Below are 461373 nucleotides of genomic sequence, written 5' to 3' on the forward strand. Positions count from 1 at the left end.
AGCACGCCCCGGCCGCGTGCATGGCGGTGCTGGGCATGGGCGGCGACGGCCACACCGCTTCGCTGTTCCCCGGCGCCACCGACCTGAACAAGGCCCTGACCAACCCGCTGCCCTACGCCGCGCTCGACGCCACCGGCTGCCCCGGCGCCAACACCTGGCCGCTGCGCATCACCCTGACCCCGGCCGGCCTGGCGCCGATCGGCCAGCGCATGCTGCTGTTGCGCGGCAAGCAGAAGCTGGAGGTGCTGGAGCGCGCACTGGCCGGCACCGATCCGCACGAGTATCCGATCCGCGTCGCCTTCGATACGCCGGGTGCGCGCCTGCGCGTGCATTGGTGCGAGTGAGGCCGGGACTGGAGATTGGGGATTGGGGATTCGCAACGGCCGCGCGCTGATGCATTTCCGCTCTCTCGATTCCCGATTCCTGCTTTTTCCCGATTCCCGATTCCCGATTCCCGTTTCCCGACTCCCCCCTTCATAGCCACGTCCGCCAATGAGCCTGCATCCGACCCTCCACGCGATCACCGAACGCATCCGCCAGCGCAGTGCGCCGTCGCGGCGCGCCTACCTGGCCGGCATCGACGCCGCGCTGCGCGACGGTCCGTTCCGCAGCCGCCTGAGCTGCGGCAACCTCGCCCATGGCTTCGCCGCCTGCGGCCCCACCGACAAGAGCCGGCTGGAAGGCGGGATCACCCCCAACCTCGGCATCATCACCGCCTACAACGACATGCTCTCGGCGCACCAGCCGTTCGAGCACTACCCGGAGATCATCCGCAGCACCGCGCGTGCGCTCGGCGCCACCGCGCAGGTGGCCGGCGGCGTGCCGGCGATGTGCGACGGCGTGACCCAGGGCCGGCCGGGCATGGAGCTGTCGCTGTTCTCGCGCGACGTGATCGCCCAGGCCACCGCGATCGGCCTCAGCCACGACATGTTCGACACCAGCCTGTACCTGGGCGTGTGCGACAAGATCGTGCCGGGCCTGCTGATCGGCGCGCTGGCCTTCGGCCACCTGCCGGCGGTGTTCGTGCCGGCCGGGCCGATGACCCCGGGCATCCCCAACAAGCAGAAGGCCGAGGTGCGCGAGCGCTACGCCGCCGGCCAGGCCACCCGCGAGGAACTGCTGGCCGCCGAATCGGCGTCCTACCACGCCCCCGGCACCTGCACCTTCTACGGCACCGCCAACTCCAACCAGGTGCTGCTGGAAGCGATGGGCGTGCAGTTGCCCGGCGCCTCCTTCGTCAACCCCGGCACCCCGCTGCGCGAGGCGCTGACCCAGCAGGCGACCGAGCGCGCGCTGCGCATCACCGCCCTGGGCAACGACTTCCGCCCGCTGGGCCGCTTGATCGACGAGCGCGCCATCGTCAACGCGGTGGTCGCGCTGATGGCCACCGGCGGCTCCACCAACCACACCATCCACTGGCTGGCGGTGGCGCGCGCGGCCGGCATCGTGCTGACCTGGGACGACCTGGACGCGCTGTCGCAGTTGGTGCCGCTGCTGGCGCGGGTGTATCCGAACGGCGAGGCCGACGTGAACCACTTCGCCGCCGCCGGCGGCATCGGCTTCGTGTTCCGCGAGCTGATGGACGCCGGGCTGATGCACGACGACCTGGCCACCATCGTGCCGGGCGGCATGCGCGCCTACGGCGACGAGCCGTGCCTGCAGGACGGCAAGCTGAGCTACGTGCCCAGCCCGGCCAGGAGCGCCGACGAGGCGGTGGTGCGCCCGGCGTCCAACCCGTTCGAGGCGCAGGGCGGCCTGCGCCTGCTGCGCGGCAATCTCGGCCGTTCGCTGATCAAGCTGTCGGCGGTGAAGCCGCAGTTCCGCACCATCGAAGCGCCGGCCGTGGTGATCGACGCGCCGCAGGCGCTGAACAAGCTGCACGCCGCCGGCGCGCTGCCGCACGACTTCGTGGTGGTGCTGCGCTACCAGGGCCCGCAGGCCAACGGCATGCCGGAACTGCATTCGCTGGCGCCGCTGCTGGGCCTGCTGCAGAACCAGGGCCGGCGCGTGGCGCTGGTCACCGACGGGCGCCTGTCCGGCGCCTCCGGCAAGTTCCCCGCGGCCATCCACGTGACCCCGGAAGCGGCGCGCGGCGGCCCGCTGGCACGGGTGCGCGAAGGCGACATCGTGCGCCTGGACGGCGAGGCCGGCACCCTGGAAGTGCTGGTGGACGCCGCCGAGTGGGCCGCGCGCCCGCTGGCGCCGAACACCGCGCCGGCCGCGCACGACCTGGGCCGCAACCTGTTCGGGCTCAACCGCCGCATGGTCGGCCCCGCCGACCAGGGCGCGCTGTCGATCTCCTGCGGCCCGCCGGCCGCCGACGGCGACCTGTGGAACTACGACGCCGAGTACGACCTGGGCCGCGATGCCGAGGCCGCCGCCGCGCCGCACGAATCCAAGGACGCCTGAGCCGCCGCCTGCCTCACCCAGCCCTGGCCGTGCGCGGCCGGGCCTCGCCCCCTTCGCAACCGAGACGCCCATGACCATCGCCGAACACCAGACCAAGGCCGAGCAACTGCTGCGCGCGGCCGGCATCCTGCCCGTCGTCACCGTCCACACCCTGGAAGAGGCGCGCCGCGTGTCGGCCGCACTGCTGGAAGGCGGCCTGCCGGCGATCGAACTGACCCTGCGCACGCCGGTGGCGATGGAAGCGCTGGCGATGCTCAAGCGCGAACTGCCGGACATCGTGATCGGCGCCGGCACCGTGCTCAACGCCACCCAGCTGCAGCAGTCGATCGACGCCGGCGCCGATTTCATCGTCACCCCGGGCACCACCCCGACCCTGGCCGACGCCCTGGCGCAGGCGCCGCTGCCGGTGGTGCCGGGCGCGGCCACCCCGAGCGAACTGCTGGCGCTGATGGAGCGCGGCTTCCGCGTGTGCAAGCTGTTCCCCGCCTCCGCCGTCGGCGGCCTGGCGATGCTCAAGGGCCTGGCCGGCCCCCTGGCCGAGCTCAAGCTGTGCCCCACCGGCGGCATCGGCGAAAGCACCGCCGCCGAGTACCTGGCCCAGCCGAACGTGGTCTGCATCGGCGGCTCGTGGATGGTGCCCAAGGACTGGCTGGCCGACGGCGCCTGGGACAAGGTGCGCGAGAGCTCGGCGAAGGCGGCGGCGATCGTGGCGGCGGCGCGGTAGCGCCTGGCCGGGAATGGGGAGTGGGGAATAGGGAATCGGTAAAAGCCCGAACCTCGGCTCTCACAGCTCAGGACTCCAGAAGCAAAAAAGCGCCGGCATGCCGGCGCTTTTGCTTTTGCTGTTGCGATTCCCGATTCCCCACTTCCGATTCCCGGCTTCACCGCACCTCGATCTGCACATCCGCCGGCAACGCGTGGATGCGCAGTTCGCCGTGCTCCCACTGCGCTGCGTCGCCGTTGACCAGGGTGCGGCCCGGTTCGCCCGGGTACGGCCACGGCAGCACCAGGCCGCCGCTGGGCACGCGCAGGCCGTCGGGGATGTTCAGCAGCAGGCGGTTCTTCTGCCGCCGCAACTGGTAGCTCAGCGGTCCCTGCGGGGTGCGCAACTGCTCGATCGCCACGCCCTTGCCGTCGAGCCAGTCGGCGGGGATGCCGGCGGCCAGCACCAGGCTGTCGTCGACGTCGCGGGCGTAGGCGAACATGTCCAGCACCGAGCGCACGAAGTCCGAGGCCACCCAGGCGTGCGGCAGGTCGCCGAGGAAGAACGGCTTGCGCGGCGTGCGCGAGACCACTTCGGCCCACTGGTTCCATGGCTGCGGCGTGCGGTCCTTGAAGAAGAACTGCGTCGCCTCCCAGGCGCGCTCGCGCCAGCCCAGGCGCACGAACGCGGACACGTTGCGCCACTCGTACGGGGTGTAGTCCTTCCACTCGCGGGTGCCGTCGCGCCGAGAGACGAATTCGCTCCAGTAGCGCTCGAAGGTGTTGTCGAGCAGCGCCTGCGGCAACCGGCCCTGCTCGCCGCCCGGCGCCAGCGCAATGGTGGTCGAGGTCGGATCGAAATCGCCCAGTTCCGCCGAACCCGGCAGGAAATTGATGTGGTGCTGCTGGGTGGCCGCGTCCAGCGAGGCGTACAGGTCCTGGCGGAACTGGTCGCGCGAAGCGGCGAAGCGCGCGGCATCGTCGATGCGGCCCAGTTCGGCGGCGATGCTCACCGCGTCCTTGTAGCCGCGCAACGCCCAGAAGTTGTCCCAGTAGGAATGCATCGGCTTGGCCGAGTAGCCCTCGTGGCTGATCGACACCGGCATCATCCCGTAGAAGGCCGCATTGCGCGCGCGGTTCTCGTCGGTGCGCTCGCTCAGCCGCAACTGCTCCATGTAGGTGTAGGCGCCGAGCACGTGCGGCCACATCTGCTCCAGGAAGGCGCGGTCGCCGCTGTAGCGGTAGTAATCGGCGACGCTGTAGATCAGTTCGCCGTGGCTGTCGTTCTCCGGCACCGGGTCGCTGCCGCGGTCGTCCACGCAGCACGGCACCATGCCGTTGGCGAACTGGTACGGCGCGTACCATTCCACGTACTCGCGGACCACGTCGGCGCGGCCCAGCCGCAGCAGGCCTTCGGAAATCATCGCGCCGTCGCGGATCCAGCTGCGCGAGTACGAGCGCGTGCCCGGCTGCAGGCGCGGGCCGATGCGCGAGATCAGCATGTGCGCCAGCGCAGTGCGCAGCGTGTCGGTGACCGCCTTGCCCTGCGCCGGCACGTGCAGCTGCACGCGGTCCAGCTTCTCGTGCCACTGCGCGGCGACCTGCTGCTGCGCACGTGCGGCATCGAAGCCCGCCGGCAGCGCGGCGTTGCCGGTTTGCGGGATCACCAGCGCCACCTCGCGCACCTCGCCCGGGGCCAGGCGCCCGCGGTACAGCAAGGCACCGGAGGCCAGCCCGTCCGGATCCTGCGCCTGCTGCGGCATGCCGCTGGCGTCGGTGCTCAGCCGTTCGACATCGATGCCGGCATCAAACGCACTGGCGTAGGCGGCGTCCGGCTTCTGCACCGCGAACACCCGCGGCTGGCCGTTGACCTGCACCTGCGTGCCGGCGAAGGCGAGCGAGCGGATCGGGCTGACCCCGCCGACGGTGTTGAGGAACTGGCTGGGCGGGTTGACCTGGAACGGACGCACCGCCAGCGCCAGGGTGTAGTCGTGCGACTGCTTGCTCGGATTGCTGAGCCGGTAGCGCGCGACCAGTTGCGCCTGCTCCGGCTCGCCCTGCACGAACGCGGTCACGCGCAGTGCGGCGTTGTCGTGGGCCCAGTCCACGCTGGGAATCGGCAGGTAGTCGTCCTGCAGGCTCTGCGCGGTCTTGACGTCGGCCCAGCTCAGGCGCTTGCCGTCCAGCAGCAGGAACGGCTCGATGCTGAAGCCGCCCTTGCCCACCTCGATCGCGCCATCCTCGCCGACCAGACCCTGCTCGCGGCCACCGTCCAGGCCGACGATGGTCCAGTACGGCTGCTCGCCGCTGAAGCCGCGCGGGAACCAGCCACGGGTGGACTGCGCCGCCACCGACTTGATGAAGTCGTTCTGGGTAGCGGCGAAGGCCAGCGGCTGCAACGCGATATCGGCGATGCCGTAGCGGAAGCTGGGACCGTCCTGCAGATCGAAGCGCACGTAGCGCGCCTCGGTCTCCGGCAGCGCCAGCCAGTCGGTGCCGCCGTTGCCGGCGGTCACGGTGCGCAACTCGCGCCAGCTGCGCCCGTCGGCCGAGCCCTGCACGGTGTAGCGCGAGGCGTACACGCCCGGTGCCCACTGCACCTTGGCGCCGCCGAACTCGCGCACCTTGCCCAGGTCCAGCATGATCGTCTGGTTCTTGGCGTTGCCGCTGTACCAGACCGTGTCCGGCTTGCCGTCGGCGATGCGCTGCTCCAGCGCAGGCGCGGTATCGGCGCTGACCTTGACCGTCAGCGGCGAGGTGTCCTGCGGCGGCAACGGGGTCAGGGTCAGCTGGTCGAAGCACACCGTGCCGGCGCCGCCGACCTGGTTGTAGATGGTGAACTCGATCTGCGCGCTGCGGGTCAGTTCCTTTTCCGGGCTCGGCCCCCAGGCCTTGTCGATCTGCCGCTTCTTGTAGGTGACCGTGCTCCACTGCGTGGGGAAGTCGTAGCGCGGCCGGTTGACCCACCACACGTTGTCGCCGCTGGCGTCGACCAGCTTGAACTGCAGGTCGTTGCGCGGCGAATCGCCACGCAGCTGGAGCGCGAACTGGTAGTTGTCCGGGTAGTCGATCGACACGCTGCGGCGGATCCCGGCGTAGCCGGACACGCCGTTGAAGTCGTAGTCCAGGCACAGCGCCTTGGCGCGGCCGCCGCTGGGCGCCTGCACCAGCCGGGTCGAGGCGGTGACCTGGTTGGAGACGACGATCTGCCACTTGTCCAGATCGTTGAAGCTGTCCAGCGTCACCGTGGAGGTCGGCGGCGCGGCGACGGCCTGGGCGGCCGCCAGTCCCAGCATCGCCAGCATCGCGCGTGCGCACGTCGTCGCCATCCCATCCCTCATCGTGTTCCCCGTTCGTTGCGTTGCGTGTCTGCTGCTGCGTGTCTGCTCAAGCCAAGGTCGGCGCCCGATGGCGGTCGCGGCTGAAGCCGCTCCTACGCTTCAGGACCAGCCATCCACACCAGATCGTCCGGCCTGGCCATCCATGGCCAGGCGTTCGCGAACGCGCGAGCCAGTGGCTCGCAAGCGCGTCGCCGCACTCGCACCTTTCCCATGCCATCCCTGGCGCAACTGATCGGCTCCGGACGACCCGGCCCGGCCATCCATGGCCGGGCGTTCGGCGCAACGCGCGCCAGTGGCGCGCAAGCGTTGCGCCTCACCCCTTCACGCTGCCGAGCAGCAGGCCCTGGATGTAATAGCGCTGCAGCGCCAGGAACAGCGCCAGCACCGGGATCACCGTGACCACCGCACCGGCCATCATCATCTCCACGTCCATGATGTGCTCGCGCGACAGCGCCGCCAGCGCCACCGGCAAGGTGTAGTGCTCCTGGTCGGTCAGCACGATCAGCGGCCACATGAAGTCGTTCCACGCGGCCATGAAGGTGAAGATGGTCAGCGTCACCAGCACCGGCTTGAGCATCGGCAGCACGATCTGGAAGAAGATCCGCAGCTCGCCGGCACCGTCGATGCGGGCAGCCTCCAGCAGCTCGTCCGGGATCGAACGCGCGTACTGGCGCACCAGGAAGATGCCGAACACCGTCGCCAGCGCCGGCACGACCACGCCGCCGAAGTTGTTGACCAGGTGCAGCTGCTTCATCAGCAGGAACAGCGGCAGCATCGCCACCTGCGCCGGGATCACCAGCGCCGCCAGCAGGATCTGGAAGATCCGCTCCTTGCCGACGAAGCGCAGCTTGGCGAAGGCGTAGCCGGCCATGGTGTTGATCAGCAGCGAGCCGAAGGTGATCGCGCACGACACCAGCAGGCTGTTGGCGAAGTTGCGGGCCATGCCGGTACGCGAGAACAGCTCGCCGTAGTTGGCCAGGGTGGCGCCGGTAGGCAGCATCGGCGGCGGGAAGCGGCTGGCCTGCCCCGCCGGCATGAACGACACCGACACCATCCACAACAGCGGCGCCAGGCTGATCACGGCGAGCAGCAGCAGCCCACCGTTGACCAGCAGCGTGTTCCAGCGCGAGGCGCCGATCTCCCGGCTCATACCAGGTCCCTCTTGCGGCCGAAGCGCAGCATCACCGTCGTCACTCCCAGGATGATCAGGAACAGCAGGAACGCCACCGCCGAGGCGCGGCCGAGGTTCCACCACTTGAAGCCTTCCTCGAACATGTAATACAGCACGCTGACCGTGCTCTGCAGGGGATCGCCGCGGGTCATCACGTAGGGTTCGGCGAACAGCTGGAAGTAGCCGGACACGGTGATCACCCCGACTACCAGCAGCACCGGTCCCAGCATCGGCAGGGTGATGTGCAGGAACTGCCGCCACTTGGAGGCGCCGTCGATGCGGGCGGCCTCGTACAGGTCCTGCGGGATGGCCTGCAGGCCGGCGAGGAAGATCACCATGTTGTAGCCGAAGTTCTTCCACACCGCGAACAGCATGATGGTCGGCATCGCCCAGTGCGGGTCGCCGAGCCAGTCGATCGGGCCGATGCCCAGGTGCGCCAGGCCGTAGTTGACCAGGCCGTAGCTGGTGTGGAACAGGTAGCGCCAGATCACCGCCACCGCCACCAGCGTGGTCACCACCGGCGCGAACAACGCGGTGCGGAACAGCGCCTTGAAGCGCGCCACCGGCGCGTTCAGCAGCAGCGCCGCGCCCAGCGAGGCGCCGATCGACAGCGGCACGCCGACGATCACGAAGTAGGTGGTGTTCCACAGCGACTTCCAGAACATCGGCGTCTGCAGCAACTCGAGGTAGTTACCGAAGCCGACGAAGCGCAGGTTGTGGCGGTCGGCCAGCGAATACAGGTCGAAGTCGGTGACGCTCAGCGCCAGCGCCGACAGCACCGGCAGGCCGAAGAACACGCCGATCACGATCAGCGCCGGGCCGGCGAACAGCCAGCCGATCAGGGAACCGCGCTTCATGGCGCCGCCCCCGCGGCCGGCGCCGCCGTGCCTTCGCGGTGCTGCTGGTGGATCCAGCGGCGTTTTTCCAGGATCTCGTCGACCCGCTTGTCCAGTTCCCGCATCGCCTTCTCCTGCGGTTCGCCGCCGCGCACGACCCGCTCGGTGGCCAGCCGCATCTCCTGCACGATGCGCTCCCACTCCAGCACCTTCGGTGCCGGCTTGACCCGCTCCAGCTGATCGCGGAACGCATGCGCCAGCGGATCCTCGGCCAGCGACGGATACGCCCAGGTGCTGCGCCGCGGCGGCATGTCGCCGATCAGCGCGTGGAAGCGCGCCTGGATCTGCGGCCGCGACAGGAACTCGATCAGCTTCCAGGCCGCGTCCTTGTGCTCGGACTTGCGGAAGATCACCAGGCTGGTGCCGCCGGCGATGCCGGCGCCGGGGCCGTCAGGACCCGGCAGCGGCATGGTGCCCCACTGGTCCTTGAGCGCGGCCGGCTGCACCTTGCGGAACTCGCGGATGTTCCACGGGCCGGAGATGTAGAACGCATAGAAGCCGTTGAAGAACTCGTCCCAGACGTTGGAGATCTGCGTCTCCGACATCTTCGGCGCCCAGCCCTGGTCGAACATGTTGGCGTAGAACGCCAGCGCCTTGCGGAAGCCGGGGCTGTTGAAGTTGCCGTAGTTGTCGTGGTCGCGCAGCAGCGGATCGGGCATCTGCAGGCCCAGCGACAACTGCTGCTCGAACTCGTTGAGCGGCATCAGGATGGCGTAGCGCTTCGGCCCGACATGCTTCTTCACCGCCGCCATCGCCTGCTCCCACTCGGCCCAGGTCTGCGGCAGCTTGGTCACCCCGGCGTCGCGCAGCATGTCCTTGCGATAGAACAGCAGGCGCGTGTCCACGTACCAGGGTATGCCGTAGAGGTGGCCATCGATGACGCTGGTGTCCCAGATGCCCGGGAAGTAGTCCTTCGGATCGACCACCTTGGAGCGGTCCACGTAGGGCTGCAGCGGCTGCAGCGTGCCCAGTTCGGCGAATTCCGGGATCCAGGTGTTGCCCAGCTGGCACACGTCCGGCAGGCCGTCGGCGGCGAAGGCGGTGAGCAGCTTCTCGTGCGCGGCGGTCCACGGGATGTTCTGGATGTCCACGTGGATGCCGGGATTTTCCTTCTCGAACTGCGGGATCAGCTCGGCCACCACCTCGGCCTCGCGGCCCATCGCCCAGAACCGCACCACCTCGCCCTGCGGCGCGCGTGCGCAGCCGCACACGACCACCATCAGCACACCCAGCGAAAGCCAACGACCGATCATGCGTGCTGTGCTCATTCCGGTTGCTGCGGCTGGCGCTGGGCGGGGTTGGACTGCGCCTCGGCGGCGGCGGCACGCGACTCGGCGATGCCCAGCGCACGCGCATTGGCCGCCTGCTCGTCCTTCTTGGGCAGCGGCTGGGCCTCGCCCTCGGGGGTCAGCCAGCCGCCGGTGAAGCCGGCGCGCTCCAGCCCGGTGCGCAGGTACTTGTTCTTCTTCATCACGTTCCAGACGAACTCGTTGCGGTAGTTGGCGATCATGGTGACGATCGCGCCCTGGTCGATGCCGATGTAGTCGCCGGCCACCCAGCCGCGGTTGGGGATCATGCGACCGGTCTTCAGCGGAATATCGTAGTTGAAGCTGGGGTTGAACGAATCCAGGAAGCCGTAGCTCGAATACAGGAAGTCGCCGAAGCGCTTGTGCATTTCCTGGGTCGCCGGAATCACCACCTCCGGCGCGAACACGATCGAGGACACCGCCGCGGTCGGCGCGATGGTGCCGTCGTCGAAGGCCTCGAACAGGCCGGCGCCGCGGGTGCGGTAGTGGAAGAACTGGCGCTGCTCGCCGCGGTACTCCTGGGTGGTGTTCTGCGGACCGTCGCTGGCGGTCAGGCCCCACACGTTCTCGCCGTACTCCTTCCACTTCATCGGATTGTCGATGGCGTACTCGCGCTGGGCCAGCGTGGCGCGGCGGCTGTTGAGGAAGTAGTCGATGCCATGCTCGCGCATGTACTGGTCCTGGATGTCGCGGAAGTCGATCCAGACGTGGTTGTACTGGTGCGCGAACAACGGACCGAACGCCAGGTATTCCTGGCCGTAGTACACGCCCCAGTCCTTGTTGTAGGTGCGGGTCCATTCCTGCCACGCGTCCGGCTCGATCGGATGCGTGGGCGACCCCAACGCCAGCAGATACACCATCATGCCTTCGTTGTAGCCCATCCAGTCGTGCTGGATGAAGCCGCGCTCCGGATACCAGCCCATCGTGATCAGCGGCTTGCGCTGCTGCATCCACGGCCAGTCCACGCGCCGGTACAGGGTGTCGGCGATCTGGCGGATCTCCTTCTCGTCGGCCGTGTCGCCGTCGTAGTAGGACTGGGCGAACAGCACGCCCATCATCAGCAGCGCGGTATCGATGGTCGACAGTTCCACCCACTGGTCGTAGCGCAACCCCTTCTGCATGTCCAGGAAGTGGTAGTAGAAGCCCTTGTAGCCGGCGCGGCCGGTGCGCTGCGGGCCGACCGGCACGTCGCGCAGGAAGCGCAGCGTGGTCAGGGTGCGCTGCACCGCCTGCTCGCGGCTGATCCAGCCGTTTTCATAGCCGATCGGATAGACGGTCAGGGCGAAGCCGATCGAGGCGATGGAAGCGAACGGGCGCGACGGATAGCGATCCACCGCCATGCCGTTCTGCTCGTTGGTGGTGTCCCAGAAAAACTGGAAGGTGCGGCGTTCGATGTCCTCGAACAGTGGGGGCAGTTCCGGCTTCAGCAGTTTCGGCGGCAACTCGGCCTCGACCAGGATGACCTTGACCGGCTTCTTCTCCACCGCCTTCGGCTCCTCGTCGGTCTTCTTGCACGCCGTCAGCAACACCCCTGCTGCCATCAGCATCAACGAAAACCTGATGAAACTGCACTGCTTCTTCATCCTGCCCCCCGTGAAATCGCTTACATGCCCACAAAAAATAACCCACTTCCGCATCGCCGCGGCCCCCGTCCGAGGGGAGCCGCGACGACCTTGCTTACCAGTTCAAGCCGAACGACAGCTTGAACGTCCGCATCGGCGAGGCAAGCACGCCGCTCGGCGAGCCAAACGCCGTGTTCAGGTCGGCGTAGGTGCCGGTATCGGTGTTGTAGTCCGCGTAGTTGGTCCAGTTGAACAGGTTGATGACATCGGCGCGCACGTTGAACTTGATGCCCGACCCGGTATCCCATTCCTTGTTCGCCGCCAGGCTGAATTCCTTGTAGCCCAGCGTGGCGTCCGGCTTGTACTGGATGATATAGCACTGGTCGTTGCCCGCCAGGCAGTTGGTGCCGTAGCGCGGGGTCTGGCTGGCCAGCGACAGCTTGGCCGACAGGGTGATGTCGTACGGCAGGTCGTAGATGCCGGTGACCACCAGGCGGTTCTTCGGAATGCCGCCGGCCTCACGCCAGCCGTAGCCGGCCATCGACGGCTGGTCCAGCGCGTAATGCTCGCCGTACTGACGGTTCTCCTTCGCGTCGGAGAAGGTATAGGCCACGGTCAGGCCCCAGCCGGATTCCTTGTCGTAGGGCTTGTCCAGCTTCAGCGCCAGCTGGTTGTTGCGCGTCTTCAGGCCGTTGGTGCCGAGCACGATCGCGCTGTAGCCGTTGGGCGAGTCGGTGGGCACGCCGGAGGTGGTGCCGGGCAGGAAGAACGAACCGTCGGCACGGCGGTTGCCGCGCAGGAACACGAAGCCGTCCTCGCTGACGATGCGGCTCAGGGTCACGTCCGTGTACCAGTCGTTGCCCCAGAAATGCACCATGTTGCGCATGCCCAGGCTGAACTGGTCGGAGTACGGCACCTTGATGTTGTTGTCGATCAGGTATACCTCGCGGCCGCCGCCGGTGCCGGCGGTGGTGGAGGCCGCCAGCCCGTTCAGGCCGGCCTGGGTCGCATAGCTCGGATCCCATGCCACGCACGGCTGGCCGAGGCACGGCGTGTTGGCGCTGCTGAAGTAGTAGCTGTAGGAGCGGAAGTTGTTGTTGAGCTGCTCCAGCGCCAGGTAGTCGAACAGGTTGCGGTCGTAGGCGCGACCGGCACCGCCGTAGATCACGTGCGCCTGGTCGCCGAACAGGTCGTAGGAGAAGCCCAGGCGCGGCTGCCAGGCGTCCTTGAACGCCTTGCGGTTGTTGCCGGTGCTGATGTAGTTGGCGATGTCGTAGTTGGCGTTGTCCAGGTTGCGCCAGTTCAGCAGCGCGCTGGCGACGTCGGCCGGGGTGACGAAGTCGAGGAACGACGGGGTCTTCTCGTAGTCGTAGCGCACGCCCAGGTTCAGGGTCAGGTGCTCGTTGACCTCCCAGTCGTCCTGCAGGTAGATGCCGTACTGCTTGTTCTGCGACTGCACCGAACCGCCGTCGCCGGTGTCGCCGAAGCGCACCCGGTACGGCGTGTCGATATCGCTGAGGATGTTGTAGTAGTACTGCGGATTGGCGGGATTGATCTGGGTCGAATCGAGCTGGATGTCCTTGTACTTCACACCCATCTTGATGGTGTGGCTGCCGTGCCACTCGAGGCTGTTGAGGGTCAGGTCGTCCTGCAGGGTCCAGCCCTTCTGGCCCTTGTTCTGGAAGCTGCTGCCGGCGCCGGCGCTGAGGATGGTGGTCTCGTTGCCGGCCTGCGGCACGTAGGACAGCACGTAGCCGTTGCCGTCGTTGAGCGGGGTCTGGGTCCAGAACGCGCTCTCGTAGCTCAGGTTCAGGTCGTTGAGGAAGGCCTCGCCGCTGTACTGCCAGCGCAGGTTGGCGCGCTTTTCCTTCTGCCCGTTGCTGCTGCCGTGCTGGTAGGTGGTGGTCTCGCCGATGTCCGACAGTTCGTCTTCCTTGCGGTACTTGCCGGTCAGCTCGAACAGGTTGTTGTCGCCCAGGGTCCAGTCGATCTTGCCGAAGTACAGGTCTTCCTTGAACGGGGTGCTGTAGGTGGCCACCAGCGGCTGCAGCTGCGCAGGCAACTGGTCGATGCGGTCGGCGTAGATGCCGCCCGGGATCACCGTGTTGGGCGTGGTGTATTCCTTGGCCTCGTAGGCCACGAAGAAATGCGCGCGGTCCTTGAGGATCGGGCCGCTGAAGGTGGCGCCGTACTGGGTCTCGGAGAAGTCGTCGCGCTGGCCGGCCTTGCGCTCCAGCGGGCTTTCGGCGCGCCAGTCGTCGTTGGTCGTATCCCAGAAGAAGCTGCCGTGGAAATCGTTGGTGCCGGACTTGGTCGAGGCCACGATCGCCGCGCTGCTGACCTGGTCGAACTCGGCCTTGTAGTTGGAGGTGATGACCTTGTACTCGCCGATCGCCGACTGCGGGAACGGGTTGCCGCGGCTGGAATCCTGGCCGCTGACGCCGCCGGTCAGCACGTAGTTCTTCTGGCTGATGCCGTCGATGTAGACGTTGGTGCCGTTGGCCGAGGTCGCGCCGGAGCGCACCGTGGTGTTGCCCTTGGCGTCGCGCTGGAACTGCACGCTCGGCACGCTGTCGGCCAGTTCCAGGAAGTTGCGCGTGGCCTGCGGCAGCTTCTCGATCTGCACGTTGGAAATGTAGGTGGCGTTCTCCGAGGTACGGGTTTCCACCAGCACCGGCGGCGCCTGCACCTGCACCGCGTCGAGCGTGGTCGCGCCCTGCCCGTTGGCGGTGGCCGCTTCGCCGCCCACGCCCAGATCCAGGGTGGCGGTCTGGCCGACCTGCACGGTGACGTTCTGCGAGGTGGTTTTGCCGTCGGCGGTCACGTCGATGCGGTAGGAGCCCGGCGGCAGGCCGCCGACCGAGTAGATGCCGTTGCTGGCCTGCACGCTGCGGCTCAGACCGGTGGCCAGGTTGGTGGCGGTGACCTGCGCGGACGCGGCCGGCGCCGAATCGACCTTGACCTGGCCGCGAATGGTGGCACCGGTGCTTTGTGCGAATGCCGGCGCGGCGCCCAGCAGCAGGCAACTGGCGAGGGCGCAGCTCAACAGCTTGCGCGTGGGCCGGGCGGAGTGCGGGGTGTGTTGCATGTGGGGTTTTCCCTCCAGGAAGACGTGATGCTCGTTATGGGTGGTGCGTGGTGCTTCGATGGAACGAAGTGGAACAAGCGATGCGGCGCAGAAAAATGCGTCGCATCAGGAACGGGCCGTGCTGGAATCGCGCACGACCAACGTAGGAACCAGGGTCTGCCGCTGCCGGTCGTCCGCGTCGGGCCGATCGATCAATTGCAGGAGGCGGTGCATCGCCTGCTCACCAAGCCCGGCGATGCTGACGCGCATGGTGGTGAGGGATGGGTGAACGAAACGCGCCAGCGGAATGTCGTCGAAGCCGGCCAACGCGATGTCGTTGGGCACGCGCACGCCGCTCTGGGTGAAGGCGTAGAGGCAGCCGAGCGCGGTCATGTCGTTGGCGGCAAACACCGCATCGGGCAACGTGCCGGCCTGCAGCATCGCCTGTCCGGCGCGATAGCCGGAGGCTTCGTCGAAGTCGCCCGGGAACTCCTGGCCATGCGCTTCGCCGGGATGGCGCGCGATGGCGTCGCGGAAGCCGCGCAGGCGTTCGCGCGCGTCGAAGTTCAGTTCCGGGCCGCCGATGAAGGCGATGCGGCGATGCCCCATCGCCAGCAGATGTTCGGTCATCGCCACCGCGCCGGCGTGGTCGTCGATGCTCAGTACCGGATACTCGGTGCCAGGCAGATGGGTGTTGATCAACACCGTCGGCAGCGCCTGCGGCAGGTTGTCGGTGAGGAAGCCCGGGCGCTCGGCATACGGCGACAGCACCAGCAGGCCATCGACGCGGCCGCGCATCGCCCGCAGCGCCCGCCCCTGCTCTTCCGGGTCGCCGTGGTAGCTGGACACCAGCAGGTGCTGGCGGCGCGCGCGGGCGGCGCCGTCGATGCCGCGGATCAGTTCGGAGAAGAATTCGCCGTACAGGTCGGGCAGCACCACGCCCAGGGTCTGGGTGCGGCGGCTGCTGAGGCTGCGCGCCGCCGCGTGCGGGCTGTAGCGCAGGCGCTCGGCCACTTCCAGGACCAGGGTCCGGACCGGCGCGGCCACGTTCTCGTGGCCGTTGAGCGCACGCGACACGGTGGCCACGGAGACCCGGGCCTCGCGTGCGACATCTTTGATGGTGACCGCGCTCTTCGCCATCGTGCCGCCCTCCGCGGCAGAGACCTTGAGAAACTGGCGCGGACTGTAATCGTTTTCAGCGCGAGGCAGAAGCCTTTTGTTATTTCCCCAATAAAATCATTGCTTTTCAGACACTTGGATAATGCGAAACCGGCCGGAATCGTACCGCAGTGCAACATAATCCAGGTGCAGATTCCGGTTCTGCACGGGGTGCCCACCCCGCTTCGGGCCAGCGGCACCCCACCCGCCGCGCGCGTCAGCCGCCCGTGCCCGGCACCTCGGCGCGGATCGACAGCGCATGGATGTCGGTCTGCATCATCTCGCCCAGCGCCGCGTAAACGGCGCGGTGTCGGGCCAACGGCCCCATGCCGACAAAGGCCGCACTGACCACGCGGACATTGAAATGTCCCCGGCCATCGCGCGCGCCGGCGTGGCCGGCGTGGCGGTGGCTGTCGTCCTCCACCTCCAGCGCCTGCGGTGCGAACGCCGCCTCCAGCGCGGCGCGGATGCGCGCCACCCGCTCGGCGCCGACCTGGCTCATGGCAGCACCTTGCGGAACGGCCGCACCTCGACCCGCGCATAGACGCCGGCGTCGACATACGGGTCGGCCTCGGCCCAGGCCCGCGCCTCGGCCAGCGAGTCGAACGCGGCCACCACCAGGCTGCCGCTGAAGCCGGCCGGACCCGGATCCTCGGCGTCGATCGCCGGGCACGGCCCGGCCAGCAACAGCCGCCCGGCCTCCTGCAACTGGGTCAGCCGCTGCAGATGCGCCGGCCGCGCCACCGCCCGCCGCGGCAGCGCATCGGCCACGTCGTACCCCTCGATCACGTACCACATCGCGTCTCCGCCCTCGTTCCTTATCTATGGACATGGCATTGTAGGACCTGGCCCGGCACGGCGGCGCTGGACACCGACCCCGCCGGCGCATTACCCTTGGTTCCATTGCACGCGGCCGGATGCAGCGGCCCGTCGGTGATCGGCGACCCCAAGCCCCTTCCGACGACCGATTCGCTGCCTGACACCGCCCGCGCAGACGTCCTCCTCCGTAGGTCCCGCCGCCGCGACACGCGTGGCGTGCGTCGTGTGTCTTGTTGAAGTACCGAGCGCGTTGCGGGGACGACGCGCCCTTGAACCGCAGCACTGTCGGCAAGGAGCCGCGCCGGGTCGCGCCTGCCCGGCCCTTCGCCACCGCAACACCGATGTCCAACCGATGACTTCCGAACTCGCGCTCGACGCGAACCCGCCAACCCAGACACCCCCGCCACAGCAGCAGGAAATGCCGCTGGCGGTCGTGCATGGGCAACCGGTGCTGCAGATCCCGCAGGATCTGTACATCCCGCCGGACGCGCTGGAAGTCATCCTGGACGCGTTCGAAGGTCCGCTGGACCTGCTGCTGTACCTGATCCGCCGGCAGAACCTGGACATCCTGGACATCCCCGTCGCCGAGATCACCCGGCAGTACGTGGACTACATCAACGTGATGCAGGAACTGCGCTTCGAACTGGCGGCCGAGTATCTGGTGATGGCCGCGATCCTGGCCGAGATCAAGTCGCGGATGCTGCTGCCGCGGCCGCCGGCCGAAGACGGCGAGGAAGTGGACCCGCGCGCCGAACTGGTCCGCCGCTTGCAGGAGTACGAACGCTTCAAGCAGGCCGCCGAGGACATCGACGCGCTGCCGCGGCAGGACCGCGACACCACTCCGGTGCACGCCCACGTGCCGGACCGTGCCGCAGTCAAGCTGCCGCCGCCGGTGGAGCTGAAGGAAATGCTGCTGGCGCTGTACGACGTGCTCAAGCGCGCCGAACTGTTCAGCGGCCACGCGATCAAGCGCGAGGCGCTGAGCGTGCGCCAGCGCATGGGCGACGTGCTGGGCCGTCTGGACGACGGCAAGTTCCACCGTTTCGAATCGCTGTTCAGTGCCGAGGAAGGCAAGCTCGGCGTGCTGGTCACCTTCCTGGCGCTGCTGGAACTGGCCAAGGAGCAGTTGCTGGACATCGTCCAGGAGCCGCTGGCGCACGTTCCCGCCGAGGCCGCCGAGCGACCGCCGATGCCGCCGATCTACGTCAAGTCGCTGGCGCTGGGCAACACCAACGCACCGCTGCAGTTCAACAGCGAGTTCGACGACAGCGACGCCGCCGACGCCACCACCTGAGTCCACCGAGAACCCGCCCCCGCATGGATCAAGCGCTGATCAACCGCATCGTCGAGGCCGCCCTGCTCGCCGCCAACCAGCCGTTGCCGCTGGCGCAGTTGCACGGCCTGTTCCCGGAGGAGGAACCCGCGCCGCCGGGCAGCATCGAGCGCGCGCTGGAACTGCTGCGCGAGGCCTGCGAGGGCCGCGGTGTAGAACTGGTGGAAGTGGCCTCCGGGTTCCGCTACCAGGTGCGCAGCGACGTGCACGCCTGGGTGGCGCGGCTGTGGACCGAGCGCAAGACCCGCTACACCCGCGCCACGCTGGAGACCCTGGCGCTGATCGCCTACCGGCAGCCGATCACCCGCGGCGAGATCGAGCAGGTGCGTGGCGTGGCGGTCAGCAGCAACATCATCCAGGCGCTGGAAGAGCGCGAATGGATCCGCGTGGTCGGGCACCGCGACGTGCCGGGCAAGCCGGCGCTGTTCGGCACCACCAAGACCTTCCTGGACTATTTCGGGCTCAAGCGCCTGGACGAACTGCCGCCGCTGTCCGAACTCAAGGACATCGGCGAACTGGAGCCGCAGCTGCCGCTGGACCGCGACGCGCTGCCGGTCGGCGACATGGCCCAGGCCGATGCCGCACCGGGCGACGCCGCCGATCAGGGCGACCAGGGCGACACCGCGGCGCAGGCCACGGCCGCCGCTGAATCCGCCGCGCCCGGCGCGACGGCACAGGCAGACGCGGCCGAGGCCTCAGACGCAGAGGCCGACGCAGCAGACGCAAGCGATACCGCAGCACCGCACACCCCCGCGACCGACGACGCCGATGCGCCGCCGGCCACGGATTCCACGACCGCCCCGACGGGCGAACCCGAAGCCGCGCCGGGAGAGCGCGCGGCGGATGCGAACGAAGCCGAAGACAACGCCGTCGCGACGACGACCGTGGCTGTTGACGATGCCGATTCCGAACCACAGGCCGACGCGCAACGCGCCGGCCGGAGCCAAGTAAATGAGTGACACCTCCCGCAAGCTGTCGTTGAACAAGCTCTCGCTCAAGCGCGACGCCGCTGCCGCCGAGCAGCCGAAACTGGAAGAACGCCTGCACAAGGTCCTGGCCCAGGCCGGGCTGGGCTCGCGCCGGGCGCTGGAACAGCGCATCGCCGACGGCCTGGTCAAGGTCAACGGCGAGGTCGCGCAGACCGGCATGTCGATCCGCAGCGGCGACAGGATCGAGCTGGACGGCCGCAGCTTCGTCGCCAGCGCGCTGACCGAGCCTTCGCGCGTGCTGATCTACAACAAGCCCGAAGGCGAAGTGACCACGCGCGAAGATCCCGAAGGCCGCCCGACCATCTTCGAGGCGCTGCCGGCGCTGAAGGGCGCGCGCTGGATCGCGATCGGCCGCCTGGACATCAACACCACCGGCCTGCTGCTGCTCACCACCGACGGCGAGCTGGCCAACGCGATGATGCACCCCTCCTACGAGATCGAGCGCGAGTACGTGGTGCGCGTGCGCGCCCCGGAAGGCGAAGAGACCGTGCCCGACAGCATGATCGAGCGGCTCTCGCGCGGCGTGCTGCTGGAGGACGGCGGCGCCAAGTTCGACGAGATCGAACGCATCGGCGGCACCGACTCGCACGACTGGTTCCGGGTGGTGGTCAAGGAAGGCCGCAACCGCGAAGTGCGGCGCCTGTGGGAATCGCAGGGCTGCCAGGTCAGCCGGCTCAAGCGCACCCGCTACGGCAAGATCGCGCTGCCGCGCGAACTGCTGCGCGGGCACTCGGTCGAGCTGGCGCAGGACAAGGTCGAGGCGCTGCGCGCCGAGCTGAAGCTGGAGGAAGGCACCCCGTCGGCGCTGACCCTGCAGCCGGTGATCGGCCAGCGCAAGGCGGCCAAGGCCACCGTGCAGGTCGGCCGCGGCGGCAACGCCTACGTCAACGGCCACAACACTGCCGACGAAGGCCGCGAGCTGCGTCGCTTCGACACCTTCCGCGAGGACCGCGGCCGCGGCCGCGGCGGCAAGAAGCCGCACGGCGGCCTGACCGTGAGCGGCGAAATGGCCGCCAAGCAATCGCAAAAACCGTTCAAGCAGCGCACGCCGAAGGGCCCCAAGCCGCTGCCGGACGGCAACCCGGCCGCGTTCCGCACCTGGTACGTGCCCGATGGCGTCAGCACCGGCCCGACCGGCCACCGCAACGCCGGTCCCGGCGGTCGTGGCCAGGGTCAAGGTCAGGGCCAAGGGCGTCCCTACGCCAAGCCGCGTCCGGCGGGTGCCGGCGCCGGTGCGGGCGCCGGCCAGGGCCGCGGTCCGGGCCAGGGCCAGCAGCGCAAGGCGCATCCCTACGGGCATCCGGGCAACGCGCCGAGCTTCCCCTCCGACCACGCCACCCCCGGCTTCAACCCCTACGGTGCCGCGCCGCGCGCCGCGCGCCCGGCCGGCGGCCCGAAGCGCGGCCCGGGTCCGGGCGGACGTCCCGGCGGCGGCAACCGCCCGGCCGGCGGCCGCCCGGGTGGTGGCGGCCGTCCCGGTGGCGGCGGCAACCGCGGTCCGCGCGGCGGCTGAGTCGCGGCGCCGGCGCATCGCGCGTCGGCGCGCACCGCACCCAACAGGGCGCCTGCGCAAGCGGCGCCCTGTTGCGTAGAAGGCGTTATCGAAAACGGTGAGTGGCGGCGCGGTCAGGCCACCGCAGCCATCTCACGCACGTGCGACGGCGCGCATCGTGGCTGCTCGTTCCCTCACGCGTCGGCAGGCTCGTTCTTGCAGTTCGCAAACCCCGCCGGGACCTGCCTGGCGGTCCACGTGCCCTGAGCCGCTGTCGAAACCAGCAACGCCGAGGTCGCGTTGTAGCTGGGGGCGCGTGTCTCGCCGGGCCTGGCCAATCCGGTGTCATGGAAGCACAGACGCACGGACGTGGCATCGGCCGACAGCACCTCGAAGCGCATCATCCAGCCCTTGTCGGCCTGGAGCAGGCGCGCGCCATCGGCGGTTTTGGTGACATCCACGAAACCATAGTCCGCGAACGTCGTCTTCCCCGGCAGGCGGCGCGGGCCGACCGAATTGGGGAACGAGGTCAGATCCAGATGCTGGATGACCGCATCGGTGATGCCCGCCTGCGGCGGCGCGGCCGGGGACGAAGCGCTGACGCCAAGCGCGACAAGGCCAACAAGCATTCCGGGGTTCATGCGGACGATCTCGCGTGCAGCGGCAGGATCGGATGATAGGCGCCGGGAACGCCGGCACTCAATGGAGCGAGCCGTGATGGCTGCAGCCGAAGCGGCCCCGATGGCGTCCCCGCAAGTGCATGACATGCGTGTGGCGGCGATACCGGGGCGACCGGCATCGTGCCGTTCGCCCTGCACGGACGAAGCCGATATCCTGGCGCATCTGGCGGCCGCCGCGGGTGGCCGCCCCTCACCGACCAGGAATCCCGATGACACGGAAGATGAAGATCGCCCTGCCGCTGCTGATCGCCAGCGTGCTGAGCCTCGCCGCCTGCCAGAAGGCGCAGCAGAAGGCCCAGGAAGAGATCGCCGCGGCGCAGAACCCCTACCCGGCCAGCTCGCCGCTGCACGCACCGTTCGATCGCATGCTGCGCAAGCTGGCCAACGATCCGCGCTACGTGGCGCTGCTCAAGCAGAGCGGCCCGCAGGCGCAGCAGGCCGGGTTCCGACTTGCCCAGAACGGTATCGCGCGGCTGGACCACGCCACGCTGGAACAGCGCCTGGAGATCCTGTCGCAGGTCAGCGACAAGGTCGACGTGCCGCAGTGCGCGGTGCTGGCCCGCGGCGGCAATCCCAACGATGCGCAGGCGTTGAGCGCGGCGATGCTGTCGGGCCTGGAAAAGCTGCCGCAGGCGCAGATCGATAGCTGGTTCGACGCCTCCCTGAAGGCCACCGACGCGGAGTTGAACAAGACTCCGCCGCAGACGGTGGCGCCGGAGCAGATCCAGGCGGCGATGGGCACCCTGGTGAAATCGCTGCCTGCCGACCAGCAGCAACGTCTGATGCGGGTGTTGCCGCAGATCACCAAGGCCAGCGACGAGGACGCCTGCTGGACGGCACGCACCCTGTATCGCCAGGCGCTGGCGACCCCGGAACCGGTACGCGGCCAGTTGGCCTGGGTGTTCGCGCAGCAGTAAGCGCGCAGCGCGCGCGAAGCGCGTCCTCGTCGAGGGCGCGCTTTGCCGGGTCGCCTCGCACATCCGCCACACGGCGCGCATCCGCTCGCGGCTGCGAAACCCGTCGACCTCAAAAGAAGAATCCAGGCGCGATGCGCCTGGATTCGCTGCTTGCTTCGCGTGGTGTCCGGTGCTGCCTGCGCCGCAGCGCAGGCAGGACGAGGCGCCTTACTTGCGGCGTTCGATCACGAAGTTGCCGACGTTGACGCCCAGATCCACGCCCTCGCCGGTGCCGGCCAGGGCCAGCGAGATATCGCCCTTGGTGACGACCTGGGCAGTGCTGGACTTCACCACGCCCGCGTGGGCTTCGGCGGCGGCATAGGTGCCGAACAGATCGTTGAGGCTGTAGGCGCCGCTGAAGGTGCCGCGGCCGCCGACGATCTTCGATTTGCCGACCGTCAGGCCACCGCCCTTGCTGCTGATCTTGACCGGGATCACCGCGCCGTCGTTGCAGGTGATGGTGCCGGTGCCCTTGGCGGTCTTGTAGAACACCGACCAGCCAGACAGGTTGAAGGACAGCTTGCAATCGATGTTGCCGGCGGCCTGGGCCTGCGGCGCCAGGGCGGCCGCGCCCAGCAGTGCGAACAGGGAAAGCGACTTGATCATGTGGGCATTACCGGTGGGTGGACTGGGCGCGAGCGTAGCAACGCGGGCGTCGTGGCCGCGACAAGGCTGCCAGGTCGCCGCGGGTACGTTCAGCAGGCATTTCCACTCGCGGCGGGCAGGGCCGGACCCGGCTTGGCCGAGGCACAGGCAGGAGGCGAGGACGGCGCCAAACGTCTCTGAAATCCGTTTGCCATACCTCTGCCTGAGCGCCGTCGCTTTTGTAGGAGCGGCTTCAGCCGCGACAGGCGTAGCCAGGAAGGCCGGTCGCGGCTGAAGCCGCTCCTACGACAGGCGTCCTCGGAAATAGCAAGATGAGGTTTCCGGCATCACTGGAACCGGACGCTAGTCGTCCAGGCTGAAGGCGTCCGCATCGAGCATGGCCGGGAAGCGCGCGCGATGCGCCGCCAGCGCGGCCGCGGAGATGGTGGTGGTGGCGACCTGCTCGCGCTCGCGGATCTCCAGCTGCGGCTGGCCGAGGAAATCGATCACCGCGCTGTCGCCGGCATAGTGCAGGTCGTTGCCGTCCACGCCGACGCGGTTGACCGCGGCCACGAAGCACAGGTTCTCGATCGCGCGCGCGCGCAGCAGCGTGCGCCAGGCGTAGGCGCGGGCCGACGGCCAGTTGGCGACGAACAGCTGCAGGTCGAAATCCAGCTGGCCCGGGCGCTCGACGTCGTAGCGGTTGCGGCAGAACACCGGGAAGCGCAGGTCGTAGCAGACCTGCGGATTGATCCGCCAGCCCTTCCACTCCACGCACAGGCGCGCGCGTCCGGCGGCGTAGCGCAGGTGTTCGTTGCCGTAGCGGAACAGATGACGCTTGTCGTAATGCTGCAATGCGCCGTCCGGCGTGGCCCACAGCAGGCGGTTGAACACCTTGGCCTCGCCATCGGCGCCGGGCACGCGCAACTGCACGCTGCCGGTCACCGCCGCGCCCAGCCGCGCCGCCTGCTCGCGGATCCACGCCACGGTCGGCCCGTCCATGTCCTCGGCCTGTGCCAGCGCATCGTTGGAGAAGCCGCTGGTGAAGGTCTCCGGCAGGATCACCAGGTCGGTGACGCCGGCCAGCGGCGCCAGCAGCTCGCCGTAATGCGCGCGGTTGCCGGCCGGATCGTGCCAGCGGGTATCGCCCTGGACCAACGAGATCCTCAGATCGTTCATAGCAGGGAATCGGGAAAGGGGAATAGGGAATGGGTAAAGGCTAAGCGCATCGGCGAGTTTTCACCATTCCCAATTCCCGTCTCCCCATTCCCGGCGCTTACGCGCGCTACAGCGCGCGCAAGCGCTCGATCGCCGCATCCAGCGTCGCCTCGTTCTTGGCGAAGCACAGCCGGGCAAGGCGCTGGGCGGGCGGCGGGTCCTGGTAGAACGGCGACAGCGGGATCGCCGCCACGCCCTTCTCGATGGTCAGCCACTTCACGAACTCGGTGTCGGGCAGGTCGCTGACCGCCGAATAGTCCACCAACTGGAAATAGCCGCCCGGCACCGGCAGCGGTTTCAGCCGCGTGCCCAACAGCTGTTCGCGGAAGCGGTCGCGCTTGGCCTGGTAGAACGCGCCGAGCTGCTCGTCGTGCTCGGGCTCCTCGCGGATCATCGCGGCGAAGGCGTGCTGGGCCGGGCCGAAGCTGGCGAAGGTGTTGTACTGGTGGACCTTGCGGAACTCGGCGCTGAGCGCCGGCGGCGCGATCGCGTAGCCGATCTTCCAGCCGGTGCAATGGTAGGTCTTGCCGAAGCTGGAGACGACGAAGGCGCGCTCGCGCAGCTCCGGCCAGCGCAGCACCGACTCGTGGCGGCGGCCGTCGAACACGATGTGCTCGTAGACCTCGTCGGAGATCAGGAAGATGTCGCTGCCGCGCAGCAGCTCGGCCACCGCCTGCAGGTCGTCGGCGCCGAACATCGCCCCGGACGGATTGTGCGGGCTGTTGAGCATCAGCAGGCGGGTGCGTGGGGTGATCGCCGCGCGCACGCGCTCCCAGTCCACCGCGAACGTGTGCGGGTCCAGCGGCACGTGCACCGCGTGCGCGCCGGCCAGGTCGATCGCCGGCTCGTAGCTGTCGTAGGCCGGGTCCAGCACGATCACTTCCTCGCCCGGGCGCACCACCGCGTGGATGGCATTGAACAGCGCCTCGGTGGCGCCGCTGGTGACGGTGACCTCGGTGTCGGCATCGACCTGGGCGCCGTAGCAGCGCAGCGCCTTCTCGGCGATCGCCTGGCGCAGCGCCGGCACGCCGGTCATCGGCGGGTACTGGTTGTGGCCGTCGCGCATCGCCCGGTCCAGCGCCTCGATCAGCCGCGGCGGCACCGGGAAATCGGGAAAGCCCTGGCCCAGATTGACCGCGCCGTGCTCGGCGGCCAGTTGCGACATCACGGTGAAGATGGTGGTGCCCACCTTGGGCAACTTGGTCTGCGGATGCATGCGGGGGATCTGCGGGCAGCGGGAAAACGCCGAGTGTACGCAAAGCCGCTTGCCGGCGATGCGTCAGCGGCCCGCGCCCTTGCCGCAGGGTACGCACATCGCCGCACATGGCCGCCGCCGGCATCCGCCGGACGCCCGCATGCCGATACAATGCGCGCCTTCCCTGCCCCCTTCGCCGCGCCATCCGCCGCGGCCTTCGCCGATGACCGATCCGCTGTACACCCCGCCGCCGCTGCTGGCCGCGCACGGGCTCACGTTCGCCCGCGACGACGCGGCGGTGTTCGGTCCGCTGGACTTCCACCTGGATGCCGGCGAGGCGCTGCTGGTGCAGGGCGACAACGGCGCCGGCAAGACCACCCTGCTGCGGGTGCTGGTCGGCCTGCTGCGCGCCGAGGCCGGGCGCATCGAGATCGACGGCCACCCGGTGCGGCGCGGCGACCGCGCCCGCTTCATGGCCTACCTGGGCCACCTGGGCGCGCTGAAGGCCGACCTGAGCACCCTGGAGAACCTGCACTACCTGTGCGGGTTGCAGGGGCGCCGGGCCAAGCAGATGCCCGGCAGCGCGCTGGCCATCGTGGGCCTGGCCGGCTACGAGGACACCCTGGTGCGGCAGTTGTCGGCCGGGCAGAAGAAGCGCCTGGCGCTGGCGCGGATGTGGCTGTCGCCGGCGCCGCTGTGGCTGCTCGACGAGCCCTACGCCAACCTCGACCTGGACGGCATCACCCTGGTCAACCGGATGATCGCCGCGCACCTGCGCAGCGGCGGTGCGGCCCTGGTCACCACCCATGGCGCCTACGCCGCCCCGCCCGTGCGCACGCGCATGCTGACCCTGAGCGGAGTCGCCGCATGAGCCTGGCCACGCCCGTTCCCTCGCTGTGGCAGGCCACCCGGGCGCTGCTGCTGCGCGACCTGCGCCTGCTGTGGCGGCGCCGCGGCGACGCGCTGCAGCCGGCGCTGTTCGCCCTGCTGATCGTGGCCCTGTTCGCGCTGGCGCTGGGCAACCAGCCGCGCCTGCTCGGCGAGGTGGCCGGCGCCGCGCTGTGGCTGGCGGTGCTGCTGGCCGGCCTGCTGGCGCTGGACAGCCTGTTCCGCAGCGATGCCGAGGACGGCTCGCTGGAGCAATGGCTGCTGGCGCCGGTGCCGCTGGCCTGGCTGGTGCTGGTGCGGGTGCTGCTGCACTGGGTCACCACCGCCTTGCCGCTGATCGTGGCCGCGCCGCTGCTCGGCGAATTGCTGCACCTGCCGCATGACCGCATGCCGGTGCTGCTGGCATCGTTGGCGCTGGGAACCCCGCTGCTGAGTCTGCTCGGTGCGGTGGTCGCGGCGCTGACGGTGGGCATGAAGCGCGCCGGCATCCTGGTCGCGCTGCTGGCCTTGCCACTGTACGTGCCGGTGCTGGTGTTCGGCGCCGGCAGCGTGGCGGCGGCGGCGCAGGGCCTGGACCCGGCCGGCGGCCTGCTGTTGCTGGCCGCCGGCCTGGTGGCGGGGCTGGTGCTGGCGCCGCTGGCGGCGGCCGCGGCGATCCGCATCTCGCTGAGCTGAGCGATCGGCGCAGCGCGGGCGCGGCGGCGGCCGTACCATGCAGACGCAGTGCTCCCTCGCCGTTCCGTCGTTGTCGCATCGAATGTTGTCGCATCGAAGCCCGCCTTCCGCCAGCTAGAATCGTCCGCATGGCCTCTCTCGTCCGCTGGTTCCACCAACTCGGTTCGCCGCCGACCTTCGATCGCTTCGCGGCGCGCTGGACTCCGTGGTGCTACCTGGCAGCGCTGCTGCTGGCCGGCGTGGGCATCTGGCAGGCGCTGTTCGTGGTGCCGGCCGACCGCCTGCAGAGCGACGCCTTCCGCATCCTCTACATCCATGTGCCCAGCGCCTGGATGAGCCTGTTCGTGTTCGGCCTGATGGCCGTGTACGCGGCCATCGCCCAGGTGTGGCGGATCAAGCTGTGCGAGATCCTGGCGATGGCCTGTGCGCCGATCGGCGCCGCCTTCACCCTGATCACCCTGCTGACCGGCAGCATCTGGGGCAAGCCGATGTGGGGCGCCTGGTGGGACTGGGACCCGCGCCTGACCACCGAGCTGATCCTGCTGTTCCTGTACATCGGCGTGATGGGCCTGTACCTGGCGATCGAGGACCGGCGCACCGCCGCACGCGCGGCCGGGCTGCTGGCCATCGTCGGCGTGGTGCTGCTGCCGGTGATCCGCTATTCGGTGGTGTGGTGGAACTCGCTGCACCAGGGCCAGACCATCCGCCTGTTCGGCCAGTCCAGCATGGACCCGAGCATGCTGCCGCCGCTGTGGCTGATGGTGGCCGCGACCAAGTTCTGGTTCGCCGGCTCGCTGCTGGCGCGCGCGCGCGCCGACAACCTGCGCCGCGAGGCCGGCAAGGACTGGGTGACGCAACTGGCGGAGGCGCGCGGATGAACTACCTGCCGTATGTGGTCGGCGCCTATGCGGTGTTCGCCGGGGTGCTGCTGGCCGATTTCGTGCTGGCGCGGCTGCAGGTGCGCAACGCGCTGCGCGCGGCGAGACTGCGCGCGCAACGCAAGCGCCAGGCCAAGGCCGACCCGGCGCCGCCGCTGGAGCTGAGCCGATGAACCCGCAGCGCAAGCGCCGCCTGCTGTGGCTGATGCTGCTGGTGCTGGCCGCCGGCCTGACCACCACCCTGGTGGCGATGGCGCTGCAGCGCAATGCCGCCTACCTGTACACCCCGGCCGAGGTGCTGGCCGGCAAGACCGGTGCGCACGCGCGCTTCCGCCTCGGCGGCATGGTCGAGAAAGGCTCGTTCCAGCGCGCCCCGGGGTCGCTGCAGTCGCATTTCCGGGTCACCGACGGCGATGCGCAACTGACCGTGCGCTACGACCGGATCCTGCCCGACCTGTTCCGCGAGGGGCAGGCGGTGGTGGCCACCGGCAGCATGCACGACGGCGTGTTCGTCGCCGAGGACGTGCTGGCCAAACACGACGAGACCTACATGCCGAAGGAACTGGCGGACAAGATGGGCAGCGCGCATCGCAAGCACGATGTGGGGGCGATGCAGTGAGGGGCTGGAGGGGCGGGAATCGGGATTGGGGAATGGGGAATGATCCAAGCAAAAGCACTGGCCCGATCGTTGGTAGCGCCGAGCAGCGTCGACGGAATATAGGGACTTCGCATTGCAAGGCGTGCATCCCGTATTCCGCGTCTGCGGATGGCAAGCGCCTGGCGTTGTGTGCCGCTCTACCCGCTCCAGCGTTCCGGCTCAAGCGCCATGCTGCCTGAGGTCGGCCAACTCCTGCTGATCCTCGCCCTGCTCACTGCCGTGCTGCAGGCGGCGCTGCCGCTGGCCGGCGCGCAGCGCGGCGATGCGCGCTGGATGGGCGTGGCGCGGCCGGCCGCGTTCGCGCAACTGGCGCTGGTCGCCGGCGCCTTCGCGATCCTCACCCATGCGTTCGTGACCCAGGACTTCTCGGTGGCCTACGTCGCCGAGAACTCCAACTCGCTGCTGCCGCTGGTGTACCGCTACTCCGCGGTGTGGGGCGCGCACGAGGGCTCGCTGCTGCTGTGGACGCTGATCCTGGCGTTGTGGACCGGCGCGGTGGCGCTGTACTCGCGGCGTCTGCCGGCGCAGGTGGTGGCGCGGGTGATCGGCACCCTGGCGCTGGTCAGCATCGGCTTCCTGGCGTTCCTGCTGTTCACCTCCAACCCGTTCGCGCGGCTGCTGCCGGCGCCGCTGGAAGGGCGCGATCTCAACCCGCTGCTGCAGGATCCCGGCCTGGTGATCCATCCGCCGCTGCTGTATGCCGGCTATGTCGGCTTCGCGGTGCCGTTCGCCTTCGCCATCGCCGCGCTGCTGGACGGCCAGGTGGACGCGCGCTGGCTGCGCTGGACGCGGCCGTGGACCAACGTCGCCTGGGGCTTTCTGACCATCGGCATCGCCCTCGGCAGCTGGTGGGCGTACTACGAACTGGGCTGGGGCGGCTGGTGGTTCTGGGACCCGGTGGAGAACGCCAGCTTCATGCCGTGGCTGGCCGGCGCGGCGCTGCTGCATTCGCAGGCGGTCACCGAGAAACGCGGCAGCTTCGGCGCCTGGACCCTGCTGCTGGCGATCGCCGCGTTCTCGCTGTCGTTGCTGGGCACCTTCCTGGTCCGCTCCGGGGTGCTGACCAGCGTGCACTCCTTCGCCGCCGATCCCGCCCGTGGCCTGTTCATCCTGGTGTTTCTGAGCCTGCTGTGCGGCGGCGCGCTGCTGCTGTACGCGCTGCGCGGCGGCCGCGTGGCGGCGGCCGCCGACGAGGCACGGCAGCGCTTCGCCCCGGCCTCGCGCGAGACCCTGCTGCTGGCCAACAACCTGCTGCTGACCTGCGCCTGCGCGATGGTGCTGCTGGGCACGCTGTATCCGCTGCTGGCCGATGCGCTGGACCTGGGCAAGCTGTCGGTGGGGCCGCCCTACTTCGGCACCTTGTTCATCGTGCTGATGGCGCCGCTGGTGGCGCTGCTGCCGTTCGGTCCGCTGACCCGCTGGCAGCGCGAACAGGCCTCGCGGCCGCTGGCGCTGCTGGCGCCGTGGGCCGGCCTGGCGCTGCTGGCCGGCGCGATCGGCTTCTTCCTGGCGCCGCAGGGTGCGTGGAAGACCGCCGCCGGCGTCGCCGCCGCGACCTGGGTGCTGCTGGGCACCGCGCGCTTCGTGTGGAGCCGGCGCCAGCTCAAGGGCAGCCGCTTCACCGCCGAGATGCTGGGCATGACCCTGGCCCACACCGGCATCGCGGTGTTCCTGGCCGGCGCGCTGCTGGTCGAGGCGCTGGAGCAGCAGCGCGAAGTGGCGCTGGCGCCGGGGCAGCACCTGGAGCTGGGCCGCTACCGCTTCGAACTGCAGGGCCTGGACCAGCGCAAGGGCCCCAACTACGTGGCCGAGCGCGCGCACGTGCAGGTGCTGCGCGACGATCGCCCGCTGGCGCTGCTGCATCCGGAAAAGCGCCTGTATGCCAGCGGCGGCCAGAACATGACCGAGGCCGGCATCCATCCCGGCCTGTTCGGCGATGTGTACGTCGCCCTCGGCGAGCCGCTGGGCGGCAACGCCTGGGCGATGCGCGTGCACGTCAAACCTTTCGTGCGCTGGATCTGGCTTGGCGCGGCGCTGATGGCGCTGGGCGGTTTCGTCACCGCCGCCGACCGGCGCTTCCGTCGTTCCCCGGAGACCCCCTGATGTCCGCTCCCGCTCCACGTCGCCTGCCGCTGCCCGCCATCGTCCTCGGCGCGCTGTTCTTCCTCGGCCTGCTGGCGTTGATGGTGTATGCGGTGCAGCGCTCCGGCAGCGCCGATCGCGACGCGCTGCCGTCGGCGCTGATCGGCAAGCCGGCGCCGGCGTTCGCACTGCCGCTGCTGCACGATGCCTCGATCCGCGTGCGCAGCAGCGAGCTGCTGGGCGCGCCGTACGTGCTCAACGTGTGGGGCAGTTGGTGCCCGGCCTGCCGCGAGGAACACCCGGTGCTGACCCGCTTCGCGCTGAGCAAGCGCGTGCGGGTGATCGGCTACGACTGGAAGGACACCCGCGAGGACGCGTTGCGCTGGCTGGAGCAGCTCGGCAATCCGTTCCTGGCAGTGCTGTTCGATCCCGAAGGGCGCACCGCGATCGACTGGGGCGTGGCCGCGGCGCCGGAGACCTTCCTGGTCGACGCGCGCGGCGTGGTGCGCTGGAAGCATGCCGGGCCGCTGACCGATGCGATCATCCGCGACGAGCTGCTCCCGGCACTGGAGCAGGCCGAGCGCGACGCGCCGCCGACGCGCGCGCAGGGCAAGGCCACGCCATGAGCCAGCACCGCCGGCCGGCGCTGCGGCTGGGTCTGCTGGCGCTGCTGGCGTGGTCCACGCTGGCCGGTGCGGAACCGGTGTCCGATCCGACGCCGCTGGCCTACCGCTCCGCCGCCGAAGAAGCGCGCTTCCACGCGCTGACCGCGGAATTGCGCTGCGTGCAATGCCAGAACCAGTCGCTGGCCGACTCGCACGCGCAGATCGCCATGGACCTGCGCCGCGAAGTGCTGGACCTGATGCACCAGGGCAAGTCGGATGCGCAGATCAAGCAGTTCCTGGTCGATCGCTACGGCGAGTTCGTGCTGTACCGGCCGCAGCTGGAAGCGCGGACCTGGCTGCTGTGGTTCGGCCCCTTGCTGCTGCTGGCCGGCGGCGCCCTGGTGCTGATCCGGATGGTGCGGCGACGCGCGCCGGCAGCGACCGCGCTGCCGCTGCAGGACGAACAGGAATGGTGAGGCGATGCTGAGTTGGGGCATGTCGGCCGCGGCGGTGGCGCTGGCGGCGCTGGTGTTTGCAGTGGTGCTGTGGCCGCTGCGCAGCCGCGGCCGCAACGGCGCTGTGCTGGCGGTGGCGATCCTGGCGCTGGGCGTGGCGACGGCGGCGCTGTACGCGCTGGTCGGCACCCCGCGCGCGCTGCAGGCGCAGAACCGCGAGGCGCCGCGCACGCTGGAGGATGGCGTGAAGCAACTGCAGGCGGCGCTGGCCAAGGATCCCAACCGCGCCGACGGCTGGGCCTTGCTCGGCCGCAGCCAGATGTCGCTGGGCCACGCCGTCGAGGCCGCGGCCGCGTTCGAGCGTGCGGTGCGCCTGGCGCCGGAGCAGGCGCCGCTGCTGATCGAGGCGGCCGAGGCGCGTGCGATGGCCAACCCGCAACGGCAGTTCGACGACCAGGCGCTGGCCTGGCTGCAGCACGCCCTGCAATTGGCGCCGGGCAGCGAACGCGGCGCCTGGTTCCTGGGCATCGCCCAGCGCCAGCGCGGCCAGGACGCCGCCGCCGCCGCCACCTGGGAAGCGCTGTTGCCGCGCGTGGACGCGGCCACCGCCGCGGCGCTGCGGCCACAGATCGATGCGGCGCGCAGTGCGGCCGGCCTGCCGTCGCTACCCGCTGACGGCACCGCCGCCGCCACGGCGCAGGATGCCAAGGCGCCGGCGAGCACCGGCCTGACCGTGGCGGTGTCGCTGGACCCGGCGTTCGCCGCCCGCGTGCGCCTGCGCGGCGACGCCAGCGTCTTCGTGATCGCGCGCGTGCCGGGCGGCCCGCCGATGCCGGTGGCGGTGCAGAAGCATCCGCTGCAGGCGCTGCCGTTGCGGGTGACGCTGAGCGACACGGACAGCCCGATGCCGACGCAGAAGCTCTCGCAACTGCAGCAGGTGCAGGTGGTCGCGCGGCTGTCGACCAGCGGCAACGCGATGCGCCAGGAGGGCGACGTGGAATCGGCGCCGGTGACGGTGACCCTGCCGGCGACCGCGCCGGTGGAACTGGTGATCGGCAAGCCGTAGCGCGAGCGTTCGTGCAGGCGCGACCGTGCCTGGTCGGAAACGTCAGGTCGCGACCAGGGCGAGACGCCAGCAAGCATGCACGCTCCATCTCGCACCACGCATACGCCGGATGCGCGATAGCGCGGCTAGAATCGACGCATGACCGAATTCATCCCGCCCGGCAGCCGCTTCCTCGCCCTGCCCTCGCCGTTCCCGATGAAGCGTGGCGGCCAGTTGCACGGTGCGCGGGTCGCCTACGAAACCTGGGGCACGCTGTCGGCCGCACGCGACAACGCGATCCTGATCGTCACCGGGCTGTCGCCCGACGCGCATGCCGCGACGCATGCCGACGATCCCTCGCCCGGCTGGTGGGACGGCATGCTCGGCCCGGGCAAGCCGATCGACACGCAGCGCTGGTTCGTGATCTGCGTGAATTCGCTGGGCAGCTGCAAGGGCTCGACCGGCCCCGCCTCGCCGCATCCTGACGACGGCCAGCCGTACCGCCTACGCTTTCCGGAGCTGTCGATCGAGGACGGCGCCGATGCCGCCGCACAGGTGGTGCGGGCACTGGACATCGCGCAACTGGCCTGCGTGATCGGCAACTCGATGGGCGGCATGACCGCACTGGCGCTGCTGCACCGGCATCCCGGCCTGGCGCGCAGCCACATCAACATTTCCGGCAGCGCGCAGGCGCTGCCGTTCTCGATCGCGATCCGCTCGCTGCAGCGCGAGGCGATTCGGCTGGACCCGAACTGGAACGGCGGCGACTACGACGAAGCCACCTATCCCGAATCGGGCATGCGCATGGCGCGCAAGCTCGGCGTGATCACCTACCGCTCGGCGCTGGAGTGGGACGGCCGCTTCGGCCGCGTGCGCCTGGATTCGGACCAGACCGACGACGATCCGTTCGGCCTGGAATTCCAGGTCGAAAGCTATCTCGAAGGCCATGCCCGCCGCTTCGTGCGCCGCTTCGATCCGAACTGCTATCTGTACCTGAGCCGCTCGATGGACTGGTTCGACCTGGCCGAACCTGCCGGCGGCGATGTGCTCGCCGGCATCGCCACGATCCGCGTCGAGCGCGCACTGGCGATCGGCGCCAACACCGACATCCTGTTCCCGGTACAGCAGCAGCAACAGATCGCCGACGGCCTGCGCGCCGGCGGTGCGCAGGCGCAGTTCCTGGGGCTGGATTCGCCGCAGGGGCACGATGCGTTCCTGGTGGATTTCGCGCGGTTCGGGCCGGCGGTGCAGGCGTTTCTGGAAACGCTGTAGCGATTGAGCGCCCTGTTGGCCATGGGCAGGCGAGGATCCCGTTCCGCTCGCCGATGGTTCCGCATCAGGTCGCTCTGGGCTGGGCCGACGGCTTGTATCCAGAAGATTTTGTCCTCCACTCGTCGCGACTGAAGTCGCTCCCACACGGGCCTCCTGCAACATGCAGGCTGGCACCTGCCCGTTGTGGGAGGGACTTCAGTCCCGACTGCACGAACCATCAGCGTGCCAAGACCGCATCGCTTCTGCACGAACGCATGATTGCGCACCGCGCGTCGCGGCTGAAGCCGCTCCTACAGCGCGCTGCGCAGTCGCGCTACGGCGCGACCTGCAGCCGCCCGTCCTGCAACCGATAACGCACATGCACCACGCCCTCGGGCAGCACGTCGTGGCTGATCAGCAGCAGGCTGCGCTGGCCCAGGGCCTGGGCCAGGTCGCGCAGCAGCGCCTGCGCGGTGTCCACGTCCAGGCCTTCGGTGGGTTCGTCCAGCACCAGCAGCGGTGCCTCGCGCAACAGGGCGCGGGCCAGGGCCAGGCGCCGCGCCTGGCCGGCGGACATGGTCGCGCCGTTCTCGCCGAGCCAGGCGTCGAGGCCGCCGACTTCGTGCAGCCAGGCGTCGAGCCGCACGTCGGCCAGCACCCGCTGCAGGCGCGCGTCGTCGGCCGCGGGATCGCCCAGGCGCAGGTTGTCGCGCACGCTGCCGGCGAACACCGGCGCGCCCTGCGGCAACCAGGCGATGCGACGGTGCCACTGCGCCTCGGCGACCTCGCGCAAATCCATGCCGGCGTAGCGGACGCTGCCCTGTTGCGGATCCCACAGCCGCAGCAGCAACGCCGACAGGGTGGTCTTGCCGCTGCCGCTGTCGCCGGAGATGGCGATGCGCTCGCCCGGCGCGATGCGCAGGGACACACCGTCGAGCACGCGCCGGGTCTCGCCCGGCCAGGCGAAGACGACGTGGTCGAACAGCACCTCGCCAGTGGCCGGCAGCGGCTGCGGATGCGCCGGGTCGACCACCGGCGGCGCCTGCGCGGCGATCGCCTGCAGGCGCCGCGCGGCGACGCGGCCGGACTGCAGCGCCTGCCAGGCCAGGCCGGCGCCGGCCCAGACCTCGAGCAGGGCCACCGTCAGGAACACCAGGCCGGCGGCCTGTTCGGCGCTGATCGCATCGGCACGCGCCGCGCCCAGCGCCACCCACAGCATCGCCAGCAGGCCCAGCGCCGCGCACAGCGCGTGCAAGGCGTTGCCGCCGATCAACCGCTGCCGCTGGCGACGGTCTTCGCCGCGCAGCGCCTGTGCGCTGGCGTCCACGCGCGCGATCCAGGCAGCCTGCGCCTCGAGCGCGGCCAGGTCGGCGGCGCCCTCCAGGCCCTCGTAGGCCAGAGTGCGCAAGACTTCGCGCTGCTGCGCGCGCGCGCGTTCGCGGGCCTCGCCGCCACGCGCGACCACCCACGGCACGCCGAACCCGATCGCCAGGGCCAGCGCGGTCAGCACCAGCGCGGCCGGCCAGTGGATCGCCGCCGCCGCGGCGATGCCGATCGCGCCGACGCCGAGCAGCGCCGCCAGCGGCGCCAACGCGCGCACTACCAGGCCGTCGACCTCGCCGATGTCCGACATCAGCCGCGCCAGCAATTCGCCGGTGCGGCTGGCGCCGAGCCGTGCTGGTGCCAGCGGCAGCGCGCGGCGGAAGAACCACACGCGCAGGTCGCGGGCGATGCGCAGGGTGGCATCGTGCCCGACCAGCTTTTCGCCGTAGCGCGAGGCGATGCGGGCGAAGGTCAGTGCGCGGATGCCGGCCGACGGCGAGAAGAAGTTGAAGCCGCTGCCCATGCCGACCGCGCCGGCCAGCGCCGCGGCGGTGAGGAAGCCGCCGGACAGGCCGAGCAGCCCGACCCCGGCCAGCATCGTGCACAGCACCAGCAGCGCGGTCAGCAGCAGCCGGCCGAGATGGCGGCCGAACACGCCGCGCAGGGTGTCGCGGGTGCCGCCGCTCATGGCAGCGTCTCCTGCATTGCGGTGGACGCGTCGCGTGCGGGCAGCCGCAGCACCGCATCGGCCCAGCGCATCGCCGCCTCGCTGTGCGTGGCGACGATGACGCTGCGGCCGCGGGCGAAATCCGCCAGCGTGTGCAGCAGGTCCGCCTCGGTATCGGCATCCAGGAACGCGGTCGGTTCGTCCAGCAACAGCAGTTCCGGATCGCGCAGCAGCAGGCGCGCCAAGCCGATGCGCCGCGCCTCGCCGCCGGACAGGCCGAAGCCGCGCTCGCCGATCGGCGTGTCCAGGCCCTGCGGCAGACGTGCGGCGAAGCGCATCACCTGCGCCGCCTCGGCGGCCGCGCGCACCTGCGCATCGCTGGCCTGCGGATCGGCCAGGCGCAGGTTGTCGGCGATGCTGCCGTGGAACAGATACGGGCGCTGCCCGGCGTAGCCGATGCGCAGGCCTGCGCGCACCTGCAAGGCGCCTGCGCGCGGCGGCAGCCATCCGGCCAGCGCTTCCAGCAGCGTGCTCTTGCCGCTGCCGCTGGGCCCGACCAGGGCCAAGCGCTGACCGGCGTACACGTCGACATCCAGGCCCTGCACCGCATCGCAGCGCGCACCCAGTGGCCGCAGATGCAGCGCGCGTGCGCGCAGCACTGGCGCCTCCGCACGCATCGCGCGCCCTGCAGGCGCGGAAAACGTCGTTGCGGTGGCATCGGTCTCGATCGGCGTCACGGCACCCACATCGTTCGACACGGCGGCGCCCTCGTCGCGCGCGACCGGCGCATCCACGGCCTGCGGCAGGCCTTCCAGCAGACGCTCCACCTCCGCCGCCGCGGCCAGCGCATTGGCGCGGTCGTGGTAATGCGCGGCCAGGCGCCGCAGCGGCGCGTAGAACTCCGGCGCCAGCAGCAGGCAGAACACGCCGGTGCCCAGGGTCGGCACGCTGCCGTGCAGGGCGATCATGCCGAGGTAGCTCAGGCCCAGGTACAACGCGACGATCGCCACGCTGACCGAGGCGAAGAACTCCAGCACGGTGGACGACAGGAACGCGATGCGCAGCACTTTCAGCGTGCGCTCGCGCACGCCCTCGGCGGCAGCGGCGATCCCGCGCAGTTCGTCCTCGCCGCGTCCGTACAGGCGCAACAGGCCCAGGCCCTTGAGCCGGTCGGCGAAGTGCCCGCCCATCCGCGCCAGTTCGCGCAACTGGCGGCGGCCGGCGGCCTCGGCACCCCAGCCCACCAGCATCATGAAGATCGGCACCAGCGGCGCGGTGAACAGCAGGATCAGCCCGACCACCCAGTCGCTCCACGCCACCGCCAGCACGATCAGCAGCGGCACCACGCTCACTTCCCAGCGCGCAGGCAGGTAGCCGGCGTAGTAACCGTCCAGCGCATCGCCATGCGCCAGCAGCAGCTCGCCCAGTTCGCCGTTGCGCTGCCCGCGCAGCCACAGCGGCCCGCGCTGCAGCAGTTGCCGATACACGCGCCGACGCAGCTCGAGTTTGGCCGCATCGGCGACATCGCCGGCGGCCCGCTGTGCGGCGGCGCCGAGCCCGGCGCGCAGGACCAACACCAGCGCCAGCAGACCAAAGGCCGGCAGCGCCTGCGCCAGCGCGTGCCGCTCGACCAGCAGCGCCTGCACCAGCCAGGCGATGGCGCCGGCCTGCGCGATCAGCAGCGCGCCGGACACGCTGATGGCCGCCGCGGCCAGGCGCTGGCGGCCACGCGCCGCCGCGGCCAGGGCCTGCAGCCAACGCATGCGCTGCTGCGGCGTGTCGGCGGGCAGTGCGGCGGACGTCTCGGCGGAATCGGTCAAAACGGGCTCGGCGCGGCGAACGAAGCCGCCAGTTTAGCGGGGAAGGCGCTTCCGGGCCGGAACCACCGTGGCCGCCACGATGCCGGGCACCCGGCTTCCGCACATTGATCTGAATCAAGGTCGAACGCGCCGCGGCGGCGGAAGATCGCCTCCAATCTCCCGCCACTCGGCCACCCAGATGCACATTTTCCACGAGGTAGCACAGCCATGATCGACACCACTGTCGTAGAGCTGTCGCGGCTGCAGTTCGCCATGACCGCGATGTACCACTTCCTGTTCGTCCCGCTCACCCTGGGCCTGTCCTTCATGATCGCGATCATGGAGAGCGTGTACGTCATGACCCGCAAGGACGTGTGGCGGCGCATGACCCTGTTCTGGGGCGTGCTGTTCGGCATCAACTTCGCGATGGGCGTGGCCACCGGCATCGTGATGGAGTTCCAGTTCGGCATGAACTGGTCCTACTACAGCCACTACGTCGGCGACATCTTCGGCGCGCCGCTGGCGATCGAAGGGCTGATGGCGTTCTTCCTGGAAGCGACCTTCATCGGCCTGTTCTTCTTCGGCTGGAGCAAGCTCACGCCGGTCAAGCACCTGATGGTGACCTGGCTGATGGCGCTGGGCACCAACCTGTCGGCGGTGTGGATCCTGATCGCCAACGGCTGGATGCAGAACCCGACCGGCGCGGTGTTCAACCCGGACACCATGCGCATGGAAGTGGTCGACTTCATGGCGGTGGTGTTCAACCCGGTGGCGCAGGCGAAGTTCGTGCATACGGTCAGTGCCGGCTACGTGACCGGCGCGGTGTTCGTGATGTCGATCAGCGCGCTGTACCTGCTGCGCGGCAAGCACCGCGACATCGCACGGCGCTCGTTCGCCGTGGCCGCCGCGTTCGGCCTGGCGTCCTCGCTGTCGGTGGTGGTACTGGGCGACGAGAGCGGCTACGCCGCCAACGAACACCAGAAGATGAAGCTGGCCGCGATCGAGGCGATGTGGGAGACCGAGCAGGCGCCGGCCGACTTCACCGCCTTCGGCATCCCCAACCAGGCCACCGGCAAGAACGACTACGCGATCAAGGTGCCGTACCTGATGGGCCTGATCGCCACGCGCTCGCTGCACACGCCGGTGCCTGGCATCCTCGAACTGGTCAAGCGCGCCGAGCACCGCGTGCGCGGCGGTCAGATCGCCTACGGCGCGCTGCAGCGGCTCAAGGCCAACCGCAACGATGCCGAGGCGCGCGCGGTGTTCGACAAGCACTGGCAGGACCTGGGCCACGGCCTGCTGCTCAAGCGCTACCGCGAGGACATCCTCAACGCCACCCCGGAGGAGATCGCCAAGGCCGCGCTGGACACGGTGCCGCGGGTGCTGCCGTTGTTCTGGACGTTCCGGGTGATGGCCGGGCTGGGCTTCTACCTGATCGCGTTCTTCGCCGCCGCGCTGTGGTTCTCGTGCAAGCACAATTTCGAGGACAAGCGCTGGTTCCTGAAGCTGGCGCTGTGGACCCTGCCGGCGCCGTGGATCGCGATCGAGTGCGGTTGGTTCGTGGCCGAGTACGGCCGCCAGCCGTGGGCGGTGGAAGGCGTGCTGCCGACCTTCTATGCCGCCTCCGGCCTGGCCCTGCACGACATCCTGATCACCCTCGCCGGCTTCGTGGCGATCTACACCACGCTGCTGATCATCGAGATCAAGCTGATGCTCAAGGCGATCCGCAAGGGACCGGACGACCTGCCCGCCCTGCTGCAGCCCGCCCCGCGTCCCGTCACCCCGATCGCCGCACCTGCGGCCGCCGGCCACCTCTGACACCGGCAGGAGATACACCATGGACTTCATTGCATTGGACTACACCACGCTGCGCGTGATCTGGTGGCTGCTGCTGGGCATCCTGCTGATCGGCTTCGCGGTGATGGACGGATTCGACCTGGGCGTCGGCGCGCTGCTGCCGTTCGTGGCCAGGAACGACGCCGAACGCCGGCTGGTGGTGAACACCATCGGCCCGGTCTGGGAAGGCAACCAGGTCTGGCTGGTGCTCGGTGGCGGCGCGATCTTCGCCGCCTGGCCGCCGCTGTACGCGGTCAGCTTCTCCGGCTTCTACCTGGCCATGTTCGTGATCCTGTTCGCGCTGATCCTGCGCCCGGTCGGGTTCAAGTTCCGCGGCAAGCTGCCCGGCCAGCGCTGGCGCAACAGCTGGGACTGGGCGCTGTTCGTCGGCGGCTTCATCCCGGCGCTGATCATGGGCGTGGCGGTGGGCAACGTGCTGCTGGGCGTGCCGTTCCACTTCGACGACACCCTGCGGGTGTTCTACACCGGCAGCTTCTTCGGTCTGCTGATGCCGTTCGCCCTGCTCGCCGGCCTGCTCAGCGTGAGCATGCTGGTGGCGCACGGCGCGGCGATGCTGGTGCTGAAGACCGACGGCCCCGTGGCCGAGCGCGCGGCGCGCTACGGCAGCGTCGCCGCCCTGGTGGCCTGTGCGCTGTTCGCCGGCGCCGGGGTGTGGGTAGCCACCGGCCTGCCCGGCTACGCGGTCACCTCGCAGGTGGTCACCGACGGCGCCACCAATCCGCTGCTGAAGACCGCCGTGCTCGGCGAGGTCGGCGGCTGGATGCACAACTACCAGACCATGCCGCTGACCGCCCTGGCCCCGGCTGCCGGCCTGCTCGGCCTGCTGCTCAGCGCGGTGCTGCTGCGCAAGCGCCGCGGCGGCCTGGCCTTCATCGCCTCCGGTGCGGCCATCGCCGGCATCATCCTGACCGTGGGCTTTGCGATCTTCCCGTTCCTGCTGCCGTCGTCCAGCCAACCGGGCTCCAGCCTGACCGTGTGGGACGCCTCCAGCAGCCACCTGACCCTGTGGATCATGCTGCTGGCCACCGTGGTGTTCCTGCCGATCATCCTCGGCTACACCACCTGGGTGTACCGCGTGCTGAAGGGCAAGGTCACCGCCGCCTCCCTGGACGACAACCCCAACGCGTACTGACGCGCCCGCAAGGAGAAACGATCATGTGGTACTTCGCCTGGATTCTCGGTGTCGGCCTGGCCTCCACCGCCGCCATCCTCAACGGCATGTGGTTCGAAGCGCGCGAGCGCAACGCGGCGGATGCCGCGGACGCGGCGGATGCCGCGGACGCGGCCGCCGCGGGGGACTGAAATTTTTTTGCAAAGGCGCTTGCCGAATGCGGAAGACCTCCGTATCATGTGCGGCTCCTTCGGGGTGTAGCTCAGTCTGGTAGAGCGCTACGTTCGGGACGTAGAGGTCGCAGGTTCGAATCCTGTCTCCCCGACCAGTTTCAAGGTCACAAGAAGCCTGGAAAACCACCGTTTTCCGGGTTTTTTTGTGCCTGCAATCCGGTCTCGCAACGGCGTGGCGTTGCGCCCGCATTGCGACGGCGTGCCTCGCCCCTTGCGGCGACGACGCGGATCGGCCTGCACGACGGCGAACATCGGCACCGCACCGATCCCGGCGACGCGCACCCGTGTCCATCGTGGGAACCGCTGCTCGCATCCCGCCTCCTGTCTCGGCATTGCGTCAGCGGCCCGAGCGCATCACGCGCCCGCCCTCCCGACGCGTCACGAGGACACTTCCATGCCCGGCAAGACCATCCACACCCTGATTACCTGGATTCCCGATTCCGCCAGCGATGGAGAACGCGAGGCGAAGCGCCTCCATGCCAGATTCGCGGCCTGTTCGACCCTGATCGACGGCCGCAAGCTCTCGAGCGGCGCACTGGACGGCTACATGAGTCTGATCGTGGTCGGCCACCGCAGCGAACTGCTCAAGAGCGGCGTGCTGGACAGCCTGGCCAAGCTGGCGCATGGCGCGCAGTGCCCCTGGGTGGTGCTGGCGAACTGCGCCAGCGGCACCGCGACGCAGCAGGGCACGCTCGGCGATAACGAACTGTGGGAGCCGGCCCAGAAACTCGCCAACGACCTGAAGATCCGGGTCTCCGGTACCACGCGCGCGCTGACCTTCGACGAGGTCGGCCAGGGGACGGCCTTTGCGCTTGCCCTCGGCGAAGTGCTGATCCGCTCCAATCCCGCCGGCACGAGTGGACTCTGGAAGGACTTCCACCCGCAGGACGGAGTCGAGCAAATCACGCAAGGCCTGCGCAACCTGTGACGCCCGGCGGCCCCCGCGCCGCGTGGTGCCACCCCGATCCCGCGCACGACGCGCGGGATCGGGAATTGGCTCACTCCACCGGCAGACTGATGTAGCTCGCCTGCTGCGGCGTGTGCCAGATCCGCTGCGTCGCCTTCTGGTAGTCGCCCGGCTTGGCGAAGTAGATGTTCGGCACGTAGGTCTGCGGATTGCGGTCGTACAGCGGGAACAGCGTGGACTGCACCTGCACCATGATCCGGTGGCCGCGTTCGAAGGTGTGGTTGGCGGTCGGCAGGCCGAAGCGGTAGGCCAGCGGCTGGTTCGGGGTCAGCGGCGCCGGATGCTCGAAACTCTCGCGGTAGCGGCCGCGGAAGATCGCCAGCGACACCGGCAATTCGTAGCCGCCCAGTTTCGGCTCGGACGCCATCTGGTCCGGGTACACGTCGATCAGCTTCACCACCCAGTCGCTGTCGCTGCCGCTGGTGGAGGCCTGCAGGTGCACTTCCGGCGCGCCGGCGATGCGCAGCGGCGCCTGCAGCGGTTCGCTGACGAAGGTCAGCACGTCCGGGCGGCCGTCGACGAAGCGCTGATCGTGCACCAGCCAGGTGGTCCACATGTCGCGGTCGCCGAACACCACCGGGCGCGGCACGAACGGTACCGGCTTGGCCGGGTCGGACACGTATTCGGTGTACTCGCCCTGCCCGGCCTTGGGCGCCTCGAACGAGACGCGGCCACCGGCCTCCAGGTACAGCGGCTTGCTCTGCGCCGGGCAGCCCTGCGCGCAACTCAGCGGCCAGCGCTGCAGGCGGTCCCAATGGTTGGCGCCGGTGTCGTAGATCAGTACCGGCGGCGTGTCGGCCTTGGGCGCGCCATCGACCAGGTACTGGTCGAAGAACGGCTTGAGCACGTCGCGGCGGAACTGCAGCGCGGTGTCGCCGTCGAACTGCAGCGCACCCAGCGAGGCGCCCTCGTAGTTCACCTGGCTGTGCCGCCACGGCCCCATCACCAAGTAGTTTCTGTCGTTGCCGGTATCGCGCGGCTCCATCGCCTCGTAGCTGTGGATCGCGCCCCACATGTCTTCTTGGTCCCACAGCCCCTGCAGCCACATCGTCGGCACCTTCAGTGGGGTGCGCGCCATCACCTTGTCCAGCGCCTGCTCCTGCCAGAACGCGTCGTAGGCCGGGTGCTCGGTGAGCTTGCGCCACCACGGCAACTGCTCCAGCCCGGCGGCCTTGGCGTAGTCGCCGGCCGAGCCGGCGCGCAGGAAGTTGCTGTAGTCGTCGTAGCCCTGGCGCGGGATGCCCTCGCCCTTGCCGCGCCGGGTCATCTGGCCGGTGAAGTAGTCCAGGTTGACCTGGCGGAAGGCGCCGTAGTTGAGCCAGTCGTCGCCCATCCAGCCGTCGATCATCGGGCTTTCCGGCGCGGCCACCTTCAGCGCCGGATGCGGATCGGCCAGCGCCATCACCACGGTGAAGCCCTCGTAGGACGAACCGATCATGCCGACCTTGCCGTTGGATTCGGGCACGTGCTTGACCAGCCAGTCGATGGTGTCCCAGGCGTCGGTGGCGTGATCGACCTTGGTCGGATTGAGCGGCCCGCGCAACGGCCGCGTCACCACGTAGTCGCCCTCCGAGCCGTACTTGCCGCGGATGTCCTGGAACACGCGGATGTAGCCGCCGTCGACGAACACCTCGTCGCCCTGCGGCAGCAGATCGCGCATGTGCGGTGAGGCCAGGCGGCTGGCGCGGCCGCTGGCGTCGTAGGGCGTGCGGGTCAGCAGCATCGGCGCGCCGTGCGCGCCCTTGGGCAGCACGATCACCGTGTGCAGCTTGACCCCGTCGCGCATCGGGATCATCACCTCGCGCTTGACGTAGTCGTTGGCCGCGGTCGGCGCGACGAACGGCGTGCCGGTGATGTCCGGGGTCATCGGCGCGGTCTGCGCGTGGGCGGCCGTGGCCAGCACGGTGGCGACGACGGTGGCGAGCAAACGGGTGGCGATGGGACGCATGAAACCTCCGGGCAGTCAGACCCCCGACTGTAGGCGCAACCGCGTCCCGGGCGGAAGTGTCGGCGAGCGGCGGTGTCCGCACGCCGTCGCAGCGCGGATGCATCCAGGACACGACGTGGAGGGATCGGAGCGAGCAACGGCCAGGCGGCCGCCAAGGTTGCGCCCGCTTGCGGACACGCCGGACGCCATCGGCGCAAAGACGCCGGACACCGCATGCAACGCCTTCCCTGCAGGTACAACGATGCTTCTGCCCATCGCCGCGGCCACGCGCGGGGCGCCGTCGAGACCCGCCCGATGAACAGCCCAGAACACCTGCCTGGCAATGCGGGCCGCCGCGCATTCCTGAAGCAAGGCGGCGTCCTGGCCGCCATGCTGCCGTTGCTCGGCCTGCCGTTGCTCGGCCTGCCGGCGTTCGGCCGCGCGCTGGCCGCGCCGCTGCGTCCGGCCAGCGCGCCGCTGGTGCCGCCGACCCAGGCGCTGCGGATGCGGTACGCCAACGTGGCGAGCGAGGCCGACGTGTTGCGGCAAGGCCTGCCGATCGGCAACGGCCGGCTCGGCGCCCTGGTCGGCGGCGCGCCGGATCGCGACTTCCTGTACCTCTCCGACGCCAGCCTGTGGACCGGAGGACGTAACGACGCGCTCGACGCGCAGGGCCAGTTCGGCTATGCGAAGGACAGCTTCGGCAGCTTCGTGATGCTCGCCAGGCTGTATCTGGAACTGGACGGCCATGCGCCGGCGCACCTGCGCGACTACACGCGCGAACTGGACCTGAGCAACGGCTGCGTGCGCGTGCGCTACGCGCTGGGCACTGCCCAGTTCACCCGCACCGTCTTCGCCAGCCACCCCGACGACGCCATCGTGGTCCACCTGGAACAGCGCGGCGGCGGCCTGCACAGCGGCCGGCTGCGCCTGGTCAGCGCACACGATGCCCCCGTGCACGGCGATGCGGAGGGGGGACTTGGATGCTCCGGCGCACTGGCCAACGGCCTGCGCCACGGAGCGCACGTGCGGCTGATCGCCGCCGACGGTAGCGTGGAACTGCAGGGCGAGACGCTGCACTTCCGTGACTGCCGCACACTGCGCATCGTGATCTGCGGCGGCAGCAACTACGTGCCCGACCCGGCCAGGGACTACCGCGACCCGGAACTGGATCCGCAAGTACTGGCCAGGCAGCGCTGCGCGGCGGCGGCGCAACTCGCAGCCGAGACGCTGCTGTACACGCACGTGGCCGACCACCGCACCCTGTTCGACACCATGCAGGTGGACTTGGGCCGCTCCAGCCCGGCGCAACGCCGGCTCGCCATCGCCGAGCGACTGCAGGCGCGCGCCGCGGCGGACACGCCCGATCCGGAACTGGAAGCGCTGTACCTGCAGTTCGGCCGCTACCTGACCATCGCCGCCTCGCGCGATGCGCTGCCGATCAACCTGCAGGGGCTCTGGCTGGAGAATAACGATCCGCCGTGGATGAGCGATTACCACAGCGACGTCAATGTGCAGATGAACTACTGGCTGACCGACGCGGCCGGGCTGGGACCGTGCTTCGACGCCCTCGCCCGCTACTGCCTGGCGCAGTTGCCGGCGTGGACGCAGATCACCCAGGCCCACTTCAACGACCCGCGCAACCGCTTCCGCAACACTTCCGGCAAGGTCGCCGGCTGGGCCGTGGCGTTCTCGACCAATCCATTCGGCGGCAGCGGCTGGTACTGGCATCCGGCCGGCAACGCCTGGCTGTGCGACAGCCTGTTCCAGCACTACGAATACAGCCAGGACCGTGCCTACCTGCAACGGATCTATCCGCTGCTCAAGGGCGCCTGCGATTTCTGGCAGGCCCGGCTGATCGAACTGGAGGTCCTGGATGCCGACGGGTCCCGGCAGACGCGCCTGGTCGACGACCACGACTGGTCGCCCGAACACGGCCCCGAGGACGCGCGCGGCATCGCCTATGCGCAGGAGCTGGTGTGGAACCTGTTCGGGCAGTATTGCCAGGCCTGCGCGCTGCTCGATGTCGATGCGGCCCATGCCGCGACCATCGCCGGACTGCGGCAGCGCCTGTACCTGCCGCAGATCAGTCCACGCAGCGGGCAATTGCAGGAATGGATGTCGCCCGACGACCTGGGCGAGGCGCACCACCGCCACCTGTCGCCGCTGATGGGCCTGTATCCGGGCCATCGCCTGCATCCGGACCTGGCCCCGCCCGCGCAGGTCGCCGCGGCGCGCGCGCTGCTGGACGCGCGCGGCATGCACAGCTTCGGCTGGGCGTGCGCCTGGCGTGCGCTGTGCTGGGCGCGGCTGGGCGAAGCCGAGCGCGCCTATGCGCTGGTGGCGACCAACCTCAAGCCGTCGATCGTGCACAGCAACGGCACCGCCCCGAACTTCTTCGACATCTACGACCTCAGCCAGCACGGCGATCCCACGCTGGGCGGCGTGTTCCAGATCGACGCCAACTTCGGCACGCCCACCGCGATGCTGGAAATGCTGCTGTATTCGCGGCCCGGCCATATCGCGCTGTTGCCGGCCCTGCCCAAGGCCTGGGCCGCACGCGGCAAGGTCAGCGGCATCGGCGCGCGCGGCGGCTTCGTGGTGGACCTGGCATGGCGCGACGGCAAGGCGACGCGGATCGTGCTGCGCAGCGTCGGCGGCACACGTACCGAACTCGTCTTCAACGGCACGCGGCGCACGCTGGAGCTGGCCCAGGGCGCAACCATGCGCGTGCTCTGAAACAACCGAAGCGATCGCTGGCGTCCGGGCCGCGCCGCGGGCGCATCAGCCCAGACGGATGCCCGGGCCCAGCACCGCGACGAACCACAGGCTGGCCAATGCGCCAGCGATCCGCCAGCCGATGCCCAACTGCAGCATGCCGCGCTGCATCGGCGTTGCAGGCAGCAATGCGGGCAGCGCCAGCATGCCGGCCATGGCCAGAAATCCCGTCGCCACGCCCGAACTCAGCACCAGCATCCAGCCGACCGGGTTGAATAGCGCGCCCAAGGTGAGCAGCCCCCCGAAACCGAGGTAGGACAGGCGACAGACGCGCGTGGCTTGCGCGGCGGACACCACGCCATCGGCGCACAACGTCGCCAGCGAGGCCGACGACGTACGCATGGCCGCCCAATAGGCGACGACGCCGGCGACTCCCAACGGAATCCGCCAGGCCACCGAATTGCCGATCGCAGCAAACACCGTGGCCCAATCGCCGCTCCCCAGCAGTGCCGAATAGACCAGATACGCTGCTGCATTGAACAGATTGAATGCGCCCACTACCCAGGCGACATAGCGCCATGACGCCGGCAGACCTGCACGACGCGCAAGCGCTAACGTCAGCGCGGCGCAAAGATTGAACGCCGGGCCGGCCAACGCGATCCAAGGCGAAGTCCCGACGCTGCTGAGACCGATGGTGGAAAGCAACCGCACGCTCACGCCTGGCGTGAAGATTGCGACCACGGTGTGCGCGAGCTCGTGTCCGGTATCGCCGACCACGGCGGCCAGCGCGGCAACCGCGAGCAGCGAGGGGGTACTCAGACCGCCATGGCCGGTTTGCATGTCAGTGCCGCACCTGCCCTTCGCCGCGCACCACGAAGCGCTCCACGGTCAGCGCTTCCAGGCCCATCGGGCCGTAGGCATGCAGGCGTGTGGTGGAGATGCCGATCTCCGCGCCCAGGCCCAGTTCGCCGCCGTCGGAGAAGCGCGAGGAGGCGTTGACCATCACCACCGCCGCGCGCAGCGCCTGCACGAACGCCTCCGCGTTGGCCGCATCGGCGGTGGCGATGACCTCGGTGTGGTCCGAGCCGTAGCGGCGGATGTGCGCGATCGCGGCGTCCAGGTCCGGCACCACCGCAACCGCCAGGATCAGGTCCAGGTACTCGGCGGCGTAGTCGTCGTCGCTGGCGCTGTCGATGTCCGGCAGCAGGGCACGGGTGGCGGCATCGCCGCGCAGGGCGACACCGCGCGCGCGCAGCGCCTGCGCCGCCAGCGGCAGGAAGCGCGCGGCCACGTCGGCGTGCACCAGCAGGGTCTCCAGCGAATTGCAGGCGGCCGGCCGCGTGGTCTTGCCGTCGATGAGCAGCTTCACCGCCAGGTCCAGATCCGCCGAGGCGTCGACGAACAGATGGCACACGCCCTTGTAGTGCTTGATCACCGGCACCCGCGCATGTTCGGCGACGAAGCGGATCAGGCCTTCGCCGCCGCGCGGGATCGCCAGGTCGACGATGTCGTGGAGCTGCAGCAGTTCCAGCATGGTCTCGCGGCGCAGATCCTCGACCAGGGTCAGCGCGGCCTCGCCGATGCCGGCCTCGCGCAAGGCCCGGCGCAGCGCCGCGGCGATGGCGGTGTTGGAGTGGATCGCCTCGGAACCGCCGCGCAGGATCACGCCGTTGCCGGCCTTGATGCACAGCGCCGCGGCGTCGGCGGTGACGTTGGGGCGCGCCTCGTAGATCATCGCCACCACGCCCAGCGGCACGCGGATCTTCTGCACGCGGATGCCGTTGGGGCGCACGTCGTCGCGGGTGACCTGCCCCACCGGATCGGGCAGGCCCGCCACCTCGCGCAGCGCCGCAGCGATGCCGTCCAGGCGCTTGCGGTCCAGCGCCAGCCGATCGAGCATCGCGCTGCCGACGTCCTTGGCCCGCGCCGCGTCCAGATCGCGCGCATTGGCGGCGAGGATCGCCTCGGCATCCGCTTCCAGCGCCGCCGCCATCGCCTCCAGCAAGGCCTGTTTGGCCGGCGACGACAACTGCGCCAGCGCTTGCGCGGCATCGCGGCAGTGCAGGGCCTGGGTGCGGATGGAGGTCATTGGGTGGCTCCGGTGGATTCGGGATTCGGGATTCGGGATTCGGGATTCGGGATTCGGGATTCGAAAAGGCTACGCGCGGGGCCGGGAAATGAAAGGCGGCGAGCGCAAGGCGCAACGCATGCGCGCGCATTGCAGCGGGATCCGCGGCGCCGTCGCGGCTGGCGCGGGGCCGGCGCGGTTAGGCCGATTCCCCATTCCCGATTCCCGATTCCCGCACCACCACCAGGTCGTCGCGATGGATCACGTTCTCGCCGTAGTTGTAGCCCAGGATCGCCTCGATGTCGCGCGAGTGGCGGCCGGCGATGCGGCGGATGTCCACCGCCGCGTACTGGCTGACCCCACGCGCCAGGCAGCGTTCGCCGGCCGCCTCGCGCAGGCGCACCTCCACCATGTCGCCACGGCGGAACTCGCCCACGGCGCCGGCGACGCCGCCCGGCAGCAGCGAGGCGCCCTTGTCGAGCAGCGCGATCGCGGCGCCGGCATCGATCAGGATCGCCCCCGGCTCCACCGGCACGTGGCGCAGCCAGTACTTGCGCGCGGCGATGCGGGTGCGCGCGGCATGGATGCGGGTGCCGCGCAGGCTGTCCTGGGCCAGGCCGCGCACCACCTCGGCGCTGCGGCCGTTGAACAGATAGGTCTCGATGCCGGCGGCGCCGGCCTTGGCCGCGGCCTCCAGCTTGGTGCGCATGCCGCCGGTGCCCACCCCGCTGCCGCTGCCGCCGGCCATGGCCAGCACCGCCGCGCTCAGTTCCTGCACCTCGGGCAACGGTTGTGCTTGCGGGTCGCGGCGCGGATCGGCGGTGTACAGGCCGTCGATGTCGGTGGCGATGAACAGCGCATCGGCGTCGACCAGGGCGGCGACGATCGCGGCCAGATTGTCGTTGTCGCCGAGCTTGAGCTCGTCCACCGACACGGTGTCGTTCTCGTTGACCACCGGCAGCGCGCCCAGCCGCAACAGTTCGCCCAGGGTGGCGCGCGCGTTGAGGTAGCGGCGACGGTTGCGCAGGTCGTCGTGGGTCAGCAGCACCTGCGCCACCGGCCGCTCGAAGAAGCGCTGCCACAGCGCGATCAGTTGCGCCTGGCCCAGCGCGGCCAGCGCCTGCCGCGCGGCCAGCGCCGCACCGGCCTCGGCGGCCCTGGGCACGATGGCACGGCCGGCGGCGACCGCGCCGGAGGACACGATCACCAGCTCGCGCCCGGCCGCCAGGTTGGCCGAGACGAACTGCGCCAGGCCCAGCGCGAAGCGCGGCGTGAGGCCGCCGCCGTCGGCGGCCAGCAGGCTGCTGCCGACCTTGAGCACCGCGCGCCGCCAGGACGGCAGCGGTTGCTCAGGGAACGGCGACGCGGCGGTAGCGACGTGCGGAGTCATCCAGCCGGCCTCAGCGGACGTTCCATTCGTGCACGGTCAGGTCGGACACCTGCATCGTCACCAACGGATCGGTGGCGACGATGGCCTGTGCCTCGGCCAGGCTCGCGACGTTGCACAGAAGGTAGGCGCCGCCGCTGCCGTCGGCGAATCCGCCGGTCAGCTGCAGCCGGCCCTGCGCGCGCAGCGCATCGAGGAACGCAAGATGCGGCTGCACTGCGGCAGCGTCGAAATCGGGCCGGCGCATCGCCAGCACCAGGTAGAGCGTGGTCATTGCGGAGTCTCCAACGCAGCGGGTTCCCGGTCGCCGTGGCTGTGCGGTGCCGACACCACCAGGAAGCGGACATCGGCGTTCGAGGCATTGCGCATCCGGTGCGCAGCGCCCGGCGGCACGTGCAGGCCGTCGCCGGCATGCAGCACGTGCACGACGCCTTCCAGCTCCAGCGCCGCCTCGCCGTCCAGCACCCGGAAGAACTGCCGCGCGCGCAGGTGGCGGTGGCGCACCTCGGCCGCGCCGGGCGGCATACGCTCTTCGATCACGCTCAGGTCCGGCACGTCCAGCAGATGCCAGCCATCGCAGCTGCCGCCCCAGGTGTAGTGACGGGCCGAGGCGATGTTGACCGTGCTCATCCGGCCAGTGCCTGCCAGCGCGCGCGCAGCTCATCCAGGCGCAGATCGGCGGCGGCGCCCGGCGAGACCCGCGCGGCCAGGCTGCCTTCCGGCGTGCGCCCCTGCCCTGCGCGGTCGGCGGACGCGGCGGCGGCCTGGTAGGCCTCGCGGAACGGCACGCCGGCCACGGCGGCTTCCACCGCCACGTCGGTGGCGTACATGCCCGAATCGATCGCCGCGCGCAGCTTGTCCTCGCGCCACTCCAGGTTGGCCAGCAGCGCCGGCAGCAGCTCCAGCGCGGCCAGGCCGCGGCCGAAGCCGTGGAAGATCGCGCCCTTGCTGCTCTGCAGGTCGCGGTGATAGCCCGACGGCAGCGACAGCAACTGTTCGATCTCGGTGCGCGCGGCGGCCACGCTGGCGTGGGTGGCGCGCATCAGTTCGATCACGTCGGGGTTGCGCTTGTTGGGCATGATCGAACTGCCGGTGGTGTACTGCGCCGGCAGCGCCACGAAACCGAATTCGCCGCTGGTGAACAGCGACAGGTCCCAGGCCAGGCGGCGCAGGTCCAGGGTGGCGCTGCCCAGCGCTTCCAGCGCGGCCATCTCGAACTTGCCGCGCGACAGTTGCGCGTAGATCGGGCTGACCTGCAGGCGCGCGAAGCCCAGCGCGGCGGTGGTGTGGGCGCGGTCCAGCGGCAGGTTGACGCCGTAGCCGGCGGCAGTGCCGAGCGGATTGCAGTCGACCAGGCGCAGGGTGTCGCGCGCGCGGATCGCGTCGTCGATGAAGGCCTCGGCCCAGCCCGCCCACCACATGCCGGCCGAGGACACCACGGCGCGCTGGATGTGGGTGTAGCCGGGAACCGGCAGATCGCGCTCGGCCTGCGCGCGGTCCAGCGCCACCTTGGCGATCTCCGCGCTCAGTTGCGCCAGCCGCGCCAGCTTGTCCTTCAGCCACAGCCGGGTGGCGACCAGGATCTGGTCGTTGCGGCTGCGTCCGCTGTGGATCTTGCGCCCGGCATCGCCCAGGCGCTCGGTCAGCCGCGCCTCGATCGCCGAGTGGCCGTCCTCGAAGCGCGCATCCAGCACGAACGCGCCACTGCGGAAGTCCTCGGCCAGCACCGCCAGTTCGCGCTGCAGCCCGGCCAGTTCGTCGGCGGACAGGATGCCGATGCGCTGCAGGCCTTCGGCGTGCGCGCCGCTGGCGGCGATGTCGTGCAGGAAGAACTCGCGGTCCAGGAGCACGTCGTCGCCGGCCAGGAAGGCCTGGATCTGCGTATCGACGGCGACGCCGGGTTTTTGCCAGAGCAGATTGGTCATTGGGAAGCCGGGAATGGGGATTGGGGAATCGGGAATCGTAAAAGCGGTGCGCTGCGTCCGTGATGGATACGGCGTTGACGTCGGGGACCTACTCCGGGGTGTCCATGAGCGGGATCGAGGTCAGTTCGTCCACGCCCAGCGCCAGGTTGAGGTTCTGCATCGCCTGCGTCGCGGCGCCCTTGAGCAGGTTGTCCAGCGTCGCCACCAGCACCAGGCGCTTGTTGCCCGGGGCCAGGGTGAAGCCGCCGAGCTGCACACCGTGGCGGCCGGCGATGCGGCTGACCCAGGGCGCCTCGTCCACCACCTCGATCAGCGGCTCGCCGGCATAGCGCGTGCGATACAGCTGCTGCACCGCATCCAGCTTGAGCGGCTGCTGCAGCCACAGGTTCACGGTCATGGTGATGCCGCGGAAATGCGGCGCCACGTGCGGCATGAACTCCACCGGCACGCCGAGCTGCGCGGACACCTCGCGCTCGTGCATGTGGTCGGTCAGCGCGTACGGCATCAGGTTGTCGTGCAACAGCGCCGGGTTGTTCTTGTCCGACGGCGTGGTGCCGGCGCCGGAATAGCCGGACACGCCGAAGCACTGCGGCGGCCCGGCGAGCTGCTCGCGCAGCGGCGCGATCGCCAGCTGCATCGCGGTGGCGTAGCAGCCCGGGTTGCTGATGCGGCGCTGCCCGGCATAGCCGGCGCGGGTCAGCTCCGGCAGGCCGTAGTACCAGGCCGGGTCGAAGCGGTAGTCGGCGGACAGATCGACCACGATCGGGTCGGGCGCGCCCGCAGCGACCGCTGCATCCAGCGCCGCCACGTAGGGTGCAGCCTTGCCGTTGGGCAGCGCCAGCACCACCACGTCGGCACGCTTGGCCGCCACCGCCTCCGGGTCGAGATTCTCGTAGTGCAGCTCGCCCTGGTAAGCGTCGTGATGGGCATCGACGCGCTGCCCGTCCAGCTCGCGCGAAGAAAGGAACGCCAGGCGCAACTGTGGATGCGCGGCGATCAGGCGGATCAGCTCGGCGCCGGTATGGCCGCGGGCGCCGACGATGCCGATGGAATGAATGGGAGTGCTCATGCGTGCGAATCCAGGCGGAACTGCAGGTGGCGTTTCACCCCGGCCCATTCCGTGTCGATGATGGAGAAGATGACGGTGTCGCGCGGGGTGCCGTCGGCGTGGCGCTTGTGGTTGCGCAGCACGCCGTCCTGCTTGGCGCCCAGCCGCGCGATCGCGGTGCGCGAGGCGTGGTTGAACCAACTGGTCTCGAACACCACGCTGAGGCAGCCGAGCGTGTCGAAGGCATGCCCGAGCAGCAGCAGCTTGGCCTCGGTGTTCAGGCCGCTGCGCTGCACCCGCGGCGCATACCAGGTGTAGCCGATCGACAGCGTCGGCACCTGCGGATCCAGGCCGTAGAAGCGAGTGCTGCCGACGATCTCGCCCTGCGCATCGCGCACCACGAACGGCAGCACCCGGCCCAGCGCCTGCACCTCCAGCGCGGCGGCGACATAGGCGTCCACCCGCTCCGGCGTCGGCACGTTGGTGTACCACAGCGCCTCCAGGCCGCTGCCGCGCACGGCGCTGCGCAGGCCCTCGGCATGCGCCGCCTGCAGCGGCTCCAGGCTGACGTGGCGGCCGCGCAGCGTCGCCACCTGACGCCAGGATTCGGGAAGCGCGGGATCGATGCTGGAGATGGGAACGGTCATGACGGCGGCGCCGCTCAGCCCTGCAGGGTCGGCGTGCGCGTGGCGCAATGCGCCACGCAGTGCTGGATCTGCTCGAAGGTCTCCAGGCCGTACCAGAACACCTTCCACTTCTCCTGCTTGAAGCAGCCGTCGGACTCGGCGTAGTAGAAGATGTTGACCTGGTTGTTGTGGCGCGAGCGCCAGAACAACTGCGGCGTCTCCTCGCGCATCACGTTCCACACCGCCCGGCCCAGGCCTTCGCCCTGCGCGTCGTCGAGCACCGCGAACTTGTCCAGATACGTATAGCCACCCTCGTCGGTCAGGATCACAGCGGTGCGGTAGTTCTCGCTGACATAGGCGCGCAGCAGCGTGGTGGTGTCGAAATAGTCCGGCACCAGGGTACGGCCGAAGCTGGATTCGATCAGGGTCTTCAACCGCGGCAGGTCCAGCTCGCTCCACGCCGTGGCGCGCAGCACCTTCTCGCCGCGCCGCACCAGGGTACCCGAGCCCTTGTGGGTGAACAGTTCCTTGGCCAGGTCGGCCGGGCGCGTGATCGACACCGACGACTCCAGCGGCAGCCGGTCCAGCAGGTCCTTGATCTGCTCGATCTTCACCTTCATGCCGCCATGGATCCACGGCTGCGCGATCAGGTGGTCGTACTCGGTGGACAGGTTGATCGAATCGATCACCGTGCCGCGCTCGTCGAGCAGGCCGCCGGTGCCGGTGAGGAAGATGATCTTGTACGGCTGCAGCTCCTGCACCAGTTCGTTGGCGGCGAAATCGGCGTTGATGTTGAGGATCTGCCCGCTGGGGGTCTCGCCCAGGCTGGTGATGACCGGGATCGAGCCGGCCTGCAGGCTGGCCTCGATCGGCGCCAGGTTCACCGCGGTGACCTCGCCCACCAACCCATAGGTGTCGCGGTCCAGGTACTGCGCCTCGAACACGCCGCCGGTGATCGAGGTGGCGCGCGCACCGTTCTGCTGCAGCGCCTCGACCAGCTTGAGGTTGGAGGCCTGGAACACCCGGCGCACGATCGCCAGCGCTTCCGGCGAGGTCACCCGCAGGCCGTTGACGGTCTGCTTCTCGATGCCGGCGGCGGACAGCTCCGTGTCCAGCTGCGGGCCGGCGCCGTGCAGCACGATCGGGGTCAGGCCGACTTCCTGCAGGAACGACAGCGAGGAGGTCAGCGCCTCCAGGTCGTCGCGCAGCACCGCGCCGCCGACCTTGACCACGGCGAAGCGCTTGGCGTCCAGTTGCGAGAAGCGCTTGAGGTACTGGCTGATTTCCTTCGCGCTGGCCATGCTCGAAAGCAGGCGCACGATGGTCTGGCGGGTTTGGCGGTTGGCGTGCATGGCGTGGGGCGGTGTCCGAAGGAATCCAGGATGGAGCCGATCGCGGGATCGGTCCGGGTGGCGTGGGAAGACGCGCGGCTCAGCGCGCGCCGTTGATGATGCGGTGCACCGAGTCCGCGTAGCGCTGCAGTTGCTCCAGCGTCACGAACTCGTCGGCGGTGTGCGCCTGGGCGATGTCGCCCGGGCCGTAGACCAGCGCGGTGTAGCCGCCGGCGGAGAACAGCGAGGCCTCGGTCCAGAAGTCCACCGCGTTGCCGATCGGCAGCTCCAGCGCATCGGCGACGTCGCGCGCGGCCAGGCGCTTGTCCTCGGCGCGGGCAATGTCTCCCGACGGCAGGCTCGGCCCGCGGAAGGTCTCCTCGAAATGCGCCGCGGCCGGCTCGGCGAGGCCGGCGAAGGTCGCGAGCAACGCGTCCACGTTCATCGACGGCAGCGGCCGGAAGCCGAAGCGCAGCTCCGCCGCCGGCGCGATCATGTTGGCCTTGATCCCGCCCTCGACCCGGCCGATGTTGAAGCGCAGCCCGGTCAGCCCGCCGAAGCGCGCATGCGCCAGCGACTCCACGTGGTCCAGCGCGCGGCCGCCCCAGCGCATCGCCTGGTGCAGCGCGCTGGCCGCGGCATCCTGCCTGCCGGAGGCATGCCCGGCGCGGCCGGCGAAGCGCATCAGCACCGAACTGATGCCGCGATGCGCCAGCACCGCCTCGCTCATGGTCGGCTCGGCCACCAGCACCGCCTCGTAGGCGAGGCCGCGGGCCAGGAACGCGGCGATGCAGCGCGGGTCGTTGGCCTCCTCGTCGCTGGAGAACAGGAACGCGGCATCGCCGTCGCCGGCATTGGCCGCGGCCAGCAGCGCCGCCGCCGCGCCTTTGATGTCGCACACGCCCAGGCCGACCACGCGATCGTCCAGGCGCCGCATGCTGTGCGGATCGGCGCTCCAGTGCGGCGAATCCGGCACCGTGTCCAGGTGCACGTTGAACAGGTACCTGGGCGTGCCGCGTACCGCGTACAGGCTGACTGCGCCGGCGCCGTGGTCGATCACCTCCACCGCGAAGCCGGGCAGCTGCGTGCGGATGTAATCGAAGATGCCATCGGTCCCGATCGCCCGCGGCGGATTGCGGGTGTCGAAGGACACCAGTTCGTTCAGGTGGGTCAGGGTGGATTCGAGCAGGTCGGTCATGGGGATCGGATCAGGCGGCCGTCGCCGCGGCCTGGTAGATGTCGGAACGCAGCACTTCCATCAGCGTCTGCGGGCGCGCCGGCGCAGCGAAGCCGTACTGCGCATACAGCGCATGCGCATCGGAGGTGGCGAGCATGAAGCGACGCAGGCCTTGCAACTGCGGGTGGGCCATCACCACCGCCACCAGCTGCTTGCCGTAGCCGCGGCCGCGGTAGGCGTCGAGCACGAACACGTCGGCGAGGTAGCCGAAGGTCGCGCCGTCGGTGATCACCCGGGCGAACGCCACCTGCCCCACGCCGTCGAGATGGCCGCCGAAGCACAGCGAACCGGCGATCGCCCGCTGCACCGTGTCCAGCGGGATGCCCAGGCTCCAGTAGGCCTGCTCGCTGAGGAAGCGATGGATCAACGGCAGATCCAGTTCCTGCTTGTCGGTGCTGATGCGTAGTGCGTGCATGGGTTCCATCGCAGTGGCCCCTTCTCCCACCGGGAGAAGGGGCCCCCGAAGGGGGCGGATGAGGGGCGCCTCGCGAAACTTCGAGAAGCGCCCACGCCGAACGCGTCGCCACGCGCCCGGAGGGAGAACGATGGGAGCAAATACTGCAGCAGTTCCCCATGGCTGGCGCGTGGCGACGCGTTCGTCATGTCGGTTCCGAAGGCTTCCTGCGGCGCCCCCAACCCCTCTCCCGGAGGGAGAGGGGCTTTTCGGAGTGTCAGCGATTGACCTGCGCGTACAGCGTCGAGCTCATGCCGAACAGCTTGATGAAGCCCTCGGCCTCGGCCACGCCCCAGTCCGCCGACTGCGCATAGGTCGCGCCCTTGGCGTTGAGCAGGTGCGGCGACTTCACCGCCACCGCGTCGACGCGGCCACCGCGGGTCTCCAGCGTCACTTCGCCGTTGACCATCGCCTGCGACGACTTCAGGAAGGCTTCCAGGTCGGTCTTCAGCGGGTCGTGGTAGAAGCCTTCGTAGACCAGCTCCACCCACTTGCGCGCCACGTCCGGCTTGAAGCGGTTCTGCTGCTTGGTCAGCACCGCGTCCTCCAGCGCGCGGTGCGCGGCCAGCAGCGACACCAGGCCCGGCGCCTCGAACACGATGCGGCCCTTCAGGCCGATCACGGTGTCGCCGGTATACACGCCACGGCCCACACCATAGGGCGCGAACAGCTTGTTGAGCTTGGCCAGGATCTGCTCGCCCGGCAGCGCCTTGCCGTCCAGCTCGACCGCCTCGCCCTGCACGAACTTCAGCTTCACCGTCAGCGGCTCGGTCGGCCACGCGCTGCGCGGCGCGCACCAGCCGCGGGCGCCCTCGCCCGGCGCTTCCCAGCGGTCGATCTCGCCGCCGGACATGGTCAGGCCGAGCAGGTTTTCGTTGATGGTGTAGGCCTGCTGCTTGGCACGCACGCCGAAGCCGCGCTCCTCCAGGTACTTCTGCTCGTAGGCGCGGGTCTGGGTGTGTTCCTTCTGGATCTCGCGGATCGGCGCGACGATCTCGTAGTCGCCCAGCGCCTTGACCGCCAGGTCGAAGCGCACCTGGTCGTTGCCCATGCCGGTGCAGCCGTGCGCGATGACCTTGGTGCCCAGTTCCTCGGCGCGCTTGAGCGCGGCATCGACGATCAGGTAGCGATCGGACACCAGCAGCGGGTACTGGCCCTGGTAGCCCTCGCCAGCCCACACGAACGGCTTGACGAAGCCGGCCCAGATCGCCGGGCCGCCGTCGACGGTGACGTGGCTGGCCGCACCCAGTTCCGCAGCGCGCTTCTCGATGAAGTCGCGCTCCTCGGCATCCACGCCGCCGGTATCGGCGAACACGGTGTGCACCGCATAGCCCTTGGCCTGCAGGTAGGGAATGCAGAAGCTGGTGTCGAGGCCGCCGGAGAAGGCGAGGACGATGTCCTTGAGGCCGGGAGTGGAGACAGGGGAATCGGGAATGGAAGAAGCGGTGCTCATGGCGGTTTCCTTGATGACGCGTAAAAGTGGGGGCGAAGGCGGTTGCTGCGACGATTCTCTATTCCCGATTCCCGATTCCCGCTTGCGAAGCAAGCGCCGCCATGATCGCCTTCTGCACATGCAGGCGGTTCTCGGCCTCGTCGATGGCGATGCAGTTGGGCGAATCCATCACCGCGTCGGTAGCCTTGACGTTGCGGCGCAGCGGCAGGCAGTGCGAGAACACGCCGTTGTTGGTCAGCGCCATCTTGCGTTCGTCGACGATGAAGTGCTGGTACTGGTCGCGGATCGGTTTCTCCGGGCCCCAGTTGCCGAAGAACGGCAGCGCGCCCCAGCTCTTGGCGTAGACCACGTCGGCGCCGGCGTAGGCGCTGTCGATGTCGTGGCTGACGGTCAGCGAACCGCCGCTCTCCTGCACGTTCTGCGCGGCCCAGCCCATGTAGCGCTCGTCGAGCACGTAGTCGGGGGTCGGGCACAGCAGGGTCACGTCCATCCCGAGGCGGGTGGCGATGGTCAGTGCGGAATTGGCCACCGCGGTGTTCAGCGGCTTGGGATGGTAGGTCCAGGTCAGCACGTACTTCTTGCCGCGCAGGTCGCGGGTGCCGAAGTGCTCCTGCAGGGCCAGCGCATGCGCCAGCTCCTGGCACGGGTGGGTGATGGTCTCCATGTTGATCACCGGCACCGGCGAGTACTTGGCGAAGCTCTTCAGCACCACGTCCTCGCGGTCCTTGGCCCAGTCGACGAACTTCGGGAACGCGCGCACGCCGATCAGGTCGACGTAGCGGCCCAGCACCCGCGCCACCTCGGCGATGTGCTCCTCGGTGTCGCCGTCCATCACCGTGCCCAGGTCGAATTCGATCGGCCATGCGTCCTTGCCCGGCTGCAGCACCACCGCGTGGCCGCCCAACTGGAACGCGCCCAGCTCGAAGCTGGTACGGGTGCGCATGGACGGGTTGAAGAACACCAGCGCGATCGACTTGCCCTTCAGCTCGCTGCCGAGGCGGTTGCGCTTGAACAGCGCCGCCTGGGTCAGCAGCGCGTCGAGTTCGGCGCGGCTCCAGTCCTGGGTGTTCAAGAAGTGCTTCAGAGACATCGATCGATCCTTTGCAGCGGTGGGGACGCGGGACGCGCGGGAGGTGCTGTGGGGTTGTTCTTTACGGGTGAAACTTTTCCGGCCGATGAAAACGAAAAAACCCAGCCTCGGGCTGGGTTTTCAGAACGAACGGCACGACGCTCCGGTTACCCAGCGAGAATGTGGGATTCCGGTCGACGCGCGCGCGACGTCATGCCCGAGGCCATGCGTGCGGCGCTGAGATCGTGCTGGGGCAGGTTCGCTTTCATCGGCGCGCATCCTCGCACGCGCACGCCACAGGCGCAAGCGCGCGCGGCGCTCAGCGCGGCGGCACCACCACCGCGTCAGGCACGTACGGGGCCACGGAGACGCGGATGCGCAGCCGGTTGCCCGGATCTTCCGGCAGCCGCGAGCGGTACTTGGTGCCCTTGTAGACATAGTCCACGTCGTAGGCGATGGGCCGGCGGAACTCGCGGCCGACCTCGACCATGCGGCAATTGCGTCCGCCGTTCGGCGCCGTGGCCGGCGTAGCGGCCGGGGCCGGCTCCTCGTGGCGGCGGCTGAAGATGTCCTTCACCGAATCCATCAACCGGTTCAAGCGGCTGTCGTCCTCGGCCGGTTTGGGCGCCGCCGCCGGGGCCGGCGCGGGGGCCGGATCGCATTGCTGCTCGGTGCGGGTGGCGCGCAGGGTCTGGTAGACCGGCTCCACATTCAGGACCTGGGCGTAGTCCAGCTTGACGTTCTCGATCACCACCACCCGGTTGCGCGCCTCGGAGTCCTGCGCCCAGGCCGGCGCGGCGGCGCAGGCAAGGAGGCCGACCAGCGGCAACAACGGGTTCAGGCGCATCGGCAGCAGCTTCGCAAGGGCAGACCCACGAGTGTAGGCATGGCGGCTTGCGTCGGGCTGAACGCGAGCCGAAAGGCGCTCCCCGCGCCCGTCCCGGGACGGCTGCCGGTAGAATCGGACGGTTTCCCCACCGCCGATGCCGATGAGCCTGCGCCTGCACAACAACCTGACCCGCCGGGTCGACGCCTTCGAACCGCTCGATCCGGTGGCCGGCCCGACGCTCTACGTCTGTGGCCCTACCGTCTACAACTACGCGCACATCGGCAACGCCCGCGGGCCGGTGGTGTTCGACGTGCTGGCGGCATTGCTGCGGCGCCGTTACGGCAAGCTGCGCTACGCCCGCAACATCACCGACGTGGACGACAAGATCAACGCCGCCGCGCAGGCGCAGGGCGTGCCGATCTCGGCCATCACCGACCGCTTCGCCGCCATCTACCGCCAGGACATGGCCGCGCTGGGCGTGACCCCGCCGGACATCGAGCCGGCGGCCACCGCGCACATCCCGCACATCGTGGCGATGATCGAGCGGCTGATCGCCAGCGGCCACGCCTATGCCGCCGAGGGCCACGTACTGTTCGCCGTGGCCAGCTTCGCCGAGTACGGCAAGCTGTCGCGGCGCGACCCGGAAGAGATGCTGGCCGGCGCCCGCGTCGAGGTGGCTCCGTACAAGCGCGACCCGGGCGACTTCGTGCTGTGGAAGCCCTCCAGCGACGACCTGCCGGGCTGGGACTCGCCATGGGGCCGCGGCCGCCCCGGCTGGCACATCGAGTGCTCGGCGATGGCCGCCGCGCACCTGGGCGAGACCATCGACATCCATGCCGGCGGCGTCGACCTGCAGTTCCCGCACCACGAGAACGAGATCGCGCAGAGCGAATGCGCCCACGGTGGCGCCCCGTTCGCCCGCGTCTGGCTGCACAACGGCATGCTGACCTTCAGCGGCGCCAAGATGAGCAAGTCGCTGGGCAACATCGAGACCGTGCACGACCTGATCGCCCGGCATCGGCCGGAGGCCCTGCGCTGCGCCCTGCTGAGCGCGCATTACCGGCAGCCGCTGGACTGGTCCGACGCCCTGATCCAGGCCCAGGTCGCCCGGCTCGACGGCCTGTACGGAACGCTGCGCGATCTGCAGGCCATCGACGCCGAGGCGGTCATTCCGGCCGAGATCGAAGAAGCACTGGACGATGACCTCAACACGCCGTTGGCGCTGTCGGTGCTGTCGAGCCTGGCGACCCAGGCGCGGCAGGCACTGCGCGAGGCGGCGCCCGCCGGCGGCCCCGACCCGGCCGATGCCGCGCAACGCGCCGACGCACTGCGCCATGCCAAGGGCCGCCTGCTCGGCGCCGGTCTCGCCCTGGGCCTGCTGCTGCAGGATCCGCAGGTCTGGTTCCAGGGCGCCGGCAACGAGGACGACGCCCGCATCCAGGCACTGATCGATGCCCGCAGCGCCGCCAAGCAGGCCCGCGACTTCGCCCGCGCCGACGCCATCCGCCAGGAACTGGCCGAGGCCGGCATTGTCCTGGAGGACACGCCGCAGGGTGTACGTTGGAAGCGTGGGTAACGGCACCCTCGCAGAAAAAGGGAGCACGGCTGTTCCCTTCTCCCTCCGGGAGAAGGTGGCGCGCAGCGCCGGATGAGGGTACGGCGCGAAGCGACTCGCATCGACAGTTCGCGAGGCTTCGCACGTACCCTCACCCCAACCCCTCTCCCGGAGGGAGAGGGGCTTTACATCGCTTGATCTTGGATTGCTGATGACCGACACCGACTTTCCGCTCGAACCCACGCCCGCCGACGCCCAAGCCGCCATCGCCGAGGAATTCGGCTTCTTCGGCGACTGGTCCGAGCGCTACCAGTACCTGATCGACCTCGGCCGCAAACTGCCCGCCTTTCCCGAGCACTGGAAGACCGAAGAACATCGCCTGCACGGCTGCCAGTCGATGGTGTGGATCGTGCCCGAGGGCAATGCCGAGCGCCTGGTATTCCATGCGATCAGCGATTCGGCGATCGTCTCCGGGCTGATCTACCTCGCGCTGCGGGTCTATTCCGGACGCAGCGCCGCGGACATCCTCGCCACCGCGCCAGACTTCGTCGCCGCCATCGGCCTGGGCAAGCATCTGTCGCCGACCCGCAGCAACGGCCTGGCCGCGCTGCTGGCCTTCATCCAGGACACTGCGCGCGCCCAGCAGGCATGAGCGCGCCGCTGCCCACTCCACCGCAGACCCTGCGCACGCTGCTGGCGCACCCCGGCTTCGCCCTGGTGCTGGCCTACCGCATCCTGGCGATGCTGTCCTATCAGATCGTCGCGGTCACGGTCGGCTGGCACATCTACGAGATCACCCGCGACCCGTTCTCGCTGGGCCTGATCGGGCTGGCCGAGATCCTGCCGTTCTTCTGCATCGCCCCGTTCGCCGGCTACCTGGTCGACCACCTGCCACGTCGCTACCTCGGCATGCTCGCCAGCGTCGGCCTGATCGCCACCGCGGCGGTCCTGCTGGCGGTGAGCCGCGGCTGGCTGTCGGCGCAGGGCGTGTGGCCGATCTACGCGGCGATCGCGCTGACCGGCGCCGCGCGTGCGTTCCTGTCGCCGGTGTACAACGCGCTGTTCGCCCGCGTCCTGCCGCGCGAGGCCTATGCGCGCGGCGCCAGCGTCGGCAGCGTGGCGTTCCAGGCCGGCATGGTGATCGGCCCGGCGCTGGGCGGCCTGCTGGTCGGCTGGGGCGGCAAGAGCCTGGCCTACGGCACCGCCATCGGCGCCTCGACCGCGGCGCTGCTGGCGCTGTGGCTGCTGCGCGTGGCCGAGCCGGTGCACGAGGGCCCACGCGCACCGATCTTCCGCAGCATCGCCGAAGGTGCGCAGTTCGTGTTCTCCAACCAGATCATGCTCGGCGCGATGGCCCTGGACATGTTCTCGGTGCTGCTGGGCGGCGCGGTGTCGATGCTGCCGGCCTTCATCCACGACATCCTGCACTACGGCCCCGAAGGCCTGGGCATCCTGCGCGGGGCACCGGCGCTGGGCTCGATCCTGGTCGGCGTGTGGCTGGCGCGGCACCCGCTGCAGCGCAATGCCGGACGCGTGCTGCTACTGGCGGTGGCCGGCTTCGGGCTGTGCACCATCGCCTTCGGCCTGTCGCGGCACTTCTGGCTGTCGGCGGCGATCCTGCTGGCCTACGGCATGTGCGACGGCGTCTCGGTGATCGTGCGCTCGACCATCCTGCAACTGGCCACGCCCGACGCGATGCGTGGCCGCGTGTCCTCGATCAACGGCATCTTCATCGGCTCGTCGAACGAACTGGGCGCGTTCTACGACGGGGTCATGGCGCGGTTGATCCATCTGGTGCCGGCAGTCGTGTTGGGCGGCTGCGTCACCCTGGGCGTGGTCGGCATCACCGCGTGGAAAGCGCCCAAGCTGCGCAACCTGGATCTGCGCGACCTGCAGTAGGCCCGGGCTGACGACGCGCGTGCTTCATCGCCAGCATGCGCGGTAACAGCAGGGTGTCGCTGCACATCGCGTGCGGCGAAGCCGCTGCACGCGGGCAGCACGACGTTCTTCAAGATGCGACGGCCGCGCTCACCGCGCGGCCGCCACCGCATGCGCCTGCGCCTCGTCGGCCGCCCAGGCATGCGCGCAATCCGGCACGCCGGCCGGCTGCACCAGGCCGCCCTGCCCCGCCAGGAACCGGCAGGTGGCGGCGAACACCGCCGGCACCGCGTGCGAACGGATCGGCGAGGCCAGCACGTGATTGTCCGCCCCGGGGAAATCCACCGCCTGGCGCAAGGCCGGCGGCGTTCCCAGTTGCTTGAACATCGCCTGCAGCGCCGCCACCGACACCGTGCGGTCCTGGTGCTGCGGATCACGATAGTAGTAGCCCAGGAACACCGGCACGTGGATGCGCGCATAGGTCGTCGGCTGCATGCCGCCGCGGGTCAGCGCGGCCAGCGCGCGGTAACCGTCCAGGTGCGTGGCGTCGGCCCAGTAGGCGCTGTCGACCGGATAGCGCAGGATCGGATCGCCGCCGTTGTGCGTCCACGCCAGCAACTGCGCGCCCCACGGCCACAGCATCGGCTGCAACTGATCGCCGTACTCGCGCACCAGCGGCGACCACAGCACCAGCGCCTGCACCTGGCGCGGATTCGCCGCCACCGCCTGCAGCGCCAGCGCGCCGCCCATCGAATTGCCGATGACCACCACGCGATCGCCGAGCACCCGCGCCACCGCCAGCGCCTCGGCCGCGCCGGCGAGCAGGCGCCCGGCATCGACGCCGCGCAACGCATCGGCCGCCACCAACCCGTGCCCGGGCAGGCGCGGCAGATACAGATTGCAACCGAAGCTGCGCGCCAGCCGCACGTGCGTGGGCGCGCCTTCGCCCTGGCTGGCGGTGAAGCCATGCAGATAGACCATGGCGCACGCGCGGCGTCCCGGATGCGCCGGATCGGCCCAGACGATCCGCGCCTGATTGTCCGGGCGCAGCCCCGGCGTGGCGCGTTCGCGCGCATCGATCCACGCCTGCAGCGCCAGCGGGTTCTGCGGCACCGCCGGCGCCGCCACCTGCGGCAGGGCCACGCTGACCCGCGGACCCAGCGCAACGACCGCGAGCAATAACAAGGCGATCAGGATCGGCAAGCGCCAGCGACGGCGTCTGCGCATGTCTGGGCCGGCCAATTCGGCATTGCGGCTCAAGGTCGGCACTCCGTTATCGATGCAGCCATGGATACGACATGGAAATAATTCTCAAGCAATGACATGGTTTGTCAGAAGCGATATGGCGACATACCGCGCACCTCATTATGCGACACCGCCATGACAGGCACATTTAAAGCCGTCGACAGGCACGAAGAAACCGTAACTTGAGCGAAAGCCCCAACGCTTCCCGACGCGACCCGCGTATTTCATTGTCGCCAGGAGAGCGCACCTTGCAGAAAAGACGGAAAACCAAAAGGAAAGGAGGACGAAAGAAGCACTGGAGATTATCTTCAGCGATAAAGCGCGAACCGCTTTTCGAGTATGGATGTGTGTCGAACGTAGCTCCCATATGAAACATGGATGGAATCAGCCGAATGGAACGTTCGCTTTTCCGTGACGAGACAGTGGCCGCCCGACGCCCGGCATGGCTGGGGACAGCGCGACGGGCAACTCCCTTCTCAATCCAGGCCCGGACCTGCGTCGCACTCGGCATCGCCACCGCCGTAGTGATGTCGCTGCAAGCACTTCCTCCCACCCTCTCCCGCACCCGTGCCGCCAACCCCGGCAGACAACCGCCTATCGGAGCTCTCCGCATGAAGTCTCTCTGCTTACCGCGCATCGGCATTGCCTTGGCGTTCGCCATGGCCGTGCCAGGATCCTTGCAGGCGAAGCAAGCCCCTGCCCCCGCAGACGGCGAACAGGCGATCGCCTATGTGCTGCAGAACGACATCGTGCTCTCAAGGCTATTCGGGGACTGCCCCGCACTGAAATTTGCACGCACCGGCGCCGATGGCGCCAAGTCCTTCCTGATCGAAGGCAACTGCAACATCAAGAACAACCCGGAGGAAGATGCGGACTGTGCCGCCTATCACGTCCGTGCGACCGGGACGATCGACGCGCCGTCGCATTGGACGGTACGCCGCCAGGAACTGACCTTGGTGTGCTCCAGCGAGGGAGCAGCGACGACGCGGCGGAGGTAACCGTCGCGCAGGTACCTACGACGTCGGCACAGCACGCAGTGGCGAGAATCCAATCTCCGAGATGATCGCCACCATCGCCACCAATTCGGGCCTGAATCCGTCCCATCCCAGCGCAACGCGTTCATCACCGCCTACGGGCACCGAGAAGGCTGGCACCGCAACTAACCCACCCTGCGGCGAGGACGGGAGCGCTCCCGTCCTCGCCGCGCACTCCCCATCACGGAGATTTCTCATGGCATCCCGGTTCTTCCCGCTGTTCGGCCTGCTCGCGCTCTGCATGGCCTGCTCGCAAGCCCACGCCGCCGGCAGCGACGCGGCGGCCTGCACGCATGCGCTGCATCAGGCCTTTGCAGGCTCCAGCAGCGCCTCCACCCTGCCCACGCCGTGCGCGCGTCTCGGACCAGTCGCGCTCGGCATGCGCAAACACCAGGTGCTGGCCGCCCTGGGCCAGCCGGACATCACCCGCAGCGATGCGGCACATCCGGACACGCTCAGCGTGGTGTATCTGTACCCGCGCGGGTTCAATGCGCAACTGGCGCAGCAACCGCAGCCGGCGACCGCTCTCCGCTACAGCCAGTTGGCGGTGCGCTTTCGCAACGACTGGGTCACCAACCTGATCGCCTTTGCCACTCCAGACGCCCCGTTGCCGTTCGAGTTGCTCGGCCAGCCGGCCGGCACGCACGTCGATCGGGTATTGCAGGCCATCGGCGGGCAGCCGCAATGGAACGCCAGCCGCGACTACGTGCAGTTCGCCGCGATGCCGCTGGGCCTGGAGGTCGATCCGGATACGTCGGCGATCGTCGGACTGGACCTCGCAGCCACCAAGCAGGACCTGGACAGTTTCGCCCTCCCCGGCTTGCAAATGAGCAAGGATGCGCAAAGCGGGTTGATCAACGGCGTGCGTTGAAGGACGCCGTCGTCATGCCGGGATAGGCCGCCTCCCAACGGATGCCTGCGCACGCGGCCGCAAGCGGCTGCGGCGGCAGGACGGGCGTTCGGCTGCGCATCGCGCATCGGCGCTTCGATGGTGGGTTCTGCGGCAGTGGCGACACACGGCAGCAGACGGCAGGCGCTTCGCCCTGACCGGGAAGCTCCAAAAAACGCAAAGCCCCGCGAGCGGGGCCTTGCCTTGACATACTGAAGTCAGCGAGGACTCAGTCGCCCTGCTGCTTCTGCAGATGTTCCCAGCGCTCCTGCGCGTCGATGGTGCGCTCGGCGGTCAGGCGCGCCTCCAGGCGCTCCAGGCCGATCTCTTCGCCGGTGTCCACGCAATAGCCGTAGTCGCCGGCGTCCAGGCGCTTGAGCGTGCTGTCGATCTTGCCGATCAGCTTGCGGTAGCGGTCGCGGGTCCGCAGTTCCAGCGAGTTCTCGGTCTCGCGGGTCGCACGCTCGGCTTCGTCGCCGATGTCGCGGACTTCGTCGCGCAGGTTCTCGATGGTCTGCTTGGATTCCTCGACCAGGTCGGCGCGCCAGGTGAGCAGGCGCTGGCGGAAGTACTCCTGCTGCAGCGCGCTCATGTACTCCTCGTCCGCCGCCGGCTTGTAACCCTTTGGCAGGATCGGGCGACCGGTGGCGTCGTCGGTCTTGTACTCGACCACCTTGTACTTGGCCGGCTTGGCCGGCGTATTCGACTTGGCGGTCACGGCCACGGCGACCTTGCCGGTGGGCTTGGCGACCGGCGCCTTCGGGGTGGATTCGGACTTGGTGGGGGTTTTCGCGGAGGATTTCGAAACGGACACGGGATTCTTTTGTGGCGGGGTCGACGGCGCGGCGGACTTGGCGGCAACGGGCTTGGGAGCCGGTGCTGCGGCGGCCGCGGCGGGCTTGACCGGGACAGGCTTGGCCGCAGCCGGCTTGGGCGCCGACTTCGGTACGGAGGTGGTCACCGCGGATGCGACGGAGGCGGTGGCCGGTTTGGATTTGGCGGGAGCGGCGGCCTTGCCGATCGGCTTGGCCGCCGGCGCCTTCGCTGCCGGCTTGGCGGCGGGCGCTGGCTTGGCGGCGGCCTTGGCCACTGCAACCGGCTTGGCAGGCGCCTTCTTGGCCGGGGCCTTCTTGGCAGGAGCGGACTTGGCCGGCGCCGCAGCGACCGGCTTGGCGGCCGGCTTCTTGGCCACGGCCTTGCTGGCCGACTTGGCCGGGGCGACCTTGGCCGCCGGCTTCGCAGGCGCGGCTTTCTTCGGCGGTTTGCTGGCGGCGGACACCGTCGCTTTCTTGGCGACGGGCTTGGCAGGCTTCTTGGCGGCCTGGACGGCCTTCTTTGCAGGTTTTTTAGCAGCCACGAACGCTCTTCCTTGGTCTTCCCGGGGCCCGGGAAAGCGGGCCTTTATAGCCTACCCTACCCCCCGCGGCAACAACGCGGCGTATACGCCGAGCGACCCGCCTAGTCGAGCACAGTGGCATATCATGGTGGCGTGATCGCCCGCGCTCTCATCGCCCTGCTGCGCCTGTACCAGCGCTTCATCAGCCCGCTGCTCGGGCCACGCTGCCGTTTCGTGCCCAGTTGCTCGGCCTACGCGGTAACCGCCATCGCCCGTTTCGGCGCATTGCGCGGCGGCTGGATGGCCGCCCGTCGCGTCGGCCGCTGCCACCCCTTCCATCCTGGCGGGTTCGACCCGGTGCCCGACCCCACGGCGCCGCCACCCTGCCGCTGCCAAGGAAAACACTGATGTCCGCTTCCACATTGATCGTCAACGCGCGCCTGGTCAACGAAGGCCGCGAAACCCAGGGCGACCTGCGCATCGCCGATGGCCGCATCGCCGCGATCGCCCCGCAACTGGCCGCGCGCGAGGGCGAGACCGTGGTCGACGCCGCCGGGCGCTGGCTGCTGCCCGGGATGATCGACGACCAGGTGCACTTCCGCGAACCCGGCCTGACCCACAAGGGCGACATCGCCACCGAATCGGCCGCGGCGGTGGCCGGCGGCCTGACCAGCTTCATGGACATGCCCAACACCAACCCGCCGACGCTCGACGCCGCCGCGCTGCAGGCCAAGTACGACGCCGCGCACGGCCGCGCCTGGGGCAACTACGGCTTCTACCTGGGCGCCAGCAACGACAACCTGGCCGCGATCCAGACCCTGGACCCGAAGACCGCGCCCGGCATCAAGGTGTTCATGGGCGCCTCCACCGGCAACATGCTGGTCGACAACCCGCAGACCCTGGATGCGATCTTCCGCGACGCGCCGACGCCGATCATCACCCACTGCGAAGACACCCCGACCATCGACGCGACCCTGGCCGCGTTCAAGCAGAAGTACGGCGATGCGCTGACCCCGGACATGCACCCGGACATCCGTTCGCGCGAGGCCTGCCTGAAGTCCTCGCAGCTGGCGGTGTCGCTGGCGAAGAAGCACGGCACCCGCCTGCACGTGCTGCACATCTCCACCGCCGACGAGCTGGCGCTGTTCACGCCCGGCCCGATCCAGGGCAAGCGCATCACCGCCGAGACCTGCATCCATTTCCTGCGCTTCGACCGCGCCGACTACGCCACGCTCGGCAACCTGATCAAGTGCAACCCGGCGATCAAGGACGCCAGCGACCGCGAGGCGCTGATCCGCGCGATCGCCGAGGACGTGATCGACGTGCTTGCCACCGACCACGCCCCGCACACCTGGGAAGAGAAGAGCAAGCCGTACGCGCAGGCGCCGTCCGGCCTGCCGCTGGTGCAGTACGCGCTGGTCGCGGCGCTGGAACTGGTGCACGAGGGCCGGCTCAGCGTGGCCCAGGTGGTGCACAAGTTCGCGCACGCGCCGGCGCTGCTGTTCGACGTGCACGAGCGCGGCTTCCTGCGCGAGGGCTACCACGCCGACCTGGTGCTGATCGACGACACCGCCTTCACCGTACGCCGCGAGGACGTGCTGTCCAAGTGCGGCTGGTCGCCGTTCGAAGGCCGCAGCTTCCGCTCCAAGGTCGCCGCGACCTGGGTCAACGGCGTGCTGGCCTGGGACGGCAGCCGCCTGGTCGGCAGCCCCAACGGCCAGCGCCTGGCGTTCGACCGCTGATGCGCGGCGCCCTGGTGTCCGGCGCCGCACTGGCACTGGCCCTGATGACCGCACCGCTCGCCCCGGCGCTGCATGCGCAGACGCCGGTCGCGGCCGGCGCGCAGGCGCGCAGCGTGTTCCCGACCAGCGCCTCGCAGGGCGCACTGGTGATCGGCAAGGTCGCGCCCGGCAGCCGCGTGCAGTACGCCGGCCGCACCCTGCGGGTCAGCGATTACGGCAGCGTGGTGTTCGGCATCGGCCGCGACGAGCGCGGTCCGTTGCGCATCGCCGTGCAGCGCCCGGATGGGGCGACCGAGACCGTCGAGATCGCGGTGACGCCGCGCGACTGGCCGCTGGAACAGGTCAACGGGGTGCCGCCGAAGACGGTGAACCCGCCGCCGGCGATCGCCGAGCGGATCAAGCGCGAACAGGCCCAGGTCACCGCCGCGCGCGATCGCGACGACCCGCGCACCGATTTCGCCGCACCCTTCCTCTGGCCGGTGCAGGGCCGCATCAGTGGGCGCTTCGGCAACGCGCGCGTCTACAACGGCCAGCCCGGCGCCGGGCATTCGGGCATGGACATCGCCGTGCCCACCGGCACCCCGGTCAAGGCCCCCGCCGCCGGCGTGATCACCTTCGCCGCCCCCGATCTGTACCTGACCGGCGGCACCGTGCTGCTGGATCACGGCTACGGCGTCAGTTCCAACTTCCTGCACCTGTCGCGGATCGACGTCAAAGTCGGCGACCGCATCGCCCAGGGCCAGGTGATCGGCGCGGTGGGCGCCACGGGCCGTGCGACCGGGCCGCATCTGCATTGGGGGATGAATTGGTTTGATGTTCGCATCGACCCATTGTTGGTGCTGGAGCGCACGAAGCAGCAGTAGAACGTTTGGTGCGCCAGGTGCAGAGGCGCGCGGCGGCGCGTTGCTGATTGACACCATCGCCGCGCATGCGCGGCGCAGCGCCAGTCCGAGCGCGCCGCGCTCGCTCGAATGGCCGCGCGCGGCACGGGCAGTATGGCCAGAGTCCGTACCCTCACCCCACCCCCTCTCCCGGTGGGAGAGGGGTTTGCTGCCGTTCTTTCTTCCGCCGTGATCCACGGCCCCGTCTGCAGGGGAAGGTTCCCCTTATGACACCATGCGCAGCCTCGTGCGATGCGCTGGCGCGCAGCCTTCCCGCTATGCAGGCGTGGCCGCCGGCAGCAAGCGCCCCAGCACCACATGCGACGGGCTGTTGGCCAGGTCCAGCGGCATCACCAGCTTGGGGTTGGGGTCTGGAAAGGACGTCCCCGGCGCGGTTCCGGCGGGGTCCCGCGACTGCGCGCCATGGACATCGGCCTGCGGCAGCAGCGGCGGCAGATTCAGTCTGGCGCGGATGAGGTTGGCGCGCTCGAGCAGTTCGTGGTCGGTGACCGTGGTCTGCGCCGAGGCGGCCAGGCTGGCCGGTGCGCCCTCCACCGCCGCCAGACGTTGCGCGATGTCGCCCAGCGCCTGCTGCCGGTGCGGATGCAGCAGTTCCCAGACTTCCTTCCACAGCGCCTTCCAGTCCAGGTCCGGGAACGGCATATGGGTCGGCCCGCTGAGCACGATCTGCGGCGCCAGCCGTCCTGGCGGCGTCGCGTCGCATTGCGCCAGCGCGCGGTACACCATCTCGCTGCACACCATGGAAGAGGGGTCGTCGCGGACCAGATGATCCAGCGCCTCGCGCACCACGATCCGCGCCAGCCAGTGCTGCGGCCACTTGCCGCGGATGGCGACCAGCAGGCCCAGCGTGGGCAGGCTGTTGACCGGATATTTCGTCCCCAGCAGCGACTGCGCCTTCGCCAGCACGTTGGCGCGGTCGGCGTCGTCCAATGCCACGCAGGCGTAGCTGAGCGGCCGGTAGGCGTCGATGATGAGATAGTTGGCGGTGTCGCTGAGCCGCTTCGACAGCGCATATCGGCGCACGCCGCTGGCCGCCGCCTCGATCAGGTCGCCCTGGTCGGCGACGATGGCGGCGTGGCTGTAGATGCTGTCGCCGCACCAGGCGATCAGTTCGGAGACCGGGCCGCAGCCCAGTTGCAACAGGATGTCGCCGACCTGCAACTGATCGGGAGCGAACGCGGGCAAAGCGGGCTGTGCAGTCATGGCTGAGGCTCCTTGGTGGGTGACGCGGTGAACGGGGAAACGCTGACCCGGTTGCGGCCGGCGGCCTTGCTGGCGTAGAGCGCGGCATCGGCCCGCTGCAACAGCGCCGCGGCGCTCTCGCCGCGCTGCCATTGCGCCACGCCGACGCTCAGCGTGCATGACAGCGCCCGGCCCTCGCGCGGCAACGGCTGCGCGGCGACGTGCTGGCGGATGTCCTCGGCCACGCGCCGCGCGGCCTCCAGGGTGGCGCCGGGCATCAGCAGCAGCATCTCGTCGCCGCCCTGGCGGCCGAGCGTGTCGGTGCTGCGCAGGCGCGCCCGCGCGCAGGCCGCGACCCAACGCAGGCAGGCGTCGCCGCCGGCATGGCCATGGAGGTCGTTGATGCGCTTGAAATGGTCGATGTCGATGTAGGCCAGCGCCAACGGCCGCTCGCTGCGCGCGGCGTCCTGCAGCGCCTCGGCCAGGCGCTGCTGCAGCGCCGCGCGGGTGAGCATGCCGGTGAGTTCGTCCACCATCGCCAGGCGGCTGGCGCGATCGCGGTCGCGCCGCAGTTCCAGGATCTGCTCGGCCAGGCCGAAGGTCACCAGCAGGCAGGAAATGGCCAGCGCCAGGCTGATGCCGTGCGCCAGCAACGGCGCGGCCAGATCCAGGCGCAACCACCCGGTCAGTTCCAGGCAGCGCAGCACGCACAGCATCCACAGCGGCGTCCACGAGGCCAGCAACGGCCAGGCGTAGCGCTGCCCGCGCAAGGCCAGCAACAGGCAACACGGCAGCAGCAGCGCGGCGCCGACGATCAGCCCGAGATTGCCCAGCACGCTCAGCACCGCCGCGTCCGATAGCAGGCAGGCCACGGCGATGCCGAGCAGGAACAGCGCACACAGCCGCAGCACCCGGTCCAGCCGCGGCAATTGCCGCTGCATCTCCAGTTGCCGGCGCTGGAAGGTGATGATGAAGAAGCCGCCGAGCGCGGCGACGATGCGCATCGGCGTCGGCGAGGACGCGAACACGCTGGCCAGCCCCGGCACTGCGCGCGCCTCGCCGCCGAGGCCGAGCAGGTACAGCAGCACGCACATCACGTTGGCGGTGAAGTACCCGTAGATCGGCTCGCGCAGGCGTGCCCACAGCGCGATCGCCAGGATCGCCAGCACCGCGGTCGAGCCGAGGATGAAGGCACGCCAGCCGACGTAGCGCAGGTCTTCGCGCTGCACCTGGGCCAGCGGCACGATGCCCACCGGCATCGGCATCGCCGCCGGCGCATGCACCCGCAGCCAGATCGAGGCACCGGCCGGCAGCCCGTGCGGCAAGGCGATCACCAGGGCGCGGGTCGAGTAGCGCAGGTCCGCGTCGGCGCCGTAGATCGCGTGCCGGGTCGGCGCGGTGCGGCCCGGCACCCAGGCCTCGATCCGGGTCAGGTAAGGCGCCTGCAGCACCAGTTGCGGCTGGCCTTCGCTGCCGACCGCACGATCGGCGCGGATGCGCCACCAGGTGGGCTGCTTGCTGCGCTCGTACAGGGTCGCGCCATGGCCGGCGTCGGCGAACGCGGCGTCGTGGCGCCCCGCCACCACCTCCGGCGCCGGCGGGTCGGCGGCCAGCCGTTGCAACGACAACTCCTGCCCCACCGCCGACCCGACCATTCCCAGGCACAGCAGCAGGCAGCACCAACGGCACAGGCGCTTCAATCGAGAGGCTTCCAAATGAGATCCGCGTCGAGCGTAGCGCACGCCGCGGCGGCGCTCGTATCCAAATTCACGGCACCATCACGCACGACGCACGATCGCCAAGGTTTGCGCAGGCGCATGCGGCAATGCCGCGAAATCCCGACCGCCAAGGTCCTGAAACGTCGCATCCTTGGCCCTTTCGCCGGTGGAACGGGCGTGTACGCCCCCGTCGCGACGCGCTCGGCAGCAGTAGAGGATCCGTGATCGTGATGGAAACGACACAACCGTCCTCTGGCTGCGAGGTCGGCCGGCATCGGCACGCGAACGCCCCTACTATCGCCGGTCCGCGAACGGCACCGGATCGCACCAGCGAATGACACCGGTATCATACCAAGCGCCGCCGCGGATCCTTATCCTTGAGCGGAGGCTTCCCATGACCGTATCGCGCTGGTTGCTGCTTTCCTCCACCCTCGCCTTGGCAGGAGGGGTCGTCGCCGACGCCCCGGCCCTGACCGGCACCGCGTCGCGCCCGCAACTGACCAGCAGCGAGGCGGCCAACCAGACCGTCGCCCGCCACCTGGCCCAGGCCGGCCCGATCGGCGCGCTGGTCACCGACAACTGGGATCCCAGTGCCGGGGTCGCGCTGCTGCAGGCCGATTACGCGGTGGCGGCCGACGGCAGCACCCGCTACCGCAGCGTGCAGGCGGCGGTGGACGCGGCGGTCGCCGCCGGCGGCAGCATGCGCCGCTACATCAGCGTGGCACCGGGCACCTATACCGAAGTGGTCTGCATCCCGGCCGCGGCACCGCCTATCACCCTGTTCGGCCTCGGCGGCAGCCCGGCCAGCACCACGATCCGTTTTGGCAACGCCAATCCCACGCCGAAACCCACCGGCAGCGCCACCCACCCCTGCGCCAGCAACGCCGCCAGCAGCACCGTCGGCACCTCCGACAGCGGCACCGTCACCGTGCGCGCGGCGCAGTTCCAGGCGCGCAACCTGGCGATCGTCAACAGCTACGTCGAGGGCACCTACAGCGGCAGCAACCAGTCGGCGGTGGCGCTGGCGTTGCGCGGCGACAAGGCGGTGCTGGAGAACGTGGTGCTGACCGGCAACCAGGACACCCTGCTGGTCAGCGCCGGCAGCTCAAACACGGTGATCCGCGCCTACGTCAAGGGCGGCGTCATCGAGGGCGATACCGACTTCATCTTCGGCTCGGGCGTGGCGGTGTTCGCCGGCAGCACCATCCGCTACACCGCCGCGCGCCGCGGCGCCAACGACGGCGGCGTGATCTTCGCGCCGAGTACCCGCCCGGGCAGCAGCTACGGCTTCCTGGCCATCGGCAGCACCTTCGATGCGGTCGGCGACCCGGGCAGCGGCACGGTGTGGCTGGGGCGGGCCTGGGACGAGAGCGTGGGCAGCCTGTCCAACTACGTCGACGGCACCTCGCCCAACGGCAAGGTGGTGATCCGCGACTCGACGCTGGGCGGGCATATCCGCAAGAGCGCGCCGTGGAACGCCTCGACCATCGGCCGGCCGTACTGCAGCAGCAATTGCAGCACCTCGGCCAACCGCTTCTACGAGTACGCCAACAGCGGCGCCGGCAGCGCGCCCTGAGGCAAGCCGGCGTGGTGGGCGGGCGGGCTCAGCCCAACCCGGCCCACCAGGCGCGCCACAGCGTCGCCATCTGTCCCGGCGGCTTGGGCGTGACGGCCGCCTGCTGCACGGTGCGCGCACGCGCCAGCGCCGACAGGATGCGCCGCGGACGCGGCCCACGCACGCGGCGCGGCCACGCTTTCAGCAACGCCTGCGCCCAGCGCTGGCGCTGCTGCGGCTCCTCGCCGCCACGCAGCGCCAGCGGCGCGGTGGCGGCGCCGCCCTCGGCCAGGCGCTGCGCCAGCACCTGCAGCGCGACCGGTACTGCAGCACCCTCGGCCGTGGCCTCGAACAGGGCGCGCTCGACCGCGACCACGGCCTGCGCGAACGGCTCCAGCCGCTCCAGCGCATGCGCCGTGTCCGCCGCGGCCGCGCGCGCCTGCGGCAGGCTCGGCAAGGCTTCGGCCAGTTGCGTCCACGGCGCGGCCACCGGCTCCAGCACCCGTCCCAGCGGATGCCGCGAACGCTGCCCGGCCCAACTGCGCAGTTCCTCGCCCCACCAGGCCAGCTTGGCGTCGGCCGGCAGCGGATCGCCGGCGATGTTGAGGATGTCGTCGAATTCCTGCAGCAGGGCGAACCAGGCCACGGTGCGGGCGCGTTGCGGCGCCGGCACGAAGGCCTCGGCCACGGCCCATTCCGGCCAGCGGCGGCGCCATTTGTCGAGGAAGGCATCCAGGGCGGACGAACTGCTCATGCGATCGGTGGATCCGGATTCAGGCGCGCGTAGCGAAAACGTCGCACACGGGGAAAGGTGAGCGCGGGCGTCGCGCAGGACGCGCAGTTTACGTGGGTGGGCGGTGGATGCCGAGCGACGTCGGCGTGCATGCAGCGACGCGGCGATCGCCGCATCTGCACGGGTAGCCCCTGATGCGGCCGCGCCGCCGGCTTCAGGAAGCGGCAGCGGCCACCGGCCAGGCCGCGGCGGGATACAACTCCGCCGGCGCCGCGACCATCGCATCGGCGCGCCAGGCCAACGGATCGTCCTCGTCCAGCCGGTAGCCCCACAGCACCGCCACCGAGGCCATGCCCGCGGCGCGCGCGGCAAGGATGTCGCGTTCGTCGTCGCCGACGTAGGCCACCTCGTGCGGCGCCACGCCCAGGCGCTGCGCGGCGACCTGCAGCGGCAACGGATGCGGCTTGCGCTCGGGCAGCGTGTCGCCGCCGATCAGCACCGCGCAGCGCTGCTCCCACTGCAGTTGCGGCAGGATCAACCGGGCCAGCGCCTCCGGCTTGTTGGTGACGATGCCCCACACGCTGCCGGCGTCTTCCAGGCGTTGCAGCAGTTCCGGGATGCCGTCGAACGGCTGCGAATGGCGGCCGATCAGCGCCTCGTAGTGGCGCAGGAACGCCGGGATCAGCGCATCGCGCTCGGTCGCAGGCAGATCCGGAAAGGCGACCCCGAGCATCGCCCGCGAGCCCTTCGACACCACCGGCCGCAACTGCGCCAGGCCGAGCGCAGGACGCCCGTGCTCGGCCAGCAGTGCATTGGCCGCGGCCAGCAGATCCGGCGCACTGTCCAGCAGCGTGCCATCCAGATCGAACAGCACCACCCGCGGGTACCCTAGCCGCGGCAGCGGCGCCTCCCTATTCCCCATTCCCGATTCCCGGCTTTGCAGCACACGCCAGGTAATTCACCTCGGTCCGCGAGGACAACCGCGCACGATTGCGCCACGGCTCGTAAGCCAGGCCGCTGACGTCGCGCAACTGCAGTTCGGCCTGGCGCAACCAGGCGGCCAGTTCCGCCGGCTTGATGAAATCCTGGTAGCGGTGGGTGCCGGTGGGCAGCAGCCGCGCCACGTACTCGGCACCGACGATGGCCAGGGCGAACGCGGCCGGGGTGCGGTTGAGGGTGGACAGGAACAGCTGCCCGCCCGGCTTGAGCAGGGTTGCGCAGGCGCGCACGATCGCCGCCGGATCGGGCACGTGCTCGAGCATCTCCATGCAGGTGATCGCGTCGAAGCTGGCCGGCTGCGCCGCCGCCAGTTCCTCCACCGACTGCACGCGGTAGTCGACCTCGACGCCGGATTCGAACTGGTGCAGGCGCGCGACCTTGATCAGTTCCGGCGACAGATCGATGGCGGTGACCTGCGCGCCTTCCTTGGCCAGCGCCTCGCTGAGCAGGCCGCCGCCGCAGCCCACGTCCAGCACCGTCGCGCCGCGCAACGGCAGGCGCTCGGCGACGTAGCGCAGGCGCACCGGGTTGAGCGCATGCAGCGGCTTCTGCGGGCCGTCGGCATCCCACCAGCGGGTGGCCAGGGCGCCGAACTTGTCCAGTTCGGCCTGATCGAAATTGGCGGAGGCGTTGGCGGTGGAAGCGGTCATGACGGATTCTCGTTGGGGCCGCGCGCGCAGCGCGGCACGGCGAACATAGCGGATCAGGCGTGGACGCTGCGGATACGTTCGCGCCATTCGCGCGCATTGGCGACCAGCGCGTCGACATCCATGTCCACCAGCACGCGCTGGCTCAGCTTGGGCTGGCCGGCGATCCACACGTCGCTGACCTGCTGCCGGCCGGTGGCGTACACCAGTTGCGACAGCACGTTGTGCAGCGGCTGGGTCTCCAGCGCCGACAGGTCCACGCAGATCAGGTCGGCCTGCTTGCCCGGCTCGATCGAGCCGATCCTTTCGCCGAAGCCCAGCGCGCGCGCGCCGCCCAGCGTGGCCGCGCGCAGCGTGCTGGCCGCGTCCAGCGCGGTGGCGTCGTTGGCCACGGCCTTGGCCAGGATCGCCGCGGTGCGGTTCTCGCTGAACATGTCCAGGTCGTTGTTGCTGGCGCAGCCGTCGGTGCCGATCGCCAGGTTCACCCCTGCCCGCTGCAGCGCGCAGGCCGGGCAGAACCCGGAGGCGAGCTTGAGGTTGGATTCGGGGCAATGCACCACGCTGACCCCGCGCTCGGCGCACAGGTGGATCTCCGCGTCGGTGAGCTGGGTCATGTGCACCGCGATCAGGCGGTCGTTGACCAGGCCCAGCCGGTCCAGCCGCGCCAGCGGGCGCTGCCCGTACTGCTTGAGCGAATCGGCGATTTCCTGCGCGGTCTCGTGGGTGTGCAGGTGCACCGGCACCTCGAGCTGGTCGGACAGCATCCGCACCCGCTCGAAGTTGGCGTCGTTGACCGTGTACGGCGCATGCGGGGCGAAGGCGATGCCGACCAGCGGATCATCGCGCCATTGGTCGTGCACCTCGCAGGCGCGGGCGAAGTACTCGTCGGCCGTCTTGGCCCAGGCGGTCGGGAAATCGATGATCACCGTGCCGACCCGCGCGCGGAAGCCGTGCTGCTTGTACACCGCGGCCTGCACGTCGGCGAAGAAATAGTTCTCGTTGGCGCAGGTGGTACCGCCGCGCAGCATCTCGGCGATCGCCAGCGCGGTGCCGTCGGCGACGAACTCCGGGCCGATCACCGCGGTCTCCACCGGCCAGATGTGCTGCTGCAGCCACACCATCAGCGGCAGGTCGTCGGCGATGCCGCGCAGCAGGGTCATCGGGTTGTGCGTGTGCGCGTTGACCAGGCCGGGCAGCAGCGCCGCGTCCGGGCGCGAGACGGTGCGCGCGGCGGCGAAGCGCGTGCGCGCCTCGGCGGTCGGCAGCACTGCGACGATCTCGCTGCCGCGCACCGCCACCGCGTGGTCTTCCAGCACCACCGCATGCGGCTCGATCGGGACCACGTAGCCGGCTTCGATCAGCAGGTCGCAGGATTCGGGAATGGAGGTCATCGCAGGGACTCTGGAAAAGGAAGGATCACGGTACCGGTGCTGCCTCGGCCTGGCGGATGCGCCGCTGGTACACACGCAGCACCAGCCACTGCAGCAGGAAGATCGCCAGGAAGCCGAAGCGGCCCAGCCAGGGCGCGACCATGCCCACCGGGATGCACAACGCGAACACCACCGGCGACACCGCCGCGCGCAGCTTCATCGCCTGCGCCTGCAGCGGGCCCAGCCGCTGCGCCAGGCCTTCCTTGCGCACCGCGTAGGCATGCAGCCAGTACCCGGCCAGGCCGATCGCCGCCAGATGCGCGCAGTACACCGCGAACGCCTCGTGGTTGCCGAAATAGTCCGAATACAGCGCGGTGGAGAACGGCAGCAGGCCGATCAGCAGCAACTGCAGCACGTTGAGCCAGATCAGCCGGTCGTCGAACTGGCGGATGTGCCGGCACAGCTGCAGGTGCGACTTCCAGAACAGCGCAGTGACCAGGAAGCTGACCGCGAAGCCGATGAACAAGGGCAGCATCCGGTGCAGGGCGGCCAGGATGCCGCCGGCGGCCTCGACCTCGGCATGCCCCGGCACCTTGATCTCCACCGCAAGCAAGGTGATGGCGATGGCGAAGACCGCGTCGCTGAAGAACACGACCCGGTCGTGCGGATACTTGCTGTCGACGCTGTCGACGCTGTCGGCGTGGCTGGTGGTCACGGGAATTCCTGGGAGCGAGGTGGTCCTTCACCGCCGCGCGGCGCTCCGGCGCTTGGCGCTGCCTGGCCGCCGCACGCCAGCGCGTGCGCATGCCCGCGGCCGGCGGCGGCCGCGGGCGTGCCGGATTACTTGACGCGCGAGACGTATTCGCCCGAACGCGTGTCGACGCGGATCACTTCCTCCTGGCCGACGAACAGCGGCACGCGCACCACCGCACCGGTCTCCAGGGTGGCGGGCTTGCCGCCGCCGCCGGAGGTGTCGCCGCGCACGCCCGGGTCGGTCTCGACGATCTTCAGTTCGACGAAGTTCGGCGGGGTGACCTGGATCGGCGTGCCGTTCCACAGCGTCACCACGCAATCTTCCTCGCCCTTGATCCACTTGGCGGCGTCGCCGACGCCGGCCTTGTCGGCCTGCACCTGCTCGAAGGTTTCCTGCTGCATGAAGTGCCAGTACTCGCCGTCGCTGTACAGGTACTGCATGTCGGTGTCGACCACGTCGGCCGCTTCCACGCTGTCGGTCGCCTTCATGGTCATTTCGACCACGCGCCCGGACTTGATGAAGCGGTACTTGACGCGGGTGAACGCCTGGCCCTTGCCGGGCTTGACGTATTCGGTATCGGTGATGATCGCAGGCTCGCTGTTGACCAGGATCTTCATCCCGTTCTTGACGTCGTTCATGCCGTAGCTGGCCATCTGAAACTCCTCGGGTAAGGCAAACCCGCCGCGTTCGGCGGCCGGCCGGATAGAATGGAAGCTCCGCCGCAACGGCGGGCGCTCGTGTGATGACCGCCTATGATAACCGCAGCCCCCCGCCCGATGCAGCCGTCCCCGACCCTGCCCACCGCCGCGCCGCCGCGCTGGCAGCAGGCCTGGCGCGACGCCGTGCGCGATCCGCGCGAGCTGCTGGCCTTGCTGGGCCTGGATCCGCAGGCGATGGGCGTCTCCGAACAGGCTGCGACGCAGTTCGCGCTGCGCGTGCCGCGCAGCTTCGTCGCGCGCATGCGCCCGGGCGACCCGCACGATCCGCTGCTGCGCCAGGTGCTGCCGATCGACGACGAGCAGCGCCTGGTCGCCGGCTTCGCCCTGGATGCGGTCGGCGACACCGCGGCCAAGAAGGCCGACGGGGTGATCCACAAATACCGCGGCCGCGCCCTGCTGGTGGCCACCGGCAGTTGCGCCGTGCACTGCCGCTACTGTTTCCGCCGGCACTTTCCCTATGCCGACGAGACCGCCGCACGCGATGGCTGGCGCACGGCGGTGGCGGCGATCGCCGCCGACCCCAGCATCGAGGAAGTGATCCTGTCCGGCGGCGATCCGCTGTCGCTGGCCACGCCGAAACTGGTCGAACTCACGGAGGCGCTGGCCGCGTTGCCGCAACTCAAGCGCCTGCGCATCCACAGCCGCCTGCCGGTGGTGCTGCCCGAGCGCGTCGATGCGCCGTTGCTGGCCTGGCTGCGCGCACTGCCGTGGCCGCTGGCGTTCGTGATCCACGCCAACCACGCCAACGAATTCGATGCCGGTGTGGATGCCGCGCTGGCGCGCCTGCGCGAGGCCGGCGCGCACCTGCTCAACCAGGCGGTGCTGCTGCGCGGGGTCAACGACAGCGTGGAGGCGCTGGCCGCGCTGAGCGAGCGCAGCTTCGCCGCCGGCGTGCTGCCCTACTACCTGCATCAGTTGGACCGGGTGCAGGGCGTGGCCCATTTCGAAGTGGACGATCAAACCGCGCTGGCACTGCACCAGGGGCTGGCCGCGCGCCTGTCCGGTTATCTCGTGCCGAAGCTGGTGCGCGAGATCGCCGGCGATACCGGCAAGCGTCCGTTGATGCCCTGACCCGCGCGACGGCGGCCGCAGACCGCGGTGTCGTTGCCGCGGCGCCGCTCAGGCATCGGCAGGCGACGCATCCTCGTTGGCCAGCAACTGGCGGAACTCCTCCGCACTGAGCGGGCGGCTGAGCCAGAAGCCCTGCCCCAGTTCGCAGCCGCGCTCGCGCAACAGTTCGAACTGCGCCTCCTGCTCGATGCCCTCGGCGACCACGGTGATGTCCAGCGAATGCGCCATCGCGATGATCGCAGTGGTCAGCGCCAGGTCGTCGGGGTCGCGCTGCAGGTCGGCGACGAAGCTCTTGTCGATCTTGACCCCGTCCACCGGCACCTGGCGCAGGTGGCTCAGGCCGGAGAACCCGGTGCCGAAGTCGTCCAGCCACACTTTGACGCCAGTGCGGTGCAGCCGCGCCAGCATGCTCGCCGCCTGCAGCTCATCGCCAATCACCGCGGTCTCGGTCAGCTCCAGGTGCAGTTGCGCCGCCGGCAACCCGGACTCGCGCAGGCAGTCGGCCACCACTTCGGGCAGATCGCCGCTGCGCAACTGCCGCGGCGAGACGTTGACCGAGACGAACAGGTCGGCGCTGCCGTCGGCACGGCGCCACTGGGTGGCCTCGCTGCAGGCCGCACGCAGCACCTTGGGGCCGATACTTTCGATCAAGCCGCTCTGTTCGGCCACGTCGATGAACACCGTCGGCGAGATCGTGCCCATCGCCGGGTGCTGCCAGCGCAGCAGCACTTCCACACCGACCATGCGCCGGTCCTGGGTGCGGAAGATCGGCTGGTAGGCCAGCTTGAGCTCGTCGCGCTCCCAGGCGCCGCGCAGCTCGTGCTCCATGTGCACGCGCCGCTCCACCGCATAGTCCATCGCGCGGCTGTAGAAGCGGTGGCAGTTCTTGCCGGCCAGCTTGGCCTGGTACATGGCGATGTCGCCGTTCTTCAGCAGCGCCGACGCATCCTCGGCATCGCCCGGATAGACGGTGATGCCGATCGAGGTGCCCATGAACACCTCGCGGCCCTGGATCCGCAGCGGTTCGCGCAGTTCCTGCACCAGCCGCTGCGCCAGCGCGGTGGCGACCTTGGCCGCCTGCGCGTCCTCCACCAGGATCACGAACTCGTCGCCGCCGAAGCGCGCCAGCAGCGCGTCGTCGCCGCCCAGTTGTTCGACGGCCAGCTGGATGCGTCGCGCGAACTGCAGCAGGGCCTCGTCGCCGGCCTCGTGACCGAGGGTGTCGTTGATCCGCTTGAAGTCGTCGATGTCGGCGAACAGCAGCGCCAGCCGGCGTTGCGAGGCGCGTGCCGACAGCATGCGATGGTCCAGCGCCTCGCGGAACGCGAGCCGGTTGGTCAGCCCGGTCAAGGCATCGGTATAGGCCATGTGGCGCACGTCGCGGTCGTGGCGGGCGATCGCCTCGCTCATCCGCCCGAACGCGCGCAGCAATTCGCTGACCTCGTCGTGGCGGCCGCTGTCGCGGCGCTCCACCGCGTAGTTGCCGGCCTCGATCTGGCGCGCGGCCGCCGCCATCCAGCGCAACGGCGCCACCAGGGTGCGCTGCACGTAGACCGTCACCATCGCCGCGGTCAGGCCCAGGGCGGCCAGCAACAGCAGCAGCCAGCCGAGATGGCGCTTGCCCAATTCACCCAGGCGCTGGTCGAGGTTCTGCCCGGCCTTGCGCTCGTATTCCTGCGCGCGCGCCCAGGACATGCCCACCCGCACCCCGCCCACGCGCTGGTCGCCGATCATGATCGGCATCGACACATCGAGGAACTCCGGCGACTCCTGGGCCAGCAGCCCCTTTGCGCGGATCGCGGCCTCGGCCATCGGCCCGCGCATGCGCTGTCCATACCCTGCCAGGCCCTCGCTGCCGTCGTGGATCAGCCGCCCATCGGCGTCGTAGACCAGCACATAGGCCACCGCGACATAGCCCAGCGCGCCGCGCACCTGTGTGCCGATCGCGTCCAGGTCGGAGTAGTACACCGGGTTGGCGAGCGAATCGGCGAGCTGCCGCGCCAGCGACTCGCCGCGGGTGCGCATGCTGCTGTCGAACAGGCTGTGGATGGCGTTGCCGCTGAGCGTGCGCACCTCGCGCTGCATCGCCGCCTGGCGCTCCAACAGCAGCGCCAGGATCGCCATCACCAGCAGGGCAGCCACGCCCATGGCCAGCAGGAACCTGGCCTGCAACCCGAAACGCATGCTCTTCATTCCACTTCCAGCCTCACCCGCGCCACGCCGGCGCGCAGGGTGTCCAGGCGCTTCTGCGACGCCGGATCGATCGGATAGAACCCGGAGGTGCCGAAGAACTGGCGCAGCGCCGCGCGCCCCTGCGGATCGTCGGCGGCGTGCAGCAGCACCTCGCGCAAGCGCGTCTCCACCTCCGTGGGCAGATCGCTGCGCACCATCTCCACCGCGCGCGGATACGGCTCGCTGCGGTAGATCACCCGGAAATCGCGGAGAAAGGCCGGCGGAATGCGGCGCTCGTCGTCCCAGTCGAGGTTGCTGAACGCCCCGGCGTCCACCAGGTGCTTGTGCACGAAGGCGGCGATGTTCAGTTCGGAGCGCGCGAACACATAGCCGACCGTGTCCGCCGAGGGCTGGTCCTTGGTCGAGAGCAGGATCTCCGGATGCAGATCGTGCTCGAACAGCGTCATCATCGGCACCAGGTAGGCGCTGGTGGACAGCGTGCTCTGCAGCGCCAGGGTGTGGCCGCGCAGATCGGCAAGCGCATGCATCGGCGCATCGCGGCGCACGAAGAACACGGTGTGGTACTGGCGCACGCCGTTGCGCTCGGTCAGCAGCAGCGGCTTGGCGCCGCCGCGCTGCTCCAGCGCCATCGCGGTGGCGGCGGTCTCGGTGACCCAGTCGACCCGGCCACGGCGCAGGTAACTGCTCATCTGCTGGCTGTCGCGCGCCATCAGGATCTGCCCGGAGGTGATGCCGACCTCGCGCATGCGCGGCACCACGTAGTCCAGCAGCGGCTTGAGTTGCTCGTAATGGGCCTTGGGGTTGTCGCTGATGCGCCCCAGCACCAGGACCGAGGGCCGCGCGTGCACGGACGCGGGCCAGCAGATCGCCAGCGCCAGCCACACCACGACCACCCGCCAACGCGAACTGGACAAACCACGATCCCCAAATAGACCTTGCAAAGCCTAGCCGAAAGCGCATGCCGGTGACAGCGTCACAGAATGGCGCCCGCCGCGCCCGCGTCCCTCGCCCGCCCCGCGCCTGGCGACAGGTGCCGCGCTCGTCGCCTTCGCGCCCTGACAGGCCTCAGTTTTCGGCCTGTCCGGCCAGGCGCGCCATGCGCTGCGCATCGGACAGCACGCCACGCAGCAGGCGCACCTCCTGCTCGGTCAGCTCGGTGCGCAGGAACAGCCGGCGCAGCTTGCGCATCGCCGAATCCGGGGCGCGCCCCTTGTGAAAGTCGATGTCGTCCAGGGTCTCGGCCAACTGCCCGAACAGGCCTTCCACCTGCGCATGACTGGCCGGCGCCTCGCGAAAGCCCGGTGCCGGCGCGGGTGCCGGGGCGACGCCGCGCAGCTGCGCCAGGCGCAGTTCGTAGGCCAGCACCTGCACCGCCGCGGCCAGATTGAGCGAGCTGAACGCCGGATCGGAGGGAATGTGCACGGCCGCATGGCACAGCTGCAGTTCCTCGTTGGTCAGGCCGGTGCGCTCGCGGCCGAATACCAGCGCCACTTCCGCCGGCTCGGCGCTGGTCGCGGTCAGGCGCTGCGCGGCATCGGCGGGCAGCAGTTCCTCCAGCGACACGCGGCGGCTGCGTGCGGTGCAGCCCAGCACCAGCCGGCAATCGGCCACCGCGTCGCTTAGCGCAGGCAACACCGGCGCCTGCTGCAGCAGGTCCTCGGCCCCGGCGGAACGCCGATAGGCCTCGGTTTCGAGCTCGCATTCCGGCGCCACCAGCACCAGCCGCGACAGCCCCATGGTCTTCATCGCGCGCGCCGCCGCACCGATGTTGCCGGGATGCTGGGTCCCGACCAGGACGAAGCGGATACGGGTGGAATCGGTCATGGCGGCACGGCAGGCGAAGCGAACGGGGGCGTAGATGGTAAACTGTGCGGCCGGCCTTGGCGCCGGACTGCTCTTTTCCTCCTCCAGACCCACCTCCGCCTTCTCGGGAGCGCTTGCCATGCAAAAACCCGCCGTCACCGTCATGGTCAAGGCCGCCCGCCTCGCCGGCAACGTCCTGTTGCGCCACATCAACCGCCTGGAAGCGCTGAACGTGGTGCAGAAGGACCGCATGGACTACGCCAGCGAAGTCGATGCCGATGCGGAGAAGGTGATCGTCAAGGAACTGCGCCGCGCCTATCCCGACTACGGCGTGATGGGCGAGGAAGGCGGCGTGCAGGGCGGCGGCCGCTACATGTGGGTGATCGACCCGCTCGACGGCACCAGCAACTACCTGCGCGGCTTCCCGCACTACTGCGTGTCGATCGCCCTGGTGGAGAACGGCGAGCCGGTCGACGCGGTGATCTTCGATCCGCTCCGCAACGAACTGTTCACCGCCAGCCGCGGCAATGGCGCGGTGCTCAACGACCGCCGCATCCGCGTCAGCGAGCGCAAGGAACTCAACGGCGCCATGGTCCACACCGGCTTCGCCCCGCGCGAGCGCAAGCGCGCCAGCCCGCAGCTCAAGTGCGTGGATGCGCTGCTGGTGCAGGCCGAGGACATCCGCCGCACCGGCTCGGCGGCGCTGGATCTGGCCTATGTCGCCTGCGGCCGCAGCGACGCCTACTTCGAAGCCGGGGTAAAGGCCTGGGACATCGCCGCCGGCGTGCTGCTGGTGCGCGAGGCCGGCGGCCGCGTCACCGATTTCAAGGGTGGGACCCTGGGTCGCATCGACGACCGCGGCCCACAGCAGTTCCAGGTGGTGGCCGGCAATCTCAAGGTCGGCGACGCGCTGCAGAAGCTGATCGTCAACACAGGCTTCGCCGGCGAGTTCGACGCGAAGTTCTGAGCGCGGCGGCCGGCACTGCGCCGGCGCAGCGATATCGAAACAGCAGAAAGCCGCGCACTCGCGCGGCTTTTTTTGTGCCCGGCATTCGCGGATCCCGCGCTCGGGAATTCCCGGCGATCGCCGCGCGCGGTGCAGGTCGCGTCCTGCAAGGAAGACATCTCCGCCCGAGGCGGCACGCTGCGCGCCAGGCGACTCACGCCATGCTCACGCATTGCACGCCGTGCGCTTCACCGCTGCTTGATTGGCGCTTGCGTAGAAGAACGCGTACGACGTGCGCCATGCAGGCACCACGGCCTGGCGATGCACACGCTGCGATCGACGGAGAAAACCCTAAAGATCCCGAAAACGCGGCCGATACAGATGCGGGTTTCTGCCCGAACTTCCCCCGCTGATCCGTGCCAGCGTTGCCGTCCCTGCGGCAACGGAGGCCGGTAGCGCCGCTCTCTCGCATCTATCGGAGATCTCGCGTGTCCTTCCATCATCTCACCGTCACCAAGCGCCTGGCAATCGGCTTCTGCGGCGTGATCGCCATGTTATTGCTGGTGGGCATCACCAGCCTGATCGGCTTCCGCAAGTTCACCAGCGCCGCCGCGCTGGACGCACACACCTACAAGGTCATCACCCTCGGCGACCGCATGCTGGTGAGCCTGCTCAACATCGAGAGCGGCGCGCGTGGCTTCGCGCTGACCCGCGACAAGTCCTACCTGGAGCCGTTCGACCTCGGCGAACGCGAGTTCCAGGCGCAATGGCAGGAGTCCAAGCAGCTGACCGCCGACAACGCGGCGCAACAGGCGCGCCTGCAGACCCTGATGCAGGACTACACGCAGTTCATGGCGACCAAGCGCAAGGCGGTGGAGCACATGCGCAACACCGTCGCCGACAGCGACGACGCCCAGTTGGAGGCGTTCCGCACCGTCGGCAAGCAGCAGATGGACGGGCTGCGCGCCACCATCGGCCAGTACGAGGACGCCGAACGCGCGCTGCTGCAGGTCCGCAAGGCCGAGAGCGAGGCGCGCGCGCAGTCCGGCGAATGGACCAGCCTGGTCGGCATGCTGGTCGGCATCGTCGCCGCGATCCTGCTCGGCCTGCTGGTGCGCAACAGCCTGATGCGCCAGCTCGGTGGCGAGCCGGCCTACGCGGCCGACGTGGTCCGCCGCATCGCCGGCGGCGACCTGTCGCAGGAGGTGCGTCTGCGCAGCCAGGCGCCGTCGCTGCTCAACGACATGCGGCAGATGCAGGAGGAACTGCGCACGGTGATCCAGGCGCAGACCGAGATGGCCCGGCAGCATGCCGCCGGCCAGATCAGCTTCCGCATGGACGAGGCGCGTTTCCCAGGCGATTACGGGCGCATGGTGCGCGACACCAATGCGTTGGTGCACAGCCATATTTCGGTCAAGCAGCGGCTGATCACGCTGATGGGCGAATACGCCGAAGGCGACCTCAGCCGCGACCTGGAACAGTTCCCGGGCGAGATGGCGATCCTGACCGAGACCATGGCCAAGGTGAAGCGCAACCTCGGCGCGATCAATCAGGAAATCGACCTGCTGGTGCGCGCCGCCGCGCAGGGCGACTTCTCGCGCCGCGGCGAAGCGCAGCGCTTCCGCCACGCCTTCCACGACATGGTCGCCAATCTCAACACGATGATGACCGGCACCGAGACCAACCTGGCGGCGCTGTCGCAGTTGCTGCGCGCGATCGCCGCCGGCGACCTGACCCAGACCATGCAGGGCGAGTTCCACGGCGTGTACGCACGGATGCGCGACGACGCCAACGCCACCGTTGCGCAGCTGACCGACATGGTCGGCCGCATCCAGCAGGCCGCGGCCAGCATCGACACCGCCGCGGGCGAGATCGCCAGCGGCAACGACGACCTGTCGCGCCGCACCGAGCAGCAGGCCGCCAGCCTGGAGGAAACCGCGGCATCGATGGAGGAACTGACCGCCACGGTGAAGCAGAACGCCGAACACGCGCGCCAGGCCAACCAACTCGCCGCCGGCGCCGCCGCGGTCGCCTCGCAGGGCGGCAGCGTGGTCGGCCAGGTGGTCACCACCATGGACGGCATCGAGGTCGCCTCGAAGAAGATCGCCGACATCATCGGGGTCATCGACGGCATCGCCTTCCAGACCAACATCCTGGCGCTCAACGCCGCGGTGGAGGCCGCCCGCGCCGGCGAACAGGGCCGCGGCTTCGCGGTGGTCGCCAGCGAGGTCCGCACCCTCGCCCAGCGCTCGGCCAGCGCGGCCAAGGAGATCAAGACGCTGATCGACGACTCGGTCGAGCGCGTGAGCGCGGGCTCGACCCTGGTCGCCCAGGCCGGCACGACGATGCAGGACATCGTGGCCTCGGTGCAGCGCGTCACCGACATCATGGGCGAAATCGCCGCCGCCTCGCAGGAGCAGTCGGCCGGCATCGAACAGGTCAACCAGACCGTCACCCAGATGGACGAGACCACCCAACAGAACGCCGCCCTGGTCGAGGAAGCCACGGCCGCCGCACGCGCGATGGAACAGCAGGCCGGCGACCTGGTGGAGATCGTCGGCCAGTTCCAGGTGCGCAGCGAGACCTACCCGATGGTGGCGCAACTGGTGGCGCGCGCGACTTCCAACGCGGCCTAGTCAGAACGCTTCACGCGGCACGCACAGGGACGGGCCGTCGTCGACGGCCTCGGCCCATGATGCCGGCACACGCTGAACCGGCAGACGTTACCGTAGGAGCGGCTTCAGCCGCGACGCGTTACCGGTAAGGCATCGCGGCTGAAGCCGCTCCTACAGCAAAGCAGCCGCTGCCCTGCCCCGCTCCACCATCCGCACAAAGAAAAAGCCGCGCATCCGCGCGGCTTTTTTGTTCGCAGGAGGAAGTGCTTCAGGCCCAGGAAATCACGCTTTTGCGAATCCCCAATCCCGAATCCCCAATCCCGGCCCCATCAGGGCCTGCGCGCCAGCGCCTCCACATCCTTGGCCTTCGGCAGCAGATCCTGCTTGGTGACCTGGAACGGCCCGATCGACAGCAGCGGCACCGCCACGATCACCGAGGAGACCACCACGATCACCGCGCCGATCATGTGGGTCAGCGCCAGGCCTTCCATCGACTCGCCGCCGTACAGGTACAGCGCCAGCGCCGACAGGAAGAACATCACCGCGGTGATCACCGTACGCGACAGGGTCTGGTTGATCGAGCGGTTCAGCACCTCGATCGGCTCCACGCGCAGGCTGCGGAAGTTCTCGCGCACGCGGTCGAACACCACGATGATGTCGTTGATCGCAAAGCCCATCACCGACAGCAGGCCGGCCAGCACGGTGAGGTCGAACTCGCGGCCGGTCACCGACACGTAGGCCACCGTCACCAGCAGGTCGAACAGCGCGGTCAGGCTGGCCACCACCGCGAACTTCCACTCGAAGCGGAAGGCGATGTAGATCAGGAAGCCGACCAGCATGAACACCGTGGCGTAGACGCCATTCAAGGCCAAGTCCTTGCCGACCTGCGGGCCGACGAACTCGCCCGGCTTCACCGTGGCCGGGTTCTGCGGCGTGCTCACCGCCTTGCGCACCTGCTCGGCCAGGTTCTTGGTGATGTCCTCGTTGTTGTGCTCGCCCTGCGGCTGCAGGCGGATCACCACCTCGTTGCCGCTGCCGACGTTCTGCACCTGCGCGTTCTCGAAGCCGGCCTTGGCCAGTTGCTCGCGCACCTGGTCGACGTCGACCGGCTTCTGGAAGCTGGTCTGCACCAGCGCGCCGCCGGTGAACTCCAGCGCGTAGTTGAAGCCCTTGGCGAAGATCACCGCGAACGAGGCCAGCGCCAGCACCAGCATCAGCACCAGGGTCGGGTGCCGCCAGCGCATGAAGTCGATCTTGGTGTCGTTGGGGATCAGGTGAAGCGGGAAGATTTTCATTGGAGACCGCTCTGCGTTTTTTTGGACCCCGCGCCTGCCGGCGCGGGGACGTGCGGAAGGTGGCGTGCGTGGCTCAGATGGCCACGGACTTGATCTTCTTGCGACGGCCGTAGATCAGCACCGCCAGCGCGCGCGACACGGTGATCGCGGTGAACATCGAGGCGAAGATGCCGATGATCATGGTCAGCGCGAAACCCTTCAGCGGGCCGGTGCCGAACGCGTACAGCGCCACGCCGACGATCAGGCCGGTCAGGTTGGCGTCGAGGATGGTGCCGCCGGCCTTCTCGTAGCCGGCCGCGATCGCCGACTTGGGCGGCACGCCCAGGCGCAACTCTTCGCGGATACGCTCGTTGATCAGCACGTTGGCGTCCACCGACAGGCCCACCGACAGCGCCAGGCCGGCGAAGCCCGGCAGGGTCATGGTGGCGCCGAACAGCGACATCACCGAGACCACGATCAGCAGGTTCATCAGCAGCGCGACCGAGGTGATCAGGCCGAACATGCGGTAGTACACGCTGAAGAACACCAGGGTGAACAGGAACGCATAGACCACCGCGGTGACGCCGCGCTCCACGTTCTCCGCGCCCAGGCTCGGGCCGATCACGTATTCCTCGACGAAGTCCATCGGCGCGGCCAGCGAACCGGCGCGCAGCAGCTTGGCCAGGTTCTCGGCCTCGGTCTTCTCCAGGCCGGTGGTCTGGAAGTTCTTGCCGAACACGCCGGCGATGCGGGTCGGCGCCAGCGCCTCCTCGTTGACGCGCACGCTGCGCACTTCCTTGCCGTCGACCATGGTCACGGTGGGGATGCGCTCGATGTAGACCACCGACATCAGCTTGCCGGTGTTGGCGCTGGTGTAGTCGAACATGCGCTGGCCGGCGGCGTTGTTGAGCGTCACCGCCACGGCCGGCATGCCGTTCTGGTCGGTGCTGACGGTGGCGTTGACCATCTGGTCGCCGGACACCAGCACGCGCTTGCTCAGCAGCACCGGCGCGCCGCTGTCGCGCAGGCGGTAGACCTTGGCGTCGGGCGGGATGTTGCCGCTGCGCACCGCGTCCTCGGCATTGCCGTCGACCACGCCGCGGAACTCCAGCGTGGCGGTGGCGCCGATCATGCGCTTGGCCTCGGCGGTGTCCTGCACGCCCGGCAGCTCGACCACGATGCGGTCGTCGCCCTGGCGCTGGATGATCGGTTCGGCCACGCCCAGCTGGTTGACGCGGTTGCGCAGGGTGGTGAGGTTCTGCTCGATGGCGCCGGCGGCGATCTGCTTCAGCTCCGCCTCCGGCACGGTGACGGTGATGGTCTGCCCGGACACCGCGTAGCTCAGGGTCGGCTGCGCCTTGGCGATGGCGGCACGCGCGGCGCTGGCGTCGACGCCCTCGCCCAGGCTGACCTGGATGCTGTTGTCCGGACGGCGCTCGACCGAACGGTAGGCCAGACGGCCGTCGCGCAAGGTGGTGCGGATGTCCTCGGCGAAGGCGTCCAGGCGCTTTTCCAGCGCCGCCTTCTGGTCCACCTGCAGGGCGAAGTGCACGCCGCCGACCAGGTCCAGGCCCAGCACCATCGGCTTGCCGCCCAGCCGCGACAGCCAGTCCGGCACGGTCGAGGCCAGGTTCAGCGCCACGGTGTAGTTCTCGCCCACCTGCTGGCGCAGCACGTCGTTGGCACGGGTCTGCGCCTGCAGGTTCGGCAGGCGCACCATCAGGCTGTCGCCCTCCTTGTCGACCCGCTTCGGGGTGATCCCGGCCGTCTTCAGGTCGGCGAGGACCCGCTCGCGCAGGGCATCGTCGATCTTGCCGCCACGGCTGGCGGTGATCTGGACCGACGGATCCTTCTGGTACACGTTGGGCAGCGCGTACAACGCACTCAACGCCAGCACGATCAGGATGAGGACATACTTCCAGCGCGGAAACTCGAGCATTGCGGGACCCCGCACGACGCCACGCCGGCGTCGCGCCTAGCAGTAGGAGAAATGGATCAGGCGGACTTCAGCGTGCCCTTCGGCAGGACATTGCCGACGGCGCCCTTCTGCACGCGGATGCGCACGTTGTCGGCCACTTCGATGGTGATGAAGTTGTCGCCGATGTCGGTGACCACGCCGGCCACGCCGCCGGAGGTGATGACCTCGTCGCCACGGCCGAGCTTGTCCAGCATCGACTTGTGTTCCTTCTGGCGCTTCATCTGCGGCCGGATCATCACGAAATACATCACCGCGATCAGGATGATGGGCAGCAGGAACATCTGCAGGCCGCCACCGGCCGGGGCGGTGCCGCCAGCGGTCTGGGCCTGGGCGACGGGGATCAGGAAATCGAGCGGATTCATCGGATGCGTCCTATGGTTTGGGCGGCCCGCCGCCCTGAGGGCACGGACCGCTGGTTTGCCTTGAGGCGGCAAGCAGCCGCCGATTATGCCACGATCTTCCTTCACCCTCCGGAACGGCCGCGGCGTGCCTTTCCTTCTCCCTATGGGAGAAGGTGCCGCGCAGCGGCGGATGAGGGTACGGGCGAAGCCTCGTGTCATTTCGAATGCACGAAGCTTCGCCCGGACCTTCACCCCAATCCCTCTACCGAATGACACGAGGCTGCGCCCGGGCCCTCACCCCAACCCCTCTCCCGGGGGGAGAGGGGCTTAGCCTTGCTCCGTTGGGAGTGGGGTTGCTTCCACCCCGCGCGCCGCATAGAAGGACCGCCGGAACTGGGCAAAGGTTCCCGCGGCGATCGCCGCGCGCATGTCGGCCATCAGCTTCTGGTAGTACCAGAGGTTGTGCAGGGTGCCCAGCATCGGCGCCAGCATCTCGTTGCAGCGGTCCAGGTGGCGCAGGTAGGCGCGGGTGTAGCCGCTGCTGCAGGCATGGCAGCCGCAGCCCGGCTCGATCGGGTCCAGGTCGCGCTCGTACTTGGCGTTGCGGATGCGCACCGTGCCGAACGAGGTGAAATAGTGGCCGTTGCGCGCGTTGCGGGTCGGCATCACGCAGTCGAACATGTCCACGCCGCGGGCCACGCCCTCGACCAGGTCCTCCGGCCGGCCCACGCCCATCAGGTAGCGCGGGCGGTCGCCAGGCAGGCGCGGATGCAGGTGCTCGAGCATGGCGTTGCGCTCGTGCTCCGGCTCGCCCACCGCCAGGCCGCCGATCGCATAGCCGTCGAAGCCGATCGCCTGCAGCCCCTCGATCGAGCGGCTGCGCAGGTCCGCATGCACGCCGCCCTGGACGATGCCGAACAGCGCCGCATCGTTGCCCAGCGCATCGTGCGCGTCGCGCGAGCGCTGCGCCCAGCGCAGGCTCAGTTCCATCGAGCGCCGCGCCATCTCCTCGGTGGCCGGGTACGGGGTGCACTCGTCGAAGATCATCACGATGTCCGAATCCAGCACCCGCTGGATCTTCATGCTCTCCTCCGGCCCCAGGAACACCTTGGCGCCGTCGGTCGGCGAGGCGAAGGTGACGCCCTGCTCGCTGATCTTGCGCCGGTGCGCCAGCGAGAACACCTGGAAACCGCCGGAATCGGTGAGGATCGGCCCGTCCCAGCGGGCGAAGCCGTGCAGGCCGCCGTGATCGCCGATCACGTCCAGGCCCGGGCGCAGGTACAGGTGGAAGGTGTTGCCGAGGATGATCTGCGCGCCCAGCGCCTTGATCTGCTCGGGCAGTACGCCCTTGACCGAGCCATAGGTGCCCACCGGCATGAACGCGGGGGTCTCGACCGTCCCGCGCGGGAAGGTCAGGCGGCCACGGCGCGCGGCACCGTCGGTGGTGTGGAGCTGGAACTGCAATCGGGACATGGTCTGGCGAACGTCGGTAAGCCGGGCATTGTCGCATTGCCGGGCGGCGGACGCCGCCCCTGGGCGAGGCACGGCGTCCCGCCACCCGCCGGCAGCGCCGCCAGGCGTGCCCTGCTCCGCTGCGCCGCGGCCGGCTGGCGCAGCGAGGCCCGGCGAACTCCTAGTCCGCCGCGACGAAGCCGCCCGTCTGGCGCGCCCACAGCCGCGCGTACAGGCCGCCGCGGGCGACCAGCTCGGCGTGGGTGCCGGTCTCGACGATGGCGCCGCGGTCCATCACCACCAGCCGGTCCATCCGCGCGATGGTCGAGAGCCGGTGGGCGATCGCGATCACCGTCTTGCCGGCCATCAGCTCGTCCAGGCTGTCCTGGATCGCCGCTTCCACTTCCGAATCCAGCGCCGAGGTGGCCTCGTCCAGGATCAGGATCGGCGCGTCCTTGAGCAGCACACGGGCGATGGCGATGCGCTGACGCTGGCCGCCGGACAGCTTGACCCCGCGCTCGCCGACCTGGGCGTCGTAGCCGCGCTGGCCCTCGCCGTCCTGCAACTGCTCGATGAACTCGTCGGCGCGCGCCTTGGCCACCGCGGCGCGCACCTGTTCCTCGCTGGCGTCGGGGCGGCCGTACAGCAGGTTGTCGCGGATCGAGCGGTGCAGCAGCGAGGTGTCCTGGGTGACCAGGCCGATCTGCTGGCGCAGGCTCTCCTGGGTGACGCCGGCGATGTCCTGCCCGTCGATCAGGATGCGGCCCTGCTCCAGGTCGTACAGCCGCAGCAGCACGTTGACCAGGGTCGACTTGCCGGCGCCGGACGGCCCCACCAGGCCGATCTTCTCGCCCGCGCGCACCTGCAGGTCGAGCCCGGCGATGACCCCGCCGCGCTTGCCGTAGTGGAAGTGGATGTGCTCGAAGCGCACCTCGCCGCGCTCCACGCGCAGCGGCACCGCATCGGCGCGATCCTGCACCTGCGCCGGCTGCGCGATGGTCTCCATGCCGTCCTGCACCGCGCCGATGTCCTCGAAGATGCCGTTGACGGTCCACATGATCCAGCCGGACATGTTGTGGATGCGGATCACCAGGCCGGTGGCCAGGGTGATCGCGCCGACGCTGATCTGGCCGCGGCTCCACAGCCACAGCGCCAGCCCGCAGGTCACCGCGATCAGGAAGCCGTTGACGATGGCGATGGCGCTGTCCATCGCGGTGGTCATTCGGGTCTGCCCGCGGTGCTTGACCGCCAGTTCGTCGATCGCCTCGCGCACGTAGGCCTGCTCGCGCCCGGCGTGCGAGAACAGCTTGAGCGTGGCGATGTTGGTGTAGCCGTCGACGATGCGGCCCATCGCCTTGGAGCGCGCGTCCGAGGCGATCCAGGCGCGCTGCTTCATCCGCGGCACGAAGTAGACCATCAGCCCCACGTAGACCAGCACCCACACCAGCAGCGGCGCCATCAGCCAGGGATCGGCCTGCGCGAACAGGTACAGCGCGCTGCCGGTGTAGACCACGATGTACCAGAGCGCATCGACCATCTGCACCGCCGACTCGCGCAGCGAGGTGCCGGTCTGCATCACCCGGTTGGCGATGCGCCCGGCGAAGTCGTTCTGGAAGAAGCCCAGGCTCTGCCGCACCACGTAGTTGTGCATCAGCCAGCGCGCGCGGTTGCTCAGGCCCGGCACGATGGCCTGGTTCACCAACAGGTTGTGCAGGGCCACGAACAGCGGCCGCGCCACCAGCACGATGACGGCCATCCACAGCAGTTCGCCCGCGTGGCGCTGGAAGAAGTCCGGCCCCGGCTGCTCGGCGACCATGTCGACGATGCGGCCGAGGAAGTCGAACATCGCCACTTCCACCAGGGCCAGCGCGAGACCGGCCAGCAGCGTGGCCAGCAGCAACGGCCACAGCGGGCGCAGGTAGTGCAGATAGAAGCGCACCACCCCGCGCGGCGGCATCTGCGTCTCGATCTTCGGAAAGACCTCGATCAGGGACTCGAACCAGCGGAACATCGCCACGCCACGCCTAAAAGGGGCGTCAGGGTAGCGTATCTGGCGTCACGTCTCGTGACGCGGGGAATGGGGAACAGGGAATCGGGAATGGAAAGAGCAGCCTCCCGCGCGTGCCCGCCTCCCATTTTTTGATAGCCGCATTAGCCGCGATCTAGCATTCACCGGGAACATCTGGTCGCGGCTGACACCGCTCCTGCCATTCCCGATTCACCATTCCCGATTCCCGGCCTTCAATCCTCCGGCGTCAGCACCAGATCCTGGAAATCGAAGCTGAAATCGGTCAGCGGCGAGATCGGCTGCATGCGCGCCTCGCGCACCTTGCCGTCGGGCGTGAGCGCGAAATTGACGAAGGCGTCGGCGTTGAGCGAGCGGTCGCGCCAGCGGACGATGAAGGTGTCGTGCTGCCAGTGCTCCAGGGTGCCGACCAGCTGCGCGGTCTTGCTGAACTGCAGTTCCAGGCGCTTGCCCTGCTGGCGCAGTACCACGTCGCCGTACCACGGGTCGCGGTAGGTGCCGGCGTAGCCGGACAGCGGCAGCGACGGGGTGGACTTGGCGTCGCGCGCCGCGACGTGCTTGGCCCAGTCCTCGTCGGCATTGGCGTCGGCCTTGGCCACCGCCTTGGCGTAGGCGGCGGTCCAGTCGGTCGCCGGCGCGCCCAGGTAGGCGTCCAGGACCCGCAAGGTGATCGCGTTGAAGGCGGCGCCCACTTCCTGGTTGGTCAGCACGATCACGCCCAGCTTGCGCTCCGGCACCAGGGTCAGCCGCGAGACCATGCCCGGCCAGCCGCCGGTGTGCCAGACCAGCTTGGCGCCACGGTAGTCGCTCAGGCTCCAGCCCTCGCCGTAGCCGGCGAAGTTGGGCTTGGCCGGCAGCAGTTCCGGCACGCTCGGCTCGGACACCGCGATCGGCGTGATCATCTGCCACATTTCCTGCTGGCGCTGCGCACTGAACAACTGCCGCGCCTGGCCGTCGGCCGACGGCAGGCGGCCGCCGTCGAGCTGCACCTGCATCCACTTGGCCATGTCGTGCACATTGGCGTAGATGCCGCCGGCGCCGGAATTGTTGGACCAGGTCAGCGGCGCCACCGTGCGCAGCTCGCGGAAATCGAACTTCGCATGGCCGACCGCAGCTGCATCGCCCGGCTGCAGATGGTCGCTGTTGATGCGCGCGCCGGTCATGCCCACCGGCACGAAGATGCGCTGGCGCACGAACTCGGCGTAGCTCTGCCCGGACACCTGCTCGATCAGCTTCTGCGCCACCGCGTACAGGATGTTGTCGTAGGCATAGCGATCGCGAAAGCCGCCCTTCAGCGGCACGTGCGCCAGGCGCCGCACCACCTCTTCGTTGCTGTAGCTGGTGGCCGGCCAGAACAGCAGGTCGCCGGCGCCCAGGCTCAGGCCGCTGCGATGGCTGAGCAGATCGCGCACGCGCATCTCGCGGGTGACGTAGGCATCGGACATCTGGAACCACGGCAAGTGGTCCACCACGCGGTCCTCGAGCTTGAGCTTGCCTTCGTCGGCCAGGATCGACAGCGCCGCGGCGGTGAAGGCCTTGGTATTGGAGGCGATGGCGAACAGGGTCTGCGCGTCCACCGGTTCCGGCTTGCCGAGTTCGCGCACGCCATAGCCGCGCTCCAGCACCACCTGCCCGTCCTTGACGATGGCGATGGCGATGCCCGGCACGTCGAACTGCTTGCGCACGCGCTCCACCTGCGCGTCCAGATCCTGCAGCCCGGGCGGCAATGCGGCCGGGGCCGGGGCGGGAACCGCCGTGGGGGCCGGCGCCTGCGCCTGCACGGTAGCGCTCACCGCCAACAACAGGCCGCAGCCCATCGAGATGCTCTTCAACTGCGTCGCTCCTGAAGAAGGGAAACTGAGGCCGCACGCCACTGCGCGCGCACCGGCGAGTGTAGAGCCTGCCAGGCCCTTTGCGGCAGGCCGACGGGACGGCGGCGAGTGCCGTCGTGGCGGCTGCCGCCACGACCGGCGTCTGTGCCGACGGCCCACGTCGACAAACCGGGCAGCGCGACGCCACAGCCACGTCCCATCTTTGTCCCCCGCAGGCGCCCTCCGGCACGCCATACGCCATCGCGCACGCCCCGCCCCCCCACACAGACCATCGCCGCCACCGCCACGACACGTCCGGTCCCTACTTTCCGCGACGACACCCCGCAATGCCGTGCTGCGGCACAATCGCTCCCCGCCCGCAGCCGGAGACACCCGCATGAACGACCTCTTCGACTCCGCCCCGGCCGCGCCGGACGGCATCCGCGTCGGCATCGGCGGCTGGACCTACGCGCCGTGGCGCGGCGGCATGTTCTATCCGCAGGGCCTGGTGCAGCGCCGCGAGCTGGAATACGCCAGCCGCCACGTCACCAGCATCGAGATCAACGGCACCTACTACGGCGCGCAGAAGCCGGAGACCTATGCGCGCTGGCGCGACGAGACGCCGCCAGGCTTCCTGTTCTCGGCCAAGGCGCCCAAGCGCATCACCGCGCTGCGGCGCCTGGCCGGCGCCGGCACGCAGATCGAGGACTTCGTCGGCGGCATCGCCAGCCTCGGCGACCGCCTCGGCCCGCTGCTGTGGCAGTTCGAACACGGCCATCGCCTGGACCTGGACGACCTGGCCGCGTTCCTGGACCTGCTGCCGCGCAAGGCCGACGGACGCCGGCTGCGCCACGTGCTGGAAGTGCGCGACCCGGCCTGCGTCGGCCCGGAACTGCTGCAGCTGACCCGGCGACACGGCGTGGCCACGGTGTTCACCGATTCGCCCGAGTTCCCCTCCTTCGCCGACCTGAGCACCGACTTCGCCTATGCGCGGCTGATGCGCAGTCGCGCCGACCTCGCCCATGGCTACCCGCCCAAGGAACTGCGGGCCTGGGCCGCGCACGCGCAGGCCTGGCGCCGCGGCGAGGATCCACAGGCGCTGCCGCACGCCGATACGGCCGTGGCCAAGGCCACGCCGCGCGAGGTCTTCGTCTACTTCATCAGCGCCGCCAAGGAACGCAATCCCGCCGCGGCGATGGCCCTGCTGAAGATGCTGGGGTCCGCCGCACAGGCGTGACCCGTTCGGCCGCGCCCACGCGACGTGGCGCACGACGCCAGCGCGACCGTCGACGCCACGGCGCAGCCCGACTGAACCGCGCCTCGACCGCGCACGCACGGCGACACCCGCTGGTCGCCGCGCCGCGGTACAACACCGCCCGTCCGGCGCCGTCGCCGGGCCGCGGCCCCGCGCCGCGCCTCCACACGCGGAGCCCTCGATGCGGATCAAGCGCACGCTCGAACGTCTTCCCGGCGGCATGATGCTGGCGCCACTGCTGCTCGGCGCCCTCTGCCACACGCTGTGGCCGCAGGCCGGCGCCTGGTTCGGCTCGTTCACCCAGGGCCTGATCGGCGGGCTGGTGCCGATCCTGGCGGTGTGGTGCTTCTGCCTGGGCGCCTCGATCCGGCTGCGCAGCGGCGGCCGCGTGCTGCGCGCCTCCGGCGTGCTGGTGCTGACCAAGATCGCGGTGGCGTGGCTGACCGCGGTGATCGCCACGCGCCTGTTGCCGCCGGGCGGCATCGTCGCCGGCCTGTGGAGCGGCATGTCGGTGCTGGCGCTGGTCGCGGCGATGGACATGACCAATGCCGGCCTGTTCGCCGCGCTCATGCAGCAGTACGGCCGCCGCGGCGAGGCCGGCGCGATGGCGCTGATGTCGCTGGAATCCGGACCGCTGGTGACGATGCTGATCCTCGGCACGGCCGGCGTCGCCAGCTTCGAGCCGCGGCTGCTGCTGGGCGCGGTGCTGCCGCTGCTGGTGGGTTTCGTGCTCGGCAATCTGGACCCGGCGCTGCGCGCCCTGTTCGCACGGGCGGTGCCGGCGCTGATCCCGTTCTTCGCCTTCGCCCTGGGCAACACCCTGGACCTGCGCATGGTCGCCCACGCCGGCGTGGCCGGGGTCGCGCTCGGCCTGGGAGTGATCGTGGCGACCGGGATCCCGCTGCTGCTGGCCGATCGCTGGCTGGCCGGCGGCAACGGCAGCGCCGGCCTCGCCGCGTCCAGCACGGCCGGCGCTGCGGTGGCCACGCCGGCACTGGTGGCGGCGGTGGCGCCGCAGTTCCGGGCCACCGCGCCCGCCGCGACCGCACTGGTGGCGACCTCGGTGGTGGTGACGGCGCTGCTGGTGCCGCCGCTCACCGCTGCGTATGCACGGAGGGTGGCGCGGACCGCGTCGCCGTCCGCAGCGGACGCCTGATCCGCCCCCCCGTCTGCGACCGTCGCGCCACGGTTTGCGCGACAATACGCGGATGCCGATGCACCCCACCACCAAAGCCCAGCTGCAAATCCATTTCTGCGTCCTGCTGTGGGGGATCACCGCGATTCTCGGCAAGCTGATCACCCTGCCCGCGCTGCCGCTGGTGTGGTGGCGGATGCTGATGGTGGTGGCCGCGCTGGCCCTGCTGCCACGGGTGTGGCGCGGACTGGCGGCATTGACGCCGAAACTGGCGCTCGGCTACGCCGTGGTCGGCGCCCTGGTCGGCCTGCATTGGCTGACCTTCTACGGCGCGATCAAGCTGGCCAACGCCTCGGTCGCCGCGACCTGCATCGCGCTGGCGCCGGTGTTCACCGCGGTGATCGAACCGTGGGTGGCGAAGCGGCCGTTCCGCCCCAGCGAACTGGCCTTCGGCCTGGCGGTGCTGCCGGGTGTGGCGCTGGTGGTCGGCGGGGTGCCGCACGGCATGCGCGCCGGCGTGGCGGTCGGCGCGGTGTCGGCGTTGCTGGTGGCGGCGTTCGGCTCGCTCAACAAGCGCCTGGTCGACCACGCCGATCCGTTGACCGTGACCGCGCTGGAACTGGGCGCGGGCACCCTGACCCTGACCGCGCTGGCGCCGTTGCTGCCGTTCGTGCTGCCGGCCCTGAGCGGGCCCTTGCTGGTGCTGCCCAGCCTGCACGACACCGCGCTGCTGCTGGCGCTGGCGCTGCTGTGCACGCTGCTGCCGTTCGCCCTGGCCCTGGTCGCGCTGCGCCGGCTCAGCGCCTATGCGGTGCAACTGGTCACCAACCTCGAACCGGTCTACGCGATCGTGTTCGCGATCGTGCTGCTGGACGAGCAACGCCAGCTCACCGGGCTGTTCTACCTCGGCGTGGCGGTGATTCTGGGCGCGGTGTTCCTGCATCCGCTGCTGACCCGCACGCGTCCGGTGCAGCACCCGGAGCTGCTGGCGACCTGCGAGGCGAAGAACGTGGTGGAGTGAGCGCCGGGGCGCTCACTCCGGGATTCGGGATCGGGCATTCGGGATTAGCCCTGCCCCGTGCATTTGCGGCATCACCGCAGGCCCGACGCGAAGGGCGCAGCATGCTCGGGAAATAGCCCCTCTCCCCCCGGGAGAGGGGTTGGGGTGAGGGTACGGCGCGAAAGCGTCTGCGTAACCTGCCTTTGCGAGGCGACGCGCCTACCCCTTGCGAGGAACTTTTCCCGTGGAACAAGGAGGAGTCTGAGGATCGTCCCGCGATGACGTGGCGTGCCTACGCCGCCAGCGACACGCAATCGCGGCCGGCACGCTTGGCCTGGAACAGGCCCTGGTCGGCGCGCTTGAGCAGGTCCTCGGCGCTCTCGTGGTCCTGCAGCGTGGCCACGCCGATGCTGGCGGTCAGCGGAATGCCGAGTTGCAGCAGGCTGGTGTCCTGGCGCAGGCGCTCGCAGGTGCGCATCGCCTGCACCGCATCCATACCGGGCAGCAACAGCGCGAATTCGCCGCCGCCGTAACGCGCCACGACGCTGTCCGGCGGCAGCCGCGCGCGCAGCATGTCGGCCAGCGCCAACAGCGCCTCGTCGCCCTTGTCGTGGCCGTGCAGGTCGTTGACGCTCTTGAAGTAGTCCAGATCCAGGATCGCCACGCTGAGCGGCGCCGAACCCGGCTGCGCCGCCTCGGCGTGGATCATCAACGCGGTGGCGAAGGCGCGGCGATTGAGCAGGCCGGTCAGCGGATCGGTGCGGGCCTGCTCCAGCAATTCGGCGTTGAGCGATTCCAGCGACTCCTGGTACTGCAGCAACTGTTGCTCGTACCAGGCGCGTTCGCGCAGCTGCAGCGCCAGCGCATGGCTGCTGCGGCGCAGTTCGATCAGTTGCATCACCTGCCGCGACAGCGCCTGCAGCGCCGCCAGTTGTTCCGGCTCCAGGGAGCGCGGGCGATTGTCGAGCACGCAGACCGTGCCGACCGGCAGGCCCTCGCGGGTCAGCAGCGGCGCGCCGGCGTAGAACCGCACGCCGCCCTCGGTGACCAGCGGATTGTGCTGGAAGCGGGCATCGGCCGTGGCGTCGGCGACCACCATCACCTGCTCCGGGGTCAGGATGGTGTGTCCGCAGAACGACTCGTCGCGCGCATTGCTCAGCAGGCACACGTTGCGCTGCGCCTTCAGCCATTGGCGTTCGGCGTCCACCAGCGAGATCAGCGCCGAGGGCGTGTCGCACAGCTTGGCGGCGATGCCGACCAGATCGTCGTAGGACGCTTCCGGTTCGGTATCGAGAATCTGCAACGCATGCAGCGCCTGCAGGCGCGCGGCTTCGTTGTCGGGCTTGCGGGGCTTGATCACGGGGTACCTGGCAGCGGCAATGGTGCGCGTTGCGCAGTATGGCCATATCCGCGGCGGACGCCAGTCCTGGCAGGCGCGCCACCTGTACAATTTGGCCGCGCGGCGGCGGCCGACGGCCGACACTGAGACGCCGTTACCACTCCTGGCGCTGCGGCAGCAGGCCGCGCAGTTCCTGCTCGGTGAGATTGCGCCACTGGCCCGGCTTCAGCGCGCCGATCTTGATGTTGTCGATGCGCACGCGGCGCAACTGGGTGACGCGGTAGTCGAAGGCCGCGGCCATCAACCGGATCTGCCGGTTGAGCCCCTGCTCCAGCACGATGCGGAAGCCGAACTTGGCGATCCGCGCGGTGCGGCACGGCAGCGTCATCTGGTCGTGCACGCGCACCCCGCGCGCCATGCCGCGCAGGAACTCGTCGGTGACCGGTTTGTTCACCGCCACCAGGTATTCCTTCTGGTGGCGGTTCTCGGCGCGCAGGATCTCGTTGACGATGTCGCCGTTGCTGGTCATCAGGATCAGCCCCTCGGACTCCTTGTCCAGGCGCCCGATCGGGAAGATGCGCTGCTCGTGGCCGACGAAGTCGACGATGTTGCCCTTGACCGCGCTCTCGGTGGTGCAGGTCACCCCGACCGGCTTGTTCAGCGCGATATAGACGTGGCGGCGTCCGCTCTTGGCCTTGGCGCGCGCGCGCAGCGGCTGCCCGTCGACCTTGACCTCGTCGCCCTCGCCCACCACCGAACCCACCCCGCCCGGCTGGCCGTTGACGGTCACACGGCGCGCGGCGATCAACCGATCGGCCTCGCGGCGCGAGCAAAAACCGGTCTCGGCGATGTGCTTGTTGAGGCGGACGGACATGGGCTGGGACTGGGGAATCGGGAATGGGGAATGGGGAATGGCAAGAGCGGGCTGCTGCCAGCTTGGCCAATGTTTGGCTTCGGGAGGGAAGGCAGGTATCGGCAGCGGGGATGCCACCCCATTCCCGATTCCCCACTCCCCATTCCCGGCCTCTCAGCGCTTCGGCGGCCCCTTGCGCGGCGGGCGGTCGGCGGCGAAGCGGCCGGCCGGGCGCGGGCCGGCGGCGTTGGGCTTGCCGCCGGGCTTGCCGGTACGGGCGAACTTCGGCTTGAACGGCGCGCCGCCGGCATCGTCGCCTTCGAGCTTGCGCATCTGCAGTTGCTGGCCGGACACCCAGACCTTCTTCAGGTGCGTCAGCAGCTCGCGCGGCATATCCGCCGGCAGGTCCAGCACCGAGTGGTCGTCGTGGATGTCGATGCGGCCGATGTACTTGCTTTCCAGCCCGGCTTCGTTGGCGATCGCGCCGACGATGTTGGCCGGCTTGACCCCGTGCTGGTGGCCGACCTCGATGCGGTAGGTCTCCATGCCCACTTCCGGCGCGCCGCGCGGCGCTTTCGGCGCCTTGTCGCGGCGCGGCGCCTCGAAGCTGCCGACATCGCGGTGGTAGTCGAAATCCTCGCCGCGCGCAGCCGGCGCCGGACGCGCCGGACGCTCGCCATCGTCGCGGCGCGGCGCACGCGGCTCGCGCTCGAACTTCGGCTCGAAGCGGGGACGGTCCGGGCGCTCGCCACGCTCCGGCCGCTCGCGGCGCTCGAAGCGCTCACCCTGCGGCGGGCGCGGACGGTCCGGGGCCAGCAGCAGCGGCGTCTCGCCCTGCAGCAGGCGCGCCAGCGCCGCGGCCACTTCCACCATCGGCACGTTCTTCTCGGCCTCGAATTTCTGCAGCAGGTCGCGATACATGTCGATGCCGCCGCTGGCGATGGTCTCGCTGATCTTCTCCATGAAGCGGCTGACGCGCTGGTCGTTGACCGCGTCCACGCTGGGCAGCTGCATTTCCTCGATCGGCTGGCGCGTGGCGCGCTCGATCGCGCGCAGCATGCCGCGCTCGCGCGGGCTGACGAATAGGATCGCCTCGCCGCTGCGCCCGGCCCGGCCGGTGCGGCCGATGCGGTGCACGTAGCTTTCGGTGTCGTAGGGGATGTCGTAGTTCAGCACGTGGCTGATTCGCTCCACGTCCAGGCCGCGCGCGGCCACGTCGGTGGCGACGAGGACGTCGAGCTTGCCGTCCTTGAGCTGCTGGATCACCCGCTCGCGCTGCGCCTGCTGGATGTCGCCGTTGATCGCCGCCGCGGCCAGGCCGCGCGCCTGCAGCTTCTGCGCCAGTTCGTCGGTGCCGGCCTTGGTGCGCGCGAAGATGATCATCGCGTCGAACGGCTCGACCTCCAGGATACGGGTCAGCGCGTCGAGCTTGTGCAGCCCGCTCACCGCCCAGTAGCGCTGGCGGATATTGGCCGACGTGGTGGTCTTGGAGGCGATGATCACCTCGGCCGGGTCGTTCAGATAGGTCTGCGCGATGCGCTTGATCGCCGGCGGCATGGTCGCCGAGAACAGCGCCACCTGGCGCGACTCCGGCAGCTTCTTCAGCACCGCCTCGACGTCGTCGATGAAGCCCATGCGCAGCATCTCGTCGGCTTCGTCGAGCACCAGCGTCTTCAGTTCGGACAGGTCCAGGGTGCCGCGGTCCAGGTGATCGATCACCCGCCCCGGGGTGCCCACCACCACGTGCACGCCGCGCTTGAGCGCCGACAGCTGCTGCACGTAGGGCTGGCCGCCGTACACCGGCAGCACCTGGAAGCCGGGGATCGCCGCGGCGTAGCGATGGAACGCCTCGGCCACCTGGATCGCCAGTTCGCGGGTGGGCGCCAGCACCAGCGCCTGCGGCTTGCGCTGGGCGAAATCCAGCCGCGACAGGATCGGCAGCGCGAACGCGGCGGTCTTGCCGGTGCCGGTCTGCGCCTGGCCGAGCAGGTCGCGGCCGGTCAGCAGCGCCGGGATGGTGGCGGCCTGGATCGGCGACGGCGACTCGTAGCCGACGTCGGCCACCGCCTTCATCACAGCAGGGGAGAGGCCGAGATCTGCGAACAGCAGCGGCGCGGGGGTATCTTGGGACATGGGAGACTCCGGGGGCGCCGCAGAGAACCGGCAGGCGCAAAGAAGCCCCTATTGTGCGCCCTGACGGCCCGCATGTCGAAAGCAGGTGAAGGGCACCGTTCAGGCGTGACCCGCTCCGCACTGCCGGACGACGGTCTTGGCGCGGGGTCCGCAAGGCGCAGCGCAACGGCCCGCCACGGCGGCAACAACCTGCAGCCAGCGACACGCTGGGCGTTTTGTCCGCGAATGACCGACAATGGGCGCCGATTTCCGAGCAGCCCCCAATGCAGACCATCGATCTCCAGCTAGAAAGCGACTACGTGGAACTCAAGCACCTGTTGAAACTGACCGGCCTGTGCGACAGCGGCGGCGCGGCCAAGGCCGTGATCAGCGAAGGCCAGGTGCGCGTGGACGGCGAGGTCGAACTGCGCAAGGCCTGCAAGGTGCGCGCGGGCCAGGTGGTGCAACTGGGCGACGTGCAGGTGCAGGTGCTCGGCAAGCAATGATCGCCATCGGCGCAGCCGGCCCGTCGTGCGCCGGCCGGCTGCGACTGGCGACGCGGCGTGCCGCGCGATGCTGATCGAACTCGGCGCCCGCAACATCGCGCCGTCGGCGGAGGATCCGCACCACGACGTGTACACGGTGCACCTCGATCCCGCCGCGGCAAAGCCGTTCTGCCTGGGGCAATCCATCCGCGGCGGCCATGCCGAACGCGGCGGCTGCATCTTCCTGGCGCTGGACGAACTGGACGCCTGGTCCGGCGACTGGCGCCAGCACCTGCGCCACGCCGGCTGCACCTGGGCCATCGCCCCGATCGAAGCGGCGCAGCGCGGCGGCGACCTGCAAGCCGCCCTCGCCCAGCTCGTCGTCGGCGCGGCGCAATCGCGTTCACCCTGAAGGCTTGCTTTCCGCCCCTCGTAGGAGCGGCTTCAGCCGCGACCGGGCTTTACCGGGAGAGCCCGGTCGCGGCTGAAGCCGCTCCTACGAGGAGGCGCACCACAGGCTCAGTCCTGGCGACAACCGCCACAGCGCACGCGCCGACCCGTCGCTCTTCCCGGCCGCCCTGACCTCAGCGCCCCATCGCCACCACGCGCTGGGTCAGGTGCGCGGCGATCGCACGCTTGAACGGCGCGACCCGGTCGGCCACGCGCAGCGCGGCGCTGCGCAGGGCGCGCGCCGGCAGGCGGTCGTCGGTGTAGAGCGCGGCGATCGCATTGGTCGCCTCGTACAGCGGCCGCGTGGCCAGGCGGTGTCCGCGCTGGTAGCCGGCCAGCAAGGCCGGGGCGGCGATGTCGCCGCCGCGTGCGACCGCGTCGTGCAGCGCGCGCGCCAGCCGCGCCTGGCTCTGCAGGCCGAAATTGAAGCCGTGCGCGGTCACCGGATGCATGCCCACCGCGGCGTCGCCGATCAAGGCATAGCGCTCGGCGACGAAGCGCTGCGCGTACACCGCCACCAGCGGATACGCCTGCGGCCGCACCAACGGCGTCATCGCCCCGAGGCGATGCTCGAAGCAGGCACCGATCTCCGCGCCCAACGCCGCCTCGTCCATCTGCAGCAGCGCCTGCGCGCGCTCCGGCGGCAGGGTCAGCACCGCCGAGGCCGCGTTGCCGTGCAGTGGCAGCAGCGCCATGGTGCGGCCATAGCCGAACCACTCCCAGGCCGTTTGATGGTGCGGACGTTCATGGCGCACCCGGCAGACCAGCATCGTGCGACCGAAATCGCGCAGCTGCGCGCCGATCCCGCTCATGCGCCGCGTGCTGGAAAAACGACTGTCGGCCGCCACCACCAGCCGCGCGGCCACGCTGCGGCCGTCGGAGAGCTGCAACTGCGCCTGGCGCGCGTCGCGGCGCAGCGCCTGCACCGACACGCCGTCGAGCAGGCTCAGGCCGGGCTGGTCCTGCACCGCGGCGAACGCGGCGCGGCGGATCAGGTGATTGGGCACCAGCCAGCCCAGGTCGCCACGATCGCCCTCGCCCGCGGCGAAGGTCAGCGCGAACGGCGAGGACCCATTCATCACCCGCGCATCGCGCAGCGGCGCGATCGCCTGCGGGTCGATCCGCGCCCACAGGTCCAGCTGTTCCAGCAGCGCCCGCGAGGCATGGGTCAGCGCGATTTCGCGGCCATCGAAGGCGGCCTCGGCCAACGCCGCGCGCGGCTGCGGCTCGATCAGCGCCAGCGACAGGCCGCTGCCGGCCAGCGAACGCGCGAAGCACAGCCCGGCAGGGCCGGCCCCGACGATGGCGATATCCACTTGCATGCGGCGACTCCGTGATCGAACCCGGACAGGATACGACCGCCGCGCACCGCGTCCTTGATCTGGATCAGCGCTGCGACGATCGGTCGCAGCACGGCGCGCTCAGAACAGCGCCCACACCAGTTGCAGGATCGCCCACAGCGACACCACCCACACCAGGCTGCGCACGTACGGCACGCCGGCAGCGTACAGCGGCACATAGGCCACCCGCGCCCACAGGTAGAGTTGCGCCGACAGCGCGGTGTGCGCATCGCCCCTGCCCAACGCGGCCACCGCCACCGCGGCGGCGGCGAAGAACGGGAAGGTCTCCAGGAAATTGCGCAGCGCGCGATCCAGGCGCCCGGCCACGCCGGCCGGCGGCGGTTGCGGCGCATCGCGCGCGCCGGCGTTCCACTTCAAGCCACGTTGGGCGGTGACGAAGGCGGAGGCGAGCAGCAGTTGCGCGATCCCGAGCAGGATCGCCCAGGCCAGCATGCGGATTTCGGTGGGCATCGGAGCCTCGTCGGCAACGGGAAGATGGCGCGCAGCATGCCGCTCAATCGGGCATGGCGACGTGATAGCCGACCAGGCGCCAGGTCTTGTCCTCGTCCAGCCGCAACGACACCAGTTCGCGCACCGGCTGCGGCGCATTGGCGAAGCGGCTGGGGAAACTGATGTTGACGTAGGTGCCCGGCGGCACCTGCGAGCCGGCGGCGTACTGCACCCGCGCCACGCTGGCGACGCCGCGGCCGAGCAGCGCGCCCAGTCGGGCACGCGCGGCGTCGATCTCGCGCACGAACACCGCACGCGTCACCGCCTTCTTCGCCACCGCCGAGGCGCCGTCCCACAGCTCGCCGGTGCGCCCGGCATCGACCAGTTGCGCGGCGCGCAGGCCGGCCTGTGCCATCTGTGCATCCTGCTTGGCCAGCGGCCCGGGCGCGGGCACGGCGGAGCCGGCATGCCGCGGCGTCGGTTTCGGTGCCGCCGCGGGCGCGGCAGCAGGTGCGGCGGGCGCCGCTGGCGGGGCAGTGGTCGGCGCGGGCGCGGACGATGCCGGGGGCGCGGTCTGCGCGGAAGCGAAGCCAGCGACAAAAGCCAGCAGGACGAAAGTGAGGCGGAACGGCAAGGAGATGGACAAGGACATCGCTCGGCAGCGGCGGCGGCAAGGGCCGCAGTCTACGCGGCCTGTGCGGACCAGCGCAGCGGCCCTACGGCGTCTCCTCGCTCGCCACGACCGCAGTCTCGCTCGCCACTCCCGCGGCCGCAGCCGGGGCGGCGTAGCGCTGCCGGTGCCAGGCGCGCCAACTGGCCCATAGCGCCCAGGCGGTCGCCGCCAGCAGGGCGAGCAGACTCAGCAGCGAGCCGGTCCGCGCCAGCCAGGGCGCGTGCAGGCCGTTGGCCAGGTGCAGCAGCACTTCGGCGATCACGAAGCCGCCCACCGCCAGCAACGCCGGGGGCAGATACAGCCGCAGCATCAAGCGGGTTCCGGCGGCCATGCGCGTGCTCCGGTGTGGAATGCCGCGACGCTAGCCCCGCCTCCATGCCCGCCACGTGAATGGGCGGCACGCGCCGCAGCGGCCGTTCAGGCGCCGGGCGAGGCCAGCGGCAGCGTCGCCACGTCGATCTCCGACAGCGGGCTTTCGGCCGGACAGGCCTGGTCCGGGAATCCGAAGCGCTGCTTCAGCGCCTGGCCGCAGGCGGTCAGGCTCTCCAGGTCCACGTCCTTTTTGGTCTTGCACTCCTGGTCGAAAGCGACCAGGAACGCGTCCTTGCGCCGCACGAAATCGTCGCCGCACTTGCGCAACTGCTTGATCCGCTCCAGGTCGTCCTGCACCGCGTTGGTGCCGTCGAGCCCGTACTGCTTGAGCTCGTCGCTGCTGAGCAGGCGCAGGCTGCGGTTGGGCACGGTCATCATCAGGTCGGCCACCGCCACCGCCACGCCGTTGCGCTCCAGGTAGTCCTTGACGTTGCCATAGACCTCCTGCAGCTCGCGGTTGAGTTCGGCGCGCGAGGTCGCGGTGGAACTGATCCGCATCATCCGGTGGATGCCGACCTTGCCGGAGATCAGCCGGTTGTCGCCGGCGGCCAGCACGAACACGCAGGCGCTGTGGCAGACCGAGCCTTCGCGCACCCACACGGTCCAGCCGGATTCGCCGATCGCATCGCCGGCGCGGATCGCCGCCTCGACCTGGCCACCGCTGGAATCGAGGTCGAGCACGCGCTTGCCGATGCCGGTCTGCCTGGCCACCTCGGCCAGGCGCCGCACCATCTCGGCGAAGCCGGCGTTGATCTTGCCGACATAGCGCACCCGCATCAGGCCGCGCTCCCGGCATGGCGCCAGCGCCGCTTCCACCGCTGGCCGGTCCAGCCCGGCCAGCGGCTGGCCGTCGCCGGCCTCGGCAGCGTAGTCGGTATCGCAACTGACGAAGGCCTCGCCGTTCTCCAGGGTGGCCTCGTCCCAGGCCTGCGGATCGCGCTTGGGCGTGACCGCATGCGGCGGTCGCGCTGGCGGCGCGCCGATCGAGACCATGTGCTCGCCGTCGGCGGAGGGGCTGTCGGCGACGGTCCGCGGTGCCGACGCCGGCTGCTGCCCGCAGGCCAACAGGCCCAGGCAACACAGCGACAACCAGCAGAGTCTGAACGAAGCAACCAAGCGCAGGATCCACGGCGAACACGGAAGGCAGACGCAAGACGCCCACCGACCTAGTCTAGTGCCGCAGCGCGGAACCTCCCCAACTGCGCCTAAACCGCGGGCACCACGGCCATGCGAGCGCGACGGCATTGCTGTCCGAAAACGGCCAGTGCGCCGCGCCGGGGCCGACTAGACTGGCGCCATGCCTGCCCTCGCCGCCACCGATCACGCCCTCTACGACCGCGCCCGCCAGTCGCGCGATGCGCGCTTCGACGGCGTGTTCTTCACTGCGGTGCGCAGCACCGGCATCTACTGCCGGCCGGTATGCCCGGCGCCGCCGCCCAAGCGCAGCAACGTGCGCTATTACCCCAGCGCCGCGGCCGCGGCGGCGGCCGGCTACCGGCCGTGCCTGCGCTGCCGTCCCGAACTGTCGCCGGAGGCGCAGCAACAGGTGGGCGAAGAGGCGGTGCGGCGGGCACTGGCGCTGATCGCCGAAGGCGCGCTGCAGGACGCCAGCGTCGCCGCGCTGGCCGCCGAACTGGGCATCAGCGCGCGCCAGTTGCAGCGCCTGTTCGTGGCCCAGCTCGGCGCCACCCCGGCGGCGGTGCACGCCACCCGGCGCCTGTTGCTGGCCAAGCAACTGCTCACCGAGACCGCGCTGCCGATCACCCAGGTGGCGCTGGCGGCCGGCTTCAACAGCCTGCGCCGCTTCAATGCCGCCTTCCTGGACGGCTGCGGCATGCCGCCCTCGGCGATCCGCAAGCAGCGCGCCGAGAGTCCCGGCGGCGACCTGGTGCTGCGCCTGGGCTATCGGCCGCCGCTGGACTTCCTGGCGATGCTGGCGTTCCTGCGCAAGCGCGCCATCCCCGGCATCGAGCGCATCGGCGAGGCCAGCTACGAGCGCGTGCTCGGCCCCTGCGAGGCCTCCACGCGCATCCGCGTCGAGGCCGATCCGCAGCGCCACGAACTGCGCCTGCACATCGCCGCGGCCGATCCGCGCGCCATTCCCGACATCGTGCGGCGGGTGCGCCGCGTGTTCGACCTGGATGCCGACCTGCGCGCGGTACACGCCACGCTCGGCGACGATCCGCTGCTGGCGCGCGCCATCGCCCGGCGTCCCGGGCTGCGCGTGCCCGGCGGCTGGGACGGGTTCGAAGTGGCGGTGCGTGCGGTGCTCGGCCAGCAGGTCAGCGTCGCGGGTGCGGCGACCCTGGCCGCGCGCCTGGTCGATCGCCATGGCGCCGCGCGGCCCGGCCAACCGCCGGGGCTGGACCGCGCCTTCCCGACCCCGCAGGCGCTGCGCGATGCGCCGCTGGAAGCGATCGGCCTGCCGCGCTCGCGGGCGGCGACGATCCGTGCGCTGGCGCAGGCGGTGCTGGACGGCCGTCTGTCCTTCCGCGCCGGCCAGCGCCTGGACGACTTCGTCGCCCACGCCATCACCTTGCCCGGCATCGGCGCCTGGACCGCGCACTACATCGCGCTGCGCGCGCTCGGCCAGCCCGACGCCTTCCCCGCCGGCGACCTGGTGCTGCAACGCATGCTCGGCGAAGGCGGCGCACGCCTGAGCGAACGCGCCACCGAGGCGCGCGCGCAGGCCTGGCGACCCTGGCGCGCCTACGCGGTGCTGCACCTGTGGCACCTGGCCAACGACCCTCCCGAGGAGAACCGCGCATGACCGCGCCCCCGCTGTCCTACGACCGTTTCGACACCCCGATCGGCATGCTCACCGTCGCCGTCGGCAGCGATGGCGTGCGCCACATCCTGTTCCCGGAGAACCGCTACGACGCCCGCGGACGTGCCGACTGGGTGCACGACCCGGCGCCGGTGCGCGCCGCGCGCGAGCAGCTGCTGGCCTACTTCGCCGGCGAGCGCGACCACTTCGACCTGCCGCTGGCGCCGCACGGCACCGACTTCCAGAAGCGGGTGTGGCTGGCGCTGGCCGAGATCCCGTTCGGCGCGACCTGGAGCTACGCGCAACTGGCGCACCATCTCGGCCAGCCGCGCGCGGTGCGTGCGGTCGGTGCCGCCAACGGCCGCAACCCGCTGCCGATCGTGCTGCCCTGCCATCGGGTGATCGGCGCCAACGGCGCGCTCACCGGCTTCGGTGGCGGCCTGCCGACCAAGGCCGCACTGCTGGCGCTGGAGCGACGCGAGGGCGGCAGCACGGCCGTCGGCACGATGGCGCCGCTGTTCGGCTGAGCGTAGCGGCCACGCGGCGGCGCCGATCGACGTCCATCCCTCGCTTGAACCACCCGCTCCGCCTCCCTGCCGCGCCCGACGACGGCGATCCGCCGGCGCTGCGCTGAGCGCCAAGGCAACGGCCGCGGCGCGCCGGCGCCCGCCTTGAGCAACGCATGCGACAATGGCCGCATGCACTCGCCCGACTCCGCGCAACCACCGCGCCTGCGCCAACTGATCTCGCAGGAGAGCTGGAAGCAGCGCGCCGTGCTGTGGGGCGGCGCGGTGGCGGTGGCCTTGGTCTCCATCGTCTTCGCCAAGGCCAGCGACGCCGCCTTCCATCTGTTCCAGCGAATCATCGGGCATTCGCCCTGGTGGGCGCTGCTGCTGACCCCGAGCGTGTTCGCCCTGCTCGCCTGGCTGACCAACGGCGCACTGCGCCCCACCCGCGGCAGCGGCATCCCGCAGGTGATCGCCGCGCTGGAACGTCCCGACGACGGCTTCCGCCAGGCCAATCTGTCGCTGCGCGTGTCCGCGGGCAAGCTGATGCTGACCACCATGGCCCTGTTCGGCGGTGCCTCGATCGGCCGCGAAGGCCCGACCGTGCACGTCGGCGCCAGCCTGATGTACGTGTTCGGGCGCTGGTTCGGCTTTCGCGATGCGCGCCAGGCCAGCCATTTCCTGCTGGCCGGCGGCGCCGCCGGCATCGCCGCGGCGTTCAATACGCCGCTGGCCGGCGTGGTGTTCGCCATCGAGGAACTGAGCGGGCGCTTCGAGCACCACTTCTCCGGCACCTTGCTGACCGCGGTGATCGTCGGCGGCGTGATCTCGCTGGGCCTGCTCGGCGACTACACCTACTTCGGCCGGGTCGCCACCGCCGGCCTGCCGCTGGGCAAGGCGTGGCTGGCGATCCTGCTGTGCGGCGTGGTCGCCGGCCTGCTCGGCGGCGCCTTCGCGCGCATGGTGCTGCTCACCGTCGCCGGCAAGCCGCGCTGGCTGGGCGAGTTGCGCCGGCGCCAGCCGGTGCTGCTGGCTGCGCTGTGCGGCCTGGCGCTGGTGCTGCTGGGCCTGGTCTTCGGCAACGGCGCGTTCGGCACCGGCTACGAGCAGGCGCGCAGTCTGGTGCAGGGGCACGCCAGCGTCGGCCACGAATTCGGCCTGATGAAACTGCTGGCGAACCTGGTGTCCTACGTGGCCGGCATCCCCGGCGGCCTGTTCTCGCCGGCCCTGGCGGTCGGCGCCGGACTCGGCCACAACCTCGCCGTGCTGATGCCGGGCGTGGATCCGCGCATCTTCGTGCTGCTGGGCATGTGCGCCTATCTCACCGGCGTGACCCAGGCGCCGCTGACCTCGGCGGTGATCTCGCTGGAACTCACCGACAGCAGCGACATGCTGCTGCCGATCCTGGCGACGGTGCTGATCGCCCGCGGCGCCTCGGCGCTGGTCTGCCGCACGCCGATCTACCGCGGCCTGGCCGAGCTGTTGCTGGTGGCGCCACCGCCGGCCCCTACACCGCCCGCGGAAGAGGAAACGCCGACCTCGCTGGTCGCCGACCTGGCCGGCAGCGACCACGACGATCGCGACGACCGCCCCACCGCGCAACGCCCGCACTGACGGGTGGCGCGTGCCCGGCGCTGGTGCGATCGGGAAGCGCGCTGCCACTGCCGCTTCCGCCGCAAGACTGCCAGCCGCCGCCTGGCGGCGACGGTCAGGAATGACACAGACATAAAAAAACGCGGCGCAAGCGCCGCGTTCTTCGTCGCAACCGGTGGCTGGCTCAGCCGGCCTTGGCGACCGTCTTCTTGGCCACGGCCTTCTTCACCGCCGGCGCCTTGACCACCGACTTCTTCGCGGCCGGCGCGGCAGCGCCCACGGCCACCTTGCTCACGCTGTGCGAGCGCGAATTGCCGTAGCTGGCGTTGTAGCGCTTGCCCTTGGCGGTCTTGCGGTCACCCTTACCCATGCTCATCGACTCCTGAATGTGTGTGCGAAAACCCCCGCGCGATGCACGGGGTTTGGCGAGGCCAACGCGGTCGGCGCCCTCGCGCAAGGGCGGCAAGCCTACCACGTGCGCTCAATGGGCGCAGCTTGCGTCGTGCACGTGGCCGTGGTTCAGGCGCAGGTTGAGCAGGTGGGCCAGCCCGACCAGGGTGCCGCCGAAGGTCATGATCGCCGCATGCGGCGCCACTGCATGATGCAGCGCCGGCACCAGCAGCCCGGCCCACAGCGACAGCAGGCCCAGCGATAGCAACCCCAGCGCCTGCCACACGCGATGCCGGCGATAGCCGAGCACCAGGCTGAACAGGCCCAGGCAGGTCACGAACAGCACCAGGGTGCGCTCCACGCCGTCACCCAGCCACATCGACAGGCCCAGCGACGGCAGCACCGCCAAGGCCAGCGGCAGCACCGCGCAATGCACCGCGCACAGCAGCGAACCGGTGGCGCCGAGGCGGTCGAGCGCGGCGCGCAGATCGAACGGTGAGGACATGGCGGTCGGCACGGGTTGAAAGTGTTACGGAATAATATAACATTCGGCCGCCGGCGACCAGCGCGTCCCGTGCCCCTTCCTCGACCGTCCGCCGCCATTGCGCGGCGCCGGTGGTGCGCGCGTCGCCCCCGAACGTCCCTCCTAATGGAATGCCCATGCCCGCTCCCCGTCCCGTCCTGCTCCGCCGTTCCGCCCTGTCCCTGGCCTTGCTTGGCCTGCTGAGTCCGTCGCTGGCCCTGGCCGCCGACCCCACCGCCACGACGACCGCGGCCGATGCCACGCCGCCGGCGAGCGACAGCCGCCACGGCGCCGGCCACACGCAGGACCGGCACGTGAAGGACATGGACCAGGTGGTGGTCACCGCCAGCCCGCTGCGCGACGCCGCCGGCGCGTTGAGCCAGCCGGTGGACGTGCTGGCCGGCGAGCGCCTGGACGAGGCTCGCGGCGCCAGCATCGGCGAGACCGTGGCCAGCCTGCCGGGCGTGCAGAGCTCCAATTTCGGCCCCGGCGTGGGCCGGCCGATCATCCGCGGCCTCGACGGCCCGCGCGTGGCGGTGCTCAACGACGGCCTGTCCTCGCAGGACGTGTCCACGGTCAGCCAGGACCATTCGCCGGCAGTGGAGTCGTTCCTGGCCGACCAGATCGAAGTGCTGAAAGGCCCGTCGACCCTGCTGTACGGCTCCGGCGCCATCGGCGGCGTGGTCAACGTGGTCGACGGACGCATCGCCGAGACCCCGGTCGACGGCGTGCACGGCCGTGCCGAGGCGCGCTGGGAAGGCGGCGACAAGAGCGGCAACACCGACATGTTCCGCGTCGATGCCGGCAACGGCAGCGGCCTGTCGATCCACGCCGACGGCGTGTATCGCAACCTGAAGGACTACGACACGCCGGAAGGCCCGCAGCTCAACTCGTTCGTCAAGTCCAAGGTCGGCTCGATCGGCAGTTCGCTGGCCGGCGACTGGGGCTTCGTCGGCGTGTCGGTCTCGCGCTTCCGCGACGACTACGGCAACCCGGGCGAGCCGGGCGATCCGGCCGCCGGCGAGCGCGGCGTGTCGCTGCAGCTGCACCAGGACCGCTTCGAGCTCAAGGGTGCGCTGAACGACCCGTGGGGCGATGGCAGCGCGCTGCGCTACAGCTTCGGCCACACCGCCTACACCCACACCGAGTTCGAAGGCGCGGAGGTCGGCACCAAGTTCGACAAGCGCGCCAACGAAGGCCGCGTGGAGGCCTCCTTCGGCCTGGGCGGCGGCTGGCAGACCGCGGTCGGCGTGCAGGGCAGCGACTCGACCTTCCAGGCGATCGGCGAAGAAGCCTTCGTGCCGAAGACCGACACCCGCGCCATCGGCGTGTTCGCGCTGGCGCGCAACAGCTGGGACCGCGTGCAGGCCGAAGTCGGCGCGCGCGTGGACAAGACCAAGTACGAGACCGACACCGGCGTGGACCGCGACTTCACCCCGAAGAGCCTGTCGCTGAGCGGCGGTTTCCGCTTCAACGAACAATGGCGCCTGACCGCCAACCTCGACCACGCCGAGCGCGCCCCGGCCGAGGAAGAACTGTTCGCCAACGGCCCGCACATCGCCACCCTCGCCTACGAGATCGGCAACCCCGACCTGAAGACCGAAAAGGCCAACCAGGCCGAGCTGGGGCTGATCTTCAAGAACGACTGGGTGGATGCCAAGGTCGCCGGCTACTACAACCGCTACGACGACTTCATCTACATCGTCGACACCGGCGGCCAGTGGTACCACGAGGAGGACAACGACTTCCTGCCGATCCGCCAGTGGACCCAGGCCGATGCGGTGTTCCATGGCTTCGAAGGCGAGGCCACCTTTCACCTGGCCGACAACGACAGCGGCGCCTGGGACCTGCGTGTGTTCGGCGATACCGTGCGCGCGCGGCTGAAGGACGGCGGCAACCTGCCGCGCATCGCGCCGGCGCGCTACGGCGCGCAACTGCGTTGGGACGCCAGCCACTGGCGCGCCGCGCTGGGCGCCACCCGCTACCAGAAGCAGGACAAGGTCGCGGTCAACGAAACCCCGACCGCCGGCTACACCCTGGTCGATGCGCACCTGGCCTATCACGTCGATGTCGGCAGCACCGCCTGGGAAGTGTTCCTGGACGGCAACAACCTGACCGACCAGGACGCGCGCGTGCACACCTCGTTCCTCAAGGACGAGGTCATGCTGCCCGGCCGCAGCGCCTCGTTCGGCGTGCGCCTGTTCTTCTGATCGGCACGTTCACCGCCGCGTGACGAGGCCGCCTTCGGGCGGCCTCTCTTTTTCCGGCTAATGCGGCGCACTGCGCGAGAACACGTTGATCACCACCACGCCGGCGACGATCAGCGCCATGCCGACGATCGCCGGCGGATCCAGCGCCTGGCCGAACCGCCACCACGCCAGCAGCGAGATCAACACGATGCCGATGCCCGACCAGAGCGCATAGGCCACGCCCACCGGCACGCTGCGCAAGGTCAGCGACAGCAGATAGAAGGCGATGCCATAGCCGCACAGCGCCAGCAGCGTCGGCCACAGCCGGGTGAACCCCTCACTGGCCTTCAGCGCCGAGGTGGCGACCACCTCGGCGAGGATGGCCACCAGCAGGAACAACCAGTTCTTCATTGCAAAACGCTCTTGCATACACGCGCGCCACGATAGCAAGTGGAACGTGGTGAGGATGGCGACAGTCATTCTTCCGGCTGCCCACGTGTAACCGCACGCGACGCCACACTGCGCAGCGCACGCCGTGCGTGGCGGTGCGATGGCGGCCTGCGTGGGCAACCTGTCACGCAAACCTCGTCCTTACCGCGCTGCACAACGGTCCGATCGCCCGACGGGGTTACAAAGGGCGCCGCGCGTCGCCCCCTGCTTCGCGCCGTACCGGCCGCTGCGACGCGGCCGCGCGCTGCACGCGCGTGCCGCATCCCGGCCGATCGTTCCGAATGAAGAAAGGAGAGATTCTTCATGCATCTTGCGCCGCTTCATCATCTGCTGCCCCTGTCCATCGCCGCCGCCCTGCTCGCGCCTCCCGCGTTGGCACAGACCGCCGACGCACCCGCTGCGCCGGCAACGCAACCCGACGCCACCACCCTGGATACCGTGGTCGTCAGCGGCACTGCGCGCTTCAGCGGCCTGCGCAAACGCGACGCGAGCTTCTCGATCACCACCGCCACACCCGAACAGATCCAGCAGGCGGTGCCGCAGAGCAGCGCCGACCTGCTGAAGATCGTGCCCGGCGTGTGGGCCGAGCCCAGCGGCGGCGGCACCGGCGCCAACATCTTCGTGCGCGGCATGCCGTCGGAAGGCGATGCGCCGTTCGTCACTTTCCAGCTCGATGGCGCGCCGCTGTTCCCGCCGCCGACGCTGTCGTTCCTGGAAAATTCCACGCTGTTCCGCACCGACGACACCGTCGAACGCATGGAGGTGCTGCGCGGCGGCTCCAGCCCGATCTTCTCCAACGGCCAGGCCGGCATCACCGTCAACTTCATCCAGAAGAAGGGCCAGGACGAGCCGGAAGGCAGCGTGCGCCTCACCGGCGGCAGCGACGCCCTGCGCCGCATCGATCTGTTCAACAGCGGGCCGATGGGCAACGGCTGGTACTACAGCATCGGCGGCTTCTTCCGCGAGACCGATGGTGTGCGCGACCCGCAGTTCCCGGCGGACAAGGGCGGCCAGTTCAGCGCCACCCTGAGCAGGCGCTGGGACAGCGGCGAACTGTCGTTCTATGCGCGCCATACCGACGACAACAACGCCTTCTACACGGCGATCCCGCTGTTGTCGCGCAACAACGGCAACGACCTGTCCAGCTTTCCCGGCCTCGACGCGCAGCACGGCACGCTGCTGAGCGACGACTTCCGCAACGTCACCCTGCCGGTCGGCCCCAACGGCCAGACCATCCGGCGCGACCTCGACGACGGCCGCGGCGTCAACATCGACGTATTCGGCGGCGAACTGAACTGGCAGTTGGGCGACTGGACCCTGGCCGACCGCTTCAACGTGATGGGCGGCACCGCGCCGACCTATGCGCTGTTCACCGGCGACGCGCCGCAGCGGCTGGGCGACTTCATCGCCGGCTACGGCAGCACCGGCAGCGCGCGCTATACCAACGGCGGCGGCGCGGTCGATCCGAACCAGCAGGTGCTGGAAGCCGGCTGGTGGTCGGTGGACAAGCGCCTGAACTCCTTCACCAACGACCTGCGCCTGAGCCGCGCGCTGTTCGCCGGCAACACGCTCACCGTGGGCAGCTACTACGCCAGGTATACCTCCAACGACACCTGGTACCTCGGCAACACGATGCTGCTGACCGCGCAGAACCATGCGCGGCGCGTCGACGTGACGCTGGACGACGGCCGCCAACCGACCCGCGACGGCTTCACCAGCACCGCCTTCCTGGCCCTGCGCGCGCACTACCAGGGCGAGAACGCTGCGGTGTTCGTCGCCGACGAATGGGAACTGGACGAGCGTCTGCGCCTGGACCTGGGCGTGCGCTACGAGCGCCAGCGCGTCACCGGCACCGTGCACGACACCGCCACCGTCGACCTGGACGGCAATCCGGCCACGCTCTACGACAACGCCACCTCGATCTCGCTGCCGAGCGCGCGGCGCATCGACCAGGACGACAACGCGCTGTCGTGGACGGCCGGATTGAACGTCAAGCTCGACGCGCACAACAGCGTGTTCGCGCGGGTCAATTCCGGGGTCAAGTTTCCCGGCTTCGACAACCTGCGCGACGGCCAGACCAAGGTGCAGGACATCCGGCAATACGAACTGGGATTGAAGTCCGGCGCGACCAACTACGATCTGTACCTCACGGCGTTCTACAACACCTTCAAGAACTCGCCGTTCCAGGCCTTCCTGGCCAACGGCAGCAACTTCACCACGGTCGGCGATTCGCGCGCCTACGGCCTGGAGGTGGAAGGGGCGATCCGTCCGTTCGGCGGCTTCGAACTGGCCGGCACCGGGGTGTGGCTGGACGCCAAGTACCGCAACTACCGCGAGTACACCGGCAACCAGGTCATGCGCCAGCCCAAGCGCCAGTTCCGGCTGACCCCGAGCTACTACTGGATGCTGCCGTTCGGCGACCTGCGCGTGTTCGCCACCTACTCCTACATCGGCGAACGCTACGCCGACCTGGCCAACAGCCAGCGCCTGCCGTCCTACGACATGCTCGACGTCGGTGCCAGCCTGCACAGCGGCGAGCACTGGGAGTTCACCGTCAGCGGCAGTAACGTGACCGACACCCTAGGCCTGACCGAGGGCAATGTGCGCGTGCCCGGCGCGGCCACCGGCGGCGTGTTCATGGGCCGCCCGATCGCCGGCCGCCAGTATCAGGTGTCGGTGGCGTATCGCTGGTAGCGCCTGCACGATTGCAGACGCCCATGCTGCAATCGCCACCATGGGCCGCGTAGCGTCAGCCGCGGCAGGCGCAGTCCGCCTGCCGCGGCGGCAACCGCGCCTGCCGATGCACTGAGCGTCGCGCACCTGCGCCACGCGATTCCGACCATCGTCCGGACCGAATCACTGCCCCGACACCCTCCCTTCGCGTTCTCTTCGCAGTCCCTTCGCGGTCCCGCCGCGATGCTCGTGTTTCGGGTGCCGATGCGTGCCCGCACGTCGGCGTCGCGATGGCGACGCCGCTACCCAGGCCGATTCGCTCCATGCTGCGCCACGGCGCGCGCGGTGGCGGTCCCCCAGGCAGGAGAGACCGATGCAGCATGACCCCCACCGTTCCGAGGCCGCGTCCGGCGCTGCCGACAGTGCGCGCGACACTCCATTGAGCGAGGACGAGGCCGCGTTGGCGCGCCGGCTCGGCATCAACGGCCTGTCGCGCCGCGAATTCCTGGCCCTGCTCTCGGCCGCCGGCCTCAGCAGCGCCGGTGGGCAGATCCTCTTCAGCGAAGCCGCGTTCGCCGCACCCGTCGCCAAGGCCGCACCGCCGCAGAACGCGTTGCCGGTCGTCCTCGAGGTCAATGGCCAGCGCCATGCGCTGCAACTGGATCCACGGACCACCTTGCTGGATGCACTGCGCGAACACCTGGCACTGACCGGCACCAAGAAGGGCTGCGACCACGGTCAGTGCGGCGCCTGCACGGTGATCGTCGACGGCGAGCGCCGCCTCTCCTGCCTGACCCTCGCCGCGCAGGCCGAAGACACGCAGATCACCACCATCGAAGGCCTGGCCGACGGCGAGCGGTTGCATCCGATGCAGGCTGCGTTCGTGCAGCACGACGGCTTCCAGTGCGGCTACTGCACGCCTGGGCAGATCTGCTCGGCGGTGGCGCTGTTGAACGAGATCAAGCGCGGCGATGCCAGCCACGTCAGCGCCGACGTCAGCCACCCGGTCACCGAGCTCAGCGACGCCGAGGTGCGCGAGCGCATGAGCGGCAACATCTGCCGCTGCGGCGCTTACCCCAAGATCGTCGCCGCCATCCAGGACGTGCACAGCGGCGGCGCGCCGCGGCCGTTGACCTGGCGCTATGTCGACCAGTCCGAACTGACCGCACTGAAGATGGCGAAGGAGGTGGCCGATGACGCCGTTTAAGTACCAGCGCGCGACCTCGCCGGAGGACGCGGTGCGCCGTGTCGCCGCCAACCCGAACGCACGCTTCCTCGGCGGCGGCACCAACCTGCTCGACCTGATGAAGGAAGGGGTGACCGGTGCCGACGAGATCGTCGACCTGACCCGGCTCAAGGGCCTGGCCGAGATCGCCGAAACCGCCGACGGCGGCCTGCGCCTGGGCGCGCTCGCCAACAACACGCAGACCGCGAACCATCCCTTGGTGCGCCAGCGCTATCCGTTGCTGAGCCAGGCGATCCTGGCCGGGGCCACGATGCAGTTGCGCAACATGGCCAGCAACGGCGGCAACCTGCTGCAGCGCACGCGCTGCGGCTACTTCTACGACACCGCCCTGCCCTGCAACAAGCGCGAGCCCGGCAGCGGCTGCGGCGCGCGCGAGGGGCTCAACCGCACCCACGCGATCTTCGGCCACAGCGCGCACTGCGTGGCCGTGCACCCGTCGGACATGTGCGTGGCCCTGGCCGCGCTGGACGCAACCGTGCAGGTGCGCACGCCGGCCGGCGCCCAGCGCGAGATCCCGTTCGCCGAATTCCACCTGCTGCCCGAGGCGCGCGCCGATGTCGACAACCAGCTCGCGCATGGCGAACTGATCGAGTCGATCACCCTGCCGGCACCGGGGTTCGCCGCGCACAGCCATTATCTGAAGGTGCGCGACCGGGCCAGCTACGCGTTCGCACTGATCTCGGTGGCCGCGGCGCTGGCGCTGGAACCGGACGGGCGCATCCGCGAAGCGCGCATCGCCATGGGCGGGGTGGCGCACAAACCCTGGCGTGCGCGCGCCGCCGAACGCGCGCTGGTCGGGCAGCATGTGGGTGAAGCTGCCTTCGCCGCCGCCGCGCAGGCCGAGATGGCCGCGGCGCGGCCGCTGGCGCACAACGCCTACAAGATCCCGATGGGCACGCACGCGATGATCCGCGCCCTGCACCGCGCCAGCGGCAGCGATGCCGCGTGAGCGGCCAACCGGAGAACCGGCAATGAACTACATCGGTAAGGAAATGCGCCGCGTCGACGGCTTCGCCAAGGTCACCGGCAAGGCACGCTATGCGGCCGAGTTCCAGATCCCACACCTGGTCCACGGCTACATCCTCACCAGCACCATCGCCAAGGGCCGCATCGTGCGCATCGACACCCGCGCCGCCGAAGCCGCGCCGGGCGTGATCAAGGTGTTGACCCACCTCAATGCGATCAAGCCGGTGTCCGACGCGGTCAAGAAGAAGGGCGAAGACCTGTCGTTCCGCGCCCTGGTCGACGACCGCATCCATTTCAACGCGCAGCCGATCGCGGTGGTGGTGGCCAGCACCTTCGAGCAGGCCCGGCACGCGTCGCGGCTGATCCAGGTGGAGTATGCCACCGAGGCGGCGCACACCGATTTCGACGCGTTGCTCGACCAGGCGCACGATCCGACCCCTGAAGAGTCGCCGAAGCCGCGCGGCAACCCGGCCGCCGCGTTCGCCGCCGCGCCGGTGAAGCTGGAGGCCGCGTACACGATGCCGGTGGAGCACCATAATCCGATGGAACCGCACGGCGGCATCGGCTACTGGATCGGCGACACCCTGACCGTGGTCAACAAGAGCCAGAACGTCTACCAGGACCGCGAACAGCTGGCCGGCTACTTCGGCATTCCGGTGGACAAGGTCAATGTGGTCTCGCTGTTCGTCGGCGGCGCATTCGGCTCCTGCCTGCGCCCCAACTACTACACCTTCCTGCTCGGCGCGGTCTCCAAGGCGGTCGGCCTGCCGGTGAAGATCGTCTACACGCGGCGGCAGATGTTCAGCGGCCATGGCTACCGCCCTTACTACCGCGTGGAACTGGGCCTGGGTGCCGACGCCGCCGGCACGCTGCAGGCGATCCGCTACCGGCACGTGCTCAACACCTCGCGCATCGAGGCGTTCAACGAGGCGATCTTCCGCAATGCACGCTCGCTGTACGCGTGTCCGAACGTGGAGGATCGTTTCGAGGTGGTGGAGACCGACCTGCCGACGCCGCAAGCGATGCGCGCGCCCGGCACCATCAGCCAGATGTTCGGCATCGAGTGCGCAATGGACGAACTGGCCTATGCGCTGAAGATGGACCCACTGCAACTGCGCCTGGCCAACTACGCCGAGACCGACCCGGAAACCGGCAAGCCGTTTTCCAGCAAGGCGCTGCGCGAGTGCTACGCGCTCGCCGCCGAGACCTTCGGCTGGAGCAAGCGCACGCCCGAGCCGCGCTCCATGCGCGATGGCCGCCTGCTGGTCGGCTGGGGCATGGCCACCGGCACCTGGGCGTCGATGCAGATGCCGGCGCTGGCGCGGGTGGTGCTGAAGGCCGACGGCAGCGCCCGGGTCGGTAGTGCCACGTCCGACATCGGCCCCGGCACCTACACGGTGATGACCCTGATCGCCGCCGAGTATCTGGGCATCGACGCCAAGCGCGTGCAGTTCGAACTGGGCGACACGCGCCTGCCCAAGGCGCCGGCGCAGGGCGGCTCGTGGACCACCGCCAGCGTCGGCAGCGCGATCCACGGCGCGGCGCGCGAGATCCGCGGCAAGCTGCTGGAACTGGCCAGGCAGGATGGGCAGGCCGCGTTCAGCGGACTGGACGTGGATGCGGTGGAACTGGTCGATGGCCAGCTGCGCCCGACCGGCAAGCCCGAAGCCGGCCTGGAAGTCGCCAAGCTGATGCGCCAGCACGGCCTGCAGGAGCTGGAGGTGGTGCACGAATCCAAGCCCTCGGCCGAGCGCAAGCAGTACGCCACCGCCGCGCACGGCGCGCAGTTCATCGAGGTCAAGGTCGATCCGGACACGGGCATGGTGCAGGTGACCCGGGTCATCGAAGCCACCGCCTGCGGCAAGATCATGAATCCGCTGACCTCGCACAGCCAGGAAATCGGCGGGGTGGTGATGGGCATCGGCATGGCGCTCAGCGAAGGCACCGAGATCGACCATCGCTACGGGCGCATGCTCAACGCCTCGCTGGCCGACTATCACGTGCCGGTCAACGCCGACGTGCACGAGATCCAGACCATGTTCGTCGAAGAGAACGACACCATCGTCAACCCGCTCGGGGTCAAGGGCATGGGCGAGCTGGGCATGGTCGGCATTCCCGCGGCCATCGCCAACGCCGTGTTCCACGCCACCGGCAAGCGCATCCGCGACCTGCCGATCACCCCGGACAAGTTGATCGGCTGAGCGCGATCGCCTCTTGCTGCGCCGCGTTTTTGCGCGCAATTTGTTCTTGTAGGAGCGGCTTCAGCCGCGACAGGCATGATCGAGAAAGCCCATCGCGGCTGAAGCCGCTTGTGTCAAATGAGGGTCTATCGTTGCAGGTGAGAGCGGAGTGCGGCAGGCCGTTTAGCCGTAGTGCCAGCAAGCACGAGTAGGAGTCAGCGCCGCCGCACCCCGTATCTCCTGCCTCATCAGCCCGAACAGTTGCCCGAGTCGCGAGCTCGAACTCCACAAGCATGGGCGTCGGCAGGAGTGCTCTCGTGCCTGAGTCTACTGTGGAGAACGTCTATGCGGCGCTATGTCGGGATCGATGTATCCAAGGCCGAACTGGTCATTCATGTCCTGCCGGACGAGCAGACCTGGACCCAAGCCAATACGCCACAGGGGCAGCGTGCGCTGGCCCAACGCCTGGCCGAGCTGGGCTGCGAGCGGATCGTGCTGGAAGCCAGTGGCGGCTACGAACATGCCGTGCTGCAGGTGCTCCGAGAGGCGGACCTGCCGGCAGTGCGGATGGCCGCTGATCGTCCGCGCAAGCTAGCCCAGGCCTTGGGCCTGCATGCCAAAACCGATGTCCTGGACGCGCGCCTGCTGGCCATCGCCGCCCAGCACATCCCGACCACCCCCACGCCCGTGGTGCCCGGGCACCAGCAGTCTCTTCGCGAACTGCTGGACCTGCGTGCCACCCTGGTGGGCCAGCGCGATGCCCATCGGCGGCGCCTGGAGCACATCACCCGCCCTGAGGTGCAACGCCACTGCCGAGAGGTGATCGCCCTGCTGAACCAGCAGATCCAGACGTTGACGCAGGAGATCGGGCAGCAGGGCAAGACCTGCTCGAGCCTCCCTAAGGTGCCTGGGCTCGGCACGATCCTGCGCGCGGTTCTGGCCGCGCGGTTGCCAGAGCTGGGCACGCTGCCGCCACGCAAGCTCGCTGCCCTGGTCGGGCTGGCCCCGTTCAATCACGACAGCGGCTGCTGGAAAGGCCAACGCCGCATCAAAGGCGGACGTGCCGACGTGCGGCGCGTGCTGTACATGGCCACCTGGGCCAGCATCCGCGCCAAATCCCCCTTGGCCAACACTTACGCGCGCATGCGCGCAGGCGGCAAACCGGCCAAGGTCGCCATCGTCGCCTGCATGCACAAGTTCCTGCGCTGGCTCAACGCCATCGCGCGCGATCAGGCCCCGTACGCTCCTCCTGCCATCGCAGGTGCATGACAGTTGACTCCTACATGAGGGCTCCGGTCACCGCAACGCCGCGCCCGACGCAACCGCTACGGATCCAGCCACCCCTTCGCCACCGCCGCCTGCACATCTTCAGGCGTGTCCAGGTCCAGCGCCAACGCCGGCGCGACGATGCAACCCATGCTGTCCGGTGCCAGCGCCGCGAACAACGCGCGCAGGCCCTGGTCACCGCCCAATGGCAGCGTGCGCCAGCGCTGCTGCGCCACCACCGCCGGCATGCCGCGCACGCCGGCGTAGGCGCTCACCGCGCAACCCGACGCCGCCCGCGCGGCCGCCGCCAGCAGATCCTGCAGATGCGCCGCGGCCAGCGCCGGCTGGTCGCAACCGAGCACCAGGCTGCGGGTGATCGCGGCATCGTCGCTCACCGACGCACGCAGGCAGTCCAGGCTGCCGCCCATGCCGGTGGACCAATCCGGATTGCGCACGCATTCCACCGGCAATCCCTCCAGCAGCGGGCGCAGCGCCTCGGCCTGCGCACCCAGCACCACCACGCAGCGCGCCGGTGCCGTGGACAGCGCCAGGCGCACGACCTTGCGCAGCAACGGCTCGCCGTCGCTGGTCAGCGTCTGCTTGGGACGGCCGAGGCGGCGGCTGGCGCCGGCAGCCAGGATCAACGCCGCGTGCGCCTGGGCCATCACCTGGCGCCCTCGGCCAGCAATCGCGGCGCTGCCGCCGGCGCATCGCGGTGCGATCGGCGCGGCCTGTCGCTCGCCTGCGCGACCGCGCTCAGCCGCGGCGGCACCGCCCGGCTGGCCTGCAATTGCGCGGCGATGCTCAGCGCGATCGCCTCCGCGCCGTTGCCGCCGAGGCGCAGCCCGATCGGCGAATGCAGGCGCGGCGACAACTGCGCGCATTGCGTCGAGCTCAGCAAACGGAACAGGTCCTCGCGCCGCCGCACCGGTCCCAGCAGGCCGACGAACGGGATCGCGCTGCCGGCCAGCGCATCCAGCGCTTCGCGATCCAGTTCGAAATTGTGGTGCATCACCAGCGCCGCATCGCTGCCGGCACAATCGGCCAGGGCGCGGCTCGGCGTACATGCCAGGGCGCGGTCGGCCAGCGCCGCCAACGCAGACCAGCGCGGCCGCTGCTCGACCAGGGTGGTCATCCAGCCCAACTGGCGCAGCAGGGGCAGCAACACGGTGGCTTCCGGGCCGGCACCGAAGACGCTGACCCTCGGCGGTGGCGGCACGTGCACTTCGCCGACGCGCGGCGACGCCGCAGACAGCGTGTGCCAAGGCAGGCACCACCGCGATGCCTGCTCGGCCACGCTGGCGGCGATGCTACCGTCGGCCTCCAGCGCCAGGGTCAAGCCACCGCGCCCGTGCAGCCAGGCCTGCGCCAGCCTGTCGAAACCGGGCAAGGCGAGCAGCGGCAGCAAGGCCAGGTGCAGGCGGCCCCGGCAGCCGGCTGACGAACCCGACAGCAGGTCTTCGTCCTCGCGCGTATCGATCTCCATCCACGCCGGCATGCCGGCGACGGCGGCGTCCGCGGCGCAGCGCGCGATCTCCGGCTCCAGGCAACCGCCGCTGAGCCAACCCTGCTGCGCGCCATCGGGGCCGAACAAGGCCATCGCCCCGGCGTGCGCGTAGGTGGAACCCTCGCGGGCCATCGCCACGGCCAGGACCGCGGGCGTGCCGCGGCGGCAGGCGTCGAGGGCTTCATGGAGACAGTGGCGGGCAGCGGACATGCGGCGGCCAGGCGAAGGGGGAATCCAGAGCCTAAGCGGCAGCCTGTGGTCGCGAGGTGACCCTGACGGCTGTTCGCGGCGCCGTCAGCGCGAGGAAACCGGGGATGCGCAACACAATGCCTGGATCCGGGGCTGCGTTGCGGATGCAGGTGCGGCCCGCCGGCGTCGCTCGCAGGCGACAGGTCCGCGGCGACGGGCCGCTACGTCAGATGGAAGCGCTCGAAGCGCTGCAAGGCCGCGTCGATCGTCGCCTGCAGCGCTGCGCGTCGCGGCACCAGCCAGGTCCATTGCTGGATCAGCAGGCGGCCGGCGCGACGGTCCATCTTCAGGTCGAGCGCGGCGACGATGCGGTCGCCGACCAGCACCGGCAGCGCGAAGTAGCCCAGCACCCGCTGCGGCGCCGGCACGTAGGCCTCGAACCGATGGGTATAGCCGAAGAACTGCTGCAGCCGCTTGCGCTGGATCACCAGCGGATCGAACGGCGACAGCAACTGCGCCCGCGTCGGATCCGGTGGCGGCGGCGCGCTGTCCAGCACCTCCGGTTCGGCCCACAGGGGCACGCCTTCCTGGCCCTGCAGATGCACCGGGATCAGGCGCTTGCGTGCCACTTCCGCGGCGATCAAGGCACGCACCGCCGGCTTGGCGGCGGTCTCGCCATAGCAGATCGAATCCACGCCGACGATGGCTTGCGCACGCAGCGCACGCTGCAACAGGTAGCGTGCGTACTGCGCATCGCTGACCGCACGCGGCCGCTGCCGCCAGCCGAAATGCCGCGCGGCCAATTCGTAGGTCTTGAGCATGCCGCTGCGCTGGCTGATCACCAGGTCGCCACTGAAGAAGCCGTACTGCAACGCGGCCCGCGACGGCTTGCGGCTGCCCCACGGATGGGTCTTCTCGACCAGCACCTCGTCGTCGATGTCGCGGATCGACAACGGCCCCTCGCTGCGGATGCGCCGCAGCAGCCGCGCATAGTCCTGCGCATCCACCGCGCCCCTGGCGTCGGCCTGCGCGCGGCGGCGCGCCATTTGCGCCCCGTACATGCGGTAGTCGGCGACCGGCACGTAGGCCAAGGCATGGGTCCAGTACTCGAACAGCGACTTGTCCTGCGACTGCGCCTGTTCCAGATCCCGTTCGCGGTACTCGGGAATACGCGTATACAGCACGTGGTGGTGGCTGCGCGCGATCACGTGGATGGTGTCGATCTGCACATAGCCCAGGTGCGCGGTGGCCTGCCGCACGGCCTCGGCGCCACTGCCGAACGGCGCCGGCGTGGTCAGGCGCTGCGCGTGCAGCCACAGCGCACGCGCCCGGTCGGGCGCGAGTGGCAACGCGGCGGCGGTCTTGCGCATCGGGACGTCGCTCCGGAAACGGCGGCAGGGCGGCGTACCAGCATAGCAACGCCTGACGACCGCGGCCGCACCTACGCGGACGGCGCCGGCGAGCGCGCCGCACCAGGCGGCTCGGCGCGGTAGCCGCGCATGAACAGCGCGACCGCGCTGTCCACCCATGCAGGTCGCGGGACCGCGGTACCGCCCAGCAGCGCACGCAGTGCCGACGCACCGAGGATCAGCCCGAAGAAGTGCGCCGATGCCTGCGCCGGATCGGCCACCAACAGGGTTCCGCGGCGGCATTCGGCGCGCAGGAAGCGCCGCATCGCGCGGTCGTAGCGGGCGAAGCAACGCTCCCACGGCGTCGCGGCGGCGGACGGTGCGGCATGCGCCGACTGCGCGATCATGCGCTGCAGCGTCCATGGCACCGGTCCGTCCGCCATGTCCAGCAGATCGTCGGCCACCGCGGCCAAGCGGGTCTGCACCGGCTCGGCGGCACCGAGCAGGACACTCCAGCGGTCCGGCATCCGTCCCTGCATGGCGTCCACGGTCGCGCGGAACAGCGCCTCCTTGTTGTCGAAGTAGGCGTAGAGCGTGGCCTTGGACACCTGCGCGCCGGCGGCGATGGCATCCATGCTGGTGCCGCCGATGCCCTGACGCGAAAACAAGTGCTCGGCGACGCGCAGGATAGCCGCGCGCTTGAGCACCGTGCCGCGGCGTTCGCGTCGCCGCGTGCGCGCAGGCGTCGGCGCCTGCATCGTTAGCGGTCCAGTGCCGCGGCCGCCCGCGACGGCGCCGCCATCTCCACCCAGCCGCCGCCCAATGCCTTGTAGAAGGTCACCAGATTGGTGAAGCGCGACAGCCGCGTCGTGATCAAGGTCTGCTTGGCGCCATACAGCGTGCGCTGCGCATCCAGCGCGCCAAGATAGCTGTCCACGCCACGTTCGAAACGCGCCTGCGCCAACCGGTAACTGTCGGCCGATGCCTCCACCAGTGCCTGTTGCGCCTGCAGTTGGCGGCCCAGCGTGCTGCGTTCGGCGAGCGCATCGGAGACTTCGCGGAACGCGGTCTGGATCGCCTTTTCGTAGTTCGCGACGTCGATCTCGCGCTGCACCTTGGCGACATCGAGATTGGCGCGGTTGCGGCCGGCGTCGAAGATCGGCAGCGAAATGCTGGGCGCAAAGCTCCAGCTGCCGGAACCGCCCTTGAACAACCCGGACAGCCCGGCGCTGGCGCTCCCGGCCGAGGCCGTCAGGCTGATACTCGGATAGAACGCGGCACGCGCAGCGCCGATGTTGGCATTGGCTGCCTGCAAGGTGTGCTCGGCCTGCAGGATATCCGGGCGCCGCTGCAGCAGTTCCGAAGGCAGGCCTGCCGGAATGGTGGCCAGAACGCCGGCATCGGCGCTGGCGCTGTCCGGCAGCGAGGTCGGCATCAGTTCGGTCGGCACCTCGGTACCGACCAGCAGGCGCAGCGCATTGCGGTCCTGCGCCACCTGCGCGGTATAGCGCTCCACATCCACCCGTGCGCTCTCCACCGTGCTTTGCGCCTGCCGCAAGGTGAGCGCCGAGGCCGCACCGAGCTCGAAGCTGCGCTGCTGCAGGCGGTAGGTTTCGCTCTGGCTGGTCAGCGTGTCCTGGGCCAACCGCAGCAGGTCCTGGTCGGCGGCCAGGGTCAGGTACGACGTGGCGACTTGCGCGATCAGGCTGATGTGGGTGCTGCGCTGCGCCTCGGTGGTGGCCAGGTATTGCTGCAGCGCCTGTTCCTTGAGGCTGCGCACGCGCCCGAACAGATCCAGTTCGTAGGCGCTGGTGCCGAGCGTGACGTGGTCGCTGTGCGCCACCAACGGTTTCCCGGTGCCGGACAGGTCGGCCGGGGTGCGCGAGCCAGTGCCGCTGCCGCCCAGGTCGACGCCTGGCGCCAGGTCGGCGCGTTGCACCCGATACTGCGCCCAGGCCTGGTCGATGTTCAGCGCAGCCACGCGCAGGTCGCGGTTGTTGTCCAGCGCCAGTGCGATCACCTGCTGCAGTTTTGGATCGGTGAACACCGCGCGCCAGCCGACGTCGGCGACGGCGACGCTGTCCGCCGATGCCGCTGGCGTCGCGCCGGCGGTTCCGTCGAACTGTGCCGGCACCGGCGCCGCCGGGCGCTCGTAGGCCGGCATCAGGCTGCAGCCGCCGAGCGCGGCGCAGACCAGCACTGCCAACGGTGCGAGGGAAAAACGGGGCATGTCAGGCTCCCTCCGCGACGTGCGCGGCGGACGGATCGTGGGGACTGCCTGTGCGGCGCTTGAACAGCCCGCACACCAGCACGAAGAACAGCGGAACGAAGAAGATCGCCAGCACGGTGCCCGACAGCATGCCGCCGATCACCGCGGTACCCAGCGCATGCTGCGCGCCGGCGCCGGCACCGCTGCCCAGGACCAGCGGCACCACGCCGAGGATGAAGGCCAGCGAGGTCATCAGGATCGGCCGCAGGCGCATGCGCGCCGCTTCCAGCGCCGACGCCAGCAGGCTCTTGCCGCTTTCGTGCAGATCCTTGGCGAATTCCACGATCAGGATCGCGTTCTTGGACGCCAGGCCGATCGTGGTCAGCAGTCCAACCTGGAAGTACACATCGTTCATCTTCCAGGTCAGCACCGCCCCGATCAGTGCGCCGAACACGCCCAACGGCACCACCAGGATCACCGCGAAGGGAATCGCCCAGCTCTCGTACAACGCCGCCAGGCACAGGAACACGAACAGGATCGACAGGCTGTACAGCAGGCCGGTCTGGCCGCTGGAGGCCTTCTCCTGCCGCGACAGGCCGGTCCACTCGTAGCCGATGCCCGGCGGCAGCTTGGCCGCCGCGGCCTCGACGATGGCCAGCGCCTGGCCGCTGGAGGCCGCTCCCGGCTTGGCCATGCCGAGTATCTCCACCGAAGGCACGCTGTTGTAGCGTTCCAGTCGCGGCGAACCCATGATCCAACTGGCCTTGGCGAAGGAATTGAATGCGACCATGGTCCCGGCGCTGTTGCGCACGTACCAACGGCCGATGTCCTCCGGCAGCATGCGGTAAGGCGCATCGGCCTGCAGCATCACCTTCTTGACCCGGCCCTTGTCGATGAAGTCGTTGACGTAGGTACTGCCCCAGGCGCTGGAGAACACGGCGTTGATGTCGGAAATCGACAGGCCCAGCGTTTCGGCCTTGTGCGGGTCGATGTCGAGCTTGAACTCCGGCGTATCCTCCTGCCCGTTCGGGCGTACCGCGACCAGCCGCGGGTCCTGCGAGAGTTCCGCCAGCAACTGGTTGCGCGCCTGCATCAGCGCGTCGTGGCCGAGGTTGGCGCGGTCCTGCAGCATCAGGTCGAAGCCGGTGGCGTTGCCCAGCTCGGACACCGCCGGCGGCGCGAACGCGAACACCCTGGCGTCGCGGATGCCGGCGAAGAACGTACCGGCCCTGGCCGCAACCGCGGTCACGCTCTGGTCCTTGCCGGTGCGCTCGTCCCAAGGCCGCAGCTTGACGAAGGCGAAGCCCACATTCTGGCCGTTGCCGGCGAAACTGAAGCCGTTGACGGCGAACACGCCGGCGACCGAGTCCTTCTCGTCGACCAGGAAGTGGTGCTCGACCTGACGGATCACCGCATCGGTGCGCGTCGCGGTGGCGCCGGGTGGCAACTGGATCAGCACGAACAGGGTGCCTTGGTCTTCGTCGGGCAGGAATCCGACGGGCAGCTTCATGAAGCCGACCACCACCAGCACCAACACCACCGCATAGGCGATCATGTAGCGCCAGCCCTTGCCCAGCATGTGCTGCACCGCGCTCTGGTAGCGACCGTTGCCGCGGTCGAACACGCGGTTGAACCAACCGAAGAAGCCGGTCGTGGCCATGCCGTGCTGCTTGGCCGGCTTGAGCAGGGTCGCGCACAGCGCAGGCGTCAGCACCATCGCCACCAGCACCGACAGCGTCATCGCCGCGACGATGGTGATCGAGAACTGGCGATAGATGACGCCGGTGGACCCGCCGAAGAAGGCCATCGGCACGAACACCGCGGCCAGCACCAGGGCCACGCCGACCAGCGCCCCGGTGATCTGCCCCATCGACTTGCGCGTGGCGTCCTTCGGCGGCAAATGCTCCTCGCTCATCACCCGCTCGACGTTCTCCACCACCACGATCGCATCGTCCACCAGCAGCCCGATCGCCAGCACCATGGCGAACATGGTCAACGTGTTGATGGTGAAGCCGAACGCGGCCAGCACGCCGAACGTGCCCAGCAGCACCACCGGTACGGCGATGGTCGGGATCAACGTGGCGCGCCAGTTCTGCAGGAACAGGTACATCACCAGGAACACCAGCACCACCGCCTCGACCAGGGTGCGCACCACCTCTTCGATCGAGATCCGCACGAATGGCGTGGTGTCGTACGGCTTCTGCACCTTCATGCCCGGCGGGAAGAACTTCTCCTGCTCGGCGATACTGGCGTCGATCGCCTTGACCGTGTCCAGCGCGTTGGCGCCGGTGGCGAGCTTGATCGCCAGGCCGGCGGCAGGCTTGCCGTTGTAGCGGCCGGCACTGTTGTAGCTCTCGCTGCCCAGTTCGATCCGGGCCACGTCGCGCAACCGCACCTGCGAACCGTCGGACTGCGTGCGCAGCAGGATGTCCTCGAACTCGGCCACGGTCTTCAGCCGCGTCTGCGCGGTGATGGTGGCGTTGAGCTGCTGGTTGGCGGCCGCCGGCAAGGCGCCGAGCTGGCCGGCCGACACCTGCGCGTTCTGCGCCTGCACCGCGGTCTTCACGTCCAGCGGGGTCAGGCCGAAGTTGCTGAGCTTGTTGGGATCCAGCCAGATGCGCATCGCGTACTGCGAGCCGAACAAGGTGGTGTCGCCGACGCCTTCGACGCGGCTGATCGTTTCCTGCACGTTGGCGGCGACGTAGTCCGACAGGTCCGACGCGCTCATGCTGCCGTCTTCGGAGGTGAAGGCCAGCACGTTGAGGAAGTTGGTCGCCGACTTGGTCACGGTGACGCCCTGCTGTTGCACCTCCTGCGGCAGCAACGGCGTGGCCAGCGACAGCTTGTTCTGGACCTGCACCTGCGCGGTGTCCGGATCGGTGCCGTTGTCGAAGGTCAGGGTGATGGTGACCTGGCCGCTGGACTCGCTGGTGGAGGCCATGTAGCTCAGGTGATCCAGGCCCTTCATCTTCTGCTCGATGACCTGGGTGACGGTGTCTTCGAGGGTCTTGGCGGAGGCGCCGGGATAGTTGGCGGTGATCGCCACCGCCGGCGGCGCGATGCTCGGGTACTGGGCGATGGGCAGGGTGAGAACGGAGATGACGCCGGCCAGCATCACGATGATGGCCAGCACCCAGGCGAAGATCGGACGGTCGATGAAGAAGCGTGCCATGGCGGTCCGGCGCCTCAGTTCGCGGCGCGCGGCGCGGCCGCGGCAGAGGCGGACGCCGCAGGCGCAGAGGCGGTGGCCGGCGGCTGCCACGGCACGGTCTTGACCGTCACCCCGGGCCGCGCCCGCGGCAGGCCCTCGACCACCAGGTGCTCGCCCGGCCTGAGCCCGCTGCGCACCAACCACTGGTCGCCGACCGCGCGATCGGTCTCCAGCACCCGCAGCTGCAGCTTGTGGTCGGGGCCGACCACGTAGGCGGTCGGCTTACCGGCGCCGTTGCGCGATACCGCCTGCTGCGGCACCAGGATGGCCTGGTCCTTGGTTCCTTCCTGCAGCACCGCGCGCACGTACATGCCGGGCAACAGCTCCGCGTTCGGATTGGGGAACACCGCACGCAAGGTGATCGAGCCGGTGTTCTGGTCGACGGTGACGTCGGAGAACTCCAGCCGTCCCTGCAGCGGATACGGGCTTCCGTCCTCCAGCAGCAGGCTCACCTTCGCCGCCTTGGCATCGGCCTGCTCCAGCTCGCCCGCGGCCAGCGCCTGCTTGAGCCGCAGCAACGAGGCGCTGGGCTGGGTGACGTCGACGTAGATCGGGTCCAGTTGCTGGATGGTGGCCAGCGCCGTCGCCTGACTGGCCGTGACCAGCGCCCCGGGAGTCACGCTGGATTTGCCGATGCGCCCGGAAATCGGCGCCGCGACCCGCGCATAAGCCAGGTTGATGCGGGCGGTTTCCACGTTGGCCTTGGCCGCGGCGACATCCGCCTCGGCCTGACCAAGCGCGGCATCGGCATCGTCGTCGTCCTGCTTGCTGATCGCCGAGACCTTGATCAGTTCGTGGTAGCGCTCGGCCTTCAACCGCGCCGTGCGCAGGGTCGCCTGCGCCTTGCCGAGCGCGGCGACGGAACTGTCGTAGCTGGCGCGATAGGTGGCCGGATCGATCTGATACAGGGCCTGGCCCGCCTGGACGTCGCTGCCTTCGCGGAAGGCGCGCGACTGGATGATCCCGTTCACCTGCGGGCGCACGTCGGCGATCAGGTACGGCACGGTGCGGCCCGGCAGGGCGGTGGTCAGTGCGACGGGACGCGCGGCCACGGTCAGTACCCCCATCTCCGGGGTGCCCTCCGCCGGCGGCGGACCGCCCGGGGGGGCGCCGCAGGCGCTCAGCAGCAGGGAGGCCGCGACGGCCAGAGACAAGGCGAGACGAGAGGTTGGGAGGGGGCGCACGGGGATCTCCGGGAGGACAGGCGCGAACGGACTGGAAATTTTGTACGGTACGGTTCGGTATACTATTCACGGGAATCGCAGCCGTCAATCATTTCTGCCCCGCCGGTATACTTAAGCGCCCAACCCTGGATGTCGGATGCGCGTCAGAACGGAAGCCAAGCGGGACGCGATCATTCAGGCCGCCGCGGCGGTGTTCCTGGAGGCCGGGTTCGAAGGCGCCTCGATGAGCCAGATCGCCACCCGCGCGGGCAGCTCCAAACGCACGCTGTATGGCTACTTCCCGTCCAAGGAAGAGCTGTTCGTCGCGGTCGCGCACAGCGTCGCTCGCCGCTTCATGGAACCGGTCCTGGAGACGCTCCTGCAGAGCCAGGACGCTCTGCCGACCGCGTTGCAGCGGATGGGCGAAGACGGCATGGCGTTTCTGTGCTCGCAACAGTCCGTGCAGGTGTGGCAGACCGTCATCGGCGTGTCCGGGCGCTCGGACATCGGCCTGCTGTTCTTCGAGACCGGCCCTGGCGAGGGCATGAACCGCCTGGGTGTGTTCCTGGAACGCCAGATGGACCTGGGCGTGCTGCGCCGCGCCAACCCGAGCACCGCCGCCAGGCACCTGGTAGGGCTGCTGGAGGCGGAGACCTTGATGCCCTGCCTGTTCGGCGCGCTGAAGAACCCTTCGCCGGACTACCTGCGCGCGGCCACACGCGACGCGCTGCAGGTGTTCTTCGGCGGCTACGCGGCCCAACCCGCGCCCTGAAGCGCATCCGCTCGCCGCTGCAGGCGGCGATTGCCGCTCGCAACCGGTCATGCGGCGCGCGCCCGTGCCCAAGCCACCGTAGATCGGCCACCACGCAGGGTTTCGGTCGCCACCGCGCCGACGTCCGGCCACATGGCGATCTCGGGTGCTTTCGCGGTCCACGCCGTGCCTGCAGGGTCCGGCGGCATGCGCGCACCGATCGTGCGTCTGCCCCGCGCTCCATCGACACCCGGCGCCGTCCGTCCGCTCCCGCCGTCGCCGGTCGGACAGGCCGCGCGCGCACGCCGGCGCCGCAGCAGCATGTGCGCACTCCCCATCACTGCGACTGCGCATGACTGCCGTGCAACCGATCGCCCCCGCCACTCCCGCAGTGTCCGCCGCAGCGCCCGCAGCGCAATCCGCATCCGCCGCGACCAGGCACCTGCGCCGAGCCGCCACCGTGTGGGGCGGCCTTGCCGTCGCCGGCCAATTGGCGTTCGCCATCTACGTGACCGTCTTCTACGGGCGCGCGGCGCTGGCCGGCGCCCCGGAGCGCTGGAACCGGGTCCTGCCCCACGGCTACGTCGCCGGCGACACCCTGTTCAACGTCGTGCTCGCCCTGCACCTGCTGCTCGCAGCAGGCATCGTGCTGGCCGGCGCGGCGCAGTTGCTGCCTGCCCTGCGTCGGCTGGCCCCGGCCGTGCATCGCTGGAACGGGCGGCTGTACCTGCTGAGCGCGCTGGTGCTGAGCCTGGGCGGACTGACGATGATCTGGGTGCGCGGCGGCGCCGCCGGCGACGTCGGCCAGCACCTGGGCACCACCCTCAATGCGCTGCTGATCCTGGCGTTCGCCGCCGTGGCCTGGCGCGCGGCCCGCGCCGGGCGCATCGCCGCGCACCGGCGCTGGGCGCTGCGCCTGTTCCTGGCGGTGAGCGGCGTGTGGTTCTTCCGCATCGGCCTCATGTTCTGGCTGGTGATCAACCAAGGCCCCGCCGGCTTCGATCCGGAGCGTTTCGTGGGCCCGGCGCTGACCATCCTCGCGTTCGCGCAGACGCTGCTGCCGCTGGCGGTGCTGGAGCTGTACCTGCGGGCGCTGGACGGCCGCCGCCGCGCGCTGCAGTGGCTGGCGACCGGCACCTTGGCACTGATGAGCCTGGTGACCCTGATCGGCAGCGCCGCCGCGACGCTGGGCATGTGGTGGCCGATGCTGCGGCCGGCCTAGCGGTGCGGCACGCCGACCGGTGCCCTCGGCTATGCTCGCGCCCATGCCAGGTTCCGTTCCGCTCTTCGCACCGCAACGCCACCCCGCGCCGCTGACCTGGGCCCGCGTCGGCACGGTCTGCGTCCTGTCCGGCGGACTCGGGCTGCTGCTGAGCCTGAGCTGGGATTCCACGTTCTCGGCGCTGGCCCGCGCCTTCGCGCTCGGTGCCGCCGCGCTGCTGGCCTTCGTCGCGCTGGAGCGCTGGCCGCGGCGGCTGCCGGCGTGGCTGGCGCGTTGGGCGCTGCAGGTGCTGGGCGTGGCGCTGGCCATTCCGCTGACGACGCTGGCGATCTACGTCGGCCTGACCCCGCACGACGCACCGCCGTTCTGGAAGGACGAGGAGCGGCTGTCCGGCTTCTTCATGCTGATGGTGACCGGCGTGCTGGTCGCGCCGTGGACGGCGCTGGCGGCGCTGGTCAGGCAGAAAGACGCCCTGGCCCGGCACCAGGCGCTGGCCTTCGAGCTGGAGCGCAGCGAACTGGAACGGCAGACGCTGGATGCGCGGCTGCATCTGATGCAGCGCCAGGTCGCTCCGCACTTCCTGTTCAACACCCTTGCAAACGTGCAAGCGCTGATCGACATCGGCTCGCCGAAGGCCGCGGACCTGATGCGCAGCCTGATCGCCTACCTGCGCGCGGCGGTGCCGCGGCTGCACGAACCGACCACCACGCTGGGCGACGAACTGGCGCTGGTCCGCGCCTATCTGGAGTTGATGTACATGCGCATGCCCGACCGCCTGCAGTACGCGATCGACGCCGACCAGACGTTGTCCGCGGTGCGTTGCCCCACCCTGACGCTGCTGACGCTGGTGGAGAACGCGGTCAAGCACGGCATCGACCCGGCCGAGGACGGCGGCCGCATCGTCATCCGCGCCTGGCGCGAGGCCGGCTACTGCCACCTGCGGGTCGAAGACAGCGGCACCGGCGCGGGGGCGAGCGCGCAGGGCCTGGGCACCGGACTGGGCACCTTGCGCGACCGGCTCGCGCTCAGCTTCGGCGCCGCGGCGCACCTGCAGGTGGCGGCGCAACTACCGCACGGCACGCGCGCCGACATCCGCTTCCCGCTGGCGGCGCGGACCTGATGGACACGCCCAGCGCGCTGATCGCCGACGATGAACCGCTACTGCGCGACGCGCTCAAGCGGCAGCTGGCGCGGCTGTGGCCGGCGCTGCGGGTCACCGCCGAAGCGCGCAACGGCCGGGACGCGGTCCGCCTGTTCGCGGAACGGCAGCCGCAGATCTGCTTCCTGGATATCCAGATGCCTGGCTTGTCCGGGGTGCAGGCGGCGCAGCAGATCGGCCGCGACGCGCACATCGTGTTCGTCACCGCCTACGACGACTACGCGGTGCAGGCGTTCGCCGAGGGCGCGCTGGACTACCTGGTCAAGCCGGTGCAGGACGCGCGCCTGGCCGATACCGTCGGCCGCCTGCAGCAGCGCCTCCAGGCGGCGCAGCCGGCGGCCGACCTCAGCGAGCAGTTGCAGCGGCTGGCCGCGCAGTTGCTGCCGCCGCAGCGGCCGGCGCCGCTGCGCTGGCTGCACGCGCAGGCCGGCACCACGCTACGGCTGATCCCGGTGGAGGCGATCGACTATCTGCGGTCGGAGCACAAGTACACCTGCGTGGCCTGGCACGACGCAGCCGCCCAGCCCTGCCAGGCGATCGTGGCGACGCCGCTCAAGGATCTGGTCGCGCAACTGGACCCGGCCAGCTTCCGCCAGGTGCACCGCTCGGTGGTGGTCAACCTGCATGCGGTGGCGCACCTGGTTCGCCACGACAACGACACCGCGCAGATCCACCTGCGCGGCCGTCGCGAAACCTTGCCGGTCAGTCGCAGCTACCTGCCGCTGTTCCGCGCGATGTAGCACGCCGCCGCGACGCGCGGCGCTACCACTCGATGAACACCAGGCGGTTGCCGTCGGGATCGCAGAACGCCAGCGCCAGGCCGCCAGGATAGTCGAGCGGCCCCTGGAAGCAGCCGGTCTCGCCAGCGCCGAAGATGTCGCCACGGCGCAGTTGCGGCGCGATGCGGGCAGCAATCGCGGCGACGTCCACCTCGCCGATCTCCAGTTGCGGCTGCTGCGCGCGCAGGTAGCGCAGCACCGCGGCGTCCTCGCAGCGATGCACGCGCAGGCTCGGGCCGTACGCCAGTTCCACCAGGATCGTCCCCCGGACATCGGCATCGACGAGGAGCGCCGCAGGATCGGCGGCACACACGCCGGTGGCGGCATAGAACGCGGCGCTGCGGTGCAGGTCTTGGGCGAACAGCGGAAGTATGATCGGGTACATGCGCGCTCCGACGCTGGCGATGGCGCGCCGCGGCCGTCAGCTCAGCCCGCGCACTTCGCGCACAACCCGTGCACTTCCAGGGTCTGCGCCTGCGGCTGGAAGCCCAGCGCCTTGGCGCGCTGCTCCAGCTGCGCGACCACGTCGCGGTCCTCCAGTTCCACCGCGCTGTGGCAGCGGTCGCAGATCAGGAACGGCACCGAGTGCTGGGCGCTGCTCGGGTGGTGGCAGGCGACGAAGGCGTTGACCGATTCGAGCTTGTGCACGAAGCCGTTGGCCATCAGGAAATCCAGCGCGCGGTACACCGTGGGCGGGGCGTCGGCGCCCACGCCCTTGCCTTCGCGCACCCATTCCAGCAGGTCGTAGGCCTTGACCGGACGCCCGGCCTCGGCGATCAGCCGCAGCACGTTGGCGCGGATCGGGGTCAGGCGCAGACCGCGCTCGCGGCTGACCCGCTCCACCACCTTGACGAAGTCGGCAGCGTCGTGGACGTGGTGGTGCGGCTCGGTGCAGGCGGTCTTCTTGCTGGACATGGCGGTCTCCCGGGAATCAGCTTCCCGCTGGGATCTTGATGAGCGCGGCGTCGATGCGTTTCAAGGCCTCTTCGCGCCCGGCCAGGTAGACGGTCTGCGAGATGTCCGGGCTGACCTGGGTGCCGGTGATGGCCACGCGCAGCGGCTGCGCCACCTTGCCCATGCCGATCTCCAGGGCGGCGGCGGTGTCGTGCAGCACCGCGGCGACGCCGTCCAGGCTCCACTGCGGCAGCGCCGCCAGCAGTGCGCGGGCCTTGCCCAGCGCCAGTTCGGCGCCCGGCTTGAAGTGCTTGGCCACCGCCGCCTCGTCGTAGTGGGTCAGCGGGCGGTACCAGACCTCGGCTTTCTCGGCCATTTCCTTCAACGTCTGCACGCGCTCGCGCAGCGCCACCACCACCTCGGCCGCGGCCGGGCCGGCGGCCGGGTCGATGCCGAGCTTGCGCAACTGGAACTCCAGCTGCGGCGCGATCGTCGCCGGGTCGTCGCTCTTGAGGTAGTGCTGGTTGACCCAGCCGAGCTTGGCCATGTCCAGGCGCGCGGCCTTGGAATTGACGTCCTTGACGTCGAACAGGTCGATCAGCTCCTGGCGCCCGAACAGTTCCTGGTCGCCATGCGACCAGCCCAGCCGCGCCAGGTAGTTGATCAGCGCGTGCGGCAGGTAGCCGGCGTCCCTGTACTGCATCACGTCGGCCGCGCCGGTGCGCTTGGACAGCTTGGCGCCCTGCTCGTCGAGGATCATCGGCATGTGCGCGAACTTCGGCACCGGCGCGCCCAGCGCCTGGTAGATGTTGATCTGCCGCGGGGTGTTGTTGATGTGGTCGTCGCCGCGGATCACCTCGGTGATGCCCATGTCCCAGTCGTCCACCACCACCGCGAAGTTGTAGGTGGGGTAGCCGTCGGGACGGAAGATCACCATGTCGTCCAGTTCGCTGTTGGCGATCTCGATGCGGCCCTTGATCAGGTCGTCGAACGCCACCACGCCCTCGGTCGGGTTCTTGAAGCGGATCACCCGGTTGGGATCGTCGCGGTAGGCCAGGTTCAGCTCGCGCGCGGCGCCGTTGTAGCGCGGCTTTTCCTGCCGCGCCATCGCCGCTTCGCGCATGGCGTCCAGTTCCTCGCGGGTCTCGTAGGCGTAGTAGGCCTTGCCCTGCGCCAGCAACTGCTCGGCGACCTCGCGATACCGCTCCAGGCGCCGGGTCTGGTAGATCGGGCCTTCGTCGTAGTCCAGGCCCAGCCAGTCCATCGCCTCCAGGATCGCGTCGATCGCCGCCTGGGTGCTGCGTTCGCGGTCGGTGTCCTCGATCCGCAGCACGAATTCGCCGCCGCGGTGGCGCGCCTCCAGCCAGCAGTACAGCGCGGTGCGCGCGCCGCCGATGTGCAGGTAACCGGTGGGACTGGGGGCAAAACGGGTGCGGCAGGCCATGGAACGCTCGAAACGACGGGAATCGGGCGATTTTACCTTGCCATGGCGGCGCCTGCCGGCGCCGCGGGATTCGGGAGTGGGGATTCGGGATTGGTGCAAGCAGCATTTCTGCCGAGTGACAGGGCCTGCCTTGCCTGGGTGCACGTGGACGACAGAAGCGTTTTCGCTACGCGAAATGGCTCAGTTCCGCGCGTAGCACAGCCGGTGCCAGCTGCCCGCGCCAGTCGCGGTCGTTGGCCACTTGCGCATTGGCGCGGCTGGCCTCGAACGCGGCAAAATCCAGTTCGGCGATCGCCCAGACCTGCTCGCCGCGGGTCTGCGCGACGATGCCGTCGGCGGGGAAACCGGCGTCCATCGGCGCGTACAGCGTGGCCTCACCGGTGTTCACGTCCAGCGCCGGGCTCCACTCGGCGACGCCGGCGGTCACCGACTGGGCCACGAAGATGCGGTTCTCCAGCGCCCGCGCCAGGCAGCCCACGCGCACGCGGGTGGCGCCGGCCTCGGTGTCGGTGCAACTGGGCACCACCAGCAGGCGCGCGCCGGCCTCGTACTGGGCGCGGACCGGCAGCGGGAACTCGCTGTCGTAGCAGACCGCCACACCGGCGCGCACGCCCTCGGCCTCGAAGACCTTCAGCGCCTCGCCGCCGTCGATCAGGCCGGTGGCCTTCTCGAAGCCGGTCAGTTGCAGCTTGTCCTGCCAGCCGTGGCCGCCGTCCGGGGCGAACCAGTAGGCGCGGTTGCGGTAGCGCCCCTGGCCCAGGTCGAGCAGGAAGCTGCCGGCGACCACGTGCAGGCGATGGCGCCGCGCCAGGTCGGCGAACAAGGCCAGGTACGGCGCATGCAGTGCCTGGATCGCGGCGAGCGAGGCCGGCAGCCGCGCCGACACGTCGGCGCCGAAGGTGGCGGCCAGTTCCAGCGACAGGTACTCGGGCAGCACCGCCAGTTGCGCGCCGGCCTGCGCGGCCTCGCCGAGCAGCGCGGCCTGCTTGTCGGCGAAGGCGGTGAAGTCGGCGGGCGCGCCGATCGGGTACTTGGCGACGGCGACCTTCATGCGACAGGCTCCAGCGCGCGGGTCCAGAAACCCAGGGTATGCGGCGTTTCGCCGCGGCCGACCTCGTTCCACGGCAGGTGCATGCGCAACGCCGGTTGCGGCTGGTAGCCGCGCTTGCGCCAGAACGCATCGTTGCCGCGGTAGTCCGGCGGCCGCCGCGGATCGTCGGGCGTCCGCTCCACCGAACAGAACGCGGTCAGGCGGAAGCGGCCGAGCGCGCGCGCATGCGCCTCGCGCTCGTCGAAGAAGGCATGGCCGACGCCGCGGCCGCGGTACTGCGGCAACAACACCGACTCGCCGAAATAGAACACCTCGGCCGGGTCGATCCCGCTGCCGGCGAAGGCCGCGGCGAACGCCTCGGCATCGTCGAGCAACGGCAGTCCGGTGGAGGCGCCGACCACCCGGTCGCCGTCGCGCGCCAGCACGAACACGCTGTCCGGCGAGGCGGCGTAGGCGGCCAGGTAGTCGCGTTCGTAGTCCAGATCGCCGTCGTAGAGGTACGGCCAGTCGCGGAACACCGCGATGCGCAACTGCGCGACCGCGTCCAGGAACGGCACGATCCCGGCGCCGCGCAGGCGCTGAATGGAGAGCGGAGAGTGCATCCGTGCACTCTACCGCAAGCGTTTCCCTGGCGCTGCCTGCCTGGCGGTGCCCTGGCGTGTGCGTCCTTGCCGCGTCCCTGCGCGAGCGTCCTGCCCGTCCTGTGACCGCTGATGGCGTCCTGCCACCGTCGGTGTTCCTGTCGTCGATGGCCGAGGTCTATCCGATCGCGCTGTCGCGGCGATCGACACGATAGCCCAACCTCAGCGCCACCAGCGGCACAGCAGCGCCGCCTGTGCCGGCAGCACCAGCAGGCGCGCACGGCCCTGCGCCTCCCAGGTGACGAAACCCGCCGCGGACGCGCCGCTGGCGTCCTCCGCGTCCGCGCCCCCGGTCCAGGCCGACGCGCGGCGCAGCGCACGCCAGGAGCAGTAGCGCCACGGCGCGGCATCCCCCGGCAAGGCCGCACGTGCCTGCAGTGCGCTGGCCAGGAACGTCGCCGCGTCGCCGGCCAGGGCCGCGCGGCTGCGTTCGCTCAGGCGCAGCCACAGGGCGCCGCCGCGGTCGGCGGCGGTGACCAGTGCCGCCTGCGCGCTGCGCGCCAGCGTTCCCGGCAGGTTGCCGGGATGCAGGCCATGGGTTTCGAGGACGGCGGGCAGCAGCGCCTGCAGGCGCCGGTGCAGATGACGGTGCGCGACCATGTCCGGTGCTCCTCGCGACGGCTCAGCGCAGCGACGCGCCGAGTTCGTACCAGTCGATCCGGCGGGTGATCCACATGATCGCGCCGAGGATGCCGAACAGCAGCAGCGAGCCCATCAGCAAGGCATTGTCTTCCGAGGCCAGCAGGCCGTACAGCGCGCCGTACAGCACGGTGAGCATAGTGGCGAAGCCGGCCGCGCGCAGGCGGCTGCGCAAGACCCCAGACAGGTAGAAGAACTGCAATCCGATACAGGCCACCGCCGAGACCAGATAGGCCTGCCAGAACGGAATGTGCTCGGACAGGCTGAGCAGCAGCAGGAAGAAGATCGCCAGCGCCAGGCCGACCAGCAGGTACTGCAGCGGATGGATCGGCAGGCGCTTGATCAGCTCGAACAGGCCGAAGGCGACGAAGGTCAGCACCACGAACAGCAGGCCGTACTTGCTGGCGCGCTCGGCCTGGGTATACACGTCCACCGGGTCGACCAGGTCCACGCGCAACGCGTCCAGGTCCTCGCCCCCGGCGCTCAACTGCGCCTGCGCCCCCGTCGCCAGCGACGACAAGGCCCAGCTCGCCTGGAAGCCCTGCGCGGTGATGCGGCGCTCGTTGGGCAGGAAGCGGCCGCCGAACAGCGGATGCGGCCACGGCGAACTCAGCGCGATCTGGTTGTCGTCGCCGACCGGCACGATCGACAGCGCCTGGGTGCCGTCGAGCACGAACTCCATCTGCACATCGTGCAGATCGGTCAGCCGGCCCTGCTGCGGGTCGGGCAACGCCGACAGCACGGCATGTACGCCCTTGGAGACCCCGGCCAGGCCCATCGACCCCGGCTGCAGCGGCAGCGCGCGGCCGTCGGCACGCAGGTTCGGCGTACCGACCAGGCCGCGCACGTCCTGCAGGCCGATCGCCAGGTACGGCGTGCCGTAGCGGCGGCCGTCGGCAGCGGCGTAGTCCAGATCCTCGAATTCGGCCTTGAGCCGCGCATGCCAGCTGTACACCTGCACCTTGAACAGGCCGATATGGCGCTGCGAGGGCTTCAGTTCGCCCTCCACCTGCAGCCGCCGCGGCGCCTGCAGCACGTAGCCGGTCTCGGTCTCGCGCTTGGTCACGCGCTTGCCGTCGGCGTCGAGCACCGCGACGTCGCGCTCCTGGGTCCACGGGATCACCCGCAGCGGCCCGAGCAGGCGCTGCTCGCCGGCCTTGCTCTGCGACACCCGTTCCACCGCCTCGTCGCGGTAGTGCTGGCGGTCCTGCACGGTGCCGCGAATCATCATCAGCGGGATCAGCAACAACAGGATCAATCCGCCGATGGTGGCGAATCGCAACAGCAGCTTCAGGGACTTCATGGCGACCTCTCGGTTTGGGAGGGCGCCAGGGTGCGGCCGCTGCATGGGCGGGGTTTGAGGCGAATTTGAAGTGGGTGTGAAGTGTGGGGAGCCGGGATTCGGGATTGGGGATTGGGGATTGGCAGCCGGCATCCCGTCACCGGAGCCTTGCCCTTGTGGGAGGGACTTCAGTCCCGACGCGGGAACGCCGGCAGGCCGCCTCGGCGCGCCCTCGCGCGAAACGCGCCGCGCTCAGGCCAGCGGCAATGCCAGGCAGGCCACTGCGCCGCCGCCGTCGCGGTTGCGCAGGCTGGCGTCGCCGCCGTGCAGCCGCGCCACCTCGCGCACGAACGGCAGGCCGAGGCCGGAACTGCGCTGGCCGGTGGCCGGGCGCGCCAGCGAATAGAAACGCTCGAACACCCGCTCCAGCGCGTAGTCGGGAACGCCAGGGCCCGCATCCTCCACCGACAGCAGCACGCGCGCATCGGCGCCGCGTTCGGCGCGCAACACGATGACCGCGCCCTCCGGCGAGAACGCGATGGCGTTGTCGAGCAGGTTGTGCAGCGCCTGCCGCAGGAGGTAGGGATCGCCCGACACCACCAGTGCCGGGTCCAGCACCTGGACATGCAGTTGCAGACGGCGCGCCTGCAGTTGCGGCGCCAGCGCTTCGGCCAGGTCGGCGCACAGCGGCGCCAGCGCCACCGGTTCGCGGCGCTGCAGCCAGCCGTGCTGTTCCACCTCGGCCAGCGCCAGCAGCTTGTCGATGGTCTCGGTCAGACGCTGCTGCTGCTCGGCGATGTTGCGCACGAAGCGCTGCCGCTCCGGCTCCGGCAGCGGTTCCTGCAGCAGTTCCGCGGCACCCCGGATCGCGGCCAGCGGGCTCTTCATCTCGTGGGTCAGCGACTGCACGTACTGCTCGACGTATTGCTTGCCCTCCAGCTTGCGCCGCATCGTCTCCAGCGCACGGCCGAGATCGCCGATCTCGTCGCGGCGCGGCGGCGGCGGCGGCACCGGCGCACCGGCACTGACCGCCTGCGCGTAGCGGTTGAGCCGGCCGATCCCGCGCAGCAGACCCCAGGTCATCAGGATCCCGATCAGCGCCGAGATGCCGATCAGCCAGGCGCCGCGCAACAGAATGCTGCGCTGGCTGGCGACGATGAACGGCTCGATGCTGCGGTTGGGCTGGGACAGGGTCAGCACGCCGATCAGCCGCTGCGGCTCGGCCGGATCGTAGACCGGCGCGGCCACGTGCATCACCGTGTGGTTGGGGTCGCCGTCGGCCTCGGGACTGGAGCGGGCGCCATACTCGCCGCGCAGGGTGCGGTACACGTCGTTCCAGCGCGAGTTGTCGCGACCGATGTCCTGCCCCCGCGAATCGAACACCACCACGCCCGCCGCATCGGTGAGGGTGACGCGGTAGTCGACGCTGTGCTTGGGAAAGCGCCAGACCATCGCGCGTGGATCGCGCCGCTGCGCCGCAGCCAGGTCGCGGGCGAAGCGGCCGCTGGCGATGCGCCCGTCCTTCAGGTCCTGCGCGGCCATCTGCGCCAGCACGTTGGCCGCGTCCACCAGGGTCGATTCCATCGCCTGGCGCACGCCCGGCTTGACCTCGTTGACGAACACCCGCATCACGAAGAATGCGGCCACGCCCACGATCAGGAAGAAGCCCAGGAACAGCTTCAGCCCCAGCCGCACCTCAGGCCTCCAGCGCGTAACCGAGGCCGCGGTGGGTGCGGATCGGGTCGTCGGTGGCGCCGGCCGCTCGCAGCTTGGCGCGCAGGGTCTTGATGTGGGTGTCGACGGTGCGGTCGGCGCTGTCGGCACTGCTGTCCCAGCCGCGGTCCATCAGTTGCGCGCGGCTGAGGATGGCGCCGGGCCGCTGCAGCAGCGCCGCCAGCAGCGCGTACTCGTAGCGGGTCAGATCCAGCGGCGCGTCGCGCCAGCGGATGCGGCGGCCGTCGCGGTCGATGGCGAAATCGCCGTGCTGCTGCCAGCCGGCCCCGGCATCGCCGACCACCACCGCCGGGCGCCGCAGCCGCGCCCGCACTCGCGCGACCAGTTCGCGCGGCGAGAACGGCTTGGCCATGTAGTCGTCGGCGCCCAGTTCCAGGCCGAGCACGCGGTCGATCTCCTCGTTGCGCGCGGTCAGGAACAGCACCGGCACCTGGCTGAAGCCGCGCAGCGCGCGGCACACCTCGAACCCGCTCAGGTCCGGCAGGCCCACGTCCAGCACCACCACGTCGATGCCGCCCTCGCGCAGTTGCGCCAGCGCCTCGTGCCCGAGCTGGCAATGCCGCACCGCGTAGCCCTCGCTGCGCAGCGCGTACAGCACGGTGTCGGCGATGGCGGATTCGTCCTCGACCACGAGGACACAGGCGGCGGCAGGCGTGGACATGGCGCGCAGCATAGCCGCCGCGCGGGCGCCGCGGCAGTCCGTGCGGCCATCGCCGGCGTCGGCCACCCTCGCGCAGAACCCACTGCGGACAGGCGGGACGTCAGCCGCTGCGGTCGCTGCGCACACCTGCCGCGCCCGGCGGCGTCGCCAGTTCCACCCGATTGCGGCCGCCGTGCTTGGCCCGGTACAGCGCCGCATCGGCGCGCGCCAGCAGCGCCTGGCTGCTCTCGCCGGCGCCGGCCTCGGCGACGCCGATGCTGACGGTCAGACGCAGCCCCGGCACGATCGCGTCGAACGCCTGCCGTTCCAGCACCTCGCGCAGTTGCCCGGCCAGTTGGCTTGCCTCGGCGCAGGCCGCACCGGGCAGCAACGCCAGGAACTCCTCGCCGCCGGTCCGGCCGAAGCTGTCGCTCTTGCGCAGGCGTTGGCGCAGGGTCGTGGCGACCAGCCGCAGCACCTGGTCGCCCGCGGCGTGGCCGTGCTCGTCGTTGATCCGCTTGAAGTGGTCCACGTCCAGCGCCAGCACCGACAGCGGCATGCGCCCGCCGCGCGGCAACGCCGCCAGCGCGGTGTCCAGTTCGGCCAGGACCTGGCGCCGCGAGGCGACGCCGGTGAGGCTGTCGATGCGCACTTCGCGGCGGGCGCCGCGCAGGCGACCGAGGGTCAGGAACAGCACGCCGCCCAGCACGGCCAGCAACAGCAGCGCCGCGCCCAGCAATGCGCGGCGCAGGGTCGCCTCGCGCTCCATCGCCTGCAGCCGGTTGCGCTGGGTTTCGGCCTTCTGCGCCAGTTGCAGCGCCGCCAGGTCGCGCTCGCGGCTTTCCGATTCGGCGATCAGGAACTGCGATTGCTCGCGCTGCATGCGCGTGTCCAGTTCCTGCTGCACGCGCATCTGCGCCTCGCGCGCATCCAGCGCCTGGCGCCAGGCACCCAGCGCGCGCAAGGCCGTGGCCTTCAGGTCCAGCACGTCGCTGAGGCTGCGCAGGTCGCCATTGGCGCGATAGCCCTGCTCGGCCCGCTCGACCAGCGCCAGCGCGGCCCGCACATCGCCGCTGCGCTCGGCGATCAGCGCATCCACGTAGTCGCGTCGCGCGCGCATCAACCGCGTGGCGCCCATCGCGACCAGTTGCGCCTCGGCCTGCTGCCGCTGCGCCCGTGCCTGCGGCACGTTGCCCAGCAGCGCGTTGACCCGGGCCGCGCGCAGCAGCAACGACGCCTGCGAGCCTTCCTGCGGATGCCGGCCATGCAGTTCCGCCGCACGCAGATAGGCGGCCAGCGCCGCCGGCAGGTCGCCGCGCTGCTCGGCGATGGCGCCTTCGCGCTCCACCGCCAGCGCCTGCATGTAGCCGCCATCGCCCTGCCTGGCCCGCTGCAGGACCTCGGCGACGACCTGCTGCGACAGGTCCGGCAGACCCATGTCCAGGTAGGCGTCGGCGATGCCGATCAGGGTCAGCAGCGCCACCCAGCCGCCATCGCGCCGCGCGTCGAGCACGCGCAGTTCCTGCAAGGTGCGCAGCGACTGCGCGTAATGGCCGGCGTCGCGCTCGGCGAAGGCACGCATGCGCAGGGCCGCCGCGCGCAATCGCGGGAACCGGTGCGCGTCGGTCAACGCCAGGATCGTGGTGGCGGGCCGCAGGTAGGCCGGGCGCTGGCCGTCGTTGTACAGCGCATAGGTTTCGCACAGCAGGTACTCCAGCCGCACCTGCACATGGGTGCGCGCGATCGCAGCGCGCGCGCCACGCCGCGCCTGCTCCACCGCCGCGGCCGGACCCTGCGGAAAATGCTGGCAGTCGAAGGCGTCCAGGCGTGCGCGCCGCACCGGGTCGCTGGCAGGCAGCAGCGCCTGCAGCCGCGCATGCGCGACACGGTAGGCCTGCTCGTCGGCGGCCATGTCCTTGCCGTGCGCACCGACATCCTCGATCAGCGCATCGAACGCCGCAGCCTGCGCTGCGCGGGGGCTGGATGGCTCGGCACGGGCGGCGCCGAGTGCGGCGAACGGCAGCGCCAGTGCAAGAACACCGAGCAACGGGGAAAAAGGCATCGACATGCAAACCGTGGCACTCGCCGACCGCCCATCTGGCATCGGCACTGCGCACCCGAACGCTGCGACGACGCCTGCGCCCGGGTGCACAGGCCCAATCGTCCACGCGTTCCGGCCCCAGGTCCGGAAAGCGCCGCGGCCGCGAGTGGCCGCCCGCCTAGTGTACCGCGGCTGCGGAGACGCCCTGCCCTGCATCGCGGCAGGGCGTGGCCGGCCGACGTGGCGACCCGTACACTGCGCGGATGAATTACCGCCACGCCTTCCACGCCGGCAACCATGCCGACGTCCTCAAGCACATCGTGTTGCTGGCGCTGCTCGATGCGTTCAAGCGCAAGGACAGCCCGTTCTTCGTGCTCGATACCCACGCCGGGCGCGGGCGCTACCTGTTTGCGGCCAACGAGGCGCGCAAGACCGGCGAGGCGGCCGCCGGCGTGCTGCGGCTGATGGGCCAGCCGACCCTGCCGGAGGTGGTGGAACGCTATCTGCGCGCAGTGCAGGCCGACAATCCCGTGGGAGCGCTGGTCGCCTACCCCGGCTCGCCGCTACTGGTGGCGCAGGCGCTGCGCGCGCAGGACCGGCTGGCCGCCTGCGAACTGCAGACCGAGGAAGCCGCCGAACTGAAGGCGTTGTTCGCCCACGACCGCCGCGTGCAGGTGCACGCCGGCGACGGCTATGCGGCGATCAAGGCGTTCCTGCCGCCGAAGTCCGGGGCCAACCGGATCGGCCGTGGGCTGGTGCTGATCGATCCGCCCTACGAGGCGCAGGACGCTGAGTACCCGCTGATCGTGGCCGCGCTGCGCGAGACCCTGAGCCGCTGGCCGCAGGCGGTGTGCGCGGTGTGGTATCCGATCAAGCAGCGCCGCAGCCTGCAGCCGTTCTTCCGCAAGGCCGCGGCGTTGCCGGCAGCGTCGGCGCTGGTCGCCGAACTGCAGGTGCGCCCGGACGATTCGCCGCTGCGGCTCAACGGTAGCGGCATGCTGCTGCTCAATCCGCCCTGGCAGTTCGAGCAGACCCTGGCGCAGGCGCTGCCGCCACTGAAGGCACACCTGGGCGAGGCCGGCGCCAGCACGCGCCTGGAGTGGCTCAAGCGCGAGGCGTAAGGTGCCGGCGCCGCGGCGTGCGCGCGCTCAGAAGCAGTCCCAGTTGTAGGCGACCCGGCTGAAATCGCCGCGCCGCAGGTCGTCCGGGTCGATGAAGAAATTGGCGACGCCGCTGTCGCCCCACATCATCTCCTCGTCGCTGTCCAACTGCAGCAGCAGCACCTGCTTGTCCTGCAGGGTGCGCGGGTCTTCCTGGGTGAACTCCGGGTAGCCGCCGAGCTTGTTGCCGCCACGGCTCAGCACGTCGTACAACGCATCGTCGACCGCATCCTGCGACACCGCACGGCGCTTGGCGTAGGCGGCGGCCACCTCCTCCAGCGGCTTACCCAGCACCTGCTCGAACCGCACATCGCTGCTGCCGATGGTTTCCTCGCCGGCGTCGAACCGCATCGCCCGCGGCCGCGCCGGATCGAACGGCAACGTGTCGGCCGCCGGCAACGGCACCTCGGCCTGCCGCGCCGACGCCTTCGGCTGCGGCCAGTACACCACGCGGAAATTGCGTTGTTCGCCCAGCGCGGCCAGGTCGCTGCGCGCGCCGCCGAAATTGGCCCCATAGAAATCGTCGCCGCCTATGAAGAACTGCAGGATGCCCTGGCGTGGGTAGCCGGGCAGCGGCGGCATCCGCGCCAGATCGATCTGCGCCAGCAGCGCCAGCGGCTGGCCGTCGGCCGCATGCGGGTACGGCCTGTCGCCGGTCCAGTAGGGACGCCCGCCGACCTTGCTGGCCAGGCGATCGTCCTGCGCCATCGGCTGCAGTTGCACCTGCAGCACCGGCCGGCGCGTGGCCTGCAGGCGCGCCTGGTACGGGGCCAATGCCTGCGTCGCCAGCTGCTCCGCGTCGGCGACAGGAGCGGCGGCGGCCGTCGTCGGCGCGTCGTGGTGCTGCGCGCGCAGCAGCCACCTGCCGCCCCCCACCAGCAGCCCCACCAGCAGCGCGGCCAGGCCCAGCCCGATCGCCGCGGAGACGGCCACGGCATGCGATGTCTTCATCGTCGTGCATTCCCTTGAACGAAACGCCACTCTAGCAAGACCACCCGAGCGGCACATCGGCAGGACGCTGCGTTCACGGGCGTAAGGTTTTGGTAATGCGAGAATCCAGGCTTCGTCGAGGATCATACGGCCATGGCTACCCGCAACCGCATGCCTCCGTGGCATGAAACCTTCACCCTGCCCAGTGGGCGCGAATTGCTGATCCGGCCGATCCGGCCGGAGGACAGCGCGCCGCTGCAGGGTGCCTTCGGCCTGCTCGGGCCGACCGAGATCCGCGAGCGCTTCCTGCATTCGACGCAGGAACTGACCGAGGACATGGCGCAACGCCTCACCCATCCCAATCCGAAGTCGGAACTGATCCTGGTCGCCGCCGAGCCGCTGCCGCCGGGCGAGGCCGTGGTCGGCGCGGTGGCGCGCGCGGCGATCAACCCCGGCACCCGCGAGGCGCAGTACGCGATCCTGGTCAGCAGCTTCGTCTCCGGCCAGGGCCTGGGCCGGCAGTTGATGCGCAAGCTGGTCAAGTGGGCGCGCCGCAAGTACCTGGACCGGCTCTACGGCGACGTGCTCGAACGCAACGTGCCGATGCTGCAACTGGCCGAGTCGCTGGGCTTCCAGCGCATGCCGCATCCGGACAATCCGGACCTGGTGCGGGTGGTGCTGGAACTGGGCAACTGAACCCGCAGCGCACCGCACCGCTCCACGCCATCCCTTCCCGCGCGGCCAGCCGGCGCGCGGCGTTTCCCGGGTTCTGCCGCGCCGGTCGCGGCACCCGGCTTTGCTAAACTCCACGGTCCATGCCGCCCCTTCCCTTCCCCGTTCCGCCGCTGCCCAAGTCCGGCCAGCTCCGCGCGCACTGGCGCGCTCCCGCGTCCTCCACCGCACTGGCCTGGCACATCGCCTGCGCCGCGTCCGCGCATCGCGGACCGTTGCTGGTGGTCGCCCGCGACAACCAGAGCGCGCACCAGCTCGAAGCCGACCTGCATAGCCTGCTCGGCGACGATCCGAGCCTGCCGGTGGTGCCGTTCCCGGATTGGGAAACCCTGCCCTACGACCAGTTCAGTCCGCACCCGGACATCGTCAGCCAGCGCCTGGCCGCGCTGCACCGGCTGCCGACGCTGACCCAGGGCATCGTGGTGGTGCCGGTGCAGACGCTGATGCAGCGGGTGGCGCCGCTGCGCTACATCGTCGGCGGCAGTTTCGACCTGCGCGTGGGCCAGCGCCTGGACCTGGACGCGGAGAAGCGGCGGCTGGAAAGCGCCGGCTACCGCAACGTGCCGCAGGTGATGGACCCGGGCGATTTCGCCGTGCGCGGCGGCCTGCTCGACGTGTACCCGATGGGCACCGACGCGCCGCTGCGCATCGAACTGCTGGACGAGGACATCGATTCGATCCGCGCCTTCGACCCGGAATCGCAGCGCTCGCTGGACCATGTGCAGGCGGTGCGCATGCTGCCCGGACGCGAAGTGCCGATGGACGATGCCAGCGTGGAGCGGGTGCTGACCGCGCTGCGCGAACGTTTCGACGTCGATACCCGGCGCAGCGCGCTGTACCAGGACCTGAAGGCCGGGCTGGCGCCGTCGGGCATCGAGTACTACCTGCCGCTGTTCTTCCAGGAGACGCGTGGCAGCGGCGCGCGCGAGGCCACCGCCACCCTGTTCGATTATCTGGGCGAGCACGTGCTGCCGCTGATCGCCCCTGGCGTGGGCGCCGCCGCCGACGCGTTCTGGGCGCAGACCCAGGCCCGCTACGAGCAGCGCCGCCACGACGTGGAACGCCCGCTGCTGGCGCCGGAAGAGCTGTACCAGGCGCCGGATGCGCTGCGCGAACGCCTCAACGGGCTGCCGCGCATCGACGTGTGGGCGGCCGACCATCCGCGCATCGACGAGGCGCAGGCGCTGGGCGACCAGCCGCTGCCGCCGTTGCCGGTGGCGGCCAAGGACGCCGCGCCGGGCGCGGCGCTGAAGAGCTTCCTCGATCACTACCCGGGCCGGGTGCTGATCGCGGCCGATTCGCCGGGCCGCCGCGAGGCGCTGCTGGAAGTGTTGGCGGCCGCGGAGTTGAAGCCGGAGGTGCTGCCGAACTTCGCGGCGTTCCTCCCTTCTCCCACCGGGAGAAGCTGGCGCGAAGCACCGGATGAGGGTGCGGCGCGCGCGCCATCCTCGTCGAAGAAGGCTCCTGCTTCGTCCGCGTCCTCGACGGCCGCGCAGGCAAAACTCTCTAGCGGTCGTACCCTCACCCCAACCCCTCTCCCGGAGGGAGAGGGGCTTACTGCGCGCTTCGCCATTGCCGTCGCACCGCTGGACGACGGCTTCGCGCTGGAGGCGCCGCGCATCGCGGTGCTGACCGAGCGCCAGCTGTTCCCCGAGCGCGCCAGCCAGCCGCGGCGCAGCCGGCGCGTGGGGCGCGAGCCGGAAGCGATCATCCGCGACCTGGGCGAATTGTCCGAGGGCGCGCCGATCGTGCACGAGGACCACGGCGTCGGTCGCTACCGCGGGCTGATCGTGCTCGATGCCGGCGGCATGCCCGGCGAGTTCCTGGAAATCGAATACGCCAAGGGCGACCGGCTGTACGTGCCGGTCGCGCAGTTGCACCTGATCAGCCGCTACTCCGGCGCCTCGGCCGAGACCGCGCCGCTGCATTCGCTGGGCGGCGAGCAATGGACCAAGGCCAAGCGCAAGGCCGCCGAGAAGGTGCGCGACGTGGCCGCGGAGCTGCTGGAGATCCAGGCGCGCCGCCAGGCCCGCGCCGGGCTGGCGCTGCAGGTGGACCGGGCGATGTACGAACCCTTCGCCGCCGGCTTCCCGTTCGAGGAAACCCCGGACCAGTTGGCCGCGATCGACGCCACGCTGCGCGACCTGGCCAGCAGCCAGCCGATGGACCGCGTGGTCTGCGGCGACGTCGGCTTCGGCAAGACCGAGGTCGCGGTGCGCGCGGCCTTCGCCGCGGCCAGCGCCGGCAAGCAGGTGGCGGTGCTGGTGCCGACCACGCTGCTGGCCGAACAGCACTACCGCAACTTCCGCGACCGCTTCGCCGACTACCCGCTGAAGGTCGAGGTGCTGTCGCGCTTCAAGAGCAGCAAGGAGATCAAGGCCGAGCTGGAGAAGGTCGCCGCCGGCAGCATCGACGTGATCGTCGGCACCCATCGCCTGCTGCAGCCGGACGTGAAGTTCAAGGACCTGGGCATGGTCATCGTCGACGAGGAGCAGCGCTTCGGCGTGCGCCAGAAGGAAGCGCTGAAGGCGCTGCGCGCCAACGTGCACCTGCTGACCCTCACCGCCACGCCGATCCCGCGCACCTTGAACATGGCCATGGCCGGCCTGCGCGATCTGTCGATCATCGCCACGCCGCCGCCGAACCGGCTGGCGGTGCAGACCTTCGTCACCCAGTGGGACAACGCGCTGCTGCGCGAGGCCTTCCAGCGCGAACTGGCGCGCGGCGGCCAGTTGTACTTCCTGCACAACGACGTGGAGAGCATCGGCCGCATGCAGCGCGAGCTGAGCGAACTGGTGCCGGAGGCGCGCATCGGCATCGCCCACGGGCAGATGCCCGAGCGCGAGCTGGAAAAGGTGATGCTGGATTTCCAGAAGCAGCGCTTCAACGTGCTGCTGTCGACCACGATCATCGAATCGGGCATCGACATCCCCAACGCCAACACCATCGTCATCAATCGCGCCGACCGCTTCGGCCTGGCGCAGTTGCACCAGTTGCGCGGCCGCGTCGGCCGTTCGCACCACCGCGCCTACGCCTACCTGCTGGTGCCGGACCGGCGCAGCATCACCCCCGATGCGCAGAAGCGCCTGGACGCGATCGCCTCGATGGACGAACTGGGCGCCGGCTTCACCCTGGCCACCCACGATCTGGAAATCCGCGGCGCCGGCGAACTGCTCGGCGAGGACCAGAGCGGGCAGATGGCCGAAGTCGGCTTCAGCCTGTACACCGAACTGCTGGAGCGCGCGGTGCGCAGCATCCGCCAGGGCAAGCTGCCGGACCTGGACGCCGGCGAGGAAGCGCGCGGCGCCGAGGTGGAACTGCACGTGCCGGCGCTGATCCCCGACGACTACCTGCCCGACGTGCATACCCGCCTGACCCTGTACAAGCGCATTTCCAGCGCCCGCGACAGCGACGGCCTGCGCGAACTGCAGGTGGAGATGATCGACCGCTTCGGCCTGCTGCCGGATCCGGTGAAGCACCTGTTCGCCATCGCCGAGTTGAAGCTGCAGGCCAATGCGCTGGGCATCCGCAAGCTGGAACTGGGCGAACACGGCGGGCGCCTGGTGTTCGAGGCCAAGCCCAACGTGGATCCGATGACCATCATCCAGATGATCCAGAAGCAGCCCAGGCTGTACGCGATGGATGGTCCGGACAAGCTGAAGCTCAAGCTGCCGCTGCCGGAAGCGGCCGACCGGTTCAATGCCGCACGCGGTCTGCTGACCGCGCTGTCGCCACGCTGAGCGACGCGGGCGATCCTGCCCGCACAGCGCACACGAGCGGCCACCGCACAGGGGCCGCATGTGTCCTGCCCACACACGCCACCGCGACATGCGGCGGCGTACGGCGCGCCCGCAACTCGCAACATGCGAACGCAACGCTCTTCACGTGAAGACCGACGGAGACGCGTCGCGCGGCTTTTTTGACGTCTTCACGCGCTGTCGCGTTTGGCACGGCACGTGCAACAGACCTTGGGACACAACATGCCCAGGCCTTTATGGGATGCGCATCTTGCGCTGGTCTGAACCACTCAGGCTCGCGTGCGGTGTGGGAGACAAATGCTTCACGCGCGCTAAATATTTCTAAATATTTCCTGTCCGCGCCGATATCGCTCTTACCGAAGCCGGCGACACCGGCTTTTCCCTCTTCCCTGCCGGAGACCCGCCATGCGCTCGACGCCCCCCGACGAACAGGATCCGCCGCTGCAGCTGATCGTGGACGGCGACATGACCATCCGCCGCGCGGCCGAACTCAAGCCGCTGCTGCTGCCCGCGCTGGAGCATCCCGGCGGCCTGCGCCTGCAGTTGCAGGCGGTGACTGACATCGACGCCACCGGCGTGCAACTGCTGCTGGCCACCCAGGCCGCGCTGCGCGCGCTGGGACGGCCGTTCCAGCTCGAGGGCTGCAGCACCGCGGTCGGCGATGCGCTGGCCCTGCTCGGCCTGGACGACGCGTTCGAGCGCGTCGGCGACGACACTCTTCACTAATCGGCAGCACGACATGAACATGGATCAATTGCTGCAGACCTTCATCGCCGAGAGCCGCGACCTGCTCGAGGACATGGAGCGCAATCTGCTGGAAGCCGAGCGCGGCGAAGCCGGCCCCGATGCGGTCAACGCGATCTTCCGCGCCGCCCACACCATCAAGGGCTCCGGCGGCCTGTTCGACCTGGCGCAACTGGTCGGCTTCACCCACGTGGTGGAGAGCGTGCTGGACCTGGTGCGCGAGCATGCGGTCGCGCTGGATTCGGAGCTGATCCAACTGATGCTGGCCTGCTGCGACCATATCCGCGCGCTGGTGGAAGCCGCGGCCGGCGGCAAGGCCGACGAAGCCACGCTCACCGCCAACGGCGCGCCGCTGCTGGAACGCCTGCAGACCTACCTGCAACCCGCCGCCACGCCGGCGGCCAAGGCGACCGCCGCCGCGGCAGCGCCTGCCGCGCCCGCGCACACCGGCTACTGGCGGATCTCGCTGCAGCTGTTCACCGACGCGCTGCGCTTCGGCAATTCGCCGCTGCACCTGATCCGCTGCCTGCGCAGCCTCGGCAGCCTCGAAGCGGTGCGGACCCGCCACGACCGCGTGCCGGCGCTGCCGGAACTGGATCCGGAGGCCTGCTACTTGGGCTTCGACATCCTGCTGCGCAGCGATGCGCAACAGGCCGCGATCGAGGACATCTTCGAATTCGTGCGCGACGACTGCGACCTGCAGGTGCTGGCGGTGGACCCACAGGGCGACGCGGCCAATCTGGATCTGCCGCTGCTGGTGGCCGAGGCCGGCAGCCAGGCCAGTGCCGACGATTTCGCCGGGTTCGACAGCGCCGACGCGCCGGTTGCGGCCGCGCCCGCCGTGGCCAGCGCACCGGCGGCAGCGGCCGCAGCTGCCGCCAGCGCCGGCCCGGCCAAGGCCGCGGGCGCACGCGGCGAAGGCGGCTCGATCCGCGTCGACGCCGACAAGCTCGACCGCATGATCGACCTGGTCGGCGAGTTGATCATCGCCGTCGCCAGCACCGGCGCCAACGCCCAGCGCACCGGCGATGCACAATTGCTGGAATCCACCTCGATCCTCGCCGGTCTGGTCGAAGAGGTGCGCGAAAGCGCGCTGCAACTGCGCATGGTCAAGATCGGCGGCACCTTCAGCCGCTTCCACCGCGTGGTCCACGACGTCGCCCGCGAACTGGGCAAGGACATCACGCTGGTGGTCAACGGCGAGGACACCGAGTTGGACAAGTCGGTGGTCGAGAAGATCGCCGATCCGCTGACCCACCTGGTGCGCAACGCCATGGACCACGGCATCGAACCGGCCGAGGTGCGCCAGGCGCGCGGCAAGCCGGTACGCGGCACGGTACGGCTCAACGCCTTCCACGATTCCGGCAGCATCGTCATCCAGATCAGCGACGACGGCGGCGGCCTCAACCGCGACCGGATCCTGGCCAAGGCGCTGGAGCGCGGCCTGATCGAACCCGGCCGCCAGCTGTCGGACCGCGAAGTGTTCGCGCTGATCTTCGAGCCGGGCTTCTCCACCGCCGAAAAGGTCACCAACCTGTCCGGGCGCGGTGTCGGCATGGACGTGGTCAAGCGCAACATCGCCGCGCTGCGCGGCAGCGTCGACATCAGCAGCCAGCAGGACGTCGGCACCACCATCTCGGTGCGGCTGCCGCTGACCCTGGCCATCATCAACGGCTTCCAGGTCGGGGTCGGCAAGTCGGTGTTCGTGGTGCCGCTGGACGTGGTCGAGGAATGCGTGGAGTTCGCGCCGAACTACCAGAGCGAGTACATCGACCTGCGCGGCAACGTGCTGCCCTACGTGCGCCTGCGCTCGCTGTTCGCCATCGCCGGCGCGCCGCCGGCGCGCGAGAGCATCGTGGTGATCCGCCAGGGCGCGCAGCGGTTCGGCCTGGTGGTCGACACCCTGCTCGGCGAGTGGCAGACCGTGATCAAGCCGCTCTCCAAGGTCTTCGCCCAGGTCAAGGGCATCAGCGGCTCCAGCATCCTCGGCAGCGGCGGGGTCGCGCTGATCCTGGACGTGCCGTCGCTGCTCGGCCAGTTGCAACCCGGCGCCGAATCGCTGGCGGCTTGAGCCGCCGCGTCGCCCGCCGTCATTCCTACGCCGCACCATCAATCAGGAATCGCCGTCATGTCCCAGAACCGGACGCTCACCGCCACCCTGCCGACGGCCGCCGTCGTCGCCGTCGCCCTGCCCGCCGCTGCCGCCGTCGCGGCGCTGACGCTGGCCAGCGGTCTCGCATGGACCCTGGTCGCCGTGGCCACCCTGGTCGCCGGCGTGCTGCTGAGCCGCAGCGTGCGCGCGGCACAGCACACGGCCGCTGCCGCGCAGCGCGAGCTGGAGCTGGCCCGCAGCGGCCTGCAGGCGCTGGCGCAGGGCGAACTGGAGCGCGTGGACGCGACGGCCGGCGGCAGCGAGATCGGCCAGGCCCTGCTCGCCGCGCAGCGGCCGCTGCGGCAGTTGCAGGCCGACGTCGCGCACATGACCAGCGCACACGCCGCCGGCGACTGCGACGTGATGCTGGATGCGACGCAGGCCAGCGGCGCCTACCGGACCGTGGCCGGCGACATCAACCAGTTGGTCGGTGCCCACATCGGCGTCTGCAAGCAGGCGATCGACTGCGTGGGCGAATTCGGCTGCGGCAACTTCGCCGCGCCGCTGGCCGCGCTCCCGGGCAAGAAGGCCTACATCAACGACACCATCGAGCAGGTCCGGCGCAACATGCTCGGCCTGATCGCCGAAATGCGCCGCGTCGCCGAGGAGCACGATGCCGGCGAGATCGACGCCAGCATCGACAGCGCGCACTTCCAGGGCGACTTCCGCAGCATGGCCGACGGCATCAACCGCATGGTCGGCAGCCATATCGCGGTCAAGAAGCAGGCCATGGGCGTGGTCGCCGAGTTCGGCCGCGGCAACTTCGACGCGGGCATGCCGCAACTGCCCGGCAAGAAGGTCTTCATCAACGAGACCCTCGAGCAGGTGCGCGGCAACTTCAAGCGCCTGATCGGCGAGATCGCGCGCATGTCCGAGGAACACGACCTGGGCGACATCGACGTGCAGATCGACTGCGCGCACCTGGACGGGCAGTTCTGCGCGATCGGCAAGGCCATCAACCGCATGGTCGCCGCGCACATCGCGGTCAAGAAGCAGGCGCTGGGCGTGGTCGCCGAGTTCGGCCGCGGCAACTTCGACGCGCCGATGCCGCAACTGCCGGGCAAGAAGGCCTTCATCAACGAGATCATCGAACAGACCCGCGGCAACCTGCGCAGCGTCGGCGACGTGATCAAGGTGATGGGCGCGGTGGCCGAGGGCGATCTCAGCCGCCAGGTGCAGGGCCACTACGAGGGCGCCTTCGCCGACATGCAGCGCTACGTCAACGCCACCATCGACAAGCTCACCAGCATCGTCAACGAGGTCAACGGCAACGCCGTCACCCTGGCCAGCGCCGCCGAGGAATTGTCGTCCACCGCGCAGTCGCTGAGCCAGGCGGCCAGCGAACAGGCCGCCGGCGTGGAGGAAACCAGCGCGTCGCTGGAGCAGATGACCGGCTCCATCGCGCAGAACGCGGAAAACGCCAAGGTCACCGACGGCATGGCCGCCAAGGCCTCGCGCGAGGCCGCCGAGAGCGGCGAGGCGGTCCGCGCCACCGTGTCGGCGATGAAGGAGATCGCGCGCAAGATCGGCATCATCGACGACATCGCCTACCAGACCAACCTGCTGGCGTTGAACGCGGCGATCGAGGCCGCACGCGCCGGCGAGCACGGCAAGGGCTTCGCCGTGGTCGCCGCCGAGGTGCGCAAGCTGGCCGAGCGCAGCCAGGTCGCCGCGCACGAGATCGGCGACGTCGCCAGCACCAGCGTGAACCTGGCCGAGACCACCGGGCGCCTGCTCGGCGAGATGGAACCGTCGATCCGCCGCACCTCCGACCTGGTGCAGGAAATCACCGCCGCCTCCGAGGAACAGAGCACGGGCGTCGGCCAGATCAACGCCGCGGTCGTTCAGCTCAGCCAGACAACGCAGCAATCCGCTGCCAACGCTGAAGAATTGGCCGCCACGGCCGAAGAAGTAAGCAGCCAGGCAGAACAGTTGCAGACCATCATGAGCTTCTTCACCACCAGCGCCACCACGACCTCGGCGCCGGCCCCGCAACCGCGGCGCCTGCCGTCGTCGATGCAGCGTGCACCACGCGCCCGCAGTTTCGGCGGCCCGGCGGCCACGGCCCAGGCCGCGCGCCTCGAAGAAGCCGCGTTCGTCTCGTTCTGACCCTCTCCGCACTGGCCGGCAGGCCGATGCATCTCCATTTCGCACAAGGTATTTCGGCATGTCCAACTCTCTCTCGCTGACCTCCAAGCTGTGGACCGGTTCGGCCATCGCCGTCGTGCTGCCCTTGGCAGCCGCCGCGTGCGGGTTCGCCCTCGGCCTGACCGCCGGGCAGACCCTGGCACTGGGCATCGGCGCCACGGTGCTGGCCGCCGCGGTGCTGGCCTACACCGTCCATGCCATCACCCGCTCGCTGCGGATCGCCACCACCACCCTGGCGCGCTTCGCCACCGGCAACTTCGAGGTGGTGATGCCGACCGTGCGCAACGACCAGGCCTGCGAGGTGCTGCTGGCGCTGCGGCAGGTGCAGACCGGGGTGCGCCAGATCAACGACGAGATCGTGCGCATGTCCGCCCAGCACGATGCCGGCGACATCGACGTGGTCATCGAGAGCCATCGCTTCGACGGCGAGTTCAAGATCATCGCCGAGGGCATCAACCGCATGGTCGGCGACCACATCGCCACCAAGAAGAAGGCGCTGGCCTGCGTGGCCGAGTTCGGCCGCGGCAACTTCGATGCGCCGCTGGAGACGTTCCCGGGCAAGAAGGTCTTCATCAACGAGATCATCGAGCAGGTGCGCCGCAACATGCAGGGGCTGATCGCGCAGATGCAGCACATGTCCGCGCAGCACGACGCCGGCGACATCGACGTGGCGATCGAGAGCCACCGCTTCGAAGGCGATTTCCGCAGCATGGCCGACGGCATCAACCGCATGGTCGGCGACCACATCGCCACCAAGAAGAAGGCGATGACCTGCATCGCCGAGTTCGGCCGCGGCAACTTCGACGCGCCGCTGGAAGCCTTCCCGGGCAAGAAGGCATTCATCAACGACACCGTCGAACAGGTGCGCGCCAACCTGCGCGCACTGATCCGCGACACCAGCCTGCTCGCCGATGCGGCCGCGGCCGGCCGCCTGGATGTGCGCGCCGACGGCAGCCAGCATCACGGCGACTTCCGCCGCATCGTCGACGGCGTCAACCTGACCCTGGATACGGTGATCGGCCCGATCAACGATGTCGGCGCCGTGCTCAAGGCGATCGAGGCCGGCGACCTGACCCGGCTGGCGGACGTGCAGTGCCAGGGCAAGCTGAAGGAACTGTGCGACAGCATCAATGCCACGGTTGCGCGCCTCGCGCAGGTGGTCGGCGAGGTCAACATCAACGCCGACGCCCTGGCCAGCGCCTCCGAGCAGGTCAGCGCCACCGCGCAGTCGCTGAGCCAGGCGGCCAGCGAGCAGGCCGCCGGCGTGGAAGAGACCAGCGCCTCGCTGGAGCAGATGACCGCCTCCATCGCGCAGAACACCGAGAACGCCAAGGTCACCGACGGCATGGCCGCCAAGGCCGCACGCGAAGCCAACGAAGGCGGCGATGCGGTGCGTTCGACGGTGGTGGCGATGAAGCAGATCGCGCAGAAGATCGGCATCATCGACGACATCGCCTACCAGACCAACCTGCTGGCGTTGAACGCGGCGATCGAGGCCGCGCGCGCCGGCGAGCACGGCAAGGGCTTCGCCGTGGTCGCCGCCGAGGTGCGCAAGCTGGCCGAACGCAGCCAGGTGGCCGCGCAGGAGATCGGCCAGGTCGCCGAGTCCAGCGTGGAACTGGCCGAGAACGCCGGCAAGCTGCTGGAGCAGATGGTGCCTTCGATCCGCCGCACCTCCGACCTGGTGCAGGAGATCACCGCCGCCTCCGAGGAACAGACCTCCGGCGTCGGCCAGATCAATGCCGCAGTCGGCCAGCTCAACCAGACCACGCAGCAGGCCGCGGCCAACTCCGAGGAACTGGCCGCCACCGCCGAGGAAATGAGCGGACAGGCCGAGCAGTTGCAGCAGTTGATGAGCTTCTTCCGTACCAACCAGGTGGCGGCGCCGCGGCGCCCCGCCATTCCGCAGGCCCTGGCGCGCAAGACGGCACCGGTGCGCAAACGCAGTTTCGGCTTCGGCGAGGCCGGCCTGGCATTGGTGCCGGCGCCGGACGAAGCGCAGTTCGACACGTTCTGACAACCACACTTCCGTACATCCAACAGGGGGATCACGGTGTTCAAGCAAATGAAGATCGCTACCAGAATCGGGCTCGGCTTCGCCGCCGTCTTGCTGCTCATGGTGGGCATGGGCGTGTTCACGGTGGACAAGCTGGCCAAGGTCAACCAGGCCTCCACCGACATCGCCACCAACTGGATGCCCAGCATCCATTACGTCCAGGCGATGAATACCAACCTGTCCGACCTGCGCGTGGCCGAACTGCAACACGTGGTCACCGAAAACCCGCAGGAGATGCGCGCCTTCGACCAGCAGATGGAGCAGATCCTGGCCGAGTATGCGAGTAACCGCGACCATTACGTCAAGCTCATTTCCTCCGAAGAGGAAAAGGGCATCTATACGAACTTCAATGGCGAGTTCGAAAAGTACCTGGCCCTGCACAAACAGGTCCTCGACCTGTCGCGGACGCTCAAGACCAGCGAGGCGCTGGCCTTGTTCAACGGCGACCAGCGCAAGCTGTACGACGATGCGTCGACCATTCTCGACAGCCTGGTGGTGCTGAACACCAAGGGCGGCGAAGCCGCCAGCGCCGAGGGCGATGCGCTCTATGCCAGCTCGCGGCAGTGGATCATCGCCGTGATCGTGGCGTGCGTGCTGCTGGGCGCCGGCATTTCGGTCTTCATCGTGCGCGGCCTGATGCGCCTGCTCGGCGGCGAGCCTGCCTACGTGGCCGAGATCGCCAACAAGGTGGCGCAGGGCGACCTCAACCTGGACGTGGCGGTGCGCGCCAACGATAGGGGCAGCGCGCTGTATGCGATGCGGACCATGGTCGAGCGGCTGAAGCTGGTGATCGACGGCCAGCGCCGCGTGGTCGCCGCCGCCAACCGTGGCGACTTCTCCGAGCGCATCGCCCTGGACGGGCTGTCCGGGTTCCAGCGCGACATGGGCCAGGGCCTGAACGAGCTGGCGACCACCACCGGTGACAGCATCCAGGACGTGGTGCGGGTGATGGGCGGCCTGGCCGAAGGCGACCTGACCCGCAGCATCGACAAGTCCTACGACGGCGCCTATGCCGAAATGAAGAACTACGTCAACGACACCATCGCGCGCCTGTCGCAGGTGGTCAGCGAGGTCAACAGCAATGCCGAGGCGCTGGCCAGCGCCTCGGAGGAAGTCAGCGCCACTGCGCAGTCGCTCAGCCAGGCGGCGAGCGAACAGGCCGCCGGCGTGGAAGAGACCAGCGCCTCGCTGGAGCAGATGACCGCCTCGATCTCGCAGAACACCGAGAACGCCAAGATCACCGACGGCATGGCCAGCAAGGCGTCCAGCCAGGCGCTGGATGGCGGCGAGTCGGTGCGTGCGACCGTGCAGGCGATGAAGCAGATCGCGCAGAAGATCAGCATCATCGACGACATCGCCTACCAGACCAACCTGCTGGCGCTGAACGCGGCGATCGAGGCCGCACGCGCAGGCGAGCATGGCAAGGGCTTCGCCGTGGTGGCGGCGGAAGTGCGCAAGCTGGCAGAACGTAGCCAGATCGCGGCGCAGGAAATCGGCGATGTGGCCAGTTCCAGCGTCGAGCTGGCGGAGAACGCCGGCAAGCTGCTGGACGAGATGGTGCCGTCGATCAAGCGCACCTCCGACCTGGTGCAGGAGATCACCGCCGCCTCCGAGGAACAGACCTCCGGCGTCGGCCAGATCAATGCCGCGGTCGGCCAGCTCAACCAGACCACGCAGCAGGCCGCGTCCAACTCCGAGGAACTGGCGGCCACCGCCGAGGAAATGAGCGCGCAGGCCGAACAGCTGCAGCAACTGATGAGTTTCTTCAAGCTGGAAGTCGCAGCCGCATCCAGGACCGCGACGCGGCGTCCGGCCGCGGCGCGCGGCCGCAGCGGGCAGGCCGGAGCCAAGCCGATCGCGCGCGTGGCCGGCGGCAAGCTGGTGCTGGCCGAGACGCTGGACGAAACCCACTTCGAAACCTTCTGAGACATGGCCATGAACGCTCCCGCTCCGCTCTCACCCTCCGACGCCGGCGACCTGGCGACGGACCAGTTCCTGACCTTCCTGCTCGGCAAGGAAATGTTCGGCGTCGGCATTCTCGGCATCAAGGAGATCATCGAGTACCGCACGCCGACCGACGTGCCGATGATGCCGCCCGCGCTGCGTGGGGTGATCAACCTGCGTGGCGCGGTGGTGCCGGTGGTGGATCTGCAGCAGCGCTTCGGCCGTGCGCCCAGCGAGATCAGCAAGCGCACCTGCATCGTCATCATCGAGGTGGCCAGCGGCGAAGAGCGCCAGGTGCTCGGCCTGCTGGTGGACGCGGTCAGCGAGGTGCTGGAGATCGCCACCGCCGACATCGCCCCGCCGCCGGCGTTCGGCACCGGCATCCGCCGCGATTTCATCCATGGCATGGGCAAGGTCGGCGAGCGCTTCGTCATCCTGCTCGCCGCCGATGCGGTGCTGGCGCCCCAGGAGTTCGCCAGCATGGCTGCCCTCGACACCCACCTGGAAGAAGGCATCGCCGCCTGAGCGGCCTCCGCCGCGCAGCCCCCTGCTCTCTCCTCGAAACGGATTTCGCATGCCCACGCCCCCTGACACCGCCGCCCTGCACCACTTCGGCACGGTCCTGGTGGTCGACGACAGCCAGGTCCAGCGCGAACACGCGCTGGCCCTGTGCCTGCGGATGGGCGCCGTGGCAGTGGAAGGCGCGGCCGACGGCCATGCGGCGCTGGCGCGGGTGACCGAGGGTTCGCCGCTGGGTCTGTTGATCGTGGACCTGGAAATGCCCGGCATGGACGGCGTGCAGTTGCTCGAGGCGCTGGCCCGCTGCGACGTGCGCGTGCCGATCGTGGTCGCCTCGCAGCGCGGCGCGGCCCTGATCGACTCGGTCCTGCAGGTCGGCCGCGGCAACGGTCTGCAGGTGCTGGCGGGACTGGAGAAGCCGCTGCGCGCAGCGCAACTCGCGGCCGCGCTGCGCGCCCACGCCCCGCCGACACCGGCGCCGCGCAACGAGGCCGAAGCCCCGGGCGAGGCGACCATGGCGGCGATGCTGCGCGAAGCGCTGCAGCGCGGCGAGATCGAGGTCGCCTACCAGCCCAAGGTGGACATGCGCAGCGGCCGGGTCGGCGGGGTGGAGGCGCTGGCGCGCTGGCGCCATCCCAGCGCCGGGCCGATCGCGCCGGACCGCTTCATCGCCGTGGCCGAGCGCGAAGGCCTGATCCATGCGCTCACCGCCTGCGTCGCCGACCAGGCGCTGGCGCGGCTGGCGGCGTGGAAGCAGGACGGGTTCCAGCTGACCCTGGCGTTGAACCTGTCGCCGCGCATGCTGCAGGACCCGAATCTGCTCGACGAACTGCTGGGACTGCTGCGCAAGCACGGCCTGGCGCCGTCCGACCTGGTGCTGGAAATCACCGAAAGCTCGCTGGTGTGCGGCAGCGCGCTGGGCATGCTGGCGCGGCTGCGGCTGCAGGGCTTCGGCCTGTCGCTGGACGACTACGGCACCGGCTTCTCCTCGCTGCAGCAACTCACCCGCATTCCCTTCACCGAGTTGAAGATCGACCGCATCTTCGTCCACGACGCGCACCGCAGCCGCAACCTGCGCACGGTCCTCGAATCGGCACTGGGCATGGCCCAGCGGCTGGGCCTGAGCACCGTCGCCGAGGGTATCGAAACGGTGGAGGACTGGGCCCTGCTGCAGGAACTGGGCTGCGACTTCGGCCAGGGCTACCTGCTGGCGCGTCCGCTGGGGGGCGGCGCGCTGCATGCCTGGCTGCTGGAGCACCAGCGCCTGCTGCAGGAACACGGCCCCACCGGCAACGCCAGCGCTCCCGCTTCCGCCTCCACCCACTGACCGGCCAAGACCATGACCAGCCACGACACCATCACCGAGCAGGAATTCGGCCGGTTCCAGCGTTTCATCTTCGACGCCGCCGGCATCACCATCTCGCCGGCCAAGAAGGCCATGCTGTGCGGACGCCTGGGCAAGCGCCTGAAGGCGCATTCGCTGCAGACCTACACCCAGTACCTCAAGCTGCTGGAAAGCCGCGAGGGCAGCGGCGAGGTGCAGACCGCGATCGACCTGCTGACCACCAACGAAACCTACTTCTTCCGCGAGCCCAAGCACTTCGACCTGCTGCGCAGCGTCGCCGCCGCGCATACCGGCAGCGCACCGTTCCGCTGCTGGAGCGCGGCCAGTTCCACCGGCGAAGAGGCCTACAGCATGGCCATGGTGCTGGACGACACCCTGCAGGGCCGCCCCTACGAGGTGGTCGGCACCGACATCAGCACCCGCGTGCTGGACAAGGCGCGCACCGGTCACTACCCCCTGCTGCGCATCGAGCACATGCCGCCGGCCATGCTCAAGCGCTACTGCCTGAAGGGCCGCGGCGAGTACGAGGGCAGCCTGCTGATCGACCGCAAGATCCGCGACCGCGTGCGCTTCCTGCACGCCAACCTCAATGCGACGCTGCCCAACCTGGGCCAGTTCGACGTGGTGTTCCTGCGCAACGTGATGATCTACTTCAACGCCCAGACCAAGCGCGAGGTGGTGGCGCGGGTGCTGGGCACGCTCAAGCGCGGCGGCATCTTCTGCATCGGCCACTCCGAGAGCCTCAACGACGTCAACAGCGACGTGGTGCAGATCGCGCCGTCGGTGTACCGCAAACCATGAACCACGACGTCCCAGGAGGGAACCGCACATGACCACCACGATCAAGGCCATGGTGATCGACGATTCGGCGGTGGTGCGCCAGGTGCTGGTCGCCGTGCTCAACGACGCGCCCGGCATCGAGGTCATCGCCGCCGCGGCCGATCCGCTGCTGGCGATGGACAAGATGCGCCATCAGTGGCCGGACGTGATCGTGCTCGACGTGGAGATGCCCAAGATGGACGGCATCACCTTCCTGCGCAAGATCATGAGCGAGCGCCCCACCCCGGTGGTGATCTGCTCCACGCTCACCGAGAAGGGCGCGCGGGTGACCATGGACGCGCTGGCCGCCGGCGCGGTGGCGGTGGTGACCAAGCCCAAGCTCGGCCTCAAGCAGTTCCTCACCGATTCGGCCGAGGAAATGATCGCCACGGTGAAGAGTGCCGCGCGCGCCAACGTCAAGCGCCTGTCGGTGCGTGCGGCACCGGCGCCGGCGGAGCCGGAGATCAAGCACACCGCCGACGTGATCCTGCCGGCGCAGGGCAATCGCCCGCTGTCGCAGACCACCGAACGGGTGGTGGCGATCGGCACCTCCACCGGCGGCACCCAGGCGCTGGAGGAAGTGCTGACCGCGCTGCCACGGGTCAGCCCCGGCATCGTCATCGTCCAGCACATGCCGGAAAAGTTCACCGCCGCCTTCGCCGCGCGCCTGGACACGTTGTGCCAGATCTCGGTGAAGGAAGCGGCCAACAACGACCGCGTGGTGCCGGGACGCGCGCTGATCGCGCCGGGCGGCAAGCACATGCTGCTGCGTCGCAGCGGCGCGCAGTACTTCGTCGAGGTGCTGGACGGGCCGCCGGTGAACCGGCACCGGCCGTCGGTGGACGTGCTGTTCCGCTCCGCCGCACGCGCCGCCGGCGGCAACGCGCTGGGCATCATCATGACCGGCATGGGCGACGACGGCGCGGTGGGCCTGCTGGAGATGCGCCAGGCCGGCGCGCGCACCGTGGCGCAGGACGAACACAGCAGCGTGGTATTCGGCATGCCTAAGGAAGCGATCAAGCGCGGCGGCGCCGAGAAGATCCTGCCGCTGAGCGCGATGGCGCGCGAGATCGGGCAGCAGCTGAGCTAGCGCGGCCAGCCGCCGCACCGCCCTACCGTAGGAGCGGCTTCAGCCGCGACGGAGCCTTCCCATGGAAAGCCCGTCGCGGCTGAAGCCGCTCCTACGACGCAGGCAGGCTACGCATTGCCACGGCAGCCAACTGACGCGCGCGCACCTGCAAAGCGGTGCGCGACATGCGGCACGCACACCGCCCCCGCAAGAACCTCAGCCCGAGTTGATGTGCTCCTTGCAATACAGCCGCCGATACGCACTGGGCGTCATGCCCAGGCGCTGGCGGAACACGCGCCGGAAGTAGCCGCTGTCGCTGAAGCCGGCGCGCTGCGCGACATCGTCGACCGCGCAGGTGTTGACCAGCAGCAGCTTCTCGGCGAAGGCGATGCGCTGGCGGTGGATCGCCTCGGTCAGCGTGGTGCCGAAGCTGCGCCGGTAGATGCGGCCCAGGTAGTCCGGATTGCAGTGCAGTTGCGCCGCCAGCGACGAAGCGGTGAGCGCGGTATGGAACTGCGTGCCGATCAGTTGCTTGGCGCGGTACGCCAGCGCCACGCCGGCACGCTCGGAGTCGTGCGGATCCGGCCAGGCGCCTGCCACGCATTGCAGCATCGACAGCACGATCGGCTCCAGCATCGGCAGCGTGCGCCGTTCCTCCTGCTCGGCCAGGAACCAGCGGAACAGGCCGACGAAACGCTCCGGATCGCGGATCGCGGTGCGCTGCGGCATCGACAGCGCCACTGCATCGCCCGCCGGCGTCGCACCCGGTTCCAGTTCGAAATGCACCCAGTAGAAGCGCAGGTCGTCCGGGAACTGGCCCAGCCCGGCATGCGTGCGGCCGGGCCACAGCAGCAGCGTCTCGCCGGGGCCGACGTGGAAGTCGCTGTCCTGTTCGCGAATCGACAGGATGCCGCGCTCGACGAAGATCAGCTCGTAGGACTGGATTACCCGCGCCGGATGCGCGCCCACCCCGCGGGAAATGAACAGGCCACCGTTCTGGACCCGAATCGGGTAGGCGACGGTCAATTCGAGCATGTCGGAAACGTCTCCCCTTGCGCGTAGCACGCTGCACTGCAGCAATCGAATGAACGTCGCCGCGCGCCCGCAGCCCGGCGATCATGGTCGGAATCGTACCGGTTTTATACCGCACAGACTCTTGTCGCGGTTGCGCGGCCGTGCGACTTTGCGCTGGCGCCGGACCGCGCGCGCCAGGAGCCGCCCCGTTGACTGCGACCGCCATCGGCCACGCCGCCGCAGACCCCGCGCCGGCCGCGACCACGCCGCGGCTGTCGCGCCTGGAGAAGTTCGGCTACGGCCTCGGCGATGCCGGCGGCACGGTGGTCACCTGCCTGATCGCCAATTTCCTCACCTTCTTCTACACCGACGTGTTCGGCCTGACTCCCGCCTTGGTCGGCACCCTGTTCACCGTGCTGCGCGTGGCCGACGCGGTGTCCGACCCGGTGATGGGCCTGATCGCCGACCGCACCCGCAGCCGCTGGGGCCGGTTCCGCGCCTGGCAACTGTGGGTCGCGCTGCCGATCGGCATCGCCTGCGTGCTGACCTTCAGCGCGCCGCAACTGAGCGCCGGCGCGAAGATCGCCTACGCCTTCGCCAGCTACTTCCTGCTGTCGCTGTGCTACACCGCGATCAACGTGCCCTACTGCGCGCTGATCAACAGCATGACCGGCGACCACCGCGACGTGGTCTCGGCGCAATCCTGGCGCTTCGTGCTGTGCGGCATCGCCGGCTTCCTGGTGTCGGTGGGGCTGCCGTGGCTGGTGCGGGAGCTGGGCAACGGCGATGCCGCGCGCGGCTACCAGCTCGGCGTGGGCGTGCTGGCGGCGCTGGCGGTGGCGATGTTCCTGTGCTGTTTCTTCGCCGTGCGCGAGCGGGTGCCGGTCAGCCTCCTCGGCGGCGCCGGCATCGGCGAACACCTGCGCGGCCTGCTGCGCAACGACCAGCTGCGGCTGGTGCTGCTGATGTCGTTCCTGCTGATCAACGTCTACAACATCCGCGGCGGCGCCTACCTGTACTTCATCACCTACGTGCTCGGCGGCGGCAGCGGCTACGCCTCGCTGTTCTTCGCGATGGTGGCGCTGGCCACCGTGCTCGGCGCGATCGTGGTCAACGCACTATGCCGTCGCTTCGACCCGCTGGCGCTGTATCTGCACACCAACCTGGCGCTGGCCGCATTCGGCGTGGCGCAGTGGTGGCTGCCGACCGGGCCGGCGCAACAGACGCTGTGGCTGGCGGTGATCTTCGTGCACTGCCTGGTACTGGGCTTCGCGCTGCCGCTGCATTTCTCGCTGATGGCCTTCGCCGACGACTACGGCGCCTGGAAGAACCGGGTGCGCTCCTCCGGCATCAACTTCGCCTTCAACCTGTTCTGCATCAAGCTGGCCTGGGCCTCGAGCGCGGTGGTGATCAGCGCGCTGTTCGTCTACGCAGGGTACCGCGCCGGCGCCGCGCAGCAGAACCCCGCCTCGCTGCAGGCCATCACCCTGCTGGAAACGTTGATCCCCGCCGGCCTGCACCTGCTGCTGGCCGCGGTGATCCTGCGCTGCCGGCTGCGCCGGCCGCTGCTGGCGAGCATCGCCACCGACCTCGCCGCACGCCCGGTGCACTGACCTTCCCCACCCTTCAGGATCTTCGCTCCATGCCGCATTCGCCTGTGCCGTCCCCGGAACTGCCGCTCGCCCACCTGCGCATCGCCGATCCGTTCTGGCAGCGTTACCAGCGCTTGGTGCAGGAGGTGGTGCTGCCCTACCAGTGGGACGCGCTCAACGACAACGTCGCCGATGCCGAACCCAGCCATGCCATCGAGAACTTCCGCATCGCCGCCGGCCGCAGCGACGGCACGTTCTACGGCATGGTGTTCCAGGACAGCGACGTGGCCAAGTGGCTGGAAGCGGTGGCCTACCTGCTGGCGCAGCATCCCGACCCGGCGCTGGAACGCGATGCCGACGCCACCATCGAACTGATCGGCGCCGCGCAGCAGGCCGACGGCTACCTCAACACCTATTTCACGGTGAAGGCGCCGCAGGAACGCTGGAGCAACCTGGCCGAGTGCCACGAGTTGTACTGCGCCGGGCACATGATCGAGGCCGGCGTGGCCTACTACCAGGCCACCGGCAAGCGCGCGCTGCTCGACATCGTGTGCCGGCTCGCCGACCACATCGACGCCACCTTCGGTCCCGGCCCGACGCAGTTGCACGGCTACCCCGGGCATCCGGAGATCGAACTGGCGCTGATGCGCCTGTACGAAGTCACCGGCGAGGCGCGCTATCTGGCACTGGCGCGCTACTTCGTCGAACAGCGCGGCACCACGCCGCACTACTACGACGAGGAGTACGCCAAGCGCGGCCACACTTTTTTCTGGGGCGGGCACGGCCCGGCCTGGATGATCCAGGACAAGGCCTACAGCCAGGCGCACCTGCCGGTGGCGCTGCAGGACACCGCGGTCGGCCATGCCGTGCGCTTCGTGTACCTGTACGCCGGCGTGGCGCACCTGGCCCGGCACAGCGGCGACACCACCCTGCGCGCGGCCTGCGCGCGGCTGTGGGACAACGCCACGCAGCGGCAGATGTACCTGACCGGCGCGATCGGCGCGCAGAGCTACGGCGAAGCCTTCAGCGTCGACTACGACCTGCCCAACGACACCGCCTACAACGAGAGCTGCGCCTCGATCGGGCTGATGATGTTCGCCAACCGCATGCTGCAGTTGGCACCGGACGGCCGCTACGCCGACGTGATGGAGCGGGCGCTGTACAACACCGTGCTGGGCGGCATGGCCCTGGACGGGCGCCACTTCTTCTACGTCAATCCGCTGGAGGTGCACCCGCCCACGGTGCACGGCAACCACACCTTCGATCACGTCAAGCCGGTGCGCCAGCGCTGGTTCGGCTGCGCCTGCTGCCCGCCCAACATCGCCCGCGTGCTGACCTCGCTGGGCCACTACCTCTACACCCGCCACGACGACACGCTATACGTAAACCTCTACGTCGGCAGCGACGCGCTGTTCGAGGTCGGCGGGCAGACCCTGACCCTGCGCCAGCGCGGCGAGTACCCGTGGCAGGACACGATCGACTTCGACGTGACGTGCAGCGCCCCGATGGACGCGGCGCTGGCGCTGCGCCTGCCGGACTGGTGCCAGGCGCCGCAGTTGCTGCTCAACGGCGAGCCGGTGGCGATCGCGGCGCACCGCCAGCATGGTTATTGCGTGCTGCGCCGGCGCTGGCAGTCCGGCGACGCCCTGCAACTGCGCCTGCCGATGCCACCGATGCGGGTCAGCGGGCATCCGCGCGTGCGCGACCTGGCCGGCAAGGTCGCGGTGCAACGCGGGCCGCTGGTGTACTGCCTGGAGCAGGCCGACAACGGCGCCGACCTGCATCAGCTGCGCCTGCCTGCCAGCGCCGCGCTGCAGGCCGTGCCCGGCAGCGGTGCGCTGGCCGGCCAGGTGCTGCTGCAGGCCACCGGCGAACGCCTGCACGGGGATGTCGACATGGCAGCACCGCTGTACCGCTACGATGCGCCGCCGCCGACGCGGCAGCCGCAGACCCTGACCTTCGTGCCCTACTTCGCCTGGGCCAACCGCGGCGAAGGCGAAATGCGGGTGTGGGTGGACGCCAGCGACGGCTGAAGGCAACGCTGCGGGACATATCCCGTAGGAGCGGCTTCAGCCGCGACATGGCGTTCCCGGCGACGCCCGTCGCGGCTGATCCCGCAAAAGGGGACAAGAGCGGCTCCTACCGTGCAAGCCGCGGCCGTTTGATCGTGGCGGAAGCAGGCCACCAACGCGACGACTGCCTGCAGCGCCTCCCCGGTCGCATCGCACGCGCCGCACCGGCCTGCGCAGGCCCTAAGCTAGGGCCATGGATGCCCTGGCCCCCATTGCATCGCCATTCGCCCGCCTCGCCCTCGGCGCGCATCGCATCGCCGTGCCGGACGCCTGGCTGCTGCCGTTCGAGGTCGATGCCTTCGACAGCGACGATTTCCAGCGCCATGGCCTGCAGCCGCCGCCGTCGATCGCGCGCAGCGTGCGCAAGCGCCAGGCCGAGTACCTGGCCGGACGGCGCGCCGCTCTCGCTGCACTGCGCGCCGCAGGCAGTACCGCAACCGACCTGCCGATCGGCGCCGACCGCGCGCCGATCTGGCCCGCCGGCTTTCTCGGCAGCCTCTCGCATACCGACGGCCTGGCGGTGGCCATCGCCCTGCCGGCGTGTGCCGGCGCCAACGGCATTGGCCTGGATATCGAACGTGTGGTGGCAGAAGACCAGCTCGAGGCGATCCGCACCGTGTCCCTGGACGCCAGCGACTGCGCCGCGCTGGCCGGCCTCGCGCACGTCCGCGGCTGGCCGTATGCACTGACCCTGGGCTTCTCGGCGAAAGAGAGTTTCTACAAGGCCGCGGCGGCGACCGTCGGCCGCTTCTTCGACTTCGACGCCTTGCGTATCGAAGGCTGCGATCCGGCCAGCGGCAGCGTGGAGACGCGGATCGCCGCGCCGCTGGCGCCGGCCTTGACGGTCGGGCAGCGGCATCGCCTGCATTGGGTGGACGTGCAGCCGGGCCTGCTGCTCACCAGTTGCGTCTGGTAGCGCCTCCAGCGCGCTCGCACGGCCGCGGGATGCGGCAAGACGCGCGACATGCGACACGCCGCGCAGCGCACACCACCGCACTGCGCGATGTGTCGGCAGGCGCGACGACGCGGCGCCTGCCGCTGGGTCATGCCCTCACAGCGCGGCCAGGATCTGCTCGCGGCGGCGTGCGTACTCGGCCGCGTCGATCAGCCCCTGCGCTTGCAACTGCTCCAGCGCGCGCAGGCGCTGCTCCACCGAGGCGGCGGGCGGCAGCGGCGGCGCCGCCACGGCCGCCGGCCGGCGCCGCTGCGCGCGGATCGCCATCCACACCGCCACGCCGATCAGCAGCGGAATGCCGAGCATGACCATCAGCACGAGCCAGTGCCAGACGCTGAATCCACCCATCGCGTTCTCCTGCCGGTTGCGCGCCGATCCTGGCGCTTACTTCGCCTTGCCCTGGTTGGCCACCGCCTCGGCCGCCTTCTTCGCCGCTTCCGGATCGCCCAGGTAGCGGTAGGACTGCACCTGCAGGCTGTCGTCCAGTTCGAACAGCAGCGGGATGCCGGTGGGGATGTTGAGTTCGAGGATTTCTTCGCGCGACACGTCGTTCAAGTACTTGTACAGCGCGCGCAGCGAGTTGCCGTGGGCGGTAACCAGCACGGTCTGCCCGGCCTTGAGTTGCGGCGCAATGGCGTCGTGCCAGTACGGCAGCACGCGCTCGAGCGTGGTCGCCAGCGACTCGGTGGCCGGCAGCGCGTTGCGGTCCAGGGTAGCGTAGCGGCGGTCGTGCAGCGGATGGCCCGGATCCTCGGCATCCATCGGCGGCGGCGGGATGTCGTAGGAGCGGCGCCAGATCTTGACCTGGTCCTCGCCGTGCTTGGCCGCGGTCTCGGCCTTGTCCAGGCCCTGCAGGCCGCCGTAGTGGCGCTCGTTGAGGCGCCAGCTCTTGTGCACCGGCAGCCAGTCCTGGTCCAGTTCCTTCAGCGCGCCCTGCAGGGTGTGGATGGCGCGCTTGAGCACCGAGGTATGGGCGACGTCGAACTGCAGGCCCTCCTCGCGCATCAGCCGGCCGGCGGCCACGGCTTCCTGGCGGCCCTGTTCGGTGAGGTCGACATCGACCCAGCCGGTGAAGCGGTTATCCAGGTTCCACTGGCTCTGGCCATGGCGCAACAGTACGAGTTTGCGGGTCACTGCGACAGTCTCCGTTGGGGGATGCGTGGGTCGTGCGGCCCTGGATTGTAGCCTTTGGGGGGGAATGGGGAATCGGGAATGGGGAATCGTTGAAGCGGTTCCCGCGCGGCTGTAGCCAGCAGGCGGCGCTTGGCCGTCCGACTTGCTTGAGAACCAAGCCGTTGCGATTCCCCATTCCCCATTCCCGATTCGCAGCATCTCCTCCACACCCCAGCGACGAACACGGCGCGATCATCGGCGCATGGACACTTCCACGCACCCCGTGTTCGGCGACTGGGACGGCAGCATCGTGCAGGCGCGCGCGCTGCAGGCGACGCTGGCGCGCCAGGTCAGCCTGCAGGACGACGTGCCCGACCCGCCGCGCTGGCTGGCCGGTTTCGATGTCGGCTTCGAGGACGATGGCCAGGTCACCCGTGCCGCCGCGGTGCTGCTGGATGCGCAGAGCCTGCAGCTGCAGCAGGCCGAGATCGCGCGCGTACCCACGTCGATGGCCTACGTGCCCGGCCTGCTGAGCTTCCGCGAACTGCCGGCGCTGCTGGCCGCGCTGGACCTGCTGCGGCAGCGCCCGGACCTGGTGTTCGTCGACGGCCAGGGCATCGCCCATCCGCGCCGGCTCGGCATCGCCGCGCACTTCGGCGTGGTCACCGGGCTGCCCAGCATCGGCGTGGCCAAGACCCTGCTGGCCGGCCGCTTCGAGGAACCCGGCGCGCAGGCCGGCGACCACAGCCCCATCGTCCACCGCGGCGAAGTGGTCGGCTGGGCGCTGCGCAGCAAACTGCGCTGCAATCCGCTGATCGTCTCGCCCGGCCACCGCGTGGCGGTGGACAGCGCGCTGCAGTGGACCCAGCGCTACCTGCGCGGCTACCGCCTGCCGGAACCGACCCGGCTGGCCGACCGGCTGGCCTCGCGCCGCGGCGAGATGCCCGCGCCGGTCACGCAGACGGAGACCGGGTCGCTGTTCTGAATCGGCCGCTGCACCGGGCGCGGCGGCCGGCCGGAGCGCTCATCGGTTGCTGATGACGATACCGTTGTCGACGATGTGGATGTACATGCCCGCCGGGCGCGGGCGCGCGAGGAACTGCAGATTGACGCTGGCGATGCCGCTGCCGACGGCGCAATCGGCGGTCGCCATGCCGATCGCCGTGTAGCGGATATTGGTGCGCAGGGTCGGGCCGGCGATGCGATGGCCATTGGCCACCGGATAGCAGCCGGCACCTTGTCCACCGGTGACCAGCAACGCCTTCGCGTCCCACAGATCATTGATGATCTCGGTGGGCACGTTCATGTTCGGCACGCCTTGCGCCTGCGCCGCAAACGCCGCGCCCGCGAGCAGGACCAGGCCAAGGCGCGACCAGGCGGCGCGGCGACAGCGCAGATGCGATGCGACATGTTTCATATGTGTGCTCCTTCGGGGAGAAGAGGGATCGATGCAGCGCCGCGTACCGTGCGCTCGCTCGTGCGACCGGACGCGACGCGCGCCGATTATTCACAGGCCCGCCACTGCGTCGCAGACAAGAAGCGCACGCAATTCGCACTATGCGATTCCGGCACGCCGGCATCACCGCGCGACATAGCGCGAACGTGTCGCGGATCGGTCTGCCGCGCATGACCGCATGCGAGACAGTCCGTCTTGCCGTGGCGCCGCACCGCGACCGTCCGCGCATGCGAAGCTTCGCTTCCGTCTTTGCGACTGCGAGCGTCCGCATGCCCACCCTCATTGCCCCCCGCGTCCACGATATCGGCGGCTTCGAAGTGCGTCGCGCCGTTCCCAGCATGCAGGCGCGCAGCGTCGGCCCGTTCGTCTTCATCGACCACATGGGGCCGGCGGTGTTCGAGCCTGGCCATGGCGTGGACGTGCGCCCGCATCCGCACATCGGCCTGGCCACCGTCACTTTCCTGTGGTCGGGCGAGATCGGCCACCGCGATTCGCTCGGCTCGGACCAGGTGATCCGCGCCGGCGACGTCAACTGGATGACCGCCGGCCGCGGCATCTCCCACTCCGAACGCACGCCGTCGGCGCTGCGCGAGCACGCGCACCCGCTGCACGGCATGCAGACCTGGGTGGCGCTGCCGAAATCGGCGGAAGAGACCGCGCCGGCGTTCTACCACCATGCCGCCGCCAGCCTGCCGCAGCAGCGCCGCGACGGCGTGTGGCTGCGGGTGATCGCCGGCCGCGCCTACGGCGAGGAATCGCCGGTGACGGTATTCGCCGACACCCTCAACGTGGCCCTGGACCTGGAGGCGGACGCGGAACTCGACCTGGATACCCGGCATGCCGAGCGCTCGCTGTACATCCTGGAGGGCGAGGCGCAGCTGGACGGCGTGGACATCCCGGCGCGGCACCTGGTCCTGCCCGAGCCGGGCGCGCGCGGGCGGCTGCGCGCCAAGACCCCGCTCAAGGCGATGCTGATGGGCGGCGAACCGCTGGATGGCCCGCGCCACCTGTGGTGGAACTTCGTCTCCAGTTCGGTGGAACGCATCGAGCAGGCCAAGCAGGACTGGCGCGAGGGCCGCTTCGGGACCATCCCGGGCGACGACCAGGAATTCATCCCGTTGCCCGAACCGGGCCGCTGACGCACCGGTTGCCGCCACATCGGGCGGCCAGGGCAAGCGGTCTGCGCGGACGCCGTTGCCCTCTCCCGTCCCTGGTCACCGTCGGCGCATCCCTGTCAAACCCTGCGCACCGGCGCGGCCCGGCGGGTGCTGGCATGCCGTACCACGCGTACGGATATTCCGGAATCCGCATCCCAATTGTCAGCGCGGCCATGCTGGGCTATGGTGCAGGCGCGGCCGCGTGCGCGTGGCCGCACACGGGACACGCACTGCGTCGGGGGATGCACTGCCGGGATCCCGCACAGGATGGGCGCTCCCGCAGACGACGCCGCAGGCGTGCGTATGGAACGAACGCGTCGCATCGCGGCGTATGGGGACATCGCGAATGAAGACACTCTTGCGCAAGGCGCTGCTGACCGCTGCGGCGGCGTTGCCCGCCGCTGCCGCCACCGCGCAGCAGGCACAGAACTGCCCACCGCTGCCGCCGCAGAGCAAGCTGCAATGGAACGAGCGCAGCGACAAGGGTTTCATCGTCTGCCGCGCCAGCGACGCCGACGGACGTCAGGTGCTGGGCATGATGCTCACCGCACGCGACCCGAACATTCCGCTGCAGCGCACGCTGCGCGAGGAAAAGGGCGCCATCGCCGGCGAGCAGGTGTACTGGTACCGGCCGGACCTCGGCGGCGCCGAACTCCCGGGCCTGGCCTCGCGCCGGATCGCGGTGGCGGAACTGAAGAAGGGCCAGTTCGCCCAGGTGTGGATCGACGCCGCCGACACCCAGGAACTGCAGACCCTGCAGTCGCTGGTGCAGGGCCTGGACATGCGCCAGTCGAGCCTGGCGCTGGAGCGCTGAGGCCCGCAGGTTCGAGATATGACGCAGGAGCGGCTTCAGCCGCGATCGGCGCAGCCATCGTTCCATCGCCTGCGGCGGCGCACCCTTCTCCCCCGGGAGAAGGTGCCCCGCAGGGGCGGATGAGGGTCCGGGCGCAGCCTCGTGCAGCGTCCGGTAGCAGAGGCTGGTTCCATGAGGGCTTCGCCCCGGACCCTCACCCCAACCCCTCTCCCGGAGGGAGAGGGGCTCGCGCCTCTCCCTTCTCCCCTCGGGAGAAGGTGCCCCGAAGGGGCGGATGAGGGTACGGGCGCAGCCTCGTGCAGCGTCCGATAGCGCAGGCTGGTTCCATGAGGGCTTCGCCCCGGACCCTCACCCCAACCCCTCTCCCGGAGGGAGAGGGGCTAAAGCGCGCTTCGACGATTCCTTATCTGTTCGAAGCCATGACCTCCCTTCTCCCTCCGGGAGAAGGTGCCCCGAAGGGGCGGATGAGGGTACGGGCGCAGCCTCGTGCAGCGTCCGATAGCGCAGGCTGGTTCCATGAGGGCTTCGCCCCATACCCTCACCCCATCCCCTCTCCCGATGGGAGAGCGGGCTTCTTCTACGACCAAAGTACTAGGCCCCTGACCGCCCCCGCCATTGACCCTCCAGGCCATCGGGGCGACCCTTGCGGCAATCTTTGGGGGAGCGTTCTGCATGAAAGGGTTTTCCAAGCTGGCCTGGGCCGCACTCGCCATCCTGGCGGCGTTCTGCCTCGGCACCATCGCCCTGCGCCGCGGCGAACACATCAATGCGCTGTGGATCGTGGTGGCCGCGGTGTCGATCTACCTGATCGCCTATCGCTTCTACAGCCTGTTCATCGCCGACAAGGTGATGCAGCTCGACCCCACCCGGGCCACGCCGGCGGTGCTCAACAACGACGGCCTGGACTACGTGCCGACCAACAAGCACGTCTTGTTCGGCCACCACTTCGCCGCCATCGCCGGCGCCGGGCCGCTGGTCGGGCCGGTACTTGCCGCGCAGATGGGCTACCTGCCCGGCCTGCTGTGGCTGGTGGTCGGCGTCGTGGTCGCCGGTGCGGTGCAGGACTTCATGGTGCTGTTCCTGTCCAGCCGCCGCAACGGACGCTCGCTCGGCGACCTGGTGCGCGAGGAGATGGGCCAGGTGCCCGGCACCATCGCCCTGTTCGGCGCCTTCCTGATCATGATCATCATCCTGGCGGTGCTGGCGATGGTGGTGGTCAAGGCGCTGGCGGAAAGCCCTTGGGGCATGTTCACGGTGATCGCGACCATGCCCATCGCGATCCTGATGGGCGTGTACATGCGCTACATCCGCCCCGGCAAGATCGGCGAGATCTCGGTGGTCGGGCTGATCCTGCTGCTGGCGGCGATCTGGTTCGGCGGCAAGGTCGCCGCCGATCCCACCTGGGGCCCGGCCTTCACCTTCACCGGCACGCAGATCACCTGGATGCTGATCGGCTACGGCTTCGTCGCCTCGGTGCTGCCGGTGTGGCTGCTGCTGGCGCCGCGCGACTATCTGTCCACCTTCCTCAAGATCGGCACCATCATCGCCCTGGCGATCGGCATCCTGGTGGTGATGCCGGAACTGAAGATGCCGGCGCTGACCCAGTTCGCCGCCAGCGGCGACGGCCCGGTGTGGAAGGGCGGTCTGTTCCCGTTCCTGTTCATCACCATCGCCTGCGGCGCGGTGTCCGGCTTCCATGCGCTGATTTCCTCGGGCACCACACCCAAGCTGCTCGCCAACGAGTCGCACATGCGCTACATCGGCTACGGCGGCATGCTGATGGAATCGTTCGTGGCGGTGATGGCGCTGGTGGCGGCCTCGATCATCGACCCCGGCGTGTATTTCGCGATGAACAGCCCGGCCGCGGTGATCGGCGCCGACGTCGCCGCCGCCGCGCACCACATCAGCACCACCTGGGGCTTCGCCATCACCCCGGAGCAACTGACCGCCACCGCGGCGGCGATCGGCGAACCCACCATCCTGCATCGCGCCGGCGGCGCGCCGACGCTGGCGGTGGGCATCGCGCAGATCCTGCACCAGGCCATCCCCAACAGCAGCGACGCGATGATGGCGTTCTGGTACCACTTCGCGATCCTGTTCGAGGCGCTGTTCATCCTCACCGCGGTGGACGCCGGCACCCGCGCCGGCCGCTTCATGCTGCAGGACCTGCTCGGCAACTTCATCCCGGCGTTGAAGAAGACCGAGTCGTGGACCGCCAACATCATCGGCACCGCCGGCTGCGTCGCCCTGTGGGGCTACCTGCTGTACACCGGCGTGGTCGATCCGTTCGGCGGCATCCAGACGCTGTGGCCGCTGTTCGGCATCTCCAACCAGATGCTGGCCGGCATCGCGCTGATGCTGGGCACGGTGGTGCTGTTCAAGATGAAGCGCGACCGCTACGCCTGGGTGACCGCGGTGCCGGCGGTGTGGCTGCTGATCTGCACCACCTACGCCGGCCTCATCAAGATCTTCGACAGTAACCCGTCGCAAGGCTTCCTGGCGCAGGCGCACAAGTTCCAGGACGCCATCGCCAGCGGCACCGTCACCGCACCGGCCAAGTCGGTGGCGCAGATGCAGCAGATCGTCACCAATGCCTACGTCAACACCGGGCTGACCGTGCTGTTCCTGTGCGTGGTGTTCGCGGTGCTGATCTATGCGGTGAAGACCATTCTTGCCGCGCGCCGCAACCCGCAGCGCAGCGACCGCGAGACCGCGTACGTGGCCCTGCAGCCGCACCAGATGGCGGACCTGTAATGGGCGCACTGGTTCCGGTCGGGCAGTACCAGGCGCACCGCCGGTTGTGGCGGCGCCTGGTGCAGACCGCACGCCTGTGCTGCGGCATCCCCGACTACGACAACTACGTGCGGCACATGCTGGAAAAGCATCCGGACCGCGAGCCGATGGACTACAAGACCTTCTTCCGCGAGCGCCAGGAGGCGCGGTACGGCGGCAAGAGCGGGTTTCGCTGTTGTTGAGGGGCCGGGATCGGGGAGTCGGGATTGGGGATGGGTGGCGTGGCGCCTGAGAGCGCCTGACCATTCGACCGGATCACACGGCGGCTCTCGTTCTGAACGCGGCGATGTCCGGCAATGGGCATCGCCGCGTCGCTGTTGTAGGAGCGGCTTCAGCCGCGAGGCCTTACCGATAGCGCGTCGCGGCTGAAGCCGCTCCTACGAGCAGAACGACATTCCGCGATGCCGGGCGCGCGCGGAAACCTCCATTCCCCAATCCCGAATCCCGATTCCCCAATCCCGGCGCTTCAAGCCGCCGCGGCGCGCACCAGTTCCGCATAGGTCTGCGGCAACTCGCGCATGTGCTCCATCACCGCGGCCACGCCGAGCTGACGCAGCGTCGCGGCATGGCCGGCGGGGATGTGCGCGGCACCGGTGAAACCGATCACGGTCATGCCGGCGGCCAGCGCGGCGCTCGCGCCGGTGGCACTGTCCTCGATCACCAGGCAGCGTTCCGGCGCGACGCCCAGCGTCTTCGCCGCCAGCAGATACACGTCCGGCGCGGGCTTGGGCCGCGCCACCATGTCGGCGCTGAAGATGCGCTCGCCGACGCGCTCGGTCAGGCCGGCGCGCGCCACCGAGGCGACCACGCTCTCGCGCATGCTGTTGGAGGCGACCGCCAGCGTCAGCGGCAAGGCCAGCAAGGCCTCGCGCACGCCGGCGATCGGCTGAACTTCGGCCGCAATCAGCGCTTCGGAGCGCGTGCGGATCTCCTGGTACAGGCCCGGCGGCAGGTCCAGCGCGTACTGCCGTTGCACGCGCTGCACGATCTCCTGCGCGGTGAGGCCGAAGCTGCCGGCGAGAAACTGTTCCAGTTCGACCCGCGGCACATAGGCGCCCAGCGCGTCGAGCATCACCCGGTCGGCCAGCACTTCGCTGTCGACGAGTACGCCGTCGCAATCGCTGATCAACAGGTCGAAGGGGGTCGCCGTCATCGCGGGCTCCTGTGGGAAAACTGCCATTATGCCGCCGTGCGCATGTCCCTCGCCTGTGCGGCGTCGATAGCGGCGGCACAGGCCGGCCACGGACGCGTATGACCGGCGCAGGGAAAGACGCACGCGCGTATGCGAACTGGCGGCGCCTGTACGCCCTGCCCGTTCGCACCTGCAACCACGCCTTGGCGGCATTCCGATTGCCAAGCGTTTGTTTCCGGTTAAACCACCCGGCACCGAACGGAACGCCGCCTGAGATCCGCAGACAACGTCACAAAACTGCCGCGAAACCCCGGCAAAGCGCTGCTAGGATCGACATCGGCGCCAGGACGTGCGCCGTCATCCAGGACCGCGAACAGGAAAGGAGCCTCGCATGCGTACGCCCGTCCCCGCCCTGATCGCACTCGCGACCTCGCTGTTCTTCTCGATCAGTTGCGCCGCACAGCCCGGCGCCCAGGAGCATTCCGCCATGTCAGCCACGCTGCAGGATCATTCGGTCGCCTTCCGCGACCCCGCACTCGCCGACATCGCCGCCGCCATCGCGCGCGGCGATGTCGCCCGCATCGCCGCCCTGGCGCCCAGCACGGACCTGTCCGCGCACGGCGACCAGAACGTCACCCTGCTCGAATGGGCCATCTGGAACGAGCAGCCGCGCGCGCTGGCGGCGCTGCTCGACGCCGGTGCCGACCCGTCGCTGCCGGGCATGGACCAGGAAACCGTGGTGCACATGGCGGCGATGGCCAAGGACCCGCAGTACCTGCAACTCCTGCTGCAGCACGGCGCCCCGGTCGACCCGGTGAGTGCGCGCGCGAACTGGACGCCGCTGTTCCGCGCCGTGCAGAGCAAGCGCGACGCGCAGATCGAGATGCTGCTCAAGGCCGGCGCCGATCCGAAACGGGTCGACGCCACCGGCAACTCATTGCTGCATCTGGCCGCGCAGAGCAGTGCCGGCAACCCGTGGGTGCCCAAGCTGCTGCAGGCTGGGGTCGATCCGAGCCTGCGCAACGCCCAGGGCAAGACCTTCCAGGCGTACTTCTTCAACACGCCCGAGCGCCTGCTCAACGCCAATGCGCAGCAGGTCCGCAACGACGTGCGCGCCTGGCTGAGCGCACACGCCATCCCGTTGGAAGCGAGCCGCTGACGCGGTCGGTCGCCACATTCGCACGGAGCCGCGCATGAACCAGAACGATCTTTCCCCGTCCGATCCGTCCACCTCCTTCTCCGACGCCGTCCGCGGCCAGCAGCCGCAGGCGGTGGACCGGCAACTGCCGCCGCTGCTGCAGGATCTCTACCACACCGCCGCCGAGCGCCGCACCGGCGGCGCCGAGACCTTCGCCGCATTGCCCGATGGCTGGTCGCGCATGGACGACGCCGCACTGCAGCGCGCCGGCATCGATCCCAGCCTGCAGCACGACGCCAAGAGCGGCTTCGATGCCGCGTTCTACCGCAACCCGCAGGGCAACGTGGTGCTGGGGTTCTGCGGCACCGACGAACTGAAGGACTGGAAACACAACATCGGCCAGGGCCTGGGCTTTTCCGACGCGCAATACGCCTCGGCGATCCAGCTCGGCAGCCAGGCCAAGCAGGCCTTCGGCGACAACCTACTGATCTCCGGGCACTCGCTGGGCGGCGGCCTGGCCGCGGCCTCGTCGATGGTCAACGACGTGCCGGCGGTGACCTTCAATGCCGCCGGGGTCAACAACAAGACGCTCGAGCGCGAAGGGCTCGACGCCGATGCCGCCAAGGCCTATGCCGCCGACGGGCTGATCCGCGGCTATCACGTCAAGAACGAACTGCTGACCTATCTGCAGGAAGACAACCTGCTCACTCGCGGCCTGATGCCCGACGCCGCCGGCCACCAGATCCAGTTGCCGGAACCGGACCCGCTGTCGTTCGGCCAGCGTTTGGTCCCCGGCATGATGCTCAAGCATCGCCTGGACCTGCACGGCATCGACTCGGTGATGAAGGCCGAGGACCTGGCGCAGAACCAGCGTCAGGCGCAATCGGGCGCGCTGTCGACCGGCAGCCGCCTGTTCAACGACGCCGTGGTGCAACTGGACGGGCAACGCGACCGACTCGGCTTGCACGACGACGCCGCCTTCCTCAACACCGCCGCCAGCGTGGCCGCACGTGCCGGCCAGGACGGCCTGCACCGTATCGACCAGGTCCTGCCGAGCCGCGATGGCGACCGCCTGTTCGCGGTCCAGGGGCAGCCGGAGAACCCGGCGCACCTGCGCAGCCAGGTGCAGACCGCGGCCGCGGCCCACGAACCGTCGCAGGCGAACGTCGGCCAGTTGCAGCAGCAGAACCTGCAGGCGCCGCCGCAACAGCAGGAAGAACGGCAGCGCAGCGTGGCGATGCAGTAGTCTCCGACTGCACACGGCAGGCGTCCACGCGGGCGCCTGCCGTGGCTTCCACTATCCAGACCAGCCGTTTCGCAAGCACACCGCCGGACGCAGCGTCCTCGGATCCACGCCCGCGGCGTAAGGCAGCAGGCCCAGCGCCGGCACCCACATCATGCCGCCGCGTGCGAACAGGCCGCGACCATCACGCAGCCGCGGCTCAGCCAGCGCCGGCCATCGCGCGCAGGGTGATCCCGACCAGATAGGCCAGATAGGTGCCGGTGGCGTAGCCCATCGTGCCCAGCAGCACGCCGACCGGCGCCAGCGCCGGGTGGAACGCGGCGGCCACCACCGGGGCCGAGGCCGGGCCGCCGACGTTGCTCTGCGAGCCGATCGCGAAATAGAAGAACGGCACCCGCAGCAGCTTGCCCAGCGCCAACAGCAGCAGGACGTGCACGACCAGCCAGATCAGGCCGAGCGCGAAGATCCAGGGGCGGTCGAACAGCGCCAGCAGGTCCATCTGCATGCCGATGCAGGCGATCAGGAAGTACAGCAGCAGCGTGCCGATGCGCGAGGCGCCGGCGCCCTCCAGGGTCCGCGCACGGGTGAAGCTGAGCAGCAGGCCGAAGGTGGTGGCCAGTACCACCACCCACACGAACGGCGAGCCGAGGCTGAACTGCTTGGCCCAGCTGACGTTGGCGTCGAACCACGCCGCCGTGGGGGTGGCGATCGCATGCGCCAGGCCAACCGCGCCGAAGGCCACGCCGACGATCAGCATCAGATCGGTAAGACTTGCCACACGCTCGTGCTGGGCCTGGAAGTGGGCGATACGCTGCTTGAGGTCGTCGATGCCGCGGGTGTCGGCGCCCGTGCGCGCGTCGATCGCCGGCGCACGCTGTGCCAGGAAGATCAGCAGCGCCATCCACACGTAGCCGACGCCGACGTCGACCACCGCGAACTGGCCGAAGGTGGTGGCATCGACCTGGAATACCTCGCGCATCGCCAGCATGTTGGCGCCACCGCCGATCCAGCTGCCGGCCAAGGCCGCCATGCCGGCCCAGGTGTCGCCGGCCACGGTGACCGGATGCAACCACTTCATGATCTGGAACGCCACCACCGCGCCGAGCATGATGCTGAAGGACGCGCCCAGGTACATCGCCACCAGCTTGGGCCCCAACCGCAGGATGCCCTTGAGGTCGACGGTGAGGGTGAGCAGCACCAGCGCCGCCGGCAGCAGCACGTCGCGCGCGACCGGGTTGTAGAGCGAATTGTGTTGTCCGTCGATCAGCCCGACCGTGTTGTAGATGCCCGGAATCAGATAGCACAGCAGCAGCGCCGGCACGACGCCGTAGAAGCGCTTCCAGACTCCTGACGGCCGCGCCGCGGTCCAGAACACCGCGCCCAGGGTGGCGGCGATCAGGCCGAAGATGACGATGTCGTTGGTGATCAGGGGCGTCGAGGGCATCGGGCGGTGGGGCGGGGATTCGGGAGTGGGGATTCGGGATTCGTGAGCCGCGGCTGGAGGTTTTGAGGTGTAAACGAAGATCGACAGAGCGCAACAGAGCGCAACAGAGCGCAGGGGAATTCGCAGGAGCGATGCGCTGCAAGCGCGCTGTTGTTTCTGTTGGAGGGGCTTCAGCCCCGACGCTTTAGCGGTAAGGCGTCGGGGCTGAAGCCCCTCCCACAAGGGCTATCGGATTACCGGGATCGCGGAAAATCCCGAATCCCGAATCCCGAATCCCGAATCCCGAATCCCGAATTCCCAATCCCCAATCCCGGGACCTGGGCCATGACCCAGGATGGGGCCCGGAAACCCGAGCCCCAGGTCCTTCACTGCCCGATATGCTGCTTCAGCCAGCCGTTGACCGTGTCGTGCCACAGGATGCTGTTCTGCGGCTTCAGCACCCAGTGGTTCTCGTCCGGGAAGTACAGGAACTTGGACGCGATGCCCTTGCGCTGCAGCGCGCCGAACGCGGCCAGGCCCTGCTCCATCGGGATGCGGAAATCCTGCTGGCCATGGATCACCAGCATCGGCACCTTCCACTTGTCCACGTGCAGGATCGGGTTGAACTTCTCGTAGCCGGCCGGGTTCTGCCACGGCGTGCCGCCGTTCTCCCACTCGCTGAACCACAGCTCCTCGGTGGCGTAGCCCATCATGCGGTTGTCGAACACGCCGTCGTGGTCGACCAGGCACTTCCACGGCTTGTTCCAGTTGCCGGCCATCCAGTAAACCATGTAGCCGCCGTAGCTGGCGCCGAGCGCGCAGGCCTTGTCGCCGTTGAGGAAGCCGTACTGCTTCTGCGCCGCGTCCCAGCCCTTCTGCAGGTCTTCCAGCGGGCGGTCGCCCCAGTGCTGGCTGATCGCATCGGTGAAGGCCTGGCCGTAGCCGGTGGAGCCGTGGAAGTCGATCATCACCACCGCATAGCCCTGTCCCGCGTAGGTCTGCGGATTCCAGCGGTAGCTCCAGCCGTTGCCGAAGCTGCCCTGCGGACCGCCGTGGATCAGGAACGCGACCGGATAGGTCTTGCCTTCCTGGTAGTTGTACGGCTTGACCACGTAGCCGTGCACGGTGTCGTTGTTCCAGCCCTTGAACGAGAACTGCTCGTAGTCGCCGAACTTCACGTCCGGCAGCATCTCGCCGGCGCTGGGGGTGATGGCGCGCGGCTGCTGGCCATCGGCGTCGGCGACCATGATCTGGTCGCCGCTCTTGAGGCTGTTGCGGGTGAAGGCCAGGGTGTTGCCGGCCAGCACCGGCGCGCCGACGCTGCCGTCGGCGGCCACGGTGCGTACCTTGCCATCGGCCACGTCGACCGCGAACAGCGGGTGCTGGCCCATGTCGTCGGCGGTGGTGTAGACGGTCTTGCCGTCGGCCGAGAGCACGATCTCGCCAGCCGAGCGATCCCACTGCGGGGCGATCTCGCGGGTCTTGCCGCTGGCCACGTCCATCGCCATCAGGCCGAAGCGGTCGGCCTCGAAGCCGGGGCGCTTCATCGCGCGATAGAACAGCGTCTTGCCGTCGGCGGAGAACACCGGGCCGGCGTCCCAGGCGGGGTTGGACGCGGTCAGGTTGACCGGCGCGGCCTTGCCGGCGGCGTCCAGCCGGTACAGGTCGAAGTTGGTTGACCACGGCTCCTCGCGGCCGGCCACGCGCACGCTGGCGACCAGCGACTGCCCGTCCGGCGCCCAGGTGTAGTCCTCGCTGCCGCCGAACGGCTTGGAGGGGATGTCGCCGGCCAGGGTCACGCTCACCGCTGAGGCGCCGGCCACCGGCTTGGCCTTGGCGCCGGCCGGCAGCGGCGCGACGAACAGGCTGTTGCGACGGCCGTCGTTCCAGGTGTCCCAGTGGCGCACGAACAGCTGATCGAACACCACGCCGGTGGCCTTGGACTGCTTCTTGGCGTCCAGGCGCTTCTGCGTGCAGGCCAGATCCGAACCGCAGTCCTGGAACACGCCGGCGCTGAAGGCCACGCGGTCGCCCTGCGGGGAGATGCGGTAGCTGTCCACGTCCAGCGCGAAGTCGGTGAGCTGGCGCGGCGCGCCGCCGGCCAGCGGCAGCGCGTACAGCTGCTGGCGGCCGGACTTGGCGCTGAGGAAGTACACGGTCTTGCCGTCGACCGACAGTTCCGGCGAATTGACGTTCCAGCCTTCCGGGGTCAGCCGCTTCGGCGGCGCCGCATCGCGGGTGCGCAGGTCGCGCAGCCACAGGCTGGTGCTGGACTTCTCCAGCGCCTTGTCCATCTGCCGCTTGGCGAAGATCACCGTGCCGCCGTCGGGCGTCAGCAGCGGCGAGGACACCCGGTCCAGCGCGACCATGTCGCGGACTTCGAAACCGCGGGTGGCGGCCAGCGCGGGCAGCGCGGTCAGCAGGGCCAGGGGCAGCAAGGCGTAGCGCAGGGTCATCGGGTGTCTCCGGAACACGGCAAAACGTCGATGGTAGGGGCCGTGGTGGGCGTGGCGCAAAGGACTGAAGTCATGGAGAGGCCGGGAATGGGGAATCGGGATTGGGGATTGGGAAGAGCGAGGCGCTGGCTCGTCTGGGATTAGGAAGACCCGCACTGACCCGGTTTCGGATAGCAAGCGGACCGTGGCCATACCGCGGCCGGATGAGCGTGGTGGATCGGGAGTGGCCGCGAGGCATTAATACGGCGAAGTGCAGCAGGCCGGTGCCGAAGCTGGCCTTGGTGGTGAGGCGGACCGCGGGAGGCGCACGCGGCCGGGGCAAGATTCGGTCTTTGCGACACACGCGGCACGGAGCAGCCAGCGAGAAGCTGGTGGGATCGGCACGTGCGGCGTGCGGACCCGGCCGGAAAAAGCGAAGCCCGGCGCGGGGCCGGGCTTCGGTTGCTGCATTGCGGGAGGCGGTTGCGCCGGTTACGCGCGCGGCGCGGCCGCGGCTTCGCCCTTGCGGCCGGTGCGGTACAGCAGCCAGCCGACGAAGGCCAGCAGGGACAGGCCGGCCCACTGGTTGAGGTGGAACGCCTCCGGCAGTGCCAGCACGTCGGCGCGGCCCGAGGCCACGATCGGCACCGCGATGGCGATGCCCATCAGCGCTTCGCCGGTGATCAGGCCCGCGGCGAACAGCGTGCCCGGACGGTGCACGCGATCGCGACCTTCTTCGTCGTCGGCGCGGATCTTGTGGAAGCGCTCGACCAGATGGGTCAGCAGGCCGCCGAGGAAGATCGGCACCATCAGCTCGAGCGGCAGGTAGATGCCGATCGCCGCGGCCAGCACCGGCACGCGGAAGCGCTTGCCGGTCTTCTTCAGCCACTCGTCCAGGGCGATGATCGCCGCGCCGACGCCGGCACCGATGCCGATCATGGTCCACGGCAACTCGCCGCCGAACAGGCCCTTGGCCACCGACGCCATCAGCGTGGCCTGCGGCGCCGCCAGCGCATTGGGATGCTGCGGCGTGGCCGCGCCGATGCCATAGGCCTGGGCCAGCAGGTTCAGCACCGGCGCCATGATCAGCGCACACGAGAACGCACCGATCGCCAGCATCAGTTGCTGCTTCCACGGCGTGGCGCCGACTAGGTAGCCGGCCTTCAGGTCCTGCAGGTTGTCGCCGCCCACGGCGGCGGCGCAGCACACCACCGCGCCGATCATGATCGCGGCGACCGCGCCGATCGGCGAATCGCGCCCGAGCAGCAGCACCAGCACCGCCGAGGCGAACAGGATGGTGGAGATGGTGATGCCGGAGACCGGGTTGTTCGACGAGCCGATCAGGCCGGCCAGATAGCCGGACACCGACACGAACAGGAAGCCGGCGACGATCATGATGAGGGTCATCGGCACGCTGACGTGCCACTGGCCGACGATGGCCTGGTACAGGCCCAGCAGCGGCAGCGTGCACAGCAGCAACGCCACCAGCATCCACTTCATCGGCAGGTCGCGGTCGGTCTCGGCCACCGCGGCGCCGCCGGTGCTCTTGCGCGCCGCGGCGAAACCGCTCTTGACGCCCGACAGCAGCGACTTGCGCAGCGAGAACAGCGTCCACACGCCACCGATCAGCATCGCGCCCACGCCCAGATAGCGCACCTTGGCCGCCCAGATGCCGAACGCAGCCTCGGCCGCTGGCGCATTGGCCAGGCTTTGCGCCAGCGCCGGGTCGGAGCCCATGAAGAATTGCTGGTACAGCGGGATGGCGATGTGCCAGGACAGGATCGAACCGGACAGCACCACGATGCCGACGTTGAGCCCGACGATGTAGCCCACGCCCAGCAGCGCCGGCGACAGGTTGGTGCCGACGTAGCCGACCATCTTGCTGCTGCCGATGTATGCGGCCTGCGCCCAGGTATCCGGGATCACCTTCAGGCCGCTGGCCGCACCGAGCTTGACCAGCCCGCCGATCGCCGCCGACAGGCCCAGGATCTTCAGCCCCGGCCCGGGATTCTCGCCGGCCTTGAGCACTTCCGCGGCGGCCTTGCCTTCCGGGAACGGCAGCGGATCCTCGACGATCATCGAGCGCCGCAGCGGCACCGAGAACAGCACCCCGAGCAGGCCGCCCATGCCGGCGATGCCCAGCACCCACCAGTACTTGAAGTCCGGCCAGTAGCCCATGATCACCAGCGCCGGGATGGTGAAGATCACCCCCGCCGCGATCGAGGAACCGGCCGACGCGCCGGTCTGCACGATGTTGTTCTCGAGGATGGAGCCGCCGCCGAGCAGGCGCAGCACCCCCATCGACACCACCGCCGCCGGAATCGCGGTGGCGATGGTCAGGCCGGCGAACAGACCGAGGTAGGCATTGGCGGCGGACAGCACCACGGCCAGCACGATCGCCAGCACCACGGCACGGAACGTGAGCTGGCGCGGCGCGGCAGCGTTGTTCATGGTTACCCCTGAAACGACAAAAACGCTTTGCACGCTAGCGTCTGGGGCCGGGCAAGTCCAGCCTCCCGGCGCCCAGCTTGTGGCACATGCCTGGGGACGGGGATTGGGGATTTGGGATTGGGGATTTGCAGAGGCTGAGGCATCTGGTAGCCCCTCTCCCACCGGGAGAGGGGTTGGGGTGAGGGTCCGGCGGCACGCAGCGCGCTCCAGCCATGCGGGCTACGCCCGACCCTCATCCGCCCCTGCGGGGCACCTTCTCCCGCGGGGAGAAGGAACTGCGCTAGCCCCTCTCCCACCGGGAGAGGGGTTGGGGTGAGGGTCCGGCGTCACGCAGCGCGCCCAGCCATGCAGGCGCTGCCCACCCTCATCCGCCCCTGCGGGGCACCTTCTCCCGAGGGAAGAAGGAACTGCGCTAGCCCCTCTCCTACCGGGAGAGGGGTTGGGGTGAGGGTCCGGCGTCACGCAGCGCGCTCCAGCCATGCAGGCGCTGCCCACCCTCATCCGCCCCTGCGGGGCACCTTCTCCCGATGGGAGAAGGAACCGCAAGCAGCCCCTCTCCCACCGGGAGAGGGGTTGGGGTGAGGGTGCGGCCCACGCCGAACCCTCCATGCCGCGCGCCGCCACTCGGGCGGGTGCAGGCGCGCCTATACTCCGCCGCTGCCTTCCTGCGCCGAGAGTCGCCGTGTCCGTGTCCTCCCTGCCGCTGCGCGACGCGCGCGACGATTTCCTCGGCCATCCCAAGGGCGTCTACGTCTGCTTCTTCACCGAGATGTGGGAGCGCTTCTCCTTCTACGGCATGAAGGCGCTGCTGTTGCTGTACCTCACCAAGTACCACCTGTTCGGCGACGACGCCGGGCTTGACCTGCTCGGCGCCTACGGCGGCCTGGTGTACTGCGTGCCGGTGCTCGGCGGATTGCTCGCCGACCGCTGGCTGGGCATGCGCAAGGCGGTGGTGTTCGGCGGCCTGCTGCTGGTGCTCGGCCACATCGGCATGGCCTTCGAGGGCCACGCCGCCACCCGGATCAACGGCGAGGTGGTCCGCGATACCGCGTCCCTGGGCGTGACCTACCTGTCGCTGGCGCTGATCATCATGGGTGTGGGCTTCCTCAAGCCCAACATCTCCACCATCGTCGGCAAGCTGTATCCGGCCGACGACCCGCGCCGCGATGCCGGCTTCTCGCTGTTCTACGCCGGCATCAACCTCGGTGCCCTGTTCGCCTCGCTGGTCTGCGGCTTTCTCGGCGAGGCCTATGGCTGGCGCTACGGCTTCGGCGCGGCCGGCATCGGCATGCTGCTCGGCCTGGGCATGTTCCTGTGGGGCCAGAAATACCTGCACGGCCACGCCGAACCGGCGCAGCCGGCGCTGCTGCGCGAGCGCGTGCTCGGCGTGCCGCGCGAATGGGCGATCTACCTGTGCGCCGTGCTGGGCGTGCTGCCGGTGGCCGCCTTGATGTGGGCCGCGGCCAATGGCGCCTTCAGCCTCGGCGGGGAAATCTCCCTGGCCCTGCTGCTGATGCTGCTGGTACTCGGCGCGGTGCTGCTGTGGTTCGCCTGGTTCACCGGCACCCAGTGCACCCCGGTGCAGCGCCAGCAGATGATCGCGCTGATGGTGCTGATCGCGATGGCGCTGGTGTACTTCACCCTGTACGAGCAGACCTACGGCTCGTGGGTCACTTTCACCGACCGGCTGATGACCAAGGACATCGTGCCGTCGCTGGTCATCCGCGGCGGCACGCCGCTGCCCTGGTCGATCACCTCGCTGCTGCTGGCGCCGCTGGGCTTCGTGCTGGCGGCCTCGCTGTCCGATCGTCGCCCCGGCTCGTCGGCGCCGCGGCGGCTGTTCGTCGCGGTCAGCGCGCTGATGCTGCTGTTCCTGATCCGCGACTGCCTGGTGCTGCCGCAGACCGCCGGCTCGCTGACCTACCTGGGCGCGCTGTTCCTGGTGCTGCTGGCGCCCCTGTTCGCCGCGCTGTGGGCATGGCTGGCGCAACGCGGACGCGAGCCGTCCAAGCCGACCAAGTCGGCGCTGGGCTTGCTGCTGGCCGGGCTGTCCTTCGTGCCGCTGGCGCTGGCCGCGCAACAGGTCGGCGCCACCGGTCAGATGGCCAGCGTGTGGTGGCTGGTGCTGGCCTACTTCGTATTGGAGGCCGGCGAAATGTGCCTGTCGCCGGTCGGCCTGTCGGCGGTGACCCAGCTCGCGGTGCCGCGCGTGGTCAGCCTGATGATGGGCACCTGGTTCCTGGCCACGGCGTTCTCCGAGGCGCTGGCGGCGCTGTTCGGCAAGCTCGCCGCGATCGAGGTGCCGGATGGCCAGACCCTCAACGTCGCCGACGCCGCGGCCAAGTACGCGCACCTGTTCTGGCTGCTGCTGTGGATCGGCGTGGGCTGCGCGGTACTGGCCTTCCTCGCCGCGCCGCTGCTGCGGCGGATGATGCATGGGGTGCGTTGAGCGGGTTGCCACGGATGCCCCGCCAGTGCGACCGTGATTGCGACAAGGCCTGACGTCAGCCTGAGCCACTGACCGACCGAGTCAAATGCGGTCCGGACTCGCTCCGGACCTCACTGACGTATGCACCTGCGATGCGTGCCGTGCAGGCACGCATCGCTAAGCGGATCACTTACGGCTTCGATGCCGCCGGCGCCGCCTGCGCACCACCCGGCGACTTGCTCAGGAACGCCAGCAGCCGACAGCTGCGCTGCCGCTAGCCTGCTCAACCTTCAGATAGGCTGTACGCCCGTCTTCCGAGAAGCCCAGCGGCTCCTCGAGCCGGTGGCTGAGGTTTTCGTCGTTTAGCAAGCGCCAATCGCCCTCCTGCGGCTCGCGATAGAAAAGCTTGTTGGCGTTGTCCGAATCGGCGCCCGCAGCGAAGCGAATCTTGCCTTGAACATCGCTGTAGAAGGTCGCACGCTTCACCTTCGGCGTGCTTACAAGGGGCCTCCGATGTCCGTTATATACATCCAGGATCTCGGCACGGGTGTACTGCTCATTGATTCCCGATGGCCATACAGTGATAGCAATGCTGCGATCGTCGCCTGGCAAGGCGCCGATTGGGTGAGCCGCGACCGCTTCCACTTTCTTCGGCTGGATGCGCGTACCCGCGCCGTTGCCGGTCCCCCGGTAGCCGACCAGCAACTGCGCCGAGCCGCCATCAGCGTTGATCGCGAACAATTCGCCGGTCGGTACCGCTTGATCCAGCGCGCCCAGTTTTTTGGTCATGGCGAACACTAGGCGCGTGTCGTTTACCCACTCGAAGTCGCCGACATGGCTGTTCTTCTCCATGGAAAAGCTGCCGACGAGTTTGTTATCGGCGCGCCGCATCACACTCAACGCGGTACGATCCGTCAAGGGCACGGTAGCCGCGTAATACTCGCCGGTCGGCGAAAGCTTCAACTCACCGACCTGCTCCTTCTTGAGAAACGGCGCCAGATCCACCTGCGCCCACGCATTCCCCGCTCCCAGCAGACACAACAACGCGACTGCGTGAGCCCCTCTTCATTCCTTGCTCCCCTGTTCCTGTTGGCGTGACGCGCGCGTGAAGTCTAATCCAGCACCGGAACCTGGGCACCGAACTCCGGCGGCTTCAGGGCCGAGAGCCAGAAGGGCCTGCCGCCCGGGACTGCCCACCCTTGATCTGCCACGGAGACGGCAGCGCCCACTGATCGAACCGATACCCCCAAATTCCTGCCGTCAGCTACCCCCTCGGCGCGCCGGTCGACCCTCGCACCATCAAGCTGAAATCCAGCGTCTGCTGCAGCGGCACGTCCCCCCGTTCGATGATGGCGAGCAGCAGGTTGACCGCGCGGACACCGATGTCGCGCATGGGCTGCCTGATCGTCGTCAATGGGGGGGTGAGATAACTGGACGACGCCAGGTCGTCGAAGCCGACGATGGACAGGTCGTCCGGCACGCGGATGCCCAGGTCCCGACAGGCCGCCAGCGCCCCCAGCGCCATCTGATCGCTGAAGCAGAAGATCGCGGTCGGCGCGGGCGCACCGCGCAGCAGCGCAAGCGCCGCCGCATGGCCGGATGCGACGGAGAAGTCGCCCGGCACGACGGTCAGGTTGCGCAGGCGGCGGTGCGCCTTGGCGCAGGCCCGGACCCCCTCCAGTCGTTGCTGATGCAGGGGATTGTCGGGCGGGCCGCCCACGACCGCGATCCGCGCGTGCCCCAGTCCATACAGGTGGTCCATGACGGCACCCGCGGCGGCTGCGTTGTCGATGTGGACGCTGGGAATGCCCAGCGCCGGGTCGAACTCGCAGCCGTTGACCACCGGCGCCGCGGCGCCCTGCTGCTTGACGATCTCGCGCGCTGTCGGCGGCAAGCGATGTCCCAACACGATCAGGCCGTCGGCCTCGTTGCGCCGGAGCATCTGCGCGTAGCGCTCCTCGCGATCGGGCTGGTGCTGGGTATCGCCCAGCAGCACGGCGTAGCCGACCGCCTGCGCGGCGTCCTCCGCGCCCTGGAGGATCTGCGCGAAGAAGGGATTGGCGATGTCCGGGACGGTGACCAGAAGCTTGCCGCTGCGCTGGGTCTTGAGCGTCCTGGCCACCGTGTTGGGGACATAGCCCAGCGCAGCGGCGGCCTGCTCGATGCGCGCGCGCGTGGCGGGCAGGACCTTTTCCGGCCGGGACAGCGCCCGCGACACCGTGCCCGCAGTGACGCCGACGTGCTTTGCGATGTCGTAGATGGTGGTCGCCATGAACTGAACTCTTGTTGCTGCTGTGCAGTGCACAACGGGTCTTGCGGGGGGCCCATGCTAGGATGATTCAATCGATTGCATGAGGGCGAATCACGTTGAAGACGCTCAAGGGTCCGGCGCTGTTCCTGGCACAGTTCATCGCCGACACACCTCCCTTCAATCGCTTGGACACGCTGGCCGAATGGGCCGCGGGCCTGGGCTATTCTGGCCTACAAGTCCCGACCAGCGCGCCCCACCTGTTCGATCTGGCCCAGGCCGCGCACAGCCAGGCGTACTGCGACGACCTCGCCGGCATGCTGGCCGGGCACGGTCTGCAGATCACCGAACTGTCCACCCACCTGCAGGGACAACTGGTCGCCGTGCACCCCGCCTACGACGGCCTGTTCGACGGATTCGCACCGCCGGACAAGCGCGGCGCCCCCGCCGCCCGCCAGGCCTGGGCGGTGGAGCAGCTGCAACTGGCCGCCAAGGCCAGCCAGCGCCTGGGGCTGACCGCGCATGCCACGTTTTCCGGCGCGCTGGCCTGGCCCTACTTCTATCCCTGGCCGCAACGCCCGCCCGGGCTGGTGGAAGAAGCCTTCGCCGAACTCGGCCGGCGCTGGCGTCCGATCCTGGATGCCTTCGACGCCTGCGGCGTGGACCTGTGCTTCGAGATCCACCCGGGCGAGGACCTGCACGACGGCGCGACCTTCGAGCGGTTCCTCGACGTGGTCGACCAGCACCCGCGCGCCAAGATCCTGTACGACCCCAGCCACCTGCTGCTGCAGCAGATGGACTACCTGGGGTTTATCGATCGCTACCATGCGCGCATCGGTATCTTCCACGTCAAGGACGCGGAGTACCGGGCCAGCGCGCGCAGCGGCGTCTACGGCGGTTACCAGGACTGGATCGATCGTCCGGGGCGGTTCCGCTCGCTCGGGGACGGCCAGGTCGACTTCAAGGCGATCTTCTCCAAGTTCGCGCAATACGATTTCCCGGGCTGGGCCGTGCTGGAGTGGGAGTGCTGCCTGAAGCATCCGGAAGACGGGGCGCGCGAGGGCGCTGCGTTCATCCGCGACCACATCATCCGCGTGACCGAACGCGCCTTCGACGACTTCGCCGGCAGCGGTGCCGATCCGGCAGCGCTGCGCCGCATGTTGGGGACCTGAGCCATTGCCGCCCTGGGAGGGGACGCCATGACGCACACCATGTCGCGCTTGGGCGCGATGATGTTTCTGCAGTTCTTCATCTGGGGCGCCTGGTTCGTGACCCTGGGGACCTACCTGGTACAGGGACCGCTGCACGCCAGCGCGAGCCAGGTGGCGACGGCGTTCCTCAGCCAGTCCATCGGCGCCATCGTCGCGCCGTTCCTGGTCGGCCTGATCGCCGACCGCTACTTCGCGGCGCAGCGCATCCTGGGGGTGCTGCACCTCGCCGGTGCGGTGCTCATGTGGCTGGCATCCACGGCGACGGACTTCAGCGTGTTCTTCGCCTGCGTGATGGGCTACATGCTGCTGTTCATGCCGACGCTGGCACTGGCCAACAGCGTGGCGATGCGGCACATGCAAGCGCCGGAAAAGCAGTTTCCGCCGGTGCGGGTCGCCGGCAGCGTCGGCTGGATCGTGGCCGGCGTACTGATCGGCTGGCTGGGCTGGGAACAGGCGCATCGGCTCGAGCTGACCTTCCGGATGGCGGCGATGGCGTCGCTGGCCCTGGGCCTGTATGCCTTCACCCTGCCGCACACGCCGCCGCTGGCGCGACAGCGCGACGCCGGGCTGGGGCAGATCCTGGGGCTGGATTCACTGCGACTGCTCAAGTCGCGCTCCTATCTGGTGTTCTTCCTGGCGTCCATCGCCATCTGCATCCCGCTGGCGTTCTACTACAACTTCACCAACCCCTACCTCAATGATCTGGGCGTGCGCGGCGCGGCCGGCCTGCAGTCGCTGGGCCAGGTGTCCGAAGTGCTGCTGATGCTGGCCATGCCGTTCCTGTTCGTGCGGCTGGGGGTCAAGACGATGCTGGCGGTGGGCATGGCGGCGTGGGTGCTGCGCTATGCGATGTTCGCCTTCGGCGATGCGGGCGGCGGCTTCTCCCTGCTGGTGATCGGCATCGTGCTGCACGGCATCTGCTACGACTTCTTCTTCGTCACCGGCCAGATCTATACCGATGCGCATGCCGGCCCCGCCGCGCGCAGCAGCGCGCAGGGCTTCATCACCCTGGCCACGTACGGCGTGGGCATGTTGATCGGCACCTTCCTGTCCGGCGCGGTGGTGGAGCACTACACCACCGCGGCGGGCCCGGATTGGCGCCAGATCTGGCTGTTCCCGGCCGGCGTGGCGCTGGTGGTGCTGGTCGCTTTCCTGCTGCTGTTCCGCGACCGGCCCGCCGTCGCGGCCGCGCCCTCCGCACCGTGAGGATCCCACCGATGCCCAAGCTTGGAATCGCCATCGTCGGCACCGGCATGATCGGGGCCGTGCACCGCCGCGCGGCACTGCTGGCCGGTGCCGCGGTCCGCGGCGTCGCCGCCTCGTCCCCGCAGCGCGCACGCGAGGTGGCGCAGGCATGGGATGTCCCGCATGCCTATCGCGATCTCGAAGAGGTGGTCGCCGATCCGCAGGTGCAGGTCGTGCACGTCTGCACGCCCAACCATCTGCACCGCGCCATGGCGCAGGCGGCGCTGGACGCCGGCAAGCACGTGATCTGCGAGAAGCCGCTGGCGACGACGCTGGAGGACGCGCGGGCGTTGGCGGCCCTGGCCCGCGCGACCGGGCTGGTCGCCACGGTGCCCTTCGTCTACCGCTACCACCCGGTGGTTCGCGAGGCGCGCGCCCGCATCGCCCAGGGCGAACTGGGGCCGCTGCGGCTGATCCACGGCAGCTACCTGCAGGACTGGCTGCTGGACCCGGCCAGCAACAACTGGCGCGTGGACCCGACGCTGGGCGGCACGTCGCGCGTGTTCGCCGACATCGGCTCGCACTGGTGCGACCTGGTGGAATGGGTGAGCGGCGAGCGCTTCGCCGAGGTCAGCGCGGCGTTCGCGACCGTGATCGCCGAGCGCGGCACCAACACCGGGCAGAGCTTCACCACGCCGGCCGCGGGCGGCGCGATGCAGGCGGTCGCGAGCGAAGACGTGGCCATGGCGCTGCTCAGAACCGGCGCGGGCACGCTGGCGTCGTTGACGGTCAGCCAGGTCTCGGCGGGACGCCGCAATCGCCTCTGGTTCGAGATCGATGGCGCCACAGCCAGCGTCGCGTTCGACCAGGAGGACGCCGAACGGCTGTGGATCGGCCGGCCGGACCAGCGCGAGGAGATCTTCGTGCGCGGGCCGGGTGCCGGCAGTGCCGAACAGCGCCGGCTGGCGACGCTGCCGGCCGGGCACGCGCAGGGCTACGGCGATTGCTTCGAGGCGTTCGTCGCCGACACCTACCGCGCGATCGCAGGCGAGCGGCCGGACGGCCTGCCCACCTTCGAGGACGGCGTGCGCTCGGCGCTGATCGTCGATCGCGTCATCGCATCGGCCAGGACACGCGGCTGGACATCCATCGACTGACTCCCGGGAGGACTTCTTGATGAACACACCGACACGCAGGACCACGACCCTCGCACTGCTGCTCCTGATTGCCCTGCCCGCCTTCGCACGCGACACCACAGGCCAGCAGGCGCCCATCGCGGTGCAGATGTACACGCTGCGCAACGCCGGCTCGCTCGACCAGCAGTTGAAGATCGTCCACGACGCGGGGGTGGGCGCGGTGGAAACGGTCGGCACGCAAAACGTGAGCGCGGTGGAACTCAAGCAGTTGCTGGACAAGTATGCGATCAAGGCGATCTCCTCGCACGTGCAGCTGGCCGACCTGCGCAAGGACCTGGACGGTGCGGTGGCCTTCAACCGCTCGATCGGCAACACCACGCTGGTGGTGCCTTACCTGGACCAGAAGGAGCGCCCCACCGATGCCGCGGGCTGGACCGCATTGGGCAAGGAACTGGGCCAGCTCGCGACGCGGGCGCGCGCCAAGGGCATGCGCCTGGCCTATCACAACCACGACTTCGAGCTGGTCGATTTCGATGGCAAGACCGGCCTGGAACTGCTGTTCGCCGCGGCCGGCCCCGATCTGCAGACCGAACTGGACCTGGCCTGGGTCGCGCGCGCGGGCTACGACCCGGCGGCGATGCTGGGCAAGTTCAAGGGCCGCATGTTCGCGGTCCACGCCAAGGACAACGCACCGAAAGGCCAGGCCGAAGACGAAGGCGGCTTCGCCGCGGTCGGCAAGGGCGTGCTGAACTGGAACGCGATCCTGCCTGCCGCGGCGGGCAGCGGCGTGCAGTGGTACATCATCGAGCACGACCAGCCGCGCGACCCGGCCACCGTCGTCAAGACCGGGGCGGCGTACCTGCGCGAACACCTGCCTGCCCCTATGCCGCGCTAGTCAGCGAAGGAGTCCGGCTTGAACAGGATCCTGACGATGACCGTGGTGCTGCTGGGGGCGACGCTTGCGAGCACGGCGTGGGCCAAGGGCGACCCGACGGCCGGCGCGCAGCTCTACGCGAACCACTGCACGGCCTGCCACGGCGCGACGCGCGCCGGCGTCCCGCCCACCTTCCCCGCGCTGACCGACGTGGGCGAGCGACTGCAGCCCGCGCAGATCATGGAGAAGATCCGCAACGGCGGCGGGTTGATGCCGCCGTTCTCGCAGCTGTCGCAGCAGGAAGTGGACGACCTCGCCAGCTTCCTGGCGCAGTAGGGCGACCGGCGCCGGCCGCGCGCCGGCGCTACAGTTCGCGCACCCAGATATTGCGGTAGCTGACCTTGGAATCGTGTTCCTGCAGCAGGATCGGCGCACAGGCATGCGGCGCATACGACGGCGCGCCGATGTATTCGGTCTTGCCCGACAGCACCGTGTCGTTCTGCACCAGCACGCCGTTGTGCAGGACGGTGATGCGGGCGGGCGACGTGAGTCCGCCGCCCTGCGAGAAGCGCGGCGCCTTCCAGATGATGTCGTACGCCTGCCACTGGCCCGGCGCACGCGAGGCGTTCACCAGCGGAATGGCCTGCTTGTAGATCGCACCGGCCTGGCCGTTGGCATAGGTCGGGTTGTCGTAGCTGTCCAGCACCTGCAACTCATAGCGCTCCTGCAGGAAGATGCCGCTGTTCCCGCGCTGCTGGCCGTCGAATCCGCGCGTCGCGGTGGGCGTGCGCCACTCCACGTGCAACTGGATGTCGCAGAAGCTCTGCTTGGTGCGGATGCCCTTGCTGCCCGGCACCACGGTCATCGCGCCGTCGGCGACGCTCCAGGGCACGCGTCCGCCCTGCTCCGACTCCCAGGCCGACAGATCCCTGCCATCGAACAGCACGATCGCGTCGGAAGGCGCGCGGCCCGCGGGTGTGGCCACCATTGCGGGCACCGGCTTCCATACTTCGGTCCTGGTCGGATCGCGTGCGGGGTCGGCGTCGGCCTGCGCGAAGACAGGCGCCGCGGCCAGCAGGCAGGCCGCCATCAACAGGGATCTGGTCATCGTGTTTCCAGGGAAGGAAGGCATGGCGAAGCGTGGCGGTCCATCAGCTGGTTGCCCAGGCAGGCGTGCCAGGGACATAGGTGATGTCCTCGTAGCGGCCTGGCACGGCAACGTAGCGCAGCACCTCGGTCGCACCGATCTCGGAAGTGAAGAAGCCGAAGATGGTCAGCTGCTTGAGCATCGTGAAGGGATGCGGCATCGCGTCCGCCGCTTCGGCGGTGCCGGTGTCGGTCACGTCGACGGCATGTGTCCTGGCCTCCGCATCCAGCGCGCGCAGCAACTCGGTGCGCGCCTGCGGCGAGAGCGCGACGAAGCGACCGCCGGCACGTTTGTCGATCTCGGCCAGGCCGGCGCGGAACGTCGCCTGCTGCCGGGCGGTGTAGCAGTCGGCGACGAATTTCGCCATGAACGCGCCCGCGGCGGCGTCCTTCGCCCCGGGCGTCCTGGTCCGCGGCAGGATGGTCTCGGCGATCTCGTCCAGGGTGTCGATGTCGGCGGCGGAGAATAGCGCCTTCGCTCCCGCAGCCGGCGCCTGGGCATGGACGAGCGCGGGCAGGCCGACCATGGCCGCGCCCGTGGCGGCGAAGATCATTTTCAGCAGTTCGCGACGTTCCATCACAGGTTCCCCGCTTTCAGTTCGCGCACCGCATGATCGGCGGCACGTGCGGTCAGCGCCATGTAGGTCAGCGACGGATTCACGCAGGCGCTGGAGGTCATGCAGGCGCCGTCGGTCACGTAGACGTTCGGCGCGTCCCACACCTGGTTGTACTGGTTCAATACGGAGTTCTTGCGGTCCCGGCCCATGCGCGCGGTGCCCATCTCGTGGATGCCCTTGCCCGGCGCGTAGTCGGAATCGTGCATCTTCACGTCCTTGACGCCGGCCGCCTCCAGCATCTCGGCGGCATCGGCGGCCATGTCCTTGCGCATGGCCTTTTCGTTCTCGCGCATGGCCACGTCCATCGCCAGCACCGGCAGCCCCCATTTGTCCTTGCGCTGCGGGTCCAGGCGGATCGCGTTGTCGTGGTGCGGCAGCATCTCGCCGAAGCCGGTCATGCCGATGCGCCAGTCGCCCGGCAGGGTCAGCGCCTCCTTCAGGTCGGCGCCGATGTTCAGTTCGGCGATCTCGCGCGACCAGCCGGTGCGGCTGGCGCCGCCCTGGTAGCCGAAGCCGCGCAGGTAGCCGCGCCGGTCCGCGGCGATGTTGCGGAACCGCGGGATATAGAACCCGCAGGGGCGACGGCCGAAGTAGTACTTGTCCTCGTAGCCTTCGACCCGGCCGGAGGCACCGGCGCCGAAATGATGGTCCATCACGTTATGCCCGAGCTCGCCGGACGACGACCCCAGGCCGCCGTCCCAGACATCGGTGGCCGAATTCATCAGCAGCCAGGTCGAGTTGAAGGAGGACGCGTTGAGAAAGACGACCTTGGCCGTGTACTGGTAGGTCTGCCCGCTTTCGGCGTCGATGATCTCCACGCCGCGCGCACGCTTGCGGTCCTTGTCGTAGAGCACTTCCTTGACGATCGAGAACGGCCGCAGGGTCAGGTTGCCCGTCTTCATCGCTGCCGGCAGCGTGGCCGACTGGGTCGAGAAATAGGCGCCGAAGGGACATCCCAGGATGCACTTGTTGCGGTACTGGCAGTTGACCCGGCCCTGCTCGACCTTGGGCTGGGTGATGTTGGCGGTGCGCGAGTGGATCAGGTGCCGGGTGCCGCCGAAGGCCTTCTTGATCCGCGCGGCGACGTCCTTCTCGACGATGTTCAGCGGGATCGGCGGCAGGAACTGGCCGTCCGGCAACACGTCCAGCCCCTCGCGCGTGCCGGCGATGCCGGCGAACTTCTCCACGTGGTCGTACCAGGGCGCGATGTCGGCGTAGCGGATCGGCCAATCGGTGGCGATGCCATCCTTGAGGTTCGCCTCGAAATCCAGGTCCGACAGGCGATAGCTCTGCCGCCCCCACATCAGCGAGCGGCCGCCGACGTGATAGCCGCGGAACCAGTCGAACCGCTTGATCTCGGTGTAGGGCGATTCCTTCTCGTCGGCCCACATCCCCTGCAGGTTCTCGACCAGGCCGTAGTCGCGCATCAGCACCGGGTGATCGGCCTTCATCGCCTGTGTGGGGCGGTTGCGGTGGGGGAAATCCCACGCCTCCTTCATCGCGTTGACGTAGTCCTTGACGTGCTCGATGTTGCGTCCGCGTTCCAGCATCAGGACCTTGAGCCCCTTCTCGGTCAGCTCCTTCGCCGCCCAACCGCCACTGATTCCCGAGCCAACGACGATGGCGTCGTAATGATTGTCTGCCATGGGTTCTACTTCACCTGGGTGGATAGCGTTTCAGACGTCGCAGAGGCGGATCGCCTCGCGCAGCGAGCCGACGGGATCCGGCGCCGCAGGAACGAATTCCTGCGCCAGATAACCATCGAAACCGGTGTCGCGGATCGCGCGACAGATGGCGGGATAGTGGAGCTCCTGAGCGTCCCCGATCTCGTGCCGGCCCGGAACGCCGGCGGTGTGGTAATGCTTGAAGCACGCGTGATGCTTGCCGATGGTGGCGATGACGTCGCCCTCCATGATCTGCATGTGGTAGATGTCGTAGAGCAGGCCGAAATGGTCCGAGCCGATCCGCCGGCACAACTCGACGCCCCAGGCCGAGTGGTCGCACAGGTAGTCGGGGTGATCGACCTTGGAGTTCAGCAGTTCCATCACCAGCACGACATCGCGCTTCTCGGCATGGCCGAGGATGCGCTTGAGCCCGGCTTCGGCGTGGGCCATGCCTTCCTGCGGATCCATGCCATTCCGGTTGCCGGAAAAACAGATGAGGTTGCGATAGCCGGCATCGGCCACCAGATCGATGTGCCGCGTGTAGCGCTCGACCAGTGCATCATGGAACTGGCTGCCGGCGAAGCCCTTGTCCAGGCCGAGTTCCGCGCCATTGCACATGGCGCTGTGCACGCCATGCGCCTTCAGCGTGGGCCAATCCGCCGGCCCCACCAGATCGATGGCGGCAAACCCGATGCCCTTCACCACCTGGCACAGCTGGGCGGTCGACAGCTGCGGAAACGTCCAGCGGGCGACGGACTGCTTCAGGTTGCCCTTCAGCGGCGTGGCCGCAGCGCGTGCCGAAAACATGCCCGCCGCACCAAGGCCAAGGCTCCCGGCGACCGCCATGCGCAGCGCGTCTCGCCGCGTGAACCCCGAGGCCGGCGCCGGTCCGATCGAATGGATAGACATCCACCTTCCGGCCTCCCAACCGGTGTCAAACGCTGCTGAATCGCCGCGATTCAATCGATTGAACCATACGGGAGGAAATGAGTTTTTTGCAAGACGCGGTGCACGAAAACCCATGCTGCAGGGCACAACGTCCGTCTTGCGGATCACTGCATGCGGGGGTGGCATGTTCGGGAGGTGCATGACGGTAGACACGTCGATGCACAGCGAAAGCAGACTTGCAGCAGCGTGAGCACACCCATGCACGGGAGCATGGCGAGAAGCCGGTGAAACCGTGGCTCGCCTTGCGCTAGCGCACTGGACTGCCTGCAAGGCGGCTGGGATGGCGGGTTCGGAGGGAAGCTTCAGCGCATCCCAGCCACGCTGCCACGCGCATTCATGCGACGCGGATATTTGTGGTGAGGCGAGCGCAGCCAATGCGCTTTTTCGTAGAAGCGGCTTTCAGCCGCGACAGGCTCACAGGAAAGCCGTCGCGGCTGAAAGCCGCTCCTACGGCACTTGATCCGTTCCGGTCGCGCCGGCCTGTCGTGAGCGACAGCATGGACTCGCTCGAAGAGCCACGCTACGGCGTTGCGCAGGCGGCCGCGCGAAACCACGCCTGAAGATCAATCTGATTTCGCGAAGGCGAAAAGAGCGGAGCATTCGCGCGTGCAGGCTCACTTCGTCCCCCATTCTCCAAGCTTGGAGAAAGACGATGTTCCATGCCCCCAATCGATCGATCGCGCCTGGTCTCGTGTCGTCGTTGGACACAACAAAAGCGCGCCGAAGATTGGCCTCGCCTCTCAGTCGATCGATCGCCTCGCATGCGTGGCCGCGCCATCGCCCATCCTCTCCAGGCAGAAGATCGATGCCGAGCCAGCAGCAAAGAACACACCGCGTGCAAAACAAAAAGCCCCAGCAAGCACGGCGGCTGACTGGGGCTGATCGACATCAGGCAATGACTGAAAATCAGAACGGAATATCGTCGTCCGCGAAGTCGTCCATCGGCGCCGACTGCTGCGGGGCCGGCTGCTGCCGGCGCGGCGCGTAATCCTGCCCGCCACCACCGCCACCGCCCATGCCGGAACGCTCCTGGCGCGGCGGTGCCGAGCGCTGCGGACGATCGCCGCCGCCCATGCCGCCGCCACCGCCCTCGCCGCGGCCGCCAAGCATCTGCATCTCGTCGGCGACGATGTCGGTGGAGTACTTCTCCACGCCGTCCTGACCGGTGTACTTGTCGTAGCGGATCGAGCCTTCGACGTAGACCGAGCTGCCCTTGCGCAGGTACTCGCCGGCGATTTCGCCCAGCTTTCCGAAGAAAACGACGCGATGCCACTCGGTGCGTTCCTGCTGGTTGCCGTCGCGGTCCTTGCGCACGCTGGTGGTGGCCAGGCTGATGCGGGTGATGGCCATGCCGGCCTGGGTGTACTTGGTGTCGGGATCGTTGCCGAGGTTGCCGACGAGGATGACTTTGTTGATGCCGCGGGCCATGAGCTGCTTCCGTCTGGGGTCTCCGCGGGCCGGGGGCGCGCAGAGCGGTAAAGAAGATTTCGGGAAGCAATCCTAACATCGCCGGGCTTGGCCGGCCTGCGCCAGGCGCCCGCCGGTGCCCCGGAAAACGCCGCATCGGCCTGTCGGAATCCTGCCTGCACGCACCCCGCCGGGCGTTGCAAAGCCAGCTGGGGCAAGCGTTCAGGCACTGGCGGCGCCCCGCCGTGGGACGGATGTGGCCGCGCAGCCTATACTTTGCGCACGTTTCCAGTCCTGTCCGCATGAGCATCGCCGAATCCCCCAGCTCCGCCCTGGGCCTGCCCCAGATCCAGATGCTCGCCGCGCCGGACATGGCCGAGGTGGACGCCCTGATCCGCCGCCGCCTGGCCTCGGACGTCGTGCTGATCAACCAGATCGCCGACCACATCGTCTCCGCCGGCGGCAAGCGCCTGCGGCCGATGCTGGTGGTGCTGGCCGGCCGCGCCTGCGGCGCCGGTGGGCCGATGCAGCACCAGTTGGCGGCCATCATCGAATTCATCCACACCTCGACCCTGCTGCACGACGACGTGGTCGACGAGTCGGACCTGCGCCGCGGCCGCAGCACCGCCAACGCGCTGTGGGGCAATGCGCCCAGCGTGCTGGTCGGCGACTTCCTGTACTCGCGCAGCTTCCAGCTGATGGTGGAGCTGGACAGCATGGCGGTGATGCGCCTGCTCGCCGACACCACCAACCGCATCGCCGAGGGCGAGGTGCTGCAGCTGCTGCACGTGCACAACCCGGACACCGACGAGGCCGCCTACCTGCGCGTGATCGAACGCAAGACCGCGGTGCTGTTCGCCGCCGGCACCCGGCTTGGCGCGCTGGCCTCCGGCGCCAGCGAGGCGGTGCAGGAGCGCCTCTACGACTACGGCATGCAACTGGGCTATGCGTTCCAGATCGCCGACGACGTGCTCGACTACACCGCCGACGCCGCCGACCTGGGCAAGAACCTGGGCGACGACCTGGCCGAGGGCAAGGCCACGCTGCCGCTGATCCACGCCATGGCGCATGCCGACGACGCCACCCGCGCGCGCCTGCGCCAGATCGTCGAACAGGGCGACGCCAGCGCGATGCCGGAGGTGCTGGCCGCGATCGAGGCCAGCGGCGGCATCGACTACAGCCGCCGCCGCGCGGCCGACTATGCCGCCGCCGCCGAACGCGCCCTGGACGGCCTGCCCGAGAACGAGGCCGTGGCCGCCCTGCGTGGGCTGGCGCGTTACGCGGTGTCGCGGAAGCATTGATCCGGCGCGCTGGGCGCGCCGGAGGGATTGGGGAATCGGGATTGGGGATTCGTTAAAAGCGGCTTGTCTGAGATCCGACGCACTGCTGGCTCACAGACCAAGTCAACGGCGCACACGCCTTAGGTCTGATGACGCAGGGAAATTGGCAAAGCGCGATGTACCGCTCTTGCCAATCCCCAATCCCGCCGAGCGCGCAGCGCAAGGCACCTCCCGAATCCCGGAGGCAACTCCCTACTCCCGCCCGAACCGCTCCTCGAAGAAGTCCTCGAGCATCCGGTAGGCGCGCTTGGCGGCGCGCGGGTTGTACTGGCAGCCCGGCGGGCTGTTGGCGTCGGCTTCGGCGAAGCAGTGCACGGCGCCGCTGAAGTTGACGAACTGCCAGTCGGCGCCAGCGCCGTTCATCTCCTGCTCGAAGGCGACGATGTCGTCGCGGCTCACGCTCTTGTCGTCGGCACCGTTGAGCACCAGCACCGGCGCCTTGGCGCTGCCCGCGGCAGCCGGCGCCGCCGTGGCCAGGCCGCCATGCAGGCTGACCACACCGGCCAGTGGCGTACCGGCACGGACCAGCTCCAGCACCGTGGTGCCGCCGAAGCAGAAGCCCACCGCGCCGATCCGGGCCGGGTCCAGCGGCGCCTTGCCGGCCTGCGCCTTCAGCGCCGCCACCGCCGCCAACGCCCGCGCGCGCAGCGTCGCCGGGTCCTTCTTCAGCGCGCCGGCGAACTGCCCGGCCTCGGTATCGTTGGCCGGTCGCTTGCCCTTGCCGTAGACGTCGGCCACCAGCACCACGTAGTCGTCGCCGGCCAGGCGCTTGGCCTTCTCCACCGCGGAGTCGTTGACGCCGCGCCAGTTCGGCACCATCACCAAGCCCGGGCGCTTGTCGTGGTCGGCATCGTCGTAGACCAGCACGCCGCTGAAACTGTCCTTGCCGACCTGCCATTCCACCGGCTTGGCCTGCATCGCCGCCCAGGCCTGCAGCGGCAGCGCCAAGGCCAGCCCGAGCAACCCGGTCCACCGCATCATCGAACGTGTGCGCATCGCCCTTCTCCCGTGGGAACTAGCGCCGGAGTGTACGCAAGGCGACGCCAGCGCGATGTGTGCGCCCACGCGACGCGGCTCAGGCGATGCCCAGCCCCGGGATGGCGCTGATCGCGTCCGGGTCGAACCCGGCCAGCGTGGCGAAATGGCGGCCACGCGCGACGTAGTCGCGGTAGGCGCCGAAGCTGGGCGCGCCGGGCGACAGCAGCACCACGCCGCCCTGCTCGCCCAGCGCCGCGCGCGCCAGCGCCACCGCCTCCGCCAGGTCGGCCGCGGCATGCAGGCCGAAGCCGGCGTCGGCGTCGGCGTCGGCGGCCAGCGGCGCCAGCAGCGCATGGATGCGTGGGCCGTTGGCCCCCATCGTGACGATCTCCAGCGGAGCGCCATCATCACGCATGTGCGCGGCGAAATCCTGCCAGTCCAGGCCGCGGTCGTGACCGCCCACCAGCAGCGCGATGCGCCGCCCGCGGAAGCATTCCAGCGCCGCGAGGCTGGCATGCGGGGTGGTGCTGATCGAGTCGTTCACGTAGGTCACGCCGTCGCGCGTGCCGAGGGTCTGCAGCCGGTTCGGCAGCGGCCGAAAGCGATCGGCCGCCAGCGCCAGCGCCGCCGCATCCAGGCCCAACGCCTCGATCGCCGCCAGCACCGCGCACAGGTTGCCGCGGTTGTGCCGGCCCGGCAGCGGCGCCTGCGCGCTGTCGTACACCGCGGTGTCGCCGCGGTACACCACCTCGCCGCGCATGTGCCAGCCATCCTCGCGATTGAACCAGCGCACGTCGCTGTCGGGCAGTTGCAGGGCCGCCAACTGCGGATCGGCGGCGTTGAGCAGCGCGATGCGCGGCCGCGCATGGGTCACCAGCTCGAGCTTGTCGGCGATGTAGCGCGCCTGGCTGCCGTGCCAGTCCAGATGCTCGGGAAACAGGTTCAGCACCAGCGCCAGCTGCGGCCGCGCGCCGCTGCGGGCGACGTCGCCGGTCTGGTAGCTGGACAGTTCGATCGCCCAATACTGCGGCGGCGGCATCGGCGCCAGCACTTCCAGCAGCGGCACGCCGATGTTGCCGACCAGGCCGGTGCGATGGCCGCCGGCACGCAGCAGGTGCGCCAGCAGCGCGGTGGTGGTGCTCTTGCCCTTGGTGCCGGTGACGCAGACGCTGCCGGGCACCACGCCGTCGGCGCTGGCGTGTTCGGCGAACCACAGCGCGGTGCCGCCGATGAAGCGCGTGCCGCGTGCCGCCGCGGCCTGCGCCTCGGGCCGGTACGGACTGATCCCGGGCGACTTGATCACCACATCGAACGCGGCCAGGCGCTCGGCAGTGGCCTCGGTTTCTACCTGCAGATCGGGATCGTGCAAGGCGGCGATCTCCGCCGCTTCGTCGGCCGGACAGAACACCGTCAGCGGCAGCGTGCGCCGCGATTCCCCGTTCCCGATTCCCGATTCCCAGCCACGCACCGCCGCATACGCCGCGCGGCCCTCGCGGCCCCACCCCCACAGCGCGACGCGCTGCGACTCAAGCTGCGAAATTCGCACGCACGCGTTCCCACAGGTCGGCCGGGATGCGGTGCTGCGCGTCCAGTTCCAGCAGCGGCTCCACGCGCAGCTCGGCAGGGTCGAGCTGAGGCTGGATCTCGCGGATGAAGCGCGCCACCAGCGCGTCTTCCTTCCATTCCGCGCGCGCCGCCAGCGCCGCCATCGCCGCGCGCGATTCGCGGCCTTCGCCCACGCACTCGAACGGCTTGTGGTCCTGGAACTCCAGCAGCGCATCGAAGCCGCCGGCCTGGCCGGCGTCGTCGAGCAGGTTGCGGCCGAAGATCCGCACCAGCCGCGTCTTCGGCATGAACGGCGCCAGCGCCAGGAACACGAAATGGCACTTCGGGCAGACCCCGCACCATCGGTGCGCCGGGCGTTCGCCGAGGATGTGGAAATTGCGGTTGCAGCTGGAGAAATGCGCGTCGTAGTGGTCGGTCTTGGCGAACTGCCGCGCCACCGCCAGCTCCGACAGCGGCCGCAGCAGCGAGTAGTAGCGCAGGTCCGCGGCCACGTAGCGCTGCACCTGGGTACCGAACGCCTGCTCGAAGGCCCAGCCCTTGGACCACTGGTGGTTGACCTCGCCGGTACCAGCGATCTGGCTGCCGTAGCTGGCCGAGTGCTCGTTGGAGAACACCACCTGGCCGGCGTCGTGCAGCACCGCGGCGAACACCAGGATCGCCGAGTTCACCGCGGTCACCGGAATGTGGCCGTTCCACGCGCCCTGCCGGTTCAGCTCGAACAGCTCCGGCGCCAGGGTGCGGCCGATGTTCAAGGTCGGCAGGCCGGTGCGCTCGGCGCAGGCGCGGATCAGCTGCGAGCCGCCGATCCAGGTCACCGTCTGCGCCACGCCGGCCGCGCGCAGGGCCTCGATGCTGACCAGCGAATCCTTGCCGCCGCCGATCGCCACCAGTGCCTGATCGCGCAGCCCCAATGCCGGCGCGTCGGCGGCACCGGCCTCGGCGGCCGGGAAACGGATGCGCCCGCGCAGGTCCAGGCCGTTGCGATAGGCGAACTCGCCCAGACCATGCAGGTACACGCTATCCAGCAGCGCGGCGGTCTCGGCATCGATGGCGTAGTCGTCGATGACGATGCGCGGCGGCACCGCCGCCTTGTAGTAGCTGACGCCGGCGATCAGGTGCAGCAGGCGCAGGGCGCGCTGCGCCGCCTGCGCGCGCGCCGGGTCGAGCGCGAACGGCGCGCCGGGCACGGTGACGGTCTCCACCAGTTCCGGGCCGTCGTCGAACGCATAGACCAGGCGCGCCACGCCGCTGTCGGCGTCGAAGCCGCAGCGCACGAAGCGGAAGGTGGCGATCTGCTGTTTGTCGAAAGCGGTCATGGACGTCCTGCAAGCACACGGGTGTGCCGCAGGTAGCGGCGGCACAGAAGAAATTCGAGCATCGAAAACGGCAAGGCGGCCCACAGCAACGGCAGGCAGCCGAACACGAAGGCCATCAGCAGCAGTTGCCCATGCTGTCCGGCCGGCACCGACGCGGCGGAGGCCAGCACGGCCACCAGCACGTACAACGCCAGCGCCGGCAGGTAGGCCAACGCGGCCAGGAGCGAGGTGCGCAGGGCCAGCGCGCCGGTGCTTGCACCAGGCGCGCGGCGCTGCCAGCGCAACGCCAGCCACGCCCCAGCCGCGGCCGCGGCCAGCGCCGGCAGCGCCCACTTCAAGCTGTCGGTCCACGGCAGCGATGTGCCGGACTGGTCCACCGCGGTGGCAGCCGCCATCGCAAGCGCGCCGGCCGCGGCGCTGCCCGCGACGAACTCAGTCCGCGCGCGCATCGATCGCTTCCTCGCGGGGCAATTCGCGCTGGTTGTAGGTGCTGGCCATGCTGTAGCCGTAGGCGCCGGCGTCGGCGATCAGCATCACGTCGTCCGGCGCGGTGCCCGCCGGCAGGCGCCGACGCTTGCCGAACACGTCGCTGGATTCGCAGATCGGCCCGACCACGTCGAACACGGTGTCGGCCGGCTGCTCCAGCCGGCTCAGGTTCGCCACGTCGTGCCAGGCGTCGTACAGCGCCGGGCGGATCAAGGTGTTCATGCCGGCATCCAGGCCGACCCGGCGGATGCCGTCCTTCTCGATCACCTGGGTGGCGCGGGCCAGCAGCACGCCGCATTCGGCGACCAGGTAGCGACCCGGTTCGATCGCCAGGCGGAACGCCGGATGCACGGCCTTGGCCTCGGCCAGGCCCTGCGCGAAGGTGTCCAGGTCGAACGGTTCGTCGTCGGCGCTGTACGGGATCGGCAGGCCGCCACCGATGTCGATGACCTCGACGCTGCCGATGCGCCGTGCGAAGCCGGCCAGCTCGTCGCACATGCGCCGCCAGTGCTGCGCGGTCTCCACGCCGCTGCCCAGGTGCGCGTGCAGGCCGACGATGCGGATGTCCAGCGCGCGCGCGGCCTCGACGAACTCGTCGACGCGGGTCGCCGACAGGCCGAACTTGGAGGCCTTGCCGCCGGTGTTGACCTTCTCGTGGTGGCCGTCGCCATGGCCCAGGTCGATGCGCAGCCACAGGCTGCGGCCGCGGAACAGGTCCGGCCAGCGCTGCAGCGCCTCGACGTTGTCCACGGTCACGGTCACGCCCAGCGCGAACGCGGCTTCGTACTCGGCGCGGGGCGCGAAGCTGGGGGTGAACAACACCCGCCGCGGCGACAGCTCCGGCACGATCTCGAACACCCGGCGCAGTTCGCCGTGCGACACGCACTCCAGGCCGAAGCCCTCCTCGACCAGGGTCTGCAGGATCGCCGGATGCGCGTTGGCCTTGATCGCGTAGTAGCGCTGGTCCACCGCGGCGATCGCCTTGAGCGCGCGCGCGCGTTCGCGCAGGGTCGGCAGGTGGTAGACGTAGCGCGGCGTGCCGGCCTCGGCCAGGCGCAGCAGATGCGCGCGCTCGCCCTGCCACCACGGCACCGGCCGCGGCCGCACCGTGCCGGCGATCTCGCGCCAGCGCGGGCCGAACACCTCGGTTTCCTCGACCGGCATCGCGCCGCTGTCGATCAGCTCGGCGTGCAGGATCGGCAACAGCCCGTCGGCGTCGGTTTCGTCGATGACGAAGGTCAGGTTCAGGTCGTTGGACGACTGCGAGATCATGTGCACGCGCTCCTTGCCGAACGTGGCCCACACGTCCGAGAGCTTGTGCAGCAGCGAGCGCATGCCGCGCCCGACCAGGGTGATCGCCGCGCACGGCACGATGATCTTGACCCGGCAGATCTCCGCCAGGTCGGCCGACAGCGCCGCCAGCACGTCGGTGTTGACCAGGTTCTCGCTCGGATCCAGCGACACGGTGACGTTGGTCTCGGCCGAACCGATCAGGTCCACCGACAGCCCGTGCTTCTTGAACAGCGCGAACACGTCGGCCAGGAAGCCGACCTGCTGCCACATGCCGATGCCTTCCATCGACACCAGCACGATGCCGTTGCGGCGGCTGATCGCCTTGACCCCGGGCACGGTGCGGGCGTTGCCGTCGATGCTGGTGCCGGGCAGCGCCGGGCGCTCGGTGTCCAGGATCGCCATCGGCACGCCGCCATCGCGGCACGGCTTGATCGAGCGCGGGTGCAGCACCTTGGCGCCGGTGGTGGCGATTTCCTGCGCCTCGTAGTAGTCCAGGCGGGTCAGCAGGCGCGCATCCGGCACTTCGCGCGGATTGGCGCTGAACATGCCCGGCACGTCGGTCCAGATCTCCACCCGGCTGGCGCCGAGCAGCGCCCCGAAGTAGGCCGCCGAGGTATCCGAGCCGCCGCGGCCGAGGATGGCGGTGCCGCCGTCCTCGTGCCGGGCGATGAAGCCCTGGGTGATCAGCATGCGCGTGGGCTGGGCGACGAAGCGCGCGCGCCACTGCGGATCGGACTGCCACTGGCACGACACCGACAGGCGCCGCGACCAGGCGCTCTGGTTCGGCTGCGGCGGCAGCGCGTCCAGCCACTGCCGCGCATCCATCCAGCCCATGTCCAGGCCGTTGGCGCGCAGGTAGGCCGCGCCCAGGGTCGAGGACAGCAACTCGCCCTGCCCCAGCACCTCGGCCTGCCAGTCCAGCGTGCGCTCGGCCGCGCGCGGATCGTCGAGCAGGCCGCGCAGCGCCGCCAGGCGTTCGCCCAGCACCGCCTCGACGTCCAGTTCCAGTTCGGCCAGGAAGTCGCGGTGGCGCTGCTCCAGCGCGGCCACGCGTTGCGCGCTGTCGGCGCTGCCGTCGGCGATCGCAGTCAGTTCGTTGGTCACCCCGGACAAGGCCGACACCACCACCAACACCCGAGCACCGGTCTCCTCCGCGCGTTTTTTCGCCAGCGTCCCAATCGTGTCCCAGCGATGACGACGCGACACCGAAGTGCCGCCGAACTTGAGGACGATCCAGCGATCGACAGGAGAGGAAGCTGACATGGAGTGGGGTGTCTGGAATGTGGGGAAAACGCCGGCATGCGCGGGCGGAACCCCCGATTCTACTGCCAACCGAGCACCGATGAGCGAGCCCGGCACAGACGTTGCCACGCCTGGGAACGCAGTCCGCGCGCACGGCGCCGCGACACCGTGCGGCCGCCGCTGAGGGATGAACCGGCCGCCTGGTGCAAGCGGTGATCGCCGGCAGGATCGCTTGGTAAGCTCCGGCCTCCCCCACCGCCGTCCGGAGTTTCCCGCCATGGCCGCACGCCGCTTCTTCCAGGTCGATGTCTTCTCCGCCCGTGCCGGCAACGGCAACCCCTTGGCCGTGGTGCTCGATGCCGATGGATTGGACGCTGCCACGATGCAGGCCATCGCGCGCTGGACCCGCCTGCCGGAAACCACCTTCGTGTTCGCGCCGACGCGGCCGGACGCCAGCTACGGCCTGCGCATGTTCAGCCCGCAGAAGGAAGTGCCGTTCGCCGGCCACCCCAGCGTCGGCACCGCGCACGTCGCGCTGGAAGCGGGCATCGCCTCACCGCGCGACGGCGTGCTGATCCAGGACGGCATCGCCGGCCTGCTGCCGCTGCGCGTCGATGTGGACGCTGGAGTACGCAGCATCGCCATCCGCACCCCGCGCGCGCAGGTGGCCGAGATCGCCGATGCCGCAGATCCGCGGCTGCAGGCGGCCCTGCGCGGCTGGCCCCTGGGCACGCTGCCGCCGGTGCGCATGGACGGCGGCCGCTGCTGGTGGCTGGTCGAAGTGGCCGACGAAGCCGCATTGCGCGCGCTGGCGCCGGACTGGGACGCGATCGCCGCCCTGGCCGAGAGCACCGCCAGCATGGGCGTGTTCGCCTACGCACGCAGCAGCGGGCAGACGTATGCGCTGGCGGTGCGCGCCTTCGTCGGCAACGGCCGGCGCTTCGAGGACGCCGCCTCCGGGGCCGCCAACGCGGTGCTGGCGGCGTGGCTGGATCACAGCCACGCCCTGCCCGGCCACGGTGGCCGCTACGTCGCCAGCCAGGGTCGCGAAGTCGGCCACGACGCGCTGCTGACGCTGCGCGTGGACGAGGCCGGCGAGGTGTGGTCCGGCGGACAGGTGCAGACGGTGATCGAAGGCCGCATCGACTGGCCCTGATCGAAGGTCGCCGGCACCCTGCATCGCAGGTGCCGACAGGAGCGCAAAACAAAGGGCGCCTCGCAAGGAGGCGCCCTTTGGTTCGGTCGGGCAATACGTCAGTCGGGCAGGACGTCGACCCGGACGCGGATGCGGTCCCCCGGAGGCGAGGCGGTGCGGGTGTGGTAGTAGCGGCCGCCGTATTCGTAGGTCACGTCGTAGCCGTCGACGCGGTCGTAGCGTTCGGTCCGGTACGACACCGGCTCGCATTCGCGGACCACGCCGCCACCGCCGTAGCCGCCGCCATAGGCGCGGGCATTGGTGTCGTAGATCGAGCGGCCGGCCAGGCTGCCGAGCATGGTGCCGACCGCGGTGCCGACGAAGCGGCCATTGCCGCCGCCGACGCGGCTGCCGAGCACGGCGCCGGCAATGCCGCCGACCACCGACGAGGCGGTACGGCCGCCATCGGTGCCGCGGTAGCCGTAGTCGCTGGCGTAGCTACCGGACGCCGGACGGTCGTAGCAGCGCTCGGTGGTCTCGCGCGGCCCGTTGACCTGCACCATGATCGGATCGGCGCGCACCACGCGCGCATATTCGTAGGTGCCGGACGCGTAGCCACGGTCGCGGTAGTCGTCGTAGCGGGTGTAACCGTAATCCTGCGCGGCGGCGGAGCCGATGACGCCGACAGCGAGCGCAGCGGTCAACAGACGGGTCGAGAGCTTGTTCATGGCGATGGTTCCAAGCGCGTGGATCGCGCGACTGCATGCTCGATCCGAGGCGGTGAAACCAGACTGAATAGGGACGGTTGCGCCGCGCACATTTAGTGGCGCGACAGCTACCGGGCGGCACGCGTTGCAGTCGGTGCAGCAGCGATACGCATGGCCGCCTCGCGGCGGCGCCGTGTCCGTGCGCCGCACGCACGCGCGGTCCGGCATGCCGCCGGACCGCGCCGGGTTCAGGCCAGCTCCGCTTCCAGGCTGATCGGCACCGCGCTCAGCGCCTTGGACACCGGGCAGTTCTGCTTGGCGTCGTCGGCCACTTCGCGGAAGCGCGCGGCCTCGATGTTCGGCACCACGGCCTTGACCTTGAGGCGGATCTGCGAGAGCTGGGGGCCGCCTTCCATCGACAGGTCGACGTCGGCGCGGGTGTCCAGCGCGGTCGGCGGGAAGCCGGCTTCGGTCAGCTTGGCCGACAGCGCCATGGTGAAGCAGCCGGCATGCGCGGCGGCGATCAGTTCTTCGGGATTGGTGCCCTTCTCGTCGCCGAAGCGGCTGTTGAACGCATAGCGGGTGTTCTCCAGCAGGCCGCTCTGCGGCGTGTTCAACCGGCCCTGGCCGGTCTTGAGATCGCCTTCCCAATGCGCGGTGGCGTGACGCGAAATGCCCATGCGAGGCTCCTGTCGGTGAGTGGAGCGCCGACCATAGGCGAGGCGGCGTTACGGGCTTGTGCTTCTGCCCAGCAGCGGCGATGGACACGCGCGACGGCGGAAATGCCCGACCATCTCGCCACGTAAAGTGCCGCCGCCGGCGCCGTCGTCGGCGAAAAAGACGCCAGTCGCGGCGAATATTCGCGTTTTTTTGCTTCCGGCCTATTGGCGCGGCGTAGCACATGCCCTACATTTCGCCATGCCGACGGGGTCGGCGCGACCCAAACCACCAAATACGGAATCAGGACATCATGGCAAAGACCGCAAAAAAGGCTGCCCCGAAGAAGGCAGTGAAGAAGGTAGCGACCAAGGCCGCCGCCAAGCCGGCCGCTCCCAAGCCGATCAAGGACGTGCTGAGCAAGTCCGCGCTCGTCGCCCACATCGCCGAAACCAGTGGCGTGATCGCCAAGGACGTGCGCGCCGTGATGGCCTCGCTGGAGCACGCCGTGGCCGGTTCGGTCAGCAAGAAGGGCGCTGGCTCGTTCACCCTGCCGGGCCTGCTGAAGATCACCGCCGTCAGCGTGCCGGCCAAGCCGAAGCGCAAGGGCATCAACCCGTTCACCAAGGAAGAGCAGTGGTTCGCCGCCAAGCCGGCCACCACCAAGCTCAAGGTGCGCCCGCTGAAGAAGCTCAAGGACGCCGCGCTCTGAGCAGCGTCGCCTGATCCAGGCAAGCACACCGACGAGACGGCCCCGGCCGTCTCGTTTTTTTTTGCGTCTGCTGCGTACCTGGGTTGACGGCCCGCTAAGGCGACGGCCGCTATACCGGTGATTCCCTTCGACAGGATCACCTGCATGAAACTACAGGGCTTTCTCGACCAACTGCTGCAATCGGCGCAGGGCGTCGCCGGCCAGGCCATGGGCAAGACCGGCACGCCCGCTCCCGCCGCACCAGCGCAGACTGACGCCGGCGGCCTGGGCGGCCTGCTCAACGCCGACTTCGGCAAGGGAGCCCTCAGCGGCGGCGCGCTCGGCCTGCTGCTCGGCAAGCACCGCACCACCCGCAAGCTGGCGACGTATGGCGGACTGGCCGCGTTGGGACTGATGGCCTATCGCGCCTATGGCGACTATCGCCGCCAGCAACTCGGTGCCGCCGCACCCGAACCGCAGACGCTGGATCGGCTGCCGCCTCTGGAAGTCGAGCAGCACAGCCAGGCGGTACTGCGCGCACTGGTCGGTGCGGCCAAGGCAGATGGCCATCTGGACGAACACGAACGCAACCTGATCGAAGGCGAATTCGCCCGCCTCCACGGCAACGATGCCGACGTGCAGCAGTGGCTGCATGCGGAACTGGAAAAGCCGCTGGATCCGGCCGAGGTGGCGCGCGCGTCGACCAGTCCCGAGATGGCGGCGGAGATGTATCTGGCCAGCCTGCTCGCCGCCGACGAACAGGGCTTCATGGAGCGCAGCTACCTGGACGAACTGGCACGACAGCTCGGCATCGACGACGCATTGAAGCAGCGCCTGCAGGAACAGGCGGCCGCCCTGCACGCGGGTTGAACGCATGGCCGCGGCGCCCACGCTTTCGCCAGCGCAGCGCCTGCGCCGCGAACTGCTGCGCGCGGCGGTGCTGGCCGCACTGGCGGTGGCCGCGGCCTGGGCCTGGCGGCATCCATGGGCGCAGCGCCTGCGCGTCGGCTGGGAGTTGGCGCGCGCGCCGGCGCCGACGGCCCTGCACATGCCGGTCGAAGGCGTGGATCCGCGGCGTGTGGCCGCCACCTTCGGCGCGCCGCGCGGGCGCGACCGCCAGCACGCCGGCGTGGACATCTTCGCCAGGCGCGGCACGCCGGTGGTGTCGGCGACGCGCGGCATCGTCGTCGCCATCGCCGACCGCGGCCTCGGCGGCCGCCAGGTCTGGGTGCTGGGGCCGTCGCGGCAGCGGCATTACTACGCGCATCTGGAGTCGTGGGCGACCGGGCTGCAGGTCGGCGACCTGGTCCAGCCCGGCGACCCGCTCGGTGCGGTGGGCGACAGCGGCAACGCGCGCGGCACGCCCCCGCACCTGCACTACGGGGTGTATGCCGAAGGCGGTGCCTACGACCCGCTGCCGCTGCTGCGCGCGGCACGCTGAACGGACGCACTGGAACAGAGCGTCGCGAGCGACAGGCTCGTGGTGCCGCTCGAGCGCGCCTATCTTGGAGGCACACCCCGCGTGTGCCACTGCCATGACTGCCTCCCAACGCTACCGCGTCACCGTCACCCCGATCCAGGACGACGGCCTGCCCTGCCAGGGCCGCTGCACCATCGAACTGGAGGCGCGCTGTCGGCAGGACTGGATGCGCCTGCTCGAGGCGGCACAGCGCCAGCCCGGACTGCGCGGCGACGAGCGCGCCGCGCTGATCGTCGGCACGCAGTTGCTGCGCGGCCTCGGCGAGCGCAGCGACAGCGAGGCGCGTGCACTGCTGGCGCCGCTGCAGCCGGCGCTGGACGCACTGCTGGCGCGGCTGGCGCCGTCGGCCGCCTGAGCGACGCCACGGCGCGCCGCCGGGCCCGCTAATCGCGCATTCACCGGCGACCGTTATGGTGAATTCCTCTCGTTGGTCCAGGGCTTCCCGATGATCTTCCGCAAGTTCACCCTGCGCGCGGCCGCGCTCCTGGCGCTCGCCGCCGCCACCCAGGCCCAGGCGGAACCCACCATCCAGGGCCACCAGGTCAGCGTCGGCGCCGCCGACGTGCAGCACTACCTGGACGGCAGCTTCCCGCAGACGCACAAGGCGCTGGGCGGGCTGATCAAGATGACCGTGCGCGATCCGAAGCTGAGCCTGCCGCCGGGCGATCGCCTGAAGATGCAGTTCGACCTGAGCATGGCCACGGGCGGCGGCGCGGCGACGCCGCTGGGCCAGGTGCTGCTGACCAGCGCCCTGCGCTACGACCAGCAGAGCCAGAGCTTCCACCTGCAATCCCCCACCATCGACGACTTCCGCCCGGCCGCCAACGGCGGCAAGCTCGACGCCAATACGCGCGAACTGCTCAATGCCTGGCTGGAGGACTACGCGCGCAAGGAGCCGATCTACAAGCTCGACCCGCGCCTGACCGCGATGCTGGGCGACGTGCAGATCCAGTCGGCCGGCGTGGAAAATGGCGCGCTGGTGGTGCGCTTCAATCAGGACATCGGCAAGCTGGTGCCGGCAGGCATGCTTCCGGGGCAGTAGACGCAGGGCTGCGGCACGACCTCGGTCCGCCCAACACGCGGATGCAGAAACGGCGGCCGGGGCCGCCGTTCTGTTGTTCGCGTTCGGCGCTCGCCGCAATGCGGCGCCGTCGCGTCGTCGCCGGACTCAGCCCAGCGCCTTGGCCACCGCATGCGCGAACGCCGGGATGTCGTCCGGCTTGCGGCTGGTGATCAGGTTGCCGTCCACCACCACCTCCTGGTCGGCCCAGCGCCCGCCTGCATTGGACAGGTCGGTCTTCAGCGACGGCCACGAGGTCACCTGGCGGTCGCGCACCAGTCCGCTCTCGGCCAGCAGCCACGGGCCATGGCAGATCGCCGCGACCGGCTTGCCGGCGCTGGCGAAGGACTGGATGAAGGCGATCGCCGTCGGCTCGGTGCGCAGGTTGTCGGGATTGATCACCCCGCCCGGCAACACCAGCGCGTCGTAGTCGCCGGCCTGGGCCTGCTGCAGGCGCTTGTCCACCGGCACGCTGTCGCCCCAGTCCTTCTTGTTCCAGCCGCGGATGCTGTCGGCGTCGCCCGGCGCGATCACATCGACCTGGGCGCCCCAGGATTCGAGCAGGCGCTTGGGTTCCTGCAGCTCCGACTGTTCGAAACCGTCGGTGGCCAGGACAGCCACCTGCTTGCCGGCAAGGGAAGGCATTGCGCTCATGGGACACTCCTCGAGTAGGGGAGTCCCACCGTAGAAACGCGCCGGTGGCAGCGCCGTGAACCGCACGTCGGCGCGGCGTGCACGGCTGGACGCGACCTCAGCGCTTGGGCTGCAGCATGGTGCCGGTGCAGTTCTTGGCGCCGCAGCGGCATTCCCAGATCTTCTTCAGCCGCGGCGTGTGCCGCTCGCCCAGGGTGATGCCGTAGTTGTAGGTGAGTTCCTCGCCGGGCTTGATGTCGCGCAGCGCCTCGATCACCACCTTGTCCTTGCGCCGGTCCTCGCCCTCGGCCTCGACGATCACCGCCTCGCAGTTCGGCGCACAGCTGTGGTTGATCCAGCGTGCGTCGTTGCCCTCGTAGTTGGCGTCGATCACGTAGTCGTCGCTGAGGGTGAACAGGAAGGTGTGCCCGGTCTCGACGTCGCCGGCCTCGTCGCGGTCGACCTCGGCGTGGCTGCGGCGGCGGCCCTTGTACTCGATGACCCGCTCGCCTTTCTTGAGCGGCAGCACGGCGAACACGCCGTTGCCATGGATGCGGGATTTGCGGGCGGCGATCTTGCGGGGCATGCGGCGATCCGGACAGGAAAGGCTAGATTCTGGCGCACATCGCCCGCGATCCCAAGCCCGCGCGTGCCGGCCTGCTGACCGCGCCCCGGCTCCGGTCCGATCGCAGCGATCGAAATAAGAGATGAATGGCCCAGTTGGACGCTGCGGCGCAAAAGCGTACAATTTCGGTCCGCATTGAAATCCCACCGCGTCGCCATGCTCCGCGTCACCAAGCTCACCGATTACGCCACCGTTGTGCTGACCGTGCTCGCCGCGCGTCCGAACGAAGTGCTGAGCGCGACCGAACTGGCTGAACAGGCCGGGCTGGAGCCGCCCACGGTCAGCAAACTGCTCAAGCCGCTGGCCCAGGCCGGCCTGGTCGAGGGCCTGCGCGGCGTGCGCGGCGGCTACCGGCTGGCGCGTCCGGCCGACGCCATCACCCTGATCCAGATCGTCGAGGCGATGGAAGGCCCGCTGGCGATCACCGAATGCAGCCACCACGGCAGCCAGTGCAGCATCGCCCAGACCTGCGGCGTGCGCTCCAACTGGCGGCTGATCAACGACGTGGTCGCCGATGCGCTGCGCGGCGTGACCCTGGCGCAGATGCTCCACCCCCTCCCCCCCTCCGGCGATCCGAAACGGCGTCCCATCGCCGTGCGGTTCGCGACCACCTGACCTGTAGGCAGCCCCATGGCCACCGAAAACGCTGAAATCCTGGAACGGCTGGGACGTCGCTACGACGCCGGCTTCGTCACCGACATCGAATCCGATTCGTTCCTGCCCGGCTTGAACGAGGACGTCGTGCGCGCCCTGTCGGTGAAGAAGGACGAGCCGGAATGGATGACCGACTGGCGCCTGGCCGCCTACCGGCACTGGCTGAAGATGCCGATGCCGCACTGGGCCAAGCTGGACATCGCGCCGATCGACTTCCAGGCACTGAGCTACTACTCCGCGCCCAAGGGCCCGAAGTACGCCTCGCTGGACGAGGTGCCGAAGGAACTGCTGGACACCTACGACAAGCTCGGCGTGCCGCTGCACGAGCGCGCCAAGCTGGCCGGCGTGGCGGTGGACGCGGTGTTCGACTCGGTCTCGGTCGGCACCACCTTCCGCAAGGAACTGGCCGAGAAGGGCGTGATCTTCTGCTCGATGTCCGAGGCGATCAAGGAGCACCCGGAACTGGTCAGGCAGTACCTGGGCAGCGTGGTGCCCGTCGGCGACAACTTCTTCGCCGCGCTCAACTCGGCGGTATTCTCCGACGGCAGCTTCGTGTTCATCCCCAAGGGCGTGCGCTGCCCGATGGAGCTGAGCACCTATTTCCGCATCAACGCCGGCCACACCGGCCAGTTCGAGCGCACCCTGATCGTGTGCGAGGACAAGGCCTACGTGTCCTATCTGGAAGGCTGCACCGCGCCGATGCGCGACGAGAACCAGCTGCACGCGGCGGTGGTCGAGCTGGTGGCGCTGGAAGACGCGGAGATCAAGTACTCCACCGTGCAGAACTGGTACCCGGGCGACGAGGAAGGCCGCGGCGGCATCTACAACTTCGTGACCAAGCGCGGCGAATGCCGCGGCGCGCGCAGCAAGATCACCTGGACGCAGGTCGAGACCGGCTCGGCGATCACCTGGAAGTACCCCTCGTGCGTGCTGCTGGGCGACGACTCGGTAGGCGAATTCCACTCGGTGGCGCTGACCCATCACCGCCAGCAGGCCGACACCGGCACCAAGATGATCCACGTCGGCAAGCGCACCAAGAGCAAGATCGTCAGCAAGGGCATCAGCGCCGGCCGTGGGCAGAACACCTACCGCGGCCTGGTCAAGGTGGAGCGCAGCGCCGAGGGCGCGCGCAACTACACCCAGTGCGACTCGCTGCTGATCGGCAAGCAATGCGGCGCGCACACCTTCCCGTACATCGAGGTCAAGCATCCGACCGCGACCGTCGAGCACGAGGCTACCACCTCCAAGATCAGCGACGACCAGCTGTTCTACTGCCGCGCCCGCGGCATCGACCAGGAGAACGCGGTGTCGATGATCGTCGACGGCTTCTGCAAGCAGGTGTTCCGCGAACTGCCGATGGAGTTCGCGGTGGAAGCCAAGAAGCTGCTGGAAGTGTCGCTGGAAGGCAGCGTCGGCTGACAGCGTCGCCCTTCTCCCATCGGGAGAAGGTGGCGCGAAGCGCCGGATGAGGGTACGGGCGAAGCCTTGCGCACCCAACCCCAAGAGATGCTTCGCACCGCACCCTCACCCCAACCCCTCTCCCGGTGGGAGAGGGGCTACATCAAAGAATTCTGATGGACTACCCCATGCTCACCATAGAAAACCTCCACGCCTCCGTCGCCGGCAAGGACATCCTCAAGGGCCTGTCGCTGCAGGTGAAGCCCGGCGAAGTGCACGCCATCATGGGCCCCAATGGCGCGGGCAAGTCCACCCTGGGCAACGTGCTGGCCGGCCGCGACGGCTACACCGTGACCGACGGCAGCGTGCGCTTCGACGACGCCGACCTGCTCGAACTGGAACCGGAGGAACGCGCCGCCGCCGGCCTGTTCCTGGCCTTCCAGTACCCGGTGGAAATCCCCGGCGTGAACAACACCTACTTCCTGCGTGCCGCGCTCAATGCGCAGCGCAAGGCGCGCGGCGAGGCCGAACTGGACTCGATGCAGTTCCTCAAGCTGGTCCGGCAGAAGCTGGCGGTGCTGCATCTGAAGGACGAACTGCTGCATCGCGGCGTCAACGAAGGTTTCTCCGGCGGCGAGAAGAAGCGCAACGAGATCTTCCAGCTGGCGGTGCTGGAACCGAAGCTGGCGATCCTCGACGAGACCGACAGCGGCCTGGACATCGATGCGCTCAAGACCGTCGCAGAAGGCGTCAACGCGCTGCGCTCGCCGGAGCGCGCGTTCGTGGTGATCACCCACTACCAGCGCCTGCTCGACTACATCAAGCCGGACGTGGTGCATGTGCTGGCCGACGGCCGCATCGTGCAGACCGGTGGCCCCGAACTAGCGCTGGAGCTGGAAGCGCACGGCTATGCCTGGCTGAAGGAGCGCGTGGCGCCCGAGGCGGCGGTGCAATGAGCGCCCTGCTCGACTCGCTCGCCGCCGCGTTCCACGGCGATGCCGCACGCCGCGCGCCGCTGGAGCAGGCACTGCGCGACGGCCTGCCCGGCGCGCGCAGCGAAGCCTGGAAGTACACCTCGCTGCGCGCGTTGGAACGGCGCAGCTTCGCCCCGGCGCCGCAGACCGCGCCGACCGTGGACGCCGCGCTGCTCGACGGCATCCCGGCACCGCGCCTGGTGTTCGTCAACGGCCGCGCCAGCGATGCGCTGTCGGACCTGTCCGGCCTGCCGGCCGGGGTGGAACTGCAGCGGCTGTCGACCATCCTGCGCAGCGGCGACGATGCCATGCGCTTCCTCGGCCGCCGCTTCGAGCGCAGCGACGAAGTGTTCGCCCGGCTCAACGCCGCCCTTGCCGACGAAGGCAGCGTGCTGCGGGTGGACGCCGGCGTGCGCGTGGAAGCGCCGCTGCACCTGGTGTTCGTGTCCACCGCCGCCGAGGCCGACCTGGCCTGGCACCATCGCCACCTGATCGAACTGCGCCAGGACGCGGCACTGGCAGTGGTCGAGCATCACCTGCATGCCGGCGATGCCGCGCACCTGAGCAACAGCCTGGCGCACGTGCACCTGGCTGCCGGCGCGCAACTGACCCACGCCCGCATGCAGGACGAGGCGGCGGGCGTCACCGCACTGCTGCGTACCGACGCGGTGCTGGCGCGCGACGCGCAGTACCGGCGCGTGGACCTGGAACTGGGTGGCGCGCTGGTCCGACACGAACTCAATGTGCGCCTGGAGGGCGACAACGCCCGGCTGGTCGCCAACGGCGTGCTGCTCGGCAACGGCCGGCGCCAGCTCGACACCCGCCTCGGCATCGAACACATCGCCCGCGACACCGCCTGCGAACTGCTGTGGCGCGGCGTCGCCACCGGGCGCAGCCGCGTGGCGTTCCATGGCGGCATCCAGATCCGCCACGGCGCCGACGGCACCGACGCGGCGCTGTCGAACAAGAACCTGTTGCTCTCCGCCGACGCCGAGATCGACACCCAGCCGGTGCTGGTGATCGATGCCGACGAGGTCAAGGCCGCGCACGGCGCCACCGTCGGCCAGCTCGACACCAATGCGCTGTTCTACCTGCGCTCGCGCGGACTGCCGCAGGAACGCGCGCAGCAACTGCTGACTGCCGCGTTCTGCCGCGAGCCGGTCGGCGCGCTGGAGCCGGCGCTGGGCGAAGGCCTGCTGGCACGGCTGGAGCGGGCGCTCAGCGCCGCAGGCGTGGCATGAACGGGCCCGCCGCGCACACCGCCATGCCGCAGGCGCCGGACTGGGATGCGGTCCGCCGCGACTTCCCGCTGCTGATGCGGGAAGTGCACGGCAAGCCGCTGGTGTACTTCGACAACGCCAACACCGGGCAGAAGCCGCTGCAGGTGATCGCGGCGACCGACGCGTTCTACCGGCGCCACAACGCCAACGTCAGCCGCGCCGTGCACGCGCTCGGCAGCGAGGCCACCGAGGCCTACGAGGGCGCGCGGACCCGGCTCGCACGCTTCCTCAACGTGCGCGCCGACGAGCTGGTGCTGTGCAGCGGCGCGACCTTCGCGCTGAACCTGGTGGCGTACTCGTGGGCGCTGCCGCGACTGCGTGCCGGCGACACCATCCTGGTGTCGCGCATGGAACACCACGCCAACATCGTGCCCTGGCAACTGGTCGCCCAGCGCACCGGCGCCACGGTCAAGGTCGCCGAGATCACCGCCGACGGCGCGCTCGACCTGGACGCGCTGCGCGCGGCGATGACCGCCGACGTCAAGCTGCTGGCCCTGGCCCATGTGTCCAACGTGCTGGGCACGGTCAACCCGGTGCGCGAGATCTGCCGCGAGGCGCGCAAGCGCGGCATCGTCAGCGTCATCGACGGCTCGCAGGCCGCGCCGCACCGGCCGCTGGACGTGGCCGCGATCGGCTGCGACTTCTACGCCATCACCGGCCACAAGATGTGCGGCCCGACCGGCACCGGCGCGCTGTGGGCGCGGCGCGAACACCTGCAGGCGATGCCGCCGTTCCTGGGCGGCGGCGAGATGATCAAGGAAGTCAGCTTCGACGGCACCGTGTTCAACGACCCGCCGCACAAGTTCGAGGCCGGCACCCCGAACATCGCCGGTTTCGTCGGCCTCGGCGCGGCGGTGGACTATCTGCAGGGGATCGGGCTGCAGCACGTGGAAGCGCGCGAGAGCGAACTGCTCGCGCACCTGACCGAGGAACTGCAACGGATCGACGGCCTGCGCCTGTTCGGCACCGCGCCGGGCAAGGCCGCGGTGGTCTCGTTCCTGATCGAGGGCGCGCACGCCCACGACCTGGCCACCCTGCTCGACCTGGAAGGCATGGCGGTGCGTTCCGGCCAGCACTGCGCGCATCCGCTGCTGCAGTTCTACGGCGTCGCCGCCACCTGCCGCGCCTCGCTGGCGTTCTACAACACGCACGCCGAGATCGAGCGTTTCGTGGCGGCGCTGGTGAAGGTGCGCAAGCTGTTGGGCTGAAGCGCCGGGATTGGGCATTCGGGATTGGGGATTCGTAAAAGCGCCGCCTTGGCGAATCCCCAATCCCCACTCCCGAATCCCGGCCACCAGGCTTAAAATCGGCCCATGCACACCCTCACCTTCCGCACCGCCACCGTCGACGATCTCGACGCCATTGCCGCCTTGGTCACCTCGGCCTACCGCGGCGACAGCAGCCGCGTCGGCTGGACCACCGAAGCCGACCTGCTCGACGGCAACCGCATCGACCGCGAGGTGCTGCGCGCCGACATCCTGCGCCCGCGCAGCCTGGTGCTGCTGGCCGAACGCGATGGCGAACTGATCGCCTGCGCGCACGTCGCCGACGACGACGGCGCCGGCTATTTCGGCATGTTCTCGGTGCAGCCGCAGGCGCAGGGCAGCGGCCTGGGCAAGACCGTGCTGGCCGAAGCCGAGCGCATCGCCTGGCAGGAATGGCGACTGCCGCTGATGCGCATGTCGGTCATCGACCTGCGCGAGGAACTCATCGCCTTCTACGAGCGCCGCGGCTATCGCCGTACCGGCATCAAGAAGCCGTTTCCGTACGGCGATGCGCGCTTCGGCCAGCCCCGCCGCGACGACCTGCGCTTCGAGGTACTGGAAAAACCGCTGGGTGGTACCGCATGAGCGAGACCTGGACCTTCGTCTGCGCCGATGGAGAACTGCTGCCGGGCGAAATGAAGACGGTGTGGGACGAGGTGACCGCCACGCCGATCGTGGTGTTCAACCTCGACGGCCAGTTCTATGCGCTGGAAGACCGCTGCAGTCACGAGGACTATGAGCTGTCGCCCGGCACCTTCGACCCTACTGCCAGCAGCATCGAGTGCGTGCTGCACGGCGCCCGCTTCGACGTGCGCGATGGACGCGCCCTGTGCGCGCCGGCCTACGGCCCGGTGCCGAAGTTTCCGGTGAAGTCCGAACACGGCGGGCTGTGGACGCGCGACGACCGCGGCTGAGGCCGCGCGCTTTCGTCGCCATCCGTCGCTAGACCTCTTTTCGCCCCGTCGCGGTACGTGCCGCGACGCCCCCGCCCGCCCGCGATGGCCTGACCTGCCGGTCAGGCTGATCGGCCGCGCACTGCCCGCGATCGGGATGGCGCCCGACCGACAGCCGCCGCCAGCCCCGCGACGGCACGACCTGGCGGCGGCGACGGCCGCTGCGGCACACTGTGCGCCTCCCCCCTTGCGAGCGCGCCCATGAAGATCGTCGAAGTCCGCCACCCGCTGGTACAGCACAAGATCGGCCTGTTGCGCGACGCGGCGCTGAGCACCAAGGGCTTCCGCGAGCTGGTCACCGAACTGGGCACCCTGCTCGGCTACGAGGCCACCGCCGACCTGGAGACCGAAACCCACACCATGGAGGGCTGGGCCGGCCCGACCCAGGTACAGCGCATCGCCGGCGCCAAGATCACCCTGGTGCCGATCCTGCGCGCGGGGCTGGGCATGCTGCCCGGCGTGCTGGCGCTGATCCCCGCGGCGCGGGTCAGCGTGGTCGGCCTGCAGCGCGACGAGGAGACGCTGCAACCGGTGCCCTACTTCGAACGCCTCACCGGCCGCCTGGAGGAACGTGACGCGCTGATCCTGGATCCGATGCTAGCCACCGGCGGCACGCTCATCGCGACCGTGGACATGCTCAAGCGCGCCGGCGCGCGGCGGATCAAAGGCATCTTCCTGGTCGCCGCGCCGGAAGGCCTGCAGGCGCTGGAAGCGGCGCATCCGGACGTGGAGGTGTACACCGCCGCCATCGACGAACGGCTCAACGAGAAGGGCTACATCCTGCCGGGCCTGGGCGATGCCGGCGACCGCATCTTCGGCACCCGCCTGGGCTAGGGCGCGTCATCGCGTCGCGGCCGCGGATCAGCGCTGCAGCACCTGCAGCGCGGCGCTCACGTACACCAGCGGCGCATTCCAGTTGATCGCCACCTCGTTGGTGGCATAGCTGCATTCCTTGTCCAGGTACGACAGCGCCGGCAGTGTCGACGGATAGGCGTGCTTGCACGCGTCGGCGTCCTGCTGCCCCGGCTGCGGACCGCCCACCAGCCATCCCGGCACCGGCGTGGCCACGCCGTCGGCAATGGAGATGCGATGGTGGATGTGCATCGGCGAGCGCGCGCCGATGCCGGTGACGAAGGACAGGCCCAGCGGATTGCGGCCGAGCACGTAGTCCAGTTGCGACTGCGCGGCCTGCAGGTATTCGGGCTTGTGCTGCAGCTGGTAGGCCTGCAGCAGCATCATCGCCTGGTTCAGCGCGGTGGCGTTGCTGCCCCAGTGGAAGTCGGCGTCGCGCATGCTCACGCGCCAGGCCGAGCCCTGCCACACCTGCACCAGGTGATCGGCCAGGCCCTCGATCTCGTCGGCGATGCGCGCCTGGTCGGCGCGCGGGGTCAGCCGCGCGCGGTGCTGCGCCAGCGACATCCACGCCAGCCCGCCGACCTGGCGCCAGTCGGGCACGCTGGCCGGCACCTTGCGTGCCATCGCCGCCTCGTAGAAGGCGTCGTCGGCGGTGGCCAGGTACAGCTCGGTGGCCGCCCAGGCGAACTCGTCGTCGAACTGGGTGTCGTCGTAGGCGCCGGTGTGCACGTCGCCCGGTTGCCGGTAGGCCACGTCCGGATGCGCCTGCGCCCAGGCCCAGGCGCGTCGCGACGCCTCCAGCATGCGCCTGGAGATGCCGCCGAACTGCGCGTCGTACGGCGCGTAGATGCGGCTGGCCTGGGCCATCACCGCGGCGAAGTCGAGCGTGGCCGCGGTGCTCTTCTGCACCACGTAGCGCGGCGCACGCGCCTGGTCCGGCATCTGCATGCCGGCGAAGTCCAGGTTGGTGAGCTTGTGGTACACGCCGCCGTCGTGCGGATCCTGCATCGCCAGCAGCCACTGCAGGTTCCAGTCGACCTCGCGCAGGATGTCCGGCACGTCGCCGCCGCTGTTGGGGATGCCTTCGGGGTGGGTGCTGAAGTAGGTGGGGAACTGCTCGTAGGCGGCCAGCAGCGTGTACACGGTGATGCCGGAGCTGACCACGTACTTGTTGTAGTCGCCGGCGTCGTACCAGCCCTTGGGCGCGGCGATCACGGTGCCGGCCGGGCGCTCCGGCGAGGCCGCCGAGGCATGCACCAGGACGTGGTCGTCCGGGTGGCCGGCGGCGCGCGCGTGGCGGCCGGCGTAGGTGCCGTCCAGTGCGGTGCTGGCGCGGTTGTAGTAGTAGGCCTTGAGCGCGGCGCGCGTCAGCGCGTTGTAGGCGTCTTCGCCGATGGCGAAGCTGTCCGAGGGCGGCAGGCCGTCGACCTGCAGGCGGTAGCGGCCCGGCGTGCGCAGCGCGGAGAAATCGGCGATGCGCACGGTCTGCTGCGCCGGCGGCCACGCCGCGGCGGTGCCGAGGGTACCGCGCAGCACCACCTCGTCGCTGTCGGCGCGCGCGATCGAGAACGCGTCGCCATGGCCATCCGGCACTACCGCCAGCTTGCTTGCGGCAGGCAGGAAGCCGACCTGGTTCAGGCGGATCGGCGAGGGCATGGCGGTATCGGCGTGCGAGGTGCAGCCGCCCAGCAACAGGCAGGCGAGGAACAGGCAGGACAGGGCGTGGGGCAGTTTCATGCGCCGATACTGGCCGGCCAGGATGACGGCTGCAAGCGCCAAATCGCGGACGTGCCGGGCGCGGCCCGCGACGCGGCCAGGAGCGGCGGCAGGTGGCTTCGCTGACAGCGCCGTCAGCGAGGCGTCAGCGTGGGGTCCCCATGCGACGCCTACGGTGAAGGCCTGTTCCCGCTGCCGGCGCCGACCCCGTGACCGCCCTGCTCCCACCGACCGTTTCCCGCCGCCCGGCGCCGCGCGCGCCGCTGCTGAGCGTGGCGTTGCTGAGCGCCCTGCTCGGCGGCTGCATGGCCGGCCCGGACTACGTGCGCCCGGCGCCGCCGGCCGGCGCACAGCAGCCGTTCGCCGAGGCCGGCGGCCACTGGGCGCCCGCCGCACCGGCTGCGGCCGACCCGACGGTGGCGTGGTGGACGCGCTATGGCGATCCGCAGCTGGATGCCCTGGTCGAGCAGGCCGACCGCGCCAACCAGACCCTGCGCCAGGCCGAGGCGCGCTATCGGCAGGCGCAGGCGCTGGTCGGCAGCGCGCGTGCGGCCGAGGCGCCGACGCTGGGCGTGCAGGCCGCGACCACGCGCGAGCGCAGCGTCACCCCCAAGCCGGGGCTGCGCACCACCGATACGCTGGGGCTGAGCGCCAGTTGGGAGCCGGACTTCTGGGGTCGGATCCGGCGCAGCGTCGAACAGGCCGGCGACAACGCCCAGGCCAGCGCCGCCGACCTGGCGCAGGCGCGGCTGTCGCTGCAGGCCGCGGTGGTCGCCGATTACCTGCAGTTGCGCTTCGACGACCAGACCCTGGCGCTGTACCAGCGCACCCTGGCCGGCTATCGCGATGCGCTGCGGCTGACCCAGGCGCGGGTGCGCGCCGGCGTCGCCAGCGACGCCGATGTGGCCGCGGCCGAGGCCACCCTGCACAGCACCGAAGCCGCATCGACCGATCTGGCGCTGTCGCGCCGGCAACTGGACCACGCGCTGGCGGTGCTGCTCGGCCACACCCCCGCCGAATTCTCGCTGGCGGCGAGCGACGCAGCGTTGCCGGCGCTACCACCGACGCCGGACGCCCTGCCCTCGGTGCTGCTGCAACGGCGCCCGGACATCGCCGGTGCCGAGCGGCGCATGGCCGCGGCCAATGCCGGCATCGGCATGGCCGTGGCGGCCTGGTTCCCGACCCTGTCGCTGAGCGCCAGCGGCGGCTATGACGGCGCCGGCCTGGCCTCGCTGCTGAGCGTGCCGAACCGGGTCTGGGCGGTCGGCGCAGCGCTGGCCGGCACGCTGTTCGACGGCGGCGCGCGCCACGCGCAGCGCGCGCAGGCACAAGCCGTGTTCGATGCCGCTGCCGCCAGCTATCGGCAGACCGTGTTGAGCGCGTTCCAGGGCGTGGAGGACCAACTCGCCGCCGCGCGCGAACTGGCGCGCGAGGAACAACAACAGCAGCGCGCCGCCGACGCCGCGCAGCAGGCCGAGCGCGTGCTGATGGACCAGTACCGCGCCGGCACCGCGCTGTACAGCGCGGTGATCGCCGCCCAGGCCAACGCGCTGGACGCGCAACGCACCCTGCTGCAGGTGCAATCGCGCCAGTTCGGCGCCCAGGTCGCGCTGCTGGTCGCGCTGGGCGGCGACTGGGACAGCGCCCGTCTCCCCGTCGTGGGGGGGGCCGCCCCGCGGGCCCCCCCCCCGGCTCCTGTCGTCCCGGAGTAACCCATGTCCACCGCCGCACCCACCCGCCCCGCCGATCCGCCACCGCGCCATGCCCTGCCGCGACGGCGCTGGCCGTTCGTCGTCGCCGCGCTGCTGGTCGCGTTGCTCGTGGCGCTGTGGCTGCGTCCCCGCCACGCACCGGCCGCGGCCACGCCGCCGGTGCCGGTGACCAGCGCGCCGGTGCTGCGCAAGGACGTGCCGATCCGCCAGACCGGGATCGGCACGGTGCTGCCGATCGCCTCGGTGACCGTGCATTCGCGCATCGACGGGCAACTGATCGACGTGGGCTTCGGCGAGGGCCAGGACGTCAAGGCCGGGCAGGTGCTGGCGCGGCTGGATCCGCGCACCTACCAGGCGCAACTGGCCGCGGCCACCGCGCAACAGGCCAAGGACAAGGCACAGCTGGGCAATGCGCAGGCCGACCTGCAGCGCTACACGCAACTGCTGCAGGACAACGCCACCACCCGCCAGACCCTGGACACGCAGAAGGCGCTGGTGACGCAACTGCGCGCCACCCTGCAGAGCGATCAGGCGGCGATCGACAACGCACGGGTGCAACTGGACTTCACCACCATCCGCGCGCCGATCGACGGCCGCGCCGGGGCGCGCCTGGTGGATCCGGGCAACATCGTCCACGCCAGCGATGCCGGCGGCCTGGTGGTGGTGAACCAGATCGACCCGATCGCCGTGCAGTTCACCCTGCCGGAAAGCGCCTTCCAGCAGATCAACCGCGCGCTGCAGAGCGCACCGTCCAGCGTGGGCGTGGACGCGGTCGACCACGGCAGCGGACAGGTGCTGGCGCACGGCACGCTGGCCCTGCTCAACAACCAGATCGACACCAGCACCGGCACCATCGCGATGAAGGCGCACTTCGCCAATGCCGCGCACACGCTGTGGCCCGGACAGGGCGTGGATGCACGCATCACCCTGGGCATGCGCAGCGGCGCGCTGGTGGTGCCGAGTGCGGCCGTGCAGCGTAGCCAGGACGGCGAGTTCGTGTACGTGATCGGCAGCGACGGCAACGTGCGCGACCAGCCGGTGCAGGTGCTGGACGAGGCCGATGGCGAGACCGTGATCGGCAAGGGCCTGCAGGCCGGCCAGCGGGTGGTGGTCGACGGGCAATACCGCCTGCATCCGGGGGCGAAGGTGGTGGACGCCAAGCCGGCCAAGCATGCCGCGCCGGCCAAGGCGGGAGCGCACGCGTGAGCGTCTCGGCCGCCTTCATCAAACGCCCGATCGGCACCTCGCTGCTGGCCATGGCGCTGCTGTTGCTGGGCCTGGTGGCCTGGCCGCTGCTGCCGGTGGCGCCGCTGCCGCAGGTCGATTTCCCCACCATCCAGGTCTCGGCCAGCCTGCCCGGCGCCAGCCCGCAGACCATGGCCTCGAACGTGGCGCAGCCGCTGGAGCGGCAGCTGTCGCTGATTCCGGGCCTGAGCCAGATGACCTCGACCAGCGCGCTCGGTTCGACCCAGGTGACGCTGCAGTTCGACCTGGACCGCAACATCGACGCCGCCGCGCTCGACGTGCAGACCGCGATCAATGCCGCGTCCGGGCAATTGCCGAGCGCGCTGCCGAGCGCGCCGAGCTTCCGCAAGATCAACCCGGCCGAATCGCCGGCGCTGATCCTGGCGGTGCAGTCGCGGGTGCTGCCGCTGACCCAGGTCAACGACTACGCCGACAACGTGCTGGCGCAGCAGATCTCGCGCATCTCCGGCGTCGGTCTCGTGAACCTGTACGGTGCGCAGAAGCCGGCGGTGCGCGTGCAGGTGGATCCGGCCAAGCTGGCGGCGCTGGGCCTGAGCCTGGAGGACATCCGCTCGGTGATCGCCACCACCACGGTGAACGCGGCCACCGGCTCGATCGACGGCGCGCGCCAGGCCTTCACCGTCTCCACCAATGACCAGTTGCTGCAGAGCGCGGCCTGGAACGACGCGGTGCTGGCCTGGCGCAACGGCGCGCCGATCCGCGTGCGCGACGTCGGCACCGCGGTGGACGGGCCGGAGAACGCCAAGATCGCCGCCTGGGGCTACGCCGGCGCCGCCGCGCCGGCCGACAGCGGCATCGTCAATGGCCGCGCGATCATGATCGCCATCACCAAGCAGCCCGGCGCCAACGTCATCGATACGGTGGAACAGGTCAAGGCCGCGCTGCCCAGGCTGATGGCCTCGATCCCGCCCAGCGTCAGCGTCAAGATCCTCGCCGACCGCACGCAGAACATCCGCGCCTCGGTCGAGGACGTGGAGTTCACCCTGCTGCTGTCGATCGTGCTGGTGGTGGCGGTGATCTTCGTGTTCCTGCGCAGCGCGGTGGTGACGTTGATCCCGAGCCTGACCGTGCCGCTGGCGATCCTCGGCACCGCCGCGCTGATGTACGTGCTCGGCTACAGCCTGGACAACCTGTCGTTGATGGGCCTGACCATCGCCGTCGGCTTCGTGGTGGACGACGCCATCGTGATGCTGGAGAACATCTACCGGCACATCGAGGACGGCATGGCACCAGTGCAGGCGGCGCTGCAGGGCGCGGCCGAGATCGGCTTCACCCTGGTCTCGATCTCGGTGTCGCTGGTGGCGGTGTTCATCCCGCTGCTGCTGATGGGCGGCATCGTCGGCCGCCTGTTCCGCGAGTTCGCGGTGACGGTGAGCCTGACCATCCTGGTGTCGCTGCTTGTGTCGCTGACCCTGACCCCGATGCTGTGCGCGCGCCTGCTCAAGCCGCACGCCGAGCAGGCGCAGGGGCGCCTGGCGCGCGCGTTCGAGCGCGGCTTCGACGCGATGCTGGCGGCGTACCGGCGCGGCCTGGAGACGGTGCTGCGGCACCCGCGGCTGACCCTGGCCAGCTTCCTGCTGACCGTGGCCACCAGCGTGGCGTTGTTCGTGGTGATGCCCAAGGGCTTCTTCCCGCAGCAGGACACCGGCTTCATCTCCGGCACCGCCGATTCGGCGCAGGATTCATCCTCAGCGGCGATGCGCACGCGCATGCTGCAACTGGCCGACATCATCCGCCGCGACCCGGACGTGCTGTCCTTCGGCATGCAGACCGGCGCCAGCACCTTCAACTCCGGCACCTTCTCGATCGCGCTCAAGCCCAAGGACGCGGGCCGCACCGCCAGCGCCGACCAGGTGATCGCGCGGCTGCGCAAGCGCCTGGCGCACGTGCAGGGCGTCACCCTGTTCATGCAGGCCGGGCAGGACATCAACGTCGGCGGCCGCCTGGCGCGCACGCAGTACCAGTACACCCTCACCGACGCCAACCTCGACGAGCTCAACACCTGGGCGCCGCGGCTGCTGAAGGCGTTCAAGGCGTTGCCGCAACTGACCGACGTCGCCTCCGACCAGCAGAACGCCGCGCCGATCGCCAGCCTGACCATCGATCGCCAGCGCGCGGCCAGCTTCGGCATCACCCCGCAGCAGATCGACGCGACCATCAACGACGCCATCGGCCAGCGCCAGGTCGCGCAGTACTTCACCCAGCTCAACAGCTACCACGTGGTGCTGGAGGTGACGCCGGCGCTGCAGGGCGATCCGTCGCTGTTCCAGCGGCTGTACCTGACCTCGCCGTTGACCGGCAAGCAGGTGCCGCTGTCCACCTTCGCCACGCTCGACACCCGCAAGACCGGCTACCTGTCGGTGAGCCACCAGGGCCAGTTCCCGGCGGTGACCATCTCCTTCAACCTGGCCCCGGGCGCGGCGCTGGGCGATGCGGTGGACGCGATCCAGCAGGCCCAGGCGCAGTTGCGGGTGCCGGCCACGCTCAGCGGCAGCTTCCAGGGCACGGCGCAGGCGTTCAGCGCCTCGCTGCGCACCCAGCCGTACCTGATCCTGGCGGCGCTGGTCGCGGTCTACATCGTGCTCGGCCTGCTCTACGAGAGCTACATCCACCCGCTGACCATCCTCTCCACCCTGCCCTCGGCCGGCGTCGGCGCGCTGCTGATCCTGATGGCCGGCGGCTACGACTTGAGCGTGATCGCGATGATCGGCATCATCCTGCTGATCGGCATCGTCAAGAAGAACGGGATCATGATGGTGGACTTCGCCCTGCATGCCGAACGCGAACGCGGGCTGTCCTCGCGCGATGCGATCTTCGAGGCCTGCCTGATGCGCTTCCGGCCGATCATGATGACCACCCTGTGCGCGCTGCTCGGCGGCCTGCCGCTGATGCTCAGCCACGGCGCCGGATCGGAACTGCGGCGGCCGCTGGGCTATGCGATGGTCGGCGGCTTGCTGCTGTCGCAGCTGCTGACCCTGTTCAGCACGCCGATCGTGTACCTGTACCTGGACCGCCTGCACGGCTGGTACCTGCAGCGGCGCCAGGCGCGGCGCGCCCGCATCGCCGCGCCGGAGGCGCTGCAGCCGTGAAGGTGCTGATCGTCGAGGACGAGCGCAAAACCGCCGACTACCTGCAGCAGGGGCTGAGCGAACAGGGCTGCACCGTCGACGTGGCCTACGACGGCATCGACGGCCAGCACCTGGCCCTGCACTACGACTTCGACGTGATCGTGCTCGACGCGATGCTGCCGGGTCTGGACGGCTTCGCCATCCTGCGCTCGCTGCGCTCGGTCAAGACCACCCCGGTGATCATGCTGACTGCGCGCGACAGCGTGGAGGACCGGGTCAAGGGCCTGCGCGAGGGCGCCGACGACTACCTGATCAAGCCGTTCTCCTTCATCGAACTGCTGGCGCGGCTGCAGGTGCTGGCGCGGCGCGGCCGCGCCCAGGAAAGCACGCTGTTGCGCGTGGGCGACCTGCAGATCGACATGATCAGCCGCAAGGCCGTGCGCGGGCGGCAGCGGCTGGACCTGACCGCCAAGGAATTCGCGCTGCTGGCGACGCTGGCCCGGCACCAGGGCGAGATCCTGTCCAAGACCGCGATCGCCGAGATGGTCTGGGACATGAATTTCGACAGCAACACCAACGTGGTGGAAGTGGCGATCAAGCGGCTGCGCGCCAAGATCGACGTGCCGTTCGATACCCCGCTGCTGCACACCGTGCGCGGCATGGGCTACGTGCTGGAAGAACGCGAGGACGCGGCCGGGTGAGCGCGCCGGCGCGGCCTTCGATCGCGCTGCGCCTGGCCGGCCTGTTCGCGGCCACCGCGCTGCTCGGCTTCGCCCTGATCGGGCTGGTGCTGCACCAGGTCCTGGAACACGAACTGCGCCGGCATCAGCGCGAGGAGCTTCGCTCGCACATGGACGCGGTGCAGTACATGCTGGTCAACAGCCGCTCGCCGGACCTGGCCGCGCATGCGCGCACCCGCCTGGCCAGCCTCTCGGGCGCGCCGGACCTGCGCTTCTGGCTGTGGAGCGCCGATCCGGCGTTCCGCTACGGGCACGGCGCCGAGGCGATGGCGCAGGCCACGCGCGGCCGCAGCGGCCTGGTGCGCATCGACGATCCGCAGGCGCCGGGCATCGCCGATGCGCATCCGCAGGCGTGGCAGGCCATCGGCCAGACGCTGCCGGCCACGCCGGTGCGCCCGGCGGTGCAACTGATCGCGGCGATGGACAGCGCGCCGTTCGCGCTGACCCGGCGCCGTTTCGACATCGCCCTGGCACTGGTCACGCTGGCCGGCACCGCCCTGGTCGGCGCGCTGGGCTACTGGACCGCCAAGCTCGGCCTGCGCCCGGTGCAACGGCTGTCGGCCGACGCCCAGCGCATCGGCCCGCACGACCGCCGGCGGCTGGACCTGCCGCGGCTGCCGCGCGAACTGGAGGATCTGGGCGCTTCGTTGAACGCGGCCTTCGACCGGCTCGATGCCGCCTACGCACAGCAGGAAAGCTTCAATGCCGACGTCGCCCACGAACTGCGCACGCCGCTGGCCAGCCTGATCGGCCAGACCCAGGTGGCGCTGACCCGCCATCGCGATGCCGAGCAGTTGCGCCAGGTGCTGCAGTCGAACCTGGAGGAACTGGAGCGGCTGCGCGCGATCGTCGCCGACATGCTGTTCCTGGCGCGCGCCGAACAGGGCCAGCGCGCGCGCCAGTGCGAGGACGCGTCGCTGGCCGAGGAAGTCGGCAAGACCGTGGAGTTCTTCGAGGTGCTGCTGGACGAGGCCGGTTTGCGCGTGGAGCTGCGCGGCGACGTGGTGGTGCCGGTGGAGAAGTCGCTGCTGCGGCGCGCGCTGTCCAACCTGCTGCACAACGCCATCCAGCATTCGGCCGGCGCCGCACCGATCGTGGTGGAGATCGTGCAGCGCGGCGGCGAGGCGCTGATCGCCTTCTCCAACCCCAGCGTGGCGCTGGCGCCGGAGCATCTGCAGCGCCTGTTCGATCGCTTCTACCGCGGCGACGCCGCCCGCGCCAACAGCCGCGAAAGCCATGGCCTGGGATTGGCGATCGTCAAGGCGGTGGCGACGATGCACGGCGGGCGCGTGTTCGCGCAGCACCGCGACGGCATCACCACGATCGGGTTTTCGGTGGCGCTGGACGGCGCCACTTCCGGCGCGCCGGCGAAGACGGCCCTGCACTGGTCAGCCTGACGCGGCGCCCGCCGCGCGCGGGGCCGATCCCCGCTGGCGACGCCGCTGCCGCCGCGCTCAGGCCGCGAGCGCGCGCGCCTGCAGCGCCGGCAGTTCGTGCGCGGTGACGAAGCGGCCCTTGGGATCGCGCTGCAGCTGCGCCAGCGCGCAATCCGGATCGTGGGTGAAGAACAGCCGCACCTCGCGCGCCAGCGCGTCCTCCAGGAACGCACGCTTCTCGTCGATCAACAGCTCGGCGTTGCGGTCGTAGCCCATGGTGATCGGCACGTGCACCCAGGAGCGACCGGGAATCAGGTCGGCGCAGAACGCCACCCCGCCGTGCGCGTGGCCGTCCTCGCCGTGCGTGGGGCCGACGATCTCGGCCAGCATCAGCCCCGGCGTGTGGCCGTCGCTGAAACGGAAGCGCACCGCCTCGCCTAGCGCGCGCGAGTACTCGCCCTCGACCAGTTCCAGGCGGCCGCTGGCCTCGAGCAGGCCGGGCAGTTCCGGGATGAAGCTGGCGCGGTCGCGCGGATGCGGGTGCAGCGCGCGTTGCCAGTGCGCCGCACCGACCAGGAACTGCGCGTTGGGGAACAGCAGCTCCGGCGCGGCGCCCTCGCGGTACGGCGCCAGCAGGCCGCCGGCGTGATCGAAGTGCAGATGGCTCAGCACCACCACGTCGATGTCGGCATGCGCGAAGCCGGCCGCCTGCAACGAATCCAGCAGCACGTGCCGCGCTTCCTGCACGCCGTAGCGCTCGCGCAGTGCCGGCGGGAAGAACGCGCCGATGCCGGTCTCGAACAGCACCGTCTTGCCGGCCAGCGGGCTGGCCAGCAGAGCGCGGCAGGCCAGCGCGATGCGGTTGCCGTCGTCGGGCGCGGCCCACTGCTGCCACATCGCCTTGGGCGCGTTGCCGAACATCGCGCCGCCGTCGAGTTTCTGCGAGTTGCCTTGGATGGACCAGAGTTTCATGGGCGGGGATTGGGGAGTCGGGATTGGGGAATCGCAAAAACGCGCATCAGGGCGCCGGCGCGGTCTGCAGCACTTCGGCGCTGCCGACCTCGTTGCGCGGGTCGCTGCCGCCGCTGAGCACGTTGCGGCGCTTGTCCCATTCCACGGTCTGCAGGTTGCCCCAGACGTGGCTGGAGCCGTGGCCGTCCTCGGCGCTGTCGCCGGGCAGCTTGAGCGTATGCCCCATCGCTTCCAGGCCCTTGGCCGTGGCCGCGTCGAAAGTACCGGTCTCGGCCTCGATCACGTCCGGCAGCCACTGGTGGTGGTAGCGCGGCAGCGCGGCGACCTGCTGCGCGCTGAGGCCGTCGTCGTAGCCGAGGATGCCGAGCAGCACCATGGTGATGATGCGGCTGCCGCCCGGGGTGCCGAGCACGATGGCCTTGTCCGCGTTCTCCATGAAGGTCGGCGACATCGAGCTGAGCGGGCGCTTGCCCGGCTTGGGCGCGTTGGCCGCGTAGCCCATCACCCCGAACGCATTCGGCGTGCCCGGACGCAGCGCGAAATCGTCCATCTCGTTGTTGAGCAGCACACCGGTGCCCTTGGGGATCAGGCCGGAGCCGTACAGCAGATTGACGGTCTGGGTCGCGCCGACGCGGTTGCCTTCGCCATCGATGATCGAGAAATGCGTGGTCTCGTCGTCTTCCAGCGGGGTCGGCTGGCCCGACAGCAGGTCGCTGGGCGTGGCCTTGTCGGGATTGATGGTCGAGCGCAGGCCCACCGCATAGTCCTTGCTGAGCAGGATGCGCTGCGGCACGTGGGTGAAATCCGGATCGCCCAGGAAGAAGGTGCGGTCGCGGTAGGCGCGGCGCATCGCTTCCACGGTCAGGTGCACGCGGTGCACCGGGTCCATGGTCTTGAGGTCGTAGCCTTCCAGGATCTGCAGCATGCTGGCCAGGGCGATGCCGCCGGAGGACGGCGGCGGCGCGGTGGTGATGGTCCAGCCCTTGTAGTCGAAGCGGATCGGCGTGCGTTCCTTGACCGTGTAGCCGGCCAGTTCCTCGGCGGTCCAGCGCCCGCCGGCCTGCTTCACGCCGGCCAGCAGCTTCTTGGCGGTGGCGCCGCGGTAGAAGCCGTCGAAGCCCTTGTCGGCCAGCAGTTGCAGCGTGTTGGCCAGTTCCGGCTGCTTGAACACGTCGCCCACCGCGATGGGCCGGCCGTTGCGCAGGTAGACCTCGCGGGTGCCGGGATAGCGCTCCATCACCTTGCGCCGCGACTGGTAGCCCTCGGCCATGCGCGCATAGACCGGGAAGCCGTCGCGGGCGATGCGGATCGCCGGCGCCAGCGACTGCCGCAGCGGCAGCCGGCCGTGCTTGGTCGCCAGTTCCACCAGCGCCGCCGGCAGCCCGGGGATGCCGGCCGACCACGGGCCGTTGATCGAACGGTCGCGGTCCAGCTCGCCCTTGGCGTCCAGGAACGCGGCCGGCGTCGCCGATTCCGGCGCGGTCTCGCGCGCGTCCAGCATCACGTCCTTGCCAGTCCTGGCGTCATGCAGCAGGAAGAACCCACCGCCGCCGAGGCCGGAGCTGATCGGCTCGACCACCGACAGCGTCGAGGACACCGCCACCGCGGCGTCGAAGGCATTGCCGCCCTCGCGCAGGATCTGCAGGCCGGCCTCGGTGGCCAGGCGGTGACCGCTGGCGATCGCGGCGCCGGGCGGATGCGCGGCCGGGGCGGTGGCGGTCGCCTCGGCGACCGGCGCCTCGGCCCACGCCGACGGCGTCAGGACCAGGGCGAGCAGCAGGACACGGCGGACGAGGCTTCTCATGCGGCGGGGGGCTCCTGTGGGTACAACTCGGGGTGGTCGCGCTGCAGGCGCTGCAGCTTGGCCAGCAATTGCGCGTGGGTCTCCGGGATGGCCGGGTCCGGGTCGATGCACTCCACCGGGCACACCACCACGCACTGCGGCTCGTCGAAATGGCCGACGCATTCGGTACAGCGGGCGGGGTCGATCACGTAGATCGTCTCGCCCATGGCGATGGCCTGGTTCGGGCAGGCCGGCTCGCAGACGTCGCAGTTGACGCAGAGCTCGTTGATCTTGAGGGACATGTGGCGCACTTCGGCACTGACCCGGGCAGTTTACCGGATCGGGGCGGGACGGCCCTGCGAAGGCGGCGCCAGGGCGCGGAACGCTGTATCGCCAACGTCGCGGACCGGCGACGCGGCGTGTGCTCGGCGCGGCGGCCAAAGCAACTTGCAAGATCCCGTCGCCGCACGTCGACAGGCACGGGGGGCGAGGCGAGCGCAGCCGGGCTTGGCGCTGGCCGGCTAACTCAGCGGAGGCGGCAACCGCGCGCGGCTATGGCGGATCAACAGGGTCCTGGCGCGAAACGGAGCGAGCTTGGCCAGCAGTAGCGCGCGCTCCTCTCGGCGGTAGTCGCGAGCCCAGGCCAGCATCTGCGGCAACCGTGCCAGGCTCGGCCGGTAGGCAGCGGCTTCCAGGCCCAGCCATTGCCGGCTCAGCCGCAGCACGATCTGCGCAGTGGTGCGCCAGGGCGCGGCATCGATCACCACGATGTGGTCGGCGCGCGCGAGCGCTGCGTCGGCCCATTTGAATTGCACGCCTTCGACGATCCAGCGCTCGCCGTCGACGATGCGCTGCAGCAGCGGCAGCTTGTCCTCGAGCGGGCGACGCATGTCCCCCTCGGGGCGGCGGACCCAGTGCAACTCGTCCAGCGCGTGGCAGGCAATGCCATGACGGCGGCCGAGCCGGCGCGCCAGGGTGGTCTTGCCGGCGCCGGTGGGACCGGTGATGAAGATCCGCATCGCCTGTGCCTGCCTGGAACTGCGGAACCGCGCGACGGCCCCCGGCACGTCCGCGCGACGCGGCCGCCCGTTGCGGGCGGCGCGACATGGCGGGACCGGCGCGCAGCGGCGCGCCGGCCCGCGCAGGGCTTACTTGGCTTCGACGAAGATGTAGTCGGCGCCGGTCGGCTTGACCACGGCTTCGACGCGGGCACTGTCGGCCGGGGCGCCGATGTAGACCACGCGCACGCCCTTCATGCTGTTCGGCTCGACCTTGGCGAACGCCGCGGCGATCAGGTCGGCCATCTTGGCCGAGGCCGAGGAACCGAACGCCAGCATGTTGCCCGGCTGGATGCCGCGGCCGATGGCGGTGGTGGCGCTTTCGACCTGCCGCTCGTACTTGGCCTGGAACTCCGGATCCGATTCCGGCGGCAGGTAGTACAGGAAGGGGCTGTTGGTGACGTTGCCCATGTTCTGGATCGCCACTTCCTGCAGGTACTTCTTCCAGCCGGCGTCGTCGTCCTTGGCGGGGGCGGTCAGCGCGGGCTGCGCGTCGGCGGCCGGCTTGGCGGCCTCTTCCTTCTTGCAGGCGGTGAAGCCCAGGGCCAGCGAAGCGATCAGCAACGCGCGTGCGGTGGTGTTCATGGAACGGCTCCCTCTGTGTCGTCAGTGAATGGTGGACGGCTCAGCGCTGCGCGGCGGCCTGGCGGGCCTGGACCAGCGCCTGCACCACCGACGGCGGCACGAAGCCGGAGACGTCCCCGCCCAGGCGCGCGATCTCGCGCACCAACGAGGACGAAATGAAGCTGTGTTGCTCGGCCGGGGTGAGGAACAGCGTCTCCACCTCCGGGATCAGATGCCGGTTCATGCTCGCCATCTGGAACTCGTATTCGAAATCCGACACCGCGCGCAGGCCGCGCAGCAGCACGCCGCCGCCGACCGAGCGCACGAAATGCGCCAGCAGGGTGTCGAAGCCCAGCACTTCCACGTTGCGGTGCCCCGCCAGCGCCTCGCGGGCCAGCGACACGCGCAGTTCCAGCGGCAGGGTCGGCCCCTTGGACGGGCTCTGCGCCACGCCCACGATCACCTGCTCGAACAGCGGTGCGGCACGGTTGACCAGATCGATATGGCCGTTGGTGATCGGATCGAAGGTGCCGGGATAGACGGCGATGCGGCTATGGGCCACGGTCATGCGTCGGGTACCGCGTGAAGGTCGCCGGGAAGTGTAGCAGCGGTGCGCCGGTACAGGGCAGCGCGCACCTCGCGGCTGCCGCCCTCGCGGTACAGCGCCCAGGGTGCGGGCGGCGCCGGTCCCTGCCCGGCCGGCGACTCCAGGTACAGCCAGGCGTCGGCCGCCAGCCGCGCCGGCAGGCGTTGCAGCACCGCGTCCCACAGCCCGGCGGCGAACGGCGGGTCGACGAAGGCGATATCCGCCAGGGCGTCGGCCGGCGCGTCGGCCAGCCAGCGCAGCGCATCGCCCTGCACCACCTGCACCTGGTCCTGCGCCTGCAGCCGCGCGACCGTGGCGCGCAGCTGCGCCACCTGGCCCGGGTCGCGCTCGACCAGCACCGCGGCGGCGGCGCCACGCGACACTGCCTCCAGCCCCAGCGCGCCGCTGCCGGCGAACAGGTCCAGCACGCGCGCTCCGGGCAGCACCGGCTGCAGCCAGTTGAACAGGGTCTCGCGGACCCGGTCGGAGGTCGGTCGCAGCCCGGCCAGATCCGGCACCGGCAGCCGCGTGTTGCGCCAGCGCCCGCCGATGAGCCGCACCTGCCCGCCGCCGGGACGGCTCATCGGCGGCCTCGCAGGGGCCGGGACAGGCAGGATGGGGAACGCATGAACGGCATGGGCGGCGGGCAGTGGGCGTCGCGGAAACGGGGTCCGGATCATAGACCAGCGCGGTGTCGCGCGTATGCGCGGCGCAGCGCTTGAAGCCGGCCACGGCCGCCACCATGTCGGCCGGCAGAGCCGCGCCCTCCTCCGCGCGGCCGCCCATCCTTCATGGAGCACCTACCGATGAGCGTGGAAACCCAAAAAGAAACCCTGGGCTTTCAGACCGAGGTCAAGCAGCTGCTGCAGCTGATGATCCATTCGCTGTATTCCAACAAGGAGATCTTCCTGCGCGAGCTGATCTCCAATGCCTCCGACGCCGCCGACAAGCTGCGCTTCGAGGCACTGGTCAAGCCGGAGCTGCTGGACGGCGACGCGCAGCTGCGCATCCGCATCGGCTTCGACAAGGACGCCGGCACCGTCACCATCGACGACAACGGCATCGGCATGAGCCGCGAGGAGATCGTGGCGCACCTGGGCACCATCGCCAAGTCCGGCACCTCCGAGTTCCTCAAGCACCTGTCCGGCGACCAGAAGAAGGATTCGCACCTGATCGGCCAGTTCGGCGTGGGCTTCTACAGCGCGTTCATCGTCGCCGACCAGGTCGACGTGTACAGCCGCCGCGCCGGCCTGCCGGCCAGCGAAGGCGTGCACTGGTCCTCGCGCGGCGAAGGCGAGTTCGAGGTCGCCACGGTCGAGAAGGCCGAGCGCGGCACCCGCATCGTGCTGCACCTGAAGGACGACGAGAAGGGCTTCGCCGACGGCTGGAAGCTGCGCGGCATCGTGCGCAAGTACTCCGACCACATCGCCCTGCCGATCGAACTGCCCAAGGAACACTACGGCGAGGACAAGGACAAGCCCGAGACCCCGGAATGGGAGACCGTCAACCGCGCCAGCGCGCTGTGGACGCGGCCGCGCACCGAGATCAAGGACGAGGAATACCAAGAGCTGTACAAGCACATCGCCCACGACCACGAGAACCCGGTGGCGTGGAGCCACAACAAGGTCGAGGGCAAGCTGGAGTACACCTCGCTGCTGTACGTGCCCGGCCGCGCCCCGTTCGACCTGTACCAGCGCGACGCCTCGCGCGGACTCAAGCTGTACGTGCAGCGCGTCTTCATCATGGACCAGGCCGAGCAGTTCCTGCCGCTGTACCTGCGCTTCATCAAGGGTATCGTCGATTCCAGCGACCTGCCGCTGAACGTCTCGCGCGAGATCCTGCAGTCCGGTCCGGTGATCGACTCGATGAAGTCGGCGCTGACCAAGCGCGCCCTGGACATGCTGGAGAAGCTGGCCAAGGACGACACCGAGCGCTACCAGGGCGTATGGAAGAACTTCGGCCAGGTGCTGAAGGAAGGCCCGGCCGAGGACTTCGGCAACCGCGAGAAGATCGCCGGCCTGCTGCGTTTCGCCTCCACCCACGGCAACGACGGGACGCAGAACGTGTCGCTGGCCGACTACGTGGCGCGGATGCAGGAAGGCCAGGACAAGCTGTACTACCTGACCGGCGAGAGCTACGCGCAGATCAAGGACAGCCCGCACCTGGAAGTGTTCCGCAAGAAGGGCATCGAAGTGCTGCTGCTTACCGACCGCATCGACGAGTGGCTGATGAGCTACCTCACCGAGTTCGACGGCAAGTCCTTCGTCGACGTGGCGCGCGGTGACCTGGACCTGGGCAAGCTCGACAGCGAGGAAGAGAAGCAGGCCAAGGAAGAGGCGGCCAAGGCGAAGCAGGGCCTGGTCGAGCGCATCCAGAACGTGCTCAAGGACGAGGTCTCCGAGGTGCGCGTCTCGCACCGCCTGACCGACTCCCCGGCGATCCTGGCCATCGGCCAGGGCGACCTGGGCCTGCAGATGCGGCAGATCCTGGAAGCCAGCGGCCAGAAGTTGCCGGAGAGCAAGCCGGTGTTCGAGTTCAACCCCGCGCATCCGCTGATCGAGAAGCTGGACGCGGAAGCCGATGGCGAACGCTTCGGCGATCTGGCGAAGGTACTGTTCGATCAGGCCGCACTGGCGGCCGGCGACAGCCTCAAGGATCCGGCGGCGTATGTGCGGCGGCTCAACAAGTTGTTGTTGGAGTTGTCGGTGTAAGCACGCCGCAGGCGTTAGCGCCATGCCGTCGCGCGACGGCATGGCGATCGCCGTGATCGGGCACCACGGGGGTTTTCCGAACGTGCGGTGCGGGCGAAGATGCCTGCTTGTCCCCTCGCCCACCGCCCCGCCCAATGACTGCCAGCGACACCATCACACTGTCCCTGGACCAGGCCACCACCCTGGTCGACCGCATCCTTTCCCACGCCGGCTTCAGCCCGGCGCACGTGCAGGCGCTCACCCACACCATCGTCGCCGGCGAACGCGACGGCTGCGCCTCGCACGGGCTGTACCGGACGCTCGGCTGCGTTGCGACGCTGCGCAACGGCAAGGTGGTGGGCGATGCCGAGCCAGTCGTGCACGACCATGCGCCCGGCATCGTGCGGGTCGATGCACGCGGCGGGTTCTCGCTGCTGGCGTTCGAGCGCGGGCTGCCGCTGTTGATCGAGAAGACCCGTGCCAATGGCCTGGCGGCGCTGGCGATCAACCATTGCGTGCATTTCTCTGCACTGTGGCCGGAAGTCGAACGCATCACCGAGGCCGGGCTGGTCGCGCTGATCTGCAACCCCAGCCATGCCTGGGTCACGCCGGCCGGCGGGCGCACGCCGCTGCTGGGCACCAACCCGCTGGCGTTCGGCTGGCCGCGCGTGGATGCGCCGCCGTTCGTGTTCGATTTCGCCACCAGCGCGGTGGCGCGCGGCGAGATCGAGCTGCGTCGCCGTGCCGGCCAGCCGATTCCCGAAGGCTGGGGGGTGGACGCGGCAGGCGCGCCGACCACCGATCCGGCCGCGGTCGCCGACGGCGGCGCGATGTTGACCTTCGGCGGGCACAAGGGCTCGGCGCTATCCGCGATGATCGAACTGATCGCCGGGCCGTTGATCGGTGACCTCACCAGTGCCGAATCGCTGGCCCACGACGCCGGGGCCGGCGCGGCGCCCTACCACGGCGAACTGATTCTGGCGCTGGATCCGGCGCGGTTCCTGGGCGCTGAGTGGATCACGCACATGGCACGCGCCGAGGCGTTCTTCGCCGCCTACCAGGACACCGGTGCGCGGCTGCCCTCGCAACGCCGCTATCAGGCGCGAGCGCGCAGCCTCCACGAGGGCGTGCGGATTCCGCGCGATCTGCATCGGGACCTACTGACGTTGCTGGAGTAAACCGGCGCGGCCATGGCGTGGGCGCGCCAGACATCGCTTGCGCTCAGTGCCGCGCAGGCGTCCAGGCATCGCGCCAATCGATCCGGAAGCCCTGCCCATCCAGCGTCAACGGCAACCAGACATAGCGCCCATCGATGGGATTGCCGGGATTCCAGCGGTCGCCGAGGTAGATGAACTGTCCTGGCCTTCCGGGCCATGGCAGCACATAGGCGCTCTGGCTGTGGAATGTCAGCGCCGCGTCCTCGCCACGGGCCGGATTGCCGAACTCGGTCCACGGTCCGGTCGGTGACGGCGCGGTGGCGCCATGCGCCGTATTGGGCTTCCAGCCGGTGCATTCGGAACCGAGGAAATAGTAGCGCCCTGCATGCTTGAACACCGCCGGCGCCTCCAGCCAGCGCTCGACGAAAATGCGCGCGAAAGTCGGCTCGGTGTCCAGGTAATCCGGACGCAAGCGGGCGACATGCATCGTCGCGTTGCCTTCGGAGCTGTAGAACAGGTAAGCGCTGCCGTCAGCGTCCTGGAACAGGGTCATGTCGCGGGACTCCTGGCCATTGGGCCGGAACGAACGCAGGTAGCGGTACGGCCCGTCCACCCGCTCGGCCATCGCAACCCCGACCCTTGCATCCTTGTAGCCCTGCCCTGGCCGCTCCAGGTGGAACCACATCACGTAGCGGCCAGTGCCTGCGTTGTACAGCACCTTCGGCCGCTCGATCACGGCCCCCTTGGCGATATCGGACTGCCGGTCATCATCCACCTGCAGCGCGATGCCGCGGTTGTCCCAATGCAACAGGTCGCGCGACCGATAGACCGCCACGCCCACCTGGGCAGTATTGCCGCCCGTGCCCGCCGTCTTGTATTCGCCGAACCAGTAGTAGGTGCCGTCGCGGTCGCGCAGCAAGCCGGCGCCGTGGGCGTTGATGGCAACGCCCTGGCGATCGTTCCATAGTGCCCCGGGACGAATCTGCCCGGCACCGGCAGCCGCCATGCATGGGGCCGCCAGCAGCAGCGCGCAGCCCCACATCACGATGCGCTTGCGCAGACGCCCACCTGCGACGGGTGCTGCAACGTCCCGGGTCGGACTGCCCGAAGGCACGCTTAGAACTTCACCGTCGCCCGCGCCCAGTAGTAGCGGCCGAGCAGATCGTAGGTGGCCACGTCGGTGTTGGCGTTGACGACGTTGTTGGCGTAGTACAGCGGCGGCTGCCGGTCGGCCAGGTTGTCCACGCCCACTTCGAAGCGGGTGTTCCAGGGCTTGACCTGATAGCCCACCTGCACGCTGTGGTAGACGTAGGCGCCGATGTCGCGAACCACGGCGGGCTGGTCGGCATCGGCCGACAGGCTCTGGCGGGTATCGGCGCTGCCGATCTCGGTGCGGCCGATGTAGCGGACGCGCCACGACGCGCTCCAGTCGCCGAGGTTCCAGTTCAAGGTCCCCAGCGCGCGCCAGCGCGGGAAGTTGCCGTAGGCGTAGGTGTACTTGCCGGCGTTGTGGATGGTGACGGTGCTGGCGTCGGTGGTGTCGGGGTTGATGTCGTAGCGGATCACGTAGGTGCCGTTGAGGCCGGCGCTGAAGTTGCCCCAGGCGGTGTTCGGCAGGCGATAGGTGAGGCTGAAATCCGCGCCGCTGGCCCACAGCTTGCCGAGGTTCACGGTCGGCTCGGCGATGTAGTTGATGGTGCCGTTGTCGTTGCGGTGGATCAGCGCGCAGAACGCGCTGGCGTCGTTGGCATAGCACTGGTTGAGCACGGTCTGCGCCGAGACCTGGGTAATGGTGTCCTTGAGGTTGATCTTCCACAGGTCCGCGCTCATCGACAGGCCCTCGACCCAACCCGGATCGTAGACCACGCCGAAGTCGTAGGACATGCCGGTCTCCGGCTTGAGCTGGTAGCCGGCCACCGCGGCGCCGGAGGCCTTGGCGCCGACCTGGTTGTCGGCCTGCTGGTAGCTGCCGTCGGTGGGCACGTTGGCGCAGGCCGCGGCATGGCCGCCGGTGTAGCCGTTGCACGGATCGGTGACCGACGGTGAGTCGCCGGCCACGCCGGCATACAGCTCGCCGATGTTGGGCGCGCGGAACACCTGCGAGGCGGTGCCGCGCAGCAACAGGTTCTCGATCGGGCGGTACTCCAGCGAGACCTTGCTGTTGGTCTTGCTGCCGACGGTGTCGTAGTCGGAGAAGCGGCTGCCCACGGTCAGGTTCAGCGAATGCACGCCGGGCAGCCCGGCCAGCAGCGGGAACAGCGCTTCGGCATAGGCTTCCTTGACGCTGAAGCTGCCGCCGAGCACGGAAGCGCAGTATTCGATCACGCCGCACATGCCGTTCTCGTCGCCGGTCCACAGCGGGTCGGCGGCGGTGCTGGTGCTTTCCTTGCGATAGGAGACACCGACGGCCAGGCTCGCGGTGCCGGCGGGCAGCGCGAACAGCTCGCCGTTGGCGTTGGCCTCGAACTGCTTGACCGTGTAGACGTTGGTGACGATCGGGTTGACCACCAGCGCTTCCAGCGCGGCCTTGTTGCTGGCGGCATTGAGGTTGAACACGTCGATCGGGGTGCAGCCGGCGATCACCGCGCCGGCGCTGCCGCACTTGACCGTGCCGTCGGCGGCGAGGAACGACGGCCCCACCGCGGCATCGAAGCCGGCGTAGTCGAGGAAGCCGTAGTTGATCGACTTCTGCTTGACCTTGCCGTAGTTGAGGCTGGCATCCCACTGCCAGGAACTGTCGCCGACGCTGCCGCGCAGGCCGGGATTGATCTGGAAATTGTAGGTGTCGTACTGGTAGCGGCGGTTGCCCAGCACCGTGGCGCGGGTGTTGAAGTTGTTGTACGAGGTGCCGGTGCTGCGGTCGGTGCCGAAGTTGACCCCGAACGGGTTGTAGTAGCTGGCGGAGGAGACCAGGAAGTTGTCGCCATTGGCGAAGATCGGGATCGGCGCGATGATCGAGGACGAGGTGGTCTTGCTGAAATAGGTGTTGACGTAGCCTTCCAGGTGGTCGCTGAAGCGGTAGCTGCCGAGCACGAAGGCGTTGGTGCGTTCCTGCGGGGTCTGCAGCAGGTTGTACGGCTGGTAGTTGTAGGAATCGGTCGAGGCGACGTAGCAGTGGTACTGGCTGGCGTTGGTCGGGCTGCTGCTGCCGCCGTTGAAGGTGACCCGCGAACAGCCGTTGCTGGCCGCCAGCGCCTTGGCCGCGGCCGAGCCGTCGTTGAAGCTGATGCTGCCGGTCGGCGTGGCCGAGGAGCCCTGCTTCACCCCGACCCCGTCGATCAGCGACAGCGCATCCTTGGAATACGCGCGCGCGCCGGCCGAGACCGGATCGATGTCGTGGTAGGACAGGCCGGCGACGATGCTGCCGCGCTCGCCGGTCTTGCCGGCGGTCAGCGAGAAGTTGCGGCGGTTGCCGTCGCTGCGCGAACTGGTGCCGAAGTCGGCGCTGGCCTCGACGCCGTCGAAGCCCTTGCGCAGGATGAAGTTGACCACGCCGCCGATGGCATCCGAGCCGTACACCGCCGAGGCGCCGTCGCTGAGCACTTCCACCCGCTCGATCATGGTCGCCGGGATCGCATTGACGTCGTTGCTGGCCAGGCGCGTACCGTTGACCAGGACCAGGGTGCGCTTCTCGCCGAGGCCGCGCAGCGAGATCACCGAGGCGCCGGTGCCGCCGCCGTTGTTGGTGTTGGGATTGGTGGCGTTGCCGGCGATCGACGGCAGTTCCTGCACCAGGTCGCCGAGCGTGGCCTTGCCGGTGGCTTCGATCTGCGCGCGGCTGATGGTCACCACCGGGTTGGCGGTCTCGGTGTCGACGCGGCGCAGGCGCGAGCCGGTGACCACGATGCTGTCCAGGGTCTGGGTGGCGCTGTCGGCGCTCGCCTCCTGCGCCTGCGCTGCCCCTGCGCTACCCAGCGACAGGGCGGTGGCGACTGCCAGCGCCAGCGGCGTCGCGGCATGGCGGAAGGAAGGGCGTGGCTGCGGAAACGACATGGGGCGGGCTCCTGGAGGGTGGCGAGACGAAACAGCGAAAAAACGCAGGCCGAACGACGCCATGCCGGCGCCATGCCGACGGACGGACCTGCTGGACGGTGGCGCCTGTGCGGCGCCTGGGTGGCGTGCCTGCACCGGACCATGACGGCCTGGCGCACAACGGGGAGGCCGATCTCCTGCGCGCACGGCCGGTGCGCGGCTCCCCGCTCCTGCGATGACGTCCGACGACGATGGCGGCGCTCCGGTGGCGCGCGCCGGCGCCACGGCCGGTACCACGATGCGATCAGATTTTCATCACGCGGTCACACTGTGCCGTGTGCGCATGCCCGCGTCTTGTCGCGATTCGCGATTTCGCATGCGGAATCATGCATGGTCGTGCGGGGCTGCGCGCCCGCATGCGGCGAACGTGGCGAGGCATGGCGTCGTGTCGCGCAGACACCGACACGGCAGGCACACACTGCCATCGGCTGCGCACAGCGATGCCGCTGGTTGCCGTCACGCCGGGATCAGCCAGCCGCCGAACAGCGGGCCGGCGGTGTCGCCGTGCTGCGGCTCGATGCGCATGGTCAGCGGCTGCGCATCGCGGGTCAGCGCTGGTGGCAGCGGGTAGTCGCGGTCGACGAAATCGATCACCTGGCCACGCTCCACCGCCACTTCCACCGCCAGCTTGCCGTTGACCAGGATGTTGAAGCGGCCCTTGTCGCTGCCCCAGAAGCGCAGCCGCAGCGCCAGCGGCTGTGCGCTGCCGCGCATGCGGAATTCGACGAAGCCCTTGCCGCGCACGTCGCGGCACTGCTGGCGGCGGTAGGCGCCGCCGAAGGAGGTGTCGCTGCGCAACTGGTGCGCCTGCTCGGAGGCCTCGTCGCCGAACTGGATCATGTCCACCGCGATCGCACGCAGCTTGTCCTGCTCGGCCTGGCGGCGCGCCCGCCGCTGTGCTTCCTGCGTCCACTGCGACGGATCCATGCGCTTGAAATACAGGGCGCTGCGGCGCTCGTACTGCGCGTAGAACGGCACGAACGTCAGGCCCGGCGGCTGCGTGCTGCTGGCCAGGAAATGACCGGGCTGCGGCAGTTCGGCGAAGCCGCGCAGCGGATCGGCCGCGGCGACCAGCGCCGGGTCCGGCGCGTCGTAGGGCGTGCCGACCGGCCCCAGGTCGGCGGCCAGCGCCAGCGGCCCGCGCATCACCACCACCGTATCCGCATCGCCGGCGGCGTGTTCCAGCCGCAGCGGCGTGGCCAGGTCCAGGTCAATGACGTCGCCGGCGCGCCAGTCGCGCTCCAGCGTCAGGTAACCGTCGGCCAGCGCCGCGCGTGCGGGGGTACCGTTCACACGCAGCGCGTAGCGGCCCTGGCACCAGCCCGGCACCCGCAGCAGCAGGCGCCGCGGCGCGCGTTCCCCCGCGCGCAGCACCTGCAGGCGCACCTTGCCGTTGTCGGGCACGCCGCTGTCCAGTTCCAGCGCCAGGTCGCGCTCGGTCCAATCCAGCCGCGAGGGGATGTAGAGATTCACGTACAGCGAGGTGGCGTCCTGCCAGTAGATCGCATCGCCGAACTGCGCATGCGCTTCCATGCCGCTGCCGACGCAGCACCAGAACGAATCGAACTTGTCGGAGAAACCACGCTCGCCGCCGCTGATCATCGGCGTCATGTAGGTGAACATGCCGGTGGCCGGATGCTGCGCGGCCATGGTGTGGTTGTGCAGCGTGCGCTCGTAGTAATCGAAGTAGCGCGCCTGCGGCGTCCACTGGTACAGGTGCCGGGTCAGCTTGAGCATGTTGTAGCTGTTGCAATGCTCGCAGGTCTGCTCGGTCAGGAACGCGGCGATGGTGTCCGGCTCCTGGAAGTACTCGCGGTCGGCATTGCCACCGATCACATAGCTGTAGTGCGTGGTCACCGTCTCCCAGAAGAAGCGCGCCGCCGCGGCCGCATCGGCATCGCCGGCGACCTCGAACTGGCGCGCCTCGCCGATGAACTTGGGCACCTGGGTGTTGGCATGGATGTGCGGCAGTTCGTCGCGCCCGGCCGCGGCGGGGTCGATCACCTTCTCGTGACGCAGGCGCTTGCCGATGGCGACCCAGCGCGCATCGCCGGTGCGCGCGCCCAGTTCGATATAGGACTCGTTGAGCCCGCCGAACTCGGTATCCAGCAGAGTCTGCATCTGCGCGTGGTCGAGCGCGTCGAACACGCCGGCGGTGTAGCTGGCCAGCGGCAGCAGAACCGCCAATGCCTGCGCGCTGCCGGCCAGGGCATGCGCATCGAGCAGGCCGGCGAACAGCTTGTGCTGGGTGTACAGCGGCGACCAGCTACCGTTGAGATTGAACTTGCTGCCCTTGATGATGCCGCGGCGCACGTCCTCCAGCACGGCCTTGCCGCCCTCGATCTCGCCCTTGTCGTTCTTGCGGGTGAAGCCTCCGACGTAGCCGTCGGGATCCTGCGCCTGCGCATGCGCCAGCTCGGCGACGATGTAGTCGATGCGTTCGCGCAGCACCGGGTCGCGGGTCTGCGCCTGCATCTTCGCCAGTGCGCTGAGGTAGTGGCCCAGTGTATGGCCGGCGATGGTGTCGCCCTCCCAGCCGCCGTACACCGCGCCCTTCGGCGGCAGGCCGGCGTACTGCAGGAAGTTGTGCAGCAGGCGGTCCGGCTCCAGTTCCAGCAGGTAACGGCGGTTGGTCTGCAGCGAGTCCAGGAACAGCGACGGCTTCAGCGTGACCTGCTGCAAGGGCAGCGCCTGCACCCGCCCGGGCGTGGACGCGGCGGCGTCCAGCGGGAACCGCAGCAACCCGGCGGCTACCGCCAGCGCGCTCCATTGCAGGAAGCGGCGCCGCGAAGGATCCAGCGCGGCGCCGGCCGCATCGCAAGATGCGTGCGCGCAGGCGGCGCCATGCCGATGCATGCCCTGCCCGCTCATCGCCGGCCTCCCGCGTGCGAGGCGGCATGCGGGAAAGAAACGCATCGAGGCATGGACTGCTCCTATGTGAGATGTCGGGACGCCGACTCCGCAGGGCGATGACCGTGCGGATCCAGGGTCACTGTGTCATCCGGGTGACAGCGCGTCTTGTCCCCACTGTTGCGTGCAGGTGCGGATTTCTGCCGAATCGCCGCATCGACCTGCCGCAGGCGCCCCGGACCTGCGGACAGCGCCGGCGAACGCGGCCAACACGCCTCTGCCCTGCGGCTCATGCGCCGCCTGCACGATGCGCCGCGTCATGTCGGCATCGGCAAATCGCGGCAGCGTCGCAGCGAATGCAGCGTGCATCCGCCGCGACACCGCCTGGCAGTCATTGCCGGTCGATCATTGCGGCTTCGCCGTGACCTCGGGCACCGCATCGGTCAGGTCGGCGCCGTAGTCTGGATTGGGCACGGTCTCTGCATCGACGTAGCCGTAGAACACGCCCTTGCTGGCCGAAGCGCCGCGCTGCTCGACGTCGCCACGCAACTGCGCGGAGCCGGACAGCGTGAACCCGCCGAACGCCCCCGCCAGCTTGAACACCGTGTGCAACCGGGCACGATCCTTCACCGTCACCCCGTCCTGCAGCAGGCTCAACCCGCCGACCACGGCAGCGTCCTGCACCTGCCCGCCCAGGATGGTCGCATGATCCTCGATGCGAGCATCGCCCAGCACCTTGCCCCCCAGCACCCGCGCATGCGGGCCGACATAGGCGGTCGACGCGACAGACGCGTTCTGGGCGACCCAACCACCGCCGTTGGGGTGACGGCTGCCGACGCGCGTCGGCGTCGGCGCACCGGGCTGCTGACCCGACGGATACGCGTTCTCCAACGTGACGCTCCACGGGTAGCGGTAGACCGAATAGTAGGACTGATCCCACTTGATCTTCTGCATCTTGCTCGGCGTCCCCATCACCACCAGATACAGGTCGCTGTCACCGCTGCGGCGCGGGAACGAGAGCGAGGCATCGGCGCCTTTCTGCAGTGCGCTGTAGCGCGGCTTGCCGTTCGCATCGATCGCGACCACGCCCCAGCGCCAATCCGAATCCGGCGTGCCGATGCGATCGGGATCGTTCGCCAGACCCGGCAACGTGTCGACCGCCGACTTCTGCTGTACGTTGCCATGGAACTTCACCACGACTGCGTTCGCACCCTCGGCGGGAACCAGCCGGACCAGGTTGTAGCCCCAACGCTGCGGCGCCCAGTCGAATGGCACTGCATAGCTGCCCTTCTGGCCCTGCACCGGATCCAGCTGGGTCAGGCGCAGTGCGCGATCGCGATTGGTCTCATCGGCCGGGTTTTCCGGATCGAACGCGGTATTGCTGCCGTACTGCCGGCGCATCACCGCGCCGTGGTCGCGACCGTCCGGGTCGGTGTAGTCCCAGTGCACGTTATGCATGGCCCAGTCGCCGAACACGTCGTTGAGCTGCGCCTGGCTCCAACCCATGTTGTCGCGGATGATCGAGAACGGATCGGCATCGGCCTGGCGGGAATCGCCGGGCTTGGGCGCCTTGGCCCACAGATCGTTGATGATCGCGTAACCGAAGCGATCCTTGAGGTACTCCATGAACTGCCAGTTGCAGTAGCGGTCGCGGGTCGAGCCGAGATAGAGATGCGGGTAGTTCACCAACATCTCCGAGCACTGCACGTCGTCGTGGAAATACTGATGCGCCATCCAGTTGGCATGCGATTCCCAGATCCAGCCGACGTACGGCGAATCGCGCAAGCCGCCGGTACTGCCCTGCAAGCCGTGGGTCAATTCATGCGCCAGGCCCCAGTGGTATCCCAACTGGTCCGGATTGATCCACATGCCCATGCCGCCACTGGCGGAGGTACCGCCGTTGAGGCCGAAGCTGTCGTCCAGATAGACGCTGACCTTGTACTTTTTCGCCGTGTTGCAGTAAGGCTCGGGAAACCCGACGCGCCCCATGTAGTCATCCCAGATCCGTTCCAGCTCCTTGGCTGCGGAGGTCACGTCGTCCTGCGAAACGGCTTGTCCGTCCTTCCAGCGGAAAGCGAAGTGCTGGGTTTCGTAGCGGACGGTCGGCATGTCGGTGTCGTCGGGATTGGCGATCCATTGACCGGCGGTGCAGACGGCCGCGGCCGCCGCATGCGCATGCTGCGCTGCCAGGGCCAGGACGGCCGACAGGCACACCGTGGACAGCAGACGCACGAATCGAGAAGCAGCAATTTTCACGGCTCCACACTCCTCTTGTTCGATGACATTGGATGGATCGGGCGGGCGACGCGATGCGCTGCAATAGCCTGCGGTGATGGAATCCGCCATCACCCCGATGGCATGCCGGTGCAAGGACGCGGCCGCCGGAACGCCGGCAACAGGCGGCATCAGCCACTCGCGCATCACTAGCCCGTGGGCAGACTAATGCAGCGAAACGCAATCCACCTTACGGTTATCTCCACGGAATCGGGCTAATTCCGCACACATTCCGAAAATCAAACTGGCATCACGACAGGAACATGATGCGGCCGGCAACTGCTGCCGACGTCTGCGGCGGACTCGCCATTGGAACGTACGCGAAGGTCGGCGACGTTGGCGCGATCGGCATCCCCGCCTCGCCTCAAGGCGCGTCGCAGCGCTGCGCATCCTCTGCGGTGGCCTGCGGCAGGCGCTGCGCCTGCGGCGCCAGCATCTCCCACTCCTGCACCGCCAGCGCGGCGTAGCGCTCGCCGCCGCCGGCGGCGTCCAGCACGGCGCGCACGCAGCGCGTGGTCACCGGCGCGAAGCGCAGCGTCTGCCACCGGCCGGCAACGGGTGCGCGCGCCACCTCTGCCAGCGGCCACCAGCGGCCGTCGCGACGGTACTCCAGACGCCAGCGCGCCGGCGGCGCCACGCCGCCGTCCGCGCCCGGCGGATGATCGGCCCAGAACAGGATGCGGCTCGCCTGCAACGTCACCGCTTGCGCCCAGCTGTACTGCAGCCATTGCTGCGGTGGGTTGTGCGGTGTCCAACTGCCCCATAGCTGCGGCGGCAAGGGGTTGCGCTTGACCCGGCCATCGTTGAGCGCGGCGATCCAGTACTGGTGCGGGATGTCCGGGCCGTTGGACGCGCTGGCCTGCGCATAGCGGGCGAGGTTGCGCTGCGGCGGCAACGGCGGTTGCGGCCGTCGCGTGGCCACCACCGGCAGGATCCGCGCCGGCTGCCGGGTGTCGTCCCACTGCAATCGGTCGATCGCCACGCTGCGGCGGAAATGTCCGCCGCCCTTGGCGTCGGCGGTGTGGTAGACCAGGTACCACTGTCCCTTGAATTGCACGATGCCCGAGTGCGAGGTGGTCGAGGACACCGGCGGCAGGATCACGCCACGATAGGTCCAGGGACCCAGCGGCGACGGTGCGCTGCCGTAGGCGATGCACGCGTGGTACAGCGTGGGCGTACACGCCGAATCCGGCCCCGCATGATTGCCGGCGTAGGCCATGTAGTAGGTGCCGTTGCGCTTGAACAGCCACGGCGCCTCGAAGTAGCCGTCCAGCGTGGTCACCGCCACCGGCTGCCCCTTCGGCGTGACCATGTCGCGTTCCAGTTCGATGCCGAACAGCTTGCCGAAGGTGCCCCAGTACAGGTACACGCGGCCGTCGTCGTCGACCAGCACGGTCGGGTCGATGTTCTGGATGGCGTTGGGCGCCGGCAGCGATTGCGACAGGATCGGTCCCTGCGGATGCGCGTCGCGCCACGGGCCCACTGGGCTGTCGGCCACCGCCACGCCGATCGCGAACGGATCGGCATTGCGCGAGTGCGCTTCCTGCACCGGCGCATACAGGTAGTAGCGCCGGTCCGGTCCCTGCACGATCTGCGCGCCGTAGGCGTGCCCCGGCGCGGCCCAGGCGAACACCTGCTGCGGACGCAACAGTGCCGGGTAGTAAGTCCAGTGACCGCTGCCGACGTCGTCGGTGACCAGCAGTTGCCAGCGGTCCATGACGAAGTCGTTGAGCTCCGGCGGCGCTTCGTCGCGGCCGGCGATGATGTAGAGCTTGCCGTCGGCAACCAACGGTGCCGGGTCGGCCGCATAGTCGCGGCCATCGGCCAGGATCGGATTGCCCGGCGCCTGCACCTGCCGCGACCACGGCACTGCCGGTGCGGCAGCCGCGACCAGGCCGATGCAGGCGACGCACGCCAGCAACACATACACAGCGGCTCTGCACAACGGCTGGCGGCTCATGGCGCTGCCTCCGCCTCGATCACCAGCTCCAGCCGCACCGGCAGTTCGCCGCTGCCTTCGCGCCCCTGCACCTGCCCGACCACGCTCACGCGACCGGGCCTGGCATAGGCGGCCGGCGCCAGCGGCGCCCAACGTACCGGCACGCGCTCGCGCGAGCCGTCGTTGTACTGCACGGAGACAAGTTCCGGCAGCGCCGGCACCTGCCCCGCAGGCACGTGCAGCGGCGGCGGCGCCTGCACCGTGGTGAGCTGGCCCGGCGCGGTCGCGCGGACCCAGATGCTGGCAGTCACCGGCACGCCGCCGTCGGCCAGGCCCTGCACCTGTACGCGGCCCTCGCCGGTCAGCGCACCCGCATCGACCTGCGACCAGCGCACGCCCAGCCAGGCCCAACTGCCGTCGGCGAAGGTGCCGGCGATGCGTGCCGGCAACGTCGGCGCCTGCCCCGGTGCGATACGCACGTCCACCGCTTCGGTCGCCACTGCGCGCTCGGCGAACACCTGCCATTCGTCGAGGCCGACCGCGTAATGGCCCTCGCCCTGCGCCGCGGTCTGCAGCACCGCGCGCAAGGCGGTGGTGACCACCGGCGCGAACGCCACCCGGCTCGGCGCGCCATCGCCCTGCACCGGATAGCCGCCACGCACGGCGATGTCGCGCCATTGCGTGCCGTCGCGATATTGCAGCGTCCACGCGCGGGGTAGCGCGACCCCGCCCTGCGGCTGGTCGTCCCAGAAATACAGCGCCGCGGCGGTCAGCCGTTGCGGTTGCGGCCACTGGTACTGCACCCACACCGAGGCAGGCTGCGCGCGTCCCCAACTGCCCCAGCGGCGGTCGGCGGCCGGCACCTGGTCCGGCGCCGGCAGCAGCCCATCGTTGAGCGCCTGCAGGCGATGGTGACCGGCGGTGAACTGCGCGCTCGGCGTGGCCTCGCCCTGCACCTGCAGCGTCTGCCCGGCCGGCGTCGGCGTGGCGATCACTGCGACCTCGGCGTGCCCCTGCAGCGCGCCATCGTCGGCCTGCAACTGCAGGGTGTAGGCGCCGGGCGCAGTGAAGCGCACCTCGGTCGTAGCCGCCTGCGGCTGCTCGAACAACGCCGCGCCGCCAGCCGGGCCCTGCAACATGCGCCAGTGCAGGGACAGCGTGCCGTTCGGCAGCGCGTCGTCGCCGACCCGCCCGACCAGGCGCACCACGCCGCCGGCATTGCTGCCGTCTTCCTGCCAGGCCTCGACCTGCGGCGCCTGGTTGCCGTGCGCCGCCGGCGCCGGGGCGCCGCTGAAATAGGCCTGGATCTCCTTGATGCCGGTGCGCAGCGCGCCGGCATGCGTCACCTGCAACCGCCAGCGCTGTGCCCGCAGCGGCGGGAAGCGGATGCGGTTGCGGTTGCCCTGCGCGATCGGCGCATCGCGCACCTGGCCCGGCACGGTCTTCCACACGCTGCCATCGAGATACTGCAGCACGTACAGCCAAGGCGGCGCGTAGCCGGCGCGCGTCCCCGACGGGAAACCGTGCTGTTCGCCCGCGGGCGACGAACTGCGATAGAAGTACACGCGCACGTCGTCCAGGGTCTGCGGGCGCTGCAGATCCAGCTCCAGCCAGTCGCTGGCGGCAGGCGAACCGGCGGTGCCCCAGAACGGTTCGTTGGCGGTGCTGCCGTCGACCGCGGCGGTGGCCGGGAATCCGTCGACCGCATAGCTGGCGCTGACCGTCGCGCCCTGCGCCAGGTTGCGCGCGGTCGGGGGCAACGCGGTGTCCAGTCCGGCCTCGGCCAGCACCGCACCGATCCGCGCCGCGGCAGGAAACCGCACCTGCTGCGGCGCCTGCAGCGCCAGCCGATGCGCGGCCAGCACCTGTATCTGCGCGGCACCGGCATTGACCGCGTCCGGCAAGGCCTGCACGCGGCCGCTGGCCGGGTCGTACAGCACGTGCGCCAGGCGATCGACGGTGAAGGCCAGGTGGCCGTCCAGGTACAGCGAATAGCCCTTCGGCGCGGCTCCGCCGTAGTGGCGGCCGTCGCGATCCCAGACGATGCTCAGGTCGCGATCGCGGTAGCGCAGGCGGTCGGCGGCGAAATGGTCCCAGCCGATGTCGATCGGATACAGCTCGAGCAGGGCATCGCTGCGCGGGCGCAGGCCCATCGCATCCTCGATCACGGTGAAGTTGGTGGCGCCGAGCTGGGTGTGGTGGATCCACGAGCGATAGCCGATGCGGCCGCCATCGGCGGCGCTGCCCTGCGCCCAGAATTCGTTCTGGTCCGGGTAGCGGTTGTCGCCGTCGATGTAGTGCGCCCACGCGTTCCAGTACAGCAGCTTGCGGTAGCTGGATGCGTCCAGGTACCGGCTGGGGTAATCGCGCAACACGCTGCCGAGCAGGCGGAACGCCACGGTGGAATTGATCACCGAGAAATTGTTGCTGCCGCCTTCGCCGCGCGCCTGTTGATCGGCCTGGTTGGCGGTGTAGAACGGGAACAGCGGGAACTGCCGGGTGTCGGCGAACAGCCGCAACGCACGCACGTACTTGGGATCGTCGTCGGCGTCGCCGTGCCTGGGCATCAGGCCGACGCTGAAGGGGTAGTAGTTGTTGGTTTCCTTCCAGTCCACCGGCAGCCGCGGCCCATCGGCCTGGCGCTGCTTGAGCAGGTCGCCATGCAGGCCCATGCCGTCGGCCTGCGCGCTGTGGTCCTGCCACAGCACCTCCAGCACGGCGCGGCGGATCTTTGCCGCCAGCGCCTGCATGCGCATCGCGGTGGCAGCGTCGCCGGCCAGCTGCGCAGCCTGCGCGGCGGCCAGCGCATTGGCGTAGACGTAGGCGCTCTCGCTGCGGTCCATGCGCGGCGCGCCATGCCGCTTGGCCCAGTCGAAGGACACCGCATCGGCGTCGTTGCCGGTCATCGCCGCCCAGTCGTATTCGATCAGGCCGTTGCCGTTGCGGTCGTAGGCGCGCAGCAGCGCGTCCACGTCGTCGCTGGCGTAGCGCGCCAGTTGCCCGGCGATCGCCGGCGGGCCGCCGTGCACCTGGTAGGCGCGCCAGGCGGCGGCACTGAGGTACTGGGCGTAGGAATTGGACCAGTTCTCCGGCGCGCCGGGATTGTCCACGTACTTGCCGCCGCCGGCGGTCTCGCCGGCACCGAGCCAGGAACCGTAGGCGTAGAGCGGATCGCGCAGGTACTTGAGGTCGTCGATGAACATGCCGGTGGTGAGCACGATGGCGTTGTCGTAGCCGAGCACGCCTTCGATCGCCACCGGGAACTGGTAGTCGTTGCCGGGCACCGCCGCGTCGAGGAAATTGAAGCGCAGCAGCCACCAGCGGTAGAACAGGGTCTTGTCGAGATTGTCCTCGGGCGTGTCCAGGTAAGGCAGGTTGTCGGCCCACCAGCGGTTGTAGGCGACGACGTGGTCGCGGCAGGCCTGCTGCGGCGGCTGCGCGGCGATGCGCCGGTATTCCTGCAGCGAGGCGGGCAGTTCGCGCGCGATCAGCCCCAGTTGCAGCTTCAGCGTCGGCGCGGTGCCGTGTGCCGGCACCGCCAGCGGCCGCGCGATGCTTGCGCCATCGACCGCGAAGCCGTCGCCGGACAACCGTGGAAACAGCGTGGTGATGGCGTTGTGGGTGACGAAGGCGCCGGTCAGTTCGGCACCGTCGGGATGCGTGGCCATCGGCGAGACCGCACGCACGGTCAGCGCATGCGCCGCGCCGTCGGTGCTGGATACGGTGAACTCGGCCACCGCCACGTTCTGCTCGCTGATGAACTTGACCAGTTGCAGGCGCACGCCGCCGCCTGCGTACACGCTGCTGAAGTAGCTCGGCGTCTGCCGTCGCTGCGCGCTGTCCTCGACCAAGGCGATCGGCACGCCCTCGCGCTCCAGTTGCAGGCGGAACAGCGCGTCGTGGCCGGTCTTGTGCACATAGGCCACGTCGCCGACGAAGCCAGGCTCCTCCGGCTTGTGCGTGTACAGGTAGGCGGCGCGGCCGCGGGTGAAGAGCCAGTTGTTGCTGTCGCCGAAGCCGCCGCCGGTGCCCTGCCGCGCCAGCAGGCGGTCGATCCAGAAATCGCGGCCGGGCGCGCGGCCGGCACCCGCCGCCAGGTCGGCGGCGAACACCCGCTGCAACTGGCCGTGCCCCTGCCCCGGCGCGAACGCCACGCCGCTGTCCGGCAGCGGGTGCGCATCGCCGGTGAAGTGCGGCATGCCGATCGCGGCATTGCTGGGCTGCAGGCCTTCGCCGTCGCGGTCCAACTGATCGCCCGCGTTGGCCGCAGCCGCCACCGCGGCAGCGACGCACAGCAGGCACCCCAGGACAACGGCGGCGCCGCGCCGCATGCGCGATGCGGCGCCACCGGGTGCAGAGGTGCGACTCAAAACTCGGTCCTGATCCGCGCCCAGAAGTAGCGCCCCAGCGTGTCGTAGGTGAACGCATCGGTGTTGGCCGCACTGGCATAGCCGTAGTAGCGCGGCGGCGTGCGATCGCCGAGATTGTTCACGCCCAGCGCCAGGGTGCTGTGCAGGCTCTCGAACTTCCGGCTCACGCTGGCGTCGTGATAGGTCACCGTGCCGACCGGGAAGTACACGCAGCTGCCGTCGGCGGCGGTGTTGACGCAGAAATCCTCGTGGGCGCTGCCGACGGTGGTGCGCCCGATCAGGCGCGTGTTCCAGCTCGCGTGCCAGGGGCCGTTGTCCCAGTCGAGGGTGAAGTTGGCGCGCCAGCGCGGCAGGTTGCCGTTGCTGGATTGTTCGCCCACGTAGTTGTGCGGATCGCCGCTGAACTTGTAGCTGGACATGTAGGTGGCATCGACGCCGGCGCGGAAGCGCCCCCACGCCGTCTGCGGCAAGGCGTACTTGATGCCGACGTCGTCGCCGCGGATGTCGACCTTGCCGCTGTTGATCGCGAACGGCACGGTGACGCTGACCAGTTGCCCGGTGGGGCCGCGCTTGATCAGCGGGCAGTAGGCGCTCTGGCCGTCGTAGCAGTTCTGCAGCACCTGATCCAGGCCGGTGCCGTTGATCATGTCGTCCAGGGTGACGCGCCAGCTGTCCAGGTTCAGCGACAGGCCCTCGGCCCAGCCCGGGTCGTACACCACGCCGATGTTGTAGGAGCGGCCCTGCTCGGGCTTGATCGCAAAGCCGGCGTTGGCCGAGCCGGTGGTGAGCACGGTGAAGGACGAGCTGTTGACGAAGCTGCCGTTGGTCGGCACGTTGGCGCAGGCCGCGGGATTGCCGCCGCCGGTGTAGCCGTTGCACGGGTCGTTGTAGGTGCCGGCGTCGTCGACCACGCTGTTGAACGGCGAGCCGTACAGATCGCCCAGCGCCGGCGCGCGGAACACCTGCGAGCCGGTGGCACGGATCAGCAGGTTGTCGATCGGCCGCCATTCCAGCGCCACCTTGCTGTTGGTGGTGCTGCCCCAGTAATCGTAGCGCGAGTAGCGCGTACCCAGGTTGAGGTTCAGCGCCTGCGCGCCGGTCACGCCCTTGAGCAACGGCACCAGCACTTCGGCGTAGGCCTCCTTGATGGTCTCGTCGTGGCCCTGGTTCATGATGCAACCGTCGTTGTAGTCGCAGTTGCCTTCCGCATCGGCCGCCGCCACCGGGTTGCTGGTGCCCTGCGAGAAGCCGTTCTTGCGGAACGACAGGCCGAACGCGGCCTGCACCGCACCGGCCGGCATTGCGAACAGGTCGCCGTTGACGCTGGCCTCGGCGAACTTCATCGTGCTCTCGTCGATCAGGTCGACCGCGCTCTGGGTGGCCTTGATGGCGGCGATGGTGGCCGGATCGTCCGGGTTGAACACGTTGATCGGGGTACACCCCGCGATGACGTTGCCCGGCGTGCCGCACTTGATGGTGCCGTCGGTATCGCGGAACGAAGCGCCGACCGCGTTGTTCAGCGCCGAAGTGATGGAGAAGCCGTTGCGCACCAGGGTGTCCTTGTAGTGCGCGTAGCCGGCCGCCGCGTCCCACTGCCAGCTGCTGTCGCCGAACTTGCCACGCAGCCCGGCGACGATGTTGGTCTGGTACATCGTCGAGGTGTAGACGCGGGTGTTGGCCGGCACCGAGCGCAGCAGGTAGCGGCTGAGCTGGCTGCCGAAGGGGTTGTAGTAGTTCTGCGCGGCGTTGGGCAGTTCCAGGCCGTAGGCGGTGAGCTGCGAGGTGGTCTCGCTGCGGGTCCAGAACATGTCCAGGTAGCCCTGCACGTTCGGGGTGAAGTCGAAACTGGCGTGCGCCGAGGCGTTGGTGCGCTGCACCGGGGTGATCAGGTACTGCCCGGTGTAGGCGTTGTAGCCTTCCACCGCCTGGCTGTAGGTGTGGAAGTCGCTGGCGGTGACCTGGCCCGGCGGCAGGTCGGCATTGGGGGTCAGCACGCTGCCGTTGCTGAGGAAGGCGCGGGTGCCGTTGCCGCGGCGCTCGACCACCTGGCCGTTGAGGTAGTTCTGCGCGGTGCGCGCGTAGTCGCGATCGCTGTCGTACAGCGCGTTCATCGAGCTGCGGCTCACGCCCAGGATCAGCCCGCCGCGCTCCCAGGTCTTGCCCCACTCCAGCCCGAGCGAGCGGCGGTTGCCGTCGCCGTGCGTGCTCAGGCCGTAGTCGGCGGTGGCGGCGAAGCCGTCGTACTTGTCCTTGAGGATGATGTTGACCACGCCGGCGATGGCGTCGGAGCCGTACACCGACGAGGCGCCGTCGGTGAGCACCTCGATGCGCTCGACCATCGCCGCCGGAATCGCGTTGACGTCCACGCCGGGCGCGGCCGAGACACTGCTGGCCGGCCCGGCCATGCGGTGGCCGTTGACCAGCACCAGGGTGCGTTCGGGGCCGAGGTTGCGCAGCGACACCAGCGCGCGGCCATGGCTGAAGCCGGAATTGAGCGAAATGTTGGGCATGTTGCCGGCCATCGCCGGCAGTTGCTGCAGCAGTTGGCCGAGGGTGTCCTGGCCGCTGTCCTCGATGCGCTGGCGGTCGATGGTGATGACCGGGCTGGCGGTCTCCGCATCGACGCGGCGCAGGTGGCTGCCGGTGACGCTGACCCGTTCCAGCGTCGTCGCCTGGGTGTCCTGCGCCGCCGCATCCTGCGCCTGCGCTGCCGGCGCGAGCAGGGCCAGGGCGGTGCAGATGGCCGCGGCCAGCGGACCGGGCTGCGGCGCGGCGCGCCAGGAACACGGGAGCAGCGGCGCAACGCGTTCGAGCAAAGACGGCATCGGAAATCTCCTGAGCGGCAGCCTGGCGTTCGTCGGAGCGCCGCCCTTCCCCAGGCGGGCGCCCCGTCGCCAGCGCGTGTGGCGGATACGAAAACGGACGTGTCCACGCATGCGTCGCCGGATGGGACGATCCCGACGCCGCCTGCACGGCGACGCGCACGACCCATGCGCTGCGTCCCCGGTGACGTGCAATGAATCTCCCCCTGGACATTCACTGCACGGTCACAATGTGCGCGTAGGACGCGCACGGCGTCTTGTCGTATTTATCGGGAAAACGTGCGGAATACCGCACTGCCCCGCAGACCGGCGGGACGTTTCCGACTTTTTCGCCACTCAGCCGTAGACGGCCGAAATCGCCACCGTCGCCGCGCTGCCGGCCGGCACCAGCACGCGCTCGTTGCGCGGCCCGGACAGCGCCGCCGGCTGCCCGTCCAACCGCACCTCCTGCAGGCGGGTGCCGGCCGGCACGCGCAGGGTCAGCCAGGTCCGTGCCGGCCGCTGCGCCGGCAGCGTGACGCTACCTGCGATGCGCTTGCGTGCCGGATCCGCGTGCAGCGCCAGCGACACCCTGCCCCAGCGCGTCGGCGCGGCATCGATCGCGATCGGCTCGCCGCTGCCCAGCCAGTCGCGCGGCACCGCCCGCGCCAGGAACAGTTCCTCGCCGGCGCTGTCCTCGAACACCAGCATCCAGCGCAGCAGCAGCGGTATGGTCAGCTGCGCGGGGATGCAGAACAGCGGCATGCCGCCGGTGATGCCGCTGACCTCGCCCGCGGTCCAACTGCCGCGGGTATGCACGTGGTAGCGGTGCGCGTACAGGAACAGCAGGTATTCCTCGATCCGGTCCAGGCGCAGCAACTGCTGCGCGTAGCCGTAGGAGATGAAGCCGAGCAGATCGCGCGCCTCCGGCGTCGGCGCGGTGATGTTGCCGACCACGCCGAGGCTGGTGCCGCCGTGGCCGCGCACGCAGTCGATGACCAGGTGCGCCAGGTCGTCGGGCAGCACATCGGCCTGCAGCAGCTCGGCATAGGCGCGGTGCGGCCAGCCCTGCTCGCTGGGATGCTCCTGCTGCAGCGACTGGCGGAACGTCAGTTTCACCCCCGGCAGCGGGCCGATGTACGGCGGCTGCAGATCGCGACGGATGTTGCCACGCAGCGTGCGCAGCAGCTGCGCCGAGAGTTGCTGCGCACGGCGCTGCCATTGCGCCGCGGCGGCCTGCCCGCCTGGGCCGGCGATGCCGGGCCACACCGCCGCCAGGTCCTGCCAGCCGCGCACCGTCAGCGCGCTGTTGGCGTAGTACGGCTTCCACCACACCTGCGGATCGGGGAACAGGCAGGCATCGGATTCGTTCCAGCCGTGAAGCAGGCCATGCCCCTGCGCCGATGCCGGCAGGCGCAGGCTGGCGTCGTGCAGCTCGACCAGCACCTGCGCGGTGGCGGCGATCTTGTCGCGGTGCTTGCGCAGCAGCGCGGCATCGCCGGTGTAGCGCAGGTAGCGCGCCAGCAGCGAGAGGGTCAGGCCGAACTGGCCAGTCTCCGGGCCGCGCATGTTGACCATGCCGTCGGCCTGCACGAAATCGCTGAAATACCCGTCCAGCACCGCCGCGGCCTGGGCGAAGCGGCCCCACTCCAGGTTGGCGTACAGCGAACTGGTGAAGGTGTCCTGGAAGCCGTCGTACTCGTTGCCGTAGTAGTCGCGATCCACCGCGCCGTACTTGGGATAGGTGCCGCCCGGGCGCACCACCAGTTCGCGGGCGAAGGCGAAGCGCGCCATGTCGCGCCAGCTCGGGTCCGGGGTCTGCGCCGGCACGGTGTCGGCGAGCTGCGCCTGCCAGTAGCCGGCGAAAGCGAGCAGGCCGCGGTAGAAGTCCTCGGCGCTGCGCGGGCCGCGCCGCGGCGGGTAGTCGGGATAGCTGTAGCCGTACACCACCTTGCTGACCTTGCCGTGCTCGACCAGCGCGCTGCGATGCCAGGTCTGCACCACGAAGCGGTCCTCGGCCAGCACGTCGGCGAACAGCAGGATGTCGTAGTAGCGGCCCTCGCCGGCCGGCACCACCTTGCGCACCGCCGGCATCCAGCCGCCGAGCAGGCCTTCGCTGCGGCGCCGTACCAGCTCGTCCTTGCCCAGCTCCGGGAACGCCTGGATGGCGCGGTAGCAGCGGGTGCGCCCGTCCGGGTACACCGGCATGGTGTCGGCGCATTCGCGGGTACCGACGAAGGTGGTCCACGGCAGGCGCCCGTTGTAGTCCTTGGGGTCCAGTTGCGAGGCCGGCGGCGGCGCGACGTCGCGCACCTCGTCGGCGCGCGGGTCGCCGTCGCGCAGCAGGCGATCGGCGAGCAGGTCGGCATCGGCCATGGCGACTTCGGCCAGGACCATGCCGAAGTACGGCGCCTGCGCGGCCGGGGACACCGCCTCGGTGCGCTTGCCCAGCACCAGCGCCCCACCCGGCCCGCGCAGGGTCAGATCGCCGTCGGGCTGGCGCAGGTCTTCGTACACCTCCCAGGTCGCGCCGGCCTCGACGAAACGGCATTGCAAGGTGTGCCCGGCCAGCGCATCGGCCGCCAGCGGCCGCAGTTGCGGCGCCGCCGGCGCGCGCGCGGCGCTGGCTGCTGTCGGTGCCGCAGCGGCACGCCCGGCCAGCGCTTCCACGCCGGCAACCGCGCCGACCGCCAGGCCCTGCCGCAGGAAATCTCTCCGATCCATCTACCGTCCCCGATGCAATGCGATCGTCGCATCGTGCGCTGCGCGCGCCGCAGCGTCTTGTGCGCTGTGCCGAGGATGGATGCGGAAAATCGCACAGCCGCAGGTCGCGGCGATGTTGCGTTGCGGGAGCGCAACGCGTCGGCGATGGCTTAGGCGAGCACGTCGAGCAGGCTGCCGATGCTGTCGTCGGCCGCACGCAGCACGCGCGCATTGGCCTGGAACGCGGTGCGCTCGGTCAGCGTACCGACCATGTCGTCGACCAGATCGCTGCCCTGCCCCTCGGCCTGCTGCACCTGGCCGACCACCCCACCGCCGGCGCTCGCCTGGTTCACCGGCACGGAGCGCTGGAAGCCCTCGGTGGCGAGGTTGGCGATGTTGTTGGCGCGCACCTGCAACCCGGACGACGCGGTGCGCATGCCGGACAGCGCGATCGAGGAACTGGGGGCGATGGCGGTCATGACGGGCCTGGGGCGCAGGGAGACTTGCCGGGTTATCGGCAGCGTTGGCGATGTCTTGAGCGGGGGGATTGGGGAGTTGGGATTGGGGATTCGCAAGAGCGGATGCGTCGGCGCCGGCAGCCAGAGCCCTTCTCCCATCGGGAGAGGGGTTGGGGTGAGGGTACGGTAACGCCGCGACGCCACCGAAACTCCAGTGTTGCCCGTACCCTCATCCGCCCCTACGGGCACCTTCTCCCGGAGGGGAGAAGGGAAAAGCCAAAGCCCCTCTCCCGCCGGGAGAGGGGTTGGGGTGAGGTACGGGAGCGCGAAGCGCCTGCACCAATCCGGCGATGCGAGGCTGCGCCCGCACCCTCATCCGCCCCTTCGGGGCACCTTCTCCCGAGGGGAGAAGGGAAGGCCAAAGCCCCTCTCCCGCCGGGAGAGGGGTTGGGGTGAGGGTACGGAGCGCGAAGCGCCTGCACCAATCCGGCGATGCGAGGCTGCGCCCGCACCCTCATCCGCCCCTGCGGGGCACCTTCTCCCAAGGGGAGAAGGGAAAAGCCGAGCCCCGCAGAGACAGGAATCACCACGCCTTTACGAATCCCCAATCCCCAATCTCAAATCCCGGTCCCCTACAGCCGATTCCACGCCGGCGTCGGCTCCCCCAACAGATGCCGCACGAAAAAGTCGTACTGGCGACGCTGCACGTAGTCGATGGGGCCGGTGGAGCGGCCGACGGTGTGTTCGCCGCCGGGCACGACCAGTAGATCGAAGTCCTTGTTTGCCTTGATCAGCGCGTCCACCACCTGCCCGGTCGAGGCCGGATCGACGTTGCTGTCCTGCTCGCCGACGATCAGCAGCAGGTCGCCGCGCAGCCTGGCCGCATTGTCCACGCCGGAGGCGCGTGCATAGCTGGCGTCCACCGGCCAGCCCATCCACTGCTCGTTCCAACTGATCTTGTCCATGCGGTTGTCGTAGCACCCGGCATAGGCCACGCCGACCTTGTAGAAGTCCGGATGCCGCTCCAGCGCGCCCAGCGTGCTTTGCCCGCCGGCCGACGCGCCGTAGATGCCGACACGGCCGATGTCGTAGGACGGATCCTGCGCCGCCATCGCCTTGTGCCAGGCGATGCGGTCGGGGAAGCCGGAATCGCCGAGGTTCTTCCAGGCCACGTCGTGGAACGCCTTGGAGCGGTTGGCCGTGCCCATGCCATCGATCATCACCACGATGAAGCCCAGGTCGGCCTGCGCCTGCATGCCGATCTGCTTGTCGCCGCCGGAGTGGTAGCCGAACGGCCAGAAGGTCTTGGGCACGAAGGAATCGTGCGGGCCGGCGTAGATGTTCTCGATCACCGGATACTTCTTGTGCGGGTCGTAGTCGCGCGGGCGCACCACCATGCCCCAGATGTCGGTCTTGCCGTCGCGGCCCTTGGCGACGAAGGTCTGCGGCGCGCGCCAGCCGGCGGCCTGCAGCTTGCGGATGTCGCCGCGTTCCACCACCTGCAGCAGGCGCCCGTCGATGGCATGCAGCTCCATCACCGGCGCCATGTCCGGACGCGAGTACACGTCCACGTAATGGCGGCCGTCGTCGGCGATGGCCACGTCGTGGTCGGCATCGCTCTCGGTAAGCCGGGTCAGGTGGCTGCCGTCGAAATCCACCGCGAACAATTGCCGGTAGTACGGATCCTTGCCCGCATCCATGCCGCTGGCGGTGAACCAGATGCGCCGCTGCGCGTCGTCCACGCGCAGCACGTCGCGCACGATCCACTCGCCCTTGGTGAGCTGCGCCTTGATCCGGCCGCTGGTACCGTCGAACAGGTACAGGTGGCGCCAGCCGTCGCGCTCGGAGATCCACAGGATCTCCCGGCCCAGGCCATCGACATCGTGGTGGTAGCTGCGGTCGGCATAGACGAAGGTCTTGGCGTCCTCGCCCACCGCCACGTGCGCCTTGCCGGTGGCCGCGTCCACCGCGATCGCGCGCATGCGCTGGAAGCCGCGCTGCACGTAGTCGAACACGAAACTGGCGCTGTCGCGTCGCCACTGGATCGGCGAGAGCTGGTACGGGTTGGCGAACAGCGCATCGTCGATGGGCAGGCGCTTGGGCGTGCCGCCGCGCGCCAGCGCGCCGAGGTCGAACAGCACCGGCCGCTCGATGTCTACCGCATCGCCAGGCTTGGGATACAGCTGCGTGCGCACGATCGGCTGGCCGCCGCCGGGCGGCGCCGCCTCCACCCGGGTGACGCGGCGGGGAAAGCCTGGCTTCACCCGGTACAGCGCCAGCCGCTGCGAATCCGGCGACCACGCAATGGTTTCCGGATCGTAGAAATCGTCGCTGCGGCCATCGTCGGCCACGCGCAGCGTGTGTCCGTCGGCCACCGCGCGCAGCATCACGGCATTGCCGTCGACATAGGCCTCCCAGCGCCCGTCCGGCGAGCGCCGCGGCGTGGCGTCGGCCGGCACGCTGAGATCGCGCACCACGCCGAAGCCGCGCGGCCGCGGCTGTGGGCCGCTGTCGGCGCGCGCGCAGACGTAGGTGGTGAGGGTGCAGCGCCACGGCGCTTCGTCGAGTTCGAAGGCGATCGCCGCCTGCGCCTGGCCGCCCTCGGCGACGTAGGCGAAGCGCGCGAACGGCAGGCGCAGCGCCGCATAGGCGGTGCCGGTCGCCGCGCTCAGCGCGCTTGCCAGCCGGTCCTGATCGAACGCCGGCTGCTTGCGCTGGCTGGCCACGTCCTCGACCACGAAAGCGAAGCCGCCCGGCACGGTCTTGCGGTAGTAGAACGCGCCGTCGTCGCGCCACTGCGCCGGCCAGGTCACGTTCTCGGTCAGGCCGATCCAGGCCTCGCGCAGGCCCAGCGAGCGCTGGTAGTCGGCGACGCTGGGCGCGGCCTGGGCAGCCCCGGCGCAACACGCCAGGGCAACGACGATCGATGCAACGAACTTGTTCATGCGGTTTCCAAAAAATTTCATGACGCGCTGTTTCCCGTAGGAGCGGCTTTTAGCCGCGACGGGCCTTCCCGTTAACGTCTGTCGCAGCCAGTCGCACAAAAAGGGACAAGAACCGCCCTACGCCTCTCCACACAGGCGACGGGCTATTCCCCGTCGTCCTCTTCCAGCGCCAGTTCCTCCGGACGCAGGCCGCTGCGCGCGCCCCAGTGGTAGCAGCCCAGCGCGATCGCCGCCACGCACAGCGTGTCCCAGGGATGCGCGATCCAGCCGCTGCCGCCGAAGGTGCCCAGGCGCGACACCACCAGCACCAGCGCGAAGAACACGATCAGCCACAGCACGCCGCGCACCTGCCGCCACAGCCGCGCACGCCCGGCGGCGTTGGGCAGGCGGTACAGCACGTACAGCGCGAACATCGCGATCTGCAGGCCGAGCAGCCACGACAGCGTGCTCCAGGTCGACCAGTACACGATCAGGCCCGCGACGATGAACGACAGCGGCCCGAGCAGCGCCATGCCGCGCAGGCGAAACGGCCGCGGCAACTCCGGCGCGCTGCGGCGCAGGGCGGCCACGGTCACCGGTGCCACCGCGTAGCTCAGCACCAGGGCCGCCGACACCACGTTGATCAGCGCCTCCCACGAAGGGAACGGCAGGGTCCAGAACACCGACAGGCCCAGGCTCAGCCACAGCGCCGGGCGCGGGATGCCGGAGGCGGCGTCGACCTTGGTCAGCACCGGCAGGAAGCCGCCGCTGCGCGCCCAGCCGTAGACCACCCGCGGCGTGGCGTTCATGTAGATGTTGCCGGTGCCGCTGGGCGAGATCATCGCGTCGCAGATCACCAGTGCCGCCAGCCAGCCCATGCCCAGTGCCAGGGCGATGTCGTGGTACGGCAGCGAGAACGCCTTGTCGATACCGCCCCAGCCGTTGGCCAGATGTTGCGCCGGCACCCCGCCGAGGAAGGCGAGCTGCAGCAGCACGTAGATCACCGTGGACAGCGCCACCGACAGGATCAGCGCGATCGGGATGTTGCGCTGCGGATCGCGCACCTCGCTGGCCACCGACACGATCGGCGTGAGCCCCAGGTAGGCGAAGATGATGCCGCCGGCGGAGATCGCCGCCTCCACCCCGGCCGCACCGAACGGCGCGAAGCCCTGCACATGCAGGTTGCGCGCATCGAAATGCGCCATCAGCAACACGATCACCAGCACCGGCACCAGGAACTTGAACACGCTGACGATGTTGTTGGCGGTGGCGAAGGTCTTGACGCTGTAGTAGTTGAGCAGGAAGAACGCGACCAGCAGGGCAAGTTGCAACAGCCAGCCGGCGACGCTGGGATGGGTGCTGCCGGCCTGGTTGAGCCAGGGGAACCACGCCGCGGCGTATTGCCGCGCCGCTTCCACTTCGATCGCGATCAGGCTGGAGAAGGCGATCAGGGTGATGAAGCCCATCAGCCAGCCCAGCAGCACACCGTGCGAATACTCCGGGTAGCGCACCACGCCGCCGGCACGCGGCAGCGCCGCGCCCAGTTCGCAGTACACCAGCCCCAGCAGCAGCACCGCCACGCCGCCGGCGATCCACGAGACGATGCCGGCTGGCCCGGCGATCGCCGAGACGTGGCTGGCCGAGAACAGCCAACCGGACCCGAAGATCGAGCCCAACCCGATGAAGGTCAGATCGGTCAGGCTCAAACGCTTGTGGAACTTGCCTTGTGCGGCCATGGCGTCTCCCGCTGGATTGGTGTCACTGGCGATTCGATGATCTGCGGCGTTCCCTACCCTTCCCCCCCTCTCCCGGAGGGAGAGGGGCTTCGCTCCCTTCTCCCATCGGGAGAAGGTGCCCCGCAGGGGCGGATGAGGGTCCGAGCGCAGCCTCGTGCAGCTGAAACACCGCACGCGCTTCGCGCCCCGACCCTCACCCCAACCCCTCTCCCGGCGGGAGAGGGGCTTATCGCTCCCTTCTCCCTCCGGGAGAAGGTGCCCCGAAGGGGCGGATGAGGGTCCGGGCGCAGCCTCGTGCAACTGAAACAGCGCATGCGCTTCGCGCCCCGACCCTCACCCCACCCCCTCTCCCGGTGGGAGAGGGGCTTATCGCTCCCTTCTCCCTCCGGGAGAAGGTGCCCCGCAGGGGCGGATGAGGGTACGGTCGCAGCCTCGTGCAGCTGAAACAGCGCATGCGCTTCGCGCCCCTACCCTCACCCCAACCCCTCTCCCGGAGGGAGCGGGCTTATCGCTCCCTTCTCCCTCCGGGAGAAGGTGCCCCGAAGGGGCGGATGAGGGTACGGGCGCAGCCTCGTGCAGTTGACACACCGCATGCGCTTCGCGCCCCCACCCTCACCCCAACCCCTCTCCCGGAGGGAGAGGGGCTATTACTTCGCCCCCTCCTTCGCCCAAGGCGATTTCCCACCCTCGGCAATGAACCGGTCGATGCGTTGCTCCAGCACCGGCAGCGGCACCGAACCGGTTTCCAGTACCGCGTCATGGAAGGCGCGCACGTCGAATTTCTCGCCCAGCGCCTGCTCCGCCTTGCGCCGCAGCTCCAGGATCTTCAGCTCGCCCAGGTAGTACGACAGCGCCTGTCCGGGCCAGGCGATGTAGCGGTCGACCTCGGTGGTCACCTCGTGCTCGCTGAGCGCGGTGTTGTCGCGCAGGAAAGCCTGCGCCTGCTCGCGCGTCCAGCCATCGTGGTGGATGCCGGTGTCGATCACCAGCCGGCACGCGCGCCACATCTGGTAGGTCAGGTAACCGAAGCGGTCGTACGGGGTGTCGTACATCCCCATCTCCTGCCCCAGGTACTCCGAGTACACCGCCCAACCCTCGCCGTACGCAGAGATGAAGGTGTAGCGGCGGAAATCCGGAAGGTTGTCCTGCTCGGCCGCCAATGGCATCTGCAGCGCATGGCCCGGCGAGGACTCGTGCAGGGTCAGCGCAGCGAGGTTGTACAGCGGCCGCGACGGCAGGTCGTAGGTGTTGACCAGGTAGATGCCCGGGCCACCGCGGCCGCCGGTGTAGAACGGCGCCAGGTCCGCCGGTACCGGCTCGATCGCGAAGCGCTGCCGCGGCAGCCGGCCGATGTAGTCGCCGATCTTGCCGTCCACGCGCTTGGCGAGCCACGCCGCGTCCTTGAGCAGCTCTTCCGGGGTCTTGGCGTAGAACTTGGGATCGGTGCGCAGGTAATGCAGGAACGCCGGGAAGGTCTGCTGCCCGGGCGGGGTCTTGAAGCCGCTGTCGACGATCGCCTGGTCCATCTCCTTGCGCAGCCGCGCCACTTCCTTCAGCCCCACCGCGTGGATCTGCTCGGGGCTGAGGTCGAGCGTGGTGTATTCGCGGATCTGCGCGCGGTAGTACGCCGCGCCGTCGGGCATCGATTCGGCGGCCAGCGCCGGGCGTGCCTTGGGCAGGTATTCCTCGCGCATGAAACGCAGCAGCTTGGCGTAGGCCGGCACCACCTGCTGGGCGATCGCCGTGCGCGCCTGCGCGCGCAACTGCGCCTGCAACGGCGCCGGGATCGTCGCCGGCATCTGCTTGAACGGGGTGTAGAACAGATTGGTCTCGCCCGGCGCCTGCGCGACCTCGGCGATCGACTGGTCGCGGCCCTGCAGGGTCACGTTGGGCTGGGCGAAACCGCGCGCCAGGCCGGCGCGCATGTTGGCGATCTGCTCGTCGAAGTAGCGCGGGATGTCGGCGAGCTGCCCGAGGTAGCGTTGGTAGTCCTCGCGGTTGCGCAGGGTGGCGCGCGCGGTGAATCCCAGGTCGCTCCAGAACGCGGAGTCGCTGTTGAACGGCATTTCCCAGACGCGGAAACGCTGCTGGTCGAGCAGCACCTGCAACTGCTGGCGATAGACCTGGTAGTTCACCTGGTCCTGCGCCGACAGCTGCGTCGGGTCGATCGCGTCCAGGTCGCGCAGCACCTGCTGCCAGTACGCGGTGCGCTGCGCCTGGGTAGCCGGGTCGACCTTGGGCAGGTGATCGGCCGCCTGCCCTTGCGCGTCTTCGTCGTCGGCGCCGGCGAACTGCTCTTGGCGCCACGTCCACTCGCGCTGGTACAGCGCCTTGAAGCGCGCGCCGGCAACGCCGGCGGGGGCTGCGGAGGCAGGCGCGGAGGCCTTTGCCGGCGCGGCGCTGGCGGCGCCCTGCCAGGCCAGGGTGCAGGCGATGGCCAGGGCCAGCGCGGTGCGCAGTCGGGAATGAGCGATCATCGCGAAGTCTCCGGAGTGGCGGGAGCGCCGGCCTGGACCTGAGCGATCCAGGCGTCGATGCGCGCGTCCAGCAGGTCCAGCGGCATCGCGCCGCCGCCGAGGATGGCATCGTGGAAGGCACGGATGTCGAAGCGTGCGCCCAGCGCGCGCCTGGCCTTCTCGCGCAATGCCAGGATGTCCAGTTCGCCGAGCTTGTAGCCCAGCGCCTGGCCCGGCCAGACGATGTAGCGGTCGGTCTCGGACTGGATGCTGGGTTCGTCGTCGGACGGATGCGCGTGGAAGAAGTCGATCATCTGCTGCCGCGTCCAGCGCTTGTAGTGCACGCCGGTATCCAGCACCAGCCGGTTGGCGCGCAGCAGTTCGCCGGCCAGGCGGCCGTAGTCGCTGTACGGATCGCGGTAGAAGCCCACCTCCTTGCCCAGCCGCTCGGCGTACAGCGCCCAACCTTCCACGTAGGCGTTGTAGCTGGATTGCTGGCGGAATGGCGGCAGCGGCAGGGTCTGCGCAAGCGAGATCTGCAGATGATGGCCGGGCACGCCCTCGTGATACGCGGTGGCCTCGATGTTGACCAGGGTGCGATGCGCGTAGTCGCTGGTGTTGACCATCACCAGTCCCGGCTTGCTGCCCTGGGCGTCGCTCTGCCAGTACTCGGCACCGGGTGCGGTGGCGCGGAACGCCGGCATCGCGCGCACCTCCAGCGGCGTCTTCGGCAAGGTGCCGAACAGCTTGGGCAACTGCGGCTGCATCTGCGCGATGTCGTCGCGGTAGCGCTGCAGGATCTGCTCGGACGAGCTGGCGAAGAACTTGCGGTCATGGGCCACCGCCTGACGCAACGCCGGCAGGTCGGCGTAGCCGAGCTGCTTGGCGATGACGGCCATCTCGCCCTCGATGCGCGCGACCTCGGCCAGGCCGGTCTGGTGGATCTGCTCGGGCGACTGGTCGGTGGTGGTCTGGGTGTGGATCGCAAAGCGGTAGCGGCGCGCGCCATCGGGCAGCGACCACAGGCCTTCGTGGACGCGGCCCTGTGGTGCGTACTCGTTGGCGACGAAGTCGGCGAGCTTGCGATAGGCCGGCCGCACCTGCTGGTCGATCGCCGCGATCATCGCCGCGCGCAGCCGCGGCCGCTCGGCCTCCGGCACGGCCGCGGGGAACTGCTGCAGCGGCAGCGCGAACGGACTGTCGGCACCGGCCGGCGCGGCGATCTCGCGCACCTGCGCGGGAATGCGCTCGAGCAGGTACTTCGGCTGCACCAACCCGTCCCTGGCGCCGGCACGCGACAGCGCCACCACCTGGTCGAGCAGCGCCGGGATCGCCTGCAGCCGCTTGATGTAGTCCTCGTAGTCCTTGACGCTGGCGAACGGAAACGCCTGCGCATAGCCAGGCAACGCCACCTGGATGCCGCCGACCGGCTCCAGCGGCATCTCGTCGTTCTTCAGCGCGATCGCCTCCAGCCGGTCGCGCAACTGCCGCTGCATCATCTGCAGGCTCAACCGTTCCTGCGCCGACAGCGCCTTGGCATCGACCGCGTCGAAGCGCGCCAGGAAGCCAGCGGTGGCCTGGCGTTCGGCGTCCAGCGCGGCCGGCGAATAATCGGTCCAGCGATCGTTGTAGCGGCTGTCGCCGATGATGCTGGCGAACTCGGGATGGTGTTCGAGCTGGTACTGCCATTGCGCGTCGAGCAGCGCGGCGAAGGCCTGCGATGGCGATGTGGTCGCCGCCTTGCCCGGCACCGCGGCAGCCGGCGTGGAAGGTGTGGAAGGCGCCGACGGCTGGCACGCGCTCAGCAGGGCCAGCGCCAGCATGCCGACGACGGGCAGACGCATGTGTTTCATCGTGGTACTCCGCAGGGCGGCACGCGCCCGTGACATACCGCGGCGGCCGCCGCGCAAACGTTGCAGGCGGCCGCCCTGCGCATCAGGCGAACGGCCGGTCGATCGCCGGCGACGGCGGCGTGAACCACTGCGCGCCGTCCTCGGTGACGTAGAAATGATCCTCCAGGCGCACGCCGAACTCGCCCGGCACCACGATCATCGGCTCGTTGCTGCAGCACATGCCCGGAGCCAGCGCCAGCGCATTGCCGCGTACCAGGTACGGCGCCTCGTGGATGCTCATGCCGCAACCGTGACCGGTGCGGTGCGGCAACCCCGGAAGCTGGTAATCCGGGCCGAGCCCGGCCCGCTGCAGCACCTTGCGCGCGGCCTCGTCCACCACGGCGCAGGCCACGCCCGGCCGCACCGCGGCGAAGGCCGCCGCCTGCGCGTCGTGCTCGAGTTGCCAGATGCGTCGCTGCTTCTCGCTGGGTTCGCCGAAGATGTAGGTGCGGGTGATGTCGGAGTGGTAGCCCTGCACCGTGCAACCGGTGTCGATCAGCACCAGTTCGCCCGGGCGCAGCGCCTGTACGCCGGGAATGCCGTGCGGATACGCGGTGGCGTGGCCGAACTGCACGATGCAGAAGGTCGAGCCGTTGTCGGCGCCGAGCGCGCGGTGCGCCTGGTCGATGAAGCGGGTCAGTTCCGCGGTGGTGATGCCCTCGCGGACCAGCCCGGCCGCCAACCGCTGCACCTGCAGGGTCATGTCGCAGGCCTGCTGCATCAGCGCCAGTTCCGCCGGCGACTTGCGCATGCGGCAGCCGTCGACGATGGCCGCCGCATCGCGGATCGCGATCCGGCCCAGCACCGCCGTCAGCCCGGTGTGCACCGCGAAGGCCACGCCCGGGTCCAGCGCCAGGCTCTGCGCGTCCAGTTCCAGCAACGCTTCGGCGACCAGCGCGTGCGGATCCTCGTGCTCCTGCCACAGGCGCTTGCGCACCGGCACCGACAGCACCGCGTCCAGCGAGCCTTCCTCGAACGCCGGGCAGATCAGCAGCGGATCGCCTTCGGCGGTCAGCAGCATCGCCACCAGGCGCTCGCTGGCGCCCCACGGCACACCGGTGAAGTAGCGCAACGAAGCGCCGGCGCCGATCAGCAGCGCGTCGGCACCGTGCGCGCGCATCAGCGCACGCGCATTGGCCAGGCGTTGCCGGTACTCCTGCTGCTGGATCGCCGGCGCGCGGTGCGGCCACGGCGCCAGTTGCGCGTGCGCCTGCTCCAGGGTCAACCCGCCGATCTGGGCCTGCTCGCTCATGCGCGCGGCTCCACGTCGGCGGTGCTCCAGCTGCCGTCGATCAAGCGCTGCACGCCGCCGGGATTGCGATCGCGCAGCAACGGCGGCAGCAACGCGTCGGGCACGCCGTCGTAGCTGTGCAGCGCGGCGAAGCGGCGGATCGCCGCGGGCATGCCGACCGCGGTGAAGCCCGGATGGCCGGTGCTCGGATAGGGGCCGCCATGGTTCATCGCCGGACTCACCGCCACGCCGGTCGGCATCTTGTTGCAGATCAGGCGGCCGACCCGCGGGCGCAGCGCCGCGGCCAGCGCGGCGAAGGCCAGGTCGTCGCTGCCGTCGGCGGCGCGATAGAGCGTGCCGGTGAGATTGCCTTCGAAACTGCGCGCCAGGGCGGTCAACTGCCCCAGCCCGCCGCCGCGCACGATCAGGCTGACCGGGCCGAACGCCTCGGTCTGCAGCGCCTCGGGCTGCTGCAGGAAGGCCTCGGCCGACACGTGCAGCAGGGTCGGCGCATGCCGATAGCCGGGGCCGGCATCGGCCTCGCCGCCGGCCAGGACCGTGGCGCCGGCATCGCGCAGCGTGCCCACGCTGCGCTGCAGATGCTCCAGCACGCCGCGCGAGAACAGCAGCGCCGGCGCGGCCGCGGCGAAATGCGCGGTGGCCGCGGCGACGAAGGCATCGCCGGCCTCGCCCTCGGGCACCACCACGACGCCCGGATTGGTGCAGAACTGGCCGCTGCCCATGGTGCAGGAGGCGAAGAACTCCTGCGCCAGCGCCGCGCCGCGTTCGGCCAGCGCGCCCGGCAGCAGGAACACCGGATTGACGCTGGACAGTTCGACATAGGCCGGCACCCCGGCGCGGTCGGCGGCGGCCTTCAGCGCCAGCCCGCCGGCACGGCTGCCGGTGAAGCCGATCGCGCCCAGCCGCGGATCGCCGGCCAGTTCCAGGCCCAGCGTGGTGTCGAAGTGGTAGAGCAACTGCACCGTCGCCGCCGGCAGGTCATGCGCCAGCAGCGCCTGGTGCGCAAGCTGGGCCAGGCGCTGGCTGGTGGCCGGATGCGAGGGATGCGCCTTGGCGATGACCGGATTGCGTGCGGCGATGGCCGAGGCGAAATCGCTGCCGGCCACCGCGTTGAACGCGAACGGGAAATTGTTCGGCCCGAACACCAGCACCGGCTTGTGCAACGGCCCCAGCTGCGCGCGCAGGCCCGCCGCGGTGTCGATCACCGGCTGTGCCCAGCTGTGGCTGCGCACCGCCTGCGCGGCCTGGCGCAGTTGTCCGCTGGCGCGCGGCAGTTCCACCTTGGCCAGGCGCGGCTCCACCGGCAGGCCGGTTTCGGCATGCGCCAGCGCCACCAGCCGCTCGACGTCGGCGTCGATCGCGTCCGCGTACGTCTCCAGGAACCCGGCGATGCGGTCGGGCGCGGCCGCGGCCAGCGCATCGGCGCTCAGCGCCGCCGCGCTCAGCGCCGCTTCCAGATCGGCGGCGCCGCTGATCGGGAACGACGGACCGAACTCGCTCCCGTCGCGCGGATCCTCGGCGCGGAAACTGCCGCGCTCTTCCAGCGAGGCCTGCCAATGGCCGGCCAGCAACAGCGGTTGCGTGCTCATCTCAGTGCCCGGGATGGGTGGCGATGGCGTGGTCGATGACCTTCAGCGCGGCCTCGCGCTCGGCGCCTTCCAGCACCAGCCGCGGCGCGCGCACGCGCTCGCTACCCAGGCCGACCTTCTCCTGCACCAGCTTGATCAGCTGCACGAACTTGGGCACGGTGTCCAGGCGCAGCAGCGGCAGGAACCAGTCGTACAACGCCTTGGCCGCCGGGTAGCCGCCGTCGCGGGCCAGCTCGAACAGCTTCACCGACTCCTTCGGATACGCGTTGACCAGGCCGGCGATCCAGCCCTTGGCGCCCATGCTCAGGCCTTCGACGATCGCGTCGTCCATGCCCACCAGCAGCACCAGGCGGTCGCCGAGCAACTCGCCCAGCGCGGCGAAGCGGCGTACGTCGCCGGAGGATTCCTTCACCGCCTGCAGGTTCGGGAACTCGGCCGCCAGCTCGGCGATCTGCGCCGGGCTGAAGTCGGTCTTGTAGGCGATCGGGTTGTTGTACAGGATCGCCGGCAGGTCGGTGGCGGCGATCACCGCGCGCATGTGCGCGCCCATCTCGCGCCAGTCGGTGGAATACACGTACGGCGGCAGCACCATGATGCCGCCGCAGCCGACCTGCTTGGCCGCCTGCGCCAGGCGCACGGCTTCGTCGGTGGACAACGCGGCGATGCCCGGCACCACCGGGATGCGGCCGTCGACCGCCTGCACCAGGGTCTTCAGGATCGCCAGCTTGTCGTCGAAGCTCAGCGTGGCCGCTTCGCCCAGCGAGCCCAGCGGCACGATCGCGGTGCAGCCGGCGTCGACCATGAGCTGCGCATGCTTGGCCAGGAACGCATGGTCGATGCTGCCGTCGGCGTTGAACGGGGTGGTGATGGCCGGCAGCACGCCGTACCAGAAGGAAGCCTTGCTCATGGAAGTACACCTTGTGGAGAGTTGCGAAGGGAGGCCGCGCGCGAGGGCGCGACGGAAGCAGCGTCCGGACCGGGATCCGGACAGGGATGGGCCAGCGCGTCCAGACGCGCCGGGAACAGCGGCGGCCGGCGGCCGTCGTCGGAGAAATCGGCGGCGCGCGCGGCCAGCCCCAGCTCGGTCAGCGCGCTGCCGCAGATGCGGCCCTGGCAGGCGCCCATGCCGCAGCGCGAGGCCAGCTTGGCGTCGCGCAGGTCGGCATGGCCTTGCAGCGCGGACAGCGGCACGTCCTCGCAGCGGCACACCAGCGTGTCCGGCGCGGCCAGCGCATGGATGCGCGGGTCCAGCGCGAACTGCCGCTGCAGCAGCGCGGCGAAGGCTCGCGCGCGCCGCCGCTGCGGCTGCAGGGCCTGCGCATCGGCGTCCTGGCCGGCGGCCAGGTGACCGGCGATGGCGCCTTCCACCCGCGCGCAATCGCGCCCGCCGATGCCCAGCGCCTCGCCCGCGGCGTACACGCCATCGACGCTGGTGCGCAGTTGCGCATCCACCGCCACACACGGATGCGCGCCGCTGCGCCCCAGGCGGCAGCCCAGCAGTTGCGCCAGTTCCACGTTCGGCACCAGGCCGTAGCCCACTGCCAGTTGATCGCAGGCGAGACGGCGGCGGCCACGCGGACTGTCGATCTCCACCTCCTGCACGCGGCCCTCGCCGTATGCGGCGATCACCACGCTGCCGGCGTGGTAGCCGACCCCGGCCAGTTGCGTGCGCAGCGCCAGCGCCTGCAGCGCCTTGTCCGGCCAGCGCAGCGGCAACTGCGCGGCGAATGCGGCCAGAGCGCGCCACGGCGCCTGTTCGACGATGCCCAGCACCTGTGCGCCGTGCGTGCGCAGCGTTGCCGCCGAGGCCAGCAGCAGCGGCCCGCTGCCGGCGACCAGCACGCGCCGCCCGGCCAGTGGCCAGCCCTGCTTGGCCAGCGCCTGCGCGCCACCGGCGCCGGTCACCCCGGGCAGGGTCCAGCCCGGGAACGGCAACAGCAATTCGCGCGCCCCGGTGGCCAGCACCAGCGCGTCGTAGCCCAGCCAGCGCGGGCCGTCGGGACCATCGGTGAGCAACTGCCGGTCCTGCGCCAGCAGCACCTGGGTCTGCGGCAGGAACGTCACCGCGCTCGCCGCCAGTTGCGCCAGCGTGCGCGCGGCCAGGCGCGGCGGCGCCTGGGTCACGTCGTGGCGCCAGATCTGCCCACCGGCACGCGCCTGCAGATCGACCAGGCCGACCCGGCGGCCATGCCCGGCCGCCGCCAGCGCCGCCGCCAGCCCCGCCGGGCCGGCACCGATCACCAGAACCTCGAAGTGGGTGCGCGGCTCAGCCATCGGTCCACACCTGCATGCCGTCGCGCGCCGGGGTGATGCAGGCGCGCAACTGGCCGACGCGGTCGATGCGTACCCGGCACTCGGCGCACACGCCCATGCCGCACAGCGGCGCGCGCGGCTGGCCGCTGCGCGAGCGGCGGAAATGCGTGGCGACCTGCGCCACCGCCGCGGCCACGCTGCTGCCGTCGAGCACTTCGACATCGCGGCCGTCGACCTGCAGGCGCAGCATGCGCGCGCTCATGCCAGCGCCCGCGCTGGCGCGTACGGCGCCGGGTCGATGGCCGCGGGTCGCTGCAGCAACTGATCCAGTAGCAGGCGTGCACTGCCCAGCGCGGTGGTCACGCCCAGGCCTTCGTGGCCGGCCGCGACCCACACATCGCGCCGCGCCGGCACCGCGCCCAGGTACGGGCGCCCGTCCGGCGTGGCCGGACGCAGGCCGGTCCATACCCGGATCGCCTGCAGTTGTCGCAGGCCGGGCAGGAACGCGAAGGCGCGCTCCAGCATCCGCTGCAGCATCGGCATCGACACCGCGCGGTCGGTCGCATCGAATTCGCGCGAGGAACCGATCAGGAGTTGCCCGGTCGGCCGCGGCTGCACGTTGAACGCCACGCTGCTGCCGTCGCTGCCGTGCGCGCTGTCGGCATAGCCCAGTTCCAGCAGTTGGTGGGCGACGAAGCCCGGGTAGCGGTCGGTGATCACCAGTTGCCCCTTGCGCGCGCGCATCGGCAGTTCCGGCAACAGCTCCGGCACGGCGCAGCCGGTGGCGACCAGCACCGGGCCATGCAGCGCGGTGCCGTCGTCCAGGCGCACGCCGGCATCGGCCAGCGCAGTGGCGCGGCGCCCGGCGTACAGCTGCGCGCCGGCGGCGCAGGCGCGCTCGACCAGGTAGCGCGCCATCCGCGGCGGGTACACCACCGCCTCGGCGGCCACGCGCATGCCGCCGGCCAGGCCCGGCACCAACGCCGGCTCCAGTTGGTACAACCGCTGCGCATCGAGCGCTTCGGCGTGCACGCCGGCCGCGGCCAGGCGCTGGATCTTGGCCGGAATCGCCTCCAGTTCGCGCGCCTCGCGCGCCACCCACAGCGTGCCGCAGCGGCTGAACTCCGCCTCCGGCAGCGGCGCGAATTCTTCCCACAGGCGCAGCGAGTACGCCGACAGCGCCAGTTCCGCCGGATCGTCGTCCATCGCCACCAGATGCCCCATCGCCGCGGCGGTGGAGCCGCCGCCGATGCTGCCCGACTCGACGATCGCCACGCGCAGGCCGGCGGCCGCCGCCGCATCGGCGCAGGCCGCGCCGACGATGCCGGCGCCAACGACGATCAGGTCGAAACCGCTCATGCGGCGCCGATGCCCCAGGCGAACGGATCCTGCGGATCGATCAGCAACTGCGCGCGCGCAGTGAGGAAGGCCTGCCCGGTGATGCGCGGCAGTACCCCGCGCGCACCGGCCGTGTAGCTGCCCTCGAACACGCTGCCGAGGATGCCCTGCTGGCGCCACACCTGGCCCGGCACCAGCTTGCCGTCGGCGGCCAGGCACGCCAGCTTGGCGCTGGTGCCGGTCCCGCACGGCGACCGGTCGTAGGCCAGGCCCGGGCACAGCACGAAGTTGCGCGCATCGGCGCTGGCGTCCGGCGCCGGCCCGTTGATCTCGATGTGGTCGATCTCGCCACCGTCGGCGCCGCGGATGCCCGCCGCTTCCAGCGCCAGCCGCACCGCCTCGGTGTAGGCGGTCAGCGCGCGCTGGTGACGCAGTTCCAGCGCGCACGGCGTCTGTTCGGTGATGAAGAACCAGTTGCCGCCCCAGGCCACGTCGCCGCGCACGCGCCCGTACTCGGGCACCTGCACTTCGACGCCGGTGGCATGGCGATAGCTCTCGACGTTGTCGACCGAGACACGGCCGTCGGCGTGCAGTTCCACGCCGACCGTGCCCACCGGCGTCTCGATGCGGTGCGTGCCCGCGCTCAGCCGGCCCAGCTCGGCCAGCGTACGCACCAGGCCGATGGTGCCGTGGCCGCACATGCCCAGGTAGCCGACGTTGTTGAAGAAGATCACCGCCGCGCAGGCATCGGCGGCCACCGGCGGCAGCAGCAGCGCGCCGACCATGGTGTCCGAGCCGCGCGGCTCGCAGGCGATCGCGCTGCGCCAGGCGTCGAAGCGCGTGCGGAACAGCTCCCGGCGCTCGGCCAGGGAACCGGTTCCCAGATCGGGGAAGCCGGAGACGACGACACGGGTCGGTTCGCCGGCGCTGTGCGAGTCGATGACATCGAGTGTATGCATGGAGCCATGCTCACATTCGGCACTGCCGCCGGCTAGCAGCGTTTGCCTGTCGCAAATGCGGAAGTTCGCACAACCCGGCGACGCCCCGAGGTGTCGACTTAGGCTAGCATCGGCATTCAGGGGACGCGCGACGGCGCGCCCGCACCGCCGCCCACTCCCGCAGGTGAACGCCATGGACACTCTGATTTCGGCACTGGAACTGCAGACGCTGTTCGACGCCCTGCCTGACGTGGTGTTCTTCGTGAAGGACCGCGACGGCCGCTACACCCACGTCAACCTGACCCTGGTGCGGCGGCTGGGCAAGAAATACCGCGCCGACCTGATCGGCAAGTCGGCCGCGGACGTGTTCCCGCTGCCGCTGGGCGGCAGCTACCTGATGCAGGACCGGCGCGTGCTGTGCGGCGAAGTGATCGAGAACCAGCTGGAAGTGCACCTGTTCCCGAACCGCACCCCCGGCTGGTGCCTGACCTTCAAGCGCCCGTTGTGCGAGGGCGAAGAGGTGATCGGCGTGGTCGGCATCTCCCGCGACCTGGGCCAGCCGGACAGCCGCCACTCCGCCTACGAGCGCATCAGTCGCGCCATGGAACACATGCAGGCGCACTACGGCGACAACCTGCGCGTGCAGACCCTGGCCGACCTGGCCGAGCTGTCGGTGGCCCAGCTGGAGCGGCACTTCCGCCGCGTGTTCCAGCTGACCCCGCAGCAACTGCTGACCAAGATGCGCATCGAAGCGGCGATGCGCCTGCTGCACGGCGACGACAGCATCGCCAGCATCGGCCAGTTGTGCGGCTTCGCCGACCAGAGCGCCTTCGCCCGCCAGTTCAAGGCCACCGTCGGCATGACCCCGCGCGACTACCGGTCGATGAAGGGCAAGCTGTGAGGGGCCGGGAGTGGGGATTCGGGATTGGGGATTCGTTTTTTTGCTGAATGCGGACGTTGAGATCGCGACGCTACGAATGCAGAGCCCCTCTCCCTCCGGGAGAGGGGTTGGGGTGAGGGTAAGGCGCAGCCATTGCGTCGAAACACCATGACAAACCCGCCCTTGCCTTGAGAGCGTGGCTTCACCGGGAACGCCCCGGTCGCGGCTAAAAAGCCGCGCTTATCTACACGCCCGCGTTCACGAACCAAACATCCCGTCCCGCGAACCATCCCACCTCCCCCCGCTGCACCGGCCACTCAGGTCGCAAGTGGTAGCATTCTTTGTTTCCGGTCCACGCGTCATCCATGGTCAGCCTATTCCGCCGCAACAAGCCCCAGGACAACGCCGGCGAGAGCCGCACGCAGCGCTACAGCATTGAGGAACTGGCCGCCGCCTTCCCCAAGCCGGCAAGCGCCGAACCCGCTGCACCGGCGCCGTCGGAGCCGCCTGTCGCTGAGGCGGCGCCTGCCGTCCCAGTACCCGCCCCTACGCCGGAACCGACGCCCGCGCCGGTCGCCGAACGCAACGTGCAGGCCCCCGCCCCGGTCGCGGTCCCGCAGCCGCAACCGGCGCCACTGCCGCCGGCAGCGCCCACGCCCCCGCCGCAGGCCTATGTGCCGACGCCGGCCGCCGCGCCGGCGTCGAGCGTGCCGCAGCCGACGCCCGCCCCCGCCCAGCCGCCCGTCGCGGTGTCCGTGTCCTCGCCGGTGACTGCGTCCACCGACGCCGACCTGGTCCGCAGCGACGCGCTACCCGCCGCGCCGGCCGGCAAGCCTGGCTGGCGCGAGCGGCTGCGCAACAGCAGCTTCGCGCGCAGCGTCGGCAGCCTGTTCTCGCGCAATCCCAAGCTCGACGACGACCTGCTCGACGAGATCGAGACCGCGCTGATCACCGCCGACGTCGGCATCCCCGCCACCACCGCGCTGATCGAGAGCCTGCGCAAGCGCATGAAGGCGCGCGAGTTCGCCGATGCCAGGGCGCTGCAGCAGGCGCTGCGCGCCGACCTGCTGGCGATCCTGCAGCCGGTGGCCAGGCCGCTGCAGATCGACCGCAACGCCAAGCCCTTCGTGGTGCTGACCGTCGGCGTCAACGGCGTCGGCAAGACCACCACCATCGGCAAGCTGGCCAAGCGCTTCAAGGACGAGGGCCACAGCCTGATGCTGGCCGCCGGCGACACCTTCCGCGCCGCGGCGGTGGCGCAGCTGCAGGCCTGGGGCGAGCGCAACGGCGTCAGCGTGATCGCGCAAGGCCAGAACGCCGACGCCGCCTCGGTGGCCTTCGATGCACTGCAGGCCGGCAAGGCGCGCGGCACCGAGGTGCTGATCGCCGATACCGCCGGCCGCCTGCACACCCAGACCGGACTGATGAACGAACTGGGCAAGATCCGCCGCGTGCTCGGCAAGCTCGACCCCGGCGCCCCGCACGAAGTGCTGATGGTCATCGACGGCACCACCGGCCAGAACGCGCTGTCGCAACTACGCCAGTTCCACGCCGCGGTCGGCGTCACCGGCCTGGTGGTGACCAAGCTCGACGGCACCGCCAAGGGCGGCGTGGTGTTCGCCCTGGCCCGCGAATTCGGCATCCCGATCCGCTTCGCCGGCATCGGCGAGCGCCCCGAGGACCTGCGCGTGTTCGATGCCGAGGCCTTCGTCGACGCGTTGCTGCCAGAAGCCCTCGGCGGCTGACCGCTGAAGCCCCTCTCCCTCCGGGAGAGGGGTTGGGGTGAGGGTGCGGCGGAGTCTGCCACGCCGGCACTAGCGCTACCCAAACCGCACCAGGCTTCGCCCGTACCCTCATCCGGCCCTTCGGGCCACCTTCTCCCGGAGGGAGAAGGAACGACCAATGCCAGCATGCGCCAGCCACCCGACACCTTCCCCGCCCGCCTGCTCGCCTGGTTCGACCGCCACGGACGCCACGACCTGCCCTGGCAGCATCCGCGCAGTCCGTACCGGGTGTGGCTGTCGGAAATCATGCTGCAGCAGACCCAGGTGGCGGTGGTCATCCCCTACTTCCTGCGCTTCCTGCAGCACTTCCCGACCCTGCCCGACCTGGCGGCCGCCGACAACGACGCGGTGATGGCGCAATGGGCCGGGCTGGGCTACTACGCCCGTGCGCGCAACCTGCATGCCGCCGCCAAGCGCTGCGTGGAACTGCACGATGGCGACCTGCCGCGCGATTTCGAGGCCCTGCACGCGCTGCCCGGCATCGGCCGCAGCACCGCCGGCGCGATCCTCAGCCAAGCCTGGAACGACCGCTTCCCGATCCTGGACGGCAACGTCAAGCGCGTGCTGACCCGCTATCACGGCATCGCCGGCTATCCCGGCCTGCCGGCGGTGGAAAAGCCGCTGTGGGCGCTCGCGCAGGACCACGTGGCCGCCGTGCCGGACGGGCGCATGGCCGACTACACCCAGGCGCAGATGGATTTCGGCGCCACCCTGTGCACCCGCGCCAACGCGGCCTGCGTGCTGTGCCCGCTGCAGGACGACTGCGTGGCGCGCCGCGACGGCCTGGTCGAGGCGCTGCCCACGCCCAAGCCGGGCAAGACCCTGCCCGAGCGCGAGGCGCTGGCGCTGCTGCTGGAGAACGCCGCCGGCGACCTGCTGCTGCAGCGGCGTCCGCCGACCGGCATCTGGGCCTCGCTGTGGACCCTGCCGCAGGCCGAGACCGACAGCGAACTGCGCGCCTGGTACGCGCGCTGGATGCGCGGGCGCGCCTACGACGACGCCGAAGCGCTGCCGCCGATCGTGCACACCTTCAGCCATTACCGCCTGCACCTGCAGCCGCTGCGCCTGCGCAAGGTCGCCATGGGCGATGCGCTGGGCGACAATGCCGACCTGCGCTGGGTGGCGCGCGCCGACCTGTCGGCGCTGGGCCTGCCCGCACCGATCCGCAAACTGCTCGACGGCCTCTAGCGCGCCAGCGCGCGCCGCCGCACGCACCGCCAGGAATTGCCATGTCCCGCACCGTCTTCTGCCAGTACCAGCAACGCGACGCCGAAGGGCTCGATTACGTGCCGTATCCCGGCGAACTCGGCAAGCGCGTGTTCGCGCACATCGGCAAGGCCGGCTGGCAGGCCTGGCTGGCGCACCAGACCATGCTGATCAACGAGAACCGGCTGTCGCCGCGCGACCCCAAGCACCGTGCGTTCCTGGAAACGGAACTGGAGAAGTTCCTGTTCCAGGGCGGCGCCGACAAGCCCGAGGGCTATGTGGCGCCCGACCAGGCGTCCTGAGCACCACCGCGTCGTCGCGTCACAGACGCACACCGACGCTCAGACACTACCAAGCGCCTGCTTCCGTCGCGCCTCACCCGATCTCCTAGGAGCGGCGTCAGCCGCGACAGGGCCTTACCGGTAACGCCCGTCGCGGCTGAAGCCGCTTCTGCGCCTGTGTCTTAGAGCTATCTGGCCTTGCCGCACACTGCATGCAGCCGCACCTAACGCGACAGGTGCGACATCACACTAGCTGCATCACCGCGCGCCGCCGCCTCGCGAATCCCAAATCCCAAATCCCGGCACTACGTCAGCTCCCAGGCGCCTGCTGCGCCCGCTCCTGCACCTTGGCCTCGCGCAGTTCCTTCTCCGAGGTACGCAGCGCCTTGACGTCGAGCGGGCGGATGCTGTCGATGCGGCACGGCAGGCGAATCGCGCCGGGGCCGCCGCCGAGCACCAGCACGTCGTCGAACTTCGCCGAGACCTGGCTGCCGAAATGGGTGATGGCGATGCTGGGGGCGAAATCCAGGTCCTGGCAGGGGCCGGCGAATTCCAGCAGATACGCCTGGTTCGGCCGCGTCCACACCGCCAGCGCACTGTCGCCGAGCGCGGTCCAGCCGCTGAGCCGGTTGAAGTACTGGAAGTCGCGCACCGGCGCACCGGCGTGGGCGCGGTACAGGGTCAGGCGTTCGTCGTCGCTGAGGCGATTGGTGGCGCAGCCGGCCAGCATGGCCGTGGCGACAAGAGAGGACAGCAGCAGGCGTTTCATGACAGCGCTCCTGATGGTGTGGAGCGCATCATGCGCCCGCGGCCGTGCGCGCGCGCATGGCCGCGCGCGCGGCGTTCAGCGACAAGGCAGCCAGCGCCGCGCAGCACCGCGGCACCGTCACCGCGCGGCGCTGCGCGCCGATTCGCAGAAGCGCTGCCGGTACTCCAGCGCCTTGGGCATGAGCGCCTGCAGGTTCTGGATGCGGGTACCCGGATTGGGATGGGTGGAGGCGAACTCCGGCGGCGCCTGGCCGCCGCTGCTGGCGCTCATCCGCTCCCACAGCGGCACCGCTGCGCGCGGGTCGAAACAGGCCGCGGCGGCCAGCATCAGCCCCACTTCGTCGGCCTGGGTCTCGTGGCTGCGCGCGTACGGCAGCAGGTAGCCGTAGCCCATCGCCGCCATCGCCATCTGCTGCTGTTGCGGGTCCAGGCCGCCGGCGGCGCCGGCCATCTGCCCGATCTGGGTCAGCTTCTGCTGGGCCATGCGCTGCGCGCCGTGCCGCAACAGTGCATGCGCGATCTCGTGGCCCATCACCACCGCCATCGCATCGGCGTTGCCGGCGACCGGGAACAGGCCGGTGTAGACCGCCATCTTGCCGCCGGGCAGGCAGAACGCGTTGGCCTGTTCGGACGGGATCACGTTGACGTCCCATTCGAAGCTGCGCGCCGCATGCTGCGCCTGCATGCCGTGTTCGGCAGCCAGGGCGTCTTCCACCACGTCGACCTTGGCGATCAGCCGTTGCGCGATCGCCCGCACCTGCCGCGCCTGCGGCGCCTGCGGGTCCAGCGGCCGTTCCTGCGCCAGGATCTCCTGATAGGCCTGCAGGCCCAGGGCTTTCTCGTCCTCCACGTTCAACGAGCGGTCGATCAGCACCTGCTCGCCGGTGTACGGATCCTCGCTGCGGTTGGAGAACCAGTAGTACCCGGCATAGACCGCAAAGCCCAGCAGCACCAGCCAGCGCACCCCACCCAGCGGCCCGCGGCGGCCGCCCGGTTCGCCGCCCTGGCGGCCGAAGACGTCATTCATCCCACTCCCCTCGCTGACTGGTGAGGCAATCTAGCGTCGGCGCCGACGCGGCCGCGTCAAATGCCGCGGACCAGGCGGAAACCGACGCGCGCGCTGGTGCTGTCCGAATCCTGCATCAGCCGCCACGCCGCGCGGGTCTGCTCGGGCGCATTGGCCCAGTTGCCGCCGCGCACCACCCGCGAGCGGCAGCCCGGGTTGTACCAGGCCGCGCCGTCGGCCGGCGCGCGCCGGTAGCTGGCATGCCAGCAGTCGGCAACCCATTCGCTGAGATTGCCGGCCATGTCGTGCAGGCCCCAGGCGTTGGCGGAAAAACTGGCGACCGGGGCCGGCCCCCAGAAGCCGTCGGTGTAGCCGACGAAGGCGTTGCGCCAGTGCCGGCCGCTGGGCGAGACGTCGCCACCGCCGGTGAAGTTGCCGCTGCCGCGCGGCGGCGTGCCGGCATTGCCCCAGGGATAGCGGCCGCGGCTGCCGGCGCGCAGGGCGTACTCGAACTCGGCCTCGCTGGGCAGCCGGTAGTGGCGCCCGGTCTGCTGCGAAAGCCAGGCCGCATACGCCTCGGCGTCGCGCACACTGACGTGCATCACCGGGCTGTTGGGCGCCGCCCGCGCGCCCTGGTAGTCGGACTGCCAGTCCACGCCGTTGCGGCGCACGAAGTTTCCGCTGCGCTCGTCGTAGACGGTGGAATGGCCGCGCCGGGTGGCGCGCGGGCGCGCATTGGTCGCCTCCACGAAACGGCGGAACTCGGCCACGGTGACTTCGGTGATCGACATGGCGAAGCCGCGGTCGAAACGCACGTAGTGCTGCGGCATCTCAGACGGCGAGGCGCCGGGTTCGGTCTCGGCTGCGCCCATGCGGAAGCCGCCGTGCGGCACCACGATCATCTGCGGGCCGCGTCCGCCGTCGTGCATGCCGTCGGTGAACACCTGGCCGGGGCGGAAACTGCCGTAGTGGGTGGCCAGGTCGATGCGTTCGCGCAGCATCGCCGCCACCGGATCGCCCGGATCGGCGATGCGCAGCACGTCGCCCAGGCGCTCGCGCGCCGACTTCAACCCGGCCGGCGTGGCCAGATCGCGCAACCCGGCATCGCGCAAGGCGGCGATGCGCGCCACCCGTACCTGCTCCACGCGCACGCGCGCGTCGTGCACCGTGGGCGCGTCCTCGCGGACCCGCGCCGCGCGTGCCAGCCAGCTGCCGGCGGCGGCGAAATCCGAGGCCGCTGCCGCCATCTCGGCGCGGCGGATCAACGCGCTCTCCACCGCCGCCACGCCCTGCCGCGCGCGGTCATCGTGCGCATCCAGCTGCAGCGCCTCGCGGAAATTGGCCAGGGCGCCATTGCCGTCCTCGCCCAGGCGGCCGCCGCGCAGGTCGTCCTCGCCGGCGCGGTTGTAGGCCAGTACCCGCGCGGCGGTCTCCACCCGCTGTTGCAGGCGCCGCACCGCCGGATCCTCGGCATCCAGCCACAGCGCCACCATCGCGATGCGCGTGGCCTGCTCGAGCGTGCGCTCGGAAAGATCCGGATCGCCCAGCGCCTGCGCGCCGAGCTGCAGCAACCGCCGCCGCGCCTTGCGCAGGCCGTCCTGGGCGATGCGATCGTTCGGCGCCAGGCTGCGGATCGCCAGATACAGCGGAATCGCCGACTGCGCATCCTCGAACAGGCGATCGGCGGCCAGCGCGCGCGCCGCCTCGCGCCGTGCCTGCGGCAGGCCGCTGCGGCTCAGCGTCGGCAACGGCGGTTGCCAGTGCGCCACGGTCTCGGCCGCATCTTCGCCGCCGATGGTGACGCTGGGCGCCTGCACCGGCCTGGCCGGTGTCGACTGCGCCGGGGCGATGGCCGCGGCGGTCGCCGGCGCGGTCCCGGCGGCCGGCGCCGGCGGCTGCCGCGCACAGCCGACCAGCGCCGCCGCAAGCATGCTCCAGACCATCACAACGCCGCTGCTGCGCACTTTTCCTCCGAACCATGGCCCTTGCGACGCCGTCCCGTCCGGCGCGCCGTGCGGCCGGCGGAGCGACGTTAGGCTATTCTCGCCTGCCTGAGCAAACCCTGCAGTCAACGGAAATCACGTGCCTTATTGGATCAAGCAACCCGCCGAGCTGAGCGAACGGCTGGCGCAGCGGCCGGCCCGCATCGGCCTGGATACCGAATTCGTCCGCGAACGGACCTACTGGCCGCAACTGGCGCTGGTACAGATGGCGGTGGGCGACGAGATCCTGCTGATCGACCCGCTGATCCCGGGCATGCCGCAGGCGCTGGCGCCGTGGCTGAGCGATCCGGGCATCCTCAAGATCATGCACAGCGCCAGCGAAGACCTCGTCGCCTTCAAGTGCGCCTGCGGCACCCTGCCGCGGCCGCTGTTCGATACCCAGATCGCCGCCGGCCTGGCCGGGCTCGGCGCCGGCATGGGCTACCAGAAATTGGTGCTGGAGATCACCGGCGTGCACCTGGCCAAGGGCGAGACCCGCTCGGACTGGCTGCGCCGCCCGCTGTCGCCGGCGCAACTGGAATACGCCGCCGACGACGTGCGCCACCTGTTCGCGCTGCACGACGCGCTGCAGGCGCGGCTGCAGACCCTGGAGCGCAGCGACTGGCTGCACGAGGACGGCGAACGCCTGCTCGGCACCGTCGAACAGGACGATGGCGAGCGCTGGCCGCACCTGGGCATGCGCTCGGCGCAGTTCATGGACCGCCCGGCGCAACTGCGCCTGCTGCGCCTGCTGCGCTGGCGCGACACGCAGGCCCGGCACAGCGACAAGCCGCGCAGCTGGATCCTGGACAACGAACTGGCCGCCACCCTGGCGCGGTTCCCGCCGCAGGATCCGCCGGCCATGCTGGCGCTGTTCGACAAGCACCCCAAGGCGCCGCGCAAACTCAGCGACGCGCTGTGGCAGGCGCTGACCACGCCGCTGGCCGACGAGGCCGACGCACCGCAGGCGCTGGCCGCCAGCGACGACAACAAGGCCGCGCTGAAGCGGCTGCAGGACGCGGTGGCCGCACGCAGCGCCGAACTCGGCCTGCCCGACGGCCTGCTGGCCTCGCGCAAGCACCTGGAAGCCCTGCTGGAAAGCGCGCAATGGCCGCAGCCGCTGGCCGGCTGGCGCAGGCGCGAACTGGAACCGCGGCTGCAACCGCTGCTGGGCGCCGCGCGCTGAGCGGATGCGGTCGGCCATCGGCATAAAAAAAGGCCAGGAAATCCTGGCTTTTTTTCGTTCGCTCAATACTTGAAGAGCGGGAACTTCAGATCCGGATGGCGCGCCTTCCATTCGTTGTAGGCGGCGGTGCCTTCCCAGGCGGCGAACGCCTTGGGGGTGCGGCCGCGGCCGGACCAGGTTTCGCCGGTATGCGGCAACTGGTACTTCGGCTTGACCTCGCTGCGGCCACCGGCGGACTTGCTGCTGGCCGGCTTGGGCGCCGCGCTGGTCACGTAGGCGGCGATCTCGTTGCGCTGCTTGGCGCTGAAGAACTCGGCGAACTGTTCCAGCAGCGACAGCACGTTGGCGTGCGCCGCATTGGTTTCGCCCTCGCGCGCCTGCCGCTCCTGCTCTTCCAGCTTGCGCATTTCTTCCTGCAGCTTGGCCTTGGCTTCGGCGATCTGTTGCAAGTTGCGAACTTCCGTCATGTGTAAAAGACCTGTCTTTAAGGAAAAGGTATGAGGCGGACGGTATATTCCGTCCGGAACGAAATCACTGCGGGAGATTTCGGCCGCCGAGTATATCGACTCCATGCGAGCGCTGTAGACAGCATGCTGAGCGCGTTTGCGATGGCGCCCGACCCGTCAACCACCCCGGCGCCGCGGATGTTGCGGTGCCCCCCTTGGCACGCGGCCCCGTGCCCAGTTACACTACGCGTCTGATGTGGGGCGGTAGCTCAGCTGGGAGAGCGTCGCGTTCGCAATGCGAAGGTCGAGGGTTCGATCCCCTTCCGCTCCACCATCTTGCCGTCTTCGACGGTGCAAACGAGGTCAGACAGCCACCAGGCTCTCTGGCCTTTTTTGTTGGCCGATCGTGCGCCTGGAGGCGTTCGATCGCGCGACGTCGGGCGTGTTGCGCGACCGGGAATCCCGGGCCTTCGTCCTGGACGGACGGGAAGCGGGAGCAACGCGCTCCCGCCGCCACATCGCTCAGTCCTGCTCGCCCTGCCCCGCCTCGTCCTGGCCGGAACGCGGGCCGCGCTCGTGCGCCTCGCGCAGCTTCTGGTCTTCCAGGCCGGGCCGTTGCTTGGCGGTGTCGTCCTGGGCACGGTCCTGCTGGCCCTCGTGGATGCCCTGCTGCTTGCCGGACTGGGTGGTTTCGTCTTTTGCCATGGTCTGCACCTCGCTGGGGCGGATGCCCGTTTCAGGCCACCCTAGCGAGGCCGCCGTGATGCATGGATCACGGCATGCCCGGCATCACGCCGCCAGCGCCGGCGCGCCGGCCTCTGCGATGTCGTCGCTGCGCAGCAGCCGCGCGCGGTCCAGCAGGATCACCAGCCGATCCTCCAGCTTGCCCATGCCCTGCAGCAGGTCGCGGCGGATATCGCTGCCGAAGCTCGGCGGCGCTTCGATCTGCTGCGGCTGCAGTTCCAGCACCTCGTTGACCGCGTCCACCAGCAGGCCGAAGGACTGCGCGCCACCGGCCTCGTCGGTGGCGGCGGTGGCGATGACGATACAGCTGCGCCGGGTGACCTGGCTGGGCGCGCGGCCGAGCCGCGACTGCAGGTCCACCACCGGCACCACCGCGCCGCGCAGGTTGATCACCCCGCGCACGCAGGCCGGCATGGTCGGCACCGGGGTCGGCGTGCGGTACTCGATGATCTCGTGGATGCCGGCGATATTGAGTCCGAACAGTTCGCGATCCAGTTGGAAGGTCAGGAACTGCCAGCCGCCATGCGGCGTGTCCGCGGCCGCGTGCTCGTAACGATCGTTGTGCATGGTGTTCCCCTTCAGAAGTTGACGAACTGGCCTTCGTCCGGCGCATCCGCCAGCGCGTAGGCCGGAACCGGCCGCGCGCGCGGGCGCAGACCCTTGCCGGCGTTGCGCAGCGGCCGGGTGGCGGCCGGCCTGGGCGTCACCGGCGCAGCGCGGCGGGGCGCGGCCAGGTCCTGTTCGCGGTTGAGGCGGAAGAATCCCATCGCCTGCTGCAACGATTCGGCCTGGGTGCTCATCTGCTCGGCGGTCGCCGCCAGTTGCTCTGAGGCCGCCGCATTCTGCTGCGTGGCCTGGCTGAGCTGGGACACCGCCAGGTTGATCTGGGTGACGCCGGAGGACTGCTCCTGCGAGGCCGAGGCGATCTCCTGCACCAGATCCGAGGTCTTCTTGATGCTGGGCACGATGGTGCCGAGCAGGTTGCCGGCGCGATCGGCCAGGCCCACGCTGCTGGCGGCGACTTCGCCGATCTCCTGCGCGGCGACCTGGCTGCGCTCGGCCAGCTTGCGCACTTCCGCCGCCACCACCGCGAAGCCCTTGCCGTGCTCGCCGGCACGCGCGGCCTCGATCGCCGCGTTCAACGCCAGCAGGTTGGTCTGGTAGGCGATGTCGTCGATGATGCCGATCTTCTGCGCGATCTGCTTCATCGCATGGGTCGAGGCCAGCACCGCTTCGCCGCCCTCCACCGCTTCCTTGGCCGCCTGCGCCGACATGCCCTCGGTGACCTTGGCGTTGTCGGTGTTCTGCGCGATGGACGCGGTCATCTGCTCCAGCGACGCACTGGTTTCCTCCACGCCGGAGGCCTGCTCGGTGGCGGCCTGGCTCAGCGACTGCGCGGTGGCGCTGACTTCCTCGGACGAACCGGCCAGCGACTGCGCACTGGCGTTGACATCGCCCACCACCTCCGCCAGGCGCTCGACCATCGTCTGCAGCGCCACCATCGCGCTGGTGCTGTCGTTGGGGCGGGTCGGCACCTGCACGGTGAGATCGCCGCGGGCGATCCGCGAGGCCACTTCCATCACCGTGCTCGGCTCGCCGCCGAGTTCGCTCATCAGCGACCGCGCGATCAGGAAACCGATCGCCGACGCGCACAGCGCCGCGATCAGGCTGCCAACGATCAGGGTGAGGTTGGTGCGCTGCTGCAGTTGCTCGGCCTCGGCCGCGCGCACGGCCAGCAACTCGCTCTCGGCGCGGCGCACTTCGGCCATGCGGTCGCGCATCGCGTCCATGTAGGCCTTGCCCTTGGAAGCGCGCACCGAGGCGGCCAAGGCCTCCATCGTCGCCTGGCCCTGGTTGACGTTCTTGCGCAGCGCGATCTGCGGATGCACCGCCTGGCTGAGCCATTGCGCCTGGGTCTGCTTCAGCGCGTTCAGACGTTCCTGCTGCTTGGGATTGTCCGCGGTCAGTTCCTGCGCGGTGCGCAGGTGGCTGTCGAAGCTGGCGACGCCGTCGCGGTAGGGTTGCAGGAACGCGTCCTCGCCGGTCAGCGAGAAGCCGCGCGTGCCGGTCTCGATGTTGACCAGGCTGCTGAGCGCAGCATCGACTTCGGCGATCACCTTGTAGGTGTGGGTGTTCCAGTAATTGGCCTGCGACAACGCGGACACGTTGAAGTAGGCCACGCCGGCCAACGCCAGCAGGATGCACAGGACCACGGCGAAACCGCCGTAGAGTTTGGTGGCGATCTTGAGATTCTTCAGCACGGCACTCTCCCGACAATGGGCAGTTGTGACAACGACAGCGACACGGAACTGGCGGCGCGACGGCGCCGCCAGGGAATGGATCAGGCGCGACCCAGCAGCGCTTCGCTGCGGTCGCGATTGCCTGCACCGGGACGGCGCGCGGCAGCGGAGGTGGCACGCGGCGCCCAGCGCGAACCGGCCGCGCGCAGCGGTAACGACGCTTCGCTTTCGTCCAGCGGCTGTGCGGCGCGGCGCGCGGCGGCGGACAACTGGAAGAAGGCCATGCTTTCCTGCAACTGCACGGCCTGCGTGCTCATCGATTCGGCGGTGGCGGCCAGCTCTTCGGAAGCGGTGGCGTTCTGCTGGGTGATCTGGCTCAGCTGCACCACCGCCACGTTGATCTGGGTGACGCCGGAGGACTGCTCCTGCGAGGCGGCAGCGATTTCCTGCACCAGGTCCGAGGTCTTCTTGATGCTCGGTACGATGGTCTCCAGCAATTGCCCGGCGCGCTCGGCCAGTTCCACGCTGGAACCGGCGACCTCGCCGATCTCCTGCGCGGCGACCTGGCTGCGCTCGGCCAGCTTGCGCACTTCCGCGGCGACCACGGCAAAGCCCTTGCCGTGCTCGCCGGCGCGCGCGGCCTCGATCGCCGCATTCAACGCCAACAGGTTGGTCTGGTAGGCGATGTCGTCGATGATGCCGATCTTGTGCGCGATCTGCTTCATCGCCGCCACCGTGGCCACCACCGCCTCGCCACCTTCCAGGGTCTCGCGGGCCGCCTGCGCGGCCATGCCGTCGGTCACCTTGGCGTTGTCGGTGTTCTGCGCGATCGAGGCGGTCATCTGCTCCAGCGAGGCGCTGGTTTCTTCCACACTGGCGGCCTGCTCGGTCGAGGCCTGGCTCAGCGACTGCGCGGTGGCGCTGACTTCCTCCGACGCGCCGGCCAGGCTCTGCGCACTGGCGTTGACCTCGCCCACCACCTGCTGCAGTTTCTCGACCATGCGCTGCATCGCCAGCAGCAACTGCGCGGTCTCGTCGCGGCCGCGCACATCGATCGACATGCTCAGGTCGCCCTCGGACAGCGCATTGGCCACGCTGACCGCCTTGCCGATCGGCCGGGTCACGCTGCGGCTGATGAACACGCCCAGGCCCACGCCGAGCAGCACGCCGCCGATCACGATGGCGAGCATGGTGCGGGTGCTGCTGGCGTAGATCTCGTCGGTGGCGTCGTTGGCCTTGGACGCATTTGCTTCCTTGATCTCGCTCAGCTCCGACATCAGCGCGTCCAGTTCGTCGGAGCTGCTGCGCACGCTCTTGGACAGTTCCGCGAGCTGCGCGTTGCCTTCCGGCAGCGGCTCGCGCATCACCGAGTCGACGAACTGGCCACGTCGCTCCAGGTAGGTCTTCCACACCTGATCGAAGCGGGCCAGCTTGGCCAGCGTATCCGGGTCGTCGAACGACGCCCTGGCCTTGTCCATGTGCTCGACCACCTTGGTGGTGTACTTGTCGAGGCTGGCGACCTGCTTGGCGCGGTCTTCCGCCGTGCTGGCCAACTGCAGGTTGGCGCGCGAGCGGCCGGCGTTGATCAGATTGATGTTGGCCTCTTTCAGATGCGACAGGCCCAGCAGCTCGCGCTCGTACAGCACCGTGGCGTAGTCGTTGATCCGGCCCGAGTTGCGGATGCCGACCCAGCCGATGCAGGCGCCGATCGCTGCCACGATCAGGAATGCCGCCGTCAGCCTGACCCCGATTTTCATATTGCCCAACATGGTGTGTACCCCGATTTGTGTGTGTCCGCCTGCGCCGGGCGATGCATCCGGCGGCGTGTCGCGGCGCCTCGCGGAGCGGTGCCACTCGCTGCGTCGCGAGAGCAACGCTGCGCTGCAACGTCATGCGTGAGGGCTATCGGCGCGATTGAGAGCGCCTTTAAATCGGGCGAAAACTGCAGAATCCCGCATAACGCAGGCGGTTTCGCGACATTCGTGAATGCGCAAAGGTCATTGCGCCGTGGCCCTCGACGCACGGGAGAGAAGGCGCGGGTCGCACGGCGCCGATGTCGCACTTGTTCTGCAACGGCAGATTTCCCCGGTTTTGCACAGAGGCCGAAGTGGGATACCAACCCCTTTAATTTGTAGACAGAATGTGAAAGCAGCGCCGATATGTCACAAGCGCTGTCGCGGAGGGCGGGCACCACGCACCGCCTTCACACCATCGACGGTGCCACGCGCATGCGTCGTTCCGCCGCAGTGCCGCCGCGCAACAGCCGCTGCGCATGCGCCTGCTCCTCGGCCGCCATGTCCTGCAGCGGCTCGAAGCGCTCGCCGACCCAGCTCGCCATCGGCACGCCGTCGCGGTACAGCACGCGCGCGCCCGCTACCCGCGGCACCCGCGTACCGGGCAGCACGCTGCCGAGCAGATTGGCCGGATCGGCGGCGGCCACGCACAGCCAGCTGCCGTCGCCGGGCTGGCGGCGGAGTTGCCGCAGCAGGCCGATCGCCTCGGGCAGGGCGAACTGCTCGCCGGACAGGCCGTCGATGAAGCGCCCACCGCGGATCTCGCCGCGCGCCTCCAGCCGATGGTAGACGCGCAGCAGTTCGCGCCACGGCGGCAGCCACGCCGCCTCGCGCTCGAGCAGGCGCCAGCAGACCACGCCGTAGCGGCGCAGCAGGGTCCGCGCGACGTGCTCGACCGCCTCGCCGCGTGCGGCCGGGTCGTCGGCCTCGGTGTCGGCACGCAGCACCGCCCAGCGTCCGGCGTCCTGGATGCCGCCATACAGCGCCATGCGCGGCCGCCGCCGCGACAGCGCCGAGGGACGCTTCGACGGCGGCACCAGCAGGGCGCGCAGGCCGGCGTAGCTGTCGCAATGGACTCGGCCGGCGGCGACCAGTTCGGCCAGCGCCGCCTCCAGTTCGGTGGACAGCAGGCGCGTGGCCTCGGCGATCTCGTCGAAGAACGAGGCGCCGTGCGCCTCGAGATGGTCGGCGACCTTGCGCGCGCGCGATCCCAGCGCACCGGCTTCCGGCGCTGGCGACAGCCGCGACCAGTGGCCGGCGCTACGCCGCGGCAGCAGCAGGATCGGCGTGCTGCGCAGGGTCGGCGCCGCACCACCGGCACCGGGGCGCAGCCGCGTCCACAGCGTGCGCCCGGCGCTGCAGGCCTCGTCCAGCCACGCCGGGCGATAGTCGCGCAGCCGCGCCGGCAACAGCTCCGCCTCCCACAGCGGCGCCGCGGCCTCCACGCCCTCCAGTTGCGCCAGCACCGCCGCCAGCGCCTCGGCGCCGGCGACCTGCCCTTCCGCATCCAGATGCTGCCAGCGGAACAGGAAACGCGCGTAGTCGCGCGGCGCCACCGGTTCGATCTCGCGGCGCAGGCGGCCGAGGGTATAGCGGTGGATGCGTGCCAGCAGGTGGCGCTCGCACCATTGCTCGCCATCGGCGTCGGCGCTGAAGCGCCCGCCCAGCACATAGCCGTCCTGCTGCAGCGCCAGCAGCCCCGCCTGCACCTCGCGCAACGGCAGGTGCAGCGGCGCCGCCAGCGCGAGCGCGGTGACCGGCCCCAGCCCCGCCAGGCGCCAGCGCAGCAGTTCGCGTACCGCGCTGTCGCGGTCCCAGTCGGCAACCGCATAGCCCTCGGGCACGGCGATGGGCGGCTGCGCGCTGGCCTGCGGGTACAGCGGCGCCACCGCCGCCAGCGCCTCGGCCGCCACCCACAGCGCCGCCGCGGCGCCGTCCACGCCGTGCAGGCAGGTGGCGCGCGCGTCGGCGGCCAATTCTTCCAGCCACTGCCGCCACTGCGGCTGCGTGGCGGCCTCGTCCGCGCTCAGCACGCCGAGCGTGAGCAGCGCTTCGTGCATCTCGTCGCGGCTGCGCGGCTGCGGCCAGGCCTCCTCGCGCACCGCGGCGATCGCCTGCGGGTCCAACTGGCCGAGATCGTCGGCGCTGTCCGGATCCTGATAGCGGCGGCTCTGCACCGCCTGGGTCCGTCGTTCTTCCAGCGGTGCGTCGTCGAGGAAGGCATAGGGCCGCGCCTCCAGGGCCTCGGCCGCCAGCGGCGATGGCGCGGTCAGTTCGCGCGCCAGCACGCGCACGTCGCCGGCCTCGATGCCGCGCAGCAGCTGCAGCCAGCCAGCGCTGTCCATCGCCCCATCCAGGCAATCGCGCAGGGTCTGCGCCACCAGCGGATGCTCGGGAATCTCGCGCTCGCCAACCAGGTTCTCCGCGCAGGCCACCTGGTCCGGGAACACCGTGGCCAGCAGATCCTCGGACTTCATCCGCTGCAGTTGCGGTGCGACCTTGCGGCCGCCGGTGAAGCGCGGCAATGCCAGCGCGTTGGTCGCGTTCCAGCGCCAGCGCACGCCGAACAGCGGCGCGTCCAGCAGCGCCTGCACCAGCACGTCCAGCGCCGAGGCGGCGCGCAGGTAACGCGCCACCTCGTCCAGGGCGAAACTGTGCCGGGTCGACAGCGACAGCACGATCGCGTCCTCGGTCGCAGCCGCCTGCAGTTCGAAATTGAAGGTGCGGCAGAAACGCTTGCGCAGGGCCAGGCCCCAGGCGCGGTTGATGCGGCTGCCGTAGACGCTGTGGATCACCAGCTGGGTGCCGCCGGTGGCGTCGAAGAAGCGTTCCAGCACGATGCACTGCTGGGTCGGCAAGGCGCCCAGCGCCGCATGCGCGCGGCCCAGGTAATCGACGACCTGCTGCGCGGCGGCCGCGTCCAGCGCCAGCGGGCCGCACAGCCACTGCAGCGCCTGCGCCGCCCCGCCCTGCTCCAGCGCCTGTTCGACCTCGGTGCGCAGCCGCGACACGCCCAGCGACAGCGCGTCGCTGCGCCCGGGCGCTTCCCCCATCCAGAACGGGATGTTGGGCGGCGCACCGCGCGCGTCCTCCACCCGCACCTTTCCCGCTTCCACGCGCAGGATGCGGTAGCTGGCGTTGCCGAGCTGGAACACATCGCCGCCGAGGCTCTCCACCGCGAAATCCTCGTTGACCGTGCCGATGGTCTGCGCCTGCGGCTCCAGCACCACGCTGTAGTCGCCGGTCTCGGGAATGGTGCCACCGGAAGTGAGCGCGGCCATCCGCGCACCGCGGCGCTGGCGCACGCGGCGATGCACCGCATCGCGATGCAGGTAGCCGGCGCGCGGCCCCAGCCGCGTGCTGAAACCTTCGCAGAGCATGCGCAGCACCGCGTCGAACTGCGCGCGCGGCAGCGCCGCATACGGCCAGGCGCCACGCACCAGCGCGTACAGCGCGTCTTCTTCCCACTCCTGGCAGGCGACCTCGGCGACGAGCTGCTGGGCGAGCACGTCCAGCGGCGCATCGAGCATGCGCAGCGCATCCAGTTCGCCGCGGCGCACGCAATCCAGCAGGGCCGCGCACTCGACCAGGTCGTCGCGCGACTGCGGGAACAGCCGCGCCTTGGGCGTGCCGCCCACCGCATGCCCGGAGCGGCCGGCGCGCTGCAGGAACGCGGCGATGGAACGCGGCGAGCCGAGCTGGCAGACCAGGTCGACGTCGCCGATGTCCAGACCCAGTTCCAACGATGCCGTGGCCACCAACACCTGCAGGTCGCCGGCCTTGAGCCGGCGCTCGGCGAGCAGCCGCGTCTCGCGCGCCAGGCTGCCGTGATGCGCCGCCACCGCCTGCGTGCCGAGCAGCTCGCCGAGGTGCCGCGCGGTGCGCTCGGCCATGCGTCGGGTGTTGACGAACACCAGGGTGGTGCGGTGCGCGCGCACCAGTTCGGCCAGTCGCGTGTACACCTGCTGCCACTGGTCGGCGGACATGGTCACGCTGAGCGGCGTCGGCGGCACCTCCAGTGCCAGGTCGCGGGCGCGCGCATAGCCGACGTCGACGATGGCGCAGTCGGCAACGCCGTCGTGCACCGCAGCGCTGCCGACCAGGAAGCGCGCGACCGCCTCGATCGGCTTCTGCGTCGCCGACAGGCCGATGCGCAGCGGCGGCACCTCGCACAGCTGCTGCAGGCGCTGCAACGACAGCGCCAGGTGGCTGCCGCGCTTGTTCGCCGCCAGCGCATGGATCTCGTCGACGATCACCGTGCGCACGTGGCGCAGCGTCTCGCGCCCGGACACCGAGCCGAGCAGCACGTACAGCGACTCCGGCGTGGTCACCAGCACGTGCGGTGGGCGCCGCCGCGCCTGCGCACGCTCGCGCTGCGGCGTGTCGCCGGTGCGCACCGCCGTACGGATCTGCACATCCGGCAACCCCAGCGCCGCCAGTGCGTCGCGGATGCCCTGCAACGGCGCCTCGAGATTGAGCTGGATATCGTTTGAAAGCGCTTTCAGTGGGGACACGTACAGCACCTGAGTGCGGTCGGGCAGGCCGCCTTCACGCAGGCCTTCGCGCACCAGCGCGTCCAGCGCGGCCAGAAACGCCGTCAAGGTCTTGCCGGAGCCGGTCGGCGCAGCCACGAGCGTATGCCGCCCCGCCTGGATCGCCGGCCACGCCTGTTCCTGCGCCGGCGTGGGCGCAGCGAAACGCTGCTCGAACCAGCGTGCCACGGCGGGATGGAAGCGCGTTTGCGCCAACGACATGCGATCTCCTGGGCCACCGCCGCAACGCATGCGCGACGCACCGACGATGCCATCGATGCATATTGTCCACGCGATTGTCTCGCGCCAGCGGCTCGGCAATGAAAATGGTGACGTTATCTGGGCAATCAAGCGCATTCACACGCGAGCGCTGTTTTTACGGGCTTTTCTATTAAGCGTTCATCGAACGACATAATGTCTACCACTCGCTCCGCATAGCGCGGTTATGTTGTCGACGGCATCACGTATCCCGGCCTAGCGTTTGCGCATCACGCACGAGCTTCGCTTCTGGGAACGGAAATGCGGCACGGCAACACCAACGAACAACGGCATCGCCCATCACGCGCGCGGGACGCTCCACGCCCCGCACACGTGATCGCGGCGGCGCGTGTTCGCGTCGCCTCCGCTTCCGTCTCCCTTCGATGTCGATCTGTCGTCGCCTTGCGGCGTACGGCGGCGATGGCGGCGGCATCCGCCATTGGTCCTGCACTGCAGGATCGCGCATGCGCTTTACCTCTCCACCCGCCATCGCCAAGGAGCATCACAATGGCACAGAGCAGCCAGTCCCTCTCCAGCAACGACCTCAGCCAGCGCCGCAGCAGCGACGCGCAACCGTCGCTTGGCGTCGCGCCGAACGTGTTCGAAGGCAACGACCCGGCCGCGATCGCACGCGCGCTCAAGCAGTCGGCCGACCTGCACGCGCGCCGCCGCACCGGTCCGTATCGCTCGGCCATGTCGATGCTGACCTTCTACATCAATCGCGCCGGCGATCAGTTGCCGGAGCCGCGCCGCAAGATCCTGGAGCAGGCCAAGGACGAGTTGCGCAGCCTGTACGGCAAGCCGCGCAAGGATGGCGCCAGCGATTGAGCGGAGGCACGCGCGCAGCGTGATGCAGCGAGCAGTTCCGCACGCTGCCTGCGCGAGGCGCGCGCCGCCCGATTGCCGTCCTCCAACGCACTGCCACATGATGCGGACATGGCCAAGGCATCCGACATTTCGGATCTCATCCAGCACACTGCCGCCGCGGCGCAGGACGACGCGGCGCTGCTGTCGCGCATCATCCTGGCGCAGGGCGAAATCGCCGCGGCCGGCGGCGATCCGCTGCAGGTGGTCGATGTGGTCACCCATCGCGCACAGGAGCTGACCCGCTCCAACGGCGCGGTGGTGGAGATGTGCGACGGCAGCGACATGCTGTACTGGTCGGCCAGCGGCGTCGCCGAACGCCACCTCGGCCTGCGCCTGCCCAGCAACGGCAGCCTGTCCGGCCTGTGCATGCGCAGCGGCCAGGTATTGCGCTGCGACGATTCGGAAATCGATCCACGCGTCGACCGCGAGGCCTGCCGCCGCATCGGCCTGCGCTCGATGCTGGTGGTGCCGCTGCGCTACGGCGACCGCAGCATCGGCGTGCTCAAGGTACTGGCGCCGCAACCCAACGCCTACAGCGCGCAGGACGTGCGCACGCTAGAACTGCTGGCGACCCTGGTCGGGGCGACGCTGGCGCTGGCGATGGACCGCGCCGCGTTGCAGACCGACATCGCGCGCCGCCAGGACGTGGAGAAGCATGCCTTCCGCGAAAAGGCGGCGATCGCCACCCGCATCCGCGAGACCATCGCCGGCGCGCGCCTGCAGATCGTGACCCAGCCGGTGCTGGCGCTTGCCTCGCAACGCATCGTCGGCGTGGAGGCGCTGTCGCGCTTTCCGGCCAATCCGGCGCTGCCGCCGCTGCGCTGGTTCGACGACGCCAGCCGGGTCGGGCTGGCGCTGGATCTGGAACTGGCCGCCGCGCACAAGGCATTGGAGTTGCTGGCGCAGTTGCCGGCGCCGCTGTACCTGGCGATCAACGTGTCCGCACAGACGCTGCTGCATCCGCAGTTGCAGGCACTGCTGCACGGCCACGACCTGTCGCGGATCGTGCTGGAGATCACCGAGCAATTGCAGGCGCCGGACTATCCGCGCCTGTCCGAACACATCGGCCTGCTGCAGCGGCAGGGCCTGCGCATCGCCCTCGACGACGCCGGTACCGGCTTCGCCAGCCTGCGCCACCTGCTGCACCTGGCGCCGGACATCATCAAGCTGGACCTGACCCTGACCCGCGGCATCGACGCCGAGCCGCGCCGGCAGCGGCTGGCACTGGCGATCCTGTCCTTCGCCGCCGAAACCAATGCCGACGTGGTCGTCGAAGGCATCGAGACCGAGAGCGAACTGGCGACGCTGCAGGCGCTGGGCATGCGCTACGGCCAGGGCTACCAGCTCGCCCACCCCGGGCCGCTGTCGGCGCACCTGGCACGGTATCCGGCGATCGACGACGGCAGCGGCTGAGAACGTCCACCGCGGGCGCGGCGCTGGTCCCGGTTCGGCATCATCCCCGACAAGGCATTGCCATAGATCGTCATGCCGGCCTGGTCGCGGCTGAAGCCGCTCCTACGAAAGCTTGCGCTACGGGCAGCGCGACACCCTCGCCGACCCTGGGCCGTTGCCGGTGCATATGGAAACGCGCTCCAGCGATCGGCGACTGGCTCGACCAAGTCACTGCCAAGCGCTCCATCATCCCGTGCAGGAGCGACGTCAGCCGCGACGGGGCGTCACCGTTGACGCCCCGTCGCGGCTGCGCAAACGCCAGGCAAGAAAAAAGCGGGCCGAAGGCCCGCTTTTTCCTGGAACGACGCTGGCAGCGTGCGGCTTATTCGGCCGACGCGCCCTCGCCTTCTTCCACGGCCTTCATCGACAGGCGGATGCGGCCCTGCTTGTCGACTTCCAGCACCTTGACCTTGACCACGTCGCCTTCCTTCAGCTTGTCGCCGACCTTCTCCACGCGCTCGCTGGAGATCTGCGAGACGTGCACCAGGCCGTCCTTGCCCGGCAGGATGGTCACGAACGCGCCGAAGTCCATGATCTTGGCGACCTTGCCTTCGTAGATGCGGCCCGGCTCGACGTCCGAGGTGATCTGCTCGATGCGCGACTTGGCGGCCTGCGCGGCGATCGCGTTGACCGAGGCGATGACGATGGTGCCGTCGTCCTGGATGTCGATCTGGGTGCCGGTTTCCTTGGTGATCGCCTGGATGGTCGAACCGCCCTTGCCGATCACTTCGCGGATCTTGTCCGGGTGGATCTTGATCGTCAGCAGGCGCGGCGCGTAGTCGCTCAGCTCCGCACGCGGGGTGGTCAGCGCCTTGGACATCTCGCCGAGGATGTGCAGACGGCCGGCCTTCGCCTGGGCCAGGGCCTGCTTCATGATCTCTTCGGTGATGCCTTCGATCTTGATGTCCATCTGCAGCGCGGACACGCCGTCGGCGGTACCGGCGACCTTGAAGTCCATGTCGCCCAGGTGATCTTCATCGCCCAGGATGTCCGACAGCACCACGAAGTTGTTGCCTTCCTTCACCAGGCCCATGGCGATACCGGCCACCGGCGCCTTCACCGGCACGCCGGCGTCCATCAGCGCCAGCGACGAGCCGCAGACCGAGGCCATCGACGAGGAACCGTTGGATTCGGTGATTTCCGAGACCACGCGGATGGTGTACGGGAACTCTTCCATGGTCGGCATCACCGCCAGCACGCCGCGCTTGGCGAGGCGGCCGTGGCCGATCTCGCGGCGCTTGGGCGCGCCGAAGCGGCCGCACTCGCCCACCGAGTACGGAGGGAAGTTGTAGTGGAACAGGAAGTTTTCCTTGTACTCGCCGGAGACCGCGTCGATCACCTGGCCGTCGCGGGCGGTGCCCAGCGTGGTGACCACGATCGCCTGGGTCTCGCCGCGGGTGAACAGCGCCGAGCCGTGGGTACGCGGCAGCACGCCGGCCTGCACGCTGATCGGACGCACGGTGTCCAGCGCACGGCCGTCGATGCGCACCTTGGTGCTCAGCACCGAACCGCGCATGGTCTGGTATTCCAGCTCGCCGAATTCCTTGGCCAGGTCGGCGGCGACCCAGTTCTCGGCGGTGGCGCGCGGCGCCAACTGCGCCAGCACGTCCTTCTTGATCGCGGCGATGGCGTCGCGGCGCTGCAGCTTGTCGCGCACCTGGAACGCGGCGGCCAGCTGCTCGCCGACGGCTTCCTTCAGCGCGGCGATCATGGCGTCGTTCTTGGACGGGGCGACCCAGTCGGACGGCTTGGTGCCGGCTTCGACGGTCAGCTCGTTGATCGCGTTGATGACCTTCTGCATCTCGCGGTGGCCGAAGGTGACCGCGCCCAGCATCACTTCTTCCGACAGCAGCGCGGCTTCGGACTCGACCATCAGCACCGCGTTGGCGGTACCGGCGACGACCAGCTCCAGCTGCGAATCCTTCAGGTCCGACACGGTCGGGTTGAGGATGTACTCACCATTCTTGTAGCCGACCTTGGCGGCGCCGATCGGGCCCTTGAACGGGGTGCCGGCCAGCGACAGGGCGGCCGAGGCGCCGATCAGCGCGGCGATGTCGCCGTCGATGTCCGGGTTCATCGACATCACCGTGGCGATGATCTGCACTTCGTTCTTGTAATCCTCCGGGAACAGCGGACGGATCGGACGGTCGATCAGACGCGAAATCAGCGTCTCCTTCTCGGTCGCACGGCCCTCGCGCTTGAAGAAGCCGCCGGGGATGCGGCCGCCGGCGTAGAACTTCTCCTGATAGTCGACCGTCAGCGGGAAGAAGTCCTGACCTTCGCGCGCGCTCTTGGCGGCGACGGCGGTGACCAGCAGTACGGTGTCGTCCATCTTGACGATGACGGCACCGCCGGCCTGGCGGGCGATCTCGCCGGTTTCGAGGGTGACGGTGTGCTTGCCGTACTGGAAGGTTTTGGTGATTTTTGCCACGGGGTTTCCTTGGATGATGCTGTCTGCAAATGGACCGCTGACGGCCCATGCCGCTGGCGGGTGGCCGGGAGGATCCGGCCGGTGGCGCGGAGCGATCCCCGGGCCACGGTACTACCCAAAACAAAACCGCGGCGCATCGCTGCGCCGCGGTGGGGTTCGTTGACTCAGCGACGCAGGCCGAGCTTCTCGATCAGCGCCTTGTAGCGCTCGCCATCCTTCTTCTTCAGATAGTCGAGCAGGCTGCGGCGGCGGTTGACCATCTGCAGCAGGCCGCGGCGGCTGTGGTGATCCTTCTTGTGGGTCTTGAAGTGGCCGGTCAGCAGCTCGATGCGGGCGGTCAGCAGGGCGACCTGCACTTCCGGCGAACCGGTGTCGGCAGCGCCGCGCTTGTTTTCTTCGATGACTTTCTGGGTGTCGATGGACATGAGGTTTTTTCTCTGAGATGCGTGGCCGGCAGGAACGTGCAGAGGACGCACCGCCTGGCTCGCCGATTGCGAAGGATTGCGCCGGAGCGCAGCGTGCCGGAAAGGCCGCGGAATTGTACCGGCCCCGGCCCGGGGGAACAAGGTGTTAAGACAGCGTCATGACTGAACGACAGTCAGGCAACACCCGGCGCGACCGCATCGCGGTCACGGATTGAACATGCGCTGCGGCGCCAGCAGCCCGCTCGCATCGACCTGACCCAGGCCCAGCGGGACGCCGTCGGCGTCGAACACCGCGGCCAGGCCGGGCGCCCAGGCAGGATCGCGCAGGCGCTGGCCCATGCGGAAACGCTGCGCCGCAGCAGGCTCCAGGCGCACCGGCGGGAAATCGGCCAGGCCGGCGGCCAGCGGCAGCACCAGCGCCTCCAGCGCCGCCGGATCCTGCGCGGCCAGGTGCTGCAGGTGCTCCAGGGTGACCATCTGCGGGTTGCGGAACGGTTCCACCCACAGCCGCCGCAGCGCGGCGATATGCGCACCGCAGCCCAACGCCTCGCCCAGGTCGCGGGCCAGGCTGCGGATGTAGGTGCCGGACCCGCAGGTCACGTGCAGGCGCAGGCGGTCGCCGGCATGGGCGAGCACGTCGATCGCATGCACCTCGACCTCGCGCTCGGGTGCTTCGATCGCCTCGCCGCGGCGCGCCTTGAGGTACAGCGGCTCGCCGCCCTGCTTGAGTGCGGAGTAGATCGGCGCGCGCTGGCGGATGCGCCCGCGCAGCGGTGCCAGCGCCGCCTCCAGGGCGGCCGCGTCCAGCGGCGGCACCGGGCGGGTGCGCAGCACCGCGCCCTCGGCATCGTCGCTGTCGGTGGTGACGCCGAGCACGACCTCCGCTTCGTAGGCCTTGGCCGAGCCGAGCAGCAACCCGGCCAACTTGGTCGCCTCGCCGAAACACAGCGGCAGCAGGCCGGTCGCGAGCGGATCCAGGCTGCCGGTGTGACCGCCCTTCTCCGCACGGAACAGCCGCCGCGCCGCCTGCAGCGCCGCGTTGGAACTCATGCCGATCGGCTTGTCCAGCAGCACGATGCCGTCGAGGCGACGGAAGACGATACGGGGCAGGCGCGGGCCGAAGACGGGCATGGGGTCAGGGCGGGGATTCGGGATCGGGGATTCGGGATTGGCGAATCCTGCGGCGGCGCAATGCTTGCGGCCGACACAGGCAGAACGCGCAGGCACGCGAAACAGCGGAGCGCGGTACGAATGAGGGAGCGCCGCGATCATGGCCGCGAGGCGGACGCGACCGCCAGCGTTCGAACAGTGGCGCCGATGCCGAGGCGTCGGCGGAGGGCTCAGTCCTTGCGCGGCGCAGCTTCGCCGTCGTCGGCCGCATGGCCGTCGTCGTCCTGCTCCTGCTGCAGTTCCGGCATGTCGCGCAGCAGATTGTCGATGCGCTCGCCGCGATCGACCGAATCGTCGTAGTGGAAATGCAGTTCGGGCACGTGGCGCAGCTTCATCACCCGCGCCAGCTCGCTGCGCAACTGCGGCGCCAGTTCCTTCAGGCCCTTGACCGCCTCGGCCGAGCGCTCCTGCATCAGCGCGGTGACGAACACCTTGGCATGGGCCAGATCGCGGGTGACCTCGACATCGGACACGCTGACCGACGGCAGCCCGTGATCGCGCACGGCCGCATGCACGATCGTGCCGAGGTCGCGCCGGATCTGCGCGGACACGCGATCGGTACGGTGAAAGGATTTGGTGGGCATAGCGAAAATCTCTCTGTTCGGAACAAAGAAACCGGGAAGGGTCTGGGACGAGCGACGCGCCTGCAGCGCCCCGCTCTTCCCATTCCCCAATCCCGATTCCCGAATCCCGGCTCTTACAGCGTACGCTGCACTTCGATGCGCTCGAAGCACTCGATCTGGTCGCCGGCCTTGACGTCGTTGTAGGCCTTCACGCCGATACCGCACTCGGTGCCGTTGCGCACTTCGTCGACGTTCTCCTTGAAGCGACGCAGCGATTCCAGCTCGCCCTCGAACACCACGGTGTTGTCGCGCAGCACGCGGATCGGCTTGTTGCGCTTGACCACGCCCTCCACGACCATGCAGCCGGCGACGGCGCCGAACTTGGAGCTGCGGAACACGTCGCGCACCTGGGCGATACCGATGATCTCTTCGCGGATCTCCACGCCCAGCAGGCCGGACGCCACCTGCTTCACCTGGTCGATCACGTCGTAGATGATCGAGAAGTACCGCAGGTCGATGCCGTTGGTCTCGATGATGCGCCGCGCCGAGGCATCGGCACGCACGTTGAAGCCGATCACCGTGGCCTTGGACGCCAGCGCCGAATTCGCATCGGACTCGGTGATGCCGCCCACGCCGGAGTGGATCACGTTGATGCGGATTTGCTCGTTGGACAGCGCGGTCAGCGACTGCTTCAGCGCTTCCACCGAACCCTGCACGTCGGCCTTGATCACCAGGTTCAGCGACAGCTGGCCTTCGCCCTTGCCGAGCTGCGACATGATGTCTTCCATGCGGCTGCCCGCCGAGGACACCAGGCGCGATTCGCGGCGCTTGGTCTCGCGCTGCTGCGCCACGTCCTTGGCCAGGCGCTCGTCGTCGACGACCACGAAGTCGTCGCCGGCATCCGGCACGCCGGACAGACCCAGCACCTGCACCGGGATCGACGGACCCGCCGAATCGGGCTGCTTGCCGGTCTCGTCGAACAGCGCACGCACGCGGCCGTACTGGATGCCGCACACCAGGTAGTCGCCCTTCTTCAGCGCGCCCTGCTGCACCAGCACCGTCGCCACCGGGCCGCGGCCCTTGTCCAGCGAGGACTCGATCACCACGCCGCTGGCGCGGCCTTCGGCCACCGCCCGCAGTTCCAGCACTTCGGCCTGCAGCGAGATCGCGTCCAGCAGCACGTCGATGCCCTGGCCGGTCTTGGCCGAGAGTTCGACGAACTGGGTGTCGCCGCCGAATTCTTCGGCGACCACGTCCTGCGCCAGCAGCTCGTTCTTGACCCGCAGCGGATCGGCGCCGGACTTGTCGATCTTGTTGACCGCCACGATCAGCGGCACGCCGGCCGCCTTCGCATGCTTGACCGCCTCGACCGTCTGCGGCATCACGCCGTCGTCGGCCGCGACCACCAGCACCACGATGTCGGTGAGCTTGGCGCCGCGCGCGCGCATCGAGGTGAACGCGGCATGGCCCGGGGTATCCAGGAAGCTGATGACGCCGCGATCGGTTTCGACGTGGTAGGCGCCGATGTGCTGGGTGATGCCGCCGGCTTCGCCCGAGGCGACCTTGGTGCGGCGGATGTAGTCCAGCAGCGAGGTCTTGCCGTGGTCGACGTGGCCCATGATGGTGACCACCGGCGGCCGCGGCAGCTTCTCGCCCTGCGCGTCCTCGGTGTGCGCCAGCAGCGCGTCCTCGGCGTCGGCACTGCCCGCTCGCACCGGCTTGTGGCCGAGTTCTTCGGTCACCAGCGCGGCGGTGTCGTGGTCGATGGACTGGGTGATGGTGGCCATCACGCCCATCTTGAACAGTGCCTTCACCACGTCGCCGCCCTTCAGCGCGAGCTTCTGCGCCAGGTCGGCCACGGTGATGGTGTCGCCGATCGCCACTTCACGCACCACCGGTGCGGTCGGACGTTCGAAGCCGTGCGCGCCGCCGCCGCTGCGCGACGGTTCGGCCTGGCGACGGCCGCCGCTGTGGCTGCCGCCGCGCGGCTTGCCGCGCACGTTGGAACGGCGCGCGCGATCGGCCGCGGACAGGTGCAACTGGCCGGCGAAGCGGCTGGTGCTGTCGTCGTCCTCGACCCCGGCGACCATCACGTGCGAGCCGCGGGTCTTGTGCTTGTTGGCGGCGTTGTTGCGATCGTCGCTGCGCGGCGCCGCCGGCTTGGCCGGATGCGCGGCACCGGCCGGACGCGGCGCCATCGGCGGGCGCGGCGCGCGCGGCGCAGCGGCGGCGTTACGGTCGGCGGCAGGCGCGGACGGGGCCGCGGCCGGCGGTGCCGACTCGGCGTCCAGCGCGGCCTGGGCCGCACGTTGCTCGGCCTCGGCGCGCTCGCGCGCTTCCTGCTCGGCCTTGCGCTTGCGCTCGATTTCCTCGGCGCGCGCACGGTCCTGCTCGGCGAGCTTCTGCTGCTCGGCCAGATTGCGCTGCTTGGATTCCTCCAGCTTGCGCAGGATCTCGGCGCGCTCGTCGTCCACCCGTCCGCCCGCGGACGGCGCCGCACGCTCGGCGGCCAGATCCTCGGCCGACTTCACGTAGGTGCGCTTCTGCCGGACCTCGACGTTGACCGTGGTCTTGCTGCGCCCGGCGCTGACCGTCACTTCCTGCAGCTTGCGCCGGTTCAGGGTGATCTTCTTCGGCGCCGCCTGGGCCTCTTCCTCGACCGGCTTGTCGGTCTTGCCGTGGGTACGGCGCAGGAAGCCCAGCAGCTTCATCTTTTCGGTGCTGGTGACGACCTGGTCGGGACCGCTGAACTTCATCCCGGCGTCGGCCAGTTGAACCAGCAGTTTCTCGACCGGCGTGTTCACCAGTTCGGCCAGCTTGCGGATGGTGGTTTGCTGCGACATTCGGATCCTATGATCTGGTTGGCGCCCCCTCGCCGCGTGCGAAGGTAGCGCGGATTCTAAGCCCTGATCGGGTCAGGGCGGCATTCATCGCTGACTCATTCGCCGCGCTCCAGGCGGGCGATCTCCTCGGCGCGGGCGGCCAGGATCAGGGCCGCGGCACGGTCCTTGTCCAGGTCCTCGATGCCGAACTCGAGGATTTCGTCGGCAGCCAGATCCGACAGGTCCTCGCTGGTGCGCACGCCATGGCTGGCCAACGCGTAGGCGGTGCCCTCGTCCATGCCCGGCAGCGACAGCAGGTCCGCCGCCGGCACGCCGTCGTCGTCGCTCTCCTCGGCGGCCAGCGCCTCGTTGAGCAGCGCGTCGCGGGCACGGGCGCGCAGTTCCTCGACGATGTCCTCGTCGAAGCCTTCCACCGCCAGCAGCTCGCCGACCGGCACGTAGGCGATTTCCTCGACCGAGTTGAAGCCCTCGGCGACCAGGATCGCGGCGATCTCCTCGTCCACTTCCAGCTTGTCCATGAACAGCTGGCGGGCCACGGCCTGCTCGGCCTCGGACTTGGCCGCGACCTGCTCGGCGGTCATCACGTTGAGCTGCCAGCCGGTCAGGCGGCTGGCCAGACGCACGTTCTGGCCGCCCTTGCCGATCGCCTGGGCCAGGCGGTCTTCCGCCACCGCCAGGTCCATCGAGTGCTTCTCTTCATCGACGATGATCGACTGCACCTCGGCCGGCGCCATCGCGTTGATGACGAAGTTGGCCGGATTGTCGTTCCACAGCACGATGTCCACGCGCTCGCCGTTGAGTTCGTTGGACACCGCCTGCACGCGCGACCCGCGCATGCCGATGCAGGCGCCGATCGGATCGGTGCGGGTGTCGTGCGCCAGCACCGCGATCTTGGCGCGGTCGCCCGGATCGCGCGCGCAGGCCTTGATCTCGACCAGGCCCTGGCCCACTTCCGGCACTTCCAGCTTGAACAGCTCGATCATGAATTCCGGCGCGGCGCGGCTGATGAACAGCTGCGGGCCGCGCGGCTCCGAACGCACCTCGGCCAGGTAACCGCGCACGCGGTCGCCGGCGCGCAGCACGTCGCGCGGAATGCCCTTGTCCTTGGGGATGAAGGCCTCGGCGTTGCCGCCCAGGTCCACGTAGATGTTGCCGCGCTCGGCGCGCTTGACCACGCCGGTGACCAGTTCGCCGACGCGATCCTTCCACGCGTCCACCACCTGCTGGCGCTCGGCCTCGCGCACGCGCTGCACGATCACCTGCTTGGCGGCCTGCGCGGCGATGCGGCCGAAGTCCGGATTCTCGATCTGCTCTTCGATGTAGTCGCCGACGTCCACGCCCTCGGCCTCGTCGACCGCGTCCATCAGGCGGATCTGCCGGTCCGGCGACTCCATCACCACGTCGTCGGCCACTACTTCCCAGCGGCGGAAGGTCTCGTAGGTGCCGTCCTTGTGGTCGATGGTGACGCGCGTCAGCACGTCCTGGTCGGGGTAGCGCTTCTTCGCCGCCGACGCCAAGGCGGCCTCGATCGCGTCGAAGATCACTTCGCGCGGCACGCCCTTCTCGTTGGCCACCGCGTCGACTACCAGCAACAGTTCCTTGCTCATTCTTTCGCTCCGCGCGCAGCCTCGTCGGCCGCCGGTTCGTTGGATGGTTTCTTATTGGATTTTGCGTTCTTGCCGGCCGGCTTCGGGCCCTTGCCCGGCTTGGTCGGCGCCAGACCCAGCGCCGCCCAGTCGGGCATGATCCGCGCCTTGTCGATGTTGTCGAAGTCCACCGCCAGTTCGGCGCCGTCGACCTCGAAGGTGATGCGGCCGGCAGCGGCGTCGGCCTGCACGATGCGCCCCTGCAGACGACGACGGCCCTGCTGCGGCAGCTTCAGCACCACCTTGGCCGATTCGCCCAGGTGACGGGAAAACTGTTCGGCACTGAACAGCGGCCGGTCCACGCCCGGCGAGGACACTTCCAGCGTGTAGTTGCCGCTGATCGGGTCTTCCACGTCCAGTTGCGCCGAGACCTCGCGGCTGACCCGCTCGCAGTCGTCGATGTTGACCACGCGCTCGGGCTGTTCGGCCAGCGGCACGTCGATGTACAGGCGCAGAGTGGCGCCGCCGGGGGCCGGCAGGTATTCCGCGCCCAGCAGTTCAAGGCCCAACGCGTCCACGGTCGGGCCCAGCAGAGTCGCGATTTCGTTTGCCTTGTCGCTCACAGCCTGCCTTGCATCTGAAAAGTTGAAAAGTCGATTGCGTGCATTTCCCGGACCCCGGAAACGACAAAGGGCCCTCTGGGCCCCTTGTCCGGTAAAACTCCGGTCACGCTGGATTCCGGTTGCGACGACGGGAACATGCGTCATCGCGAAGCCCAAACTTCCCTGCGGCAGACAACCGATGCACTGGTTGCCGCTGCAGACAAAGATGGTAGCGGGGGCAGGATTTGAACCTGCGACCTTCGGGTTATGAGCCCGACGAGCTGCCAGACTGCTCCACCCCGCAGCAGAAGCGGAATTATGAAGAATCAGTGCGTCGATTGCAAGCCCTGATTTTCATCTCGATGCGGTAGCGACGCTGCCGTTCGAAGGACGCCATGATAACCGCACGCGATGGAAAACGAAACACCAATCGCATCGCCGAATGCAAAAACGCCAACGCCGCCTTGCGGCGGCGTTGGCGGAAAACAGCGGAAACTCCGCGTATTTCGCGATCAGGCCAGGTGCGCGAAGGCGCGCTGGCACCACGCCATCAGCGGGCTCCAGGCCAGGCCGAAGGCCAGCAGGCCCAGCGCGTTGACGCCCAGCGCCACGCCCAGCACGCGGTCGTCGTTGACCGGCAGCGGCGTGCCGACCGGTTCGTCGAAATACATCACCTTGATCACGCGCAGGTAGTAGAACGCACCGATCACCGCGCACAGCACCGACAGCACCGCCAGGCCGGTCCACCACAGGTTCTGGTCGGGCACCGCGACCACCGCGCCCAGCACCGCCAGCTTGGCCCAGAAGCCCAGGAACGGCGGCACGCCGGCCAGCGAGGCCATGATGCACAGCACCAGCAGCGCCATCCACGGGTTGCGCGCGTTCAGGCCCTTGAAGTCGTCGATGTTCTCTGCCTCGAAGCCCTTGCGCGACAGCGCGATGATCGCGCCGAACGAGGCAGTGGACATCACTGCATAGCAGATCGCGTAGAACAGCGCCGCCGCGTAACCGCGCTCGCCGCCGCCGGCCACGCCGAGCAGCAGGAAGCCGATATGCGAGACCGTGGAGTACGCCAGCATGCGCTTGAGGTTGCTCTGCGCCACCGCCATCAGGTTGCCGACCACCAGCGACAATGCCGCCAGGCCGCCGATCACCCAGTGCCACTGCGCCGCCAGCGGGCCCACGCCCACTTCCAGCAGGCGGTAGGCCATGCCGAACGCGGCCAGCTTGGAGGCCGAGCTGATGAACAGCGCGATCGGCGCCGGGGCGCCCTGATAGACGTCCGGCAGCCACATGTGGAACGGCGCCGCGCCGAGCTTGAAGGCGACGCCGGCGATCATGAACACGGTGCCGGTCAGCAGCAGCATGTGCTCGCGGCCGTTGCCGATCGCCTCGTGGATGCCGCTCAGGCTCAGCGTGCCGGTGGCGCCGTAGATCAACGACATGCCGTACAGCAGCAGACCGGAGGCCAGCGAGCCGAGCACGATGTACTTCATCGCCGCTTCGGTGGCCATGCCGTTGTCGCGATTGGAAGCGACCAGCGCGTAGGAGCACAGCGCCAGCAGTTCCAGACCCAGGTAGACCATCAGCAGGCTGCCGGCCGAGACCAGGATCATCATGCCGACCGTGGCGAACAGCACCAGCACCGGGATCTCGCCCTGGTACAGCTTGCGCTCGCGCAGGTAGCTCCAGCCGTAGATCAGGGTCAGCGCGCTGAGGCCCACGATCACCGTCTTCATCACGTCGGCGGCGGCGTCGCGCACGAACATGCCCTGGAACACCTCGCCCTGCCCGCCCACGCCGGCCAGCAGCATCGCGAACACCGCGACCAGGATCGCCACCGACACGATGTGGGTCCAGGCCTTGTTGCGCTCGCTGATGAACAGATCGAGCATCAGCAGGAAGAAGGCACCGGCGGTCAGCACCAGCTCGGGCAGCAGGGGCGGCAGGTCGACGGTGGTCAGAGGCAGCAGCGCAGGGGTGGTCATCATCAAATCTCTGGAATCAATACGCTCGACGGCCGCTTACAGCTTGCTGGTGGCGATCTGCGCCGCCAGCTTCGCGATCGAGGGCTCCATCAGGTCGGTCAACGGCTTCGGATACAGGCCCAGGGCCAGCACGCCGAGCGCGAACACGCCCAGCACCAGCGCCTCGCGGCCGTTGATGTCCTTCAGCTCGGCGACGTGCGCATTGGCGACTTCGCCGAAGAACACGCGCTTGTAGAGCCACAACGTGTAGGCCGCGCCGATCACCAGCGTGGTCGCCGCGCCGAATGCCTGCAGCGGATGCGACTGGAAGCTGGCCAGGATCACCATGAACTCGCCCACGAACCCGCTGGTACCCGGCAAGCCGGCATTGGCCATGAAGAACAGCATCGCGAACGCAGCGAACCACGGCATCACGTTGGCCACGCCACCGTAATCGGCGATGCGGCGGGTATGCATGCGGTCGTACAGCACGCCCACGCAGGAGAACATCGCGCCGGAGACGAAGCCATGCGAAATCATCTGCACCATCGAGCCCTGCAGCGCCAGCTGTGCGGCGTCGCCGCTGCCGGATCCGACCAGGGCGAAGGCGACGAAGGCGCCGAGGGTGACGAAACCCATGTGCGCGATCGACGAGTACGCGATCAGCTTCTTCATGTCGTCCTGGACCAGGGCGACCAGGCCGACGTAGATCACCGCGATCAGCGACAGCGCGATCACCAGCCACGCCAACTGGTTGCTGGCGTCGGGCAGGATCGGCAGGTTGAAGCGCAGGAAGCCGTAACCGCCGATCTTCAGCGCGATCGCCGCCAGGATCACCGAACCGGCGGTCGGCGCTTCCACGTGCGCGTCCGGCAGCCAGGTATGCACCGGGAACATCGGCACCTTGACCGCGAAGGCGATCAGGAAGGCGAAGAACAGCCAGGTCTGCTCCTTGGACGTGAGCGAGAGCTGGTACAGGTCGGCGAGCTGAAAGCTGCCGCCCTTCAGGTACAGGTAGATCAACCCGACCAGCATCAGCACCGAGCCGAGGAAGGTGTACAGGAAGAACTTGACCGCGGCGTAGATGCGGCGCGGGCCGCCCCAGATGCCGATGATCAGGAACATCGGGATCAGCATCGCCTCGAAGAACACGTAGAACAGCATCGCGTCGGTGGCGGCGAAGATGCCGACGGTGACGCCTTCCAGGATCAGGAACGCCGCCACGTACTGGTTGACGCGCTTGTCGATCGAGGCCCAGGCGCCGATCAGCGCCAGCACCGTGATCAGCGTGGTCAGCACGATCAGCGCCACCGCGATGCCATCGGCGCCGAGGTTGTAGCCGATGTCGTACGCCGGGATCCAGGCGTGGGTCTCGACGAACTGCAGCGCACCGCTGGTGTAGTCGAAACCGGTGAGCAGCGGCACGCTGAGCGCGAAGGTCAGCAACGCCACCAGCAACGACGCCCAGCGCGCCGCACGCGCGTCACGCACGGCGAGCACCAGGGCGCCGCCGATGATCGGCAGCCAGATCAGAATGGAGAGTAGAGGCCAGTTCGACACGTGTTCTTATTCCGTACAGGTCAACGCCAGAAATGCATCAGCACGCCCAGCAGGGCAATGAGACCGACGATCATCGCGAAGGCGTAGTGATAGAGGAAACCGGATTGCGTGCGACGCAGCAGGTTGGCCGCCAGGTCGATCACGCGGGCGGTGCCGTTGACCATGACGCCGTCCACGACATGCGTATCCACCGCGCGCGACGCCTTGCCCAGGCGCACGCCGCCGCCGGCGAAACCGCCGATCCAGAGCTTGTCGAAACCGTACTTGTTCTCGAGGATCCACACCGGCACCGAGAAGGTCTTGCGCGCCTTCGCCGCCAGTTCCGGCTTCCACAGGTACAGGATCCAGGCCAGGGCGAAACCGGCCAGGGTCAGGAAGAACGGCACCTGGTAAAGCCCGTGCAGCGCGAACTTGACCGGGCCGTGGAACTCCTCGGCCAACGTGCCGACGGTGTCGCGCGCCGGATCGTAGAAATCGACGATGCCGGTGAAGAAGCTGACCGCCTGGCCCTTGATCGCCACGGCGGCGTGGTGCCCGGCCCAGTCGGTGCCGAACAGCATCGGGCCGATGGTGAAGAAGCCGATCGCGATCGACGGGATCGCCAGCAGGATCAGCGGCACCGTCACCACCCACGGCGACTCGTGCGGTTCGTGCGCGCCATGATGACCATGATGGTCGTCATGCGAATGCGCGTCGTGCGCATCGTGCGCATGGGACTGCGCCTCGGCGTCGGTGTGGGCGCTGTCGTGGTGGGCATGCACGTCGTGCGCATGCGCATCGCGGAAGCGCTCCTTGCCGTGGAAGGTCAGGAACAGCAGGCGGAAGCTGTAGAAGCTGGTGATCAGCACGCCGCCCAGCACGGCCATGTAGCCGTAGTTGGCAATGCTCCAGAACGGGGCACCCTCGGCGTGGAGCTGGGCCGCTTCGATGATCGTGTCCTTGGAGTAGAAGCCGGCGAAGAACGGGGTGCCGACCAGCGCCAGGGTGCCGATCACGCTGGTCCAGTAGGTGATCGGCATGTACTTGCGCAGACCGCCCATCTTGCGCATGTCCTGCTCGTGGTGCATGCCGATGATCACCGAGCCGGCCGCCAGGAACAGCAGCGCCTTGAAGAAGGCGTGGGTCATCAGGTGGAACACCGCCGCCGAGTAGGCCGACACGCCCAGCGCCACGGTCATGTAGCCCAGCTGCGACAGCGTCGAGTACGCGACCACGCGCTTGATGTCGTTCTGCACGATGCCGATCAGGCCGGTGAAGAACGCGGTAGTGGCGCCGATGAACAGCACGAAGTTCAACGCGGTCTGCGACAGCTCGAACAGCGGCGACATGCGCGCCACCATGAAGATGCCGGCGGTGACCATGGTCGCGGCGTGGATCAGCGCCGAGATGGGGGTCGGGCCTTCCATCGAGTCCGGCAGCCAGACGTGCAGCGGCACCTGCGCCGACTTGCCCATGGCGCCGATGAACAGGCAGATGCAGATCATCGTCGGCACCGACCAGACCCACGGATCGGTCAGGTGGATGACCTCCGCACTGAACGGGACGGGGATCGAGCCGGTCCACACGGTGATGGTGCCGCCGACCATGCCGGTGGCATTGGCGAACACCATCGAGTAGTCGAGGGTGCCAAACACGTACAGCACCAATGCGATGCCGAGCAGGAAGCCGAAGTCGCCGACACGATTGACCAGGAAGGCCTTCATGTTGGCGAACACCGCGGTCGGGCGCTTGAACCAGAAGCCGATCAGCAGGTACGACACCAGGCCCACCGCTTCCCAGCCGAAGAACAGCTGCAGGAAGTTGTTGCTCATCACCAGGCTCAGCATCGAGAAGGTGAACAGCGAGATGTAGCTGAAGAAGCGCTGGTAGCCCGGGTCGTCGGCCATGTAGCCGATGGTGTAGATGTGCACCAGCAGCGACACGAAGGTCACCACCACCATCATCATCGCGGTCAGGCGGTCGACCATGAAGCCGACGTGGGCCGAGTAGTTGCCGACCTCGAAGAAGGTGTAGAGGTTCTGGTTGAACGGTGAGGCGCCCTGCCCGACCAACTGGTACAGGGTCCAGCACGACAGCGCGCAACTGACCGCGACGCCGAGGATGGTGGCGAACTGCGCGCCCTTGCGGCCGACCTGACGGCCGAACAGGCCGGCGATGATGCTGCCGACCAGCGGGGCCAGCACCACCGCGATCAGCAGACTCTTGGAGAGCGTAATTTCCATCTGCAGGTCAGCCCTTCAGCGAATCGACTTCGGCCACGTTGATCGTGTGGCGGGTACGGAACAGCGTCACCAGGATCGCGAGGCCGATGGCGGCTTCGGCCGCGGCCACGGTCAGGATGAAGAACACGAACAACTGGCCGGCGGCGTCGCCGAGCTCGCGCGAGAAGGCGACGAAGTTGATGTTGACCGACAGCAGCATCAGCTCGATCGACATCAGCAGCACGATGACGTTCTTGCGGTTGAGGAAGATGCCGGCCAGAGCGATGCAGAACAGCACCGCGCCGAGCGCCAGCAGATGGCCTAGGGAGATCATGGCTGGCCCTCCTGCGATGCCGGCGGGGTGTGGAGCGTGGGCTTCTCTGCGTCCATCTTGACCATGCGCAGGCGATCGCTGGCCTTGACCCGCGACTGCTCGCCCGGGTTCTGGGTCTTGATGCCGGTGCGCTTGCGCAGGGTCAGCATCACTGCGGCCACGACCGCCACGGTCAGGATGATCGCGGCGAACTCGAACGGCAGCAGGAACTGGGTGAACAGGGTCTTGGCCAGCCAGGTGATGTTGGACGTGTCGGCGGCCTGGGCCGCGGCGTTGTCGGCCGGGAACGGCGCCGCGCTGCGCGCCTTGACCCCGATCAGGGTGACCATCTGCACCAGCATCGCCACCGCGACCACCAGGCCGACCGGCAGGTAGCGCACCCAGCCTTCGCGCAGGCGGGCGGTGTCGATGTCCAGCATCATCACCACGAACAGGAACAGCACCATGACCGCGCCGACGTAGACCAGCACCAGGGTCACGCCGAGGAACTCGGCGCCCACCAGCAGCCACACGCAGGCGATGGAAAAGAACGTCAGGATCAGGCACAGCACCGCATACACGGGGTTGCGCACGCTGATCACCGCGCCGGCGGCGACCGCGGCGATGGTGGCGAAGATCCAGAAAGCGATATTGACCCAATCCATTTCGGAACCTCAGCGGAAGGGAGCGTCGGCAGCGCGGCGCTCGGCGATCTCGGCCTCGAGCCGGTCTCCGATCGCCAGCAACTGCGGCTTGGTGACGATGTTCTCGCCGCGCTTCTCGAAGTGGTACTCCAGCACCTGGGTCTCCACGATCGAATCCACCGGGCAGCTTTCCTCGCAGAAGCCGCAGTAGATGCACTTGAACAGGTCGATGTCGTAGCGCGTGGTGCGGCGGGTGCCGTCCTCGCGCTTGGTCGAGTCGATGGTGATCGCCAGCGCCGGGCACACCGCCTCGCACAGCTTGCAGGCGATGCAGCGCTCTTCGCCGTTGGGATAGCGGCGCAGCGCGTGCAGGCCGCGGAAGCGCGGCGACTGCGGGAACTTCTCCATCGGGTACAGCACGGTGTACTTGGGACGGAACGTGTACTTCAGGGTCAGCCACAGGCCGCCGAGCAACTCGAGCAGCAGCAGGCTCTTGAAGTAATGGGTGACTTTATTCATCGCTTACACACCCCTGTGGATCACACCGTAGAACACCATCAATGCCGTCACCGCGATCCACACGATCGTCAACGGAATGAACACCTTCCAGCCCAGGCGCATGATCTGGTCGTAGCGGTAGCGCGGGAAGCTGGCGCGGAACCAGATGTACGCGCTGGCGAAGAACAGCACCTTCATCAGCAGCCACGGCCAGCCGCCCTTCCACACCCAGTCGATCCACGGCGAGACGTCGGCGCTGACCAGCCCCTGGATCGGACTCAGCCAACCGCCCAGGAAGAAGATCGAGACCAGGAAGCTGACCAGGATCATGTTGGCGTATTCGGCCAGGAAGAACAGCGCGAACGCACCGCCCGAGTACTCGACCATGTGGCCGGCGACGATTTCCGACTCGCCTTCGACCACGTCGAACGGCGCGCGGTTGGTCTCGGCCACGCCGGACACCCAGTACACGATGAACAGCGGGAACAGCGGGATCAGGAACCAGTTGAGCAGGCCGTGCGGACCCGCCTGCGCCTGCACGATCGTGCTCAGGTTCAGGCTGCCGGCGGCGATCATCACGCCGACCAGGGCAAAGCCCATCGCGATCTCGTAGCTAACCACCTGCGCGGCCGAGCGCATCGCGCCGAGGAAGGCGTACTTGGAGTTGGACGCCCAGCCGGCGAGGATGATGCCGTAAACGCCCAGCGAGGTCATCGCCAGCAGGTACAGCAGGCCGGCATTGGCGTTGGACAGCACCAGCTTGGCGTCGAACGGCACCACCGCCCAGGCGGCGAAGGCCGGCGCCAGGGTGATCAGCGGCGCGATCACGAACATCGCCTTGTGCGAACTGCTGGGCTGGATGATTTCCTTGAACAGCAGCTTGAACACGTCGGCGAAGGCCTGGAAGATGCCCATGCCCACGTACATCGGCCCGTGGCGTACGTGCATCCAGCCGATCAGCTTGCGCTCCCAGACCACGTAGAACGCCACCGAGATGATCACCGGCATGGCGATCAGCAGGATCTTCAGCACGATCCACAGGACCACGCCGAGGGCGCCCAGGCCGAGGAACCACTGGTGCAGCGGGTCGACCACGTTCAACAGCATCTCGTTCATGCAGCCACCACCGTCACCCGACCGGCGCCCAGCGGCGCGGTCGCGCCGTGGCCCGTTTCGATCCAGGCCGCGCCCGGCGCGACCCGCTTGTCCGTCGCCAGCGGCAACGTGGCGCTACCCGCCGCGGTACCGACCTTGACCATCTGCCCGTCGCGCAGGCCCAGCCGCGCCGCCTCGTCCGGATGCACCGCCACGCCCGGCGCGCGGTTCAGCGGATGCTGCTGCAGCGCCTGCGCGCGGCGCACCACCGCATCGGTGCGGTAGATCGCCGGGCTGGCGGCCAGTTCCAGGCCCTCGTCCTGGCGTGCCGGCTGCGCCGAGCTCGCCGCGGCGACCTCGCGCGGCTGCAGGCCATCGCGCAGCCCGGCCAGGTCGATGAACTCGAAGCCGGACAGGCCCAGTTCGCCGCCGAGCGCACGCAACACGCGCCAGCCCTCGCGGGCCTCGCCCGGCAGCTTGCCGCCGGCGCGGGTGCGCTGCTCGCTGCCGTTGAGGTTGGTCAGCGTCGCCTCGATTTCCGGCAGCGCGCCGATCGGCAGGATCACGTCGGCCACGTCGCGGGTGGAGGCGCAGGCGAAGTGACTGAACGCCACCACCTTGGCGCCGGCCAGCGCGCTGCGCGCCGCGGCGGCATCGGCGAAGTCCAGCCCCGGCTCCAGGCCGTACAGCACGTAGGCGCTGCGCGGCTCGGCCAGCATCGCGGCGACGTTGCGGCCGCGCGGCAGAACGCCATAGCGCGCCAGGCCCAGCGCGTTGGCGCCCTGCGGGATGCGGCACAGCGCCGCGCCGGTGGCGGCGGCGAAGTCGCGCGCGGCCGCACGCAGCGCCGCGGCCTGCGGATGGTTCTCGGCCAGCGCGCCGACGATCAGCACCGCACGGCCGGCGCCCTGCACCGCGGCGCGCAGCGCGCCGTCGGCCAGCGCCTCGGCGAACTTCGACGGCGCCACGATCTGGCGGCCGGCCTGGTCGAAGGCCACGTCGAAATCGACCGGGTTGATCGAATACACCTTGGTCTGGCGCTGCATCCGCGCCTTGCGCAGGCGTGCATGCAGCAGCGGCAGTTCATGGCGCAGGTTGCTGCCCAGGATCACCACCACGTCGGCCTGCTCGATCTCCGCCAGCGGCAGCGCGAACGGCTCGGCCAGCGCGGCATCGGAGAAATCGCGGTTGTACACGCGGTGATCGAGGTTGCCGCTGTCCAGGCCCTCGGCCAGACGCGCCAGCAGCGCGCCCTCCTCGTTGGAGGTGGACGGATGCGCGAGCACGCCCAGCGCGTCGCCACGGTTGGCCTTGAGGATCTCGCTCGCGGCGGAGAGCCCTTCGGCCCACGACACCTCGCGCCACTGACCGTCGACCTTGCGCATCGGCCGCAGTGCGCGGTCCTCCGCGTACAGGCCCTGGTGCGAGTAGCGGTCGCGGTCGGACAGCCAGCACTCGTTGACCGCTTCGTTGTCGCGCGGAACGGTGCGCAGCACTTCGCCGCGGCGCACGTGCAGGAACAGGTTGGAGCCCATCGCGTCGTGGTAGCCCAGCGACTCGCGCGCCACCAGTTCCCAGGGGCGTGCGCGGAACTGGAACACCTTGTTGGTCAGCGCGCCCACAGGGCACACGTCGACCACGTTGCCGGACAGCTCGGTGGTCAGCGGCTTGCCGTCGTAGGTGCCGATCTGCAGGTTCTCGCCGCGATACATGCCGCCCAGCTCGTAGGTGCCGGCGATGTCCGCGGTGAAGCGCACGCAGCGCGTGCACTGGATGCAGCGGGTCATCTCGGTGGCGACCAGCGGTCCGATATCCTCGTCCGGCACCACGCGCTTGCGCTCGTTGAAGCGGCTGACCGAACGACCGTAGCCCAGCGACACGTCCTGCAGCTCGCACTCGCCGCCCTGATCGCAGATCGGGCAGTCCAGCGGGTGGTTGATCAGCAGGAATTCCATGACGCTGCGCTGGTACTTCAGCGCCTTGTCGCTGCGCGTCTGCACCTTCATCCCGTCCATGACCGGCGTGGCGCAGGCCGGCGACGGCTTGGGCGACTTCTCGACGTCGACCAGGCACATGCGGCAGTTCGCCGCGATCGGCAGCTTCTCGTGGTAGCAGAAGCGCGGGATCGGGATGCCGGCCTTGTCGGCGGCCTGGATGATCATTGAGCCCTTCGGCACGACCAGCGACTGGCCGTCGATCTCGACGGTCACATGGCCTTCCGGCACGACCGCGGGGGTCGCGCCGGGATTGTTGGGTTGCGCGCTCATGCGGCGGCTGCCTCCAGCTTCTTGCCGTCAACCATCGAATGACCGTTGACGATGTAGTACTCGAATTCGTCCCAGAACTGGCGCAGGAAGCCCTGAATCGGCCAGGCCGCCGCTTCGCCGAAGGCGCAGATGGTGTGGCCTTCGATCTGCCCGGCGACGGTGCGCAGCTGGTGCAGGTCTTCCATCGTGGCCTTGCCGGCGACGATGCGCTCCAGCACGCGGTGCATCCAGCCGGTGCCTTCGCGGCACGGGGTGCACTGGCCGCAGGACTCCTTGTGGAAGAACTGCGAGATGCGGCAGGCGAACTTCACGCAGCACACGCTGTCGTCCAGCACCACGATCGCGCCCGACCCCAGGCCGGTGCCCAGGGCGCGCAGGGTGTCGTAGTCCATCTGCAGCCCCTTGAGCTGCTCGGCCTTCAGCACCGGCATCGACACGCCGCCCGGGATCGCGCCCTTGAGGGTGCGGCCCGGCTTCAGCCCGCCGGCCATTTCCAGCAGTTCGTCGAAGGTGGTGCCCAGCGGCACCTCGAAGTTGCCGCCCTTCTGCACGCAGCCGGAGACCGAGAAGATCTTCGGGCCGCCGTTCTTGGTCTTGCTCAGCCCAAGGAACCATTCCGGGCCGTTGCGGATGATCGCCGGCACCGAGGCGTAGGTCTCGGTGTTGTTGATCGTCGACGGCTTGCCGTACAGGCCGAAGTTGGCCGGGAACGGCGGCTTGTAGCGCGGCTGGCCCTTCTTGCCTTCCAGCGACTCCATCAGCGCGGTCTCTTCGCCGCAGATGTAGGCACCGGCGCCCAGTGCGCCGTAGATGTCGATGTCGATGCCGCTGCCGAGGATGTCCTTGCCCAGCCAGCCATTGGCGTAGGCATCGGCCAGGGCCTGTTCGAAATGCTCGAACGGCTCGTGGTGGAACTCGCCGCGCAGGTAGTTGTAGCCCACCGTGGAGCCGGTGGCGTAGCAGGCGATGGCCATGCCCTCCACCACCGAATGCGGGTTGTAGCGCAGGATGTCGCGGTCCTTGCAGGTGCCCGGCTCGGACTCGTCCGAGTTGCACAGGATGTACTTCTGCGGCGCGCCCTTGGGCATGAACGACCACTTCAGGCCGGTCGGGAAGCCGGCGCCGCCACGGCCGCGCAGGTTCGACTGCTTGACCATCTCGATCACCTGCTCCGGCGGGATCTTCTCTTCGAGGATCTTGCGCAGCGCAGCGTAGCCACCGGTCTTCAGGTAGCTCTCATAGGACCACGGGGTGTCGTAGTGCAGCGTGGTGTACACCACCTGGTGCGGCTGCGGCGCGGGGCCGACCGGACCGGTGGGAGCGTGGGGATGCTGTGCCATTGCCGTTACTCCAACCCGTCCAGCAATTCGTCGACCTTGTCCTTGGTCAGATGCTCATGGTAGTGGCCGTTGATGACCATCATCGGTGCGCCGGCGCAACCGGCCAGGCACTCTTCCTCGCGCTTGAGGTAGACGCGGCCGTCGGCGGTGGACTGGCCCAGCTTGCAGCCGAGCTTCTTCTCGGCGTGCGCGACCAGGTCCTCGGCGCCGTTGAGCCAGCAGCTGATGTTGGTGCAGAACGCGACGTTGTTGCGGCCGACCTTCTCGGTCTCGAACATCGAGTAGAAGCTGGCGACCTCGTAGGCCCACACCGGCGGCAGTTCCAGGTACTTGGCCACGCCGGCGATCAGTTCGTCGGTCAGCCAGCCCTGGTTCTGTTCCTGCGCCGCGTGCAGGCCCTGCAGCACCGCCGAACGCTTGCGGTCCGGCGGAAACTTGGCCAGCCAGTGATCGATGTGCGCGCGCGTCTTGTCGCTCAGCACCACCATCGGATCGACGTCGCGCGCCGCTTCGAAATTACCTGTCGCCTTCATCGGTCGACCTCACCAAACACCAGATCATAGGTACCAATCATCGCCACCACGTCGGCCAGCATGTGGCCGCGCACGATCGCGTCCATCGACGACAGATGGGCAAAGCCCGGCGCGCGCAGGTGCACGCGGAACGGCTTGTTGGCGCCGTCGGACATCAGGTAGCAGCCGAACTCGCCCTTCGGCGCCTCGACCGCGCAGTAGGTCTCGCCGGCCGGCACGCAGTAGCCTTCGCTGAACAGCTTGAAGTGGTGGATCAGCGCTTCCATGTCGTCCTTCATCTCGGCGCGCTTGGGCGGCGCCACCTTGAAGTTCTCGACCATGACCGGGCCCGGGTTGGCCTTCAGCCACTGCACGCACTGCTTGATGATGCGGTTGGACTGGCGCATCTCGGCCACGCGCACCAGATAACGGTCGTAGCAGTCGCCGTTGGTGCCGAGCGGGATGTCGAAATCGACGCTATCGTACTTGGCGTACGGCTGTTTCTTGCGCAGGTCCCAGGCGATGCCCGAGCCGCGCAGCATGGCGCCGGTCATGCCCCAGGCGTAGGCCTGTTCCGGGGTGACCACGCCGATGCCGACGGTGCGCTGCTTCCAGATGCGGTTGTCGGTGAGCAGGGTCTCGTACTCGTCCACGCGCGCCGGGAAGGTGTTGGTGAACTCCTCCAGGAAGTCCAGCATCGAGCCTTCGCGCGCGGCATTGAGCCGCTTCAGCGCATTGCCCTTGTGCCAGCGCGATTCCTGGTACTTGGGCATGCGGTCCGGCAGGTCGCGGTAGACGCCGCCCGGGCGATAGTAGGTCGCGTGCATGCGCGCGCCCGACACCGCCTCGTACACGTCCATCAGCTCTTCGCGCTCGCGAAACGCGTACAGCATCACCGCCATCGCGCCCAGATCCAGGCCGTTGGAACCGACCCACATCAGGTGGTTCAGGATGCGGGTAATCTCGTCGAACATGGTGCGGATGTACTGCGCACGCTCCGGCGCCTCGATGCCCATCAGGGTCTCGATCGCGCGCACGTAGGCGTGCTCGTTGCACATCATCGACACGTAGTCCAGGCGATCCATGTAGCCGATCGACTGGTTGAACGGCTTGGACTCGGCCAGCTTCTCGGTGCCACGGTGCAGCAGGCCGATGTGCGGATCGGCGCGGACCACGGTCTCGCCGTCCATCTCCAGGATCAGGCGCAGCACGCCGTGCGCGGCCGGATGCTGCGGGCCGAAGTTCATCGTGTAGTTGCGGATTTCCTGCTTGGCTTCGGCAGGATTGCTGGCGAACCCGTCGTGCGCCTGGTGGTACTCGCTCACTTGGCGGACTCCTTCTGTGCTTCGCCCGCCGCGGTCTGGTAGCGCGCATCGTCGCGGATCACGCGCGGCACGCCCACGCGCGGCTCCACCGAGGTCACCGGCTCGTAGATCACGCGCTGCTTCTCTTCGTCGTAGCGCACTTCGACGTTGCCGATCAGCGGGAAATCCTTGCGGAACGGATGGCCGACGAAGCCGTAGTCGGTGAGGATGCGGCGCAGGTCCGGGTGGCCGGCGAAGACCACGCCGAACAGGTCGAACGCCTCGCGCTCGAACCAGTTCGCGCCCGGCCAGATGTCGGTGACCGAGGCCACCACCGGCAGGTCTTCGTTCGGCGCGTAGCAACGCACGCGCAGGCGCTGGTTGTGGCGATAGGAAATCAGTTGCGCCAGGACCGCGAAACGCTGCTGCGGCACCGGCATCGGCTGCACGCCGGCGCTGGTCTCGGCGCTGGGGAATTCGCCCCAGGCGAAACGGCCCACGGCCTTGCCTTCGACGCCGCGGCTGAAGCCGTGCGAGGACACGTCCGAGGTATCCCACTCGTCGCTGCCGTAGCCCAGGTAGTCCACGCCGCACAGGTCGGACAGCTGTTCGAAACCGAACTCGTCGCGCAGCGCCAGGCAGGTGGCGTGCCAGGCGTCGGCCGGCACTTCCAGGGTGACTTCGCCGCGCGGAAGGGCCACGAAGACCTGGCTGCCGGGGAAACGGGCGCCGAGTCGGTCGCTAAAGGAAGATGCTTGCTCTGCCATGGGGGCTTGGCGTGCTCTCGAGGAAAGAGGAATCAGCGCGCGATGGTCTGGGTTCGCCAGATCTTCTTCTGCAACTGCAGGATGCCGTAGACCAGGGCCTCGGCGGTCGGCGGGCAACCGGGGACGTAGACGTCCACCGGCACGATGCGGTCGCAACCGCGCACCACCGAATACGAGTAATGGTAGTAGCCGCCGCCGTTGGCGCAGCTGCCCATCGAGATGACCCACTTCGGGTCCGGCATCTGGTCGTAGACCTTGCGCAACGCCGGGGCCATCTTGTTGACCAGGGTGCCGGCGACGATCATCACGTCGGACTGGCGCGGCGACGGGCGGAACACCACGCCGTAGCGGTCCAGGTCCAGGCGCGCGGCGCCGGCGTGCATCATCTCGACCGCGCAGCAGGCCAGGCCGAAGGTCATCGGCCACATCGAGCCGGTGCGCGCCCAGTTCAGCAGCGCGTCGACGCTGGTGGTGACGTAACCCTTCTCAAGCAGCGGGTTCTCGCCTTCGGGACGCAGGATGTCGTCCACCCGCCCTTCCGGGATCGGGTTGGTCATCAGGCGATCCAGGGTCTGAATCACTCCCATTCCAGCGCTCCCTTCTTCCACACGTAGACAAAACCGAGGAACAACATGCCGACGAACAGGCCCATGGTGACCAGGGAGCGAGCACCCAGGTCCATGAACACCTGCGTCCACGGCACGATGAAGATGATTTCCAGATCGAAGACGATGAACTGGATGGCGATCAGGTAGTAGCGCACGTCGAACTTCATGCGCGCGTCCTCGAAGGCCTCGAAGCCGCACTCGTACGGCGAGAGCTTCTTCAGGTCGGGACGCCGGGGACCGAGGAACCGCCCCACCAACATCAGCGCGACGCCGATACCGGTGGCCACGATCAGAAACAGCAGGGTCGGCAAATATTCGGCCAGCACTCGCGATTCTCTCTTGCCTGTGCCCGCGCGCGTGCCGCGCAGGCATGGGATAGACGATTCTCTAGGCGAGGGCGTGATGCCTTCGCGCAGAAACCGTAGCCAAACAATGGTGCCCAAGAGGGGACTCGAACCCCTACGACCTAAGTCGCTACCACCTCAAGGTAGTGCGTCTACCAATTCCGCCACCTGGGCTTGCGTAAAACCGCGCGGCAATCCCGCCGCGCAGCATATTGTAACCGCCTTCAGTCTTTCTGCGACGGGGCAGGCGACTTTTCTTGCGCTTTTTCCGGCGCCTGCTGGGCGGCCGGGGCGGCGGCGGGCGCAGCCGGGGTGGCCGACGGCGCCTGCGGCACCTGCAGCTCGCCGGCCGGCGCGGCCGGAGCCGGGGTGGCGGACTGCGACATCACACCCAGATTGGCATCGGCCGGACGCGCGCTGTGGCCGGCGTACCAGGCCATGAACAGGCTGATGGCGAAGAACACCACGGCCAGCCACTTGGTCGACTTGGACAGGAAGTTGGACGCGCCGCGCGATCCGAACACGGTGCCGGACGCGCCCGCGCCGAACCCGGAACCCGCCGCCGCACCGGCGCCGCGCTGCATCAGGATCAGCGCGATCATCGCGATCGCCACCAGCACGTAGACCACATTGAGGATGACCATCAGCATTTCGAAATCCGTCCGGACAGTACGACTTGGGGGACGAGCGGCCGCCAGCGGCAGCCGTTCGCTCAACAGGTGGCCGCCGCTCGCACGATGGCCAGGAATTCCGCGGCGACCAGCGAGGCGCCGCCCACCAGCCCGCCATCGACATCCGGCTGCGCGAACAGCTCGGCGGCGTTGTCGGGCTTGACGCTGCCGCCATACAGGATCGGCAACGAATCCGCGATTCTAGCATCGCGCGCCGCCACTTCGCCACGGATGAACGCGTGCACCGCCTGCGCCTGCGCCGGGCTGGCGGTGCGGCCGGTGCCGATCGCCCAGACCGGCTCGTAGGCCACCACCGCACGGGCGAAGCCTTCGGCGCCGACCAGGTCCAGCACCGGCGCCAGCTGCGCGGCGATCACCGCCTCGGTCCGCCCGGCATCGCGCTGCTCCAGCGTCTCGCCCACGCACAGGATCGGGACCAGCCCGGCGTGCAGGGCGGCGGCGAACTTGCGCGCGACCAGTTCGCTGCTCTCCTGGTGGTACTGGCGCCGCTCCGAATGCCCGACCAGGCCATAGTCGGCGCCCACGTCGACCAGCATCGCCGCCGACACCTCGCCGGTGTAGGCGCCCTTCTCGTTGCTGCTGACGTCCTGCGCACCGAAGCGCAGCAGCCGGTCCTCGAAATGTTCGATCAGGTCGCCCAGGTACGGCAGCGGCGGCAGGATCACCACCTCCACGTCGTGGTCGGCCGCGTGCAGCCCGGCGACGATCTCCCGCACGAGGTCGGCGGCGAAGTGGCGGGTTCCATGCAATTTCCAGTTTCCGGCTACGATCTTGCGTCGCATCGGCGCATCTCCGGCGAAAAAGTGCCGAGAGGATAGCCGATGCGCCGCCAAGGGCCGGCATCGCCCCTGCCGTTCCACACTCCCCCGCCCCGCTCCACGCGCAGAGACCGCCATGACCCAGCTTCCCGGCTACGCCCTGATCACCGGCGCCTCCAGCGGCATCGGCCGCGAGATCGCCCGCGAGTACGCCCGCCGCGGCGTGCCGCTGATCCTGACCGCGCGCCGCGAGGCACAGTTGCAGGCGCTGGCCGCCGAACTGCGGCCGCAGGTGCCGGTGGAGGTGCTGGTCGCCGACCTTGCCGATCCGGCCGCGCCGGCCGCGCTGGTGGCCGAGATCGAACGGCGCGGGCTGACGGTGCGGATCCTGGTCAACAATGCCGGCTACGGCGTGCCCGGCCGCTACATCGCCCAGGACTGGGCGGTGCACGCGGCATTCCTGCAGGTGATGGTCGGCGCGGTCTGCGAACTGACCTGGCGGCTGCTGCCGGCGCTGCGCGCCAGCGGCCACGGCCGCATCCTCAACGTGGCCTCCTTCGCCGCGCTGGTCCCCAGCGCCGACGGCCACACCCTGTACGCGGCGGCGAAGAGTTTCATGCTGCGCTTCAGCGAATCGCTGGCCCTGGAGAACGCCGACTGCGGCATCGGCGTCTGCGCGCTGCGCCCCGGCTTCACCTGGTCCGAGTTCCACGACGTCACCGGCACCCGCGAACAGATGAATGCGCTACCGCGCTGGATCTGGCTGCAGACCGCGGCGGTGGCCCGCGCCGGCATCGACGGCGCGGAACGCGGCAAGGTGCGGGTGGTCCCGGGCGCGGTCTACCGCGCCCTGCTCGGCCTGACGGCGCTGCTGCCCAATGCCTTGTTGCTGCGGCTGATGGGCAGGGGCTCGCATCGGATCAGAAGCGTGGAATGAGGCCGGGAATGGAGAAACGGGAAAGGGGAATGGGAACAGCCGCGTTTCCAAGCCGACGAAGACCTCTGGCAACACTGGGCACGGAAACCCGCTTTTACCGATTCCCCACTCCCGATTCCCGATTCCCGGCTACTTCAGCTTGATTTCCCGCAACCGCTCTTCCAGATAGCCCTGCGCGGTGATCGGCTCGGGATAGCGGCTGGGGTTGTCGGCGCTGACGCAGGACGGCAGCACGTCGATCACGAAGTCCGGGTTCGGGTGCAGGAAGAACGGCACCGAGTAGCGCGGCTGGCGCGCCTGCTCGCCCGGCGGGTTGACCACGCGGTGGGTGGTCGAGGGATACACGTGGTTGGTCAGGCGCTGCAGCATGTCGCCGATGTTGACCACGATGGTGTCGGCGTCGGAGGTGAACGGCACCCACTCGCCCTGCTTGGACTTCACTTCCAGGCCGGCGGCGCTGGCGCCGACCAGCAGGGTGATCAGGTTGATGTCCTCGTGCGCGCCGGCGCGCACGTTGGGGATGTCGTCGGCGGTGATCGGCGGGTAGTGGATCGGGCGCAGGATCGAGTTGCCCGAATCGGTCTTGTCGACGAAGTAGTGCTCGGGCAGGCCGATGTGCAGGGCCAGCGCCGACAGCACGCGCGCGCCGAGCTGGTCCAGCGCCTGGTACAGGCCGTAGCCGTGGGTGCGGAAGCCGGGCACTTCGCTCGGCCACAGGTTCGGCGGCATCACCGCGCGGTACGGGGAGTCGTCGGAAATCTCGCGACCGATGTGCCAGAACTCCTTCAGGTCGAAATGCTTGGAGTCCTTGGCGGTCTCCACGCCGAAGGCGGTGTAGCCGCGCGCGCCGCCGCTGCCGGGCAGGTGGTACGTGCGCTTGGTCGCCTCGGGCAGGGCGAAGAACGCCTTGAACACGTCGTAGGCCGCGTCGATCTGCGCCTGGGCGATGCCGTGGTTGCGGATGCCGGCGAAGCCCCACTCGCGGTAGGCCGCGCCCAGCTCGGCGACGAAGGCCTCGCGGTCGGTGTCGAAACGGGTGATGTCGAGGGTGGGAATGCGCGCAGTCATGGCAGGAACCGTCATCTCGTGAGAGGAAGCAAACGCCGCGCTCAGCGCAGCAGGCGGTACAGCAGGTAGAAGGTGATCGCCTTGGCGACGATCACGAAGAGGGCAATGGCGATCGACTCACGCCGCGTCACGGACCGCCTCGGCCAGGGCGTCCAGGGTCTGTCGCATCAACGCGGCATCGTCGGCCTCGACCGTGACCCGCACCACCGGCTCGGTGCCGGAGGCGCGCAGGAAGGCGCGCCCGCGCCCCTGCACCGCCGCCTGCGCCGCAGCCAGCGCGGCCTTCACGGTGTCGGCCTCGAGCGGGCGCACGCCCGGCTGCAGGCGCACGTTGATCGTCTGCTGCGGCACCTTCTGCAGCCCGGCCAGCGCCTGGCGCAGGGTCTGCCGCGAGCGTTTGAGCACTTCCAGCACCTGCAGCGCGCTGACGATGGCGTCGCCGGTGGTGGCGCGGTCCAGGCACAGCATGTGCCCGGAGGCCTCGCCGCCGAGCACCCCGCCCTGTTCGACCAGCGCCTGGTGCACGTAGCGGTCGCCGACCTTGGCGCGCAGGAACGGCACCTGCAACGCGGCCAGCGCCCGTTCCAGGCCGTAGTTGGTCATCAGCGTGCCGACCACCGGACCATGCAGGCGGCCACTGGCCTGCCAGCCGCAAGCCAGCACGTACAGCAAGCCGTCGCCGTCGACCGGGTTGCCCTGGTCGTCGGCCATCAGCACGCGGTCGCCGTCGCCGTCGAAGGCGATGCCCAGGTGCGCGCCGTGGTCGCGCACGTTGGCGGCGAGGTTGTCGATGTGCATCGAGCCGACGCCGGCGTTGATGTTGAGCCCGTCCGGCGCCGCGCCGATCGCGATCACCTCCGCGCCCAGCTCGCGGAACAGCAGCGGCGCGATGTGGTACGTCGCGCCGTGCGCGCAGTCCAGCACCAGTTTCAGCCCGCGCAGGTCGAAGCCGCGCGGCACGCTGGCCTTGCAGAATTCGATGTAGCGGCCGATCGCCTCGCGCGCGCGCATCGCCTTGCCCAGGCGCTCGGACTCGACCGTGGCGAACGGCGCGTCCAGCGCGGCCTCGATCGCCTGCTCGGTGGCGTCGTCGAGCTTCTCGCCGTGGGCGGAAAAGAACTTGATGCCGTTGTCGTAGTGCGGATTGTGCGAGGCGCTGATGACGATGCCGGCATCGGCGCCGAGGGTGCGCGTGAGGAACGCCACCGCGGGGGTCGGCATCGGCCCGAGCAACTGCACGTTGGCGCCGGCCGCGACCAACCCCGCCTCCAGCGCCGATTCGAACATGTAGCCGGAGATGCGCGTGTCCTTGCCGATCACCACGGTCGGCCGCGCGGTGCCGCTGGCGACCAGCACGCGGCCCAGCGCATTGCCCAGGCGCATCACGAAATCGGCGGAAATCGCCCCCTGCCCGACCCGGCCACGGATGCCGTCGGTGCCGAAGTATTTGCGTTGACTCATGCGCTGGGGAATCGGGAATGGAGAATCGGGAATCGGGAACAGCCGGAAACGTCGAGGGATCGCGACAAACACGGGCTTGCCGCGCGACGCAACGCACGCGCGACACCACGATTCCCCATTCCCGATTCCCGATTCCCGGCCCTCATGCCGCCTCGCTCTTCGCCGGGGCCGGCTGCCGCATCATCAGCGCCAGCAGTTCGGACAGGCGGTCGCGCAGTTCGCGGCGGTCGCAGATCTGGTCGATGGCGCCGTGCTCGAGCAGGAACTCCGAGCGCTGGAAGCCTTCCGGCAGGGTCTCGCGCACGGTCTGCTCGATCACGCGCGGGCCGGCGAAGCCGATCAGCGCGTACGGCTCGGCGATGTTGATGTCGCCGAGCATGGCGAAGCTGGCCGACACACCGCCGGTGGTGGGATGGGTCAGCACCGACACGTACGGCAGGCCGGCCTCGCGCAGGCGGCCGAGCGCGGCCGAGGTCTTGGCCATCTGCATCAGCGAGAACAGGCCTTCCTGCATGCGCGCGCCGCCGCTGGCGGAGAAGCACACGAACGGCGCGCCGATCTTCAGCGCGGTCTCCGCGGCCAGGGCGAACCGCTCGCCGACCACCGAGCCCATCGAGCCGCCCATGAAGGCGAAATCGAACGAGGCGGCGACCAACGGCTGGTCCTTGAGCAGGCCCTGCATCGCCACCAGCGCGTCGTACTCGCCGGTGCTCTTCTGCGAGGCCTTGATGCGCTCGCCGTACTTCTTCTGGTCCTTGAACTTCAGCGCGTCGGTCGGACCCAGGCGCGCACCGATCTCGGTCGGCGCGGTGTCGGCGTCGAACAGCGCGGCCAGGCGCGCACGCGCGCGGATCGCCATGTGGTGGCCGCACTTCGGGCACACCTCCAGGTTCTCCTCCAGCTCCGGCCGGTACAGCACGGCGCTGCAGTTGGGGCACTTCTCCCACAGGCCTTCGGGAACGCTGCGCTTCTTGCTGGGCGTGCTGTCGGTGCGGATGCCCGAAGGCATCAATTTGCTGAGCCAACTCATGCGATGTGACGATCCATTGGGCGGCCGCGAGAGCCGCAGAGGGGCGACAGTCTAACTCGGTCCCCCGGTGGCCTGCAGACGGTGGCGCATGGAGCCGCCAGGCTGGCCGGTACCGGCGCGGCCGCAGCCAGGAGCTTGCTGCGTCTCGCCCTCCGCGAACCTGCGGCAGGCGGCCGCGCCGTCGCCCAACAAACGGCTCGGGACGCACGGCTGCGCACATCATCGAGCGGCGATGCGTGCGCCGCATGCACCTGCGCACAGCGTTTGCGGCATCGCCGCAAACGCGAACGCCCGCGCAAGGCGGGCGTTCGCAAACACCCAAGGCGTGGCTCAGCCCGCGTCCAGCGCCTGCCGCAGTGGCACCAGGAACGCCAGGGCGGCGTCGCGCGCGGCCTGCGCGCTGCTGGCCTCGGCCAGCGCCGCGACCAGCGCGCTGCCGACCACCACGCCGTCGGCATCGACGGCCATGGCCTTGGCGCTGGCGGCGTCCTTGATGCCGAAACCGGCCACCACCGGCACCGGGCAGCGCGCGCGCAGCTGGCGCAGGCGATCGCCGGCGGCACGCGTATCCAGCCGGTCGGCGCCGGTCACGCCGGCGAAGCTGACGTAGTACAGGTAGCCGCGCGCCGCATCGCACAACAACGCGATGCGCGCGTCGCTGGTGGTCGGCGAGGCCAGCACGATCAGGTCCAGCCCGGTCTCGGCGAAGATCGCCAGCGTCTCGGCCGACTCCTCCGGCGGCAGATCGACCAGCAACACGCCATCCACGCCGGCCGCCACCGCTTCCTCGGCGAAGCGCGCCGTGCCGTGGATTTCCACCGGGTTGAGGTAGCCCATCAGCACTACTGGCGTGGCCGCATCGTCGCGGCGGAACGCGCTGACCGTCTCCAGCACGTAGCGCAGGCCGGCGCCGCGCGCCAGCGCGCGCTCGGAGCTGCGCTGGATGGTCGGGCCGTCGGCCATCGGATCGGAGAACGGCACGCCCAGCTCGATCACGTCGGCACCGGCCTCGACCAGCGCATGCATCGCCGGCACGGTCGCCTCCAGCGACGGATCGCCGGCGGTGAGGAAGGGGATCAGGGCCTTGCGGCGCTGGGCATCGAGTCGGGCAAAGGTATCGGCGAGGCGGTTCATGTGGGACCTATGCGCCCCTCTCCCGCCGGGAGAGGGGTTGGGGTGAGGGGAAGGGAACGTGAGTGCACGAGGCTGCGCCCGTACCCTCATCCGGCGCTTCGCGCCACTTTCTCCCGCAGGAGAAGGGCAAAGCGTTACAGCGTCAATCCTTCGCGCGCGGCGATGGTGTGCACGTCCTTGTCGCCGCGGCCGGACAGGTTGCACAGCACCAGCGCATCCTTGGGCAGTTCGCGCGCCAGCTTGATCGATTGCGCCACGGCGTGGCTGGACTCCAGCGCGGCGAGGATGCCCTCGGTATGCGCCAGCAGGTGGAATGCGGCCAGCGCCTCGTCGTCGGTGATGCCCTGGTAGATGGCGCGGCCGCTGTCGGCCAGGAACGCGTGCTCCGGGCCCACGCCCGGGTAGTCCAGGCCGGCGGACACCGAATGGGTTTCGACGATCTGCCCGTCGTCGTCGCAGATCACGTAGGTGCGATTGCCGTGCAGCACGCCGGGGCGGCCAGCGGCGATCGAGGCCGCATGGCGGCCGCTGCCGATGCCGTCGCCGGCGGCCTCGGCGCCGTAGATCTTCACCGAGGCGTCGTTGAGGAAGGCATGGAACAGGCCGATGGCGTTGCTGCCGCCGCCGACGCAGGCGCTGATCGCGTCCGGCAGGCGGCCGTAGTCGGCCAGCATCTGCGCGCGCGCCTCGCGGCCGACGATGGCGTTGAAGTCGCGCACCATCCGCGGATACGGATCGGGGCCGGCGACGGTGCCGATGATGTAGAAGGTGTCCTGCACGTTGGTCACCCAGTCGCGCATCGCCTCGTTGAGCGCGTCCTTGAGCGTGGCCGAACCGGAGTGCACCGGCACCACCGTGGCGCCGAGCAGCTTCATCCGATAGACGTTGATCTTCTGCCGCTCGATGTCGGTGGCGCCCATGTACACCACGCACTCCAGGCCCAGCCGCGCGGCCACCGTGGCGCTGGCCACGCCGTGCTGGCCGGCGCCGGTCTCGGCGATGATGCGGGTCTTGCCCATGCGGCTGGCCAGCAGCGCCTGGCCGATGGTGTTGTTGATCTTGTGCGCGCCGGTGTGGTTCAGGTCCTCGCGCTTGAGCAGGATCTGCGCGCCGCCGACTTCGCGGCTGAGCCGCTCGGCGTGGTAGATCGGGCTGGGCCGGCCGACGTAGTGGGTCAGGTCCTTGTCGTAGGCGGCGATGAAGGCCGGATCCTGGCGCGCCGCGTCGTAGGCGGCGGCCAGTTCCTGCAGCGGGCCGATCAGGGTCTCGGCGACGAAACGGCCGCCGTAGCGGCCGAAATGGCCGGCGGCGTCGGGATAGGCATGGAAGTCGCTGACGGGGACAGAGGACATGGCGCAACCGGGGGCAACAGGACAGGCCTGCACTTTAGCGCACACGTCGACGCACAAAAACCGATAAAGTCTGACACGATCCGTCAGGAAAACTCACATGACCAGCACGCGCCGCCTGCCCTCGCTCAACGCCCTGCGCGCGTTCGAGGCCGCCGCGCGGCTGCGCAGCGTCGGCGCCGCGGCGGCGGAACTGCACGTGACCCATGGCGCGGTCAGCCGCCAGGTGCGGCTGCTGGAGCAGGAACTGGGGATGCCGCTGCTGCAGCGCGACGGCCGCGGCATCCGCCCGACCGCCGCCGGCACGCGCCTGTGCGAGGCCGCCGGCGCGGCATTCGCGCAGTTGCACGAGGCGGTGGCGGAGTTGCGCCGCCCGTCGCGCCCGGCGGCGCTGGTGCTGGGCTGCCCCGGCAGCATCCTCGCCCGCTGGATGATCCCGCGGCTGCAGGCGCTGCAGCGCGACCTGCCGTCGCTGACCCTGCACCTGTCCGCGCACGAGGGCGACTTCGCCGCCGACCTGGACGGCCTGGATGCGGCGCTGCTGCTGGGCCAGGCGCCGTGGCCAGCGGACTGGCAGGTCCGCGTGCTGGCGCCTGAGCGGATCGGCCCGGTGCTCAGCCCCGCCCTGCCGCAGGCCCCTGCCCTGGCTGCGGCCGCGCCGGCGGCGCTGCAAGGGCTGCCGCTACTGCACACGGTGTCGCGCCCGCAGGCCTGGCCGGCGTGGGCCGAGGCGCAGGGACTGGCACCGGCGCAGTTGCGCTACGGTACCGGCTTCGAGCACCTGTACTACCTGCTGGAGGCGGCGCTGGCCGGGATCGGCGTGGCGATCGCGCCGCAGCCGCTGGTCGCCGACGATCTGGCCAATGGCCGGCTGCTGGCGCCCTGGGGCTTCGTCGAAACCGGCGGGCAGTGGGCGCTGTGCACGCGCCGCGACGTCCAGGATCCACGGGTCGACGCGCTGGCGCAGTGGCTGACGCAGGAACTGCAGCGCTGACCGAGACGACGCCGGCGCTGGCGCCGCATCGCGCTCAGCAGTTGGTATTCAACTCGTAGCAGTCGGCGCGGCGCACTTCCTCGACGAACTTGCGCATCTTGTGCCCGTCCTTGATGCCGGGCTGGCTTTCGATGCCGCTGGACACGTCCACGCCCCACGGCAGGGTGCCGATGATCGCGTCGAACACGTTGTCGCCATTGATGCCGCCGGCGAGCAGGAACGGCCGATGCAGGCCGGTCGGCAGCCGCGACCAGTCGAAGGTCTTGCCCGAGCCGCCGCTTTCGCCGGGGGCGTGGCTGTCGAACAGGAAGCCGGCCGCGTTGGGATACTGCAGTTGCAGGGTGCGTGCGTTGACCTCGCCGCCGCCCATCGGCACCGCCTTCAGGTACGGCAGGTTGAAGCTGCGGCAGAAGCCGTCGTCCTCGTCGCCGTGGAACTGCAGCAGGGTCGGACGCACCGTGCGCAACACCTCGCGCACCTCGTCCTTGGGGTTGTCGCGGAACAGCGCCACCACGTCCACCATCGGCGCGGCGGCCTGGCGCATCGCCCGCGCCTCGGCCGGCGCCACCCGCCGCGGACTGCCATGGGCGAACACGAACCCGATCGAGTCCACGCCCAACTCGCCTGCCAGGCGGATGTCGCCGGCGCGGGTCATGCCGCAGAACTTGATGCGGGTGCGATACAGCGTGCGATTCATAGCGTGACCTCGTCCGGAAGCGTCCAGTGGGCGGGATAGAGGGGACCGACGAACACCAGGCCCTGCGGCGGCGCCGTGGGACCGGCGACGCGGCGGTCGCGTCCCGCGAGCAGTTCGCCAATCCAGGACACCGGCTTTTCGCCCGATCCCACCATGACAAGGGAACCAACGATATTGCGCACCATGTGATGAAGGAATGCATTGGCCTGGACCTGGATCTCCACCACCTCGCCGCTGCGGCTCACCGCGATCGACTGCAGCTCGCGGCGCGCGTGCAGCGCCTGGCACTGCACGCTGCGGAAGGCGCTGAAGTCCTGCTCGCCCAGCAAGGCCTGCGCAGCGGCGTGCATGGCCTCGGCCTGCAGCGGCCGACGCTCCCAGCTCAGGGTCTGCCGGTACAGCGCCGGGCGCACCTGGCGATTGAGCAGGCGGTAGCGGTAGCGGCGCGCGCGGGCGGAAAAGCGCGCGTGGAAGTCGTCGGCCACCGGCACGCACCAGCGCACGCACACCGAGGGCGGCAGCCGCGCGGTGGCGCCCAGCATCCAGCCGCGCGCCGGGCGCTGCACGTCGCAATCGAAATGCACCACCTGGCATTCGCCATGCACGCCGGCATCGGTGCGGCCGGCGCAGACCACGCTCACCGGGGCGTCGGCCACCGACGACAGCGCCGCCTGCAGCGTCGCCTGCACGCTGGGGCCGCCGCTCTCGCCGAGCTGCTGCCAGCCCTGGAACTCGCTGCCGTCGTACTCCACGCCTAGCGCGTAGCGCATGGCGACCTCCGCTGCAGCGCGGCATCGGCGGCGGCGCGCGCGGCGGCCGACGCGTGCATGGGCCAGCACGGGGCGCCTGCAACGCCGCCGCACTGCATCTGCCAGGCCGGGAACGCGCCTTCGGCGCTCCTCCGCCGTCCAAGGACACGCTGCCGCAGGGCCGTCCCGCTCCAGGCCGGACGGCCGCGGCGAGCGCGCCGCGCGCCGCCTGCCGCCATCAGTCCAGCCGCCCCAGCAATTGCAGCGCCTCGGCGCGCGCGGCCGGGTCGCCGCTGGCCGCGACCTCGGCCAGCAAGGTGCGTGCGGTTTCGTTGTCGCCCAGATCCATGTAGGCCACCGCCAGTTCCAGACGCTCGCGGCCCGCCGGCGGATACGGCGACGGTGCTTCGGCCGGTACTGGTGCCGGTGAAGGTGAAGGTGCAGGTGCAGCGGGCTGATGCCAGGTCGGCTCCTGTCGGCCGCCGCCGGCATCGCTGTCGGCACGGGCGTCGCTGGTCGGCACTGCGACCACCGGCGACGGCTGCCGCCAGGCCGCCTCGGCCGCGGACGCGGCGGCCGGAGCGACCTCCGGATGGGCATCGGACACGTCAGCGGAATGGTCGTCGTCGTTGTCTGCGGAGAGCGGCGCATCGGCTGGCGCCTGCCGCAGCGACTGCTGCGCCAGCACGCGCTCGAAGGCGTCGTCGTCGAGCGCGGTGTGGTGATCGGCGTGATCGGCGGCAGCGTGGTCCAGGTGGTCGGCGCGCTCCCACTCTTCCAACGCCGCGTGGTCGCGGGCGACCGACTCCTCCTCGGCCAGCGGCTCGGCCGGTTCCAGCGGCGGCAGTTCCGGCGCATCGACATCGCGGTGCGCGACCACCGGCACCGCGGCGCTCGCCGCCAGCGCGGCGGCGTCGTCGCGCGGCAACGGCGGCAACGGCGAGGGCTTGCGTCGGCGCGACAGCAACCAGGCGCCGAGACCCAGCACCAGCAGGCTCAGCCCGCCCCACAGCCACAGCGGGAACCCGTCATTGGCCGGTGTCTGGGCGGCCGCCGCCGCCGGCGCCGCCTGTCCGGCCTGGGCCAGGCGCTTCTGCGCCGCGGCCAGGTCGCTGTCCTTCAGCGCGATCAGTTGCTGCTGCTGGGACTTGAGCTTTTCGAGCTGCTCCACCCGCGAGCGCAGTTCCTGGACCTCGGCATCGCGTGCCGCGAGGTCTTCGCGCGCCTGCTGCAATTGTTGGGTCGCCACCATGTCTCCTTCGTCGCCGGCACCGGTGCCGGACTTGGTTCCCGCCTCGCGGCGCGTCGCCGGAACCGCCGGCGCGATTTCCAGGCGTGCGCCGGCCGCGGCCGGCGCCGCGGCGGCCGGCTTGGCGGCGGCCTGCGCCGTCGCCGCGTCCTGCTGCGCCTGGGCCGGCTGCGGCACCGGCGCGCGCGCCTGGCGCCACTGCGCCGCCTGCTCGCGCACCACCGCCTCGGCCGCGGCGGCATCCAGGCTGGCCAGGTCCTCCTCGCGCGGGGTGCGCAACACCGCGCCCTGCTTGAGCAGGTTGAGGTTGCCGCGGATGAAGGCGTCCGGATTGGCGCGCAGCAGCGCGACCATGGTCTGGTCCAGCGAGTGACCGTTGCCGCGCGCCAGTTGCCCAGCGATCTGCGACAGGGTCTGGCCGGCGCGCACCGGCGCCAGCGCATCGCCGGGCGCGGCCGCGGGCGCCGGCGCCGGACGCGGCGCGGCGGCGGGCCTGGCGCTCGGCGTCGCCGGCGTGGCGGCAGGCGCTGGCGCCGCGGTGGACGCCTCGCGGGCGATGCGGTCGGACGGCTGCGCCGCGGCCGGCGCATCGATCGCCGGCGCGTCGATCGCCGCGGCGGTGTTGGGTGCGTCGATCAGCGCGGAGTATTCGCGGATCAGCCGGCCCTGGCCCCAATCGACCTCGATCAAAAAGCTCAGCGACGGCACGTCGACCGGCATGCGGCTGCTGACCTGGATCACCGCACGGCCCTTGCGGGTCTGGGTGAAACGGAACTGCAGATCGCTGACCAGGCCCTGCGGGCGCTCCAGCCCGACCCGCGCGAAGGTCGCCGGCGAGGCCAGCGCCACGCGCGCCCGTTCCAGTTCGCCCGGCTCGTTGGAGATCACCGGGATCTCGGCCAGGAACGGCTCGCCCGGCTTGGACAGCACGCGGATGTCGCCCAGGCCCAGCGCCAGCGCGGCCTGGCTGCAGGCCAGCAACAGCAACGCCGCGGCGGCGCGACAGACATGGCGCAGCCCGCGCGCGGCGGACACCGCAGCGCCGCTGCGACGATGGAACACACGTGGTTGTAGGCGCATCCCGCCCCTGCCCCTTGGAGTCATGTCCATCAATATATATGAAGCGGGGAGTGGGGATTTGGGATTGGGGATTCGTTGCGGGCACTGCAGCGGCGGGGGTGTGCTCGCGCGGGGTGCGCCAGCGGCTTGTCCTCCTTGCAGGATCGGGGACCGACAAGCACTGCAACGCCGCTTGTCCAGTAGGAGCGTCTTCAGTCGCGATGGCTTTACCGGGAACGCTCCGTCGCGGCTGAAGCCGCTCCTACGAGGGCGCCCGTCATCATCGCGCCTACATGCGCTAGCGCAGCCCCTCTTTGCAGCACAACACGGACGCCAGACATGACAACGGCCAGGGCATGCGCCACTGGCCGTTGCGTGTCTACCGGGACATCGCGCGCTACGCAGCCCTGCAACAACCGGCGCCGCGCAGCGCTTTACGAATCCCCAATCCCGACTCCCGAATCACGCCTCCTGAGCGACCAGCTCGGCCAACTGCACCGCATTGAGCGCGGCGCCCTTGCGGATGTTGTCGGCCACCACCCACAGGTTGAGGCCGCGCGGGTGCGAGAAGTCCTCGCGGATGCGACCGACGAACACCGGGTCCTTGCCCGAGGCATGGGTCACCGGGGTCGGATAGCCGCCGGCCTTGTGCTCGTCGACCACTTCCACGCCGGGCGCCTGGCCCAGCAGCGCGCGCGCCTGCTCGACGGTGATCTTGCGCTTGGTCTCGATGTTGACCGCCTCCGAATGGCCGAAGAACACCGGCACGCGCACCGCGGTGGGGTTCACCAGGATGCTGCTGTCCTCGAGGATCTTCTGCGTCTCCCACACCAGCTTCATCTCTTCCTTGGTGTAGCCGTTGGGCTGGAAGTCGTCGATGTGCGGGATCAGGTTGAAGGCGATCTGCGCCTGGAACTTCTGCGGCTCGATGTCCTGGAACGCCAGCAGCTGCGCGGTCTGCTTGCCCAGTTCCTCCATGCCCGAGCGGCCGGCGCCGGACACCGACTGGTAGGTAGCCACGTTGATGCGCTCGATGCCGTATTCCTTGTGGATCGGCGCCAGCACCGGCATCAGTTGCATGGTCGAGCAGTTGGGATTGGCGACGATGCCGCGCGGGCGGTGCTTCAGCGCGTGCGGATTGACTTCCGACACCACCAGCGGCACGTCGTCGTCGTAGCGGAAGGTCGAGGAGTTGTCGATCACCACCGCACCGGCCGCGGCGAACTTCGGCGCGTATTCCTTGGAGATGCCGCCACCGGCGGAGAACAGCGCGATGTCCACGCCGGCCGGGTCGAAGGTGGCCAGGTCGAGCACGGTGACCTTCTGGCCGTTGAACTCGACCTGGCCGCCGGCCGAGCGCTCGGAGGCCAGCGGGTACAGCGTGGCGATGGGGAAGCCGCGCTCGGCGAGGATGCTCAGCATGGTTTCGCCGACGGCACCGGTGGCGCCGACGACGGCGACGTTGAAACGACGGGTTGCATTGCTCATGGAAGGATTCGATCCGCAGGAAGAAAAAAGGGGAGGAACAGCCGCACTGCCACGTGGATTCGGGGAACCTGCCGTGCGCGTCGCGCGCGGCGCCGCAGGCTCCCTATCGTTTTTTGTCCGCGATCGCCCGCGCGCCGCCGCCGGCCGCGGCGATCGCATCCAGGTTCAGCGCATTGGGCGGGCGTCCGGCATCGGCGCCGACGCCCAGCGCGGCGAGCAGGTTGTCCACCGCCAATGACACCATCGCACGGCGCGTGGCGACGCTGGCGCTGCCGATGTGCGGGGTCAGCACCACGTTGCGCAGCGCCAGCAGTTCCGGGCGGATCGCCGGCTCGCCTTCGAACACGTCCAGCCCGGCCGCGGCCAGGCGCCCGTTGGCCAGCGCGGCGGCCAGGGCGATCTCGTCGACCAGGCCGCCGCGGGCGATGTTCACCAGCGTCGCGGTCGGCTGCATCTTGGCCAGCGCGGCTGCATCGATGACATGGTGCGACTGCGCGCTGTAAGGCAGTACCAGCAGCAGGTGGTCGGCGCGCGCCAGCAACGCGTCGAAGCCGACGTATTCGGCGCGATGCGCGCGCTCGACCTCGGCCGGCAGGCGGCTGCGGTTGTGGTACAGCACGCGCATCGAGAAGCCGGCGGCGCGGCGTGCGATGGCCTGGCCGATGCGGCCCATGCCGAGGATGCCGAGAGTGCTGCCGTGGACATCGGCGCCGAGCATGGTCTGGAACGACCACTGTTGCCACTGCCCCGCGCGCAGCCAACGCTCGGCCTCGCCGACGCGCCGCGCGGCGGCCATCAGCAGGGCGAAGCCGAGATCGGCGGTGGTCTCGGTGAGCACGTCGGGGGTGTTGGTGGCGACGATGCCGGCCGCGCTGAGCGCGTCCAGATCCAGATTGTTGTAGCCGACGCCGACGTTGGCGATGGCACGCAGCCGCGGCGCGCCGGCGATCTCGGCGGCGCCGATGCGTTCGTTGAGGGTGACCAGGGCGCCGTCCAGCGGCGCCAGTGCCGCGGCCAGCGCCTGCGGCGAATACTTGGTCACGTCCGCGGTGGTGGTCAGCGCGCAATACTCGCCCAGCCGTGCGACGACGTCGTCGAACAGCGGCTGGCTGACCCACACCCGCGGCCGCGACTCAGCCATCGCCACCGCCGGGGATGCGCGGCGTCACCGTGCCGACGTCGCCGCATTGCGCGCGGTGGCGCAGCGCCTGGTCCATCAGCACCAGCGCCATCATCGCCTCGGCGATCGGGGTGGCACGGATACCGACGCAGGGGTCGTGGCGGCCGGTGGTGATCACGTCCACCGCCTGCCCGTCCACGTCCACCGTGGCGCCGGGCAGGCGCAGGCTGGAAGTGGGCTTGAACGCCACCGAGACGACGACCGGCTGGCCGGTGGCGATGCCGCCGAGCACGCCGCCGGCGTGGTTGGACTGGAAGCCGTCCGGCGCGATCAGGTCGCGGTGGTCGGTGCCCTTCTGGGTGACCGCGGCGAAGCCGTCGCCGATCTCCACGCCCTTGACCGCGTTGATGCTCATCATCGCCGCGGCCAGCTCGCCGTCGAGCTTGCCGTAGATCGGCTCGCCCCAGCCCGCCGGCACGCCGTCGGCGACCACGGTGACCCGCGCGCCGATCGAATCGCCGGACTTGCGCAGCGCATCCATGTACGCCTCCAGCTCCGGCACCTGCGGCGCATGCGGCCAGAAGAACGCGTTGTCCTCCACCGCGTCCCAGGCGAAGCCCTGCGGCAGCAGCGGCCCGAGCTGCGACAGGTAGCCGCGCACGCGCACGCCGTAGCGCTGCGCCAGCCACTTCTTGGCGATCACGCCGGCGGCCACGCGCATGGTGGTCTCGCGCGCGGACGAGCGCCCGCCGCCGCGCGGATCGCGGATGCCGTACTTCTGCCAGTAGCTGTAGTCGGCGTGGCCGGGGCGGAACTGCCGGGCGATGTCGGTGTAGTCCTTGCTGCGCTGGTCGGTGTTGCGGATCAGCAGGCCGATCGGGGTGCCGGTGGTGCGGCCTTCGTAGACCCCGGACAGGATCTCGATCTCATCGGCCTCGCGCCGCGCCGAGGTGTGCCGGCTCTTGCCGGTGGCGCGGCGCTGCAGGTCGTGGGCGAATTCGCTGGCGTCCAGCTCCAGCCCTGGCGGGCAGCCATCGACCACGCAGCCGATCGCCGGCCCGTGCGATTCGCCGAAGGTGGTGACGGTCAGCAGCGTGCCGAAACTGTTCGCGCTCATGTCGCTGGCGTCACCGGTCCGCGGCCAGCGCGGCGATGCGCGCGTGGTGCGCCAGCAGTTCGCTGCGCTCCACCGCGAAGATGCCCATCTGCCCGACCTTGAACTCGACCCAGGCGAAGTCCACTTCCGGCAGCAGCTGCGCCAGCGCGCGTTCGGACTCGCCGACCTCGCAGATCAGCAGGCCGTCCTCGCTCAGGTGCGCCGGCGCGTCGCGCAGGATCTTCAGCGCCAGGTCCAGCCCGTCGTCGCCCGCGCGCAGGCCCAGCTCCGGCTCGTGCGCGTATTCCGGCGGCAGCGCGTCGGTCTCGGCGTGGGTGACGTAGGGCGGATTGGTCACGATCAGCTCGTAGCGGCGCCCGCCCAGCCCGGCGAACAGGTCGGACTTGACCAGTTCGACGTTGTCGGCCAGCAGCCGCTCCTTGTTCTCGGCGGCCAGGCTCAGCGCGTCGTCGCTGATGTCGACCGCATCCACCTGCCAGTTCGGGTTGTAGTGCGCCATGGCGATGGCGATGCAGCCCGAGCCGGTGCACAGGTCCAGCGCGCGCTCGACCGGACGGCCGGCCAGCCACGGCTCGAAGCCGGCCTCGATCAGCTCGGCGATCGGCGAACGCGGCACCAGCGCGCGCGCATCGCTCTTGAAGCTGAGCCCGGCGAACCAGGCCTCGCCGGTAAGGTAGGCGGCAGGGATGCGCTCGGCGATGCGGCGCTCGAACAGCGCCAGCACCTGCGCCTTCTCCGGCGTGGTGACCCGCGCGCTGCCGTAGGCCGGGCCGAGGTCGTGCGGCAGGTGCAGCGCGTGCAGCACCAGTTGCGTGGCCTCGTCCAGGGCGTTGTCGTAGCTGTGGCCGAAGCTCAGCCCGGCGGCGTTGAAACGGCTGGTGCCGTAGCGGATCAGGTCGATGATCGTGTGGAGTTCGGCGGCCGCGTCGGCAGTCATGGCAACAGGCAAGGCAATGTGGCCCCCGATTATAGAGGCCCGGCCGCTATGATGAGCGTTCGTTGCATGGGAAATCAGTATGTTCAACCGCACCTTCGGCATCGTCCTGGTGGTTGCCCTGGCCGCCGGCCTGGGGCTGCTGCTGGCCCAGAAGTACTTCGGCGGCAGCGCCGCCCCGGCCTGGCCGGAGACCCGCACGGTGCGCATGTACCCGCAGCCGCGCCCCCTGCCCGACTTCCACCTGCGCCAGACCGACGGCACGCCGCTGGTGCCGGGCGAGCTCAAGGGCCACTGGACCCTGGTGTTCCTGGGCTTCACCGCCTGCCCGGACGTGTGCCCGACCACCCTGGCCGACCTGGCACGCGCGCAGAAGCAATGGGAGACCCTGCCGGACACGCTGCGCCCGCGCGTGCTGTTCGTCTCGGTCGACCCGCAGCGCGACACCCTGCCGCGGCTGGGCGAGTACGCGCACGCCTTCCACAAGGACACCATCGCCGCCACCGCCGACGTGCCCGAGCTGGAGCGCTTCGCCACCGCGCTGGGCTTCGTGTTCCAGAAGGTGCCCGGCAAGCACTACGCCGAGAACCCCAACGACTACAGCATGGACCACTCCGCCGCGATCGCGGTGCTCGACCCGCAGGGCCAACAGGCCGGGCTGATCCGCCCGCCGTTCGATGCCGCGGCGATCGCCGCCGACCTGCAGGCCCTGACCAAGGCCACCGCCCCATGAGCCTGACCACCCGCCTGACCTACGTGCTGCCGCACCGGCTGCTGTCCTCGCTGGCGCGGCGCCTGGCCTACTCGTCGCGGCCCGGGCTGAAGCAGTGGCTGATCGACACGGTGGTGCGCCGCTTCGGCGTGGACCTGAGCGAGGCCGCGCAGCCGGACGCGCACGCCTACCCGACCTTCAATGCCTTCTTCACCCGTGCGCTGAAGCCGGGCGCGCGTGTCGCCGATCCCGATCCGCAGGCGCTGCTGATGCCGGCTGACGGCCGCATCAGCCAGCTCGGCCGGATCGAGGACGGGCGCATCTTCCAGGCCAAGGGGCAGTCGTTCACCGCTGCCGAACTGCTTGGCGACGACGCCGCGGCAGTGCCGTTCGCCAATGGCCTGTACGCCACCGTGTACCTGTCGCCACGCGACTACCACCGCGTGCACATGCCCTGGACCGGCACCCTGCGCGAAACCGTGCACGTGCCGGGCCGGCTGTTCAGCGTTGGCACCGACGCGGTGCGCACCGTGCCGCGCCTGTTCGCGCGCAACGAGCGCCTGGTCTGCCATTTCGACACCGACTTCGGCCCGATGGTGTCGGTGATGGTCGGCGCGCTGCTGGTGTCCGGCGTGGAAACGGTGTGGAGCGGCGTGGAGATCCCACGCTACGCCGACCGCATCACCCGCAAGGACTGGCGCGGCAAGGGCATCACCCTGCAGCGGTTCGAGGAGATGGCGCGCTTCAACTACGGCTCCACCGTGATCGTGCTGCTGCCGCCAGGCGTGGCCGCGTTCGATCCTGCGCTGGCGGCGGAATCGCCGGTGCGACTGGGGCAGGCGCTGGCCCGGCTGGTGCACTGAGGTGTGAAAGGGCCGCGCTGCGGCCCTTTCTTTTGACGAATGCCTCTGCGGGTGGGAAGTGCCTTTGTGGGAGGGACTTCAGTCCCGACGCATTGGCGGTGACAGACCGCAGGCTCCCGACGGATTGCCGAAAAGCGACGCACCCGACACTGCGGCCGCCTCACCCTCATCCGGCGCTGCGCGCCACCTTCCCCCGAAAAGGGGGCCATGGTCCCGGAGGGAGAAGGGATTGGATCGCGCTTGGGTCTCGCAACTGGTGTGCAGCGACTGCCCCACTGTGGGAGGGACTTCAGTCCCGACGCATTGGCGGTGACAGACCGCAGGCTCCCGACGGATTGCCGAAAAGCCACGCACCCGATACTGCGGCCGCCCCTACCCTCATCCGGCGCTGCGCGCCACCTTCTCCCGAGGGGAGAAGGAGTCACGGCGCCCCCTACTTCTCGCAGCCCACCAGCTTCAGCGACTGACCCGGCTTCAACGCATAGCCCGGTGCACGCAAGCCATTCGCCTTGGCCAGTTCCTTCAGGTCGCAGTCGTGGCGGTCGGCGATCCGCCCCAGGGTGTCGCCCTTGGCCACGCGGTAGTTGCGCACCTGCTTCTGCTTGGGCTTGGCCGGCGCGGGGCGGCCAGTGGCCACCGTGGTCGGCACGCCAGCGACCGGGCTGACGTCGCCCACCGCCACGTTGCCGGTGAGGTCGGCCGCCGGCGCCGGGCTGCCGCTGCGCACCGCGGCGGTGACGTCGGCGGTGATCAGCGCGCGCGCCAGGTCGGCGCGCGGGCCGCTGACGCAGTAGCGGTTGTACAGGCCGACGATCTTGGTGGTGGCGTTGATGGTCACCCCGGCCGGGATCCAGCCGTCCGGCTCGTAGCGCGGGTTGAGGTTGCGCAGCGCGCGCATGTAGCCGTCGCGGGTGCCGTCGCTGCCCAGGCAGATGGTCAGTTCGTAGATGGTGGTGGACTTGGCCAGGCGCAGCGTGGCCGGCTGCGCATTGATCTTGGGGAAGGCCACGCCGTACTGCTGCGGGTGCAGGAAGATCCACGCCGCGGCGATGACCATCGGCACGTAGTCCTTGGTCTCGGCCGGGAACTGGTTGTAGACCGACGCATCCCAGAAGCTGCGCCCCGGCATCTGGTTGAACACGCGCGCGGCGCGGCCTTCGCCGCCGTTGTAGCCGGCCAGGGCCAGTTCGACGCTGCGGTTGAGTTCGGCCATGCGCTCGTTGATGTAGACCGCGCTGGCCTCGGCAGCGCTGCGCGCGTCGTAGCGGGTATCGAAACCGGTGCCGTCCGGACCCAGGCCGAAGCGGCGCCCGGTGGCCGGCATGAACTGCATCAGCCCGGCGGCGCCCACCCGCGAATTGGCGTGCACGCGGCCGTTGGATTCCTTGGCGATGATGCCGAACAGCAGCGCTTCCGGCAGGCCGCGCTTCTCCCACTCCGGCCACATGACCGCGCGCAGGTTCTGGTAGTTCTCGTAGCTGCTCATCAGCGCCGGGCGCATGTCGGTGAGCCAGCGGCGGATGCCGGCCTGCACCGCCGGGTTGTACTCCACCATCGAATCGAAGGCGTGGCGCTTGTCGTTGAGCAGGCGCGCCGCGCGCGCGGCTTCCGGCACGTCCGCGGCGAGCGGGCTGATGTGGTCGGGGTCGGCCTGCAGCGGCGCGGAATCGTCGTCGGCGGCATCGGTGTCGCTGGCCTGGCCCTGCGCGTCGGCCTTGGCCTTGAGCAGCCGCTTGTACGCGCCCAGGTAGGTGCCCACCTCGCAGCCGCGCTGCTTGATGCAGGCCTGGATCACGTCCTCGATGTCCTCCAGCGCGGCGTCGCTTTCCTGGGTGCCCTTGGGGTCGCTGTTGCCGACCAGCACCATGGCGTCGTTGTAGCGCTTCTCGGCGGCGGCCAGGCGCTGGTCGAGGATGGCGATGGCGGCCTGGTCGCGGGCGGACACGCGGGCATGGGCGGCAGGAGCGGTGCAGGTCAGCGCCACGGCAGCCGCGACGGGCCACGCGTGGGTGAAGCGGAACGGAAGGGGCATGGTGGGACGCGGCGACGGAAAGGCCGCAGGGTAGCCCCCGCCGTCACATGGCGGCAAGGTCGCCGCAGCCGCGACCCGGCCCGCGGCGGGCCGACGTTCATGGCCGGCGGGCATCCTGCGCTGCACCATGGGCATCGTGCGCCAGCCCGTGCGGCGCCGCTCGCGGCAGCACACGCCCGCGCTGCCGCGGCGAACGGCCAAACACGGCAAAGACCGGTTTCCGCGGGCGATGCCGGACCTTGCGGGGCGGCGCGTGCGCGCCCAGGGCAACGCCCACGCGTTCGGCCATGCCGAGGACGCTCTAGAATCCGGGCATCTCATTGCGGACCCCGATATGGACCCGATCCTGCTAGGCAAAGGCGTGACCGACGACATCGCGGTGCTGCTGCAACCGCGCCTGGGCAATCGCCACGGCCTGGTCGCCGGCGCCACCGGCACCGGCAAGACCGTGACCCTGATGACCCTGGCCGAAGGCTTTTCGCGGATCGGCGTGCCGGTGTTCCTGGCCGACGTCAAGGGCGACGTGGCCGGCCTGGCGATGCCGGGCGACGGCAGCGAGAAGGTGCTGCAGCGCGCCAGGGAGATCGGCGTGACCGACTACGCGCCGGCCGCCAACCCGGTGGTGTTCTGGGATCTGTACGGCCAGCTCGGCCACCCGGTGCGCACCACCGTCAGCGAGATGGGTCCCACCCTGCTGGCGCGCGTGCTGGAACTCAACGACACCCAAGCCGGCGTGCTCGACATCGTGTTCAAGCTGGCCGACGACCGCGGCCTGCTGCTGCTCGACCTGGACGACCTGCGCGCGCTGCTGGCGCTGGTGGTGGAAGAGCGCAAGGACATCTCCACCGAGTACGGCCTGGTCAGCGCGCAGTCGGTGGCGGCGATCCAGCGCGCGCTGCTGCGCCTGGCGCAGGACGGCGGCGAAGGCTTCTTCGGCGAACCGGCGCTGGACCTGGCCGAGCTGATGCGCACCGCCCCCGACGGCCGCGGCACCATCAACATCCTCGCCGCCGCGCAACTGGTGCTCAAACCGCGGCTGTACTCGACCTTCCTGCTGTGGCTGCTGTCGGAACTGTTCGAGCGGCTGCCGGAAGTGGGCGACCTGGACAAGCCCAAGCTGGTGTTCGTGTTCGACGAGGCGCACCTGCTGTTCGACGATGCGCCGCCGGCGCTGGTGCAGCGCATCGAGCAGGTGGTGCGGCTGATCCGCTCCAAGGGCGTGGGCGTGTACTTCTGCTCGCAGTTCCCGGACGACGTGCCCGACAGCATCCTCGGCCAGCTCGGCAACCGCGTGCAGCACGCCCTGCGCGCCTACACGCCGCGCGACCAGAAGGCGGTGCGCACCGCCGCCGAGACGTTCGTGGCCAATCCCAAGCTGGACGTGGCCAAGGCCATCTCCCAGCTCGGCACCGGCGAGGCGCTGGTGTCCACGCTGCAGAACAAGGGCGTGCCGGCGCCGGTGCAGCAGACCCTGATCGCGCCGCCGCGCTGCCGCATGGGCGCGATTTCCGACGCCGAGCGCGCGCAGGTGCGCGCCGGCAGCCCGGTCGGCACGCGCTACGACACCCCGGTCAACCGCGAATCGGCGGCAGAAATGCTGGCGCATCGTGTCGAGCAAAGCGCCGACCGCAGCGCCGCGCCGCCAGCACGCACCCGCGAACAGGACGAGGCGCAGGACAGCGGCTTCGGCCAGGCGGTCAAGGACGCGGTGTTCGGCACCAAGCGCCGCCAGGGCATGCTGGAGGCGATGGCCAAGCAGACCTCGCGCACCATCGGCAACCGCATCGGCCAGCAGATCGTACGCGGCATCTTCGGCAGCATCTTCGGCGGCAAGCGTTGAGCGCAGCCGACGCCGAAGGAAGCTCCAGCATGGACAGGAACGCGATGAGCGCCTTGCAATGATGTCGCGGCCAGACAAGCTCACAACGCTCCAGGGACGATGCCACTGCGGCTGCCTGACCGTCGAGTTCTCGACGGATCAAGCGGCCGAGGACATCCGTCCGCGCGCCTGCGACTGCAGCTTCTGCCAGAAGCATGGTGCGGCATACGTTTCCGACCCCGCCGGCACACTGCGACTGACGGCCACGCATGCCGAGGCCGTACATCGCTATCGCCAGGGCGCAGAGGCCGCCCAATTCCAGCTGTGCCGCCAGTGCGGGGTGCTGGTCGCGGTCACGTTCGAGCATCAGAGGCGGCTTTACGGTGCCGTCAATGCCGGCTGTCTGAACAAGACGCCGGCGCTGGGGGCCGCAGTGCCGGTGTCCCCGCAATGGCTGGACGCCGAGGCAAAAATGGCCCGATGGCGGCAGGCGTGGGTGCCGGACGTGCAATGGGTCATCGCTGACACCTGAGCATGCCTGCCGCACACCGTCGCCACCAGCGATCGACAGGCCCGGCGTGCAGAACGCTGGATTCGCGGTTAGGCGCGGCCTTCGATCCTGGCGATGCCACCCGCAGAAACAAAAACCGATAAAGCTACGCTAGGCCAGCAGCCCGTGCAGCTTGGCGTACTGCAACAGCATGATGGTCTTGGCGTCGGCGATCTCGCCGGTGTCGATCATCGCCAGCGCGGCATCGAGCGCCAGCTCCAGCACCTCGATCTCCTCGCCCTCGGCAGCCAGGCCACCGCCGGCGCCGACCTTGTCGCGGTCGACGTACTCGCCCACGAAGAAGTACAGCCGCTCGGTCACCGAGCCCGGGCTCATGAACGCCTCGAACACCTTGCGCACGTTCTCGATCCGGTAGCCGGTCTCCTCTTCGGTCTCCTTGCGGATGCAGGTCTCCGGATCGTGGCGATCGAGCAGGCCGGCGCAGGCCTCGATCAGCATGCCGTCGGGGTTGCCGTTGAGCAGGGTCGGCAACCGGAACTGGCGGGTCAGCATCACCGTGCCCTTGGCGCGGCTGTACAGCAGGATGGTCGCGCCATTGCCGCGGTCGTAGGCCTCGCGGGTGAGCGCCTGCCAACTGCCGTCGTGGCGCTGGAAATCGAAGCTGACCTTGCGCAGCACGTACCAGTTGTCCGACAGCACTTCGATGTTGGTGACGCGCACGCGCGGGTTGGCGGAAACGAAGGAAGAATCCAAACGAAGCTCCAAGGGGGAATGGGGAATGCGCAGCGCGTGGGCAGGACCATCGGCATGGCATCGCGCCGTCCACGTGTGGGCGCAGTGTAGCGAGCCGGCGCACGGCGACGGCGGCGCGGAACGCGCGTTGCGCAGTCGACCACACAACGGCGGCGTGGCACCCCACGGCCCCACCACAGGCTTGCCCGGCGGCCCCGATTGCGCCCGCCGCGGCCGACCCGCACAATCGTCACACTTCGTAGACAGGGGGCGTCATGGAAGACCGTCGTCGCGCGGGCGCACGCCGCGCACATCGCAGCACACCCGAGCCGTTCTGGGCGCGCACCCGCGCCATCGCGCTGTATCCGCTGCACGGCGGCGCGCTGTACGCGCTGATCGCGCTGACCCTGTGCAGCCTGCTGGGCATGCTGCCGGGCATCGGCTGGATCCTGAGCATCGTCACCAGCCTGGCGATCTACAAGTATGCCTTCGAGATCCTGCGGCACACCGCCGACGGCTACCTGGACGCGCCGGAACGCGGGTTCGACATCGGCGACGGCGTGGTCGTGCGGCTGTTCGCGCTGATGATCGTGCTCGGCGTAGCGGTGTTCGCGGCGCTGCTGCTGACCGGGCCGGTCGGCGGCCTGCTGATGCTGCTGGCGGTGGTGCTGCTGCAGCCGGGCTTCCTGATTTCCCTGGCGATGGACGGCAGCCTGCGCCGTGCGCTGAACCCTGCCGTGTCGATCGGCCTGGCGCTGCGCATCGGCTGGCCGTACCTGGCCGCGTTCGGCCTGCTGTTCGTGATCCAGGCCAGCGCGCTGGGCGCCGCCGCCTGGCTGCAGCGCGCGCTGCAGCCGCTGGTCGCCGACCTGGCGGTCACCGTGGTGACGATCTGGGGCCTGTTCGCCGCCTTCCACCTGATGGGCTACCTGGTCTACCAGTATCACGCGGTGCTGGGCTACGAACCGGCCGCCGACGCGGCAGGTGCGTTCGCCCGGCACGACCCGGACCAGCGCGTGCTCGACGAGGCCGAACAGCTGGTGCGCGACGGCCACACCGAGGACGCGCTGCAAGTGCTGCGCAGCGAAGTGCGCACCCGCGCGGTGAGCCTGGGCGTGCACGAGCTGTACCAGCGCCTGCTGCGCGGCAGCACCCGCCACGACGAACGCCGCGAGCATACCCGCCAGTACATCCACCGGCTGCTGCAGGAAAAGCAGGAACGCCGGGCACTGGCGCTGCAGCGCGAGGCGCTGGACACCGATCCCGACTTCGCGCCGCTGCTGCCGGAACAGGCCACGCTGCTGGCCGAGCGCGCGCAACTGGCTGGCCAGTTCCGGCTCGCCGCCGACGGCCTGCAGGCCGCGCTGCGCGCCTGGCCGAAGGCGCCGGAACGCAGCGTCTGGTCGCTGCAGGCCGCCCTGCTGCTGGCCGAACGCTTCGGCGAGGACGCGCAGGCCCGCGACCTGCTGGAGGACGCGCTGAACCGCTGCGACGACGAGATGCAACGCAGCAAGCTGCAGGCGGCGTTGCGCGCGGTGACGATCGCGCCGGTCTAACGCCGATCGCGCACGGCGCGGGTGCGGGACACGCCAATGTGCCCCGCTTCCGCACTGGGCCGCGCCCTCAGGCGTTGGCGAGCAGGAAGCGCGCCTTGTCCGCCTGCGGCAGGTCCGGGTAGCGCGCGACCAGCGCCTGTAGCACGCGTCGCCACTCCGCCGTGGCCTGGCGTTCGCCATGGCCCAGCGCCAGCCGGAACCAGGCCTGCGCCTGCTGTTCGCGGGGCGAAACCGCATCCTGCGCCAGCAGCGTTTCCGCCTCGGCCAGCATCCCCAGCGCCATCCAGCGCACGAATACCGCCGCACGCGTCGGCGCATCCAGATCACCGGCCGCTGCAAGCACTGCCGCCTGCTGCTGCGCCTCCTGCACGGACGGCGCCGCCAGATGCAGCACGTCCAACGCACGCAGCCGCGCCGTCGCGGCCTGGCCGGCGTTGGCGGCCAGGCGATAGCGCGCCAGTGCCACATCGAAGCGCTGTGGCGCCTCCGCCGCCAGCGCATCCAGCAACGCACCGGCCTGGACGTGTTCCATCCGCCCCAGATGCGCCTGCGCGCGTTCCCAGCGGTCGTCGGCCGGTGCGTCGCCAGCGTCGTGCAGGAAGGCCTCGCGGGTCTGTCCGGTCGCCACCAGCACGGCACCAAGCAGCGCGCCGACCACCAGCCCGCCGGCATGCGCGTCGAAACCGATGCCGGCATCGCCATTGCCCAGCAGGTTGTACAGCTCCCAGCCCAGCCACAGCGGCAACAGCACGATGGCCGGCGCGCGCACGTAGTCGAACAGCACCGCCACCCAGTAGAAGAAGCGCACCGGACGCCGTCCCCACACCACGCAGAACGCGCCCATCAGCGCGGCGATGGCGCCGGACGCGCCGAGACCGGCGCCGGCCTCGCCCCAACGCCACCACAGGCTGGCCGCGCTGGCGCCGAACGCACCGAGCAGGTACACCGCCAGGAACCGCCAGCCGCCGATCGCGCCCTCCAGCAGCGTGCCCAACGCCAGCAGGAACAGCATGTTGCCGATCAGGTGCATGGCGTCGGCGTGCAGGAACGCGGCACTGAGCATGCGCGCCAGCGCCCATTCCGAACTGCGCTGCACATGGCGCAGGGTGAACACGCGCTGCAGCAGCGCGTCGTAGTGCGCGCGCAGCGGCGCCCAGGCCTGTTGCGCAGCGGCGTCCGCGAAGGCGCTGCCATCGCGCATGGCCTGCACGAACCGCACGTCGTGCAGGGTGACGGCACCGACGAAGGCGGCCCGCTCCGCGGCCGGCATCTGCTGCAGCTGCACGAGCGGCGCGCGCTGACCGCTGCGTTCCAGGTAGCGCGCATAGGCCGGCGCTTCCAGCGCGCCGAGTCCGGCGTCCGTGTAGTAGCGCTGCGCCTGCCGCAACGGCGTTGCGTCCTGGCGCTGCCAGCCGACGTAGACCGCGACGTTGAGCAGGATCAGCAGCAGCGTGACCAGCGGGAGGTTGTCCCGCGACAGCGGCTTGTGCAGCGGCAGGATCAACATCGGGCGACGTCCATGTGCGGGGCGGCGCCAGCTTCGGCCATCGCCTGCGGGTGCGCAAGCCGCAGCCACGCGCTAGCATCGCCACCCCGCTCCACCACAGTCGCACGATGAGCCGCTGGCGTCCCCCTGCCGAAAAAAGCACCGCCCTGATCACCCCGGAAGGCCATGCCCGGCTCAAGGCCGAGCTGGACGAGCTGTGGCGGGTGCGCCGCCCGGAGGTGGTCAAGGCGCTGGCCGCGGCGGCGGCCGAGGGCGACCGCTCGGAGAACGCCGAGTACACCTACCGCAAGAAGCAACTGGGCGAGATCGACCGCCGCGTGCGCTACCTGAGCAAGCGTCTGGAAGCGCTGCGCGTGGTCGCCGAGGCGCCGTCCGACCCGCAGGCGGTGTTCTTCGGCGCGCACATCGAACTGGAGGATGCCGACAGCGGCGAGCTGCGCCGCTACCGCATCGTCGGCCCGGACGAGACCGACGCGGCGCGCGGCTGGATCAGCATCGATTCGCCGCTGGCGCGGGCGCTGCTGAAGAAGCGCGTCGACGACGAAGTGGAAGCGCAGCTGCCCGGCGGCCGCCACAGCTTCGTGGTGGTGGCGGTGGACTACGCCGCGCCGTAAGCGCGCGGCGCCGTGGCGCCACGCATGCCGCCGACTGAAGCGTCAGAGTACGCGCAGATCCAGCGGCCTTGCCGACGATGCCTGTGCCGGCAATGCATCGCCGAACAGGTCGTGCTCGTCGCTGTCGGTGATTTCGACCTGCACCAGGTCGCCCGGCTTCAGCCCAAGCTCGCCGCCGTTCTGGATATGCACCAGGCCGTCGATCTCCGGCGCATCGGCCTTGGAGCGCGCCACTGCGATGCCATCCTCCAGCAGGTCGACCAGGCACTCCTGCACGCTGCCGATCTTGGCTTCCAGGCGCGCGGCGGAAATCGCCGCCTGCTTTTCCATGAAGCGCGCCAGCCGCTCCTGCTTGACCGCTTCCGGCACCGGATCCGGCAGCGCGTTGGCGCTGGCGCCTTCCACCGGCGAGTAGGCGAAGGCACCGACGCGGTCGAGCTGCGCGGCGTCCAGGAATTCCAGCAACTGCTCGAACTCGGCGCCGGTCTCGCCGGGGAAGCCGACGATGAAGGTCGAACGCAGGGTGATCTCCGGGCACAGCGCGCGCCAGCGCTGCACGCGCTCCAGGGTGCGTTCCACCGCGCCCGGCCGCTTCATCAGCTTGAGGATGCGCGGGCTGGCGTGCTGGAACGGGATGTCCAGGTACGGCAGCAGCTTGCCCTCGGCCATCAGCGGGATCACGTCGTCCACGTGCGGGTACGGATACACGTAATGCAGGCGTGCCCATGCGCCCAGGTCCGACAGACCCTCGCACAGCGCCTTCATCCGCGTCTGGTAGCTGCGGCCGCGCCACTCGCGCTCGGCGTACTTCAGGTCCACGCCATAGGCCGAGGTGTCCTGCGACACCACCAGCAACTCGCGCACCCCGCCCTTCACCAGACGCTCGGCCTCGCGCAGCACCTCGTCGACCGGCCGCGACACCAGGTCGCCGCGCATCGACGGAATGATGCAGAAGCTGCAGCGGTGATTGCAGCCTTCGGAAATCTTCAGGTAGGCGTAGTGGCGCGGGGTCAGCTTGACCCCGATGTCGTCTTCGGCGCCCCGCGCGCGCGGCAACAGGTCCACGAACGGATCGTGCCGCGGCGGCAGCGCCGCATGCACCGCTTCCATCACGCTCTGGTAGTCCTGCGGACCGGACACCGCCAGCACGTCCGGGTAGGCCGCGCGGATCTGCTCCGAACGCTTGCCCAGGCAGCCGGTGACGATGACCTTGCCGTTCTCGGCCATGGCCTCGCCGATCGCCTCCATCGACTCGGCCACCGCCGAATCGATGAAGCCGCAGGTGTTGACCACCACCACGTCGGCCGCGTCGTAGCTGGGCACGATCGCATAGCCCTCCACGCGCAACTGGGTGAGGATGCGTTCGGAATCGACAAGGGCCTTCGGGCAGCCGAGGCTGACGAAGCCGACTTTGGGGGTCGCGAGAGACATTGGGGCCGGGGTCCGGGGGCCTGGGAGAAAAACAGCGCGCGAAGTATACCGGGCCGGGGCCGCCGACGCGGCCGGCCCGGTGTGCGCCCGCTCACCCCGGCTTAGCCTGGGCCATGGATAATCCGCCGCTTCCCCCACGCCACAGGAACGCCGTTATGGGCCACTGGACCACGCTCGACACCGCTCACGGCCAGGTTTCCGCCTGGCACGCCCTGCCCGAGGGCACGCCGCGCGGCGGCCTGGTCGTCATCCAGGAAATCTTCGGGGTGACCGACTACATCCGCGAGGTCGCCGACCGCTACGCCGCGCACGGCTATGAGGTGCTGGCGCCGGCGCTGTTCGATCCGGTCGAGAAGGACGCGCAACTGGCCTACGACCAGGACGGCGTGCGCAAGGGCCTGGAACTGGTCGGCGCGCTGGGCTTCGACCGCGCCCTGGACATCGTGCAGGCGGCCGCGCAGGCGCTGGCGCCGGCCGGCAAGGTCGGCACGCTGGGCTACTGCTGGGGCGGCAGCGTCGCGCTGCTGTCGGCGCTGCGCCTGGGCCTGCCCTCGGTGAGCTACTACGGCGGCCGCAACACCCAGTTCCTGGACGAGACGCCGAAGGCGCCGGTGCTGTTCCACTTCGGCGCGCAGGACGGCAGCATCCCGGCCGAATCGATCCAGCAGCACCGCGAGAAGCTGCCGCAGATGCAGACCTTCGTGTACCCGGCCGGGCATGGCTTCGACCGCCATGTGGATCCGAACCACTACGACGCCGACAGCGCCGAACTCGCCCGCGAACGCAGCCTGGCGTTCCTCGCCGAGCACCTGGGCTGAGCCGCGGCATGGCCGACTTCGTCCTGGATCCGCGGCTGCAGGCCGACAGCGCGTTCGTCGCCGACGGGCCGCTGTCGCAGGTGCGGCTGATGGACGACGCGCGCTTCCCGTGGCTGTTGCTGGTGCCACGGGTGGCCGAGGCCAGCGAATGGATCGATCTGGACGGTGGCCAGCAGCGCCTGCTGCTGGCCGAGATCAACCAGCTCTCGCAGTTGCTGCGGCAGGAGCCGGGCGTGCACAAGCTCAACATCGGCGCGCTGGGCAACGTGGTGCGGCAACTGCACGTGCACGTGCTGGGGCGGCACCCGGGCGATGCGGCGTGGCCCGGTCCGGTGTGGGGCAATGGCGCCGCACAGCGGCTGCCGGCCGAGGAGCTGCAGGCGCGTGTTGCGGCGTGGCGCCAGCGGCTACGATAGGCGCCCTTTTTACGGAAGCCGCGCCTCCATGAAATCCAATGTGATCGCCGCCATCGTGCTGATCGTGATCGGCCTGGTGTTCCTGGCCAACAACCTGGGCTGGACCAACCTGAGCCTGGGCCGGCTGATCGCCACCTGGTGGCCGGCGATCCTGGTCGCGGTCGGCGTCGGCATGCTGTTCGGCCGCGGCAAGTAGGTGGAGCCGGGATTGGGGATTTGGGAGTGGGGATTCGTTAGAGCGCCCCACTCCCAATTGATCCATAGCGCGAGCGGCTTTCGGAGCCCGCCCCTGCTACTAGATGCAGGGGCGCCGCGTCGCGATCGCTGGCTCAGCGGCGCACGTTGACCACGCGGGTGCCGGCGATCAGGTCGTGCAGGCAGCGCTTGTCCTGGCGGAAGATGAACAGCGTGTCCACCAACGCGTAGATGCTGCCCACGATCGGCACCAGCGACAGCAGCTGGGTCGGCAGATACCGCAGCGCGATCAGGCGCACGAACGGCGGCTGCCCGCCGTCCAGGTCGGCGATACGGATCCACAGCAGCTTCTTGCCCCAGGTCTGGCCGCTCTTGGCCAGCGGGTAGCCCTGCACCAGCAGGAAGATCACGATCCCCAGCACGCCGTAGCCGAACGTGGTCAGGAACGGCAGCTGCACGCCGCTGCGCGCGGCCTCCATGACCTTGCCGAAGTAGCCGGTCAGCGCCGCCACCGGCAGGAACGTCGCCAGCGAAATCACGCCGTCGATCAGCGCCGCACCGAGGCGCTCGCCACGGCCGGCCAGGACCTCGCCACCGGCGGTGTCCGGCAGCGCGGGCGGCAATGCCGCGTCGGGGGCCTGGTAGGGATTGGGGTCGTTCATTGCGCGCTCCTTGTGCTGTCGGAAAGAAGGGAGTGGAAGATCAAGTCTTGGGCAGGGTCACGCCGGTCTGGCCCTGGTACTTGCCGCCGCGATCCTTGTAGCTGGTCTCGCAGACGTCGTCGGCATCGGACTGGAAGAACAACATCTGCGCCACGCCTTCGTTGGCGTAGATGCGCGCCGGCAACGGCGTGGTGTTGCTGAACTCCAGGGTCACGTGCCCTTCCCACTCCGGCTCCAGCGGGGTCACGTTGACGATGATGCCGCAACGCGCATAGGTGCTCTTGCCCAGGCACACCACCAGGGTGTCGCGCGGGATGCGGAAGAACTCGACCGTGCGCGCCAGCGCGAAGCTGTTGGGCGGGATGATGCACTCGTCGGCCTCGATGTCGACGAAGCTCTTGGGGTCGAAGTGCTTGGGGTCGACGATGGTCGAGTTGATGTTGGTGAACACCTTGAACTCGCGCGAGCAGCGCACGTCGTAACCGTAGCTGGAGGTGCCGTAGCTGACGATGCGCTGGCCGTCGACCTGCTTGACCTGGCCCGGCTCGTAGGGCGCGATCATGCCGTGCTGTTCGGACATGCGGCGGATCCAGCGGTCGCTCTTGATGCTCATGGGGCTTCCTGATGCGGTGGCGGCGGCCGCAGCCTGCACGCCGGGAACGCAGCCGGCAAAGGGGCCGGCCGCAATGACCGGCGATTCTAGCCGGTCGCGGGGCGTTCGCGGCAGGCGCCGCGCGCCGCTCAGCGCAACGCCGCGGAGATCGGGATGGTGGCGCGCGGGCGCTTGCGCAGTTCTTCGGTCAGGCGCTGCGCGGTGGCCAGGTAGGCCTGTGCCGCGGCCGACTCCGGCGCGGCGGCCACCACCGGGGTGCCGGCGTCGCCCTGCTCGCGGATCGCGATCGCCAGCGGCAGCGACCCCAGCAGCGGCACACCGTACTGCTGGGCCATGCGCTGGCCGCCGCCCTCGCCGAACAGGTGCTCGACATGGCCGCACTGGCTGCAGGTGTGCACCGCCATGTTCTCGACGATGCCCAGCACCGGCACCTCGACCTTCTCGAACATCTTCAGCGCCTTCTTCGCGTCCAGCGTGGCGATGTCCTGCGGCGTGGTGACGATCACCGCGCCGGCCACCGGGATCTTCTGCGCCAGGGTCAGCTGGATGTCGCCGGTGCCGGGCGGCAGGTCGATCAGCAGGTAGTCCAGGTCGTCCCACAAGGTGTCGGCGAACAGTTGGGTCAGCGCCGAGGTCGCCATCGGGCCGCGCCAGATCATCGGCGTGTCCTGGTCCACCAGCAGCCCGATCGACATCGCCTCGATGCCGAAGGCGCGCATCGGCTCGATGCTCTTGTCGTCCGGGCTGTCCGGGCGCCCGCTCAGGCCGAGCATGGCCGGCACGCTGGGGCCATAGACGTCGGCATCCAGCACGCCGACGCGCGCGCCCTGGCGCTGCAGGGCCAGGGCCAGGTTCACGGCGGTGGTGGACTTGCCCACCCCGCCCTTGCCGGAGCCGACGGCGATGACGTTGCGGATGCGCGGGTGCGGGGCGAGCTTGGGCTGGACGGCGTGGGCGGGGAGACGCGGGCGTTCGGTCATCGGGAAACTCGTCAACGGAAATGGGCGAACATCCGCGCACCGCACTCGCACGTAGGCCAGGCAGATAGCGCGGTGCCCGCGTTTGGCACGACGACTATACAAGGGCAGGGTCGGCAGCCGCCGGTGCTTGGGCAACAAGCACCGCCTTCGCGCGGTGAGGCGACGCCTGCCGAAGCCGCCTCGATCAGCCGTACAAGCGCGCTTCGTCTCTTCCAGCGCCCGAACGGCATGCGAAGTCATGTCGACGACGGCAGGACCAACGGCACTCTTTGGCGTCCAAGGACCGCGTGTAGAGTGCGCAGCTAGCGCGTTCTGATATATTCAGAAAACGTTCATATTTGCGCAGTTGCGCAGATGTCTGGCTCGTTCATCATCTGGGGAATGTTGCATGACAAGAGTTAATTCGGCGCGGCATTGGAGCCTCGCCATGGGCGTCGCCACGCTGTTGGTCACCACAGCGGCGCAGGCCATCCAGCCGATTCCGATCGAGGATCTGGCTCGCCTGCCCGCGCTTCAGTCGGTGACAATGAGCCCCGACGGCAAGCACATCGTGGGCCTGATCCCATCGCCGCAGAATCCGGATGAAACCGCGCTGGCGACATGGGACACCTCGGCGCTGTCCAAGGGACCCACTGTGGTCACGCCTTCCGGCGAGAGGATGAAGTTCATTTCCGCTTACGCCTTAAAGGCCGACAAGATCCTGACCGTGGCACGACAGGAATGGACCGGCCGCCTCGGCGGCTGCGGCGAAGGCAACTCTACGGGTTCCACCCGCACCTTCGTCTCCAAGACCTATCTGACAGGAGACGACCAGAAGGACTTCAAGGAAGCGTTTGCGGACAATGCGCGCAAGGTCGGCATCAGCGCCGATACACAGCTGTGCCTGGAGTTGAGCGGCACTGCGTCGCTCGTGGACATGCTGCCACTGGACCCGGACCGCGTGGTCATCCAGCAACTGAGCGAAGTCAGCCTATCTTCCAGCTACTACCTCTACAACCTCAAAACCGGGCAGACCGAACTGCTGTTTCGTGGCGATTCGCGCGCGGTCCCGTCGCTGTTCGACCATCGCACCGGCAAGGTGTTGGCGAAGCAGCAGATCGACGGAACCGGCGGCGACTACGAACAGCAGGTCCTGCTGCTCGACCCGAAATCGGGCCAGTTCTCGGTGCATGCGCCGCTGACCACCAAGATCTCCGCCCGCAACGTAGTAGACGTGCTGGGCATCGACGATGCGACCGGAAAGTACTACATCCTGACCGATCAGTTCTCCGACAAGGCGCAAGTGCGCCTCTACGATCCACTACAGCGCAAATACGATCCCGATCCGGTAGTGGCCGACCAGAACTTCTCCATCGCGGGCCTGATCTTCGGCACGCAGTCGAGCAACTTCAATAAAGTCGTGGGTTTCACCGTGGATGGCCCGACGCGCGAGTCCATTTACGTGGATCCGACCTTGAAGTCGATTCAGGAAAGCCTGAAAAAAGCATTCCCCGGGCAGAGCATCGCTCTGGGCTCTTATACCGATGATCTCTCCAAGGTGTTTTTCACCGCGCAGAGCGCCGACCAGCCGCCCAGCTATCACCTGCTTATCAACAAGCAGACCGTCACGTCCCTGGGAAGTTCCAGGCCATGGATCGGCAAGAACGGCTTTTCCGTGCAAGAACGCTGGGTCAGCTACACCGCACGCGACGGGCGCAAGATTCCAGCCATCCTGGACCTTCCCGCAGGCTGGAAGCAGGGAGATCCAGCTGGTCCGGCAGTCATCAACCCGCATGGCGGCCCATGGGCCCGCGACTACATGGGATGGGACGTTTCCGGGTGGGTACCACTGCTTACGTCGCGCGGTTATGCCGTCCTTCGGCCACAGTACCGGGGCACCCAAGGTCTGGGACGCGATCTCTGGGTAGCCGGAGACCGAGAATGGGGCCAGAAGATGTCGGATGACAACGACGATGGTGCGGCTTGGCTTGTCTCGCAAGGCTTTGCGTCCAAGGACCGGGTGGCGATCTTCGGCTATTCCTACGGCGGCTTCGCAGCGGCCGCTGCCACCGTCCGCAAGCCATCGCCATACCAGTGCGCCATTGCCGGTGCGCCGGTCACCAACCTGGGGAAACTCAGCACCTCCTGGAGCGATAACCGCCTGCAACGCATCCTGCAAGGAAAGACCCTGAAGGGCATGGACCCGATGCAGAACACGGCCAATGCCACAATCCCTGTACTGCTATTCGTAGGAGACCGCGATGTGCGCACTCCATCGTTCCATGCCAAGGACTTCTACGAGGCAGTCAAGGACATCGTCCCGGCCAAGTTCGCGCTGATCCCCGATCAGCCGCACAGCCTGCCCTGGTACCCACGCCAACAGAGACAGACCCTTGGCTTGATCCAGGATTTCCTGAAGAACGACTGCGGCCCTGGCGGCCTCTGAACCTTTGACGTGAGCCGCTCAAGAGATATCACCTCCTAACGGCATCTTGGCCCCCCGGGCGCACGCATGTGCCCGGGAGGCGGGCGATCTATCCCGCGACGCAACCAAGCGCACATGGTCGAGCGTCGTCCGTACGCCATCGCACGGCCCCCTCTGCGGATCTGCCGCTGTGCGACGCCGTCGAACCCCGATAGCGCCCCCGCTTCCCCCTTCTCTTCCCGACCGCTGCGCGCCGAATGAGCGCACGAAGCATCGCAACGCGTGTGCGGCAGACATGTGCATCGCCTTGACACGACAGCCATATCAACTGTCAGCAACAGGCCGCGACATAGAAATATTGCAGCAATAGACAGCAAATTACCCGAAGTTGACACCAACTCCCCAACAAACGCACCTCCATGGTGCCGCGCGGAAGAAGTGCGCGAGCGTCGTGTCGCCCCAAGAGAGCTCGCTCCGAGCCGGCGAACCAGCCCACGCCACCAAAACTGATGCATCCATCGGCTTTCCGGATGATTACGACGGGAATGTAACGACCGTATGTCGCAAATTTTCTTGTTCAGCGGATGTTGCATCGCTAACGCTGCGGCAGTACATTCGCTTAACCACACCGTAACAACTGCTTCACTTCGTATTTAAATAGGGGAGTAAAGAAGGAATGTTCAGAAATTCGACCAATGGGTTGCGGCGGCTGCCGCTGGCAATTGCCGTGATCGCAGCGCTGCAGGCCGCGCCCACCTTTGCGCAGGACAATCCGGCCAATGGTCAGGCTGGTGCCGACGACCAGGCCAAGGCCACCTCCAAAGAGGCGGCCAAGACCAAGGAACTCGATGCTGTTTCTGTGACCGGATCGCTGCTCAAGCGTCCGGAATATGAGACCGCCTCGCCGGTCCAGGTCATCTCGATCGACAAGAGCATCTCGGCCGGCAAGTTCGATGTGGCCGACTTTCTGCAGACCTCTGCCGCGGCAGCCAGCTCCACTCAGATCAACAACCAGTTCGGTGGGTTCGTCGTCGAAGGCGGCACCGGCGTACAGACAGTGTCGCTGCGCGGCCTGGGCGCCAATCGCACGTTGATCCTGCTGGATGGCCAACGCCCGGGCCCGGCCGGCACGCGCGGCCAGGTCGGTTCGTTCGATCTGAACGTCATCCCCAAGGTCATCCTGCAGCGCATCGAAATCGTCAAGGACGGCTCGTCGTCCATCTACGGCTCGGATGCTGTCGCCGGCGCGGTCAACCTGATCACCCGCAAGAGCATCGACAAGCCGATCATGGACTACACCATGAGCGTGCCGCAGCATGGCGGAGGCGAGCAGTTCTCGGCATCGTTCGCTGCCGGTAAGGATTTCAGCAACGGCAGCATCATCGGCGCCGTGCAATGGGATCGACTCAATGCCCTGGAGTTCGGCGACCGCGACTTCCTGCGGTGCGCCCAGGACCGGATCTGGGGCACCGACGGCAAGCGCATCGACCGCGAGGACCGCTCGATCATCGGCGGCACCAACCTTGGCGGATGTTCGTCGGGCAACCTCTACGCCAACACCATCATCAACTATTTCAATTCGGCCATCCGCTATGTGCCGTCGCCGGACGGCAGCACCGTAGGTCCGTTCGCGGGTTACCGGCCGCGCCCCCGTCCTTCCAGAACCTACGCCAACTCGCCGCAGGCCTACTATGAGGACGTGTTGAACTTTCCGTTCTACAACACGACGCAGGCCATCAACCAGCGCGAGCGCATCAGCCTGTACGGCGCCAGCGATTTTGGGTTCGATAGCTTCAACTGGAAGACACAGTGGCTGTACAACCGCCGCGAGACTACCGCGCACAGCTACAGGCAGTTCTTCCCCGTCGTCGCCAACGAAACGGACGGCAACTTCTACCAGCCGATCATGCCGTACCGCGACGATCAGAAGATCACCGTCGATTACTTCTATGGCAGCACCAAGTTCGACGGGGCCTTCAAGGGAAGCGATAGCTGGAGCTGGGAGATCAACGCGAGCTACTCGCGTTCGGACGGCGAATACCGGCACAACGACATCCAGACGTCGCGCACGGGCGATCTGGCGTATGTCGATGGCGACGCACCGGTGAACTACTTCGATCCCGGCTTCCTCAGCGGCGAACGCATGCGTGAGCTGGAGAACGCCATCGGCGTCAACACCAAGGGCAATACCATCTACGATCAGGCCATCGTCAATGCCGTCGTCACCGGCAACCTGTTCGCGCTCCCCGCAGGTGATGTCGGCGCGGCGTTCGGTGTCGAGTATCGGCATACCAAGATCGACGACCAACCCGATGCGCTGACCACTTCGGGCGACATCTGGGGCTACAGCTCCGCGCAGGAGACCAAGGGCACGGACAATGTGCGCGAAGCCTTCGTGGAGTTCGACGTCCCACTGCTCAAGAACAAGCCGGGCATCGAATCGCTCTCGGTCAACCTGTCAGGCCGAGCGTTCAAGTACAACTCCGTCGCCGATTCGGACGAAGTATGGAAGACCGGCCTGAACTGGCAGATCATTCCGTCCCTGCGCGTGCGCGGCAGCATCGGCACTTCGTATCGGGCACCGGGGCTGTACGAGCTGTACCTCGGCGATCAGACCGGTTACCAGTCGCAGACAACGATCGATCCGTGCATCCTGTGGGGTGAAAGCAACAACACCTTCATTCAGAAGAACTGTGCGGCTGCCGGCATCCCCTCGGACTACGCGGGCGGCGGCGGATCTGCGACCGTGTACGGCCGTGGCGGCCAGGGCACTCTGAAGCCGGAGACCTCCAAGGCCAAGACGCTTGGCATGGTATGGACGCCCGAGTTCGCCAACCTGAGCGTGGCGGTCGACTATTTCGACTACGACATCCGGGGCGAGATCTCGCAGCTCAATGAGTTCGACATCATCAACGGCTGCTATGGGTCGGCGGTGTATCCGAACGCGTTCTGCAATCAGTTCGTCCGTAACAGCCCGACCGATCCCGCCTCGCCGAACACCATCACCACCATCTACAACAAGTACATCAACATCAACCGCGAGCGTACCCGCGGCTACGACTTGCAGATGAATTACGACAACGACTTCTCCTTCGGCAAGCTGTCGCTGGAGGCACAGGTCACGTACACGATGGAAGACGTGCTGCAGTTGTTCGACAGCGCGGCGGAAAGCGGACTCACCTCGAGCAACCAAGTCGGCTACATCGGCCGACCGAAGACCGTGGGCCTGATGTCCGCGGATCTGAAGCGCGGCGACTGGACCTTCAGCTATCAGGCCAGCTATGTCAGCAGCACTCGCAATCTCGATTTGGACCCCACCTTCACCTACCAGGGGTATCAAAACGCGACGCGCGACATCAAGGCCGGTTGGCAGGTCCTGCACAATGCGTCTGTTTCCTACGAACAAGGCGACTGGGGCATCATGGTCGGCGTGCGTAATCTGTTCGACAAGGCGCCGGACCTGATTTCCACCGGGGCCGGCACGCGTTACGGCAATACGCCGCTGTACGCGTCGCAGTACGATTGGTACGGCCGCACGGTGTTCGCCCGAGTGCAGTACAAGTTCTAAGCTTTGCTGTTCGGGAGCGATCGGAGGGGCGGCCATTAGCCGCCCCTTTTTGTTTGGAACATTCGCGCGAGGATGCTTGGCAGCTGCGCACAACCAAGTCCCCGACCCGTACAGAGTGCCGATCGCGCACGCCACCTCCACACACGCGCTTTTGCAGGCGCAAACCGTGCGCCTTCTACGCCTCAGCCGCGCAACAGCGCCATCGCCGCGTTGTGGCCGGGCGCACCGGTCACGCCGCCGCCGGGATGGGTGCCGGACCCGCACAGGAACAGGCCCGGAATCGCGCCGCGGTACGCCGCCTGGCCGAGCATCGGCCGCGCACTGAACAACTGGTTGAGGCTCAGCGCGCCGTGGAAGATGTCGCCGCCGATCAGCCCGAAGGTGCGTTCCAGGTCCAGCGGACTCAGCACCTGCCGGCCCAGTACCGAGGCGGCGAAGCCCGGCGCGTAGCGTTCGACGGTGGCGATCATCAGGTCGGCGACCTCGTCGCGGTGCGCGTCCCAGCTGCGCCCGTCCGGCAACTGCGGCGCCACGTGCTGGCAGAACAGGCTGGCCACGTGCTGGCCCGGCGGCGCCAGGCTGTCGTCCAGGGTGCTGGGAATCAGCAGTTCGACGATCGGTTCGCGCGACCAGCCGTGCGTGCGCGCATCGTGGTACGCGCGATCCATGTAGTCCAGGCTCGGCGCCAGCACGATGCCGGCGGTGAGGTGGTCGCCCGGCCCCGGCAGCGCACTGAAGCTGGGCAGGTGCGACAGTGCGACGTTCATGCGGAACGTGCCCGACCCGCAGCGCCAGTGCGCCATGCGCGCGCGGGTCGCGGCCGGCACGTGCGCCGGATCGAGCAGGCGTTCGTACAGCAGCTTGGGATTGACGTTGGCGACCACGTGCCGCGCCCGCAGCCGCTCGCCCTGCTCGGTGACCACGCCGACCGCGCGCCCGTCCTCGACCAGGATCTCGCGCACGCCGGCATCGGTGCGGATCCGCGCCCCGGCGGCGGTCGCAGCGCGGGCCATCGCCTGGGTGATCGCGCCCATGCCGCCCAGCGCATGGCCCCAGGCGCCCTTGACCCCGTTGCTCTCGCCGAACACGTGGTGCAGCAGCACGTAGGCCGATCCTGGCGTGTACGGGCTGGCGTAGTTGCCGACGATGCCGTCGAAACCGAACAGCGCCTGCGCCGCATCGCTCTCGAACCAGCGCTGCAGATAGTCGGCAGCGGAGATGGTGAACAGATCCAGCAGGTCCTGGCGCAGCTCCGCGTCCAGCGCATGCAGGCGGCGGCCGAGGCGGCCGGCGCGCAGCAGTTCGGGCAGCGCCTGCAGCCAGCCACCATCGGTGACGTTGGGCGGCGGCTGCAGCGCCAGCGCGCGCAGCACGTCGGCGATGCCCTCCAGCCGCGCTTCGTAGGCCGGCAGGCGCGCGGCGTCGCGCGCGGAGAACTTGGCCAGTTCGGCCTGGGTGTGGCCGGCGCCGGTCAGCAGGAAACGCCCGTCCGGCAATGGCAGAAAGTTGTTGCGCCGGCGCGGCACGATGCGCAGGCCGTGACCGGCCAGATCCAGGTCAGCGATCACCTTGGGCTGCAGCAGCGACACCGTGTAGGAGGCTACCGAATTGCGGAACCCGGGATGGAATTCCTCGGTCACCGCGGCACCGCCGACCACGCCGCGCCGCTCCAGCACCGTCACCTTCCAGCCGGCCCGCGCCAGGTAGGCGGCGCAGACCAGGCCGTTGTGGCCGGCACCCACGATCAGGGCATCGCATGGCGATTCACGGGTCATGGCCGCATGGTAAGCCAGCGCCGGCGGGGCTGCCGACCGGCAGGCGACGCGGCCGTCCGACGGCCCAATGCCCGCGGCCGCCCATGACCTTCGACACCCCTGAAACCTCCCGCGGCGGCGTAGAGTCTCGCCACGGCCCGAACGGGCCACCTTTTTATCCACGTCGGCCCGGAGCCTGCCTGTGACCCTTCGCAATCCCAAGATGCTGCTGTTGACCCTGGCCGTGAGCGCCGCGCTGACCGGCTGCAACAAGCCCGAGAACGCCGCGCCCGCCGCCGACGCCGCCAAGCCCGCGCCGGCCGCCGCCCCGGCCGCAGCGCCCGCCGAGCTGAAGCTCGACACCAGCAAGCTGCCGACCTACAACGCCTTCAGCATCAACGACCTCGACGCCGGCAAGAACGCCTGCGACGACTTCAACGGCTACGTCAACGGCAAGTGGCTGGCCGCCAACGAGATTCCCAAGGACCGCAGCAGCTGGGGCGCGTTCTCGATCCTGGACGAGCGCTCGGTGGCCGTGCAGCACCAGTTGGCCGAACAGGCCGCCGCCGCCGCCAACCCGCAGGGCGTGGAGAAGATCGTCGGCGACTTCTGGTCCTCGGGCATGGACGACGCCAAGATCAACGCCCAGGGCATCGAGCCGCTGAAGGCCGACCTGGCCGCGATCGACGGCCTCAAGGACGGCCCGGCGATCGCCGACTACCTGCGCCAGAGCGCGGCCAAGGGCGAGAACGGCCTGTTCGGCTTCGGCGCCGAGGCCGACTTCAAGAATTCGACGATGAACATGGCCTACGCCATGCAGGGCGGCCTCGGCCTGCCCGACCGCAGCTACTACGTCGACGCCGACAAGCAGGACAAGCTCAAGGCCTACCAGGCGCACGTGGCCAAGGTGCTGGAGCTGGCCGGCGTGCCGGCCGCCGACGCGGCCAAGCAGGCGCAGGACGTGGTGGCGCTGGAGACCCGCCTGGCCAAGGTGTCCAAGTCCAGCGAGCAGCTCTCGCGCGACGCCGAGCTGGCCTACAACCCGGTCACCCCGGCCGAGGCCGACAAGCTGACCCCGAACTTCCCCTGGACCAAGTTCTTCGAATCGCAGGGCGTGGCCGTGCCGGAGAAGTTCTCGCTGGCGATCCCCGCCTTCCACCAGGAAGTGAGCAAGGCGCTGGGCGACACCGACCCGTCGGTGTGGCGCGCCTACCTGCGCTTCCACACCGTGGACAGCGCCTCGCCGTACCTCAGCGATGCCTTCGCCCAGGAAAACTTCGCCTTCTACGGCAAGGAGCTCAACGGCCAGGCCGAGATGAAGCCGCGCTGGAAGCGCGTGCTCGGCAGCATCGAGAACGGCGCCGGCGAGGCGATGGGCCAGATGTACGTCAAGGTCGCGTTCTCGGCCGACGACAAGGCCAAGATGCAGCAGCTGGTGGAGAACCTGAGCCAGGCGCTGAAGGCGCGCCTGGAAAAGCTGACCTGGATGAGCGATGAGACCAAGGCCAAGGCCCTGGAGAAGTGGAAGACCTTCACCCCGAAGATCGGCTACCCGGACAAGTGGCGCGACTACAGCAGCCTGACCACCAAGCGCGACAGCTACCTGGACAACGTGCGCGCCGCCACCGCGTTCAACTACAAGTACAACCTGAGCAAGATCGGCAAGCCGGTGGACAAGACCGAGTGGGGCATGACCCCGCAGACGGTCAACGCCTACTACAACCCGCTGCAGAACGAGATCGTGTTCCCGGCGGCGATCCTGCAGCCGCCGTTCTTCGACCCCAAGGCCGACGACGCGTTCAACTACGGCGGCATCGGCGCGGTGATCGGCCACGAAATGACCCACGGCTACGACGACCAGGGCGCGCGCTTCGGGCCGACCGGCAACTTCGAGAACTGGTGGACCCCGGCCGACGCCAAGAAGTTCTCCGCGCTCACCGGCAAGCTGGTGCAGCAGTTCGACGGCTATGAAGTGGACGGCAAGCACGTCAACGGCAAGCTGACCCTGGGCGAGAACATCGCCGACCTGGGCGGCATCACCACCGCCTACGACGCCATGAAGAAGGCCACCGAGGGCAAGGACGACCCGAAGGTCGGCGGCATGAGCCGCGACCAGAACTTCTTCATCAACTGGGCCACCGTGTGGCGCACCAAGTACACCCCGCAGAACGCGATGGTGCGCCTGACCACCGACCCGCACGCCCCGGCGCAGTTCCGCGCGATCGGCGCGCCGTCGAACCTGGAGGCCTTCGCCACCGCGTTCCAGTGCAAGCCGGGCGCGCCGATGGTGCGCAGCGGCGACAAGCGCGTGGTGATCTGGTAAGCGACGGCGTCACCGCCGTTCCGCGAAAAGGCCCGGCATGTCCGGGCCTTTTCTTTGCGTGGGCGCCCCTCCCTGAATCCGGTTGGGCGGTGGACGCACGTCATCGCCACAGTTGCACACCGCGGCTTGTTAAACTCCGCCGACTTTAATCCTGACCGGATGCGTTCCCGATGCCCAATGCCCGTCCGCTTGCCCTCGCCGTCGCCCTCGGCCTGATCGCCCTCGCCTCCGCCGCCGATGCCGCGCCCAAGAAGAAGCGCGCCGCCGCGCCCAAGGCCCCGCCGATCAGCGCCGCCTGCAGCGACTTCTACGACGATGCCAACGCCGACTGGCTGAAGCAGAACCCGGTGCCGCAGACCGGCGCGGTCACCGCGCTGGGCCAGCTCGCCGAGCGTGCGCAGCAACAGCAGCGCGACCTGCTCGACGCCTCCATGCAGTCGCCGCAGAACGCGGTGCAGAAGGCGCTGGGCGACTTCTGGGCCAGCGGCCTGGACGAGGCCGCGGTGGAGAAGGACGGATCCAACCCGATCGCGCCGCTGCTCAGCCGCATCGATGCGATCAAGAAGGCCAAGGACGTGCCGGCCTCGATCGCCGCGCTGCACCAGATCGGCATCCCGGTCGCGTTCAACTTCGGCGCCGACGTCGACCTGAAGGCGCTGGACCGCCACATCGGCTACTTCATGCAGGGCGGCATGGGCCTGCCCGACCCGGCCTTCTACACCCGTACCGACGCCGACACCATGGCGCTGATGGGCCGCTACCGCACCTACGTCAAGCAGATCCTGACCCTGACCGGCACCCCGGCCGACCGGCTCGAGGCCGACGCGCAGTCGGTGCTGCAGATCGAGACCGCGCTGGCGCGCAGCGCCAAGTCGCTGGCCGGCATCAACAACCCGTTCAACAACTACGCGCCGATCTCGACCAAGGAGTTGAACAAGCAGTACCGCAACCTGCAGCTCGACGCCTTCCTCAAGGCCCAGGGCGTCAACGACGACCTGGTGTCGATGGCCGACCCGGACATGTTCAAGCAGCTCGACGGCATGATCGTCAGCATCAAGCCCGAGCAGTGGAAGGCCTACCTGCGCTGGCGCGTGGGCGATGCGATGGCGCCGTACCTGTCCAAGAGCTTCCGCGACGCCAGCTTCGAGTTCCGCGGCCGCGTGCTGCAGGGCCAGGTCGCACCGCCGCCGCGCTGGGCGCAGGTGCTGGACGCGATCAACGTCGCCGCCGGCCCGATGCTCGGCCGCGAGTACGTGGCCCGCTACCTGTCGGCCGACACCCGCCGCCAGGCCGAGACCATCGCCGACCAGGTGCGCGACGCGCAGATCGCCGCGGTCAAGCGCAGCACCTGGCTGAGCGAGCCGGCGCGCACCGAGGCGCAGGCCAAGCTGGCCGCGCTGAAGATCGAAGTCGGTGCGCCGCGCCGCGACCTCGACTACACCGTGCAGCCGATGGGCCGCGGCAGCTTCGGTGGCAACATGCTGATCGCCTCCACCTGGCGTCACCGCGAGGAGATGAAGCGCATCGGCAAGGGCAACGCCGACCGCCGCTGGGACGTGCTGCCGCAGCAGCCGGCGCTGACCTACGACATCGCCCAGAACCGCCTGATCGTCACCGCCGCGGTGCTGCAGCCGCCGGTGTACGCGGCCGGCGGCGACGCCGCGGCGCTGTACGGCGCCTATGGCGCGATGGTCGCGCACGAGCTGATCGGCGCCATCGACAGCAAGGGCAGCCAGGTCGACGCGCAGGGCCAGTTGCGCAACTGGTGGACCCCGGAAGACAAGAGCGCCTGGAACGCGCTGGCGGCCCGCACCGCCGCCCAGTACGGCGCCTACGACTTCCCCGGCGTGAAGGGCGCCAAGGTCAACGGCCCGCTGACCCAGGACGAGGACCTGACCGACATCGGCAGCGTCGAACTGGCGTGGCAGGCCTACAGCGCCGCACAGCCGGCGGCCAGCGAGGCCGGCAAGCAGGCGTTCTACAAGGCCTGGGCCGGCCTGTGGGCGCAGCAACTGTCGCCGACCGACGCCGTGCAGCGGGTCACCGCCGACGTGCACGCACCCGGCCGCTGGCGCACCAACGGCGCGCTGGCCAACCTGCCCGCCTTCGCCGCGACCTTCACCTGCAAGCCCGGCCAGCCGATGGTGCGCAGCGAGGCCGAACAGATCCACCTGTGGCCGTGAGCTGGTGCCGGCACTAGCCGGCCCAGCGCACAGCACGACGGCGCGGGCAACCGCGCCGTCGTGCGTTCAGGGGTGGGAAAATCGTCTGCCCCTCTCCCACCGGGGCGACAGGGCACGGGGTGCGCGCCACTGGCGCGCGTGCCCTGGAGCGCCCGCGTCGCAAGCGCGGGCCGGGGCGCGAAGCGGGGGTTGGGGTGAGGGTACGGCGCGCGAAGCGCCGGCACCGTGCTGACAATACGAGGCTCCGCCCGTACCCTCATCCGCCCCTGCGGGGCACCTTCCCCCGCAAAAGGGGGCCATGGTCCCGACGGGAGAAGGGAAAAGCCGATTGCCCCGCGCGCGCCGCGTGGGGTTGCACTTGCCTATGCGGTCGGTGCGCTCAGCGCACGATGCGCGGGCGCGGCGGCTTGCGCTTGCCGAACGGCGGCTGGCCGCGCCAGTAGCGGATCATCAGCCAACCGAACAGCATGCCGCCCAGATGCGCGAAATGCGCCACGCCCGGCTGCCAGCCGGTGAAGCCCATCAGCAGTTCCAGCGCGCCGAACACGATCACGAAGGTGCGCGCCTTCATCGGGATCGGCGGGAACAGCAGCACCACCCGCTGGTTCGGAAACAGCATGCCGAAAGCCAGCAGCAGGCCGAAGATGCCGCCGGAGGCGCCCACGACCGGAAGCGGCTGCATGCCGTTGCTGACCATCCACCAGCCGACCAGCAACTGGCACAGGCCGGCGCCGACCACGCAGACCAGGTAGTAGGTCAGGAAGCGCTTTTCGCGCCAGGTCTGTTCCAGCGGACTGCCAAACATGTACAGGGCAAACATGTTGAACAGCAGGTGCATGAAGTCGTCGTGCAGGAAGCCGTAGGTCAGCAACTGCCAGATCTGGAAGTTCTGCCCGGGCGAGAACGCATCGAACGCACCGATCGGCCACAGCATGAAGGGCTCGAAGGTGTCCATGCCGAACAGCATCTGCAGCAGGAACACCACGACGTTGCCGATCAGCAGCGCTTGGGTGACGGGCGGAAGTCTGGGAAACATGGTCGGGTCCGTGGCAACTGCCCCCATCATAGCCGCTCGCTGGAAACTGCACTCCAACCGGCGCGGCGGCATTCCACGACCAACGCTTCTCTTCCAAGAAGTTGCGAGCGCGGTGCGCCGAAGAGACAGATGATGGCGCGGGGGAAGCCTTGCGCAGTCAACAGGCAGCATGCGCTTCGCGCCCTACCCTCACCCCAACCCCTCTCCCGCAGGGAGAGGGGCTTAGCGTTCCCTTCTCCCCTTGGGAGAAGGTGCCCCGCAGGGGCGGATGAGGGTCCGGGCGCAGCCTCGCGCAGTTGAAACACCGCATGCGCTTCGCGCCCCTACCCTCACCCCAACCCCTCTCCCACAGGGAGAGGGGCTTAGCGTTCCCTTCTCCCCTCGGGAGAAGGTGCCCCGCAGGGGCGGATGAGGGTGCGCGCGCAGCCTCGTGCAGTTGAAACACCGCATGCGCTTCGCGCCCCAACCCTCACCCCAACCCCTCTCCCGAAGGGAGAGTGACTTAGCGTTCCCTTCTCCCCTCGGGAGAAGGTGCCCCGAAGGGGCGGATGAGGGTCCGGGCGCAGCCTCGCGCAGTTGAAACACCGCATGCGCTTCGCGCCCCTACCCTCACCCCAACCCCTCTCCCGGAGGGAGAGGGGCTAAGCCATTCACAGCTGGCCTCTTCTGCTCTTTGAGACACGGGCCGCCGCAGTTCCGGTACGCCTCGCTACCTAGGCCCCCACACTTCGGCATCGAGATCCCGCGCCGGCTTAGGCCCGCGCTTCACCCGCCCACCCTGCACCACCACGCCTTCGGCGCGCAGGCGTTGGCATTGTTCGCGATAGCCACGCGAGCCTTCGGGAAAGGCGATGCGACCGTCGCTGCGCAGCACCCGGTGCCAGGGCAGCGCGGCGTCGGTGTTGCCGCCGAGCAGGCGCGCCACCAGCCGCGCGCGACCCGGCAACCCAGCCAGCACCGCCACCTCGCCATAGCCGCGCACCTGGCCCGGGGGGATCGCCCGGATCGTCGCCAGGATCCGCGCATGCGCTTCGGTGGCCGCCGTCGTTGCGGCCGTTGCCGATGCCGTCTCTGCGGGCGGCCGCCGTGGACTCATGCCGGCCGCGCCCGCACCGGCCGCGACACCAGCAGCACCCCGCCCAGCACCAGCACGGTGCCGGCGATCTGCCACGGCCCCATCGCCTCGCCCAGCAGCAGCACGCTGAGCACGATGGTCGAGACCGGGCCGAGCATGCCGATCTGCGACGCCAGTGCCGAGCCGATGCGCTGCACCGCCAGCATCGTCGCCAGCACCGGCACCGCCGTGCACAGCGTGCCGTTGAGCAGCGACAGCGCGTACACCGGCGCCGGCAGGGCCAGCGCGTGCAACGGCCGCAGCAGCAGGAACTGCGCGATGCACAGCGCGCAGGCGACCAGGCTGGCGTAGGCGGTCAACCGCACCGCACCGACCCGCGCCACCAGTTGGCCGCTGCCCACCAGATAGGCGGCATAGGCCAGCGCGCTGCCGAACACCAGCAGGCTGCCCCAGGCAGTACGCGCGCCGCCGATGCGCAGGTCGTGACCGAACGCCAGCAGCACGCCCAGATAGCTCAAACCCAGCGCCCACAGCTGGCGCCGCTGCGGCCGTCGCCGCCACAGCAGGACGCCGATCAGCAGCACCAGAGTCGGGGTGAGATAGAGGATCAGCCGCTCCAGGGTCGCGGTGATGTAGGCCAGGCCGAGGAAATCCAGGAAGCTGGCCAGGTAGTAGCCGAGGACGCCCAGGACGACGATCCGCCAACGGTCGCCCGCCTGCAGCGGCGGCGCGCGGCGCGCCGCCCACAGCGCCATCGCCGCGAAGCACGGCAGCGCCACCAGCATGCGCAAGGCCAGCAGGGTCACCGCATCGACGCCGTAGCGGTAGCCGAGCTTGACGATGATGGCCTTGCCGGAAAACGCGATCGCGCCACCCGCGGCGAGCAGCACGCCGCCAAGGCTGGCCTGTGTACCGGAGGAAGCGACGGCGGCGGACGTGCCGGGCGCGCTCATCGCGCAGCGCCGCGGCAGGGAGAAGAGGACACGTGCATGCCGCCATTCTACGGCGCCGCAGCCGACCAGCCGTCGGATCGCCGCGGCTTCAGCGCATCAGCACCACTTCCTCGGCCGAGGTCGGATGGATCGCCACGGTGTCCTCCAGCTGCTGCTTGGTCACGCCCAGCTTCAACGCCACCGCGAACCCCTGCAAGATCTCGTCGGCGCCGTCGCCGAGCAGGTGGACGCCGACCACGCGCTCCTCGGCGCCGACGCACACCAGCTTGAACAGGCTGCGCTGCGGCGAGTCGGCCAGCGCCTGCAGCATCGGCCGGAAGTTGCTGCGGTACACCGTCACCGCATCGGCACCATAGCGTTCGCGCGCCTGTTCCTCGCCCTGCCCCACCTGGCCCAGCGGCGGGTGCGAGAACACCACGCTGGGGACGTTCTCGTAATCCAGCCGCGCCTGCGGCCGGTCGCCGAACACGCGGTCCATCAGCTTGCGTCCGGCGGCGATCGCCACCGGGGTCAGGCCGACCTTGCCGGCCACGTCGCCGATCGCATACAGCCCCGGCACGTCGGTGTTCTGGTAGGCGTCCACCACGATCTCGTGCTTGTCGCCCAGGCGCACGCCCAGCGCTTCCAGGCCGAGGTCGCGCGTGTTGGGCCGGCGCCCGATCGCGAAGAACACCTTGTCGACGGTCTCGCCAGATTGTCCCTGCGCATCGACCACGCACACGCCCTCGCCGCTGCGACGCAGGGCGCTGGCGCGATACCCGAAATGCAGTCGCACACCCTGGTGGCGCAGATTGTCGGCGAGCTGCCGCGCCAGTTCCGCGTCGAACCGCTCCAGCAGGCGCTCGCCCTGCACGTACAGCTCCACCCGGCTGCCCAGCGCCTGCAACAGCCCGGCCAGCTCCACCGCGATGTAGCCGCCGCCGACGATCGCCACCCGCGGCGGCGCCTCGCACAGATTGAAGAAGTCGTCCGAGACCAGGCCTAGCTCGGCGCCGTCGATATCCGGCCGCAGCGCGTGCGCGCCGGTGGCGATCACCACGTGCCTGGCGCTGACGCGCACGCCGTCGTCGCATGCGACGGTGTGCGCATCGACCAGCCGGCCGCGCCGCGGAATCAGCACCACGCCGTCGGCATCCAGCCGGCGCCGGTAGCTGGCGTGGATGTTGCCGATGTAGCCCTGGCGATGCGCCACCAGCTCCGCCCACGACAGCGTGGCCTCGGGAATGGAGAAGCCGACCGCGCGCGCCAGGTCGATGCGCTCGACCAGGTCCGCCGCCAGCCACATCGCCTTCTTCGGCACGCAGCCGACATTGACGCAGGTGCCGCCGAGCGCGCTCGGCTCCAGGATCGCCACGCGCGCGCCGTGGCTGGCGGCACGGAACGCGGTGGCCAGACCACCGGAACCGCCGCCCAGCACCAGCAGGTCGTAATCGCGGATCGCCCCGTTCACGGCGCACGCTCGGCGCGCGGCGGGGTCGCATCGGGCGCGGCGCGGTGCGCGCGGTTCACATCGTCCATCGGCTGTCCTGTCGCATGTCTCGGTCGCCGCGAAGCATGCCATGGGCGACCGCGCGGCAGATGTGAGGACGCCGCTGCAGCGACTGCGCTCAGGCCGCGTCGCGGCGGCGCATCGGCTGCCAGCGCAGATAGCTGGCCGAGCGCCACAGCCACTCCACCGGGCCGAAGCGGAACCGCTGCAACCACCAGTGCGAGAGCGCCACCTGCAGCGCGAACAGCGCGACCGCGAACGGGATCTGCCAGGCGCGCGGCAACCGCTCGAAGTAACCGAAGCCATAGCCATAGAACAGCGTGGTGCACACCAGCGACTGCAGCAGGTAGTTGCTCAGCGCCATGCGCCCGGCCGGCGCCAGCCACTGCAGCGCCGGTGCGGCGCGCACCAGCCAGGCCGCATAGCCCAGCGCCATCAGCCCGCCGGCGACGCTGGCCAGGGCGTAGGCAAAGGTCAGGCGCAGATCCAGCCGCGCCGGGTCCATCCACGGCTCCAGCCGGAAGCTCAGCAGCATCAGCAGCAGGCCCAGCGGCAGCACGCCCCAGCGCAACACCGCGAGCAGCCGCGGGAAGCGCTGCGGTTGCGCGGCCAGGCCGCTGCGCACGCACCAGGCACCGAGCAGGAACATGCCGAAGATGGTCGGCGCATTGAACAGCAGCCCGCTCAGCGATTCGACCAGGTCGCGCGCGCGCTGCGCGGTGGCCTGGGCGTAGCTGCCGTGGCCGAACACCGCGCGCTGCTGCGCCAGCGCCGCGGCGCCGTGCTGCGCCTGCTCGGCCATCTCGCGGTGCCACTGCGCCGCACCGTGCGGATCGGCCTGCGCCGCCCAGGCGGCCGCGCCGATCAACAGCCACAGCGCCGGTGCGAACAGGTACACCACCAGCGCCATCCCCGGCAGCCAGCGCGTGGGCGCCTCGCGGAACGCCAGCAGCATGAACGCCAGCAGCGCGTAGCTCACCAGGATGTCACCGGACCACAGCAGCACGGCATGCAGCAGGCCGATCAGCAACAGCCCCGCGCTGCGGCGCAGGAAGAAGCCACCGAACGGCCGCCGCGCGGTCTCGGCGCGCTGCGCCATCACCGCAAAGCCCATGCCGAACAGCAGCGAGAACAAGGTGTAGAACTTGCCCTGCACCAGGATGTAGACCAGCGCGTCGGCGATGCGGTCGGCACCGCGCAGCGCCGGATCCAGGCCGGTCATCGCCGCGTCCAGCGGCCCGACGAAGCCCTCGATGTTCATCAGCAGGATGCCCAGCAGGGCGAAGCCGCGCAGCACGTCCAGGATGGCGATGCGCTCGGCCGGCGCGACAGGCTGCAACACGGGGGCGGAAGAAGCCAAGGCGGGCACCGGACGGAAGGCCGGCGAATGTCCCCTCGCCGCGATCAGGAAGGCCGCCGGCATCCGCGGCGGCGCGACGGCGCCGCTGCGCGCGGCGCCAGGGCTGGCGGCACCGGCGCGACCGGCACCGCCGCCAACGCACTCAGTGGTGGTGGCCGCCGTCGCCGTGCACGTGGCCGTGCTCGATCTCTTCGGCGCTGGCCTCGCGCACGTCGACGATTTCCACGTCGAAGTGCAGGTCCTTGCCGGCCATCGGGTGGTTGAGGTCGACATCGACCACGCTCATGCCGACCTTCTGCACGGTGACCGCGCGCGGGCCGAAGTTGGTCTGCAGCACCACCTGGCTCCCCGGCTGCAGCTTGGCCGCGCCGAAATGCTTCTTCGGCACGCGCTGGCTCAGGCCCTCGCGGTATTCGCCGTAGGCGTCCTTGGCGGCCACGTCGACGCCGAAGCTGTCGCCGGCGGCCTTGTCCATCATCGCGTTCTCCAGGCCCGGGATGATGTTGCCGTGGCCGACCAGGATCACCAGCGGATCGCGGTCCTTGGAGCTTTCGATCGGTTCTTGACCGACTTCCGAAACGGTGTAGTGGAAACGGACGACGCGGTCTTTTTCGATCTTCATGTGCACTCTGCGCTGTGGCTGCCGGGGGCAGACGGGATGGGCGGCTTGTCGGCCGCCGGGAGCGCCGCCATGATGGCGGCCTTCTGAGGTCGCGCATTATCCCGGCTCCATGCACAACACGCCAGTTTCGCCGCGCGGCCGCCGCGCGTTCCCGTGGTGGCTTCCGCTGCTGTGCGCCGCGGCGCTGGCGGCCTGCGGACGCCACGAGGTCCGCCACACCCGGCCAGCACCGGTGACGGTGCGCGAATGGCCGCAGGTGGCACCGGCCGACCCGGGCGCGGCCAACGCGGTGCTGATGCGCGCGCTGGGCCTGGTCGGTACCCCCTACCGTTACGGCGGCAACACCCCCGAATCCGGGTTCGACTGCAGCGGCCTGGTCGCCTACGTCTACCGCGACATGCTCGACCTGCGGCTGCCGCGCACCTCGCGCGAACTGGCCGCGGTGCAGGGACCGCGGATCGACCCGCAGCGCCTGAGCACCGGGGATCTGGTGTTCTTCGGCAGCGCAGGAAACGTGACGCACGTCGGAATCTATGTCGGTGAAGGCCGCTTCGTGCACGCCCCCAGCACCGGCGGGACGGTGCGCCTGGATTCGCTGGACGGGGCCTACTGGCGGGACCATTACACGGGCGCAAAACGGGTTTTGCGCTGAATTGTGATTTCACCCACATTCATAATTACGAAAATTTAACCTTATTTGAACTTCCTATTTCTGTCTACAAGGCATGATCCCCCATCGTTTTATTTTGTGATCCAAGCGTGACGACCGAAGCCCAGACCTCTCCAGGCAAGCCCGCCGTTCCCCGCCGGACCGCTTTCCGCCTCTTCTGCACCGCCTCGCTCTGTTTCTTGGCCCTCCCGGCCCTGGCTCAGACCGCTCCCGCCGACACCGTCGTCCCGGAAGCGATCGCGACCGTCGCCCCCGCCCCCGCCCCCGCCCCGGCCCAGGTCGGCGCCGCGGCGACCACCGCCCCGGTGACCGCACAGACCTCCACTTCCGTCGCCTCGGCCAAGCCGGCCGCCGCCGCCCAGGCGCCCGCGCCGACGCGCAGCAAGGCCGACGCTGCCGCCAGCGCCACGCTGGCCGCCCTGCTGCCGCACCTGGCCGCCAACGACACCATTCCGCTGATGGACCGCTCGGCCATGTTCGCCGGCGACATCAGCCGCCTGCTGGCCAACTACGACGTGTCCCAGCCGGTCCCGCGCGAAGGCGTGGTCCCGGGCGGCGACAAGGTCCAGTCCGTGCTCAAGCGCGCCATGGCGCTGCTGGGCACCCCGTACCGCTGGGGCGGCGAGGACACCGAAGGCTTCGACTGCAGCGGCCTGGTCGGCTACGTGTTCCGCACCGCGCTGGGCATCGAGCTGCCGCGCGTGTCGCGCGAGATGGCCCGCGAGGCCAACGCCCAACTGATCAAGGACCGCGACGCGCTGGCGCCGGGCGACCTGGTGTTCTTCGGCCGCAAGGGCCGCGTCGACCACGTCGGCCTGTACGTCGGCGAGGGCCGCTTCCTGCACGCCCCCAGCCGCGGCAAGGACGTGCGCGTGGATACGCTGACCTCCGGCTACTGGGGCGAGAAGTTCGTGCAGGCGCGCCGCGTGGCGATGTAAGCCGCTTCGTTCGCAGACATAAGGAAAGGCCGCTGGCGACAGCGGCCTTTTTTATTGCGGCCGGTGGTGTCGCCGGATTCCGCTGCGGTTCCGCCCTGCCCGGCTGGGCGTCATCGCCGCTGTCCGCGTCGCCCGCCGGCACGCTACGCTGGCGGGCCTTGATCGCGTCACCGGGACTTCGATGCCACCACGCCCCTCGCCCGCCCTGCAGTCATGCCGTGCCGATGATGACCAGCGCCGCCGGGTCGCGTCCTGGCCGCTGTTGCAGGCGCTGCGCTGATGCCGGCCAGGCATACCCTGCCAACGCCCGCCCAGGCGCTGGCGATCGCGCAATCGCTGCTGTCCACCCGCTATGCCGGCGCGGCGTTCGGCTTCGCCGCCGGCTCGATCCTGCGCGGCGAAGGCACGCACTTGTCCGATCTCGATCTGGTCGTGGTCTATGACGGCCTGCCGGCGGCGCGCCGCGAATCGTTCCTGGCCGAGGGCGTGCCGGTCGAGGCCTTCGTGCACGATCCAGGCACCCTCGCCTGGTTCGTCGATGAAGACGCCGCGCGCGGCCGTCCCAGTTTGCTGCACATGATCGCCGAGGGCCGCATCGTCGGCACCGCGACGGACGCAGCACGGACCTTGCAACACCAAGTCGCCGCGCGGCTGCAGGCCGGACCGCCGCCATTGACGCAGGCGCAACTGGACGCGCTGCGCTACGAGATCACCGACCTGGTCGACGACCTGTGCGGCAAGCGCAGCGCCGCCGAGATCGTCGCGATCGGCGCCTTGCTGCATCCGCGCCTGGCGGAGCTGGCGCTGCGCGGACGCGGCCACTGGTACGGCAGCGGCAAGTGGGTGCCGCGCCTGCTGGCACGGGTGGATCACGCGTTGAGCGAGCGCTTCGACCAGGCCTTCTCCACGCTGTTCGCCAGCGCCGACTGCGCGCCGGTACTGGCGCTGGCGCAGCAGGAACTGGCCGCGCACGGCGGCCGCCTGTTCGACGGCGACTGCCGCACGGCGCCGGCGGACTGGCGCGCCTGAGCCAGCGCGCGGGCGCGTGCCCTCAGCCGTGGTAGTGGGCGATGGTGTCCTCAATGCCCTTGCTCAGTTCCATCACCTTCTGCGCGTACTCGGCCAGGCGATGGTCTTCCGGCGTGTCCGGATGCCAGGCCGGGACCGCGGTCGGGCGGCCTTCGACGCCGTCCAGGGCCACGAACACGATGATGCAATGGGTGCACAGGCGCGGTTCGCCGCCCATCGGATCGCGGGCGCGCACCTCGATGGCGAAATGCATGCTGCTGGTGCCGGTATGGACCAGCTTGGCGCTGACCGTGACCATGTCGCTGATGCGGATCGGCGAAACGAAGCGGATGCCGCCCACCGCCACGGTCACGCTGTAGTGGCCGCTCCAGCCCACCGCAGCGGCGTAGCCGACCTGGTCGATCCACTTCATCACCACGCCGCCGTGGACCTTGCCGCCATAGTTGACGTCGATCGGCTCGGCCAGGAAGCGGAAGGTCAGTTCGCGTTGCGTGCCGCTCATCGGGAATCCATGCAGGGGAAGGAGGCGGCAGTCTGCCATGCGCCGCTGCCACCAATCGCAACGGCGCCGCAATGGCCTGTCGCCGCAGACGCACTGGCGGCCGGCGTCGTCGGCTACGTCGCGGCCGGCGCCAGGTTGTCGCGCTTGCGGATGCACAGCCACGGGAAATGCGGCTGGCGCCAACGCAGCGCGCGCAGGCAGCGTGCGGACCAGCGGCGTGGGTCGAACAGCCGGCGCAGCACGATGCCGTCCAGCGTCGCGTCGGTGTGCTGGTGGTAGTGCTGCGCCAGTTCGGCGCAGCCCAGGTCGCCGAAGTAGCGCAGGCTGCGCGCGGCACTGGCCTGGGCCTGCTCGGCGTCGGCGTAGAACGGGCTGTCGAGGATATGCAGTTCGCCATCGTGCTGCAGCAACTGCAGCAGATGCGCGATCAGCGCGCGGGGATCGGCGAAATACTGCAGGCACGCCGGCACCACCACGACATCGAACCGCTGTGGCGGCAGCGGCAATCGCAGGATGTCGCCGGCGATGAAGCTCAACCGCGGCGCGTCGGCGAACACCCGCGCCGCCTGCGCCAGTTCGATGCGATTGACGTCGACGCCGCACACCTCGCGCTGCAGGCCGCTGGCCAGGCGATGCGACAACCAGCCGTTGCCGCAGCCCAGTTCCAGCAGCGGACCGTCGCCGCCGCGCGCGCGCAGGTGGCGCAGCAGGCGCCGGCACGATTCGGCACGCACCCGCCATTCGTGACTGGCGCCGAGCGCGCCGGGCGGCTGCGGCAGCGCGCGCACCTGGGCGTCGCTGTAGAGCCGGCCTTCGCGGCGGCGCACCTCGAGATAGCGCTGCTCGAACGGGTCGTCCGGCAACGCGTCGTGCACCAGCACGCCCTCGTGGAGCGCAAGCCCCGGCAACCGCAGCAACTGCGCGCGCAGGCTCTCTGCGGGCGTCCTCACGGCCGCATCAACGGACCTGGCCGGAACCGTCGACCGGCGGGTCTTCCAGGCCGACATTGCTCGAGGCGGCCTCGTAGAGGCTGCGGTCGAGCAGGCCGGTCTCCTTGGCCACCAGCACCGGCACCAGCATCTGCCCGGTCACGTTGGTCATGGTCCGCATCATGTCCAGCACGCGGTCGATGGCGTACAGGTAGCCGATCACCTCCAGCGGCAGGTTGGCCGCGCTCAGCACCACCGTGGCCATCACCACCGCGGTGCCGGGCACGCCGGCGGTGCCGAAACTGCCCAGCACCGAGGCGATCAGCACCACGAAATACTGGTTGGCGGTCAGCGGCACACCGGTGTACTGGGCGATGAACACCGCGCACAGCGCCGGGAAGATCGCGCCGCAGCCGTCCATCTTGATGCTGGCGCCCAGTGGCACCGCAAACGCCGCGTAGTCCTTGTTGACGCCCAGGTTGTGGGTGATCGAGCGCAGCGCCACCGGCATCGCGGCGAAGCTGGAGGAACTGACGAAGGCCACCTGCATGCCCGGCGCGGCACCGCGGAAGAACTTCCACGGATTCAGGCCGTGCACCAGCAGCAGGCCGCTGTACACCACCACGATGTGGATCGCGCAGGCCAGGTACAGCGCCAGCACGAAATTGCCGAACGGCAGCAGCTTGCCGAAACCATAGCCGCCGACCAGCGCGGCGATCAGGCCGAAGGTGCCGAGCGGGGTCATCTCCAGCACGAAGCGGGTGACCTGGATCATGATCTCGCTCATCTGCTTGGTGAGCTTGCGCGCCTCGGCCACGCGCTCGCCGAGCTTGACCATGGCGAAACCCAGCAGCGCGGCGAAGAAGATCACCGGCAGGATCGAACCGCGCCCGGCCGCCAGCACGGTCTCGCCGGCGGCGTTGGTCCTGGTGCCGATGCCGGTCAGCGCATAGAACGGGTTGGACGGCACCACGTCCAGCAGCACCTGCACCGGGCTGGGCACGTCGCCCGGCTTCCAGGCGCTGTCCACGCGCAGGCCCAGGTGGCCGGCGCCCGGCTGCAGCACCGAGCCCACGGCCAGGCCGACGCCGACCGCCAGCGCCGCGGTGACCACGAACCACAGGAAGGTGCGCCCGCCCAGCTTGGCCACCGACTGCTGCCCGTGCAGCGCCGAGATCGCGTTGATGACGGCGAAGAACACCAGCGGCACCGCAATCATCTTGATCAGGGTGACGTACAGATCGCCCAGCGGCTTGAACCATGTCTCGGCGGTCGGCCCCAGCGCCCAGCCCGCCAGGGCGCCCAGCAGGAAGCCGGCGACCACGCGCTGCCAGAACGGAATGCGTAACCAGGCCGTCACCAGTTTCATCGACGCTGTCCAGAAATCTCGGGGGTTTCGCATCACGATAGCGCACCCCGGCGGCAGCGACGACGCCATGGCTGGAAAGGCGCGATGTCATCGGCGTGCCTTGTCGCAGCCGGCATAATGCGGGGGACTTCGTTGTTCAGGACCCGTTCCGCGTATGCGCCTTCCCGTTTCCGCCCTCGCCGCCGCCTCCACCCTGCTGCTGGGCGCGTGCGCCAGCGCGCCGCACGCGCCGGCCGCCAGCGCCAACGTCGCGCCGATCGTCGTCCCCGCGGTGGCCCATCCGGCCGGCGAGACCCCGGCCTGGTGGTACCGCAGCGGCGCCGCCAAGGCCGCCAACAACGGCGCGATGCGCGGCAAGGCCAAGAACGTGATCCTGTTCCTGGGCGACGGCATGAGCCTGACCACGGTCGCCGCCGCGCGCATCCTCGACGGCCAGCGCAAGGGCGCTTCCGGCGAAGAGAACCAGCTGTCGTGGGAGGCATTCCCGGCCACCGCGCTGAGCAAGACCTACAACACCGATTCGCAGACGCCGGATTCGGCCGGCACCATGACCTCGATCACCACCGGGGTGAAGACCCACATGGGCGCGATCGGCGTGTCCGCCGGCAAGCGCGACGCCTGCGCCGACAGCCTCGGCAAGCAGTTGCTGAGCTGGCTGGAACTGGCCGACAGCGCCGGCATGGGCACCGGCATCGTCACCACCACCCGGCTGACCCACGCCACCCCGGCCGCGACCTACGCGCACGTACCCGAGCGCAACTGGGAAAGCGACGCCGACCTGCCGGAGAAGGCGGTGGCCGAAGGCTGCCGCGACATCGCCCAGCAGATGGTGAGCGCGCGCTTCGGGCGCGGCCCGCAGGTGATGCTGGCCGGCGGCCGCGGCCAGTTCACCACGGTCGAGCAGCGCGACCCGGAGTACGACGACAAGGTCGGCCTGCGCCTGGATGGCCGCGACCTGGTCGGCGAATGGCGCCAGCGCCACCCGCAGGGCGCCTACGTGTGGACCCGTGGGCAACTGGAAGCGGCGCAACACGCGCCGGCGCTGCTGGGCCTGTTCGAACCGGACCACATGCAGTTCGACCACGACCGCGACCGCAGCGCCAATGGCGACCCGAGCCTGGCCGAGATGACCAAGGCCGCGATCCGCACCCTGTCGCAGGACAAGAACGGCTACGTGCTGATGGTCGAAGGCGGACGCATCGACCACGCGCACCACGCCGGCAACGCCTACCGCGCGCTGGACGAGACCATCGCCCTGTCGCAGGCGGTGCAGGCCGCGGCGGACGCGACCTCGGCCGAGGACACGCTGATCATCGTCACCGCCGACCACTCGCACACGCTGAACTTCGTCGGCTACCCGCAGCGCGGCAACCCGATCCTGGGCAAGGTGCGCGGCACCAGCGGCGAGGACGCCAACACCGGCGACCTGGCGCTGGACGGCAACGGCCAGCCCTACGCCACGCTCAGCTACGCCAACGGTCCCGGCTACACCGGCGCCAGCAACCAGCAGCCGGCCGGGGTCAAGACCTTCCCGCATGCGCCGAGCAACTTCGAGCCGGCCAACGGCCGTCCGGACCTGACCCACGTCGACACCGAAAGCCCGGACTTCATGCAGGAAGCGCTGGTGCCGACCAAGGCCGAGACCCACGGCGGCGACGACGTCGGCATCTGGGCGCGCGGCCCCGGCAGCAATGCGTTCCGCGGCAGCCTGGAGGAGAACGTGATCTACCACGTGATCGTGCAGGCCACGCCGACGCTGCGTGCGCGGCTGTGCCAGGCCGGCACCTGCAACGGCGACGGCGTGCCGGTGGAACTGCCCAAACCGGCGGCGTTCATGACCAGCGCCGCTACCGCGCAATGAGGCGGCTTCGGCCCCGGCCGTGGTGCCGTGGCCGCCTGCGTGCGGCAACGGCGTTGCTCGCGCTGGCGACAACCGCAGCCGCTGCGCAGGCGCAGCCCGACGACGCCTGCCGGCTCGGCGATCCGACCACCGACCGCGACGTCGTGCCGGGCTGCAAGCTCGGTGCCGACGAACGCCTGGTCCTGACGCCGCAAGCGCTGCGGCGCCTGCACTTCGATCGCGACGGGCTGGCGTTGCTGAGCGTCGGCGCGCGGTTCTATTACGTCCGCGCCGATGGCCGCAGCCTGCCGGTGATCACCTGGGACAATGGCCCGGACGGCTTCGCCGAGGGCCTGACCCGCGGCATTTTCCATGGCCGGATCGGCTTCTACGACCGGCAACTGCGCGAGGTGATCGCGCCGGTCCACGACTTCGCCTGGCCGTTCGAACACGGCGTGGCCGAGGTCTGCGACGGCTGCAGCGCGGGCACGCCGGATGCCGACGGCCATACGCCGATGCAGGGCGGCCGCTGGTACTCCATCGATCGCCACAACCGCGAAGTGCCGGCGCCCAAGCGCTGAGCCGATGATCGTGTGCGGCATGGTCGCGTTTTCGCGGAGAACGTGGCCAGGGCGTGCCCTCTGCAACGCGTCTCTCGCTGCATTTCCCGCGGTGTCGCGGGAAGCGCACATCTGCGAAGTGGGCATCCCCCGCGTCGGGACTGAAGTCCCTCCCACAGGGCGCCAGCCAACGTTTGCGCTGTTTCAGACGCCGTCGCGCGCTGGCCACAGGCCGGGCGTCGCCTGCTGGCGGCCGACATCGAGCGGGCACCGGGCTGAGCAAGCATCCGCGATAGCCCCCGAGTACCGGCAATTGCTCCTGTGGGAGGGACTTCAGTCCCGACGCATTGAACTGAAAGGTGTCGGAACTGCAGTCCTCCCACAGGGCGCCAGCCAACGTTTGCGCTGTTTCAGGCGCCGTCGCGCACTGGCCACAGGCCGGGCGTCGCCTGCTGGCGGCCGACATCGAGCGGGCACCGGGCTGAGCAAGCACATCCGCGATAGCCCCGAGTGCCGGCAGTTGCTCTTGTGGGAGGGACTTCAGTCCCGACGCATTGAACCGAAAGGCGTCGGGACTGAAGTCCCTCCTACAGGGCGCCAGCCAACGTTTGCGCTGTTTCAGACGCCGTCGCGCACTGGCCACAGGCCGGGCGTCGCCTGCTGGCGGCCGACATCGAGCGGGCACCGGGCTGAGCAAGCATCCGCGATAGCCCCGAGTGCCGGCAGTTACTCTTGTGGGAGGGACTTCAGTCCCGACGCATTGAACTGAAAGGTGTCGGAACTGCAGTCCTCCCACAACGCTGTTTGGACTCAAAGACGTCGCCATGCCACGCTTCGCGCTGACGTGCGCTTGCGTCTACAGTGACGCGATGCCGCCGCATGCCTCTCCGTCCCCGTTGTCCGCACTCGCCGCCGCACTGCCCGATCCGGCGCCGGCGCCGCTGCTGCTCGGCCTCAGCGGCGGGCTGGATTCGACCGTACTGCTGCACCTGCTCGCGCAACGACCGTCCTACCGTGACGCCGGCCTGCGCGCGCTGCACGTGCACCATGGCCTGCACGCCGACGCCGATGCCTGGGCCACGCATTGCGCAACTGTGTGCAAGGCGCTTGCGGTGCCGCTGCAGGTGGTGCGGGTGCAGGTGCCGCGCGACAGCGGCGACGGCCTGGAAGCGGCGGCACGGCAGGCGCGGCGCCAGGCCTTCGCGCAGACGCTGCAGCCCGGCGAATGGCTGGCGCTGGCGCAGCACCGCGACGATCAGGCCGAGACCTTCCTGCTGCGCGCGCTGCGCGCCTCCGGCCCGGATGGCCTGGCGGCGATGCAGGCACTGTCCGATTTCGCCGGCAGCCCCCTGTGGCGGCCGCTGCTGACGCAGCCGCGCACTGCGCTGCATGCCTATGCGCAACAGCACGGCCTGCAGTGGATCGACGATCCCAGCAATGCCGATCCCGGCTTCGATCGCAATTTCCTGCGCCTGCAGGTGTTGCCGCTGCTACGCCAGCGCTGGCCGCACGCCGATGCCGCCCTCGCCCGCAGCGCGCAGCTGTGCGCCGACGCCAGTGCGTTGCTGGAGGCGGACGACCGCGCGGCGCTCGATGCGCTGCAGGACGCCCCGGGCGCTCCGCTGCCGCTCGCCCCGCTGCGCGCCCTGCCCGCGGCGCGACGCGCACGCGTGCTGCGCCAGTGGGTCGCGCAGGCCGGCCTGCCGCCGTTGCCGTCAGCCGGCCTGGCCGCGATCGAACGCGACCTGCTGCAGCCGCGCGCCGACGCGGCGGCACAGTTCGCCTGGCACGGCGCCTGCGTGCGCAGTTGGCGCGACACGCTGTACGCCGAACGCGACCTCGCGCCCTGGCCTGCGGATTGGCAGGCGCAGTGGGACGGCCGCGCACCGCTGCCGCTGCCCGATGGCCGCCGGTTGCACCTGCTCGCCGAGACCACGCTGGCCTTCGACATGCCGTTGCTGGTGCGCGCGCGCCGCGGCGGCGAGCGCCTGCGCCTGCCTGGACGAACGCAGTCGCAGTCGCTCAAGCACCTGCTGCAGACGCAGGCGCTGCCGCCGTGGGAGCGCATGCGCCTGCCGCTGCTGTTCGATGCCACGCAACTGCTGGCCGCCGGACCGGACCTGCTGGCCGCGCCGCTGCACGATTGGCTGCAGGCACACGCTGCGCGCCTGGTGCTGGATCCGCTGCCGGCGCCGGCACGCGCCTCGCATTGACCCTGCTGCCGCAGCCGCGCACACTTTCGCCATGCCCAAGAAGCCCCAAGACGATGCCTCCCCGGTCGCCCGCTTCGAGCAGTCGCTCGAGGAACTGGAAGTACTGGTGGAGAAGATGGAAGCCGGCGACCTGAGCCTGGAACAGTCGCTCAGCGCCTACGAGCGCGGCGTGGGCCTGTACCGGCAGTGCCAGCAGGCGCTGGAACAGGCCGAATTGCGCGTGCGCCTGCTCAGCGATCCCGAACAGCCCGATAGCGCCGAACCCTTCGACTCCGTGCCGCCCCATGGCGGCTGAGGCGGCGTTCGCGCACTGGCGCGAACGGGTGGAAGCCGGCCTGCAGGCGCAGTTGCCTTCGGCCACGCTGGCGCCGCAACGCCTGCACGCAGCGATGCGACACGCCACCCTCGGCGGCGGCAAGCGCATGCGCCCGCTGCTGGTCTACGCCAGCGGCGCGCTGTTCGGCGCCGACGCCGCGCGCCTGGACGCGCCGGCGCTGGCGGTGGAACTGATCCACGCCTATTCGCTGGTGCACGACGACCTGCCGGCGATGGACGACGACGCCCTGCGCCGCGGCCAGCCGACCGTGCACATCGCCTTCGACGAAGCCACCGCGATCCTCGCCGGCGACGCCCTGCAGAGCCTGGCGTTCGCGCTGCTGGCCAACGCCGAGGACGCGACAGCGACGCTGCGCGTGCAGTGGCTGCAGACGCTGGCCGAGGCCGCCGGCGCGGCCGGCATGTGCGGCGGCCAGGCGCTGGACATCGACGCCACCGGCCGCGTGCAGGCCTTGGCCGACCTGCAACGCATGCATGCGCTGAAGACCGGCGCGCTGATCCGCGCCAGCGTGCGCCTGGGCGCGCTCGGCGGCGGCGCCGACCCCGCCGCGCTCGCGCAGTTGGACACGTTCGCCACCGCGCTGGGCCTGGCCTTCCAGGTGCGCGACGACATCCTCGACGTCGAAGCCAGTTCCGAACAGCTCGGCAAGACCGCCGGCAAGGACGTAGCGCAGGCCAAATCCACCTACCCGGCCCTGCTCGGCATGGACGGCGCCAAGGCCAAGCTGGCCGAACTGGCGCAGGCGATGCGCGACAGCCTGCAGGGCTATGGTGCCGCCGCCGATGCGCTGGCGGCACTGGCGCGGCTCGCGGTCGATCGCGCGCACTAGCGCACTGCGCCTGCACGCGTGCCGGCGTGCGACACGCGTCTCGCGCAAGCCGCTCGGACGCACGCGACAGCAGGCTGCTGCGGCGACGGAGCGCAGCGTACGCTCGCGTCACGAATGCGCGGTTGCAAGCGCGGCCGAGGTCGCCCCTGCGCGAATCGGCGCGTGCACGTTGCGCGCGACAGGCAGGACACGCGCTCAGCGCGGACGCAACTCCAGCAGCACCACGTCGTTGGCCCGCATCGGCACGTCGAGCTGCGCGCGGCCATCGCTGCGCACCCGCAACTGTCGCAGCGTCGGCGCATCGGCAGTCAGCGCCTGCAGGCGGCGTAGCTGCGTCGCGCTCAGCGTCGTCGGCGCGCCCATGCGCAGGTAGGCGCTGTAGGCATCGTTGGCATCGAAGCCGGTGCGGCGGATCGCCACGCTGTAGACACCCGGCGCCAGCCCGCGCAGTTGCAGGCGCAGCGGCGGCGCCGGCGCGACCGGCAGCACCTGGGTGAAATAGGGGCGATTGCTCTTGTCCTGGTGCGGCGCGACGAAGTCCCAGGCCAGCACCTTCAGCACGCCGTCGTCGTAGGTCGCATAGCTCTGCGGATCGGCATTGCGCAATTGGCGTTCGCCCAGCGCGTTGAGATACCGGTAGGCGAAGTACGCCGGCTTGCGCAGGCCCTGCGGGTTGAGTAGGCCGAACCCGCCCTGGAACGGCGCGGTCGGCGGCCCCGGCTCCTCGAACAGGTCGCTGTAGGTCCAGTAGCTCATGCCCTGCACCAGTCCCTCCACCGCGCGCAGCTTGCTCAGGATGTAGGCCGCGCTCAGATAGCTGTCGTGCACCGGGTCGCGCGGCGTGTAGCTGCTGCTCCATTCGGTGAAGTACAACGGCAACCCGGGCATCGCCGAGTTCTGGATCTGCGCACGCACGCGGCGCACGTCGCCGCTGATCGCATCCGGTGCAGGCGACAGCCTGGTGTCGCTCTGGCCCTGCTCGTCCAGGAAGCCGCCGTCCACGCCATAGGTGTGGGTGGTGATGAAGTCCACCGGCGTGCCCGCCGCATGCGCCTGGGCGATGAACGCCGGCACCCAGGCCGCGCCGGCGGTAGACGGACCACCTACCCGCAACTGCGGATCGATGCGCTTGAGCGTGCGCGCCGTCGCCGCGTACAGCGCGAAATAGGCGGGTTGATCGGCGCCTTCCCAGAAGCCGGCGAGGTTCGGCTCGTTCCAGACCTCGAAATACCAGCGGCGCACCTCGTCCTCGCCGTAGCGCTGGCGCAGATGGCGCACGAAGGCGTCCACCAGCGCGGTCCACCGGTCCAGCCGCGGGTGCGAGGTGTTGCCCTTCCAATAGAAGATGTGTTGGTCGGAGGTCTTCATCGCCTCCGGGGTGAAGCCCAGCTCGACGAAGGGGCGGATGCCCATGCCGAGCAGGCGGTCGTACAGGCGGTCGATCCCGCTCCAGTCGTAGCGCGGCTGTCCGTCGACCTCCCGGTAGGTACCCAGCACGTCATGGAAGATCGCGTGGAAGCGCACATAGCGGAACCCCAGTTCGTCCCGCGCGGTGCGCAACTGCGCCAGGCTGTCCTCGCGCCGCAGCGTGCCCGGATAGTCCGCGCCGACCGACAGGTCGTAGAAGCGATCGCGTGGCGTGGTCGGCCCGTGCACGTCCAGCACGATCGCGCGCGGCGTGGCCGGCGCGGCGAAAGCCACGCACGACCATGCTGCCACAACAACCGCCGAGAGCAGGCGCAGACATCGCATGGCGGTTCCCCAGCATGAGGTGGACGCCGACTCTAGCATCGCCGCGACGGCGCGTTCATCGACGCTCAGGCGTCGCGTCAGCGCGGTGCATCGAACGTGGCGCAGCGTGCCTCGGTGACGCCGATACTGAGACCTGGCGCGCGCTTCGCTGGACGAAATCGAAGACAAACGCAGGTCGGACGCGCACACGCACGACACCGGGCTAGTTTGCTTCGGCCCCTGTCATGGGGCGCCCACTTTCGACGGAGAGAGACTGCATGAAACACGCATCCCGGATCTCGGCAGCGATCGGCTTCAGCCTGGTCGGCATCATCTCGGCAGCCACCGCGCAATCGCAACTCACGCGCACGCCCGTGCCGCTGCAGGTCGAACTGACGCCGGTCGCCGACGCCGACGGCCAGCAGCGCGGCCAGATGGCGGTGACCGTCCGCAACACCGGCGCGCAAGTCGCGCGCGTGCCCAAGTGGGAACTGCCGCTGGGCGATCTCGACAACGCGCTGTTCCAGGTCCAGCGCGACGGCAAGCCGGTGGATTACGTCGGGCGCCTGGTCAAGCGCGCCGCACCGCGCGCCGAAGACATGGTGGTGCTGCAGCCGGGCGAAACGCGGCAGGCGCAGATCGATCTCGGCCAGGCCTACGACCTGACCCGCAGCGGCACCTACAGCATCCGCCTCGACGCGCCGCTGCAGGGCGCCGCGTTCGCCGATGGCGCGCGCATGCTCCGCGCCGACGGCGAGCCGCAGACCCTGTCCAGCGCGCCGCTGACGGTGTGGCTGGACGGCGGCCGCGGCCGCGCGGTGCGCAACGACCTGATGGCCGGCCCGCAGGCGGTGGTCAACGGCATCAACTACGCCTCGTGCAGCACCAGCCAGATCAGCACCATCGGCAGCGCGGTGAGCGCGGCGCGCACCTACTCGCAGAACGCCAAGACCTACCTCAACGGCGGCAGCACCGGCGCGCGCTACACCACCTGGTTCGGCGCCTACAACGCCAGCCGCTACAGCACCGCCACCTCCAACTTCGTCAACATCGATTCGGCGATCGACCAGAACAACGGGCAGATCACCATCAACTGCGGCTGCAGCGACAGCTCCTACGCCTACGTCTATCCGGATCAGCCGTACCAGATCTACGTGTGCAATGCGTTCTGGAGCGCGCCGGTGACCGGCACCGACTCCAAGGCCGGCACCCTGATCCACGAAATGAGCCACTTCAGCGTGGTCGCCGGCACCCAGGACTATGTCTACGGGCAGAGCGGAGCCAAGAGCCTGGCCACCAGCAATCCGGCGCGCGCGGTGAAGAACGCCGACAGCCACGAGTACTTCGCCGAGAACAATCCGTCGCAGAACTGAGTCCGGCACGCCGGTGATGTCCCGGGCGCCGGCTTCCGTCGGCGCCCGGTTCGCGTGCGGCCGATGCCGCGCGTCCTGATGGCCTTGGGTGCGCTCTAAGCCACCAACCCTTCCAACCTGGGCAGCCCCGCACTGCCAGGAAACACCTGCGTATCCAGCGCGCGCTCGGACACGCCCAGATGCGCAGCGAGCACGTGCCGGAACAGGCTGCGCAGGTCGCTGGTGGCGCGCAGATCGCGGCCCTCGTTCAAGGCCCGCGGCGACAGGCCTGGCCAGTCGCCGGCGATGCGCCCGCCACGTACCGCGCCGCCGGCCAGGAAGGCCACGCCGCCGGTGCCATGGTCGGTCCCGCCGGTGCCGTTGACCGCCGCGGTGCGACCGAACTCGGTCACCACCGCGACCACGCTGCGCGACCAGCAGGCCTGCGCGCCATCGTGGAACGCGCGCAGCCCCGCATCCAGTTCGCCCAGCTTGCGCTGCAGCACCGCGGCCTGATTGCCGTGGGTGTCCCAGCCGGCATCCTCGACGAAGCCGATCCGCGGCCCGTCGGGCTTGGCCATGAAGCTGGCCGCCGCGCTCATCGCCTGCGGCAGTTGCCCGCCCTTGACGCTGTCCACCTGCATGCCCTGCTCGCGCAGCGCGCGCGCAAAATCGCCGGCCAACTGCGGATCGGCGGCGTACAGCGGCTGCAGACGCTGCAGCAGGATCGGATTGACCGCGCTCGGCAGCGGCGGCGACCAACTGGTGACCGCGCCCGCGCCGCGCATGATCAGCGGCGTCACCGCGCTCACCGACACCGCCTCGGCGCCGTGCAGGGCCAGCGCGCAGCGGTTGAGCCAGCCGCTGGAGGCGCCGCTGGGCCGTGCGGTGCCGTTCTCCAGGCAATCCTGCGCCTCGAAGTGCGAGCGCTCGCGGTACGGCGGCGCCACCGCCACCACCGGCAGCCATTGCTTGCGCGCGTACAGCTCGTGCGCGAACGCCAGCGCCGGGTGCAGCGCGAAGCTGCCGTCCAGGGCCAGGGTCTGCGGCGGCGCCAGTGCGCCGCGCAGGCGTGCGTAGTCGGGATCGGCGGTCGGCACCAGCGCGTGCAGCCCGTCCAGCGCGCCGCGCAGCAGCACCACCAGCAGGCGCGTGTCGGCGCCCGGCGCGGCCAGGCCGCTGCCCGACCACAGGCTCAACACGGTGGCCGCACCGCTGGCGGCAAGGAAACGACGGCGTGTCAGTTGCATCGGAGTCTCTCCCATCGCGGATCGGACCGCGCGCCGCTCAGGCGCGCCACTGGAACGCCGGGCTGGCCAGCAGCACCGCCACGCCTTCGCGCGGCGATTCGGCACGCCGCACCGCGGTCAGCGTGTCCGCATCCGGACCATCGCCGAACGCGGTCGCGGCCAGCGCCAGCGGATCGCCCGGGGCCATTGCCGCCAGCGCCTCGGCGGCCTGCACGCGCTTCCACAGCGCGTCGGCGCCGCTCCATTCCGCCGCCACGTCGGCATAGCCGGCCGGCGAGCGCGGGGTGAACGGTGGCTGCCCCATCCGCGCCAGCAGGGTCAGCACGGTCTTCTGCTGCGGCGGCGCCTCGGGCCAGGTACCGCCGGCGCGCAGTGCCGATACCACGAACTCCTGCGGCGGCTTGAACTTGCGCGCCTGCGCGTCCCAGGCCTCGGGGCTGTCGATCAGGGCGCGGTAGACGTGGCGCAGGTCGCCATCGGTGCGCCGCCACGCGTCGGCCATGCGCTGCACCAATGCCGGCGGCGGATCGTCGCGGACGAAGTGCCGGGCCAGCTTGAACGAGACGTGCTGCGCGGTGGCCGGGTGCCGCGCCAGCGCGGTGAGGATCGCCTCGCCCTGCGCCACGCCGTCCTCGGCATAGCGCCGGCCCAGCACCAGGCGGCTGCCGGCGGCATGCGCCGGCACGCGGAACACGAAGGCGCGCTCGGGCGTACCCTGCTCGAAATCGCGTGGCGCCGGCACGCCCCAGCCGGTGATCGCACGCGCCAGTTCGGTGACATCGGCCTGTGTATAGCCGCCGTCCACGCCGAGGGTGTGCAGTTCCAGGATCTCGCGCGCAAGGTTCTCGTTGAGGCCCAGGCGGCGCGCCGGGCGTTCGGGATCCATGTGCATGGCCCGGCGCTGCGCGCGTTGCGCCAGCAGCGAGTCGGGACCGACCGAATTGGCGTTGTCCAGGTAGCGCAGCATCGCCGGGTGCCGCTCCACCGCCAGCAGCAGGTCGGCGAAGCGGCCCATGCAGTGCGGGCGGATCGCCTCGCGCTCCATCGGCGCCGCGTACAGCGCGGCTGCGCGCTTGTCGACCGAGACCGCGAAATGATTGGACCAGAACTGCACCAGGCGCTCGGCGAAGCCGGCCGGGCTGGCCACCGCGACCCGGTAGCGCACCGCCAGTTCCTGCGCCTGTACCTGCCGGTACAGCCCGCGCGCGGCCTGCTGCGCCTGCCGGGCGGCCTGCTGCGGATCGCCGGCCGCCTGCTGCCGCGCCTGGCGGCGTTCGCGCTGGTAATCGGCCTCGCGGCGCAGGTAGGCCAGGCTGTCGGGCAGGCCCTGCAACTCCGCCGCCAGTGGGGGCGACTGCAACTGCGCGGCCAGCCAGGCACGCGGCTCGCCCATGGCGGCCAGTTCCCCCGGACGGGCGCCCAGGCCGAAGCGGTTGGCGGCGCTCAAGCTCTCGCGGCGGATCATGCGGCGCTCCGGTGGTGGCGACAGCCTTGCAAACGCACCGCGCGGGCCGCGGTTGACCGGCCGGCGGCGGCGTCGCGCCCGGCCGCCCTGCGATCTACTGCCGGATCGCAGTGCGGGCACAAAAAAGGCCCGGCGCAGCGGCCGGGCCTTCGGAGATGCCTCGCAGGTGCGCTTACTTGATCAGGCGCAGCGCGAACGGATAGCGGTAGGCGACGCCTTCGTTGGCCTTGATGCCGGCCAGGATGCAGAGCACCAGATTCACCACCCACACCACCGGCGCGAGCAAGCCGCCGATGATGATCACGCTGAGCACCATGCAGATCACGTACGCGATGGCGATGGTGATCTGGAAATTCAGCGCTTCCTTGGCCTGATCGTTGAGGAAGGACTTGGCCGGGTTGTCCTTGTTCACCAGCCAGATGATCAGCGGCACGATGAACCCGAGGAGGATCCCCGACAGATGGGTGATCAGCGCGACCGTGCGGTCTTCCTGGGGGCCTGCCGAGGCCGGCGGCGGCGGCGGGGCGGTGACGTTGTCGAATTCGCTCATCGGTATTCCGTTCCTTTGGTGGTGAGGGGACAAGACGTTTGGCGCGTCACTCTCGGCGGCCCGCGCAGCGCTGTCAAGCGAGGCCGGCACACCGGGACGCGCACCGCGCCGGGCGCCGCGCCGGTCCATCGGCCCATACGGCAGCGGATCGCGCTCGTTCCCCATCGCAGCGTCGTGGCGATCGGGCGCAGCGCATCGCCATGATGCGCAGGTGCAGTGCCGCCAGCGGCCGGAGCACCGGCGCGTGGCCGCGGTGCGCGCTGCGGCCCTCAGTCGTTGCCGGCCACCGTCATCCGGCCGACCAGCACCGCACCGATGTGCACGTGCGAGCGCACGTCGATGTCGGCGCCCACCGCCTCGATGTCCTGGAACATCTGCCGCAGGTTGCCGGCGATGGTGATCTCGTCCACCGGATAGGCGATTTCGCCGTTCTCGATCCAGAACCCGCCGGCGCCGCGCGAGTAATCGCCGGTCACCGGATTGACGCCGTTGCCCATCAGGTCGGTGACCAGCAGGCCGCGCGGCAGGCCCTTGAGGATGGCCTGCAGGTCCCTCGCGTTGGCCGCCACCTGCAGGTTGTGCACGCCGCCGGCATTGGCGGTGGTCTGCAGCCCCAGCTTGCGTGCCGAATAGCTGCCCAGCACGTAGCGCTGCAGCACGCCGTCGCGCACCAGCGGCGCGTCGCGGGTGGCCACGCCCTCGCCGTCGAAGGCGGCCGAGCGCAGGCCGCGGCGCAGGTGCGGCCGTTCGTCGATCGCGAACCACTCGGGGAACAGGCGGGTGCCGGCGCTGTCGAGCAGGAAGCTGGCGCGACGGTACAGCGCGCCGCCGGACACGGCGCCGAGCAGATGGCCGATCAACGAGCGCGCCATCTCCGGCGCGAACAGCACCGGCACCTCGCCGGTCGGCAGCGAGCGCGGCTGCAGCCGTGCCACGGTGCGCTCGGCGGCGCGGCGGCCGATCGCAGACGCGCGCTCCAGGTCCTCGCGCGCCAGCGCGCTGCTGTACCAGCCGTCGCGCTGCATGCCGTCGCCCTGCCCGGCGATCAGCGTGCAGGCGAGCGAATGGTGGGTGCTGCGTTCGCAACCGATGAAGCCATGCGAATTGGCGTACACCGACAGGCTCTCGCTGGTGCCGGCCGAGGCGCCGTCGGAATTGCTGATGCGCGCATCCGCGTCGCGGCCGGCGGCCTCGCAGGCCAGCGCCAGGTCGACCGCCTCCTCGGCCTGCAGCGGCCAAGGATGCCAACGATCGAAATCCGGCTGCGCGCGCGCCATCAGCGCCGCCTCGGCCAGGCCGGCGGCCACGTCGTCCTCGGTATAGCGGGCGATCGCGCAGGCCTGGGCCACGGTGGCCTCCAGGCTGGACTCGTGCAGGTCGGCAGTGCTGGCGCTGCCCTTGCGCTGGCCGAAGTAGACGGTGACGCCGATACCGCGGTCGCGGGTGGATTCCACGGTCTCCACCGCGCCCAGGCGCACGTTGACGTCCAGCCCGCGGTCTTCGCTGCAGCTGACCTCGGCCTGGCTGGCGCCGAGCGCGCGGGCGCGCGCCAGCAGCCGTTCGGCGATGTCGGACAGGCGCTCCAGGCGCTGCTGGCTGTCGTCGCGGTGCAAATCGGGGGTGATCGCGTTCAATGCTTTATCCTTGTTGTGCGAATCCCTTCGCCCCTGTCCGACCGTCCTGGCCGGATGTGTTGATTTGATTTCCAGCCCGATCGAGTAGTACGAGCATGCGCGGACGCGACGAAGACACCGGTGAATTCCGCGGCGAAAGCCGCAGCCAGCAACGCCGCGAGGCGCTGGAAGTGCTGAGCCTGGGCGAGAAGCTGGTGGCGCTGACCCCGGCGCAGCTGGCCAAGCTGCCGGTGCCCGAGTCGCTGCTGCCGCACATCGCCGAGACCAAGCGCATCACCTCGCACATCGCGCACAAGCGGCAGCTGGCGTTCCTGGCCAAGCAGATGCGGCGCGAGGACGAGGCGGTGCTGGACGCGATCCGCGAGGCCATGGACGTCAACAGCGACAGCGCGCGCCGCGAGGTGGCGGCCATGCACCGGGTCGAGGACTGGCGCGAGCGGCTGCTCGCCGAAGGCGACACCGCGCTGGCCGAACTGCTGGCCGAGCATCCCGACGCCGACCGCCAGCGGCTGCGCCAACTGGTCCGCAACGCCAAGGACGAGCGGCTGAAGAACAAGCCGCCGCACGCTTACCGCGAGTTGTTCCGGGAGCTGCGCGAGATGATCCTGGGTGGTGCGTCGGGAATGGAGAATGGGGAATCGGGAATGGACGACGACGCGGCGCCCGAGGACGACACGCGCGACTGAGGCGCAGCGGCGTCGGCCACTGCGAAGGGCCACGCACGCACTTCCGACGCCACCGCGGGCGCGGCGCCAAAAGGATCTATCCGCCAGGCCAGCAAAGCTGCAGCGCACAGCGGTACCCGCTTTCCCGATTCCCGTTTCCCGATTCCCCACTCCCGGCTCCTAGGCCGTCCCGCCCACGGTCAGCCCGTCGATCAGCAGCGACGGCTGGCCCACGCCCACCGGCACGCTCTGCCCGTCCTTGCCGCAGACGCCGACGCCTTCGTCCAGCGCCAGGTCGTGGCCGATCATGCGCACCTTCTGCATGGTCTCCGGGCCGTTGCCGATCAGGGTGGCGCCCTTCACCGGCGCGGTGACCTTGCCGTCCTCGATCAGGTAGGCCTCGGTGGCCGAGAACACGTACTTGCCGCTGGTGATGTCGACCTGGCCGCCGCCGAAATTCACCGCGTACAGGCCCTTCTTCACCGAGCGGATCATCTCCTCGGGATCGTGCTGGCCGGCACGCATGTAGGTGTTGGTCATGCGCGGCATCGGCAGATGCGCGAACGATTCACGGCGGCCGTTGCCGGTGGGCGCCACGCCCATCAGCCGCGCGTTGAGCGTGTCCTGCATGTAGCCGACCAGCACGCCGTCCTCGATCAGGGTGGTGCAGTTGGTCGCGGTGCCCTCGTCGTCGACGTTGAGCGAGCCGCGGCGGCCGTCCAGGGTGCCGTCGTCGACGATGGTGACGCCGGGCGAGGCCACGCGCTGGCCGATGCGGCCGGCGTAGACACTGGTGCCCTTGCGGTTGAAATCGCCTTCCAGGCCATGGCCGACCGCTTCGTGCAGCAGCACGCCGGGCCAGCCCGGGCCGAGCACGACCTGCATCACCCCGGCCGGCGCCGGCACCGCCTCCAGATTCACCAGCGCCTGGCGCAGGGCCTCGCGGGCGAAGGCTTCCGGGCGACCGTCGGCGAACAGCGTGGCGTAGTCGTAGCGACCGCCGCCGCCGGCATAGCCGGACTCGCGGCGGCCCTGTTGTTCGACGATCACCTGCACGTTCAAGCGCACCAGCGGGCGCACGTCGGCGGCGAGCACGCCGTCGCTGCGCGCCACCAGCACGGTGTCCACCGCGCCGGACAGGCTCACCATCACCTGCTGCACGCGCGGATCGGCGGCGCGCAGGAACTGGTCCAGCCGCCGCAGCAGGTCCACCTTATGCGCGTTGTCCATCGCGTCCACCGGGTCCAGCGCCGGGTACAGCGCACGGCCGCCGCCGCGCTGCAGCGCGTGCGCCGGCTGCGCGCCACCATCGCGGGAGATGGCCCGCGCCGACTGCGCCGCGGCCAGCAGCGCATCGCGATGGATGTCGTCGGAATAGGCGAAACCGGTCTTCTCGCCGGAAATCGCGCGCACCCCCACGCCTTGCTCGATGGAGTGGGCGCCGTCCTTGACGATGCCATCCTCCACGCTCCAGCTCTCGCGCCGGGAATGCTGGAAATACAGGTCGCCGAAGTCGATACCGGGGCCGAGCAGCGTGCCGAAGGCGCGCTCCAGGCTGGGGGCATCCAGGCCGGCGGGAAGCAACAGGCGGGTTTCGGCGAGGCTCAGGGCGTGATCGTTCATGGGCTCAACATGGGGGACGAAGGCGCGCAGCGCAAGCGGCGGGGGGCACCGAACGCGAATGGAAAGCGCGCCGTGGGTCTCTGTGCCATCACCACGTCCCTTCCGTAGGCGGCTTCAGCCGCGACGGGCGTTTACCGGCAACGCCCGTCGCGGCTGAAGCCGCTCCTACGGACGGCGCGCAATCTAGGGCATACCCGACGGCGCCGGCGGTCGCGCCGCGTCGCGCTCGATCACGTCCACCTTGGGGTCCTTCCACGGCCCGGTGACCCGGTAGGTGCGCGCGCCGATGTTGCCCAGCGGCTTGCCCAGCACCGCGTTGGCGGCGGCGCCGACCGCCGCGCCGACCGGCCCGCCGGCCACCGCGCCGACCACGGTCAGCAGGTTGCCGGACTTGGGATTGACGTCGATGGTCTGGTCGAACTGCTGCGCGCGCAGGTCGGCCGCGCCGCGCACCTTGATCTCCGCGGCGGGGCCATCGATGACCAGGTTGTCGCTGCGCGCCATGCCGTCGCCGAAGCGGATCTGGCCGTCGATGCGGTTGAAGGCGAAACCCTTGGAGAAGAAGTCGCGGAAATCGAACATTAGCCGCCGCGGCAGTTGCGCCACGCTGAGCAGGCCCAGCACGCGCCCGGCGCCGGGATTCAGCTCCAGCAACTGCCCATTGCGCGCGGCCACGTCGAGCTGGCCCTGCACCGTGGCCAGTTGCAGGCCGGACGGCGTGCCCGGCCAGGCGGCGCTCAGCGTCAGCTGGCCTTCGCCGCCGCGCACCTGCCCGCCGAAGTCCAGGTTCTGCATCAACTCGCCGAGGTCGCGGCTGTCGACGCTGGCGTTGAGCTGGGTCCGGGCGGTGGCGCCCTTGCCGCGCCAGTCGCCGCTGATGTCGATCTTCTGCTTGTCCGAGCGCAGGTGCAGTTGGTCCACCTGCATGCCGTCGGCGAGCTTGCGCGTGCGCAGCGAGGCCGCGCCGAGCGTCATCGCGCCGAAGCGCAGGTCGTCCACGTCCAGCGCCAGCGCCGGGATCGCCGCCGGGTCCAGGCTGTCGGCGAACGGGCCGGTCGGGACCGGACCGGCGCTGCCGGCCACACCGCTGTCGGCGGGCGTGGCGACCACCGCGGTCGGTGTGCCGTCCGCCGCCGGCAACGCGGCCGTGGCCGAGCGCCAGTGCACCCGCGCCAGGCGACCGCCGAGCACGCCGCCGTCCTTGGTCGGCACGCTGAGGTCGCCGGCCAGGGCCGGACCGTCCAGGTGCACGTCGATGCTGTCGGCCTGCGGCAGCAGGCGCAGGCGGGTGTTGTCGAACACCCCGCCCAGCAACAGCAGATGGTCGGCGAGGATGTCGATGCGGCGCAGCGGCATCGGGTCTTCGCCGCCATTGGCCGCAGCGGCGTTCGGATCGGGGCGGCTGACCACGCCGATCCAGTCGATGGCGTTCAGCGCCGCGGTGCGCCCGCTCACCACCAGGCCGCTGGCCGGCGGTTCGTCGGCGACGTGGTCGCTGCCCATCACCACGCGCACGCCGGTCTTGCCGCCCTGGCTGCGCGCGGCCAGCGCCATCAGCCTGCCGAAGGCCACCTCGATGCGACCGCTGCCGACCGGCAGCGGCACGTTGACCGACGTCGCCAGCGGCGTCGCCGGCGCCTTGTCCATCGGCGCCGGCATCAACAATTCGGTGCCGACCAGGTCCGAGCGCAGTTGCAGCCGGGTCGGCGGCTGCGCACCGCCGTCGGGCGTCTTGGGCAGGCCGACGCCGATGTTCCAGCGCGAGCGGCCCTGCACGTAGGGCTTGAGCCAGGCCATTTCCGGCACCCGGTCGAGCAGTTCGTTGGCGTCCAGCGCCGCGCTCAGCGAAGCCTCGAAGGCCTGCTGCGGATCCTGCACGCCGTCGCCGGCGCGCAGCGCCAGTTCGCCCTGGTGGCCCTGGTAGGCCACGCTCAGCTTCTGCGCGGCGAATCCGGTATCGCTGTAATCGGCGCTGCCGCGCATGTCGTCGAAGGCCAGGTCCCAGCGCTTGTCGGCGATGTGCGCGCCGAGCAGGTCGACCGTGCCGCGCAGGTGGTGGGTGCCGACACCGGCACGCAGCGGCTGCAGCAGGTCGAAGGTGACATCCGCCGGCCCCGAGGCGCTGAGCGCATCCAGGGTGTCGCCGTAATGGGCGTGCAGCGGACTCTGCCGCAGCATCGCCAGCAGCTTGCCGGTCTCGGCGCGGGTGCTGGCCAGCACGCTGAGCTGGCCTTCCTTGTAGTCGGGCAGCGCCGCCGACAGTTGCTCCACCGGCACCCCACCCATGCTGCCGCGGCCGTGCACCTCGAAGCCGTTGCCTATGAAGGCGACGCTGGCGTCCACGTTCTCCACCGCCGGCCAGTCGTGCTGGAAGCGCACCTTGGCGTCCTCCAGCCGCGCGGTCGCCTCGAAGCGACCGTTGTGGTCGGCGAACGGCCAGTCGTCCAGGTCGCCGGAGACCAGCGCATGGCCGTCGCGCAGGCGCCCGCCCTGCAGGGCGGCGTCGAGCCAGTCGGTGGCGGCCTTGCTCATCTTGGAATGGACCCAGAACTTCTTGGCCGCCACCACCGGCGCGTCCTGCAGATCGGCGGCCAGGTCGATCCACGGCCGCGAGCCGTCGTCCTGGAAGCGCAGGCCGCCGCGCACGTCGGCGCCGTAGTCGCTGCCCTGCACGCGCAGCCCCGGGGTCGCCACGCGCAGGCCGTCGCCGTCGCGGAAGGCGACGATGCGCCCGGCCAGCTGGACCTGGTGGACCACGCCGAAGCCGCTGGGCCAGTCGACGCGGACCGGGCTACCGGCCTCCAAGGCCAGTTCGCCGGCCTGGGCATCGCCGTCGAAGCGGCCGCGCAACCCGCTCACGCCGGGCGCGCCACCCGCCGGCGCGAACGCCAGCTCGGCCAGCCGGCCCTGGCCGTACAGTGGACCGCCCGGAACCCCGTTCACCGCCACCTGGGTCAGTTGCAGGCGCGGCTTCGCCACCGACAGCCAGCTGCGCAGGCTGGGCGAGAGGCGGTCGCTGAGCCCGGCCACCGCGATCAGCGGCGCCACGTCGAGATGCTCGCCGAACAGGGCGAAGCGGCGCCCACCGGCCACGGTCAGCCCATCCAGGCGCTGCAGCGGCTGCCCGGCCTGGCCGAACTGCAGCTGCGGCGCATCCAGCCGCCAGCCGCCGTCGATCTGGCGCCAGCGCGCCATCGCGCGGAAGGTGGTGAAGGCCAGCGACGGCCGGGTGCGGCCGTCGGCCAGCGGCGCGCCGCGCAGCCGCAGATCGCGCAGCGTGGCCTGCACGGTCACCCCGGCGACACGGTGCTGCGCCAGGTCCAGCCAGGCCTGGACGTCGCCGACGCCGCCCTGCAGTTCGATCCCGGCGGCATGCAGCAGGCCGGCCCAGCCGGCCAGCTCCGCCGGGCGCACCGCCAGATAGGCCTGGCCGTCGCCGCTGCGGCGATCCAGATCCAGCACCGCGGTCAGCGGCGCCTGTTGCAGGTCGCTCCAGCCCTGCACGCCCACCTGCAGGCGCTCGCCGTTCACCCGCATCCGCAGGTCGATCTTCGGCACCTGCGCTTCCAGGCCCAGCGAGGGAGCGTGCACGCGCAGCCGGCCATCGATGACCTGCAATTCGCCCAGCCCTTGCAGCGCATCCAGCGGATCGCCGCCCTGCCCCGAGGTCGGCAGCCCCTGCACGCTCCAGTTGCCGTCGTCGGCGCGCAGCAGGGTCAGCGCCAGGCCGCGCAGGCGCAGTTCGGTGAACGAGCGCCCGGGCAGCAGCCCCGCGTACATCGACACCAGCACCTCGGCCTGACCGATGCGCACGCCCTCGCCGGCGCCGATGCGCAGGCCGTCCAGGCGCAGCAACGGACCACGCCGGGTCCAGGCCGTCTCCAGCCGGTCGAAGCGGATCGGCCGCCCGGCGCGCTCGCTCAGCCACGCCGCCACCTGTTGCGGATGCTGCTCCACGAACGGCAGCGCCTGGCTCAGCGCCCCCACCGCCAGGGCCACGCACACCAGCCCGATCGCCACCGCGTAGAACGCGAAACGGCGAGCCAGGCGCAGGCGGCGGCGCAGGGGGGGATGCATCAGGGGCGGGGAATGGGGAATCGGGAATGGGGAATCGCAAAAGCAGCACGCGAACCGCTCATTGTCGTGTGAAATTCGGCCAAGGAATCCAGGGATGCGTCAGCGCCGACAGCGCGCTCTTCCCCCATTCCCCATTCCCGATTCCCCACTCCCGGCCTCACAACAACACCACGTCGAACTGCTCCTGCAGGTACTGTTCGTCGGCCTGGAAGCGGATGGTCTTGCCGAGGAATTCCTCCAGCTCGGCGACCGCCGCCGATTCCTCGTCGGTGATGCGCGCCACCACCTTGGTCGAGGCGATCACCAGCAGCCGTGCCGCATCGAACTGGCGCACCGCGCGGGTGATCTCGCGGAAGATTTCGTAGGTCACGGTCTCGGCGGTCTTGATCGAGCCGCGCCCGCTGCATTCCGGGCACGGTTCGGACAACTGCCGCTCCAGGCTCTCCACGGTGCGCTTGCGGGTCATCTCCACCAGGCCCAGCGGCGAGAACTCGTATACCGTGGTCTTGGCATGGTCGCGCGAGAGCGCCTTCTCCAGCGTGCGCAGCACCTGGCGGCGATGCTCGGCGTCGTCCATGTCGATGAAGTCGATGATGATGATGCCGCCGAGGTTGCGCAGGCGCAGTTGCCGCGCCACCGCCTGCGCCGCCTCAAGGTTGGTGCGGAACACCGTCTCCTCGAGGTTGCGCTGGCCCAGGAACGAGCCGGTGTTGACGTCGATGGTGGTCATCGCCTCGGTCTGGTCGATGACCAGGTAGCCGCCGGATTTCAGCGGCACCTGCTTGTCCAGCGCGCGGGCGATCTCGTCCTCGACCCCGTACAGGTCGAAGATCGGGCGGTCGCCGGTGTACAGCTCCAGGCGCTCGGCCAGCACCGGCATGTACTTGGCGACGAAGGCCTGCAGCCGCTCGAAGGTCTCGTGCGAATCGACCTTGACCTTCTCCACGTCCTTGCGGATCAGGTCGCGCACCGCGCGCAGCGGCAGGCTCAGGTCCTCGTAGATGATGCTGGCCGGCGCGCCGTCGCGGCCGCGCCGCTCGACCACGTTCCAGACCCGCGACAGGTAGGCGATGTCCTCGGCCAGCGCCTCGGCCGGCTGGCCCTCGGCATTGGTGCGGATGATGTAGCCGAAACCGCCGTGGCTGGCGGCCAGATCGGCGACCAGGGTCTTCAGGCGCTGCCGTTCGGCCTCGTCCTCGATCCGCGCCGACACCCCGATCACCCGCGACTGCGGCAGCAGCACCAGGTAGCGCGAGGGGATGCTGATCTGCGTGGTCAGCCGCGCGCCCTTGCTGCCGATCGGGTCCTTGACCACCTGCACCACGATGTCCTGGCCGTCGCGCAGCAGTTCCACGATCGGCACCGCGGCCGAGACCGGCAGCGGCGTCGCCTCCTCGGTGTCGCCGTTGCCGACCGGCGCCGGCCGCACCACGTCGTTGGCGTGCAGGAACGCCGCGCGCTCCAGCCCGACCTCGACGAAGGCCGCCTGCATGCCCGGCATCACCCGCTGCACCCGGCCCTTGTAGATGTTGCCGACCACACCGCGGCGCCAGCCGCGCTCGATGTGCAGTTCCTGCAGCATGCCGTTCTCGATGACGGCCACCCGGGTCTCGCGTGGTGTGACGTTGACCAGGATCTCTTGCGACATCACAGCACTCCGAAGGTGCGCAGCAGGTGGTGGGTCTGGTGCAGGGGCAGGCCCATCACCCCGGAATAACTGCCGTCGAGACGGCTGACGAAGCGCTCGGCGCCGCCCTGGATCGCATACGCACCGGCCCGCCCCATCGGCTCGCCGCTGGCCACGTAGTCGGCGATGTCGCGCGCGGAAAGATCGGCGAAGGTCACCGCCGTCGGCACCAGCACCAGCTCCTCGCGGCCGGCGGCGACCAGCGCCACCGCGGTCATCGCCTGGTGGGTGCGTCCGGACAGGGCCGCCAGCATCGCCGCGGCGTCCTCGGCGTCGGCCGGCTTGCCGAACACGCGCTCGTCCAGCACCACTTCGGTATCGGCGCCGAGCACCACCGCATCGGCGGCATCGGCCAGTTGCGCCCACCCGGCGCGGGCCTTGTCCAGCGCCACGCGGCGCACGTAGGCCTGCGCCGACTCGTCGGCCGCGCGCACTTCCGGCACCTCGAGATCGAGGATCCGGAACGGCACGCCGAGGCGGGTCAGCAGTTCGTTTCTGCGAGGGGAACGGGACGCGAGATACAGCATGGCCGAAGGATAACCCGAGCGGACTGGCTGAACGAACGCCGATGGCGTGACGATCGCTTCAACCCCGGTGAAGATCACGACGCGTTCATCGTCGCGGCAACACCCTCGCCCCATTCTTCAAGGAGAACCCCGATGCGCGCATTGTCCGTCCGCCCGCTGCTGCTGGCCCTGTCCCTCGCCCTAGGAGGCACGATGACCGCCCACGCCCAATCCGCCGCGCCCGGCTACGCCGTGCCCGCCGATGGCACCCTGCTCAACATCGCCGCGCAGGCCGAGGCCAAGCGCGCGCCCGACGTGGCCGCGATCTCGGCCGGCGTGGTCACCCAGGCCACCGACAGCGCCGCGGCGATGCGCCAGAACGCCGAGCAGATGACCAAGGTGCTGGCCGCGATCCGCGCCGCCGGCATCGCCGACAAGGACGTGCAGACCAGCGGGGTCAGCCTCAACCCGCAGTACAAGTACGCCGAGAACCAGGCCCCGCAGATCATCGGCTACCAGGCCAGCAACTCGGTGAACCTCAAGGTGCGCGACATCGCCAAGCTCGGCAAGGTGCTCGATGCGCTGGCCGCGCAGGGCGCCAACCAGATCAACGGCCCCACCTTCGAGATCGACGATCCGGAACCGCTGTACGACCAGGCCCGGGTCGATGCGCTGAAGAAGGCGCAGGCGCGCGCACAGAGCTATGCCAAGGCGCTGGGCCTGCGCGTGCGGCGCATCGTCAGCATTTCCGAGGGCAGCGGCGGCGGCGTGCGTCCGCCGATGCCGATGATGCGCGCTATGGCGATGAAGGCCGAAGCCGACACACCGGTCGCCGCGGGCGAGAGCAGCGTATCGGTCAACCTGGACGTGGTGTTCGAACTGGGCAAGTAAGTGGGCTGTCCCAGGCCACACTTCGCGACGGCGCCTGCGGGCGCCGTCGTCATTTCCGGCGGCGGCGGTACCCGCCTGGTCGCGATCGCGCCCGGCGCTGCCCTGCCCCTCTTGCCAAAGCCACCGCGACCGGCGCACTGTCGAAACGCGGACGGGCGCGCTGACCCCATCCGCCGCCCCCGTGCGTTTTGCCGTACCGCAGTCCACGACACTCCTATCGCAGAGGTGGATCCATGGTTCGCACGCAACTCCCCGCCCCGTCCTTCCGCATCGACCTGTCCCGGGTCCTGGCCTACAGCACCGCGATCGCCCTGCACGTGCTGGCCGCCCTGTTGCTGCTGCTTCCGCTCTCGCACGTGACTGCGCCACCGGAACCGGCGCAGGTCCAGCCGCACTGGCAGCAACCGGTGGTGGTCAAGGTCACGCCGCCGCCGCCGACCTTTCCCACCGTCGAGAAACAGGTGCCGACGCAGCCGCGCACGCCCACCGCGGTGCCGGTGCCGACCTCGACGCCGACGCCAGCGGCCGACAGCAGCCCGGTGGCGCTGGACAGCGCGCCCAGCGTCGACCCCACGCCCAGCATCGCCGCGCCCAGCCTGCCGCCGGCGAGCGTGAGCGCGCCGGTGGACGGCATGCAGTTGCAGTACCTGCGCGCGCCGGCCCCGCCGTATCCGCGCGACGCGCTGCGCGATCGCCTGCAGGGCAGCGTGCTGCTGCGGGTGCTGGTCGGCACCGACGGGCAGCCGCTGGAGGTCAGCGTCGAAAAGAGCAGCGGCCACCGGGTGCTGGACCAGGCCGCCCGCGACCAGGTGCTCAAGCGCTGGGCGTTCAAGCCGGCGCTGCAGAACGGCACGCCGGTGCAGGCGTACGGGCTGGTACCGGTCGATTTTTCGATGGATCGCTGACACGCCCTCGACGCCAATGACCGGCGCCTCGCGCGCCGATCATTGGCGCCACACGGCTAGAGCCTCGCTCCAGTCCATCGACCAGGCTGCGTGCCGGGTTCCCGGCGCGACCACCTGCTGCATGGCGATCCCCCATAGGACCGCCCGCGAGAATACCGCGCCGCCGCGCCTCCCAGCGGGAGTGCGAGGCCGACCACCCCGCTTGTCCGCGCCCCGTACCGCCACGTCTGCCGCGCCTGTTGCCGGCCAATCCGCATTGACGAACACCGCGCACGCCTCGTCGCACGGCAACATTGACTTCCCAATGGTGCAGGGCGTTTGTCACAGACGCTGTGCCCCCCCCCCCCCCCGCAGCCCTTGCGCTCAAAGAAAAGGCCCGCCCCCCCTCGGAAGGGGGCGGGCCTAACGGTCACGGTTACGCCGCGCCCGGCGTCAAACCTGGATCAATAGTCGTAGGACACCGAAAGCTGCAGGTAACGCGGGGTCTGGAAGTAGTTGCCCATGCCATAGGTGTTGAGCACCGTGTTCGGGTTCGCCTCCCAGGTGGCGTATTGCTGCAGCGGCTTGCGCTCGTTCAACAGGTTGAACACCTGCAACCCGAACGCCAGCTTCTGGTCCGCGAACGCCGGGCGATAGATCGCACCCAGGTCGATCTGCTTGGTCCACGGAGTACGACCCGCATCGCCGGGCCGCGACGCACTGCCAGCACAGGTATGGTAGGCCGAACCGTAGCCGACCGGATCGCCCGCGGTCGAGCTCTCATCCACGCCGTTGGCGCTGAAGTAGCCCAGGCAATCGCGCGGCGTTCCCGACTGGATGCGCAGGTTGGCAGACACCATCCACTCCGGCGCGATCTGGTAGGCACCATAGATCTTCAACTGGTGACGGCGATCGTTGGCCAGGTAGCCGCCGGCCCACGCCATCAGCGCCGCAGCATCCCAATCCTGGGTCTTGGACACGTCGGTCTGGCCGATGTTGGACTTCAACTGGCCTTCGGTGTTGCCGAAGTTGCGCGACCATGTGTAGTCCACACGGGTGCTCCACTTGCCGTCGAACGCATGCTCCAGATACAGGTTGACCGCCGCGTAATTACGCTTGGCCGAACTGTCGAAGCCCCAATCCGACTTGCTCATCGTGAAGTTGGTGCGGCCGCCGCTGGTGTTGGCCAAGCTGAAGCTGTTGGTCCTGCCCGGATTGAACAGGATGCAGCCCGGGATGTTGACCGTGCTCGGATCCACCCCCAACGATTCCAGCTTGGCGCTCATGCGGTCCGGATCGCACACGTCGTCGATGGCCGACTGCAGCTTGCGGTAGGTGGCCTTCGCGCCGAAGGTCCACTTTTCGGCAAACGCCTGATCGAAGCCCACGATCGCTTCGTCCTGGTACATCGACTTCAGGTCGGTGGGCGTGAAGGTACGCGGATCCGGGGCGATCCCGTACTCGCCGTTGGAAGAGACCGGGCCGGGGCCGAGCGGGCTCAGGCCAGTCGGGTTGCCCTTGGCATCGATGCCGGTGTAGGTGAAGTACTCGCTGGTGTAGGTCGAGGCCGAGGCACCGCGGATCGCCACGCTGTTGGGCAGCGCCAGGAAGTAACGACCCAGGTTGGCGTAGACCTTCAGCGTGGAATCGCCGTGCACGTCCCAGGTCGCGCCCAGACGCGGCGCCCACTGGTTGCCGCTGTCCACGTACGGCTCGGCATCGCTGTTGCTATTGACGAACTTGTCGTTGCGCAGGCCCAGCGACAGCAGCACGTTGTCGCTGACCTGCCAACGATCCTCAAGGAAGTAGGCCTTCTGCTTGACCGTCATCGACGTGGCGGTGCTGAAGATCAGCCGGCGAACATAGTAGCCCTGACCGCCCGGCGCGCCCACGCCCAGCGCCGAGCTGATCGGCGACGTCGGCCTGGACGACTTGGCGTAGTACCAGGAATAGCCAGGGCCGGTCATCGACTGACCTTCGTTTTCGGCCTGGTAGTAAATGTTGTCGATACCGAAGGCCAGATCGTGGTTGCCCAGGCGGTAGTCGAAATCCAGGCGCAGGCCACGAGTGTTGTCCTTGCCATCGAGCAAGTTGCGGGCGCCCTGGCCGTTACGGATCGGCGTACCGCCGTTGGTAGCCGGATCCTGGAAGACCACGCCGCTCAGGTACGGGTCCGGGCTGACGATGCCCGGGTAGTCCTTGTTCTCGTAGGTGCTCTTGCCGTAGGTGGCGCTGAAGGTCAGATCCTGGGTCAGATAGCTGGTGTACTTGCCGATGTAGAAGGTGCTGTTCTTCTTGACGATGTTCGGTTCGACGGCGGTGTTGCGCGCGCCCTCGGACAGCGTGTCGTAGTCGAACGCGTTGTAGTAGCCGCCGGTACGATCGTTGCTCTTGATGCCGGTCAGCTCGAGGATGTTGCTGTCGTTGATGTTCCAGTCGACCTTCGCATAGACCTTGGGCTTTTCCTGACTCGAGTGATTGCGCGCCAAGACACTGCTGTCGGACGAGTTGGTCGCCACGCTGTCGATCTTCTCCTGCTCGGCCGCGACGAACACGAACAGGCGATCCTCGATCAACGGGCCGCCGGCATAGGCGCTGTATACATTGCTCCAGGTCGGGTTGTCCTTACGCGAGCGGTACAGGGTGCCAGGTAGCGAGGAATCCTGATAGTTGTAGCCGCTGGGCAACGCTCCCTCCGGGTAGTACACGTCCTTCGGCGATTCCGACGTGCCGCGCGGTCGCCACAGCACCTGACCGCCGAAATGCCACTCGTTGGTACCGCGCTTGCCGATCTGGCTGATCACACCGCCATCGGAACGGCCGTAGCGGGCGCTGTAGCCGCCGGTATAGACCTCCTGCTGGTCAATCGCGCCGTACGGCAGGCTGACGCCGCCGATGTTGTTGATCGGGTTGCCGGTGGAGAAGCCGTTGACGTAGTAGGCATTCTCCGACACGCCGGCGCCGCCGAAGGACACCGCATTGCCGAAGTAGCCGCTGCCGGCCACGGCGCCCGGCGCCAGCAGGGCGATTGCCTCGGCGGAACGGGCCAGCGGCAGGCGCTGCAGTTGCTCGGCGGTGATGACCGTGCGCGAGTCGACCGTGGTGACGTCCACAGGCGCCACGTTGTTGGCGCTGACGGTGACCGTATCGAGGGTGGCGGTGCTGTCGGACTTGGTGAAGGAGACCTCGGTACCCGAGCTGACGCGCAGGCCGATGCCCTTGCGGGTATCGACGGCCTGGCCGTCCTTGTTCAGGGTGACCGTGTAGGTGCCGACCGGCAGCGAGCCGATGTTGAAGCGCCCGGCGCTATCGACCGGAACCGTGCGGGTCAGGCCGGTATCGCTCTGCACGGTAATGGTCGCGCCTGCCGGCGCAGCGCCATAGATGGAACCAGTGGTGCTCTGCGCGTGGACGACGCCCTGCGCGAGTGCTGCCCCCAAAAGCACGGCCAGTACGCTACGACGCATGACACGGCTCGGATAGTGCTTGGACATCTGTCCTCTCTCCCCCTAACGGAACGTGAAGAACCTCGGCTGTCGGACACAGCGTTGGCGTGGAATTTAAGAAATCTTTAACGAAAATTTGTTTCGTTTAAAACGAATTTCTTAACGCGAGATTAATTTAGAGCAAAATTTCCACGCGATTGCAACTCCTGGCTCATGACTTTTTCACACAAAGCGACTAGAGAGGGAGCGGACCACCCGCCTAAATAGTGTGATAAGTGCATGTTTTACCCGGGATAGAAGGCGTGGTTCGCAGCCACACGGCCGACTCAGGCAAGGCGATGTCCGCATGCGAAAGATCAGTCCCAGCCGCGCTTTGCGCGCGGCCGGCGTGCGCGAATCGGCGGCCTGGGCGCCACTCAAGGCGCCTAGCATCGTCGACGAACAAAGCGCAGAGACGATTGGAAGCTGCGCCCACGAAGGGCCATCGTCGACGCGGCCAGGACAACCCAAGAACGAACTGGCCAGCGCGAGTAGGCGAGCTAGGCGAGCAGCGCCATGACCACGCCGCGGACACCGCCATGCATCTTTTTGGCGCAGAGGCTGCACCATTGCGAGGCGTCGATTACACACCAAGCATTGCGCCCGCACTCAGTTGTCCTACCATGCAAAAACTGGGATGAGTGGCATAAACCTTTATCCAAATAGGGTTTTTGCCAAAAATTTGACGTTACTTTCACGTCAAATCCATCCAGATGCATCGAGGGCAGCGCTAAGCCGCCCCTTTGTGGTGCATACATATAAATATGTGCGTTTCCCAGTTAGGAGAGAAACTGTGAACACTCAGTCCCCTCGGCGTGCAACCCGCCGGCATTTGCTTTGCGCCTCCGTGGCCAGCGTCCTTGCATGCATGGCCGCCCACGCGGCCTTCGCCCAGGAAGCGGCCACCAACCTCGACCGCATCACCGTCACCGGCTCCAATATCCCGCGCACCAATACAGAGACCCCGTCGCCGGTACAGGTGGTGACCCGCCAGGAGATCGATCGCACCGGCAAGACCTCGCTGGGCGAGTACCTGCAGACCTTGACCTCCGATGGTTCCGGCTCGATCCCGAAGAGCTTCGGCAATGGCTTCGCCGGCGGTGGTACGGGCATCTCGCTGCGCGGCCTGGGCGCCGGCTCCACCCTGGTGCTGTTGAACGGCCGGCGCATGGCCACCTACGGCCTGGCCGACGACGGCCAGAAGGTCTTCACCGACCTGAGCACCATCCCGCTGGACGCGGTCGAGCGGGTCGAAGTGCTGAAGGACGGCGCCTCGGCGATCTACGGCTCCGACGCCATCGCCGGCGTGGTCAACATCATCCTGCGCAGCGACTTCCAGGGTGCGATCCTGCGCGGCTCCTACGGCCTCTCCGGCGACGGCGACGGCGATGCGCGCAAGGCGACCCTGACCGCCGGCACCGGTGATCTCGCCAGCGACGGCTGGAACGCGTTCTTCAGCCTGGACGTGGGCAAGACCGACGCGATCAAGATCAGCGACCGCAAGGACCGCAAGTGGATCGGCACCGGCGATATCCGCCGCTGGGGCTACGGCAACGACGCCCAGTTCCTGGGCGGTGCCTTCCTCAACGGCGGCAGGAGCGGCGGCGCCGGCCCGAACGGCTCGGTGCTCGACAACAACGGACAACTGGTCGCGCTGCCGGGTTGCGCCGGCCTGACCACGATTCCCGGCCAGAGCGACACGACGGCGCAGGCCCAGGGCTGCCTGTGGGATCCGGCTCAGCAGTTTCGCGACCTGGCGCCTGAGGAGAAGTACGTCAACGTCTTCGGCCGCGCCAGCTTCGCCTTCGGCGAGGGCGGCGAGATCTACACCGAGATCGGCTACTCGAAGAAGGACACGACCTTCTCCAACACGCCGTCGGGCGTCTCCGGCGGCTGGGGCTACCCTGGCACTACGGTCAACGCCAACAGTGGCGCCGGCGCCACCGTGCTCTATGCCGGCCATCCCGACAACCCGCTGCCTTACGCCGCGCGTGTGCGCTACAGCGCCTGGGACGTGGGTCCGCGCGTCACCGAGAACAACAACGCGTTCAACCGCGTCCTGGTCGGCGTGAAGGGCAACTGGGGCGACTGGAGCTACGACACCGGCTACCTGCACTCCGGCACCGACCTGACCAGCACGCGCACCGGCTTCCTGCGCTACAGCGCGGTACGTTGCGTGCTGGGCGACCCGGCCTGCCCGGCCGGCACCTGGCGCATCGGCGACAACGCCAACCTCAACTCGCAGGCGCTGTACGACTACATTTCGCCGACCATCAGCGCGCGCGCCAAGTCCAGCCTGGATTCGTTCAACGCCACCGTCTCGCGCAGCCTGATGGATCTGAAGGGCGGCCCGCTGGGCCTGGCTATCGGCACCGAATGGCGCCGCACCAGCAACAGCCTGACCCCACAGACCTACACGGACGTCGGCGATATCATCGGCCTCGGCTACTCGGCTTATGACGGCGTCCAGAACGTCTACGCCGGCTACGTGGAACTGTCGGCACCTGTGCTGGAGCAGCTGGAACTGTCCGCGGCGCTGCGCTACGACAAGTACGACGGCGGCGACGGCAAGGCCACGCCGAAGCTAGGCGTGAAGTGGACCCCGGCCGACTGGATCGCGTTGCGCGCTTCCTACGCTGAAGGCTTCCGCGCGCCCAATCCTGCAGAAAACGGCAAGGGAGGACTTGCGGCGTTCTCCAATGCGACGGATCCGGTGCGTTGCGCAGCCGAGAACACGCCAGCCAACTGCAATGCGCGCTCGGTCGCCATCATCACCACACCGAATCCCAACCTGAAGCCTGAGGAGTCCAAAAGCTATTCGGTGGGCATGGTGCTGCAGCCGACCCGGAGCACATCGCTGACGGTGGACGCCTGGGAAATTAAGCGCACCGACGAGATCGCTGCCAGCGATACCGCCTCTGCTATCGCAGCGGGCGATGTCGTGCGCGACAGCGACCTGATCAACGGCATTCCGGGAACCGGCAGCATCCTGGCGGTCAACACCGCCTACGTGAACGCCTCCTCGTCGCGGGTCCGCGGCATCGATACCGATATTCGTCAGACTTTCGACATCGGGCCTGGCGAGTTGGAAATGGATCTGCAGTGGAGCCACCTGCTGAAGTTCGAACGTACCGATGCCGGCAGCACTGCCGACTATCTCGGCACCCATGGCAACTGCGATGTGACCAATTGCGTCGGCACGCCGAAGGACAGGATCAACTTCGGCACGACTTGGCGCCAGGGCCCCTGGAGCGTCAGCGGCGTGGCCAACTACATCTCCAAGATGGAAAACGTTGGCCAGCGCGGCGGCGACTACCTGTTCAGCTATGCTGACGGCACGCCGGTGAAGAAGATTCCCTCGTTCACCACCTTCGATCTGTCGGGCCGCTGGAGCATCACCGAAGCGTTCGAACTGAACGCGTCGGTGCAGAACGTGTTCGACCGGATCGCGCCGCTGGATCCGACCACCTACGGTGCGGTCAACTACAACCCGCTGCACTTCAGCGGGGCCGTCGGCCGCTACTTCACGGTGGGTGCGAAGTACACGTTCAACTGATGGCCGACGTCGCAGTGCAGTAACGAAAAGCCCGGGCGATAGCCCGGGCTTTTCGTACCGGCCATGCGCCAAGCACAGGCGCCGACGCTAACGCTGCCGCCGGTTAGAACAATCGATCAGCGGTCAGGCGGTCAGGCGCGATGGTAGGGATGATTGGCCAGCATCGCCGCCGCGCGGTACAACTGCTCGGCCACCACCAGCCGCACCAGCATGTGCGGCAAGGTCAGCGGCCCCAGCGACCAGGATTCGCTGGCCACCGCCAGCACCTCCGGCGAATGGCCCTCGGGGCCGCCGATCAGAAACGCCAGATCGCGTCCCTGTCCACGCCAGTGCTCCATGCGCTGCGCCAGTTGCTCGGAACTGTGCTGCTTGCCCGGCACGTCCAGCGCCACCACCAGCGCGTTCTTCGGCAGCGACGCCAGGACCCGGCGGCCTTCGTCCTCGATCGCGCGCTGCGCATCGCGGCCCTTGCCGCGCAGGCCGGGTTCGATCTCGACCAGGTCCAGCGGCAGCCAGTGCGAAAGCCGCTTGCGGTACTCGGCGAACCCCTGCGCCACCCAGGCCGGGGCGCGCTCGCCGGTGGCGATGAGGCGCGCCTTCATCGCTGCGCGCGGCAGGCGCGCATCACCAACGCTCGCCCAGCAGCAGGGCGTCGTACGTCGCGTCGTCCAGCCCCTGCTCGGCCAGCCGCGCACGCTCCCGTTTCAGCCATTGCTTCAGCGTGTCGGCCTGCCGCGCCGCAGCGCGATCGTCGGCACAGGAGCGGATCTCCTCCTGCACCTGCCGCTTGATCTGCGCCAACAGCGCATCCAGGCGCTGCGGCTGCGGCGCGCGCCCGTCGTAAAGACCGTAACGTCCCATGAAGTCATCGACCAGCCCGGCCAATGTCTGCTCGACCTGGCGCAATTGCGCGGCGAACAGGTCGTTGTAATCGCGGATGCGCTCCTCGGCCATCGCCGCGATGCCGGCCTGATCCAACTGGCCGATTTCCAGTTGCAGTTCCAGCAGTGCCAGCAGGTCGTCGTTCTGATACGCCTGGTTGAGGCGCTGCATCAAGGCGGTCTTGCGTTCGCGCTGCTGCGGATCGGGTTCGCGGTCCGGGTGCAATGCGGCGACCAGATTGCGGTACAGCGCGCGACGCGTCTGTTGCGGATCGGCGGCGACCTGCGCGGCCTTGCCGGCACCGGCACGGCGGCGCTTGTCGCGCTGCTGGGCGCGCCCGGCCGCATGCGCCTGCTGCGCGTGCAGCCGCTCCTGGACCTGCGCATACAGCGCTTCCGGGGAATGGATATGCGCCAGTTCCTCTTCGGTCAGGCCGAATTCCTCACCGATGACCGACGTCAGCAATGCCTCGGACTCGGCCAGATGCTGGTCGAATCCGAGCGGGCTATGCCGGTCGTAGATGTCCTTCAGCCCGTCGTTGTCGCCATCCCGGATCAACAGCGCAGCCAACTCGCAAATGAACTCGGACAGATCGGCGCGATCGCGTTTGCTCAGCTTGAAGGTGGCATGCGCGGCGTCCAGTTCCCGCAGCAACTGTACCTGCGCCGCATCGCGCTCCTGCAGCAAGGGATCGACCTGCTCGTGGAAACGCTGCTCCCAGCGCGGCAACGCTTCCTGCCACGCATGCAACTGGACACGGGCGCGCTGCAGACGCTTGACCAGGGAGTCGAAGCGCTTGCGTGCCGGCGTCGCGGGTGTCGAGACGGCCGCACCGGCACGCATGCTGACCGGCAACGCCTCGCTGCCGACGCTGCGCGCGGGATTGCGCCGCTTAGGCATCGCGTCCCGAGTCGTCGTCGTCGCCCGGCGGCTGGTCGCCGACCGTCCACAGCCGCTCCAGCGCATAGAACTCGCGCACCCGCGGCAGCATCACGTGCACCACCACGTCGCCGAGGTCGACCAGCACCCACTCGGCCTCGCGCTCGCCTTCCACGCCCAGCGGCATCACGTCCAGGCGCTTGGCGTACTTGATGACTTCGTCGGCGATCGACTTCACGTGGCGGGTGGAGGTGCCGGAGACGATGACCAGGTAATCGGTGACGCTGGACTTGCCGCGCACGTCGATTTCCGCCACGTCCTTGGCCTTGAGTTCCTCGACTGCCTCGCGGACGTGGGCGAGCAGGACCGGCAGCGGCGGCGGCGGATTGGGGACTTGGGTCTTGATGACGTGGGCTTGACTGGACAAAGCGGCGAACTCGATGGAATGGGGCGAATTATAGGCGACCCCGGCAGGACGCGTATTCAGCCAACGCGACCGGCGCCGGGCGCATACAGACCGTGGTCGCGGATGTAGGCGGCCACAGCCGGCGGCAGCAGCGCCGCCCAGTCCTCGCCGGCGGCGATGCGCGCACGCACCAGGCTGGCCGATTCGCTGCGCAGCGGCTGCCGCAGGCACCACAGCCGGCCGCCCGGCACACGGGTCAGCGCCTGTGGCGTCTCCGCCCAGCGCCCGGCCACCGCCTGCGCCAGTTCCGCCGGCACCGCCCGCTCCCAGCCGCTGCCGGCACGGTCGGCGACGATCAGGTGCGCGGCCTCGAGCAGCGCCCGCCACTCGCGCCAGCCGTTGAAGCCGACGAAGCTGTCGCTGCCGATCAGCAGCGCCAGCGGCGCGGCGGCGCCGAGCTCGGCCCGCAGCTCGCGCACCGTGTCGATGCTGTAGGACGCCACGCCGGGCCGGGCCTGCGCGCGCCGCACTTCGTGCAGGTCCAGCACCAGCCCCGGCGTGTCGGCGATCGCCAGTGCCAGCATCGCGCAGCGCTGCTGCGCATCGGCGCCGGGCGCCGGCCGATGCGGCGGATCGGCCGCCGGCATCAGCCGCACCGGCACTCCAAAGGCATCCCGCGCCGCCCGCGCGATCGCCAGGTGGCCGTTGTGGATGGGATCGAAGGTGCCGCCGTAGATCAGATGCAGTGGTGGGGAATCGGGAATGGGGAATGGGGGAGAAGCAACAGCCGCGCGCTGCGGAGTCTCTGGCGGGACCGCAGCGCCGCTGTTCCCATTCCCCATTCCCGATTCCCGACTCCCCGCCGTCATACCACCAACAACCGCACCGCCCGCGCCTCGGCGATCGCCAGCAGCAGGCGCTCCAGGGCGATCCAGGCGTCGCCGTCGGCGCGGCCCTTGGCGATGCGGTCGATGCGGCCGGCCTCGGCGGCGAAGCGTTCCCAGCGGCGCGGTTCGGCGTGGCGCTGCAGGGCGCGCTTGAACGGGGCCTGCCGCGACTCCCAGATGCCCTGCCCCTTCATCTCCGCGGCCAGGTTGCCGCCGGCGGCCTGCACCTTGGCCAGTGCGGCCGTGCGCAGCAGCTCCTTGATCAGAATCGGCAACAGCGCGGCCACCGCCTCGCCCTCGGCACGCAGGCCGGCGAGCATGCGCCGCACCGCCGGCGCCTGTCCGGCGAGGGTCGCCTCGGCCAGTCGGAACACGTCGTAGCGGGCGGCGTCGGCGACCAGCGACTCCATCGCCGCCACGTCCAGGCCCTGGCCGTCGGCCAGCAAGGCCAGCTTGTCGATCTCCTGCGCCGCCGCCAGCAGGTTGCCTTCCACCCGCTCGGCCAGGCGCTGCACCGCGCCGGCATCGGCGCGCAGGCCCTTGCTGCGCAGGCGCCGCTCGATCCAGTCGCCCAGTTCGTGCGGCTTGATCGCCCAGGCCACGGCGATGGTGCCGATGCGCGCGACCGCGTCGGCCCACTTGCCCTGGTGCGCCTTGCTCCATTCGTTGCAGGTGATCAGCAGCACCACGTCCGGCGGCGGGTCGGCGCAGAACGCAGTGATGACCTCGCCACCCTCCTTGCCGGGCTTGCCGCTGGGCAGGCGCAGTTCGATCAGCCGTTGCGCGCTGAACAGGCTGGGCGCGTTGAAGCTGGAGTACAGCTGGCCCCAGTCGAAGTCGCGGCCGTCGGCGTCGAATACCTCGCGCTCGCCGATGCCGGCGGCGCGCGCGCGGGCGCGGACCGCGTCGGCGGCTTCGAGCACGCGCAGGGTTTCCGGACCGGCGATCAGGTAGACCGGCTGCAGCGGCTGCGACGCCGGCTGGGTGGCGAGTTGTTCGGGACGCAGTTCCATGGCGACAGCCTACGCTGCTGCAGGCGGATGCGGCGAACGCCGCGCGCCTGCGGCGAACGGCATGGCCGCCGCAGGCGGCGGCGAAAGCAGCGGGGCGAGACTCAAGGCTGCGGCGTGGTCGCCGGCTTGTCCGCGGCCGGTGTGCCGTCGGCCGGCTTGCCTTCCACCGGCGTGCCGTCGGTCGACGGCGGCGCGGCGTTGACGTCCTTGCCGTCGCGCACCTGCGCGCGCACCACGCTGTCGATCCGGCGCAACATCGACGCCGACATCTCGCGGCGCAGTTCGTCGGCCAGGATCTCGCGCTCGGTCGAGGTACCGGTGGCGTCGGTCGGCGGCGACACGTAGTCGCGCGACAACTCGATCACCTGCTGCGGCACCAGCACGCTGCCGTCGGCACGGCGGAACACGAAGATCGCCGCGTAGCGCAGGCTGTATTCCTGGGCGCGGCCTTCGGCGTCGAGCGCGATCGGCAGGTCGCCCCAGCGCTCGGACAGCACTTCCAGGCGGGCCACGCCGGTGTTGACGTCCTTGGGCGCGATCTGCGCGCCGGCCGCGCGCAGGCCGCGCTCGAGCAGCTTGGCCAGCTCGCTGTACGGCGCCGAGGACACCACCTTCACCGACGGCGTGTCGGCCGGCAGGGTCAGCTTGTTGCGCAGGTGGAAACCGCAGGCGGTCAGGGACGCCGCGAAGACGAGAGCGAGCAGGAGTCGAGTCATGGACACAGTCTGGAGGAGCCGGCTGGGCGCGGCAACAGGCCGCTAGCCTGCCGCACGTCGCGTGAACGCGGGTTGAGACCTGGTGCCGCACCGCGCGGCCGCGGTGCGGCCGCCGCGGCGCGCCGGCTCACGCCGCCACCAGGTTCACGATCTTGCCCGGCACGATGATGATCTTGCGGATGCTCAGCCCTTCCAGGAACTTGGCCGCATTCGGCTCGGCCTGGGCCAGCGCCTCGATCTGCTCGCGCGGGGTGTCGGCGCCGACCTCGATGGTGCCGCGTAGCTTGCCGTTGACCTGCACCGCCAGGGTCACCGCGTCGCGCACCAGCGCGGCCGGGTCCGGCTGCGGGAACGGCACGTCTTCCAGCAGCGTCGCCGGATGGCCCAGCGCCTGCCACAGCGCGTGGCTGGCGTGCGGGGTGATCGGGTTGAGCAGCAGCACCGCCGCTTCCAGCGCTTCCTGGCGCACCGCGCGGCCCTGATCGCCGGTGTCGTCGAACTTGGCCAGCGCGTTGGTCAGCTCCATCACCGCGGCGATGGCGGTGTTGAAGCTGTGGCGGCGGCCGTAGTCGTCGGCGACCTTGCCGATGGTCTCGTGGGTCTTGCGCCGCAGCGCCTTGTGCTCGGCGTCGAGCGCGGCCGGGTCCAGCGCCGGCGCGGCGCCGTCGGCGACATGCTTGTGCACCTGCGCCCACAGCCGGCGCAGGAACCGCGCCATGCCGTCGACGCCGGCCTCGTTCCACTCCAGCGACTGCTCCGGCGGCGCGGCGAACATGGAGAACAGGCGCACCGTGTCGGCGCCGTACTTGCCGACCATCGCCTGCGGATCGACGCCGTTGTTCTTGGACTTGGACATCTTCTCGGTGCCGCCGATCAGCACCGGCTGGCCGTCGCCGCGATGCACCGCGCCGATCACCCGCGCCTTGTCGTCGCGCTGCACGTCCACGTCGGCCGGGTTGATCCAGTCCTTGGAGCCGTCCGGGTTCTGCCGGTAGAAGGTCTCGGCGATCACCATGCCCTGGGTCAGCAGGTTGGTCGCCGGCTCGTCGCTGTCCACCAGACGCGCGTCGCGCAGCAGCTTGTGGAAGAAGCGGAAGTACATCAGGTGCAGGATCGCGTGCTCGATGCCGCCGATGTACTGGTCCACCGGCAGCCAGTAGTTGCCGCGCTTGTCGACCATGTCCTTGGCGCCGGGCGAGGTGTAGCGCGCGTAGTACCAGCTCGACTCCATGAAGGTGTCGAAGGTGTCGGTCTCGCGCTCGGCCGCCGCGCCGCACTGCGGGCAGGTGGTCTTGCGCCATTCCGGGTCGGTCTTCAGTGGCGAGCCGGTGCCGCTCAGGGCCACGTTCTCCGGCAGCAGCACCGGCAGCTGGTCTTCCGGCACCGGCACCGCGCCGCAGCTTTGGCAGTAGATCACCGGGATCGGGCAGCCCCAGTAGCGCTGGCGGCTGACGCCCCAGTCGCGCAGGCGGTAGTTGACCCGGCGCTGGCCCTGGCCCTTGCGCTCGAAGCGCTCGGCCAGCGCCTCGAACGCGCCCTGGAAGTCCAGCCCGTCGAACTCGGCGGAATTGACCAGCTCCAGCTCGCGGGTCTTGTCGCCGTACCAGTCCTGCCAGCGGCTCGGGTCGTAGCTGCGCTCGTCGTCGTTCTTCGGCGCCTTCAGTGCGATCACCTGGCGGATCGGCAGGGCGTACTTGCTGGCGAACTCGAAATCGCGCTGGTCGTGGCCGGGCACCGCCATCACCGCGCCGGTGCCATAGCCCATCAGCACGAAGTTGGCGACCCACACCGGCACCTGCTCGCCGCTGATCGGATGCACCGCGGTCAGGCCGGTGTCCATGCCGCGCTTTTCCTGGGTTTCCAGTTCGGCCTCGGAGACCCCGCCCTGCTTCAGCTCGGCCAGCAGCGCGGCCAGCTCGGGATTGGACTTGGCCGCATGCAGCGCCAGCGGATGCTCGCTGGCGATGGACACGAAGGTCACGCCCATCAGCGTGTCCGGGCGCGTGGTGAACACGCGCAGCGGGTCCAGCGCGCTGCCGTCGGCGTCGCGCACGTCGAACTGGATCTCCAGGCCCTCGGAGCGGCCGATCCAGTTGCGCTGCATGGTCTTGACCGACTCCGGCCAGCCCGGCAACTGATCCAGGCCGTCCAGCAGTTCCTGCGCGTAGTCGGTGATGCGCAGGAACCACTGCGGGATCTCGCGCTTTTCCACCAGCGCGCCGGAGCGCCAGCCGCGGCCGTCGATGACCTGCTCGTTGGCCAGCACGGTCTGGTCGATCGGGTCCCAGTTCACCACCGCGTTGCGGCGGTAGGCCAGGCCCTTGCGCATCAGCCGGGTGAACATGCGCTGCTCGTGCACGTAGTACTCGGGCCGGCAGGTGGCGAACTCGCGCGACCAGTCGATGGCATAGCCCAGCGACTTGAGCTGGCTGCGCATGTGGTCGATGTTGGCGTAGGTCCACTTCGCCGGCGCGGTCTTGTTCTTGATCGCCGCGTTCTCGGCCGGCAGGCCGAACGCGTCCCAGCCCATCGGCTGCAGCACGTTCTTGCCGATCATGCGCTGGTAGCGGCTGATCACGTCGCCGATGGTGTAGTTGCGCACGTGGCCCATGTGCAGCGCCCCGGACGGGTACGGCAGCATCGACAGGCAGTAGAACTTGGGCTTGTCGGAGGTCTCGTCGACCTCGAAGGCGCGGGTGGCGTCCCAGAACTGCTGGGCGGAGGATTCGACCTGCTGCGGGTCGTAGGCGGTGGGCTCGACGGCGGACATGGAAACGGGCAAGGGCCAGGCGGCAACAAAGCGGCCAAGGGTACCGTAGCGCGGCAAGCCGCTCCAATCCCGGCGACGGACGGCACGGGTGGCCAACCACGACCAGGCCCTGGAGACCCGCCGGAGCCGCGGCCGCAGCGTCATCGGCGATAGGGTCGGGCATGCCGGGCCGCACGCGGGCTTCCCTCGCCGCGGCGACCAACTGCGCAACCGCCAGGTCAGCGGCGCGACACGACCGCCCGGGGTCCGGGCCAGCAGGCCAGCAGGGCCAGCCAGCCCCACCACAGCAGGAACACCAGCCGCTGCGCCAGCGCCGGCGACAGCAGCCGGTCCAGCGCGAACGCGCCCAGCGCCACCAGCAACGCCATCGCCAGCGCCAGCGCGGCCCAGCCGCGTGCGGCGGGATCGCGGCGCGCGCCCAACCCCAGCAGCGCCGCGGCCGCCACCGTCGCCACCACCCACAGCAGCCAGGCGCTGGCATGCAACTGGGTCGCGCGCGCCTCCAGGTCGGTCGGGTCCAGCGGCAGCAGGCCCATGTCGGCGAAGGCCAGGCCGGCCAACAGCAGCAACTGCCCACCGACGCGCAACGACCAGGGCGCCAGGCGGCCGGCGCGGCGCAGCAGCCGCAGCGCCAGGCCCATCGCCAGACATCCGGGCAACACGAATGCCAACAGGTTGAACGCCCACGCATGCGGGATGCCGCGCGCACCGAGCAGGGCCAGCGGATGCGACCACGGCAGATAGCCGGGCAGCACCGCGCCGAAGCCCAGCATCGCCGCCACCGCGGCCACCGCCAGCAGCGGCCCGATCCAGCGCAGCACCCGTTCGCTCACCTCGCCCATCCGCCACCGTCCTTTCGCGCCGCCATGGCGCCTCCAGCCGGGCATTGTCGCCGCTGCGGCCGCGGCCGGCACGTGTGGCGCGGCGCCGCTGCCCTTGCATCGGCGGCGTCGCGCCTCCATACAGAGCGTCCTCTCGCCTGCGATGACACCGCCCATGTCCGACACGCCCCACGTTTTCGACGCCAAGACCGAGACCTTCGAAGCCGAGGTGCTGCAGCGCTCGCTGCAGACCCCGGTGCTGGTGGACTTCTGGGCGCCCTGGTGCGGCCCGTGCAAGACCCTGAGCCCGATCCTGGAAAAACTGGCGGCCGAGTACAACGGCGGCTTCGTTCTGGCCAAGGTCGACGTGGACCAGGAGCAGCAGATCGCCGCGGCGTTCCAGATCCGCTCGGTGCCGACGGTGTTCCTGGTCCAGGGCGGGCAACTGGTCGACGGCTTCCCCGGCGCCCTGCCCGAAGGCCAGTTGCGCGAGTTCCTGACCCAGCACGGGATCGTGCCGCTGGCGGCGCAGGAACCGGCCGAGGACGTGCCGGCCGCGCCGCTGGATCCGCAGGCCGAGGTGCAGCGGCTGCGCGAGGCGGTGGCGGCGGAGCCGGACAAGGACGAACTGAAGCTGGATCTGGCCCTGGCCCTGGTCAAGGTCGGCGCCGCCGCCGAGGCCGAGATCCTGATCGACGCGCTGCCGGCCAACCTGGCCACCGACGAGCGCGCGGTGCGGGCACGGGCGCGACTGGGCTTCGTCGGCGCGCTGCAGGCCGCGCCGCCGCTGGAGACCCTGCAGGCGACCCTGGCGCAGGATCCGGCCGATCTCAAGGCGCGCTACCTGCTGGGCGTACGCCACCTGGTCGGCGGCGACGACGCGGCCGCGCTGGAGCAGTTCCTGGAGATGCTGCGCCAGGACCGCACGTTCGAGGACGGCCTGCCCAAGAAGGCGCTGATCGACGCGTTCCGGGTGATCGAGGACGAGGACCTGGTGGGGCAGTACCGCCGCAAGATGTCCGCCCTGCTGTTCTGAGGCGGCCGCGGCACTGGCGTCGGCGGGCCGCGTGCGCCGCCGACGCCGTCGCGGCGGTCGGTCATGCGACTGGCCGCTGCTGCCGACGTCAGGCGCGCCAGCGCGTGCAACAGGCGCCCCGCCGATGCACCATACGCATGCGTCTGGTAGGCTCGCGCTCTCTGTTTCCGCCCCTCCCGCACGATGAAGCCATCGCTGTTCCGCCTGGGCCTGAACCTGTGGCCGCCGTTCCTGTTCGCCGGCATCCACGTGACCGCGCTGAGCGACGACTACCGCCACGCGCGGGTCGAACTGCGCATGCGCCCGTGGAACCGCAACTACGTCGGCACCCATTTCGGCGGCAGCCTGTTCGCCATGACCGACCCGTTCTGGATGCTGCTGACCATGCAGAACCTGGGGCGCGATTATTACGTCTGGGACAAGGCCGGCAGCATCGAGTTCGTGCGGCCGGGCCGCGGCACGGTCAGCGCGCGGTTCGACCTGGACCAGGCGCTGCTGGACGAACTGCGCGCCGCTACCGCTAGCGGCGACAAGCATCTGCGCTGGTTCGAGACCGACGTGGTCGACGCCCACGGCGAGGTGGTGGCGAGGACGCGCAAGCAGCTGTACGTCAAGCGCAAGCCGGCGATAGCAGGTCGAGGCGGATGACGGAGGTGCCGACGCCCTCAGGGCCGCCGCCGGCTGCCCGGCAACGGCAAACGCAGCGTATCGCCGTCGCTGTCCGCATACAGCGCCACCTGCAGCGCCTGGCCGTCCGCTGTCGCCTGCAACGGGCGACGCGCACCGCGCAGATCGGCCGGTAGCGCTGCCAGGCGCTGCGGCAACGGCTGCGTCCCGGGATGCGCACTTAACCACAGCAGGGCCGAGGCCAGCCGCATCGTCGCCGCGGCATCCTGCAACGACGCCTGGTAGCTGACGAACGACGTTTGCGGCTCCCGCGTCATCGCGCAGCCCAGGGCGTTGGCGACGCAGCCCATCGAGAGCTCTGCCACCGGTGCCGACACCTGCGCTGCGGTCGGCGGCAGATCCGCTATCAGGGTGGCGCGCGCATCGTCGGCGCAGGCGCGGGTAAACCCTGGCGCCAGCCTGGCCTTGCTGCGCTCGGCGTTCAACGCCAACGGGATCAGTGCCGATTCGTACCAGCGCCGCTGTACGGCGTGGCGGCCGCTGGCGAGTTCGTCGAACGCCGCGAATGCCCAGTGCGCTTCGCCACGCAGCGACCTGCACAGGCTCACGCCGTCGATCTGCAGCGGCGCGAATGCCTGCGTGCACTGCGCAGGCAGCGCCTGCGGCGGCAACTCGGCGAGCATGTCGGCGAACAAGCGGGCATTGCCGCGCAGCATCGACGCGCCGATGATCGCAGTGATCAGGTTGTCGCCGCTGCCCAGCAGGGCCCGGGCCACAGCGGCATCGCTGCAGACGCCCTGCAGCGCCGCGTCGCGGCGGCCTTCCACGAAATCCAGGGCATGCTGCGTCAACGGGATCTGCAGCAGCGAAAAGGCCGGCAGCTGGAGATCGGTGCTGTCGGTGAAGGGGCTGCGGTACTCCGCTGCGCCAGACGCGGCCGGCATCGCCGCCAGCAACGGCGCCTGGGTCGCCAGAGCTGCGGCATACGCTTGACGCGCTGCGCGCACCTTGGCGATGCAGTCATCGCCGCGCCAGCTGCAGCGGGGCGGGCCGGCGGTCGGCCAGTCCGGGACGCGCGGATAGCGACTGGCGGCGCTCCGGAAGGCCACACCGACAGGCCGGTGCCTGAAGCGCCGCACATCTTCGTCGAGCAGCGCCTGGCGCTGGGCCGAGGGCACGCTGTAGGGCAATAGCCAAAGGTCAACGAACAGGTTCGGCCCCCGCAGCGGCGGCAACGGTTGCCGCAACTGCGCCAGCGCGGTGCGCTGCGCCGCCGGCACCGGCCACCACCGCGACGCCACATACAGCGCCACGGCAAGCAGCAGCACCACGCCGGATACGTACGCCAGCCACCTGCCGATCTTCGCCACAGCGCTCCCCCAATCGCACCTGCACAGAGTGCGCCATCTTAGCCGCCGGGCGCAGCGGCAGGCGCGAGGCGCCGCTACACTACGCGGATGTCGCCCGATCTCGCCGCCCCCACTCCCCGCCCGTCCCTGCAACGGCTGTTCTTCACCGGCCTGCTGACCCTGTTGCCGATCTGGCTGACCTGGGTCGTGGTCAAGTTCGTGTTCGTGCTGCTCTCGGGCATCAGCAGCCCCTGGGTGGTGCCGCTGTCGGTGCGCATCGCCGCGTCGTTCCCGCGCGAGCTGGGCTGGGCCACTGCGCAGTGGGTGCAGAACACCATCGCCCTGATCGCCACCCTGGCGGTGATCCTGCTGGTCGGCTTCCTGAGTCGGCGCATGATCGGCCAGCGCCTGCTGCGCTGGTTCGAGGCGGTGATGCGCCGCATCCCGCTGGCCAGCGTGGTCTACGACAGCGTGCGCAAGTTGGTGGACATCCTGCAGACCCAGCCCGGCAGTACCCAGCGCGTGGTGCTGATCGACTTCCCGCACCGGGACATGAAGTCGGTGGGCCTGGTGACGCGGGTGATCAAGGAACACGGCACCGGCCGCGAGCTGGCCGCGGTGTACGTGCCGACCACGCCCAATCCGACCTCCGGCTACCTGGAAATCGTGCCGGTGGAACTGCTCACGCCCACCGACTGGAGCGTGGACCAGGCCATGAGCTTCATCATCTCCGGCGGCGCGGTGGCGCCGGAGAGCGTGCCCTTCACCCGGACCGTGGACCGCTGACGCCGATGCGCCGCGGCACGCTCGACGACCGCGCGGTCCGGCTGTTCATCGCCCTGGCGGCGTTCTTCTGCGTCAACGCCGCGCTGGCCGAGTTCATCGGGGTCAAGATCTTCGCCCTGGAAGACACCCTGGGCATCGCGCCACTGAACTGGAACCTGTTCGGGCAGACCGGCTCGATGAACTTCACCGCCGGCACCCTGCTGTGGCCGCTGGTGTTCATCCTCACCGACACCATCAACGAGTTCTTCGGCCGCCGCGGCGTGCGCTTCATCTCCTGGCTGGCGGTGGGGCTGATCGGCTATGGCTTCCTGTTCGCCTTCGCCGCGATCGCGCTGGCGCCGGCCGGGTTCTGGGTCGCCGCCGCGCAGAACCAGGGCGTGCCCGACTACCAGGCCGCGTTCGCCGCGGTGTTCGGCCAGGGCATGTGGACCATCGCCGGCTCGCTGGTCGCGTTCATGGCCGGCCAGTTGATCGACGTGGCGGTGTTCCACCGCATCCGCAGCGTGACCGGCGAGAAGCACGTGTGGCTGCGCGCCACCGGCTCCACCGCGGTCTCGCAGCTGATCGACAGCTTCGTGGTGATCTACATCGCCTTCGTGCTCGGCCCGCAGCACTGGTCGATGCAGCTGTTCCTGGCGGTGAGCACGCTGAACTACATCTGCAAGATGCTGCTGGCGGTGCTGCTGATCCCGCTGCTGTACCTGATGCGGCGCCTGATCACCGACTACCTGACCCCCGAGCGCGCCGAGCAACTGCGCGAGGAAGCCGCCGCCGACTGAACGCCGGCCTACGCGCGAGCGCCCCGCACGCCCTCGCGCGCGGCCATCGTGCAGCGCCGCAGAGGCCGCTGCCGCCTGGCCCGTGGCGCCACGGCGCCCGCCTGCGACAGGGTGGCGGGCGCCCGCGGGCAGCGGCCATGGGTGGCCTCGGCGGTGCGGATCGGGCAAGCTCCCCGCTCGCTTGTCGTTGGAGCCCGCAATGCCGCCCCGCTTTTCCCGCCTGCTGTCCCTGGCCATCGCCACCGCCCTGAGCCTGTCGCTGGCGGCCCCGGCGGATGCGGCCAAGAAGAAGACCACCAAGCAGACCACCGCGCAGACCCGCGCCAAGGCGAGCAAGGCCCGCAAGGCGCGTCCGGCGCCGGCCCCGGTGGTGCTGACCAAGGCACAGCAGTTGAACAAGCTGTACGACGACTACTGGGAAGCCTCGCTCAAGCTCAATCCGCTGCAGGCCACCTTCCAGGGCGACAGCCGCTACAACGACCAGTTGCCGAACTTCCTCTCGGCCGCGTTCCGCCAGCAGTCGCACGACTTCACCGTGGAGTGGCTGGGCAAGGCCGAGGCGATCGGCAAGGACGGCCTGACCGGGCAGGACCTGCTCAGCTACGAGATCTTCGTCGGCGATGCGCGCAACGCGCTGGAGGCGGAGAAGTACCCGAGCTGGATGCAGCCGGTGAACCAGTTCTACAACGTCGGCAGCATCATGGTGATGCTCGGCTCCGGCACCGGCGCGCAGCCGTTCCACACGGTCAAAGACTACGACAACTGGTCGCGGCGCGCGCTCGGCATCCCGGCGCTGTTCGACCAGGCCATCGCCAACATGCGCGAGGGCATGAAGGCCGGCGTGGTGCAGCCGCGCGCGCTGATGGAGAAGGTGCTGCCGCAGTTGGATGCGATCATCAAGCCCACCGCCGAGGAGAGCCTGTTCTGGGGTCCGGTGCGCAACCTGCCCGCCGACATCCCCGAGGCCGAGAAGCAGCGCATCACCGCCGAATACAAGCGCATGATCGAGTACCGCATCATGCCCGCCTACCGCTCGCTGCGCGGCTTCATCGCCACCGAGTACCTGCCGGCCACGCGCAGCACCGCCGGCGTCGGCGCCCTGCCCGGCGGCGATGCCTGGTACGCCTGGAACGTGCGCCAGAGCACCACCACCGACCTGACCCCGGCCCAGATCCACCAGATCGGCCTGGACGAGGTGGCGCGCATCCAGGGCCAGATCCAGGCGGTGATGAAGCAGGTGCGCTTCCGCGGTTCGATGCAGAAGTTCTTCAAATTCATGCAGACCGACAAGCGCTTCAGCTTCAGGAGCGAGGACGAGCTGCTGAGCTACTACCGCGGCCTGGAAGGCCGGGTCGACGCGGCGGTGCCGCGCATGTTCTCGCTCAAGCCCAAGGCCGCGTTCGAGATCCGCCCGGTGGAGCCGTACCGCGCGCAGTCGGCGGCCAGCGGCTCGTACATGCGCCCCAGCGAGGACGGCCGCCCCGGCATCTTCTACGTCAACACCTACGACCTGCCCAGCCGCAAGACCTGGGATGCGGAAGACCTGTACCTGCACGAGGCCATTCCCGGCCACCACTTCCAGCTCGACCTGCAGCAGGAACTGACCAACCTGCCCAAGTTCCGCCGTTTCGGCGGCGAGACCGCCTTCATCGAAGGCTGGGGCCTGTACGCCGAATCGCTGGGCAAGGACCTTGGCCTGTACCAGGACCCGTACAACTATTTCGGCTACCTGCAGAACGAGCTGTGGCGCGCGATCCGCCTGGTGGTGGACACCGGCGTGCACAGCAAGGGCTGGACCCGCGAGCAGGTGATCGACTACATGCTGCAGAACTCGGCCACCAGCCGCACCGATGCCGAAGCCGAGGCCGAGCGCTACATGGCCATTCCCGGCCAGGCGCTGTCCTACAAGATCGGCGAGATGAAGATCCTGCAGTTGCGCGACTACGCCCGCACGCAACTGGGCGACAAGTTCGACATCCGCGAGTTCCATGCCGAAGTGCTGAAGGACGGCTCGGTACCGCTGAACGTGCTGCAGGAAAAGATCGAGCGCTGGGTGGCGAGCAAGAAGGGCTGAGCGGTGCGCCGCTTCGCTCGCGGGGCTTTTGGCCTGAGGCGTCGCGGGGGTTTTTGTAGGAGCGGCTTCAGCCGCGATGGGGCATTCCTGGTGAAGCCCGGTCGCGGCTGAAGCCGCTCCTACGAAAGGCCACATCGGCGGCGGCGCCAGCACCCTCCCGTTGCGCTCATCCCACTCGGTGCGAATAGCAGACCAGTCCATCAGGACATTGGGCGCGCACGGACCCCGTGTGGGAGGGACTTCAGTCCCGACGCTTTTCACTGCAACGCGTCGGGACTGAAGTCCCTCCCACAAAAGCCGGAGGCGACTGACCAGTCCCGATATGCACTGGAACACCACCAGCGCAGACATCGTGCGGTCGAGTACGAGATAACCGGCCTCATCGCTACGCCGCTGCCAGACGCCGCGCCAGCTGCGCGATGTCCTGCGGCGTGGTGCGGCAGCAACCGCCGATCAGGCGCGCACCGGCGGCGCGCCAGGCGGTGAGGTGGTCGGCCAGGGCCACAGCGTCAGCGCTGCCGGCCTGCCAGCATTTGCGGTCGGCGTCGTAACGCTCGCCCGCGTTCGGATACACCACCAGCGGCAAGCGGGTCAGCGTCGCCAAGTGGCGCAATGCCTCCGTGGCGAGCAACGGCGCGACGCAGTTCACGCCGAGCGCCACCACCTGCGGATGGCCGTCGAGCAATGCCACCACCTCACGCAACGGCGTGCCGTCGCTGAGATGCGTGGCATCGCGCAGGGTGCAGGTGAACCAGGCGACGCTCTGCGGGAATGCCTCCAGCACCTCCAGCAAGGCCGCTATTTCCGGCAGGGACGGCTGCGTCTCGCAGGCCAGCAGGTCCACGCCGGCTTCCACCAGCGCGGCGATGCGCGGGCGGTGGAAATCCCGCAATGCCGCCCGCGGCAACGCGTAGTGGCCACGGTATTCGGACCCGTCGGCCAGATAGGCGCCATACGGACCCACCGAGCCGGCGACCAGCAACGGCCCTGCCTGCGGATGCCGTGCGAGATGCGCCTGCCGTGCCTGCTGCGCCAGTTCGACGCTGCGCGCGATCAAGCGCTGCGCTTGCGCCAGGTCGATCTCGCGCGCAGCAAAACCCTGCGGCGTGGCCTGGTAGCTGGCGGTGATCGCACACTGCGCGCCGGCGGCGAAATAGTCCCGATGCACCTGGCGGATCAGGTCCGGCTGTTCCAGCAGGATCTTCGCCGACCACAGCGGATCGCGCAGATCGCAGCCGCGCCGTTCCAGCTCGGTGGCCAGCGCGCCATCGAGCACCAGGCAACGGTCCTCGGCCAGCAGCGTGGCGAGCGGGTTGTACGGCATGGCGCGGCCTCGCAGCGACGGAACGCGCAGTGTCGCAGACGGCGGCGGCGCGGTCGCGACGCTGCGCTATCCTCCGCAGATGGATCGCTTCCTTCGCTCGCGCCGGGTCAACCCATGACCTTCACTTCTTTGACCCCGATGCTGCGCTGTGCCGACCTGACCACGGCGCTGGCCTTCTACACCGAAACGCTGGCGTTTCGCCTCGATAGCGGCACGGTGGCGACGGGCTGGGTGTCGCTGCGGCACGGTCCACTGGCGCTGATGCTGGCCACGCGACTGTCGGAGGGCGAGGCCACCATTTCCGACGCCACCTGCTCGCTGTACTTCCGCACCGACGAGGTCGATACCTGGTGGCAGCGGCTGCAGCCGCACGCGCGTATCGTCTATCCTCTGCAAGACTTCGCCTACGGCATGCGCGAATTCGCGATCCGCGATCCGGACGGCCATCTGCTGCAATTCGGACAGGCGCTGTGCCGATGAGCCTGACCCTCGACGGCCTGCACCACGTAGCGATCATCGCTTCCGACTACGCGCGCTCCAAGGACTTCTATTGCCGCGTCCTGGGCCTGCCGGTGATCGCCGAGGTCTACCGCGACGCGCGCGACTCCTGGAAACTGGACCTGGCCTTGCCCGACGGCAGCCAGATCGAACTGTTCTCGTTCCCCGCGCCACCGCCGCGGCCGAGCCGCCCGGAAGCCTGCGGGCTGCGCCACCTGGCGCTGCGCGTGCGCGACCTGGACGCGGCCGTCGCGCACCTGCAGGCGCACGGCGTGGCGGTCGAGCCGATCCGCGTCGACGAATACACCGGCCGTCGCTTCACCTTCTTCGCCGACCCCGACGACCTGCCGCTGGAACTGTACGAAAACGGCTGAACGCCCACCGCCGGCCACGCTGAACCGCATGACGCAGTGCGGATTCCCAGCACCATACGCTTGGGTATACAGTCGGGTCAGGCCGGCATCGCGCCGGCCGCACCGGACATCCCTCGGGAGGGGAACATGCGCACGAGCTTCAAGACCCTGATGCTGGCCCTGCCGCTGAGCGCGGCGGCATTCATGGCGCACGCCGCCGACACCTCGCCGGTCGGCCGCTGGCAGACCATCGACGACGAAACCGGCAAGCCCAAGTCGATCGTGCAGATCGAGCAGGCCGGCAACGGCACGCTGAGCGGCAAGGTGGTGGAGATCCTGCAATCCAACCACGGCCCCAACCCGATGTGCGACAAGTGCGACGGCGAGCGCAAGGGCAAGCCGATCAAGGGCATGACCATCCTGTGGGGCCTCAAGCCCGACGGCACGGCGGTGTGGGACGGCGGCTCGGTGCTGGACCCGGCCAAGGGCAAGACCTACAAGGCCAAGATCACCCTCACCGACGGCGGCAAGAAGCTGCAGATGCGCGGCTACATCGGCATCGAGGCGCTGGGGCGGACGCAGACCTGGATCAGGGAGTAGAAGCTGGGAATCGGGAGTGGAGAATCGGGAATCGTAAAAGCGGCATCTGCCGACCTGATGCCGCCCCACTCCGACAAGGCGCCTGCAAAGGCGCCTTTTTCGTGGCCATCGGGTCGCGGGCGGCCGCGCTTGCGATTCCCCATTCCCAACTCCCCATTCCCGGCTCCATGCAATAGAAGCCGGGAGTCGGGAGTGGAGAATCGGGAATCGTAAAAAGCGGCATCTGCCGGCCTGATGCCGCCCCACTCCGACAAGGCGCCTGCAAAGGCGCCTTTTTCGTGGCCATCGGGTCGCGAGCGGCCGCTCTTGCGATTCCCCATTCCCAACTCCCCATTCCCGGCTCCATGCAATAATCCCCGGCCCCCAGAAACGCCGGCCGCCATGACCACCGCCCTCGTCACCACCGCCCTGCCCTATGCCAACGGACCGCTGCATCTGGGGCATCTGGTCGGTTACATCCAGGCCGACATCTGGGTGCGCGCGCGGCGGCTGCGCGGCGACCGCACCTGGTTCGTGTGCGCCGACGACACCCACGGCACGCCGATCATGCTGGCCGCGGAGAAGGCCGGGGTCACACCAGAGAGCTTCATCGCCGCCGTCCAGGCCAGCCACGAGCGCGATTTCGCCGCGTTCGGCGTGGCCTTCGACCATTACGACTCGACCAACTCGGACGCCAATCGCGCGCTGACCGAGGCGTTCTACGCCAAGCTCGACGCCGGCGGCCACATCGCGCGGCGCTCGGTGGCGCAGTTCTACGACCCGGCCAAGGGCATGTTCCTGCCCGATCGCTACATCAAGGGCATCTGTCCGAACTGCGGCAGCGCCGACCAGTACGGCGACAACTGCGAGGTCTGCGGCGCCACCTATTCCCCGACCGAACTGAAAGAGCCCAAGTCGGTGATCTCCGGCGCCACGCCGGAGCTGCGCGATTCGGAGCACTTCTTCTTCGAGGTCGGCCGCTTCGACGGCTTCCTGCGGCAGTGGCTGGCCGGCGACGTGGCCCTGCCCGGGGTCAAGGCCAAGCTGATGGAATGGCTGGACAGCGAAGGTGGCCTGCGCGCCTGGGACATCTCGCGCGACGCGCCCTACTTCGGCTTCCAGATTCCCGGTCAGCCGGGCAAGTACTTCTACGTGTGGCTGGACGCGCCGATCGGCTACCTGAGCAGCTTCCAGACCCTGTGCACGAGCCTGGGCGAAGCGTTCGAGCCGCACCTGGCCGCCGACACCGCCACCGAACTGCACCACTTCATCGGCAAGGACATCGTCAACTTCCACGGCCTGTTCTGGCCGGCGGTGCTGCACGGCACCGGCCACCGCGCGCCGACCCGGCTGCACGTCAACGGCTACCTGACCGTCGACGGCGCCAAGATGTCCAAGTCGCGCGGCACCTTCGTGATGGCCCGCACTTACCTGGACGTGGGCCTGGAGCCGGAAGCGCTGCGCTACTACTTCGCGGCCAAGTCCTCCGGCGGCGTCGACGATCTCGACCTGAACCTGGGCGACTTCGTGGCGCGGGTCAACGCGGACCTGGTCGGCAAGTTCGTCAACCTGGCTAGCCGCTGCGCCGGCTTCATCGACAAGCGCTTCGGCGGCACGCTCGCCGATGCGCTGCCGGATGCGGCGCAGTACGCGCGCTTCGTCGCCGCGCTGGCGCCGATCCGCGAGGCCTACGCGCGCAACGACCCGGCCAGCGCGATCCGCCAGACCATGGCCCTGGCCGACGAGGCCAACAAGTACATCGACGAACACAAGCCCTGGGTGCTGGCCAAGCAGGACGGCGCCGAAGCGCAACTGCAGGCCGTGTGCACGCAGGGCCTGAACCTGTTCCGCGTGCTGGCCGCCGCGCTCAAGCCGGTGCTGCCGCGCACCTGCGCCGAGGCCGAGGCCTTCCTGTCGGCCCCGCTCACCGCCTGGGACGACCTCGACGCCCCGCTTCTGGCGCACGCCATCCAGCCCTACGCCCCCCTGTTCACCCGTCTCGACCCCAAGCTGCTCGACGCCATGACCGACGCCTCCAAGGACACCCTCGCCCCCGCTCCGGCCGCAACCAAGCCGGCGCCGGCCAAGACCGAAACGAAGGTCGCTGCGAATCCCGAATCCCCACTCCCCAATCCCGGCCACATCGGCATCGACGACTTCGCCAAGCTCGACCTGCGCATCGGCAAGGTGCTGGCCTGCGAGTTCGTCGAAGGCTCGGACAAGCTGCTGCGCTTCGAACTGGACGCCGGCGAACTGGGCAAGCGGCAGATCTTCTCCGGCATCCGCGGCAGCTACGGCGAGCCAGACAAGCTGGTCGGCCGCAACGTGGTGTTCATCGCCAACCTGGCCCCGCGCAAGATGCGCTTCGGCCTCAGCGAAGGCATGATCCTGTCGGCCGGCTTCGACGGCGGCGCCCTGGCCCTGCTCGACGCCGACAGCGGCGCGCAGCCGGGCATGCCGGTGCGGTAAGGCCGGGAAAGGAGAATCGGGAATCGGGAATCGCAGAGCTGCAGCCCGCCGCCAGACCCGCTTTTACGATTCCCGTTTCCCCATTCCCCATTCCCATGGACTTGGCCCTCTTCGACTTCGACCACACGGTCACCACCGCCGATACCTATGCGGGGTTCCTGCGGCGGGTGGCCACGCCGGCGCAGCAGGCGCAGGCGCGCTGGGCGGTCGGGCCATGGCTGGCCGGCTACCGGCTTGGGCTGGTGTCGGCGGCGGCGTTGCGCACGCGGGTCACCCTGCTGGTGTTCGCCGGACGCGACGCAGACGAGATCGCCCGCGAAGCCGAGCGCTATGCGCAGGAGGCGCTGCCGCCGCTGCTGCGGCCGGACATGATGCAGCGGATCGCCTGGCATCAGGCGCAGGGGCACAGCGTGGCGCTGGTCTCCGGTTCGCTGGACCTGTATCTGCAACCCTGGTGCAAGCAGCATGGGCTGCACCTGATCTGCAATCGCCTGGAAGCGCAGGACGGGCGCCTGACCGGCCGCTATCGCCACGGCGACTGCGGGCCGCGCAAGGCCGCCCTGATCCGCATGCAGTACGACCTCAGCGCCTATCCGCGCATCTACGCGTACGGCGACAGCCGCGAGGATCGGCCGATGCTGGCGCTGGCGCACGAGCGCTGGTACCGCGGGCGCCGCATCGCCTGATCACGGCGGTATCGGGCGGCGCCGCAGGCCGGTCCGGGCCTGGCGCGAGTCCGGCGGCCTTCGCGCGCACGAGTACGGAGCGACGCTGCGGGCCGGATCGGGCGTGGTACGAATGCCGTGACCTTCGCGAATGCGCGCGTACGCAAACGCACGAATCGATCAAGCGGGCGCCGGTCGCGTCAACGACGATCGCGACGCACACTCCCCCATCCCACATGCTCCCGGACCTGTATGACCGCCACGACGCACATTCCGCCCTTGCCGCAGCCGTCCGCGCCACGCCCGCCGGACCGCGCTGCGCGCATCGCCCTGGTCATCCTGTCCATCGCCGCGCTGCTGGTGCTGGCCTGCGTGGCGGTTGGCGTCGCCCTGCGGTGGCAGCACCACGACCGCATCAGGAGCAGCGACGATGCCCAGGTCACCTCCACATCGCCTCCCGCCGCGCAAGTCATCGTGCTCGCCCGCTTCAAGCATGAGGACCCCGTCGCGATCCGCCTCTGGCAGCGTGCCCTGGTCAGCCCGCCGCAGGCGCCAGGCGTCCAGGTGCCCGGTGTCGTCACCGTCGTCATTCCGCAGGCGGACGAGCCCGCGTCGGCGCAAGGCAACGCCGTGAAGGTCGCACGACGCGATCTGGTGCGCATCCACCTCGATGCCGCTCCCGCCGAGCGCGCGCTGTTCCTGCAAGGCATGGCAGTGCGCGTACAGGTCGACACCGGCTCGGGGCGCTGAGCGCGCCATGCCGGCGTAGGCAGGCGCGCAGCAATTCCGGCCTGAGCCTAGCGCGCCGCCGGCCATGCCGCGCGACGCAGCCGCGCGCCAGCGACGAGTAAGGGTGTTGTGCACCGACGCGCGGCGATGAAAGAAGCCGCAGGGCCCAGGTGCCTGCGCGCCACGCGCTACAATGCGGCGACCGCTGCATGCCGCAGGCACCGACCATCCAGCGCGGATGCGCGCGCCTTCCTTTTGTCGCACGCCGTACCGCACGCGCCGCCCCTGCCATGACGCCCGCCCCCGACTCCCTGCTCGAACGCCTCGATCGCCTGCTGCCGCAGACCCAATGCGGCCAGTGCGGGTTCGATGGCTGCCGTCCGTATGCCGAGGCGATGGCGCGCGGAACCGCCCAGGTGGACCGCTGCCCGCCCGGCGGCGACGCCGGCGCGCGCGCGCTGGCGCGGGTGCTCGGGGTGCCCGCCCTGCCCTACGACCGCAGCCGCGGCACGCACACGCCGCCGCAGGTGGCGTGGGTGGTCGAAGCCGACTGCATCGGCTGCACCAAGTGCATCCAGGCCTGCCCGGTGGACGCCATCGTCGGCGGCGCCAAGCACATGCACACGGTGCTGGCGCCCTTGTGCACCGGCTGCGCGCTGTGCCTGCCGGCCTGCCCGGTGGACTGCATCGTCCTGCGCTGAGACCGCCTCCCCGCGCGACCGCCACCGCGGGCGCATCCGGATCGGCGCCGGCCGCGTATGTCCTGGTGTCATCCCACCGGAGCGCCGTGCATGCCGACGCCGACCGCCGCCTTCCCGTTCTCCCGACCGCACCTGCCGCTGGCCCTGGCCCTGAGTACCGCCGCGCTCGTCGCCGCGGCACCGGCCAGGGCGATGCTGCACTACGAGGGCATCGCCTACGCCGCCGACGGCAAGCAGGTGCTGTACCGCGAAAGCCACTGGGTACGCGACGATGGCGCGCGCGTGGTGCTGTACCAGTGCGCCGATGGCAGCGCATTCGCGCGCAAGCGCGTGGACGATGGCAGCGCCGCGCCGGACTTCGAGTTGGTCGATGCGCGTAGCGGATATCGCGAGGGCGTGCGCCGCAGCGGCAGCGGGCGTGAGATGTTCAGCCAGGCCAAGGGCCAGGCCGAGCGGCGTGCGCCACTGCCCAAGAGCGACCAGGCGCAGGTGATCGACGCCGGTTTCGACGCCTACCTGCGCCAGCGTTGGGACAGCCTGGGCAGCGGCGCGCCGCAGCGCATCGCCTTCGTGCTGCCCAGCGAACTGCGCACGCTCGAGTTCCGCATCGCGCCCGGCCCGGCCGACGCCGAAGTGCAGCGCTACACCCTGAGCCTGGCCGCCTGGTACGGCACGCTGCTGCCCGACCTCAGCGTCGCCTATGCACGCCAGGACCGGCGCCTGCTCGAGTTCCGCGGCGTCGGCAACATCCGCGACGCGCGCGGCCGCTACCCGAACGTGCGCATCGAATTCCCCGAACGCCTGCGCGGCCAGGCCGATGCCGGCGCCTGGGCGCAGGCGCTGCAGCAAACGTTGGTCGCGCAATGCAGCGCGCGCTGAGCCGCGCCGCCAGCGCATTCACGCCGGCCATCGCCGCACCCGCTACAACCATGCCTGCGCATCGCCCGCGCATCGACGAGGACACCTCATGGCCAAGGCCTACCTGTGGTTCAACGCCGCGCTGTACGCGCTCCTGGCCGTCTGGTGCACGCTGCTGCCGGCGCAGACCGCCGCGGCGGTGGGATATATCGGCCTGGACCGCTCCGGCCAGTCCGAATACCTGGTCATCTACGGCGGCCTGCAATTGGGCATGGCGTTCCTGTTCGGCTACTTTGCCCGCACCGGGCAACTGCGCACCGGCCTGCTCCTGGCGCTGGCGTTCTACGTGCCCATCGTGCTCTACCGCAGCGCCAGCCTGCTGCGGCTGTGGCCGGTCGGCCCGACCACGACCGGCCTGGCCGCGTTCGAGATCGTCCTGCTGCTCGCCGCCCTCGTCCTGTGGCGACGCCAGCGCGCCTGAGCGACGGCCGCGGCGAAAGCCTGTAGCATCGCGCCGACCTTCGCCACCGTCTCCCGGCATGACCGAGTCGCCCGATCACGACGAAGCAGGACAATTGCTGGTCGCCACCGCGGCCGGCGACAGCGCCGCGTTCGAACGCCTGTACCGCACCACCGCCTCGCGCCTGTTCGGCGTGTGCCTGCGCATCGTGCCGCAGCGCGGCGAAGCCGAGGACGTGTTGCAGGAAGTGTTCTCCTCGGTCTGGCGCAAGGCCGCGCAGTTCGACCCGCAGCGCGCGCGCGGCCTGACCTGGCTGACCATGATCGCCCGCAACAAGGCCATCGACCATCTGCGCGCACGCGCCCCGGCGCGGCAGTCGGTGGCGCTGGACGACGCAGGTGAACTGCAGGACGAAGGCCGCGATCCGCTCGCCGATACCGAGTGGCGGGTGGCGGGACGGCGCCTGGACGTGTGCATGGGCGAACTGGAGCCGCCGCGCGGCGATTTGATCCGCACCGCGTTCTTCGAGGGCATCACCTACGAAGAACTGGCCCAGCGCAGCGGCACGCCGCTGGGCACGGTCAAGAGCTGGATCCGCCGCGGCCTGGCCAAACTGAAAGCGTGCCTGGAACGATGAACGCCTCCGTGTCCGATCCGCAGGAAACCCCGCCGCCGCGCGACGTGCTGGCCGGCGAATACGTGCTCGGCGTGCTCGACGCGCAGGAGCGCCGCGCTGCCGAAGCGCGCATCGACAGCGACCGCGCCTTCGCCGAAGCGGTGCTGCAGTGGCAGCAGCACCTGATGCCGCTGGCCGACGAGATCGCCCCCGTGGCGGTACCCGAACGCGTATGGGTGCGCATCCGCGCCTCGCTGGGCCTGGATGCGCCTGCGCCGCGCGCGCGGCCCGCTGCGCCCGGATTCTGGGACAGCGTGCGGACCTGGCGCTGGCTCAGCGCCGGCGGCTTCGCCACCGCCACCGCCTGCCTGCTGGCGCTGCTGCTGGCGCGTGCGCCGGTGCCGCCGCCGGCCGCGCAGCCGCCACCGGTCGCCACCACCACCCCGCCCAAGCCCAGCGGCGTCGCGATGACCTCCACGCTGATGCAGGACGACGGCAAGCCCGGCTACGTGGCGCTGATGGACGCCGACAAGCGCAGCATCACCCTCACGCCGCTGAGCGGCACCCACGACAGTGCCCGCGTGCCCGAGCTGTGGCTGATCCCGGCCGACGGCAAGGCGCGTTCGATGGGCGTGTTCGACGAGGCAAAGGCGCGGGTGGCGCGCATTCCCGATGCGCTGATGCCCATGCTCAGCGACGGCGCGGTGCTGGCGGTGACCATGGAACCGCCCGGCGGCGCGCCCGGCGGCGTCGCCACCGGTCCGGTCGTGGCCAAGGGCGGCATCAGCACGCTGCAGTTGGCGCCGTAGACAACCCCTTCTCCCCTCGGGACCGCAGATTCCCTTCTCCCGCCGGGAGAAGGTGCCCCGAAGGGGCGGATAAGGGGAGGGGCGAAGCCTCGTACAGCGTCCGGCAGCGCAAGTTGGATGCGCGGGGGCTTCGCTCCGTACCCTCACCCCAACCCCTCTCCCGATGGGAGAGGGGCAATAACGCCTTAGCACGCTGCAGCTGGCGCCGTAGACAACTCCTTCGCCCATCGGGACCGCGAATTCCCTTCTCCCGTCGGGACCATGGCCCCCTTTTCGGGGGAAGGTGCCCCGAAGGGGCGGATGAGGGTACGGGCGAAGCCTCGTACAGCGTCCGGTAGCGCAAGTTGGATGCGCGAGGGCTTCGCTCCGTACCCTCACCCCAACCCCTCTCCCGATGGGAGAGGGGCAATAACGCATCAGCACGCTGCAGCTGGCGCCGTAGACAACTCCTTCGCCCATCGGGACCGCGAATTCCCTTCCCCCGTCGGGACCATGGCCCCCTTTTCGGGGGAAGGTGCCCCGAAGGGACGGATGAGGGTACGAGCGAAGCCTCGTGCAGCGTCCGGTAGCGCAAGTTGGATGCGCGAGGGCTTCGCGCCGTACCCTCACCCCAACCCCTCTCCCGATGGGAGAGGGGCAATAACGCCTTAGCACGCTGCAGTTGGCGCCGTAGACAATTCCTTCGCCCATCGGGACCGCGAATTCCCTTCTCCCGTCGGGACCATGGCCCCCTTTTCGGGGGAAGGTGCCCCGAAGGGGCGGATGAGGGTACGGGCGAAGCCTCGTACAGCGTCCGGTAGCGCGAGTTGGATGCGCGAGGCGCTTCGCGCCGTACCCTCGCACCAACCCCTCTCCCGATGGGAGAGGGGCAGCTCCATGTGCCTTGCACGCGCCGCGGGCGGGCTGTGCCGCGCTCATCTGCAAGACCCCGGCGCGCATTCACCCGCCCACCACTCGTGCGCAGGCAACATCGCCGCCGCCATCGCGCATCCGCACGACAGCCAGATCTTCCGACTCGTGCGACGCCTGCGCTGCGCCGTCGTGGCCGCCATGCCGCGCCCGCAGCCGTGCAGGGGAAATGCGACGCGGGTGCATCCGTCTTCCGGTTTCGCCCGTATCGCTCCCAAGTCCCCCAATGAGACGCGCTTGTGCCGAGTCCCGTTCCGGAACCCAGCCCTTCCACATCGCCGCCTGCGCCGCGTGGCCGCATCCTGCGCACCCTGCGCCGCTGGTTCGACACCAGCGCCGAGATCGAACTGGATCCGGCGCGCGCCGACCGCATCGACTGGCTGCGCGCCGCGCCCTACATCGGCCTGCACCTGGCGTGCCTGGGCGTGTTCTGGGTCGGCGTGTCGTGGTTCGCCGTCGGCATGGCGGTGGCGATGTACGCGGTGCGCATGTTCGCGCTCACCGGCTTCTACCACCGCTATTTCGCCCACCGCGCGTTCAAGACCTCGCGCCCGGTGCAGTTCCTGTTCGCCGCGATCGGCGCCACCTGCGTGCAGCGCGGGCCGCTATGGTGGGCCGCCCACCACCGCAACCACCATCGCCACACCGACACCCCGGCCGATCCGCATTCGCCGCGCCAGCACGGCTTCTGGTGGAGCCATAGCGGCTGGTTCCTGACCCCGCGCGGCTTCAGCACCGACTGGGAGGCGATCCCGGACCTGCGCCGCTTCCCAGAACTGCGCTTCCTCGACCGCTTCGACCTGCTGCTGCCGGTGCTGCTGGCGCTGGCGCTGTTCCTGCTCGGCGGGTGGCTGCAGCAGCACATGCCGCAGCTCGGCACCGATGGCCCGCAGTTGCTGGTGTGGGGCTTCTTCATCTCCACCGTGGCGCTGTTCCATGCCACCTTCACCATCAACTCGCTGGCGCACCGCTTCGGCAGCCGCCGCTTCGACACCCGCGACGACAGCCGCAACAACCTGTGGCTGGCGCTGCTGACCTTCGGCGAAGGCTGGCACAACAACCACCATTTCTTCCCCGGTGCCGCGCGTCAGGGTTTCCGCTGGTGGGAACTGGACCTGACCTGGTACGGCCTGAAGGCACTGTCGTGGACCCGCGTGATCCGCGAGCTCAAGCCGGTGCCGGCCGGGCTGGTGCGCGCACAGGCGCGTGCCCGATGAGCCGGATCGCAGTAGTGGGCTCGGGCATCGCCGGCCTCGGCGCGGCGTGGCTGCTGTCGCAGCGCCACGAAGTGACGCTGTACGAAGCGGCCGACTATCTCGGCGGCCACACCCATACCCATGCGATTGCACTGGACGGCGCGGAGTACGCGGTGGACAGCGGCTTCATCGTGTTCAATCCGGAGCACTACCCGCTGCTGAGCGCGCTGTTCGCGCGGCTCGGGGTGGAGTCGCAGCCGACCACGATGAGTTTTTCGGTGCACGAAGAACGCACCGGGCTGGAATACAACGCCGGCACGCTCGACGGGCTGTTCTGCCAGCGCCGCAACCTGCTGTCGCCGCGCTTCTGGCGCATGCTGCGCGATCTGCGGCGGTTCTACCGGGACGCGCCGCAGGTGCTGCACGACGCCTCGCTGGCGCAGCTCACCCTCGGCGACTTCCTGCAGCGCCGCGGCTACTCCGAGGTGTTCCGCGACGCGCACCTGGTGCCGATGGCCTCGGCGCTGTGGTCCTCGCCGTCGCGGCAGATCCTCGATTTCCCGATGCGCCAGCTGATCGGCTTCATGGCCAACCACCACATGCTGCAGGTCAGCGGCCGCCCGCAGTGGCGGGTGGTGCGCGGCGGCTCCAACAGCTACGTGCGTGCGCTGCGCAGCCGCTGGCGCGTGCGCGAGCGGCTGGGCACGCAGGTGCGCGCGGTGCAGCGCACCGCACACGGTAGCGTCGCCATCGCCTGCGATGCCGACACCCAGCAATACGACCACGCGGTGCTGGCCTGCCATGCCGACGACGCGCTGCGCCTGCTCACCGATCCCAGCGAGGCCGAAACCGCGATCCTCGGTGCGATCGGCTACCAGGACAACGAGACCGTGCTGCACACCGACGCGCGCGTGCTGCCGCGCGACCGCCGCGCCTGGGCCGCCTGGAACGCGCACGTGCCGGCCGAGCCGGACGCGCCGTGCACGGTCAGCTACTGGATGAACGCGCTGCAGTCGCTGCAGGCGCCGCAGCCGTTCATCGTCAGCCTCAACCGGACCGATGCGATCGATCCGGCCAAGGTGCTGCGGCGCATGCGCTACCGGCATCCGCTCCAGACCCAGGCATCGGTGGCGGCGCAGGCGCGCAAGGGCGAGATCCAGGGCCAGCGCAACACCTGGTTCGCCGGCGCCGGCTGGGGCTTCGGCTTCCACGAGGACGGCCTGCGCAGTGCGGTCGACGTGGCTGCGGCGCTGGGGGTACCCTGGTCATGACGCTGATGCGCCGTGCTGCCGTGCCCGCCCCGCCGGCTGGCGCCGTCTCGACAACGTCGGCGGCGGCGGGCACGACCTTGCACGGCCTGCACAGTGCGGTGTACACCGGCTGGGTGCGGCACCGCCGTTATGCGCCAAAGGCGCTGGCGTTCCGCTATCCGCTGTTCCTGCTGTACCTGGACCTGGACGAACTGGAGCAGGTGTTCGCGCGGCGCTGGCTGTGGTCGGTGAACCGGCGCAACCTGGCCGAATTCCGCCGCAGCGACTATCTCGGCGACCCTGCGCAGCCGCTGGACGAAGCGGTCCGCGACCGTGTGCAGCAGCACACCGGCGAACGCCCGCTCGGCCCGGTGCGCATGCTCACCCACCTGCGCTACTTCGGCCATTGCTTCAATCCGGTCACGTTCTACTACTGCCACGACGCGCAGCAGCGCCTGCACAGCATCGTCGCCGAGATCACCAACACGCCGTGGCGGCAGCGCCACGCCTACGTGCTGCCGATGGCCGAGGCGCACAGCCATGGCACCACCCACGCCTGGCGCTTCGCCAAGCGTTTCCATGTGTCGCCGTTCATGGCGATGGCGCATACCTACGCCTGGCGTTTCAGCGAACCCGCTGCGCAACTGCGCGTGCACATGGACGTGCTCGATCCTGCGCCCGCCGCCACGCGGCGGCGTTTCGACGCCACCCTCGTCCTGCAGCGCCGCGTGCTCGACGGCGCCAGCCTGGCGCAGGCGTTGCTGCGCTATCCGGCGATGACCCTGCAGGTCATGGCCAAGATCCACTGGCAGGCCCTGCGGCTGTGGCTGCGCGGCAACCCGGTGCACGACCATCCCGACCATTCCCTTCCGCGAGAACGCCGATGAACGCTCCGCACGCGCCCTCTTCCGCCGCCGCGCTGACCCCGGCCGCACCGCCATTGCGCGGGCTCGACCGCCTGTTGCGGAAGCGCCTGCTCGCCACGCTCGATGGCCTGCACGACGGCCAGCTGCGCATCGAGGAAGCCGGCACGCTGACCACGCTGGGCGACGCCGGCGCCGGTGCCGACGCGCTGCAGGCGCATCTGCGCATCCATGACCCGCGCTTCTACCGCCAGGCCGCGCTCAACGGCAGCGTCGGTGTCGGCGAGGCGTACATGGACGGGCTCTGGGACTGCGACGACCTGGTCGCGCTGGTGCGCCTGCTGGTGCGCAACCGCGACCGCCTGGACGCGATGGAGACCGGCCTGGCCCGGCTCGGTGGCCTGGCGATGCGCAGCCTGCACGCGTTCGCGCGCAACACCCGCGCCGGCAGCCGCCGCAACATCGCCGCGCACTACGACCTGGGCAACCAACTGTTCGAACTGTTCCTGGATCGCAACCTGATGTATTCCTCGGCGATCTTCCGCGATGCCGACGCCGCCTTGGGCGAGGCGGCGCTGGAGCGCGCCGCCGAACGCAAGCTGCAGCGCATCTGCGCCAAGCTCGACCTGCAGCCGCATCATCATCTGGTCGAGATCGGCACCGGCTGGGGCGGCTTCGCGTTGCACGCGGCCAAGCACCATGGCTGCCGCGTCACCACCACCACCATCTCGCGCGAGCAGTACGAACTGGCCCGGCAGCGCATCGCCGCCGCCGGGCTGTCGGACCGGGTCGAGGTGTTGCTGCGCGACTACCGCGATCTGGACGGCCGCTACGACCGCCTGGTCTCGATCGAAATGATCGAGGCGATCGGCCACCAGTACCTGGACACCTACTTCGGCAAGGTCGGCAGCCTGCTCAAGGACGATGGCCAGGCGCTGATCCAGGCCATCACCATCGAGGACCACCGCTACGCGCAGGCGCTCACGTCGGTGGACTTCATCAAGCGCCATATCTTCCCGGGCAGCTTCATTCCCTCGGTGGCGGCGATGACCGGGGCGATCGCCCGCGCCAGCGACCTGCGCCTGTTCAACCTGGAAGACATCGGCCCCAGCTACGCGCTGACCCTGCGCGCCTGGCGCGAGCGCTTCATGGCCAGGCTGCCGCAGGTGCGCGCGCTCGGCTACGACGAACGCTTCATCCGCATGTGGGAGTTCTACCTGGCCTACTGCGAGGGCGGCTTCCTGGAGCGCTCGATCGGCGACGTGCACCTGTGGCTGAGCAAGCCGCGCGCGCGGCCGGCGCAGTTCGCGCCGGCGCTGGCGGGCGACGCATGAGCAACCTGATCAACTACCTCGCCCTGCAGGGGCTGTGGCTGGCAGCGGTGGTCGGCGCCGCGCATGGCTTGGCCTGGGCCGGCCCGGCGGCGCTGGCGCTGTTCGCGCTGTACCAGCTGTGGCCGCGCCGCCGCGCCCGCGGCGACGCCACGCTGATCGCCCTGGCGTTGCCACTGGGCGCCGGCGTGGATGCCGCCATGCGCGCCGGCGACTGGGTGCGCTACGCCGCCGCGCCGCCGGCGCCGTGGCCGCCGCTGTGGATCCTGGCGCTGTGGGCCGGCTTCGCGCTGACCTTCCAGCATTCGCTGGCCTGGGTGATGCGCCATCCCTGGCGTGCGGCGCTGTTCGGCGCCACCGCCGGCCCGCTGGGCTATGTGCTGGCCGCGCGCGGCTGGCAGTCGGTGACGCTGACGCAGCCGTTGCCGCAGGCGCTGCTGGCGCTGGCCGTCGGCTGGGCCGCGGCGCTGACCTTGCTGAGCCTGGTGACGCGCCGCCTGAGCGTCGCCATGCCGGCGCTGCCGGCCACCGGAGCGGCGCGATGAACGCCTGGCCGCTGCTGCATGTGGGCGTGTTCACCGTGCTGGTCATGCTCGCCGGCTGGGCCTGGCAGCGGCGCACCCGCAATGCCGGCGTGGTCGATGTGCTGTGGTCCGCCTGCATGGCGCTGACCGCGGTGTACTGCGCCTGGCGCGCCGACGGCGCGCTGCTGCCGCGTGTGCTGACCGCCGTGTTGGGCGGGCTGTGGGGCGCGCGCCTGGCCTGGCACCTGGGCGTGCGCGTGTTCGGCGATACGCACGAGGACGGCCGCTATCGCGCCCTGCGCGAGCACTGGCACGGCGACCAGCGCAAGTTCCTGGCGTTCTTCCTCGGCCAGGCGCTGGTGGTGCTGGCGTTCGCGGTGCCGCTGTCGGTGGCCGCGCACAATCCGCAACCGCAGTGGAGCGTGTGGACCACCCTGGCGGTGGCCACCTGGCTGGTCGCGGTCGGCGGGGAAAGCCTGGCCGACCGGCAACTGGCCGCATTCCGCGCCGACCCGGCGAACAAGGGCAAGACCTGCCGCCAAGGCCTGTGGCGCTATTCGCGGCATCCGAACTACTTCTTCGAATTCGTGCACTGGTTCGCCTACGTGTTTCTGGCGGTGGGCAGCGGCGCGCTGTGGGTCGGCGTGGCCGCGCTGGGGCCGCTGCTGATGTTCGCTTTCCTGTACCGCGTCACCGGCATTCCCTACACCGAACAGCAGGCCCTGCGCTCGCGCGGCCGCGACTACGCCGACTACCAGCGCAGCACCAGCGCCTTCTTCCCCATGCCGCCGCGGCACTGAGCCGCGCCAGGAGATCCGCCGATGTCCAGCACCTTCGCCACCTCTTCCCCGCCCGCCACGCCGGCCGAACCGCTGGCCACGCGCCTGGCCGAATCCGGCCTGCTGCCCGACGCCATGCTGCGCGCGGCGATGCGCCGGCTGTCCGCGCAGCGCCTGCGCGAGGAGCGCGCCGGCGGCGCCGACGCGGCCTGGGAGCGCCAGCGCCTGCTGATCGAATCGCTGCGCGAGAGCGCCATCGCGATCGAAACCGACGCGGCCAACCGCCAGCACTACGAGGTGCCTCCGCGCTTCTTCGAGCTGTGCCTGGGCAAGCGGCTGAAGTACAGCAGCTGCTACTGGGACGCGACCACGCCCGACCTGGACGCGGCCGAGGAACGCATGCTGCAGCTCTACGCCGAACGCGCGCAGTTGCGCGACCGCCAGCGCATCCTCGAACTGGGCTGCGGCTGGGGCTCGCTGACCTTGTGGATGGCCGAGCAGTTCCCCGGCGCGCGCATCACCGCGGTGTCCAACTCGCGGCCGCAACGCGAGCACATCGAAGCGCAGTGCCGCGCGCGCGGGCTGGGCAACGTCAAGGTGATCACCCACGACGCCAACACCCTGACCCTGCCGACCGAGAGCTACGACCGCGTGGTGTCGATCGAGATGTTCGAGCACATGCGCAACTACCGCGAACTGCTCAAGCGCGTCAGCCACTGGCTGGTGCCGGGCGGGCGGCTGTTCGTGCACATCTTCTGCCATCGCGACCTGGCCTACCCGTTCGAGGTGCAGGGCGAGGACAACTGGATGGGCCGGCACTTCTTCACCGGCGGCCTGATGCCGGCGGCCGACACCCTGCTGCAGTTCCAGGACGACCTGGCGATCGAACGCCGCTGGCTGCTGTCCGGCCAGCACTACGAGAAGACCGCCAACGCCTGGCTGCACAACCAGGACCGCCACCGCGACACGCTGATGCCGGTGCTGCAGGCCACCTACGGCGCCGACGCCAAGATCTGGTGGCAACGCTGGCGCATGTTCTGGATGGCCTGCGCGGAACTGTTCGGCTACGAACAGGGCCAGCAGTGGGGCGTGGCGCATTACCGGTTCGTTCGGCGCTGAGGCGCTGGGGCGCCGGGAATGGAGAATGGGGAAACGGGAATGGGCGTCCCGCGAGTTCCGGCATTACCTGCGCACCAAAGGACCTGTGATCAGCCGCGACGGGCTTTAACGGTGACACCCATCGTGGCTAAAGCGACTGCTCCACGCGGTCGCCCAGACGACGGCACTGCCGCCTTTCCCATTCCCCATTCTCGATTCCCCATTCCCGGCTCTACGCGGCCGCCGTAATCACGATCTCGATCTTCCAGGCCGGGTCGGCCAGCTTGGCCTGCACGGTGGCGCGGGCCGGGGTGTTGCCGGGGCTGACCCATTCTTCCCAGACCTTGTTCATTTCGGCGAACTCGGCCAGGTCGGTCATGTAGATCTCGGCGCGCAGGATTCGGCTCTTGTCGGTGGCGGCGAGCGCCAGCAGCCGGTCGATCGCGGCAAGCACTTCGCGGGTCTGGCCGGCGATGTCGGCGCTGGTGTCCTCGGCGATCTGGCCGGCCAGGTAGGCCACGCCGTTGTGCACGGTCATTTCCGACATGCGCGGGCCGGTATCGAAACGCTGGATCATGATGCGCTGTCCTGTAGTGGGAAGACCGCGCCATTGTCGCGCGATTGCGCCGCGGCTGCAGGCGCCGGCCGCCACAGGCGGTACGCCACCGGCAACAGCCAGGCCAGGATCAGCACGATCGCCAGCTTCTGGGTCAGCCCGCGCGGCGGCGCGCGCCACAGCACATGCACCCACAAGGCCGCGAACGCCAGCACCGCCAGCAGCAGCAACGGCCCGGCGCGGCCCTTCCACGCCGCCTGCCCGCGCAGCCATGCGCTTTGCAGCAGCATCGCGCTGGTCGCGCACAGGAACGCGGTCTGCGCGGACAGCCCATGCACCAGCGGCGCCAGCAGCGGCGCGCGCTGCGGCAGGTAGCTGTCGCCGATCGCCACCCCGCACAACCCCAGCGCGGCGCCACCGAACAGCAGCACCGGCGCGCCGCTGCGCGCGCGCGGTGGCGACTGCGCATACAGCCCGGCCGCCAAGGCCATCACAGCCGCCGCCAGCAGGACGTAGACAGTGCGCAGTACCAGGCCGCCGGGGCCATGCAGATACTGACTGAGCGTGGCCTGCTGCCACTGCAGATCGGCGCGCAGGACCTGCAACGCCAACGCCACGCCGAGGAACAACAGCGCCAGCAGCAGCGCGACGGCACCAGCCAGGCGCGTCCAGCGCGGCGGCGCGGAAAGGGCAAACGCGGACAGCGGCATCGACAGGCTCCGGAACCGACAGGGACCGTCGCCACACACGTCGGCCACGCCCCCCGCCGCGGTCCCGACGCCGTGGCGACGTACGATTCCACTATCATGCGCGTCGCCGGCGCGGCCGGTATAGCCTAGGGCGTGCGATGTGCGGTGGAGGAACGGCAGTGATGAGGGAGGATGCAGTGCGCACGCGACGCGGTACCGCCCCGGATGGCGCCACGCGCGTCCGTGCGGGAACGTCTTGCGCCACTGATCGCCGCCCTGTCTGGATGTGGCGCGCGGCGCGTCGTGGCAACCCGCCTCGCCTCAGCATCCCACCTACCGCGCCCTAGCCTCCGCGTCGCAGCCCATTCCATGTTCGTGACACGTTTTCCTCCAACCGGTATCGCGATGGCCCGTCTCCGTCTCACCCGCAGTTCCGCTTCGGCCCCGTCGCGCACCGTGCGCCGCGCGCCGTGGCGCCTTGCCGCCGCCCGCCTGCAATGACCGACGCCGCGCCCTCCGCTCCCGCGTCCACGCCCGGCTGGCGCCGTGCGCTGCCGGTGCTGGCCAGCCTGGCGATCCTGGCCCTGGCGCTGCATGCGCTGGCCACGGAATTCAGCACCCATGGCTACAGTGCGATCCGTCACGCCTTCAACCAGCTGAGCCTCACACAGATCGTGCTGACCCTGCTGCTGGGGCTGAGCAGCTATGCCTGCCTGATCGGCTTCGACGCGGTGGGCCTGCGCCGCAGCGGGCGCAAGCTGCACCCGATGCGGATCAGCATCACCGCGTTTCTGGCGCATGCGGTCGGGCAGACCCTGGGCTTCGCCGCGCTGACCGGCGGCGCGGTGCGCCTGCGCGGCTACGGGCGGGTCGGGCTGAGCCTGGCCGAAATCGGCCAGGTGGTGCTGATGAGCACGCTCGGCTTCGTGTTCGGCGCCTGGCTGCTGCTGGCGCTGGCCCTGACCCTGGAACCGGCCGCGGCGGCGCTGGCGCTGCCGGTCGGCGCGACCGCGGTGCGCGCGATCGGCATCGCGTTGCTGGTCGGCTTCGCCACGATGCTGCTGCTGGCAGGTCGCGACGGCCGCACCCTGCGCTGGCGCAGCCACGAACTGTGGCTGCCGGACCGGCGCACCACGCTGGGTGTGACCGCGCTGAGCGTGGTCGAACTGGGCCTGGCCAGCGCCGCGTTCTACGTGCTGCTGCCCAACGAATCGGGGATCGAGTACATCGGCTTCGTCGGCCTGTACCTGGTCGCGGTGGTGGCGGGCCTGGTCTCGACCGTGCCGGCCGGCCTGGGCGTGTTCGAGTGGAGCCTGCTCAAGCTGCTGCCCGGCGTGGCGCCGGCGGCGGTGCTGGCGGCGGCGCTGATCTACCGCATCACCTACTACGTGGTGCCGCTGCTGCTGTCGGTGATGATGGCGTCGCTGTCCGGCCTGCGCCGGCCGCTGGCGGCCAGTGCCGGTGGGGTGCGCGTGGCCTGGCGCACGCTGCGCCCGTGGCTGCCGCAGATCATCGCTCTTGCGGTGTTCGCGGTCGGCGCGGCGCTGGTCATCGACGGCACCCTGCCCACGCCCAAGCGCCGCCAGGACATGGCGCCGTTGTCGATCATGGAGACTTCGCACCTGCTGGCCAGCCTCGGCGGCGTGGTGCTGCTGCTGATCGGCCAGGGCCTGCAGCGGCGCAGCCATGCCGCCTGGGTGCTGGCGATCGGCATATGCGTGCTGCTGCCGTTGCCGGCCTGGCTGCGCGGCGGCCACGTGTCGGTGGCGCTGTCCTCGCTGGTGGTGGCGGTCGGCCTGTGGGGCGCGCGCCGCGAGTTCTATCGCGAGGGCGCGCTGCTCGACGAGGCCTGGTCGTGGCCGTGGCTGCGCAACCTCGGCCTGGTGCTGATCGCCACGATCTGGCTGCTGTTCTTCGTCTACAGCCACGTCGAATACCAGAACGAACTGTGGTGGGAGTTCGCCACCTCGGCCAACGCGCCGCGTGCGCTGCGCGCGGTGCTGCTGGTCAGCGTGGCGGTGGTGGTGTTCGGGCTGGCGCGCCTGCTGCACAGCACGCGCTCGCCGTTGCCGCCGGCCGATGGCGCGCAACTGGACGCGCTGGCGCCGGTGCTGGCCGAGGCCACCGACACCCAGGCCTGTCTGGTGCTGACCGGCGACAAAGCGCTGCTGCAGGCCGAGGACGGCCCCGGTTTCGTGATGATGCAGCGCTACGGCGGCTCGCTGGTGGCGATGGGCGACCCGGTCGGCACGCCGGAGGTGGCCCGCGCGCTGATCTGGCGCTTCCGCGAGGAAGCCGACCGCATGGGCCTGCGCCCGGTGTTCTACCAGGTCGGCGAGCAGCACTGGCAGACCTACCTGGACCTGGGCCTGACCCTGGTCAAGCTCGGCGAGGAAGCGATGGTGTCGCTGGAGGGCTTCCACCTGGAGGGCCGCGACCGCGCCGACCTGCGCCAGGCCTGGAACCGCGGCAAGCGCAGCGGGCTGAGCTTCCGCATCGTCGAAGCCGACGCGGTGGATGCGCTGATGCCGGTGCTGGCCGAGGTCTCGCAGCAATGGCTGGAGGACAAGGCCGGAGCCGAGAAGGGCTTCTCGCTGGGCAGCTTCGATCCCGCCTACCTGCGCCGCTTCCCGATCGCGGTGGTGGAGTTCGAAGGCAAGGTCGTGGCCTTCGCCAACCTGTGGCAGGCCCCGGCCGGGCACGAGCTGTCGGTGGACCTGATGCGGCACATCGCCGACGCGCCGAAGGGCACGATGGACTTCCTGTTCATCGAGCTGTTCCTGTGGGGCCGCGACCAGGGCTACAAGCGCTTCTCGCTGGGCATGGCGCCGCTGTCGGGCCTGGCCCAGCACCGCCTGGCCGGGCGCTGGAACCGCTTCGGCAACCTGATCGTGCGCCACGGCGAACGCTTCTACGGCTTCACCGGCCTGCGCCGCTTCAAGTCCAAGTTCGCCCCCGCCTGGCGCACCCGCTACCTCGCCGCCCCCGGCGGCATGCACCTGCCGGCCGCCCTGCTGGACGTCACCCGGTTGATCTCGCTGGATCCGCGCAAGCCGGAGTGAGGCGGGATTGGGGGAGTCGGGATTGGGATTTGCGTGGCTGCCCCGTCTGCCGGGCATTTGGAGGCTTCGCGCCCTACCCTCATCCGCCCCTGCGGGGCACCTTCTCCCGGTGGGAGAAGGAAGAGCGCTAGCCCCTCTCCCATCGGGGCGACAGGGTGCGGCTTGCGGGTCACTGACGCGCGCACCCTGGAGCGCCCGCGCCGCAAGCGCGGGCCGGGGCGCGGAGCGGGGGTTGGGGTGAGGGTCCGGCGACCATGAAGTGGGCGACAGCGAGCGGCGCTTATCCCCTCGCGGGACCGACGTTTCAGCCGTCAGCGTCGCGGCTGAAGCCGCTCCTACGACGATGCGAGCGGACAAGCCCGGTCACGCGACCAATCCGCCAATCCCGAATCCCCAATCCCGGCCTTCAATCAATCCGCTGCAGGATCTGCTTGGCCAGCGTCGCGTAATCGCCCTGGAAGTGATGGTCGCCAGGCAGCTTGACCAGTTGCGCCCCGCCCTTGGGCAGGTCCGGGCACAACGCGTCGTCGTCGTCCTGGCCATAAATGCACAGGGTCTGCGCCGGCGGCATCTTCGCTACTTCCGGGGCGATCGGCAGGCCGTCGTCGCCGGAACTGATCCAGTTGGACACATGGAACTCGTAGTCGGCGGTCTTGCCCACCGACAGCAAGGCGGTGAGCTGCACCTGGTCGCGCATCGCCTCCGGCAACTGGTTGTAGGCCGCCGGCAGCACGTCGGCGCCCTGCGAGAAGCCGATCAGCACCACCCGTCCGCGCTGCCACAGGTGGCTGTAGTGGCGGTAGATGCGGTCCAGGTCGGTGGCGAAGCCCTGCGGCGTGCGCTCGCTCCAGAAGTAACGCAGCGAATCCACGCCCACCACCGGGATGCCGGCCTTGGCCAGGGCGCCGGCGACCTGCTGGTCGAGCCCGGCCCAACCGCCGTCGCCGGAGACGAAGATCGCGAACACGTTGCCGTTGTCGGCATCGCCCGCCCCCGCGGCGGCCGGCACGTCGACCACCGGCAGGCCGGCCAGGTCGGCCGGGGTCGGCGGCAGGCTGACGCCGGGGCGGTCGCCCAGCGAACGCACCGCCGCGCGCAGCCCCGGCAGCGCGTCGCCGCTGGCGCTGCGGCGGAATTGCCGCGCCTGCGCCACCTTCTGCAGGAACGCATCGCTCTGCTGGGTGCAGCGGTCGCGCCGGGTCTTGGCGTCCAGCGCCGCCAGCCACGGCACCGGCAGCGCGGTCGGCTGCAGCGCACGCGCCGGCGCGGTGATGCCGGCGCCGCAGATCTGGTCGTCGAGCACCTGCACCGGGCAGAAATCCTCGGTCAGCAGGCCGGCCAGCAGATGCTTGGGCGCCTGCGCGGCGACCGCATAGGCCAGCGCGGCGCCGTCGCCGTCGCCGACCAGCAACGGCAGGTGGTAGGTCGGCACGTGGAAATAGGCCTGCACGTAGCGCGAAAAATTCTCCACGTCGCCGGCGGAGAAGCCGCAGGTGCCGTCGATCTTGGCCAGCACCGCCTGCAGATGCGCGCTGTCGATCACCGCCACCATCGCGCCGTCGTCGCGCAGCGCCTCGATCTGGCGCATGCGCTCGGCATCGGCGTGCTTGCCGCCGGCGAACCACAACACCACGCGCTTCGCATTGCCCTTGGGCAACAGCACCGGCACCTGCTCGAAGCGTCCATGGCTGAGCTTTTCCAGCGATGTCGCCGGCGCACCGGCGCTCGGCGCGGCGGCGGCCGCAGCGCCCGGCGCCGCACCGGCGATGCCGGCCACAAGCAGTCCACCCAGTGCACATCCCCACACCCAACCGCCACGCTTCTGCATCATCCAGCCATCCTGAAAAGGCGCGTTAAAGATAATCCCGAACGGCGGCGGCGCGAAGCGCGGCGCGCGCTGCGGTTCATGCCGGGTACGCCGGACCTGGGCCATCGCCTGCGCCGGCAGCCCTGTCAGCCGTCCGCGTCGGCGCTCGGGTGGCGCAGTTGCCAGGCCGCCAGCGCCTGCCGGTAGCGCTCCAGTTCCTCGTGGTAGAGGTCGTAGACGCATAGCGGACAGCCGCTGTCGCAGCAGTCGCTGGGGGCGGGCGGCAGCGGCGCCTGCGGGCGGGGATCGGCGTTGGCGGCGGGATCGGGCATGGGGCTTGGTGGTAGCGGCCGAACGGACCGGCGCGGCAGTGTAGAAGAAGGCGGCGCCGGGTGGCCCGCGCCTGGTCAGCCGATGGCCTGACGCAGGTTGGCGCGCGCGGCCGCGTCGTAGCGTGCGTGGAAGCGCTCGCTGAGGAAGATGCGCGGCTGCGCCAGCACGGTGCGCAGGAAGGCGCGGCGCTTGCGCCGGTACAGCCAGCCCGGCACCACCCCGCGGTACTCTTCGGCGATGGCGCGGTCGTAGGCGGCGAATGCCTCCGGGGTGGCACCGAGGATGGCCATGTCGCAATCCAGGAACAGAGCCGCGTCCGCATCCACCGAGGCGACGGTCAGTTGCCCGTGGCGCGCGGTGAGTTCGATCAGCGCGGCCACCCGCGCCGCGTCCACGCCGGCATCCGGCAGCCACTGCGCGATCGCCGCCTCGGCCAGGCGCGCCGACTGCGCTTCATTGTCGCCGCGGCCGGCGCGGTACACCGCATCGTGATAGAGCACGGCCAGGTAGACCTCGCGCGGCTGTTGCCAGCCGGTGTCGGCGGCGACCTCGGCAAAGTGCGCCAGCACCGCCTCGACGTGGCCGAAATGGTGATAGGCGCGCGGCGGCTCGGCGTAGGCCGCCCGCAGCTGCGCCCACTGCGCATCGGGCAGGGTCAGCGGCACTGCACTCATGCGCCACGCTGCCCGGGATCGGCCCGCAACGGCCAACGCGCTTCGTGCAGGTAACGGCCCTGGCCCTGCACGCTGCGGATCAGGCTCAGCGACACCGCCTGCCAGGACAGCGTCGGTACGCGCTGCGGCGCCAGCGGCTGATCGACATAGGCCAGGGTCATGTGCGGCAGATAAGCGCCGTCGGCGCGTGCGGCGACACCGTGCCGGGCCAGTTGCTGCTGCAGCGCCTGGCGCAAGGCCTGCAGGTGCTGGGGCTCCGCATCGCCGCGCAGCACCAATGGTCGGTTGCGCGCACGGCTGTCGAAGGTCACCGCCTGGTCGAATGCGAATTCAAATGGCGAGGCCGCAAGCGCCTGCGCGGCGGCGCAGGCCTGTTGCAGCAGGCGGGGCGGAATCCCGGCGTATTCGCCCAGATAGTGCAAGGTGACATGCAGCCGCTCGGGCGGCAATGCGCGGCCGCGCAATCCATGGTCGTGGCAGAGCTGCTGACCGAGACGATGTACCGCCTGCGCCGTCTGCGCATCGGGCAACAACGCAAAGAACAGGCTTTCGCGCGCGGCGGGCGCGTCGAAACCGAGCGAGAACTGGGCGCCGTCGGGCGCGGCATCGGGATACATGAGAATGAAGCGGCAAACGCCGCAAGCGGATCGGGCAGCGGTCGAGCGCGCATGGTA

The 461373-nt window shown here is 69.6% G+C and carries 377 protein-coding genes, 4 tRNA genes and 2 pseudogenes (1 of these 383 running past the window's edge); 163 read left to right on the forward strand and 220 right to left on the reverse strand.

What is annotated here, in order from left to right:
• From pgl to PG878_RS12705, 3 genes are all read left to right on the forward strand, one after another.
• Nucleotides 1-344, forward strand: partial view of a 6-phosphogluconolactonase gene (pgl, locus tag PG878_RS12695; protein ID WP_010342663.1) — the end only. 376 nt of this gene lie to the left of the window's left edge; only the last 344 of its 720 coding nucleotides appear in the window; the start codon falls outside the window, past its left edge; it ends in the stop codon at nucleotides 342-344.
• Between the two features lie 148 nt (nucleotides 345-492).
• Nucleotides 493-2409, forward strand: a complete 1917-nt coding sequence (edd, locus tag PG878_RS12700; protein ID WP_209032565.1) for a phosphogluconate dehydratase — start codon at nucleotides 493-495, stop codon at nucleotides 2407-2409.
• A gap of 70 nt (nucleotides 2410-2479) precedes the next feature.
• Nucleotides 2480-3133 carry a bifunctional 4-hydroxy-2-oxoglutarate aldolase/2-dehydro-3-deoxy-phosphogluconate aldolase gene (locus PG878_RS12705; RefSeq protein WP_153752562.1) on the forward strand — a complete coding sequence of 218 codons (654 nt, stop codon included), beginning with the start codon at nucleotides 2480-2482 and terminating at the stop codon, nucleotides 3131-3133.
• Between the two features lie 157 nt (nucleotides 3134-3290).
• Here the strand turns inward: PG878_RS12705 and PG878_RS12710 are convergent, their stop codons facing one another.
• The 9 genes from PG878_RS12710 to PG878_RS12750 all read right to left on the reverse strand — a co-directional run bounded on the left by PG878_RS12710 (nucleotide 3291) and on the right by PG878_RS12750 (nucleotide 16411).
• Complete coding sequence (locus PG878_RS12710) at nucleotides 3291-6407, reverse strand: discoidin domain-containing protein (RefSeq protein ID WP_209032614.1); 3117 nt, start codon at nucleotides 6405-6407, stop codon at nucleotides 3291-3293.
• A gap of 358 nt (nucleotides 6408-6765) precedes the next feature.
• Complete coding sequence (locus PG878_RS12715; protein ID WP_010342667.1) at nucleotides 6766-7602, reverse strand: carbohydrate ABC transporter permease; 837 nt, start codon at nucleotides 7600-7602, stop codon at nucleotides 6766-6768.
• Entirely contained in the window at nucleotides 7599-8480 is an 882-nt protein-coding gene (locus PG878_RS12720; protein WP_048488901.1) for a carbohydrate ABC transporter permease, read from the reverse strand. The genes PG878_RS12715 and PG878_RS12720 overlap by 4 nt, the downstream gene beginning before the upstream one ends.
• On the reverse strand, nucleotides 8477-9772 hold the full coding sequence (locus PG878_RS12725; RefSeq protein ID WP_209032615.1) for a sugar ABC transporter substrate-binding protein: 1296 nt from the start codon (nucleotides 9770-9772) through the stop codon (nucleotides 8477-8479). The genes PG878_RS12720 and PG878_RS12725 overlap by 4 nt, the downstream gene beginning before the upstream one ends.
• Before the next feature lie 11 nt (nucleotides 9773-9783).
• Nucleotides 9784-11373, reverse strand: coding sequence for a glucoamylase family protein (locus PG878_RS12730; RefSeq protein ID WP_371182598.1), 1590 nt, complete (start codon nucleotides 11371-11373; stop codon nucleotides 9784-9786).
• Between the two features lie 130 nt (nucleotides 11374-11503).
• Nucleotides 11504-14476, reverse strand: a complete 2973-nt coding sequence (locus PG878_RS12735) for a TonB-dependent receptor (protein ID WP_209032567.1) — start codon at nucleotides 14474-14476, stop codon at nucleotides 11504-11506.
• Between the two features lie 105 nt (nucleotides 14477-14581).
• Nucleotides 14582-15595 carry a LacI family DNA-binding transcriptional regulator gene (locus PG878_RS12740; RefSeq protein ID WP_209032568.1) on the reverse strand — a complete coding sequence of 338 codons (1014 nt, stop codon included), beginning with the start codon at nucleotides 15593-15595 and terminating at the stop codon, nucleotides 14582-14584.
• Nucleotides 15596-15830: 235 nt separating this feature from the next.
• Nucleotides 15831-16115, reverse strand: coding sequence for a BolA family protein (locus tag PG878_RS12745; RefSeq protein WP_209032569.1), 285 nt, complete (start codon nucleotides 16113-16115; stop codon nucleotides 15831-15833).
• Entirely contained in the window at nucleotides 16112-16411 is a 300-nt protein-coding gene (locus PG878_RS12750; protein ID WP_209032570.1) for a YciI family protein, read from the reverse strand. Before PG878_RS12750 ends, PG878_RS12745 begins: the two co-directional genes overlap by 4 nt.
• A 373-nt stretch (nucleotides 16412-16784) precedes the next feature.
• Between PG878_RS12750 and PG878_RS12755 the strand changes: the two genes are divergently transcribed.
• From PG878_RS12755 to PG878_RS12765, 3 genes are read left to right on the forward strand one after another with little or no spacing between them, the layout of a single operon-like run.
• Nucleotides 16785-17726, forward strand: a complete 942-nt coding sequence (locus tag PG878_RS12755; RefSeq protein ID WP_209032571.1) for a segregation and condensation protein A — start codon at nucleotides 16785-16787, stop codon at nucleotides 17724-17726.
• A 23-nt stretch (nucleotides 17727-17749) separates the two neighbouring features.
• Complete coding sequence (scpB, locus tag PG878_RS12760; RefSeq protein WP_209032572.1) at nucleotides 17750-18724, forward strand: SMC-Scp complex subunit ScpB; 975 nt, start codon at nucleotides 17750-17752, stop codon at nucleotides 18722-18724.
• The gene (locus PG878_RS12765) at nucleotides 18717-20267 is read left to right on the forward strand and encodes a pseudouridine synthase (RefSeq protein WP_209032573.1); all 1551 of its coding nucleotides are present in this window, start codon (nucleotides 18717-18719) and stop codon (nucleotides 20265-20267) included. Before scpB ends, PG878_RS12765 begins: the two co-directional genes overlap by 8 nt.
• Nucleotides 20268-20440: 173 nt before the next feature.
• Here PG878_RS12765 and PG878_RS12770 read toward each other — a convergent pair whose 3' ends face one another.
• On the reverse strand, nucleotides 20441-20887 hold the full coding sequence (locus PG878_RS12770; protein ID WP_209032574.1) for a pesticin immunity protein: 447 nt from the start codon (nucleotides 20885-20887) through the stop codon (nucleotides 20441-20443).
• A 248-nt stretch (nucleotides 20888-21135) separates the two neighbouring features.
• Between PG878_RS12770 and PG878_RS12775 the strand changes: the two genes are divergently transcribed.
• On the forward strand, nucleotides 21136-21843 hold the full coding sequence (locus tag PG878_RS12775; protein ID WP_244672756.1) for a hypothetical protein: 708 nt from the start codon (nucleotides 21136-21138) through the stop codon (nucleotides 21841-21843).
• Between the two features lie 207 nt (nucleotides 21844-22050).
• On the opposite strand, the gene PG878_RS12780 is transcribed toward PG878_RS12775, so the two are convergent.
• The 3 genes from PG878_RS12780 to PG878_RS12790 all read right to left on the reverse strand — a co-directional run bounded on the left by PG878_RS12780 (nucleotide 22051) and on the right by PG878_RS12790 (nucleotide 24901).
• Nucleotides 22051-22488: a hypothetical protein gene (locus PG878_RS12780; protein WP_209032575.1), complete on the reverse strand. Its 438-nt coding sequence runs from the start codon at nucleotides 22486-22488 to the stop codon at nucleotides 22051-22053.
• A gap of 342 nt (nucleotides 22489-22830) precedes the next feature.
• Nucleotides 22831-23646 carry an amidohydrolase gene (locus PG878_RS12785; protein WP_209032576.1) on the reverse strand — a complete coding sequence of 272 codons (816 nt, stop codon included), beginning with the start codon at nucleotides 23644-23646 and terminating at the stop codon, nucleotides 22831-22833.
• A gap of 106 nt (nucleotides 23647-23752) precedes the next feature.
• Nucleotides 23753-24901: a pyridoxal phosphate-dependent aminotransferase gene (locus PG878_RS12790; RefSeq protein ID WP_209032577.1), complete on the reverse strand. Its 1149-nt coding sequence runs from the start codon at nucleotides 24899-24901 to the stop codon at nucleotides 23753-23755.
• A 202-nt stretch (nucleotides 24902-25103) separates the two neighbouring features.
• On the opposite strand from PG878_RS12790, the gene ccmA reads away from it, so the two are divergent.
• The 10 genes from ccmA to metX all read left to right on the forward strand — a co-directional run bounded on the left by ccmA (nucleotide 25104) and on the right by metX (nucleotide 33438).
• Nucleotides 25104-25751 carry a heme ABC exporter ATP-binding protein CcmA gene (ccmA, locus tag PG878_RS12795; protein WP_010343781.1) on the forward strand — a complete coding sequence of 216 codons (648 nt, stop codon included), beginning with the start codon at nucleotides 25104-25106 and terminating at the stop codon, nucleotides 25749-25751.
• A complete protein-coding gene (gene ccmB, locus PG878_RS12800; RefSeq protein WP_017907306.1) occupies nucleotides 25748-26443 on the forward strand; it encodes a heme exporter protein CcmB in 696 nt (231 codons plus the stop codon). Before ccmA ends, ccmB begins: the two co-directional genes overlap by 4 nt.
• A gap of 128 nt (nucleotides 26444-26571) precedes the next feature.
• Nucleotides 26572-27321, forward strand: a complete 750-nt coding sequence (gene ccmC / locus PG878_RS12805) for a heme ABC transporter permease CcmC (RefSeq protein ID WP_010343777.1) — start codon at nucleotides 26572-26574, stop codon at nucleotides 27319-27321.
• Nucleotides 27318-27494 (forward strand): heme exporter protein CcmD, encoded by a 177-nt coding sequence (locus tag PG878_RS12810; RefSeq protein ID WP_209032578.1) that lies wholly within the window; start codon nucleotides 27318-27320, stop codon nucleotides 27492-27494. Before ccmC ends, PG878_RS12810 begins: the two co-directional genes overlap by 4 nt.
• A complete protein-coding gene (ccmE, locus tag PG878_RS12815; RefSeq protein WP_010343775.1) occupies nucleotides 27491-27940 on the forward strand; it encodes a cytochrome c maturation protein CcmE in 450 nt (149 codons plus the stop codon). Before PG878_RS12810 ends, ccmE begins: the two co-directional genes overlap by 4 nt.
• A gap of 207 nt (nucleotides 27941-28147) precedes the next feature.
• The gene (locus tag PG878_RS12820; RefSeq protein ID WP_209032579.1) at nucleotides 28148-30082 is read left to right on the forward strand and encodes a heme lyase CcmF/NrfE family subunit; all 1935 of its coding nucleotides are present in this window, start codon (nucleotides 28148-28150) and stop codon (nucleotides 30080-30082) included.
• Nucleotides 30082-30687: a DsbE family thiol:disulfide interchange protein gene (locus PG878_RS12825; protein ID WP_371182617.1), complete on the forward strand. Its 606-nt coding sequence runs from the start codon at nucleotides 30082-30084 to the stop codon at nucleotides 30685-30687. Before PG878_RS12820 ends, PG878_RS12825 begins: the two co-directional genes overlap by 1 nt.
• Nucleotides 30684-31142: a cytochrome c-type biogenesis protein gene (locus PG878_RS12830; protein ID WP_244663539.1), complete on the forward strand. Its 459-nt coding sequence runs from the start codon at nucleotides 30684-30686 to the stop codon at nucleotides 31140-31142. The genes PG878_RS12825 and PG878_RS12830 overlap by 4 nt, the downstream gene beginning before the upstream one ends.
• Before the next feature lie 4 nt (nucleotides 31143-31146).
• Nucleotides 31147-32187 carry a tetratricopeptide repeat protein gene (locus PG878_RS12835; protein ID WP_209032580.1) on the forward strand — a complete coding sequence of 347 codons (1041 nt, stop codon included), beginning with the start codon at nucleotides 31147-31149 and terminating at the stop codon, nucleotides 32185-32187.
• A 138-nt stretch (nucleotides 32188-32325) separates the two neighbouring features.
• A complete protein-coding gene (gene metX / locus PG878_RS12840; RefSeq protein WP_209032581.1) occupies nucleotides 32326-33438 on the forward strand; it encodes a homoserine O-acetyltransferase MetX in 1113 nt (370 codons plus the stop codon).
• A gap of 313 nt (nucleotides 33439-33751) precedes the next feature.
• Here the strand turns inward: metX and cydC are convergent, their stop codons facing one another.
• Together cydC and cydD are read right to left on the reverse strand one after the other, a co-directional pair.
• Nucleotides 33752-35428, reverse strand: a complete 1677-nt coding sequence (gene cydC, locus PG878_RS12845) for a thiol reductant ABC exporter subunit CydC (RefSeq protein ID WP_209032582.1) — start codon at nucleotides 35426-35428, stop codon at nucleotides 33752-33754.
• Nucleotides 35425-37170: a thiol reductant ABC exporter subunit CydD gene (gene cydD, locus PG878_RS12850; protein WP_209032619.1), complete on the reverse strand. Its 1746-nt coding sequence runs from the start codon at nucleotides 37168-37170 to the stop codon at nucleotides 35425-35427. The genes cydC and cydD overlap by 4 nt, the downstream gene beginning before the upstream one ends.
• Before the next feature lie 264 nt (nucleotides 37171-37434).
• Between cydD and PG878_RS12855 the strand changes: the two genes are divergently transcribed.
• From PG878_RS12855 to PG878_RS12875, 5 genes are all read left to right on the forward strand, one after another.
• Nucleotides 37435-39024: a cytochrome ubiquinol oxidase subunit I gene (locus tag PG878_RS12855; protein ID WP_209032583.1), complete on the forward strand. Its 1590-nt coding sequence runs from the start codon at nucleotides 37435-37437 to the stop codon at nucleotides 39022-39024.
• 19 nt (nucleotides 39025-39043) lie between these two features.
• Nucleotides 39044-40195, forward strand: a complete 1152-nt coding sequence (gene cydB, locus PG878_RS12860; protein ID WP_209032584.1) for a cytochrome d ubiquinol oxidase subunit II — start codon at nucleotides 39044-39046, stop codon at nucleotides 40193-40195.
• Nucleotides 40196-40218: 23 nt separating this feature from the next.
• Entirely contained in the window at nucleotides 40219-40365 is a 147-nt protein-coding gene (cydX, locus tag PG878_RS12865) for a cytochrome bd-I oxidase subunit CydX (protein WP_209032585.1), read from the forward strand.
• Between the two features lie 60 nt (nucleotides 40366-40425).
• Nucleotides 40426-40502: transfer RNA gene (locus PG878_RS12870), tRNA-Pro, on the forward strand.
• A 299-nt stretch (nucleotides 40503-40801) separates the two neighbouring features.
• The gene (locus PG878_RS12875) at nucleotides 40802-41335 is read left to right on the forward strand and encodes a hypothetical protein (RefSeq protein ID WP_209032586.1); all 534 of its coding nucleotides are present in this window, start codon (nucleotides 40802-40804) and stop codon (nucleotides 41333-41335) included.
• A gap of 70 nt (nucleotides 41336-41405) precedes the next feature.
• Here PG878_RS12875 and PG878_RS12880 read toward each other — a convergent pair whose 3' ends face one another.
• Nucleotides 41406-43322 (reverse strand): CocE/NonD family hydrolase, encoded by a 1917-nt coding sequence (locus PG878_RS12880; RefSeq protein WP_209032587.1) that lies wholly within the window; start codon nucleotides 43320-43322, stop codon nucleotides 41406-41408.
• Nucleotides 43323-43616: 294 nt separating this feature from the next.
• Here PG878_RS12880 and PG878_RS12885 point away from each other — a divergent pair, with 294 nt between their 5' ends.
• Nucleotides 43617-46040, forward strand: a complete 2424-nt coding sequence (locus tag PG878_RS12885; protein WP_209032588.1) for a glycosyl hydrolase family 95 catalytic domain-containing protein — start codon at nucleotides 43617-43619, stop codon at nucleotides 46038-46040.
• Between the two features lie 45 nt (nucleotides 46041-46085).
• Here the strand turns inward: PG878_RS12885 and PG878_RS12890 are convergent, their stop codons facing one another.
• The 14 genes from PG878_RS12890 to PG878_RS12955 all read right to left on the reverse strand — a co-directional run bounded on the left by PG878_RS12890 (nucleotide 46086) and on the right by PG878_RS12955 (nucleotide 59464).
• Nucleotides 46086-46859: a hypothetical protein gene (locus PG878_RS12890; RefSeq protein WP_209032589.1), complete on the reverse strand. Its 774-nt coding sequence runs from the start codon at nucleotides 46857-46859 to the stop codon at nucleotides 46086-46088.
• Between the two features lies 1 nt (nucleotide 46860).
• Complete coding sequence (locus PG878_RS12895) at nucleotides 46861-48108, reverse strand: glutamate-5-semialdehyde dehydrogenase (RefSeq protein WP_209032590.1); 1248 nt, start codon at nucleotides 48106-48108, stop codon at nucleotides 46861-46863.
• A 178-nt stretch (nucleotides 48109-48286) separates the two neighbouring features.
• Nucleotides 48287-49477 carry a glutamate 5-kinase gene (gene proB / locus PG878_RS12900; RefSeq protein WP_209032591.1) on the reverse strand — a complete coding sequence of 397 codons (1191 nt, stop codon included), beginning with the start codon at nucleotides 49475-49477 and terminating at the stop codon, nucleotides 48287-48289.
• Between the two features lie 10 nt (nucleotides 49478-49487).
• A complete protein-coding gene (locus PG878_RS12905) occupies nucleotides 49488-49748 on the reverse strand; it encodes a YciI family protein (RefSeq protein WP_160962256.1) in 261 nt (86 codons plus the stop codon).
• On the reverse strand, nucleotides 49745-50104 hold the full coding sequence (locus tag PG878_RS12910) for a cupin domain-containing protein (RefSeq protein ID WP_209032592.1): 360 nt from the start codon (nucleotides 50102-50104) through the stop codon (nucleotides 49745-49747). The genes PG878_RS12905 and PG878_RS12910 overlap by 4 nt, the downstream gene beginning before the upstream one ends.
• The gene (argH, locus tag PG878_RS12915; RefSeq protein WP_209032593.1) at nucleotides 50101-51399 is read right to left on the reverse strand and encodes an argininosuccinate lyase; all 1299 of its coding nucleotides are present in this window, start codon (nucleotides 51397-51399) and stop codon (nucleotides 50101-50103) included. The genes PG878_RS12910 and argH overlap by 4 nt, the downstream gene beginning before the upstream one ends.
• An 88-nt stretch (nucleotides 51400-51487) precedes the next feature.
• The gene (argC, locus tag PG878_RS12920; RefSeq protein WP_209032594.1) at nucleotides 51488-52468 is read right to left on the reverse strand and encodes an N-acetyl-gamma-glutamyl-phosphate reductase; all 981 of its coding nucleotides are present in this window, start codon (nucleotides 52466-52468) and stop codon (nucleotides 51488-51490) included.
• Nucleotides 52465-53094 carry a GNAT family N-acetyltransferase gene (locus tag PG878_RS12925; RefSeq protein ID WP_209032595.1) on the reverse strand — a complete coding sequence of 210 codons (630 nt, stop codon included), beginning with the start codon at nucleotides 53092-53094 and terminating at the stop codon, nucleotides 52465-52467. The genes argC and PG878_RS12925 overlap by 4 nt, the downstream gene beginning before the upstream one ends.
• Before the next feature lie 14 nt (nucleotides 53095-53108).
• Entirely contained in the window at nucleotides 53109-54425 is a 1317-nt protein-coding gene (locus PG878_RS12930; RefSeq protein ID WP_209032596.1) for an acetylglutamate kinase, read from the reverse strand.
• A gap of 79 nt (nucleotides 54426-54504) precedes the next feature.
• Complete coding sequence (locus PG878_RS12935; protein ID WP_209032597.1) at nucleotides 54505-55602, reverse strand: acetylornithine deacetylase; 1098 nt, start codon at nucleotides 55600-55602, stop codon at nucleotides 54505-54507.
• A 10-nt stretch (nucleotides 55603-55612) separates the two neighbouring features.
• Nucleotides 55613-56065, reverse strand: coding sequence for a GNAT family N-acetyltransferase (locus PG878_RS12940; protein WP_209032598.1), 453 nt, complete (start codon nucleotides 56063-56065; stop codon nucleotides 55613-55615).
• A 247-nt stretch (nucleotides 56066-56312) separates the two neighbouring features.
• Nucleotides 56313-57548 (reverse strand): argininosuccinate synthase, encoded by a 1236-nt coding sequence (locus PG878_RS12945; RefSeq protein ID WP_209032599.1) that lies wholly within the window; start codon nucleotides 57546-57548, stop codon nucleotides 56313-56315.
• A 58-nt stretch (nucleotides 57549-57606) separates the two neighbouring features.
• Complete coding sequence (locus PG878_RS12950) at nucleotides 57607-58638, reverse strand: N-acetylornithine carbamoyltransferase (protein WP_209032600.1); 1032 nt, start codon at nucleotides 58636-58638, stop codon at nucleotides 57607-57609.
• Nucleotides 58639-58936: 298 nt separating this feature from the next.
• The gene (locus PG878_RS12955) at nucleotides 58937-59464 is read right to left on the reverse strand and encodes a hypothetical protein (protein WP_209032601.1); all 528 of its coding nucleotides are present in this window, start codon (nucleotides 59462-59464) and stop codon (nucleotides 58937-58939) included.
• 142 nt (nucleotides 59465-59606) lie between these two features.
• Here PG878_RS12955 and cysS point away from each other — a divergent pair, with 142 nt between their 5' ends.
• From cysS to PG878_RS12970, 3 genes are all read left to right on the forward strand, one after another.
• Entirely contained in the window at nucleotides 59607-61022 is a 1416-nt protein-coding gene (cysS, locus tag PG878_RS12960) for a cysteine--tRNA ligase (protein ID WP_209032602.1), read from the forward strand.
• Nucleotides 61023-61212: 190 nt separating this feature from the next.
• Entirely contained in the window at nucleotides 61213-61653 is a 441-nt protein-coding gene (locus tag PG878_RS12965; RefSeq protein WP_017912501.1) for a SufE family protein, read from the forward strand.
• Complete coding sequence (locus tag PG878_RS12970) at nucleotides 61650-62900, forward strand: MFS transporter (RefSeq protein WP_209032603.1); 1251 nt, start codon at nucleotides 61650-61652, stop codon at nucleotides 62898-62900. The genes PG878_RS12965 and PG878_RS12970 overlap by 4 nt, the downstream gene beginning before the upstream one ends.
• Before the next feature lie 129 nt (nucleotides 62901-63029).
• Here PG878_RS12970 and PG878_RS12975 read toward each other — a convergent pair whose 3' ends face one another.
• The gene (locus tag PG878_RS12975; protein WP_209032604.1) at nucleotides 63030-64106 is read right to left on the reverse strand and encodes an alpha/beta hydrolase; all 1077 of its coding nucleotides are present in this window, start codon (nucleotides 64104-64106) and stop codon (nucleotides 63030-63032) included.
• Between the two features lie 629 nt (nucleotides 64107-64735).
• Here PG878_RS12975 and PG878_RS12980 point away from each other — a divergent pair.
• Both PG878_RS12980 and PG878_RS12985 read left to right on the forward strand, forming a co-directional pair.
• Entirely contained in the window at nucleotides 64736-65122 is a 387-nt protein-coding gene (locus PG878_RS12980; RefSeq protein ID WP_209032605.1) for a hypothetical protein, read from the forward strand.
• A 232-nt stretch (nucleotides 65123-65354) separates the two neighbouring features.
• Nucleotides 65355-66029: a secreted signal peptide protein gene (locus tag PG878_RS12985; RefSeq protein ID WP_209029418.1), complete on the forward strand. Its 675-nt coding sequence runs from the start codon at nucleotides 65355-65357 to the stop codon at nucleotides 66027-66029.
• Between the two features lie 247 nt (nucleotides 66030-66276).
• On the opposite strand, the gene dksA is transcribed toward PG878_RS12985, so the two are convergent.
• Nucleotides 66277-67404, reverse strand: a complete 1128-nt coding sequence (gene dksA / locus PG878_RS12990) for an RNA polymerase-binding protein DksA (protein ID WP_209029417.1) — start codon at nucleotides 67402-67404, stop codon at nucleotides 66277-66279.
• Nucleotides 67405-67518: 114 nt separating this feature from the next.
• On the opposite strand from dksA, the gene yidD reads away from it, so the two are divergent.
• Genes yidD through PG878_RS13005 form a run of 3 tightly spaced genes read left to right on the forward strand, consistent with a single transcriptional unit; the run spans nucleotide 67519 to nucleotide 69988 of the window.
• Complete coding sequence (gene yidD / locus PG878_RS12995) at nucleotides 67519-67791, forward strand: membrane protein insertion efficiency factor YidD (protein ID WP_106407029.1); 273 nt, start codon at nucleotides 67519-67521, stop codon at nucleotides 67789-67791.
• Nucleotides 67791-69125: a dihydroorotase gene (locus PG878_RS13000; RefSeq protein ID WP_209029416.1), complete on the forward strand. Its 1335-nt coding sequence runs from the start codon at nucleotides 67791-67793 to the stop codon at nucleotides 69123-69125. Before yidD ends, PG878_RS13000 begins: the two co-directional genes overlap by 1 nt.
• On the forward strand, nucleotides 69125-69988 hold the full coding sequence (locus PG878_RS13005; RefSeq protein ID WP_209029415.1) for a M23 family metallopeptidase: 864 nt from the start codon (nucleotides 69125-69127) through the stop codon (nucleotides 69986-69988). The genes PG878_RS13000 and PG878_RS13005 overlap by 1 nt, the downstream gene beginning before the upstream one ends.
• Nucleotides 69989-70282: 294 nt before the next feature.
• Here PG878_RS13005 and PG878_RS13010 read toward each other — a convergent pair whose 3' ends face one another.
• Together PG878_RS13010 and PG878_RS13015 are read right to left on the reverse strand one after the other, a co-directional pair.
• Complete coding sequence (locus PG878_RS13010; RefSeq protein ID WP_244672421.1) at nucleotides 70283-71230, reverse strand: C40 family peptidase; 948 nt, start codon at nucleotides 71228-71230, stop codon at nucleotides 70283-70285.
• Entirely contained in the window at nucleotides 71227-72909 is a 1683-nt protein-coding gene (locus PG878_RS13015; RefSeq protein WP_209029414.1) for a sensor domain-containing diguanylate cyclase, read from the reverse strand. Before PG878_RS13015 ends, PG878_RS13010 begins: the two co-directional genes overlap by 4 nt.
• 412 nt (nucleotides 72910-73321) lie before the next feature.
• On the opposite strand from PG878_RS13015, the gene PG878_RS13020 reads away from it, so the two are divergent.
• The gene (locus PG878_RS13020; protein ID WP_244672420.1) at nucleotides 73322-74503 is read left to right on the forward strand and encodes a putative acyl-CoA thioester hydrolase; all 1182 of its coding nucleotides are present in this window, start codon (nucleotides 73322-73324) and stop codon (nucleotides 74501-74503) included.
• A gap of 28 nt (nucleotides 74504-74531) precedes the next feature.
• Here PG878_RS13020 and PG878_RS13025 read toward each other — a convergent pair whose 3' ends face one another.
• The 6 genes from PG878_RS13025 to efp all read right to left on the reverse strand — a co-directional run bounded on the left by PG878_RS13025 (nucleotide 74532) and on the right by efp (nucleotide 79638).
• Nucleotides 74532-75236, reverse strand: a complete 705-nt coding sequence (locus tag PG878_RS13025; protein ID WP_209029413.1) for an isoprenoid biosynthesis enzyme family protein — start codon at nucleotides 75234-75236, stop codon at nucleotides 74532-74534.
• A 193-nt stretch (nucleotides 75237-75429) separates the two neighbouring features.
• Nucleotides 75430-76137 carry a phosphoglycolate phosphatase gene (locus PG878_RS13030; RefSeq protein ID WP_209029412.1) on the reverse strand — a complete coding sequence of 236 codons (708 nt, stop codon included), beginning with the start codon at nucleotides 76135-76137 and terminating at the stop codon, nucleotides 75430-75432.
• On the reverse strand, nucleotides 76127-76864 hold the full coding sequence (gene ubiG / locus PG878_RS13035; protein WP_209029411.1) for a bifunctional 2-polyprenyl-6-hydroxyphenol methylase/3-demethylubiquinol 3-O-methyltransferase UbiG: 738 nt from the start codon (nucleotides 76862-76864) through the stop codon (nucleotides 76127-76129). The genes PG878_RS13030 and ubiG overlap by 11 nt, the downstream gene beginning before the upstream one ends.
• Before the next feature lie 53 nt (nucleotides 76865-76917).
• Entirely contained in the window at nucleotides 76918-78252 is a 1335-nt protein-coding gene (locus PG878_RS13040; RefSeq protein ID WP_209029410.1) for a TRZ/ATZ family hydrolase, read from the reverse strand.
• 25 nt (nucleotides 78253-78277) lie between these two features.
• Entirely contained in the window at nucleotides 78278-78946 is a 669-nt protein-coding gene (locus tag PG878_RS13045; RefSeq protein WP_209029409.1) for a TMEM175 family protein, read from the reverse strand.
• Nucleotides 78947-79071: 125 nt separating this feature from the next.
• The gene (efp, locus tag PG878_RS13050) at nucleotides 79072-79638 is read right to left on the reverse strand and encodes an elongation factor P (protein ID WP_010343528.1); all 567 of its coding nucleotides are present in this window, start codon (nucleotides 79636-79638) and stop codon (nucleotides 79072-79074) included.
• 99 nt (nucleotides 79639-79737) lie between these two features.
• Here efp and epmB point away from each other — a divergent pair, with 99 nt between their 5' ends.
• Nucleotides 79738-80775 (forward strand): EF-P beta-lysylation protein EpmB, encoded by a 1038-nt coding sequence (gene epmB, locus PG878_RS13055; protein ID WP_209029408.1) that lies wholly within the window; start codon nucleotides 79738-79740, stop codon nucleotides 80773-80775.
• A gap of 48 nt (nucleotides 80776-80823) precedes the next feature.
• On the opposite strand, the gene PG878_RS13060 is transcribed toward epmB, so the two are convergent.
• From PG878_RS13060 to PG878_RS13070, 3 genes are all read right to left on the reverse strand, one after another.
• Nucleotides 80824-82968, reverse strand: a complete 2145-nt coding sequence (locus tag PG878_RS13060) for a putative bifunctional diguanylate cyclase/phosphodiesterase (protein WP_209029407.1) — start codon at nucleotides 82966-82968, stop codon at nucleotides 80824-80826.
• Nucleotides 82965-83882: a phosphate/phosphite/phosphonate ABC transporter substrate-binding protein gene (locus PG878_RS13065; protein WP_244663538.1), complete on the reverse strand. Its 918-nt coding sequence runs from the start codon at nucleotides 83880-83882 to the stop codon at nucleotides 82965-82967. Before PG878_RS13065 ends, PG878_RS13060 begins: the two co-directional genes overlap by 4 nt.
• Nucleotides 83883-84033: 151 nt before the next feature.
• On the reverse strand, nucleotides 84034-84792 hold the full coding sequence (locus tag PG878_RS13070) for an RNA methyltransferase (protein ID WP_209029406.1): 759 nt from the start codon (nucleotides 84790-84792) through the stop codon (nucleotides 84034-84036).
• Nucleotides 84793-84910: 118 nt separating this feature from the next.
• Between PG878_RS13070 and PG878_RS13075 the strand changes: the two genes are divergently transcribed.
• Nucleotides 84911-85738: an inositol monophosphatase family protein gene (locus tag PG878_RS13075; protein ID WP_010343521.1), complete on the forward strand. Its 828-nt coding sequence runs from the start codon at nucleotides 84911-84913 to the stop codon at nucleotides 85736-85738.
• Between the two features lie 467 nt (nucleotides 85739-86205).
• A complete protein-coding gene (locus tag PG878_RS13080; protein WP_209029405.1) occupies nucleotides 86206-88353 on the forward strand; it encodes a methyl-accepting chemotaxis protein in 2148 nt (715 codons plus the stop codon).
• A 308-nt stretch (nucleotides 88354-88661) separates the two neighbouring features.
• On the opposite strand, the gene secF is transcribed toward PG878_RS13080, so the two are convergent.
• The 6 genes from secF to PG878_RS13110 form a co-directional block, all read right to left on the reverse strand.
• A complete protein-coding gene (gene secF, locus PG878_RS13085; protein WP_010343517.1) occupies nucleotides 88662-89627 on the reverse strand; it encodes a protein translocase subunit SecF in 966 nt (321 codons plus the stop codon).
• A gap of 73 nt (nucleotides 89628-89700) precedes the next feature.
• A complete protein-coding gene (gene secD / locus PG878_RS13090) occupies nucleotides 89701-91545 on the reverse strand; it encodes a protein translocase subunit SecD (RefSeq protein ID WP_209029404.1) in 1845 nt (614 codons plus the stop codon).
• A 56-nt stretch (nucleotides 91546-91601) separates the two neighbouring features.
• Nucleotides 91602-91946 carry a preprotein translocase subunit YajC gene (yajC, locus tag PG878_RS13095; protein ID WP_010343515.1) on the reverse strand — a complete coding sequence of 115 codons (345 nt, stop codon included), beginning with the start codon at nucleotides 91944-91946 and terminating at the stop codon, nucleotides 91602-91604.
• Nucleotides 91947-92252: 306 nt separating this feature from the next.
• Complete coding sequence (gene tgt / locus PG878_RS13100) at nucleotides 92253-93398, reverse strand: tRNA guanosine(34) transglycosylase Tgt (RefSeq protein ID WP_209029403.1); 1146 nt, start codon at nucleotides 93396-93398, stop codon at nucleotides 92253-92255.
• A gap of 160 nt (nucleotides 93399-93558) precedes the next feature.
• The gene (locus PG878_RS13105) at nucleotides 93559-95388 is read right to left on the reverse strand and encodes an ABC transporter ATP-binding protein (RefSeq protein ID WP_209029402.1); all 1830 of its coding nucleotides are present in this window, start codon (nucleotides 95386-95388) and stop codon (nucleotides 93559-93561) included.
• Between the two features lie 230 nt (nucleotides 95389-95618).
• Complete coding sequence (locus tag PG878_RS13110; protein ID WP_209029401.1) at nucleotides 95619-97235, reverse strand: serine hydrolase; 1617 nt, start codon at nucleotides 97233-97235, stop codon at nucleotides 95619-95621.
• Nucleotides 97236-97611: 376 nt separating this feature from the next.
• On the opposite strand from PG878_RS13110, the gene PG878_RS13115 reads away from it, so the two are divergent.
• From PG878_RS13115 to PG878_RS13125, 3 genes are all read left to right on the forward strand, one after another.
• Nucleotides 97612-98451, forward strand: coding sequence for a DUF72 domain-containing protein (locus tag PG878_RS13115; protein WP_209029399.1), 840 nt, complete (start codon nucleotides 97612-97614; stop codon nucleotides 98449-98451).
• Between the two features lie 199 nt (nucleotides 98452-98650).
• On the forward strand, nucleotides 98651-99625 hold the full coding sequence (locus PG878_RS13120) for a 2-keto-3-deoxygluconate permease (protein ID WP_209029397.1): 975 nt from the start codon (nucleotides 98651-98653) through the stop codon (nucleotides 99623-99625).
• Between the two features lie 52 nt (nucleotides 99626-99677).
• Nucleotides 99678-100625 carry a DMT family transporter gene (locus PG878_RS13125; RefSeq protein WP_017916225.1) on the forward strand — a complete coding sequence of 316 codons (948 nt, stop codon included), beginning with the start codon at nucleotides 99678-99680 and terminating at the stop codon, nucleotides 100623-100625.
• 271 nt (nucleotides 100626-100896) lie between these two features.
• On the opposite strand, the gene PG878_RS13130 is transcribed toward PG878_RS13125, so the two are convergent.
• From PG878_RS13130 to PG878_RS13140, 3 genes are all read right to left on the reverse strand, one after another.
• Nucleotides 100897-101964, reverse strand: a complete 1068-nt coding sequence (locus tag PG878_RS13130) for a sensor domain-containing diguanylate cyclase (RefSeq protein ID WP_209029395.1) — start codon at nucleotides 101962-101964, stop codon at nucleotides 100897-100899.
• Nucleotides 101965-102097: 133 nt separating this feature from the next.
• Nucleotides 102098-102817, reverse strand: coding sequence for a pseudouridine synthase (locus PG878_RS13135; RefSeq protein WP_209029393.1), 720 nt, complete (start codon nucleotides 102815-102817; stop codon nucleotides 102098-102100).
• Nucleotides 102818-102970: 153 nt separating this feature from the next.
• Nucleotides 102971-104929 carry a DEAD/DEAH box helicase gene (locus PG878_RS13140; protein ID WP_209029391.1) on the reverse strand — a complete coding sequence of 653 codons (1959 nt, stop codon included), beginning with the start codon at nucleotides 104927-104929 and terminating at the stop codon, nucleotides 102971-102973.
• A gap of 263 nt (nucleotides 104930-105192) precedes the next feature.
• Here PG878_RS13140 and PG878_RS13145 point away from each other — a divergent pair, with 263 nt between their 5' ends.
• Both PG878_RS13145 and PG878_RS13150 read left to right on the forward strand, forming a co-directional pair.
• Complete coding sequence (locus PG878_RS13145) at nucleotides 105193-105414, forward strand: RNA-binding S4 domain-containing protein (protein WP_209029390.1); 222 nt, start codon at nucleotides 105193-105195, stop codon at nucleotides 105412-105414.
• Nucleotides 105415-105481: 67 nt separating this feature from the next.
• The gene (locus tag PG878_RS13150) at nucleotides 105482-105805 is read left to right on the forward strand and encodes a hypothetical protein (RefSeq protein ID WP_209029388.1); all 324 of its coding nucleotides are present in this window, start codon (nucleotides 105482-105484) and stop codon (nucleotides 105803-105805) included.
• A 172-nt stretch (nucleotides 105806-105977) separates the two neighbouring features.
• On the opposite strand, the gene ubiM is transcribed toward PG878_RS13150, so the two are convergent.
• From ubiM to PG878_RS13175, 5 genes are all read right to left on the reverse strand, one after another.
• Nucleotides 105978-107165: a 5-demethoxyubiquinol-8 5-hydroxylase UbiM gene (ubiM, locus tag PG878_RS13155; RefSeq protein WP_209029386.1), complete on the reverse strand. Its 1188-nt coding sequence runs from the start codon at nucleotides 107163-107165 to the stop codon at nucleotides 105978-105980.
• A gap of 99 nt (nucleotides 107166-107264) precedes the next feature.
• On the reverse strand, nucleotides 107265-107654 hold the full coding sequence (locus PG878_RS13160; protein WP_209029385.1) for an MAPEG family protein: 390 nt from the start codon (nucleotides 107652-107654) through the stop codon (nucleotides 107265-107267).
• A 43-nt stretch (nucleotides 107655-107697) separates the two neighbouring features.
• Complete coding sequence (locus PG878_RS13165) at nucleotides 107698-108285, reverse strand: DUF4019 domain-containing protein (protein ID WP_244663536.1); 588 nt, start codon at nucleotides 108283-108285, stop codon at nucleotides 107698-107700.
• Nucleotides 108286-108349: 64 nt separating this feature from the next.
• Entirely contained in the window at nucleotides 108350-108637 is a 288-nt protein-coding gene (locus tag PG878_RS13170) for a hypothetical protein (protein WP_209029383.1), read from the reverse strand.
• 86 nt (nucleotides 108638-108723) lie between these two features.
• Entirely contained in the window at nucleotides 108724-109767 is a 1044-nt protein-coding gene (locus tag PG878_RS13175; protein WP_209029419.1) for a COG3904 family protein, read from the reverse strand.
• A gap of 208 nt (nucleotides 109768-109975) precedes the next feature.
• Between PG878_RS13175 and PG878_RS13180 the strand changes: the two genes are divergently transcribed.
• The 3 genes from PG878_RS13180 to PG878_RS13190 all read left to right on the forward strand — a co-directional run bounded on the left by PG878_RS13180 (nucleotide 109976) and on the right by PG878_RS13190 (nucleotide 113565).
• Nucleotides 109976-111448: a DNA-3-methyladenine glycosylase 2 family protein gene (locus PG878_RS13180; RefSeq protein WP_209029381.1), complete on the forward strand. Its 1473-nt coding sequence runs from the start codon at nucleotides 109976-109978 to the stop codon at nucleotides 111446-111448.
• On the forward strand, nucleotides 111445-111972 hold the full coding sequence (locus PG878_RS13185; RefSeq protein ID WP_209029380.1) for a methylated-DNA--[protein]-cysteine S-methyltransferase: 528 nt from the start codon (nucleotides 111445-111447) through the stop codon (nucleotides 111970-111972). Before PG878_RS13180 ends, PG878_RS13185 begins: the two co-directional genes overlap by 4 nt.
• Before the next feature lie 171 nt (nucleotides 111973-112143).
• On the forward strand, nucleotides 112144-113565 hold the full coding sequence (locus PG878_RS13190) for a chloride channel protein (RefSeq protein ID WP_209029378.1): 1422 nt from the start codon (nucleotides 112144-112146) through the stop codon (nucleotides 113563-113565).
• Nucleotides 113566-113728: 163 nt separating this feature from the next.
• On the opposite strand, the gene PG878_RS13195 is transcribed toward PG878_RS13190, so the two are convergent.
• Complete coding sequence (locus PG878_RS13195) at nucleotides 113729-113914, reverse strand: 30S ribosomal protein THX (protein ID WP_010343492.1); 186 nt, start codon at nucleotides 113912-113914, stop codon at nucleotides 113729-113731.
• A 111-nt stretch (nucleotides 113915-114025) separates the two neighbouring features.
• Nucleotides 114026-114439: a MerC domain-containing protein gene (locus PG878_RS13200; protein WP_209029376.1), complete on the reverse strand. Its 414-nt coding sequence runs from the start codon at nucleotides 114437-114439 to the stop codon at nucleotides 114026-114028.
• A gap of 155 nt (nucleotides 114440-114594) precedes the next feature.
• Between PG878_RS13200 and PG878_RS13205 the strand changes: the two genes are divergently transcribed.
• On the forward strand, nucleotides 114595-116667 hold the full coding sequence (locus PG878_RS13205; RefSeq protein WP_209029374.1) for a TonB-dependent receptor: 2073 nt from the start codon (nucleotides 114595-114597) through the stop codon (nucleotides 116665-116667).
• Nucleotides 116668-116724: 57 nt separating this feature from the next.
• Here PG878_RS13205 and PG878_RS13210 read toward each other — a convergent pair whose 3' ends face one another.
• The gene (locus PG878_RS13210; RefSeq protein WP_010343489.1) at nucleotides 116725-117057 is read right to left on the reverse strand and encodes a DMT family transporter; all 333 of its coding nucleotides are present in this window, start codon (nucleotides 117055-117057) and stop codon (nucleotides 116725-116727) included.
• A 342-nt stretch (nucleotides 117058-117399) separates the two neighbouring features.
• Here PG878_RS13210 and PG878_RS13215 point away from each other — a divergent pair, with 342 nt between their 5' ends.
• From PG878_RS13215 to PG878_RS13235, 5 genes are all read left to right on the forward strand, one after another.
• Nucleotides 117400-119790, forward strand: a complete 2391-nt coding sequence (locus PG878_RS13215; RefSeq protein WP_209029372.1) for a TonB-dependent receptor — start codon at nucleotides 117400-117402, stop codon at nucleotides 119788-119790.
• A 352-nt stretch (nucleotides 119791-120142) separates the two neighbouring features.
• The gene (locus PG878_RS13220) at nucleotides 120143-120976 is read left to right on the forward strand and encodes a 2Fe-2S iron-sulfur cluster-binding protein (protein ID WP_209029370.1); all 834 of its coding nucleotides are present in this window, start codon (nucleotides 120143-120145) and stop codon (nucleotides 120974-120976) included.
• A complete protein-coding gene (locus PG878_RS13225; protein ID WP_209029368.1) occupies nucleotides 120963-121964 on the forward strand; it encodes an FAD binding domain-containing protein in 1002 nt (333 codons plus the stop codon). The genes PG878_RS13220 and PG878_RS13225 overlap by 14 nt, the downstream gene beginning before the upstream one ends.
• A 22-nt stretch (nucleotides 121965-121986) precedes the next feature.
• Nucleotides 121987-124182 carry a xanthine dehydrogenase family protein molybdopterin-binding subunit gene (locus PG878_RS13230; RefSeq protein WP_209029366.1) on the forward strand — a complete coding sequence of 732 codons (2196 nt, stop codon included), beginning with the start codon at nucleotides 121987-121989 and terminating at the stop codon, nucleotides 124180-124182.
• Between the two features lie 324 nt (nucleotides 124183-124506).
• Nucleotides 124507-125430: an IS110 family transposase gene (locus tag PG878_RS13235; RefSeq protein WP_311185968.1), complete on the forward strand. Its 924-nt coding sequence runs from the start codon at nucleotides 124507-124509 to the stop codon at nucleotides 125428-125430.
• Nucleotides 125431-125486: 56 nt separating this feature from the next.
• Here PG878_RS13235 and PG878_RS13240 read toward each other — a convergent pair whose 3' ends face one another.
• From PG878_RS13240 to PG878_RS13270, 7 genes are all read right to left on the reverse strand, one after another.
• Nucleotides 125487-126092 carry a nucleotidyltransferase family protein gene (locus PG878_RS13240; RefSeq protein ID WP_209031805.1) on the reverse strand — a complete coding sequence of 202 codons (606 nt, stop codon included), beginning with the start codon at nucleotides 126090-126092 and terminating at the stop codon, nucleotides 125487-125489.
• Nucleotides 126092-127144 (reverse strand): XdhC family protein, encoded by a 1053-nt coding sequence (locus PG878_RS13245; RefSeq protein WP_209031803.1) that lies wholly within the window; start codon nucleotides 127142-127144, stop codon nucleotides 126092-126094. The genes PG878_RS13240 and PG878_RS13245 overlap by 1 nt, the downstream gene beginning before the upstream one ends.
• 200 nt (nucleotides 127145-127344) lie before the next feature.
• Nucleotides 127345-128493 (reverse strand): winged helix-turn-helix domain-containing protein, encoded by a 1149-nt coding sequence (locus PG878_RS13250; RefSeq protein WP_209031802.1) that lies wholly within the window; start codon nucleotides 128491-128493, stop codon nucleotides 127345-127347.
• 71 nt (nucleotides 128494-128564) lie between these two features.
• Nucleotides 128565-129230, reverse strand: coding sequence for a TetR/AcrR family transcriptional regulator (locus tag PG878_RS13255; RefSeq protein WP_209031801.1), 666 nt, complete (start codon nucleotides 129228-129230; stop codon nucleotides 128565-128567).
• Between the two features lie 2 nt (nucleotides 129231-129232).
• Complete coding sequence (gene adeC / locus PG878_RS13260) at nucleotides 129233-130702, reverse strand: AdeC/AdeK/OprM family multidrug efflux complex outer membrane factor (protein WP_209031799.1); 1470 nt, start codon at nucleotides 130700-130702, stop codon at nucleotides 129233-129235.
• A 1-nt stretch (nucleotide 130703) separates the two neighbouring features.
• Nucleotides 130704-133853, reverse strand: a complete 3150-nt coding sequence (locus PG878_RS13265) for an efflux RND transporter permease subunit (protein ID WP_209031797.1) — start codon at nucleotides 133851-133853, stop codon at nucleotides 130704-130706.
• A 14-nt stretch (nucleotides 133854-133867) separates the two neighbouring features.
• The gene (locus PG878_RS13270; RefSeq protein ID WP_311185969.1) at nucleotides 133868-135076 is read right to left on the reverse strand and encodes an efflux RND transporter periplasmic adaptor subunit; all 1209 of its coding nucleotides are present in this window, start codon (nucleotides 135074-135076) and stop codon (nucleotides 133868-133870) included.
• A gap of 136 nt (nucleotides 135077-135212) precedes the next feature.
• Here PG878_RS13270 and PG878_RS13275 point away from each other — a divergent pair, with 136 nt between their 5' ends.
• The 4 genes from PG878_RS13275 (at nucleotide 135213) to PG878_RS13290 (ending at nucleotide 138927) form a co-directional block, all read left to right on the forward strand.
• On the forward strand, nucleotides 135213-135827 hold the full coding sequence (locus PG878_RS13275; RefSeq protein ID WP_209031795.1) for a TetR/AcrR family transcriptional regulator: 615 nt from the start codon (nucleotides 135213-135215) through the stop codon (nucleotides 135825-135827).
• 439 nt (nucleotides 135828-136266) lie between these two features.
• Nucleotides 136267-137028 carry a DUF2306 domain-containing protein gene (locus PG878_RS13280; RefSeq protein ID WP_311185970.1) on the forward strand — a complete coding sequence of 254 codons (762 nt, stop codon included), beginning with the start codon at nucleotides 136267-136269 and terminating at the stop codon, nucleotides 137026-137028.
• Nucleotides 137029-137071: 43 nt separating this feature from the next.
• On the forward strand, nucleotides 137072-138148 hold the full coding sequence (locus tag PG878_RS13285; protein ID WP_209031792.1) for a sensor histidine kinase: 1077 nt from the start codon (nucleotides 137072-137074) through the stop codon (nucleotides 138146-138148).
• A complete protein-coding gene (locus tag PG878_RS13290; RefSeq protein ID WP_209031790.1) occupies nucleotides 138148-138927 on the forward strand; it encodes a LytR/AlgR family response regulator transcription factor in 780 nt (259 codons plus the stop codon). Before PG878_RS13285 ends, PG878_RS13290 begins: the two co-directional genes overlap by 1 nt.
• A gap of 22 nt (nucleotides 138928-138949) precedes the next feature.
• Here PG878_RS13290 and PG878_RS13295 read toward each other — a convergent pair whose 3' ends face one another.
• The 10 genes from PG878_RS13295 to PG878_RS13340 all read right to left on the reverse strand — a co-directional run bounded on the left by PG878_RS13295 (nucleotide 138950) and on the right by PG878_RS13340 (nucleotide 149353).
• The gene (locus tag PG878_RS13295; protein WP_209031788.1) at nucleotides 138950-139351 is read right to left on the reverse strand and encodes a hypothetical protein; all 402 of its coding nucleotides are present in this window, start codon (nucleotides 139349-139351) and stop codon (nucleotides 138950-138952) included.
• Nucleotides 139352-139392: 41 nt separating this feature from the next.
• Nucleotides 139393-139881 (reverse strand): transcriptional repressor, encoded by a 489-nt coding sequence (locus tag PG878_RS13300; protein ID WP_010343476.1) that lies wholly within the window; start codon nucleotides 139879-139881, stop codon nucleotides 139393-139395.
• A gap of 16 nt (nucleotides 139882-139897) precedes the next feature.
• Entirely contained in the window at nucleotides 139898-141304 is a 1407-nt protein-coding gene (gltX, locus tag PG878_RS13305) for a glutamate--tRNA ligase (RefSeq protein ID WP_209031786.1), read from the reverse strand.
• 166 nt (nucleotides 141305-141470) lie between these two features.
• The gene (locus tag PG878_RS13310) at nucleotides 141471-142355 is read right to left on the reverse strand and encodes a carbon-nitrogen hydrolase family protein (protein ID WP_209031784.1); all 885 of its coding nucleotides are present in this window, start codon (nucleotides 142353-142355) and stop codon (nucleotides 141471-141473) included.
• The gene (locus tag PG878_RS13315; RefSeq protein WP_209031782.1) at nucleotides 142352-142957 is read right to left on the reverse strand and encodes a GNAT family N-acetyltransferase; all 606 of its coding nucleotides are present in this window, start codon (nucleotides 142955-142957) and stop codon (nucleotides 142352-142354) included. The genes PG878_RS13310 and PG878_RS13315 overlap by 4 nt, the downstream gene beginning before the upstream one ends.
• 201 nt (nucleotides 142958-143158) lie before the next feature.
• The gene (locus tag PG878_RS13320) at nucleotides 143159-143596 is read right to left on the reverse strand and encodes a hypothetical protein (protein WP_209031781.1); all 438 of its coding nucleotides are present in this window, start codon (nucleotides 143594-143596) and stop codon (nucleotides 143159-143161) included.
• A gap of 22 nt (nucleotides 143597-143618) precedes the next feature.
• Nucleotides 143619-144938, reverse strand: a complete 1320-nt coding sequence (creD, locus tag PG878_RS13325; protein ID WP_209031779.1) for a cell envelope integrity protein CreD — start codon at nucleotides 144936-144938, stop codon at nucleotides 143619-143621.
• 231 nt (nucleotides 144939-145169) lie between these two features.
• The gene (gene creC, locus PG878_RS13330; protein WP_209031778.1) at nucleotides 145170-146612 is read right to left on the reverse strand and encodes a two-component system sensor histidine kinase CreC; all 1443 of its coding nucleotides are present in this window, start codon (nucleotides 146610-146612) and stop codon (nucleotides 145170-145172) included.
• Between the two features lies 1 nt (nucleotide 146613).
• Nucleotides 146614-147324: a two-component system response regulator CreB gene (creB, locus tag PG878_RS13335; protein WP_209031777.1), complete on the reverse strand. Its 711-nt coding sequence runs from the start codon at nucleotides 147322-147324 to the stop codon at nucleotides 146614-146616.
• Between the two features lie 88 nt (nucleotides 147325-147412).
• Nucleotides 147413-149353, reverse strand: coding sequence for a GGDEF domain-containing protein (locus PG878_RS13340; protein ID WP_209031776.1), 1941 nt, complete (start codon nucleotides 149351-149353; stop codon nucleotides 147413-147415).
• Between the two features lie 242 nt (nucleotides 149354-149595).
• On the opposite strand from PG878_RS13340, the gene PG878_RS13345 reads away from it, so the two are divergent.
• Complete coding sequence (locus tag PG878_RS13345) at nucleotides 149596-150453, forward strand: 23S rRNA (adenine(2030)-N(6))-methyltransferase RlmJ (protein WP_209031774.1); 858 nt, start codon at nucleotides 149596-149598, stop codon at nucleotides 150451-150453.
• 27 nt (nucleotides 150454-150480) lie between these two features.
• Here the strand turns inward: PG878_RS13345 and PG878_RS13350 are convergent, their stop codons facing one another.
• Nucleotides 150481-151443 (reverse strand): YwqG family protein, encoded by a 963-nt coding sequence (locus tag PG878_RS13350; RefSeq protein ID WP_209031772.1) that lies wholly within the window; start codon nucleotides 151441-151443, stop codon nucleotides 150481-150483.
• A 132-nt stretch (nucleotides 151444-151575) separates the two neighbouring features.
• On the opposite strand from PG878_RS13350, the gene PG878_RS13355 reads away from it, so the two are divergent.
• The 11 genes from PG878_RS13355 to PG878_RS13410 all read left to right on the forward strand — a co-directional run bounded on the left by PG878_RS13355 (nucleotide 151576) and on the right by PG878_RS13410 (nucleotide 168729).
• Complete coding sequence (locus PG878_RS13355; RefSeq protein WP_010343463.1) at nucleotides 151576-152118, forward strand: GNAT family N-acetyltransferase; 543 nt, start codon at nucleotides 151576-151578, stop codon at nucleotides 152116-152118.
• A gap of 119 nt (nucleotides 152119-152237) precedes the next feature.
• Nucleotides 152238-155894: a transcription-repair coupling factor gene (mfd, locus tag PG878_RS13360; protein WP_209031771.1), complete on the forward strand. Its 3657-nt coding sequence runs from the start codon at nucleotides 152238-152240 to the stop codon at nucleotides 155892-155894.
• Between the two features lie 423 nt (nucleotides 155895-156317).
• On the forward strand, nucleotides 156318-156638 hold the full coding sequence (locus PG878_RS13365) for an STAS domain-containing protein (protein WP_209031769.1): 321 nt from the start codon (nucleotides 156318-156320) through the stop codon (nucleotides 156636-156638).
• A gap of 13 nt (nucleotides 156639-156651) precedes the next feature.
• Nucleotides 156652-158727: a chemotaxis protein CheA gene (locus PG878_RS13370; protein ID WP_209031767.1), complete on the forward strand. Its 2076-nt coding sequence runs from the start codon at nucleotides 156652-156654 to the stop codon at nucleotides 158725-158727.
• 57 nt (nucleotides 158728-158784) lie between these two features.
• Nucleotides 158785-160917, forward strand: a complete 2133-nt coding sequence (locus PG878_RS13375) for a methyl-accepting chemotaxis protein (protein WP_209031765.1) — start codon at nucleotides 158785-158787, stop codon at nucleotides 160915-160917.
• Between the two features lie 58 nt (nucleotides 160918-160975).
• Nucleotides 160976-162973, forward strand: a complete 1998-nt coding sequence (locus tag PG878_RS13380; RefSeq protein WP_209031763.1) for a methyl-accepting chemotaxis protein — start codon at nucleotides 160976-160978, stop codon at nucleotides 162971-162973.
• A 48-nt stretch (nucleotides 162974-163021) separates the two neighbouring features.
• Entirely contained in the window at nucleotides 163022-164938 is a 1917-nt protein-coding gene (locus tag PG878_RS20845; RefSeq protein ID WP_209031761.1) for a methyl-accepting chemotaxis protein, read from the forward strand.
• A 9-nt stretch (nucleotides 164939-164947) separates the two neighbouring features.
• Entirely contained in the window at nucleotides 164948-165481 is a 534-nt protein-coding gene (locus tag PG878_RS13395) for a chemotaxis protein CheW (RefSeq protein WP_209031760.1), read from the forward strand.
• A gap of 49 nt (nucleotides 165482-165530) precedes the next feature.
• Nucleotides 165531-166802, forward strand: a complete 1272-nt coding sequence (locus PG878_RS13400; RefSeq protein ID WP_209031758.1) for an EAL domain-containing response regulator — start codon at nucleotides 165531-165533, stop codon at nucleotides 166800-166802.
• Nucleotides 166803-166814: 12 nt separating this feature from the next.
• The gene (locus PG878_RS13405; RefSeq protein WP_209031757.1) at nucleotides 166815-167621 is read left to right on the forward strand and encodes a CheR family methyltransferase; all 807 of its coding nucleotides are present in this window, start codon (nucleotides 166815-166817) and stop codon (nucleotides 167619-167621) included.
• Nucleotides 167622-167649: 28 nt separating this feature from the next.
• A complete protein-coding gene (locus PG878_RS13410; protein ID WP_209031755.1) occupies nucleotides 167650-168729 on the forward strand; it encodes a protein-glutamate methylesterase/protein-glutamine glutaminase in 1080 nt (359 codons plus the stop codon).
• Nucleotides 168730-168924: 195 nt separating this feature from the next.
• Here PG878_RS13410 and PG878_RS13415 read toward each other — a convergent pair whose 3' ends face one another.
• On the reverse strand, nucleotides 168925-169743 hold the full coding sequence (locus tag PG878_RS13415) for a helix-turn-helix transcriptional regulator (protein ID WP_209031753.1): 819 nt from the start codon (nucleotides 169741-169743) through the stop codon (nucleotides 168925-168927).
• 188 nt (nucleotides 169744-169931) lie between these two features.
• On the opposite strand from PG878_RS13415, the gene PG878_RS13420 reads away from it, so the two are divergent.
• From PG878_RS13420 to PG878_RS13430, 3 genes are all read left to right on the forward strand, one after another.
• Nucleotides 169932-171335, forward strand: coding sequence for an MFS transporter (locus PG878_RS13420; RefSeq protein ID WP_209031751.1), 1404 nt, complete (start codon nucleotides 169932-169934; stop codon nucleotides 171333-171335).
• A 29-nt stretch (nucleotides 171336-171364) separates the two neighbouring features.
• Nucleotides 171365-173347, forward strand: coding sequence for a glycoside hydrolase family 127 protein (locus tag PG878_RS13425; RefSeq protein WP_209031749.1), 1983 nt, complete (start codon nucleotides 171365-171367; stop codon nucleotides 173345-173347).
• A gap of 232 nt (nucleotides 173348-173579) precedes the next feature.
• Entirely contained in the window at nucleotides 173580-174302 is a 723-nt protein-coding gene (locus PG878_RS13430; RefSeq protein WP_209031747.1) for a 4'-phosphopantetheinyl transferase family protein, read from the forward strand.
• A 135-nt stretch (nucleotides 174303-174437) separates the two neighbouring features.
• On the opposite strand, the gene PG878_RS13435 is transcribed toward PG878_RS13430, so the two are convergent.
• Nucleotides 174438-174689: an SHOCT domain-containing protein gene (locus tag PG878_RS13435; protein WP_209031746.1), complete on the reverse strand. Its 252-nt coding sequence runs from the start codon at nucleotides 174687-174689 to the stop codon at nucleotides 174438-174440.
• Between the two features lie 36 nt (nucleotides 174690-174725).
• Complete coding sequence (gene gpmA / locus PG878_RS13440) at nucleotides 174726-175475, reverse strand: 2,3-diphosphoglycerate-dependent phosphoglycerate mutase (protein ID WP_010342084.1); 750 nt, start codon at nucleotides 175473-175475, stop codon at nucleotides 174726-174728.
• A gap of 241 nt (nucleotides 175476-175716) precedes the next feature.
• Between gpmA and nfi the strand changes: the two genes are divergently transcribed.
• A complete protein-coding gene (gene nfi, locus PG878_RS13445; RefSeq protein WP_209031745.1) occupies nucleotides 175717-176439 on the forward strand; it encodes a deoxyribonuclease V in 723 nt (240 codons plus the stop codon).
• A gap of 39 nt (nucleotides 176440-176478) precedes the next feature.
• Here the strand turns inward: nfi and PG878_RS13450 are convergent, their stop codons facing one another.
• The gene (locus PG878_RS13450; RefSeq protein ID WP_209031744.1) at nucleotides 176479-176871 is read right to left on the reverse strand and encodes a hypothetical protein; all 393 of its coding nucleotides are present in this window, start codon (nucleotides 176869-176871) and stop codon (nucleotides 176479-176481) included.
• Nucleotides 176872-177179: 308 nt separating this feature from the next.
• Between PG878_RS13450 and PG878_RS13455 the strand changes: the two genes are divergently transcribed.
• The 4 genes from PG878_RS13455 to PG878_RS13470 all read left to right on the forward strand — a co-directional run bounded on the left by PG878_RS13455 (nucleotide 177180) and on the right by PG878_RS13470 (nucleotide 181856).
• A complete protein-coding gene (locus PG878_RS13455) occupies nucleotides 177180-178049 on the forward strand; it encodes a pirin family protein (RefSeq protein WP_209031743.1) in 870 nt (289 codons plus the stop codon).
• 364 nt (nucleotides 178050-178413) lie between these two features.
• The gene (locus tag PG878_RS13460; protein WP_209031742.1) at nucleotides 178414-178881 is read left to right on the forward strand and encodes a hypothetical protein; all 468 of its coding nucleotides are present in this window, start codon (nucleotides 178414-178416) and stop codon (nucleotides 178879-178881) included.
• Between the two features lie 672 nt (nucleotides 178882-179553).
• On the forward strand, nucleotides 179554-181635 hold the full coding sequence (locus PG878_RS13465) for a carbon starvation CstA family protein (protein WP_209031741.1): 2082 nt from the start codon (nucleotides 179554-179556) through the stop codon (nucleotides 181633-181635).
• The gene (locus tag PG878_RS13470; protein WP_209031740.1) at nucleotides 181635-181856 is read left to right on the forward strand and encodes a YbdD/YjiX family protein; all 222 of its coding nucleotides are present in this window, start codon (nucleotides 181635-181637) and stop codon (nucleotides 181854-181856) included. The genes PG878_RS13465 and PG878_RS13470 overlap by 1 nt, the downstream gene beginning before the upstream one ends.
• A gap of 284 nt (nucleotides 181857-182140) precedes the next feature.
• Here PG878_RS13470 and PG878_RS13475 read toward each other — a convergent pair whose 3' ends face one another.
• On the reverse strand, nucleotides 182141-182827 hold the full coding sequence (locus PG878_RS13475) for an HAD-IA family hydrolase (RefSeq protein WP_209031739.1): 687 nt from the start codon (nucleotides 182825-182827) through the stop codon (nucleotides 182141-182143).
• 370 nt (nucleotides 182828-183197) lie between these two features.
• Here PG878_RS13475 and PG878_RS13480 point away from each other — a divergent pair, with 370 nt between their 5' ends.
• Nucleotides 183198-183965 (forward strand): ankyrin repeat domain-containing protein, encoded by a 768-nt coding sequence (locus PG878_RS13480; protein WP_209031738.1) that lies wholly within the window; start codon nucleotides 183198-183200, stop codon nucleotides 183963-183965.
• Between the two features lie 34 nt (nucleotides 183966-183999).
• A complete protein-coding gene (locus PG878_RS13485; protein ID WP_209031737.1) occupies nucleotides 184000-185190 on the forward strand; it encodes a Tle-like phospholipase domain-containing protein in 1191 nt (396 codons plus the stop codon).
• Between the two features lie 196 nt (nucleotides 185191-185386).
• Here the strand turns inward: PG878_RS13485 and PG878_RS13490 are convergent, their stop codons facing one another.
• The 3 genes from PG878_RS13490 to PG878_RS13500 all read right to left on the reverse strand — a co-directional run bounded on the left by PG878_RS13490 (nucleotide 185387) and on the right by PG878_RS13500 (nucleotide 191496).
• Complete coding sequence (locus tag PG878_RS13490) at nucleotides 185387-186631, reverse strand: DUF819 family protein (RefSeq protein WP_209031736.1); 1245 nt, start codon at nucleotides 186629-186631, stop codon at nucleotides 185387-185389.
• Nucleotides 186632-186996: 365 nt separating this feature from the next.
• Nucleotides 186997-189066 carry a S9 family peptidase gene (locus PG878_RS13495; RefSeq protein ID WP_209031735.1) on the reverse strand — a complete coding sequence of 690 codons (2070 nt, stop codon included), beginning with the start codon at nucleotides 189064-189066 and terminating at the stop codon, nucleotides 186997-186999.
• A 471-nt stretch (nucleotides 189067-189537) separates the two neighbouring features.
• Nucleotides 189538-191496: an OPT family oligopeptide transporter gene (locus PG878_RS13500; RefSeq protein WP_209031734.1), complete on the reverse strand. Its 1959-nt coding sequence runs from the start codon at nucleotides 191494-191496 to the stop codon at nucleotides 189538-189540.
• A 682-nt stretch (nucleotides 191497-192178) separates the two neighbouring features.
• Here PG878_RS13500 and PG878_RS13505 point away from each other — a divergent pair.
• A complete protein-coding gene (locus tag PG878_RS13505; RefSeq protein ID WP_425510439.1) occupies nucleotides 192179-193945 on the forward strand; it encodes a peptide MFS transporter in 1767 nt (588 codons plus the stop codon).
• Between the two features lie 219 nt (nucleotides 193946-194164).
• Here the strand turns inward: PG878_RS13505 and PG878_RS13510 are convergent, their stop codons facing one another.
• Both PG878_RS13510 and PG878_RS13515 read right to left on the reverse strand, forming a co-directional pair.
• The gene (locus tag PG878_RS13510; RefSeq protein WP_209031733.1) at nucleotides 194165-194968 is read right to left on the reverse strand and encodes a hypothetical protein; all 804 of its coding nucleotides are present in this window, start codon (nucleotides 194966-194968) and stop codon (nucleotides 194165-194167) included.
• A gap of 220 nt (nucleotides 194969-195188) precedes the next feature.
• The gene (locus tag PG878_RS13515) at nucleotides 195189-196196 is read right to left on the reverse strand and encodes a LacI family DNA-binding transcriptional regulator (RefSeq protein WP_209031732.1); all 1008 of its coding nucleotides are present in this window, start codon (nucleotides 196194-196196) and stop codon (nucleotides 195189-195191) included.
• A 95-nt stretch (nucleotides 196197-196291) separates the two neighbouring features.
• Here PG878_RS13515 and PG878_RS13520 point away from each other — a divergent pair, with 95 nt between their 5' ends.
• From PG878_RS13520 to PG878_RS13540, 5 genes are read left to right on the forward strand one after another with little or no spacing between them, the layout of a single operon-like run.
• On the forward strand, nucleotides 196292-197344 hold the full coding sequence (locus tag PG878_RS13520; RefSeq protein ID WP_209031731.1) for a sugar phosphate isomerase/epimerase family protein: 1053 nt from the start codon (nucleotides 196292-196294) through the stop codon (nucleotides 197342-197344).
• A gap of 27 nt (nucleotides 197345-197371) precedes the next feature.
• On the forward strand, nucleotides 197372-198589 hold the full coding sequence (locus PG878_RS13525; protein ID WP_209031730.1) for a nucleoside permease: 1218 nt from the start codon (nucleotides 197372-197374) through the stop codon (nucleotides 198587-198589).
• Between the two features lie 11 nt (nucleotides 198590-198600).
• On the forward strand, nucleotides 198601-199725 hold the full coding sequence (locus PG878_RS13530; RefSeq protein ID WP_209031729.1) for a Gfo/Idh/MocA family protein: 1125 nt from the start codon (nucleotides 198601-198603) through the stop codon (nucleotides 199723-199725).
• A gap of 19 nt (nucleotides 199726-199744) precedes the next feature.
• Complete coding sequence (locus PG878_RS13535) at nucleotides 199745-200599, forward strand: sugar phosphate isomerase/epimerase family protein (protein ID WP_209031728.1); 855 nt, start codon at nucleotides 199745-199747, stop codon at nucleotides 200597-200599.
• Between the two features lie 36 nt (nucleotides 200600-200635).
• On the forward strand, nucleotides 200636-200914 hold the full coding sequence (locus PG878_RS13540; protein ID WP_209031727.1) for a c-type cytochrome: 279 nt from the start codon (nucleotides 200636-200638) through the stop codon (nucleotides 200912-200914).
• Between the two features lie 28 nt (nucleotides 200915-200942).
• Here the strand turns inward: PG878_RS13540 and PG878_RS13545 are convergent, their stop codons facing one another.
• The 5 genes from PG878_RS13545 to PG878_RS13565 all read right to left on the reverse strand — a co-directional run bounded on the left by PG878_RS13545 (nucleotide 200943) and on the right by PG878_RS13565 (nucleotide 206381).
• Nucleotides 200943-201686, reverse strand: a complete 744-nt coding sequence (locus PG878_RS13545) for a 3-keto-disaccharide hydrolase (protein ID WP_209031726.1) — start codon at nucleotides 201684-201686, stop codon at nucleotides 200943-200945.
• Nucleotides 201687-201729: 43 nt separating this feature from the next.
• On the reverse strand, nucleotides 201730-202302 hold the full coding sequence (locus PG878_RS13550) for a gluconate 2-dehydrogenase subunit 3 family protein (RefSeq protein WP_209031725.1): 573 nt from the start codon (nucleotides 202300-202302) through the stop codon (nucleotides 201730-201732).
• Nucleotides 202302-203987: a GMC oxidoreductase gene (locus tag PG878_RS13555; protein WP_209031724.1), complete on the reverse strand. Its 1686-nt coding sequence runs from the start codon at nucleotides 203985-203987 to the stop codon at nucleotides 202302-202304. Before PG878_RS13555 ends, PG878_RS13550 begins: the two co-directional genes overlap by 1 nt.
• Before the next feature lie 30 nt (nucleotides 203988-204017).
• Nucleotides 204018-204914, reverse strand: coding sequence for a hydroxypyruvate isomerase family protein (locus PG878_RS13560; RefSeq protein ID WP_209031723.1), 897 nt, complete (start codon nucleotides 204912-204914; stop codon nucleotides 204018-204020).
• Nucleotides 204915-205859: 945 nt separating this feature from the next.
• The gene (locus PG878_RS13565) at nucleotides 205860-206381 is read right to left on the reverse strand and encodes a single-stranded DNA-binding protein (RefSeq protein WP_209031722.1); all 522 of its coding nucleotides are present in this window, start codon (nucleotides 206379-206381) and stop codon (nucleotides 205860-205862) included.
• 281 nt (nucleotides 206382-206662) lie between these two features.
• On the opposite strand from PG878_RS13565, the gene PG878_RS13570 reads away from it, so the two are divergent.
• Complete coding sequence (locus PG878_RS13570; RefSeq protein ID WP_209031721.1) at nucleotides 206663-207661, forward strand: polyprenyl synthetase family protein; 999 nt, start codon at nucleotides 206663-206665, stop codon at nucleotides 207659-207661.
• A gap of 231 nt (nucleotides 207662-207892) precedes the next feature.
• Here PG878_RS13570 and PG878_RS13575 read toward each other — a convergent pair whose 3' ends face one another.
• The 5 genes from PG878_RS13575 to PG878_RS13595 form a co-directional block, all read right to left on the reverse strand.
• Entirely contained in the window at nucleotides 207893-208696 is an 804-nt protein-coding gene (locus tag PG878_RS13575) for a dienelactone hydrolase family protein (RefSeq protein WP_209031720.1), read from the reverse strand.
• 79 nt (nucleotides 208697-208775) lie between these two features.
• Nucleotides 208776-210224 (reverse strand): UDP-N-acetylmuramoyl-L-alanine--D-glutamate ligase, encoded by a 1449-nt coding sequence (gene murD, locus PG878_RS13580; protein ID WP_209031719.1) that lies wholly within the window; start codon nucleotides 210222-210224, stop codon nucleotides 208776-208778.
• Entirely contained in the window at nucleotides 210205-211560 is a 1356-nt protein-coding gene (gene murL / locus PG878_RS13585) for a UDP-N-acetyl-alpha-D-muramoyl-L-alanyl-L-glutamate epimerase (protein WP_209031718.1), read from the reverse strand. The genes murD and murL overlap by 20 nt, the downstream gene beginning before the upstream one ends.
• The gene (locus PG878_RS13590) at nucleotides 211557-212009 is read right to left on the reverse strand and encodes a hypothetical protein (protein ID WP_209031717.1); all 453 of its coding nucleotides are present in this window, start codon (nucleotides 212007-212009) and stop codon (nucleotides 211557-211559) included. The genes murL and PG878_RS13590 overlap by 4 nt, the downstream gene beginning before the upstream one ends.
• Nucleotides 211993-214602: a bifunctional aspartate kinase/diaminopimelate decarboxylase gene (locus tag PG878_RS13595; RefSeq protein WP_209031716.1), complete on the reverse strand. Its 2610-nt coding sequence runs from the start codon at nucleotides 214600-214602 to the stop codon at nucleotides 211993-211995. Before PG878_RS13595 ends, PG878_RS13590 begins: the two co-directional genes overlap by 17 nt.
• Before the next feature lie 256 nt (nucleotides 214603-214858).
• Here PG878_RS13595 and PG878_RS13600 point away from each other — a divergent pair, with 256 nt between their 5' ends.
• Entirely contained in the window at nucleotides 214859-215737 is an 879-nt protein-coding gene (locus tag PG878_RS13600) for a PhzF family phenazine biosynthesis protein (protein WP_209031715.1), read from the forward strand.
• A 98-nt stretch (nucleotides 215738-215835) separates the two neighbouring features.
• On the opposite strand, the gene PG878_RS13605 is transcribed toward PG878_RS13600, so the two are convergent.
• Nucleotides 215836-216444, reverse strand: a complete 609-nt coding sequence (locus tag PG878_RS13605; protein WP_209031714.1) for a glycine zipper 2TM domain-containing protein — start codon at nucleotides 216442-216444, stop codon at nucleotides 215836-215838.
• 227 nt (nucleotides 216445-216671) lie between these two features.
• Entirely contained in the window at nucleotides 216672-217103 is a 432-nt protein-coding gene (locus tag PG878_RS13610; RefSeq protein WP_209031713.1) for an OsmC family protein, read from the reverse strand.
• A gap of 290 nt (nucleotides 217104-217393) precedes the next feature.
• Here PG878_RS13610 and PG878_RS13615 point away from each other — a divergent pair, with 290 nt between their 5' ends.
• The 5 genes from PG878_RS13615 to PG878_RS13635 all read left to right on the forward strand — a co-directional run bounded on the left by PG878_RS13615 (nucleotide 217394) and on the right by PG878_RS13635 (nucleotide 220293).
• Nucleotides 217394-217792: an HU family DNA-binding protein gene (locus PG878_RS13615; RefSeq protein ID WP_026143706.1), complete on the forward strand. Its 399-nt coding sequence runs from the start codon at nucleotides 217394-217396 to the stop codon at nucleotides 217790-217792.
• A 144-nt stretch (nucleotides 217793-217936) separates the two neighbouring features.
• A complete protein-coding gene (locus PG878_RS13620) occupies nucleotides 217937-218641 on the forward strand; it encodes a tellurite resistance TerB family protein (RefSeq protein WP_209031712.1) in 705 nt (234 codons plus the stop codon).
• A gap of 4 nt (nucleotides 218642-218645) precedes the next feature.
• Nucleotides 218646-219212, forward strand: coding sequence for a M23 family metallopeptidase (locus PG878_RS13625; RefSeq protein WP_209031711.1), 567 nt, complete (start codon nucleotides 218646-218648; stop codon nucleotides 219210-219212).
• Nucleotides 219213-219306: 94 nt separating this feature from the next.
• A complete protein-coding gene (locus tag PG878_RS13630; protein WP_209031710.1) occupies nucleotides 219307-219606 on the forward strand; it encodes a DUF3861 family protein in 300 nt (99 codons plus the stop codon).
• A 90-nt stretch (nucleotides 219607-219696) separates the two neighbouring features.
• Complete coding sequence (locus PG878_RS13635; protein ID WP_209031709.1) at nucleotides 219697-220293, forward strand: DUF1439 domain-containing protein; 597 nt, start codon at nucleotides 219697-219699, stop codon at nucleotides 220291-220293.
• Nucleotides 220294-220419: 126 nt separating this feature from the next.
• Here the strand turns inward: PG878_RS13635 and PG878_RS13640 are convergent, their stop codons facing one another.
• Together PG878_RS13640 and PG878_RS13645 are read right to left on the reverse strand one after the other, a co-directional pair.
• Complete coding sequence (locus PG878_RS13640; protein ID WP_209031708.1) at nucleotides 220420-220965, reverse strand: type 1 glutamine amidotransferase domain-containing protein; 546 nt, start codon at nucleotides 220963-220965, stop codon at nucleotides 220420-220422.
• A 97-nt stretch (nucleotides 220966-221062) separates the two neighbouring features.
• A complete protein-coding gene (locus tag PG878_RS13645; RefSeq protein WP_209031707.1) occupies nucleotides 221063-221530 on the reverse strand; it encodes an SET domain-containing protein in 468 nt (155 codons plus the stop codon).
• A 195-nt stretch (nucleotides 221531-221725) separates the two neighbouring features.
• On the opposite strand from PG878_RS13645, the gene PG878_RS13650 reads away from it, so the two are divergent.
• From PG878_RS13650 to upp, 8 genes are all read left to right on the forward strand, one after another.
• Complete coding sequence (locus PG878_RS13650) at nucleotides 221726-222184, forward strand: SUF system Fe-S cluster assembly regulator (protein ID WP_017913833.1); 459 nt, start codon at nucleotides 221726-221728, stop codon at nucleotides 222182-222184.
• 15 nt (nucleotides 222185-222199) lie between these two features.
• Entirely contained in the window at nucleotides 222200-223642 is a 1443-nt protein-coding gene (gene sufB / locus PG878_RS13655) for a Fe-S cluster assembly protein SufB (RefSeq protein WP_017909661.1), read from the forward strand.
• Between the two features lie 167 nt (nucleotides 223643-223809).
• Nucleotides 223810-224577, forward strand: a complete 768-nt coding sequence (gene sufC / locus PG878_RS13660) for a Fe-S cluster assembly ATPase SufC (protein ID WP_209031706.1) — start codon at nucleotides 223810-223812, stop codon at nucleotides 224575-224577.
• Entirely contained in the window at nucleotides 224574-225836 is a 1263-nt protein-coding gene (gene sufD, locus PG878_RS13665; RefSeq protein WP_209031705.1) for a Fe-S cluster assembly protein SufD, read from the forward strand. Before sufC ends, sufD begins: the two co-directional genes overlap by 4 nt.
• Nucleotides 225833-227083: a cysteine desulfurase gene (locus PG878_RS13670; protein ID WP_209031704.1), complete on the forward strand. Its 1251-nt coding sequence runs from the start codon at nucleotides 225833-225835 to the stop codon at nucleotides 227081-227083. Before sufD ends, PG878_RS13670 begins: the two co-directional genes overlap by 4 nt.
• Before the next feature lie 105 nt (nucleotides 227084-227188).
• Entirely contained in the window at nucleotides 227189-227725 is a 537-nt protein-coding gene (locus PG878_RS13675) for a GNAT family N-acetyltransferase (RefSeq protein WP_209031703.1), read from the forward strand.
• Entirely contained in the window at nucleotides 227722-228054 is a 333-nt protein-coding gene (locus tag PG878_RS13680) for a non-heme iron oxygenase ferredoxin subunit (protein ID WP_209031702.1), read from the forward strand. Before PG878_RS13675 ends, PG878_RS13680 begins: the two co-directional genes overlap by 4 nt.
• 240 nt (nucleotides 228055-228294) lie before the next feature.
• Nucleotides 228295-228927: a uracil phosphoribosyltransferase gene (gene upp, locus PG878_RS13685; protein WP_209031701.1), complete on the forward strand. Its 633-nt coding sequence runs from the start codon at nucleotides 228295-228297 to the stop codon at nucleotides 228925-228927.
• Nucleotides 228928-228954: 27 nt separating this feature from the next.
• On the opposite strand, the gene PG878_RS13690 is transcribed toward upp, so the two are convergent.
• Complete coding sequence (locus PG878_RS13690) at nucleotides 228955-230685, reverse strand: glycoside hydrolase family 9 protein (RefSeq protein ID WP_311185971.1); 1731 nt, start codon at nucleotides 230683-230685, stop codon at nucleotides 228955-228957.
• A 188-nt stretch (nucleotides 230686-230873) separates the two neighbouring features.
• On the opposite strand from PG878_RS13690, the gene PG878_RS13695 reads away from it, so the two are divergent.
• From PG878_RS13695 to PG878_RS13715, 5 genes are read left to right on the forward strand one after another with little or no spacing between them, the layout of a single operon-like run.
• A complete protein-coding gene (locus PG878_RS13695; RefSeq protein WP_311185972.1) occupies nucleotides 230874-232376 on the forward strand; it encodes an efflux transporter outer membrane subunit in 1503 nt (500 codons plus the stop codon).
• Nucleotides 232377-232379: 3 nt separating this feature from the next.
• Nucleotides 232380-233582 carry an efflux RND transporter periplasmic adaptor subunit gene (locus tag PG878_RS13700; protein ID WP_209031698.1) on the forward strand — a complete coding sequence of 401 codons (1203 nt, stop codon included), beginning with the start codon at nucleotides 232380-232382 and terminating at the stop codon, nucleotides 233580-233582.
• Nucleotides 233579-236731 (forward strand): efflux RND transporter permease subunit, encoded by a 3153-nt coding sequence (locus tag PG878_RS13705; protein WP_209031697.1) that lies wholly within the window; start codon nucleotides 233579-233581, stop codon nucleotides 236729-236731. The genes PG878_RS13700 and PG878_RS13705 overlap by 4 nt, the downstream gene beginning before the upstream one ends.
• Nucleotides 236728-237411: a heavy metal response regulator transcription factor gene (locus PG878_RS13710; protein ID WP_209031696.1), complete on the forward strand. Its 684-nt coding sequence runs from the start codon at nucleotides 236728-236730 to the stop codon at nucleotides 237409-237411. The genes PG878_RS13705 and PG878_RS13710 overlap by 4 nt, the downstream gene beginning before the upstream one ends.
• Nucleotides 237408-238847: a heavy metal sensor histidine kinase gene (locus PG878_RS13715; protein ID WP_209031695.1), complete on the forward strand. Its 1440-nt coding sequence runs from the start codon at nucleotides 237408-237410 to the stop codon at nucleotides 238845-238847. The genes PG878_RS13710 and PG878_RS13715 overlap by 4 nt, the downstream gene beginning before the upstream one ends.
• Before the next feature lie 57 nt (nucleotides 238848-238904).
• On the opposite strand, the gene PG878_RS13720 is transcribed toward PG878_RS13715, so the two are convergent.
• From PG878_RS13720 to rsmD, 7 genes are all read right to left on the reverse strand, one after another.
• Complete coding sequence (locus tag PG878_RS13720; protein ID WP_209031694.1) at nucleotides 238905-239798, reverse strand: MBL fold metallo-hydrolase; 894 nt, start codon at nucleotides 239796-239798, stop codon at nucleotides 238905-238907.
• 46 nt (nucleotides 239799-239844) lie between these two features.
• Complete coding sequence (gene ggt / locus PG878_RS13725; RefSeq protein WP_209031693.1) at nucleotides 239845-241602, reverse strand: gamma-glutamyltransferase; 1758 nt, start codon at nucleotides 241600-241602, stop codon at nucleotides 239845-239847.
• A complete protein-coding gene (locus PG878_RS13730; protein ID WP_017908325.1) occupies nucleotides 241599-241883 on the reverse strand; it encodes a YfhL family 4Fe-4S dicluster ferredoxin in 285 nt (94 codons plus the stop codon). Before PG878_RS13730 ends, ggt begins: the two co-directional genes overlap by 4 nt.
• Nucleotides 241884-242102: 219 nt before the next feature.
• A complete protein-coding gene (locus PG878_RS13735; RefSeq protein WP_209031692.1) occupies nucleotides 242103-242600 on the reverse strand; it encodes an AAA family ATPase in 498 nt (165 codons plus the stop codon).
• A 129-nt stretch (nucleotides 242601-242729) separates the two neighbouring features.
• The gene (locus PG878_RS13740; RefSeq protein WP_209031691.1) at nucleotides 242730-243224 is read right to left on the reverse strand and encodes a hypothetical protein; all 495 of its coding nucleotides are present in this window, start codon (nucleotides 243222-243224) and stop codon (nucleotides 242730-242732) included.
• Nucleotides 243225-243264: 40 nt separating this feature from the next.
• Entirely contained in the window at nucleotides 243265-243771 is a 507-nt protein-coding gene (gene coaD, locus PG878_RS13745; RefSeq protein ID WP_019801822.1) for a pantetheine-phosphate adenylyltransferase, read from the reverse strand.
• Entirely contained in the window at nucleotides 243768-244373 is a 606-nt protein-coding gene (rsmD, locus tag PG878_RS13750) for a 16S rRNA (guanine(966)-N(2))-methyltransferase RsmD (RefSeq protein WP_209031690.1), read from the reverse strand. Before rsmD ends, coaD begins: the two co-directional genes overlap by 4 nt.
• Nucleotides 244374-244595: 222 nt before the next feature.
• Between rsmD and htpG the strand changes: the two genes are divergently transcribed.
• Together htpG and PG878_RS13760 are read left to right on the forward strand one after the other, a co-directional pair.
• A complete protein-coding gene (htpG, locus tag PG878_RS13755; protein WP_209031689.1) occupies nucleotides 244596-246500 on the forward strand; it encodes a molecular chaperone HtpG in 1905 nt (634 codons plus the stop codon).
• Between the two features lie 134 nt (nucleotides 246501-246634).
• Nucleotides 246635-247657, forward strand: a complete 1023-nt coding sequence (locus PG878_RS13760) for an Ldh family oxidoreductase (protein ID WP_209031688.1) — start codon at nucleotides 246635-246637, stop codon at nucleotides 247655-247657.
• Nucleotides 247658-247700: 43 nt separating this feature from the next.
• On the opposite strand, the gene PG878_RS13765 is transcribed toward PG878_RS13760, so the two are convergent.
• The 20 genes from PG878_RS13765 to PG878_RS13860 form a co-directional block, all read right to left on the reverse strand.
• Nucleotides 247701-248750 (reverse strand): glycoside hydrolase family 43 protein, encoded by a 1050-nt coding sequence (locus PG878_RS13765; RefSeq protein ID WP_311185973.1) that lies wholly within the window; start codon nucleotides 248748-248750, stop codon nucleotides 247701-247703.
• A 2-nt stretch (nucleotides 248751-248752) separates the two neighbouring features.
• Complete coding sequence (locus PG878_RS13770; protein ID WP_209031687.1) at nucleotides 248753-251629, reverse strand: TonB-dependent receptor; 2877 nt, start codon at nucleotides 251627-251629, stop codon at nucleotides 248753-248755.
• A gap of 495 nt (nucleotides 251630-252124) precedes the next feature.
• A complete protein-coding gene (locus PG878_RS13775) occupies nucleotides 252125-254539 on the reverse strand; it encodes a glycoside hydrolase family 127 protein (RefSeq protein ID WP_209031686.1) in 2415 nt (804 codons plus the stop codon).
• A gap of 384 nt (nucleotides 254540-254923) precedes the next feature.
• Nucleotides 254924-256732 carry an Svx/AvrXca family virulence/avirulence protein gene (locus tag PG878_RS13780; protein ID WP_209031809.1) on the reverse strand — a complete coding sequence of 603 codons (1809 nt, stop codon included), beginning with the start codon at nucleotides 256730-256732 and terminating at the stop codon, nucleotides 254924-254926.
• A gap of 424 nt (nucleotides 256733-257156) precedes the next feature.
• Nucleotides 257157-258752: a family 43 glycosylhydrolase gene (locus PG878_RS13785; protein ID WP_209031685.1), complete on the reverse strand. Its 1596-nt coding sequence runs from the start codon at nucleotides 258750-258752 to the stop codon at nucleotides 257157-257159.
• A complete protein-coding gene (locus tag PG878_RS13790; protein WP_425510512.1) occupies nucleotides 258749-263062 on the reverse strand; it encodes an Ig-like domain-containing protein in 4314 nt (1437 codons plus the stop codon). Before PG878_RS13790 ends, PG878_RS13785 begins: the two co-directional genes overlap by 4 nt.
• 35 nt (nucleotides 263063-263097) lie before the next feature.
• On the reverse strand, nucleotides 263098-265926 hold the full coding sequence (locus PG878_RS13795) for a TonB-dependent receptor (protein ID WP_209031684.1): 2829 nt from the start codon (nucleotides 265924-265926) through the stop codon (nucleotides 263098-263100).
• Between the two features lie 333 nt (nucleotides 265927-266259).
• Nucleotides 266260-268626, reverse strand: a complete 2367-nt coding sequence (locus tag PG878_RS13800; protein ID WP_209031683.1) for a glucosidase family protein — start codon at nucleotides 268624-268626, stop codon at nucleotides 266260-266262.
• Between the two features lie 149 nt (nucleotides 268627-268775).
• The gene (locus tag PG878_RS13805; RefSeq protein WP_209031682.1) at nucleotides 268776-269084 is read right to left on the reverse strand and encodes a flagellar basal body protein; all 309 of its coding nucleotides are present in this window, start codon (nucleotides 269082-269084) and stop codon (nucleotides 268776-268778) included.
• 611 nt (nucleotides 269085-269695) lie between these two features.
• Complete coding sequence (locus PG878_RS13810) at nucleotides 269696-272008, reverse strand: S9 family peptidase (RefSeq protein ID WP_209031681.1); 2313 nt, start codon at nucleotides 272006-272008, stop codon at nucleotides 269696-269698.
• A gap of 143 nt (nucleotides 272009-272151) precedes the next feature.
• Nucleotides 272152-273723, reverse strand: coding sequence for an APC family permease (locus PG878_RS13815; RefSeq protein WP_209031680.1), 1572 nt, complete (start codon nucleotides 273721-273723; stop codon nucleotides 272152-272154).
• Nucleotides 273724-274370: 647 nt separating this feature from the next.
• On the reverse strand, nucleotides 274371-276200 hold the full coding sequence (locus PG878_RS13820; RefSeq protein WP_209031816.1) for a DUF885 domain-containing protein: 1830 nt from the start codon (nucleotides 276198-276200) through the stop codon (nucleotides 274371-274373).
• The gene (locus PG878_RS13825; protein ID WP_209031818.1) at nucleotides 276197-278032 is read right to left on the reverse strand and encodes a DUF885 domain-containing protein; all 1836 of its coding nucleotides are present in this window, start codon (nucleotides 278030-278032) and stop codon (nucleotides 276197-276199) included. Before PG878_RS13825 ends, PG878_RS13820 begins: the two co-directional genes overlap by 4 nt.
• 82 nt (nucleotides 278033-278114) lie before the next feature.
• A complete protein-coding gene (locus PG878_RS13830; RefSeq protein WP_209031820.1) occupies nucleotides 278115-279323 on the reverse strand; it encodes a M24 family metallopeptidase in 1209 nt (402 codons plus the stop codon).
• Nucleotides 279320-280912, reverse strand: coding sequence for an aldehyde dehydrogenase family protein (locus PG878_RS13835; protein WP_209031821.1), 1593 nt, complete (start codon nucleotides 280910-280912; stop codon nucleotides 279320-279322). The genes PG878_RS13830 and PG878_RS13835 overlap by 4 nt, the downstream gene beginning before the upstream one ends.
• Nucleotide 280913: 1 nt before the next feature.
• On the reverse strand, nucleotides 280914-281819 hold the full coding sequence (locus PG878_RS13840) for a dihydrodipicolinate synthase family protein (RefSeq protein WP_209031823.1): 906 nt from the start codon (nucleotides 281817-281819) through the stop codon (nucleotides 280914-280916).
• On the reverse strand, nucleotides 281816-283186 hold the full coding sequence (locus tag PG878_RS13845; protein ID WP_209031825.1) for an NAD(P)/FAD-dependent oxidoreductase: 1371 nt from the start codon (nucleotides 283184-283186) through the stop codon (nucleotides 281816-281818). Before PG878_RS13845 ends, PG878_RS13840 begins: the two co-directional genes overlap by 4 nt.
• The gene (locus PG878_RS13850; RefSeq protein WP_010343411.1) at nucleotides 283179-283427 is read right to left on the reverse strand and encodes a (2Fe-2S)-binding protein; all 249 of its coding nucleotides are present in this window, start codon (nucleotides 283425-283427) and stop codon (nucleotides 283179-283181) included. Before PG878_RS13850 ends, PG878_RS13845 begins: the two co-directional genes overlap by 8 nt.
• Entirely contained in the window at nucleotides 283424-284524 is a 1101-nt protein-coding gene (locus PG878_RS13855) for an NAD(P)/FAD-dependent oxidoreductase (protein ID WP_209031827.1), read from the reverse strand. The genes PG878_RS13850 and PG878_RS13855 overlap by 4 nt, the downstream gene beginning before the upstream one ends.
• Entirely contained in the window at nucleotides 284521-285462 is a 942-nt protein-coding gene (locus PG878_RS13860; RefSeq protein WP_209031829.1) for a 4-hydroxyproline epimerase, read from the reverse strand. Before PG878_RS13860 ends, PG878_RS13855 begins: the two co-directional genes overlap by 4 nt.
• Nucleotides 285463-285634: 172 nt before the next feature.
• Between PG878_RS13860 and PG878_RS13865 the strand changes: the two genes are divergently transcribed.
• From PG878_RS13865 to PG878_RS13880, 4 genes are all read left to right on the forward strand, one after another.
• Nucleotides 285635-286342, forward strand: a complete 708-nt coding sequence (locus PG878_RS13865; RefSeq protein ID WP_017911046.1) for an AraC family transcriptional regulator — start codon at nucleotides 285635-285637, stop codon at nucleotides 286340-286342.
• Nucleotides 286343-286686: 344 nt separating this feature from the next.
• Nucleotides 286687-288066, forward strand: coding sequence for a signal recognition particle-docking protein FtsY (gene ftsY, locus PG878_RS13870; protein ID WP_209031830.1), 1380 nt, complete (start codon nucleotides 286687-286689; stop codon nucleotides 288064-288066).
• 165 nt (nucleotides 288067-288231) lie between these two features.
• Nucleotides 288232-289293, forward strand: coding sequence for an A/G-specific adenine glycosylase (gene mutY / locus PG878_RS13875; RefSeq protein ID WP_209031832.1), 1062 nt, complete (start codon nucleotides 288232-288234; stop codon nucleotides 289291-289293).
• Nucleotides 289294-289334: 41 nt separating this feature from the next.
• On the forward strand, nucleotides 289335-289613 hold the full coding sequence (locus PG878_RS13880; protein WP_209031834.1) for an oxidative damage protection protein: 279 nt from the start codon (nucleotides 289335-289337) through the stop codon (nucleotides 289611-289613).
• 289 nt (nucleotides 289614-289902) lie between these two features.
• Here the strand turns inward: PG878_RS13880 and PG878_RS13885 are convergent, their stop codons facing one another.
• The 3 genes from PG878_RS13885 to PG878_RS13895 all read right to left on the reverse strand — a co-directional run bounded on the left by PG878_RS13885 (nucleotide 289903) and on the right by PG878_RS13895 (nucleotide 293297).
• Entirely contained in the window at nucleotides 289903-290361 is a 459-nt protein-coding gene (locus tag PG878_RS13885) for a DUF6491 family protein (RefSeq protein ID WP_209031837.1), read from the reverse strand.
• Nucleotides 290362-290478: 117 nt separating this feature from the next.
• Nucleotides 290479-291387, reverse strand: a complete 909-nt coding sequence (locus tag PG878_RS13890; protein ID WP_209031839.1) for a M48 family metallopeptidase — start codon at nucleotides 291385-291387, stop codon at nucleotides 290479-290481.
• A 56-nt stretch (nucleotides 291388-291443) separates the two neighbouring features.
• On the reverse strand, nucleotides 291444-293297 hold the full coding sequence (locus tag PG878_RS13895) for a formylglycine-generating enzyme family protein (RefSeq protein WP_209031938.1): 1854 nt from the start codon (nucleotides 293295-293297) through the stop codon (nucleotides 291444-291446).
• A 151-nt stretch (nucleotides 293298-293448) separates the two neighbouring features.
• On the opposite strand from PG878_RS13895, the gene rnd reads away from it, so the two are divergent.
• Nucleotides 293449-294534, forward strand: coding sequence for a ribonuclease D (gene rnd / locus PG878_RS13900; protein WP_209031841.1), 1086 nt, complete (start codon nucleotides 293449-293451; stop codon nucleotides 294532-294534).
• 62 nt (nucleotides 294535-294596) lie between these two features.
• Here the strand turns inward: rnd and PG878_RS13905 are convergent, their stop codons facing one another.
• The gene (locus PG878_RS13905) at nucleotides 294597-295001 is read right to left on the reverse strand and encodes an H-NS histone family protein (protein WP_010344215.1); all 405 of its coding nucleotides are present in this window, start codon (nucleotides 294999-295001) and stop codon (nucleotides 294597-294599) included.
• A gap of 237 nt (nucleotides 295002-295238) precedes the next feature.
• Between PG878_RS13905 and PG878_RS13910 the strand changes: the two genes are divergently transcribed.
• A tRNA-Ala gene (locus PG878_RS13910) sits at nucleotides 295239-295314 on the forward strand.
• A 188-nt stretch (nucleotides 295315-295502) separates the two neighbouring features.
• On the opposite strand, the gene PG878_RS13915 is transcribed toward PG878_RS13910, so the two are convergent.
• The 6 genes and pseudogenes from PG878_RS13915 to PG878_RS13935 form a co-directional block, all read right to left on the reverse strand.
• On the reverse strand, nucleotides 295503-295685 hold the full coding sequence (locus PG878_RS13915) for a hypothetical protein (RefSeq protein WP_209031842.1): 183 nt from the start codon (nucleotides 295683-295685) through the stop codon (nucleotides 295503-295505).
• A gap of 84 nt (nucleotides 295686-295769) precedes the next feature.
• Nucleotides 295770-296291 (reverse strand): chemotaxis protein CheW, encoded by a 522-nt coding sequence (locus PG878_RS13920; RefSeq protein ID WP_209031843.1) that lies wholly within the window; start codon nucleotides 296289-296291, stop codon nucleotides 295770-295772.
• Between the two features lie 11 nt (nucleotides 296292-296302).
• A pseudogene (locus PG878_RS20850) lies at nucleotides 296303-297220 on the reverse strand (methyl-accepting chemotaxis protein); the annotation flags it as partial.
• A 279-nt stretch (nucleotides 297221-297499) separates the two neighbouring features.
• Nucleotides 297500-297985: pseudogene (locus tag PG878_RS20855) on the reverse strand (CHASE3 domain-containing protein); the annotation flags it as partial.
• A gap of 80 nt (nucleotides 297986-298065) precedes the next feature.
• Nucleotides 298066-299733, reverse strand: coding sequence for a methyl-accepting chemotaxis protein (locus PG878_RS13930; RefSeq protein WP_209031845.1), 1668 nt, complete (start codon nucleotides 299731-299733; stop codon nucleotides 298066-298068).
• 434 nt (nucleotides 299734-300167) lie between these two features.
• Nucleotides 300168-304511: a DEAD/DEAH box helicase gene (locus tag PG878_RS13935; protein WP_209031846.1), complete on the reverse strand. Its 4344-nt coding sequence runs from the start codon at nucleotides 304509-304511 to the stop codon at nucleotides 300168-300170.
• Between the two features lie 543 nt (nucleotides 304512-305054).
• Here PG878_RS13935 and PG878_RS13940 point away from each other — a divergent pair.
• Nucleotides 305055-305375 (forward strand): DUF3175 domain-containing protein, encoded by a 321-nt coding sequence (locus PG878_RS13940; RefSeq protein WP_209031847.1) that lies wholly within the window; start codon nucleotides 305055-305057, stop codon nucleotides 305373-305375.
• Nucleotides 305376-305483: 108 nt separating this feature from the next.
• Nucleotides 305484-306827, forward strand: coding sequence for a sensor domain-containing phosphodiesterase (locus PG878_RS13945; protein ID WP_209031848.1), 1344 nt, complete (start codon nucleotides 305484-305486; stop codon nucleotides 306825-306827).
• A gap of 361 nt (nucleotides 306828-307188) precedes the next feature.
• On the opposite strand, the gene pnp is transcribed toward PG878_RS13945, so the two are convergent.
• The 25 genes from pnp to tpiA all read right to left on the reverse strand — a co-directional run bounded on the left by pnp (nucleotide 307189) and on the right by tpiA (nucleotide 333380).
• Complete coding sequence (gene pnp / locus PG878_RS13950) at nucleotides 307189-309297, reverse strand: polyribonucleotide nucleotidyltransferase (protein ID WP_209031849.1); 2109 nt, start codon at nucleotides 309295-309297, stop codon at nucleotides 307189-307191.
• A 164-nt stretch (nucleotides 309298-309461) separates the two neighbouring features.
• Entirely contained in the window at nucleotides 309462-309722 is a 261-nt protein-coding gene (gene rpsO, locus PG878_RS13955) for a 30S ribosomal protein S15 (RefSeq protein ID WP_003467392.1), read from the reverse strand.
• Between the two features lie 204 nt (nucleotides 309723-309926).
• Nucleotides 309927-310853, reverse strand: a complete 927-nt coding sequence (truB, locus tag PG878_RS13960) for a tRNA pseudouridine(55) synthase TruB (RefSeq protein WP_209031850.1) — start codon at nucleotides 310851-310853, stop codon at nucleotides 309927-309929.
• 209 nt (nucleotides 310854-311062) lie between these two features.
• The gene (gene rbfA / locus PG878_RS13965) at nucleotides 311063-311476 is read right to left on the reverse strand and encodes a 30S ribosome-binding factor RbfA (RefSeq protein ID WP_209031851.1); all 414 of its coding nucleotides are present in this window, start codon (nucleotides 311474-311476) and stop codon (nucleotides 311063-311065) included.
• A gap of 113 nt (nucleotides 311477-311589) precedes the next feature.
• Nucleotides 311590-314298 carry a translation initiation factor IF-2 gene (gene infB, locus PG878_RS13970; RefSeq protein ID WP_209031852.1) on the reverse strand — a complete coding sequence of 903 codons (2709 nt, stop codon included), beginning with the start codon at nucleotides 314296-314298 and terminating at the stop codon, nucleotides 311590-311592.
• A gap of 95 nt (nucleotides 314299-314393) precedes the next feature.
• Complete coding sequence (nusA, locus tag PG878_RS13975) at nucleotides 314394-315905, reverse strand: transcription termination factor NusA (RefSeq protein WP_010343021.1); 1512 nt, start codon at nucleotides 315903-315905, stop codon at nucleotides 314394-314396.
• Nucleotides 315902-316507 carry a ribosome maturation factor RimP gene (gene rimP, locus PG878_RS13980; RefSeq protein WP_010343020.1) on the reverse strand — a complete coding sequence of 202 codons (606 nt, stop codon included), beginning with the start codon at nucleotides 316505-316507 and terminating at the stop codon, nucleotides 315902-315904. Before rimP ends, nusA begins: the two co-directional genes overlap by 4 nt.
• A 206-nt stretch (nucleotides 316508-316713) precedes the next feature.
• Nucleotides 316714-316790 (reverse strand) — tRNA-Met (locus PG878_RS13985).
• Nucleotides 316791-316998: 208 nt separating this feature from the next.
• On the reverse strand, nucleotides 316999-318474 hold the full coding sequence (gene nuoN, locus PG878_RS13990; RefSeq protein ID WP_209031853.1) for an NADH-quinone oxidoreductase subunit NuoN: 1476 nt from the start codon (nucleotides 318472-318474) through the stop codon (nucleotides 316999-317001).
• A 36-nt stretch (nucleotides 318475-318510) separates the two neighbouring features.
• On the reverse strand, nucleotides 318511-320013 hold the full coding sequence (locus tag PG878_RS13995; RefSeq protein ID WP_010343018.1) for an NADH-quinone oxidoreductase subunit M: 1503 nt from the start codon (nucleotides 320011-320013) through the stop codon (nucleotides 318511-318513).
• A 20-nt stretch (nucleotides 320014-320033) separates the two neighbouring features.
• Nucleotides 320034-322235, reverse strand: coding sequence for an NADH-quinone oxidoreductase subunit L (gene nuoL / locus PG878_RS14000; protein WP_209031854.1), 2202 nt, complete (start codon nucleotides 322233-322235; stop codon nucleotides 320034-320036).
• Between the two features lie 7 nt (nucleotides 322236-322242).
• On the reverse strand, nucleotides 322243-322548 hold the full coding sequence (nuoK, locus tag PG878_RS14005; protein ID WP_017908131.1) for an NADH-quinone oxidoreductase subunit NuoK: 306 nt from the start codon (nucleotides 322546-322548) through the stop codon (nucleotides 322243-322245).
• Complete coding sequence (locus tag PG878_RS14010) at nucleotides 322545-323192, reverse strand: NADH-quinone oxidoreductase subunit J (RefSeq protein WP_209031855.1); 648 nt, start codon at nucleotides 323190-323192, stop codon at nucleotides 322545-322547. Before PG878_RS14010 ends, nuoK begins: the two co-directional genes overlap by 4 nt.
• A 9-nt stretch (nucleotides 323193-323201) precedes the next feature.
• Nucleotides 323202-323690, reverse strand: a complete 489-nt coding sequence (nuoI, locus tag PG878_RS14015) for an NADH-quinone oxidoreductase subunit NuoI (protein WP_010343013.1) — start codon at nucleotides 323688-323690, stop codon at nucleotides 323202-323204.
• Nucleotides 323691-323693: 3 nt separating this feature from the next.
• Entirely contained in the window at nucleotides 323694-324785 is a 1092-nt protein-coding gene (gene nuoH / locus PG878_RS14020) for an NADH-quinone oxidoreductase subunit NuoH (RefSeq protein WP_209031856.1), read from the reverse strand.
• Nucleotides 324782-327031: an NADH-quinone oxidoreductase subunit NuoG gene (gene nuoG / locus PG878_RS14025; RefSeq protein WP_209031857.1), complete on the reverse strand. Its 2250-nt coding sequence runs from the start codon at nucleotides 327029-327031 to the stop codon at nucleotides 324782-324784. Before nuoG ends, nuoH begins: the two co-directional genes overlap by 4 nt.
• On the reverse strand, nucleotides 327028-328371 hold the full coding sequence (nuoF, locus tag PG878_RS14030) for an NADH-quinone oxidoreductase subunit NuoF (protein WP_209031858.1): 1344 nt from the start codon (nucleotides 328369-328371) through the stop codon (nucleotides 327028-327030). The genes nuoG and nuoF overlap by 4 nt, the downstream gene beginning before the upstream one ends.
• A 5-nt stretch (nucleotides 328372-328376) precedes the next feature.
• Nucleotides 328377-328904, reverse strand: a complete 528-nt coding sequence (gene nuoE, locus PG878_RS14035) for an NADH-quinone oxidoreductase subunit NuoE (RefSeq protein ID WP_048489486.1) — start codon at nucleotides 328902-328904, stop codon at nucleotides 328377-328379.
• Complete coding sequence (locus PG878_RS14040; RefSeq protein ID WP_010343008.1) at nucleotides 328901-330208, reverse strand: NADH-quinone oxidoreductase subunit D; 1308 nt, start codon at nucleotides 330206-330208, stop codon at nucleotides 328901-328903. The genes nuoE and PG878_RS14040 overlap by 4 nt, the downstream gene beginning before the upstream one ends.
• The gene (locus PG878_RS14045; RefSeq protein ID WP_209031859.1) at nucleotides 330205-330954 is read right to left on the reverse strand and encodes an NADH-quinone oxidoreductase subunit C; all 750 of its coding nucleotides are present in this window, start codon (nucleotides 330952-330954) and stop codon (nucleotides 330205-330207) included. The genes PG878_RS14040 and PG878_RS14045 overlap by 4 nt, the downstream gene beginning before the upstream one ends.
• A gap of 32 nt (nucleotides 330955-330986) precedes the next feature.
• Nucleotides 330987-331541, reverse strand: a complete 555-nt coding sequence (locus PG878_RS14050) for a NuoB/complex I 20 kDa subunit family protein (RefSeq protein ID WP_010343006.1) — start codon at nucleotides 331539-331541, stop codon at nucleotides 330987-330989.
• Nucleotides 331532-331888 (reverse strand): NADH-quinone oxidoreductase subunit A, encoded by a 357-nt coding sequence (locus PG878_RS14055; protein ID WP_010343005.1) that lies wholly within the window; start codon nucleotides 331886-331888, stop codon nucleotides 331532-331534. Before PG878_RS14055 ends, PG878_RS14050 begins: the two co-directional genes overlap by 10 nt.
• Nucleotides 331889-331995: 107 nt before the next feature.
• Nucleotides 331996-332080, reverse strand: a tRNA-Leu gene (locus PG878_RS14060).
• 50 nt (nucleotides 332081-332130) lie between these two features.
• Nucleotides 332131-332556 carry a preprotein translocase subunit SecG gene (gene secG, locus PG878_RS14065; RefSeq protein ID WP_010343004.1) on the reverse strand — a complete coding sequence of 142 codons (426 nt, stop codon included), beginning with the start codon at nucleotides 332554-332556 and terminating at the stop codon, nucleotides 332131-332133.
• 62 nt (nucleotides 332557-332618) lie between these two features.
• A complete protein-coding gene (tpiA, locus tag PG878_RS14070) occupies nucleotides 332619-333380 on the reverse strand; it encodes a triose-phosphate isomerase (RefSeq protein WP_209031860.1) in 762 nt (253 codons plus the stop codon).
• 112 nt (nucleotides 333381-333492) lie between these two features.
• On the opposite strand from tpiA, the gene PG878_RS14075 reads away from it, so the two are divergent.
• Nucleotides 333493-334293 (forward strand): SDR family NAD(P)-dependent oxidoreductase, encoded by an 801-nt coding sequence (locus tag PG878_RS14075; RefSeq protein ID WP_209031861.1) that lies wholly within the window; start codon nucleotides 333493-333495, stop codon nucleotides 334291-334293.
• A gap of 129 nt (nucleotides 334294-334422) precedes the next feature.
• Here PG878_RS14075 and PG878_RS14080 read toward each other — a convergent pair whose 3' ends face one another.
• The 5 genes from PG878_RS14080 to trpB form a co-directional block, all read right to left on the reverse strand.
• Nucleotides 334423-335361, reverse strand: coding sequence for an isopenicillin N synthase family dioxygenase (locus PG878_RS14080; RefSeq protein WP_209031862.1), 939 nt, complete (start codon nucleotides 335359-335361; stop codon nucleotides 334423-334425).
• Between the two features lie 117 nt (nucleotides 335362-335478).
• The gene (glmM, locus tag PG878_RS14085) at nucleotides 335479-336822 is read right to left on the reverse strand and encodes a phosphoglucosamine mutase (RefSeq protein WP_209031863.1); all 1344 of its coding nucleotides are present in this window, start codon (nucleotides 336820-336822) and stop codon (nucleotides 335479-335481) included.
• A gap of 142 nt (nucleotides 336823-336964) precedes the next feature.
• Complete coding sequence (accD, locus tag PG878_RS14090; RefSeq protein WP_209031864.1) at nucleotides 336965-337852, reverse strand: acetyl-CoA carboxylase, carboxyltransferase subunit beta; 888 nt, start codon at nucleotides 337850-337852, stop codon at nucleotides 336965-336967.
• A gap of 330 nt (nucleotides 337853-338182) precedes the next feature.
• The gene (gene trpA / locus PG878_RS14095) at nucleotides 338183-338986 is read right to left on the reverse strand and encodes a tryptophan synthase subunit alpha (RefSeq protein WP_209031865.1); all 804 of its coding nucleotides are present in this window, start codon (nucleotides 338984-338986) and stop codon (nucleotides 338183-338185) included.
• Nucleotides 338987-339120: 134 nt separating this feature from the next.
• A complete protein-coding gene (gene trpB, locus PG878_RS14100) occupies nucleotides 339121-340338 on the reverse strand; it encodes a tryptophan synthase subunit beta (protein WP_148829989.1) in 1218 nt (405 codons plus the stop codon).
• A gap of 97 nt (nucleotides 340339-340435) precedes the next feature.
• Here trpB and PG878_RS14105 point away from each other — a divergent pair, with 97 nt between their 5' ends.
• Complete coding sequence (locus PG878_RS14105) at nucleotides 340436-341329, forward strand: LysR family transcriptional regulator (protein WP_209031866.1); 894 nt, start codon at nucleotides 340436-340438, stop codon at nucleotides 341327-341329.
• 34 nt (nucleotides 341330-341363) lie between these two features.
• Here the strand turns inward: PG878_RS14105 and PG878_RS14110 are convergent, their stop codons facing one another.
• The 7 genes from PG878_RS14110 to prmB form a co-directional block, all read right to left on the reverse strand.
• Nucleotides 341364-342026 carry a phosphoribosylanthranilate isomerase gene (locus PG878_RS14110; protein ID WP_209031867.1) on the reverse strand — a complete coding sequence of 221 codons (663 nt, stop codon included), beginning with the start codon at nucleotides 342024-342026 and terminating at the stop codon, nucleotides 341364-341366.
• Nucleotides 342023-342796 (reverse strand): tRNA pseudouridine(38-40) synthase TruA, encoded by a 774-nt coding sequence (truA, locus tag PG878_RS14115; protein ID WP_209031868.1) that lies wholly within the window; start codon nucleotides 342794-342796, stop codon nucleotides 342023-342025. Before truA ends, PG878_RS14110 begins: the two co-directional genes overlap by 4 nt.
• Nucleotides 342797-343013: 217 nt before the next feature.
• On the reverse strand, nucleotides 343014-345059 hold the full coding sequence (locus PG878_RS14120; RefSeq protein ID WP_311185974.1) for a motility hub landmark protein FimV: 2046 nt from the start codon (nucleotides 345057-345059) through the stop codon (nucleotides 343014-343016).
• 486 nt (nucleotides 345060-345545) lie between these two features.
• Nucleotides 345546-346571, reverse strand: coding sequence for an aspartate-semialdehyde dehydrogenase (locus tag PG878_RS14125; RefSeq protein WP_209031870.1), 1026 nt, complete (start codon nucleotides 346569-346571; stop codon nucleotides 345546-345548).
• Between the two features lie 103 nt (nucleotides 346572-346674).
• Complete coding sequence (locus PG878_RS14130) at nucleotides 346675-347712, reverse strand: 2-hydroxyacid dehydrogenase (protein ID WP_209031871.1); 1038 nt, start codon at nucleotides 347710-347712, stop codon at nucleotides 346675-346677.
• Entirely contained in the window at nucleotides 347705-348808 is a 1104-nt protein-coding gene (gene aroC / locus PG878_RS14135) for a chorismate synthase (protein WP_209031872.1), read from the reverse strand. Before aroC ends, PG878_RS14130 begins: the two co-directional genes overlap by 8 nt.
• Before the next feature lie 10 nt (nucleotides 348809-348818).
• Nucleotides 348819-349745 (reverse strand): 50S ribosomal protein L3 N(5)-glutamine methyltransferase, encoded by a 927-nt coding sequence (gene prmB / locus PG878_RS14140; RefSeq protein WP_153751851.1) that lies wholly within the window; start codon nucleotides 349743-349745, stop codon nucleotides 348819-348821.
• 79 nt (nucleotides 349746-349824) lie between these two features.
• On the opposite strand from prmB, the gene PG878_RS14145 reads away from it, so the two are divergent.
• Nucleotides 349825-350475, forward strand: a complete 651-nt coding sequence (locus PG878_RS14145) for an SCO family protein (protein ID WP_209031873.1) — start codon at nucleotides 349825-349827, stop codon at nucleotides 350473-350475.
• On the forward strand, nucleotides 350472-351317 hold the full coding sequence (gene asd, locus PG878_RS14150) for an archaetidylserine decarboxylase (protein WP_209031874.1): 846 nt from the start codon (nucleotides 350472-350474) through the stop codon (nucleotides 351315-351317). Before PG878_RS14145 ends, asd begins: the two co-directional genes overlap by 4 nt.
• A 433-nt stretch (nucleotides 351318-351750) precedes the next feature.
• Here the strand turns inward: asd and PG878_RS14155 are convergent, their stop codons facing one another.
• Nucleotides 351751-353349 (reverse strand): transglycosylase SLT domain-containing protein, encoded by a 1599-nt coding sequence (locus PG878_RS14155; protein WP_209031875.1) that lies wholly within the window; start codon nucleotides 353347-353349, stop codon nucleotides 351751-351753.
• Nucleotides 353350-353683: 334 nt separating this feature from the next.
• Between PG878_RS14155 and PG878_RS14160 the strand changes: the two genes are divergently transcribed.
• Together PG878_RS14160 and PG878_RS14165 are read left to right on the forward strand one after the other, a co-directional pair.
• The gene (locus tag PG878_RS14160) at nucleotides 353684-355189 is read left to right on the forward strand and encodes a helicase HerA-like domain-containing protein (protein ID WP_209031876.1); all 1506 of its coding nucleotides are present in this window, start codon (nucleotides 353684-353686) and stop codon (nucleotides 355187-355189) included.
• Between the two features lie 58 nt (nucleotides 355190-355247).
• Nucleotides 355248-355700, forward strand: a complete 453-nt coding sequence (locus PG878_RS14165; protein WP_209031877.1) for a GFA family protein — start codon at nucleotides 355248-355250, stop codon at nucleotides 355698-355700.
• Nucleotides 355701-355829: 129 nt separating this feature from the next.
• Here PG878_RS14165 and nudK read toward each other — a convergent pair whose 3' ends face one another.
• Nucleotides 355830-356432 carry a GDP-mannose pyrophosphatase NudK gene (gene nudK, locus PG878_RS14170; RefSeq protein WP_209031878.1) on the reverse strand — a complete coding sequence of 201 codons (603 nt, stop codon included), beginning with the start codon at nucleotides 356430-356432 and terminating at the stop codon, nucleotides 355830-355832.
• A 254-nt stretch (nucleotides 356433-356686) separates the two neighbouring features.
• Between nudK and PG878_RS14175 the strand changes: the two genes are divergently transcribed.
• Nucleotides 356687-357967, forward strand: a complete 1281-nt coding sequence (locus PG878_RS14175) for a hypothetical protein (protein WP_209031879.1) — start codon at nucleotides 356687-356689, stop codon at nucleotides 357965-357967.
• A gap of 67 nt (nucleotides 357968-358034) precedes the next feature.
• On the opposite strand, the gene PG878_RS14180 is transcribed toward PG878_RS14175, so the two are convergent.
• Nucleotides 358035-359474, reverse strand: a complete 1440-nt coding sequence (locus PG878_RS14180) for a rhomboid family intramembrane serine protease (RefSeq protein ID WP_209031880.1) — start codon at nucleotides 359472-359474, stop codon at nucleotides 358035-358037.
• Between the two features lie 107 nt (nucleotides 359475-359581).
• On the opposite strand from PG878_RS14180, the gene greB reads away from it, so the two are divergent.
• Nucleotides 359582-360088, forward strand: coding sequence for a transcription elongation factor GreB (gene greB / locus PG878_RS14185; RefSeq protein ID WP_209031881.1), 507 nt, complete (start codon nucleotides 359582-359584; stop codon nucleotides 360086-360088).
• Nucleotides 360089-360130: 42 nt separating this feature from the next.
• Here the strand turns inward: greB and rimO are convergent, their stop codons facing one another.
• Nucleotides 360131-361519 (reverse strand): 30S ribosomal protein S12 methylthiotransferase RimO, encoded by a 1389-nt coding sequence (rimO, locus tag PG878_RS14190; RefSeq protein WP_209031882.1) that lies wholly within the window; start codon nucleotides 361517-361519, stop codon nucleotides 360131-360133.
• 155 nt (nucleotides 361520-361674) lie between these two features.
• Here rimO and PG878_RS14195 point away from each other — a divergent pair, with 155 nt between their 5' ends.
• From PG878_RS14195 to PG878_RS14205, 3 genes are read left to right on the forward strand one after another with little or no spacing between them, the layout of a single operon-like run.
• Complete coding sequence (locus tag PG878_RS14195) at nucleotides 361675-362337, forward strand: dienelactone hydrolase family protein (protein WP_152236093.1); 663 nt, start codon at nucleotides 361675-361677, stop codon at nucleotides 362335-362337.
• An 8-nt stretch (nucleotides 362338-362345) separates the two neighbouring features.
• Complete coding sequence (locus PG878_RS14200) at nucleotides 362346-362753, forward strand: HIT domain-containing protein (protein ID WP_152239690.1); 408 nt, start codon at nucleotides 362346-362348, stop codon at nucleotides 362751-362753.
• 28 nt (nucleotides 362754-362781) lie between these two features.
• Nucleotides 362782-362949 (forward strand): LiaI-LiaF-like domain-containing protein, encoded by a 168-nt coding sequence (locus PG878_RS14205; RefSeq protein WP_003467495.1) that lies wholly within the window; start codon nucleotides 362782-362784, stop codon nucleotides 362947-362949.
• A gap of 133 nt (nucleotides 362950-363082) precedes the next feature.
• Here the strand turns inward: PG878_RS14205 and PG878_RS14210 are convergent, their stop codons facing one another.
• The 3 genes from PG878_RS14210 to apbC all read right to left on the reverse strand — a co-directional run bounded on the left by PG878_RS14210 (nucleotide 363083) and on the right by apbC (nucleotide 365203).
• Nucleotides 363083-363610 carry an RDD family protein gene (locus PG878_RS14210; protein WP_209031883.1) on the reverse strand — a complete coding sequence of 176 codons (528 nt, stop codon included), beginning with the start codon at nucleotides 363608-363610 and terminating at the stop codon, nucleotides 363083-363085.
• A 40-nt stretch (nucleotides 363611-363650) separates the two neighbouring features.
• Entirely contained in the window at nucleotides 363651-364223 is a 573-nt protein-coding gene (dcd, locus tag PG878_RS14215) for a dCTP deaminase (protein ID WP_010340509.1), read from the reverse strand.
• 128 nt (nucleotides 364224-364351) lie between these two features.
• Nucleotides 364352-365203, reverse strand: a complete 852-nt coding sequence (gene apbC / locus PG878_RS14220) for an iron-sulfur cluster carrier protein ApbC (protein ID WP_209031884.1) — start codon at nucleotides 365201-365203, stop codon at nucleotides 364352-364354.
• A 427-nt stretch (nucleotides 365204-365630) separates the two neighbouring features.
• Between apbC and PG878_RS14225 the strand changes: the two genes are divergently transcribed.
• Both PG878_RS14225 and PG878_RS14230 read left to right on the forward strand, forming a co-directional pair.
• Complete coding sequence (locus PG878_RS14225) at nucleotides 365631-367628, forward strand: alpha/beta hydrolase family protein (RefSeq protein ID WP_244672674.1); 1998 nt, start codon at nucleotides 365631-365633, stop codon at nucleotides 367626-367628.
• A gap of 655 nt (nucleotides 367629-368283) precedes the next feature.
• Nucleotides 368284-371175: a TonB-dependent receptor plug domain-containing protein gene (locus PG878_RS14230; protein WP_209031886.1), complete on the forward strand. Its 2892-nt coding sequence runs from the start codon at nucleotides 368284-368286 to the stop codon at nucleotides 371173-371175.
• Nucleotides 371176-371357: 182 nt separating this feature from the next.
• Here the strand turns inward: PG878_RS14230 and PG878_RS14235 are convergent, their stop codons facing one another.
• On the reverse strand, nucleotides 371358-372950 hold the full coding sequence (locus PG878_RS14235; protein WP_209031887.1) for a phytoene desaturase family protein: 1593 nt from the start codon (nucleotides 372948-372950) through the stop codon (nucleotides 371358-371360).
• 202 nt (nucleotides 372951-373152) lie between these two features.
• Between PG878_RS14235 and PG878_RS14240 the strand changes: the two genes are divergently transcribed.
• The gene (locus tag PG878_RS14240; RefSeq protein ID WP_209031939.1) at nucleotides 373153-375252 is read left to right on the forward strand and encodes a M13 family metallopeptidase; all 2100 of its coding nucleotides are present in this window, start codon (nucleotides 373153-373155) and stop codon (nucleotides 375250-375252) included.
• Between the two features lie 170 nt (nucleotides 375253-375422).
• Nucleotides 375423-377435, forward strand: a complete 2013-nt coding sequence (locus PG878_RS14245) for a M13 family metallopeptidase (protein WP_209031888.1) — start codon at nucleotides 375423-375425, stop codon at nucleotides 377433-377435.
• Between the two features lie 379 nt (nucleotides 377436-377814).
• On the opposite strand, the gene PG878_RS14250 is transcribed toward PG878_RS14245, so the two are convergent.
• The 6 genes from PG878_RS14250 to PG878_RS14275 all read right to left on the reverse strand — a co-directional run bounded on the left by PG878_RS14250 (nucleotide 377815) and on the right by PG878_RS14275 (nucleotide 383970).
• A complete protein-coding gene (locus PG878_RS14250) occupies nucleotides 377815-378471 on the reverse strand; it encodes a rhomboid family intramembrane serine protease (RefSeq protein ID WP_209031889.1) in 657 nt (218 codons plus the stop codon).
• Nucleotides 378472-379180: 709 nt separating this feature from the next.
• Nucleotides 379181-379567, reverse strand: coding sequence for an MGMT family protein (locus PG878_RS14255; RefSeq protein WP_209031890.1), 387 nt, complete (start codon nucleotides 379565-379567; stop codon nucleotides 379181-379183).
• Nucleotides 379564-380499, reverse strand: a complete 936-nt coding sequence (locus tag PG878_RS14260; RefSeq protein WP_209031891.1) for a DMT family transporter — start codon at nucleotides 380497-380499, stop codon at nucleotides 379564-379566. The genes PG878_RS14255 and PG878_RS14260 overlap by 4 nt, the downstream gene beginning before the upstream one ends.
• Before the next feature lie 88 nt (nucleotides 380500-380587).
• Complete coding sequence (gorA, locus tag PG878_RS14265; protein ID WP_209031892.1) at nucleotides 380588-381949, reverse strand: glutathione-disulfide reductase; 1362 nt, start codon at nucleotides 381947-381949, stop codon at nucleotides 380588-380590.
• Between the two features lie 157 nt (nucleotides 381950-382106).
• Complete coding sequence (locus PG878_RS14270) at nucleotides 382107-383348, reverse strand: DUF418 domain-containing protein (RefSeq protein WP_425611748.1); 1242 nt, start codon at nucleotides 383346-383348, stop codon at nucleotides 382107-382109.
• 142 nt (nucleotides 383349-383490) lie between these two features.
• The gene (locus PG878_RS14275) at nucleotides 383491-383970 is read right to left on the reverse strand and encodes an FKBP-type peptidyl-prolyl cis-trans isomerase (protein ID WP_043092617.1); all 480 of its coding nucleotides are present in this window, start codon (nucleotides 383968-383970) and stop codon (nucleotides 383491-383493) included.
• A gap of 109 nt (nucleotides 383971-384079) precedes the next feature.
• Between PG878_RS14275 and PG878_RS14280 the strand changes: the two genes are divergently transcribed.
• The 3 genes from PG878_RS14280 (at nucleotide 384080) to PG878_RS14290 (ending at nucleotide 386607) form a co-directional block, all read left to right on the forward strand.
• On the forward strand, nucleotides 384080-384622 hold the full coding sequence (locus PG878_RS14280) for a C40 family peptidase (RefSeq protein WP_209031894.1): 543 nt from the start codon (nucleotides 384080-384082) through the stop codon (nucleotides 384620-384622).
• A gap of 107 nt (nucleotides 384623-384729) precedes the next feature.
• Nucleotides 384730-385578 carry a C40 family peptidase gene (locus tag PG878_RS14285; RefSeq protein ID WP_209031895.1) on the forward strand — a complete coding sequence of 283 codons (849 nt, stop codon included), beginning with the start codon at nucleotides 384730-384732 and terminating at the stop codon, nucleotides 385576-385578.
• 279 nt (nucleotides 385579-385857) lie between these two features.
• Entirely contained in the window at nucleotides 385858-386607 is a 750-nt protein-coding gene (locus PG878_RS14290; protein WP_209031896.1) for a nucleotidyltransferase domain-containing protein, read from the forward strand.
• 22 nt (nucleotides 386608-386629) lie between these two features.
• Here the strand turns inward: PG878_RS14290 and PG878_RS14295 are convergent, their stop codons facing one another.
• The 3 genes from PG878_RS14295 to PG878_RS14305 form a co-directional block, all read right to left on the reverse strand.
• Entirely contained in the window at nucleotides 386630-387109 is a 480-nt protein-coding gene (locus tag PG878_RS14295; protein WP_010341292.1) for an acyl-CoA thioesterase, read from the reverse strand.
• Between the two features lie 113 nt (nucleotides 387110-387222).
• Nucleotides 387223-388059: a class I SAM-dependent methyltransferase gene (locus PG878_RS14300; RefSeq protein ID WP_209031897.1), complete on the reverse strand. Its 837-nt coding sequence runs from the start codon at nucleotides 388057-388059 to the stop codon at nucleotides 387223-387225.
• A gap of 7 nt (nucleotides 388060-388066) precedes the next feature.
• Nucleotides 388067-389407 (reverse strand): dicarboxylate/amino acid:cation symporter, encoded by a 1341-nt coding sequence (locus PG878_RS14305; protein WP_209031898.1) that lies wholly within the window; start codon nucleotides 389405-389407, stop codon nucleotides 388067-388069.
• Between the two features lie 154 nt (nucleotides 389408-389561).
• On the opposite strand from PG878_RS14305, the gene PG878_RS14310 reads away from it, so the two are divergent.
• The 5 genes from PG878_RS14310 (at nucleotide 389562) to PG878_RS14330 (ending at nucleotide 395186) form a co-directional block, all read left to right on the forward strand.
• Nucleotides 389562-391268 (forward strand): alkaline phosphatase family protein, encoded by a 1707-nt coding sequence (locus tag PG878_RS14310; RefSeq protein WP_209031899.1) that lies wholly within the window; start codon nucleotides 389562-389564, stop codon nucleotides 391266-391268.
• Nucleotides 391269-391321: 53 nt separating this feature from the next.
• Nucleotides 391322-391828 (forward strand): WG repeat-containing protein, encoded by a 507-nt coding sequence (locus PG878_RS14315; RefSeq protein ID WP_244672677.1) that lies wholly within the window; start codon nucleotides 391322-391324, stop codon nucleotides 391826-391828.
• Nucleotides 391829-392676: 848 nt separating this feature from the next.
• The gene (gene tilS, locus PG878_RS14320) at nucleotides 392677-394020 is read left to right on the forward strand and encodes a tRNA lysidine(34) synthetase TilS (protein WP_209031901.1); all 1344 of its coding nucleotides are present in this window, start codon (nucleotides 392677-392679) and stop codon (nucleotides 394018-394020) included.
• Between the two features lie 31 nt (nucleotides 394021-394051).
• Nucleotides 394052-394315, forward strand: coding sequence for an exodeoxyribonuclease VII small subunit (locus PG878_RS14325; protein ID WP_010344458.1), 264 nt, complete (start codon nucleotides 394052-394054; stop codon nucleotides 394313-394315).
• A complete protein-coding gene (locus PG878_RS14330; RefSeq protein ID WP_209031902.1) occupies nucleotides 394305-395186 on the forward strand; it encodes a polyprenyl synthetase family protein in 882 nt (293 codons plus the stop codon). Before PG878_RS14325 ends, PG878_RS14330 begins: the two co-directional genes overlap by 11 nt.
• A 195-nt stretch (nucleotides 395187-395381) precedes the next feature.
• On the opposite strand, the gene PG878_RS14335 is transcribed toward PG878_RS14330, so the two are convergent.
• Nucleotides 395382-396938: a GH39 family glycosyl hydrolase gene (locus PG878_RS14335; protein ID WP_209031903.1), complete on the reverse strand. Its 1557-nt coding sequence runs from the start codon at nucleotides 396936-396938 to the stop codon at nucleotides 395382-395384.
• Between the two features lie 257 nt (nucleotides 396939-397195).
• Between PG878_RS14335 and PG878_RS14340 the strand changes: the two genes are divergently transcribed.
• A complete protein-coding gene (locus PG878_RS14340) occupies nucleotides 397196-398290 on the forward strand; it encodes a M35 family metalloendopeptidase (protein ID WP_209031904.1) in 1095 nt (364 codons plus the stop codon).
• A gap of 95 nt (nucleotides 398291-398385) precedes the next feature.
• Here PG878_RS14340 and PG878_RS14345 read toward each other — a convergent pair whose 3' ends face one another.
• From PG878_RS14345 to pmbA, 4 genes are all read right to left on the reverse strand, one after another.
• Nucleotides 398386-399519 (reverse strand): DUF1501 domain-containing protein, encoded by a 1134-nt coding sequence (locus PG878_RS14345; protein ID WP_209031905.1) that lies wholly within the window; start codon nucleotides 399517-399519, stop codon nucleotides 398386-398388.
• 37 nt (nucleotides 399520-399556) lie between these two features.
• Complete coding sequence (locus PG878_RS14350; protein WP_209031906.1) at nucleotides 399557-400984, reverse strand: DUF1800 domain-containing protein; 1428 nt, start codon at nucleotides 400982-400984, stop codon at nucleotides 399557-399559.
• Nucleotides 400985-401156: 172 nt separating this feature from the next.
• The gene (locus PG878_RS14355; protein WP_010344465.1) at nucleotides 401157-401534 is read right to left on the reverse strand and encodes a DUF4870 domain-containing protein; all 378 of its coding nucleotides are present in this window, start codon (nucleotides 401532-401534) and stop codon (nucleotides 401157-401159) included.
• 269 nt (nucleotides 401535-401803) lie between these two features.
• Nucleotides 401804-403168 carry a metalloprotease PmbA gene (gene pmbA, locus PG878_RS14360; RefSeq protein ID WP_209031907.1) on the reverse strand — a complete coding sequence of 455 codons (1365 nt, stop codon included), beginning with the start codon at nucleotides 403166-403168 and terminating at the stop codon, nucleotides 401804-401806.
• 95 nt (nucleotides 403169-403263) lie between these two features.
• On the opposite strand from pmbA, the gene yjgA reads away from it, so the two are divergent.
• Nucleotides 403264-403854 carry a ribosome biogenesis factor YjgA gene (yjgA, locus tag PG878_RS14365; protein ID WP_209031908.1) on the forward strand — a complete coding sequence of 197 codons (591 nt, stop codon included), beginning with the start codon at nucleotides 403264-403266 and terminating at the stop codon, nucleotides 403852-403854.
• 159 nt (nucleotides 403855-404013) lie between these two features.
• Here yjgA and tldD read toward each other — a convergent pair whose 3' ends face one another.
• From tldD to PG878_RS14385, 4 genes are all read right to left on the reverse strand, one after another.
• Nucleotides 404014-405456, reverse strand: coding sequence for a metalloprotease TldD (tldD, locus tag PG878_RS14370; RefSeq protein ID WP_209031909.1), 1443 nt, complete (start codon nucleotides 405454-405456; stop codon nucleotides 404014-404016).
• Between the two features lie 183 nt (nucleotides 405457-405639).
• Entirely contained in the window at nucleotides 405640-409533 is a 3894-nt protein-coding gene (locus PG878_RS14375) for a YhdP family protein (RefSeq protein ID WP_209031910.1), read from the reverse strand.
• Between the two features lie 157 nt (nucleotides 409534-409690).
• A complete protein-coding gene (gene rng, locus PG878_RS14380) occupies nucleotides 409691-411181 on the reverse strand; it encodes a ribonuclease G (RefSeq protein WP_010340444.1) in 1491 nt (496 codons plus the stop codon).
• Complete coding sequence (locus tag PG878_RS14385; protein ID WP_209031911.1) at nucleotides 411181-411747, reverse strand: Maf family nucleotide pyrophosphatase; 567 nt, start codon at nucleotides 411745-411747, stop codon at nucleotides 411181-411183. Before PG878_RS14385 ends, rng begins: the two co-directional genes overlap by 1 nt.
• A 132-nt stretch (nucleotides 411748-411879) precedes the next feature.
• Here PG878_RS14385 and PG878_RS14390 point away from each other — a divergent pair, with 132 nt between their 5' ends.
• Both PG878_RS14390 and PG878_RS14395 read left to right on the forward strand, forming a co-directional pair.
• Nucleotides 411880-412617 carry an SIMPL domain-containing protein gene (locus PG878_RS14390; protein WP_209031912.1) on the forward strand — a complete coding sequence of 246 codons (738 nt, stop codon included), beginning with the start codon at nucleotides 411880-411882 and terminating at the stop codon, nucleotides 412615-412617.
• A gap of 233 nt (nucleotides 412618-412850) precedes the next feature.
• Entirely contained in the window at nucleotides 412851-413522 is a 672-nt protein-coding gene (locus PG878_RS14395) for an energy transducer TonB (protein ID WP_209031913.1), read from the forward strand.
• A gap of 443 nt (nucleotides 413523-413965) precedes the next feature.
• Here the strand turns inward: PG878_RS14395 and PG878_RS14400 are convergent, their stop codons facing one another.
• Nucleotides 413966-416995 (reverse strand): TonB-dependent receptor, encoded by a 3030-nt coding sequence (locus PG878_RS14400; protein ID WP_209031914.1) that lies wholly within the window; start codon nucleotides 416993-416995, stop codon nucleotides 413966-413968.
• A gap of 859 nt (nucleotides 416996-417854) precedes the next feature.
• Between PG878_RS14400 and PG878_RS14405 the strand changes: the two genes are divergently transcribed.
• Nucleotides 417855-420542 (forward strand): TonB-dependent receptor, encoded by a 2688-nt coding sequence (locus tag PG878_RS14405; protein WP_209031915.1) that lies wholly within the window; start codon nucleotides 417855-417857, stop codon nucleotides 420540-420542.
• Nucleotides 420543-420673: 131 nt separating this feature from the next.
• On the opposite strand, the gene rlmH is transcribed toward PG878_RS14405, so the two are convergent.
• From rlmH to PG878_RS14445, 8 genes are all read right to left on the reverse strand, one after another.
• Nucleotides 420674-421144: a 23S rRNA (pseudouridine(1915)-N(3))-methyltransferase RlmH gene (gene rlmH / locus PG878_RS14410; protein WP_209031916.1), complete on the reverse strand. Its 471-nt coding sequence runs from the start codon at nucleotides 421142-421144 to the stop codon at nucleotides 420674-420676.
• Between the two features lie 22 nt (nucleotides 421145-421166).
• On the reverse strand, nucleotides 421167-422324 hold the full coding sequence (locus PG878_RS14415; RefSeq protein ID WP_244672679.1) for a J domain-containing protein: 1158 nt from the start codon (nucleotides 422322-422324) through the stop codon (nucleotides 421167-421169).
• Nucleotides 422317-422730, reverse strand: coding sequence for a ribosome silencing factor (gene rsfS, locus PG878_RS14420; protein ID WP_209031917.1), 414 nt, complete (start codon nucleotides 422728-422730; stop codon nucleotides 422317-422319). Before rsfS ends, PG878_RS14415 begins: the two co-directional genes overlap by 8 nt.
• Before the next feature lie 56 nt (nucleotides 422731-422786).
• Nucleotides 422787-423551 carry a nicotinate-nucleotide adenylyltransferase gene (gene nadD, locus PG878_RS14425; protein WP_209031918.1) on the reverse strand — a complete coding sequence of 255 codons (765 nt, stop codon included), beginning with the start codon at nucleotides 423549-423551 and terminating at the stop codon, nucleotides 422787-422789.
• Nucleotides 423552-423574: 23 nt separating this feature from the next.
• Nucleotides 423575-424609, reverse strand: a complete 1035-nt coding sequence (holA, locus tag PG878_RS14430; RefSeq protein WP_209031919.1) for a DNA polymerase III subunit delta — start codon at nucleotides 424607-424609, stop codon at nucleotides 423575-423577.
• 101 nt (nucleotides 424610-424710) lie between these two features.
• Nucleotides 424711-425325: an LPS-assembly lipoprotein LptE gene (locus PG878_RS14435; RefSeq protein WP_209031920.1), complete on the reverse strand. Its 615-nt coding sequence runs from the start codon at nucleotides 425323-425325 to the stop codon at nucleotides 424711-424713.
• A gap of 127 nt (nucleotides 425326-425452) precedes the next feature.
• Nucleotides 425453-428095: a leucine--tRNA ligase gene (gene leuS / locus PG878_RS14440; RefSeq protein WP_209031921.1), complete on the reverse strand. Its 2643-nt coding sequence runs from the start codon at nucleotides 428093-428095 to the stop codon at nucleotides 425453-425455.
• Nucleotides 428096-428313: 218 nt separating this feature from the next.
• On the reverse strand, nucleotides 428314-428937 hold the full coding sequence (locus tag PG878_RS14445) for a DUF998 domain-containing protein (RefSeq protein ID WP_209031922.1): 624 nt from the start codon (nucleotides 428935-428937) through the stop codon (nucleotides 428314-428316).
• Nucleotides 428938-429091: 154 nt separating this feature from the next.
• Between PG878_RS14445 and trxA the strand changes: the two genes are divergently transcribed.
• Together trxA and PG878_RS14455 are read left to right on the forward strand one after the other, a co-directional pair.
• Entirely contained in the window at nucleotides 429092-429952 is an 861-nt protein-coding gene (gene trxA / locus PG878_RS14450; protein ID WP_209031923.1) for a thioredoxin, read from the forward strand.
• Nucleotides 429953-430135: 183 nt separating this feature from the next.
• Nucleotides 430136-430600 carry a DUF4442 domain-containing protein gene (locus tag PG878_RS14455; RefSeq protein ID WP_209031924.1) on the forward strand — a complete coding sequence of 155 codons (465 nt, stop codon included), beginning with the start codon at nucleotides 430136-430138 and terminating at the stop codon, nucleotides 430598-430600.
• 17 nt (nucleotides 430601-430617) lie between these two features.
• On the opposite strand, the gene PG878_RS14460 is transcribed toward PG878_RS14455, so the two are convergent.
• On the reverse strand, nucleotides 430618-431949 hold the full coding sequence (locus tag PG878_RS14460; protein WP_209031925.1) for a hypothetical protein: 1332 nt from the start codon (nucleotides 431947-431949) through the stop codon (nucleotides 430618-430620).
• A gap of 87 nt (nucleotides 431950-432036) precedes the next feature.
• Here PG878_RS14460 and PG878_RS14465 point away from each other — a divergent pair, with 87 nt between their 5' ends.
• From PG878_RS14465 to PG878_RS14475, 3 genes are all read left to right on the forward strand, one after another.
• Nucleotides 432037-432714: a DUF502 domain-containing protein gene (locus PG878_RS14465; protein WP_209031926.1), complete on the forward strand. Its 678-nt coding sequence runs from the start codon at nucleotides 432037-432039 to the stop codon at nucleotides 432712-432714.
• Between the two features lie 5 nt (nucleotides 432715-432719).
• Nucleotides 432720-433493 (forward strand): queuosine precursor transporter, encoded by a 774-nt coding sequence (locus tag PG878_RS14470; protein ID WP_425611749.1) that lies wholly within the window; start codon nucleotides 432720-432722, stop codon nucleotides 433491-433493.
• Nucleotides 433494-433692: 199 nt separating this feature from the next.
• Entirely contained in the window at nucleotides 433693-435567 is a 1875-nt protein-coding gene (locus tag PG878_RS14475) for a DUF885 domain-containing protein (protein WP_209031927.1), read from the forward strand.
• A 385-nt stretch (nucleotides 435568-435952) separates the two neighbouring features.
• Here PG878_RS14475 and mmuM read toward each other — a convergent pair whose 3' ends face one another.
• On the reverse strand, nucleotides 435953-436891 hold the full coding sequence (gene mmuM, locus PG878_RS14480) for a homocysteine S-methyltransferase (protein ID WP_209031928.1): 939 nt from the start codon (nucleotides 436889-436891) through the stop codon (nucleotides 435953-435955).
• A 114-nt stretch (nucleotides 436892-437005) separates the two neighbouring features.
• Between mmuM and PG878_RS14485 the strand changes: the two genes are divergently transcribed.
• The 18 genes from PG878_RS14485 (at nucleotide 437006) to PG878_RS14570 (ending at nucleotide 453599) form a co-directional block, all read left to right on the forward strand.
• Nucleotides 437006-437371, forward strand: coding sequence for a VOC family protein (locus PG878_RS14485; RefSeq protein ID WP_209031929.1), 366 nt, complete (start codon nucleotides 437006-437008; stop codon nucleotides 437369-437371).
• Between the two features lie 2 nt (nucleotides 437372-437373).
• Nucleotides 437374-437763, forward strand: coding sequence for an SMU1112c/YaeR family gloxylase I-like metalloprotein (gloA2, locus tag PG878_RS14490; protein ID WP_209031942.1), 390 nt, complete (start codon nucleotides 437374-437376; stop codon nucleotides 437761-437763).
• Nucleotides 437764-437889: 126 nt separating this feature from the next.
• Nucleotides 437890-438342, forward strand: coding sequence for a DUF2147 domain-containing protein (locus PG878_RS14495; RefSeq protein WP_010342365.1), 453 nt, complete (start codon nucleotides 437890-437892; stop codon nucleotides 438340-438342).
• A 381-nt stretch (nucleotides 438343-438723) separates the two neighbouring features.
• Nucleotides 438724-440790: a methionine--tRNA ligase gene (gene metG / locus PG878_RS14500; RefSeq protein ID WP_209031930.1), complete on the forward strand. Its 2067-nt coding sequence runs from the start codon at nucleotides 438724-438726 to the stop codon at nucleotides 440788-440790.
• A gap of 95 nt (nucleotides 440791-440885) precedes the next feature.
• The gene (locus PG878_RS14505) at nucleotides 440886-441476 is read left to right on the forward strand and encodes an HAD family hydrolase (RefSeq protein WP_209031931.1); all 591 of its coding nucleotides are present in this window, start codon (nucleotides 440886-440888) and stop codon (nucleotides 441474-441476) included.
• A gap of 231 nt (nucleotides 441477-441707) precedes the next feature.
• A complete protein-coding gene (locus tag PG878_RS14510; RefSeq protein ID WP_209031932.1) occupies nucleotides 441708-442205 on the forward strand; it encodes a hypothetical protein in 498 nt (165 codons plus the stop codon).
• A 269-nt stretch (nucleotides 442206-442474) separates the two neighbouring features.
• The gene (rnfB, locus tag PG878_RS14515) at nucleotides 442475-442885 is read left to right on the forward strand and encodes an Rnf electron transport complex subunit RnfB (protein WP_209031933.1); all 411 of its coding nucleotides are present in this window, start codon (nucleotides 442475-442477) and stop codon (nucleotides 442883-442885) included.
• Between the two features lie 90 nt (nucleotides 442886-442975).
• Nucleotides 442976-443764: a hypothetical protein gene (locus PG878_RS14520; RefSeq protein WP_209031934.1), complete on the forward strand. Its 789-nt coding sequence runs from the start codon at nucleotides 442976-442978 to the stop codon at nucleotides 443762-443764.
• A gap of 88 nt (nucleotides 443765-443852) precedes the next feature.
• A complete protein-coding gene (locus PG878_RS14525) occupies nucleotides 443853-444224 on the forward strand; it encodes a DUF4345 domain-containing protein (RefSeq protein ID WP_209031935.1) in 372 nt (123 codons plus the stop codon).
• Between the two features lie 58 nt (nucleotides 444225-444282).
• Nucleotides 444283-444840: a sigma-70 family RNA polymerase sigma factor gene (locus PG878_RS14530; protein WP_209031936.1), complete on the forward strand. Its 558-nt coding sequence runs from the start codon at nucleotides 444283-444285 to the stop codon at nucleotides 444838-444840.
• Nucleotides 444837-445628 (forward strand): anti-sigma factor, encoded by a 792-nt coding sequence (locus tag PG878_RS14535; protein WP_209031937.1) that lies wholly within the window; start codon nucleotides 444837-444839, stop codon nucleotides 445626-445628. Before PG878_RS14530 ends, PG878_RS14535 begins: the two co-directional genes overlap by 4 nt.
• A gap of 1148 nt (nucleotides 445629-446776) precedes the next feature.
• Complete coding sequence (locus PG878_RS14540) at nucleotides 446777-447754, forward strand: acyl-CoA desaturase (protein WP_209031673.1); 978 nt, start codon at nucleotides 446777-446779, stop codon at nucleotides 447752-447754.
• Nucleotides 447751-449004, forward strand: a complete 1254-nt coding sequence (locus tag PG878_RS14545) for an NAD(P)/FAD-dependent oxidoreductase (RefSeq protein WP_209031672.1) — start codon at nucleotides 447751-447753, stop codon at nucleotides 449002-449004. Before PG878_RS14540 ends, PG878_RS14545 begins: the two co-directional genes overlap by 4 nt.
• Nucleotides 449001-449870: a DUF1365 domain-containing protein gene (locus PG878_RS14550; RefSeq protein WP_209031671.1), complete on the forward strand. Its 870-nt coding sequence runs from the start codon at nucleotides 449001-449003 to the stop codon at nucleotides 449868-449870. Before PG878_RS14545 ends, PG878_RS14550 begins: the two co-directional genes overlap by 4 nt.
• On the forward strand, nucleotides 449867-451180 hold the full coding sequence (locus PG878_RS14555; protein ID WP_244663866.1) for an SAM-dependent methyltransferase: 1314 nt from the start codon (nucleotides 449867-449869) through the stop codon (nucleotides 451178-451180). The genes PG878_RS14550 and PG878_RS14555 overlap by 4 nt, the downstream gene beginning before the upstream one ends.
• Nucleotides 451177-451722, forward strand: coding sequence for a DUF2878 domain-containing protein (locus PG878_RS14560; protein ID WP_209031670.1), 546 nt, complete (start codon nucleotides 451177-451179; stop codon nucleotides 451720-451722). The genes PG878_RS14555 and PG878_RS14560 overlap by 4 nt, the downstream gene beginning before the upstream one ends.
• Nucleotides 451719-452501 (forward strand): DUF1295 domain-containing protein, encoded by a 783-nt coding sequence (locus PG878_RS14565; RefSeq protein WP_209031669.1) that lies wholly within the window; start codon nucleotides 451719-451721, stop codon nucleotides 452499-452501. The genes PG878_RS14560 and PG878_RS14565 overlap by 4 nt, the downstream gene beginning before the upstream one ends.
• A gap of 21 nt (nucleotides 452502-452522) precedes the next feature.
• Complete coding sequence (locus tag PG878_RS14570; protein WP_209031668.1) at nucleotides 452523-453599, forward strand: SAM-dependent methyltransferase; 1077 nt, start codon at nucleotides 452523-452525, stop codon at nucleotides 453597-453599.
• A gap of 211 nt (nucleotides 453600-453810) precedes the next feature.
• Here the strand turns inward: PG878_RS14570 and PG878_RS14575 are convergent, their stop codons facing one another.
• Both PG878_RS14575 and PG878_RS14580 read right to left on the reverse strand, forming a co-directional pair.
• Nucleotides 453811-454155, reverse strand: a complete 345-nt coding sequence (locus PG878_RS14575) for a RidA family protein (protein ID WP_010342343.1) — start codon at nucleotides 454153-454155, stop codon at nucleotides 453811-453813.
• Nucleotides 454152-454844, reverse strand: a complete 693-nt coding sequence (locus tag PG878_RS14580; protein ID WP_209031667.1) for a DUF998 domain-containing protein — start codon at nucleotides 454842-454844, stop codon at nucleotides 454152-454154. Before PG878_RS14580 ends, PG878_RS14575 begins: the two co-directional genes overlap by 4 nt.
• A gap of 476 nt (nucleotides 454845-455320) precedes the next feature.
• Here PG878_RS14580 and mprF point away from each other — a divergent pair, with 476 nt between their 5' ends.
• A complete protein-coding gene (gene mprF, locus PG878_RS14585; RefSeq protein WP_209031666.1) occupies nucleotides 455321-457885 on the forward strand; it encodes a bifunctional lysylphosphatidylglycerol flippase/synthetase MprF in 2565 nt (854 codons plus the stop codon).
• Nucleotides 457886-458291: 406 nt separating this feature from the next.
• Here mprF and PG878_RS14590 read toward each other — a convergent pair whose 3' ends face one another.
• The 4 genes from PG878_RS14590 to thpR form a co-directional block, all read right to left on the reverse strand.
• Nucleotides 458292-459716, reverse strand: coding sequence for a virulence factor family protein (locus PG878_RS14590; protein ID WP_244672662.1), 1425 nt, complete (start codon nucleotides 459714-459716; stop codon nucleotides 458292-458294).
• A gap of 122 nt (nucleotides 459717-459838) precedes the next feature.
• On the reverse strand, nucleotides 459839-460024 hold the full coding sequence (locus PG878_RS14595) for an oxidoreductase-like domain-containing protein (protein WP_209031665.1): 186 nt from the start codon (nucleotides 460022-460024) through the stop codon (nucleotides 459839-459841).
• Nucleotides 460025-460099: 75 nt separating this feature from the next.
• Entirely contained in the window at nucleotides 460100-460699 is a 600-nt protein-coding gene (locus PG878_RS14600) for an HD domain-containing protein (RefSeq protein WP_209031664.1), read from the reverse strand.
• Nucleotides 460696-461316: an RNA 2',3'-cyclic phosphodiesterase gene (gene thpR / locus PG878_RS14605; protein WP_209031663.1), complete on the reverse strand. Its 621-nt coding sequence runs from the start codon at nucleotides 461314-461316 to the stop codon at nucleotides 460696-460698. The genes PG878_RS14600 and thpR overlap by 4 nt, the downstream gene beginning before the upstream one ends.
• Between the last annotated feature and the right edge of the window lie 57 nt (nucleotides 461317-461373).

The sequence above is a fragment of the Xanthomonas hawaiiensis genome (genome assembly GCF_031834635.1).
GTDB classification, from domain to species: domain Bacteria; phylum Pseudomonadota; class Gammaproteobacteria; order Xanthomonadales; family Xanthomonadaceae; genus Xanthomonas_A; species Xanthomonas_A sacchari.

Coding starts and splice junctions, on each gene's coding strand:
- edd (WP_209032565.1), top strand. CDS start 493: ATGAGCCTGCATCCGACCCTCCACGCGATCACCGAACGCATCCGCCAG.
- PG878_RS12705 (WP_153752562.1), top strand. CDS start 2,480: ATGACCATCGCCGAACACCAGACCAAGGCCGAGCAACTGCTGCGCGCG.
- PG878_RS12710 (WP_209032614.1), bottom strand. CDS start 6,407: ATGCTGGGACTGGCGGCCGCCCAGGCCGTCGCCGCGCCGCCGACCTCC.
- PG878_RS12715 (WP_010342667.1), bottom strand. CDS start 7,602: ATGAGCCGGGAGATCGGCGCCTCGCGCTGGAACACGCTGCTGGTCAAC.
- PG878_RS12720 (WP_048488901.1), bottom strand. CDS start 8,480: ATGAAGCGCGGTTCCCTGATCGGCTGGCTGTTCGCCGGCCCGGCGCTG.
- PG878_RS12725 (WP_209032615.1), bottom strand. CDS start 9,772: ATGATCGGTCGTTGGCTTTCGCTGGGTGTGCTGATGGTGGTCGTGTGC.
- PG878_RS12730 (WP_371182598.1), bottom strand. CDS start 11,373: ATGCTGATGGCAGCAGGGGTGTTGCTGACGGCGTGCAAGAAGACCGAC.
- PG878_RS12735 (WP_209032567.1), bottom strand. CDS start 14,476: ATGCAACACACCCCGCACTCCGCCCGGCCCACGCGCAAGCTGTTGAGC.
- PG878_RS12740 (WP_209032568.1), bottom strand. CDS start 15,595: ATGGCGAAGAGCGCGGTCACCATCAAAGATGTCGCACGCGAGGCCCGG.
- PG878_RS12745 (WP_209032569.1), bottom strand. CDS start 16,115: ATGAGCCAGGTCGGCGCCGAGCGGGTGGCGCGCATCCGCGCCGCGCTG.
- PG878_RS12750 (WP_209032570.1), bottom strand. CDS start 16,411: ATGTGGTACGTGATCGAGGGGTACGACGTGGCCGATGCGCTGCCGCGG.
- PG878_RS12755 (WP_209032571.1), top strand. CDS start 16,785: ATGACTTCCGAACTCGCGCTCGACGCGAACCCGCCAACCCAGACACCC.
- scpB (WP_209032572.1), top strand. CDS start 17,750: ATGGATCAAGCGCTGATCAACCGCATCGTCGAGGCCGCCCTGCTCGCC.
- PG878_RS12765 (WP_209032573.1), top strand. CDS start 18,717: ATGAGTGACACCTCCCGCAAGCTGTCGTTGAACAAGCTCTCGCTCAAG.
- PG878_RS12770 (WP_209032574.1), bottom strand. CDS start 20,887: ATGAACCCCGGAATGCTTGTTGGCCTTGTCGCGCTTGGCGTCAGCGCT.
- PG878_RS12775 (WP_244672756.1), top strand. CDS start 21,136: ATGACACGGAAGATGAAGATCGCCCTGCCGCTGCTGATCGCCAGCGTG.
- PG878_RS12780 (WP_209032575.1), bottom strand. CDS start 22,488: ATGATCAAGTCGCTTTCCCTGTTCGCACTGCTGGGCGCGGCCGCCCTG.
- PG878_RS12785 (WP_209032576.1), bottom strand. CDS start 23,646: ATGAACGATCTGAGGATCTCGTTGGTCCAGGGCGATACCCGCTGGCAC.
- PG878_RS12790 (WP_209032577.1), bottom strand. CDS start 24,901: ATGCATCCGCAGACCAAGTTGCCCAAGGTGGGCACCACCATCTTCACC.
- ccmA (WP_010343781.1), top strand. CDS start 25,104: ATGACCGATCCGCTGTACACCCCGCCGCCGCTGCTGGCCGCGCACGGG.
- ccmB (WP_017907306.1), top strand. CDS start 25,748: ATGAGCCTGGCCACGCCCGTTCCCTCGCTGTGGCAGGCCACCCGGGCG.
- ccmC (WP_010343777.1), top strand. CDS start 26,572: ATGGCCTCTCTCGTCCGCTGGTTCCACCAACTCGGTTCGCCGCCGACC.
- PG878_RS12810 (WP_209032578.1), top strand. CDS start 27,318: ATGAACTACCTGCCGTATGTGGTCGGCGCCTATGCGGTGTTCGCCGGG.
- ccmE (WP_010343775.1), top strand. CDS start 27,491: ATGAACCCGCAGCGCAAGCGCCGCCTGCTGTGGCTGATGCTGCTGGTG.
- PG878_RS12820 (WP_209032579.1), top strand. CDS start 28,148: ATGCTGCCTGAGGTCGGCCAACTCCTGCTGATCCTCGCCCTGCTCACT.
- PG878_RS12825 (WP_371182617.1), top strand. CDS start 30,082: ATGTCCGCTCCCGCTCCACGTCGCCTGCCGCTGCCCGCCATCGTCCTC.
- PG878_RS12830 (WP_244663539.1), top strand. CDS start 30,684: ATGAGCCAGCACCGCCGGCCGGCGCTGCGGCTGGGTCTGCTGGCGCTG.
- PG878_RS12835 (WP_209032580.1), top strand. CDS start 31,147: ATGCTGAGTTGGGGCATGTCGGCCGCGGCGGTGGCGCTGGCGGCGCTG.
- metX (WP_209032581.1), top strand. CDS start 32,326: ATGACCGAATTCATCCCGCCCGGCAGCCGCTTCCTCGCCCTGCCCTCG.
- cydC (WP_209032582.1), bottom strand. CDS start 35,428: ATGAGCGGCGGCACCCGCGACACCCTGCGCGGCGTGTTCGGCCGCCAT.
- cydD (WP_209032619.1), bottom strand. CDS start 37,170: ATGCGTTGGCTGCAGGCCCTGGCCGCGGCGGCGCGTGGCCGCCAGCGC.
- PG878_RS12855 (WP_209032583.1), top strand. CDS start 37,435: ATGATCGACACCACTGTCGTAGAGCTGTCGCGGCTGCAGTTCGCCATG.
- cydB (WP_209032584.1), top strand. CDS start 39,044: ATGGACTTCATTGCATTGGACTACACCACGCTGCGCGTGATCTGGTGG.
- cydX (WP_209032585.1), top strand. CDS start 40,219: ATGTGGTACTTCGCCTGGATTCTCGGTGTCGGCCTGGCCTCCACCGCC.
- PG878_RS12875 (WP_209032586.1), top strand. CDS start 40,802: ATGCCCGGCAAGACCATCCACACCCTGATTACCTGGATTCCCGATTCC.
- PG878_RS12880 (WP_209032587.1), bottom strand. CDS start 43,322: ATGCGTCCCATCGCCACCCGTTTGCTCGCCACCGTCGTCGCCACCGTG.
- PG878_RS12885 (WP_209032588.1), top strand. CDS start 43,617: ATGAACAGCCCAGAACACCTGCCTGGCAATGCGGGCCGCCGCGCATTC.
- PG878_RS12890 (WP_209032589.1), bottom strand. CDS start 46,859: ATGCAAACCGGCCATGGCGGTCTGAGTACCCCCTCGCTGCTCGCGGTT.
- PG878_RS12895 (WP_209032590.1), bottom strand. CDS start 48,108: ATGACCTCCATCCGCACCCAGGCCCTGCACTGCCGCGATGCCGCGCAA.
- proB (WP_209032591.1), bottom strand. CDS start 49,477: ATGACTCCGCACGTCGCTACCGCCGCGTCGCCGTTCCCTGAGCAACCG.
- PG878_RS12905 (WP_160962256.1), bottom strand. CDS start 49,748: ATGACCACGCTCTACCTGGTGCTGGCGATGCGCCGGCCCGATTTCGAC.
- PG878_RS12910 (WP_209032592.1), bottom strand. CDS start 50,104: ATGAGCACGGTCAACATCGCCTCGGCCCGTCACTACACCTGGGGCGGC.
- argH (WP_209032593.1), bottom strand. CDS start 51,399: ATGACCAATCTGCTCTGGCAAAAACCCGGCGTCGCCGTCGATACGCAG.
- argC (WP_209032594.1), bottom strand. CDS start 52,468: ATGAGCACTCCCATTCATTCCATCGGCATCGTCGGCGCCCGCGGCCAT.
- PG878_RS12925 (WP_209032595.1), bottom strand. CDS start 53,094: ATGACCGTTCCCATCTCCAGCATCGATCCCGCGCTTCCCGAATCCTGG.
- PG878_RS12930 (WP_209032596.1), bottom strand. CDS start 54,425: ATGCACGCCAACCGCCAAACCCGCCAGACCATCGTGCGCCTGCTTTCG.
- PG878_RS12935 (WP_209032597.1), bottom strand. CDS start 55,602: ATGACCGACCTGCTCGAATCCACCCTGACCCACCTGAACGAACTGGTG.
- PG878_RS12940 (WP_209032598.1), bottom strand. CDS start 56,065: ATGGAACCCATGCACGCACTACGCATCAGCACCGACAAGCAGGAACTG.
- PG878_RS12945 (WP_209032599.1), bottom strand. CDS start 57,548: ATGAGCACCGCTTCTTCCATTCCCGATTCCCCTGTCTCCACTCCCGGC.
- PG878_RS12950 (WP_209032600.1), bottom strand. CDS start 58,638: ATGTCTCTGAAGCACTTCTTGAACACCCAGGACTGGAGCCGCGCCGAA.
- PG878_RS12955 (WP_209032601.1), bottom strand. CDS start 59,464: ATGCGCCTGAACCCGTTGTTGCCGCTGGTCGGCCTCCTTGCCTGCGCC.
- cysS (WP_209032602.1), top strand. CDS start 59,607: ATGAGCCTGCGCCTGCACAACAACCTGACCCGCCGGGTCGACGCCTTC.
- PG878_RS12965 (WP_017912501.1), top strand. CDS start 61,213: ATGACCGACACCGACTTTCCGCTCGAACCCACGCCCGCCGACGCCCAA.
- PG878_RS12970 (WP_209032603.1), top strand. CDS start 61,650: ATGAGCGCGCCGCTGCCCACTCCACCGCAGACCCTGCGCACGCTGCTG.
- PG878_RS12975 (WP_209032604.1), bottom strand. CDS start 64,106: ATGCGCAGACGCCGTCGCTGGCGCTTGCCGATCCTGATCGCCTTGTTA.
- PG878_RS12980 (WP_209032605.1), top strand. CDS start 64,736: ATGAAGTCTCTCTGCTTACCGCGCATCGGCATTGCCTTGGCGTTCGCC.
- PG878_RS12985 (WP_209029418.1), top strand. CDS start 65,355: ATGGCATCCCGGTTCTTCCCGCTGTTCGGCCTGCTCGCGCTCTGCATG.
- PG878_RS13000 (WP_209029416.1), top strand. CDS start 67,791: ATGTCCGCTTCCACATTGATCGTCAACGCGCGCCTGGTCAACGAAGGC.
- PG878_RS13005 (WP_209029415.1), top strand. CDS start 69,125: ATGCGCGGCGCCCTGGTGTCCGGCGCCGCACTGGCACTGGCCCTGATG.
- PG878_RS13010 (WP_244672421.1), bottom strand. CDS start 71,230: ATGACTGCACAGCCCGCTTTGCCCGCGTTCGCTCCCGATCAGTTGCAG.
- PG878_RS13020 (WP_244672420.1), top strand. CDS start 73,322: ATGACCGTATCGCGCTGGTTGCTGCTTTCCTCCACCCTCGCCTTGGCA.
- PG878_RS13025 (WP_209029413.1), bottom strand. CDS start 75,236: ATGAGCAGTTCGTCCGCCCTGGATGCCTTCCTCGACAAATGGCGCCGC.
- PG878_RS13030 (WP_209029412.1), bottom strand. CDS start 76,137: ATGGGGAATAGGGAGGCGCCGCTGCCGCGGCTAGGGTACCCGCGGGTG.
- ubiG (WP_209029411.1), bottom strand. CDS start 76,864: ATGACCGCTTCCACCGCCAACGCCTCCGCCAATTTCGATCAGGCCGAA.
- PG878_RS13040 (WP_209029410.1), bottom strand. CDS start 78,252: ATGACCTCCATTCCCGAATCCTGCGACCTGCTGATCGAAGCCGGCTAC.
- efp (WP_010343528.1), bottom strand. CDS start 79,638: ATGGCCAGCTACGGCATGAACGACGTCAAGAACGGGATGAAGATCCTG.
- epmB (WP_209029408.1), top strand. CDS start 79,738: ATGATAACCGCAGCCCCCCGCCCGATGCAGCCGTCCCCGACCCTGCCC.
- PG878_RS13060 (WP_209029407.1), bottom strand. CDS start 82,968: ATGAAGAGCATGCGTTTCGGGTTGCAGGCCAGGTTCCTGCTGGCCATG.
- PG878_RS13070 (WP_209029406.1), bottom strand. CDS start 84,792: ATGACCGATTCCACCCGTATCCGCTTCGTCCTGGTCGGGACCCAGCAT.
- PG878_RS13075 (WP_010343521.1), top strand. CDS start 84,911: ATGCAAAAACCCGCCGTCACCGTCATGGTCAAGGCCGCCCGCCTCGCC.
- secF (WP_010343517.1), bottom strand. CDS start 89,627: ATGAAAATCTTCCCGCTTCACCTGATCCCCAACGACACCAAGATCGAC.
- secD (WP_209029404.1), bottom strand. CDS start 91,545: ATGCTCGAGTTTCCGCGCTGGAAGTATGTCCTCATCCTGATCGTGCTG.
- yajC (WP_010343515.1), bottom strand. CDS start 91,946: ATGAATCCGCTCGATTTCCTGATCCCCGTCGCCCAGGCCCAGACCGCT.
- tgt (WP_209029403.1), bottom strand. CDS start 93,398: ATGTCCCGATTGCAGTTCCAGCTCCACACCACCGACGGTGCCGCGCGC.
- PG878_RS13105 (WP_209029402.1), bottom strand. CDS start 95,388: ATGTTCCGCTGGTTCGAGTCCCTGATCGAGGTCTTTCCGAAGATCGAG.
- PG878_RS13115 (WP_209029399.1), top strand. CDS start 97,612: ATGAACGACCTCTTCGACTCCGCCCCGGCCGCGCCGGACGGCATCCGC.
- PG878_RS13120 (WP_209029397.1), top strand. CDS start 98,651: ATGCGGATCAAGCGCACGCTCGAACGTCTTCCCGGCGGCATGATGCTG.
- PG878_RS13125 (WP_017916225.1), top strand. CDS start 99,678: ATGCCGATGCACCCCACCACCAAAGCCCAGCTGCAAATCCATTTCTGC.
- PG878_RS13135 (WP_209029393.1), bottom strand. CDS start 102,817: ATGTCCGTCCGCCTCAACAAGCACATCGCCGAGACCGGTTTTTGCTCG.
- PG878_RS13140 (WP_209029391.1), bottom strand. CDS start 104,929: ATGTCCCAAGATACCCCCGCGCCGCTGCTGTTCGCAGATCTCGGCCTC.
- PG878_RS13145 (WP_209029390.1), top strand. CDS start 105,193: ATGCAGACCATCGATCTCCAGCTAGAAAGCGACTACGTGGAACTCAAG.
- PG878_RS13150 (WP_209029388.1), top strand. CDS start 105,482: ATGCTGATCGAACTCGGCGCCCGCAACATCGCGCCGTCGGCGGAGGAT.
- ubiM (WP_209029386.1), bottom strand. CDS start 107,165: ATGCAAGTGGATATCGCCATCGTCGGGGCCGGCCCTGCCGGGCTGTGC.
- PG878_RS13160 (WP_209029385.1), bottom strand. CDS start 107,654: ATGCCCACCGAAATCCGCATGCTGGCCTGGGCGATCCTGCTCGGGATC.
- PG878_RS13165 (WP_244663536.1), bottom strand. CDS start 108,285: ATGTCCTTGTCCATCTCCTTGCCGTTCCGCCTCACTTTCGTCCTGCTG.
- PG878_RS13170 (WP_209029383.1), bottom strand. CDS start 108,637: ATGGCCGCCGGAACCCGCTTGATGCTGCGGCTGTATCTGCCCCCGGCG.
- PG878_RS13180 (WP_209029381.1), top strand. CDS start 109,976: ATGCCTGCCCTCGCCGCCACCGATCACGCCCTCTACGACCGCGCCCGC.
- PG878_RS13185 (WP_209029380.1), top strand. CDS start 111,445: ATGACCGCGCCCCCGCTGTCCTACGACCGTTTCGACACCCCGATCGGC.
- PG878_RS13190 (WP_209029378.1), top strand. CDS start 112,144: ATGCACTCGCCCGACTCCGCGCAACCACCGCGCCTGCGCCAACTGATC.
- PG878_RS13195 (WP_010343492.1), bottom strand. CDS start 113,914: ATGGGTAAGGGTGACCGCAAGACCGCCAAGGGCAAGCGCTACAACGCC.
- PG878_RS13200 (WP_209029376.1), bottom strand. CDS start 114,439: ATGTCCTCACCGTTCGATCTGCGCGCCGCGCTCGACCGCCTCGGCGCC.
- PG878_RS13205 (WP_209029374.1), top strand. CDS start 114,595: ATGCCCGCTCCCCGTCCCGTCCTGCTCCGCCGTTCCGCCCTGTCCCTG.
- PG878_RS13210 (WP_010343489.1), bottom strand. CDS start 117,057: ATGAAGAACTGGTTGTTCCTGCTGGTGGCCATCCTCGCCGAGGTGGTC.
- PG878_RS13215 (WP_209029372.1), top strand. CDS start 117,400: ATGCATCTTGCGCCGCTTCATCATCTGCTGCCCCTGTCCATCGCCGCC.
- PG878_RS13220 (WP_209029370.1), top strand. CDS start 120,143: ATGCAGCATGACCCCCACCGTTCCGAGGCCGCGTCCGGCGCTGCCGAC.
- PG878_RS13225 (WP_209029368.1), top strand. CDS start 120,963: ATGACGCCGTTTAAGTACCAGCGCGCGACCTCGCCGGAGGACGCGGTG.
- PG878_RS13230 (WP_209029366.1), top strand. CDS start 121,987: ATGAACTACATCGGTAAGGAAATGCGCCGCGTCGACGGCTTCGCCAAG.
- PG878_RS13235 (WP_311185968.1), top strand. CDS start 124,507: ATGCGGCGCTATGTCGGGATCGATGTATCCAAGGCCGAACTGGTCATT.
- PG878_RS13240 (WP_209031805.1), bottom strand. CDS start 126,092: ATGGCCCAGGCGCACGCGGCGTTGATCCTGGCTGCCGGCGCCAGCCGC.
- PG878_RS13245 (WP_209031803.1), bottom strand. CDS start 127,144: ATGTCCGCTGCCCGCCACTGTCTCCATGAAGCCCTCGACGCCTGCCGC.
- PG878_RS13250 (WP_209031802.1), bottom strand. CDS start 128,493: ATGCGCAAGACCGCCGCCGCGTTGCCACTCGCGCCCGACCGGGCGCGT.
- PG878_RS13255 (WP_209031801.1), bottom strand. CDS start 129,230: ATGCAGGCGCCGACGCCTGCGCGCACGCGGCGACGCGAACGCCGCGGC.
- adeC (WP_209031799.1), bottom strand. CDS start 130,702: ATGCCCCGTTTTTCCCTCGCACCGTTGGCAGTGCTGGTCTGCGCCGCG.
- PG878_RS13265 (WP_209031797.1), bottom strand. CDS start 133,853: ATGGCACGCTTCTTCATCGACCGTCCGATCTTCGCCTGGGTGCTGGCC.
- PG878_RS13275 (WP_209031795.1), top strand. CDS start 135,213: ATGCGCGTCAGAACGGAAGCCAAGCGGGACGCGATCATTCAGGCCGCC.
- PG878_RS13285 (WP_209031792.1), top strand. CDS start 137,072: ATGCCAGGTTCCGTTCCGCTCTTCGCACCGCAACGCCACCCCGCGCCG.
- PG878_RS13290 (WP_209031790.1), top strand. CDS start 138,148: ATGGACACGCCCAGCGCGCTGATCGCCGACGATGAACCGCTACTGCGC.
- PG878_RS13295 (WP_209031788.1), bottom strand. CDS start 139,351: ATGTACCCGATCATACTTCCGCTGTTCGCCCAAGACCTGCACCGCAGC.
- PG878_RS13300 (WP_010343476.1), bottom strand. CDS start 139,881: ATGTCCAGCAAGAAGACCGCCTGCACCGAGCCGCACCACCACGTCCAC.
- gltX (WP_209031786.1), bottom strand. CDS start 141,304: ATGGCCTGCCGCACCCGTTTTGCCCCCAGTCCCACCGGTTACCTGCAC.
- PG878_RS13310 (WP_209031784.1), bottom strand. CDS start 142,355: ATGAAGGTCGCCGTCGCCAAGTACCCGATCGGCGCGCCCGCCGACTTC.
- PG878_RS13315 (WP_209031782.1), bottom strand. CDS start 142,957: ATGCACTCTCCGCTCTCCATTCAGCGCCTGCGCGGCGCCGGGATCGTG.
- PG878_RS13320 (WP_209031781.1), bottom strand. CDS start 143,596: ATGGTCGCGCACCGTCATCTGCACCGGCGCCTGCAGGCGCTGCTGCCC.
- creD (WP_209031779.1), bottom strand. CDS start 144,938: ATGAAGTCCCTGAAGCTGCTGTTGCGATTCGCCACCATCGGCGGATTG.
- creB (WP_209031777.1), bottom strand. CDS start 147,324: ATGCTGCGCGCCATGTCCACGCCTGCCGCCGCCTGTGTCCTCGTGGTC.
- PG878_RS13340 (WP_209031776.1), bottom strand. CDS start 149,353: ATGCCTTTTTCCCCGTTGCTCGGTGTTCTTGCACTGGCGCTGCCGTTC.
- PG878_RS13345 (WP_209031774.1), top strand. CDS start 149,596: ATGAATTACCGCCACGCCTTCCACGCCGGCAACCATGCCGACGTCCTC.
- PG878_RS13350 (WP_209031772.1), bottom strand. CDS start 151,443: ATGAAGACATCGCATGCCGTGGCCGTCTCCGCGGCGATCGGGCTGGGC.
- PG878_RS13355 (WP_010343463.1), top strand. CDS start 151,576: ATGGCTACCCGCAACCGCATGCCTCCGTGGCATGAAACCTTCACCCTG.
- mfd (WP_209031771.1), top strand. CDS start 152,238: ATGCCGCCCCTTCCCTTCCCCGTTCCGCCGCTGCCCAAGTCCGGCCAG.
- PG878_RS13365 (WP_209031769.1), top strand. CDS start 156,318: ATGCGCTCGACGCCCCCCGACGAACAGGATCCGCCGCTGCAGCTGATC.
- PG878_RS13370 (WP_209031767.1), top strand. CDS start 156,652: ATGAACATGGATCAATTGCTGCAGACCTTCATCGCCGAGAGCCGCGAC.
- PG878_RS13375 (WP_209031765.1), top strand. CDS start 158,785: ATGTCCCAGAACCGGACGCTCACCGCCACCCTGCCGACGGCCGCCGTC.
- PG878_RS13380 (WP_209031763.1), top strand. CDS start 160,976: ATGTCCAACTCTCTCTCGCTGACCTCCAAGCTGTGGACCGGTTCGGCC.
- PG878_RS20845 (WP_209031761.1), top strand. CDS start 163,022: ATGAAGATCGCTACCAGAATCGGGCTCGGCTTCGCCGCCGTCTTGCTG.
- PG878_RS13395 (WP_209031760.1), top strand. CDS start 164,948: ATGAACGCTCCCGCTCCGCTCTCACCCTCCGACGCCGGCGACCTGGCG.
- PG878_RS13400 (WP_209031758.1), top strand. CDS start 165,531: ATGCCCACGCCCCCTGACACCGCCGCCCTGCACCACTTCGGCACGGTC.
- PG878_RS13405 (WP_209031757.1), top strand. CDS start 166,815: ATGACCAGCCACGACACCATCACCGAGCAGGAATTCGGCCGGTTCCAG.
- PG878_RS13410 (WP_209031755.1), top strand. CDS start 167,650: ATGACCACCACGATCAAGGCCATGGTGATCGACGATTCGGCGGTGGTG.
- PG878_RS13415 (WP_209031753.1), bottom strand. CDS start 169,743: ATGCTCGAATTGACCGTCGCCTACCCGATTCGGGTCCAGAACGGTGGC.
- PG878_RS13425 (WP_209031749.1), top strand. CDS start 171,365: ATGCCGCATTCGCCTGTGCCGTCCCCGGAACTGCCGCTCGCCCACCTG.
- PG878_RS13430 (WP_209031747.1), top strand. CDS start 173,580: ATGGATGCCCTGGCCCCCATTGCATCGCCATTCGCCCGCCTCGCCCTC.
- PG878_RS13435 (WP_209031746.1), bottom strand. CDS start 174,689: ATGGGTGGATTCAGCGTCTGGCACTGGCTCGTGCTGATGGTCATGCTC.
- nfi (WP_209031745.1), top strand. CDS start 175,717: ATGGACACTTCCACGCACCCCGTGTTCGGCGACTGGGACGGCAGCATC.
- PG878_RS13450 (WP_209031744.1), bottom strand. CDS start 176,871: ATGAAACATGTCGCATCGCATCTGCGCTGTCGCCGCGCCGCCTGGTCG.
- PG878_RS13455 (WP_209031743.1), top strand. CDS start 177,180: ATGCCCACCCTCATTGCCCCCCGCGTCCACGATATCGGCGGCTTCGAA.
- PG878_RS13460 (WP_209031742.1), top strand. CDS start 178,414: ATGAAGACACTCTTGCGCAAGGCGCTGCTGACCGCTGCGGCGGCGTTG.
- PG878_RS13465 (WP_209031741.1), top strand. CDS start 179,554: ATGAAAGGGTTTTCCAAGCTGGCCTGGGCCGCACTCGCCATCCTGGCG.
- PG878_RS13470 (WP_209031740.1), top strand. CDS start 181,635: ATGGGCGCACTGGTTCCGGTCGGGCAGTACCAGGCGCACCGCCGGTTG.
- PG878_RS13475 (WP_209031739.1), bottom strand. CDS start 182,827: ATGACGGCGACCCCCTTCGACCTGTTGATCAGCGATTGCGACGGCGTA.
- PG878_RS13480 (WP_209031738.1), top strand. CDS start 183,198: ATGCGTACGCCCGTCCCCGCCCTGATCGCACTCGCGACCTCGCTGTTC.
- PG878_RS13485 (WP_209031737.1), top strand. CDS start 184,000: ATGAACCAGAACGATCTTTCCCCGTCCGATCCGTCCACCTCCTTCTCC.
- PG878_RS13490 (WP_209031736.1), bottom strand. CDS start 186,631: ATGCCCTCGACGCCCCTGATCACCAACGACATCGTCATCTTCGGCCTG.
- PG878_RS13495 (WP_209031735.1), bottom strand. CDS start 189,066: ATGACCCTGCGCTACGCCTTGCTGCCCCTGGCCCTGCTGACCGCGCTG.
- PG878_RS13500 (WP_209031734.1), bottom strand. CDS start 191,496: ATGAACAACGCTGCCGCGCCGCGCCAGCTCACGTTCCGTGCCGTGGTG.
- PG878_RS13515 (WP_209031732.1), bottom strand. CDS start 196,196: ATGGCGACCACCATCTACGACATCGCAAAGCACGTCGGCGTCACTGCG.
- PG878_RS13525 (WP_209031730.1), top strand. CDS start 197,372: ATGACGCACACCATGTCGCGCTTGGGCGCGATGATGTTTCTGCAGTTC.
- PG878_RS13530 (WP_209031729.1), top strand. CDS start 198,601: ATGCCCAAGCTTGGAATCGCCATCGTCGGCACCGGCATGATCGGGGCC.
- PG878_RS13535 (WP_209031728.1), top strand. CDS start 199,745: ATGAACACACCGACACGCAGGACCACGACCCTCGCACTGCTGCTCCTG.
- PG878_RS13540 (WP_209031727.1), top strand. CDS start 200,636: ATGACCGTGGTGCTGCTGGGGGCGACGCTTGCGAGCACGGCGTGGGCC.
- PG878_RS13545 (WP_209031726.1), bottom strand. CDS start 201,686: ATGACCAGATCCCTGTTGATGGCGGCCTGCCTGCTGGCCGCGGCGCCT.
- PG878_RS13550 (WP_209031725.1), bottom strand. CDS start 202,302: ATGGAACGTCGCGAACTGCTGAAAATGATCTTCGCCGCCACGGGCGCG.
- PG878_RS13555 (WP_209031724.1), bottom strand. CDS start 203,987: ATGGCAGACAATCATTACGACGCCATCGTCGTTGGCTCGGGAATCAGT.
- PG878_RS13560 (WP_209031723.1), bottom strand. CDS start 204,914: ATGTCTATCCATTCGATCGGACCGGCGCCGGCCTCGGGGTTCACGCGG.
- PG878_RS13565 (WP_209031722.1), bottom strand. CDS start 206,381: ATGGCCCGCGGCATCAACAAAGTCATCCTCGTCGGCAACCTCGGCAAC.
- PG878_RS13570 (WP_209031721.1), top strand. CDS start 206,663: ATGAGCATCGCCGAATCCCCCAGCTCCGCCCTGGGCCTGCCCCAGATC.
- PG878_RS13575 (WP_209031720.1), bottom strand. CDS start 208,696: ATGCGCACACGTTCGATGATGCGGTGGACCGGGTTGCTCGGGCTGGCC.
- murL (WP_209031718.1), bottom strand. CDS start 211,560: ATGACCGCTTTCGACAAACAGCAGATCGCCACCTTCCGCTTCGTGCGC.
- PG878_RS13590 (WP_209031717.1), bottom strand. CDS start 212,009: ATGCGCGCGCGGACTGAGTTCGTCGCGGGCAGCGCCGCGGCCGGCGCG.
- PG878_RS13595 (WP_209031716.1), bottom strand. CDS start 214,602: ATGTCAGCTTCCTCTCCTGTCGATCGCTGGATCGTCCTCAAGTTCGGC.
- PG878_RS13600 (WP_209031715.1), top strand. CDS start 214,859: ATGGCCGCACGCCGCTTCTTCCAGGTCGATGTCTTCTCCGCCCGTGCC.
- PG878_RS13605 (WP_209031714.1), bottom strand. CDS start 216,444: ATGAACAAGCTCTCGACCCGTCTGTTGACCGCTGCGCTCGCTGTCGGC.
- PG878_RS13610 (WP_209031713.1), bottom strand. CDS start 217,103: ATGGGCATTTCGCGTCACGCCACCGCGCATTGGGAAGGCGATCTCAAG.
- PG878_RS13615 (WP_026143706.1), top strand. CDS start 217,394: ATGGCAAAGACCGCAAAAAAGGCTGCCCCGAAGAAGGCAGTGAAGAAG.
- PG878_RS13620 (WP_209031712.1), top strand. CDS start 217,937: ATGAAACTACAGGGCTTTCTCGACCAACTGCTGCAATCGGCGCAGGGC.
- PG878_RS13625 (WP_209031711.1), top strand. CDS start 218,646: ATGGCCGCGGCGCCCACGCTTTCGCCAGCGCAGCGCCTGCGCCGCGAA.
- PG878_RS13630 (WP_209031710.1), top strand. CDS start 219,307: ATGACTGCCTCCCAACGCTACCGCGTCACCGTCACCCCGATCCAGGAC.
- PG878_RS13635 (WP_209031709.1), top strand. CDS start 219,697: ATGATCTTCCGCAAGTTCACCCTGCGCGCGGCCGCGCTCCTGGCGCTC.
- PG878_RS13640 (WP_209031708.1), bottom strand. CDS start 220,965: ATGAGCGCAATGCCTTCCCTTGCCGGCAAGCAGGTGGCTGTCCTGGCC.
- PG878_RS13645 (WP_209031707.1), bottom strand. CDS start 221,530: ATGCCCCGCAAGATCGCCGCCCGCAAATCCCGCATCCATGGCAACGGC.
- PG878_RS13650 (WP_017913833.1), top strand. CDS start 221,726: ATGCTCCGCGTCACCAAGCTCACCGATTACGCCACCGTTGTGCTGACC.
- sufB (WP_017909661.1), top strand. CDS start 222,200: ATGGCCACCGAAAACGCTGAAATCCTGGAACGGCTGGGACGTCGCTAC.
- sufC (WP_209031706.1), top strand. CDS start 223,810: ATGCTCACCATAGAAAACCTCCACGCCTCCGTCGCCGGCAAGGACATC.
- sufD (WP_209031705.1), top strand. CDS start 224,574: ATGAGCGCCCTGCTCGACTCGCTCGCCGCCGCGTTCCACGGCGATGCC.
- PG878_RS13670 (WP_209031704.1), top strand. CDS start 225,833: ATGAACGGGCCCGCCGCGCACACCGCCATGCCGCAGGCGCCGGACTGG.
- PG878_RS13675 (WP_209031703.1), top strand. CDS start 227,189: ATGCACACCCTCACCTTCCGCACCGCCACCGTCGACGATCTCGACGCC.
- PG878_RS13680 (WP_209031702.1), top strand. CDS start 227,722: ATGAGCGAGACCTGGACCTTCGTCTGCGCCGATGGAGAACTGCTGCCG.
- upp (WP_209031701.1), top strand. CDS start 228,295: ATGAAGATCGTCGAAGTCCGCCACCCGCTGGTACAGCACAAGATCGGC.
- PG878_RS13690 (WP_311185971.1), bottom strand. CDS start 230,685: ATGAAACTGCCCCACGCCCTGTCCTGCCTGTTCCTCGCCTGCCTGTTG.
- PG878_RS13700 (WP_209031698.1), top strand. CDS start 232,380: ATGTCCACCGCCGCACCCACCCGCCCCGCCGATCCGCCACCGCGCCAT.
- PG878_RS13720 (WP_209031694.1), bottom strand. CDS start 239,798: ATGAAACTCTGGTCCATCCAAGGCAACTCGCAGAAACTCGACGGCGGC.
- ggt (WP_209031693.1), bottom strand. CDS start 241,602: ATGAGAAGCCTCGTCCGCCGTGTCCTGCTGCTCGCCCTGGTCCTGACG.
- PG878_RS13730 (WP_017908325.1), bottom strand. CDS start 241,883: ATGTCCCTCAAGATCAACGAGCTCTGCGTCAACTGCGACGTCTGCGAG.
- PG878_RS13735 (WP_209031692.1), bottom strand. CDS start 242,600: ATGCGGATCTTCATCACCGGTCCCACCGGCGCCGGCAAGACCACCCTG.
- PG878_RS13740 (WP_209031691.1), bottom strand. CDS start 243,224: ATGAACACCACCGCACGCGCGTTGCTGATCGCTTCGCTGGCCCTGGGC.
- coaD (WP_019801822.1), bottom strand. CDS start 243,771: ATGACCGTGGCCCATAGCCGCATCGCCGTCTATCCCGGCACCTTCGAT.
- rsmD (WP_209031690.1), bottom strand. CDS start 244,373: ATGAGCCGTCCCGGCGGCGGGCAGGTGCGGCTCATCGGCGGGCGCTGG.
- htpG (WP_209031689.1), top strand. CDS start 244,596: ATGAGCGTGGAAACCCAAAAAGAAACCCTGGGCTTTCAGACCGAGGTC.
- PG878_RS13760 (WP_209031688.1), top strand. CDS start 246,635: ATGACTGCCAGCGACACCATCACACTGTCCCTGGACCAGGCCACCACC.
- PG878_RS13770 (WP_209031687.1), bottom strand. CDS start 251,629: ATGTCGTTTCCGCAGCCACGCCCTTCCTTCCGCCATGCCGCGACGCCG.
- PG878_RS13775 (WP_209031686.1), bottom strand. CDS start 254,539: ATGAGCGGGCAGGGCATGCATCGGCATGGCGCCGCCTGCGCGCACGCA.
- PG878_RS13785 (WP_209031685.1), bottom strand. CDS start 258,752: ATGAGCCGCCAGCCGTTGTGCAGAGCCGCTGTGTATGTGTTGCTGGCG.
- PG878_RS13790 (WP_425510512.1), bottom strand. CDS start 263,062: ATGCGGCGCGGCGCCGCCGTTGTCCTGGGGTGCCTGCTGTGCGTCGCT.
- PG878_RS13795 (WP_209031684.1), bottom strand. CDS start 265,926: ATGCCGTCTTTGCTCGAACGCGTTGCGCCGCTGCTCCCGTGTTCCTGG.
- PG878_RS13800 (WP_209031683.1), bottom strand. CDS start 268,626: ATGGATCGGAGAGATTTCCTGCGGCAGGGCCTGGCGGTCGGCGCGGTT.
- PG878_RS13805 (WP_209031682.1), bottom strand. CDS start 269,084: ATGACCGCCATCGCCCCCAGTTCCTCGATCGCGCTGTCCGGCATGCGC.
- PG878_RS13810 (WP_209031681.1), bottom strand. CDS start 272,008: ATGAACAAGTTCGTTGCATCGATCGTCGTTGCCCTGGCGTGTTGCGCC.
- PG878_RS13815 (WP_209031680.1), bottom strand. CDS start 273,723: ATGGCCGCACAAGGCAAGTTCCACAAGCGTTTGAGCCTGACCGATCTG.
- PG878_RS13820 (WP_209031816.1), bottom strand. CDS start 276,200: ATGATCGCTCATTCCCGACTGCGCACCGCGCTGGCCCTGGCCATCGCC.
- PG878_RS13825 (WP_209031818.1), bottom strand. CDS start 278,032: ATGAAACACATGCGTCTGCCCGTCGTCGGCATGCTGGCGCTGGCCCTG.
- PG878_RS13830 (WP_209031820.1), bottom strand. CDS start 279,323: ATGAGCGAGCAGGCCCAGATCGGCGGGTTGACCCTGGAGCAGGCGCAC.
- PG878_RS13835 (WP_209031821.1), bottom strand. CDS start 280,912: ATGAGCACGCAACCGCTGTTGCTGGCCGGCCATTGGCAGGCCTCGCTG.
- PG878_RS13840 (WP_209031823.1), bottom strand. CDS start 281,819: ATGAGCAAGGCTTCCTTCTGGTACGGCGTGCTGCCGGCCATCACCACC.
- PG878_RS13845 (WP_209031825.1), bottom strand. CDS start 283,186: ATGGCTGAGCCGCGCACCCACTTCGAGGTTCTGGTGATCGGTGCCGGC.
- PG878_RS13850 (WP_010343411.1), bottom strand. CDS start 283,427: ATGAGCGCGCGCATGCTGCGCCTGCAGGTCGACGGCCGCGATGTCGAA.
- PG878_RS13855 (WP_209031827.1), bottom strand. CDS start 284,524: ATGAGCGGTTTCGACCTGATCGTCGTTGGCGCCGGCATCGTCGGCGCG.
- PG878_RS13860 (WP_209031829.1), bottom strand. CDS start 285,462: ATGCATACACTCGATGTCATCGACTCGCACAGCGCCGGCGAACCGACC.
- PG878_RS13865 (WP_017911046.1), top strand. CDS start 285,635: ATGGACACTCTGATTTCGGCACTGGAACTGCAGACGCTGTTCGACGCC.
- ftsY (WP_209031830.1), top strand. CDS start 286,687: ATGGTCAGCCTATTCCGCCGCAACAAGCCCCAGGACAACGCCGGCGAG.
- mutY (WP_209031832.1), top strand. CDS start 288,232: ATGCGCCAGCCACCCGACACCTTCCCCGCCCGCCTGCTCGCCTGGTTC.
- PG878_RS13880 (WP_209031834.1), top strand. CDS start 289,335: ATGTCCCGCACCGTCTTCTGCCAGTACCAGCAACGCGACGCCGAAGGG.
- PG878_RS13885 (WP_209031837.1), bottom strand. CDS start 290,361: ATGAAACGCCTGCTGCTGTCCTCTCTTGTCGCCACGGCCATGCTGGCC.
- PG878_RS13890 (WP_209031839.1), bottom strand. CDS start 291,387: ATGAATGACGTCTTCGGCCGCCAGGGCGGCGAACCGGGCGGCCGCCGC.
- PG878_RS13895 (WP_209031938.1), bottom strand. CDS start 293,297: ATGCTTGCGGCGGCGCTGGTCGGCTGTGCGCGGCAGCCGCCGGCGCCG.
- PG878_RS13905 (WP_010344215.1), bottom strand. CDS start 295,001: ATGACGGAAGTTCGCAACTTGCAACAGATCGCCGAAGCCAAGGCCAAG.
- PG878_RS13915 (WP_209031842.1), bottom strand. CDS start 295,685: ATGGCAAAAGACGAAACCACCCAGTCCGGCAAGCAGCAGGGCATCCAC.
- PG878_RS13920 (WP_209031843.1), bottom strand. CDS start 296,291: ATGCACAACGATCGTTACGAGCACGCGGCCGCGGACACGCCGCATGGC.
- PG878_RS13930 (WP_209031845.1), bottom strand. CDS start 299,733: ATGTTGGGCAATATGAAAATCGGGGTCAGGCTGACGGCGGCATTCCTG.
- PG878_RS13935 (WP_209031846.1), bottom strand. CDS start 304,511: ATGTCGTTGGCGCAAACGCGCTTCCATCCCGCCGTGGCACGCTGGTTC.
- PG878_RS13940 (WP_209031847.1), top strand. CDS start 305,055: ATGGCACAGAGCAGCCAGTCCCTCTCCAGCAACGACCTCAGCCAGCGC.
- PG878_RS13945 (WP_209031848.1), top strand. CDS start 305,484: ATGGCCAAGGCATCCGACATTTCGGATCTCATCCAGCACACTGCCGCC.
- rpsO (WP_003467392.1), bottom strand. CDS start 309,722: ATGTCCATCGACACCCAGAAAGTCATCGAAGAAAACAAGCGCGGCGCT.
- truB (WP_209031850.1), bottom strand. CDS start 310,853: ATGCCCGTCTTCGGCCCGCGCCTGCCCCGTATCGTCTTCCGTCGCCTC.
- rbfA (WP_209031851.1), bottom strand. CDS start 311,476: ATGCCCACCAAATCCTTTCACCGTACCGATCGCGTGTCCGCGCAGATC.
- infB (WP_209031852.1), bottom strand. CDS start 314,298: ATGTCGCAGCAAACCACCATCCGCAAGCTGGCCGAACTGGTGAACACG.
- nusA (WP_010343021.1), bottom strand. CDS start 315,905: ATGAGCAAGGAACTGTTGCTGGTAGTCGACGCGGTGGCCAACGAGAAG.
- nuoN (WP_209031853.1), bottom strand. CDS start 318,474: ATGACCACCCCTGCGCTGCTGCCTCTGACCACCGTCGACCTGCCGCCC.
- nuoL (WP_209031854.1), bottom strand. CDS start 322,235: ATGGAAATTACGCTCTCCAAGAGTCTGCTGATCGCGGTGGTGCTGGCC.
- nuoK (WP_017908131.1), bottom strand. CDS start 322,548: ATGATCTCCCTAGGCCATCTGCTGGCGCTCGGCGCGGTGCTGTTCTGC.
- PG878_RS14010 (WP_209031855.1), bottom strand. CDS start 323,192: ATGGATTGGGTCAATATCGCTTTCTGGATCTTCGCCACCATCGCCGCG.
- nuoI (WP_010343013.1), bottom strand. CDS start 323,690: ATGAATAAAGTCACCCATTACTTCAAGAGCCTGCTGCTGCTCGAGTTG.
- nuoH (WP_209031856.1), bottom strand. CDS start 324,785: ATGAACGAGATGCTGTTGAACGTGGTCGACCCGCTGCACCAGTGGTTC.
- nuoG (WP_209031857.1), bottom strand. CDS start 327,031: ATGAGCGCGCAACCCAACAATCCCGGCGCGACCCCCGCGGTCGTGCCG.
- nuoF (WP_209031858.1), bottom strand. CDS start 328,371: ATGGCACAGCATCCCCACGCTCCCACCGGTCCGGTCGGCCCCGCGCCG.
- nuoE (WP_048489486.1), bottom strand. CDS start 328,904: ATGAAGGCGACAGGTAATTTCGAAGCGGCGCGCGACGTCGATCCGATG.
- PG878_RS14045 (WP_209031859.1), bottom strand. CDS start 330,954: ATGGCAGAGCAAGCATCTTCCTTTAGCGACCGACTCGGCGCCCGTTTC.
- PG878_RS14050 (WP_010343006.1), bottom strand. CDS start 331,541: ATGGGAGTGATTCAGACCCTGGATCGCCTGATGACCAACCCGATCCCG.
- secG (WP_010343004.1), bottom strand. CDS start 332,556: ATGCTGATGGTCATCCTCAATGTGGTCTACGTGCTGGTGGCGATCGCG.
- tpiA (WP_209031860.1), bottom strand. CDS start 333,380: ATGCGACGCAAGATCGTAGCCGGAAACTGGAAATTGCATGGAACCCGC.
- PG878_RS14075 (WP_209031861.1), top strand. CDS start 333,493: ATGACCCAGCTTCCCGGCTACGCCCTGATCACCGGCGCCTCCAGCGGC.
- PG878_RS14080 (WP_209031862.1), bottom strand. CDS start 335,361: ATGACTGCGCGCATTCCCACCCTCGACATCACCCGTTTCGACACCGAC.
- glmM (WP_209031863.1), bottom strand. CDS start 336,822: ATGAGTCAACGCAAATACTTCGGCACCGACGGCATCCGTGGCCGGGTC.
- accD (WP_209031864.1), bottom strand. CDS start 337,852: ATGAGTTGGCTCAGCAAATTGATGCCTTCGGGCATCCGCACCGACAGC.
- trpA (WP_209031865.1), bottom strand. CDS start 338,986: ATGAACCGCCTCGCCGATACCTTTGCCCGACTCGATGCCCAGCGCCGC.
- trpB (WP_148829989.1), bottom strand. CDS start 340,338: ATGTCCTCTGTCCCCGTCAGCGACTTCCATGCCTATCCCGACGCCGCC.
- PG878_RS14105 (WP_209031866.1), top strand. CDS start 340,436: ATGACCAGCACGCGCCGCCTGCCCTCGCTCAACGCCCTGCGCGCGTTC.
- PG878_RS14110 (WP_209031867.1), bottom strand. CDS start 342,026: ATGAATCGCACGCTGTATCGCACCCGCATCAAGTTCTGCGGCATGACC.
- truA (WP_209031868.1), bottom strand. CDS start 342,796: ATGCGCTACGCGCTAGGCGTGGAGTACGACGGCAGCGAGTTCCAGGGC.
- PG878_RS14125 (WP_209031870.1), bottom strand. CDS start 346,571: ATGAGCAATGCAACCCGTCGTTTCAACGTCGCCGTCGTCGGCGCCACC.
- PG878_RS14130 (WP_209031871.1), bottom strand. CDS start 347,712: ATGGCTGAGTCGCGGCCGCGGGTGTGGGTCAGCCAGCCGCTGTTCGAC.
- aroC (WP_209031872.1), bottom strand. CDS start 348,808: ATGAGCGCGAACAGTTTCGGCACGCTGCTGACCGTCACCACCTTCGGC.
- prmB (WP_153751851.1), bottom strand. CDS start 349,745: ATGACTGCCGACGCGGCCGCCGAACTCCACACGATCATCGACCTGATC.
- PG878_RS14145 (WP_209031873.1), top strand. CDS start 349,825: ATGTTCAACCGCACCTTCGGCATCGTCCTGGTGGTTGCCCTGGCCGCC.
- asd (WP_209031874.1), top strand. CDS start 350,472: ATGAGCCTGACCACCCGCCTGACCTACGTGCTGCCGCACCGGCTGCTG.
- PG878_RS14155 (WP_209031875.1), bottom strand. CDS start 353,349: ATGCCCCTTCCGTTCCGCTTCACCCACGCGTGGCCCGTCGCGGCTGCC.
- PG878_RS14160 (WP_209031876.1), top strand. CDS start 353,684: ATGGACCCGATCCTGCTAGGCAAAGGCGTGACCGACGACATCGCGGTG.
- PG878_RS14165 (WP_209031877.1), top strand. CDS start 355,248: ATGATGTCGCGGCCAGACAAGCTCACAACGCTCCAGGGACGATGCCAC.
- PG878_RS14175 (WP_209031879.1), top strand. CDS start 356,687: ATGGAAGACCGTCGTCGCGCGGGCGCACGCCGCGCACATCGCAGCACA.
- PG878_RS14180 (WP_209031880.1), bottom strand. CDS start 359,474: ATGTTGATCCTGCCGCTGCACAAGCCGCTGTCGCGGGACAACCTCCCG.
- greB (WP_209031881.1), top strand. CDS start 359,582: ATGAGCCGCTGGCGTCCCCCTGCCGAAAAAAGCACCGCCCTGATCACC.
- rimO (WP_209031882.1), bottom strand. CDS start 361,519: ATGTCTCTCGCGACCCCCAAAGTCGGCTTCGTCAGCCTCGGCTGCCCG.
- PG878_RS14195 (WP_152236093.1), top strand. CDS start 361,675: ATGGGCCACTGGACCACGCTCGACACCGCTCACGGCCAGGTTTCCGCC.
- PG878_RS14200 (WP_152239690.1), top strand. CDS start 362,346: ATGGCCGACTTCGTCCTGGATCCGCGGCTGCAGGCCGACAGCGCGTTC.
- PG878_RS14205 (WP_003467495.1), top strand. CDS start 362,782: ATGAAATCCAATGTGATCGCCGCCATCGTGCTGATCGTGATCGGCCTG.
- PG878_RS14210 (WP_209031883.1), bottom strand. CDS start 363,610: ATGAACGACCCCAATCCCTACCAGGCCCCCGACGCGGCATTGCCGCCC.
- dcd (WP_010340509.1), bottom strand. CDS start 364,223: ATGAGCATCAAGAGCGACCGCTGGATCCGCCGCATGTCCGAACAGCAC.
- apbC (WP_209031884.1), bottom strand. CDS start 365,203: ATGACCGAACGCCCGCGTCTCCCCGCCCACGCCGTCCAGCCCAAGCTC.
- PG878_RS14225 (WP_244672674.1), top strand. CDS start 365,631: ATGGGCGTCGCCACGCTGTTGGTCACCACAGCGGCGCAGGCCATCCAG.
- PG878_RS14230 (WP_209031886.1), top strand. CDS start 368,284: ATGTTCAGAAATTCGACCAATGGGTTGCGGCGGCTGCCGCTGGCAATT.
- PG878_RS14235 (WP_209031887.1), bottom strand. CDS start 372,950: ATGACCCGTGAATCGCCATGCGATGCCCTGATCGTGGGTGCCGGCCAC.
- PG878_RS14240 (WP_209031939.1), top strand. CDS start 373,153: ATGCTGCTGTTGACCCTGGCCGTGAGCGCCGCGCTGACCGGCTGCAAC.
- PG878_RS14245 (WP_209031888.1), top strand. CDS start 375,423: ATGCCCAATGCCCGTCCGCTTGCCCTCGCCGTCGCCCTCGGCCTGATC.
- PG878_RS14250 (WP_209031889.1), bottom strand. CDS start 378,471: ATGTTTCCCAGACTTCCGCCCGTCACCCAAGCGCTGCTGATCGGCAAC.
- PG878_RS14255 (WP_209031890.1), bottom strand. CDS start 379,567: ATGAGTCCACGGCGGCCGCCCGCAGAGACGGCATCGGCAACGGCCGCA.
- PG878_RS14260 (WP_209031891.1), bottom strand. CDS start 380,499: ATGAGCGCGCCCGGCACGTCCGCCGCCGTCGCTTCCTCCGGTACACAG.
- PG878_RS14275 (WP_043092617.1), bottom strand. CDS start 383,970: ATGAAGATCGAAAAAGACCGCGTCGTCCGTTTCCACTACACCGTTTCG.
- PG878_RS14280 (WP_209031894.1), top strand. CDS start 384,080: ATGCACAACACGCCAGTTTCGCCGCGCGGCCGCCGCGCGTTCCCGTGG.
- PG878_RS14290 (WP_209031896.1), top strand. CDS start 385,858: ATGCCGGCCAGGCATACCCTGCCAACGCCCGCCCAGGCGCTGGCGATC.
- PG878_RS14295 (WP_010341292.1), bottom strand. CDS start 387,109: ATGAGCGGCACGCAACGCGAACTGACCTTCCGCTTCCTGGCCGAGCCG.
- PG878_RS14305 (WP_209031898.1), bottom strand. CDS start 389,407: ATGAAACTGGTGACGGCCTGGTTACGCATTCCGTTCTGGCAGCGCGTG.
- PG878_RS14310 (WP_209031899.1), top strand. CDS start 389,562: ATGCGCCTTCCCGTTTCCGCCCTCGCCGCCGCCTCCACCCTGCTGCTG.
- tilS (WP_209031901.1), top strand. CDS start 392,677: ATGCCGCCGCATGCCTCTCCGTCCCCGTTGTCCGCACTCGCCGCCGCA.
- PG878_RS14325 (WP_010344458.1), top strand. CDS start 394,052: ATGCCCAAGAAGCCCCAAGACGATGCCTCCCCGGTCGCCCGCTTCGAG.
- PG878_RS14330 (WP_209031902.1), top strand. CDS start 394,305: ATGGCGGCTGAGGCGGCGTTCGCGCACTGGCGCGAACGGGTGGAAGCC.
- PG878_RS14335 (WP_209031903.1), bottom strand. CDS start 396,938: ATGCGATGTCTGCGCCTGCTCTCGGCGGTTGTTGTGGCAGCATGGTCG.
- PG878_RS14340 (WP_209031904.1), top strand. CDS start 397,196: ATGAAACACGCATCCCGGATCTCGGCAGCGATCGGCTTCAGCCTGGTC.
- PG878_RS14345 (WP_209031905.1), bottom strand. CDS start 399,519: ATGCAACTGACACGCCGTCGTTTCCTTGCCGCCAGCGGTGCGGCCACC.
- PG878_RS14350 (WP_209031906.1), bottom strand. CDS start 400,984: ATGATCCGCCGCGAGAGCTTGAGCGCCGCCAACCGCTTCGGCCTGGGC.
- PG878_RS14355 (WP_010344465.1), bottom strand. CDS start 401,534: ATGAGCGAATTCGACAACGTCACCGCCCCGCCGCCGCCGCCGGCCTCG.
- yjgA (WP_209031908.1), top strand. CDS start 403,264: ATGCGCGGACGCGACGAAGACACCGGTGAATTCCGCGGCGAAAGCCGC.
- tldD (WP_209031909.1), bottom strand. CDS start 405,456: ATGAACGATCACGCCCTGAGCCTCGCCGAAACCCGCCTGTTGCTTCCC.
- PG878_RS14375 (WP_209031910.1), bottom strand. CDS start 409,533: ATGCATCCCCCCCTGCGCCGCCGCCTGCGCCTGGCTCGCCGTTTCGCG.
- rng (WP_010340444.1), bottom strand. CDS start 411,181: ATGTCGCAAGAGATCCTGGTCAACGTCACACCACGCGAGACCCGGGTG.
- PG878_RS14385 (WP_209031911.1), bottom strand. CDS start 411,747: ATGCTGTATCTCGCGTCCCGTTCCCCTCGCAGAAACGAACTGCTGACC.
- PG878_RS14390 (WP_209031912.1), top strand. CDS start 411,880: ATGCGCGCATTGTCCGTCCGCCCGCTGCTGCTGGCCCTGTCCCTCGCC.
- PG878_RS14395 (WP_209031913.1), top strand. CDS start 412,851: ATGGTTCGCACGCAACTCCCCGCCCCGTCCTTCCGCATCGACCTGTCC.
- PG878_RS14400 (WP_209031914.1), bottom strand. CDS start 416,995: ATGTCCAAGCACTATCCGAGCCGTGTCATGCGTCGTAGCGTACTGGCC.
- PG878_RS14405 (WP_209031915.1), top strand. CDS start 417,855: ATGGCCGCCCACGCGGCCTTCGCCCAGGAAGCGGCCACCAACCTCGAC.
- rlmH (WP_209031916.1), bottom strand. CDS start 421,144: ATGAAGGCGCGCCTCATCGCCACCGGCGAGCGCGCCCCGGCCTGGGTG.
- PG878_RS14415 (WP_244672679.1), bottom strand. CDS start 422,324: ATGCCTAAGCGGCGCAATCCCGCGCGCAGCGTCGGCAGCGAGGCGTTG.
- nadD (WP_209031918.1), bottom strand. CDS start 423,551: ATGGGGAATGGGAACAGCGGCGCTGCGGTCCCGCCAGAGACTCCGCAG.
- holA (WP_209031919.1), bottom strand. CDS start 424,609: ATGGAACTGCGTCCCGAACAACTCGCCACCCAGCCGGCGTCGCAGCCG.
- PG878_RS14435 (WP_209031920.1), bottom strand. CDS start 425,325: ATGACTCGACTCCTGCTCGCTCTCGTCTTCGCGGCGTCCCTGACCGCC.
- leuS (WP_209031921.1), bottom strand. CDS start 428,095: ATGTCCGCCGTCGAGCCCACCGCCTACGACCCGCAGCAGGTCGAATCC.
- PG878_RS14445 (WP_209031922.1), bottom strand. CDS start 428,937: ATGGGCGAGGTGAGCGAACGGGTGCTGCGCTGGATCGGGCCGCTGCTG.
- trxA (WP_209031923.1), top strand. CDS start 429,092: ATGTCCGACACGCCCCACGTTTTCGACGCCAAGACCGAGACCTTCGAA.
- PG878_RS14455 (WP_209031924.1), top strand. CDS start 430,136: ATGAAGCCATCGCTGTTCCGCCTGGGCCTGAACCTGTGGCCGCCGTTC.
- PG878_RS14465 (WP_209031926.1), top strand. CDS start 432,037: ATGTCGCCCGATCTCGCCGCCCCCACTCCCCGCCCGTCCCTGCAACGG.
- PG878_RS14470 (WP_425611749.1), top strand. CDS start 432,720: ATGCGCCGCGGCACGCTCGACGACCGCGCGGTCCGGCTGTTCATCGCC.
- PG878_RS14475 (WP_209031927.1), top strand. CDS start 433,693: ATGCCGCCCCGCTTTTCCCGCCTGCTGTCCCTGGCCATCGCCACCGCC.
- mmuM (WP_209031928.1), bottom strand. CDS start 436,891: ATGCCGTACAACCCGCTCGCCACGCTGCTGGCCGAGGACCGTTGCCTG.
- PG878_RS14485 (WP_209031929.1), top strand. CDS start 437,006: ATGACCTTCACTTCTTTGACCCCGATGCTGCGCTGTGCCGACCTGACC.
- PG878_RS14495 (WP_010342365.1), top strand. CDS start 437,890: ATGCGCACGAGCTTCAAGACCCTGATGCTGGCCCTGCCGCTGAGCGCG.
- metG (WP_209031930.1), top strand. CDS start 438,724: ATGACCACCGCCCTCGTCACCACCGCCCTGCCCTATGCCAACGGACCG.
- PG878_RS14505 (WP_209031931.1), top strand. CDS start 440,886: ATGGACTTGGCCCTCTTCGACTTCGACCACACGGTCACCACCGCCGAT.
- PG878_RS14510 (WP_209031932.1), top strand. CDS start 441,708: ATGACCGCCACGACGCACATTCCGCCCTTGCCGCAGCCGTCCGCGCCA.
- rnfB (WP_209031933.1), top strand. CDS start 442,475: ATGACGCCCGCCCCCGACTCCCTGCTCGAACGCCTCGATCGCCTGCTG.
- PG878_RS14520 (WP_209031934.1), top strand. CDS start 442,976: ATGCCGACGCCGACCGCCGCCTTCCCGTTCTCCCGACCGCACCTGCCG.
- PG878_RS14525 (WP_209031935.1), top strand. CDS start 443,853: ATGGCCAAGGCCTACCTGTGGTTCAACGCCGCGCTGTACGCGCTCCTG.
- PG878_RS14530 (WP_209031936.1), top strand. CDS start 444,283: ATGACCGAGTCGCCCGATCACGACGAAGCAGGACAATTGCTGGTCGCC.
- PG878_RS14535 (WP_209031937.1), top strand. CDS start 444,837: ATGAACGCCTCCGTGTCCGATCCGCAGGAAACCCCGCCGCCGCGCGAC.
- PG878_RS14545 (WP_209031672.1), top strand. CDS start 447,751: ATGAGCCGGATCGCAGTAGTGGGCTCGGGCATCGCCGGCCTCGGCGCG.
- PG878_RS14550 (WP_209031671.1), top strand. CDS start 449,001: ATGACGCTGATGCGCCGTGCTGCCGTGCCCGCCCCGCCGGCTGGCGCC.
- PG878_RS14555 (WP_244663866.1), top strand. CDS start 449,867: ATGAACGCTCCGCACGCGCCCTCTTCCGCCGCCGCGCTGACCCCGGCC.
- PG878_RS14560 (WP_209031670.1), top strand. CDS start 451,177: ATGAGCAACCTGATCAACTACCTCGCCCTGCAGGGGCTGTGGCTGGCA.
- PG878_RS14565 (WP_209031669.1), top strand. CDS start 451,719: ATGAACGCCTGGCCGCTGCTGCATGTGGGCGTGTTCACCGTGCTGGTC.
- PG878_RS14570 (WP_209031668.1), top strand. CDS start 452,523: ATGTCCAGCACCTTCGCCACCTCTTCCCCGCCCGCCACGCCGGCCGAA.
- PG878_RS14575 (WP_010342343.1), bottom strand. CDS start 454,155: ATGATCCAGCGTTTCGATACCGGCCCGCGCATGTCGGAAATGACCGTG.
- PG878_RS14580 (WP_209031667.1), bottom strand. CDS start 454,844: ATGCCGCTGTCCGCGTTTGCCCTTTCCGCGCCGCCGCGCTGGACGCGC.
- mprF (WP_209031666.1), top strand. CDS start 455,321: ATGACCGACGCCGCGCCCTCCGCTCCCGCGTCCACGCCCGGCTGGCGC.
- PG878_RS14590 (WP_244672662.1), bottom strand. CDS start 459,716: ATGATGCAGAAGCGTGGCGGTTGGGTGTGGGGATGTGCACTGGGTGGA.
- PG878_RS14595 (WP_209031665.1), bottom strand. CDS start 460,024: ATGCCCGATCCCGCCGCCAACGCCGATCCCCGCCCGCAGGCGCCGCTG.
- PG878_RS14600 (WP_209031664.1), bottom strand. CDS start 460,699: ATGAGTGCAGTGCCGCTGACCCTGCCCGATGCGCAGTGGGCGCAGCTG.
- thpR (WP_209031663.1), bottom strand. CDS start 461,316: ATGTATCCCGATGCCGCGCCCGACGGCGCCCAGTTCTCGCTCGGTTTC.